We start from the raw sequence: 458,261 nt of genomic DNA, 5'->3' as shown, positions 1-458,261 counted from the left end.
CTCAGCCGCAGGTCGGTGGCGATCAGGCCCAGTGCCGGCGGCAGGCCGGTGAAGGGCGCGCGCAGGCAGGCAGCGATCAGCAGGATGGCGGCCAACAGCGCCAGTTCGCGGCGGTCGGTGCGTGGGGAAGCGGTGTTCATGACGGCACGGTGGGGGTGGGGCAGCCGAACGATACGCGCGCCGGTTCAAGCGCGATATGCGAGGAATGACAGATAATCGCTGAATCATGCCAATCCGCAGTTCCCTCGCCCAGCTGCTGCGCCACTTCGACCCGGACGCCGACGGCCTGCCGGTGACGGCCCTGCGGCTGGAGGTGGACCAGCACGACGTGGAACTGCCGGTGCACCAGCACCGCAAGGGCCAGCTGGTGATCGCCCGACACGGCGCGGTGACCTGCCGCGTGCCCGGCGCACTGTGGCTGGTGCCACCGCAGCATGCGGTGTGGATTCCCGGCAGCCTGCCACACAGCAATCACGGCACGCACAACGCCCGCATCAGCTATCTGTTCATCGAACCGGGGGCTGCACCGATGCCGCCGGACTGCTGCACGCTGCAGGTCAGTCCGCTGCTGCGCGAACTGGTCGACTACCTGGCCGAACAACCGCACCCGTACCCGGCGGACGGCCCCACGGCACGGGTGGCCGGTGTGCTGCTGGAACAACTGGTGGCCGCGCCGGTCGCGCGCTTCCACCTGCCGATCTCCGATCACCCCACGCTGCAGCGCATCGCCACCGCGTTGACCCGGCACCCTGACGATCGCAGCACGCTGGCGCAGTGGGCGCAGCGCGTGGCGATGGGGGAACGCACGCTGGCCCGGCTGATCCAGCAGCAGACCGGCCTGAGCTTTGGCCGCTGGCGGCAGCAGATCCACCTGCTGGTGGCCCTGCGTGAACTCGCCGCTGGCATGTCCGTGCAGCAGGTGGCTGGCCTGCTGGGCTACGACTCGGCCACCGCCTTCATCACGATGTTCCGCAAGGCGATGGGCAAGCCGCCGGCACAGTACTTCGCATCACTGGGATGAGGGGCCTGCCGTGCCCGGGCCTGGCACGACGGCGACACGGCGACGGCTGAAGACAGTGTCCGCCACTTTTTTGTAAATCTGTGCGGCCGGTCGGCATGACGCGGCCTTCCCATGCACATCACTTCGACAAAACGCCTGAGACCGTGGGGGTAGACGCATGGATGCTTGGATTCGTGCGCACCAGGAGGCCAGGAAACATGCGCAGTCCACACCCTGCAGTTGCTCCCCGTCCTGTTGCAGCCGGTGCCCCGCCAGTGCGGGCGCCCGAACACCGTGTACTGGCCATCGCCGTTGCGATGCTGCTGGCCGGTGGCACCGTCTCGATGGCCGCGCATGCCGATGGTGGCAAGGGCGGCTGCACGCCCGCAGCCACCTGCAGGCCGGCGATCGGTGGCGTGCCTGATGCCCCCAACGGTGGGGATGCTGCCGGTGGTGGACAGAGTGGCAACGGGGGCGGGGGCGGTGCCGTTGGCACCAACACCGGCATCGGCGGCAATGGCGGGGCGGGGGGTGCCGGTGGCATCAACGGTGGCGGCGGTGGCAATGGCGCGGCGGGCCAGACCGGTTCCGGTGGCGCTGGCCAGGGGGGCCAGGCCGGTGGCACCGGTGGTGGTGGCGGTGCCAACAGCGCTGCCGGGGTCGAATCCGGTGCGGGCGGCGGCGGTGGTGGCGGTGGCGGCGTCGGTGCATCGCTCAACGGGGCGGGCAGCAATACCGGGCTGATCACCGGCGGTACCGGTGGCAACGGTGGCGGAGGCGGCGGCAGTGGCGCCGGCGGTACCGGCAATGGCGGCTCCGGTGGTGGCGGTGGAAGGCGGGGTGCCCTACGTGCTGGACAACGGCTGGTCGTTGACCCCCCAAGGCCAGGTGATCTACCAGCGGCTGCGGCTGGATGATGCCCACGATGCGGTGTCATCGGTGAACTTCGACAGCACCGATTCGCTCACGGCCCGCCTGGGCGGGCGATTGAGCCACACCCGTGCCCTGGCCGAAGGCACCGTGCCACGCCTGCTGACCCACTGGCTGGCCGCCAATGTCTGGCACGAGTTCCGCTCCGATTCGCGCAACACCTTCGACAGCCATGACGGGCCCGTGCCGTTCCATTCGGACCTGTCCGGCACGTGGTGGGAACTGAGCGTCGGCATGAGCGCACAGCTGGGCCTGCGGACATCGCTGTATGCCACCGCCGGCTACCAGAAGTCGTTCGGGCGCGGCCGTGAATCGCTGGACGGCAACGTGGGCCTGCGCTGGAACTGGTGACGACGTGCGAGGCCCGCATCGCGGCTTGCGATGCGGGCGTCGAGGGCTCAGGTCAGGTCAACGACGGGCGCAGATGGGCCATTGTTTTTGACCGACTGGATGCCGGCTTCACGCCCGGCAGTGGAGCTGTACTGCTCACTGGTGCCAATCACTTCACCGTTTGCAGCCTTCAGATTGAACATCGGCGAGCCGTTGCTGGATGTCTTTCGCTCGTAGCGGGCATCAAGCGGAGCGTTCGCCTTGACCGATGCGATGCCGTTCATCGCGTTCTGCTTGGTGGTGTAGCGCTCTCCGGTCAGGATGACTTCGCCATTGCCCGCCTTGAGAACGAAATGGAACTGGGTGCCCGATGCCTTCAACTCATAACGTGCAGCCATGCTGAGATCCCCCGTCTTGTGAATGGTCATGCTCTGTGAGCGTGGCAACCATCTCAGCGAGCCAAATGCGACACCATCAGGAAAGACCCCTGTCAGCCATCAGGAATATCTGATGCTCGCCAGCGAGGCGGCGCAAATAATCCCCCCTGGGTCGTCGTCTCAGCCCGGGAGACGGCAATAGGGGAGGCTGGGCGTCCATCACGACGCCGCAGGCACTGCATGACCGACCCGACCCACGCTCCGCTTCCGTCCACCGCCGAGCTGCTGCGCCGCCTGCAACTGCCGCCGGCATCGCGCGGCGGGTTCAAACGTGCCGAACGCTGGTTCATGGGGGGCAGCCTGGTGGCGATCGCGCTCATCGGCCTCATCGTGACCGTGACGGTCACGGGGTGGGTCGTGGTCCCCCATGCACGGGCCATCGTCGCACTGCTTTACCTGGTACTGCTGCTGGGCTACACGGTCTGCGTGGCCCTGTCCCTGGTCGAGATCGTGCGGCACCTGCGCCGGGGGTTCAGTGGCGCGGCGGCCAACACCGACCGCGCCATCGCCCGCAGCGGGGAGATCATTGCCAGCCTGGCCGGCCATCCCCGTCCGGTGCTGCGCGAACAGGCGCGGCTGCTGGAACTGGAAGCGAAATCCTGCACGCGCCGGGCGGCGCTGGGGGCCGCACTGAACACCCTGGCGGCCGTGGCCCTCAATCTGGTGGGGGCGTTTGCCCAGGCCGGCACCCCAGCGTTGCCCGCTTTCGTGCCGATGATGGTGTATGCGCTGATGACGGGCGCCCTGATCGGCTCGGCCCTGCTGGGCGTGTATGGCGGCCGGCTGGAAAAGCTGGCCGGCCTGTACCAGATCGCCGCCGATCGCCCCTGAGCCGGCCCGGCCGTGCGGCGGGCTCATCGTCCGCCGTCGGTGCCGTCCCGTGCCACCGCGTCCAGGGGCGCTGTACCGCATTGGCTGCGGCGCACCGTATTGCAGATCGCGGCCGCGCCATCGGGCAACCGCACCTGGTAGCGCGGAAAGCGGGGGTCCGCCCACAGGTAGTCGGTGGATAGGTACTGCGCGCCGCTGGCCAGCGCGGCAGCCAGGCGGCGCCGGTCGTTGTGCCGGGCTTCCAGGGTTTCGGCATCGGCACGGGTACGCACGATGAAGCCCCTGCGCACGGCAGCCTGGATGCGGGCCTGCTGGGTGACCGGGTCGTTGAGTGTCAGGTACGCCGCTGCGGGGCTGCCTTCGGGTGCGTTGACGAACATGGCCCGTCCCTGCAGGACAGGGTGCCCGGCACGGTAGGCCGCCACCTTGGCGCCGTCCTCGTCCAGCGCGAAGAACACCTTGCCGCGGGCCTGCGCCAGGCGGGGCCAGCCACCGGCCAGGACCGCTGCACGCAGCGTCGCATGCCTGCCGCGCACCTGGTCGGGCGTGATCAAGCGTGCATCGCTGAACACCGCGCGGATTTCCGCATCCAGCGCATCCCAGGCCGTGGCATCGAAGTCCAGCGGCGTCACGCCACCGGGCAACGATGCCGGGCCGGTCTTGGCGTTGAGCAGGATCAGGATCGGCACATGGTCCGGGTGTGCGAGCGACCAGGCATTGATCTGCTGCAGGCAGGTGGTGAAGCGCAGGCAGGAACTGCGGAAATCCACGTCCGGCATGTGCAGCGTCTTGAATCCCGGGAGTGCCATGGCGGCACGGAACGCCGCGTCGGTGGCATGGCCGGTGCGCAGCGCCGTCAGCGGTGCCGCATAACGGCCTCCGGCGGGGTCGTTATGCACGTCGATCTCGAGCTGGCGTGCGCCGGCATCCAGCTGCCGCGCCAGGCTCGGGTGGGCGTAGTCCAGGCCGATCGCGCCCGGATCGGCAGCGATCAGCGCGGCCAGTTCTTCCGGGGCGATCGCCTGCTTGTAGCTGTTGTGTGTGCCGACCGCGATCAGGTCGTTCATGTGCAGGGCAGCTGCCGATGTATCGGGGCAGGCGGTGCAGGGGGGCGATGCCGGGGGCAGGGCAAGGCCCGCCAGCAGCAGGGCGGTAGGGAGAAGCATTGAAACGGTCCTTCAGGCAGGAATGGTGACACGTCCACAGGGCCTGCCGGGGCCGGCACAGGCAGTGCCGGCCCCGGCAGCAGGGCAGGTCAGAACGTGTAGGTCACGCCGAAGGTGTAGGTGCGGCCGCTCTTGGTCCAGGACGTGGAGCGCTTCTCGATGATGTCCGTGTACTGGTTGATCGGCTGGTTGGTCAGGTTGATTGCTTCCACCACCAGCTTCAGGTGCGGGTTGATGTTCCAGAAAACGTTGGCATCGACGTTGTTGGTGGCGCGGTAGCCCGAGCCGATGTTGCCGTTGCCGCCGATGCCGTCGAGGTAGCCATCACGCCAGGCGCTGGAAATGCGCGCACCCCAGGTGCTGGTTTCGTAGTAGAGCGTGGCGTTGGAGGACCACTTGGAGAGGTTGGTCAGGGCCAGCGTGCGGCGCACGCCATCGACCATCGCATCGGTTTCGCCCTTGGCATAGGTGACGTTGGCGGCAAAGCCGAAGCCATCGAACGGTGCGGGCAGGAAATCGAAATCGCGCTGGAACGCCATCTCCACGCCGCGGATCGAGGCACCATCGCCGTTCACCGGGCGGCTGAAGGAATAGATGGTGTTGCCATCCTGGCCCGGGCCCAGCAGTGAATTCGGGTAGCCGATCGTGCCGTAGGGCACCGAGGCGGTTTCAGCGGTGATGAACGAATCCATCGTCTTGTGGAACACGCCCAGCGAGATCGCACCATGGTCGCCCATGTAGTACTCCCACGAGGCTTCGATGGAGTCGGCCTTGAACGGCTGCAGGTTCGGGTTGCCGGCGTTCACGCTGCCGCCGAACGGGGTGAAGCTGACCGAACCGGCGGCGCGCAGATCGCCCAGACCCGGGCGGCTGATGTTGCGGCTGGCCCCCAGGCGCAGGATCATGTCCGGCCGCACTTCCAGCGCGATGTTCAGGGCCGGCAGGAAACCGTCGTAGGTGTTGGTGATTACTGCCGGCACCAGGCCGTTGTTGGTGGCCACCGAGCCGGCCGAGGTCAGACGGGTGCGGTAGTAGCGCACGCCGGCATTGGCGCGCAGGCGCATGTCGCCCAGTTCGGTGTTGAGTTCGTACTGCGCGTAGGCCGCCGAGGTGCGCTCGGTCAGCGAATAGTTGGTGCCGGCCTGGTCATTGGCCGATGTGAGGTCGCGCAGCTGGCCGGTCAGGGCGAAGGTCGCATCCACGTTGGCCACCAGGTATGGCACCAGCGAGTCGTAGCCCAGCTGCTGCAGCACCGGCGCCGGGCGGTTCGGGTTGTTGTACCAGTCCACGCGGTTGAAGCGCGTCCAGCCATCGTTGCCGAAATCCTTGTAGTCCACGCCGAAGCGCAGCGAGGAGGACAGGCTGACGTCCCACAGGCCGTTCAGTTCGGCCGTCTTGTACTCGCTGCGGATGTAGTCCTCGCGCGCATCGGCGCGCATCAGGCCCCACAGCTTCGGGTCGGTGGGGTCGAAGCCGTAGTGGGTCGTGGCCGGGTTGCCGCCACGAAAGTCATAGCTGAAGTTCTGGTTCACTGCCTGGGTGAAGATCTTGTCGAACACCGGGCCCTTGAATTCCGAGCGCGACCAGCCGGCCAGTGCGTAGAAGCGCAGCGTATCGGTGGCCTGGAAGCTGCCGTTCCACACGGCCTGGGTAAAGGTGGTCTTGTCCTGCGAATGCTTGGATTCGTTGCGCATGTCCACGCCGGACCAGTCGGCGTAGACGATGCTGTCACCGCGGATCTCCACGGCGTTCAGGCGCTGGGTGCCACGCACGTCGCCGGTCAGTGCGTTCACGCCGGCCGGTGCCATCGCATACTCGTGGCGGTCATTGCTGAGCGTGCCATACAGCAGGTCCAGGCTCATCTCGGTGCGGTCGTTCGGGCGCCACTGCAGCGTGGTGGTCAGGCCCAGCCGTTCGCGCTCGGCATACCAGGTCGAGGGGCTGGTGGCCTGTGGCGCGGACACGCGGTCCTGGCCCTTGGCGTTGACCAGGCGGTCACGATCGGCCGCCGATACGTTCGGGCCGATATTGGCGGCGCTGACGTTGATCTTGGTCCAGTTCCAGCTGCGCATGCCGTACTCGTTCACGTTGTTGCGCGAGTACGCGGCCGAAGCGAGGATGCCGAACTCACCCGCATCGGTCTGCCAGCGGTTGGAGGCCAGGCCGATCACGCGCGGCGTCACGCCGTCGGTGTTGGTGTTGGTCTGTGCCTTGGCCCCGACCACCAGCTTTTTGCCCTCGTAATCGAACGGCCGTGCCGTGGTCAGGCTGACCGTGCCGCCGATGCCGCCTTCATCCTGCTCGGCCGCGTAGGACTTCTCCACCACCACGCGGTTGAACAGTTCCGAGGCGAACAGGCTGTAGTCGAAGCTGCGGGTACGGCTGACCGAACCCCGGTTGTCGAAGCCCGACGAGGTGTTGCCCAGCACTTCCATGCCGTTGAGCTGGGTGCGGGTGAAATCCGGGCCGAGGCCACGCAGGGAGATCTGCCGGCCTTCGCCGGCATCGCGGGTGATCGCCACGCCCGGCACGCGCTGCAGCGACTCGGCCAGGTTCAGGTCCGGAAAGGCAGCGATGTCCTGGGCGACGATGGCGTCCTGGGTGCCGACCGCATCGCGCTTGAGGTCACGGCCGACCAGCAGGCTCTGGCGGAAGCCGGTCACCACGACCTGTTCCAGGTTCACCGGCTGCGACGGGTCGGCCGCAGCCGGTGCCACGCCGGCGGCCGCCACGGTCTTCGCCGCCGGTGCGCCCGCCGCAGCGTTCTCGATGGTGATGGTGTCGGCGTTGATGTAGCGGTAGCGCAGGCCGGTGCCCTGCAGCAGCTGGCGCAGCGCCTCTTCGGTGGGCTGCCCGGCAGGCACGCCATGGCTGGTGGGATTGCCGGTGGCGGCATCGTAGATGAACTTGATGCCGGTCTGGCTGGACAGCTGGTTCAACGCATTGTCCAGCGGCTGCGCCGGAATGGCCTGCGACAGGACGGTCTGCGGCGCTGCCGCCTGTGCAGCGGCAGCAGTGCCGTGCAGGGCCAGTGCGATGGAGAGGAACAGGATGCGGCTGCGGCTCATGGAGGGGTGGTCCGTTGGGTGGTGGGCAGCCAGCGCCATCGCGCCGGCCTATCCACTACGAGCCCGGTTGCCGCGCGTCGGGTACCGGTTTTTCCGTGAATTTTCTGTGACACCGCCAACGGCGGCGCCTGCACCCTCAGCGCGGCCGGGTGCGGACCCGGATTTCGTCCTGTGCCTGGACCACCTGCAGCCCACGCTGCTGCTGCAGGAACACGCGCAACGATGCGATGTCTTCGCTGTGCAGGTTGCCGGTCAGGCGCAGCGCCGCCGCCTGCGGGTCCTCGATCACCACGCGTGTGCGGTTGAGGCGGTTGAACTGGTCGGCCACATCGGCCAGCGGGTCGTCACGGAACACGACGCGGCGCTGCCACCACGCCGTCATCGTCTCGACGTTTTCCCGGGCCAGGCTGACATGCCTGCCCTGGTAGTCGATGCGCGCGCTCTGCCCGGCGTGCAGGTCGGCCAGCGTACGTGCCGCATTGGCCAGCGGACTGACACGCACCTGGCCCTCGCTGACCCCCACGCGGACCTGTTCGCGCTGCAGCGCCACGTCGAAGGTCGTGCCGATGTCCTGCACGCGCAGCGTGCCGGCCAGCACCTCGAACGGGCGACGGTCCGTAGCGACCTCGAACGTCGCCTGCCCGCGCAGCAGGGTGGCGTCGCGCCGCAGCAGGCTGAAACGCACGCGCAGCTGGCTTTCCGCATTGAGGTGGACTGTACTGTGGTCGGGCAGGGTGACGCGGCGCTGTTCGGCGTGCGCGGTGGTGTAGGTGTAGGTGCGCGGCCAGCACAGCCAGCCGGCGGTCACCGTGACCAGCGCCAGCGACGCCGCCACGGCGGCGCGGCGCCACCATGCGCCGCGCCGCGCAACGCGCGGTGTTCCCTGCCGCCGGGGCAGGACCACCACGTTGCTGCGCGTGGGCGCGGGGCTGGCCAGCAGCGCATCGACGTCGATGTCCATGGCCTGCAGCGCACCGCCCAGCTCGCCGGCGATCTGGCTGACGGCCAGGTATTCGCGCAGGTGCTCGGGCGAGGCGGTCATCCAGTCCAGGAACCGGGTGTGCTCCTCGGCACTCAACGGCCGTTCGCGGTGCAGTGCGTGCCACTGCGCCGCCTCGCGCGTAGCGGTTCCCGGCAGGGTCAACGGGCTCACCAGGCTTCTCCCTGTGCGGCCAGCGCACGGCGGCAGGCCGCCAGGCCATTGACCACGTGTTTCTTCACCATGTGCGTGGAAATGCCCATCCGTTCGGCAATCTGCAGGTAACTCAGGCCATCGCGGTACTGCATCACCAGTACCGCGCGGGTACGGTCGGGCAGGGTGGACAGCAGTTCCTGCAGGCGGCGTTGGCGTTGCTGGCGCACGGCATCATCCTCGGCAGCATCGCTGCTGCGCAGCAGATGGGAGAATTCCTCGATGTCCTCACCCTGCAGCGGATTCTGCTGGGAGCGCACGCCCTGTTCGCGCGCAAGATTCAGCGCCACGGTGTACAGGTAGGCCTCCGGGTTGGCGATGCTCTCGCCACGGGTCTCGCGGGCACGCAGCATGCGCAGGTAGGTTTCCTGCACCAGATCCTCGGCCTCCTCGCGCGCGCCACGGCGCAGGAAGAAGCCGCGCAGCGTAGAGCCGTGCTCGGTGAAGATCCTGGCCCATGTGCTGCCCGCCTGGGACACCGCCGCGCTCCGTTCAGGGTCCGTAAAAACCGGCGACGCTACGGGCGGGATGTTGCGGGGATGTGACCGTGGCCGGGCAACGCTGCCGGCAGGATGTCAGCCGCCGGCCATCTCGAAGCCAGCCAGGAACGCGATCAGGGCCAGCATGGCGGCCAGTGCCAGGCACCCGGTGGTTGCCCAGCCGCGCAGTCCACTCAGCTGGGCCGCCACGAACACCGCCGTGGCCGACACGCCGACAGCGATCAGCGCACCGATCAGCAGGAACGGCAGCAGCATCCCCAGGCCGATGGCGGAATACATCCCGCGCGGCGTCGGCCAGGGCAATGCTGCCGTAATGAACAGCACCAGCAGCGTGCAGATGACCATCGTCCACAGCGTGGTCGTCCATGCCAGCGCACGGCGCGGGGCGGCCGTCGCCGGGGCTGGGGGCGTATCCGCATCCGGCGGCTGGGAGGAGGGCGCGTCATCCATGGGGCCATGGTGCCGCGCGCTCGTTAACCAGCGGTGAAGGCAACGCGCTGTGCGCGGCGCAGTGCCCCTGCCTGACCCGCGCCCTGCGTGGAGGGGCGTTACCGCGACAGGAACGTCGCCATCAACGCCGCAAGGTGCGCCGGCTGCTGCGCCATCGGGTAATGCCCGCACCCCTGCATCACCGCCAGCGTGGCCTGGGGGTGCCACGCCAGGAAGGTGCGCGCCATGGCATCGGCATCCAGCCCCGGATCGCGGTCGCCCACGATGACCAGGAACGGCGTGGCGATGCCCTGCACCTCCGCAACGAAATCGGTGTTCACCAACATCTGCAGATAGCCCTCCCGTGCGGCCGGTGCCACGCTGGCCCGGTTCTGCTGCACCTTGGCCGCCACCCAGTCGGCGGACATGCCGCCCGACACGAAGCGCAACAGCCGCGCCAGTGCCGCATCGTCGGTGGTGGTGCTGGCGAAGAAGGCGCGTGCGTCCGGCGGCAGACGGTTGCCGGCCGCGGACACCGGGCACAGCGCGATGGCACTGATGATGCGTGCAGGTGCATCGGCGGCCAGGCGCTGGGTCACCATGCCGGTCATTGAATGGCCCATCACATGGAAGCGTGACCAGCCCAGGTGGTCGGCCAACGCCAGGCAGTCGGCGGCGATGTCCTGCACACGGCAGGTGGGGGCCTGTTCCCTGGACAGTCCATAGCCGCGAAGATCGGCGAAGACATGGCAGAACCGCTGCGCATCCAGGTAAGGCAGCAGGGCGTCATAGCCGGTGTGATCGCCCAGCCAGTCGTGCAGGACCAGCACCGGGATCGGGCCGTTGCCATGGCGGACGTGGCCGAGCAGGTCGGAAGGGTGGAGCGAAGGTGTGCGGATAGTCAAGCAAGGTTCCTCGTGGAATCGGCGGGAACCAAAACGAGACGCCCTCCCGGCGGACCGGGAGGGCGTCTTGAATTCGGGGCCATGCTATCAAGGCGTGGCCGGCGGATAAAGCCGCGCACGTGATGCTGCGATGGATGGTGGCCGGAGGGTATTGCGTGCATCATGCGGAACCACTGCCAAGGAGTGCGTTCCCGGATGAAGGCATCACTCAGGATCGACGTTCTGCTCGCCTGCATGGCCCTGGCCGGGATCGGCCACGGCGCACTGGCCCAGGCCGCCGAGGTACGCGACACCACCGTGCGGCCGCTGGTTCCCGCGCCGCAGACATTGACCCCTGCCAAGGGCGAACTGTATTTCCGCACTGTGTCGGTGCAGGCGCAGGGCAGCGCCCCCAAGGCCCGGCAGGCGCTGGACGCTGCGCTGTACGCGCTGGGTATCCCCACGAATGGCAGCGGATCGGGCAACGGAACGGGCAGTGCCACGGTGCGCCTGCAACTGATCGATGATCCGGCACTGGGTGAGGAGGGCTACCGGCTGGTCATCGGCGAGGACATCACGCTCAGCGCCCGCACCGATACCGGCTTGCTGCATGCGGTGCAGACCCTGCGCCAGCTGCTGCCGGCACGACCGCAGCGCGAGCTTCGCCTGCCGCGTCTTTCCATCGCCGATGCCCCGGCCTATCGCTGGCGCGGTGTCTCGCTGGACGTGGCGCGCAGCTTCCTGCCGATGGCCTACCTGGAACGGCACATCGACCGCATGGCGCTGTTCAAGTTGAACCGGCTGCACCTGCACCTGACCGATGACCAGGGCTGGCGCATCCAGATCAACGGCTACCCGAAGCTGACCGAGATCGGCGGGGGCAGCGCGGTGGAAGGCGGCCGTGCCGGCTTCTACACGCAGGACGAACTGAAGCATCTGGTGGCCTATGCCCAGGCGCGCGGCGTGACCATCGTGCCGGAGATCGACATGCCCGGCCACGTGCAGGCCGCCTTGGCCTCGTACAACACGCTGGCCTGCGACAACGTGACCAACCTGGCGCCGTATTCCGGCGTCGAAGTGGGCTTCAGCGTGCTCTGCCTGGAAAAGCCCGAGGCCATCTATCCGTTCGTGCAGGCGGTGCTGGAACAGGTGGTGGCGATCTTCCCCTCCACCGAGATCCACATCGGCGGTGATGAGATCAAGCATCCGCTGTATGCCGATTTCGTGTCACGCGCCGCCGCGATCGTCGATGGCATGGGCCGCACGCCGATCGTCTGGGAAGAGGGCTCGGTGGCCACCCTGAAGCCCAACGCCCTGCTGCAGCTGTGGAACGATGGCTACGACATCGCCCCGGCCGTGGCCAAGGGCCACCCGCTGATCCTGTCGCCGTGTTCCTACCTGTATGTCGACCACGGCAACCATGCCGGGCAGCCGGGTGCTGACTGGTGCCGCAAGGAAGGCCTGCCGCTGCAGCGCGTGTACCAGTTCGATCCGGCGCCGTTCAAGACCGCCGTCGGCATCGAGGCGGCACTGTGGACCGAATTCGTGCACACCGACGCCGACACCGATGCGCGCCTGTGGCCGCGCCTTGCCGCCGTGGCGGAGCTGGCCTGGAGCCCGGCCGGTACGCGCGATTACGCCGGCTTCGTGCAGCGCCTGGACGGCCTGCGCCCGCAGTTGGACGCGCTGGGCGTGCAGTACTACGCCGAACCGGACCTGGGCTGGAACGCGCCGGCCAAGCACAAGTGATCCGCCGCACGATCACCGCAACGAAGAAGCCGCCCTTGCGGGCGGCTTCCTGCTGAGGGCACCGGCACCGCCGTGCCCCTCGGCACGGCGGCGCGCCGTCAGGGTCAGTAGTCGAAGCGCACGCGCAGGCCGACCGTGCGCGGGTCGTTCCAGTAGGCGCGGATGAAGCCGCCGGCATCGTCGGCCCAGTTCTTGGTCATCTTGTCGGTGGCGTTGAGCACGTACAGCTCGGCACGCCAGAACGACGGCGACTGCAGGCTGATGCTGGCATCGACCTTGGCATAGGCCTTCTGCCCGTCGGAGATGTGCGGGTTGTCCAGGTTGCGCAGGGTGAAGTACATCTTGTCCTGCCACTTCACGTTCACCCACGGCACCAGCTCGTAGCCGTTGCCCAGCTTGAAGGTGTGCGAGGCGTTGATGCCGGCGGTGAACTTCGGCGTCATCGGCAGGTGGTTGCCGGTGATGTCGTAGACCTGGCGGCCGGCCAGCGTCGGGTCCGGGCCGGCATACGGTTCCGGGCACGGCACCGCGCCGAACTCCTCGCGCACGCCGCAGTTCCACTCGTCGCTGTAGGTCGGGTAATCCTTGATCTTGCTGTTGATGTAGGAGAAGAAGCCGCCGATACGGGTGTTGGGCGTCGGCAGGAAGTCCACTTCCACTTCCACGCCGGGAATGTTCACCGTGCCGACGTTGACGGTCTGCCACTTCTTGACCACATCGCAGGTCGGGTCCCAGTCCGGGCAGGGCTCGTTGACGTGTACCTTGGCGGCGTAGAAATCGCCGGTCACCTGCATGTCCTTGTAACGGCTGTAGAACGCGGTCACCGCCAGGCTCAGGCGGCGGTCCAGCAGCAGGCCCTTGTAGCCGATCTCGAAGTTGGTGATGGTTTCCGGCTTGTACGGGAAGAACGAGTACTGCGGGCCGGCCGGGCCGTCCAGGCAGACCTTGCCACCACAGATGTCGTCCTTGTCGCCGAAGCCGCCGGCCTTGTAGCCGGTGGACAGCGAGGTGAACAGGATCTCGTCCTCGGACAGGTCCTTGGTCAGGCCCAGCCGCCAGGTGACCTTGCGCCACGACTCCGAATGCGCGTTCTCGGCCGGCGGCCCCCACAGCGCGTAGGCACCGGTGCCACCATAGGGGCCCATCTTCTCGGTCAGGTCACGACCGTTGTGAGGGCGGAAGCCGGGTTCGCCCGGCGTGCCCGGGTTGTACAGGCCGTTGTAGTAGGCCGGGGTCGAAGCATCCCAGCCACCGTAGACCTGGCCGCCACGGTCGGTCTTCTCGTCGCGGCTGTAGCGCGCGCCGATGGTGGCCGTCCAGGTCGGGGCGAAGTGCCAGTCGGCCTGCGAGAAGATCGCCTTGGCATCGATCTGCCGGTTCGGCTGGTGGTAGTACTGGCTGATCGGGAAGCCATAGGGCGCGTTGACCAGCAGCTCCTGGGCGTAGTTGATCGCGTTCTTTTCATGCATCCAGAACAGGCCCGACACCAGGTTCACCCGTTCGCCCTGGTGCTTGAACTGCAGTTCGTGCACGAAGGATTTGTACTTGGAATCCACCGTGATCGAGGTGTTGTCACGGATCGGCCAGACGCCCCAGTCGCCTTCGGCCGGCACCGGCAGGTGGGCGGTCACCTGCGAGGGAATCTCGTGGTAGCCACCATCGTCATCGGCAATCTGCGAGCGCTTCTGCGTGGCGAAGGCCACGTTGTACTCGATGCTGTTGGCATCGTTGAGGAACCAGTTCAGGTTCGAGCGCACCGTGTCGATGGACATGTCGGTGCGGCCGGGCACGTTGATCTTCACGTCCCATTTGCCGCCTTCGCAGGCGAAACGGGTGCCGGCGGCCTGGTCGCAGTCCTTCATCGCCACCTGGCCGGCGCCGGAATTCTGGAACTTCTCGTACGACAGCAGCCATTCCACGTTTTCGGTGACGGCAAAGCGCGCAGCGATGCGTGCGGCCCATTCGTCACGGTTGTAGTAGTAATCGCTGCGCGAGACCTTCTTGTTGCGGCGCTGGTCGACATCGGGAATGCCGTCCGGAATGAAGCCGTGGTCGGGCAGGTTGTAATCGGTGAAGTCCTGCTGCTGGTCGATCCAGCCATCACGTTTGACCTTGGTCGCTGCCACGCGCAGCGCGAAGCGCTCGTTGACGGCGAAGTTCTGGATCAGGTTCACCTGGCGCAGGTTGTAGCTGCCCACCTCCAGCTCGGTGCTGCCGAAGGTGGAATCAAAGCGCGGCTTGGCCGGGATGATGTTGATGCTGCCGCCGGTGGAGTTGCGGCCGAACAGCGTGCCCTGCGGGCCGCGCAGCACTTCCACCTGGTCCACGTCGAACATCAGCGCCAGCGCACCCTGCGGGCGCGGCGAGTACAGGCCGGCCACATGCAGGCCGACCGCCGGGTCGCCGATTTCGGTGAAGTTGTTCGCGCCGATGCCGCGGATGCTGACCTGTACGCCCGAATCCGGGCCGGAGGCGATCTGCAGGTTCGGCATGCTGCCGGACAGGCCACGCACATCGCGGATGCCCTGGCGGGTGAGCGCTTCCTGGGTAACGGCGGTGACCGTCACCGGCGTCTTCAGCAGGTCCGATTCCACGCGTGTGGCCGAGACGCGCACCGTGTCGAGCGTGGTGTGGGCCGCGTCCTTGCCGGGCTTGGGCGCATCTTCCTGCGCGGTGGCCTGGGCAAGGGCGGGCAGGGCGGTACAGCTGAGCAGCACGGCAGCCACCGCGGCGGCGATGCCGGTCGGGCGAACAGCACGGGGATGCTTCTTCATGATGGGCTCCTGGTTGTACGTCGACTCGGGCCGGAGCCCGCGCAGTGGCTGGTGCAGATGCGCCGGTCAGGGCGCAGCGGGGGTCTGTCTGCCGGAATGCAGGGTCTGGTTGCGGACCAGCGGCCTGGCCCAGACGCTGACGCTGAGGATGTAGAGCAGCGGAATGAAGACCAGCGACAGGGCGGCACGCAGCCCCCAGTGGTCGCCGGCCATGCCGATCAGCAGCGGCACGATGGCGCCGCCGAGAATGCCGCTGCACAGGATTCCCGAGAACGCACCGTGGTGCTCGCGCACCGAGTTCAGCGCCAGCGAGAAGATCACCGAGAACATCACCGACAAGAAGAAGCCTGCAGCGGGAAACGCAGCCAGAGAGACCGCTGCAGGCGCAAACAAGGCCAACGCCAGGCAGGCGAGGGCGAGCAGGGAGAACAGCGCCAGCACCAGGCGCGAATCGATCAGCTTCAACAGGCCCAGCCCGGTCAGGCAGCCCAGTGCCATCAGCCCCCAGAAACGGCTGACGGCGATGGCGCCCTGTTCGGTGGCCGACAGCCCGTGGTAGCTGTGCAGGAACTGCGACATCCAGTTGGCGATGGACTGCTCGGTGCCCACGTAGGCCACGATGGCCAGGAAGAACAGGCGCACATCGCGGCGGCGCAGCAGGCTGCGGTAGGTGGTCAGTGTGCCGGCGCGCTCATCGTCCTTCAGTTCAACGGCCGGCAACGGCAACCGGCTGTTGAGCAGCGCCAGCAGCACGAATGCCGCCCCGAAGAACCAGTAGAACGCCAGCCAGGCCAGCGGCTGGCCCTCCACGCCCGGGCGCTGCATGTAGGCGCGGAATGCCAACGGGCTCAGGAACGAGGCCAGGCCGAACACCAGCTGCGCCATCACCGAAAAGAACGCGAAGTGCTGCTCGCCCCCGACCGTGCGCATCAACGGGTTGATCACCACCTGCAGCAGCGCCATGCCCAGGCCGATCACGAACAGGCCAGCCACCACCGAGACATAGCCCGGCATCACGGCAATCGCCAATGCGCCGAGGAGGTTCAGCGCGAAGGCCACGAACAGGGTGAAGCGGGTGCCGCGGATCTCGATCAGCATGCCGCCGGGAATCGAGATCAGGCCATAGGCCAGGAAGAACGAGAACGGCATGAAACCGGCCATCGTCAGGCTCAGCTGGAAATCGGCGATGGCGATGGGCATCAACGGCCCGATCAGGTTGGTGATGAAGGAGATCGCGAACCAGATCAGCAGGATGTAACAGATGATCAACGGCCGATGGGTCATGGTCGTGGCTCCAGGTCAGGAAGACGGCAGCAGGCAGTGGGCCAGCTCGCCCGCCGCGATGCGCTTGCGCGGGAAGCGCTGCAGGACAGCAGCGGCGGTGCGGCAGCCGGCGGCCAGCGCATCGCGCAGCCCGGCCTGGTTGAGGCAGGCGGCCAGGTAGCCGGTGTTGAAGCTGTCCCCCGCACCCACGGTGTCGAAGATGTCGTTGGCTACTTCGGTGGCGTAATGCGTGCTCTGGCCATCGGCATGGCCCAGGGCGCCGGCCGCCCCCAGCTTCACGATCAGGCGGGCGCCGGGCTTGAGCAGCCGGGCCACGCGGTTGACCGCCACTGTCAGGTCCTGGCTGCCGGCAAGGCTCATCACTTCCAGCTCGTTGACCATCAGGTGGTCGCACTGGGCCAGCCAGCCTTCCACTTCCTCCAGCACTTGTGGTGTCCAGCCCTCCGGCGGCCAGCCGGTATCCAGGGCGATCTGGTAGCCCTGCGTGGCGGCATAGGCCAGCAGCGCGCTGTAGCGTTCGCGCAGGCCCGGCAGCAGGAAGGGGGCGGTGAACAGGGCAATGCTGCCGGGCGTGGCCGGCGGCAGGTGCGCCTGCACGAACTGCGGCGACAGGTGCTGCAGGTGGCCGTAGCTGGTGAAGAAGGTGCGCTCGCCGTCGGCATGCAGCAGGCCGACCGACAGGGTGGTGTCGCTGCTGCAGGTCTGCAGGTCCACGGCGATGCCGGCCAGCTGCAGCTGCAGCCACTGGGCCAGGTCATCGCCACCGATCGCGCCGATCAGGCGCGGGCTCAGGCCCAGGTGGCGTGCGGCCAACGCGGAGTTGGCGGCCGAGCCGCCGGCGCGCAGCTCGCTGCGGGGCATCAACTGCTCGGTGCCGATGCGGGGCCAGGCGTCGAGCGTGCCCAGGACAAGGTCCACGCTGACGTCACCAACAATACTGAACTGGGGCTGATCGTTGCTCATGGGCCGACTATAGGCAGCCCGATTTCAGCCTGTCAATACATATATCCAGTGGAAGTTTAATTAAATACGGCGGCCTCCCAGTGCCGCGCGGCGGCCCAGCAGCTCGGCCGGGGCGTCGGTCGGGTCGTCTTTCTGCAGCACATCCAGCCGCGGCGACAGCAGTTCGTGGATCGGCAGTACCGCCGCCCCCAGCAACGAACAGTCCTCTTCGCGCTGGGACATCATGATGCGTGGCAGCTCGGCCACCGGCCGCCCACGTACCGAACGGTGCAGCGGGTGGGCCAGTTCGACCAGGCGCTGTACCAGCTTCTGCGGGGCCGAGCCCCCGATGACGATCGTCTGCGGGTCAAGCAGGTTCTCGATCATGCACACCGCATCGCGCAGGCGCTGGCCGGCCTGGGTGCACCACTGCTGCAGCGCCTGGTCGTCCGGATCGTCCAGGCGTGCCAGCAGGTCCGCCGTGCGGATCTGGCCATCGTCCAGGCCGAGCGCTTCGGCCAGCGAATGCAGCGAAAGGTAGCGCTCCAGGCAGCCCTGGTTGCCGCAATAGCAGGGCGTTCCGCCCGGCACCACCGGCACGTGGCCGATCTCGGTGGCATTGCCATCGGCACCGCGGTAGGTGCTGCGGCCGACGATCAGCGAACCGCCCAGGCCCATGCTCAGGTGCAGGTAGAAGAAGTTGTCCAGGTGCCGGGCCACGCCGTACAGCGTTTCGCCCAGCGCGCCGGCCACGCTGTCCACGCTGTGGAACAGGGGCAGCCCGGTGGCTTCCTGCAGCTGGTCCAGGATGGACAGGTCCTTCCAGCCTTCCAGCGCGGTGGGGCCGACGAAGCTCAGTTCGGTGTCGCCCAGCGGGCCGGGCAGGGCAACGCCGATGCCCCACAGGCGCGAGCTGGCCTGGCGGCGCAGCGTGGCCACCAGTTCCAGCAGGCCGGCCAGCAGCTGGGCACGGTCGCACCCCTGCAGCTGCACCTGGCAGCGCGCATCGATGCTGCCGACCAGGTTCACCAGCGCACCGCTGGCGCGCCCGGGTTCCAGGCTGATGCCGATCGACTGCCCGGCGTCGGGGTTGATCTCGAAGGCGATCGGCGGCTGCCCGCGCGATTTGAGGTCCTTCTGCCGGCGCGACACGATCAGGCCGATGGATTCCAGTTCATTGGTGATGTTCGCCACCGTCTGCGGGCTCAGCGACACCTTTTCCTGGATGTCCTTGCGCGAAGCGGCCCCGTGCTGGCGGATGAAATCCAGCACGAGGCGGCGGTTGTAGGGGGCGCTGGATTGCTGGGTGGCGCCGCGGCCAAGGTTCATAGGCGTTGAAACCAGGGGTTCGTGGGGGAGGGTAGTATCGCCCGACTATTCATACATCCATGTGAAGTATTTATTGACGGGCAGCGACAGCTCGGCTAGGTTCCTGTGCCTAGTCTATCCGGAACCATGCACATGACCCTTCTGTCGCAGTCCCGCAGGACCAGGCTCCACCTCAGCGCGCTGGCGCTGGCCCTGTCAGCCGCAGGCAGCGCCCATGCCGCCGCGCCGCACACCGCCACGGCCAAGGTTTCCGTTCACCTGCCCACCGCGCCGTTGCTGGTGCAGATCAACCAGGTGGCCCTGGAACGCACCGGCCCCAAGCGGGCCATCGTCGAATATGCCGGGCAGGGCAGCGGCGGTACCTATACCGTGCTGCGCGACGGCACGCCGCTCGCCCAGGGCACGCTGCAGCCGCTGCCGGCCTTCAGCGAATGGGGCAAGGGCAAGCAGTACTACAGCGTCGATTTTTCCAGCGCCGACCAGGCCGGCCGCTATCAGGTCGACGTGCGTATCGGCAGCCGGCAGGCCAGCTCCGCGCCGGTGGTGGTGGCTGACAATGCGCTGTTCGCCACCACGGCCAAGGCGCTGCTGGACTACTTCCACCGCAGCCGCCATACGGACCCGGCCGACCGCAGCGTGCGCATCTTCCAGACCAACCGCAAAGTCGATGTCTGGGGCGGCTGGCAGGATGCCGGTGGCGACAAGGGCAAGTACCTGTCCCACCTTGGCTACGCCAACCATTTCAATCCGCAGCAGGCGTCGATGGCGGCCTGGGTGCTGGCCTATGGCGCCGATGTGCGCAAGGCGCGGTTCAGTGCGCAGGGCCTGCAGGCCCAGGTGGAAGACGAAGCCTTCTGGGGCGCCGACTACCTGCACCGCATCCTCGATGCGCAGGGCTACTTCTATACCACCGTGTTCGACCAGTGGGGCACCCCGGGTGCCGAACGCATGGTGACCGGTTACGAAGGGGCGGCCGGTACCTACACGCCCCTGTACCGCTCGGCGTTCCGTGCCGGTGGCGGCATGGCCATCGCCGCGCTGGCCCGCGCCTCGCTGCTGGCCAGGAACAGTGGCCGCCATGGCGAATTCGACGGTGCGCAGTACCTGGCCGACGCACAGCGCGCCTACGATCACCTCCGCCGCTTCAACGCGCAGTACGGCGCCGATGGCAAGGAAAACATCATCGACGACTACACCGCACTGATGGCGCTGGTGGAGCTGCACCATGCCACCGGTGAGCAGCGCTACCTGGATGATGCGCGCGCGCGCGCGACCAGCCTGATGGCGCGGCAGACGCGCGATGGCGGCTTCATCAGCGATGGTGGGCAGCGGCCGTACTACCACGCCGCTGAAGCGGGCCTGCCGGTCATCAGCCTGGTGGCCTATGCCGCCATCGAACCAGACACACAACGCCAGCAGCGCGCCCGTGCGGCGGTCACCTCGGCGCTGGCCCACGAACTGGCCATCACCGGCAGCGTGGCCAACCCCTATGGCTACGCGCGCCAGCGCTTCCAGCTGACCACCGGCGGCAAGGCCAGCGGCCCGGTGCTGGAAGGCTTCTTCATTCCACACCGTAACGAAACCGACTACTGGTGGCAGGGTGAAAGCGCGCGCCTGGCCTCGCTCAGTGCAGCGATGACGGCCGGCGCCGGCAAGCCGCTGTCCACCGCGCAGGCCGCCTACGCACAGGACCAGCTGGACTGGACCCTGGGCCGCAACCCCTATGGCATGTCGATGCTGTACGGCTTCGGCGCGAAGAATCCGCCCATCGTGCTGGAAAGCGCCGGCGAGATGTTCGTCGGTGGCATCTCCAATGGCATCACCGGCGCGGTCGGCAGTGACCGCGGTGCGGGCATCGCCTTTGCCCCGGGCCCCAATTCGGAGCAGTGGCGCTGGGTGGAGCAGTGGATTCCGCACACCACCTGGATGCTGTACGCGGTGATGATGGCGGGCGAGGGCTGAAGCCACCGCGCCTTCCGTTCTGGCCGCCGGCCGGGCCTGCGGCCCGTGCCGGCGGCCTGTTGTGTAACCGTGTTTGATGGGGCGCGACCGCCCTTGACTGCCGGTGGGGACTTTGTCACCCCGGGCGCCCGGCGCTTGCCTCCGGCCTCAGCCACGCCGTAAGTAGTAACCACGCGTACCGGAACCACCGGCCGCCCCGTTGCTGCCGGTGCCTGCCGCCAGTCCGTTCCCTTCTACTGGCCGCTCCCTCCGCCGTGCTCGCCCTGGACTGCCTGCTGGTGCTCGCCGCCGCCCTGATGGCGCTGCCGGGCATCGTCACCCTTCTTCTGCGCCTGTTGGCCCTGCTGGGCTGCCACCAGCTGGGCCAGTTCGTGCGCCGGCGGCGGCGTGGCCTGCGGCACCTGCTGGCGCGCCTGGGACGGCGCTGAGCCCGGCCGGCACCGGGCAGGCGCCGGCCCACCCCACGTTGAGTCCCCGCCGCAAGTGCGGCAAGCTGTCCGTGCCAGCCCGGGGCAGGGGTGCCCTGGGCCATCCGGCAACCCTCATGTTTCGATGAGGTCGATCGCTTATCGCAACTGGCCCAACGTTCCAGACGACGTGTAGCCCAGGCATGGCATAGGGGTCCGGCAACTGCGTTTCCCCTCTGCCACACACTACAGGGGAAGAAGCCATGAACAGCAGGATGATGCGTGTGGCGCTGCTGCTTTGCGCCCTTTTTGCGTGCGCTGCCGCCAGCGCACAGGTCCAAGTCGGATACTGTGATGATGGCGTGGCAAATCAGCGCTATCCGCTTTTTGAATTCACCAACGTCGCGCCCAACGGTTACTTCTTCAAGACCGCCGGGCTGCAGGTCTACCAGAACGGACGGAACAAGCCGCCGACCCTCGTGCCGGCCGCACCGGACCCATCGGGCATGCACCTGCTGGCGGTGCAGTCGGGCATTGCCGGGCTGCAGTTCTGGATCGCACGCAACGGCGATTTCATCACCATCGGCCAGAATGGCTGGGTCAACCGCATCGGCGGCTGCGCCTTCAGCGCCGATTTCGCCAATCAGTTCCCACGCCCGATGCCTACGCCCCCCACGCAGTTTGTTGGCTATGCCATGGGGTTTGAAGGGTCCGTGCTGGCCGGTGATGTGCCCGGCCTGAACCCGGCGCCAAGCATGATCGCGCCGGGCGCGCTTCCCTCGCACCTGTTCGGCGAAGGCGTGCACATCTCCAGCCCGGTACTGGTGAAGGAAGCCGCATTGCCCACGTGCCTGGCAGGGGCAGGTGGCAACGGGGCGGCGTTCTACGATTGCGTCCTGAAACAGTCGCTGGGCAGCAGGGAACAGAAGATCTACGCGTGCAGCCAGACCAGCCTGACCCGCAACGAAACCGCGCTGTGCCTGCTGGCGGCCAACATGGGCGGGCAGGAACAGGCGGATCTGCAGCGCGTACGCCAGTGTTATGCCAAGCATCAGACCAACTGGAATGCCTATCCGCTCTGCCTGGCCGAAGGGCGTGTTGATCCGAAGATCATGAGTCTGGTCCAGTGCGCGCGCCAGAACCTGCAGACCGGGCAGCAGCCCAGCTACTGGAACCTGGGAGCGTGCGCCTTCGGCCCGATGCTCTGGCAACAGCTCAACCCCAACGCCGAAGCCACCATCGCCATTGAATGTGCCATGCAGACCGGTGGCAACCCCAAGGCATTCGCGCTGTGTACCGGCGGGCGGCTGTTGATTTCCGAACTCGACAAGTGCCTCACCCAGGGTGTCGGCAACAACGGCTGCTTCGGCAAGAACAATACGATTTCCCAGGCCTATCAGAAGATCGACGATGAACTGGCCAGGGCGCTGGGCAAATCGAACCCGGCCTACACCGCTTGGCGTGCCGCGCGGCTGGCCAGCGACCCGGCGATGATGGCCCGTGCAGCGGTGGACGTGAACAGGGAAATCGGCCGGCTCAGCTCCAACCTGAGCGCCGAAGCCGGCCGTGCGCTCGACAATTTCGGTGCCACCGCGGCCGATCTCATCCCACGCGTGAAGGTCGGCACGCCCCGGGGAAAGATATTCGGGAAGAAGTGGAGCCTCTAGCCGCACGTGCTCTTCCACAACCACACCGGAGACGCCCATGCATCGCACTATGCTGCTGCCGGCCTTGGCCATGTTGGTGATGGCCGGCTGTTCGAACGTCACTCCGCTCCAGCACCAGAAGGGGACTGACGCCCCCGATGCGCTGCACTCGGGGATCGATCCGCAGGTATTGAACGCCTGCTACGTCCAGTGCAACAAGGATCTGGATGCGTGCCTGCCGCATGCCGTCAGCCCCGAAGCCCGCACCGAGTGTTCACGCACCTACACCCAATGCCGTCGTAACTGCGAATAGCCCCTTGGCCGGCCATCCACCGGCAATGCCCCGGGGCGGCAGGAATTCCCTGCCGCCCCGGGACGGGCCCACAGCCCTCAGCCCACGGCGGCCATCCATGCCTGTGCATCGGCACCGGCGGCTGTGCGCACCGGCGTGGCAGGGTCGGTCACGGCCTGCCACACCGCCTCGGCCACATCGGCCGCTTCGGTGATCGGCCCGCTTGCATCACGGAAGCCTTCGATCACACGGGCCACCAGCGGCGCATAGGCCGGGTGATCCTGCCCGCCCAGGTGCGGGCCGGCATTGGCGCCGAAACGCGTGCCCGGTGCGCGGCCGGGCAGCACCAGGCGTACCCGTACCCCGAAAGGTTCCACTTCCAGCGCCAGGGACTGGGTGAACGCATTCACCGCCGCCTTGCTCGCGCTGTACACGCCCACCATCGGCAGCGGCCGCAACGTGACCGAAGACGTGACATTGACGATCACGCCACTGCCGCGCTCGCGCAGCTGTGGCAGCACCGCCTGGGTCATCGCCAGCGTGCCCAGCGTGTTGGTTTCAAACAGGGCGCGAGCGGTATCCAGCGGGGTCAGTTCCACCGGCACAGGTGCACCGAAGCCGGCATTGTTCACCAGCGCGTCGATCGGGCCGGCCTCGGCCACCGCATGCGCGATGCTGGCCGGGTCGGTGATGTCCAGCGGCAGGATGCGCAGGTGCGGCGATGCCGGCAGCAATGCCGGACGCGGGGTACGCATCGTGGCAACGACATGCCAGCCACGGGCAAGGAACAGCTCGGCGGTTTCCAGGCCGAAGCCGGAAGAACAGCCGGTAATCATGACAGTCGACATCAGGGGCATCCAAAGGATCGGGGGATCAGGATCGCCGCAGATGGTCGGACGCACTACAATCAAACGTCCATTGTTTCCCATAGAACGTCCTGTCATGGCCGATCCGTTGACCGAGATCGTGACCCTGCTGCACCCCACCGCCCGCTTTTCCAAGCGGCTGGAGGGCGCCGGCCACTGGCGCATCGAGCGCGAAGGGCAGGGCGATCCCTTCTATGCCGCTGTACTGCAGGGGCAGTGCCGGCTGTCGGTGGATGCTGGTCCGCCGGTCATCCTGCAGGCGGGTGATTTCGTGCTGGCACCGGCGGTGCACACCCTGGTGAACACCAGCCTGCACGCCCCGCCCGATACCCCGGCCAGCCTCCCCGTGCACCTGGGGGAAAACCAGTTCCGCATCGGCACCCCCGATGGGCCGGCCGAACTGCACATGCAGATCGGCCATTGCCAGTTCGGCTCGCCCGATGCGGCCCTGCTGGTGCCCCTGCTGCCGCAGCTGGTCCGGGTGCGCGGGCAGGCCCGGCTGGCGGCGCTGGTGCAGATGGTCGGCGAAGAATCCCGCGCACAGCGCCCCGGGCGTGATGTCGTGCTGGAACGGCTGCTGGATGTCCTGCTGATCGAAGCACTGCGCAGCCAGTCCGGGCCCGCCGATGGCGGGCTGGTGCGCGGCCTGGCCGACGAGCGCCTGGCCGGCGCACTGCGTTCGATGCATGCCCGGCCCGGCCACGGCTGGAGCGTCGCCGGCCTGGCCCAGGAAGCGGCCTTGTCGCGCTCGGCGTTCTCGGCCCGGTTCACCCGCGTGCTGGGCATCGCGCCGATGGAATACCTGCTGACCTGGCGCATGGCACTGGCCAAGCGGCTGCTGCGTGCCGGCGGGCTGGGCCTGGAGCAGGTTGCCGAGCGGGTAGGGTACGCCAGCGCGGAAACCTTCAGCGTGGCCTTCGCGCGGCATGCGGGGATGTCACCGGCGCGCTTCCTGCGCCATGCCTGAGGGCGCCCTGCGCCGTCAGCCGTTGGCCGGCATGTCGCCCAGCACGGCATCGGCAATGTCCAGCAGGGCACGCAGGCGCGCCATGTGCCGCAGATCCCGGTGGTAGCCCACCCAGATATCCCGTGATGGCGGCGTGCCCGGCCCATCGATGCGCTGCAGGCCCGGCACCGCATTGCCCACCGGCACAGGCAGCACCGCCATACCCAGACCGCGTGCGCACAGCTGGGCCTGCACCGAACGGCTGGTACTGGTGAACACGCGAGGCGACCGCGGAAACCGTTCGAGCAGCCAGGCCACGTCGGGGAAATGTGACTGCGCGCTGTTCATCAGGATCAGGCCGACCGAGGCCGGATCGCTGCGCACCCCATCGGCGGTGGCGGCCGTGCCATACAGGCCGTAGTGCATCGTCATGAGGCGACGCTGGACGATATCCGGTTCGCTGAAGGGCACGATGCGGAACGCTACATCCGCATCACGGCGTGACAGATCCAGCAGCCGGTAGCTGGCGATCACCTCCGGTACCACCGCCGGGTGCCGACAGGCCAGTTCCACCAGCACCGGCGCCAGCACATGCCCGGCAAACCAATCCGCTGAGGAAATCCGCAGGAGGCCTTCCAGACCGCCCTGGGTGCCGGCCAATCGGCGCTCCATGGACAGTGCTGCCTCCTCCATGGCCTCGGCCAGCGCCTGCACCCCATCGCCGGCATCGGTCAGCACCAGCCCCTCACGGGTTCTGCGGAACAGGGCCTGGCCGGCCTCGTCCTCCAGCACCTTCACCCGGCGGCCCACCGTGGGATGGCTCACCCCCAGGCGCCGCGCGGCTTCCCCCAGCGAGCCGCTGCGGGCCACCGCCAGGAAGATGCGCACGTCACTCCACTCCATCCAAGCATCCGCCGTTCAAAAATGTACAAAGAATATGCATAAAAGCCACTCCACAAACAATCGTGCAGGAAGCACGATGCCGGCCTGCCGCCTCAACGGCGCGCACGACCCTTTCCGGAGTGGAACACCAACATGAGCAGTCTGAGCAACAAGGTCGCCCTGGTTACCGGGGCGTCAAAGGGAATCGGTGCGGCCATCGCCCGCCGTCTGGCCGCCGATGGGGCCAAGGTCATCGTCAACTATGCCTCCGCCAGTGCCGAGGCAGACAGCGTGGTTGCCGGCATCCGCGCGGCGGGCGGCGAGGCGCTCGCCATTGCCGCGGACGTGCGCAGCAAGGTCCAGGTCGATGCCCTGGTGCGGGCCACGATTGATCATTTCGGCCGGCTGGACATCGTGGTCAACAACGCCGGCGTCTACGCCTTCGCCAGCATTGAAGACAGCACCGAGGAACGCTACCGCCAGCAGTTCGACATCAATGTCCTCGGCCCACTGCTGGTGACCGGCGCGGCCGTGCCGCATCTGGGCAACGGCGCCAGCATCATCAACATCAGTTCCTTCGTCACCCGCATCCTGCCTGTCGAAAGCGCCATCTATACCGGCACCAAGGGGGCATTGGACGCCATCACCGGCGTGCTGTCCCGTGAACTGGGTCCGCGCGGCATCCGCGTCAACGCCGTCAATCCCGGCCTGATCGAAACCGACGGCACGCATGCGGCCGGTGTGATGGGGTCTGAATTCCAGGCCTGGAATGAGGGCCTGACACCGCTGGGCCGTATCGGGCAGGTGCAGGACATCGCCCCGATCGTTGCCTGGCTGGCTTCCGATGATGCCCGTTGGGTGACCGGCGAGGTCCTCCTGGCCTCCGGCGGCATGCGCTGATACGCCATGGCACCGGCTGATTCCACGGCCACGATGGCCAGCCTCGATCCACGCCGCTGGCTCGCCCTGCCGGTACTGTTGATCGGCACGCTGCTGCCACCGCTGGATTTCTTCATCGTCAACGTGGCCCTGCCTGCCATCCGTGACGACATGGGCGCAGCCTCGGATGTCGCCCAGCTGGTCGTGTCGGTGTACGCCGCCGCCTACGCCGTCACCCTGATCCTGGGGGGGCGGCTTGGCGACCTGTTCGGCCGCCGGCGCCTCTTCATCACCGGGCTGCTGGGCTTTGGGCTGGCATCGGCGCTGTGCGGGCTGGCGACGTCGACAGGCGGGCTGGTGGCGGGCCGGTTGTTGCAGGGCATTGCAGCGGCGGTCATGGCACCACAATCGCTGGCATCGATCCACGTGCTGTTTCCCGCACACGAAAAAGGGCGCGCGCTCAGCCTGTATGGCGCCACGATCGGTTTGGCCGCCGTGGGCGGCCAACTGCTGGGTGGGCTGCTGATCACCGCCAGCCCGTTCGGCCTGGGTTGGCGCAGCGTATTCCTGATCAACCTGCCTATTGTCGCCACCGCGGTGCCGGCAGCGTGCGGGCTGCTGCGCGAAAGCCATGGCCAGCGCGCCGCACGGTTGGATGTCACCGGCGCCGTGCTGCTGGCGGCAGGCCTGCTCGCGCTGGTCGTACCACTTATCGAAGGGCGCACGCACGGGTGGCCCGCAGGGTACATCGCGCTGCTGGCCACCAGCGTGCCGTTGCTGTGGCTGTTCTGGCAGCATGAACGCCAGCAGGAGCACCGCGGCGGCAGCCCGCTGGTGGTGCCCACCGTGCTGGCCTCGCCGGGCCTGCGGCGAACGCTGCTGGCAACGTTCTTCTTCTATGCGCTGGCCGCCTTCTTCCTGGTCTTTGCGATCTACGAACAGGCTGGGCTGGGCCACGACGCACTTGCCGCCGGGCTGGCGGTGCTGCCTTTGGGGGCGGGCTTCTTCCTGGGCCCGCTATGCGGCCCACGCATCGCGCGGTGGCTGGGCGCGCGCACCGCTGCCGCCGGCATGGCGATGGAAAGTGCCGGGCTGGTGGCGACGGCGGTGTCCGCCCTGGCCGACCGGCCATCCTGGCTGCCGGTGCCGCTGTTCCTCATCGGTATGGGGCAGGGTATCGCGCTGCCTGCTCTGGTGCGCCTGAGCGTGGATCGGGTCGATGTGCGTTGGGCCGGGCTGGCGGCGGGGCTGGTCAGCGCAACGCTGCAGATCGGGGCCGCCGTATCGGTTGCCCTTGTCGGCGGTGTGTTTTTCGCGGTCGCCCCCGATGGCGCTGCACCCGGCACGGTGCGTGAGGCGTTCGCCATCGCCACGCTGCTCATTGCCTGCGCATTGGCGGTCGCTGCGGGCCTGAGCGCCCGCGCCGCCCGCGCAGCGTGAACTTCATCCCAACAGCAGCAAGGCCAGCACCAGCGCCGGCGGCATCACCCACAGCCCCAGGCGCAGGAAGCCCAGCGCACTCACCTGCTGGCCTTCGCGGCGAAGCGCGAGCAGCCACAGCATCGTCGCCAGCGAGCCGGTGACCGACAGGTTCGGGCCTAGGTCCACGCCGATCAGAAGGGCCGCCCGCGCCTGCATCGGCAGGTCCGCCATCTGGCCGACCGATCCGGCCACCAGGCCGATCGGCAGGTTGTTGGCCAGGTTGCTCAGGCCGGCCGCCGCCAGCCCGGCCCACCATCCGGCTGCCGTGGGCGAGGCCTGCGCTACCGATTCCAGCGCCTGTGCCGCCAGCCGAATCACCCCGGTCTGCGCGACGGCTTCGACCAGCACGAACAGCCCCGCCACCAGGGGCAGCACGCCCCAGGCCACATGGCGCAGCACCGGCAGCGGGGTGCTGCGGCGGCGCAGGTGCACGGCCAGCAGGGTCGCCAGGCCCGCCGCGAACGTCACCCAGCCCAGTGGGCCCTGCAGGGCCGATGTCACCAGCAGGGCGATGCCGGTGGCCGCCACCCCCAGCGCACACAGCCGGCCCTCGGCAGACAGCGTGCGCGGTTCCAGTTGCACGGCCACCGGCATGGCGATGTGCCTGCGCTGGGTGAACCGCAACGCCAGGTAGGTGGCCACGATCGCCCCCAGCGACGGCAGGGTGAACTGCCGCAACCAGTCCCACAGCGATGGCATGTGCGAACCAAACACCACCAGGTTGGCGGGGTTGGAAATGGGCAGCACGAAGCTGGCCGCGTTGGCGATGAAGGCGCACACGAACAGATAGGGCAGCGGATCGGTGCGCGCCGCGCGGCAGGCCGCGTACACGGCCGGCGTCAACACCACCGCAGTGGCATCGTTGGACAGGAAGATGGTCACCAGCGTGCCCACCAGGAACACCAGATCGAACAGCCGGCGCCCCGAGCCGCGGGCGTGCCGCACGGCATACAGGGCCAACCAGTCGAACAGCCCTTCCTGCCGCGCCAGCTCGGCCAGCACCATCATGCCGGCCAGGAACAGGTAGACCTCCTTTCCCTGGGCAATGGCCCAGGCCGCCCCCTGCAGTGGCAGCAGGCCGGTGAGGACCAGCAGCAGTGCCGCCCCCAGCGCCCACACGTACTCGGGCACGCGCCAGGGGCGGAAGAGGATGCCCTGGATGGCGACGGCGGCGATGCCCCAGATCAGCAGGGATGAAGAAGGCAGGGGCATGGCAGCGTTCACGCGCAACGTTCAGGGGTGGGGCCGGCCTGCAGGGCGCAGGCACGATGGTCGCAGGCGTCAGGGACGCGGCATGATACCCGGCCGGTGGTTGCACGCCGCGTCAGCGTGCGGCCGCCTGCATCGCTCCATTCCGCACCGATCACCCCGGGAGTACCAGGATGTCCCTTGCCCCCACGCCGCTGCGCGTACTGGCCTTCGCTGGCAGCCTGCGCCGCAACAGCTACAACCGGCGCCTGCTCGATGCCGCGGCCGAGGCCGCACCGTCCGGCATCAGCGTGACCGTGCACGACAGCATCGCCGATGTGCCGCTGTTCGATGAAGACCTGGAAGCCGGTACGGCCGGCGGGCCAACCGGCGTGACGCGCCTGCGCGCCGCCATTGCCGCCGCCGATGGCGTGCTGATGGCCACCCCCGAGTACAACCAATCGCTGCCAGGCGTGCTGAAGAACACCCTGGATTGGCTCTCACGCGACGATGCCCGCTACGGTGCCGTCCTGGCAGGCAAGCCGGTGGCGATCATGGGCGCCACCCCTGGCCACTGGGGCACGCGGCTGGCACAGTCGCAGCTGCGCCACGCCCTGGCGGCGATGGGCGCACTGACCATGACCGCCCCCCAGCTGTACATCGCCGAGGCCGGCACCGGCATCGAACCCGGCACCGGCTATGCCGATGCCGCCACGCTGAAGCGGCTGCAGCGGTTCCTGCAGGGCTTCGATGCCTGGATGCGCCTGCTGCGCGGCGAACACCCACCTGCAAGGGAGACATGATGCGAACCACCGGACGCGTGTTGATGGCCCTGGCCGCCGTACTGACCACGACCGTATGGGCCGCCGAGCCCGCCGCCCCACGGCGTCCCTCCGTGGAGCAGCTGCAACCGCTGATCGTCAACCGCGCACCACAGACACGCGTGGACACCCCGGACAGGGAACGCATCACCGCCCGGCGGCTGGATATCGTCGATGACAACGGCGTGATCCGCATGACCCTGTCCGGGCAGACACCCGCGCCGATCATCGATGGGATCCAGTACAAACGCGCGTTCAACGTCGCGGGCATGGTGCTGTACGACGACAAGGGCAGCGAACGCGGCGGCTTCGGCACTGCCGATGTGAACGGTGGCATGGCGGTACTGGCGCTGGACCACCCGGCCATGGATGCCATCGGCTGGCGCGTATCACCCGATGGCGAGGTGCGGTTCTCCATCAACCAGGCCCCGCCGCTGGTGCGCGAGCCAAAACTGGACAACCGGCTGGTGCCCGGCGTGCAGACACCCACGCGGATCACCCTGATCGTCGGCAGCAATGGCACACCGGCCATTGCCCTCAATGACGCCCAGGACCGGGCGCGCCTGCGGCTGACGGTCACGCCGGAGGGCTACGGGGCCATCGAATTCCTGGATGCGCAGGGCAGGGTGGTGCAGACCCTGGCGCCGGAAGCGGACGCCGCCCGCCGCTGAAGCGGGCACCCGGCGTTCATTCCCCGCGCCGGGCCGGCACCTGGGTGAGCACCACCGTCATCAACATGCTGTCACCCGCGTCGCCGGCTTCCAGGCCCGCCTGCTCGAGCGCATCGATCAACGCATTGAGGCGCGCCAGCCGCGCCGCGTCCGCGCGGAAGGCCAGGTGGCGTACCGTGCAGTTGCGCTGTGGGCCCTCGAAACGCGCCGCCGCGCTGGTCACCATGGCGGCAAACGCCCGCAGGCTGGCCCCCACCGCACTGGCCGCCACCTTGGCCAGGTTCCTGCGCCCGCTGGCGGTGCGCATCGCGTCGGCCGATGACAGCTGCCGTGACACCACGGCGTAGACCGCCTCCGGCCGGCGCCCGGTGGCGCGCTGCCCGACCACGGCGATCAGCCCGGCGTTTTCCAGCTGCACCATGTGGTGGTACAGCGCCGTAACCGGGCGGCCAAGCCGCTCGGCCAGTTCGCGTGCGCTGGCCTGACCGTCCACGTCCAGGCGCTGGATGATCGCCAGCCGCGTGGATGAGGCCAGCACGCCAAGCTGTGCGGGCGTCAGCGCCAGGGCGGCGACAGGGGGGCTTGCGGGGGCCTTGCTCATATTTCAAAATATAGATCAAATTTGAATAATAGGGCAGATCGACATGAATCCCCGGCACGTTCGTCTGGCGGCACGCGGCCTTCTGTTGGCACTCATCGCGTGTGGCAGCGCCGCCGGGGCCGCCCCGGGCGCCCTGGCCACGGCGCCGGTGGCACCGCTGGACGCTGCGACCGCACAGCGCATCGATGCCCAGGTGCAGCAGGTCATGCAGCGTTTCGCGGTTCCCGGCGCTGCGCTGGCCGTCATCCAGGATGGCCAGCAGGTGTATGCACGCGCGTATGGCCTGCGCGATCGCGAGCGCAGGCTGCCGGTGCGCACCGATACGCCGTTCGAGATCGGCTCGATCACCAAGCAGTTCACGGCCGCCGCGATCGTGCAGCTGCAGGAAGCGGGCAAGCTGAAGCTGGATGACACCCTGGCCACCTACGTGCCCGATGCCCCGCACGCTGGCGCGGTGACCTTGCGGCAGCTGTTGTCCCACACCAGCGGCCTGCACGAGTACTTCGACGGCCCCGAGCAGGAGGTCGACCAGCGCATCACGCAGCCGGCCAGCTATGCAGAGATCATTGCGCGCATCGCCGACAGGCCGCTCGATTTCGCGCCCGGCTCGCGCTGGTCGTACTCCAACACCGGTTACCTGCTGCTGGGCAAGGTGATCGAAACCGTCTCCGGGCAGTCCTACCGTGCGTACGTACAGCAGCACCTGCTGGACCCGTTGGGCATGCGCCATACCTTCACCCTGGCCGACAAGAACCGCCTGTCCGGCATGGCCGTCGGCTACCGGCATGAAGCCGGCGCACTGAAGCGCTCCCCGTACTTCCACCCGGACTGGAGTGGCCCGGCCGGCTTCCTGGTCAGCACGCTGGATGACCTGGCCCGCTGGGATGCCGGCCTGAGTGGCGGCACGATCGTGTCCAGCGCGGGCTATGCCGACATGACCACGTCGGTCAGCATCGCCGATGGCAAGCCCGCCGATTACGGGCTGGGGCTGTTCGTCAACACCGTCTACGGCCAGCCCCGCATCGGCCATACCGGCGGTTCGCAGGGCTTCACCACTGCAGATGAGTACTTCCCGGCGCAGAAGCTGCGCATCATCGCCTTCACCAACCTGGGCGACAAATCGCCCGAACCGGGCATCACCCTCACCAACGCGGTATTCGCGGCGCTGCAGCCGCAGCAGGTGGCGGCCTGGGAGCAACCGGTGGCCGGTGAGCGCGCCGATGTCACCGCCAATGCACGGGCGTCGTTCCAGCAACTGCAGGCCGGCGCAGGCTATGGGGCGTTCAGTGCCAGCCTCGGGCAGCGCCTCGCGGCCGGGCTGGGCGCCGGCCTGAGCCGCAGCCTGCGCGGCTACGGCGCCCCCACCCGCATGGTGTTCAAGGGTGACCGGCAGGGCGAACGCGGGACGCTGCACGACTACGTCGCCGAATTCGGCCCCGGCGTGTTGATGCCGTATACCGTGCGCGTGGACGAGGACGGCAAGGTGGTGGCGTTTGCACTCGATTGAGGCCCGGATGACAGGGTAGACGGGCGGCACCGCGTGTTGCGAGGCACGCTGGCGCAGCGCTAGTCTGCGCAGCACGGTGGCCAGCTGCGCCATTCCAGGGGAGGAAAGACAGTGGACAGGGATGTTGTCGCAACAGAACGGACCGGTGGCCTGCCAGAGGCGCAGGCGCTGAGCTTCTCGTGGCTGTATCAGCAGGTGCAGGCCTACGTTGACCAGAGCATCTACCCTAAGGCCTCTCGCCTTGAACAGGCGGCATTCCGTTACGCCATTGCCGCGGCCATCCTTGGCATCCTGGTCGGCCTGTTCGGGCAGAAGGTGATTCCGTCGGCCTGGGCGCTTGTCATCGCCATCGTCTGCCTGGCAGTGGAGATCGGCGGCATGCTGCTCGCCTATGTCCTGATGCTCCGCCGCGAGTGGCGGCAATACGCCACGCCGCGCCTGAACCACGCCGCCGAGATGGATGGCGACTTTGCCTGCTGGCTGCAGGTAATCAACCAGCTGCGCAGCTTCCCCCGCCAACAACGGGAGCAGCGGTTGCGCTTTGCCACCACGCTGCGGCAACGCATGGGCGAACGGATGGGGCTGATGTACGGCGGCATGGACAAGCTGGGGCCGTTCCCGTTGCTGATCGCCCTCTACCTGCAGTTCCGTGGGTGGGAATGGGGCGACTGGGCCGGCGCGTTCGACGTGAACCTGGTAACCGGCGTGTTGCTGCTGGCCATCTTCATGATGTACGGCGCTGGCCTGCTGCTGGTGGCAATCCGCATCCGGCTCGATACCTATATCGGCCTGCTGCAGGCGTCACTGGAAGAGCAGGGCGCCGGGCAGTAGCGCCGCTGCAGGCCATTTGCCCTACCGTTTCATTCGGCGTCGATCAGCCGCAGCAGCAGCGGAAGGGCCCGCTCAAGGTCGGCCTGCTCCTTGGCCGACAACCGCGATTCAATGGCCTGTGCCAGCCAGCGTGAGCGGATCTGGCGGTCCTGCCGGGCGGCGTGCCAGCCGGCATCGGTCAAGGTCATCAGCACGCTTCGGCCGTCGGCAGGGTCCGGCTTGCGCTCGATCAGCTGCTCCTGTTCCAGCCGAGCCAGCACCAGGCGCATGGACTGATGGGTGACGCCGCGGTTTTCGGCCAGGGCCGCGATGCTCAATGAACCCGCATGGGCAAGATCGGCCAGCGCATCGGCCTGTGCATCACGCGGGGAGCCACTCTGGCTGCGCACCGTGCGCACGAAGCGCCCGATGGTTGAACGCAGCGTCTCGGCCAGGACCTCCGGGCTGTCGCCGGCAGGCGGGCGGCGCGGCGGCCCGCTCATGCCGACCTCAACTGCGCCAGTACCTCGGACAGGGTGTTCATGCCCCAGTGCTCGGCATAGCGCCCGTCGCGGACGGTCACGATGTCGATGACATCGATATGCACCTCACGCCCGGTGGCCGGCACGCCCATCAGCGCACCGGTGTGCCGCCCGTGGATCGTCTTGCGCGTGGTGACCTTCTCGCCCTCGCAGATCTGCTCGTGGATCTCGACCTGCAGGCCGCTCAGGGCGGGCCGCAGGTAATCCTCGAACGTGATCCACATGCCCGAACCATCACGCGGCGCGCCGGGAGGGGCCGACCAGTTGATGAAGTCAGGCGCCATCAGCGCCTGGAACGAATCGAGACGTCCCTGCTCGATCACCTCATGATTGAAGCGTTGCACGACCTGCTTTGGCGATGGCGATGCGGTGTTCATGGCAGCTCCGTTGACTGCCGGACGAGAGTGCCCGGGCCCGCAAACAATACAGCTTAACTGTATTGTTGCAGCCCCAGAAGCCGCCGGGATTCAGCTGCCGTATGGCTGCCGATTGCCCGCGTGATACAGGCGCACAGCCTCACCGGTAACGAATGTCCAGCGCGCTGTACGCCACGATGGCCGTGCCGCCGTCCGGGCTTGAACTCTGGTTGTAGTTGCCGGCCTTGAAGTACAACGCCACATCGCTCCATCCCGACGCCGGGAAGTCGAAGTGCTGGGTCGAGGTGCGGCCCTCGGCAGCAACGGTGATCCGCAGATGCATGCCGGTGCCCATGCCCTGGGCCTCGATCGTGTAGCTGATCTTCTGGCCAAGCGCGACGCCGGTCAGCAGGGGCGTCCTGTTTTCCGGATCACCGTAGTGTTCCTTCGTTCCGGCCACGATGGCCCCATCGTCCCAGCGCAGCTTCAGCAGTTCCGAGCCCCCGGCCTTGTCGCCATGGATCTGGGCAATGATGATCGAGCGTGTCTGCGGGTTCTGCACGATGTAGGCGTCGCCCGACTGGGTGATGTCGAACGTGCTGCCCAGCATGAAGTTGCGCTTGGCCCTCAGCTCCACCCGGGGGTAGTGGCTGTTGGGGGTGCTGGCAAACCCGGACGGCACCCGGAACACCACCGCGCCTTCCGGCGCGCCGCGATGGCAGCTGGCCGGTTCGAAGCAGTTCGAATAGAAGTAGCGGTTCTGCAGGATGTTGGTGATCTGCACTTCTTCCGGCCGATCCTGCGCATCGAAATCCTGCAGCAGGTAGTTTTCGGCAATCTGCGGGAAGTTGCCGCCCGGTACCTGCATGATGTCCAGCGGCAAGGCGGCCGCGCAGAACGGCAGAACCCCAGCAGCGGCCACCCAGGTGACACACCGCCCGATACGGCCCCGATCCAGCCTTCGCATTGCCTGATCCTCATGAAAGTACAGCGGTCACCGGAAGGCACCGCCCGGAACAGCGGTGCACGCGGCCGACGGCGCGCGACACGTGCAGACTAGCGAAGTCCTGGACGGCCGGGTTTGCGGAGTAGGGGCGGAAGGCCGGGCATTCCTGCGGACATTACTGCCCGTCGCGCAGGCGGTACCGCTCCATCCAGTCCAGCGACCGCGCGATGCCCCCGAACGGGAACAGATGCAGGCCGACCGGCGCCGAAGTCCCGGCCAGCCCGGCAGCCAGGCGATCGACGAACACATCCGGCCCGGCGGTGCCGAGCAGCCGGCCGATCGAAATACCGTACCGGGACAGCACCGATGCGCTGGCACTCACCCCGCACATCGCCGCATAGCGCGCGAGCAGGGGGATGCTGGCCGGTCCCGGTACGCCGATCCGCACCGGGTGGCCGATGCCCTGTGCGCGCAGCGTGTCCAACCAGGCCAGCACCACGCCGGCATCGAAAGCGAACTGGGTGATGATCAGCGGCGCCATGCCGCGCTGCTGGATGTCCCGGCACTTGTCGCCCAGCACCTGCCAGCCCTGGGCTACCGTCATCGCCGGATGGCCTTCGGGGTGCCCGCCCACGCCCACCATGCGGATGCCGGCACGTTCCAGCAGGCCCGTTCCGATGAGCGCGGCACTGTCGGCAAACGGGCCGGCGGGCACCGGCGGATCACCGGCAATCACGAAACAACGCTCAACCCCGGCGTCGGCGACCGCCCGCTGCAGGAAGCGGTCCAGTGCGGCCAGCGAGCCGATGCGCCGTGCGGACAGGTGCGGCATCGGCGTGAACCCCAGCTCGCGCACGGCCCGCGCCGCTGCCAGCCGCGCGTCGTCATCCTCGCGTGGCAGGTAGGGAATGGAGATCGCCGTGCCCGGACGGATCCGGCCCGCCACGGCCGCCAGCGCGGGGATGTCCTTGGCCGTCACCTCCAGCGTGCAGGTGTCGACCAGATCGCGCGCGGCCATCAGTCTGTGCCGGTGGCAGTGGCAGTGGCAGTGGCAGTGGCGGCCGGCGGGCCCTTGCGGGCCAGGTCAACGAAGGCGCGCAGGTAGTCGATGGCGGTGTCCGAGGCGCGCGCGCCCAGGTAGATCTGCTTGGGAATGCCCTTGGCACCCAGCCGCACCGGCACGACCTCCATCTTGGCCGCGTATTCCTCCACCAGCCAGCGCGGCATGGCGGCCACGCCCCGGCCACTGGCCACCATCTGCATCATGATGTCGGTGGTTTCGATGCTCTTGTGGCGGCGCGGCGTCACCCCGGCCGGCAGCAGGAACTGGTTGTAGATGTCCAGCCGCTCGAACGGCACCGGGTAGCTGATGAGCACTTCCTGGGTCAGCTGGCGCGGCTTCACGTAATCCACCTTGGCCAGCGCGTGGTCCTTGGCCACCACCAGCACCTGCTCGTAATCGAACACCGGCACGAACGTCAGCCCCGGCTTCAGCAGCGGATCGGGCGTGACCAGCAGGTCGATCTCATAGCCGAACAGGGCGCCGATGCCGCCGAACTGGAACTTCTGCTTCACGTCCACATCCACATCCGGCCAGGCGGCCAGGTAGGGCGAGACGATCTTCAGCAGCCACTGGTAGCAGGGGTGGCACTCCATGCCGATGCGCAGCGCGCCACGCTCGCCCTGCGCGAACTGGCCCAGCCGTTCCTCGGCCAGGTCCAGCTGCGGCAGCACCCGGTTGGCCACCGCCAGCAGGTATTGGCCGGCCTGGGTCAGGCGCAGGCTGCGGCCTTCGCGCAGCCAGACATCGGTGCCCAGCTGCTGTTCCAGCTTCTTCATGCTGTGGCTCAGCGCCGACTGGGTCAGGTTCAACACGCCCGCCGCGGCCGTCAGCGACCCCTGCTGCTCGACCTGCTGCACGATGCTGAGGTGGATGCGCTCAAGCATGACGATGAATCCCACTCATGGATATGTGAAGTAAAACCATTTTACGTCATGGACAGGCCTGACTAGCATCGGCACATGCCTTTGGTTGTTCCTCACCCTGGCCACCTGGCCGGGCAGGGGAGTGCACCCCAGCGGTTCCCCCACCGAACCGCCCCTTCCCAGGAAAGCGAACACATGACACGTCCCCTGCGCATCGTTGCTGTCTCCGGCGGGCTGCAACGCCCCTCCCGGGCAGCCACCCTGGCCCAGCACCTGCTGGACCTGATCGGCGAGGAAGTGCCGTGCCAACCGCACCTGATCGAACTGGGCCAGCTGGCCCCGCACCTGGCCGGCGCCCTCTGGCGCTCGCAGCTGCCGGACACCGTGGAGCGGGAGCTGGCCGCCGTTGAACAGGCCGATGTGCTGGTGGTGGCCACCCCGGTCTACCGCGGTTCGTACACCGGGCTGTTCAAGCATTTCTTCGATTTCATCGACCAGGATGCGCTGGTCGATACGCCCATCCTGCTGGCCGCCACCGGTGGCAGCGAGCGCCATGCGCTGGTGATCGACCACCAGCTGCGGCCGCTCTTCAGTTTCTTCCAGGCCCGCACCTTGCCGCTGGGCATCTACGCCACCGACCGCGATTTCGCCGATGGCCGGGTGCACGACGAAGCCCTGGTACAGCGGGCGCGGCTGGCGGTGCAACGGGCGTTGCCGCTGCTGGCGCTGGCCCACCGCACCACCACCACTGCCGTCGCCAAGGTGGTGGCGGCCTGACACGGCCCACGCCGATTCCTTTGAATGCCGGATGCGCCCGACAGGCATCCGGATGCCATCCCGCCAGCCAGAACGCAGGCCATGACGAACCACGACTTCACCTTCAGCATCACCCGCATCCCCTTCGACGAGCACTACCAGCCGGCCGAAGGCACGCGCATCACCACCAACTTCGCCAACCTGGCCCGGGGCGAACGCCGCCAGGAAAACCTGCGCAACACGCTGGCGATGATCAACAACCGCTGCAACGACCTGGCGCACTGGGACAACCCCAGCGCCGACCGCTACGCAGTGGAACTGGATATCATCTCGGTGGAAATGCACATCGATGCCCACAGCGGTGACGATGCCTTCCCGCTGATCGAAATGCTGCGCCCCACCGTCGTGGACACGCACACCGGCGCCCGCATCGAGGGCATCGTGGGCAACAATTTTTCCTCCTACGTGCGTGATTACGATTTCAGCGTCGTGCTGCCGGCCAGCAACGAGGGCAAGGCCACCTTCGGCATTCCCGAGGGCTTTGGCGACCTGCACGGCAAGCTGTTCAAGCACTTCCTGGGGTCGGGCGCCTACCGCGAGCACTTCGACAAGCCGCCGGTCATCTGCATCAGCGTGTCCAGCAGCAAGACCTACCACCGCACCGAGAACCATCACCCCATCCTGGGCGTGGAATACCGCCAGGGCGAGTTTTCCCCGACCGACGAGTACTTCGGGAAGATGGGCCTGCAGGTGCGCTACTTCATGCCGCCGGGCAGCGTGGCCCCGCTGGCGTTCTACTTCCAGGGCGACCTGCTGGGCGACTACTCCAACCTGGAGCTGATCGGCACCATCAGCACCATGGAAGCCTTCCAGAAGATCTACCGCCCGGAGATCTACAACGCCAATTCGGTGGCCGGCAAGGTCTACCAGCCCAGCCTGAAGCACCAGGACTATTCGTCCACCCGCATCGTCTACGACCGCGAAGAGCGCAGCCAGCTGGCGGTCAAGCAGGGCCGTTTCACCGAAGAACATTTCATCAAGCCGTACCGCACCGTGCTTGAACAGTGGGCCGCCCGCTGACTTCCCCTTCGCCAACCGGACACAAGAACCATCGCCCCATGAAGAAACTACTGCCCACCTCGACCGCCGGCAGCCTGCCCAAGCCCGCCTGGCTGGCCCAGCCTGAAAAACTCTGGTCGCCCTGGAAGCTGCAGGACGAGGAACTGATCGAAGGCAAGCAGGACGCGCTGCGCCTGTCCCTGCAGGAACAGCAGCACGCCGGCATCGATATCGTCAGCGACGGCGAGCAGACCCGCCAGCATTTCGTCACCACCTTCATCGAAAACCTCAGCGGCGTCGATTTCGAGAAGCGCGAAACCGTGCGCATCCGCGACCGCTACGATGCCAGCGTGCCGACCGTGGTCGGTGCCGTCAGCCGCCCCAAGCCGGTGTTCGTGGAAGACGCCAGGTTCCTGCGCACGCAGACCAAGCAACCGATCAAGTGGGCGCTGCCGGGCCCGATGACCATGATCGACACCCTGTACGACGCCCACTACAAGAGCCGCGAAAAGCTGGCCTGGGAATTCGCCAAGATCCTCAACCAGGAAGCGCGCGAGCTGGAAGCGGCCGGCGTGGACATCATCCAGTTCGATGAGCCGGCCTTCAACGTGTTCTTCGATGAAGTGAACGACTGGGGCGTGGCCACGCTGGAACGCGCCATCGAAGGCCTGAAGTGCGAAACCGCCGTGCACATCTGCTACGGCTACGGCATCAAGGCCAACACCGACTGGAAGCAGACGCTCGGTTCGGAATGGCGCCAGTACGAAGAGTCGTTCCCGAAGCTGCAGACCTCCAACATCGACATCATCTCGCTGGAGTGCCACAACTCGCACGTGCCGATCGACCTGATCGAGCTGGTGCGCGGCAAGAAGGTGATGGTGGGCGCCATCGATGTGGCCTCCAACACGGTGGAAACACCGGAAGAGGTGGCCAACACCCTGCGCAAGGCCCTGCAGTTCGTCGATGCCGACAAGCTGTACCCCTCCACCAACTGCGGCATGGCCCCGCTGGCCCGCAGCGTGGCCCGCGGCAAGCTGCACGCCCTGAGTGCCGGTGCGGCAATCATCCGCGCTGAACTGGCCGGGCAGGGCTGAGCCCACGCCATGCAGCATCGCTGGGCCGTGGCGTTGGCCATGGCCCAGCGGGCGAGGCGGGGCAGGGTAAAGCGAAGATCGTGCGGCAGTGGTACCGTCCGGAAAGCACACCCGGAACCTGACCGCATGCAGATGAAACCCCTTCGCCCTCCCATGATCGTTGTCCGCGACTGGGCCACCGAGCTGTCAGAAAAGCTGGGGCGGCCGGCGCAGACCCTTCGCGAGAATGGACTGGGCGCCCGCGATTTTTCCAGCGATACCCGGGTCGAGCTGAGACGTCCGACCGGCTTCACCATCGCCATACCGCTCTCGTTCTGCGTCACCGATGCGGCAAAGGGCGTGGCCGTCTTCAGCGAACACGATGGCTACATCGAGTTCAGCCTGGAAGAGGACGATGTTGCCAGCGAGATTGTCGAGCACACTTACCGACACGGCGTTTGAGCGGGGTTGGCCCGCACAGGGCCATCGTGCCCATGGCCACCGGCCAGTGCCATGATCGGGCCGCGCCGCCGGGAAGGCGCAGCGATGATGTTTCGTTCCTGCAATGAGGCGGCATGTCCACACCCACGGCTCCATCCGCATTCCCCTGGCGCGTGCGCACCCCCACCATCATCCGCGCGATGGGGGCACCGTATGTCGATGCCTTCTTCAAGACCGGGGCCCTGCGCATCAGCTCATTTGAAGCGTTCCGCACGCACCCCAACGAGCTGCGCCGGGACGAGCACGAAGGCATGGCCACCATGGAAATCCACGCACCGCAGTCACGGCTGAGCGCGGTGGCCATCAACGGGCAGGAAGCCTACGTACTGTGTGCATCGCTGCACGAACCAGTGTTGGCGCCCGGCGAGCAGGGCCTTGTCATCGATGACACTGTTGCATTCGCGGCAGCCATTGCAGGCGTGCTGCCCGGCGCCATCGGCGGAACGGAAGGGCCATGCGTCTACCGCGACGACACGCGGTACACCGCCACCGACAACCACGCCTTCACGCCACCGCAGGACGGCGAAGACCTGGACGCCTGGGCCGACCGGCACGAGCGCGTGCTCGGGCGTCATATGCAGAACGCGCTCTTCATCAAGCACGCCCGCTACGCGCATGAACGCGAGTACCGCATGATCTGGTTCTGCTCAGGTACGCGGCAACCCTACATCGACATCCTGTGCCCGCAAGCGGTGGCGTTCTGCCGCCGGTTGCACGGCCCGGCCTGACCCGCACCTCATCGCTGGCCCGGGCGTACGAAGCACTGCTCAAGCACCGCCTTGCCCCACTGGTCACCCATGCGCTGCGCATCCAGAACAAACCCCCGCGACTCATACAGGTGCCGCGCCGCATCCAGGCCTGCGAAGGTCCACAGATGGGTGCCAGCAAACGCATGCGCATCCACGAATGCCAAGGCGGCGTCCAGCAGCCGCTTGCCGATGCCTCTGCCGTGGAAGGCATCGGCCAGGATGAACCAGCGCAGGTGCGCCAGGTTCCCACCCAGATCCTCCCCATCGATGGCGATGGCGCCGGCAACCTCGCCATCAACCACCGCTGTCCAGATCTGGTTGCGCGGGTTGTGCAGGCGGCCGCAGAAATCGGCCAGGCCCGCGGCCACCACCGATTCGAACGGCTGGCCGAAGCCGGCCTCGCGGGCGTAGTAGCGCGCATGCAGTTCAGTGACCTTGGCGATCAGCGCCGGCCGGTAGCCGCAGGACACCCCCACGGCAGCGAGGGCAGCCGAAGCGGGGGATTCCCCCCGCAGCCCCCGGCTGTAGCGTTGCAGCCCCTGCACGATGCCCTGCTGCTGGTCCTGCGGGAAACCGCGCAGGGCGTCTTCCACCTGCGCCCGCGCAAACGCATCGATGGCACGCAGTGCCGTGCGCCCGGGTTTGGTCAGCGATAGCGGTTTGGTCCGCCCATCGGTATCGGCGGCGCCCTGCGCCACGTAGCCCTCATCCACCAGCTTGCGCAGCATCCGGCTGACGCTGGATTTTTCCAGCCGCAACCGTTCGCCCAGCTCGCGTGCGGTCAGTTGGCCGGTGCCGAGTTCGATCAGCGCATGCACGGCCGACGGCGAAAGCCCCGTGCCGGCGAACGGCCCGCCCATGAATCCCCAACTGCGCGCGAGACCGCGCGACGCGCTGCGGATCGCCTCCACGGTAGTTGCGTCGGTCGCCACGGCGGTGCCTCAGAGGATGATGGTTGTACGCTACAACCATTTTTTGGACCCCGCAAGACAGGCCATCAGCGGGCCGATGACGGGGCAGGGCACCCTCAGCCGGCCCAGCGCTCCACCATCAGATCGATGAAGCAGCGCACCTTGGGCGACAGGTGGCGCCTGCTGGGATACACCGCCTGCACCGGCACCTGCTCGGTGCCATGGCCCGCCAGTACCTGCACCAGGCGGCCATCGTGCAGGTGCGCGGCCACCAGGAACGCGGGCAGGCAGGCCACGCCCAGCCCCAGCAATGCGGCATCACGAATCGCCTCGGCACTGTCCAGCCGCAGCCGGCCATGGGGGCTGACCTTGCGCCAATCGCCCTTGCCCTCCTGCAGCCGCCACGGCTGGCGCTTCAGGCGGCTGCTGAACACCAGGCACTCGTGGTCGAGCAGATCGTCCACGCGCTTCGGGGTGCCGTGCGCCTGCAGATAGGCCGGCGCGGCACAGACAACCGCGCGGTGGTGCGCCACCGTGCGCGATACCAGGCTGGTATCGGCCGCATGCTGGCCGATGCGTACGGCCAGATCGAACCCTTCCTCGATGAGGTCCACCACCCGGTCGGAAAAGCTCGCCTCGATCTGCACCTGCGGCCACCGTTGCCGATAGTCGGCCAGCAACGGCAGCACCTGCGAACGCCCCAGCGCATCCGGCAGGCTGATACGCAGGGTGCCGCGCGGCACGCCGCTGTTCTGGCCCACGCTGCCTTCGGCGTCTTCCAGGCTGCTGAAGATCTGCGTGCAGTGCTGGTAGAACACCTGGCCATCGTCGGTCAGGCCCAGCGTGCGGGTGGTGCGGTTGAGCAGGCGCACGCCCAGGTGGGTTTCCAGGCGGGTGATCGCCTTGCCCGCAGCCGAGCGGGTCAGGCCCAGCAAACGCCCTCCCGCCACGAAGCTGCCGGCATCCACCACGGCCACGAACGCGCGCATTTCATCCAGATTCAAACCCTGCACAGTCCACTCCCGTCGGCGCCACAGTGGGGAAATCCAGTCGCCTATGCCAACCATACACTGGAACCTCAGTCGCCAATCCCGATCATTCGCATCGGGGGCCTACCGAGGAACCCCACATGACCTTTTCTCCGCTGGTCCAGGCACGCCTGGACGCCTGGGTGGCATCGGCCGCCGATTTCGGCCCGCACCTGCTCGGGCAGGACACCGCCATCACCCTGGATGCGCAACGCCACGCCTACGAACAGGTGCTGGCCGCGCACCCCATTCCCGCCGGCGTCACCCCCCATGACATCGACATGGGCGGGGTGCCCGGCAAGGTCGTGGTGCCCGACACCGTGGAGGGCGACCGCATCCTGCTGTACATCCACGGTGGCGGCTATGTCGGCGGCAGCCCGACGGGGTACCTGGGCCTGGCCGGGCATTTCGCCACGCGGCTGCGGGCCCGGGTCTACCTGCCGGACTACCGCCTGGCGCCGGAGCATCCGTTTCCCGCGCCGCTGGATGACACCTTGGCGGCCTACCGCTGGCTGCTGCAGCAGGGCCACGACCCGGCATCGATCGTGTTCGCGGGGGATTCGGCCGGCGGCGCGATGGTGGTTTCGGTGATGGTGAAAGCGCGCAACGCGGGCCTGCCGCTGCCGGCCGGCGGTGCGGCGCTGTCACCGTGGGCCAATCTGACGCACACCGGCGCGTCCATCGACACCCGCGATGGGCTGGACCCGCAAGCCTCGCGGCAGGGGCTGACCCTGCTGGCCAAGGCCTTCCTCAACGGCGCGCTGCCCACCGACCCCGATGCCTCGCCCGTGTTTGCCGACGTGCGCGGGCTGCCGCCGATTCTGGTGCAGATTGGCGAAAACGAAGTGATGCTCAGCGATGCCATGCGGCTGGCCACGCACCTGGGCGAAAACCGCGTGCGCGTCTCGCTGGAAGTCTGGCCGGGCATGTTCCATGTCTGGCATCTGTTCGCCGCCATCCTGCCCGAAGGCCTGCAGGCGGTTGAGAATGCGGTGCGGTTCCTGGACCAGGCGATGGGCAGCACGCCGCCCGTTGAGTGAGTGGCACGGGCGCGGCCGTGTGCGGGCAATCCGTTGCCCACACAGGGCCGCGTGCGTCTTCATTCCGGCTGCAGGCGGGCGCTGGCGTGTGCGGTCAGTGCCAGGCTGGCCATCATCAAGCCTTCCATCACCCGGTCACCCACGTACTGCTCGGGTTCGCCGTTCTGGCGCGTGCGTTCGGCGGCCAGCAGGATTTCCTGCACCACGCGCAGGCCGGTCAGCGCGCAATCGGTGTCGGCCAGGGCCATCTGCCGGCCACGCAGCTGGTGGCGTTCGGGCCAGGGCTGGCCATCGGCGGCAAGGCCACCGCCGATGCCGTGCAGGATGGCGATGAGACTGTTGGGGTCCAGGACGGGCTCGGAAAAGGCGGCTTCCTGGATGGGCTTGAGGGCAGGCGAGTAGGGCTTGGTCATGGCATGGCTCCGTGCATGCAGGCAGAAGCCGCCACCGATAAAGGTGGCGGACGATGCGTGGCTCGAAAACCGGGTCGTTGTTCAAACCGGCGGGCCGAAGCCCCCACGCACCGCCCGCCATAGCCGGCAGACGGATTGCCAGCCGGCACCGCGCTGGGCGGTACCGGCTGGCAAGCGTAAACATCAAACAACGACTCGGGTTTTCGACGCCCGGCCACCCGTTTTCGGTGGCGCAGCAAGGATTACCAGCCGTTGTGCGCAGTGCCAATAGTTGGCGGCCGATAGGGCCATCATCTGCGACGTTATCGGCATTGTCGCACAGGCTGGGCAGGGGGCGAAAAGCTTGGCGGACAGGCGTTGCCGCTGTGTTCGCCGATGCCTGCCAAAACCGGGCATGGGCGACGCGCGGCAAGCGCGGGACATGGCGAATGCGACACTATCCTCCTCTGGCACCATAGGCTGGCGATCGGTTACCCGACCCCGGGGCTGCCACTTACGCCCAGCGGCGCCACTTCATTGAGGAGCAAGGGATTGCATGAGACAGGACGTCGATATCGGCATGACGCAGCGCATGTGGCGCGCGATCTGCCGGCGTGGTCAATCGTATGCCCGCTCCCGAGCTGCAAGCACCCGCCTGGCCGTGCTGCTTACCGCGGGCGTATTGGCCGGATGCAGCGACACGACGACGTACCGGATACAAGGCGCGGGCGGTGACTTCTGCGTACCGGACGCCGTTGACATCACCCCGCCCAGCCCCGGCCAGGGCGATGTGGTTCACGGTGGTTTCGCGCTCAGCGGCCGGTGCCGCGAGGGCGGCGAGGGATGCAGCGGTGCCGACGGGCTGATCTCGTTGGCGGTCATGGACCTGCGCGAGTTTCGCGGGTGGCGGTTTGTGGACTTCCCGGCAGACGCCTACATTCCCGACGTCGCCGTATCCCGAATAGACCAGGCCCAGCGGCTGGATGCTGCGATGCTGGCCATTCCCGATCCAGGTGAGAAGGACGCATGGTTCATCTGGCGCCAGGTCGGCGTGCCGCACCCGGCCGTGGGAGGGGAAGACGAATTGATGGCCAGGTGCAGCTTCGCTCCCATGCATCAGAGTTACTTCTGTGACCGGAGGCTGCGAGGGCCCGGCTACATGGTGGAGTATTCCTTCAAGGCGGGGAAGCGCCTGCCAACGTCATTCGCCTCCCATGACCAGCAGGTACTGGACGAAATTGAGCGGCTGAGATGCGACCAGGCGCCTCACAAGGAAGCATCCGGGGCGATCATCGGGTAATCGGATAGAAGGAGAGAAGCATGCGTATCCTGTTTCATGTCATCTGGGGCACGGTCGTTTTTCTGGCCCTGCTGGGCCTGGCCACGCTGGTGATTGTGTCCACGCTCGATTCGCCCATTTCCGCCGGGCAGCTGGGTTACAAGGCCGGCCAGCATTTCTTCTGGCTTCTGGGAGGGACGGCCCTGATCCTGTTGCTGGCATCGCGGTATGGTTGGTTGCCGGGGCTGCGCCGCCGCAGTACCTGACCGGCCTGGAAACAAACCACACAGGAGCATTCGCCATGACCATGACAGTGCGCATTGCGCAGGAAAGTGATCTGGCCGGGGTGGCCGAACTGTTCGATGCCTACCGGCAGTTCTACGGCCAGCCGGCCAACATCGCCGTGGCCACGGCCTTCATCGGCAGCCGCCTGCACGAGGGGTCGTCACTCATCCTGGTGGCAACCAACGACGCCGGGGCGATGGTGGCGTTCACCCAGTTGTACCCCCTGTTCGATTCGGTCGGTGCCACGCCCAGCTTTGTGCTTTACGACCTGTATGTGCGGCCGGATGCCCGCCGGGCAGGGGTGGCCAAGCAGTTGATGCACGAGGCCCGGTCTGTGGCCCGGCAACGGGGTGCAGGCAGGATCGAACTGCAGACCGGGAAGGACAACACCGCCGCCCAGCGCCTGTATGAATCACTGGGCTGGGTGCGCGATACCGATTTTTTCATCTACGCCATTACGCCCTAGACGGGTCAAACGCTCCCTCACTGCCGGCCTATGGCGTGCCGGCAGGCGGGCCGCCCTGCGGCGGGCGATTCATGTTTTCCATATCCGAACGGATCAGCCACTTTCCCTGGGCGGAACGGCGCAACGTGAGCGTGAACTTTCCGGTTTCCGTCACGTTCTGGCCGAAGCCGTAGGTGCCTATGATCGCGCCGCTGTTGCCGCCGGTGTCGTACGCCAGTGCACGCAACCGCAACGGGCTTCCGCCCTGGCCACGGTAGGCGTTGCGGATGGCCTCGCGCCCGCGAACCGGCGGCTGCCCGCTCTGCAGCACGAACCCGTCCTCGGTAAACAGCAAGGCCAGTGCATCGGCATCATCTGCGCGCCATGCCCGCTCATAATCCCGCAGCACCTGGTCCAGCGCGGCAGGCAGTTCGATGCTTTCCATGCCTTGGGCGGTGGCGGTGGCCTCGGGGCGCTGCGGCTGCGGCTGCGCGAAGGATGCGTTACACGCGGCGAGTGCTGCCAGGCCGATCAGGCCTGCGATGCCAAGCTTCATGCGTCTGCTCCTGCGTTGGTGATGGCCCTGCCAGTTGGCATGCGCGGGCAGGATTGAAGGGCATCTTAAGCGGGCCGGGGTGGTGATGGAGGGGGGGGGGCTATACGTAACGCGTTATTTAAAAGGGAGTACCCGGAAAGCCCTACAATCACCCGACCCAACAGGAGGTGGGGCAGGGGATGAAACTGCAAACAGGGGTTGCCGGGCTGTTGCTGGTGTTCGCCATGACGGCGGGGGCGCAGCAGATTCATTCCGCGACCGGGCCGGCGGCCCGTCCGCTACCGGCGCCGCCGAAGCCGGCGCACAATTCGATGGCCAGATCCACAACGCCGTTCAATTGCGCGCAGTACCGCTGGCCCAATCACCCGCATCCGGGCTTCAAATCCTTCTGTGATGGCATGGAGGCCAATGCGCTGCAGGGCGAAGCCCAGAGGGCAGGGCGCCCGGGGCCATCCACGGAGGTGGCAACCTTGCCGCCCCTGGGGTCTGCGGAAGCCAAACAGAAAGGCGTGGCTTGTGTTGGTGGCCAGGCCATGCGGCGCCTGGCCAATGGCTGGGAACAGGTGTCCTCGCCATCCGGGGGGTGGCTGCGCTGCCGCGAGCGGTAAGGTGGCGCGTTGCCGTTTGTCGGCCGCCAGATATGCATGTGTTGAGGCCAGTGAATGCATTCTTTATTCGAAATGACGCTCTACCTGAGGGGCGCGGAACTGCGGCCCGATACCCTGTCCGCGATCCTGGGCGCGAAGCCGACGCGCGCGCACGAAAAGGGAACGCGTTGGGTGACGTCTGCAGGCAGTGACGTTGTAGAGCGGATAGGGCTGTGGTCCCTGTCCCTGCAAGGTGAGCAAGCCGACATTCCTCGCATGATCTCGACCATCGGATGCCTTGTAGGACGCGCAGGCATTCCAGTGACCGAGCTTCCGGGCGTGGACGAGGCGTTCCTCGACATACTTGTGATCGCCACGGCCGACGAAACAGGGGGAGGAACCTGCGAGCTTTCAATGGCGGCGGAGACGGCCTGCGCACTGGGGCAGCTGGGCGTGCCTGTGCAGATGACGCTTACGGTGGTTGTACCGTAGGCTGGCATCCCCCGCTAGACAGAGGGTATCGTCATCCTCTGCAGATCAAGCTTGGCCCTGAGCGCATAGTGCTTGCGGGTGACCGGTACGGTGCAGGTCAGGCGTGGGTCCATGTAGTCCTTGAACAGCGGCGGGCGCGAAGCGCTCAGATAGAACTGCCGATCCTGCTTGACCGCCGCTGGCAACAACACATCGGACAGATCGCTGTCGGACGCATCGGTCACAAGGCAGGGCGCATGGCGGAAGCCCAGCCTGCGCAGCAGGTACAGCCTGTGCGAGCCGTTGGTCAGGATGATCCGGTGGCCAATACGTGTGGCACTGATCAGGTTGTCGCTGAAACCGAGATAGATGACAAGGGCGTGGCTGGCCGCGCCGAACGGTTCGTAGTCGGCGATGGTGCGGGGGTCGATCGTCGCCACGTCCAGGAACCGCAGGTCGTTGGACGCAGACGCAAAAGTGTAGCTGCCATCAGACTGGGTAAAGCGCACATCCGGATGTGCGTGGCGTCCACTTCGCGCCACCAGTTCCATGATCTCGCGCGCATCGGGTGATGCAGCCGTAGCCGCCGCAAGCTGATCGATGTGGCGCAGGTTGATGCATTCCTGGAAGACCACCAGGCGGTCAATCTCCACCATCTGCCAGCGGCGGGGTACTGCACTCGTCAAGCGGTGCATCGAGGGCTGGCGCAGGGCCTGCTCGGCCAGCGGCAGCATCTCTTCCGGCAGGGGGAGGACATCGATTGCATCGGCGGCGTCCGCGGCGTCCTCATGAAGACGACGCACCAGGGCGCGAGCGTTCCGCCACTGCTCAACCAGCATCGCCTCATCAAAGCTTCCTGGCGGGCAACGTTCCCTGACGAATCGGATGAACTTCGGCAGCGGAAACAGGCCCCTCAGCAGCAGGGTGGGGTCAAGGCCATCGTCATTGATTCCGGTGGGCATCCATTTTGCTCCCTGGAGAGTCGCTGCAGCGACGTCCGATCATGGACGGCCGTCACGCCAAAATAATATGTTATATCGTAACATTTGTGTGCCTTGGCGGCAATCGCCCTGCCACACGCGGGCGACGCTGGCTTGGCCACTGCATCGCGTAGGTGCATCCACTGACTAGAGGAGATGTTCATGAACGAACTGATTGAGCTGGGCGTAGTGGCTGGAGAGCAGAATCACGAAGACCAGGGTGAACTGATCGAGCTGGGCTCGGTGGTTTCCGAAACGAAGGCGCACAACCACGGCACGTTGTGGGATGGCGTTTTCCCGACCACCTCGCCCTGATCCATCGCGCCATGCATGACCTGCGGTGCATGCTCCGGCATGCACCGCTCTGATGCCTACAGCAGCATGAGATTACCCTCGCGATGGACCAGCCTGAGGCCCGCTATTTCCTTTCGAAACACGCACATGTCTGTGTGACCGGCGACGCGATGGTCATCCTGGACCAGGCAACCGGCAGCTATCTTTCCATCGACCGGCGCGGGGCGGCAGGGCTGGGCGGGCTGGTGCTGGACTGGCCCTTGGCCTCCAATGGAATGCCAAGGCCCAGAATGCTTCAGACGCTGCTTGATCGGCGCCTGATCACGCAGGACCGGCTGCGTGGCAAATCCGCAGCGAGCGCCAGGATCGCGTTGCCACGGTACTGGGTGCGCGAGGGCGAACCCCGGGGATGCCCGCCGATCACGGCCCGCGATGTGCGCCGTTTCCTGGCCTCGGTCACGCGCGCAGCGTGCAGCAGGACGCTTCTGCCTTTCAGCTACACGGTGTCGGCAGCGCGCAGGCGCGGTCAGGCATCTGCGGCAGGTGAGGTGAATCTGCAGCAGTTGGCCCTGCTGGTCCGGGTGTTCGATTGGTTGCGGCCAATCGCCTTCAGGAAGACCGATGAGTGCTTCCTCTACTGCCTGGCCATGCGCGAGTTCCTGTCGCGGTACGGCATCGTTCCGGCGTGGGTCTTCGCGGTGCGGACCCAGCCATTCGCGGCGCATTGCTGGTTGCAGCACGGCGACCAGGTCCTGACCGACATCCCCTTCAACCTGCGCCGGATGACGCCCATCCTGGTGCTGTAGGCGGCCTGATCCATGTACCGATATATCGCTGTTTTCTGGAACGATCATTCCGAGTCCGCCCATGCGCAGGCCCAGCAGGCCATGGAACGGATCGAAGAGGGCCGCCCCGGCATCGCCTGCGTGATGAAGGGCAACGGGGCCGCCATCTATGCCCAGAGTGACAACCCCGGTTACTTCGAATACAGCCGATCCGGCTCGCTGGTGGTTCTGGGCAAGCTGTTCCACAAGGTCTTCGGTGCCGACACCGTTCCTGCGCAGGCGCGCCCCGATGCTGCCTCGGCAGAGGCCGCCTGCCGCACGCAGGGCGTGAACCTCGTGGAGCATTACTGGGGGCGCTACGTTGCCTTGGGCTACCAGCCGGACACCTCCAGCTGGTTCGTACTGCGCGACCCGACTGCGGAAATACCGTGTTACATGACCACGGTAGACCAGCTGACGGTGGTCTTTTCAAACATGGAAGACTGCCTTCTGCTGGGGTTGGGTGATTTCAGCGTCGACTGGTCGTTCCTTTCCTATTCGCTGCTGTTCCCGTTCCGGGACGGCCTGCAAACAGGCTTCGAGGAGGTCACTGCGATCGAGGCGGGCGAGGCGGTGACGATCCGCAATGGCCAGCCGGTCGGCCGACACTATCAGTGGGATGTCGTGCGGCAGGCAAGCGAAGCACCCATCGACGATCTCGAGGAAGCCGTACAGCTGGCACGTGCAACGCTGCTGGGCTGTATTGGTGCGCTGGCCAGCCAGCATCGTCGCATCCAGCTTCAACTGTCCGGCGGGCTGGACTCCTCCATTGTCCTCGCCGGCCTGCTGCATGCGCCCTCCGCACCGGAGGTGACATGCGTCCACCACTATGATGCCGGCATTGGTGCCGACGAGCGCATGTTCGCACGCATGGCGGTTGCCGGCGCCCGTGAATCCTCCGGAAGAAACTGCGCGTTCGTCGAGTACCAGCGGCAGCCGCACTGCTCGCTGGAAGAGATCATGGATTTCCCGCGAACCGCCCGTCCTGCGCACTGCTCGGGCTACCTGCTGCATCGGCGCGACGTGGATTTCGACGCAGACACGGTGCAGTTCACCGGTGTCGGCGGCGATGCGGTCTTCCTGCGCTTCAAGGGCAATGCCGCTGCCATCGACTATGCGTGGCGGCGCGGGATCGACCGCGACTTTTTCCGTGTCGCGTTCGAAACCGCACAGTCGGGCGATTCGCTGTACGGGGTATTCAAGGATGCCTTTCTCCAGGGCGTGCTCAAAAAGCCTGGCCGCATCAACGGCCGCTGGGGCAACCCGTGCGAATGGGTGAAGGTGGATGCTTCCGAACAGGACGGCATGCCGCCCGCCTGGCTGCGGCATGCACGCACACAGGGGCACAGGCTCTCTCCACACAAGCTGGCGCATATCGGCCGGATGATCTTCCCGACCAGCGTGCTCGATCCCTTCGAGGGCGCCGGACGCTGGCATGGCGTATCACCGATCAGCGCACAGCCTGTGGTCGAACTGTTCGCCCGTCTGCCCCTGCATGTGCTGATGGCCGGTGCGGAAGACCGGACGATCGCACGTCGTGCACTGCAGGGTCTGCTCCCGCAGGCGCTGCTGTCACGCAAAGTGAAGTCCTACCTGGACGATCACTCGGTTGCCGTCACCCAGCAGCATCAGCCCTTCATCAGGAGCCTGCTGGTGGATGGCCTGCTGGCGCAGCGGGGCTACATCGACAGCGCATCGGCCGATGCAGGCATCCGCAGGGTCAGCCCGGATCACTCATCCCAGGTGTTGGGCATCTTCGGCCCGCAGGTCAACATCGAAGCCTGGCTCAGGCGCTGGATGGGTCCCCCCGGCGTGCCTGCGGCCGGGGTGGCCTAGGTACCCCGGCTCATTTCCTCAAGGTAGAGGCTCTCAAGATCATTCGCGGTGATCGTGCTGGCATCCAGTGTTCTGCGCAATCTGCCGGCCTGCATCAGCCCGATGGTCGTCGCCACTTCGCGGGCGCGGAACAGATCATGGGTAGCCATCAGGACCGCCGTGCCGCGGTCGCGTTGGCGCACGATCAGTTCGTGGAACTCGGCCGATGCGGCGGGGTCCAGGCCGGACGTAGGCTCATCAAGGAGCAACGCCTTGGCGTCCTTGATGATGGCCAGCGCAATACCCACCTTCTGGCGCATGCCCTTGGAGTAGAGACCCACGCGCCGCCCGAATGCCTCGGGTGCCAACCCGGCGGACCTGAGCGCTTCTTTCAGTCGCGCGGGCGAACGCTGCGCTACAGCAGCCAGGCGCGCGAAGTAATCCAGGTTTTCATAGCCGGTCAGTTCGTCATGAAGCGCCACATTTTCCGGGATGTACAACAGGCGCCTGCGCACCTCCTGTGGCCGCTGGCAGGCACTGAGCCCGTCAACCTCGGCGGACCCGGATGTGGGTTCGAGGAAGCCCAGGAACAGCTTGATCGTGGTCGACTTGCCAGCCCCGTTGGCACCCAGCAGGCAGAAGATCTCGCCAGGGCGCACCGTAAAGCTCACATCATCGAGCGCCCGATGCGTGCCGTGTTCCTTGACCAGATGCGTTGCAGTCAGCATGTGTGATGTGCCTCAGGGGATGGCCAGCCGACGCCGCATCGACCAGGCCGCGATCAGCAGGAGGAGGGTAGCGACAGCCAACACGGCCAGGTCGACCAGTACGCCGCGCTGCAGGACGCCGGCCGTTTCCTGGAACTGGAAACCGGTCAGGGCGTCGTACTCGGCCAGCGTCTGTGGCACGTCACGGTCAAGATAGTCCTTATGCAGCTGCCGGCGCGCCTGCCAGTACGCCAGGACCTGCTGCTGGAACGCCAGTGCCCGGTCAGCATCCGATCCGGCGAGGCGGTCCAATGCATCCTGCACCGCCACCGACGGCAGCAGCAGGCGGGCCCGGTCGAGTACCCGGCGCCGCGCATTCCCGGCCTCTGCATGCGCGTCGATCAAGGGTGCGATCGCTCGATCGGCCCGGACCAGATCGGCATAGGCCACGCGTACGGCATCAGCAATGCGTGGCGGTGGTGAGCGCATGGCGGGTGGCTCTGCCGCGTGGCGCCGCTGCTGCTGTCGGGCAGTGTCGGCCAGCTGCGCCTTCAGCTCGGTCGCCAGCTGCATCTGTGAGGGCGGTGGAACCATCAGGTTCACCGCTGCCAGGACCAGCGACGGGGCCATGACCACGATCAGCAGCCACAATGCGCCGGCGGCGATGGCGGCCTCGGTGGTGCGCCGGGCGAAGCAGCCGATAAGCACCGCCAGCATCAGCCAGAAACTGCCGTAGGCGAGCACGACCAAGGCAAGCACCGCCAGGCTGGCAGGGCGTGTTGCTCCCGAGCCGGCGGCAACGGCGATGATGATGGCCAGGGCAGGCAGCAGCACGATGGCGCCGCGGGCCGATGCCTTCACCGCGATCAGCCGCCCCGCCGCGATGGGCTGTGACAACACCAGCGCTGTGATGCCGCGCTCGCGTTCGCGTGACCAGAGATCGAAGGTGGCTGCCAGGATGACCAATGGCAGCAGGAATACGATGACGAACGCCAGGTCAAATCGGCCGGCGGCCTGCGCTGCGGGATTGCCGATGTCGGACCACACATGCCTGAGCAGCTGGGTACGGTCACCCAGCGCAACCACGTCGGCGGTGTAGGGGTAGGCTTCCGCCTGTCCAATCGACACTGCCGCCATCGGGCCGGGAGGGAGCACCGGCTGGACGCGGGGCAGTACCGACGGCGCCTTGCCAACGAACCCCCGGCTGCGGTCCCTGGCGTCCTGTTCTTCCACCTTGATCAGGGCGATGGCTGCCTCGCGCTGCCCGACCCAGGCGCTGCCATTCCATGCAGCGTAGGCCGCCAGCACCAGCAGCAGGCCAAGCAGCACCGGCAACGCGCGGTCACGCAGCAGGCGACGGATTTCATGCCCTGCAATCGACAGGCTGCTCATGGGGCACTCCCAAGGTGCCGTGCCGAAGTGAACACCAGCCCGAGCGCCAGCAGCATCCAGGCCAGCAGAATGGCGAAATTCACCGCCTGCGCCGAGGCGATGTGGCCCAGCGGCGGCTGCCGCGGGTTGTACACCACTGAACGGGTAAGGGTCGCAATATCGGCCAGATGCTTGCTGCCGTTGGCGGCCTTGTGCAGCTTCACTTCCAGGTTGAGTGCCTGGATCAACCGGTAGCGATAGTCTTCGACCCCGCGCAGGAATGCCAGATGTGCAGGGAAATCGGTGCGCGCCAGCGCCCGTGACATGGCCTGCAGGGCGAGGGTGGGGGACACCGCCGTGAAGGCCCGCTGCGTGATCTCCTGCCGCTGGTAGGTGGCGTAGATGCGTTCGAAGTGGCGGTTGTAGGTATCGCTTGAATTCGCCTCGGCAAACTCCAGCGCTACGCCGCGGAAATTGATCGGCAGGTAGTCCACATGCTTCACCTGGTAGCGCGCCAGCATCTGCGCTCTCAGCGCATCCAGTCGTTTGTCCGCCGGGTCATGCCCATCAGCACCGTTCTCCGCGTCCTCGATGACCGCCGCACGGAACGAGGGTGCCGAAGGCGTCGGATCCAGCGATTCGGCCAGTGCGGGGGCCACCCGTGGCGCGAGCAGGGTGGCCACCACCCAGAAGCCGAGCAGCACCACCAGCGACGTGCGCGCCGCGCTGAAGCGCGCCGAGACACCGATGGTGATGGCGCAGAACAGCAGGAGATAGACTGCATAAACCACGACCATCGCGACGAGCGCCATGATGTCGGCCACGCCGAGGTTGTGTCCGGCCATCCCCGGGAGGCTGACGGCCAGCAGGGCGAGCATCAGCAGCAGCGATGCCGTCACCAGCGCGATCAGTCTGCCGCCGATCAGCACATGGGCCGATGCACCACTGCCGAGCTCCTGGCGGAGGGTTTCGCGGGCGACATCGCCGGAGAGGCTGGCGAACCCGGCAAGGATGATGAGCAGTGGCGCCACGACCTGCAGTGCCCATGCCGCAGAGAATCCCTCGAACCGGCTGAGCGCGGTACCGGCGTCGATGGGGCGGTGCCGGGCGGGGTTCTGCGCATGGCCTTCGATGAACACGGACGTGCCGATGAAATCGGTGATGCCCGGGTCAAGCGCCGCCAGCGGCCGCACCGGCGCGGGGATGGCGCGGCCCACGTGCGCGGCGGCATGCGGATCGATCGTGCCCTGGCTGTCCCACAGCCCCGCTTCCTGCTCCGCTACGATCTGGCGTTCCTGGGCCTGCTGGGCCAGCCGTGCCGCACCGGTCGTAACCGACGCCCCAGCGAGCACCAACAGGGCCAGCGCCAGCCAGAGCAGGCGCCGTTCGCGCCACATCAACTTCAGCTGTGTCGCGGCAACGGCCAGCATCTGGCGCAGGGCCAATGCGGGTCGGGAGAAGGCGGGGCAGGCATCGCTCATGGCGGCAGCCTCACCAGCGATGGGTGAGTGTCATGGACAGGAAGCGGCCGAGCGCCGTTGCATTGGTGGGGTCGAAACCAGTATTGATGCTGTTGACGATGAAGGGCGGATTCCTGTCCAACAGGTTCTGTACGTTGAAGGCCAGCGAGGTGCCTTGTCCGGCGCCGGCAGAGCCGCTGAAGTCATACCTGAGATTGAGGTCGATCGTCGTCCACGAACTGACATGAGGGTCGGACCGGTTGGCCGGATCGCGATAGCTGTCGATGTAGTTCACGAACAGCCCGCCCGCCGTCTGCCGGTGGCTCACGGCCAAGCCACCGCGGACCTTCAGGTCGACCGGGAAGTACACCATGTTCACGGCGTCCACCTCGGGCGAAGTGGTGGTCACGCGGCGTTTGGCGTCGATGATGTACTGGCCGCCGAGGTTCAACGCAATGTGGGTCTGCCCGACGTCGACATCGTAGGAGGCGCTGAAATCAACGCCGCGTTGCGAAGTGAATGCGTTGTTGCGGAAGCGGTTGTCGAGGATGACCTCGCTGCTGGCCTCATCGGTTCCGGGGGGCAGGGCGTACGGGCCCACCCGCGATACGAACAGGCCCAGACCCGAGATGCCGAGCTGGCGCGCCTGCTGGATCTGCTGCGGCGTCGGGTTGACAGTCAACAGGTCTGCATAGGGGGCGGTGGACTGCAGGAACAGCGACGGGAAGCTGCCGCCGAAACCACTGCCGATCCGGTCGGCATACTCGATGTGATAGTAGTTCGCGTCGATCTTGAGGCCCGGCAGGGACGGCGGCGCGAACGAGAAGCCGCCGGTCCAGGTCTTGGCACGTTCAGGCCCGAGATCCGGGTTGCCGTTGGAGAGCATCATCAGCACCGTGCTTCCGTTGGCCGCATTCGGGTTGGGCACCTTGGCCACCACCACGGTGTTGTTCAGCTGCATGTCCTGGTACACCGGCGCCCGGTAGGAACGGCCGTAGCTGGTGCGCAATGAAAGTCCTTCCGTCGCTTCCCACAGCAGGCCCAACTTGGGATTGAGGGTGGAACCGAAATCGCTGTAGTCGTCGTAGCGTGCGGCAGCGCTCAGCGATAGACGGCGAATGCCGGGCTTGCCTGCCAGCAGCGGAATGTTGAGCTCAGCGAAGGCGGACTGGATCGTGCGGTGCAGATCCAGCGGCTTCTCAAGGCCACGATGATCGAGCAGTTCATAGCCATCGCGGCGGTAGCCCGCACCGAACGCCGCGCGTATGCCGCCAGCCGGAAGGCTGAACAGTTCGCCGTCGGCGATCACTTCCAGGTAGCGCGATTCAGAATTCGTCTCCGTCGGCGGCGCAGTGCTGGCGGAACTGCCGGTGATGGTGGTTCTCTCGTAGGTGACGTCGCTCCTGCCGAATCCGGAATTCAGACGCGCCTGCCATTGGCGCGGAAGCTCCAGGGTAAGGCCGGCGAACACATCGAACTGCCGCGTGTTCGGGAACAGGCGGGTCTCGTCGGCGGTCCCGGAAATGGTGGTGTCCATGTCGCGCTTGGCGAACGAGCCGGTCAGGTTGAGTGTCAGCACATCGCTGAGCTCCTGCACGCCGTCCAGATACAGGCTGTGCCGCTTCGAGCCGGGGTAGATGTCGTAGGGCTTGACCGTGACGTTCCTGGAAAAGTCCTTGTCGACTGCAGCGAGGTTGGCCTGCTTCAGGAACTCGTAGCTGGCCATCAGATGACCCCCATCCCAGGACCAGCCGGCGGACTGTGATGCCTGGTACTCATCCATGTTGCCGCTGGTGACGCTGCCATAGCGCAACGAGGTCTCGTAGCCTGTGAAATCCCGGCGCAGGACGATGTTGACCACACCACCGACGGCATCGGTGCCGTAGATGGCGGAGGCACCATCGGTGAGGATCTCCACGCGCTCGATGGCGCTCAGCGGGATCAGCGAGATGTCCACGTACTGATAGCGGTTCGAGGAGGTCACGCGGTGGCCGTTGACCAACGTCAGCGTGGTGCCGGTGCCGAGGCCACGCAGATTGATGGCCGTACCCTGGCCGAAGTTGTTGCCGGTATCGCGATCGACACCGAGGTTGCCGACATTGGCGCCGTTGGCACCGCCACCGAAGTTCTGCGGCAACTTCTCGAAAAGTTGCTGCAACGAGGCCACCCCGGTTCGATCAATGGCCTCCCTGTCGATCACGATGACCGGGGAGGCGCCACCGCCGATGGCATCGCGGATGTTGCTGCCAATGACCATCACCTTGTCCAGCGTGGCGGTATCGGATCGACGGTCGCTCGGGGCAGGGCGGGCCGAACCACTGGCCTCCTGCGCCATCGCCGGCGCGTTGAGCTGCAGTGCAGCGGCCAGGCTGGCGACCACCAGCGCCTTCGGCCTGGCGGTGGATGCGTTATTCGTGCCCCGGTCCATCGATCTCATCGGATGTTGGTCTGCGACGCGAGCCATCGCGCCTTCAATAGATATGTTATAGCATATCATTCATAATGCGCGACGGCCCCGGTCGCCCTGAGGGGAGAGGGCAGTCGCTCCGCCACACGGGAGTCATTTCACCGATACTGGACCGACGCTGATGAGAACGTTCGCGCTGCCTCCGCCGGTCACCGAGATCCTCGCCGCGTTCTGGAAGGCGGACCGCAGGCTGCTGCTGTTGATTGCCGCCATCGTCGTGCTTTCCAGTCTGGCCACGGTGGCGGCGCCGTATCTGTTCTCGCGCTTGATCGACCGCATCAGCACGGAGGGCCTCCGGGAACTGGCGGGATGGTTCCTGCTCTACGCACTGATGCTCGGGGCTGCCAGCGTCCTGCAGAACACCGTGCAATACCTGTCGTTCCTCAGTGGGGAAAACCTGGGCTACGTCACCAGCACCCGCTACTTCGAGCGCCTGTTGAAGAAGGCCCACAGCTTCTTCCTGGATTACAATGCAGCCGAACTGCAGGTGGCCGGGGAGAAGGGCCGCAACGCGTTGAAGATCGTGGTGCAGCTGGGCCTGGTCGTGTTCATTCCCAGCGCACTGCAGATCCTGCTGACCCTTGTGACACTGGGCGCATTGATCAACCTGCAGGTGGTGGCGATCGTGCTGGGCTACGGTTCTGTTGCCATCACGCTCTCGGCCATCGCCACCCGGCGTGCACGGATCCATCGCGAGGCGGCTGTCGAGGCGAGCCAGCAGAATGCGCGCTTCGTCGGCAATGCGATGAACGCGATGGAGACGTTGCGGCAGTTCGGCGGCAGTGCGTGGATGATCCAGCGCTTCGACCACAAGGCCCAAGAGGTCCGCGACAGCTGGCGCGCCTATGTGCTGCAGCGGATCGGCTTCATCGCGCTGCTGGGCATCGGCCTGGCGGCCGAGTTCATCGTCACCTTCGCAATGCTGCTCCCACGCCACCAGAGCGGTGCACTGAGTGTCGGCGACATCGTCCTGTTCAATCTGCTGCTGCTGCAGCTCAATATGCCCTTTGAAATGATCGCGCGCTCGATCGATGACGTTGCCCGCTCCTGGTCCATGCTGGCGCCGCTGTCGGCCTTGTGGGCGGCACCCGAAGAACAGCAGGCAGCGGACGCCGGCCGATTCGAGGGAGAATGCGGCCGGATCGAGTTTCAGCATGTCAGCCATCGCTATGGCAATGGCCGCGGCATCGACAATGCGTCCTTCCACGCCGGACGGGGGGGTATCAACTTCCTGATGGGGGAAACCGGGGCAGGGAAGTCCACGCTGTTCAAACTGGCACTGAAGTCGATTGAGCCCCAGGCTGGCCGGATCCTGGTTGATGGCGCCGACCTGGCCCACATCGACCGTGCCGCGTGGCATGCCGCCGTCGCCGTCGTTCCCCAGGATGTCATCCTGCTCAACGAGAGCCTGGCCGACAACATCCTGCTGGGGCGCCCGCGCGACGATACCCGGTTGCGCCAAGCCACCCACAAGGCGTCGATCCTGGCCTTGATCGACGCGCTGCCCGAAGGCTTTGAAACCACGGTGGGTGAGCGCGGCCTGAAACTCTCCGGCGGCGAACGGCAACGCATCGCCATCGCGCGTGCGCTCTATGGGGAACCCGCGATCCTGCTTCTGGATGAAGCCAGTTCGGCGCTGGATGAAGCTACGGAGCGCGAGATCATTGCCTACATCCGCGAATTGGCCAATGAGGTGACTGTATTGGCCATCACCCATCGATGGAGCGTTGTGACCGCAGCCGACCAGGTCATCGATCTCACGGGTGATCGCAGTCGGCTTTCGCCATCGGCACAGTGCCGCGCGAAAGTGGCTACAGGGCTGCCACGCCTTTTCTAGCCCATGTCCGAGCGGCCATGAGCGCCGGGAAAATGACTCTGGACGCTCAACATCAGAGCCTCTTTGTCCGCCTGCTGTTGCGCGAAGTCAGATTTGTCCGTTTGGCCTCCCTCTGCTGCTACCTTTCTAGTCAGCCCCAAGCCGGCGCGCACCCAATGTGCTGTGGAACGCTCTTTACTCGGACACCCGGCAGGGAGGGCGATTAGGGATGTTTATCGGGGGTGGGGCAGGCACCCTTTCCTTTCCTCAAGCGGACGCTCTGGCGCGAGCAGGCGGCAGGCTTTAGGTCGCAATTGGCCGGCGAACCTGCTGACTGGTTGCATTGCCCGTTGATGCATTGTGCATTGAGTGAGAGTCTACGCTGCAGTTACCTCAGGCCTCAAACGGATGATCGAATCAACTTATTGGCGGCAAGAGCTGCGCGCAGAACTGATGTGGCTGAAGCGGCACCGCAAATATCGCAGATGGTCAGAGAAGCAGCTAGTTCTGTTTGAGCGCCGTCTAATGCTAGTGGCGTTCCAGGTCCGCTCCTTACTTGAGCGTCCCAAGGTCAATGATGATGCTCGCAGCGTTCGACTGCGTGCAATTCGCTACAAGAAGATCGGGAACAAACCATTCACACTTGTAGGCACAGGATTTTCGGAGGATCGATTCGACATTGCAAACCCAGAGACTACTGAGCTGAGCGCTCCCGATGTTTGCAACCAGCTCATTCACTACTACTGGATGCAGACATGCTCAGAGGGAACCGCGTTCAAGAGCATGCTCGTCTTCTCCGACTACATGCGCCATAAGTGGGCTTACGAATTCTTGATCGAAGACCTAATAGGCATCTTCAGCGTATTCGCCGATGAATCGTCTGCGGCTACCAGTATCAGCTTTGAGTGGAACGATAGAAAGCAAGACTACGTGACTCAGGATGCTCGCTGAGAGCTAATGACGCGGGCACCTAGCTATTGCTTCTGCGCCCCTGGAAGACGACAGGCCTTGGCCGGGCGGGGAGGACTGGCGGGGCAGGGGATTAGGCAAATTTATCGGGGGTAGGTAAGGGCAACTCCCGACCCGTTCAGCACTAGCCTGGGGTGGCGGGCGGCAAGGTCAGCATCTATTGGAGTGCCAGTCTTGTTCTCGGGACGCATCGAACTAATACAGAATGTCGTCCGGTAGCGCCTGTGGACTTCCACTCCTCTCCTCAAGAAACTTTGCGCCGATGGCTTTGAAGCGCTGCTCGCATTCGTTCGGGAGCTCAATCAGTTCATTAGTTAGGTCCCTTTTAACGCTGTACTCCAGGCCGATTAGACTCATCCGTGCCGCATTTTCCTCCCATCCCTCCTGGAATACAGGTGTCTGGCCTCTTGCGGCGTACTCGCGCCGAATTTTATCCATCTGTCGCTTTGCTTCTTCGCTTGCTTCTTTTCCAGCATTCGCCAGAGCGAGTAGGTATTTCTCTTTCATTGTTGCGAAATTGGGGCGTTCGCATTGAAATTTAGCACCCTCCTTTTCAAATTGATCTGCAAATTCGTTAGCCATCTCAACCGTGTAGTGCGGACTGCGCAACGCCCTGATGTGATCGCCAGTTAACTTCACGAGCGTCTTGTAGTCGGGCCAATTTTTCTCGTATAGCTCGATGTCTCGAACAATACTCTGAGCCGCTGTTTGCTTTTCCGCCGCTGAATTTGCGGAATCAGCAGCATTATTTATATGCTTGTAGATTAACGTTCTTCCAGTGTCCGCACGAAGAATTTGCCAGCTTGCCTCTTCTGAAAAGATTCTCCATCTTGCGTCTGTTAGGCCTTTCTGGGCGGACTTTGTTGAGAGCTGCGCGGCCTGCTCCTTGGCTTGTGCGGCTATTGCTTCAGCATGTGCTCGTCTTGACTCGATCTCGAGCGCGTTTCGCTCCTGCTCCAGCCTGCTTAGTTCTTGCCTCTGGCCGGACAGGGTGCTGTTCAACTTTTCCATTGTGCGTCTGCCGTGCTCAATGTCTGCCACTGTTTTCTTTCGATCTTGCTCGAGGCCTGCCACTTGCTCTGCAAGTAGCTCCTTCTGCTGGGTAGGGATTACTGTGTTTTTGAACGTTAGCCACAGAACAACCACAGTCACTAGTTGTATGAAAATAGACGCGAGGTTAAGCCAACGGTCGCTATGGCCGACAGTTGTTTTGGCCGAAGCATCTAGGTCGGCATCAGGAAGCGCTGCTGGTTGTTTTGAGTCGACCGAACCGCGAGGTACCAGCAGACCCAGTTCTGTGCGTATGTACTGTTCGTCCCGCATGCGTCTTATGCCCCCCCCAGGTCACTGGGCAAATTATGAACTAAGGACGCCTCTAAGGGGCGCCCGAGAACCCCTGATTGCCGGCATTCTAGTTCCACCATCATCAAAGGTATGAGCCAATGATTAGCGTGTCTGCCTGGGCCGGACACGAAGCCAAGCGCCAGCGATTGCGGTGGTAGCCTCCATAGGTCCTTAGCGGTACCGGAAACGAAGGGGCTATCGAGAGCGCCGCTAAGGGCCCTCTCCGCGCAAGCCCCAAGTCCCGCAGTTAGCTCCTCCGCGGCCAGCGGCGATAGGACTTTGGGCCAGAGCGAGCCACCAGCCCCCAACTGCCCGCTCTGTAGGTCGAAGGCTGCTGAGAGGTTGGCAATTTCCTCAGCACCACAGTAGTTCGCGGCAGCGGGGCGGAAGCCTCCGTAAGCCTGAGCCGTAGATAGCAGTCCGGCGACAAGAATTTCTCCGGACGGCCTGTCGATTGACAGCGCCCAACTCAGCACCGGGCGAACCAGCTTTGACTACCCAATAGGCTTTGATCGCCTACCGAGATCTACCGAAGCCAGCTTTGCCTTATCAATCTGAAACCCGATGTTCGAGTGGCTGGCTCGCACTCGTCGGTCTGTGAGCCATCTACCAAGCGCGCGATGGCCACTAGGATTGCGTCGGTTAGTGGCGGGCGGTTCGATATGGGACGGGTTTGCCAATCGAGGCTGTTACCGGGGAATCAGTCCGGCGCGTTCGCCCGGCTTTGCGGCGTCGCCTGCGAACCACTGATAGTGGACTTTTTCGGCTACGTCTTGGGGCGGCTCTTTGTTCTCGACGATGACAACCTGAATTCCATCATCGAGGCCCGCCATCGATTCCCAGAAGGAGGCCTCGATTCCGGGGTCAACTGGGCCATCACCAGTAGAACTGGACTTCCCTTTTTTGTAGCTCGTCAGCGGTGAGTCAATTATCACCATGCCGGGGTGGGGCGTGCCTTTACTCCTGCAGTACCGAAGAAGCCCTATCGCGAAAGCTGCATAGAGGACCGCGCGAACGCCCTTGCCGTGCGATTGGCGAGATTGACCATCCACAACAATGTCATACTCCTTCTGGTCGAAATCTACTCGTCCCGGACCCTTCCAGCTCCACTCGCCCAAGATGGCCTCAATCTCGGAGCAGAGGTCTCGCAGTGCCTTTGCGGGCAACTGTTGCCACGTTTCCTTCTCTTCCTTCGTGTCCAGCGCGGTCTCGATCTGTCGCTTGAGCTCGCTGAGGTTGCGAATCTGATCACGCTCGCTATTGGCGCGCTCAAGCTCAATTCTATGACTGACCAGGTCGTCGAGACGGGCGGCGACTTCGGTGAAGGACGGAATTATTACCTGAGTAAGCCTATCTTCAATTCGCGATAGGTTTGCTTTAGCCGCAGCGGCTTGCATGGCCTGCTCTTGCATGCGTGAAGTGACGGCCTCAATAGTCTCCGCCAAGTCCGCGCGATGCCCGAGAATCTTTCCTGCCTCCGCCCGCGCTGACTGGTGGACACTCTCCGCAGATGCTTCAGCGGAGTGTTCATGAGCGCCGTCCATGACCTGATCGCAAAGAGGGCAACGCGTATCCTGCAACTCCTTGAAGTAGTGAGCGCCCTCGGCTACGAAGTCAAGGCGCTCCAAGTCCGAGGCATAGCGGCCATCAAGCAAGTGGTACCGCGACAGTAGTTCTTTCAAAGCAATGACTTGGTACTCAGCTCGGTTCAGCTCTGCGGTGGACGCCTCTCGCTCTAAATAGAGATTTGTCCGCTCGTCGGTGATCAACGTGAGGTGGTCACTAATGCTGTTAATCGCTTCGTGAATCTCTTCGGAAGCCAAGGGCGACGCAAACTGGCGTCTTGCCGCGCGCTCTTCAAGAGGCGCCAGAAGTTCCGTGATAACGCCAAGTTGCGCAGTAGAGCGCGCCTTTACAAGCACCTGTTCTTCGCTGGTTACAATTCCCTCGTCATCCTTCCCGGAAAGCATGAAAGAGAAAGTGCGCTTGTGTGCGGTCTCACTAAATCCACTCTTCCCAAGTACCGGCGAGCGCTCATCAATAACAGCGATCTCGTCAATTAAGAGCACCGGAAGAAACATCCGCATAGAGAGACGCTGAGTCGCCCCGCGGTTATTCTTGCGGAGCACCGCCTCAGAGATCCCCGCAAAAGGAAAGAGGACAGCCGAGATGTCTTTGATGCCTTTACCCTTCCCACGCTTGGAGGTCACGACCTCGGGCTGGGTTGCGCTCATGGATTCGAACTTGGATCGGTAGACGGCGATCTTTCCTCCAGCCAAGTGGCGCTTGAGCGTCAGGAATTCTCCGGCCGAGTTCTCTAGCTCGACGAAAATATCCGAATACACTTCGGCCTCGGGGATTCGCTTCCGTAGTTCATCTGCGCCGAAGACGTAGTCAATGCAGTGAAGCAGGTAGCTCTTTCCGGTGTCGGACTCGCCCGCAAGAATGTTCCCGCCCGGTTCGAAGGTTTCCATGGCATCCATAACACCGGCGCCACGCAATACGAGCTTTCGTAATTGAAACATCGCTTTACAACTCCAGATCGCGTAGCGCAGTAAGCCGCTCAAACTCGGCTCCCCATTTGCCCACATTGGCCGACATAAAGGCGTTTAGCTCTTCGTCTGAATCGCTTCCGAAGTTCGATACGATCCATTCTGCTCTGTAGCGAAGTGCTGTGGCGTAGTCGGACTTGAGCAGGCCAACAAAAGCTGCCGTTAGCGCCGTTGCTCTATACATGATTCCCGTACGATCGAAGCTTTTCATGAGCAACTCACGGCTGAACATCTGATTCAATCCGGCGCGCACCAGGTCACGTTTAACCAGAAGCTCTGTTCCACGAAGAGGCACAGCTGGATGCAGGCTGGGCGGGCCATGAGGTATGTCGCCGGAGTGAACAAGGAGATAGTCATATGAAACGAGCCGTTGGAGATCTAACGTTGCTCCATTGGTGGCATTCAGAACAAATAGCGTTCGAAGGCCGCACTCCAAGGGCGTGTTGAAAGGGCGCGGAGGTCGTGGTGAGGTTGTGTCATTGTTCATCATGTGACGCACCACTTCAGAATGCCCTCATTGGCCATCTGGTGACACATGCCCTCGCGGTCCTTCGCTTGCACATGAGGGGCCAACACGTGCCCACCGAGCTGTAGCGACTGGGCCGCCTTCACAGTGTCTTTGAGGCGATTCAATCCGGTTTGACCGGTTGTCGTGTATGTGTAGTACAGGCCCTCCCGGAACTCGCCGAGCAGAGTTTCAAAGAACGCTGGATCGGCCATCTGATCTCGGGCCAGCTCTTTAAGGCCCTCAGCGCAGTAAAAAGTAATACGAGAGCGCTCAAAAATGCCCTTGTAAGAGGATACATGTATGAAGTCGCTGGGGGCGCTGATAGTTACTTCCATCGCCTCCCCAATAACTTCGAACAACTGGGTGATATAGCCGGACTCTGTTGGCGCAACCGATGAAGGGGGCTCCGGCGGAGGCGGCCTTTCTATCAGCGGCGCACCGAATACGGTCAGGTGGTACCTGGTTTGAGCATGCTCGGAGATGAGCTCAAGCGGCTGCTTCGCTTTGAAAATGCTGAAGTCAAACGAGGCAATGTGGCATTTCATCTCCTTAGTGAGAGCCACTATTGCCTTGGATGTAATCGCCCCCGCGCAGTGTTTGCCCCAGTTCTCAGTTACGAAATCGCGCAGCTTCTTTGGATCATCCAAGAGATCCTGAAGAGTAGAAGTCGTGCCCTTATGAGTGACAAACCAATACTCTTCAGGCGATGTGTAGTCGCCTTGGAGCGTGTAATAGAGAACCTTGGCGATCTCACCCGCCGCGACGCCGGGGCCCAGACGGTCGCCGTAGTGCTTGCACTGATATAGCTTCCAGCGGCGCGGCTCTGTCCCCGAGGGATCAAGCCACACGACTACGTCCCTCCCCTTGTCGCCGGCACCGCCGCGCTGCTGAGCTTCAGCGACCTCAACTTGCGTCGAGAGGTAGTCAGATGCCCACTCAAGCGTGAAGCGCTCGAAATCTGCCGCGCTGAACTGAGCCAGCCGATCCAGCGGCTGCACGGGTAGTCCCGCCCCCACGCCAAGAAGGCGTGCATTCGCATTAGGCCAAGGGGTCGGCGCCGGTAGCGCTGATAGCGGCGCACCGGCTCCCTTGCCTGGTTTACTTGTGGCCACGCCCCCTCCCTTGGCGGTAGTACAGGTCCAGCAGCCACAGGATAAGCCATTGGAGGTGGAGCGGCGCGCATCGATTAACGCGCGCCCGTAGCCCGCTCTGGGCCGTCAATCTTCCAGTAGGCGAGCAGCGGGATTTGCCGTAGCACCGCCCGTCTGGAAATACCCGATCACACTCGATACCAACCGGTGCTCCGTCAGCTGCATGATCGCCGGCAATGCCACGCCCTGACGACTAGCCTCGGTCACGAACCCCGACCGCAGACTGTGCCCGCCAAAATCCCCCTCCAGCCCGGCCAAGCGCGCTCGCCGCTGCACGATCTCGCCCACAGCGGCCGGGGACAGGGCAGGGCCCACCCGCTGTTTCCATAGCCGCCGGAAGATGGCTCCCTCGGTGATGCCCGCCGCTTCCAACCAATCCTGCAGGGCGAGGGCGGCCCGATCGAGCACCGGCTTGTCCGGCGTCGAGGAGGCCGTAACCCCGGTCTGCTGAGTCTTGCTGTGCTCCAGTCGGTAGATATAGCCCGCCTCGCCAATACGGCGCAGGTCGCGCAGGTCGGCCGCAGCGATCTCGCTACGCCGGCGGCCGCCACTGGCAAACCCGAAGCAGAGTAGGGCGCGATCGCGGATTCCTTCCAGGCTGTCGTCGCAGGTATCCAACATGGCCTCCAACTCGGACAGGGTGATCGCAGTCTTCTTGCGTGGGCGTTCGCCGCGCTTGACCGCGGCCCGCGCCGCGCGACTGAGCACGGTGCGGATTGCCGGCTGCTCGCAGGGGTTAGCCACTCGCTTGAGGCGGTGCGCGGTGGACAGCACAGCAACGCGATGGCGCACGGTGGCCAAGGTCCACGGGCCGGCCTTGGCTTTGAGGCCAGCGGCCACCAAGGCCTGGTCGACAGCTGGGGGAAGTTCCCAGGCCAATTCGCCGTCGGTCGAGCGGCGCTGTACGTGATCGACTACGAACTGGAGCACGATGGCTTCGGGTACCGGCAAGGCCAACTCGATGCCGTAGCGCGCCGCGTGCCAGCCAGCCCAGTAGCGCAGGGCGCTGGTGTAGCTGCGGGTCGTGTTCTCGGCTGCCGCTTCGGCGAGCAGCTCGCGGACCGCATCGGCAGCCTGTTGGGCCAGCTGTTCGGGCAGTTCCAGGCGGGTGGCTGTCGCGGCAAGTGCGGGGATTGTAGAAATTTCTTTCATACTATGACCCGCTGGCTGGAGACATGGTGGAATCGACTTGGCACGCGTCTGCAGTCAGCGCGTCCGGACCTAGAAGATGCGCCAGCGGTATTGGCAGAACTTGCCGGGCAATGGTGGGAGCTGGCGCTGAAGCATGCCCAGGAGGCTGCCCGTCGAGAGCTTGCATCGTCCGAGCAGGCTCTGGCTGCCGAGCGTGAAGCGCTGGAGGCCAGTTCCCGACTTGTGACTGAAGAGCTGGCGCGAATGTAGTGCAGAGCGTGACCTTGCTATCACCGACGAGAGAATTGCAGCGACCCAAGCTTCAGAGCTACAGCACCTGGTCGACCAGCTTCAGCTACAGATCTCGGAACTTGCAGAGCAGCGCGACCTCGAGCGCCGAAGAGCCGACCGAACCGAGACAGCGAGACAGCAACTCGACGCCCGGCTTAACGAGGTCTTAGAGACGGCGAAATCTGAGCGGGAGGACTGGACCGAGTACGTCAGATCTGTCGAGAATCGAGCGCTCAGCGATGTTGATCGAGCCCGCCAAGAGATGAAGGATCTCCAGGTGCAGCAAAGCAAGGCATCCGAACAACACAGGGCCCTTGAGAAGCAGCTGCGTCAGGACATCCAGGCCGCCCAATCGGCGGCCGCCACGGCCAGTCAGTCTGCCGATATCCTGCGCGGCAGATGTGACGCGCTCGAGGGGCAACTTTCAGGGCTTCGAGATTTGCCAGCTCAGCTGGAAGTGGCGCTGAAGCGATCCAAAGGAGTTCGCATCGCTGCTGATGTTAGGCAGAAACGCAAGCGGTCGAAGCAATGACCGCCTGGCTGCAGATGAGTACGCAAGCGTATGGACATTTAACTATTGCGAGGATGGACATCTTCTTCTGAAAACAACACTCATATTCGCCGCACACTTCATTTCGCATAATGTATATTATGTTCAGAGCGCCTGGGCCGTCAGGGGATCTCTCGACCCCACCGGTCCCATAGCCCAACCATGGCCTTGGCACCTGGTAGCCACCGATGCTTCGACAAGGCCACGGTCGCAGCAACGCGCTGGCCAGGCTATCGCATCAACGACCACCTGGCAGGCGCTTTGCGTAACGCGTTACGCAACCGCCCATCATGCCGCCACCAGCAGTCCTCAACGCCCAGCATCCGAAACCGCACCAGCCGCCTGCGCGATTTCCAGCTTCCTCACGTCGGCCACGGGCACCAGAATCGTCGTTTTCCTGGCCGGGTCCCACAGCACATAGGAATCACCCAGGCGTCCAACCAGATTGACGCCGCCCAGCGTTTCGCCGCTGATGCTCACCACAGACAGAAACCTGGCGCCACCCTGCAGGATGGCGCGTGCGCGTGATTCACCCAGCCAGGCGGAGGCAATGGACCGGTCCACCAGATCACCGCCACCAGGCCCACCAGCACCAGGCTTGGCAGCAGCCACGGAAGCACCTTGCGCTCGGAACTGACCGCGCTCATCCGGTTTTCGATCCAGCCACCCAACAGCGCGCCCAGCGCCATCAGGACCAGCACGATGCCGATACTGGCCAGCCCGGCCAGCGCCACTTCGCTCACGGCCGCAAACTGGAACGGATCAAGCCCGAATGCGCCCCAGTAGCCGCACAGATAGAGGCCGCCCTGTATCAGGCCAAACGTCACCAACACCGAACCCAGGCCGGTCCTGTGCGCGCCCCATGTGCATCACCGCCTCCGTTGCAGACATGCGCCAGATACTCGCACGCCGCGCCTCATGGCGCCCGGGCAGGCGCCATGCCCCAACGGCTTCAGATGCGCGTGGTCGCCATGAACCGCTCGCGGTCCTGTTGCGTGCGCCGGCGGATCTCTTCCAGCGCCTGGCTCTCGGTGGCTTCCAGCATGGCCTCGAACAGGCGCTGGAAATGGTGGCGCATGGCATTGCGCGCGGCCACGGGATCGCGCGCGCGCAGCGCCTCGAAGATGGCCATGTGCTCATCGGCACGGCTGGCGCCGTCATCATGGCAGACCCGCGCATAGACTTCGGTCACGCGCGGCAGCTCGCTGCGCATGCGCCAGATCTGCTGGATGAAATACTCCACCACCGGATTGCCGGAAAGGCGCGCGATGGTCAGGTGGAAGCGGCGGTCGTAGTCGCCGGCTTCGTCGTCGGTCAGGTCGCGGCGGCACAGCGCCTTGGCCAGTACCTGCAGTTCGGCGATGCCGGCATCGTCCAGGTTGCTGGCAGCCAAGGCCGCCGCTTCTGCTTCAAACACGGCACGGGCGGCGGTCAGATCGAACGCACTGACATCCGGCAGGCCACCGGCAGCCTGGCTCGGCCGCGGCTTCACATGCACGCCCGAGCCGATGCGGATGGCGATCCAGCCCTGGGCTTCCAGGGCAATCTCGGCCTCGCGGATGGTCACCCGGCTGACCCCGAAACGCTCGGCCAGCTCGCGCTCGCCCGGCAGCCGCGAGCCCGGCGGGAACTCGCCGTCCTCGATCATCTTGCGAAGCTTGGCGGCGATGGTCTGGTAAAGGCGGTTGGCGGACATGCGGCTGACCCTGGTCGGTTCCCTCCGGCGCCCTTCCCTGCCACCGTGGCCGGCGAGGGTCCGGTTGGAGCGACGGCGCGACCTGTGGCCGCGCCGCCCTGTTCAGAACTTGTATCGTACACCGAAATACGCACGCCGGCCGTAGGTCACCACTTCGCGGAAATTGCCGTAAAGCGGCTGGTAGGCCACGCGCGGTTCGTTGGTCAGGTTCATCAGCTCCAACGACAGCGAGAGCCGCTTGCTGACCCGGTAGCGCATGCGCAGGTCCACGCTGGTGTTGTCGTCGTAGTAGCGGTTCTGCTGCGCGGTATTGCCGGTGAAATCCTGGTAATAGTGCGAGCGGAACTTGCCGATGGCCTGGATGTTGAAGCGCCCGATATCCCAGTAGATCGAGCCGGACAGCACATGCCGCGAGAACCCGCTCAGCCCGGCTGGCGGCACGATGGCCGGGATGATGGCGCCGTTGGCGGCCAGCTGTTCGCCCAGCCGCGAATCCTGCGTTTCATAATCCGCGTCGGCGTAGTTGTAGCTGACCTTGAAGCCCAGCCCATCGAACGGCTTGGGCAGGTAGGAAAGCCGATGGGTGGCGCTGAGCTCGATGCCGGTCAGCGTGCTGTCCTCATCCGTGGTGACCTGCTGGCGCACCGGCACCGTCACGGTCTGGCCGTTGATGGTGTAGGTTTCCGGCACCAGCGCGGTGGCGGTGCCGCCGTTGAACTGCTTCCAGTACACCGCACCGGCCAGCAGGGTGTCCGGGTTCGGGTACCACTCCAGTGACAGATCGCCGTTCCAGGACATCAACGGCTGTGCCGCCGGGTTGCCGCTGGCGCTGATGTCATCCAGCGCGTCGGCCAGGTTGCCGTAGGTGCCATCGCTGCTGACATTGATGGTGCGCCCTGCCCCCAGCGCGGAAATATCCGGCCGTGACATGGCCCGGTAGGCCCCCACGCGCAGCAGCAGGTCCGGCTTCAGCTCGAACGCTGCGTTGAGGCTGGGCAGCAGCTTGTCATTGCCGGCCTTGAACACCTGGGTGGTGTAGTTGCCGGTGGGCTGCAGGCGGATGGTGCCATCGCCGTTGTCACGGATCAGCAGGTCGGTGCGCACGCCTTCGGAACGCACATCGGTCTTCACCCAGCGCAGGCCGATGTTGCCGGTCACCGGCAGGTTGAACAGCGTGCTGCTGAACTCACCCATCAGGTACAACGCCCGCGTTTTCTCGGTGATGTCGACGTTGTTGGGGTCCTGGAAATCAGGATCCAGGCCGCTGTCCAGGCTGCCACGGAAGGACTGGTACAGGCAATTGGGATCGAAGTACGCCCACGAGGAAATCGTGTTGCCGCTGGCGGCATCCATGAAGTCGTCCTGCGGGAACGGTGCGCGGCAGGCCTGGTTGGCGGCGATGATCTTGGCCTTGTCGGCCGCCACGCGCGGGTCGTAGTCGGTCACGCGGGTATTGTCGCGCAGGCGGTAATCAGCCTGGCTGGCACGCACGCCGCCCTTGATGCGGGTGAACAGGCCCGATTCGGGCATGAAGCTGGCATCGAAACGGCCGGCCTTGATCTTGTGGTCGTTCTCGGTGGCGCTGGAGGTCACACGCGCCGCACCGGTGTAGGCATCCCAGTTGCCTGGATTGAAGTCCGGTGCCAGCGCAATGCTGGGCACTTCGCCGTGCCAATCCCAGTCGTACTCCACGTAGCCGGTAGCGCCGCTGCTGATGCCGGGCACGATGGCGTTGTTGACGTCGCGCTGGTTGGCGCGCAGGCGGGTCATGCGCTCGCTGTCCAGCCGGTTGGTGTGCGAATAGGAAAGATCGGTGGACAGCTCCCAGGCCGGGCTGGGGCGCACGATCAGGTTCAGGCCCCCGCCGGTGTACTCCTCGCCCCGCCAGTAGCGGTTGGAGGTGGAATCGATGGAGGTGCTGCCATGCAGGTGGCGCACGATCCCGTTCTCGTCCACCTCGCGCTGGGTGATGCCGCGCCGTGCGTTGGACAGGCTCAGGTCGCTGCGGTTTTCGTACCAGTTGCGCTGGGTGTGCTCGAAATCGACATTGACCTCGACCACGTCGTTGGGCCGCCACTGGATGGCCGCGAACTCGCTCTGGCGGTCGTTGCGCTCCTGCTTCAGGCGGTAGATGCGGCTGCTGGGCACCAGGTAGTACGGCGCGCCATTGGCGATGGCCTGCGCGGTCACTTCATTGCAGTTGGCGTTGCCCACGTTCTGTGCGCCGTTGCAGGCATACCAGGTGGAGCCGCTGGTGATGCTCTCTTCCGGGTCGGTGCCTTCCAGGCGCTGGAAACCGAGCGAGATGCCCAGCTTCTGGCCATCGCCGAACTCGAACTGGTCGATGTAGCTGGCCGTGCCGCGGTAGCCGATGCCATCGTTGTCGCGGTACTTTTTATCGTACTCGGCCCAGCTGCCGCGCAGGTCAAGCTGCGCCGAGCGCTTGCCGTACTCCAGCGGCTTCACTGTTTCCAGCCCGATGGTGCCGGCCACGCCGCCTTCGATGATGTCGGCGCGCTGGGTCTTGTAGATGGCCACGGTGTTGATCAGCTCGGCCGGGAACATGTTGAAGTTCACCGAGCGGTCGCCGCTGCCGTTGGTGATCTCGCGGCCATTGAAGTTGGTACTGCTGAGGAAGGCGCCCAGGCCGCGGATCGAGATTTCCGAGGCGCCGGTCTTGTCGCGCGTGGACGCCGCGCCGGTGAGGGTTTCAATGGCATCGGCCAGCGACGGCGCCGGCAGATCGCCGATGTCATCGGCCGACAGTACGTCGGCGATGACCGTGTCGTCACGTTTCTTGTTGATCGAACTCTGCATCGACTCGCGGATGCCGGTGACCTGCACCTGGTCCAGGGTGGTGGCATCCTGCCCTGCCCCGTCTTTGGCCGACTGCGCCTGGGCAGCCGGCATGCCGGCCAGTGCAGCGAGCAGCGCCACGACCAGTGGCGTGGGTGACAACAACGTACGACGTACAGATCCGGCAGGGTGCCGCATGGTTTCCTCCTCCCAAAGGATCGCCTGGACGGTTGGCGTGGATGCAGCTTCGACACGCCGACACAGAAATGTCAACCAACTGGACTGGATTAATCGTAATACCTTTGTTCCAGACCACGAATCGGCCATTTGTTGTGCTGATGCAGCATGACTTTGCGCGCAAGCTGGCTTACAACAGACCCACCAAGTGGTATGCATCCACCCTCGAAACGACGGCCCAGGCCGCTTTTGGAAGGATTTCATGCGCATTCGAGCCATCCCGCACCGATCAACCGCACCTGCAGCACTATTTTGCCTGACCACTGGTCTGGCAATGTGCCTGACCAGTTCGCCAGCCCGCGCCGCCACGTGGCTGGTCCACACTGCCGCCGAGTTCAACACCGCGGCCGCCGCGCTGCAGCCGGGTGACGAAGTGGTGCTGGCCGATGGCACCTGGACCGATGCCCGGCTGCTGCTGAAGGGCCAGGGCACGGCCGCGGCGCCGATCGTGCTGCGCGCGCAGACGCCGGGCAAGGTGATCCTCAGCGGCCGCTCGGACCTGCGCCTGGCCGGCAGCTACCTGCAGGTCTCCAACCTGGTGTTCCGCAACGGCTACACGCCGGGCGATGCGGTGGTGGCCTTCCGCGAATCGAGCAAGGCGGTGGCCAGCCACAGCCGGGTGACCGGCCTGGTCATCGACGATTACACCAACCCGGATGCGTCCGACCAGGACTACTGGGTGTCGCTGTACGGCAGCCACAACCGCCTGGACCACAGCCAGCTGCGCGGCAAGACCAATGCCGGCCCCACCGTGGTGGTGGTGCGCGATGCCACCCAGGGCCTGGACAACCAGCACCGCATCGATCACAACTGGTTCGGGCCGCGCCCGTCACTGGGCGTCAACGGCGGCGAAACGATCCGCGTGGGCACCAGCGATACCTCGCTGAGCGATTCCAGCAGCACGGTGGAGAACAACTGGTTCGAAGGCTGTGACGGCGAAACCGAGATCGTCAGCAACAAGTCCGGCAACAACACCTACCGCGGCAACGTGTTCTACCGCTCGGCCGGCGCGCTGACGCTGCGCCATGGCAACGGCAACCGGGTGATCGACAACATCTTCCTCGGCGATGACAAAGCGGGCACCGGCGGCGTGCGCATCATCAACGCCAACCAGACGGTCAGCAACAACTACTTCGAGCGCCTGGCCGGTTCCGGCAACCGTTCCGCGCTGGCGGTGATGGACGCGCAGGCCAACCCGCCACTGTCCGGCTATGCGCCGGTGGTCAACGCCACCATCAGCCGCAACACCTTCGTGGACGTGGCGAAGATCAGCTTCGGCGTCGGCCATGACGCGGCCAAGGGCATCACCGTTGCCGCCAGCAACAGCCAGTTCGCCGGCAACCTGATCGTCAACCGCACCAGCAGGAACCCGCCCAACGCCGCCAGTTCGCTGGTCGGCATCGCCTTCAGTGGCAACGTGCAGTCGCCACAGGCCAGCACGGTGTTCCCCAACGGCGTGGCCAGCAGCAGCATCACGCTGCAGCAGGCGGCCAGCGGGCTGTGGGCGCCCTCGCCTGCCCTGCCCGCCACCGGTGCCGACCCGACGCTGACCATGACCCCGCGCGAGGCGACCGGGGTGGCGTGGTACCCCAAGGTGGGCGAGATGGCCCTGTCACGCACCAGCACCGGAGTTGATCGATGAGGTTGCAGCCGCTGTTCGTTTCCCTGGCCCTGGCCATGCCCCTCACCCTGCTGCCGGCGATGCCGCTGCTGGCAGCCCCGGCCGCTGCGCGCCAGGCCGACACTGCACCGGTGCTGGTGACCGCTGCACAGTGGCAGCAGATGGCCAGCGAAGGCAGCCGCTACCCGTGGTTCGCCAAGGAGCAGGCACGCACCGAAGCATCGCTGAAGAAGATGATGAAGGCCGGCATCGACGTGCCGGTGCCCAAGGACAAGGGCGGCGGCCGCACCCACGAACAGCACAAGCGCAACTACCAGGCGCTGCTGGCCGCCGGCACGCTGTACCGGCTGACCGGCGACAAGGCCTACGTAGACTATTCGCGCGACATGCTGCTGCAGTACGCCAAGCTCTACCCGACGTTGGGCCCGCATCCGGAAGGCCGCGGGCAGATTCCCGGCCGCGTGTTCTGGCAGGTGCTGAACGATTCGGTGTGGCTGGTCAATGCGATCCAGGGCTATGACGCGATCCGCGACGCGCTGTCCGCGCAGGACCGGCAGACCATCGAATCGCAGCTGCTGCGGCCGATGGCCGAGTTCCTCATAAGCGAACCAAAGAACTACGACCAGATCCACAACCACGCGACGTGGGCGGTGGCCGCCACCGGCATGACCGGCTATGTGCTGCGGGACCAGGAACTGGTGGAGAAATCGCTGCGCGGCAGCCAGAAGGACGACAGATTCGGGTTCCTGCGGCAGATCGATCTGCTGTTTTCGCCCGATGGCTACTACGAGGAAGGCCCGTACTACCAGCGCTATGCACTGGGGCCGTTCCTGCTGTTGGCCAACGCGATCGAACGCAACGAGCCGCAGCGGAAGATCTTCCAGCGCCGCGACGGTGTGTTGCTGAAAGCCGTGGACGTGCTGGTGCAGAGCAGCTACGGCGGCCTGTTCTTCCCGATCAACGATGCGATCCGGGACAAGGGCCTCGACACCGAGGAACTGGTGGCCGGCATCGGCATTGCCTACGCACGTACCGGCGATGACCGCTTGCTGTCGGTGGCACAGAAACAGAAGCGCCTGCTGCTCTCGCCGGAGGGGCTGCAGGTGGCACAGGCCCTGGCGGCCGACAAGGCCAAGCCCTTCGATTACCGCCCCATGCTGCTGCGCGATGGTCCCGACGGCGACCGCGGCGGCCTGGCGATCCTGCGCATGGGCGGCGGGCGCGGCCAGGCGCTGGTGCAGAAGGACACCATGCAGGGCATGGGCCACGGCCACTTCGACAAGCTCAACTGGCTGTTCTATGACAACGGCAACGCAGTGGTAACCGACTACGGCGCCGCACGCTTCCTCAACGTGGAGGCCAAGCGCGGCGGCATCTACCTGGCCGAGAACCGCAGCTGGGCCAAGCAGACGGTGGCCCACAACACCCTGGTGGTGGACGAACAGAGCCACTTCGGCGGCGACTGGAAGCGTGGCGAGGAACATGCGCCGCAGGTGCGCTTCTTCCAGGCCGACGCCGATACCCAGGTGGCCTCGGCCACCATGCGCGACGCCTACCCGGGCGTGGTGTTCACCCGCACCCAGGCACTGCTGCGCCACCCGGGACTGGGCCTGCCGGTGGTGCTGGACCTGCTGCAGGTGCACGGCGACAAGACCGCGCGCTACGACCTGCCACTGCATTTCAACGGCCACATCGTCACCACCGGTTTCGAGGCCGAACACTTCACCAGCCAACGCCCGGTGCTGGGCAAGGACAACGGTTACCAGCACCTGTGGCTGGACGCGCGCAGCAAGCCCGGCAGCGAGCCGCGCACGCTGGCCTGGCTGCTGGATGGCCGCTTCTATACCTATCGCTTCGGCAGCAGCGCACCCGCGCAGGCGCTGCTGGTGGAAAGCGGCGCCAACGATCCGGAGTTCAACCTGCGCCGCGAACCGGCCCTGCTGCAGCGCGTGGAAGGCCAGAAGGACGTGACCTTCTTCAGCGTGCTGGAGCCGCATGGCGAGTACAACGGCACCGCCGAGTACGTGCACGGCGCCGACAGCCGCATCAAGGACATCGTGCGCACCCGTGGCAGCGATGCCGAAGTGATCGAGCTGCGCCTGGCCAGTGGCGCCCGCATCGCCCTGGGCGTGGCCGATGACAGCAACGCCAAGGGCGAGCACAGCGTAACCGTCGATGGCCATGCCTACCGCTGGAGCGGCAGCCACGCGCGCATGGACCGCAGCAAGGATGATGCGAAATGAACGGCCCGTCGCCGCTGTCCACCCTGCGCAAGGTGCCGGTGCGCTCGGCGGTGCGCTGGCTGATCGTCGGCCTGATTGCCGTGGCCACGGTCATCAACTACATCGACCGCAATGCACTGGCGGTGATGTGGCCGGAAATCGCCAGGGAAGTGGGCGCAACCAAGGATGACTATGCGCTGCTGGTGACGGTGTTCATGCTGTTCTACGCCGCCGGCCAGTTCCTGTTCGGCCGCCTGTTCGACATGATCGGCACGCGCCTGGGCTTTGCCTTGTCGATCAGCGTGTGGTCGATCTCCATCGCCCTGCATTCGGTTACCCATTCCATGCTGTCCTTCAGCCTGGTGCGCGCAATGCTGGGCATCAGCGAAGCCGGTGCGTGGCCGGGCGCGGTGAAGGCCAATGCCGAGTGGTTCCCGGCGCGCGAGCGTGCCCTCGCGCAGGGTGTGTTCAATGCCGGCGCATCGATCGGCGCGATCGTGTCGGCACCGGCCATCGCCGGCCTGTACCTGTGGCTGGGCTGGCGCGGCACCTTCGTGCTGGTCGGTGCCATCGGCTTCCTGTGGCTGCTGCCGTGGCTGTTCGTCTACCGCGCCGGCCCGGACAGGCACCCGTGGGTGAGTGATGCCGAGCGCCGGTTGATCATGGAAGACCAGGCCGGGCAGCAGGATGCCGCCGCACCCAAGGTGAGCGTGCGTTCGCTGCTGGCCCACCGGCAGAGCTGGGGCATGCTCGCCTGCCGCTTCCTGCTGGACCCGATCTGGTGGCTGTTCGTGTCCTGGCTGCCGATCTACCTGGCCGAAACCTTCGGCTTCGACATCAAGCAGATCGGTCTGTTCGCGTGGGTGCCGTTCGTTGGCGCCATGCTGGGCAGCCTGAGCGGCGGCTGGCTGTCCGGGCGCCTGATCCACAGCGGCCGCAGCGTGGACCGCGCCCGCAAGCTGGCCATCACCCTGGGCTGCGTGATCATGGCCCCTGCCCTGCTGGGCGCGATACTGGCCGACCAGCCGCTGCTGGCGGTACTGGCAATCGCCGCGGTGCTGTTCGGCTTCCAGGTGGCCATCGGCAACATCCAGACCCTGCCGGGCGATCTGTTCGACGGCCGCTCGGTGGGCACGCTGGCTGGCCTGGGCGGCTTGGCCGCGGTGGCCGGCACCTTGATCACCACCTGGCTGGTGCCGGTGCTGACCCGCCATTCCTACGCCCCGATCTTCATCCTCGTCGCCGCGCTGGTGCCGCTGTCGCTGGCCGCGCTGTGGTGGTGGACCGGGCCGATCCACAAGCTCGACCGCCGTGCCGGCTGAGCGCTCAACCTCTCTTCATTCCCCCGCAATCCAAGGAGTTTTCCGCATGTCGTTCCAGGACAAGGTGGCCATCGTCACCGGTGGTGGCCGTGATATCGGTCGTGCCGTCTCGATCAAGCTGGCCGCTGCCGGCGCACGCGTCTGCATCAACTACGCCAACGATGAAGCCAGTGCGCAGGAAACGCTGGCGCAGATCCAGGCCGCTGGCGGCCAGGCCATCGTGCACCGCGCCGACGTGACCGATGCGGCCGCCGTGGCCGGCCTCGTGGCCGCTACCCAGGCCGCCTTCGGCGAGCACATCGACCTGCTGGTGAACGTGGCCGGCGGCATGGTGCAGCGCCGCCCGCTGGCCGAGATCGATCCGGCATTCTTCCACACGGTGATGGACCTCAACCTGACCTCGACCTACCTGACCACCCATGCGGTGGTGCCGCACATGGGCGAAGGCGCGGCCATCGTCAACTTCGCCTCGCAGGCCGGCCGTGATGGCGGCGGCCCGGGCGCGTCGATCTACGCCACCGCCAAGGCCGCGGTGATGACCTTCACCCGCGCCATGGCCAAGGAACTCGGCCCGAAGGGCATCCGCGTGAATGCGCTGTGCTGCGGCATGATTGCCACGCGCTTCCATGACGACTTCACCAAACCCGAAGTGCGCACCGCCGTGGCCGGCGCCACCCCGCTGCGCCGCCAGGGCGTGCCGGACGAAGCTGCCGATGCGGCGGTGTTCCTGGCCTCGGACGCGGCGGCCTTCATCACCGGTGCGAACCTGGACGTCAACGGCGGCACCTACTTCTCCTGACCTGAGCGGACATCGGCCCATGCAGCGCTGGATCACCCTGCTTTCCCTTGCCCTCGGCGCTGCCGTGGTTGCCCCCGCCACCCAGGCCGCGCCGGTCTGGGTAACCGCCTGGACCGCCTCACCGGCCCCGGACCGCAAGGACGGAAAGCCCGGCGAGCCGGTGCAGTTCGCTGCGCAGACCGTGCGCCAGGACATGCGCGTGGGCAGCCGCGGCGATGCGCTGCGCCTGCGCATCAGCAATGAACTGGGCACGGCGCCATTGCACGTGGAGGACATTCGCGTGCGCCTGAAGGAGGGCAAGGGCGCGGCCGTGCCGGTTACCGTCGATGGCCGCCATGCCATCGACGTGCCGGTGGGTGCCGCACTGCTGAGCGATCCGGTCGCGCTGCCGCTGGCCGCGCTGCAGCAGATCAGTGTGACCGCCTGGTTCCCGCAACCCACCCAGCCGGCGGTGCGGCGCACCGTGGTGCGCGTGGCCGACGGCAGGCAGGACGCGGTGGCCGATTCGGTGCGCGTGAGCTACCAGCAGAACGTGTTTTCAGCGGTGCTGGTCCAGCGTGCGGAACGCCCGCAGGTGATCGTGGCACTGGGCGATTCGATCACCGAAGGCGCCACCGCCGCACGCGGTTCCTTCAACCAGTGGCCCGAGCGGCTGGGCGAGCGGCTGCAGCAGGCCTGCCCGGACCGCTTCGTGGTGCTCAACCAGGGCATCAGTGGCAACAAGCTGCTGGACCACGGGCGCAGCCACAGCGCACTTTCCCGGCTGGACCGCGATGTGATCGCCGTGGCCGGCGCCGACCAGGTGATCGTGTTCGAGGGCATCAATGACATCCGTCATGGCGGCGGTGCGCAACCGCTGCCGGGCCGCAGCGCGCCGGACATGCTGCTGGGCTACCGGCAGCTGGCCGCTCGGCTGCACGCCCACGGCATCCGCACCTACCTGGGTACGCTGACGCCCTTCGGCGGCTCCGAGCGCTACGAGCCGGTCTCGGCCACCACCCGCGCTTCGATCAACCAGTGGGCGCGCAGCAAGGATAATGGCTTCGACGGCGTGATCGATTTCGATGCGGCGCTGCGCGATCCGGCCGCCCCGGAATCGCTGCCGGCCGACATCACCCGCGACCACCTTCACCCGAACGACGCGGGCTACCGGCGCATGGCCGATGCCATCGACCTGGGCCTGTTCGGCTGCCAGGCCCCGCGCTGAGGGAGAGCGAATGAACCGCATCGTCTGTTTCGGAGAGCTGCTGCTGCGGTTGGGCGCACCCGGGCGCGAACTGCTGCTGCAGTCGCCCCAGCTGCAGGTACACGTCGGCGGCGCGGAGGCCAACGTGGCCGTATCGCTGGCGTGTTTCGGCCATGACGCGGCCATGGCCAGCACCGTGACCGACAGTGCACTGGGCCGGCACGCCGTGGCCGAGCTGCGGCGGCACGGCGTGGATACACGCGGCGTGCGCGAGGTCGACCGCGACCGCATGGGCCTGTACTTTCTGGCCACCGGCGCCGTGCAGCGGGCCAGTGAGGTGGTCTACGACCGCGCCGGCTCGGCGTTCGCCCGCAGCACGGCGCACGAGTATGACTGGCCCGCCCTGCTGCACGGGGCGCAGTGGCTGCACCTGTCCGGGGTGAACCCTGCGCTGGGCGCGAACGTGGCCGAGACCGCGCTGGCCGCCGCACGCACCGCACGCACGCTGGGCGTGCGCGTGTCGTTCGATGGCAACTACCGCCCTTCGCTGTGGCAGCGCTGGCAGGGGGATGCACCGGCCATCCTGCGGCAATTGTTCGCCGAGGCCGATATCGTCTTCGCCGATCATCGCGACATCGCCCTGGTGCTGGGCGAGTCCTTCACCCAGCCCGATGCAGTGGCACGCGTGGACGCCGCCGCGACTGCAGCGTTCGCCGGCTTCCCCAACCTGCAGTGGCTGGCCTGCACCCAGCGCCAGCTGGTCAGCGCCGACCATCACGCCCTGGGCGCACTGCTGCTGGCCCGTGATGGCCGCCGCGCGCAGGCACCGATGCGGCAGCTGCAGGGCATCGTGGACCGCATCGGTGGGGGCGATGCATTCGCCGCCGGCATCCTGCACGGCCTGCTCTCGCAGTTCGATGCCGAGACCACGGTGCGCTTCGGCCTGGCCGCCGCGGCGCTGAAGCATTCGATTCCGGGCGACGTGAACCCGGTACGCGAGGCCGAGGTGCTGGCCCTGCTGGGTGATGCGACGCTGGACGTCCGCCGCTGAGCGTAACGCGTTACGTAACGTCAGGCGGCGGTGCGCCACTCAACGCCCGACGCGGCGAGGCCGCCACGGACCAAACATGAATCGGCAGGCAATGCAGTGCCGCAACGCCCCATCCGGCACATTGCGGCCGTCAGCATTGGTCGTATTCTCCGGCGCATACCACCTGCCCTTGCCCTGCCGGACATCTGCCGATGCTGCTTCGTTCCGTTTCCGGCCTGCTGGGCACTGCCCTGCTGATGCTGGCTGCCATGGGTTCTGCCCACGCCACGGCGCGCGAGGTGGTGCCGATCCACCAGGCACGCATGGCCAATGGCGACCTTCGCTACAGCGTGACGGTGCAGATCGGCACGCGTGCCGTGGAGGCCGAACTGGACACCGGCTCGGTCGGGTTGCGGGTGATGCCCGGGGTACTGCGCAGCGACGATGCCATGCCCACCAACACCCCTTCCCAGGAGCACTACGGCAGCGGCGTGCACCTGCAGGGCCACATCGCACAGGCCGACGTCGGCTTCGGGCAGGGCCGCCAACGCGTGCCGATCCAGTGGGTGGACACCGTCTCCTGCGATCCGCAGCGGCCGAAATGCATTGCGTCGTGGGTGCCACAAGGGGCTTTCCTGATCGGCGGCGGCGACCCTCGCAAGGGTGAAGGCTACAAGGCCATCCTCGGCATCGGCATGCACCGCTCCACGGCCATCAATCCGCTGCTGGCGATGGGCGGGCGCTGGCTGGTGCTGCTGCCACGGCCCGGCGAGCGCGCGCCGGGGCAGCTCATCATCAATCCGACACCGGAAGAAACGCAGGGCTTCCGCGCGGTCGACCTGCAGCGCGTGGCCGCAAAGCCCGGCGATCGCCTGCCGTACTGGAAGGACCATGCACTGCAGGGCTGCCTCTCGCGAACGGACACGGGCGAGAAGACGTGCGCCGACAGCATCCTGGACACCGGCGCGGCCGGGTTCCGCATCACCGCCGCCAACGGTCATCCGGCCTGGCCGGAAGGCGTACAGGCGCACTACAGCCTGCTGATGGCCGACGGCACGCAGCTGGGCCAGCACTTCCGCGTCAGCAGGAAAAGTCCGGACTACGTGCGCTTCAGCAGCGACAAGGGCTCGCCGTTCACCGGCATCAATGCCGGGCTGCTGACCTACTTCGACAACGCGGTGCTGTATGACCAGCATGCCGGGCTGATCGGCCTGCGTGCACGGGCACACTGATCGCACTGACCCTGCTCACCCGGCTGGCCCATCGCAATCAATAACGCAACCCGTGATGAAATTGGCTCCGTAGTCTGGAGCTGCTCCATCCCTGAACCAACCCCGGCACGTCCGGCATGGCAGCGCCACATCCCACTGGACGTTGCACCCATCACCCGCAGTACACTCCGCCGATGTTCATCCGCCCCTCCACCACGCACGCATCCACGACGGCCGCCAAGTGCCGCGCGATGCCGTGCCGTGCAGGAGGCCGCGAATGAAACGCCCTGCATTCCGCAAGCGCCGCTTCCTTGCGCGTTTTGCCTGGCTGGCCCTGCTCGCACTGCTGTTCCAGCAGGTCGCGTTGGCCAGCTATGCCTGCCCGACCAATGATGCGCCGCCACCCCGTGCGGGCATGATGGCCGGCTGCACGGGCATGGACATGCCCGACGCCGACGCACCCATGCTGTGCGACCAGCACTGCCTGCGTGACCACGCCACCAGTACGGACCTGCAGGCGCCCCAGGTGCCCGCCCTGGGCCTGCCGCCGGTGTATTTCGCGCTGGCGGACGCATTGTTGCCACCGGCGCATTCCCAGCACTACGAAGACGTGCGGACCTGTCAGGCCGATCCTCCGCCTGCGCAGCGTTTCTGCAGCCTGCAGATTTAAGCCTCCCGACCCGATGCCTGTCCGCGCGGCCAATGCTGGCCGCGCGCTCGATGTTTCGTGTCTGGAGGTTTCATGTTCTGCCCATTCCGACTGCGCCATCGGCGCAGTGTCGGTGGCTGCGCAGCGTTGCTGCTGGCCGCCTGCTTCGCCATACCTGTTGCGTGGTCTGCACCGACCACGATCACATTCACCCACGCCCAGACCCTGGCCCTGCAGGCCGCACCCAGCCTGCAGGCGCGCCAGGCGCAGGTGCTTGCAGCCGGTGAGGAATCGCACCGCGCCGCCGCCCTGCCCGATCCGCAGCTGAGCGTTGGCATCGTCAACCTGCCCATCACCGGCCGGGAGGCACTCAATGCGGGTGCCGACGACATGACCATGAAGGAAATCGCCTTTACCCAGGCATTTCCCGCCCGCGCCAAGCGCCTGGCACGCCAGGAGGTCGCCGACCGCCAGGTCGAACAGGCACACGCGTTGTCGGTGGCCGAGCAGGCCGCGGTCCGCCAGGCGGTGGCCTCGGCCTGGATTGCGCGCTGGGCGGCACAGCGCGAGGTGGATGCGCTGCGCATGATGCGCGAACCGGCCGAGGTGGCCGTGCGCACCGCCAAGGCGCGCCTGGCCGGTGGCACCGGCTCGGCTACCGATGCGCTGGCCACCCGCGCCGATGCGCTGGAACTTGAGAACCGCATCGATGCGGCCGAGGCCGGCGCGACAGCGGCGCAGGCAGGACTGGCCCGCTGGCTGGACCTGCCGGCCGAGGCCTTCGAGATTGCCGGTGATCCGCCGGATCTGGCCACCCTGCCCCACGACCGCAGCGCCTTGCTGGGCAACCTCGATCAGCAGGCACCGCTGCTGCCGTGGCAATCCCGCGAGGCGATGGCCGAGGCCGAAGTCAGTGCCGCCCTTGCCGAGACGCGGCCGGACTGGAGCGTGAGCCTGGGCTATGGGCAGCGCAGCCGCACACCGGATGGCCTGCCGCGCAGCGACATGCTGACGCTGCAGGTGGCCGTGGGGTTGCCGCTGTTCACCCGCAACCGCCAGGACCGTGGCATTGCCGCACGCCGTGCGGATCTGCAGGCGGTCAGTGCCGAGCACGAAGATGCCCGGCGCGCCCAGGCGGCGCAGGTACAGCAGTGGCTGGCGGCCTGGGATGGCGCCAACCGTGCCGTGGCCCGCAAGCAGTCACAACTGCTGCCCCTGGCGGCCGACCGCAGCCGCACCGCGCTGGCGGCCTACGCCGGCGGCGGCGAACTGCAGCCCTGGCTGCAGGCCCGCCGCGACGAAATCGAACTGCATATCGAACACGCACGCCATCTGGGCGAACTCGGCCGTGACTGGGCCGCCCTCGCCTATCTGCTGCCGACCGGAGAGACCCAGCCATGAAGCCCTTCCCTACTGTTCTGACGCTGCTTGCGGCGGCCTGCCTGGTCGGCCTTGGCGTGGTTGCCGGCCATTACTGGCCTCACGGCGAAGCGACGATGGATGCCGCGCCCACCACGGCTGGCGACGCCCGCACCGCGCTGTACTGGTATGACCCGATGGTGCCGGCACAGCACTTCGACAAGCCGGGCAAATCGCCCTTCATGGACATGCAGTTGGTGCCACGCTACGCCGAGGGTGGCGACGATGCGGCATCGCCCGGTGTGCGTATCGACCCGGCATTGCAGCAGAGCGTCGGCATCCGCACGGCGACCGTTGAAACCGGCCAGCTGACCACCGGCCTGCATGTGCCGGGCACGCTCAGCTGGAACCTGCACGAGGAATCGGTGGTCAGCGCACGCGCCGATGGCATCGTCACCACGCTGAAGGTGCCGGCGCCCTATACCGCCGTGAGCCGCGGGCAGGCGTTGGCCAGCGTGCTCGCGCCGATGTGGAGCAGCGCCCGTGGCGAAGCGGATGCACTGGCGCATGCGCAGTCTGCCGACGCACGCGCCCTGGCCGCTGCCGCACAGCAGCGGCTGCACGTGCTTGGCGCGCAGGGTGGAACCGGACGCGACGGCAGTGTCACGCTGTCGGCAGATCGCGCTGGCGTCGTCACCGAGGTGATGGTGCGGCAGGGCCAGGCGGTCACGGCAGGCATGCCGTTGTTCCGTATCAATGGCAGCGCAACGCTGTGGTTGGACGCAGCCATTCCGCAGGCCAACATCATGGGCCTGGCCCCGGGCAGCGCGGTCGAGGCGCGGGTCAGCGCATTGCCCGGCGAGGTGTTCCATGGGCAGATCGACGCACTGCTGCCGCAGGTCGATGCCAGCAGCCGCACGCAGACTGCACGTATCGTGCTGCGCAATCCGCGCGGCCAGCTGGCGGCCGGGATGTTCGCCGATGTCACCCTGCAACCGGCGGCAGGCCCGAGCGTGCCGCTGATCCCGAGCGAGGCGCTGATCGCCACCGGTGATGACAGCCGGGTGATCGTCGCCACCGACGAGGGGCATTTCATGCCGGTACGGGTGCGCACGGGCCGCAGCAGCGGCGGGCGTACCGAAATCCTGTCGGGCTTGAGCGGTGGCGAACGGGTGGTGGTTTCCGGGCAGTTCCTGGTCGATTCGGAGGCCAGCCTGTCGGGCGCGCTGCAGCGGTTGGGCGATACGTCGGCCCCGACCCAGGTCGAGGACGGCGCCGCGATGGCCATGGCGATGCACAACGAAGGCACCGGCAAGGCGCCGGCCTGCCGCGTGCAGTACTGGTACGACCCGATGAAGCCCGACACGCACTTCGACAAGCCGGGCCGATCGCCGTTCATGGACATGCCGCTGGTGCCGGCCTACGCCGACGACAACGGCAAGGCCTGTGATGCCGGCGCTGCGATGGAGATGCCGCAATGATCGCCCGTCTCATCCATGCCTGCATCGCCCATCGCGTGCTGGTGCTGGTGGCCGCGGTGCTGCTGGCACTGGCCGGCCTGTGGTCGGTGCACAACACGCCGCTGGACGCCCTGCCGGACCTGTCCGACACCCAGGTGATCCTGCGCACGCAGTGGCCCGGGCAGACGCCACGCATCGTCGAAGACCAGGTGACCTATCCGCTGGCCACGACCATGCTGTCGGTGCCGGGGGTGAAGACCGTGCGCGGCTTTTCCTTCTTTGGCGACTCCTTCGTCTATGTGCTGTTCGACGACCGCACCGATCTGTACTGGGCACGCTCGCGCGTGCTGGAGTACCTGAGCCAGGTGCGCGACCGCCTGCCCAAGGGGGTCACGCCCGCGCTGGGGCCGGATGCCACCGGGCTGGGCTGGATCTACCAGTACGCGCTGGTCGACCGCAGCGGCCATCACGATGTGGGCCAGCTGCGTGCTCTGCAGGATTGGCTGCTGCGCTATGAACTGAAGACCCTGCCGGATGTGGCCGAGGTCGCCAGTGTCGGCGGTGCCGTGCGTGCGTGGCAGATCACCCCGGACCCGCAGGCGCTGGCGGCGCGAGGGCTGAGTGTGGCCCAGCTGGCCAAGGCTGTCGACGCGGCCAATGGTGCGGCCGGCGGCTCGGTCATCGAGCAGGGCGAAGCGGAAATGATGGTGCGCAGCGAGGGCTGGCTGCACTCGGTCGAGGCGTTCGAGCAGGTTCCCGTCAGTACCTCGCCCGGTGGCGTGCCGGTGCTGCTGGGCGATGTCGCCCGCATCAGCCGTGGCCCGGTATTCCGCCGCGGCATCACCGAACTGGATGGCCAGGGCGAAGTGGCCGGCGGCGTGGTCGTGCTGCGTACCGGCAAGGATGCGCTGGCGGCGATCGACAACGTCAAGGCACGCCTGAAGCAGGTACAGGCCAGCCTGCCCGCCGGCGTGGAGATCGTGCCGGTGTATGACCGCTCCGGCCTGATCCATGAAGCCGTGGACACCCTCACCCACAAGCTGGGTGAAGAGTTCTTGGTGGTGGCGCTGGTCTGTGCGCTGTTCCTGTGGCACCTGCGCTCGGCGCTGGTGGCGGTGATCACGTTGCCCCTGGGCATCCTGGCGGCCTTCATCGTCATGCACTGGCAGGGCATCAGCGCGAACCTGCTGTCACTGGGCGGCATCGCCATTGCCATCGGCGCGATGGTCGATGCGGCGGTGGTCATGATCGAGAACGCACACAAGCACCTGGAGCACTGGCATGCCGGGCACGGCGAGGACGCACAGGGCGAAGCGCGCTGGCGCCTGATCGCCCGCTCGGCGGCGGAAGTCGGCCCGGCCCTGTTCGCCAGCCTGCTGGTGATCACCCTGTCATTCGTGCCGGTATTCGCGCTGCAGGCGCAGGAGGGCCGCCTGTTCGCACCGCTGGCATTCACCAAGACCTATGCGATGGCGGCGGCAGCGGCGCTGTCGGTCACGGTGATTCCGGTGCTGATGGGCTACCTGATCCGCGGCCGCATCCGCCCGGAAGCACGCAACCCGATCAACCGCGTGCTGGTGGCGCTCTATCGCCCGGTGCTGGACCAGGTGCTGCGCCACCCAAGACTGACGTTGGCATTGGGCGCCGCCCTGCTGCTGGCCACGTTCATACCGCTGTCCCGGGTCGGCTCGGAGTTCATGCCACCACTGGATGAAGGCACCCTGCTGTACATGCCCACTGCCCTGCCCGGCCTGTCGGCGGACAAGGCACGGCAGCTGCTGCAGATTTCCGACCGGATGATCATGCAGGTGCCGGAGGTCGCCCATGTATTCGGCAAGGCCGGGCGCGCCGAGAGCGCCACCGATCCGGCGCCGCTGGAGATGTTCGAGACGACGGTGACGTTCAAGCCACGCGACCAGTGGCGGCCTGGCATGACCCCCGCCAGGCTGCGCCAGGTGCTGGACGAGGCGGTGAAGGTGCCCGGCCTGACCAACCTGTGGGTGCCGCCCATCCGCAACCGCATCGACATGCTGGCCACCGGCATCAAGAGCCCGATCGGCATCAAAGTGTCCGGCCCGGACCTGGACGGCATCGGCCGGCTGAGCGCACAGGTGGAAAGCATCGCCCGTGAGGTGCCGGGCGTGTCCTCGGCACTCGCCGAACGCGTGGGTGGCGGCCGCTATGTGGATGTCCATATCCGCCCCGATGCCGCCGCCCGTTATGGCCTCAGCCAGGCCGACCTGCAGGCGCTGATCGGCACGGTGGTGGGCGGCGACCCGATCGGCGAGACCATCGAGGGCCGCGAGCGCTACCCGATCGTGCTGCGCTACCCGCGCGAGCAACGCGATTCACTGGCCGCGCTGCAGGCGCTGCCGATCACTACCGACAGCGGTGCGCAGCTGGCGCTGGGCCAGGTGGCCGATGTCACCGTCAGCGCCGGGCCGCCGATGATCAAGAGCGAGGACGGGCGCCTGGTCGGCTATGTCTATTTGGATGTGGCCGGCCGCGACCTGGGATCGGTGGTGGCCGATCTGCAGCACGCGGTCGGCACGCAGCTGCCGCTGCCGCCGGGTTACCGCATCGGCTGGTCGGGCCAGTACGAATACCTGGAACGGGCAGCGGCGCGCCTGCGCTGGGTGGTGCCGGCCGCGCTGCTGATCATCGCGCTGGTGCTGTGGGCGGTGTTCCGCCGCATCGGTGAGGTGGGCATCATCCTGCTCAGCCTGCCGTTGGCACTGGTGGGCGGGCTGTGGCTGGTGTGGCTGCTGGGGCACGCGATCTCGGTGGCCTCCCTGATCGGCTTCATCGCCCTGGGCGGCGTCGCCGCCGAATTCGGGGTGATCATGCTGCTGTATCTGCGTAACGCGTGGGAACAGCGCCTGGCTGCCGGTGAGCCAGCGGACCTGCACACGCTGGAGGCGGCCATCCGCGAGGGTGCCGTGCAGCGGGTGCGGCCGAAGGCGATGACCGTGGCGGTGATCCTGGCTGGCCTGCTGCCGCTGTTCATCGGCGCCGGCGCCGGCTCGGAAGTGATGCAGCGCATCGCCGCGCCGATGCTGGGCGGCATGATCACCGCGCCGCTGTTGTCGATGCTGCTGATCCCGGCGGCCTACCGCCTGCTGCGCGGGCGGCGGCTGCCTGCGGCATCGCACAGGAGGCCCATGCACGCCGATTGATAGCAGATTGAATTGATGGCGGCTCAACACTGGCTTTTGTTGATTGCCGCCATCAATCTTGTTTTTAGGAATATTCGTAATATTCCGGGCGGTGGCACGCTCTTTCATTGCACGCGCGACAGAATGGCCGCAACACCCCGGTGTTGAGTGCTCTTGGCCATGAACGGAATCCCCTTGTCACACCGCATCTGCGTTGCACTGCTGGATGACCACGAAATCGTCCGTCGTGGCACGGCCCATCACCTGGCCTTCGATCGACGCTTCCGGGTCGTAGGCAGCCACGGCAGTGCCGATGCACTGCTGGAAGGCCTGCACCAGAAAGGCACGGATGTTGCCGTTGTCGACTACGCACTGAGCCCGGACGAGCCTTCCGGCGATTCGGTGATCGAACGGCTGCAGCAGGCGTTTCCCCAGCTTGGCCTGGTGGTGTTTTCCGCCCGCGCACCGCAGGCGGCCATCAACCGCCTGCTCGACACCGGGGTCGGTGGTTTCGTCAGCAAGGCCGCCCCCCTGCAGGAACTGTCCGATGCCATCCTGCGGGTGTCGCAGGGCCAGCGGCACGTTCCGCCGGCCTGCCGCCTGGCCGCCGACCGTGGCACCCTGAGCCGCAATGAGCGCGAGGTGCTGCGGGCATGGCTGGCCGGGCGGACCATTTCGGAAATCGCCATCGAGCGCCACCGCAGCCTGAAGACGGTCAGCACGCAGAAGGTGTCGGCGCTGCGCAAGCTCGGGCTGCGCAACGATGTCGAGCTGTACGCGATGCGGCACCAGCTGGAAGCCCTGTGAACGCGCTGCCACGGGGGCTGCTGTACGCGGTGCTGGCCGGGTGTGCCAGCCCGTGCATCGGCGCCACCGAATCTGCCGTGCCCCGCTGGGAAGCCGAACAGCGCGCGCGGGTCGCACTGGACCCGGCGCAGCAGCCGCTGCTCGGCACGGGCGGCGCGCTGGCCGCACCGGTATCGGTTCCCGACGGCTATGCGCGTATTGTCAGCCGCCATACCGGCCTGGACTTCACAGCGGCGCCGCAGGCCGACGCGGCCAGTGCACTGGCTGCGGTCTGCAGCGAACGGGCCGACCTGGCCCTGGCACTGGTGCTCGACCCGCACAGCCCCCTGCCCTGTCATGACCTTACCGCCACGCGTGATTTCCTGCACAGCACCTCGCTGCTGGCGGTACGCCGCGGGCAGGCCGGCCCACGGCAGCTGCACCAGCTGGGCGCGCACGATCTGCTGGCCGTGGTGGACGGCGGCGCCTACCCCGCATGGCTGGACGAGCACTACCCCGGCATCCGCCAGTTGCGCCTGGCGGACATGTATACCGTGCTGGGCGCGGTCGAAGCCGGGGTGGCAACGGCAGCCATCGGCATGGACGGCGTGATGATGCACCTGGCCCGCGGGCCGTTTTCCACCACGCTGGAAACCCACGCGCTTGATGATCCGGCACCGGCACGCCTGATGCTGGTCGCACGCGAACAGGACCGCGAGCTGATCGAGCGCATCAATGCCGGGCTTGATGCCGCCACACCCGCCGACCATGCACGCATGATGGCGCTGTGGGCACGTATCGGCGGCGCAGCGTCGGCACGTTCCTTGTTCGACACGGCCATCCAGCGCCACGGGCTGCTGGCCGGGGGTGCGCTGGGCGCGATCGCCCTGCTGCTGGGCGTGGCGTGGCAACTGCGCCGCTGGCAGCTGCAGGCCGTGGCCGAAAGCCAGCACAAGAGCCGCTTCATCGGCATGATGAGCCACGAAGTGCGCAATTCAGCGCAGGCGGTGATGGCTTCCATCGACCTGCTGGGCCATTCCCCGCTGCAGCAGGGCCAGCGTGATCTGGTCGACGCGGCCGGTGCGGCCGGCATCGCACTGCGCGGCCTGTTGAACCGCGCCATCGACTTTGCCCGGCTCTCCGCCGGCCGCTTCCAGCCGACAGCCCGTGCCAGCGATGTGCAGCGGGTTGCCGAGCAGGCCCTGCTGGCCATCGCGCCGTCGGCACGCGCCAAGGGCATCGCCCTGCACCTGCGCACGCAGCCGCAGCCGTTTCCCGCCCTGCAGGTGGATCCGGACAGCCTTCGGCAGGTGCTGGACAACCTGCTGGGCAACGCCCTGCGGTTTACCGATACCGGCAGCATCGAGGTCGCCCTGCAGCTGCAGGCCACTGCCGCCGATGGCGGTGAACTGTGCGTGGATGTGGTCGATACCGGCGTAGGCATCGACAGCAGCCAGCTGCAGCAGCTGTTCCGCCCCTTCGTGCAGGCCGATGCCGGCCGGCGCCGAGGAGGAACCGGACTGGGGTTGTCGATCAGCCGTGAACTGGCCCGCCTGATGGGGGGCGAACTGAGTGCGCGCAGCGTGGAAGGGCATGGCAGCTGCTTCACGCTGCGCGTGCCAGCCCGCATCGCAACGGCCATAGACGCTGCACCCCCTCCCCGCCCTGCCCCGGATGCCCTGTCGGGGCTGGCCGTGATGCTGGTCGAAGACCACGACCTGAACCGTGCCGTGGTGGGCGAGCAGCTGCGTCAGCTGGGGGCCGATGTCACCACCTGTGCCGATGCGCGCAGCGCACTGGATCATCTGGCCGGCCGCCCCTGCGACCTGGTGCTGCTCGATATCGGGCTCGATGGCATCGACGGCATGGATGGCTACCAGCTGGCCACGGCCATCCGTACGCTGGAAAGTACCCAGGAACAGCCACCGGCGTGCATCGTTGCGCTGTCGGCCGATACCAGTGAAAGCCACCAGACCCGCTGCATGGCCGCAGGCATGGATGCCGCGTTGAGCAAGCCGCTGGGACTGGATGCGCTGATGGCGCTGCTGGGCAGGCTGGCGCCCGGCAGGCGCCCACCACCGGTACCCGAACGCGACTACCGGCAGGCCATTGCCGAGGAACTGCCCGGCCTGTTGGCCGCCATCACGCAACGCGACGTGGCGGCCCTGCGCCACCGCGCGCACCGCCTGCAGGGGCTGGCGCAGATGCTGGGGGAGCCCGGCTGGTCAGCCATTGCCGGCGACCTGTGGGAACTGGCCGATGAAAACACCGACTGGCGCGATGCACAGCGGCTGGCCGATGTCCTGGCCAGCCAGCAGGCAGGGCGGCAGCACCCGCAGGCGCCGCCGCCGGACTGACTCAGGCCGCGCGTGCCGCCATGCGGTTGGTCAGGTCACTGAAGCGCCCCAGCGACATCAGGTGCTGGTTGGCCAGCGACAGCCAGCCCTTGCGGTGCCAATCGACGACGATCGCTTCCGGCAGCGCCTGCAGCTTCTCGGCATCGATGACCTGGAAGCCATTGAGGTTGAATTCGCGGCCGTCGTGGGTGCGCACGGTGGCATTGCGCACCACCAGCAGATCCTGCGCCTTCAGCGCCTGCGAGAACGCACGGGTCTGTTCGTGCTCACGGGTGAACTGGCCGCAGAAATCCAGCGCGTTCTGCACGATTTCCTCGGCCTTGCCATCAACGAACAGGGGCTGGCCTTCGCTGCCGCCCTTCACCACGCGATCGCTTTCCTCGTCCAGGCCCAGCAGGAACTGGTTCTCATCGCCGGTGTCGATGAAGATGAACGGGTGGCGGCGCACGTAGGCCGGGATGTAGCTGTTGGCATCCCATTCGCCTTCGCTGACGAACAGGTTGTCTTCGGTCACGCCCACGGCCGCCATCGGCACCGCGTCGTCACCGGCGAACAGGATCGGGTAGTGGTGCAGGGCCAGGGCGAACTCGCCCGCCACCAGCGGAATGGAGTTGGTGGCGGCGGCGAAGCCGAGCCGGCCCGGCAGGATGCGGACGTCAGCGTGCACATCGGCCTGCAGCGGCACCGGACGGTTGTAGAACAGGGGGGCGCTGGTCGGGGCAGCGGTGGTCGGGGTGTCGCTTGCGGTGGTCATTGCGGGAACCGTGTCTTTCGTGCGCGCCTTCCTTCCCGGGCGCGCAGACGGGAACAACCTGAACCCCGCATTATCAACAAGCCGGGTGACAAGAACCACCCCGGCGTGGAATTACTTCAACTGCAGCGGATAACGCTGCCACAGGACATGCACCAGGAACCCGGTCAGTTCGGCGTCGCGGTTGCTGATGGCGGCCCGGATCTTGTCCAGCAGGACCGTGTCGCTGCAGTGCCGCACGTCGGCATGGTTGGCCTGCCCTGCCCGCCGGGCCCGGTAGCGGGCGGCCCGCTGCGCATCGCTCATCGCATACCCGAACTTGGGCGGACGCCCCCGCTTGCGCGGCAGGGTCAGCTCCAGGGTTCCAGGGTCTTTATCGTCACGCATGGGGCGATGGCTGGTGGCGGCACATGGAGGGGGTGCGCAATTTATCGTGAGGCATCACTTTAATCCAGCTTTTTCTGCAGGAAATGCTGCGCTGCCGCGAGGATGTGCGCGGACCTCCAGAACGCACGGCACCCCCGGACTGCGGATGCGGGATACGGATGCCTGCATGGCGCAGGGTCGCCCCATGCCATCATCCAAAAAAGGGAGCCCGTCACCGGGCTCCCTCCGTTGTTTCACCTCAGGCGACACGCACCGGCTCATAACCGCTCAACCGGGCTTCGCTGCTGGCCCGTCCCTGGCTCAGCGAACGCAGGGCGGTGGTATAGCCCCGCAGCTGGGCCAGCGGTGCGAAGCCATTGACCTCGGCACGACCGTCAACATCGTCGATGGCGGTGATGCGGCCATGGCGGCGGTTGATGTCGCCCACCACATCGCCCACCGCTGCCGACGGCGCATGCACGGTCAGCGCCATCACCGGCTCGAGCAGCTGTGTGCCGGCCTGTTCAAGCGCCGATCGCACCGCCTCCACACCCGCCCGATGGAACGCCAGGTCGGACGAATCCTTCGCATGGGTCTGGCCATCGACCAGGCTCACCTCCACGCCCACCACCGGGTAGCCCTGCGGCCCATCGGACAGCGCCGCACGCACGCCCTTCTCCACCGCTGCGATGAAGCCGCGCGGCACCACGCCACCGACGATGCGGTCGTTGAACACCACCTGGTCGTCCTCACGCGGCACCATGTCCAGCACCACATGCGCGAACTGGCCCTGGCCGCCGGTCTGCTTGACCACCCGCCCGACCACGCCCGGCACAGCACGCAGTGGGGTTTCCTGGTAGGCCACGCGGGGGGCGCCCACGCTGACATCGACCTTCCATTCGGTGCGCAGGCGCTCGACCATCACCTCAAGGTGCAGCTCGCCCATGCCCCAGGCCAGGGTTTCACCGCTGTCCTTGTCGGTCTCGACGCGGAACGACGGATCTTCCTGGGCCAGGCTGGCCAGGCCCTGGCTCATGCGCAGCAGATCGTTGGCACGACCTGCCGTCAATCGCCACGCCAGCACCGGGGCCTGCGACTGGATGCTCTCCAGCTGCAGCGGATGGCCGCGACCACTGAGCGTTTCACCGCTCACCGCATCCTTCCAGCCGATCACGGCCACGATGTCACCGGCCACCGCCTGCGTGATGTCCTGGGTCTGGTCGGCCTGCACCCGTACCAGCCGACTGACCCGGCGGCCCTGGGCATGCTGCGAACTGGCCACGCTGTCGCCCACCTTCAAGGTGCCCGAATACAGGCGCACGAAACTCAACGCACCGTGCTGCTGGTGGGTGATCTTGAACAGCAGGCCCGCCAACGGACCATCCGGATCCGGCGGCAGCTGCACCTGGCCGTCGGCCGCCTCGGCCACCACGGCCGGCCGGTCCAGCGGCGAAGGCAGGTAATCGACCACCGCATCCAGCAGCGTTTCGATGCCCTTGTCCTTGAACGCCGCACCGGCCAGTACCGGCACGCCGGCACCGGCCAGCGTGGCCCTGCGCACGGCCGCGCGCAGGGTATCGGCATCGATCACCGCACCGGCCAGCCACAGTTCGGCCAGCGCGTCATCGTGCTCGGCCACGGCTTCCACCAGCGCTTCGCGCTGCGGCTGCCACTGCGCACGCTCGTCTTCGGTCCACGGCGCCACGTGGCTGCCGCCCGTTTCCGGCCACCGCACGGTCTGCTGCCCGACCAGATCGACCCAGCCGTGGAAACCGGCTTCGCTGCCCAGCGGCCATCCCAGCGCCCACGGCCGCGCCTGCAGCTTGTCCTGCAGTTGCGCCAGCACGCGCTCGAACGAAGCGCCGATGCGGTCCATCTTGTTGACGAAGGCCAGCAGCGGCACGCCATGCCGACGCGCCTGGCGCCAGACGGTTTCCGATTGCGGCTGCACGCCGTCCACGGCCGAGAACACGGCCACGGCACCGTCGAGCACGCGCAGCGAGCGCTCGACTTCGATGGCGAAATCGATATGGCCGGGCGTGTCGATCAGGGTCAGCGCGTGCGGGGGCAGATCGCGCGGGGCCCACTGTGCATGCACGGCGGCCGCACCGATGGTGATGCCGCGCTCGCGCTCGATGGCCGAGAAGTCGGTCGTCGCGTTGCCGTCGTGCACTTCGCCGACGCGGTGGATTTCACCGGTGCGCCACAACAGGCGTTCGGTGAGCGTGGTCTTGCCGGCGTCGATGTGGGCAATGATGCCGAGGTTGCGACGACGGGACAGGGTCTGGGTGTTCATGAGGGCATTCCTGCAAAGCCAACTTCAGGGGCCGCGCGTCCCGGTTGGCGACAGGGCGCGCGGCTAGCGTTCGGTCTCGGCGGTCTGGTGCATGGCACGTTCTCCTTGCGGTACAGCGGGTGGGAGGGAAAAGAAGGAGGGCGGAAACGAAAAGAGCGCCCCGAAAGGGCGCTCTGTGGATGGTCCAACGGTGGCCGGTTCAGCGGCCTCGTGGGGCTCCAGGCAGACACGCCCGTTCCGCGCTTGCGCGGGCCAGGGTGAAAAACTTCAGGAGTGGCATCCGGTTCATGGGGCGCATTCTAGACCTCCTTGGACGGGGTGCAAGCGAATATTGGCCACACGGATGGAACGATGAGGGGATGAATTCAGGAAATGGGGTCCTTTTCGAATACACCCCCGCATCGCGTGGATCTACGCCGTCAGGTCACCACCACCAGCGGCACGTTGCGCCGGGGGTGCTGCAGGACCACCACATCCTGCTGGTACACGCGCTGCAGGTTGGCTTCGGTCAACACCTGGGTCGGCGTGCCGTCTGCGGCCACCCTGCCCTGCTCCAGCAGCACGATGCGGTCGGCATGGCCGGCCGCCAGGTTCAGGTCGTGCAGCACCACGATCACGCAGGCACCGGCATCGGCATGTGCACGCACCGTACGCAGCGTGCGCTCCTGATGGCGCAGGTCCAGTGCGGCGGTCGGCTCGTCCAGCAGCAGCAGCGGCGTGTCCTGCGCCAGTACGCGGGCGAAGGTGGTGCGCGCCGATTCACCGCCGGACAGCTGCTGCACTTCACGCTGGCGCAGCGCCTGCAGCTCGGCGGCATCCAGTGCCTGTTCCACCCGCTGCGCATCCACGTCCGGATCCGGCGGGTGCGGCAGCCGCCCCATCGCCACCACCTCTTCCACGCTGAAGGCGAAGCGCACGCCATGTTCCTGCGGCATCACCGCGCGCTCGCGTGCCAGCGGGCCGGCACGGAAACTGTGCAGGGCACGCCCCAGCAACTGCACCTGCCCGGCATCGGGCAGCAGATCACCGGCGGCCACGCCCAGCAGCGTGGATTTTCCCGCACCATTGGGCCCCACCAGCGCGGTCACCGTGCCCGGCACGAACGCCAGATCAATGCCATGCAGGATCTCCCGCTGCTGGCGGCGCACGATCACCCCGGACAACTGCAGCAGCGCGCTCATGCGGCCCCCTTGCGCCGTTGCTGCAGCACCAGCCACAGGAAGAACGGCGCGCCCAGTGCCGCCGAGAACAGGCCCAGCGGAATCTCCGCCGGCGGGTCCAGCGTGCGCGCAGCCGTATCGGCAACGACGATCAGCAGTGCCCCCAGCACCGCCGACACCGGCAGCAGCCAACGGTGCCCCGGCCCGACCAGCAGGCGCGCCACGTGCGGCACCACCAGGCCGACGAAACTGACCGAACCGGCGAAAGCCACCGCCGCACCGACCAGCAACGCACTGAACGCCACCAGCCTGCGCCGGGTGCGCGGCACGTCCAGGCCCAGGTGCTGGGCCTGGCGCTCGCCAAGGGCGAGCATGTCCAATGGCGTGGCCAGGCGCAGCAGGGCAAACATGCCGATGGCGAACGGCGGCACAACCGCCGCCACATCCGCCCAGCTGGCACGGGCCAGCGACCCCATCTGCCAGAACACCAGCGATTGCAGCTCGCTTTCACTGGCGATGTAGGTCAGGAAACCGATCAGCGCCGAGCAGAACGCCGCCATCGCGATCCCGACCAGCAGCAACGTGGCATTGCCGGTGCCCCGCCCTGGCCGTGCCAGCAGGTAGGTCACGCTGATGGCCAGCGCGCCACCGGCGAACGCGGCCAGGGGCACCGCCCAGCCTGCCACCGTGGCGGCGCCGAGCACGATCGCGGCCACCGCCCCCAGTGCCGCGCCCTGGCTGACGCCGACGATGCCCGGGTCGGCCAGCGGATTACCGAACAGGCCCTGCAGGCTGGCACCGGCCATCGCCAGTGCGGCCCCCACCATCGCCCCCAGCAGGGCGCGCGGCACGCGCAGTTGCCAGATCACCGCCAGGTCACGCGCACTGACCGCGTCCACCGGCAACAGGCCCAGCTTCACGCCGATCGCCTGCACTACCTCGGCGGGCGGCAGGCGCAGCGGCCCCAGCGTGAACGAGGCGATCACCGCCCCAACCAGCGCCAGAGTGGCCACCAGCACCATCACGCGCCCGCGCTGGCGCCGCCGATCCGCCGACCTCATGCCGGGGGCAGGCTCGCCAGTGCCTTGGCCAACGCCAGCGCACCCGCACCGGAACCGACGCTGGTGTACTTCAACTGCACGTCCGGCATCACCCAGACCCGGTTGGCCTGGCCGGCCGGGGTCTGCTTCAGCGAGGGATAGGCCTTCCACAGGCCGTCGGCGCCGCCGAACAGTTCCAGATCATGCGCAGTCACCAGGATCACCTGCGGCGCGGCGGCCAGCACGCCTTCGTTGCTCAGCTGCGAGTAATTGGACACACCGGCTTCGCTGCCGATGTTGATGCCACCGGCCAGCGCGATCAGCGCGGCCGAAGCACTGTCCTTGCCCGCCACGGTGGGCGTACCGCCGCCGCCGGTGGCGGACACGTGGATCACCCGCGGCGCATGCGCCAGGCCCTTGCCGATGGCCTGCGCCTGGTCCAGCTGCTGCTGCACCTGCGTGGCCAGTGCCTGCCCGGCTGCCGCCACGCCCAGTGCGGCAGCAACCTTGCGCACCTTGTCCGGGGCCGGCTGCAGATCGTCGATGACCACGGCGGCCTCGCCTACCTCGCGCAGCTTCTGCGCCAGCGCGGTGTGGCGGCGCAGGCTGTTGCCCAGGAACAACGACCCCTGCAGGCTGACCACGCCTTCCACGCCGGTGGTGCGGTTGAACAGGAACTGGTGCGGGGCGGCACGCCCGGCCTCGGTCGCGGTATTGGTCGGTGCCGCGAAGACCTGCTTGCCCAGGCCCAGGGCTTCGATCACGGCAATCACATCATCGCCACCGGCAATGATGCGACTGGTATCGGTCACGCTGACCTGTGCGCCGTCATCGGAGGTCACGGTTACCGGCAGGACCGCCTGCACGTCCTTCACGGCCGGCACGTCCGTGCCGGCCACACGCTGCCATCCGGCCGGCAACCCTTCGGCGGCAGCGGCGGTGGCGGCCGTGGTGGCAGACGGGTCGGCCGGGGGCGTGCTGCCGCCACAGGCGGCCAGTGCCGCTGCCAATGCCAGCGGAAGTGCGCGCAGGCACAGGCGGGGATCAAGCTTCATGGCTACTCCTTTGTGCATGGCGGGGCGACCGTGCGGGCCGCCCCAGCCGGGGGCTTACTGCTTCGGCGTGATGCGGGTGATGCGGTCACCCTTGGGGTCTTCGGCGCCGCGCGACTTGTTCACCGCAAATACGCTGCCCTTGCCATCGGCACGCACGTGGTTGGGCAGCGTGCCGCCGTCGAGGTTGCCGACCACCGTGCCGCTGCGGTCGACCACGGTCACGGTGCCGGCACCGCGGCTGCTGACATAGGCCAGGCCCGAGGTCGGATCGAAGGCCACGTTCAGTGCGCCGGCACCCACCGGCACATCGTGCAGCACCTTGCCGGCGGCAACATCGACGATCAGCAGGTTGTCGGTGCCCTGCGAGGCCACGTACAGCCGGCCCTGGGCGGCGTCATAGGCCACGCCGGAGGCACTGACCGAATTGCCCAGGTCGATCACCTTGTCGACCTTGCCCGAGGCCACATCGATCACCGCCGCTTCAGGCGTGCCGATGCTGACGGTGAACAGCTTGCCGGCCTTTTCATCCAGCACCAGGCTCATCGGCACGAACTTGCCGTCATCCACGCCGGAGGCCAGGGTGATCGGCGCCAGCGGCGCGAGGGTCTTGGTATCGAACACCGACAGGTGGTCTTCGCCGGTGGCCGAGGCGAACGCGCGGCCATGCGTGCCATCGATCACCACGTCACGCGCATGCGGCACGGCGCCCACCGGGAACTGGTGCACCAGCGACAGGTCGGACTGGCGGTAGACCGCCACTGTGTCCTGGCGGGTATTGGTGACCCATACCGTGCCCTGGGTGTCATCCACGCCCACGCCATAGACGGCGAACACGCTGCCGCCCTTGCCGTCGGGCACCACGGCCGGGGTGATGGCCTTGCTGACCTTCAGGCTCTTCGGATCGACCTTGAGCAGCTGCGACTGGGTGACCGGCGGGCGGCCCACGGCCGAGGTCACGTAGACCGCGTTGCTGGCGGCACTGTAGGCACTCTGGTACAGGCCCGGCACCAGACGGTTGGACTGGGTGGCAAAACGCTGCTGGCCCGACAGCGGCAGCTGCGGCGACACGCGCAGCTTCAGCACCGTGGCCGCATCGGGCTGGCTGGCGCGCACCACCACCGGGTGCGTGCCCGGCACCGCGTCGGCCGGAATGCCCAGCTGGGTCTTGAAGGTGCCATCGGCATCAACGGTCAGCGGCTGCGCGTTGAGCACGGTGTCGCCACGGACCAGGCTGATCTTCTGGCCCGGCACGAAGCCACGGCCGATCACCTCGGCGCTGCCGCCGGGCACGACATTCTCACCGCGTGAGACGGCCTTGCCCTTGAAGGTGGCCACGGCCGGCTGGTCGAACACCGGCTGTGCCTGGGCGGCCACGGCCAGCAGCAGGCCCGCGGCCAGGGTGGTGAGTCGAAGGGAAGAACGAAGGGACATGTCAGGCTCCTTGCACACATGGGGCCGCACCCTGTGGCACGGCGAGTCATTGGTTGCCTGGGCGGCGGCCAGCGGCGCGCCTTGCCTGGGTAGTGGGCGCGGGCGGCCATCACCGCGCGCGGGGTTACTCGGCAGCGGGGGCGGCATCGCTGCCGCCATCCTCGCTGCTGCGGTCGCGCACGCCGTACAGTTCGGCCAGCGCTGCATGGAACGAGGCCGGCAGCATCGGGCCATGGCCCAGGCCGGGGAATTCACGGTAGCGCACCTGCAGCCCGGGCACCTCGGCCAGGCGCGTGGACAGCTGCAGCGCGGCATCGGGGGTGGCGCCACCGATGCGGCGCAGATGCGCGACCACGCGCGGGTTGTTCATGTCACGCTTGCCGCGATCGCCGACGCGTTCGGCACCGCCCAGCATCAACCACACCTGCGCCTTCTGCCCGTGCGTGTTGTCGATGAACTGGCGCTCCAGATCGCCCTGCGGCGCGCCCTGGCTCCACCACAGTGACGGGCTGGCCGACAGGTAATACTGGAACGCGGCCGGGCGCGTATACAACGTGCTGAGCACGAACAGGCCGCCCAGCGAATGCCCCCACAGCGCCTGCTGCGTGGGGTCGATGCGGGCACGGCGCGCCACTTCCGGCTTGATGCGGCGCTCGATCACATCGGCGAAGGCCCACGCGCCCCCGCCCACGGCCTGGGTGGTGCCGGATTCATCATCGGCACGGTCGATCCAGGCGGTGTAGTCGCGGGTACGCGCCGGCGAGTCGATCCGCAGTTCGTTGTCATAACCGATCAGCACCAGCACCGGTGGCGCCTTGCGTGCGGCCAGTTCGGCCAGCAGCGCCTGGTCCAGCACCATGGCGGCGGCATTGCCATCGAGCGCGTACAGGGCCGGCAATGGACTGCCGGGTGCCCTTGCCGGAATGCCGACGTTCACCCGCCAGCGGCGCTGGCCGTCCGGGCTGTCCACCACGAACCGCTCGAAGCGGTAGGCGGCGGCCGGTGCATCCAGCACGGTATGGCCCATCAGCTGGTTCGGGTTGCGCTGCTGCGCGTAAGCGTAGGGAGTGGCCAACAGCACCCCCATCGTCAGGACGGCCAGGCGGGCAACGAAGCGTGCGGAAAATTGCATGGGTGACAGCTACGGCGGCAGGTGCCGCCCCTTCATCAAGGGACCGCAGTCTATCCCAAATGCGAATGCTTATCACCTAGATCATGCGTCACGGTGTGTATCCCGCGCGGACAGCGCTGCCCCACCCGGCCGCGGGCGTCACCGCCCCTTTGCCGCCCGCGCCGCTTCGCGCTGTGCACGCAGCCGGTCGAGCTTTTCCTTCAGCTTGATTTCCAGCCCGCGCGGCACCGGGCTGTAGTACACCCGTTCACCCATCGCATCGGGGAAGCCGGTCTGGTCCAGCGCGATGCCGCCCTCGGCGTCATGGTCGTACTGGTACTCGGCGCCGTAGCCCAGCTCCTTCATCAGCTTGGTCGGCGCGTTGCGCAGGTGCAGCGGCACCTCTTCGGTGCCGCTTTGCCGCACGTCGGCCTTGGCCTGGTTGAAGGCGGCATAGCCGGCATTCGATTTGGCGGTGCTGGCCAGGTACAGCACCAGCTGGGCGAAGGCCAGCTCGCCTTCGGGGCTTCCCAGCCGCTCATAGATGTCCCAGGCTTCCAGCGCCATCGTCTGCGCGCGCGGATCGGCCAGGCCGATGTCCTCGATGGCCATGCGGGTCAACCGCCGCGCCAGGTATGCCGGATCGCATCCACCATCGAGCATGCGGGTCAGCCAGTACAGCGCGGCATCGGGATTGGAACTGCGCACCGACTTGTGCAGCGCCGAGATCTGGTCGTAGAACTGCTCCCCGCCCTTGTCGAAACGGCGGGTGCGGTCGGCCAGCACCTGTGACAGCGTCTGCGGGGTGATGCGCCCGCCCTCGTCGGCCGCCAGTTCGGCGGCGATTTCCAGCAGCGTGAGCGCACGGCGCACATCGCCGTCGGCCGCCGTGGCGATCTCCAGCAGCAGCTCCGGCGCAACATCGATCGCCTCCTCGCCGAGGCCGCGCTCGCGATCGCCAAGCGCGCGCTGCAGTGCCTCGACGATGTCGGTGGGCGAGACCCCTTCGAGCACATGCACGCGGCAACGCGACAGCAGAGCGGAATTCAGTTCGAACGAGGGGTTTTCCGTGGTCGCACCGACGAACAGGATGGTGCCGCGTTCGATGTGCGGCAGGAACGCATCCTGCTGCGACTTGTTGAAACGGTGCACCTCGTCGACGAACAGCACCGTGCGCCGGCCTTCGGCGAACCGCTGTGCCGCCTCGGCCAGCACCTGGCGCACCTCCGGCAACCCGGACAGCACGGCGGAGATGGCACGGAATTCGGCGTCGGAGTACTCGGCCAGCAGCAGCGCCAGCGTGGTCTTGCCACAGCCCGGCGGCCCCCACAGGATCATCGAGTGGACACGGCCGGATTCGACCGCGCGGCGCAGTGCACTGCCCGATGCCAGCAGGCGCTTCTGCCCCACCATTTCATCCAGGGTCCGCGGGCGCATGCGCTCGGCCAGCGGGCGCAGGTGGTCCCGATCGACGCTCAGCAGATCGGGACCGGGGAAGGAAGTTGAGCGTTGTCTTGGCACCGGGGCATTGTACCGCGAGAGCGTGCCAACCAAGGTTGGCACCTGCCAGAGCCAGGTAGCGCCGGGCCCGGCCCGGCGCCATGGATCACTCGCCGATGATGTCGGTGCCCTTCGGCGGAGTGAAGCTGAAGGTGCCGGCGGCAAAGGACGGGTTGCGCTTCCAGCCGGTGAAGCTGATGACCGTGCGCTGGCCCACCGCGTCGGTGATTTCCATCTTGGCCAGGCCCTGTGCATTGAAGCCCAGCGCGGCGTACTGGAAGCTGGCTTCGGTTTCGCGCTTGGGCGAAAGCGACAGCCACTGCAGGCCGTCACGGGCAGCCGCTTCCTCGCTCAGGTCGTACTGCTGCTCCAGCAGGGCCGGATTGATCAGCGCGGTCAGCGGGCTGTTCTGTTCTTCCTTGCCCTGGCCACGCACGCTGGCCTGCTGCAGGTCCGGCTCATACATCCAGACCTTCTTGCCATCGGCAACGATCAACTGCTCGTGCGGCTTGATGTATTCCCAGCGGAACAGACGCGGCGCGGACAGGGCGACACGGCCACTGGTGCTTTCCTTGACCTTGCCGCGGTTGTCGAACACCTGCTGGCTGAACTGGCCATCCAGGCCCTTCAGACCGCTGGTGAAGGCCTTCAGGTCGTCGCGGGCACCGGCCCAGGCGCTGCTGGCGGCGGCGCAGGCCACGGCCAGGGTGGTGGTGGCAAGGAATCGGCGGAGGCGAAGGTTCATGCGGGATCCCGTCAGCGCACAGGCGCTTGGCTAAGGTGGACTGCAGTGTGCCCAAGGGAAGCTGAATGGGCGATCAGGGCCATTATGCCCCGCCCGGTGATCGCGCGGGGCTCATTCACGCATCGCGCGGCGCGACGGGTTCCGCGCATGCGCATGGATCCGGTAGATCCACGCCATGCGTGGATTCAGCGCGCCAGTTCGCCGTACACCACCTGGCCGCGGAACCCGCGCCGGACCTGCTGGTACAGCGCGCGGAAGGCCGGGTAATCCTGCGGCTGGCACAGCGCATCGGCACCGCGCACGGCATTCTGCACCAGGCGATGATGCACGGTGACCTGCTGGCCCTGCCGGCGCCAGTCCACCTGGTAATCACCGGCAGCGTTGCGGAAATGCTGGCTGGCCGGAATGGCGATGATCGGGGCGTTGGCCGGCAGATTCAGATGGTAGGTCTCTTCGCGCAGGCTGGCATTGCAGTAGAACGGCGTGGCGTTGTCCGGCGCCGAGGTGCTGGCATACAGCGCGCGCATCGATTCACCGCCCGGCGGCTCCGGCACGGTCATGCCGCCGACCACGCTGAAATCCACGTAGTCCTCGGCCTGGAAGCGGTAGCGGAAGTTGAACGGCCGGGTCAGGTCGGCCGGCTCGCCTTCGACCTGCAGCTGGCCGCTGCCATCGAAGCCGGAACTGGCCATGATCGACTCCTCGGCGCGCGCCCGGTTCTGCGCATTGAGCCGCACGAACTGCGCGCGCAGGCCGATTTCGGCCGCCTCGCCCAGCGAGGGCACGGTCTGGCCACGCAGGTTGCCCTGGGCATCGAAATCAAAGGTGACGTCCAGTGCCGTGCCATTGCGCTGGCCATCATTGGCCGGCGTGCGCGCCAGCGTGGCATCACCGGTGTGCAGCACCGGCGCGCCCAGATCGCCATCGGGCAGCTGGCCAAAGCGTGCCCAGGTGCTGGTCGAGTCCAGGTACAGCTTGAATTCGGGGATGTAGGTGATGGCGTGGTTGAAGCGCCCCAGCACCGGAATCTTCGGCAGCGTCGGGCCGCCACCGGCGCCGATCAGCACCGGCGTGCTGGCGATGCCCTTGGCCGCCAGCAGCGCCTCCAGGATCACCACATGGTCCTTGCAGTCGCCATAGTGGTTGTCGAGGATGCTCTGCGCGCTGTTCGGCTCCAGCCCGCCATTGCCCAGGTACACGGCCACGTAGCGGATGTTCTGCGCCACCCAGCGGTACAGCGCCGCGGCCTGCTCGCGGCGGTCATCGATGCCGCGGGTCAGCTCGTCAGCCAGGGCCTGCACGCCCGGGGTGACCTGCGCCGCCTGCCCGGCCTTGTGCTGGTAGGCACGCGCCATCTGCGGCCAGTCACGGTAGGTGCTGGCCATGATGCCCGGGCTGAACTCCCAGACCGCGGCCGACCAGTTCTGTGCCTGCAGCGGTTCGCGGCGCTGGTAGCGCCAGCGCCAGGTGGCCTGGCCATTGCGCACCACCGGCCTGTCACTGCCCTGCACGCCCTGGCTGTCCACGTACATGGGCAGGTTGGCCGGTGCGCTCAGGGTCACTTCGGCATCGTCGTACGGGGTGAACACGTTGAAGGTTTCCCACAGGCCGAAGTAGCCCGGGAAGTACGGCACCTGCTGGGTACGGCGCACCTGGTAGACCAGGCGCGTACCCGGGGCCAGGTTCGGGAACACGATCACCCGCACCTTGCGGTCGGCATACATGGCCGCCGAGGCACTGGAATAGCTTTCCTGCGTATAGATGCGGTCGGCCGGCACGTCACGGCGCTGGCCATCGGCGGTCAGCGTATAGGCCGACAGCACATCCAGCTGCTCCATCTTTTCGCTGTAGCTCAGCCGCACCTGGCTGAACTGCTCCACCGCCGCCTTGGTCTTGAGCAGGATCTCGTAGGTCTCGGTCTGCACGTTGCCGGCATCGGGCCGCACCTGGTAGTCGGCACGGTAGCGCACGAAACTGAAGTTGTTGGCCGCCTCGCCATCGCTGCGGGCCGCCGGCGGCGCCGGGGTCGGTGCGGACGCGGCGGCATCACCACCGGCCCAGGCCGGCGCGGCGATCAACAGGCCGGCCAGCGCCAGCACGCAGGGAAAAACGTGTTTCATGCCGGATTCCTTCGGGCAGCTTACTTCGGCGGCGGCGGTGCCAGCACGGTACGGTCGCCATTGTGTTCAGGGGCACTGACCACACCGGCCGCTTCCATGGCCTCGATCAGGCGCGCAGCACGGTTGTAGCCGATCTTCAGGCGGCGCTGCACGCCGGAAATCGACGCGCGGCGGGTTTCGGTGACCACCCGCAGCGCTTCGTCGTACAGGGGGTCGGATTCATCACCGGCCGCGCTGGTTTCCGGCAGGCCGGTCGCACCGACCACCACGCCGTCGCCCAGGGTCTGCACCTCATCCAGCACGCCATCGATGTAGTCGGCCGGCCCCATGGCCTTGAGGTGCTCGACCACGCGGTGCACTTCGTCATCGGACACGAAGGCGCCATGCACACGCTCGGGCATGGCGGTACCCGGCGGCAGGTACAGCATGTCGCCGTGGCCCAGCAGGGTTTCGGCGCCGGACTGGTCCAGGATGGTGCGCGAGTCGATCTTGGAACTGACCTGGAAAGCGATGCGGGTCGGGATGTTGGCCTTGATCAGGCCGGTGATGACATCCACCGACGGGCGCTGGGTCGCCAGGATCAGATGGATGCCGGCCGCACGCGCCTTCTGCGCCAGCCGGGCGATCAGCTCTTCGACCTTCTTGCCGACGATCATCATCATGTCGGCGAATTCGTCGATGAAGATGACGATGAACGGCAGCGTCTCCAGCGGCCGCGGGGCCTCGCCCAGCTCCGGGTTCGGCTTGAACAGCGGGTCCATCAGCGGCTGCCCGGCGTCCTGCGCATCCTTGACCTTCTTGTTGAAGCCGGCCAGGTTGCGCACGCCCACCGCGCTCATCAGCTTGTAGCGGCGCTCCATTTCGGCCACGCACCAGCGCAGGCCGTTGGCGGCCTCCTTCATGTCGGTGACCACCGGCGCCAGCAGGTGCGGAATGCCCTGGTAGACGCTCAGCTCGAGCATCTTCGGGTCGATCATCAGCATGCGCAGGTCTTTCGGCGAGCCCTTGAACAGCAGGCTCAGCACCATCGCGTTGACCGCCACCGACTTGCCCGAGCCGGTGGTACCGGCCACCAGCAGGTGCGGCATGCGGGCCAGGTCGGCCACGGTCGGGCGGCCGGCGATGTCCTTGCCCAGCGCCAGCGTCAGCACGCTGGCCGACTTGTCGTATTCCTTCGAGCGCAGCAGCTCGGACAGGAAGATCATCTCGCGGGTGACGTTGGGAATTTCCAGGCCGATCACCGACTTGCCCGGAATCACGTCCACCACGCGCACCGACTTGACCGACAGGCCGCGGGCGATGTCCTTGTCCAGCGTGCTGATCTGGCTGACCTTGATGCCCGGCGCCGGCTCGATCTCGAAGCGGGTGATGACCGGGCCCGGGTAGGCACCGACCACCTGCGCCTCGATGCGGAAGTCCTTCAGCTTGAACTCGATCTGCCGCGACAGCGTTTCCAGGGTCTGCTCGTCATACCCCTTCGGCTGCGGCTTGGGATCGTCCAGCAGCGCCAGGGGCGGCAGGTCCGAACCATCGCTGTTGACGCCGCGGAACATCGGAATCTGGGTGTCACGCTTGGCGCGGTCGCTCTTCTCGATGACCGGCTCGGGGCGCGGCTCGATCTTCACCGGCTCGCGCTTGGCGCGCACTTCGGCATCGGCCTTGCGTACTTCCTGGCGTTCCTCGCGCATCACGCGGGTCTGCTTCCATTCGGTGGCCTGCTCGGTCTTGCGCGCCAGCAGTGGCGCCAGCGACATCACGCCACGGCCGATCTTTTCCATCACCATGAACCATGACAGGCCCGTGGCCAGGGTGATCGAGGCCAGCAGCAGCACCAGCACGAACAGGTTCGCCCCCAGCGCCCCGAAGCCGATGGTGAGCGAATTGCCGACCAGTTTGCCGAGGATGCCGCCGGCACTGGCGACATCAACGCCATTGAAGAAACGCACGTGCATGAAACCAGTGCCGGCGATCAGGAAACCCACCAGGCCGACCAGGCGCAGGGCCGGGTCCAGGTCGTTCTCGCCCTTGGCTTCCCGCTTCAGGCCGAACATGGCGAACCACGCCAGCGCGCCCAGCACGACCGGCAGCAGGAATGCGACCCAGCCGAACAGCTGCAGCAGTACGTCGGCGATCCAGGCCCCTGCCCGTCCGCCCATGTTGTGCACCGGCGCGACCACGCTGCCGGTGTGCGACCAGCCCGGATCGGTGGCCGAATAGGTGAACAGGCTGGCGGCCAGGTACAGCAACGCCGGGGCGATGGCGATCAACCCCAGGTCACGCCACAGGCGCTGGCGGCGCGGATTGTCGCTTGTCGCCGCCGTGCGTCGCGACGGTTTGTTGTCGTCAGACTTGGAGCGTTCGGGGACCTGCTTCGCCACCTTAGACCGGACCTTTGGAAAATGCTGTTAGTGGTTGATAATAAACGAGTCGGCGTCAGTTTTCAGTTATGCCGTGCGCCGCCGCCGGGACCCCCTGCGCCAAGCCCCTGACGCAGCCGCCCGGGATGGCCGACAGGCCGCCCCGTTCCATTCATCGGCTTGAATCGCCTTGCCCGTGCCTCCACTCTATGGGGTGCCGCAGCGTCGGCGCAAACCGCGCCGCGCCTTGTCCCATCGACCTTTTCGCGAGTCTACATGAGCACCAGCAAGCCCTCCCGCCACCAGAAGCTCGTCATCCTCGGCTCCGGCCCGGCCGGCTGGACCGCCGCCGTCTATGCCGCCCGCGCCAACCTCAAGCCGGTCGTCATCACCGGCCTGCAGCAGGGCGGCCAGCTGATGACCACCACCGAGGTGGACAACTGGCCGGGCGACGCCCACGGCCTGATGGGGCCGGACCTGATGGCGCGCATGCAGGCCCACGCCGAGCGCTTCGAGACCGAAGTCATCTTCGACCACATCCATACCGCCGACCTGTCCCAGCGCCCGTTCAGGCTGATCGGCGACAGCGCCGAGTACACCTGCGACGCCCTGATCATCGCCACCGGCGCCACCGCCAAGTACCTGGGCATCGCATCGGAAGAGACCTTCAAGGGCCGCGGCGTGTCCGCCTGCGCCACCTGTGACGGCTTCTTCTACCGCGACCAGGACGTGGTGGTGGTCGGCGGCGGCAACACCGCCGTGGAAGAGGCCCTGTACCTGTCCAACATCGCCCGCAAGGTCTACCTGGTGCACCGCCGCGACACCCTGAAGGCGGAAAAGATCATGCAGGACAAGCTGTTCGCCAAGGTGGCGGCTGGCAAGATCGAAACCGTCTGGCACCACCAGGTGGACGAAGTACTGGGCAACGAAGCGGGCGTGACCGGCGTGCGCGTGAAGAGCACCGTCGATGGCAGCACCCGCGACATCGAGGCCCATGGCTTCTTCGTGGCCATCGGCCACCACCCGAACACCACCCTGTTCGACGGCCAGCTGGCGATGAACAACGGCTACCTGGAAATCCGCTCGGGCCTGGGCGGCAACGCCACCCAGACCTCGGTGGAAGGCGTGTTCGCCGCCGGCGACGTGGCCGACCAGCACTACCGCCAGGCCATCACCTCGGCCGGCTTCGGCTGCATGGCCGCGCTGGATGCCGAGCGCTACCTGGACGCACAGGGCAAGGCAGGCTAAGGCAGGCTGAGGCCCTGAGCCTGTTTCAAAGGCGGGCGCAACAGCGCCCGCCTCCGGGCATCACCCCGCCGTGGCAGCCGCTCCCCAGCCCGGCGTGAGCGAAGGCGCGACCGGGTCGCGCGCGGTGCGGATGCACTGCACCACATGCCGCACCGCTGGCGATTTGACCCCATCGGCATCCACAACCCGGGTATCCCACAGGATCGGCGCACTGCCCGCGTTCTCGCAGCGCAGGGTGATCCGGCTCGGCTTGGCATCCGGCGCTTCGATGCGCACCCGGCCATCAGTGCAGGTCCAGCCCGGCGGGCAGCCGACATTGGTGGTGACCAGTTCGATGGGGTATTGCGGGTAGCCTTCGAAGGTCACGTCCACCTGCTCCGAGCCACCTTGCGGCAGCCGGATTCCATCGATGGGAGCAGCCTTCAATGGGATGCAGTCCTTTCCTTCCCGATAGAGCCGGTAGCCCTTCTCGACACCCTTCATGGAGGCGGTGCGGAAAACCGGATCCTGAAGGGCAACTGCGTCCGAGGCACTGGTGTGAAATCCCGCTTCGATGATTACCGACGGCATGTTCGCCCGCATGTTTTCACCGTGCCGCCCCGTTTCAGGTGCAGCAGCGACGGCGTAGTTCGCGTAATCGTCATTTGAATTGATCAACTCTTTCATGTAGCACATACGCGACTCGCCAGCCGGTAGTCCTCTGGGCGTCCCTCGGCCACATATGCCCGCGCCCCGGATGCCAAGGGGCTTCCGGCGTTGGTATGCAGATGGAAGAGCGCCCGGGCGTTCAACAGGTTCGCGTAGTGCGGGCGACTACGTATGTCTTCATCCCTCTCTCGAAGGGGATGGGTGGACGTAGGGAGAGAGTTCCAGAGATCGGGCTGATCTGGATGAGACACTTCCAGGGAGTACCTTCCCCCCATACGCCACCACGCCTGCCCGCTGCGATCATGCGGATCCAGAGCGCCCGAGCGGACGCGAACCGCAGCCACCTGACTTCGTTCGATCAACCATTGCCGAAGCTCATCGGCATATCCAGGCGTGATCTCGTCCTCGATGATTCCGTTAGACGGATCTCGCTGCGCCCGCCAGTCGCGGAATCCATGGTGGTAGTACCAGCCATGCCCAGCCGATACAACGACAGGCCCGTCATTCTGGCGCTCGGCCCGACTCTCCCTGTCTCCCTTGGCGTCATCCGGGTACTGATCTTCGAAGTCCTTGCCGTTGTAGTAGAACTTCGTTCCCGCCGCCGGCAGGATCGGCCTGGCTGACTCTAGAACACCATTGGAAATGAACCCCTGCAGATCCTCCAGTTCTGCGCCGCCATTTCCGGGCAACCGTCCGCCCCTGAGGTCGATCCGGATCATTCCCGTCGCGATGTCATAGCTGGAGACGGCTTCGGAGGGGGTACTCAGATGGCTCTGCCGGCGATATGCATCAAGCGCTTCCTGGCTTGCTCGAGTGACGATGGCATCCATGGCTGGATCCCCGCCGGAAGCTTCCCGCCGGAACGCTGACTGCTGGGCTTCGACCTGACCGGCCAGCGCCAGCGCTACGATTGCCGCGACTGTAATCACATTGCTCTCCTTCAAGATAGTGGCTGGCGACTCAAACCCGCCTATCACCACTATCCACATCGGATAACGCACTGAATGGCGCTCAACCACAAACTGCGGCGTTTCGTATTTTTCTCAAATCACTGAACACCTCCAACGGCAACCCGCGACAGAGTGTCCTATCCTTCCCCCATGCCCTCCCCCCGCTTCCTCGACACCCTCCAGGCCATTCCCGCCGGCGACTGGGACGCCCTGCACGACGGCACCAACCCCTTCGTCAGCCACGCCTTCCTGTCTGGACTGGAGGAACATGGCTGCCTGCGCGAGGAATGGGGCTGGCAACCGCGGCATTTCACCCTGTGGGAGGGCCGCACGCTTGTCGCGGCCATCCCCGGCTACCTGAAGACCAACTCGCATGGCGAATTCGTGTTCGACCATGCCTGGGCCAATGCCTATGCCCGCCACGGCCGCGACTACTACCCCAAGTGGGTGGGCGCAGTGCCCTATTCGCCGGTGACGGGCCCGCGGCTGCTGGCCCGTCACGGCGTGGCGCGCGATGCCCTGCTGCCTGCACTGCGCGATGCGCTGCCAGCACTCGGCGTCTCCTCGGCGCACATCAATTTCCACACCGCTGCCGAGGAGCGCGCTTTCGGTGATGCGTGGCTGTTGCGCGAGGACATCCAGTTCCAATGGCAGAACCCGGGCGACTGGACCACGTTCGAGCAGTTCCTCGCTGCGATGGACCACAAGCACCGCAAGAACATCCGCCAGGAACGCGCCAAGGTCGCCCGCCAGGGCATCACGTTCCGCGTGATCCATGGCAACGAGGCCAGCCGCGCCGACCTGCAGGCGATGTACCGCTTCTATCTGCAGACCTTCCTGGAATACGGCAACGCCCCTGCCCTGACCGAGGCCTTCCTGCGCCATCTGGCGATCCGGCTGGGGCGCGGGCTGGTGCTGTTCCTGGCCGAGCAGGATGGCGAGCCGATTGCCGGGGCCCTGTGCCTGCGCGGTGGCGACACCCTGTATGGCCGCTACTGGGGCGGTGCTACCCTGCCCGGCCTGCATTTCGAGGCCTGCTACTACCAGGGCATCGCATACTGCCTGCGCGAAGGGCTGACCCGCTTCGAACCCGGTGCGCAGGGGGAGCACAAGCTCGCGCGGGGCTTCCTGCCGACCCGGGTGCGCAGCCGGCACTGGGTGGCCGATGCGGATTTCGCCGACGCACTGCAGGACTGGTGCAGCCGGGAACGCACCGATGTACGGCGCTACCAGCAGGCCCTGCAGGGCCACAGTCCGTTCCGTGCGGGTGTGTAGCATTCGAGGCGCCAACCAGGATTGGCATCCACCAGGGCGCGGGATCGCTGCGCCTACAATGCCCCCATGACCCGCTCGCTGCCCTGGCGCCTGGCCGACGGCCCGGATGCGCCATTCCCACCTGCCGAGACCGCGCTGCGGCAGCCCGACGGATTACTGGCGGTCGGTGGCGACCTGCACCCGCTGCGCCTGCTCAACGCCTATGCCGGCGGCATCTTTCCGTGGTTCAGCGAGGGCGAGCCGATCCTGTGGTGGTCGCCGGACCCGCGCATGGTGTTCCGCACCGATGGCGTGCACCTGTCCAGCCGCTTCCGCCGCCAGCTGCGCCAGTGCCGCTGGCAGGTCAGCGCCGACACCGCGTTCGCCCAGGTGATGCTGGCCTGCGCCGCCGCGCCCCGCCCCGGCCAGGACGGCACCTGGATCAGCCCGGCGATGGTCCAGGCCTACGTGCGGCTGCATGAGCTCGGGTTCGCGCATTCCATCGAAGTCTGGGACGACGGCACCCTGGTCGGCGGCATCTACGGCGTGGCCATCGGCACGATGTTCTTCGGTGAAAGCATGTTCAGCGGCGCCAGCGGGGGGTCCAAGGTCGCCCTGGCCGCCCTGGCCCGCACCCTGCACGGCTGGGGCTGGCCGCTGATCGATGCCCAGGTGGAGAACCCGCACCTGCTGCGCATGGGCGCCGAGCACCTGCCGCGCGAGGCATTCCTGGACCACGTCCGCCGTGCCGTGCGTGAAGACGGCCGGACCGGCAGCTGGCAAGGGCTTGCAGGGGGCTGGCCGGCCGCCGATCTGGCCGGGGGTTAACACAAACTTTGCAAGCCACGCGGTCCGGGCGTAAAATAGCCGGCTTAGGCCCGCCGTGGCCGTTTTCTGAACCGCACAGGACTACATGTCGAAAGACGATTCCATCGAGTTCGAGGGCACTGTCAGCGAGACGCTGCCGAACACCACTTTCCGCGTCCGCCTGGAAAATGGGCACGAGATCATCGCGCACATCTCCGGCCGCATGCGCAAGAACTACATCCGCATCCTTACCGGTGACCGGGTCAAGGTTGAAATGACCCCGTACGACCTCACCAAGGGCCGTATCACCTACCGCATGAAGTAAGCGGTCCGGCGCGGCGCGCCACCCTGACAAGGCCAGCCCTGGTTGCTGGCCTTTTGTCATGCCCGGATTTCCCGACACCACCCTCCCCGGGCCGGAGGTCATCGTGACCTCAGGCACCGTGACATCGGTCAGCGGTGCTTGCGGCAGATTCGCCCTTGCCGTGGCGGGCGCAAGGTGGGATCCGATCCAATCCGGGTCGCCATTCCATCGCCGCCATGAACGCCCCCACCCTGCGTCATCTGCTGGCCTCGGGCCTGCTCGCCACGGCATTGCTGCAGGCCGGGCCTGCATCGGCCGCCACTCCCGCCCCCGCTGCGCCATCGGCCCAGCACTGCATCGCACTGGGCCAGGACCGGCAGATCGTCCGTGCCGGTGCCGACCGTGACCTGCTGCTGCGTGACGGCACCTCCCACTATCGCGTGCATTTCCAGAAGCGCTGCATCAGCGCCGCCACCTCGCATCACTTCACGTTCACCACCGCAGGCCAGGACGGGCAGCTGTGCGGTGGCGCGCGCAGCACCCTGCGCACCGACACCGGCCACTGCCCGATCGCCGCGATCGAACCGATCGACGCCGCCACCTTCAAGCGCCTTGCACTGCTGAAACACTGATGCCGGCGGCGCGCGCCGCCCGCACCTGCCGTGACGTTGCATGACGGGCCAGCCATGGCGGCTGGCCCGTGGTCGTTTACCGGCAGGCGTATGTCCTGCAGCCCTGCCAGAGGTCATCGTGACCGGTCACACCATGGCATCGGTCAGCCATCCTTGCGGCAGATTCCCGCACGCCGCGCGGCATGGATGCTGGATACCGGTCCACTCCGGATCGCAACACCCCCCTGATCGCCATGAAGATGACCGCATTCCATGCCCTGCTCGCCACCGCCCTAATCGCCTGCAGCCTGGGGCTGGCCGGGCTGGCCCAGGCCGCCGACAACGCCACGGCGCCGTCCAGCTGCGTACCGCTTGCCAGCGATCCGCAGATCGTACGGGCCGGCGACGATGCCAGCGTGCTGCTGCACTCGGACCAGGCGCATTACATCGTGCATTTCCGCGGCAGCTGCCCCTCAGTCGCGATCTCCCGGCAGACACAGTTCCAGACAGGCCGCGCACAGGCCACGCAACTGTGCGCCGATGGCAGCAGCCGCCTGAAGACCGACCGTGGCTCCTGCCCGGTGGCCCGCATTGAAGCCATCGATGCCGGACGGTTCGAGCGCGAAGTCCGTCGCCGCACCCGCTGAGGCCCGCACAGCACAAGGGCGGCCGAAGCCGCCCTTGTGGACACCGGCCGGCAGTGGCGGCCTTACTCCACGGTTGCCGGCAGCAACCGCTCCGGCTCGGCCTGGGTATCGATCACCAGTTCGTTGTCGCGCACATCGATGCTGACCTTGCCGCCATTGACCAGCTTGCCGAACAGCAGCTCGTCGGCCAGCGGGCGCTTGACCTTGTCCTGGATCACGCGGGCCATCGGGCGCGCGCCCATCAGCGGGTCGAAACCGTGATGGGCCAGCCAGTCGCGCGCGGTCGGCGTGGCCGACAGGCTGACGTGCTTGTCCTGCAGCAGCATCTCCAGCTCGATCAGGAACTTGTCCACCACACGCAGGATGTGCTCGAAGCCCAGCGCCTGGAACTGCACGACCGCATCGAGGCGGTTGCGGAATTCCGGGGTGAAGCTGCGGCGGATGGTCTCCATCGCGTCGGTGGCGTGGTCCTGCTTGGTGAAACCGATCGAGCGGCGGGCCGCCTGGGTCGCACCGGCATTGGTGGTCATCACCAGCACCACGTTCTTGAAGTTGGCTTCGCGGCCGTTGGTGTCGGTCAGCACGCCACGGTCCATGACCTGCAGCAGGATGTTGAAGATGTCCGGGTGCGCCTTCTCGATCTCGTCCAGCAGCAGCACGCAGTGCGGCGTCTTGACGATCTTCTCGGTCAGCAAGCCACCCTGGTCGAAGCCGACGTAGCCCGGAGGAGCACCGATCAGGCGGCTGATCGAATGCGGCTCCATGTACTCGGACATGTCGAAGCGGACCAGTTCGATGCCCAGCTGCAGTGCCAGCTGCTTGGTCACCTCGGTCTTGCCCACGCCGGTGGGGCCGGCGAACAGGAAGTTGCCGATCGGCTTTTCCGGATTGCCCAGGCCCGAACGGGCGAGCTTGATCGAGGACGCCAGCGATTCGATCGCCGGGTCCTGGCCGAAGATCACCATCTTCAGGTTGCGCTCCAGGTGCTGCAGCACATCCTTGTCGGTGGCGCTGACCTGCTTGGCCGGGATGCGCGCCATCTTGGCCACGATCGCCTCCACTTCCTCGACGTCGATCAGTTCCTTGCGCTGGCCCTCGGGCAGCAGGCGCTGGCGGGCACCGGCCTCGTCGATGACATCGATGGCCTTGTCCGGCAGCAGGCGGTCGCCGATGTGCTTGACCGACAGGTCCACGGCGGCCTGCAGCGCATCGTCGGCGTAGGTCACGCCGTGGTGGGCCTCGTACTTGGACTTCAGCCCCTGCAGGATCTGGTAGGTCTCACCCACCGTCGGCTCGACGATGTCGATCTTCTGGAAGCGGCGGGCCAGGGCGCGGTCCTTCTCGAAGATGCCGCGGTATTCCTGGAAGGTGGTCGAGCCGATGCAGCGCAGCTCGCCCGAGGCCAGGGCCGGCTTGATCAGGTTGGAGGCGTCCATGGTGCCGCCCGACGCCGAGCCGGCGCCGATGATGGTGTGGATCTCGTCGATGAACAGCACCGCGTTGGGCACCTTCTTCAGCGCGGTCAGCACGCCCTTCAGGCGCTTCTCGAAATCGCCCCGGTACTTGGTACCGGCCACCAGGGCGCCCAGGTCCAGCGAATAGATGACCGCATCGGCCAGCACGTCCGGCACGTCGCCTTCCACGATGCGGCGGGCCAGGCCTTCGGCGATGGCGGTCTTGCCCACGCCGGCCTCGCCCACGTACAGCGGGTTGTTCTTGCGGCGGCGGCACAGGACCTGGATGGTGCGCTCGATCTCATCGGCGCGGCCCACCAGGGGGTCGATCTTGCCGCTGCGGGCCTGGTCGTTGAGGTTGCTGGCGAATTCGGTCAGGGCGTCGCCCTTCGGCTCGCCCTCCCCGCCCTCGGCACGGCCCTCGCCTTCGGAGGCGGAGGGCTGCTCGCCTTCCTCGCCCTGCTTGGCGATGCCATGGGACAGATAATTGACCACGTCCAGCCGGGTCACATCCTGCTGGTTGAGGTAGTAGACCGCGTGGGAATCCTTCTCGCCGAAGATGGCCACCAGCACGTTGGCGCCGGTGACTTCCTTCTTGCCGGAAGACTGGACGTGGTAGACGGCCCGCTGCAGCACGCGCTGGAAGCCCAGCGTCGGCTGGGTGTCGCGGCCGTCATCTTCGGCCAGGCGGGACACGGAAGCCTCGATGGCCTGTTCCAGTTCCTGGCGCAGGCGTTCGGCATCGGCGCCGCAGGCCTTGAGCACGGCCTGGGCGGAAGGGTTGTCAAGCAGTGCCAGAAGCAGGTGTTCGACCGTCATGAACTCATGCCGGGCCTCACGGGCGCGCTTGTAGCACTGGCCGATGGTGTGTTCGAGGTCTTTGCTGAACATGGGGTACTCCGGCGGCAGTTGTGGAGAATATGCGGCCTGACGACGCGTTTTCCATCACCCTAGCGGATCGGCACGTTCAGATGGCGTTAGCAGATCGCCTCTGGCGTACGTCCTTGCTTCGCACACTACATCACCCATGGCCCAAACGTACCGGGGCCAAGGGCGGGCATGACGTGATGGTGGGCCGTCATACAGGCATCGGGCAGGCGCTCGGCGGCTGCCATGGATTGCCTGTGGAGATGCTGGCGGCATGGCCGCAGCCAAGGGTGCGGTTGCCGACATGGCTGGAACAGTGCGGATTGCCGGTGAAGAGGTGCCGGCCCGGGCCCGGACGAAACGCCCGGCCGGGCAACGGCCGCAGACCCCAGGGCCTCACGTCAGGCCTGGTTTCAGGCCTTTTCCATCGTGCACAGCAGCGGATGCTGGTTCATGCGCGAATATTCGTTGACCTGGGCGACCTTGGTCTCGGCCACCTCGCGGGTGAACACCCCGCAGACACCGCGGCCACGGGTGTGCACGTGAAGCATCACCTGGGTGGCCTTGTCCAGGTCCATGTTGAAGAACTGCTGCAGGACATCCACCACGAAATCCATCGGGGTGTAGTCGTCGTTGAGCAGCATGACCTGGTAGAACGGCGGCGGTGCGACCTCGGGACGGGCCGGGTCGAGCAGGACGCCATGGTCATGCTGTTGGTCTTGGGAAGGCTCGCGTGGCATCCGCCCATTATAGAGGCTGCGGCCGTCATGCGTGCCCGGGACGGGATTGGACGCCACGGTCGCCGGTCGTCACAATTGCCTCTTCCGACGACGCACGTTTCACAGGATCTTCATGAAAAGGACCCTTCTTCCTGCCCTGCTGACCGCCCTGGCCCTCGCCGGCACAGCCGGTGCGGCCACCACGCCGGCTGCCGACAAGGCGGTGGCCGACAAGGCCGTCGGCCGCCACCTGGACACGCTGGGCTACACCTACGACATCGACGAGGACGGCGACTACCGGCTGGTGTTCGACATGGAAGGGGACCGCAGCCAGATGGTCTACGTGCGTTCGGCGGTGGAGGATTTCGGCAGCCACACCATCCGCGAGGTCTGGTCGCCGGCCTACCAGGCCAGCACCCGGCAGTTCACCGCGCAGGTGGCCAACCGCCTGCTGGAGGATTCCCAGGACGCCAAGATGGGGGGCTGGGTGAAGCAGGACAAAGTGGCCATGTTCGTGGTGAAGATCGACGCCAATGCCAGTGCCGAGCAGCTGAGTGACGCCATCGACGCGGCCATCCGTACCGCCGATGCGATGGAACTGGAACTGACCAAGAAGGACGATTTCTGAGTTGAACGCCGTGCCGGACCCGCGCTGGGCACCTCACGCCACCGTTGCCACCGTGGTGGTCGACGGTGGCCGCGTGCTGCTGGTGGAGGAAACCATCGACGGGCGGGCCGTGCTGAACCAGCCGGCCGGCCATCTGGAGCCGGGTGAAAGCCTGGCCGCTGCCGCGCTGCGCGAGACCTGCGAGGAAACCGGCTGGACGGTTGAATTGACCGCCTTCATCGGCTGCTACCAGTGGACCGCCCCCGATGGCACGGCGTTCCTGCGGTTCTGCTATGCCGCCCGCCCGCTTTCGCACGATGCCACCCAGCCGCTGGATGCCGGCATCGACCGCGCCCTGTGGCTGGACCCGGCCGAACTGCAGGCCGCCGGCGAGCGCCTGCGCAGCCCGCTGGTCTGGCAGGTCGTGGCCGACTACCTGGCCGGCCAGCGCTTCCCGTTGCACCTGGTAAGGGAGATCGCATGAGCAGCCCCCGGATCATGGTGGGCGTGTCCGGGGGCGTGGACTCCTCCGTGGCCGCCTGGCGCCTGGTGCAGCAGGGCGAGGCCGTGGCCGGCCTGTTCATGCAGAACTGGGCCGACGACGGTAGCGGCGACTGCCGCGCTGAAGACGACCGCCGCGATGCGGTGGCCGTGTGCGGGCTGCTGGGCATCCCCTTCCACTTCCGCGATTTCTCCAGCGAGTACTGGCAGGGCGTGTTCGAGCACTTCCTGGCCGAGTACGCCGCCGGCCGCACCCCGAACCCGGACGTGCTGTGCAACCGCGAGGTGAAGTTCAAGCATTTCCTGGATGCCGCCCGCGAGCTGGGCGCCGAACGCATCGCCACCGGGCACTATGCCCGCGTGGCCAAGCGCGGCAGCCAATGGCTGCTGCTGCGCGGCGCCGACCGCTCCAAGGACCAGAGCTACTTCCTGCACCAGCTCGGCCAGGCCCAGCTGGCGGCCACCCTGTTCCCGATCGGCGACCTGGAAAAGAGCGACCTGCGGCGGATCGCCCGCGACGTCAGCCTGCCTACCCATGCCAAGAAGGATTCCACCGGCATCTGCTTCATCGGCGAGCGCGACTTCCGTGAGTTCCTCGGCCGCTACCTGCCCGCCCGCAGCGGCGAGATCCGCGACCCGGACGGGGCGCTGATCGCCGAGCACCCGGGCGTGTTCTATTTCACCCTGGGCCAGCGCGAAGGCCTGAACATCGGCGGCGTGCGTGGCCGCCCGGCCGCGCCGTGGTATGTGGTCGGCAAGGACGTGGGCAGCAACGTGCTGTACGTGGACCAGGACCGCGACAGCCCCTGGCTGCTGTCGGTGCAGCTGCGCTCGGAAACCGCCCACTGGATCGCCGGCGCGCCGCCGGCCCGCCGCTTCGACTGCACCGCGCAGACCCGTTACCGCCAGCCCGATGAACCCTGTACGGTGACGGTGCTGGACGATGGCACGGTCCATGTGCGCTTCGCCCGCCCCCAGCGGGCAGTCACCCCCGGTCAATCGCTGGTGCTGTATGACCAGGACATCTGCCTGGGCGGCGCCGTGATCGCCGCCACCGACGCGCCGCTGGAACAGCGCCTGCGCACCACTCCGTCTCCTTTCGAGGTAACTGCTGCATGAGTTTTACTGTCGACGACCGCGTTCTTGCCCTGGCCGGCATCGCCCAGGCCCTGCAGCAGGTGCGCCGCATCGCCGATACCGGCCATTCCGACGCCGCTGCTGTCCGCACCGCCGTGGACAGCGTGTTCCGCGTGGATGCGTCCTCGCCGCAGGCAGTGTTCGGCGACCCCCAGGCCCTGAAGGCCGGCCTGCGCCTGCTGCACAACTATTTCCGCAACCAGGGCCAGGACCCGGTGCTGCCACGGCTGGCACTGGCCGTGCTGCAGCTGGAGCGGCGGTTCGTCCGTGAGGCGGCCACCATCGACAAGGTCAGCAGCGGCATCGAGCGGGCCCAGCGCCAGGCCGGCGAACTGGGCGACAGCGCCCACCCGGACGTGCTGGCCAGCCTGGGCGGCCTGTATGCGGACACCATCAGCCACCTCAAGCCGCGGGTGATGGTGCAGGGCAACCCGCACTACCTGGGCCAGGCCGGCGTGGTGGCCGAGATCCGTGCCCTGCTGCTGGCGGCCGTGCGTGCGGCGGTGCTGTGGCGCCAGCTGGGCGGCAGCTACTGGGACTTCCTGATCGGCCGCCGGGCGATGGTCGAGGCCGTGGACCGCCTGCTGGCCTGACCTTCACGCCTGCCGGGGCATCGCCACCACACCCGGCGGACGGATGGACGCCGGGCCGGGCCGCGCCCCGCGCGGTACCGGTCCAGGCGCCGGAAATCCGGCGCATTCAGAAAGTGCATCGACGTTAAAGACAAGGGCGGCACGGCCGATACATCCTCCGTGCACCTCCCGAGAACGTCCATGTACTCACGCATTTTCATCCGTCTGGCCGCCCCCCTGGCCCTGACCCTGCTGCTTCCCTTCGCCATCGGCTTCGAATGGCCTGCTGCCCTGCGCTGGGCGGTCCTGACCACGATGACGCTGAGCTGGCTCGGTTTTGCCTGGTGGACGGTCCGCGCCCAGGCGCACCGGTCCCCCGAGCAGGCCCGCATGCTGCGCGAACAGGACCAGCTGCTGACCGAACTGCGCAACTTCGTCGGTAACGAAATCGACGGCTCGCGCGGTGAAGTCGAGCGTGCCCGCGACCTGATCCGCCATGCCGTGTCCAGCCTCGGTGGCAGCTTCGATGCGATGAACCGCAAGTCGCGCCAGCAGAACCAGGCGCTGGCCCGCATCATCGACCGTGCCGGCGACGACGGCACCGCCGGTGTGGACGTGGCCCGCTTTGCCCAGCACGCCAGCCACCAGATGGAACAGCTGGTCGAGGCGCTGGAGCAGGTCAGCGGCCAGAGCAGCACCACCGTGCAGCACATCGACCAGATGGCCCAGCACCTGGACGGCATCTTCGCGCTGCTGGAAGACGTCAAGTCGATTGCCGACCAGACCAACCTGCTGGCCCTCAACGCCGCCATCGAAGCCGCCCGTGCCGGTGAAGCCGGCCGCGGTTTCGCCGTGGTCGCCGACGAGGTGCGCAACCTGTCCGAGCGCTCGACCACCTTCAACGAGCAGATCCGCAAGCTGGCCCACAGCTCCAAGGACGCCATCGCCAAGGTGCGCGAGACCGTCTCGCACATGGCCTCGCGTGACATGGACCGCTCCCGCGAAGCCCGCCACGAAGCCGCCTCGATGCTCGACAACGTGGCGCAGATCAATGCCTCGCTCGGCGATGGCATGCGCGAAGTGTCCGAGTGCGCCCGCTCGATCGATGGCAGCGTGGCCGAGGCTGTGCGCGCCCTGCAGTTCGAAGACATCGCCACCCAGGCGCTGGGCGGCGTGCACACTCACCTGGACCGCCTGACCGCGATCAACCGCGAAGCCGTGGCCCTGCAGGAACTGCTGCACCGCAACGGCGGGGTGATGGACGAAGAGATCGCTACCGCCCTGCAGCGCACCGGCAGCCGCCTGCGCGAAATGCGCAGCGAATGGGAGCGCCCGCCGCACAAGCCGGTGACCCAGCAGAGCATGGCTGCGGGTGCGGTGGAACTGTTCTGATCCAGATGTCCACAGCCTGCCCAGGCAGCCTGCAAGGCCCCGCTCATTCCGGGGCCTTTGCCTGTACCCTGCCAGTGGACGCACCCGGCCCGCGCACCATGACCCTGATCCACGCCCTGCCCCCGATCGCTCCGAACGAACGCCCACGCAACCCGGGCGTGCGCGAGCAGCTGCAACGGCTGGAGGAGGTGGCGCGCGCGGAGATCCAGGAGCTGCAGCAACTGGCCGGCGCACGCCCGGCCCCACCGGCAACGGCCGCCGAGGTGCTCGGCATGGCCTGGGACCTGGGGCTGGATGGAGAAGCCCTGAAGTAGCGCCGCGCCCTGCGTGGATGATGTCCGGCAGCCCTACGGCTGCAGATGCGGGTTGCGGGCCTGTGCACCCATCCACGCATGGCGTGGATCTGCCAGGGCGACGCGCCCGCCATGGCATCATGCCCCGGTCCCGTTCATGGAAGACCGATGGCCATCGCCCTGATCGCATTGATGCTGATCGAATTGCTGCTGCTGTTCGCCTGGGCGCCGCTTTTCTTCCGCACCGGCATCGTGCTGTACAACCAGCGCATTGCCGCGTCCCTCGACGATCTGAAGCGGCTTTCGCTGGGCGGACTGGAATACGACCTGCCGACCGAAACGTGGGCGCGCCTGTCATTCCGCGCCCTGCCCGATGGCAGCGTGGCATTTCGTGAGAGCTTTGCGCTGGGGTATGGAGGGCGTTACTTCCCCTTGATGCACGGCCTGCTGCTGGTCGACAGACGACGCGGTGAAGTGCGGGTGGTCGGCCGCTGCAGCTGGTTCGCCCTGGTCCTGACCGTGTTGCTGCTGCCAATCATCCTGGTGCGCCCGATGGCGTGGCCGATGCTGGCGGTCCTGCTGGTGTTCTACATGGGCTACTCCATCCAGCGCCGACGCTATGCCAGGGTCGTGGAGGCAGTGCGCGCACGAGTGCGCAACGATGTTCCTTGGCAGTTCATGGACCCACGGCGGTAGGTCCACGCCATGCGTGGAGGGTCGCGAATGCCGTGCCAACCAAGGTTGGCACCTACCGGGCGACGCGGGCCCCGCCTTTGTAGAGCCACGCCATGCGTGGATGGGGTCGCGCACGGGGGCCTCCGTGCCGACCAACGGTCGGCACCTTGGCGTGCCAACCAAGGTTGGCACCTGCCCGGCACCCACCCGGCATCAATGCCAATCAGCGCACCAGCACCGCTTCGCCGCTGGCGTCGGTACGCATCGGTGCCGGATGCTGCTGGCGCAGGAACTGCGCCAGGTCGCGCGGGGTCAGCGGGCGAGAGTACAGATACCCCTGGATCTCATCGCAGCCCTGGCGGCGCAGCATGTCTTCTTCCTGCGCCGTTTCCACGCCTTCGGCGGTGACCTTCATGCCCAGCGCATGGCCCAGGTGCACGATGGCCTGGGTGACTTCAGCGGTGCCGGCATCATGCAGCATGCCCTGCACGAAGCTGCGATCGATCTTCAGCCGCCCTACCGGGAACCGGTTGAGGTAGTTGAGGTTGGAGAAACCAGTCCCGAAATCGTCCACCGCCAGCGGCACGCCGTGCCGTTCGAGTACGTCGAAGCAGTGGCGCAGCACGTCGGTGTCACGAATCAGCGCCGACTCGGTCAGTTCCAGTTCCAGGCGCTGCGGCGGCCAGCCATGGGCATGGCAGATCTCGATCACGCGCTCGGCAAAACCGCGGTCACGCAACTGCACGGCCGACACATTGACCGCAACACGGTCGAAGTACAGGCCGGCACGGTCCCAGGCGGCCGCCTGGCGGCAGGCCTCGCCCAGCACCCAATCACCGATGCGGACGATTTCACCGCATTTTTCCGCAATCGGGATGAATTCGGCCGGGCTGCAGTAGCCGATACCCGGCCGGTGCCAGCGCAACAGCGCTTCAATGGCCGGCGGCTGGCCCGGCGCGGCGTGCAGCAGCGGCTGGTACACCAGGCTGAATTCTTCGCGCTCGACCGCACCATGCAACCCGTGCTCGATCTCCAGCCGGCGCTGGATGCGCGCCAGCGCATCCTGGCTGTAGTACTGGTAGGTGTTGCGCCCGGCTTCCTTGGCCGCATACATGGCCGCATCGGCCGCGCGCAGCAGGGTCTCGAAGTCGGTCTGGTTGTCGCCCAGCATCGCGATGCCGACGCTGGCGCCGACCTTCAACGTGGTGTCGCCACGGCGAAGCGGCTCGGCCAGCGAGGCGATCAGCTTGCGCGCCACGTGACCTGCATCTTCCGGCTCGGCCAGATCGCGCAGCACCACGATGAACTCATCACCGCTGAAGCGGCCGAACAGGTCGTTGTTGCGTAGGTTCTGGTGCAGCCGTGCGGCGGCAGCCTTCAGCAGGGTATCGCCGGTGGCATGGCCGAAGCTGTCGTTGATGGTCTTGAAACCGTCGAGGTCGATGAACAGCATCGCCAGCGAGGTGCCGCGGTCGCGGGCTTCCTCGATCGCCTCGGCGGTCTGCTCGCGCAGCAGCATGCGGTTGGGCAGGCCGGTCAGCAGGTCATAGTGAGCCAGCAGTTCGATGCGTTCGTTGGCCTCGCGTTCGCGGGTGATGTCACGGAACAGCACCACGAACCGGGGCGGCAGGCCGTCGCGGCGGTCCAGTTCGACCAGCACCTGCACCCACACGCGGATACCGGACTGGCGGTAGAAGCACAGGTCCAGCTGTTCGGGCAGGCCGCCGCCACTGATGCGGGCCAGCGCCGCCTCGAACGCATCGCGCGAGTCCTGCGTGTACATCGACAGCGCCTGGTCCAGCGTGATCGGTTCCTTGCGCAGGCCGTGGATGCGGTAGCACTCCTCGGTCCACTGCATGTGACGGGTATCCACCTCGATCTCGCAGCCGCCGATGCGGCCCAGTGCCGATACACGGTTGAGCAGCTCGGTGCGCCAGCGGATCAGCGCATCGGTCTGGTGCTGTTCGGTGATGTTCTGCACCTGGCCAAGCAGGCGGTGCACCTGCCCATCGGTGTCCAGCAGGGGCTGCATCCACAGGCGCAGGTGATGGGTGGCCTCGCCTTCGCGGCCCAGTTCCAGTTCCAGCACCGCGGCACGACCATCGCGCCAGAGGCGGCGCCAGGCCGCACGCAGCGCGCCGCGCGAACGCGGATGCAGCTGCTTGAGCCAGCGCCGCTCGCCGGGCACGATGCCCGGATGCAGGGCGAACAGGGCGCGCAGTTCCGGCGACCACCAGAAGCGGCGGCTGCCCGGGTCGAACGCCCAGCTGCCCATCGCGGCGATGCGCTGTGCTTCGCTCAGGTGCAGCTGCTGTTCCTGCAGCAGTGATTCCAGCTGCTTCTGCTGCTCAATGTCGGTATGGGTGCCGACCACGCGCAGCGGCTGGCCGTCAGCGGTCCGGGCCACCACCCGGCCACGGTCGAGTACCCAGCGGTACTGGCCGTCGGCCTGGCGGAAACGGAACTGTGCACTGTATTGCGGCAGCTGGCCGGCCAGGTGTGCGTCCAGCGCCTGCCGGGTCGCCGGCAGGTCATCCGGATGCACGCGGGCGAACAGTGCCCCGGCGGTATCGGCACTGGTGCCGCCATCGTCCACCAGCACCGGCGTGCGGTGCACGCGGTCACTGGGAATATCCCAGTCCCACAGGCCATGACCTGCGCTGTCCAGGGCCAGTGCCCAGCGTCCGCCGGCATCGTCCGGCACCGGTTCGGGCACGCTCAGGGTGAAGGCCAGCAGCTGGCCATTGCCATCGTGCACGGCACGCAGATGCCCATCGAAATGCCCGCGCGGCCCACCGGGCAGCGTACAGGCCACGATGCCGCCGTCGGCGGCCAGCAGGCGCAGGTCTTCCAGCATCGGCGCATAGGCGGCCAGCGTCGCGGGCAGGCCATGTTCGCGTGCGGCCGGATTGGCCGCCAGCGGTCGCCCGTCCCGGTCGACGATGACCAGGGCCGAGGCGAGCGGATGCTGCAACAGGCTGGCGATGATCCCTTGGTCCACGCGGGTTGACTCCGAATACGCACCCGACAGCGGGGCACGCATTCGTTAACGGCGAGCGCGGCGGATAATTGAGACATCCGTACGCCCGGTGCGCGGTAAGATGGCCGGCGCCCTCCCCGACGGCCCCGTCCATGCCCGCAGACCCGACCGGCATCGCCCCTTCCCCTGCCCCCGACCCGCGGATGGCGCAGGCGCTGGGCCGCGACCGGCGGCGGGTGGTGCTCAGTTACCTGGCCCTGGCCCTGGCCTGGATGCTGGCCAGCGACAGTGCGGTGCAGCTGCTGGTGGGCGACCCGCACCAGGCCCTGATGTGGCACAACGCCAAGGGCATGGTGTTCGCCCTGGCCAGCGCGGCCCTGCTGTACCTGCTGCTGCGGCCGCTGGCCGACCACGTGCTGCGCACCCATGCGCGGCTGCAGGCGTCCGAATCGCGGCTGCGGCAGATGTTCGAAGGCAACCCCGGCCCGATCCTGGTGTACGACCTGCATGCGTTGTCGATCCTGGACGCCAACCCCGCCGCGTGCGCCACCTTCGGCTGGAACCGTGACGAACTGCTGGCCCGGACCATCGACATCCTCTGGCCGCCCGGCCAGGACGCCAGCCTGCAGGCCAAGCTGGACGTGCTGCGCGAAGCCCCCGAACAGCTGTGCGTGCTGCGCGCCCAGCTGCAGCTCAAGGACGGCACCCTGCGGCAGATGGAGCTGCGCTCCAATGCCATCGACTATGACGGCCGCCAGGCGCGCCTGCTGATCGCCATCGACCGTACCAGCGAGGACCTGGCCCAGCTGCGCCGCGACCAGGCGCTGGCCCGCGTGGAAGAGGCCCATGAGCTGGCCCGCATCGGCGCCTGGGAACTGGACCCGGCCACGGGGCTGGGCCGCTTTTCCAGCCAGGTCTACCGCCTGCTGGGCCGTCGCCCGCCGGAGGCCCGGCGCTGGCACCGGTTCGACGAGCTGCTGGTGGCGGCCGACCCCGGCACCGCGGTGCAGACCGAGCACCTGCTGGACGAACTGTATGGTGGCGGCCATGTCCAGGTGGACGTGCTGCTGCCGCTGCTGGCCATGGACGGGCGGGCCCTGATGGTGCACCTGCGCGCGGAAAGCGGCGTGGACGAGGCCGGCCGGCCCCGCATCCTGGGAACCCTGCAGGATGTGACCGAACGCGAGCAGTCGCGTCGGCTGCTGCGCGAACGCGAGGAACAGTTCCGTGAACTGGTACGGGTGCTGCCTGACGGCGTGGTGATCCTGTCCGAGGAACACGTGCTGTACGCCAACGCCTGGGCGGCAGGCCTGTTCGGCTATGGCAGCCACACCCTGCTGGGCGAGCCGCTGGCCGAACTGGTGGCCGCCGAGGACCTGCCACGGGTACGCGCCCAGCTGCGGGCCGGGCAGCCCCAGCATGGGCCGGGCCACAGCAGCGTGGTGGCGATGCGACGGCTCGATGGCCGCCGCTTCCAGGCCGGGCTGGCCGTCGGCGAGGTGCGTTACGGCGGCCGCGACTGCAAGCTGCTGATCGTGCGTGACCTGAGCGAATCCGAGCGCACGCGCAGCGCGCTGGAAACCAGCAACCGCGAACTGCAGGCCATGGCCGGGCGGCTGTTCTCGCTGCAGGAGGACGAGCGCCGGGCGATTTCGCGCGACCTGCACGATGACATCGGCCAGGCCATCACCGCGATGAAACTGTCCGCCTACGCGGCGCTGGACGATGACGATGCGGTGCGCCGCCGCGAGGACATCGGCCAGATCATCGCCCTGGCCGATACCACCGTGGCCAAGCTGCGCGATATTTCCACGCTGCTGCGCCCGCCCCAGCTGGATGCGCTGGGGCTGGAAGCCGCATTGAGCTGGCAGGCACGCGTGCTGTTCCGTTCTTCGCCGATCGAACTGCTGGCCGACATCGATGACCTGCCCACGCGCCCGGACAGCAGCATCGAGCAGGCCTGCTTCCGCATCGCCCAGGAAAGCTTGACCAATGCCCTGCGCCATGCCCGTGCCAGCCAGGTACAGCTGCAGCTGCGCGACGTGGATGCGCGCGGCCTGCACCTGCAGATCCGCGATGATGGCGAAGGCTTCGACCCGGAAGGCCCGCGCGGGCTGGGCCTGATCGTGATGCGCGAACGCGCGCAGAGCGTCGGCGGCCAGGTCCGCATTGAATCCGCGCACGGCGCCGGCACCCTGGTCGACGTGCACCTTCCCTACCAGGCCACGCCCGTGGCCGCCCCCGATACGACGGAACACTGAACCATGTGGAACACCAACCTGCCCCTGGTCAGCATCGACGACGCGCCCGACCGGCTGGGCGCCGGCAACCCCGAACTGCAGGCCATGGTGGCCGAAGCCGCCTCGGGGGGCACGCCGTTGATGATGATGCATGTGGACATCGACCACTTCGCGTCGGTCAACGAGAACATGAGTGCCGAGGTGGGTGACCAGGCACTGGTGCTGGTGGCCCAGCGCCTGCAGTCGCACCTGCGCGGCCGCGGCAAGCTGTGGCGGCACGGCAGCGACGAGTTCCTGATCGCGGTGCCGCGCACCGAGGATGTGCCGTTGCCGGAGGACTTCGCCGAAGAAATCCGCCAGCAGCTGGAGCTGCCGCTGTCGGTGCTGCCATACACGCTGTTCATGACCGGCAAGCTGGGCGTGAGCCTGTGCCCGGAACATGCCAGCAGCGCCTCGCGCCTGCTCGACCACGCCGAGGACGCGCTGTACCAGGCCGCGCGCGAGGGGGGCAACGCGGTGCGCATCCACGCGGTGGATACCCCGCCCAGCGCGCACAGCGAAAGCATCATCGCCCGCCAGATCATCGACGCCATTCCCAACGGCGAACTGAAGCTGCGCTACCAGCCGCTGGTCAGCGCCCGCGACGGCCACGTGGTGGGCATGGAAGCGCTGCTGCGCTGGCAGTCGCCCACCCTGGGCATGCTGGTGCCCGAACGCTTCATGCGTACCGCCGAACGGCTGGGCATCATCGTGCAGATCGGCACCTGGGTGCTGGAGGGGGCACTGAAGCAGGCCCGTCTGTGGCGCGACCAGGGCTTCGATGATTTCACCATTGCCGTCAACGTCTCGACGCTGCAGCTGCTGCGGCCGAACTTCTTCGCCGAAGTGATGTCGCTGCTGCAGGCCGCCGGCGTGCCGGCGCACATGCTGACGCTGGAAATCAACGAAAGCGCGCTGACCAACAACGTCAACTTCGTCCATGAGACCCTGGCCAACCTGCGCAATGAAGGCATCAGCCTGAGCCTGGACAACTTCGGCACCGGCGATTCCAGCCTGAGCGCGCTGGTGCGCTACCCGGTGGACAAGCTGAAGATCGACCGCAGCTTCATCAAGAGCGCGCCCGCCGGCAACCGCGAGGCGGCCATCGCCCGCGCGATCATCGCCATGGGCCACCAGCTGGGCATGACGGTGATCGCCAACGGCGTGGAATCGCAGGCCCAGCTGGGCTTCCTGCGCCGCAACGACTGCGACGTGTTCCAGGGCTACCTGTTCGGCGAACCGATGTCGGCCGATGCCGCCGGCATGACCCTGCGCCGCCGCTACCTGCGCCCGGAAGCCTTCGCCGAAACCCGCCCGGACCGTACCCTGCTGCTGCTGGACGACGAGGAAAACGTGCTGCGCTCGCTGGTGCGCCTGTTCCGCCGCGATGGCTACCGCATCCTGGCCGCCGGCAACGTGCGCGATGCGTTCGACCTGCTGGCCATCAATGATGTGCAGGTGATCCTGTCCGACCAGCGCATGAGCGACATGAGCGGCACCGAGTTCCTGGGCCGGGTGAAAATGCTGTACCCGGACACGATCCGCCTGGTGCTGTCCGGCTATACCGATCTGAACACGGTGACCGATGCGATCAACCGCGGTGCGATCTACCGGTTCCTGACCAAGCCGTGGAACGATGACGAGCTGCGCAAGCACATCCACCAGGCCTTCCGCACGTACGAGGAACAGCGGCGCAGCAACGCCGGGCCGGCGGCGGTGGAATCCGGCGAAGGTGGCGAGGACCGCCCGCCGCTGCGCTGAAGGGCGCGGCGGTGGAACCGGCCGATCAGGCCCGGCCGGTTCATCGGGCTCATCGCGCTGCCGGTGTTACCTCGGCTGCTTCACCGGCAGCACCACGCGGAAGCGCGAGCCGACGCCGGGGGTGCTGTCCAGGTCGATGCGGCCGTGGTGCTTGTTGATGATGCTGTAGGAAATGGACAGGCCCAGCCCGGTGCCACTGCCGACCGGCTTGGTGGTGAAGAACGGATCGAAGATGCGCTGGCGCAGCTCCGGCGAGATGCCGCCACCGGTGTCTTCAAACTCCACCCACACCGTGTCGCCATCCACGCCGGTGCGCACGGTGATGGTGCCGCGCTCGGCGATGGCATGGCCGGCGTTGAGCAGCAGGTTCATGTAGACCTGGTTGAGCTCGGACGGCAGGCATTCCACCAGCGGCAGCTGGCCGTAGTCGCGGTGCAGGGTGACCTTGTACTTGAGCTCGTTCCAGATGATGTTGATGGTCGATTCCAGGCCCGCATGCAGGTCGACCAGCTTCCAGGATTCATCACGGCCGGAATACGAGAAGTCCTTCAGGTCGCGCACGATGCGGGTGACGCGCTCGATGCCTTCACGGGATTCGGCCATCAGCTGCGGCAGGTCGCGGCTGATGAAGTCGATGTCCAGGCGGTCGCGGATGTCGTCGATCTCCGGGATCAGCGCCTTCGGGTCGGGGGCGCGCAGCGCACGCTCGTAGGCCTCGATGACGGTGAACAGGCTGCGCAGGTATTCCTGCAGGCTGCCCAGGTTGGAGTGCACGTAGCCGATGGGGTTGTTGATTTCATGCGCCACGCCCGCGGCAAGCTGGCCGATGGAGGCCATCTTCTCCGACTGCAGCAGTTTTTCCTGGGTACCGTTCAGGCGCAGGTAGGCCTGGCGCAGCTCGGCATGGCGCTGCTGCAGTTCGCGTTCGTAGTCTTCCTGGCCCTCGATGTGGCGGAACAGCGCCAGGAAGTAGCCCTGCCCCGCCGGGCCATGGTGGTACAGGTGGGCGATGACCACCCCTTCACCCAGCGGCAGGCTGCCGTTCCAATGGCCCTGCTGGCGGGCGTGTTCCAGTGCATCCGGTGGCAGCAGTTCGCGCAGCCGCTGCGGTGCGGGCAGGCGGCTGCCCGCATCACCGGCCAGCAGGCTTTCGGCCGCCGGGTTGGCCAGTGCGACCTCTCCATCCTCGGTGAACAGCAGCAGGCCTTCGCGCAGGCGCGCGAGCAGCCCCTGCAGGACGGCAGGCGGTGGCAGGGGGGCGGTAACGAGAGCGTTGGCAGCGGACACGGCGTATCGGGGCGGTGAAACAGGTGCCCAATATACGCGCAAAGCAGTGGTGGCCACGACCGCAGCCCGCACAGCGGGCTGTCATCGCGTGGCGGGACGGGTCAGGCCACCGCGAGCGGGCGGCGCGCCGTCACGTTATGGGCCTGGCCCTTGGCATCGTAGGCGGCAGCATCCTCGCTGCGGCCCAGCTGGCGCAGGGCCCAGTTGACCTCGCGGCGGCGGCGCGCCAGCAGCACGCCGTTGGCGCGGTTGCGTTCGGCCAGGATCTGCAGCTGTTCGCCCTCGCCCATCGGCGGCGCGCCCTCCAGCACCCGCAGGGCCTCCAGCTTGGCGCTGGTGGCACGGATCAGGGCGTGCACGTCATGCTCGACCAGCGCCTGGCGTTCCACGTCTAGGGCGTCGCTCAGGCGCTGCAGCGGCTCGCTCATCGCCGCGGTCATCCGTGCAGCTGCTGGTCCAGTTCAAGCATGCGCGATGCGATCGCGTCCGGATTGATCTTGTAGGTGCCGTTCTGCAGCGCATCGCGCACGGCCTGGACGCGGTTGGCGTCGATGGCCGGGGCGGTGCTCAGGTTGCGCTCGAGGGCCTGCAGCTGGGTCGCTTCACCGGTCAGGCGCAGGCTGTCGGCCGCCTCGACCGGGCGCGCCGGGCCTTCGCCGGCGGTGCCGGGCTTGGCGGCCGGGGCCAGGCTGCGCAGGGCCTGGGGAACCTGCAGATTGCCGTCGATTTTCTGGCTCATGGGGTGTCCTGGGGTTACCGTTCACAAGGGATAACGGCTGCAGAGCCGTGATCTTTAGGGATTTTTTCAATTCTTTCAACGCGCCACGATTACGTCACCGTCAGCACCGACCGTGCCCTGCACGACCTTGCGGGTGGACAGGTTCTCCACCGAGACGCGTTCATTCTGTCCGGCATCGCCAAGGGCGCGCCCGGCAACCCGGACTTCCACACTGCCCCGCCGGGACACCAGTGCCACACTGTCTCCGCGACGGATGAGACGTTGCGCGACCAGATCACTGCTCGACAGCAGCGAGCCGGCCTGCAGCGGCCGTCGTGCCACCCGGCCGATGGCCACCGCCGGATCGGCCAGCACCGCGCCGGCGATCCGCGCGGCATCACGCCGTGCTGTGGTGATATCGGCAGCAGCCAGGGTTTCTCCAGCCCCGATGCCACGGGTCAACACCAGTACATCCTGGTTGCGCCGCACCTTGACCGGCACGAACAGGCGCCAGCCACCGGTGTCCGGGCAGCTCACTTCCACCGTGGTATTGGCGGTGGGCTGGGCCAGCAGGGGCTTGGCGCACGCGGTCATGCGCAGCGAATCGGCGACGATGGCCTCGCCCTCACTGCCCTTGGGCAATGTGGACAGGGCGGCCGCGCGGATGCTGTCCACCGGCTGCCACCCGCCTGCCGCGAACACCGGTGCGGCCAGCGCCAGCAGCACGGACGTGGTGAGGCGGATGGCGATGCAGGGAAAGGAAGGCATGTGGCCTCCAGGCAAGGGGAATCGACGGGCAGTGGTGCAAGGGGTGTGCCAGAGAGGGACAGGGCCGATGCCACTCCTCCCCCACCCCCGCCTGCTGCAGCCCTCAAGTTCCCCTGCCCCGGCGCCGATACAGCAGCCATGTCCCATGACCTGCTCAACCGGATCGACCAGCGCACGCGACTGGCCGGCCACAATCGACTGGCGCTGCTGCTGTTCCGCCTGGGCGGACGTCAGCTTTTTGGCGTCAACGTCTTCAAGGTGCAGGAAGTCCTGCGGCGCCCGGAGCTGTTCCAGGTGCCCGGGCTGCCCAGCCAGTTCGCCGGCGTGGCCGACGTGCGTGGCCGCTCGGTGCCGGTGCTGGACCTGGGCCTGGCGATCGGGCACCCGGAACGGGAGCCGGACGCGGATACCGCGCCGGGCTACCTGGTGGTGACCGAGTTCAACCGCTCCATCCAGGGTTTCCTGGTCAGCGGCGTGGAACGCATCGTCAACATCGCCGTGGAAGACATCCATCCGCCACCGGAGCTGGGCGCCGAATCGAGCTACCTGACGGCGGTAACCCGCTTCCAGGGCGAGCTGATCCAGGTGATCGACGTGGAGAGCGTGCTGGCTGATATCGCCCAGCTGCGTGGCGAGGCCGTGCTGGACCCGGCCATGGCGATGCCCGCCGATGCGCCGCAGCTGCAGGTGCTGGTGGTGGACGACTCGCGCGTGGCACGCCAGCAGATCCGCAGCGTGCTGGACCAGCTGGGCGTGGGGGCAACCCTGCTGTCCGATGGCCGCCAGGCGCTGGACCACCTGCTGCAGATCCATGCGTCGGGCGAGAACCCGGCCGAGCGCTATGCCATGGTCATCTCGGACATCGAGATGCCGGCCATGGACGGCTACACGCTGACGACGGAAATCCGGCGCCACCCGGGGCTGGCCGGCCTGTACGTGCTGCTGCACACCTCCCTGTCGGGCGTATTCAACAACGCCATGGTCGAGCGCGTGGGCGCCAATGCCTTCGTCGCCAAGTACTCGCCGCACGAACTGGCCGACTTCGTGCTGGACCGCCTGCGCAAGGTGGCGATGGCGGCCTGATGGCCGCCGCGGGGGATCCCGCCGGGCACGGCCCGGCACCGGCATGACCTGCCCCACCCCCTGGGCCACGCCCGGCGCGGCGTAACGGCGCCCGTCCCTTTGGCACATCCCTTGCACCACCCCGGGCAACGTTCCCGTGGGAGTGCACCGTGCGCAACCTGATCACCGATTACCTGGGCGTGCATGCCCAGGCCATGCCGTTGCGCGAACAGCGGATGAAGCTGATCGCCAGCAACCTCGGCAATGCCGACACCCCCGGCTACAAGGCCCAGGACCTGGATTTCGATGCCGCCCTGCGCAATGCCCAGGGGCTCAATGGCAACGGTCTGATGACCACCACCCATGAGCAGCACTACAGCATCAGCACCGGCCTGAACCCGTTCCAGGTCGCGCGCGAGGGCGTGCAGCCCAGCATCGATGGCAACACCGTCGACCCCGATGCCGAACGCGCCGCCTATGGCCGCGCCGCCCTGGAATACCGCGCCTCGCTGAGCTTCGTCGAAAGCAAGGTGCGTTCCATGCTCACCGCGATCACGGGGCAGTAAGCCATGACCAACCTGCCGATCTTCGACATCGCCGGCAAGGCGATGCAGGCGCAGTCGGTGCGCATGAGCACCATCGCCTCCAACCTGTCCAACGCGGACACCGTGGCCGGTTCGGCCGAGGCGGCCTACAAGCCGCTGGAACCGGTGTTCCAGGCCGTCACCAGCCGTGAAGACCCGAACATCACCACGGTGAAGGTGAAGGAAATCAACCAGAGCCAGGCCGCGCCGATCAAGCGCTACGAGCCGGGCCACCCGCTGGCCGATGCCAATGGCTACATCTACCAGCCGGACGTGGATCCGGTAGCGCAGATGGTCAACCTGATCTCCACCTCGCGCAATTACCAGGCCGGCGTGGAAATGCTCACCACCGCCAAGGAACTGGCTCTGGCCACCCTGACCATGGGCCGCTGAGCGGCCGCCTGACCGGATACGACCATGACCACCGCCGTCAACAACCAGACCAACCAGGACGTCTACGCCGCGCTCGGCCTGAACGGCCCCAACAGCAACAACAAGAACAAGAAGAAGGACACGCTGGACCAGGCCGACTTCCTGCGCCTGATGACCCAGCAGCTGCAGCACCAGGACCCGCTGAAGCCGATGGACAACACGCAGATGGTCGCGCAGATGGCGCAGATGTCCACCGTGCAGGGCATCACCGACCTGAACAAGACCGTCAAGGGTTTCCAGGAATCGATGGCCAGCGACCAGGTGCTGCGCGGCGCGGCGCTGGTCGGCCACAACGTGCTGGTGCCCTCGCCGAAGATGGTGCTGGGCAAGGAAGGCGATGTCAGCGGCGTGGTCGCGGCCCCGTCGGCCGGCTTCGTCACCGTCGACATCACCGACGACAAGGGCAACAAGGTCACCCAGATCAGCGTGGAGGCCAAGGCCGCCGGCGAAGTCACGTTCAAGTGGGACGGCAAGGATTCGGCCGGCAACCGCATGCCGGCCGGCGACTACACCGCCACCGCCAAGCACACCGACGCGGCGAACAAGGAAACCAAGCTGTCCACCTACATGCAGGCGCCGGTGGAAAGCGTGACCGTCGGTTCCGATGGCCTGTACCTGAACCTCAAGGGCCTGGGCACGGCCCCGATGAGTTACGTGCTCCGCGTCAGCTGAGCCTCACACCCGCATCCACCAGGAGCATCCCATGGGCTTCAACGTCTCCCTGTCCGGCATCAATGCCGCCAATTCCGACCTGAGCGTGACCGCCAACAACGTGGCCAACGTCAACACGGTCGGCTTCAAGCAGTCGCGTTCGGAATTCGCCGATCTGTTCTCGGCCACCAGCTACGGCCTGTCCAGGAACCAGGTCGGTTCGGGCGTGCGCGTCTCGCAGGTGGCCCAGCAGTTCATCCAGGGCAACAACGAGCAGACCGGCCGCGGCCTGGACCTGGCCATTTCCGGCGAAGGTTTCTTCACCCTGAACATGAACGGTCAGCGCGTGTATTCGCGTGCCGGCAACTTCGGCACCGACCCGGAAGGCTATGTGACCAATCCGCAGGGTGCGCGCCTGCAGGTGTTCGCACCCAGCGCCGATGGCACCAAGTTCGATTCGGGCCGCCTGGTCGACCTGCGCCTGCTGACCACCGACAGCCCGCCCAAGCAGACCACCAACGTGCAGGTGGCCTTCACCCTGCCGGCCAACGCCAAGCCGCCGACCGTGAACCCGTTCGACCCGGCCGATTCCAACAGCTACAGCCAGTCCAGCGGTGGCATCACCGTGTTCGACTCGCTGGGCGTGAGCCACACCCAGGTGTCCTACTTCGTCAAGACGGCCAACGCCAACGAATGGACCGTGCACAACTACGTGGATGGCCAGGCCGTGGGCACGCCCACCACGCTCACCTTCAACGGCAGCGGCGCGCTGACCAACCCGGCCAACGGCAAGATCCCGCTGGGCACCTTCGCACCGGGCACCGGCGCCGGCCAGCTCAACATGACCCTGGACATCACCGGTTCGACGCAGTACGGCGAGAAGTTCGCCCTGCGCAACACGCACCAGGACGGCTATGCCGCGGGCAAGCTCAATGAAATCACCGTCTCGGAAACCGGCGTGGTGTACGCCCGCTATTCCAATGGCGATGACAAGGCGCTGGGCCAGGTGGCCCTGACCAACTTCAACAATCCCCAGGGCCTGGAGCAGAAGGGCAACAACGTCTGGGTGGAAACCTTCGATTCGGGCACGCCGCGCACCGGCGCACCGGACAGTTCCAACCTGGGCAAGATCCAGGCCGGCGCGCTGGAGCACTCCACCGTGGACCTGACCGAGCAGCTGGTGAACATGATCGTGGCCCAGCGCAACTTCCAGGCCAACGCGCAGATGATCACCACGCAGGACCAGATCACCCAGACCGTCATCAACATCCGTTGATGAGCCGCTGACCGCATCACGGAATCCCCGCCATGGACAAAGCCCTCTATGTGGCCATGACCGGTGCCCGCGCCTCGCTGCAGGCACAGGGTACGGTCTCGCACAATCTCGCCAACACCGATACCCCCGGCTTCAAGGAGGCGCTGGCCAACACCGAAGCGTTCCCGGTCCGTGGGCAGGGCTTTGCCTCGCGGGTGGATGCACTGCACGTCGATGCCGGCTTCAACCGCCGCATCGGCGCGCAGAACATCACCGGCAACCCGCTGGACCTGTCGCTGCAGGAAGGCAGCTGGCTGGCGGTGCAGCCGCCCGGCGGCGGCGAAGCCTACACGCGCGGCGCCGCCCTCTCGCTCACCCCCAATGGCCAGCTGGTCACCGGCGGCGGCCATCCGGTGCTGGATGACAACGGCAACCCGATCGCCATTCCGCCGCACCAGGCGATGGAGATCGGCAATGACGGCACGATCTCGATCATCCCGCTGGGCGAAGGCCCGCAGACGATGGCGATGATCGGCCGCATCCGCGTGGTCGATGCGCCCAATGAACGCCTGGAACGCGGGCTGGATGGCCTGTTCCGCAACACCACCCCGCAGCAGCCGTTCGCCCAGACCCAGGGACGCTCCGTGCAGAGCGGGCAGCTGGAAGGCAGCAATGTCGATGCGGCCGGTGCGCTGGTGCAGATGATCCAGCTGCAGCGGCAATACGAAATGCAGGTGAAGGTGATCAAGCACGGCGACGAGAACGCGCGCAGCGCCAACACGCTGCTGCGCCTGGGCAGCTGACGGAATTCCGGCACCTGCCGCCCGCGCCGCTGGCACGCCGCTTGCACCCGTTGAATTGAAGGCCGCACCCCGCGTGCGGCACCCGCAGAAAGGAACCTGAAGATGAACCAGGCATTGTGGATCGCGAAAACCGGACTGGATGCGCAGCAGATGCGCATGTCGGTGGTTTCCAACAACCTCGCCAACACCAACACCACCGGCTTCAAGCAGGACCGTGCCAGCTTCGAGGACCTGCTGTACCAGCAGGTGCGCCAGCCCGGCGGTTCCTCCTCGGCGCAGACGCAGCTGCCGACCGGCCTGCAGATCGGTACCGGCGTGCGCGTGGTCGCCACGGCCAAGAACTTCGAACAGGGCAGCCAGCAGCAGACCGGGCGCGCCATGGACGTGATGGTCAATGGCCGCGGCTTCTTCGAAGTGCAGATGCCCGATGGCAGCTCGGCCTACACCCGTGACGGCTCGTTCAAGCAGAGCCCGGAAGGCCAGCTGGTGACCAACAGCGGCTACCCGGTGCAGCCGGGCATCCAGATTCCCGAAGGCGCGCAGTCGCTGACCATCGGGACCGACGGCACCGTCAGCGTAAAGATGGCCGATGGTGCCGCCTCGGTGGAAATCGGCGCACTGACCCTGACCGATTTCATCAACCCCGCGGGCCTGCAGGCCCGGGGTGAAAACCTGTTCGTGGAAACCACCGCCTCCGGCCCCGCACAGAACGGCAACCCCGGCCTGAACGGCCTGGGCACCGTGGTGCAGGGCTCGCTGGAGGGCAGCAACGTGAACGTGGTGGAAGAACTGGTGTCGATGATCGAAACCCAGCGCGCCTACGAAATGAACGCCAAGGCGATCTCCACCACCGACGCGATGCTCGGTTACCTCAACCAGAACGTCTGACCGCGCCTGACTGGAGCCCGCCATGCTTTCCCTCCCTTCCCTCGCCCGCCTCTCCCTGGCCGCTGCGGCCAGCGCCGTGCTGGGGGGCTGCGTGGTTGCCGGCGATGTGCGCCCGTACCCGGCGATGGCCCCGCTGGAACCGATCAGCCCGCCGCAGGCCCAGGCCACCGCCGGGGCGATCTATGCCGCCGGCCCGGGGCTGCAGCTGTACGGCGACCGGCGCGCGCGTGATGTCGGCGACCTGCTGACCATCACCCTGCTGGAAAACACCACCGCCCAGACCAACGCGAACACCGCCACCAACAAGGAATCCACGCTCAACATCGGCTCCCCGTCGCTGTTCGGTGCGCCGGTGACCGTGGGCGGCCGCGACGTGCTCAGCGCCACGGCCAACGGCAAGCGTGGCTTCACCGGCAAGGGCAACAGCGCGCAGAGCAACCGCCTGCAGGGCAATGTCACGGTGACGGTGATCCAGCGCCTGCCCAACGGCAACCTTGTGGTGCAGGGGCAGAAGAACCTGCGCCTGAACCAGGGCGATGAACTGGTGCAGGTGCAGGGCATCGTGCGCCCGGCCGACATCGCGCTGGACAACACCGTGCCGTCCAGCCGCGTGGCCGAGGCCCGCATCGTCTATGGCGGCCGTGGCCCGGTGGCGCAGTCCAACGCCATGGGCTGGCTGAGCCGCTTCTTCAACTCGGCGCTGGCGCCGTACTGAGTGCTGACATGAGCGTTTCCTTCTTCCCTTTCCTGCAGCGACGCATGGCGTCGCTCTACCTGATGGGCGCCGTGCGGGGACCCATGGCGTCGCTCTACCGGGTGGCGTGCGTGCTGGCGCTGCTGGCGGTGATCGCCCCGGCCAGCGCCGAACGCATCAAGGACATCGCCCAGGTCGGTGGCGTGCGTGGCAATGCGCTGGTGGGCTATGGCCTGGTGGTCGGCCTGGACGGCAGCGGCGACCGCACCAGCCAGGCGCCCTTCACCGTGCAGAGCCTGAAGAACCTGCTCGGCGAGCTGGGCGTGAACGTGCCGGCCAACGTCAATCCGCAGCTGAAGAACGTGGCCGCCGTGGCCATCCATGCCGAGCTGCCGCCGTTCGCCAAGCCCGGCCAGCCGATCGACATCACGGTGTCCTCGATCGGCAACGCGGTCTCGCTGCGTGGCGGCTCGCTGCTGATGGCCCCGCTGCGCGGCGCCGATGGCGAGGTCTATGCGATCGCCCAGGGCAACCTGATCGTCGGTGGCTTCGGTGCCCAGGGCAAGGACGGCTCGCGGGTGTCGGTCAACGTGCCCAGCGTCGGCCGCATCCCCAACGGCGCCACCGTCGAGCGCGCCCTGCCCGATCCGCTGGCCAATGGCGGCGATATCACCCTGAACCTGCACAACAACGATTTCACCACCGTCGCGCGCATGGTCGCCGCGCTCAACAATGCCTTCGGTGAAGGCGCCGCCCGCGCCGTCGATGGCGTGACCGTGGCGGTGACCGCCCCGACCGATCCGGGTGCGCGCATCGGCCTGCTGGCCCGCATCGAGAACCTGGAACTGACCCCCGGCAGTGGCCCGGCCAAGGTGGTGGTCAATTCGCGTACCGGCACCGTGGTCATCGGCCAGCAGGTGCGCGTCGGCCCGGCGGCGATCTCGCATGGCTCACTGACCGTGACCATCCAGGAAAACACCAACGTCAGCCAGCCCAATGCCTTCGCCGGCGGGCAGACCGTGGCCACCCCGCAATCGACCATCACCGCCACCAACGATGGCAGCCGCATGTTCAAGTTCAACGGCGGCACCACGCTCGACGAGATCGTGCATGCGGTCAATGCCGTCGGCGCAGCCCCCGGTGACCTGATCGCCATCCTGGAGGCCCTCAAGCAGGCCGGCGCGCTGAGCGCCGAACTCGAGGTGATCTGACATGCGCATCCAACCGGCGCTGGAACTCAATCCGGCACAACGCAACGACCCGGCCAAGATCGACAAGGTCGCGCGCCAGCTTGAAGGCCAGTTCGCGCAGATGCTGATCAAGAGCATGCGCGAGGCCAGCTTCGGTGATTCGCTGTTCCCGGGTGAGAACCAGATGTTCCGGGAGATGTACGACCAGAAGATCGCCGCGGCGATGACCCAGGGCAAGGGCCTGGGCCTGTCGGCGGTGATCGCCCGCCAGCTGGCCGGGCAGCAGGGCGACGGCCCGGCACTGGACCCGCAGATCGCCCCGGCCAAGGCCAGCCGTGCCTATCAGCTCAATGCGCCGGCCGAACGCCCGCCGCTGCCGCTGGACGCTGCCGATGACCCGGTGCGGATGCTGCAGCAGATGGCCGCTGGCCCGCACGCCGGTGCTGCGGCGCCGGCCGAGCAGGCGCTGGACCTGATCGCCGGCCGCGAAACCAGTGCCCTGCACCGCTCGCTGGGTGCAACCGATCCCTACGCCGCACTGCCGGCGGCCGCCGAGGACTGGAGTACCGGCAGCGACCAGTGGATGGCCACCGCCAGCAACCGTGGCACCGCCGTGTCCGCGCGCGACGCGCTGGCCAGCAACGCGGCCGTGGCCGAGCTGGGCGCGCATACGCCGGAAGGCTTCGTGGCCAGCATCTGGCAGCACGCCAAGGCTGCTGCACAGGAACTGGGTGTCGATGCGCGTGCCCTGGTGGCCCAGGCTGCGCTGGAAACCGGCTGGGGCAAGCGCCAGATCAAGCATGGCGACGGCCGCAGCGCCCACAACCTGTTCGGCATCAAGGCCATCGGCTGGAACGGCGACAGTGCCATGGCCGGTACCCATGAATATGTCGGCGGGGTGCGCCAGAACGAGACCGCACGGTTCCGCGCGTACGGCTCGCCCGCCGAGAGCTTCGCCGATTACGTGCGCCTGCTGAAGACCAGCCCGCGCTACCAGCAGGCCCTGCAGGCCGGCACCGATGTGCACGGCTTCGCCCGTGGCCTGCAGCGCGCCGGCTACGCCACCGACCCCGGCTACGCCGGCAAGATCGCCTCGATCGCACAGGGCCCGGTGATCGACCGTGCCGTGGCCGCGATCGGCGATGCCGGTGCCCGCCTTGGCCAGACCTTCGCCAGCACCGCCAGCGCGGTCCTGGCCAACCAACGTCGTTAAGGAGTCCCATGTCCAGCGTCCTTTCCACGGGCACCAACGCCCTGCTCGCCTTCCAGCGCGCCCTGGCGACCACCAGCCATAACGTCGCCAACATCAATACGCCCGGCTACAGCCGGCAGAAGGTTGATTTCGCGACCGCCGATCCGCAGAACTACGGCTGGGGCGACGTGGGCAACGGCACCCGTATCGTGGACATCCGCCGCACCGCCGACCAGCTGGCCATCTCGCGCCTGCTCGACAGCAGCGGTGAACTGGCCCGGCTGAAGCAGCTCTCGACCATGGCCGACCGGGTCAACGACCTGTTCTCCGACAAGGCCACCAACATCGCCGGTGTCTGGTCGGGCTTCTTCGATTCGGTCAGCGGCCTGTCCTCCAATGCGTCGGCGACCGCCGGCCGGCAGAGCATGCTCGACGCCGGCAAGGCCCTGGCCAGCCGTTTCAGCCAGCTCAACAGCCACCTCAACAGCCTCAACGGCGAGGTCAACAACGGCCTGACCGGCGCGGCCACCGAAATCAACCGGCTGGCCTCGGAAATCGCCCAGCTCAACGGCACCATCGGCAGCAACGCGGCCAACGCCGCGCCGGACCTGCTGGACCGCCGTGACCAGCTGATCGCCAACCTGATCGGTTACACCGGCGGCACCGCGGTGATCCAGGACGGTGGCCAGATGAACGTCTACACCGCCGGCGGGCAACCGCTGGTGGTGGGCACGACAGCCTCCAAGCTCACCACCACGGCCGATCCGTACCAGCCCGAGCGCCTGCAGCTGGCGCTGCAGACCCAGGGCACTACCATCCGCCTGGACAGCAAGGCACTGGGCGGCCAGGTCGGTGGCCTGCTGGAATTCCGCGATACGGTGCTGACCCAGGCCCAGGCCGAGCTCGGCAAGCTGGCCGTCGGCCTGGCCGACCAGTTCAACCAGATCCACCACCAGGGCGTGGACCTGTACGGCAACATGGGCGGCGATTTCTTCAACCTGGGCAGCCCCCGGATCAACGCCAACACGTCCAACACCGGCAACGCCACCATCACCGCCAGCTACGGCGACCTGTCCAAGCTGGATGCGCAGAACATCGTGCTCAAGTTCGACGGCACCCAGTGGCAGGCCAGCCGTTCGGATACCGGCGCCACGGTGCCGATGACCGGTACCGGCACCGCTACCGATCCGTTCGTGGTCAATGGCGTGAAGCTGGTGGTCAACGGCACGCCGGCGGCCAACGACCGCTTCCTGCTGCAGCCCACCGCGGGCGTGGCCGGCAGCCTCGAACTGGCGATCACCGATCCGTCACGCATCGCCGCTGCAGCACCGGTCAAGGCCAGCGCGGCCACGGCCAACACCGGTACCGGCAAGATCAGCAACCTGCAGGTCACCAACGCCGGCAACCCGGCGCTGCGCAACCCGGCAGCGATCGTGTTCACCTCGCCCACCACCTACACCATCGACGGCGGCCCGCCGCAGACCTATACGCCGGGCCAGACCATCAGCGCCAACGGCTGGAGCTTCGTGCTCGACGGTGCGCCCAAGACCGGCGATACCTTCAACATGGCCGCCACCCCGGCCGGTTCGTCGGACAACAGCAATGCACTGAAGCTGTCCAAGGTGGAAGAAGCCAAGACCTTCAACGGCGGCACGGTCACCCTTGGCGGCGCACTGGGTGGCCTGACCACCCAGGTCGGTGCGGCTGCCCGCTCGGCACAGTATTCGCTGGACGCCCAGCAGGTGATCACCGACAAGGCCCAGGCCGCGCGCGATGAAGTGTCCGGCGTCAACCTTGACGAGGAAGCGGCCGACATGCTGCGCCTGCAACAGGCCTACCAGGCCGCATCGCAGCTGATCTCCACGGCCGACAACATGTTCCAGACCATCATGGGAGCCGTGCGCCGATGAGCAACCGAATCTCCACCGGCATGATGTTCAGCCAGTCGGTCTCGCTGATGATGTCCAAGCAGGCCAAGCTGAACCACCTCGAGCAGCAGATCGCCACCGGCAGCAAGATCACCTCGGCCAAGGACGACCCGGTCAACGCCGGTGCCGCGGTCGGTCTTGACCGTACCCTGGCCGCGCTGGACCAGATGAAGCTCAACGCCAACAACGTGCAGAACCGCCTGGGCCTGCAGGAAAACACCCTGGCCCGGGTCAACGACCTGATGGCCCGGGTCAACGACCTGACCCTGCAGGCCAGCAACCCGGCACTCAACGCCGCCGACAAGAAGGCGCTGGTGACCGAGCTGACCCAGATCCGTGACGGCCTGCTGTCGCTGGCCAATACCACCGATGGCACCGGCCGCTACCTGTTCGGGGGCACCCACGATGGCGACCCGCCGTTCTCGCAGGTGAACGGCAAGATCGTCTACACCGGCGACCAGACCCACCGCCAGGTGGAGGTGGGCCCGGATACCTACGTCAAGGACGCCCTGCCCGGCAGCGAGATCTTCCTGCGCATTCCCACCGGCGACGGCACGGTGGACGGGACCGCTGCGGCCGGCAATACCGGCAAGGCCGTGCTGACCAACATCACCCGTGATGGCAGCGGCAACTGGAACGGCCAGCCGTTCAGCGTCCGCTTCACCTCGGCCACCCAGTACGAAGTGGTCGATGGCGCCGGCAATGTCACCGGCACCGGCACCATGAAGGCGGGCGATGACCTGGTGATCAATGGCGTGCGGCTGCAGGTGGCCGGGGAACCCGCTGCCGGCGACAGCTTCAATGTGCACGCTGCCGGCAGCCGCGATGTCTTTGCCACCCTGGACAACCTGATCGGCGCCCTGGGGACCGACACCGGCACCCCGGCCCAGCTGGCCGCACAGCAGAACCAGCTGCAGGGGGCACTGCGCGATGTCGCCCGCGCGGCAGAGCGGATGATCGACTCCCGCGCGGCCGGCGGTGCCCAGCTCAAGGCGCTGGACAATGCCGCCGACATGCGTGAAGCGAACACCGTCACCCTGAAGACCACGCTGTCGACCATGCGCGACCTGGACTACGCCGACGCGTTGAGCCAGTACCAGCTGGAAAGCACGGCGCTGCAGGCCGCCCAGCAGCTGTTCTCGAAGATGCAGTCGATGTCGCTGTTCAACGTCATCCGCTGATTACCGGGCAAGGCCCGGGTCGGGTTCCCTTGAAGGCCGCGATGCCACGCATCGCGGCCTTTTTCGTGCCCGGCGTTGGGTAACGCCACGCCCTGCGTGACTGGGTGGGCTGCCGGTAACGCCTCATCCACGCATGGCGTGGATCTACCGGTCTGGACGCTGCTGTAGCGCCACGCCGTGCGTGGCTGGGTGGGCTGCCGGTAACGCCTCATCCACGCATGGCGTGGATCTACCGGTCTGGACGCTGCTGTAGGGCCACGCCGTGCGCGGCTGGGTGGGCTGCCGGTAACGCCTCATCCACGCATGGCGTGGATCCACCGGTCTGGACGCGGCTGTAGCGCCACGCCGTGCGTGGCTGGGTGGGCTGCCAGCAACGCCTCATCCACGCATGGCGTGGATCTACCGGTCTGGACGCTGCTGTAGGGCCACGCCGTGCGTGGCCGGGGTGGGCTGCCGGCAACGCCTCATCCACGCATGGCGTGGATCTACCCGGCGCCCCCACGCGCGGCGTGGATCCCACGGGGGCGACGGCCTGGCCCGCCTCCACGCAGGATTCAGTCCCGGCCATAAAGTCCTGCCATGCGCGGCCGATAGGTGCCGCCGGGCGCATCCATGCCGCCCTCCCCCGTGCAAAAACCCCTTTAAAACAGCACTCCACAACGATTCCAGCGCCTGCGGGAAATCGCGCCTAAAGGTTGTTGACAAAGCGCCGTTATTCATTTGGCAGCAGCGAAGCACACAGCCAAACACAAAAAAACCGGCGGGCTTTGCAGCTTTCACCAACGGGACCCACATAAGAGGAGACGACCCCATGGCACAGGTAATCAACACCAATACGATGTCGCTCAACGCTCAGCGCAACCTGAGCACCAGCGGCGCTTCGCTGGCCACCACCATCCAGCGCCTGTCGTCCGGCCTGCGCATCAACAGCGCGAAGGACGACGCCGCCGGCCTGGCGATCAGCGAACGTTTCACCACCCAGATCCGTGGCCTGGACGTGGCCATCCGCAACGCCAACGACGGTATCTCGCTGGCCCAGGTCGCCGAAGGTTCGCTGAGCGAAGTCGGCAACAACCTGCAGCGCATCCGTGAACTGGCCGTGCAGGCGTCCAACGCCACCAACTCCAGCAGCGACCGCAAGGCCCTGCAGGCCGAAGTGACCCAGCTGGTCAGCGAAATCGACCGCGTGGCCAAGCAGAGCGACTTCAACGGCACCAAGCTGCTGGACGGCTCGTTCACCAGCCAGCTGTTCCAGGTCGGCGCCAATGCCGGCCAGTCGATCGCCATCTCCAACGTGGTCGATGCCAAGGCCGATGCGCTGGGCAATGCCAAGTTCGCCCCGGCAAGCACCGGCGGCAACGTGGTGGCCATCACCGGCCCGACCGACATCACCGGCCTGACCGTCAACGGCGCAGCCATCGGCACCATCAGCGGCAAGACCACCGCCGAGCTGGCCGCGTCGGCCGCTGCGCAGATCAACAGCAAGATCGGCGAAGCCGGTGTCTATGCCGAAGTCATCACCACCGCCGGCACCCCGGACACCTACGCCCTGAAGCTGAACTCGGTCAAGGCCGACCGCGACCTGGTCCTGAACGGCGGTGCCGCACTGGGCCTGGCCAACTCCACGGCCGCCGCCCCGACCGCCGTGGCCGCCACCGCCACCTCGACTTTCGTCAAGGACCTGGACGTGTCCAGCTACGTCGGTGCCCAGAAGGCACTGGAAGTGGTGGACAAGGCACTGGAATCGGTCAACGGCGTACGCGCCGACCTGGGTGCCATCCAGAACCGCTTCACCTCCGTTGTTGCCAACCTGCAGACCTCTTCGGAGAACCTGTCGGCATCGCGCAGCCGCATCCGCGACACCGACTTCGCCAAGGAAACGGCCGAACTCACCCGCACCCAGATCCTGCAGCAGGCCGGCACGGCCATGCTGGCCCAGGCCAACCAGGTGCCGCAGAACGTGCTCAGCCTGTTGCAGCGCTGACATGAGTCGCTCCCGCAGCACGTCGGGAGCGTCTGACCCCATTCACGTGCGACTGCTCAAGGACACCTCCTCATGGCACAAGTCATCAACACCAACACGATGTCGTTGAATGCTCAGCGTAACCTGAGCACCAGCGGCGCCTCGCTGGCCACCACCATCCAGCGCCTGTCCTCGGGCTCGCGCATCAACAGCGCCAAGGACGACGCGGCCGGTCTGGCCATCTCCGAGCGCTTCGGTACCCAGATCCGTGGTACCGACGTGGCCATCCGCAACGCCAATGACGGCATCTCGCTGGCCCAGGTCGCCGAAGGTTCGCTGACGGAAATCGGCAACAACCTGCAGCGCGTCCGCGAGCTGTCGGTGCAGGCGTCCAACGCCACCAACTCGGACAGCGACCGCAAGGCACTGCAGGCCGAAGTGACCCAGCTGGTCAGCGAAATCGACCGCGTGGCCAAGCAGTCCGAGTTCAACGGTACCAAGCTGCTGGACGGCTCGTTCTCCAGCCAGCTGTTCCAGGTCGGTGCCAATGCCGGCCAGGCCATCGCCATCGACAAGACCGTTGATGCGAAGTCGGCCTCGCTGGGCACGACCAAGTTCGCCGCCGACGTCACCGGTACGGCCATTGCCGCCGCAACCGCCGACGGCTCGGTCGCCGGCCTGACCCTCAATGGCGTGGCCATCGACAAGGTCGAGTACAAGAACGGTGCCACCGGCGCGGAAATCGCCAAGTCGCTGACCACCGCGATCAACGCCAAGATCGGCGAAACCGGCGTGTACGCCTCGATCGGTGGCGCCGCCAAGGATCAGGTGGTGCTCAGCTCGGTGAAGGCCGAGAAGGACCTGGTCATCGGTGGCACCGTGGCGGGCAGCGGCCTGACCGCGGGCACCACCACCGCCGCCGCCACGGCCACCAGCAGCGTCGTGCAGAGCCTGGACGTCACCTCGGTCAAGGGCGCACAACAGGCCCTGGAAATCGTCGACAAGGCGCTGGGCTCGATCAACAGCACCCGTGCCGACCTGGGCGCCATCCAGAACCGCTTCACCTCGGTGGTGGCCAACCTGCAGACCTCGACCGAAAACCTGTCCGCCTCGCGCAGCCGCATCAAGGACACGGATTTCGCCAAGGAAACCGCCGAACTGACCCGCACCCAGATCCTGCAGCAGGCCGGTACGGCCATGCTGGCCCAGGCCAACCAGGTGCCGCAGGGCGTGCTGAGCCTGCTGCGCTGATCCTGCCGCAACACGGCTGCGCCGGGAAACCGGCGCAGCCCGTGGTTTCACGCTTCACCCGCAACTCCAAGCCAAAGGAATGATTCATGGCACAAGTCATCAACACCAACACGATGTCGTTGAACGCTCAGCGCAACCTGAGCACCAGCGGCGCTTCGCTGGCCACCACCATCCAGCGCCTGTCCTCGGGCTCGCGCATCAACAGCGCCAAGGACGACGCGGCCGGCCTGGCCATCTCCGAGCGCTTCGGTACCCAGATCCGCGGTACCGACGTAGCCATCCGCAATGCCAATGACGGCATCTCGCTGGCCCAGGTCGCTGAAGGTTCGCTGACGGAAATCGGCAACAACCTGCAGCGTATCCGCGAACTGGCCGTGCAGTCGTCCAACGCCACCAACTCCGCCAGCGACCGCAAGGCCCTGCAGGCCGAAGTGACCCAGCTGGCCAGCGAAATCGACCGCGTGGCCAAGCAGTCCGAGTTCAACGGCACCAAGCTGCTGGACGGCTCGTTCACCAGCCAGCTGTTCCAGGTCGGCGCCAACGCCGGCCAGGCCATCGCCATCGACAAGGTGATCAACGCCAAGACCGATGCGCTGGGCAAGTCGCAGTTCGCCGCCGATGCGGCCAGCGGTGCCATCGTCGCCAATGTTGCCGGTGGCACGATTGCGGACATGTCGATCAACGGCGTGACCGTGAAGGGCTTCACCTATGAAGCCGGCACCACCGCCAAGGACCTGGCCAGCAAGGTCGCCGCCACCATCAATGCGAAGGTCGGCGAAACCGGTGCGACGGCCGAAGCCGCCGTGCTCGATGACGCAGCCACCCCGCCGACCTACAACATCACCGTCAGCTCGGTGAAGGCCGGCCAGAGCCTGAAGATCGCCACCAATGCCAGCATCGGCATCGCGGCCGACGTCGACAACGCGGCCACGGCGGCCACGGCGAGCACGTCGTTCGTGTCGAGCCTGTCGGTGTCCAGCTTCAAGGAAGCCTCGCGCGCCCTGGAAGTGGTCGACAACGCGCTGGGCGCCATCAACAGCACCCGTGCCGATCTGGGCGCCATCCAGAACCGCTTCACCTCGGTGGTGGCCAACCTGCAGACCTCGACCGAAAACCTGTCCGCCTCGCGCAGCCGCATCAAGGACACGGATTTCGCCAAGGAAACCGCTGAGCTGACCCGCACCCAGATCCTGCAGCAGGCCGGTACGGCCATGCTGGCCCAGGCCAACCAGGTGCCGCAGGGCGTGCTGAGCCTGCTGCGCTGATCGCAGCCTGCCCGGAACGCTTCAAGCAGACGTAGAAGCGGACGCTGCCACCGGCCCAGCCGATGGCAGCGTCCAACCGGAACCCCGCGCGGCAAGAAGGTGCGGGCCATGCCCGGCCCGGGACATCGTCCCGAGCCGGCCTGGCATCGCCCGCCCCTGCGGCCTCGACTCTTTCAGCGCTGTACTTTTGACTGTACGCACCGGGCGGCTTCGTCTCCCCCCGATTGTCAGTAGCCTGATCCCTCCCCTGCATTGGGGGAGGGTTTTTTGCCAGACCCCTGGCAGCGGCGGCGACGGAGCGCACACCCTGCCCCCCGTTCCCTGCAACCGGCGTGCCAGAACGCCGGCCACGTGCTTCTGGCACGGCACGTGCATCAACGAAGACCTCAAGACCCGGCGGCGCAGGCCGCTATTTTCGTTGACGACACGGCACGCCCGGTACCGGCGGCGCCAGGTACCCAGGAGAAAGAACGTGGCAGACTTTGGATACGGTGGCATCGGCTCGGGGCTGGACATCTCCGGCATGGTCGCCAAGCTTGTCGCAGCCGACCGCAAGCCGGCCGACAATGCGCTGAACCTGCAGCAGTCCAAGGCGAAACTGCAGCTTTCGGCGGTGGGCACGGTCAAATCCGCCTTCGATGCCCTGAAGAAATCGCTGGAGTCGCTCAAGGCAACCACCGCCTTCGACACCCGCATGGTGAACGTGGTCAAGCCCAACAGTACGGCCGACGACGTGCTCACCGCCACGGTCGGCCTGTATGACACCGGCACGGTGGCCGGCAAGGCCGCGGCGGCCAACGGCACGCACAAGATCCACGTGGAGGCGCTGGCCTCGGCCAACAAGTGGATCGCGCAGACCTCGGTCAACAAGACCGACACGTTCAGTGCCGGAACGTTGACGCTGACCGTCGGTACCGGTGACAAGGCCAAGACGATCAACGTCCAGGTCGACGATGGTGACACCATGACCACCATCCGCAACAAGCTCGATGCCGCCGGCCGCAAGGAAGGCGTGCAGACCAGCCTGCTGGCCTCCGGTGACCAGCAGTACCTGTCGGTCGGCCAGGAGAAGACCGGCACTGCCAACGCAGTGAAGCTGACCTACAACGGCGGCGACACCAAGCTGGCCGGCATCATCAGCGGCATGAACGAGACCTCCAAGGCCGCCGATGCCAAGCTGACCATTGATGGCGTGAGCATCGTCAGCGACACCAATACGGTGGTCGATGCGGTACCCGGCCTGACCCTGAACCTGAAGAAGACCGGCGACAGCGACGTCGTCATCAGCACCGATACCGCGGCTGCCAGCAAGGTCATGCAGGACTTCGTGAAGACCTACAACGCCGCGCTGGCGGCGTTGAATGACGCCACCAAGTACGACAGCGAAAAGAAGGAAGCCTCGGCACTGACCGGCGACGCGCAGATGCGTGGCGCCACCAGCCAGCTGCGCAACATGATGAGCGGCATCCTCAAGGAACTGGGTGCCGGTGGCCTCAACGCCAAGACCCTGGGCCTGGATACGCGCGGCTACCCCGACGCCGACGGCAGCCTGGTGCTGGACGCTGCCAAGTTCGCTGCCGCCGTGGGCAACCAGCCCGAGGCCGTGCGCAAGGCGTTCACCGGCGATGACGGTGGTGCCGGCAAGCTGTTCGCGATGGTCGATGGCTACGTCAGCACCTCCAAGGGCAAGGAAGGCGCCTTCGTGTCGCGTACCAACAGCCTCAACAAGACGCTGACGGACATCGACAAGCGCCGCAAGGACCTGGACACACGCATGGATGGCGTGGCCGAACGCTACAAGAAGCAGTTCCTGGCACTGGACACCCTGATGGGCAAGCTGAGCCAGAGCAGCAGCCAGCTGCAGGCCATGCTGTCGCACCTGCCGGGTTGAGCACGCTCCATCGCACCGGCGTCGCCGCCCTGGCGCCGGTGCACGTGACACCGATACACGTACTCAAGTTTATGGCCGTACGTACCGATATTGGTCTCAACCGCAATCACCGCCGTACCGCACTGGGCCGCTCTGGCGCCAGCCTGCGATGCCCGCGCAAGGAGAATCCACGAATGTACGGTTCCAGCCGTCAATACGCCGAACAGTACCGCCAGGTGGGTGTGACCAGCGCCGTCACCGACGCCGACCCCCACAAACTGGTCGCACTGCTGCTGGCGGGGGCACTGGAACGCGTGCGCCTGGCCCAGGCCAGCCTGGAGCGCGGCGACCAGGCCCGCAAGGGCAAGGCCATCGGTGAAGCCTGCGCGATCGTCGGCCACCTCAACGGCTCGCTGGACCATGAAGCGGGCGGCGAGATCGCCGGCAACCTGTCGGCCCTGTACGACTACGTGCTGCAGCGCCTGACCGAGGCCAACCTGCACAACGACCGCGGCGCCCTGGACGAGTCCCTGCAGCTGCTGGGCGAAATCGATGATGCCTGGAACGCCATCCCGCACGAACAGCGCCGGCCGGCAACGGTGGCCCCATGAGCCTGGACATGCTCGATTCGCTCAACGCCCAGCTCGATGCGGTCGTGCAGGCCGTGCACGCCCAGGAATTCGAACGTGCCGGTGACATCCTTGACCACCACGACCAGGACCTGCATGCACTGCTGGCCCAGCCGTTGGCTGCACAGCACCATGCACCGCTGACCGCGCTGTTCGAGCGGCAGCAGCACCTGCTGGCCAGCATGGCCCAGCAGCGCGACGCCGCCGCCGCCCTGGCCCGCAACGACCAGCGCAGCCTTCGCGCGGCGCATGCGTACCTGCAGGCAGAATCGCTGGCATGAGTGCCCTGCCCGCCACCACGCTGCACCACCCCGCTGAAAGCGCGCTGTTCGATGAAACGTTGAGCTGCGAACTGCCGTTGCCCGCCGAATTCCTGGCCGGCAACCAGCCCGGCCGCACCGGTGCGGCCGAAGGCCTGCTGCGCAGCGTGGCCCTGGTGGAAGACAGCCGGGGCGAGGACCACGACGACCGGGAAGGCAACAGCCTGCAGATGCAGCGCCTGGAAGCCAAGCTGGACCTGGCGATGGTGCTGCTGGGGCGGCTGGTGCGCCAGCAGGGCAACGAGCTGCCGCTGCGCCCGGTGCGCTGGTCCCGTCGCGGCATCCGCCTGCAGCTGGGTCCGCGCAGCGGCGCCAGCCCGGGCCAGCAGGGCGTGGTGCGCGTGCAGCCCAGCGACTGGCTGCCCGACCATATCGACCTGCCGGTGGAAGTGCTGGCCGAAGCCGCCGACGGCAACGGCAGCCATTACCTGTGGCTGCGTTTCACCGCACTGGGCGATGGCCTGGAAATGGCCATGGAACGCCACCTGTTCCGGCTGCATCGCCGCCAGGTGGCCGAAGTCCGTCGCCAGCGCTGAACGCTGCGTTCGCCCTTCCATGCCCAATGGCCCTTGGCGTCCCCGTTCAGCTCAGCTAATGTGAACGCCCGCCCTCCACGATCCCATCTGCCTGTGCGAGTTCTCATCGTCGACGATCACACCCTGGTCCGCGCCGGCCTCGGCCGGCTGCTGCAGGGGTTTGCCGACGTGCAGCTGGTAGGCGAGGCCAGCAATGCCGAACAGGCCCTGCAGCTGGCGCTGCAGCTGGCACCTGACGTGGTGCTGATGGACCTCTCCCTGCCCGGCCGCACCGGCCTGGAAGCCCTGAGCGACATCCGCCTGCGCGCCCCGGGCACGCGGGTAGTGATGATGACCATGCATGACGATGCCGCCCATGTGCGCGATGCACTGGACCGCGGGGCATCGGGCTTCGTGGTGAAGGATGCCGCGCCACAGGAACTGGAACTGGCCCTGCGCGCCGCCCATGCCGGCCAGGTGTTCCTCAGCCCGCAGATCTCGGCCAAGATGCTGGCCCCCATGCTCGGGCGCGAGAAGCCGACCGGCATCGCTGCCCTGTCACCGCGCCAGCGCGAGATCCTGCGCCGCATCGGCAAGGGCGAAAGCAACAAGGAAATCGCCGCCGACCTTGGCATCAGCGTCAAGACCGTGGAGACCCATCGCGCCCGCATGATGGAATCGCTGGGCTGCCGCCGCGCCAACGACCTGCTGCTGCTCGCTGCCCGCCACCAGCACGAGCTGGAGTGAAGCACGGCAGCAGCGGAGGATCGGCGGGCGATCACCCTTGGACCTGCCCGACCGGCGCCGGAAACCCGTCATCCACGCACTCCCCGACGGGAACCCGTACCGCCACACCCATCACGCACCGCCGGCACGCACCCGCAATCAACGACTTGGCCTCGCACACCGTCAAGTTTCCGTGACGATGTGAGGAATTTCCCTACGCGATGTAGGGGCCGCCACCAATCCCCTCAGGAACCCCCCGATTACGCACCTGCCTGCAGGCAAGCAAGATGCGTTCCACAAGGCGTCGGGGAGCGGCGCCGGGGACGCGACAATGAAGGCAGCACTTTCGGCCCAGATGGGCCAGCAACTCCACCTGACCCCGCAGCTGCTGCAGTCGATCCGGCTGCTGCAGCTCGATGGCCTGCAACTGGAACAGGAAATCCAGCGCCTGCTGGATACCAACCCGCTGCTGGAAATCGAGGACGCGGTGGCTGACGCTCCTGAAGCGGGCGCTGACAGCACGGAAGCCACGGTCGATACCGCCGCCTTCGACGAACTGCCCGAGTCTTCGATGTGGGACGTGGCCGGGGCCAGCTGGCAGGACGGTGACGATGACCGCATGGCCCGCGTGGCCGCCGGCGAATCCAGCGACCCGCAGCTGCGCGTACTGCAGCGCCTGGCGCTGGACCTGGACGACCGCGAACTGGCCGTGGCCGCCTTCTGGCTGGACCACTGCGATGAGGCCGGCTACCTGCAGGCACCGCTGGCACAGCTGCAGCTGCGTGCCTGCGCCCAGTTCGACATCGACGCCGCCGGCGTTGAAGCCATCCGCCAGCACCTGCTGCAGGGTGAACCGGCCGGCATGGCGGCGCAGGACCTGCGCGAGTGCCTGCAGGCACAGCTGCGCAGCCTGGATGGCACCGTGCCGGCCCGCCACCTGGCACAGCGCCTGCTGGCCGGCGACCTCGATGCCCTGGCCAGCCATGACTACCCTGCCCTGGCCCGCCTGCACGATGCCGAGATCGCCGACATCCGCGAGGCCGTGCGCCTGGTGCTGTCACTGCAGCCGCGCCCGGGCGACAGCCTGTTGCCCGAGCGCAGCCCGGTGGTGGTGCCCGACGTGGTCGCCTGGCTGGCCGATGGGCAGTGGCGCGTGGCGCTGAACCCGGCCACCAGCCGCCGGGTCAACCTCAACCCGGTCTACGAGCAGGTGCTGGCCGACAGCGGCGATGCCGCCCAGCCACTGCGCGAGATGCTGCAGGAAGCGCGCTGGTTCAGCCGTGGCCTGTCGATGCGCTACGACACCCTGCTGCGCACCGCCCGGGTCATCATCGAGCGCCAGGCGGCCTTCCTGGTCCGCGGGGAGGAGGCCATGGCGCCCTTGACCCTGAAGGAAGTGGCCGAGGAAATCGGCATGCACGAGTCCACCGTCTCGCGCATCACCACCGGCAAGTACCTGCAGACCCCGCGCGGCACCTTCGAGCTGAAGCATTTCTTCGCCGTGCGCCTGGACGGTGCCAGCGTGTCCGGGCAGGCGGTCAAGGCCATGGTGCGCCGCCTGATCGACGCCGAACCGGCCGGTCGCCCGCTGGCTGACGAGGCCATTGCCGGCCTGCTGTCGCGCCAGGGGGTGAACATTGCGCGCCGAACCGTCGCAAAATACCGGGAACAACTGGATATCGCCCCCGCCCGCGAGCGTCGCCGGCTGGGCGCCAGGCAACCTCAGCTGGCCCGGGTGGGCTGAAAGGGAATTTGCACATGAACAAGCTCACTGTCCTGCTGGTCGACGACCATGAGGGCTTCATCAACGCGGCGATGCGCCACTTCCGCAAGGTCGACTGGCTGGAAGTGGTCGGCAGCGCCGGCAATGGCCTGGAAGCGATCGAGCGCTCCGAAGCGCTGCGCCCGCAGGTCGTGCTGATGGACCTGGCCATGCCGGAAATGGGCGGCCTGCAGGCCACCCGCCTGATCAAATCGCAGGACGATGCCCCGTACATCGTCATCGCCAGCCACTTCGACGACACCGAGCACCGCGAACATGCGCTGCGCGCGGGCGCCGACAACTTCGTCAGCAAGCTGTCCTACATCCAGGAAGTCATGCCGATCCTGGAAGGCCTGAAAGGGGAAAGCTCATGAGCGAGTCGCGCATCCTGGTGCTGGACAACGACGCCGTGCGTGCCGAACGCACCGTCGCCCTGCTGGAATTCATGGATTTCAACCCGCGCTGGGTGGCTGACGCCGCCGATCTGGACCTGGCCCGCCAGCGCCAGAACGACTGGATGGCCGTCATCGTCGGCAGCCTGGAGGCCAGTGCGGCCAGCCAGGCGCTGTATGCCTGGCTGGGCCAGAGCAGCCTGCCGCCGCCGGTCCTGCTGGCCGATGGCGATGCCCACGGCTTCGCCCAGCGCCACGGCCTGCACGAAGCCAACGTCTGGCCGCTGGAAACCCCGCTGCGTCATGCGCAGATGGAAGGCCTGCTGCGCCGGGCCAGCCTCAAGCGCCTGGATGCCGAACACCAGGCCGGCGCCGTCCAGGACCAGGGCCCCAGTGGCAACGGCCCGGCCATCACTGCCCTGCGGCAGATGATCGAGCAGGTGGCCGCCTTCGACACCACCGTGCTGGTGCTGGGCGAATCAGGCACCGGCAAGGAAGTGGTCTCGCGCAGCATCCACCAGCGTTCGCCGCGCCGTGATGGCCCGTTCGTGGCGATCAACTGCGGCGCCATTCCGGCCGACCTGCTGGAAAGCGAGCTGTTCGGCCACGAAAAGGGCGCCTTCACCGGTGCGCTGACCGCGCGCAAGGGCCGCTTCGAAATGGCCGAGGGCGGCACCCTGCTGCTGGATGAAATCGGCGACATGAGCCTGCCGATGCAGGTCAAGCTGCTGCGGGTGCTGCAGGAGCGCAGTTTCGAACGCGTGGGCGGCAACCAGACCATCCGCTGCAACGTGCGGGTGATCGCCGCGACCCACCGTGACCTGGAAACCCGCATCGCCGAAGGCAAGTTCCGCGAGGACCTGTTCTACCGCCTCAACGTGTTCCCCATCGACGTGCCGGCCCTGCGCGAGCGCCGCGAGGACCTGCCGGTGCTGGTGGACACCATCGCCGCGCAGCTGGGCCGCACCGGCCGTGGTGATGTGCGCTTCACCGCCGAGGCGCTGCAGGCGCTGGCCGGCTACGAATGGCCGGGCAACGTGCGCGAGCTGACCAACCTGGTCGAGCGCCTGGCCGTGCTGCACCCGGGCAGCGCCGTGCGCGTGCAGGACCTGCCCGCGCGCTACCGTGGCGATGCCGTGCTGCCGGCCACCGCCGCCCCGGTGGCCACCGCCGTGGCCGGCAGCGATGAACGCCTGGACCTGCGCAGCTTCTCCTTCCATACCCCCGGCGCCGGCACCCAGCCTCCGCTGCAGCATGGCATCGAGGTGGAACGGGGTGCGGCCGCGATGACCCTGCCCGACGATGGCCTGGACCTGCGCAACCATATGGCCAGCATCGAACTGGGCCTGATCAACGAGGCCCTGGAGCGCACCCAGGGCGTGGTCGCCCACGCGGCCCAGCTGCTGGGCCTGCGCCGCACCACGCTGGTGGAAAAGCTGCGCAAGTACGGCATCGAGCGCGAGCAGGCCGAACTGGCCGGCTGAACCGCCGCACCCGCATGAAGGGGACACCAACGCCCGGGCTTGCCCGGGCGTTGGTGTTTGTGTCCCGCCACTTTCCAATGATTCCCATGGCATGGCCGCGGCCGATGCGGAGGATGGCAGGTACACCCGTTGCGAGATCACCCCATGCGCCTGCCTGCCCTGCTGCTCGCCCTGCCCCTGTCCGCCCTGCTGATCGCACCGGCCGGTGCAGCGGCCACCCCCTGCATGCTGCCGGCCCTGCTCGATGGCCGTCAGTTCACCAACCTCAGTGATCCGCAGTACCACCCCACCAACCCCAACGCCGGCCGCATGGTGCAGGTGAACTTCAGTGGCGACCGCTACGTGCTGCAGGTGCTGGGCACACCACTTACCGTGGCAGGCACCTACCGCTACCAGCGGCTGGCGCCGCATGTGGGCGAAGTGCGCATGACCGAGGCCTACCCCGGCGGTACCAGCCGCTACACGCTGCTGCTGACCTGCCTGACCGACCAGCAGGGGCAGTTCGTGTTCACCCAGCATGACGGGCCGGTGGCGCCACGCCAGCGGCAGAACGGCGGGCGTTGGACGCTGCAGCCCTAGGCCAGAAAAATGACGTCGGTTTGCTGACGCCGGGACGGCGTCGCCCGGCGCCGTGCCGCCCATCCACGCATGGCGTGGATCTACAGGTGCCTGGGGTACGGGGAAGGCTTCATCCACGCAGGGCGTGGATCTACAGGTGGCTGGGGTGCGGCGCCGGGACCCCGTCACTTATCGCCAAACCTGTCACAACGCTGAACCACTCAGCCGTTTCGGCACGCCACTTGCAACGTCCCCGGGCAGAAACCCACCCCTGTTTCATGGAACCGTTGCAGATGTCGCACTCCGTCACGTCGATCCTTTCGCAGATCCGCTCCTACCAGTCCCAGATCACGCAGCCGACCACCGTGCTGCCGACCGGGAACGAAGCGCCGCGCGACAACGCCATCGCCCCCACCGCCCTGGGTGCGACGCAGGCCGCGCCGGCCAGCTTCACCGAAACCCTGCGCGGGGCACTGTCCAGCGTGAACCAGGCCCAGCAGACCTCTGGCCAGCTGGCCCGTGATTTTGAACTGGGCGTGCCCGGCGCCGACCTGGCCAAGGTCATGGTCGCCTCCCAGCAGTCGCAGATCGCCTTCCGCGCCACCGTGGAAGTCCGCAACCGTCTCGTCCAGGCTTACCAGGACGTGATGAACATGCCGCTGTAAGGAACCCTGCGCCATGGCACTGACGCTCTCCAAGGAAACCCTCAACGCCGAAAAGGCCGGCCAGTGGTTCGACCGCCTGCAGAGCCTGCAGATCACCCGCAGGCTGGGCCTGATGGCGATGATCGCAGTGGCCGTGGCGGCCGGCCTGGCCGTGTTCTTCTGGTCACAGAAACCAGGCATGGTGCCGCTGTACACCGGCCTGGACCAGAAGGCCACCGCCGAGGCCACCGACCTGCTGCGCGCCGCGCAGATTCCGTTCGAACTGAACCCGGCCACCGGCGCCATCACCGTGCCGGAAAAGAACCTGCACGATGCCCGCCTGAAGCTGGCCGGTTCGGGCCTGACCGACAGCGGCAAGCTGGGCTTCGAGCTGATGGAGCGCGACCCCGGCTTCGGCGTCAGCCAGTTCGTGGAAAGCGCCCGCTACCAGCACGCGCTGGAAACCGAGCTGTCGCGCACCATCAACACGCTGCGCCCGGTACGCGACTCGCGGGTGCACCTGGCCATTCCCAAACCCAGCGCCTTCACCCGCCAGCGCGACGTGGCCAGTGCCTCGGTCACCCTGGAACTGCGCGGCGGCCAGCAGCTGGAGCGCAGCCAGGTGGACGCCATCGTGCACATGGTGGCCGCCAGCATTCCGGACCTGTCGCCGGAACGGGTGACGGTGGTGGACCAGAACGGGCGCATGCTCAGCGTGTCCGACCCCAACAGCGAGGCGGCCATCAACGCTGCGCAGTTCGAGCAGCGCCGCCGCCAGGAAACCTCCTTCAACCAGCGCATCCGCGAACTGCTGGAACCGATGACCGGCCCCGGCCGCGTGAACCCCGAAGTCAGCGTGGACATGGACTTTTCCACCACCGAGGAAGCCCGCGAGCTGTACAACGGCGAACCGGCCAAGCTGCGCAGCGAGCAGGTGAGCGAAAACAACAGCAGCACCCCCGGCCCGCAGGGCGTGCCCGGTGCGACCAGCAACACCCCGCCGGGCCCGGCCGCCGCACCGGCACCGCAGACCGCGCAGACGCCGACCGAATCGAGCAAGAACGCCACCCGCAACTACGAGCTGGACCGCACCCTGCAGCACACCCGCCAGCCGGCCGGCCGCATCAAGCGCGTGTCGGTGGCGGTGCTGCTGGACAACGTGCCGCGCCCCGGCGCCAACGGCAAGCTGGCCGAACAGCCGCTGTCGGCTGCCGAGCTGACCCGCATCGAGGGCTTGGTCAAGCAGGCGGTGGGGTTCGATGCCGAGCGCGGCGACACCGTGTCGGTGATGAATGCCCCGTTCGTGCGTGACACCACCCCGGTGGAAGGCCCGAAGTGGTGGGAGCTGCCACAGGTCCAGGACGGCCTGCGCCTGCTGCTCGGCGCGGTGGTGGTGCTGGCGCTGCTGTTCGGCGTGCTGCGCCCGGCGCTGCGTGCCATCACCGGCAGCAGCAAGAAGAACGACGAACTCGCACTGGAGCCGCATTCGGCGGACGTGCAGCTGGTGGACGACGAAGGCAGCCCGCTGCCGGCCCTGGCGGCCGACCGCGCGCACCTGTCACGACAGGACGCGCTGGCGCTGCCGGTGGACTCCTATGAGGAAAGACTGCGGATGGCCCGTGAAGCCGTGAAGACCGATTCCAAGCGCGTGGCCCAGGTGGTCAAGGGCTGGGTGGCCAATGACTGAGGCAGAGATCACCGGCGTGCAGCGTGCCGCCATCCTGCTGCTGTCGCTGGGCGAACTGGACGCGGCCGAAGTGCTGCGCCACATGGAACCCAAGGAGGTGCAGAAGATCGGCATCGCCATGGCCACCATGTCCGACGTCACCCGCGAGCAGGTGGAACGGGTGATGGACCAGTTCAGCCAGGAACTGGGCTCGAAGACCTCGCTGGGCGTGGGCTCGGATGACTACATCCGCAACATGCTGGTGCAGGCGCTGGGCACCGAGAAGGCCAGCAACCTGATCGACCGCATCCTGCTGGGCCGCAACACCACCGGCCTGGACGCGCTGAAGTGGATGGACCCGCGTGCGGTGGCCGACCTGGTGCGCAACGAGCACCCGCAGATCATCGCCATCGTGATGGCCCATCTGGAAACCGACCAGGCCGCCGATGCCCTGAAGCTGCTGCCCGAGCGCACCCGCGTGGACGTGCTGCTGCGCATCGCCACGCTGGATGGCATTCCGCCCAACGCCCTCAATGAACTCAACGAGATCATGGAGCGCCAGTTCTCCGGCAACCAGAACCTGAAGTCGTCCAACATCGGCGGCGTGCAGTGCGCGGCCAACATCCTCAACTTCATGGACAGTGGCCAGGACCAGGCCATCCTGGGCGAGATCGCGCGCATCGATGCGCCGCTCAGTGGCCGCATCCAGGACCTGATGTTCGTGTTCGACGACCTGGTGGACCTGGACGACCGCGAAATGCAGCTGGTGCTGCGCGAAGTCAGCGGCGAACGCCTGGGCCTGGCCCTGCGCGGTGCCGACATCAAGGTGCGCGACAAGATCACCCGCAACATGTCCCAGCGTGCGGCCGAGATCCTGCTGGAAGACATGGAAGCCCGTGGCCCGGTGCGCCTGTCCGATGTGGAGACCGCCCAGCGCGAGATCCTGGCCATCGTCAAGCGCATGGCCGATGAAGGCACCGTCACCATCGGCGGCAGCGCGGAGGCCATGCTGTGAGCAACGTCGTGCGCTGGCTCGCCCCCGACCTGCTGGCCGCGCCGGACCCGGCGCTGGCCCCGCAGGAGGCGTTCGAGCTGACCGAACCGGACCCGGAACACGAGCCCGAACCGCCGCTGCAGCTGCCCACCCTGGAGGACATCCAGGCCATCCAGGACAGCGCCGAGAAGGAAGGTTTCGAGCGTGGCCACCAGGAGGGCTTTGCCCAGGGCCAGGCGGAAGTGCGCCGCCTGGTCGCGCAGATCGAGGGCATCCTGGACAACTTCAGCCGGCCGCTGGTACGGCTGGAGAACGAAGTGGTCGCCGCACTGGGGGAACTGGCCGTCCGCGTGGCCGGCAGCCTGGTCGGCCGTGCCTACCAGGCCGATCCGGCCCTGCTGGCACAGCTGGTGGGCGAAGCGATCGACGCGGTGGGCGGCAGCAGCCGCGATGTCGAAGTGCGCCTGCACCCGGATGACATCGCCGCGCTCGCCCCGCTGCTGCAGCTGTCCGCGCAGCAGCGCCTGGCTGCGGACCTGTCGCTGAGCCGCGGCGACCTGCGCGTGCATGCCGAGGCGGTACGCATCGACGGCACCCTGGACGCGCGTCTGCGCGGTGCGCTGGATGCGGTGATCCGCCAGACCGGAGCCACGACATGAGTGCTGCCGCGCAACCGGCCGACTGGGCCGTGGCCCGCAACCTGCGCCTGGCCAACCGGCTGGATGCACTGAAGGTCGATACGGCCCATGGCCGTGGCCTGATCCGCGAAGGCGTGCTGCGCCGTGCGGTGGGCCTGACCCTGGAAGCCGTCGGCTGCGAGGCGCCGCTCGGCGCCAGCTGCAAGGTCGAAGTGGTCGATGGCGGCTGGGTCGATGCCGAAGTGGTCGGCTTTGCCGGTGAACGCACCTACCTGATGCCCAGCGCCGAACTGCACGGCCTGCTGCCCAATGCCCGCGTGGTGCCTTCGGCACGGCGTGGCGGCGTGGAAGTGGGCGAAGGCCTGCTCGGCCGCGTGATCGACAGCGACGGCGTACCGCTGGACGGCAAGGGCCCGATCCGTGCCGAGGGCCACGTCGGCATGGCCGGCGTCTCGATCAATCCACTGGCGCGTGAACCCATTACCCAGCCACTGGACGTGGGCGTGCGCGCGATCAATGCGCTGCTGCCGATCGGCCGTGGCCAGCGCGTGGGCCTGTTCGCCGGTTCCGGCGTCGGCAAGTCGACGCTGCTGGGCATGATGACCCGCTACACCGCCGCCGACGTGATCGTGGTCGGCCTGATCGGCGAACGTGGCCGCGAAGTGCGCGATTTCGTCGAAACCACGCTGGGCGAGGAAGGCCTGCGCCGCGCCGTGGTGGTGGCCAGCCCCGCCGACCGGCCGCCGCTGGCCCGCCTGCACGGTGCCTACCGGGCCACGGCCATCGCCGAGTGGTTCCGCGACCAGGGCCTGAACGTGCTGCTGCTGATGGACTCGCTGACCCGCTTCGCCCAGGCCCAGCGCGAAATCGGCCTGTCCGTCGGCGAACCACCGACCACCCGCGGCTACCCGCCCTCGGTGTTCGCCAAGCTGCCGGCGCTGGTCGAGCGCGCCGGCAACGGTGCCAAGGGGCGTGGTTCGATCACCGCGTTCTATACCGTGCTGACCGAAGGCGACGACCCGCAGGACCCCATCGCAGACGCGGCCCGCGCCATCCTCGATGGCCACATCCTGCTCTCGCGCCGGGTGGCCGACAGCGGGCTGTACCCGGCCATCGACGTGGAATCGTCGGTCAGCCGCGTGGTCACGGAAATCGCCGATGAACCCTGGCGCCTGCGCATCCGCAAGCTCAAGCGGCTGGTGTCGGCGTATTCGTCCAACCGCGACCTGATCGCCATCGGCGCCTACCAGCGCGGCAACGACGCGGCGACGGACGAAGCATTGGACCGCTGGCCGGAAATCGTCGATTTCCTGGGCCAGGACGTCGGCAAGGCCGCTGACCTTCCGCACAGCCAGGCCGCGCTGCAGCGCCTGGTGGAACAAGAGAACCCGAGGCTGCCATGATCCAGTCCAAGCGCATCGACCCCCTGCTCAAGCGGGCCCAGGACCACGAAGACGAAGTGGCCCGCGACCTGGCCGAACGCCAGCGCACGCTGGAAACGCACCTGTCGCGGCTGGACGAGCTGCGGCGCTATGCCGAAGAGTATGCAAACGCCCAGATGGCCGCGACCAGCCCGGCGCAGCTGCTGAACCGGCGCGCCTTCCTGGACCGCCTCGACAGCGCGGTGGAACAGCAGCAGCGCACCGTGGATGGCAACCGGGAAAAGGTCGAGGCCGAACGCGCACGCCTGCTGTTGGCCAGCCGTGACAAGCAGGTACTGGAGCAGTTGGCGGCCAGCTACCGGGCCCAGGAAAAGACCGTGGCCGACCGCCGCGACCAGCGCGAAATGGATGACCTGGGCGCACGCCGTGCGCGCCAGGCGCAGATCGCCGACCGTGATGAAGAACAGGGAGGCCAGCCGTGATGCCACCGGTCATGACCAGCCCGGTGCCCACGGGCACCGGCAGCGCCGCCGGCGCCAGCGGTGCCGGCAACAGCACGTCCTCGCGCAACGACGGCAACGGTGATTTCGGCAAGCTGCTGGGTGGCACGCCGAAGGGAGGTGCCAGCACCGGCAAGGACACGGCCAGCACCGGCGGCAACCGCCCCACCCCCGTGCCCGGCGCCAGCGACCCGGGCAAGCCGTCCACCGACAGGCCGGCCAGCAGCACCGCCAGCACCGCCCCGGCCGACGGCAGCGGGGTCACCACCGCCGGCAAGGGGGCTGCCCGCCCGGGCAGTGACAAGGAAGCGCCCGCCGAGGACGCTGCGGCACCGTGGCCCCCGTTTGGACTGGCCGGCCTGGTGCTGGCCACCGCACCGCCGGCCGAACCGGCGCCGTTGCCCGGCCCCCTGCCCCTCGACCCCGATGCGACCAGCGCACCGTTGCCGGCCGCGCCGCTGTTGAACGCCGCCCCCGGCCCGGCCTTGCCGACTGCACCGGGTACAGCAGCAGCGGCGACACCGGCCGCCGAGGACGCCCCGCCCGCGGCGCTGGCCGGGGCCGCACTGTTGCCTGCGCATGGCGCCATCAATGCCGATGGCGACGATGGCATGGACCTGTCGACACCGGCACCGGCGCCATTGCAGGGCATTGCCCCCAGCCATGACCTGCGTACCGTACTGGCGAATGCCGCCGCGTTCACCGGTGAACCCACGCCGACGCCGGTGCTGGGGGATGAAGGCTTCGACCAGGCCATCGGCGCCCGCGTGGGCTGGCTGGCCGACCAGAAGATCGGGCACGCCCATATCCGCCTGAGCCCGGATGATGTGGGGCCGGTGGACGTGCGCCTGCAGCTCAACGGCGACAAGGTGCATGCCAGCTTCAGCAGCCCGCATGTGGACGTGCGCCAGGCGCTGGAAAGCAGCCTGCCGCGCCTGCGCGACCTGCTGGGCGAACAGGGCTTCCAGCTGGCCCATGCCGATGTCGGCCATTCGCCCAACGGCGGCAGCGGTGACGCCCAGCCCGGCAGCGGCCAGGGCCGCGCCGAAGGCGGTGACGGAGAACCGTCGCGTGGGGAGGCCGTGCTGCCGGCTGCGCAGCTGATCCGCCAGCGCGGTCTGCTGGACGCCTACGCCTGACCGCGTAGGCGGCACGTACATCCACGCATGGCGTGGATCTACCAGCATCGGGGGTTCATCCAAGCATGGCGTGGATCTACCGGTACCGCACCGTTCGGCCGTGCGTGGCGCGGGCGGAGGGGCGTTGCGGGGGCCACGCATGGCGTGGGTTGGCCCGCATCGCGGGCGGGTTCATCCACGCATGGCGTGGATCTACCGGCACCGCGCGGTTCGCCCGTGCGTGGCGCGGGGCAATTGGTGACGCGGGGCATGGCGTTGTAGATCCACGCCATGCGTGGATGCTTCTCCGGCACCGCCAGAATTCCGCCACCGGCGGTACCGCGCGTTCAGGCACGCCACTTGCATCGGCTGGGGAAGCAACCCGAAGGAGCTTCCCCCCGTGGCCGCAGCCGCAGACAAGAGCAAGAAGACCGACAAGGACGCCCCGGCCAAATCCGGCCGTCCGATCCTGATCATCGCCCTGGTGGCGGTGCTGGCCGCCGGTGCCGCCGGCGGTGGCGTGTGGTACTTCACCCGCCAGCCCGCCGACGCGAAGCCTGTCAAGGCCGATGCGCCGGCCAAGAAAGCCGCCCTGCCCGCCCCCGCCCAGTATTTCGCGCTGGAGCCGGCATTCGTGGTGAACCTGAGCGGCCCGGTCGACGGCCCGCGCTACCTGCAGGTGGAAGTGCAGCTGATGACCCGCGACCCGGCCGCACTGGAAGCCATCAAGACCCACGCGCCGGCCATCCGTGCACGCCTGCTGATGCTGCTGTCGCAGGTCAGCCCCGACCAGATCGCCGATGTGGCCGGCAAGCAGAAGCTGCAGGCCACCGCATTGGCCGAAGTGCAGAAGGTGCTCAAGGCCGAGACCGGCAGCAACGGCGCCGACGACCTGCTGTTCACCAGCTTCGTGACCCAGTAAGGGCTCCCCATGAATGACCTGCTGTCCCAGGACGAGATCGACGCGCTGCTCCACGGTGTGGACAGTGGCGCGGTCGAAACCGAGCCTGAGCCGCCGTCCGGTGAAGCGCGATCGTATGATTTCGCCAGCCAGGACCGCATCATCCGCGGTCGCATGCCGACCCTGGAAATGGTCCACGAGCGCTTTGCGCGCCTGTGGCGCATCGGCCTGTTCAACCTGATCCGCCGCTCGGCCGAACTGTCCGTGCGCGGCATCGAGCTGATCAAGTTCAACGACTACATGCACTCGTTGTATGTACCGACCAACCTGAACCTGATCCGCTTCAAGCCGCTGCGCGGCACCGGGCTGATCGTGTTCGAGCCGACGCTGGTGTTCGCCATCGTCGACAACTTCTTCGGGGGCGATGGCCGCTACCCGACACGCATCGAGGGCCGTGAATTCACCGCCACGGAAATGCGCGTGATCCACCTGCTGCTCAAGCAGACCTTCGCCGACCTGCGCGAGGCCTGGGCACCGGTGATGGAGGTGGATTTCGAATACATCAACTCGGAAATCAACCCGCACTTCGCCAACATCGTCACGCCGCGCGAGTATGTGGTGGTGTGCCGCCTGCATGTCGAACTGGACGGCGGTGGCGGCGACATCCACGTCACCCTGCCGTACTCGATGCTCGAACCCATCCGCGAACTGCTCGATGCCGGCATCCAGAGCGACCGCAACGACCGCGATGAAAGCTGGGGCCGCACCCTGCGCGAACAGCTCAACATCGCCGAAGTGACCCTGTCCAGCGTGCTGGCCAGCAAGCGCATGACGCTGCGCGACCTGACCCAACTGAAAGTCGGCGACATCCTGCCGATCGAGCTGGCCCCGCAGGTTCCCCTGTGCGTGGAGAACATCCCGGTGTTCACCGGCGAGTTCGGCATCGCCAACGGCATGAACGCCGTGAAGATCACTGCTACCCATCCGCCGGGTACCCGCCCGCGCGCACCCGTCATCCAGGAAGACCCGCAATGAACGACATCGAATCCACCGAACCGACCCCGGCGCAGTTCAGCACCCTGCAGGCCGACGAAGCCCCGGGCGCCGACCTGAACCTGGACGTGATCCTGGACGTGCCGGTGACCCTGTCGCTGGAAGTGGGCCGCGCCCGCCTGCCGATCCGCAACCTGCTGCAGCTCAACCAGGGCTCGGTGGTGGAACTGGAGCGCGGTGCCGGTGAATCGCTGGACGTGTTCGTCAACGGCACGCTGATCGCCCACGGCGAAGTGGTGGTCATCAACGACCGCTTCGGCGTGCGCCTGACCGACGTGGTCAGCCCCAGCGAACGGATCCGGAGACTGCGTTGAACGTACTGGCCACCCTGATCGCCGCCGCCCCGGCCGCGCCCAAGGTCGGCCAGCACGCCGCGTCCGCACCGAGCCTGTTCGGCGCGGTGCTCGCGCTGCTGGCCGTGCTGGCGCTGGTGCTGGGCCTGGCCTGGCTGCTCAAGCGCATGCCGGGCAGTGGCTTCCGGCCACCGGAAGGCATGAAGCTGGTGGCCAGCCTCAACGTAGGCGCCAAGGAGCGCGTGGTGGTGGTGGACGTGAACGGCCAGCAGCTGCTGCTGGGCGTCACCACCGGTGGCATCAGCCACCTGCACACCCTGCCCGAACCGTTGCCGCCGCCCACGCCGATGCGCGTGCCGGACCTGAAGAACCTGCCCAATTTCGCCCAGCTGCTGCAGCAGCGGCTGCGCAAGGACCCCTGAGATGCGCCCCGCCCGTTTCCGTTCCATGCCCCTGATGCCCTGGCTGCTGGTGCTGGCCCTGTGCCTGCTGCCGGCACTGGCCTTTGCCGCCCCGGCCATGTCGGCCCTGCCCGATGTGACGGTGGGCAAGGTCGGCGGCGCGCCGGTCAGCCTGCCGCTGCAGACCCTGCTACTGATGACGGCGATCACCCTGATCCCGTCGATGCTGCTGGTGCTGACCGCCTTCACCCGCATCATCATCGTGCTCGGCCTGCTGCGCCAGGCGCTGGGCACTGGGCAGACGCCCTCCAACCAGGTGCTGCTGGGCCTGGCCCTGTTCCTGACCGCGATGATCATGCTGCCGACCTGGGACAAGGCCTGGAGCCAGGGCATGGCGCCGTACCTCAACGGCGACATCGATTTCCAGACCGCCTGGACCATGACCACCCAGCCGCTGCGCGCCTTCATGCTGGCCCAGATCCGCGAAACGGACCTGATGACCTTCGCCGGTATCGCCGGGCACGGCACCTACGCCAGCCCCGATGCGATCCCGTTCCCGGTGCTGGTGGCATCGTTCGTCACCAGCGAACTGAAGACCGCCTTCGAGATCGGCTTCCTGATCTTCATCCCGTTCGTGATCATCGATCTGGTCGTGGCCAGCGTGCTGATGTCGATGGGCATGATGATGCTGTCGCCGATGCTGGTGTCGGCACCGTTCAAGATCCTGCTGTTCGTGCTGGTCGATGGCTGGGTGCTGACCGTGGGCACGCTGGCGGCCAGTTTCAATCCGGCGTGATGGCACAGGCCGCCGGGCATGGCCCGGCGCTACACAGGCGTGGCCGGGCATCGCCCGCCAGCGCATCAATCACCGCCGGGCGTGGTCCGGCGCTACCGATGGAATCACGATGTCTCCCGAACTTGCCCTGACCGAACTGCGTGGCGGCCTGATCACCGTGTTGTGGGTGGCCGGCCCGCTGCTGCTGACCGTGCTGGTGGTCGGCGTGGTGGTGGGCGTGGTGCAGGCCGCGACCCAGCTCAACGAACCGACCATCGCCTTCGTCGCCAAGGCGGCGGCACTGACGGCCGTGCTGTTCGCACTGGGCAGCCTGCTGGTCGGCCACCTGGTCGAATTCACCACGCTGCTGTTCCAGCGCATTCCGCACCTGATCGGCTAGTGGACCGCGCACGCTGATGGATGCCGCCACGCAGATGGCCACCGATGGCCTGAATGCCTTCGGGATGATCGCCACCGTACTGTGGACCATGCTGCGCCTGGGCGCGATGGTCATGGCCATGCCGATGGTCGGCACCCGCTCGGTGCCGGCACGGGTGCGGGTGATCCTGGCCGGTACGCTGGCGATCGCCCTGGCGCCGCTGCTGCCACCGGTGCCGGCCTGGACCGGCTTCGATGCCGCCACGGTGCTGACCATCGCCCGCGAGCTGGCCATCGGCGTGGCGATCGGTTTCCTGCTGCGGCTGGTGTTCGAAGCCGGCGCGCTGGCCGGCGAACTGATCGGCCAGGGTACCGGCCTGGCCTTCGCGCAGATGAGCGACCCGATGCGCGGTGGGACCTCGGTCGTCATCGGGCAATGGTTCTACCTGATGTTCGGCCTGCTGTTCTTCACCGCCAACGGGCACCTGGCCCTGATCTCGCTGCTGGTGGACAGCTACCGCGCCCTACCCATCGGTACCGCCCTGCCCGACCCGCATGCCTTCTTCAGCATCGCCCCGACCTTCCTGCTGACCGTGCTGCGCGGTGCGCTCAGCCTGGCCATTCCGCTGACCGTGGCGATGCTGGCGGTGAACCTGGCCTTCGGCGTGCTGGCCCGTGCTGCGCCTGCACTGAACCCGATCCAGCTCGGCCTGCCGGTCTCGCTGCTGCTGGGGCTGTTCCTGCTGGCCCTGCTGGCCGGGGAAATGGGGCCGCCGGTACAGCGGCTGTTCGATGCGGCCTTCGATGCGGCCGGCGCGGTGACCCGCTGACGCGATCATCACATCTTGCCGCTTGCCGTCCCCCCAGGGGGGCGCGGTAGATTCAGGTCCATGGCGTCCTTGGGGGGGCGCCGTGCTGCGGCAGCTGGGGACGGCTGCTGGTCAACGCATGCCCCGACGTGGTTTTCCGCGTAACAGACAGGCAGGTCTGGAGGCTGGCGAATGCTGCAAGGCACGTACAACCCGTGGTTGGTGGCGACATCCCTTCTGGTGGCCGTCCTGGCCTCCTACACGGCCCTGGCGATGGCCGGGCGCACGGCCACCGCGCCGGGGCGCGGGGCGACCTGGCTCTGGCGCATCGGCGGTGGCTGCGCGATGGGCCTGGGCATCTGGTCGATGCATTTCATCGGCATGCTGGCCTTCTCCCTGCCCATACCGCTGGGCTACGACCTGCCGATCACCCTGCTGTCGCTGGCCGCTGCCATCGCCTCTTCGGTGTTCGCGCTGTGGCTGGTATCCCAGCCGACGCTGCCGCACCCGCGGCTGGGCGGCGGCGCGCTGCTGATGGGCGCCGGCATTGCCGGCATGCACTACGTGGGCATGGGCGCGCTGCGCATGCAGCCGGGCATCGACTACCAGCCCGGGTGGCTGGCGCTGTCGCTGCTGATCGCCGTGGCCGCCTCCTGGACCGCCCTGTACGTGGCCTTCCGCCTGCGCGCGCAGCGCACGCGCATCAGCGACCGGCTGGCCGCCGCCGGCCTGCTGGGCATGGCCATCGTCGGCATGCACTACACCGGCATGGCCGCGGCACGGTTCCCGGAAGGCAGCATCTGCGGCGCCGCCGGGGAAAGCGGGCTGCACAGTGAATGGCTGGCCGCCCTGGTGATGCTGCTGACCGTGGCCATCCTGGCCGTGGTGCTGGTGGTGTCCTGGCTGGACCAGCGCGTGGAGGCGCAGCTGCTGCGGCTGCGCAACGCCACGTTGAGCAGTTCACTGACCGATGCGCAGCAGGAACTGACCCAGGCGGCCCTGCACGACCCGCTCACCCGGCTGCCCAACCGCCTGCTGCTGCAGCGGCGCATCGTGCAGTCGCTGGCCGAGGCCGAACAGGGCGGCAGCCGCTTCGCGGTGATGTTCATGGACCTGGATGGCTTCAAGCAGGTCAACGATGCCTATGGCCACCAGGCCGGCGACGCCCTGCTGGTGGCCGTGGCCGAGCGCACGCGGCAGCTGCTGCGCCCGCACGATCTGCTGGCACGGCTGGGCGGCGACGAATTCGTGCTGGTGGTACGCATCCAGCACGACGAGGATCTGCCCACCCTGGCCCGCCGCATCCTGCAGGCGATCGGCAGCGGCCCCCTGCTGGCCGACAGCGAGCTGCAGGTGACCGCCAGCATCGGCATCGCCATCTGTCCGGACCATGCCGCCAGCGAACGCCAGCTGATGGCCTTTGCCGATGCGGCCATGTACCAGGCCAAGGAAGCCGGCCGCAATGCCTTCGTGCTGTTCGCCGACTGGATGAACGACAGCGCCGAACAGCAGTTCCGGTTGCTGGCCGACCTGCGCAGGGCCATCGGCACCGACCAGCTGTTCCTGCATTACCAGCCCAAGATCAGGGTTGCCAGCCATGCGGTGGCCGGTGCCGAAGCGCTGATCCGCTGGCGCCACCCCGACCATGGCCTGATTCCGCCGGACCGCTTCATCCGCCTGGCCGAGCGCAGCGGCGCCATCAACGAAATCGGCCGCTGGGCGCTGGACCAGGCCTGCCGGCAGCTGCGCCAGTGGCACGACGCCGGGCATGACAGCTGGAGCGTGTCGGTGAACCTGTCACCGATCCAGTTCGGCTCGCCCCATCTGCTGCGCGATGTGCGCGAGGTGCTGGAACGGTACCGGTTGCCGCCCCGGCAGCTGGTGCTGGAAATCACCGAAAGCACGGTCATGCGTGATACCGATGCCAGCCTGCGCCTGCTGCAGTCCCTGTCGGGACTGGGGGTGGGCATTTCCATCGACGATTTCGGTACCGGTTATTCCAGCCTGCTGTACCTCAAGCGCCTGCCCGCCACGGAAATCAAGATCGACCACGCCTTCGTGCGCGACCTGGAACACAGCGCCGAGGACGTGGTGATCGTGTCGGCCATCGTGGCCCTGGGCCATGCACTGGACATGGACATCGTCGCCGAGGGCGTGGAAACCGCCGCCCAGCGCGCCTACCTGGAACGGCTGGGCTGTGACTACCTGCAGGGCTATCTGCTGGGCCGCCCGGTGGATGCCACCCGGTTCATGCAGCTGCACGACCTGCCGCGGCCCCGGGTGGAACTGGCCGTGGGCAAGCGCACCGAGCCGCCGCCGCCCGGGTAGTGCCGGGCCGCGCCCGGCGCAGGGCGCCGTATGATGGGCCGCGCGCCCGTTACCCAAGGAAGATCCTGTGGCTCTACGCATCACCTTTGCCGGCCTGCTGCTGGCCCTGGCCTGTGGCCCCGCTGCCGCAGGTGATCTGTCCTGGTCCTTGCCGGCCGATGCGTCCCCGGCGCAGGTCGATGGCGCGCTGCAACGCCTCGGCAGCGAACTGCTGCAATCGCCCGCGCTGACCGATGCGCAGCGCAGCCACGCGCTGTTGGCGACAGGTCGCTATGCCCAGGCGCAGGCCACCATCCAGGGGGTACGCACGGCGCTGCTCGCCGCCAACGATACGGCGGCCGCGCAGCGCTGGGTACCGATGCTGCTGCTGGCCACGGCCGGCGATGCGGATGCCACCGCCTACACCCGCGCCTTCCATGCAGCCTTCAACGGGCTGGATGACGTGGCAGCGGTGCAGGCCGATGCCGCATTGAGCGTGGACCCGGCGACAGTACGTGCGCAACTGGCGCAGGCACTGGCTGCGCAGGCCGATGCTGCAACCCTGCCGGACGCCGCAGCCCTGGAGCTGGTCCAGTTGCAGGCGGTGCTGCGGGCGCAGTCGCGGGCGGCGGCACTGGCCCCGGCCCTGCTGGCCGCCGAAGAACAGCGCCGCTTCGTGATCGATGACACGCTGCGCATTCCTGCGGCCGAAGGCGTGGTGCTGTCGGCACAACTGGCGCGGCCACGCGCCGCCACCGCCCCCCTGCCGGCGGCCATGCTGTTCACCATCTACACCGACCCGCCAAAGAACCGGCTGAAGATGCTGCTGGCCGCCGCCCATGGCTATGCCGGCATCGTCGTCGATGCACGCGGCAAGGGCCAGGGCACCGGCACGATCGCCCCGTACGAGCACGACGGCGAGGATGCAAACGCGGCCATCGACTGGGTCAGCCGCCAGGCCTGGAACGATGGCCGGGTGGCCATGTACGGCGGCAGCTACGAGGGTTTCACCGCATGGGCGGCGGCACGCCACCACCACCCAGCCTTGAAGACCATCGTGCCCTATGTCGCCGCCATCCCCGGCCAGGGCGTGCCGATGGAGAACAACGTGTTTCTCAGCGCCAACTACGGCTGGGCGTTCTACGTGACCAACGGCCCGATGCTGGACACGGCGACCTATGCCCAGCGCGCGCGCTGGTCGCAGCTGGGCCGGCGCTGGTACACCTCCGGCCGTTCCTACCGGCAGATCGACCAGATCGATGGCACGCCCAATCCCTGGCTGCAGCGCTGGCTTGCCCACCCGTCCTACGATGCCTATTGGCAGGCGATGGTCCCGTATGGCGAGCAGTTCGCCGACATCCGCATTCCCGTGCTGACCATCACCGGCTACTACGATGATGGCCAGATCTCGGCCCTGCAGTACGTCAGGGAGCACCTGCGGCACCGGCCCGATGCCGACCACACCCTGCTGATCGGGCCCTACGACCACAGCGGCGCGCAGTCGGCACTCAAGCCCATGCAGCTGCGCGGCTATGCACTGGACCCGGTGGCGCAGTTCGACACCCCGGCACTGACGTTCCAGTGGCTGGACCATGTGCTGCGTGGTGCGCCACGCCCGGCGCTGGTGCCCGACCGGGTCAATTACCAGTTGATGGGTGCCGACCGCTGGGGCCACGCACCGTCGTTGCAGGCTGCGGCGGGCAGCTACCGCCGCTTCCATCTCTCGGCGGCACGGGCATCGGCCGATGGCTACCACCACCTGCAGGAACAGGCGCCCCCGCCAGGCCAGCTGCGGCAGACCGTGGACCTGGCCGACCGCAACGAAATGCGGCATGGCTACTACCCGTTCCCCATCGTCGCCGCGAAGGACACGGCGGACACCGCGCTGTCCTTCGCCTCCGAACCGTTCAGCACACCGATGGACCTGGTGGGCAGCTTCTCCGGCGATCTGAAGGTCCGCATCAACAAGCGTGACCTGGACTTCACCGTCACCCTGTACGAGCTGATGGCCGACGGCCGCCGCATGCAGCTGTCCTATTTCATGGGCCGGGCCAGCCACGTGCGCGACCCGGCCAAGCGCCAGCTGCTGCAGCCTGCGCAATGGACCCACCTGCCCTTCGACCGGACGCGCATGGTGGCCCGCCGCCTGGCCGCCGGCAGCCGCCTGCTGGTCAAGGTGGATGTGCTGAAGGACGCCATGCACCAGGTGAACCACGGCACCGGGCGCGATGTCAGTGACGAGACCGTGGCCGATGCGGGGGCTCCCCTGCAGGTGGAGTGGCACAGCGACAGCGTGGTGACGGTTCCCCTGCGGACCGCCCCGTCCCCGTAGCACCGGGCCAGGCCCGGCAGGCCGGGCGGAACGGTTCTTGCACGCACCCCGGCAACCCCAGCCGCAGTGCCTGTGATGTCCGAGAACGAAGACGCCGGCGAAAAAACCGAACAACCGACAGAAAAACGACTCCGCGAAGCCCGCGAGCAGGGCAACCTGCCGCGTTCGCGCGAACTGGCCACCGCGGCGGTGTTCGGGGCCGGCGTGCTGGCGGTGATGGCGGTCAGCGGCCCGATCGCCGCCGGCGCGGTGGCCTGGATGAAGCAGGCCCTGCGCCCGGACCTGGCCCTGCGCCAGCACCCCCAGGAAATGGTCGGCCATTTCGGCGACCTGCTGCTGCGCCTGCTGCTGGCCATGGCCCCGCTGGTGATCGTCTGCCTGCTGGCCAGCTTCCTTTCGCCGCTGGTGATGGGCGGCCTGCGCTGGTCGGCCAAGGCGATGACCCCCGATTTCAAGCGTCTCAACCCGCTGTCCGGGCTCAAGCGCCTGTATGGCCCGGAAGCCATCGCCGAGTTCATCAAGTCGCTGCTGCGCGTGGCCTTCGTCGGCACGGCCGCCGGCCTGGCCGTATGGACCAGCATGGATACCCTGCGCGGGCTGCTGCACCAGCCGTTGGAAAGCGCCATCGGCCACGGCCTGGGGTTCACCCTGAAACTGCTGCTGGCCACGGCCGTGGCCATGCTGGTGCTGGCCGCCATCGATGCCCCCTACCAGCGCTGGAACTGGATGCGCAAGCTGAAGATGACCCGCGAGCAGCTGCGCCGGGAACTGAAGGAAAGCGAAGGCAGCCCGGAAGTGAAAGGCCGCATCCGGCAGATGCAGCAGCAGCTGGCCAACCGCCGGATGATGGAAGCGGTGCCCACCGCCGATGTGGTGATCGCCAATCCGACCCACTACGCCGTGGCCCTGAAATACGAAGGCGGCCGCATGGGCGCCCCCACCGTGGTCGCCCTGGGCGTGGACGAACTGGCCCTGCGCATCCGTGAAGTGGCCGACGGCAACAAGGTGGCCATCGTCTCGGCCCCGCCTTTGGCACGCGCCTTGTATCGGGAAGGGCAACTCGGCAAGGAAATCCCCGTGAGACTGTATTCAGCCGTCGCCCAGGTCCTGTCCTACGTCTACCAGCTGCGCGCCTGGCGCACCGGCCCGATGCCGGCGCCGCCGCGCGTGGACGTGGATGAATTCGCCAATGGAGGCCAGCCGTGAGCGCGCAGATCCAGGGCTTCAATGCCCGCCGCATCCTGGACATGATCCGCAGCGGCGTGGGTGCGCCCCTGATCGTGCTGGCCCTGCTGGCCATGGTGGTGGTGCCGCTGGCCCCGCCGGTGCTCGATGCGCTGTTCACCTTCAACATCGCCATCTCGCTGATGGTGCTGCTGGCGGTGGTCTACGTGAAGCGCCCGCTGGACTTCACCATCTTCCCGATCGTGCTGCTGATCACCACCATGCTGCGGCTGGCGCTGAACGTGGCCTCCACCCGCGTGATCCTGCTCAACGGCCAGAACGGCCACGAGGCGGCGGGCAAGGTGATCGCCGCCTTCGGTGAATTCGTCATCGGTGGCAACTACGCGGTCGGCATCGTGGTCTTCGCGATCCTGACCATCATCAATTTCGTGGTCATCACCAAAGGCGCCGGCCGCGTGTCCGAAGTGACCGCGCGCTTCATCCTCGACGCCATGCCCGGCAAGCAGATGGCCATCGACGCCGACCTCAACGCCGGTTTGCTGACGCGCGAGGAAGCCAAGCTGCGCCGCGAGGAAGTCCGCGAGGAAGCCGACTTCTACGGTGCGATGGACGGTGCCAGCAAGTTCATCCGTGGCGATGCCATCGCCGGCATCCTCATCCTGTTCATCAACATGATCGGTGGCCTGGCCGTGGGCATGGCCCAGCACGGCATGCCCTTCGGCGATGCCGCGGCCACCTACACGCTGCTGTCCATCGGTGACGGCCTGGTCGCGCAGCTGCCGGCCCTGCTGGTGTCCAGCGCGGTGGCCATGCTGGTCACCCGCGCCTCGCGGGCCCAGGACATGAGCCAGGCCATGATCGGCCAGGTGTTCGGCCAGTACCGCGCCCTGGCCATCGCCGCCGGCATCATCGGGCTGGTCGGCCTGGTGCCGGGCATGCCCAACGTCGCTTTCCTGACGCTGGCATCGATCCTGGGCTTCATCGCCTGGAAGCTGTGGAAGAAGGAACAGGCCCCGGCCAAGCCGGAGCCGATCGGCCCGGACGGCATCGCGCTGGACGCTATGGGCCGCCCGGCCTCGCCGGCACCGACGGCCGAACTGAGCTGGGACGAACTGCGCCCGGTCGATCCGCTCGGCCTGGAAGTGGGCTACCGGCTGATCCCGCTGGTGGATGCCAAGCAGGGCGGCGAACTGATGGCCCGGATCAAGGGCGTGCGCCGCAAGCTGACCCAGGACATCGGCTTCCTGATTCCTTCCGTGCACATCCGCGACAACCTGGAACTGCCGGCCACCGGCTACCGGGTACTGATCCATGGCGTGCCGGTGGCCACCGCCGACATCCATCCCGACCGCGAACTGGCGCTGGACCCGGGCAGCGCGCTGGGCCCGCTGGACGGCATTGCCGGCAAGGATCCCGCCTTCGGCCTGGATGCCACCTGGATCCAGCCCCACCAGCGGGCACAGGCCGAATCGATGGGCTACACCGTGGTCGATCCGGCCACCGTGGTCGCCACCCACCTCTCGCACCTGATCCGCGAGCATGCCCCGGAGCTGCTCGGCCACGAAGAAGCCCAGCAGCTGCTGGCCACCCTGGCCAAGAGCGCGCCGAAGCTGGTCGAAGACCTGACGCCGAAGGCATTGCCGCTGTCCACCGTGGTGCGCGTGCTGCAGAACCTGCTGATCGAGCGCATTCCGATCCGCCAGCTGCGCCGCATCGCCGAATCGCTGGTCGAGCACGCCCCGCATGCGCAGGACGCGGCCACCCTCACCGCCGCCGTGCGCAATTCGCTGGGCCGCTTCATCGTGCAGGAAATCGCCGGCATGTCGCCGGAGCTGCCGGTGTTCACCCTCAACCCGCAACTGGAACGCGTCTTGCAGGAGTCCACCCAGGGCAACGGCGCCGCGCTGGAACCCGGTCTCGCCGAACGGCTGCACCAGAGCCTTGCCGACTGTGTCAGCAAGCAGGAAGCCCGCAACGAGCCGGCGGTCGTGCTGGTACCAGGCCCGGTGCGTGCCGCGCTGGCACGGCTGGTCCGCCACAGCGTTCCGTCGCTGTCGGTGCTGGCCTACAGCGAGGTGCCGGAGGACAAGCGCCTGAAGCTGGTCGGCACGATCAGCTGAGCCGCCCCTCCGACGCGCCAGAAAACAGACACCATTTTCACTACACCGCAGCACACCGACACCGAGGGGAACCCGAACCGTGCAGACCACCGACCACCCGCGTTCTCCCGCTCCCACTCCGCCGACTTCGTCCCGTGACCACAGCATGAAAATCAAACGATTCGTTGCCGCCGACATGCGCTCGGCCATGAACCTGGTGCGCAAGGAACATGGACCCGATGCGGTGATCCTGTCCAACCGCCGGATCGAGGAAGGCATCGAAATCGTCGCTGCAGCCAACTATGACGAGAGCGCCGTGCAGCGAGCGCTGGAAGCCTCGCGCCGCGATGTGGCCCCGCCCAGGCCGGCCAAGCCGCGCAGCGCCGCCGATGCGATGATCGCGGCCGTCACCCGCCGCAAGACCGCTGCCCTGGCCCCGGACCCGGTGGCCGCCACCACCTCGGCCGTGGCCGCCCTGGCCCGCGCCGCCGTAGGTGCCACCGGCCGCACTCTGGACAGTGCCGACGAAATCGTGCCGACCCGCGGCAGCAGCGGCTTCGCCGAAACCTTGGCACGGGCCAGCGTCAATGAACCGGCACTGCCGGAACAGATCTTCACCCCGTTCGCTGCCGCCGACAGCGCGGCCGGGCAGGCCGCCGAACCGGCGGCAGCCAGTGAACCGGTGCCGGCCCCCAACCGCGCCCGCTTCATCATCGACCCGCCGCTGGATGAGGCCGCGACCGCTGCCGTCGCCACGGCCGCGTCCCTGCCGCCGCCGCTGCCGCTGCCCTCTTTCGCCGTGGCCGCCGCGCCTGCGCCCGGACAGGACATCGCGCCCGCCGTGGCGGCCGGCACCGAAGCGGCGGTCACCGCCCCCACGGTCGTCGCCCCGCCGACGCTGACCCTGGTGGCCCGCGACGAAGAAGAAATCCGCCAGCTGCGCCAGGAGGTGGCCGGCATGCGCCATGTCATCGAGCGTGAGATGAACCGCTTCACCGACGAACGCCTGCGTGGCAGCCCGGTCCGTGCGGCCGCACTGGACCTGATGGACGAATACGGGTTCGACGCCGGCATCGCCCGCGACGTGGCCATGCAGATCCCGCTGGAGACCGAAGCCCACCGCAGCCGCGGGCTGATGCTGGGCCTGCTCTCGCGCAAGCTGCCGATCGCCCCGGCCGATCCGCTGGAGGAAGGCGGGGTGATCGCCCTGGTCGGCCCGACCGGCGCCGGCAAGACCACCACCATCGCCAAGCTGGCCTCGCGCTTTGCCGAAAAGCACGCCGCCCGCGACGTCGCCCTGGTCACCACCGATACCCTGCGCATCGGCGCCCGCGAACAGCTGTACGGCTATGGCCGCCAGCTCGGCATTGCGGTGCACGAAGCCGGCAGCGGCAGCGACCTGGGCCAGCTGCTGGAACGCCTGAAGGACTACAAGCTGGTCCTGATCGACACCGCCGGCCTGGGGCCGCGCGACCGCGCCCTGGCCGCACAGCTGCAATGGCTGCGTGCCGCCCACCAGGTCCGCACCCTGCTGGTGCTGCCGGCCAACACCAGCTTCGGCGACATGGACGAAGTCGTCCGCCGCTTCGGCGCGGCCAACCTGCAGGGCCTGGTCCTGAGCAAGCTGGACGAGACCGGCCGCTTCGGCAGCGCCCTGTCGGTGGCCGTGGACCACCAGCTGCCGATCACCTGGGTAACCGACGGGCAGGACGTCCCGGAGGACCTGCACCGGGCCAGTGCAGCCAATCTCGTACTTCGCCTTGAAGATTTGCGCCGAGCGGCCGATATGCCCTGCAACCCGGAGTTGAACCATGCCGTCGCGTGAATACGCCAAGCTGACCAAGAACTTCCCTTTGTCGGCCACCCGCAGCCAGCCGCTGGGCCCGGTCCGCACCATCGCCGTCACCGGCGGCAAGGGCGGCGTGGGCAAAACGAACGTTTCGGCCAACCTGGCCGTGGCGCTGGCCGGCATGGGCAAACGCACCCTGCTGCTGGATGCCGACCTGGGCCTGGCCAACATCGACGTCATCCTGGGCCTGAACCCCACGTTCACCCTGGCCGACCTGGTCGCCGGGCGCTGCTCGCTGGAAGACGTGATCGTGGAAGGCCCCAACGGCGTGCTGGTGGTCCCGGCCGCCTCGGGCCGCCGCCACATGGCCGAGCTGCAGCCGGCCGAGCACGTGGGCCTGGTCAACGTGTTCTCCGAACTGGAACGCGAGCTGGACATCATGGTGGTGGACACCGCCGCCGGCATCACCGACGGCGTGCTGACCTTCTGCCAGGCCGCGCAGGACACCGTGGTGGTGGTCTGTGACGAGCCGGCCTCGATCACCGACGCCTACGCGCTGATCAAGGTGCTCTCGCGCGAGCGCGGCGTGGACCGCATCCAGGTGGTGGCCAACATGGTGCGCGACCCCAACGAGGGCCGGGTGCTGTACGAAAAGCTGGTGCGCGTGTGCGAGAAGTTCCTCGCCGACGTGTCCCTGAACTACCTGGGCTGCGTGCCGCAGGATGACTGGCTGCGCCTGTCGGTGCAGCGCCAGCAGCCGGTGGTCAAGGCCTACCCGTCCAGCCCGGCCGCGCAGGCGATCACCGAGATCGCCCGCCGCACCGCCCGCTGGCAGGCCCCGACCGAGCCGCGCGGCGGCGTCGAGTTCTTCCTCGAACGCATCCTCAAGCAGCGCGGGGTGGCCGCATGAAAGCCGCCGCCCAGTACAAGGAGGTCCAGCGGGCCGCTGCGACCGACTGCATCACCCAGCATTCGGACCTGGTGCGGCGCATCGCCCACCACCTGGCCGCACGCCTGCCGGCGAGCGTGGAGATCGACGACCTGATCCAGGCCGGCATGATGGGCCTGATCGAAGCCTCGCGCAGCTACGATGCCGACCAGGGCGCCTCGTTCGAGACCTATGCCTCGATCCGCATCCGCGGCTCGATGATCGACGAGATCCGCCGGGGCGACTGGGTGCCGCGCTCGGTGCACCGCCGCGCACGCGATGCGGCTGCCACCATCCGCCGGCTGGAACAGGCCAGCGGCCGTGCCGCCAGTGCCACCGAAGTGGCCGCCGCCATGGAGATGCCGCTGCCCGACTACCTGCGGCTGATGGAAGATGCTGCACGCGGCCAGGTGCTGAGCCTGGAATCGCGCATCGAGGACCAGGGCGAGCTGGACACCATCGCCCAAGGCGGCCCGACCCCGCAGCAGGTGCTGGAGCGCGGCGAGTTCGGCCGCGAGCTGGGCAAGGCCATCGGCCACCTGCCCGAGCGCGAACAGCTGGTGCTCTCGCTCTATTACGAGCAGGAACTGAACCTGAAGGAGATCGGCGCAGTGCTCGGCGTGAGCGAGTCGCGGGTCTGCCAGATCCATGGCCAGGCGGTCCTGCGCCTGCGCGGCCGCCTGAAGGTGTTTGAAGCCGCCGACGCCGGGCTGGAACAATGAATCTGTTCAGGGCGGCCCACGCCGGCCCTGAAGAATGAACAACAAAGGAAATCCGTTTTGAACAAGAACATGCGCATCCTGATCGTCGACGACTTCTCGACCATGCGTCGAATCGTCAAGAACCTGCTCGGCGACCTGGGCTTCACCAACACGGCCGAAGCCGAGGACGGGCATGCGGCGCTGGCACTGCTGCAGAGCCAGCCGTTCGATTTCGTGGTCACCGACTGGAACATGCCGGTGATGACCGGCATCGAGCTGCTCAAGGCCATCCGCGCCGACGCCAAGCTCAAGACCCTGCCGGTACTGATGGTGACCGCCGAAGCCAAGCGCGAGCAGATCATCGAAGCCGCCCAGAGCGGCGTGAACGGCTACATCATCAAGCCGTTCACCGCGCAGACGCTGGAAGAGAAGCTCGGCAAGATCTTCGAACGCCTGGCGGCCAGCGCCTGATGGACAGCACGGTCGACAGGAACGCACTGGCCCTGCGCCTGCAGGAAGCCCTGGACGCGCTGGAAGCGGGTGATGAAAGCGCCTGGCGCCAGCAGATCGACGGCCTGGTGGCGCTGCGCACCCAGCCGATGATGGCCGGCCTGAGCCGCCTGGCCCGCGAACTGGGCCAGGCCCTGGGCGAACTGCCGACCGTACCCAGCGATGCCGGTGAGCTGGACGACGCCTGCGCGCGCCTGGACCACGTGGTGGCGATGACCGAACAGGCCACCCACCGCACCCTGGACCTGGCCGAGGAATGCCGCACCCTGACCGAGCAGCTGCGCGCCGATGGCCTGCAGCCGGACCAGGACGTGCAGCTGGAGCGCATCCGCCACAACCTCACCGAAATCGCCCTGACCCAGAGCTACCAGGACCTGACCGGGCAGATCATCCGCCGCGTGGTCGGCATCGTGCGCCGCGTGCATGAAGGCTTCGGTGCGCTCGGCCTGCCGCCGGAACAGCACCGCCGCGAAGAACCGGCACTGGCTGGCCCCGCAGTCAAGGGCGTGGACCACCACGCCGTCTCGCAGAACGACGCCGACGATCTGCTGTCGGACCTGGGGCTGTAACCATGGCCGCCCTGTCCGACGACATCGCCGCCGATTTCATCATCGAGGCCCAGGAAATCCTGGACCGCCTCGGCGAACAGCTGGTGACGCTGGAACAGGCGCCGCAGGACAGCAACCAGCTCAATGCGGTCTTCCGCGGTTACCACACCCTCAAGGGCGGTGCCGGCTTCCTGGGCATCACCGCCATGGTGGAGCTGTGCCATGCCGCCGAAGAAACCCTCGGCATGGCCCGCTCCGGCCAGGCCGTGCTGCAGCCGCATCACTTCGACGCCGCCCAGCAGTCGCTGGACTACCTGCAGTCGATGCTCGATTCGGTCTCGGCCGGCACCGAGCCGGGCTATGCCCCGCCGGAGCTGATCGCACAGTTCGATGTGGCCGGCACCGCGCCGACCGTCACCCCCTCGCCCGCCAGCACCCCGGCCCCGGCCGCGCCCGCCAGCGACCTCATCACCGAAGACGAATTCGAAGCCCTGCTCGACCAACTGCATGGCGGCAAGGCACCGACGGCGGTCGCCGCACCGGCCAGGGCCGACGACGGGCTGATCAACGAAGACGAATTCGAAGCACTACTGGACCAGCTGCATGGGGGCGCCGCACCCGGTGCGCGGCCGGTGGCGCCGGCCGCTGCCGTTGCCCCCGTGCCGATGCCGCGCCCGGCCGCCGTGCCGGCACCGGCCAGCAAGCCAGCGGCCAAGCCACTGGCCGAGGCCGAGCACACCGTGCGCGTGGACACCAAGCGCCTGGATGCCATCGTCAACCTCATCGGCGAACTGGTGCTGTCGCGCAACCGCCTGAAGACCCTGCGCATCCGCCTGCGCGACGAGGAACTGGACCGCGCGGTGTCCACGCTGGACATCGCCACCGCGCGCCTGCAGTCGGCCGTCATGCGTACCCGCATGCAGCCGGTGGGCAAGGTGTTCTCGCGCTTCCCCAAGGTGGCGCGCGACGTTGCCCGCAACCTGAAGAAGGAAGTGGAACTGGAACTGGTCGGCGCCGAAACCGAACTGGACCGCAACCTGGTCGAGGCACTGGCCGATCCGCTGGTGCACCTGGTGCGCAACGCCATCGACCACGGCATCGAGATGCCCGACCTGCGCGAAGCGCAGGGCAAGCCGCGCAATGGCCACGTGCGCCTGTCGGCCCAACAGGAAGGCGACTATGTCAGCATCGAGGTGCAGGACGACGGCGCCGGCATCGATCCGGAACGCCTGCGCCAGAAGGCGCGCGAAAAGGGCCTGATCGACCCGGAAGTGGCCGCGCGCCTGAGCGGGGAAGAATGCCTGCACCTGGTGTTCCTGCCCGGCTTTTCCACCAAGCAGGAAGTCACGGACATCTCCGGCCGTGGCGTCGGCATGGACGTGGTGCAGTCGCGCATCCGCGAACTGAGCGGGCAGATCCAGATCCAGTCCGAACTGGGCCGGGGCAGCCGCTTCATGATCCGCGTGCCGCTCACCCTGGCCATCCTGCCAACCCTGCTGGTGCAGGCCGGCGAGGATGTCTATGCCCTGCCCCTGGCCCGCGTGATGGAAGTGCTGCATGCACCGGCCACCTCGCTGGGCTGGTTCGATGGCCGCGCCGTGCTCGACCGCCGCTCGCACACCCTGCCCCTGGTGGACCTGCGCCACTGGCTGGACGTGGAACCGATGCCGGCCACGCTGCTGACCATCGTGGTGCTGCAGGCCGGCGAAGCCCGCTTCGGGCTGGTGGTGGACCAGGTCCGTGGCCGCGAGGAAGTGGTCATCAAGCCGCTGCCCAAGGCACTGCGTGGCCTGCGTGGCTACGCCGGCGCCACCCTGATCGGCGATGGCCGCATGGCGTTGATCCTGGATGTGGACGGCCTGCGCTGACGCCCGCCGGGCCCGGCCCGGCGAACCCAAAACTGTGACTACCGTCTGTACGCAATCTCCCGGTGTCTCAAGTCCCATTCACACACGCCGATACCGGAACCATGGATAGACTCAGCCTCATCGGACTTTTCCTGGCGTTGGCCTCGCTGGTCGGCGGCAGCATCCTCAAGGGCGCCGGCCTGGCGTCGTTGTGGTCGCCTGCTGCCTTCGTGATCGTCATCGTGGGGACCGTGGCGGCCATCCTGCTGCACACCACCCCGGCCGTGTTCAAGCACGCCTTCAGGATCATGCGCTGGGTGATCCGCCCGCCGCACAGCGATCGCCGCGAACTGATCCAGCAGATCGTGGAATGGAGCAACATCGCCCGCCGCCAGGGCCTGCTGGGCCTGGAAGCCCAGGTCGATGCGCAGCAGGACCCGTTCCTGCGCAAGGGCCTGCAGCTGCTGGTCGATGGCGTGGAACCCGAATCGATCCGGCACATGCTGGAAATCGAACTGAGCAGCCAGGAGCACCAGGACCAGGCCGCGGCCAAGGTGTTCGAGGGCATGGGCATCTACGCCCCGACCCTGGGCATCATCGGCGCCGTGCTCGGCCTGATCGCGGTGATGAAGAACCTGGCCGACCCCAGCAAGCTCGGCCACGGCATCGCCGCCGCCTTCACCGCCACCATCTACGGCATCGCCTCGGCCAACCTGCTGTTCCTGCCGGTCGCCGCCAAGCTCAAGGCGGTCATCGCCCACAACAGCCGCGACCGGGAAATGGTCATCGAAGGCCTGATCTCGATCGCGCAGGGCGAGAACCCGCGCAACATCGAAACCAACCTGTCCGGCTTCCTGCACTGACATGGCCCGCCGCAAGCGCCACGAAGAACACGCCAACCACGAGGCATGGGCCATCCCCTATGCCGACCTGATGACGTTGCTGCTGGCATTCTTCGTGGTGATGTACGCCATTTCCTCGATCAACGAGGGCAAGTACCGCATCATGGCCGACGCGCTGACCGATGCCTTCGGCGGCGCGCCGCGCACCATCAACCCGGTGCAGGTCGGCAACAAGCAGGTCCAGGGCGGGGGCTGGGACAGCCCCTCGGTCATCAAGTCCGGCACCCGGATCGGGCCGTCCGCACCCGCCCCGTCGCACGACCCCACCCTGCTGCCATCGATGGCCTCGCAGATGCGGGTGCCGGTCTCGGTGCACAACCAGGAACAGCTGGCCCGTGCCGAGCGCCAGCTCAACAGCATCGCCGACCGCCTCACCGCCGCACTGTCACCGCTGATCGACCGCGGCATGATCAGCGTGCGCCGCACCGAGCTGTGGATCGAGGTGGAAATCAACAGCGACATCCTGTTCCCGACCGGCTCGGCCGCACTGGACGTGCATGCCCGCGACACCCTGGCCAGCCTGGCCGGCGTGCTGCGCGATGTGCCCAACAGCGTCCGCGTGGAAGGCCACACCGACAACGTGCCGATCGCCACCGCGCAGTTCCCCTCCAACTGGGAACTGTCGGCCGGCCGTGCGGCCAGCGTGGTGCACCTGTTCGCCGACCAGGGCGTGCAGCCCTCGCGGCTGGCGATGGTCGGCTACGGCCAGTTCCGTCCGCGCGAAGAAAACAGCAGCGCCGAAGGGCGCAACCGCAACCGGCGGGTGATGGTCATCATCCTGGCCGACACCAGCCATGCCGTGGACCCGCTCGGCGCCCGCCTGAATGCCGCCACCGGCAACGCCGGCGCGACCGATGCCGCGCCCACCGCCCCGGCATCCCCTGTTGTTTCCCCCACTGCACCGGTGCGGTTGCCACCGGTGCCGGCCGGCAGCCGCGTAGGCGCCGCCGTTCCCCCTGCAATGAAGGAGTGAGTGCGATGCGCATCTGGGCAGTCGCCAACCAGAAGGGCGGCGTTGGCAAGACCACGACCACCCTGGCCCTCGGCCGCGGCCTGGCCGCCGCTGGCCACCGCGTGCTGTTGATCGATCTGGATCCGCATGCATCGCTGACGCGGGCATTCGGCGTCGCCGCCGAACCGCCCCCGCCGGGTGTACTGGACCTGTTCGCCACGCCGCCGGCGGAGCTGGCCACGCTGCGCCAGCCCAGCGCGATCCCGGGCCTGGACCATGTGTGCGCGCAGCCGGCGCTGGCCACCCTGGAACGCCGCAGCGCCAACCAGCCGGGGCTGGGCCTGGCGCTGCAGAACGCGCTGGCCCGCCATCAGGGCCAGCACGACTACATCCTGCTGGACTGCGCACCGACGCTGGGCCTGCTGATGATCAACGCCCTGGCCGCCGCCGACCGCCTGATCATCCCGACCCAGGCCGAGCCGCTGGCCCTGCACGGCCTGGACGGCATGGTGCGTACCGGTGAAATGGTCGAACGCTCGCGCCGCCGCCCGCTGCCGATCTCGATCCTGCCCACGCTGTTCGACCGCCGCACCCGTACCGGCAACGAATCGGTGCGCGCGATGCAGGACCGCCACGGCAGCCGGGTCTGGGAAGACGCCATTCCGGTGGATACCCGCATCAGCAACGCGGCCGGCCTGACCCAGCCGGTGCTGGGCGATGATTACCCGGGCCGCGGCCTGGCCGCCTACCGCCGTGCGCTGAACTGGGTACTGGCCGAAGACGCGCGGGTACCGGAACAGGAGGCGGCATGAGTACCGTCGGCGCGCTGGACGATTACCTGGAAGCCCTGCTCGGCGACGCGGCAGCGGCCGCCCCTGCCACACCCGCTGCACCGGACCGCGCACCCGCGCAGGCCAGCAGCGTGCCGGGGGATACGCCCGAACTGGAAGCCGCATTCGAGGACGCTCTGGCTGCGATGCAGGCACCTGCCGCCGTGGCCATGAGTGAACCCGCGCGCAGCGTGCCCGGCGACACGCCCGAACTGGAAGCCGCGTTCGAGGAAGCTCTCGCTGCGATGCAGGCACCTGCCGCCGTGGCCATGAGTGAACCTGCGCGCAGCGTGCCCGGCGACACGCCCGAACTGGAGGCCGCCTTCGAAGAAGCCTTCGCCGCCGCGCAGCAGGCCGCCGCACCGGCCGTCGAACGCGAACCCACCTGGGACGACCTGCCCGATGAGGTGCTGCACGAAACCGCGCCCGTCGTCGCGGCAGCGGCAGCACCGGCACGCGAGCCAACCTGGGACGATCTGCCCGACGAAGTGATCTTCGAGACCGCGCCGGGCGACAGCAGCACGCTGACCCATGCCGACAGCCCGGGCCTGCAGGCCGCGTTCGACGTCGCCGCCGGCGTCGCCGCACCCGTGGCAGCCGCGCCTGCAGCGGCCCCGGCCGCGCCGCTGCGCCCTGTCGCTCCTGCCGCCCGCGCACAGCCGGCGCGTCCCGCACCGGCCGTCCCCGCGCAGGAGGCCCCGGGCCGCCCGTCCAGCTGGCAGGAACTGCAGGCCCAGAACACCCGTCCGGCCAGCAGCCCGCACCCGCAGGGCCGCCGCGCCGGTGAGCGCACCTCGCGCTGGCTGCGCCTGCGCTGCGGCAGCCAGGCCTACGCACTGGAGCTGCTGAAGGTGCAGGAAGTGGTCCTGCCCGTGCCGCTGCTGCCCCTGCGCGGCACCGCCCCGGCCATGCTGGGCATCATGAACCTGCGTGGCCAGGTGGTGCCAGTGATCGACCTCGGCCTGCACCTGGGCACCTCCCCGGCCGCCGAAGATGCGCAGACCCGCATCGTGGTACTGGAAGAGGATGGCGAGACCCTGGGGCTGCGTGTCTCGGCGGTGGAAGATGTCGCCAACCTCACCGATTCGCAGATCGAACCGCCCGATACCGCGCGCATCTGCCAGATCTCCAACGATATCTTCCGCGGCGTGGCCCGCGTCACCCAGCGGCCGATGATCCTGCTCGACGCCACCCGGCTGTTGAATTGACCCCATCCACGCATGGCGTGGATCTACCCGGCCACGCGCACACCCACGCCCCGCGTGGATGCCCGCCTCCTGTAGATCCACGCCATGCGTGGATGCCTTCCACGGAATCCCCCTAAAGAACCCCCACGGGGTGCCGTTATAGATCCCGGAACCGTTTGTCCGGAGCAACGATGAGCACTGTCGAACTGGGTGAAGACCTTGGCATCGAGGCCAGCACCGAGCTCAAGAACCGCCTGGCCCCCCTGCTGGAACAGGCCGGCGCACTGACCCTGGACGCAAGCCAGGTCGGTCGCATCCACACTGCCGCCGTGCAGGTGCTGTGCGCCTTCGTGCAGGCCCGCCGCAACGCGGGGCTGGACACCGCCTTCCAGGGTTGCACCGCAACCTTCCGTGACGCCGCGCGACTGCTGGGCGTCACCCAGGCCCTGGGCCTGGACGTACCCCATGACAACCTGAAATCTGTGGAGAACGCTGCATGAGCGCACGTATCTTGGTGGTGGACGATTCGGCGTCGATGCGCCAGATGGTCTCTTTCGCCCTCACCTCGGCCGGTTTTGCCGTCGAAGAAGCCGAAGACGGCGCGGTCGCGCTCACTCGCGCCAAGGGCCAGCGCTTCAACGCGGTGGTGACCGACGTCAACATGCCCAACATGGATGGCATCGCCCTGATCCGTGAACTGCGCCAGCTGGCCGACTACAAGTTCACCCCGCTGCTGATGCTGACCACCGAATCGGCGGCAGACAAGAAATCCGAAGGCAAGGCCGCCGGCGCCACCGGCTGGCTGGTCAAGCCGTTCAACCCCGAACAGCTGGTCGCCACCGTGCAGAAAGTGCTGGGCTGATCGCCCCACCGCCCCGCCCTCCTTCCCCGCTTCCGGACCGCCACCGCCATGAGCATGGACCTGCAACGCTTCCACGCCACCTTCTTTGAAGAGAGCCGCGAAGGGCTCGATGCAATGGAGGCCGGCCTGCTGGCCCTGGAATCGGGGCAGCAGGATGCGGAGATCATCAACTCGGTGTTCCGCGCGGCCCACTCCATCAAGGGCGGCGCCGGCACCTTCGGCTTCGATGCGATCGCCAGCCTGACCCATGTGCTGGAAACGCTGCTGGATGAGCTGCGTGCCGGCAAGCGTGCCCTGGAACCGGCGGCGGTGGATGCCATGCTGGCCTCGGTGGACGTGCTGCGTGCCTTGCTGCGCGAGGCCGAGCACGGCCAGCCGGCCGACCCGGCTGCCGTTGCTGCGGTGAAGGCACGCCTGGAAGCCGTGCTGTCCGGCCAGGCTGCCCCCGGCGCGCCGGCCGCTGCGGCCGCCAAGGTCGATGACACGCCCGAAGCCTGGCAGATCGGCTTCGTGCCGGCGCCGTCGCTGTTCATGAGCGGCAATGATCCGCTGCGCATCATCCGCGAACTGGAACACCTCGGTGCGCTGCAGGTGGCTGCGCGCATGGAACGCCTGCCCGGCTTCAGCCAGCTTGATCCGCTCGAAGCCCACCTGGCGTGGGATCTGGGGCTGGTCGGCAAGGTGCCGCGCAGCAAGATCGAAGATACCTTCGCCTGGGTGGTGGATGACTGCGAACTGGACATCCGTCCGGCCGCGCCGCCGAGCCTGGCGACCCAGGCACCGCCGGTCACTGCACCGGCACCTGCCGCCGGCCCCGCTGCTGCGGCACCTGCCGCGCCGGCCGCCGCAGCCGGCAACCATGAGGCGGAAACCTCCATCCGCGTCAGCGTCGACAAGGTCGACGCCCTGATCAACCTGGTGGGCGAACTGGTCATCACCCAGGCCATGCTCAAGCAGGTCTCCAATGCCATCGACCCGGTCCATGCCGAGCGCCTGTTCGCCGGCCTGGACCTGCTCGAACGCAATACCCGCGACCTGCAGGAAGCCGTCATCGGCGTGCGCATGCTGCCGGTGGATGCGGTGTTCCGCCGCTTCCCGCGCCTGGTCCGCGACCTGTCCACCCGGCTGGGCAAGCAGGTACGCCTGCGCACCGTCGGCGAAGGCACCGAGCTGGACAAGGGCCTGATCGAAAAGATCGCCGACCCGCTGGTGCACCTGGTGCGCAACTCGATCGACCACGGCCTGGAAATGCCGGACGTGCGCCGCGACGCCGGCAAGGACGAGACCGGCACCATCACCCTGGCCGCATCGCACCAGGGTGGCCACATCGTGATTGAAGTCAGCGACGATGGCCGCGGCCTGAACCGCGACAAGATCCTGGCCAAGGCGCTCGAGCGCGGCCTGAGCGTGCCGGACAACCCCACCGATGCCCAGGTATGGGACCTGATCTTCCAGCCCGGCTTCTCCACCGCCGATGCCGTCACGGATCTGTCCGGGCGCGGCGTGGGCATGGACGTGGTCCGCCGCAACATCCAGGCGCTGGGTGGCGAAGTGCAGCTGGAAAGCCAGTCCGGCAACGGCACCCGCGTGCTGATCCGGCTGCCGCTGACGCTGGCCATCCTTGATGGCATGACCGTGGCCGTGGCCGGTGAAACCCTGATCCTGCCGCTGGCCTACGTGCTGGAAGCCCTGCAGCCGCAGGCCGAGGACATCCGCACCATGGCCGGCGACGGCCGCGTACTGCGCGTGCGTGGCGAGTACCTGCCGATCCTCTCGCTCAGCGAGTACTACGGCTACGGCGAGCGCGCCCCCGGCAGCGAATCGCTGGTGGTCGTGGTCGAAGGCGACGGCCAGAAGATCGCGCTGGAAGTGGACGAACTGGTCGGCCAGCAGCAGGTCGTGGTCAAGAACATCGAGAACAACTACCGCCGCATCGGCGGCGTGTCCGGCGCCACCATCCTCGGCGATGGCCGGGTGGCACTGATCGTGGACATCGGCGGCCTGGTCCGCTCGCTGCGGGTACCGCAGGCCGCCTGAGCCTGCCGCGAGGCCTGCACGCCGCCCGTGAATGCACCGGGCGGCGTTGCCCTGGCCGATCCACGCCCCGCCGCCACGCGTGGTTGAAGCGCCGACCGTCCCGGTAGATCCACGCCATGCGTGGATGAATCACCGACGTCCCCACCGCCATGCATGGCATGGCGTGGCGCTACACCCCCTACGCGCCATGTCACCACGAACTGCGACCTCCGTCGCCGGCCTGATCCTGCCGGAATCGGCGCAATCCCCTCCAATCGTTACGCACGAAAGGGATTGCGCCCCCGTTCCATCCGCCGCCGAATGTGACATCCGTCGCTAAAGTGCATCGCCACCGCGCCGTTATCCGCTGTGACGGCGCGCAGTAGTCCTTCGCTGTACCCCCTCCGTCGGTCCCTTCCGCAACCCCACCCGTGCCCGCGGCCCTGCCGCAGGCGCATTGCCCTGCCCTGGAGCATCTGCATGAAGTGGTTCCACGACCTGCCCATCGCCCGCAAGCTGGCGCTTGGCTTCACCCTCACCACCCTGATGACCCTCGTCCTGGGCATCTTCGCCCTGCTGCGCCTGAACGAGTCCAATGCCCAGCTGGCCGACATGGCCGGCAATGACATCCCCTCGGTACAGCACCTGGGCGAAGCGCGCTCGCAGCTGGGTGAGTTCCGCACCTTTGAACTGGCCCAGCTGAGCATGCTGGACCAGGCCGACAAGGTGGCCGACTACAACAAGCGCATGGATGCCACTGCCGATGTCGTGCGCAAGGAGCTGGCCAGCTATGCCGCGCTGCCGGCCAGCGACAGGGAACGTGCGCTGTACCAGGTGGTGGCCAATGCCACGGCGGCCTACTTCGGCGCCAACGCGGAAATGCGTGCTGCCGTGGCCGCCGGCGATGGCGCATTGGCCCAGCAGGTCTCGGATGAGAAGTCGCGCCCGCTGCGCCGCAAGCTGTTCGACGACCTCAAGGCACTGGGCAGCTTCCTCGACGAGCAGATGGCCGCCAAGCTGGACGCCGCCAACGCCACCCACCGCACCAATGTCATCGCCATCATCACCTGCATCGTCCTGCTGCTGGTGCTGGCCGTCGTGCTGGCCGTGGTGATCTCGCGTGCGGTCACCGGACCGCTGGGCAAGGCCGTGCAGGCCATCCAGGCGGTCTCGCGCGGCGACCTGAGCGTCACCACCGTGGCCACCAGCCGCGATGAGGCCGGGCGCATGCTTGCCGCCACCGGCGAGATGACCGCGATGCTGCGCCGGTTCTCGCAGGAAACCCAGCGGATGGCGCAGATGCACGCCGGCCCGGACATCAGCCACCGCATCCCGGAAGACTTCCCCGGCGTTTACGGGCAGCTGGCCGCTGGCATCAACACCGTCATCTTCGAACACCTGGATGCCATCGCCGATGCCATCGATGTGCTCAACCAGTACGCCATCGGCAACCTCACCCCGGATGCCCGCCGCCTGCCGGGCAGCCGTGCGGTACTGCACGAATCGATGGATGCCGCCAAGGCCAGCCTGCTGGCCATCAACACCCAGATCCAGCAGCTGGCCGCCGCCGCGGCCGCGGGCGATTTCAGCCAGCGCGGCGATGCCGATCGTTTCGCCCACGATTTCAAGCTGATGATCGAGCAGCTCAACACCATGATGCAGGTGGCCGATGGCAACCTGGGCCAGCTGTCGCACCTGCTGCAGGCCATTGCCGAAGGCGACCTGACCGCACGTATGGACGGCCAGTTCCACGGCGTGTTCGCCACCATGCGCGACGATGCCAACACCACGGTCACCCAGCTGACCCGCATCGTCGGCGGCATCCAGGCCGCGGCACGCAGCATCAACGGCGCTGCTGGCGAGATCGCTGCCGGCAACAACGACCTCTCGCGCCGTACCGAACAGCAGGCCGCCAACCTGGAAGAAACCGCCGCCTCGATGGAGGAACTGACCTCCACCGTGCGCCAGAACGCCGAACACGCCCGCCAGGCCAACCAGCTGGCCATCGGCGCGCAGGGCGTGGCCTCGCAGGGCGGCGAGGTAGTCGGCCAGGTGGTCACCACCATGTCGGCCATCGAAGCCTCCTCGAAGAAGATTGCCGAGATCATCTCGGTCATCGACGGCATCGCCTTCCAGACCAACATCCTGGCGCTGAACGCCGCCGTCGAAGCCGCCCGTGCCGGTGAACAGGGCCGCGGCTTCGCCGTGGTCGCCAGCGAAGTGCGTACCCTCGCCCAGCGCTCGGCCGCCGCCGCCAAGGAGATCAAGGGCCTGATCGATGATTCGGTGGCCAAGGTCGGCGACGGTTCCGCCCTGGTGCACAAGGCCGGCGAAACCATGGGCGAGATCGTCGCCTCGGTACAGCGCGTGACCGACATCATGGCCGAGATCTCCGCCGCCTCGCAGGAGCAGTCCGCCGGCATCGAGCAGGTCAACCAGACCGTGGTGCAGATGGACGAGACCACCCAGCAGAACGCCGCGCTGGTGGAAGAAGCCACCGCCGCCGCGCGTGCGATGGAAGAACAGGCCGTGCAGCTGACCGAGGCCGTGGCGATCTTCCGCCTGGCGGGCCAGCCGGTGGCCACCGTCGTTGCCGCGCCCCTGGCCGCCGTGCCGGCACCGGCGACCCTCGCGCGCCGGCCCGCCCCGGCGGCGCGCCCGGCCATGCCCGTGCGTGCCGCCCGCGCTGCTCAGCCGGCACTGGCAAGCGAGAGCGACTGGCAGGAGTTCTGAGGCCAGCGCCACGCCACCGGGCATCCCCCGGTGGCGCCGGTGCGCGCAGCGCTGCCACCCTGCCGGACGTGATGCACTGCAGGGTGGCGGATCAGGCGAACGCTGCGTATAAAGTGATGGAATTCACGCTTCATTATCTGCCCACCGGGCCGATATTCCTCACAAGCGCGTGCTCCGGCACCGCGGCTACCGCCCCAGATCGCTCACTTCATGTCCGACGGCCACGACACTGCCCTTTCCTCCACCGCCGCAGACGATGCCGCGGACGAACGCTTCCTGGTCCGCAACCCGCGCCAGGTGCGCCAGCTGTTGCGGGCCCTGATCGACCAGCGCTCGCTGATCAACGCCCACATCGATGGCCGTGATCGCTCCTTCCCCACCGCCCTGCTGGACGTGGACGAGGACGAGGACCAGCTGCTGCTGGATGGCAGCCCGCACGAAGCCTCCAACCGTGCCGCCGAACAGGCCGGCTTCCTGCTTTGTTTTGCCCAGCTGGACCGGGTGATGGTGCGCTTCCACCTGCAGGACCTGCAGCGCGTGGACAACGAGGGCCGCGTCGCCTTCCAGGCCCCGCTGCCGGACGAACTGGTCCATCTGCAGCGGCGCGAACTGTACCGGCTGGAAACCCCGATCACCGATTCACCGCAGTTGATCCTGCCCGCCGCTGACGACCGCGGCAATGCGCTGGCCATGCGCGTGGTGGATATCAGTGGCGGCGGCCTGGCGGTCACGGTCCCGGCCGACTGCCAGGTGTTCACCCTGCAGAAGCGCTACAGCGCCCAGCTCTCGATTCCCGAAGGCCCGGACCTGGCCGTCACCCTGGTGGTCTGCAACCTGCTGCCGCAGCGCCTGCCCAACAGTACCGAGGTCAAGCGCGTCGGCATGCGCTTCGATGACCTGCCCCGGGGCGGGGACAGCGCCATCCAGCGCTACATCTTCCGCATCGACCGTCAGCGCAGCGCCCGCAAGAACGGCGAACTGTAGGCGGATCGCCGATAGCGCCGACTGCCAGCCGGCCGCCTTTCGCCCAGGCTGCGAAAGCCGCGCGCTGGGCGCGCCAGTGGACTGACAGCCGATGCTGCCGGGCCCGTCCCGCCACGACCCGGCCGCCACCGGCGCCCGCGCGCCACCCCCACCCCACCTAAAGTCATCCGGCCCCAGGCCGATACCGGTCCTGACACCGGGCCCACCGGCCGAACCAGGACCCCTCGATGAACGACAAGACCCACGCCACCGACAGCTCTGGCGGCGAGTACCTCAGCTTCACCCTTGGCGCCGAGCACTACGGCGTGGACATCCTCAAGGTCCAGGAAATCCGCGGCTACGATGCCGTCACCCGCGTACCGGACGCACCGGACTACATCAAGGGCGTGATCAACCTGCGCGGCACCATCGTGCCGGTGATCGACCTGCGCCTGAAGCTGCGCCTGGACAATGCCCGCTACGATGCCTTCACCGTGATGATCGTGCTGAACGTGGACAACCGCGTGGTCGGCATCGTGGTGGACAGCGTGTCCGATGTCATCCCGCTGTCGGCCGAGCAGATCCGCCCCACGCCCGAGTTCGGCGCCGCGGTGGACACGCGCTTCATTTCCGGCATCGGTACCCAGGACGACCGCATGCTGATCCTGCTGGACATCGAAACCCTGCTGGACAGCGCCGACATGGGCCAGGCCGCCCTTACCGAGGACGCGGCCGCCTGACCCTGCGTGCCGGCCTGCACATTTTGTTCACCCCACCCTTCAGTTCCCTTCACTCCCGCCGATAGGGGGTGAAGGAGCCGGCACGCGCAGGAGCGCGCGAGCCCCGGCCCGCCCTGCCACCATCCCCGGAGAACCACCCGATGAAGTCCCTGCTTGCTTTCGTTTCGGCCGCCGCGCTGGCTGCCACCGCCTCGACCGCCTTCGCCCAGTCGGCCGAGATGATCCCGCCGGAACTGGCGCCGCGCTCGGTCGGCAAGGACGGCATGGTCTGTGGCAAGGTCGAAAAGGCCCGCTACGCCGAAGGCTCCGAAGGCCAGCCGACCTTCCTGTACATGGGCGGCGCCTTCCCGCGCCACACCTTCTCCGCGCGCATCGCCGGCGAGAACCGCGGCAAGTTCAACTTCCCGCTGGAAACCCTGGAAGGCAAGACCGTCTGCGTGATCGGCAAGATCCAGCGCGATGCCTCGCGCGCCGAAATCGAAGTCAGCTCGCCGGCCGGCCTGAAGCTGGCCAACATCAAGTAATACGCCGTTACCGACCTGCCATGCCGGCCCGGTGCCGGCGTGGCTGACGCGCCCGGGCCCGTGGCCCATGGGCGCCTGCCATTGGAGATTGGACCGCCCATGCCGTGGATCAACAACCTCAAACTGATGCCCAAGCTGCTGCTGACCTTCGGCGTCATCCTGCTGGTGATGCTGCTGCAGGGCATCGTCGCCTACCGTGGCCTGCACTCGCTGAACAACGTCACCACCGAACTGGCCAGCTCCCGCATGGAGAGCATCCGCATGGCCGGCGAGATGCGTGGCATGGTCGGTGAATACCGCAATGCCGCCTACCAGCAGTTGATCCGCGCCAGCGACGACGTGAAGGCCGAAGCGCGCAACCGCGCCAAGGACGTCCGCACGCGCATGGACAAGTCGATCGTCGACTACCCGAAGATGATCGACAACGCCCAGCAGAAGAAGCTGTTCGATGCCTTCGCCGCCGACTGGAAAGGAGCCCTGACCTCCTATGACAGCGTCACCGAAATGCTCGAACTGGACCTGCCGGACGACGCCATCGATACCTTCGTCGGCGAAACCCGCACCAAGCACAACAAGGCGACCGCAGCGCTGGAAGCGCTGATTGCCGAAGACAACCGCCTGGCCCGCGCTTCGCGCGAGCAGGCATCCTCCACCTATTCCGCCTCGGCCCTGCTGATGGCCATCGCCCTGCTCGGCGGCGCCGTGCTGGGCCTGGTGCTGGTGTGGCTGTTCGCCCGCGCCCTGGTCGGCAGCGTGCGCGGCGCGGTGTCCGTGGCCAACGATGTGGCCGGCGGCAAGCTCGATGGCCACATCGATGTCAGCCGCAAGGACGAAGTGGGCGAGCTGATGCAGGCCATGCAGCGCATGCAGCGCGACCTGCGCGAGCGCATCGAGACCGATGCCGCCGTCGCCCGCGAGAACCTGCGCATCCGCACCGCCCTGGATTACAGCTCCACCGGCGTGTTCCTCAGCGACGCCAGCAACACCATCGTCTACGCCAACCGCGCCCTGCAGCAGTCGCTGGTGCAGTACCAGGACGAGGTGCGCCAGGACCTTCCGGACTTCGATCCGCAGGCCTCGCTGGTCGGCCGCCCGGTCACCGTGCTGGAGCACGGCGGCGAACTGGACGCCTCCCTGCTGTCCAACCTGAAGCAGAACGGCGTCGCCCGCCGCCCGATGCGCTATGGCGATGCCCAGTTCGCCCAGGTGGTATCGACCATCCGCAACGAAGAAGGCGAAACCGTCGGCTACGTGGTGGAATGGCGCGACCGTACGCCCGAAGCCCTGGTCGAAGCCGAAGTGGCCCGCGTCATCGCCCAGGCCGCTGCCGGCGACCTGTCCGGCCGCATCGTGGCTGACGGCAAGGATGGCTTCTTCCTGCAGCTGGCCCAGCAGATCAATGGCCTGCTGGACGCCAACTCCAGCAGCATCGAGCAGGTCTCCGGCCTGCTGGCCGCCCTGTCGCAGGGCGACCTGACCGTGCGCATGCATGGCGACTTCCAGGGCGTGTTCGCCCGCATGCGTGACGATGCCAACGCCACCGCCGCGCAGCTGAGCGAGATCGTCACCCGCATCAAGCAGTCCAGCCGCGCGATCAACTCGGCCGCCGGCGAAATCGCCTCGGGCAACAGCGACCTGTCGCGCCGTACCGAACAGCAGGCCGCCAACCTGGAAGAAACCGCCGCCTCGATGGAGGAACTGACCTCCACCGTGCGCCAGAACGCCGAACACGCCCGCCAGGCCAACCAGCTGGCCATCGGCGCGCAGGGCGTGGCCTCGCAGGGCGGCGAGGTGGTCGGCCAGGTGGTCACCACCATGTCGGCCATCGAAGCCTCCTCGAAGAAGATCGCCGAGATCATCTCGGTCATCGACGGCATCGCCTTCCAGACCAACATCCTGGCGCTGAACGCCGCCGTCGAAGCCGCCCGTGCCGGTGAACAGGGCCGTGGCTTCGCCGTGGTCGCCAGCGAAGTGCGTACCCTCGCCCAGCGCTCGGCCGCCGCCGCCAAGGAAATCAAGGGCCTGATCGATGATTCGGTCGGCAAGGTCAGCGATGGCTCGGCCCTGGTGCACAAGGCCGGCGCCACCATGGGCGAGATCGTCGCCTCGGTGCAGCGCGTGACCGACATCATGGCCGAGATCTCCGCCGCCTCGCAGGAACAGTCCGCCGGCATCGAGCAGGTCAACCAGACCGTGGTGCAGATGGACGAGACCACCCAGCAGAACGCCGCGCTGGTGGAAGAAGCCACCGCCGCCGCGCGTGCGATGGAAGAACAGGCCGGCCACCTCAGCGATGCGGTGTCGGTGTTCACCCTGGAAGAAGCCGACGAGGTGGTGGTCGCCGCCCCGGTGCGTCCGGCGCCGGTCGCGCGTGCCGCCAAGCCGGTGGCCGCTGCCGCCCTGGCCCCGCGCCGCGCCAGCGGCGGCCGCTCGGTTGCTGCCGAACTGGCCGATGGAGACTGGCAGGAGTTCTGAAGGCCGCCACGCCGCTGACACCCTGCAGACGCCCCGGCCCAGCGCCGGGGCGTTTTTTATGGGCCGCACGGCAACCAACGGCATGGCGCGCCCCTGCGCCCCCGCCCCTCCCCCGCGACATGAATACGCGGTCCGCACAACGCTCAACCTCGGCCACTACCGGCCGATAACCGTTCTGTCACCGCATGTGTGCCGTGACCGGTACCGGCACCGCCTGCCGCCCGTCCTGGTTCTGCGTGATGACCCTCCTGCAACGCTGGCAACACTACTTCGGCAATCTCTCCGTCCGGCGCAAGCTGAACCTGCTCACCGTGCTGATCGCGCTGGGCGTGATCGCGCTGTCGGTGATCGCAGCGCGCATGCAGTACCTGGACCTGGTGCAGACCCGCGAAACCGCGTTGAAGGTCCAGGTCGAACTCAGCAATGGCATCCTGGAGCATTACCAGCGCCTGGCCACGACCGGCGAACTCAGCGAACCGCAGGCCAAGGCCGCCGCGCTGCAGGCGCTGGAGTCGATGCGCGCCGAGGGCGATACGTTCTACTACAACGTGTTCGACACCGGTTACGAACTGTTGATGCACCCGTTCCGCAAGGATCTGGAGAACACCAACGTCAAGGATTTCAAGGGCGCCGACGGCGTGCCGGTGTACCTGCTGCAGGTCGATGCGGCCAAGGCCGGCGGTGGCTACGTCAACTACACCTGGCCCAAGCCCGGCAGCGAGAAACCCGTGGCCAAGGTCAGCTATTCGGGCCTGTTCAAGCCCTGGAACTGGGTGGTCACCAGCGGCGTCTACCTGGACGACATCCAGGCCCAGGCCCTGGCCTTCACCGGCATCATGACCGCCGCCGGCGGCGTGCTGGTGCTGATCGTGCTGGCCTTGAGCTGGCTGATCGGCAACCGCATCGCCCGCCCGCTCAAACAGGCCACCGCCGTGGCCGAAGGCATCGCCCGTGGCCGCCTGGACAGCGCCATCGGCCCGCAGCCGCATGATGAGACCGGCCGCCTGCTCGATGCCATGGCCACCATGCAGGACCAGCTGCACAAGGTCATCAGCGCCCAGCGCGACATGGCCCGCCGCCATGATGCCGGCGAACTGGGCTACCGCATCGATGCCAGCCCCTTCCCCGGCGAATACGGGCTGATGGTGCGCGAAACCAACGATCTGGTCGGCAGCCACGTACAGACCCTGCACGACGTGCTGGCCGTGGTGCAGCAGTACGCGGTGGGCGATCTCAGCCGGGATGTGCCGCGCTACCCCGGCGAAAAGGCCGCACTGACCACCACCGTGGATACGGTCAAGGCCAACCTGGGCCGCATCAATGCCCAGATCAAGCACCTGGCCGGCGCGGCCGCTGCTGGCGACTTCAGCCAGCGCGGCGACGCACAGCAGTTCGATCACGATTTCCGCGTGATGCTGGACAACCTCAATGCGATGATGGCGGTCAGCGATGCCAACCTGGGCAAGCTCTCGCAGCTGCTGTCGGCCATCGCCGAAGGCGACCTGACCGCGCGCATGCAGGGCGACTTCCAGGGTGTGTTCGCCACCATGCGCGACGACGCCAACGCCACTGTCAGCCAGCTGACCCAGATTGTCGGCCAGATCCAGGCTGCCACCGGCAGCATCACCCAGGCCGCCGGCGAGATCGCCTCGGGCAACAGCGACCTGTCGCGCCGTACCGAACAGCAGGCCGCCAACCTGGAAGAAACCGCCGCCTCGATGGAGGAACTGACCTCCACCGTGCGCCAGAACGCCGAACACGCCCGCCAGGCCAACCAGCTGGCCATCGGCGCGCAGGGCGTGGCCTCGCAGGGCGGCGAGGTAGTCGGCCAGGTGGTCAGCACCATGTCGGCCATCGAAGCCTCCTCGAAGAAGATCGCCGAGATCATCTCGGTCATCGACGGCATCGCCTTCCAGACCAACATCCTGGCGCTGAACGCCGCCGTCGAAGCCGCCCGTGCCGGTGAACAGGGCCGTGGCTTCGCCGTGGTCGCCAGCGAAGTGCGTACCCTCGCCCAGCGCTCGGCCGCCGCCGCCAAGGAAATCAAGGGCCTGATCGATGATTCGGTCGGCAAGGTCAGCGATGGCTCGGCCCTGGTGCACAAGGCCGGCGCCACCATGGGCGAGATCGTCGCCTCGGTGCAGCGCGTGACCGACATCATGGCCGAGATCTCCGCCGCCTCGCAGGAACAGTCCGCCGGCATCGAGCAGGTCAACCAGACCGTGGTGCAGATGGACGAGACCACCCAGCAGAACGCCGCGCTGGTGGAAGAAGCCACCGCCGCCGCGCGTGCGATGGAAGAACAGGCCGGGCAGTTGGCCGATGCCGTGGCGATCTTCCGGCTGGACAACCAGGTCGCCGTGGCGGTCCAGGCCGCCGTCGCCCAGCTGGCACCACGCATGACCGAACCCCCGGTGCAGCGCCCGGCCGCGCCCCGCCCGCGCGTACCGGCACCGCGGCCCAGTCCGCGACGCGCGCCCACCAGCGATGACGGCGACTGGCAGGAATTCTGACCTTCCCGCGCGACGGTCCTACCGTCGCGCCCCTTGATGGATGCGCACCGTGCAGAGCACTCCCCCCAACGCCACCGGTTCCCGGGAATTCGAGTTCGCCGACCGCGATTTCCGTCGTGTCTGTGACCTCATCTACCAGCGTGCCGGCATCGCCCTGGCACCGGCCAAGCGCGACATGGTCTATGGCCGCCTGTCGCGCCGCCTGCGTGCGCTGGGCCTGCGCACCTTCCAGCAGTACCTGGACCACCTGGAACAGGAAGACGGCGAGGAATGGCAGGCATTCACCAATGCCCTGACCACCAACCTCACCTCGTTCTTCCGCGAACCGCACCACTTCGACAAGCTGCGCGAGGAACTGCAGCGCCGCCAGGGCCGTGGCCCGCTGCTGCTGTGGTCGTGCGCGGCCTCCACCGGCGAAGAGCCCTATTCCATGGCCATCACCGCCTGTGAAGCCTTCGGCACGCTGAAGCCGCCGGTACGCATCGTCGCCACTGACGTGGATACCCAGGTGCTGGCCACCGCTGGCCGGGGCGTGTATGCCATCGACCGCGTGGCCAACCTCGATCCCGATCTGCGCCGCCGCTATTTCCAGCGCGGCAGCGGCCCCAACGAAGGCCAATGCCGGGTGCTGCCCGCCCTGCGCGAGCTGATCGATTTCCGCCCGCTGAACCTGCTGGCCCCGCGCTACGACGTTGGCGGGCCCTTCGATGCCCTGTTCTGCCGCAACGTGATGATCTACTTCGACAAGCCCACCCAGCGCGCCATCCTCGGCCGTCTGGTACAGCACCTGGCCGACGATGGCCTGCTCTACACCGGCCATTCGGAAAACTACCTGCACGCCGCCGACCTGATCCAGCCCTGTGGCCGCACCCTGTACCGCCGTGCCACCGGAGCCCGCGCATGAACGCCACGATGCGCGCCGACGACGTGATGCGCTATCACGATTCGCGCTTCCAGACGGTGGCCGCCAAGCTGCTGCCCACCCAGTACCTGGTGGTCGATGACACCACCGCACTGACCACCACCCTGGGCTCGTGCGTGGCCGCCTGCATCCGCGACCCGGTCCTCAAGATCGGCGGCATGAACCATTTCCTGCTGCCCGAAGGCAATGTCGGCGATGGTGCACCGGCACGTTACGGCAGCTACGCGATGGAGCTGCTCATCAACGACCTGCTCAAGCGCGGGGCGCACCGCAAGCGTCTGGAAGCGAAGGTATTCGGCGGGGCCAACGTGCTCAAGGGCTTCACCAGCAACCCGGTGGGCACGCGCAACGCCGAGTTCGTGCGCCAGTACCTGCAGGCCGAGCACATCCCGATCATCGCCGAGGACCTGTGCGGCATCCACCCGCGCAAGATCTGGTTCTTCGCCGATACCGGCCGGGTGGTGGTGCAGCGCCTGCCGCACGCCCACGAAGCCGAGGTGGCGGCCACCGAATCGGCCGTGCGTGCCCGCCTGTCCAAGGCCCCGGTCACCGGTGGCGTGGAGCTGTTCGAATGACCCTGTCCCCTCCCTGCCGCGTGCTGATCGTGGACGATTCAGCGGTGGTCCGGCAGATGCTGACCGAAATCCTCGGCAGCGATCCCGGCATCGAGGTCGTCGGCACCGCCGCCGACCCGCTGCTGGCCCGCGAGAAGATCAAGCGGCTGGCCCCGGACGTGATCACGCTGGACGTGGAAATGCCGCGCATGGACGGCCTGGCGTTCCTGGAAAACCTGATGCGCCTGCATCCGCTGCCGGTGGTGATGATCTCCTCGCTGACCGAGCGCGGCGCCGACACCACCCTGCAGGCGCTGGCCCTGGGCGCGGTGGATTTCATTTCCAAGCCCAAGCTCGATGTCGCCCGCGGGCTGCAGGGCTACGCCGAGGAGATCATCGGCAAGGTCAAGATGGCCGCACGCTCGCGCGTACGCACGCTGACCCGGGTGCCCGCCCCGCGCATCACCCTGGATGCCGCACCGCTGGCCGCACCGCGCCCGGCCACCCAGTTCCGCACCACCGACCGCCTGATCGCCATCGGCTCCTCGGCCGGTGGCACCGAAGCCCTGCGCGTAGTGTTGGAAGGCATGCCGGCCGACGCCCCGGCGGTGGTGATGACCCAGCACCTGCCGGCCGGCTTCAGCACCGCCTTCGCCGAACGCCTGGACCGTCACTCGGCCATGGCCGTGCGCGAAGCCAGCGACGGCGAAGCGGTACTGCCCGGCCATGCCTACCTGCCGCCGGGCGGCAAGCACCTGCGCATCATCCGCGACGGCGCCCGTTGGCGCTGCCGCGTTGACGACGGCCCGCCGGTCAACCGCCACAAGCCGGCGGTTGACGTGCTGTTCCGGTCGGTCGCCCAGGCCGCCGCCGGCAATGCCATCGGCGCGATCCTGACCGGCATGGGCGATGACGGCGCACGCGGCCTGCTGGAAATGCGCCAGGCCGGCGCGCCGACGCTGGTGCAGGACGAAGCCACCAGCGTGGTCTGGGGCATGCCCGGCGCCGCCTTCAAGCTGGGCGCCGCCGAGGAACAGGTGCCGCTGGAGCGCATTGCCGAGCGGTTGCTGGCGCTGGCGCGGGGCTGATCGCGCCGCGCGCCCCGACGCAAGGGCTCCCGCGAGCAGTAGATCCACGCCATGCGTGGATGCCTTTGTAGAGTCGAGCCCGACGCATCACGCATCACGCGAACAGCACGCCAAGCATGGGCCCGGCGCTACCGACCAACACGCAAAGCCGCCGGCTTCCACCGGGGGTTCTTCGTTTCAACGCGCTGCCCGCATGTGTGTTTTGATAGCAGCATTGAACAAGGAATGCGGCGCATGATTACAGGGATATGGAAGGCCGCCGTGGCGGCCGTACTGCTGTCACTGCCACTGGCACCCGCCAGCGCCAGTGGTGATCTGTTCTCCTTCGAGGCCAAGCAGGGTGATGTGTCCTTCATGCTGATGCTGGTGGGGCGCGAAGACCCCGGCACGGTCAGCGTCAACTGGAAAGGCGCGTCGATTCCGCAATACCCGAACGCGCATCGCCGCTACTACATCGAATTCGACCGCGCAAAGCGCCAGGCCTACGTGCGTCCGCTGGGCCGCGATGGACTGCCCTGGTTCGAGATGGAAGTCTCCGGCAAGCGCGGCAACGTGCTGATCGGCGGCCTTCGGTTGCAGGGCAATGCAGACTGGAGCGTGCAATAGCGGATGCAGCAAACAAAAACCCCCGGCTCTCACCGGGGGTTTTCTGTTACATCCTCAACCGATCAGGTTCAGGCAGCGACCGTCTTGGCCACGTCCTGGTATTCCTCGATCTGGTCGAAGTTCATGTAGCGGTAGATCTGCGCACCATTGGCGTTGATCACGCCGATGTCCGCCATGTACTCATCCTTGGTCGGGATGCGGCCCAGGCGCGAGCAGATCGCCGCCAGTTCCGCCGAACCCAGGTACACGTTGGTGTTGCGGCCCAGGCGGTTCGGGAAGTTGCGGGTCGAGGTCGACATCGCGGTGGAGCCTTCACGGATCTGCGCCTGGTTGCCCATGCACAGCGAGCAGCCCGGCATTTCCATGCGCGCGCCGGTGGCGCCGAAGGTGCCGTACACGCCTTCCTTGGTCAGCTCCGAGGCGTCCATCTTGGTCGGCGGGGCCACCCACAGGCGGGTCGGCAGGTCACGCTTGCCTTCCAGCAGCTTGGCGGCCGCACGGAAGTGACCGATGTTGGTCATGCACGAACCGATGAACACTTCGTCGATCTTGGCGCCAGCGACTTCGGACAGGGTCTTCACGTCGTCCGGGTCGTTCGGGCAGGCCACGATCGGCTCGTGGATGTCGGCCAGGTCGATCTCGATGACGGCGGCGTACTCGGCGTCGGCATCCGGCTCCAGCAGCTCCGGGTTGGCCAGCCAGGCTTCCATCTTCTCGATACGGCGCTGCAGCGAGCGCGGATCCTGGTACCCCTCGGCGATCATCCACTTCAGCAGCGTGATGTTGCTGTTGAGGTACTCGATGATCGGCTCCTTGTTCAGGCGCACCGAGCAACCGGCCGCCGAACGCTCGGCCGAGGCGTCGGACAGTTCGAACGCCTGCTCGACCTTCAGTTCCGGCAGGCCTTCGATTTCCAGGATGCGGCCGGAGAAGATGTTCTTCTTGCCAGCCTTGGCCACGGTCAGCAGGCCCGACTTGATCGCGTACAGCGGAATCGCGTTGACCAGGTCACGCAGGGTCACGCCCGGCTGCATCTGGCCCTTGAAGCGCACCAGCACCGATTCCGGCATGTCCAGCGGCATCACGCCGGTGGCGGCGGCGAAGGCGACCAGGCCCGAGCCGGCCGGGAACGAAATGCCCACCGGGAAACGGGTGTGCGAGTCACCACCGGTACCGACGGTGTCCGGCAGCAGCATGCGGTTGAGCCAGCTGTGGATCACGCCGTCGCCCGGGCGCAGCGAAATGCCGCCGCGGGTGGAGATGAACTCCGGCAGGGTGTGGTGGGTCTTGACGTCCACCGGCTTCGGGTAGGCGGCGGTGTGGCAGAACGACTGCATCACCAGGTCGGCCGAGAAGCCCAGGCAGGCCAAGTCCTTCAGCTCGTCGCGGGTCATCGGGCCGGTGGTGTCCTGCGAGCCCACCGAGGTCATCTTCGGTTCGCAGTAGGTGCCCGGGCGCATGCCCTGGCCTTCCGGCAGGCCACAGGCGCGGCCGACCATCTTCTGGGCGAGCGAGAAACCCTTGCCGGTGTCGACCGGCTGCACCGGCAGGCGGAACAGGTCGGTCGGGGCCAGGCCCAGCGCTTCACGCGCCTTGCCGGTCAGGCCACGGCCGATGATCAGCGGAATGCGGCCACCGGCGCGCACTTCGTCGAACAGCACGTCGGACTTGACCTGGAACTCGGCGATCACTTCACCGTTCTTCAGCGCCTTGCCGTCGTACGGACGCAGCTCGACCACATCGCCGTGCTCCATCTTCGACACGTCCAGCTCGATCGGCAGCGCACCGGCATCTTCCATGGTGTTGTAGAAGATCGGGGCGATCTTCGAACCCAGGCAGACGCCACCGGCGCGCTTGTTCGGGATGAACGGGATGTCATCGCCGGTCCACCACAGCACGCTGTTGGTCGCCGACTTGCGCGAGGAACCGGTACCGACCACATCGCCCACGTAGGCCACCAGATGGCCCTTGTCCTTCAGGTCGAGGATCTGCTGGATCGGGCCGCGCTTGCCGTCTTCTTCCGGGGTGAACGGGGCGTCGTCACGCTTGTTCTTCAGCATCGCCAGGGCGTGCATCGGAATGTCCGGGCGGGTGGTCGCATCCGGGGCCGGCGACAGGTCGTCGGTGTTGGTCTCGCCCGGCACCTTGAACACGGTGATGGTCAGGCTCTGCGGCACTTCCGGGTTGCTGGTGAACCACTCGGCATCGGCCCAGCTCTGCAGCACGGCCTGGGCGTTGGCGTTGCCGGCCTTGGCCTTTTCCTGCACGTCGTGGAAGGCATCGAAGACCAGCAGGGTCTTCTTCAGGCCGTTGGCGGCGATGGTGCCGACGCTGGCGTCGTCCAGCAGCTGCACCAGCGGGGCGACGTTGTAACCACCAAGCATGGTGCCCAGCAGTTCGGTGGCGCGCTCGCGGCTGATCAGCGGGTTCTGTTCGCTGCCCAGGGCGATCGCGGCCAGGTACGAGGCCTTGACCTTGGCAGCGTCATCGACGCCGGCCGGGACGCGGTGGGTCAGCAGGTCGAGCAGGAACTCGGCCTCGCCGGCCGGCGGGTTCTTCAGCAGCTCGATGACATCGGCCGTCTGCTGCGCGCTCAGCGGCAGCGGCGGGATGCCGAGCGCAGCGCGCTCGGCGACGTGGTGGCGGTAGGCTTCCAACATGACAACTCCCGGGTAATGCAGGTCAAAAAAGGTGGATTGGGCTCAGGCTTGCGGCACGATCAGCTTCAGGCCCTTGAAGTAGTCGCGGTAAAACGTGTCGTTCCAGGTGATCAGGCCATCGCACTGCAGCAGTGCGTGCGCCCCCACCATGAAGTCGTCCAGGCTGCGGCGGCCGGCGCCGCGCTGCCGGTGGCGGCGGTGCATCTCGCCCGCGCGCAGGGCCGACTTGGCCTCCAGCGCGTTGAAATGCACGCCCATCTCTTCCAGTGCTTCCAGCACCTCGGCCCCGCCACGCAGCGAAGCGCAGATCTCGGCCAGGGTGGCGCCGCAGACCACCACGCGGCCACCGACCAGGCTCTGCCGCAGGCAGGCCTCCACCGCATCGGCCTGCGGGCCGTTGCTGAGCAGTTCGATCAGGACCGGGGAATCAACGGCGATCATCACGGCTTATTCCTCCTCGCGCACCGCACGTACGGCGGCCTCGGCCGAATCAAAGCCATCGAGCGCGAACTTGCCGCGCGCCCGGGAGATCGCATCGTCCACGCTCTTGCGCAGGATGATGCGGCTGCCATCGAGCTCGACCTTCAGCTGGGTGCCCTTGGTCAGGCCCAGGGCATCGCGCACCGCCTTGGGCAGGGTGATCTGCCCGCGTTCTGCAACAGTGGCTTCCATCGGTAGGCCCTCCTAGGTATGCACAAATTATACATACTTTGGGGGCCATACTACACCCCGCCACCACCGTTCAGCTGCTGGAGGGCCTTGTCCCGCAATGGTTCCGCCACATTCATGACATACGCCATACACCTTCGGCTGTACGCTGGACCCGATGCCGCAGGCTGCGGCCCATCCGCCTGAATGGTTCATACTGGCGCGGTGGGCCCCTGGCCCGCGACGAACGCAAGCAGGCCCGCCCGCGCGGGCCACTGCAAGCCATCCGCAAGAGGAGTCACCCGCATGAGCGATTCGTTCTCCACCCGCAGCCAGCTGGATGTCGGCGGCAAGACCTACGACTATTTCAGCCTGCCCACCCTGGGCAAGCGGTTCGATATTTCCCACCTGCCCTATTCGATGAAGATCCTGCTGGAGAACCTGCTCCGGCATGAGGACGGCGGCGCCACCGTCGGCCCGGACCACATCGAAGCGGTGGCCACCTGGAAGCCCACGGCCGAGCCGGACACCGAAATCGCCTTCATGCCCGCGCGCGTGGTGCTGCAGGACTTCACCGGCGTGCCCTGCGTGGTCGACCTGGCCGCGATGCGCGACGCGGTGGTCAAGCTGGGCGGCAAGCCGGAACAGATCAACCCGCAGATTCCTTCCGAACTGGTCATCGACCATTCCGTGCAGGTGGATGTGTTCGGCAAGCCCGACGCATTGGACCTCAACGGCAAGATCGAATTCCAGCGCAACCAGGAACGCTACGGTTTCCTGCGCTGGGGCCAGAAGGCCTTCGACAACTTCAAGGTGGTGCCGCCCAACACCGGCATCGTCCACCAGGTGAACCTGGAAAACCTGGCCCGCGTGGTGATGACCGCCGACAAGGGCGGCCGCGCCGTGGCCTACCCGGACACCGTGTTCGGCACCGACAGCCATACCACCATGATCAACGGCATCGGCGTGCTGGGCTGGGGCGTGGGCGGCATCGAAGCCGAGGCGGCCATGCTCGGCCAGCCGTCCTCGATGCTGATCCCGCAGGTGGTCGGCTTCAAGCTGACCGGCAAGCTGCCCGAGGGCGCCACCGCCACCGACCTGGTGCTGACCGTCACCCAGATGCTGCGCAAGCTCGGCGTGGTCGGCAAGTTCGTCGAGTTCTACGGCGACGGCCTGCAGCACCTGCCGCTGGCCGACCGCGCCACCATCGGCAACATGGCCCCCGAATACGGCGCCACCTGCGGCATCTTCCCGATCGACGCCGAATCGCTCAACTACCTGCGCCTGTCCGGCCGCAGCGAAGAGCAGATCAACCTGGTCGAGGCCTACGCCAAGGCACAGGGCCTGTGGCACGAACCGGGCAGCCCGCATGCCCAGTACAGCACCACGCTGGAACTAGACATGGGCACGGTCAAGCCCTCGCTGGCCGGCCCCAAGCGCCCGCAGGACCGCGTGCTGCTGGAAGACGTACAGAAGAACTACCGCGAAGCGCTGGCCGGGCTCACCACCAACCGCGACAAGCGCAGCGATGAGGTCTCCAAGTTCGTCAACGAAGGCGGCGGTGCGGCCGTCGGCAACGAGCAGCTGGCCAAGGGCTATGCCGATATCGAGATCGAGGGCCGCAAGGCCCGGCTGAAGGACGGCGCGGTGGTCATCGCCGCCATCACCTCCTGCACCAATACCTCCAACCCGGCGGTGATGATCGGTGCCGGCCTGCTGGCCCGCAACGCCGCAGCCAAGGGCCTGGACCGCAAGCCGTGGGTGAAGACCTCGCTCGGCCCGGGTTCGCGCGTGGTCACCGACTACCTTGAAAAGGCCGGCGTGCTCAAGGAGCTGGAAAAGATCGGTTTCTACGTGGTCGGCTACGGCTGCACCACCTGCATCGGCAATTCCGGCCCGCTGCCGACCGAAGTCAGCGCCGGCATCGCCGCAGGCGATCTGGTGGTGACCTCGGTGCTGTCAGGCAACCGCAACTTCGAGGGCCGCGTGCACCCCGAAGTGAAGATGAACTACCTGGCCAGCCCGCCGCTGGTGGTGGCCTATGCCATCGCCGGCACCACCGACATCGACCTGACCACCCAGCCGCTGGGCACCAGCAGCGATGGCCAGCCGGTGTACCTGCGCGACATCTGGCCGAGCAACAAGGAAATCGGCGATGTCATCGCCGCCACCATCGGGCCGGAGATGTTCAAGCAGAACTACGCCGATGTGTTCAAGGGCGATACCCGCTGGAACACCATCGCCTCGCCGGACGGCAACCTGTATGAATGGAGCGACGCCTCCACCTACATCAAGAACCCGCCGTACTTCGATGGCATGACCATGCAGACCGGCAGCATCGACGACGTGCACGGTGCACGGGTGATGGGCCTGTTCGGCGATTCGATCACCACCGACCACATCTCCCCGGCCGGCAACATCAAGAAGGATTCGCCGGCGGGCCGCTTCCTGCAGGAGCGCGGCGTGCAGCCGGCCGACTTCAACAGCTACGGCAGCCGCCGCGGCAACGATGATGTGATGGTCCGCGGCACCTTCGCCAACATCCGCATCAAGAACCTGATGTTCGGCGGCGAGGAAGGCGGCAACACCCTGTACTACCCCGCCCAGGGCGGCCAGCCGGAAAAGCTGGCCATCTACGATGCGGCGATGAAGTACAAGGCCGACAAGGTGCCGCTGGTGGTGCTGGCCGGCAAGGAATACGGCACCGGCTCCTCGCGTGACTGGGCGGCCAAGGGCACCCTGCTGCTGGGGGTGAAGGCGGTCATCGCCGAAAGCTTCGAGCGCATCCACCGCTCCAACCTGGTCGGCATGGGCGTGCTGCCGCTGCAGTTCCGCAACGGCGAGAACGCACAGTCGCTGGGCCTGGATGGTTCGGAAGTGATCGACATCACCGGCCTGGAGGATGGTGCCAGCAAGCGCGCCACGGTTACCGCCACCAAGGCCGACGGTACGAAGAAGACTTTCGAGGCCACGGTGATGCTGCTGACCCCCAAGGAAGTGGAGTACTTCCGTCATGGCGGGCTGCTGCAGTACGTCCTGCGGCAGCTGGCCAGCAAGTAATGCATCACCCCGGGTAGCGTCGACGGTGGGTCGACCACCCAACAGAAGGGCCGGATCCTCATGGATCCGGCCCTTCCTGCCTCTCCGCCGTCACGCATGGCCTGGCGCTGCCAAGGGGGTTCATGCCCCATCGCCGGCCGTTGCCTCTCCCGCCCAACGGCTCAGCGGACGCAAGCGCCTGAACCGCCGCCAGCGCAGCAACGTGCATCTGTTGCCGGTACGCCACCTGCCTCACTACCCTCTGCGCATCCCATCCCGCCGGCACCTGCGCATGCCCCTGTCACAGCTTGATCCCCGCACCGCCCTGATCGTCATCGATCTGCAGGCCGGCGTAGTCGCCATGCCAACGGCACGTCCCGCCGCCGACATCGTGGCCCATGCCTCGGCACTGGCACAGGCTTTCCGCGCACAGGCCCTGCCGGTGGTGCTGGTCAACGTCACCGGCATCGCGCCAGGGCGCGCCGATGCCAGCCCACCCTTCGCGCCACCGCCGGGCTGGTCCGACCTCGTGCCGGAACTGGACGCACAACCCAGCGATCATCGGGTCAGCAAGCAGCGCTGGGGGGCTTTCACCGGCACCGACCTGCATGCGCTCCTGCAGGCCGCCGGAGTCACCCAGGTCGTGCTGTGCGGCATTTCCACCAGCATCGGCATCGAATCCACCGCACGCCACGCGCACGAACTGGGCTACAACGTGGTGCTGGTGGAAGACGCCATGACCGACCGCATCGCGCAGGCCCATGCCAACAGCGTGCAGGTGATCTTCCCGCGGGTGGGTGAAGTCACCGATACCGCCAGCGTCCTGCAGGCGTTGCAGGCCCGCTGACGGAACAGCCGCCAGGCCTGGCCTGGCGCCACCCGGGAGCCGACCTCCCTTTCACCAACACCGCGGCGGGACCCGATCTAATGCGGCGCGTCCGGGTCGGTGCGCAATGCCTTCACCAGCCCGACCATGTAGAACGCCAATGTCACTGAGAACGGCAGTCCGCACAGCACCACGGCGGTCTGCATCGCGCTGAAGTTGCCGGCCAGCAGCAGGCCGATGCTGGCCACGGTGATGCCCACCGCCCAGAACACACGCAGCCAGATCGGCGCGTCATGGCCATCGGCCACGCCCTCATCCACACGGCGGGTGCACAGGTTGGCGATCATCAGCGTGCCCGAGTCCACCGGGGTCAGGAACAGCACGAAGCCGATCACCACCGCAGCACCGGCCACGTAAGGTGCGGCAGGCAGGTACTCAAGCAGCTTGAACAGCGTCATCGCCGCATCGGCCTTGGCCACCTCGCCCAGCACCGCCTGGCCATGGTTGAGCACCAGGTCGATGGCGGTGTTGCCGAAGATCGACAACCAGGCCAGGGTGAAGCCCAGCGGGATCAGCAGCACGCCCAGCACGACCTCGCGGATGGTGCGCCCGCGCGAGATGCGCGCCACGAAAAGGCCCACGAACGGTGCCCAGGCAATCCACCACGCCCAGTAGAACAGTGTCCACGCCCCCAGCCAGGTGCGCCCCTGCGGGTCGTTGAGATAGACATCGAAGCTCTTGCGCACGAACGCGGCCAGGTAATCACCGGTGTTCTGCACCAGCCCGTCCAGCAGGTGCAGGGTCGGCCCGGTCAGCAGCACGAACAGCAGCAGTGCGCACAGCAGACGCACGTTGAGGTTGGACAGCCAGGCGATACCCTTCTCCACGCCGGCCACCACGCCGACCGTGGCCACGGCCATCATCACCAGCACGATCACCACCAGCACCTGCGGCGTATCGGGAATGTGGAACAGGTAGACCAGCCCGGACTGCACCACCAGCGCGCCGATGCCCAGGTTGGTCACCATGGAGATGAGCGTGGCAAGGATGCCGAAACCATCGACCATGTCGCCGATGCGGCCATGGATGCGGTCGCCGAAGATCGGGTGCAGCGCCGAGCGCAGCGCCAGCGGCAGGTCGCGGCGGTAGGCGAAATAGCCCAGCGCCACGCCCACCAGCGCATACAGCGCCCAGCCATGCAGGCCCCAGTGCAGGAAGGTCAGCACCATCGCCTCGCGGCCGGCAGCCACGGTGCCACCGGGCTGGCCCGGCGGCTCCAGGAAGTGGTCCAGCGGCTCGTAGGCACCGTAGTAGAGCAGCGCGATGCCGATGCCGGCCGAGAACAGCATCGATACCCAGGCCACGTAGCCGAAGGCGGGCGCCTCCTCGTTATGGCCCAGGCGGATGCGGCCATGGCGCGAGAACGCCAGCCACAGCACGAAGCCCAGGCAGACCACCATCAGCAGCATGTACCACCAGCCGAACGCGGCCGATACCTGCGCCTGCGCCCAGTGCAGCCAGTGCTCGCTGGCCTGGGGGTAGAACACGGTGAGGGCGCCGAGCACGCCGATGGAAACCGAAGCGCTGAAGAAGACGAAGCGGTTCAGGCGCAGGGGGGCACGCCTGGGATGAGCCAGTGACATGGGGACATCTCGTCAGTCCGGGAAGGCACATGGGCGGGGCCGGACCGGTGAGCCGGGCCCATGGCGTGGGGGCGCAAGGCGGATCGTATGGGTTATTGATTGAACGTTCAATCAATAAAAAGTAGGATGGTTCCCGTACCCGGGCTCCCGGGTCGCAACCGTTGGAGAGACAATGCCGAAGAAAGGCGTGGAACCGGTCCGCCGCGAGCAGCTGATCCGGGCGACCTTCCAGACCATCGACGAAATGGGCATGGCCGATGCCACCGTCGCCACCATCGCCAAGAAGGCCGGGCTGTCCAGCGGCATCGTCGCCCACTACTTCGGCGACAAGGACGGCCTGCTCAACGCTGCCATGCGTCAGATCCTGCGCGAGCTGAAGGCCGCCGTGGCGCGCTACCGCGATGAGGCTGGCGCCGAGCCGCGCGCGCAGCTGCGGGCGATCGTCGATGGCAACTTCGACGACAGCCAGACCAATGGCACCGCCATGCGCGTATGGCTCACCTTCTGGGCCGCGAGCATGCACCAGCCCGAACTGGCCCGCCTGCAGCGTGCCAACGACCAGCGCCTGTTCTCCAACCTGTGCCACCAGTTCAACCGCGTGCTGCCGCACCCGCAGGCACGCCTGGCCGCGCGTGGCCTGGCGGCGATGGTCGACGGCCTGTGGCTGCGCGGCAGCCTGGTCGGCGGCCAGTTCAACGCCGACAAGGCCCGCCGCATCGCCTACGAATACATCGATTTCCAGCTGAACCCCGGCGCGGCGGCAGCCACGTCGCCTTGATCGCGCCCCCGCTATAACCACCGAGTCCCCTGCCCCACCCGTTCCAGGAGTAACGCCATGACCGCACTGCCCGTGCAGCCGCTCTACATCCACGGCCGCCATGCCGATGCCACCAGCGGCACGACCTTCGACACCATCAATCCCGCGACCGGCGAGGTGCTGGCGCAGGTGCAGATCGCCAGCCAGGCCGACGTCGAGCGTGCGGTGGCCAGTGCCAGCGAAGGCCAGCAGGTGTGGGCAGCGATGACCGCGATGGAACGTTCGCGCATCCTGCGCCGGGCGGTGCAAATCCTGCGCGAGCGCAACGACGAACTGGCGCACCTGGAAACGCTGGACACCGGCAAGGCCCTGGCCGAAACCACCACGGTGGACATCGTCACCGGCGCCGACGTGCTGGAGTACTACGCCGGGCTGGCCACCGCCATCGAGGGCAACCAGCTGCCCCTGCGTGAATCGAGCTTCTTCTACACCCGCCGTGAACCGCTGGGCGTGGTCGCGGGCATCGGTGCCTGGAACTACCCCATCCAGATCGCACTGTGGAAATCCGCCCCGGCCCTGGCCGCCGGCAACGCGATGGTGTTCAAGCCCTCCGAAGTCACCCCGCTGACCGCGCTGAAGCTGGCCGAGATCTACACCGAGGCCGGCGTGCCCGACGGCGTCTTCAACGTGGTGCAGGGCCCGGGCCGTGATGTCGGCCAGTGGCTGACCGAGCACCCGGTCATCGAGAAGATCTCCTTCACCGGCGGCGTGGAAACCGGCAAGAAGGTGATGGCCTCGGCCGCTGCGTCTTCGCTGAAGGAAGTGACGATGGAACTGGGCGGCAAGTCGCCGCTGATCATCTGCGACGACGCCGCGCTCGACCGTGCCGCCGACATCGCCGTGATGGCCAACTTCTTCAGTTCCGGCCAGGTCTGCACCAACGGCACCCGCGTGTTCGTGCCGCGCGCACGGCTGGCCGCGTTCGAGCGTGCGGTGGTCGAGCGGGTCAAGCGCATCCGCATCGGTGATCCGCTCGATGCGTCCACCAACTTCGGCCCGATGGCCAGCTTCGCGCACATGGACAAGGTGCTGTCGATGATCGACAGCGGCAAGGCCGAGGGCGCGCGCCTGCTGATCGGCGGCGGCCGTGCCAGCGAAGGCGCACTGGCCAACGGTGCCTATGTGCTGCCCACCGTGTTCTCCGACTGCCGCGACGACATGACCATCGTGCGCGAGGAAATCTTCGGGCCGGTGATGAGCATCCTCGCCTACGACGACGAGGACGAAGCGGTGCGCCGCGCCAACGACACCCACTTCGGCCTGGCTGCCGGCGTGGTCAGCGCCGACATCAACCGCGCCCACCGCATCATCCACCGCCTGCAGGCCGGCATCTGCTGGATCAACACCTGGGGCGAATCGCCGGCGGAAATGCCGGTCGGTGGCTACAAGCAGTCCGGTGTGGGCCGTGAGAACGGCGTGTCCACCCTGGCCCACTACACCCGCATCAAGTCGGTGCAGGTCGAGCTGGGCGACTACGTCAGCGCGTTCTGACCCGCGCTGCACCGCATCCCGTGCCGGCCCGCGTGCCGGACAGACCCACCGCCCGGGTGCCTGCCGCATGGCGCGCCCGGGCCTGCAGGAGATCCCCCATGAGCACCCCTCAGGAATTCGACTACATCATCATCGGCGCCGGTTCGGCCGGCAACGTGCTGGCCACCCGGCTCACCGAAGACCCCGATGTCAGCGTACTGCTGCTGGAAGCCGGCGGCCCTGACTACCGGCTGGACTTCCGCACGCAGATGCCGGCCGCACTGGCCTTCCCGCTGCAGGGCACGCGCTACAACTGGGCGTACAAGACCGACCCGGAGCCGCACATGAACAACCGCCGCATGGACTGCGGCCGCGGCAAGGGCCTGGGCGGCTCGTCGCTGATCAACGGCATGTGCTACATCCGCGGCAACGCGATGGACTATGACCACTGGGCCAGCCTGCCCGGCCTGGAAGACTGGGCGTACCTGGACTGCCTGCCGTACTTCCGCAAGGCCGAAACCCGCGACATCGGCGCCAACGACTACCACGGCGGCGATGGCCCGCTGCGGGTGACCACGCCCAAGGCCGGCAACAACGAACTGTTCGCGGCGATGGTTGAAGCCGGCGTGCAGGCCGGCTACCCGCGCACCGAGGACCTCAACGGCTACCAGCAGGAAGGCTTCGGCCCGATGGACCGCACGGTCACCCCGAAGGGCCGCCGCTCCAGCACCGCCCGCGGCTACCTGGACCTGGCCCGGCCGCGCCCGAACCTGACCATCGTCACCCATGCCCTGACCGACCGCATCCTGTTCTCCGGCAAGCGCGCCACCGGCGTGGCCTGGCTGCAGCACGACCGCCCGCAGCAGGCCCATGCCCGCCGCGAAGTGCTGCTGTGCGGCGGTGCCATCGCCTCGCCACAGATCCTGCAGCGCTCCGGCGTGGGCCCGGCCGACCTGCTGCGCGGGCTCGGCATCGACCTGGTGCACCACCTGCCCGGCGTCGGCGCCAACCTGCAGGATCATCTGGAGATGTACCTGCAGTACGAGTGCAAAAAGCCGGTGTCGCTGGCCCCGGCGCTGAAGCTACACAACCAGCCGGCCATCGGTGCCGAGTGGCTGTTCCTGGGCACCGGCATCGGTGCCAGCAACCAGTTCGAGGCCGGCGGCTTCATCCGCAGCCATGATGATTTCGACTGGCCGAACCTGCAGTACCACTTCCTGCCGGTGGCCATCAACTACAACGGCTCCAACCCGATCAAGGCGCACAGCTTCCAGATGCATGTCGGCTCGATGCGTTCACCCAGCCGCGGCCGCATCCATGTGCGCTCCAAGGACCCGCGCGAGCATCCCAGCATCCTGTTCAACTACATGTCGCACGACCAGGACTGGCGCGAGTTCCGCGCAGCCATCCGCATCACCCGCGAGATCTTCGCGCAGCCGGCGCTGGCCCCCTACAGCGGCCGCGAGATCTCGCCCGGGCGCGAACTGCAGACCGATGCGCAGATCGATGCCTTCGTGCGCGAGCATGCCGAAACGGCCTACCACCCGTCATGCAGCAACAAGATGGGCCACGCCGATGACCCGATGGCGGTGGTCGATGGCCAGGGCCGCGTGCATGGCCTGGACGGCCTGCGCATCGTCGATGCCTCGATCATGCCGCAGGTGGTGACCGGCAACCTCAATGCGCCGACCATCATGATCGCCGAGAAGCTGGCCGACGTGATCCGCGGACGCGCACCGCTGCAGCGCAGCACAGCCCCGTACTACAAGGCCAACGGCGCACCGGTCCGCGTGACGCGCTGATCCGGCGCGCCACGCCCGGCATATCCTGTCGCATGCGACCGAAGGGGCCCTTTAAGGGCCCCTTCGCGTTTTCCCTACGGCGGGGTATGCTGCAATGACCGGCCGTTATGGCTACGCTCAAGGCCGGACCCAACAACAACGATTCCTGGAGGGGGAATATGAGTCTGGATCGTCCCTGGCTGCAGAGCTACCCGAACGGCGTTCCCGCCGAGATCGACGTCAACGAATTCCATTCGGTAGCCGCTGTCTTCGACGCCTCCGTGGCCAAGTACCGGGACCGCCCGGCCTACTCCAGCTTCGGCAAGGTGATCACCTATGGGGAGGCCGATGCGCTGGTCACCCGCTTCGCCGCCTACCTGCTGGGCGAACTCAAGCTCAAGAAGGGTGACCGCGTCGCCCTGATGATGCCCAACTGCCTGCAGTACCCCGTCGCCACCTTCGGCATCCTGCGTGCCGGCCTGACGGTGGTCAACGTCAATCCGCTGTATACCGCGCGCGAGCTGAAGCACCAGCTGGTCGATGCCGGCGTCACCGCGCTGGTGGTGGTGGACAACTTCGGCGACACCGTGCAGCAGGTCATCGCCGATACCCCGGTCAAGCACGTGGTGACCACCGGGCTGGGCGACATGCTGGGCGGCAAGGGCGTGCTGGTCAATTTCGTGCTCAAGTACGTCAAGAAGATGGTGCCCAACTACCATCTCAAGGGTGCGGTGCGCTTCAAGCAGGCCCTGGCCCTGGGCAGCCGCCACAGCCTGCCGAAGGTGGAGATCGACCACGACGACATCGCGTTCCTGCAGTACACCGGCGGCACCACCGGCGTGGCCAAGGGCGCGATGCTGACCAACCGCAACCTGGTGGCCAACATGCAGCAGGCATCGGCCTGGCTGTCGGCCACCGGCATCGAGATGGGCAAGGAAGTCATCATCACCGCGTTGCCGCTGTACCACATCTTCGCACTGACGGCCAACGGCCTGGTGTTCATGAAGTACGGCGGCTGCAACGTGCTGATCACCAACCCCCGCGACATGAAGGGCTTCGTGAAGGAGCTCAAGTCGGTGCGCTTCACCGCCTTCACCGGCGTCAACACGCTGTTCAACGGCCTGCTCAACACGCCCGGCTTCGATACCGTGGACTTCTCCTCGATGAAGTTCACCCTGGGCGGCGGCATGGCCGTGCAGCGCGCGGTGGCCGAGCGCTGGAAGAAGGTCACCGGCGTGACCCTGGTCGAAGCCTACGGCCTGACCGAAACCTCGCCGGCCGCGTGCATCAACCCGTTGACCCTGCCCGAATACAACGGCTCGATCGGCCTGCCGATTCCCTCCACCGATGCCTGCATCAAGGATGACAACGGCAACGTGCTGGCGACCGGCGAAGTGGGCGAGCTGTGCCTGCGCGGCCCGCAGGTGATGAAGGGCTACTGGCAGCGGCCGGACGAAACCGCCAAGACCATCGACGCCGATGGCTGGCTGCACACCGGTGACATGGCCAGGATGGACGAACACGGCTTCTTCTACATCGTGGACCGCAAGAAGGACATGATCCTGGTGTCCGGCTTCAATGTGTACCCGAACGAAGTGGAAGACGTGATCGCGATGATGCCCGGCGTGGCCGAGGTCGCCGCGGTGGGCGTGCCGGATGAGAAGTCCGGCGAAGTGGTCAAGGTGGTCATCGTCAAGAAGGACCCCAACCTGACCGCCGAGCAGGTCAAGGAACATGCCCGCGCCAACCTGACCGGCTACAAGCATCCCAAAATCGTAGAATTCCGAAAGGAACTGCCCAAGACCAACGTGGGCAAGATCCTGCGCCGGGAACTGCGCGACACCCCCGCCCCGTAAGGCTTTCACAGCCCCCGGGCAGACCAGGCCCCCGCCGGCAACGGCGGGGGCCTTTTCGTTTCCGGCCCGGCTGGCCGGATGACCGCTTGCGGGCGGTTCACAGCAGGTGCATAGAATCACTCGCCGCCGCACGTTCCGCTCGCCCCCTCATCCTCTCCGTCCGCTCAGCGGTTGGCCGGACGGTCACACGGAGAATTCCCATGTCTGCAGTCCATCCCTTCATCGCCCGTCCCCAGCAGCACCCCACCCTGCGCATCACCGAGGAAACCGAGCGCGACGTCTACTGGATCCACATGCACGCCAACCTGGTCGGCCAGCCCGGACGCCCCTGCTTCGCCTCGCGCCTGGTCGATGACATCGTCAACTACCAGCGCGCGCTCGGCGAGCGCCTGAGTGTCGCCCACGCCCTGTCCCCGCACGTGGTGCTGGCCTCGGACAGCGATGTGTTCAATCTCGGCGGCGACCTGGAGCTGTTCTGCCAGCTGATCCGCCAGGGCGACCGGGCACGCCTGCTCGACTATGCCCAGCGCTGCGTGCGTGGGGTCCACGCCTTCCACGCCGGCCTGGGCGTGCGCGCCCACAGCATCGCACTCGTCCAGGGCAATGCGCTGGGCGGCGGCTTCGAGGCGGCACTGAGCTGCCACACCATCGTGGCCGAGGAAGGCGTGCTGATGGGCCTGCCGGAGGTGCTGTTCGACCTGTTCCCCGGCATGGGGGCCTATTCCTTCATGTGCCAGCGGATCAGCCCGCGCCTGGCCGAGAAGATCATGCTCGAGGGCAACCTGTACACCGCCCATGAACTGCAGAAGATGGGCCTGGTGGACATCGTGGTGCCGGTCGGCGAAGGCGTCGCCGCCGTCGAACAGGTCATCAAGGACAGCAAGCGCATCCCGCACGCCTGGGCGGCCATGCGCGAGGTCAACGAGGTGGCCACCATGGTGCCGCTGCACGAAATGATGCGCATCACCGAAATCTGGGTCGACACCGCCATGCAGCTCGGCGAGAAGTCGCTGCGCACCATGGACCGGCTGGTACGTGCCCAGGCCCGGCGCAATGGCGACGCGGGCTGACAGCGGTGGTGGTCAGGACGGCGTGCGCCCGCCGTCGTCGCGCTGCTGGACACCGGCAGCCCGGCCCGCGAGCGCCTTGCGGCCTTTGCGCAGCGCAGTGGCCAGAGTGGAGACACGGACGCTCCACTCGGCCTTGAGCTGCCAGTCGGCCATGCGCATGATCTCCCCACCGGCGGCAGCAACCTGGACCAGGCCCAGGTTGCTCGCCACGCCGCGCAGGGCATGGGCATGTTCGCGGAAGTCGTCCCAGGCCTGGCGTTCGCCGCACTGCTCCATCTGCACCATGCTGGCATCCACATCGCTCAGGCACTGCTCGATGAACTTGCGTTCGAACCCATCGCCCATGCCCAGCGCGGCCAGTTCGTCCAGGACGGCCGGGTCGAGCACGCCGTCGCCCACCAGCAACGCAGGCACGGACTGGATGCCGGGCTCGACACGGGTATTGGCTGCGATGTCGGCCAGCACGTCCAGCAGCCGGGTCGCCACCACCGGCTTGGCCAGGAACGCCCGGGCACCCGCCTGCTCGCAGCGCTGGATCGATTCGGGCGTCACGTCGGCACTGAGCACCATCACCGGAACATAGGGCATGCCACTGGCCTGCATCACGCGCAGCTGCTTGAGCAGGTCCAGGCCACTCATGCCCGGCATGTGCAGGTCGACGATGGCCGCATCGAAGTCGGCCTGCTCCAGCGTGTCCAGCACCTGCGCACCGCCATTGACGCAGGACACCTTGTGCCCGGCCTTTTCCAGCAGGCGCTGCAGCACCATGCGGTTGGCCTCGTGGTCATCGGCCACCAGGATGCGCAGGCTGCGCACGCGCGCACGGTGGCGCAGGAAGGGGTTGGAGAAGGCGATGACGTTGCCGCCTTCGGGAACCTCGGGCAGCACCGGCGGGGCGGTGGCCACCTCCAGGCTGATCTCCACCCAGAAGATGCTGCCCTGCGGCCGGTTGGGCGCATAGCCGATGCGCCCGCCCATCGACTCGACCAGGCCCTTGGCGATCGTCGTGCCCAGCCCAGTGCCCTCGTGGCGGCGGGCCAGGCCCACATCGGCCTGCTCGAAGGCATCGAACAGGCGGGTACGCAGGGCCGGCGGCACGCCGATGCCGCTGTCCAGGATCTCGAACCGCAGGTGGGCGCGCTCGCTGCCCGGCACGTCGTGGCAGGACACGCGCAGGTGCACGAAGCCCTCGTCGGTGAACTTCACCGCGTTGCCCATCAGGTTCAGCAGGATCTGCTGCAGGTGGCCGGCATCGCCATACAGCCGCGGCGGCACGTTCTCGTCCACCACCACGCGGTAATCCAGCGTCTTGGGCCGCGCCTGCGGCATCAGGATCAGGTTGATCGCCTGCAGCACGTCGGCCAGGGCGAACTCATGGCGTTCCACCCGCACCTTGCCGGCTTCGATGGCCGAGATGTCCAGCACTTCCTCCACCAGTGCCAGCAGGCTGCGGGTGGAGGCCTGGATGGTGTTCAGGCATTCGCGCTGCTCATCGTCCAGGCGGGTGGTGGCCAGCACCTCGGTCATGCCCGCCAACCCGTTGAGCGGAGTGCGGAACTCATGGCTCATGTTGGCCAGGAAGCGGCTCTTGGCCTCATTGGCCTGGCGCGCCTCGGCCACCGCCCGGGTCAGTGCATGCAGCAGTGAATCGAAGTACAGGGGAATGGCCCCCAGGCCCAGCAGCAGGCCCCAGCCCAGGTAGTCGTGGCCACGCCAGTACGGGGACAGCATCACCGTGCACAGGAATGCCAGGCAGCCCATCGCGGTGGCCACGCGCAGGTAGGTACTGCCATAGCGCATGCCGTTGCCGATGGTCACCCACAGGCAGACCGCGTACAGCGGCGCGGCCGGCTCGCCCTGGATGGTCATGATGACCGCCATGCACGAATAGTCGGTCAGCATGCCGATCACCCGGCGCACGTGCGACACGCCGGGGCGGATGATGATCGCCACCAGCAGGCCGGCGGAAATGGTCAGTTCGAAGGCCAGGATCAGCCAGGTGGCGGTCAGCGTTTCACCACCGGTTTCCAGGTAGCGGCCCCCCAGGTAGATGATGAACAGCGAGGTGATCGCGATGCGGATCAGGTTCTGCGCATGTTCGCTGTCCTCGCGCCCGGACAGGCGCTGGCGCACGGTGCGCAGCAGCGAAGGGGCGCGCGGGTGTTCAACAGGGGGAGTATCCATGGGCGTGGGTCGCATGCGCCGGCGCAGCAGGGTCCAGCAGCACAGCGGCACCGCCGCCAGGCCCAGCCACAGGGAAAGGGCCAGGCCAGCATTGGCCCGCCAGTAAGGAGTCAACAGTACCGTTACGCCAAAGCCCAGCAGGGCCAGGCCGGTGGCCGCCACCAGGTAGCGGTGGCCATAGCGCAGTCCGTTGCCCAGGGTCACCCACACCACCACCGCATACACCCAGGCCAGCGATTCGCCGGCCAGCACCATGCCTACCGCCATCAGCCCGTAGTCGGCCAGCATGCCCACCACCCGGCGCGCATGGGACACCTGCGGCCGCCACAGCAGCCAGCCCAGCAGCACCCCGGACATGCCCAGCCCGGCCAGTACCGTGGCCAGCACATCCCAGTGCTGTGCCAGCTGCTGGTTGCGCGCGCCGGAAAGCACCACGTAGACCAGGATCAGCGACACCAGGGCCATGCGCACCAGGATCTGGCCGTGCTCGGAATCCGGACGCTGCGCCAGCCGGCGCGTCAGCCGTGGACACAGGCCCTGCATGTCATCCGCCCGGGCGCGTGGATGCCGTCGAATGCTGGGCACAGATCTCCTTGAGCTGCTCACGGCCACGCATCAGCGCATCCACGCAGCGCGGGTCGAACAGGCGCCCGCGCTGGGCATACAGGTAGGCCAGCGAGGCATCCAGCGTCCACGCCTCCTTGTAGGGGCGCGGGGAGATCAGGGCATCGAACACGTCGGCCACGGCCACGATGCGGGCCTCCAGCGGAATCGCATCGCCGACCAGGCCATCGGGGTAGCCGCTGCCGTCGTAGCGCTCGTGGTGGCGCAGGGCGATCAGCGCGCCGACCTGGATGAAGCGGTTCTGGCTGCCACTGAGCAGCTCATGGCCGATGCGCGGGTGCCGGCGCATGATCGCCAGCTCCTCGTCGTTGAGCTTGCCGGGCTTGAGCAGCACCGCATCGGGAATGGCGATCTTGCCCATGTCATGCAGGGGCGCGGCCATCTCGATCAGCTTGACCTCCTCCTCGGGCAGGCCCAGCTGCTCGGCGATCAGCCCGGCCACGCGCGCCATGCGTTCCAGATAGGCGCTGGTGCCGGCATCACGGAACTCGATGGCACGGGCCAGCCGGGACAGTGTCTCGCGCTCGCGCTCCTCCACCTCATGCATGCTGGCCAGCAGCCGCTGCTCCAGCGACAGCGCCCGCTGCTTCACGTTTTCGGTCTGCTGGCGCAGCTGCAGCAGGTTGTAGCAGCGTGCGCGCAGTTCGCGCGGGCGGATGGGTTTGACCAGGAAGTCGATCACCCCCGCTTCCAGCGCTGCCTGCCGGATCGGCTCGTCACCCACCACGGTGATCAGGATGACCGGGATGTCGCGGTGCTTGGGCAGCCGCCGGAAGCGCCGGGCGAATTCCAGCCCGTCCATCTCCGGCATGCGGTAATCGAGCAGCAGCAGGTCCACGGCATGGGTTTCACACCAGGCCAGGGCCGTGAGCGGATCACCGAAATCATGCACGCTCAGCTCCGGCGCGATGTCCTCGATGACATGGCGGAGCATGGTCCGTGCTGAGGTCTGGTCGTCGACGATGACGATGTTCAACGTTGTTTCTGCCCGGTTCCTGGACCACGCTGGATCATTGACTGGCGAGAATACTCCGCCACTGCGTACGCTGGCACCCTGCATCGGCCTGCCTCCTGTCCTGGACGCTACGGTTCGTCGGCAGCGCCGCCCGGCGCAGGCTCCCCGCCTGCCCCGCGCCCACTGCCCGCCCGCCATCAGGCCACAGCAGCCGTCAAGGCGATGCAACAACGATACGCCAGGGACAGGCACAGTCAATCACGCCCAGCCACATTCTGAGGCCTGCGTCGCGCTCCTTGCCTGCAAATCAGGGGCCGCCCCCCACCCGGCCTGCCGCTGCCGCCTTCCGGCAGCGGCCGGTACCGCCGGGACCGGTGGCCGCGGCTTACTGTTCCGGACGCATGTACGGGAACAGCAGCACGTCACGGATCGAACTGCTGCCGGTGAGCAGCATCACCAGGCGGTCGATGCCGATCCCCAGGCCGCCGGTCGGGGCCATGCCGTACTCCAGCGCACGGATGTAGTCGGCATCGTAGTGCATGGCCTCGTCGTCACCGCCTTCCTTCGCGGCCACCTGGGCCTGGAAGCGCTGGGCCTGGTCTTCCGGGTCATTCAGCTCGGAGAAGCCGTTGGCCAGCTCCTTGCCGTTGATGAACAGCTCGAAGCGGTCGGTGTAGCCCGGGTCGTTGTCGTTGGCGCGGGCCAGCGGCGAGACCTCCACCGGGTGGTCGGTGATGAAGGTCGGCTGCACCAGGGTGTGCTCGACGGTGGCCTCGAAGATCTCCAGCAGCAGCTTGCCCCAGCCGTAGGACGGCTTGACGCGGATCTTCAGGCGCTCGCAATGGCGCAGCAGCGCCTCGCGGTCGGTGCAGTCGGCCGCCGAGATCTCCGGGTTGTGGTGGCGCACCGCCTCGTCCATGCACCAGCGGCGGAACGGCGCGCCCAGGTCGATGGTCGCCCCGTCCCACTCGACGGTGGTGGTGCCCAGCACCTTCTGTGCCACGTCACGGATCACGCCTTCGGTCAGGTCCATGATCTCGTTGTACGTGGCGTAGGCCTCGTACAGCTCCATCATGGTGAATTCCGGGTTGTGGCGGGTGCTGACGCCTTCGTTGCGGAAGTTGCGGTTGATCTCGTAGACGCGCTCCAAGCCACCGACGGTCAGGCGCTTGAGGTACAGCTCCGGCGCCACGCGCAGGTACAGGTCCAGGTCCAGCGCATTGTGGTGGGTGGTGAACGGCTTGGCCGCCGCGCCGCCGGGGATGTAATGCATCATCGGCGTCTCGACTTCCAGGAAGTCGCGCGCGTCCAGCCAGGCACGCATGGCACGGATGATCTTGGAGCGCTTGATGAACACCTCGCGCGACTCGGGGGTCACGATCAGGTCCACGTAACGCTGGCGGTAGCGCTGCTCGACGTCGGCCAGGCCGTGCCATTTGTCCGGCAGCGGGCGCAGCGACTTGGTCAGCAGGCGGATCGATTCGGCCTTGACCGACAGCTCACCGGTCTTGGTGCGGGTCAGGCCACCTTCCACGGCGATGATGTCGCCCACGTCCCAGCCCTTGAAGGCGGTGTAGGCATCACCCAGGGTGCCTCCCTGCAGGAACAGCTGGATGCGGCCGGATTCGTCCTGGATCTGCGCGAAGCTGGCCTTGCCCATGATGCGCTTGGCCATCAGGCGGCCGGCCATCTTCACCTGGCGGCCGAGGCCTTCCAGGGTCTCGGCGGTCCACGCCTCGGCATCGGCGAATTCGGCCTGCAGTTGGCCGGCGAAGTCCTGGCGACGGAAGTCGTTGGGGTACGCGATGCCCTGCCCGCGCAGCGCGTTGAGTTTCTCACGGCGCTCGGCGATCAACTTGTTTTCGTCGACGGGGGGGGTATCGGTAGCTTCGCTCATGGATCTGCGGGAATCGTGTAGTGAGGGGGGGGTCTGGCACCCGGCACAGCCGGTTGGACAGCATACCAAAACCACCCCGCCCCGGCCCCGGGCCCCGGTAGCGGCCACCCCGGGTCGACGCCCCTGCCGTGGTAGTCGCCAACCTGGGTTGGCGGCTTCATGTGTCGACCCAGGTCGACACCTACCAGGACGGGAGCACCTGCCGCAGCCCCTGCCCTGGTCGTTGCCAACCTGGGTTGGCGCTTGGTGTGTCGACCCAGGTCGACACCTACCGGACCGGGAACGCCTGCCGCAATTCGTCCACCAACACCCGCTCGTTCTCCGAGTAGTCCACCGGCACGGCCACCAGGTGCACCCCGCCGGCACTGAAGGCCGCTTCCAGCGTCGGGACGAGCTGCTCGATCGCCTCGACCCGGTGCCCGGTGCAGCCATAGGCCTGCGCGTACTTCACGAAATCCGGGTTGCTGAAGGTCATGCCGTAGTCGGTGAACCCATCCACGGCCTGCTTCCAGCGGATCATGCCGTAGGCCCCGTCATCAAGGATCAGCACCACCAGGTTCAGGCCCAGCCGGCGCGCGGTTTCCAGCTCCTGGCTGTTCATCATGAAGCCACCGTCACCACACACCGCCAGCACCCGCCGCTGCGGATGCAGGATGGCCGCCATGATCGCCGACGGCAGGCCTGCGCCCATGGTGGCCAGCGCGTTGTCCAGCAGCAGCGTGTTGGCGACCTGGGTGCGGTAATTGCGCGCGAACCAGATCTTGTACATGCCGTTGTCCAGCGCCACGATGCCGTCCGGCGGCATCACCTGGCGCACGTCATGCACCAGTCGCTGTGGGGTGAAACGTGCCTCGTCGGCACGGTCGGCGATGTGCCCCAGGATGGTCTCGCGCAGCGGCAGCAGGGCATCGGCCTGCGGTACCTGGCCTTCGATGCGGTCGGCCAGCAGGGTCAGCGAGCGGCCGATATCACCGATCACCTCCACCTGCGGGAAGTACACCTGCTCCACCGCCGCCTGCGAATAACCGATATGGATGACGGTCGGCCCACCCGGGCGCATCACGAACGGCGGCTTCTCGGTCACTTCGTGGCCGATGGTCACGATCACATCCGCCTGGTCGATGGCCATGTGCACGTAGTCGCGCTCGGTCAGCGCGGCCGTCCCCATGTACAGGCCCGACCCGCCCGCCACTGCGCCCTTGCCCATCTGCGTGGTGAAGAACGGAATGCCGGCACGCAGCACGAAGGCCGACAGCGCCTCGCTCGATTGCGGGCGCGAGGCGGCCGAGGCGATCATCAGCAGCGGGCGCTTGGCCGCGCGGATGATTGCCGCCGCCCGGTCCAGCGCCTCGGGGCTGGCGATGGGCCGGTCCACCGCGTGCGGCGGCACCAGTGCCACGTCCTCCACCTCCATCGCGGCGATGTCCTCCGGCAGTTCCAGCAGCACCGGGCCGGGACGCTCCTCCTGCGCGGTGCGGAACGCCTCGCGCACGATGGTGGGAATGGTGCGCGCCGAGACGATCTGGCGCGCCGACTTGGTCAGCGGCTTCATCGTGCTGACGATGTCCACGATCTGGAAACGCGCCTGCTTGCTGGCGACGATGCCCTTCTGGCCCGTGATCATGATGACCGGCCAGGCCCCGAGCAGCGCGTAGGCCGCACCGGTGGTGAAATTCAGCGCGCCCGGGCCGAGCGTGGCCAGGCACACACCGGGCTTGCCGGTCAGGCGGCCATAGGTGGCGGCCATGAACACCGCCGCCTGTTCGTGGCGGGTGATCACCAGTTCGATGCGTGAGTGCCGCAGCGACTCGACCACATCGAGGTTTTCTTCGCCGGGAATGCCGAAAATACGCTCGACGCCTTCGTTTTCAAGCGCGGCGACGAGCAGGTCAGAACCCTTGGACATGGAATGGCGTCCTTCTCACTGGACTGGGTGATGATGGGGGAAAGGAATGCAAGGCCAGGTGAGGTTCAACCGCGGTCGAACCACACCGTCTGCGCATTGAGGAATTCACGGATACCGAAGTGCGACAGCTCGCGCCCGAAGCCACTCTGCTTGATGCCACCGATCGGCACCCGCGGGTCGGAGGCGGAGAAGCCGTTGACGAACACCCCGCCGGTCTGCAGCCGCCGTGCCAGCGCGCGCGCGCGGTCGGCATCACCGGTCCACAGGTTGCCGCTGAGGCCGAAGTCGCTCTGGTTGGCCAGTTCCACCGCATGGTCCGCATCGCGGGCACGGGTGATCGATGCAACCGGGCCGAAGGTTTCGGTGTCGAATGCCTGCATGCCTGGCGTCACATCGGCCAGCACGGTGGGGGCATAGAACGCCCCGGCACGATCGACCTGGTGGCCACCGGCCAGCAGCCGCGCCCCGGCCGCTACCGAGGCCTGCACCTGGCCGTCCAGCTGCTCGAGCAGGTCCTGGCGCGCCATCGGCCCGATCCGGCTGGCCGGGTCGCGGCCATCGCCCACCACCAGCGCCTTCACCCGCTCGGTGAACAACGCCACGAAGCGGTCGTAGATGGGGGCCTCGACGATCGTGCGCTTGCCGGCGATGCAGACCTGGCCGGCATTCTGGAAGCGCGAAGCCACCGCCGCATCGACGGCCTGTTCCAGATCGGCGTCGGCCAGCACGATGAACGGATCGGAGCCGCCCAGTTCCAGCACCACTTTCTTCAATGCCTGGCCGGCCTGCGCCGCTATGCTGCGGCCGGCGGCCACGCTGCCGGTCAGGGTGACGGCGGCGATGCGGTCATCGGCAATCGCCTGGCGAGTGCCCTCACGGCTGATGTTGGCCGCGATGAAGGCGCCATCGGGCACCCCGGCCTCGCGCCAGGCAGCATCGAGCAGGTGCGCGGTACCGACGATGTTCTCGGCCGGCTTGAGCAGGAACCCGTTGCCGCCGAGCAGGATCGGCACGGCCGCACGCATCACCTGCCAGTACGGGAAATTCCACGGCATGATGCCCAGCACGGTGCCCAGCGGCAGGAAGGACACGTAGGCCTTGCTGTCCGGCACCAGGGTGGGCTCATCACGCAGCCATTGCACGCCGTTGTCGGCGTACCAGTCGCACAGCACCGCGCACTTTTCGATCTCGGCCAGCGATTCGGCCATCACCTTGCCCATCTCGGCGGTGGCCAGCGCGGCCAGCGGCTCGCGGTCACGCCGCAGCACCCGTGCCATGGCGCGCAGCACCTCGGCCCGCTGTTCCGGCGCGGTGGCGCTCCAGGCAGCAAAGCCGGCCCGGCTGCGCTGCAACAGGGCGTCCAGCTCGGACGGGGTGACGAAGGGATGGCGGGCAATCTCCTGCCCGGTGGCCGGATCGCGGGAAATGGCGCCGTCGAAGGAGGCGGCGGGAGCAGCAGACATGGAGTTCTCCTGTCGTGTCGTTGACAGGAATGTGGACCCATTTGCAGGGGGCAACAAGGCGTCTGCTTATCCTGTGACCTGCACTTACCTGCCTGAATGGGGGTGGGGTTAGCGGTGTGGGTAGGTGTCGACCTTGGTCGACACGGTAGATCCACGCCATGCGTGGATGAATCTCAATCGAAATCGAGCATTCCGGGAGTTCATCAAAGAGCATCCACGCATGGCGTGGATCTACCCGGCGTGGGCGCAGCCCTGCCCCTTACTTCCTGGGCAGGTAGGTCACCAGGGACAGGTCATGCCGGCTCTCCGGCACCAGCGCCACGTACTGCAGGTCCAGCAGCCCGCGCGTGGGGTGGTTCAGCCGCTTGGCCCCCTCGTCGAAACGCCGCACATCGTGCTCGGGCCACCACTGGCGGAACTCCTCGCTGTGCGCGGCGATGTCCTCGGCCAGCGCCAGGAACGGTGCCTTGTCCGGTGCCTGCGCCATCGCCGCGCGGAAACTGGCCAGCAGGCCGCGCGTCATCTCCTCCCAGTTGAGGATGAGCGTGCGGTACGGCGCATAGAGGAACATCAGGCGCAGGGTGTTGCGCTCGTGCGGTGCCAGCTGGCTGTAATCCACGAACAGCTCGGCGATGGCCGGATTCCAGGCCAGGATGTCGAACCGCGTATTGCGCACATAGGCCGGAATCGGCTGCATCGCCTGCACCAGCTGGCGCAACCCCTCGGTCACGGTCTCATCCGGCGACTCCAGCGGCACGCCATAGCCGGACAACGCGAACGCATAGGCGCGCTCGTCATCGCTCAGCCGCAGCACCTGCGCCAGACGCTCCAGCACCTCCGGCGAGGCACGCACTTCGCGGCCCTGCTCGATCCAGGTGTACCAGCTGACGCTGACCCCGATGGCCAGCGCGACTTCCTCGCGCTTCAACCCCGGCGTGCGCCGGCGTCCGCCGGGCAGCCCCAGCGTGGCCGGATCGACCCGCGCCCGGCAGGCCTTGAGAAAACCACCCAGCTCCTTGCGTTCGGCTTCACTGCGCATCATCGCCCCCCGTGGAGGGGGCGACAGGGCCGGCAGGGAATGCCCGTGGCATCCCCTGCCCTGCGGCGCAGGCGCCCGGCTCAGGCATCGCTGCGCTTGGAGCCGGCTTCCAGGCCGGCCTTCAGGCTGGCCTCGACGAACTCGTCCAGGTCGCCGTCCAGCACCTTCTGCGTATCCGAACGCTCGATGCCGGTACGCAGGTCCTTGATGCGGCTCTGGTCCAGCACGTAGTTGCGGATCTGGCTGCCCCAGCCGATGTCGGACTTGGTGGCTTCCACCGCATCCTTCTCGGCGTTGCGCTTCTGGATCTCCAGCTCGTACAGCTTGGCGGCCAGCATCTTCATCGCGCGATCGCGGTTGGCATGCTGGCTGCGCTCGGTCTGGCAGGCCACCACCACGCCACTGGGGACGTGGGTGATACGCACCGCCGACTCGGTCTTGTTCACGTGCTGGCCACCGGCACCGGAGGACCGGTACACGTCGGTCTTCAGGTCGGCCGGGTTGATGATGATATCGATGTTGTCATCGATTTCCGGCGACACGAACACCGAAGTGAAGCTGGTGTGGCGGCGGTTGTCCGAGTCGAACGGCGACTTGCGCACCAGACGGTGCACGCCGATCTCGGTCTTCAGCCAACCGTAGGCGAAATCGCCCTCCACGCGGAAGGTGGCCGACTTGATGCCCGCCACTTCACCGCCGGACACTTCCATCAGCTCGGCCTTCCAGCCGCGGCTTTCGGCCCAGCGCAGGTACATGCGCAGCAGGATTTCGGCCCAGTCCTGGGCTTCGGTGCCACCGGCACCGGCCTGGATGTCGACGAACGCATTGGCGCTGTCCATCTCACCGGAGAACATGCGCTGGAACTCCAGCTTCTCCACGTGCGCCTGGTACTTGTCCAGATCGGCGACCACGGCCAGCGCGGTGTCCTCATCCTGCTCGGACTCGGCCAGCTCCAGCAGCTCGCGGGCATCGGCCAGGCCATCGAGCACCGCGGCGATGCCGCCGACGGTCTTGTCCAGGCTGGCGCGCTCGCGGCCCAGGTTCTGGGCGTATTCGGGGTTGTTCCAGACGTCGGGGCTTTCCAGCTCCCGCGTTACTTCCTCAAGACGCTCTTTCTTGGCGTCGTAGTCAAAGATACCCCCTGAGCGACACCACACGATCGGTCAGATCGGTGATGCGCTGGCGGACAGGATTCAGTTCGATCATGTCGGCGGTTATGCACTAAATAGATGACTGCCAATGATAGCGCAGGCCGGGGCCGCAGGCATGGCGGGACGGCGGGCTACCCGCCCAGCGCCTGCCGCAGCAGCGGCAGCTGGCGCCGGCTGCACGGCACCTTGGCACCATCGCCCATGTGCAGCAGGGCCTCGCCCCCGTCCAGCGGCTCGATCGAGCGCAGATGACCACGGTTGACCAGCCAGCTGCGGTGGGGCCGCAGGAACACGGCCGGGTCCAGCCGCCCCTCCAGCACCGCCATGGTGATGCGCAGCGGGTAGTCATGCCCGCGTACCCGCAGGTTCACGTAGTTGCCGGCCGCCTGGGCGTACTCCACGTCCCCGGTGGCGACCAGGAACTCCTTGCCGAGCTTGCGCACCAGGAAATGATGGGGGCGCTCGACCGGCTCCACCGGCGGGCCGACATCGGGGGCGGCCAGCAGCGAGGCTTCGCCCTGGCGACGGCGCCCGAACCAGCCGGCCAGGTGTTCCAGCGCAACGAACAGCGCGAAGGTACGTACATCCTTCAGGTATTCATAGCCAAGGCGCTGCAGCCAGCCGGCGGCGTCCTCGTAGTGCCCGCCCAGGACGGCATACGTCCCTTTGCGCAGCAGCATCATGGCCGCCACGTGCAGCAGCGACCAGCCGACGCTGGCCAGCAGGTACAACGGCAGGCGACGCTTCCAGGTGTCGGCGTGCAACGGCCAGCGCCGGCAGCCCCACCACAGCAGCGGCAGGGTCAGCAGCACCGGGGCCAGGCTGCTGAACTCCCAGACCAGCGGCTCCCACACGGCCAGCGCTTCGCCATGGCGCCCGGCATCCATCACTTCCACCAGCGCATTGGACACGGCCGAGACCGAGAGGATCGCCGCCCATACCAGTACGCGGGTGGACGTACGCCAGCGTGGCGGGCTGCCCTGGGCCATCGGTGCTTCCATCGTGCAGGGGCGTCCATCGTGCCTCGGAGGTGACCAGCGTAGGGCCGCCATTCGTCCCCGCGCGCCCGCCATTGGTCACAGCGCCTGTCCCATCAGGCCCGTGGCCATGGCGGGAGAGCGCCTGCACGGCCACCGTGGCAACACACCCCTGCGGTCACCGCCATGAACCGACGCCATGACATCGACACCCTGCGGGTGCTCGCCTTCGCCCTGCTGATCCTCTACCACGCGGCGATGGCCTACGTGGACGGCTGGGACTTCCATCTCAAGAGCGCCTACACCGCCGAATGGCTGCAATGGCCGATGATCGCGCTCAACCGCTGGCGCATGCCGCTGCTGTTCATGATCAGTGGCATCGCACTGGGGCTGTCCCTGCCGACGCAGGGGCGCCTGCGCTATACCCTGCGCCGCGGCTGGCGCCTGCTGCTGCCGCTGCTGTTCGGCATCGTGGCCGTCGTCTCGTTGCAGGCCTACTACGATGCGCTGGACAAGGGCGACATCGTGCCCGGCCTGGCCCGCTTCCTGTGGCGGTACTGGCAGTTCCGGCCGTGGCCGGGCGCCCATTTCAGCGGTGCCAGCTACGGCTTTACCTGGAACCACCTGTGGTACCTGGCCTACCTGCTGGACTACACGGTGCTGACCATCGTGCTGGCAACCCTGCTGCGTCCGCTGCGCGGCCTGCTGCCGCCATGGCGCATGGGCGACCGCGCGCTCGGGTGGCTGCTGCTGGTACTGCCGGTGGCATGGCTGGCCTGGGCCCTGCTGGTGCTGATGCCGCGCTGGCCACCCACCCACGCCCTGCTGGACGACCTGTATGTGCATGCCGAATCGCTGCCACTGTTCCTGGCCGGCTTCCTGCTGGCGCGCTGGCAGCGTGGCTGGGACCTGCTGGTGCGCGGGCGCCGCCTGACCCTGGTGCTGGCCCTGGTCGGCCTGATGCTGGAGCTGGGCATCCGCGCGCTGGGCCGCCTGCCCGATATCGGGCCGGTCGATGCCTGGGTGCTGGCCCTGCCGTGGGCACAGACCGAACGTATCGGGCGGGCCCTCTATACCTGGTGCATGGTGCTGGCGCTGTTCGGCTGGGCACGCGTGCTGCTGGACCGCCCCTGGCCCGGCCTGGCCTATTGCCGCGAAGCGGTGTTCTGCTGGTACATCCTGCACCAGACCCTGCTGATCGTGCTGCTGTACGGGTTGCGTCCGCTGCAGCTGGGCCCGTGGCTTGAGCCGGCACTGCTGGTTGCCGGTACGGCCGGGGGCTGCCTGCTCATCCATGAACTGTTGATCCGCCGCGTGCGCTGGCTGCGCCCCCTGTTCGGGCTGCGCGCCGATCCGCTATCGTCGCCGCTGGCACGGACGCGCGTGGCGGATGCCGCCTCCTGATACACACGACAAGGAACAAGGGATGTTCGAGACGCACTGGCACCTGTGGTTGCAGCAGACCTTCCAGGCCCATTGGGTACTGTCGCTGATGCAGTTCATCAGCCTGTTGGGCTACGAGATGGCCTACACCGCGCTGATCCTGCTGTGCGCGTTCGGGGCCCGGCTGCGCGCCGGCCTGTGCGTGATGCTGGCCGTGCTGCTGATGGCCTGTGCCACGCACGCCATCAAGCAGGGCGCGGCCCTGCCCCGCCCCAGTGATGTGGATGCAGCGGTACTGGACAAGGGTAAGCCATCGCATCCGTTCGTGGTCGATGGTGGCGGGCACACCTTCTGGTCGCTGCCCGATGCGCAGGCCACGGCGATGCTGCGCGCACAGCCCGATGCCGACTACGGTTTCATCAGCGGCCATGTCGGTGTCGCCACCGCCGCCTGCGTGGGCCTGCTGCTGGCCTTCGGTATCCGCCGGCGCTGGCTGCGCTGGGCCCTTGCACTGGGCTGGCCACTGTTGATGGCACTCTCACGCATGTACCTGGGCCGGCATTTCCTGGCCGATGTGCTGGGCGGCTGGCTGATCGGCCTCGGCATGGCAGTGCTGGCATGGCAGGTGATGCCGGGCCTGCGGGCCACGCGGCGCTGGCAGCTGCCCATCCTGCTGGGCCTGGGCGCACTGCTGGCCTGGGCGGCGGCAACCACGCGCTACGTTCCAGTAGGTGAGGCCGGGCGGCTGCTTGCACTGGGCCTGCTGATGGCGTGGCTGCAGTGGCGCGACTGGCCGGTCGATCCGCGGGGCGTTGTGCAGCGGGTAGCACGCGTGCTCGGCGTGGTAGTGATCTACCTGCTGGCGCGGCCGATCATTGATTGGCTGGCTGACAGCATCCCGCTGCCCAATGCGCCGGCAACCGAACTGCTGTGGCAGACCGTCGGCACACTATTGGTCCTCGGTGGCGGCGTGGCGCTGGCACGGTGGATTCCGCGCCAACGCCGGCCGATGCCAGACGGCCCTCGGTAGATCCACGCCATGCGTGGATAGGCCGTTTCCGACCCTGCAACAGCCACGCATGGCGTGGCTCTACTTCACCTCGAACTCGCCGACCAGCACGGTGTCCTTGCGGTCTTTCAGGCGCATCGTGACCAGCTGGTCCTTCTGCTTCGGCGTACCCCAATGGGTGGTCAGCCGCAGCATCAACGTGGTGGCACCGGTGACCAGCTGCTGGCGGTTGCCGAAGTAATTCGCTTCGACCCGGTACTTGCCAGGCTTGGCCGTGCGCAGCGAGAACTGCTCCGGACCGTAGCCGCCGGTGAAGTCCTGCGACATCTGCCCGCCCTGGTAGGTCAGGCGGTTGCCGTAGAACGCACGCTCGCCATTGGGATCGGTCACCCACAGGTCCATGTCGCTGTTGTCGGCATCCCAGGCCAGCACCACGCGCAGGTCCAGCGGCATCGCCTGCAACAGACGCGGATCGATGCCCGTCGTGTCCAGCGGCGTGCGGCTGCGTGTGACCAGGTTGGTCAGTTCATCCAGTGCGATCAGCGAAATACCCGTGAAGCGGGCATCCCACGGCCGCACCACCACCTGGTACAGCGGGTCCAGCGCCTGCTGCGGATGGCCAGCCGCCGCCAACGCCAAGCCAAGGTCACGATAACTCTGTGGCTCTTCCGGGCTCATCGCCAGCACCTGTGCGAACACCGGCACCGCCAGCGCAGCGGCATCCGCCTGCTGCAGCCGGTAGCCCAGCACACGCAGCAGATGACGGTTGTCCAGCTCCATTTCCGCCAGATTGGACAGCACGCGCAGGGCAAGGTCGCGCTGGTCGCGCTCGAGCAGCAGATCGGCCACGTCCAGGAAGAATGCGCTGCTGTCGGCATGCGCGGCGCGCTCGGCCAGGTAGCGGGCATACAGCTGGCCCGCTGGGGCCTCGCGCAGCCGGCGGGCAACGTCCGAATCCGGCTGCCACGCGGCAAGGTGGATTCCCAGCTGGCCCCGGTTGGCTGCCGCCGGTGCCGCACTGTCGGCCAATTCGGCCGCCCGCGGCGCCGGTGCCTGGCGACGGGCGCGTGCGGTGCTACCGGCCACTTCCATCGCCGCCAGTGCCATCGGCGCAGCAGGCGCGGGGGGCGCCGGCGGCGCCGGGGGTGTCATCGCCGCACCGGCCACCTGCAACGGTTGTTGCGGCGGCGCACCCTTCGGCCAGGCCTGGCCCCACCACTGCCTGCGCGCCTGCCAATCCCGCGCGATCTCATCGATACGCTGCCGTTGCGCCGCCTCGCGGTCGGCAACCTGCCGCGCGAAGCGGCGATCGTAGTCCGCGCGCAGCGGTGCCGGCGGACGGATCGCATAGCGCAGGTAATCCTCCAGCGTTTCCAGCACGATGAGCGAGGTGTCCGGCCCGACCAACCCGAACTGCTGGGACAGCCGCTGCATGGCCTCGCGATTGCCGACACGGTCAACACCCAGCTGCTGCAACCGGGCCTGGGCCCACAGACCCGCCAGCAGCGCACCCTCAGTGCTGTGCGTGCTGGCCGGCAGTGCCAGCCACGGGCCATCGCCCACACGCACGCGCAACGGCACGCCATCGGCGGCCAGCCGTGCATGCAGCCACAGCCAGCCTGCCATCTCGCTGCGTCGGTCGATCACCACCTCCTGCACGCCACGGCCGGCATCGACCTGCACCTGCTGGGGCTCGGTCAGCAGCTCGCGCGCAGCCGCATCGACATCGCCCTCCACTGCAACGAAACGCCCGCCGTGGGCTTCACTCCAGCCCCGCAGGCGCACAGCATCGGTGCGCGCACCTGCGCTGCTGATCGCGAACAGGCGCTGGTGGGCAGCCAAAGGGGGCAATGCCTGCGGGCCATAGGTCAGCAGGCCATCGCTGACGAGCAGGTACTCACGCACCGCCGGCTGTGGCGCCCACTGCGCCAGCGCACTGGCGCCATCCGGCTGAACGCTCTCCAGCACCTGCCGCAAGGCACGCCAATCCCCTTTGCGCACCTGGAAATACCGCACCGGTTCGGCACGGTCACGCAGGATGGTCAGGGCCACGCGCCCATTGCCCATGGCCGCGAAGTAGCGATCCAGCAGGGCAAATTCCCGGTCACGGTTACGGCTGCCCGCAGAACCGGAGCCATCCCACAGCAGGCCCACCTCGGCAGGCACCGTGCGTGGCGTGCTGGGCGCGGACACCGGCAGCTGCGCCAGCAGGTAGTGGTCACCCTCCCATTGCGCCACCTGCATCTGCGGGCGCCGCTCGGCCGGCAGGGTCCAGCGCAGCTGTGCCGGCAGCTGGTCGCCTCGCCCCTGCCAGCGCAACTGGCCGTTGGTGATGGCAAACGGGGCATCGCCTGCGCTGGCATCCGCGGCAGCGGTGAGCTGCAACTGCACCGTGCGCGCGCCGGCGGCAAACTGCAACGGCAGCGTCCAGCCCCACCCGCGCGGGGTGGACAGCAAGGGCTCACGCACGGTCAGCTGTACCCGGCGGACCCCGCCTGCCGGCAGCGGATAGACACGCAGGCGGAACTGATTGCCTGCCGTCTGCTCCAGCAGGCCCGGATCGACCCCACGCCGGACGATCGCCTCGAACACCTCCCGCCCGCGATCCTTGGGTACCGGCACGGCCTCGCGCAGCTGGCCATTGATATCCAGCGCGAACCCGGTGATCTGCTGGCCGTCGGCCAAGGGGAACTGCAGCTCCCCCTCCATCACCCGGCGGTTCGGGTTATGGAATTCCAGCGTGATACGGGTCTGGGCGATACCGGCCTGGACCTCGCCCTCGATGCGCGCCTGCTGCAGGATGATCGGCTGCTCGGCTCCGGCCGCCTGCAGCAGCGGCGGCGGCCGGATGTAACGGATGGCCTTGGGCGACTGCGCCTGGGCAAGGCCGGCGAAGGTGGCGAACAGCAGCAGGGTGGCGCGGATGAGACGGGGACGGAGGGCAGCCATCGGAGGACTCCAGCGATTGGACGACCGTAGCAACGGATGACTGCCATGGATGGGGTTGGACGGGGCGTTGAACCGAACCAGAGGGCCCGTCGGCGGCACCCGTCGCACCGAGAATCGCCATGCCAGTGCTGCGCGGACCGCCGCTTCGCTCCGGATGCCGTCAACCGGCCCTGCGAACAACCTCCATCAGGAACTGCAGGAAAGACACCGCAAAGGACTCGAATTCACCCGTGTTGTAGTCGTACCTGAGAACCGGATACTCCCCATCCTTCAGCCCGCCGCGTGTATCGAAATAGAAGGCCTCATCGGCATCCGGAACGTAAACCGGGATCATGCCCGAGGGAGGAAATCCATTCTCCTCGACCAAGCGAGCGTTGTAGACCAGATCATCATCAGCCACATCTCGATTTTCAGGCTCCGCGAGACCGAACACCGCGTCTGGACCAATAAAAAGATTCCCATACTCAGCCAGCCAGACCTTGTAGGAAACAGGCAGAGGCAAGCCAAGCAATCTCTCCGCGTCCTTCACGAGATCTGGAGGAACAACACGGCCAGGGAAAACCCTCACGCGCGATGATCCGGCGATCACCTCATCAAGGCGCTCAAAACAGGAACCCTGATCAGGGCACACCAGACCTCCCAGACCAATCAACTGAAACAGAACTTCACGGTATCAACAGCACCCGAAAAATCGATCTTGCCGGCACTGCGAGGCAGCTTTGCGTTTTCGAAGCCGCGAATCAGCCAATCTCCAATTGCCGATGCGGCGTAATCATCATCGATGGACGAGGCATCGTCCTTTGCAATGCAGACAGCAAGCAGAATACTTCTCTTCCTGGCAGAGAATCCAGCCGACGACGAAATCCCTTCCGGGCAGTACTCCGTCAAACTTCCACTGATCCACAGCTCGACATCGATCGCCTCCAGACCATCAATGGGCGGCGGCTCTCCGCCAATCAATGGTTGGCATCCCAGATCAGCGCCAGGTCATCCGGTGCATCCCCATGCGGCGCGCCCTTGCGCACCAGGTCGCCCGCCCGATCAAACACATAGTGCATGCCCTGGCAGGTGCCCTCGCGCGTCCAGGTGGTCAGGTCATCATCGTCGCCGCCCACCACCTTGCGCGCCTGCACCTGTTTCACCTCAATGCGCAGCCGATCGCACGTTTGCCCCCCGCCTTCGATAGATCGATTCGACGGCGCGAACACAGCACTGAAACAAAATATTCCGGCCGCGCCTCTTTCGCTGCAACCATAGCGCCCGTCAGCGTGCGCGCCGAGGATCAGGTTGTAGCCCCAATCGTCTTCTTTTGAAGCGAGTTAATTTTCGCATCTATTTTTTCCAGACCCAGCCTCCCGCATCCCACAATCTTCAACTCACGAAGCGCGGCGAGATCATTGATGGCCTCGATATTCGATATTTTCTTGCAGTACTGGATATCAAGCCTCTTGAGATGCCCGAGCCGGGACAATGCACAAATATCTTCCAACGAACTCAGATTTTTCAGCCACACCGCCTCCAAATTGAAAATTTTCTCGAGGCCATTGAGGCTCTTCAGCTTCGTACCTCCCAGCAGCCCTAGACGCTCAAGGCCACCAGCCGATGAAGAAAGGATATCGAAGATCTCATCACCTACAGGCACGTTCAGAAGGTTCAGCTCCTCTAGTGGTGAGGCCAGAGCCTGCTTTAGATTCTTCAGTGACTTGTCGGGATAAATGGAAAGGACCCTCAACATCGGGAAGCTCGATGCATCGAAGCGCACCGGCACGTCGACGTACAGCGTCCTGAGATTGGGTAATACAACACTCGGCCATACTAGCGTTCCCGTTCCAAGGTGGATGCTCAGCGCCTCGATTCCTTCAGGCAAGAGTCCATCCTCAAGTCCATCCATGATCGACGGCGCGATGGATCCGGGCCCTATGCTGAGCGACTTGAGACCGCGCATCTCCCTGAGCATCTCTGGCAGCTCCTCAAGTTTGTCGCCGGGAGGTGACCAAAGGTGAGCCTGCTGTATTTTTGCAAGCTTTTCGCTATTGAAGGGAGCGTTGAAGAACACCAGCTCAGCTCCCGGCGTCGGGAACGCCGCTTCGTTCCTGCTGTGCAGCAAAATAACTTTATTATTCATATTCTCTTCTTCGAATCAGCAAGCGTTTCTAGCTGCAGAAACAGCAGCCCTCGTGGCCGGATTGCTAACGACACCCGCCCCACGGCTTGCTGCGTGCCGCAGGGCATCCTCGGCGAACTCGTCCACCCGGGCCACACGGGCTGCACGAATCTGATTCAGTGAGCCCCCCTCTTTAGGCACATTGTTTGCTGCATCCATAATCCCCTGTTCGTAACCCCGCAGAACGTGATTTGTCATGCGCGTATCGCCGGCCGCACTGCCGAGATCCACGGGGTACGTGGTGATCGTAACATCAGGATTGTTCAGTAGATCCTTCGCTGGATGATTGGCATCAGAGATTCGATCCCTGATGTTCACGCCACTACCCGTGTAGTACTCGCCGTCGAGTTCAATGTGATAGATGCCCGGCGTGGTTGGGGCAGCATCAGCAACCTCGCCCAAGATCAATCCCCATGGATCAATCCAGCGATGTGGATTCACAGGGTAGGCGTATGTGTTGATTCCACCGCGGAGGCGAATCGGATCCTGACCTATATACGCACCGAGCGCGGAGTCGTAGTACCGGTATCGATTGTAATTGAGGCCCGTTTCTACGTCCTCGTACTGACCAGGAAGCCTCAGCGGATTCGTGAGCAGCTCCAGACTCGGCGATCCAGCGCCCCAAGGACTATGGTCGGCGCGCCACAGGACTGATCCATTACCTCCCAGCAATCTGGACGGACACCCGTTCACATGGCTGACATACAGGAACACGTGGGAGGGCGGACAACTGATAGGTCCCGGAACGTCGGACACGCGGTGATCTGGCGTCGTTGGCGCCGCCTCATCAGGAGAAGCGGACCTCTTTAGACTTCCCCTTGCCACTGGAGTACCAAGAGTGATGCTGCCAAGGCCCCCCGCTCCATCAGATGATACCTCTAGCTGGGTAGAGGTCGACAGCTTCGCCGTGCCCAGCACCAGAGCGGCACTACCTAGACCAGCAGAACGTTGCTGGCCACCAGCCGCCCCAGATTGCAGCGCTTTGCTGTTACCCGGTCGCTGTTTGCTTTCATGCAGTTCTGTCTCCTGAAAACGAGGAAGAGACGGGTCACAGGTTGCCGATGAGGCCTCCATGGGTCCCATTTCATCAGGAGTGCGATCAGCGACCAACGCCAACGGCACAAACGTCCCCGGGTAATACACATACTCCCGCACCCGTTCATGCAGCTTTTCCAGCCGCCGCTGCCGACGCCTCACCTCCACCAGGCTGGCCACGTTCCCCACCCAGACCGGCGCTGCCTCTTCGGCATCGTTGGCCTGCGGCACCTCACCCAGCAACGCATCGCCATCCCAGAAGAACCACGTCGTCTGCGCCGGGTTGCGCTTGAACACCCGCCGTCCCAGCGGGTCATAGCCGTAGTACGTTGATTGCCCGTTGCGGCGGCTCTCCGCCAAACGATGGTTGGCATCCCAGATCAGCGTCAGGTCATCCGGCGCGTCGCCGTGCGGCACGCCCTTGCGCACCAGGTCACCGGCACGGTCGAACACGTAGTGCGTGCCCTGGTAGGTTCCTTCGCGCGTCCACGTACTCAGGTCGTCATCGTCACCGCCCACCACCTTGCGCGCCTGCACCTGCTTCACTTCGGTGCGCAGGCGGTCGCCGGCCGGATCGCTGAAGTAGCGCTCGACCCTGCCCTTCGGGTCGATGTGCTGCAGCAGGCGTCCGATCGCATCGTAACGGTACTCGTCCACACCTTGGGCGCTGTCGCTACGACGGGTCAGGTTGCCACTGCGGTCGTAGTCGTAACGCGTCTCGAACAGCGGTGCAGCGTCCTTCAGCACCGATTGCGACGTCAGCAGGTTGCGGCTGTCGTAGGTGAACTCGCGCTGCAACTGCGGACTGAGCTGCTCGCGTGTGGCACGACCCAGCGCATCACGCTCGATCGTGATCGGCGGCTCGTCATTGATGGCCACTGAGACGGCCTGGTCACGCAGGTCATAACCGAACGCCACACGATTGCCGGCAGCAGTCTCGCGCAGCACACGGTTACCTACTTCGTCGTAGGCATAGCCCACGCGGAAGCCATCCTGCAGTTCCTCCAGCAACTGCCCCACCGGGTCGTAACGCCGCTTCACGGTACGTGCCGGATTGCGCAGCTCGACGATCTGCCCCTGCGTGTCGTAGACGAAATGCTCCTGGACCTGCTGGCCGGGATGGCGCACGTCCGGCAGCGTCTTGCGGGTGATGCGCCCAAGCTTGTCGGTAGTGAAGGCGATGCGCTGGCCCAACGGGTCCAGCGTGGCCGTCAGCCGTCCGGCAGCATCGTAGGTGTAGCGCCGTGACTGCCCCCAGTAGTCCACCTCCTCGACGATGCGGCCCAGCGCATCGCGCACCAGCTGGTAGGTCTCGCCGCGCTGGTTGATGACCGCCACCAGCTGCTCTTCGCTGTCATAGCGATACTCGACGGTATGGCCGTCAGCCTGCAGGCGCTTGCCGATCTGGCCGATGCCCACGTACTGCAGTCGCGTCTGCGCACCGGCCTCATCGCTATAGCGCAGCAGTTGGTCTTCGGCGTCGTACTCGCAACGCACACCGGCACCGTCCGGTCCCAGCGTGGCCAGCAGCCGCCCCTTGGCGTCGTACTCATAGCGGGAGATCTGGCCCAGCGGGTCCACCTGCTGCTGCAGGTTGCCCAGCGGGTCGTGTGCATACTGGCTTTCATGGCCCAGCGCATCGATCACCGCCGCCACCAGACCATGACGGTCGTAGCGCAGCCGAGTCACCGCCTGCCGCGCATTGGTCTGGGCCAGCAGTTGACCCTGCGCGTCGTAGTCGAAGCGCGTGGTGGCACCAAGGGGATCGATCTGCGCCATCAGCAGGCCACGCGCATCGTAGTCCTGCCGCCAGTCGCTGCCATCGGGCGTACGCAGGGACACCATGCGGTCCTGCGCGTCGTACTCCATCTGCACCGTGCTGCCGTCGGCGCGGGTCAGGCACACCAGGTTGCCATGCGCATCATGGGCAAATGCCGTGCGCAGCCCCTCCGGATCGGTCACGGCCACGGTCCGGCCGAAGTCGTCGTACTCGAAGATCGTGACCCCGTCGAGCGGATCGATCTCGCACAGCGGCAGCTGGTTCTCGTCGAACTTGACCACACTCAGGTGGCCCAGCGAGTCGGTCACCCGGGTTTCACGCAGCAGCGCGTCATAGGCAAAATGGTAGTCGTACAGCCCGCCATCCCCCCACGAGTGCACCACCCTGCCCTGCGCATCGAACGCGTAATGGAAGGACAGGCCCACACGGTCGGTATGCCGCACCAGGCGGTGCTGCTCATATGCAAACGTGCGCGGCGCACCGAGCGGGTCCACCGCAGCCAGCAGGTCACCATCATGACTGTAGCGGTAACTCACCAGCGGATGGGCAAGACCGGTGGCGGGGTCGTGCAGCGCCATCCGCTCGATGCGGCCCTGGCGGGCCTCCACCTCGATGAAACGCCCCTGCAGATCGCCGAGTCCGCTTTCGACGATGCGGACCAGGTGGCCGTCGCGGCGCTCGAAACGCCAGTGATTGCCGTGGGCATCCTCGATGCGCTCGATCGGCCACGACTGTGGATTCGGCAGCGCGCTTACACCCGCAGGCAGTTCACCGCCGAACACATACTGCAGGCCGCTCTTGAAACGCACGCACCACTGCCCGCGACGACGCAGCAGCCGCGCGCCGTCCACGAAATCGAGGATCGCCCCGGCTTCGCCCTCGGCCGGTGGCAGTTCGGGGAAGAAGGCGACCTGGTCCGGGCCGGACAGCCACACGCTGCCGTCGTCCAGCAGTTCCAGATAGAGGTCTGCCGGCGTCTGCCAGCCCAAGCCGCACTGGCCCGCTTCGCCCGCGCGGCGTGAGCCATAGCTGCGTTGCCAGGCGAAGGGCAGCCGCCCCGGAATGTCGAAGTCCTGGTGGCTGACCACCACGCTGCCATCACGGATGTCCACCGGCTCGGCACGCAGCACCTTGCACTTGAGGAAGCCCGACGGCAGATGCCCCCACTTGCCACGCCGCCAGTTGGCGAAAGCATCCATCTTCCTGCGGAAGAACGCGCTCTTGCGCAGCTTGCCCAAGCCGGCGAATGCCGCGCGGAAGGCCAGTGCGGTCCAGGACACCGTCGGCGGCCCACCGACCGTCACGTTGGTGGGAATGGCCACGTTCAGCCCGGTCGGCAGCGACATGGCACGCAGCGGCTTCTTCGGCTTCTTCACCCGGAACGGGTTGATCATGCCGGCCAGGTTGCAGTCGAGTACCGGCATGGCCAGCCGCGAGAACGGCTCGCCATCGACCGACACCGTGCGGCTGCCCATGAAGATCTCTTCGCCGTCGAACTGCGGGCCCATCGGCGCCGCCAATGGCGGGCCCCACACGCCCAGCGGAATGTGGATGTCCAGGCCGCCGGTGCCGGCGGTGCCCCGGTGCACACCGCCCACCTTGGTGGTCGAACCGATGAACGGGATGTAGTCGAACGGGTCCAGTACCAGGCCGATGTGCGGCGTCGGCAGCGGGCACGGCGGCACCGCGTACATGTGGATGTCGATGCCCAGCTGCGGATCGAAATGCTTGGCGGCAATGCTCACGGCAACACTCCCTGTTGCACTACAAGGCGCGGAACAATGCGCGCAGGAACGCCTTTACTTCGTCACGGTATTCGGCGCTGATCCAGGTCACGACGATGATGCCCAGCACGATGGCCAGCACCATCACCACGGTTTTCTTCGACGTCATGCAGCAACGACTCCTGTCGGGGTGGCCGGGTTTCCGGCCTGCAATGGCCCCTGCAGCAGGCCGGCCGGGTCTGGCAACGGCTGCATCGACGGGGGCTCGCTCCAAATGGGAACGTCATGGTCCAGCGGGTGCTCGATGGCCGGCAGGCCATTCCAGCCGGCGTCGAGGAAATCGCGACCAACGGCCACGATCCTGCGGAAGAATTCATCACCGCCCTGCACCAGCCGCTCCCGCGCCTGCTGGGCACGATGGAAGCCCTGCTCCAGCGCGGCATCCAGTTGCGCATCGATGGCATCCAGTGCGGCACGTGGCGGCTGCGGGCCCAGGGCGCGGCCCTGGGCGTCGGCTTTCTCAAGCAGGCCCGTGCTGGCCTGCAGGTAGTCGGTGGCCACCTGCTGCAGCGATTCACAGCGGCGCGCATCCTGCAGCTGCAGCGCATCCCACAGGGCCTGCGGCAGGGTCGTGGCCTTGCGATCGGCCGGCGTGAGCGGTTTGGCGATGCGGATGGCCTCCAGCAGCTGGGTACGCGCCGCCTCGCGCTGCCCGGCCTGCAGCAGGCACCAGCCGGCCATGCGCTGGCCTTCCAGCGCGAACATCGGGTGGGGAATGCTTGCCGCCGATGTCGCGGCCTGCAGGTAGGTCTGCGCGGCACGCTCGGGTTGCTTGGCGGCCAGCCAGCAGCCGGCCTCACCAAACCAGCTCTGCATCACCAGTTCCGGCGCCGCCGGATTGCCGGCAATGCGCGCCGCATCGGCGGCGCTGCGCGCCTGCCGATAGCCGTTGATGGCCTGCGCAGGATCACCGTGCTTCAGCCAGGCGCCGGCCACCATCATCTGCACCACTGCATGCTGGTCGTGCCAGCCCTGGCGCTGTGCCAGCCCCTGCGCACGCTCGGCCCGGGCCACCACCTGCGCCGGGCTGCCGCGTTCGAGCAGCAGCATCAGGTCGGCCAGCAGCTGCCGGTACAGGACCTGCGGCCCGCGGCCGGCTGACTGCGCGGCCGTGTCACGGGCGATGGCGAACATGTCCACCGGCGCGCCCACGATGCGGGCCACCTTGTCATGCCGTTCCAGCAGCGGCTGCCAGCGCGGATCTTCCTCGGTGTCCACCAGCACCAGCCGCAGGCGCGGACCGGGCCCCGCCGCCAACGCGGCATCGACCCAGCGCTCGAAGCCTTCGCCAGGCACGCAACGTTCCGGCTCCAGCACGGCGGCCAGCAGCCGCAGGTGCTCACCATGGTGGGCAGCAAAGCTTTCCAGCACCTCGACCACGCCATGTGCGCTGTCCGGATGCGCCTCATGCGGCCCGCGCCACCCCAGCGGCACCTGCTGGGCACGCAGTTCTTCCTGGCTGGCCAGATAGCGCTCCAGCAGGTCCTGCTTCAGCTGCCGGCTGTAACGGAAGCCCAGTTCGTAGGCCGTGTCCAGACGCAGGAAGAAGTCGGGTGTATCGCGCCCGGCATCATGGCGCTGCATCTCGAAGAAGGCTGCCAGCAACCGGCTGGCGGCGGCCGGAAGCCGCCACACCAGCAACCGCCGGCTGTTGTCTGCGGTAGCGTCCAGCCAAGCGTCACGCAGGGCGTTCAGGCCGCGCAGCATCGGAGTGTCCTGCATGATGCGCCTCCCTCAGCAGTTGAGCTTGATTTCGCTGCCGTTGACCGACACGCCGCTGGCATCGATCACCACCTCCGAACCGCCGGCGGTGATCTTGATCGCGCTGCTGGTGATCTCGATGACCGACCCGCCGACCTTGCTGCTGAGCTTGACGGCCGACTCCAGGGTCATGTCACCGTCCGACCCCTGGGTGTGCGTGCCGGTGCTGTCCTGGCTGAAGTTGCCGGTCACATCGATGACGCGCTCGCCGACGTTGCTGTCATCGACCTTGCCCTGCACCTTGCGCGTGTCATGGCCGGTGATGGTCACCTCGCGCGCCGCCTTCAACGTCTCGGTCACCAGGCCGCCCACCGTGCGGCTGGAAGTGGAAGTGACTGTTTCGGTCCAGGTGCCGGTGCGCTGGCTGGTGTAGTTGCCGGTCAGGGTGGTCCTGAAATCACCGGTGATGGTTTCGGTGTAGCCGGCCGCGCTGATCGTCTTGGTCTCGCCCGCCTCGTACTTCTCGGTGACCGCACCGGTCACGTTGCTGGTGCGCGTCCCGGTCACGCCCAGCAGATCGGTGCCGGTGATGGTGATGCCGCGGTTGCCACCGACGCTGATGTCCTGGTTGGCCCCGACATCCATGCGGTGGTTGACCGCCACCGAGGTGGACTTGTTGTTCTTGACGCTCGCGTTCTGGTCATTCAGCACCGTGGTGACCATGTCCCGCTGCGCGCGCATGTTGAGCAGCTCGCCGCCGGCACCATCGTGCATGGTGATCTCGTTCCAGCCGGCACCCTTGACCGTCTTGGATTTCAGGCCACTGACCTCCATGCCGAACGGCGGCATGTTGTCCTCGTTGTAGACCCGGCCGGTGATGATCGGGCGGTCCGGGTCACCATCAAGGAAATCGACGATGACTTCCTGGCCCACGCGCGGCGGCGACACGCCGCCCATGTCCGCACCGGCCCAGGGACTGGCGCTGCGGATCCAGCACGAGGCATTCTCGCGGCGGTCCAGGTCGCGATCCCAGTGGAACTGCACCTTCACCCGCCCGTAGGCATCGGCGTGCAGCTCTTCGCCCGGCGGCCCCACCACGGTGGCCGTCTGCGGCCCGGGCATGCGTGGCCACGGGGTCTGCCGCAGCGGCCGGTAGGGCACATGGCGGCGCAGCACTTCGGCCTGCATCTCCATGCTCGGTGCTTCGGCGCTGGCAAAGTCGCTGGCGAAGTTGTTGTGTCCTTCGCGCTGCACGGCCACCACGAAGAAACTGCGGTCGGCCTCGTCGCGGCCGATGAAATCCGGATGCCGCTCCAGGGTGAAGCATCCCCCGGCCTGCAGTTCGCCGGCATTGCCGCTGCATTCGAACAGCTTGGTCGGCCAGGCCGCCTCCTCGTTGCGCACCGCCGCCAGTGCCTGGCCCACGCGGCTGTTGGCGAAACGTGCCGCACCGTCATAGCGGTACTGTTCCAGCGGTGGCAGCAGGCCCAGCGGCACCTGGTTGCCCTGGTTGCCATCCAGGCGCTCGCCCGGCTGCTTGAAATCGAAGCTGCGCAGGGTCTGCACGCTCGGCCCGACCCGCCGCCGGGCACCCCAGCGGTGCAGGCCGGTGCGCGCCAACGTGCCCTGGTCCGACACGAAATCGACCACGCCCGGTTCACCGTGCACCGTGCTCAGCGTGGAATCATCGCTGAGCACCATCTCATGCCCTTCCTCGTCATGCACGAAGCTGTAATACAGCCCGGCGTCTTCCAGCAGGCGGCTGACGAAGGCGAAATCCGATTCGTTGTACTGCACACAATAGGACAGCGGCTGCAGCTTGCCGGTGTTGAGGTCGTAGCGGAAGCGGGCCAGGCCAGCGTAGCCCTCGAACACCGCTTCGATGATCTGCAGGACGGTCTTGTCCTGGAAGATGCGGCAATTGCAGGTGTAGTCCAGGAAGGCGAACCACGGTGCCAGCTCCACCCGGTAGGCGCTGAACTGCGCCTGCTGGCCGGTACTGGCGAATTCACGCACGTAGCCATGCACGCTGCGGTTGCCGAATTCATCGCCCAGGTGCAGCCGCAGGGGCTGGCCGACCAGCTGCTTCAGTTCCAGCCGGGGCTGGATGGAAAGCAGCTCGATACGGTAGGTGAAGGGCGCGGACACCGTCTCGCGGCCACCGAACTGCTTGACCAGGAAGGTATCCGTGTCGAGCGCGGTATCCACGCGGAGCAGGCGCTTGTCCTGGTGGAGGCGTTGCAGGGCTGCCGCCGGCAGCAATGATTCGGCATACATCGGGCGTTCCGTGTCCCATGTTGGTCGAAGCCCGACTGTGCCATCACGGTGTGACGCGTGCCAGCTTTTTGACGGTCTGCGCCTTGTTCAGGCGGATTCAGGCTGAATCCTGAACCACAAGTGCGCGATGTATCACGTTTTCACACGAACGCAGCGTATTTCCGTCACACCGCTCCCGTACGCCATGGACGAAACCACGCCTGCAGGCGCAAGATGCACGCCCATTGGATGGATACCCCTGCAAGGACGTCGTGCATGCGCTCTTCCCTGATTCTGATGCTGCTGGCCGTGGCCGGCCTGGCCCAGGCGGCCCCCGTGGAAGGCATCCGCTTCACCCACAATGACTGGACGCTGGCCTGCGACAACACGCGCACCTGCCGCGCCGCCGGCTACCAGGACGAGGACGGTGACAACCTGCCGGTATCCGTGCTGCTGACCCGCAAGGGCGGGCCGGAACAGAAGGTCAGCGCGCAGCTGATGCTGGGCCAGTACGATGAAACGACGATGCCCGCGCGGCTGGCGCTGCAGATCAACGGCAAGGATCTTGGTGCGCTGCCGCTGCGCGATGGCACCGCCGACCTGTCAGAGACACAGACCCGCGCCCTGCTCGCCTCGCTGGCGCGCAGCAGCCGTATCGTCGCCCTTGGCAACGATGGGCGGCGCTGGACGGTGTCCGATCGCGGGGCCACCGCCGTGCTGCTGAAGATGGACGAATTCCAGGGCCGGCTGGACACCCCCGGTGCACTGGTCCGCAAGGGCACCCGCAGCGAGGCCGCCGTACTGCCGGCACTGCCGCCACCGACGGTGACCCTGGCCAAGCTGGTACCGACCCGACCGGCCGACACGGCACTGGCGCGGTCACCGGCCCTGCGCGCGGCACTGGCCGCGGTGACCTCGAGCGAGGACTGCGATGCGCTGGCGGCGGACAGCATGCTGGCGCAGGAAGGCGTCGAGCTGACCGTCAAGCGCCTCGGCAAGGACACGTTGCTGGTGTCGATGCCCTGCTGGCGCGGTGCCTACAACGAAGGCAGCGGCTACTGGGTCACCCGGGACCGCGCGCCGTACCAGCCGGTGCTGGTGACCACGCTGGGCGGGGATGATGACGGCGCCACCATCAACGCCGCCCACAAGGGGCGCGGCCTGGGCGACTGCTGGTCGACCAAGGCCTGGGGGTGGAACGGTACCGCGTTCGTGATGACGGCCGATGCCAACAGCGGCTTGTGCCGGCTGGTAGCCGCCGGCGGCGCCTGGGAGATGCCCACGCTGGTGACCCAGGTCAACCCCTGAGTCCAGCGGGTATCACGCGGAGAACAGCCACGCATGGCGCGCCGTTGTAGATCCACGCCATGCGTGGATCCGCCCTGCCAGCATCACGCGAAAAGCAGCCACGCATGACGGGCCGTTGTAGATCCACGCCATGCGTGGATACGCCATGTCGACACCACGCGGAAAACAGCCGCGCATGCGTGGCATTACGCCGGCAGGCAGTGCTCGACGATCAGCTGGATGGCGGTGCCCCCGCGGTAGTCATCGCAGGCCAGCCGGTACGCCAGGTGCACATGGCGGCTGGGCGCGTTGCCGGTCCAGCCACCGAAATGGATCGCGTTGATCACGCCCCCGCCGCCAGGCTGGCGCAGTTCCAGCTTCAGGTGGCGCTCTTTCAGCACCCGCCAGTTGGCCACCTCGAAGTGGCCATCGAACAGTGGTTCGGGAAAGCCCTGGCCCCAGGGACCGGCCAGGCGCAGCGCTTCGGCATGGCGATGGTCAAGTTCATCCACGCCCAGCTCGCCATCACTCATCACCTGCTGCTGCAGGGACGCTGGATCGACCAGGTCCTGTACGGCGGCAATGAACGCCGACTCGAACGCAACGAGCGCCTCGTGGCGCAAGGTCAGGCCGGCGGCCATGGCATGGCCACCAAACCGCTCGATCAGGCCCGGGTGCTGCGAATCCACCCATGCCAGCGCATCACGGATGTGCAGGCCGGCGATCGAGCGCGCCGAACCACGCAGCACGTCCGCCCCCGGTTCGGCCGGCGCGAAGGCGATGACCGGGCGATGCAGGCGATCCTTCATTTTCGATGCCACCAGGCCCACCACGCCCGGGTGCCAGTCCGGATCGAACAGGCAGGCCGCTACGGGCCGCTGGCCCGCCATGTCCAGCACCACGCGCGACACGGCGCGCTCGGCATCGTCGGTCATCACCTGCTGCACCGCGCGCCGCTCGGCATTGATCTGCTCCAGCGTCTGCGCGATCTCGCGCGCCTGCCGGGGCTCGTCGGTCAGCAGCAGCGCGATGCCCAGCGCCATGTCCTCCAGCCGCCCGGCCGCGTTCAGGCGTGGACCGAGTGCGAAACCGATGTCGGTGGCGGTCAAGCGCTTCACATCGCGGCCACTGGCTTCGATCAGTGCATTGAGCCCGACGCAGCCCTGCCCTGCGCGCAGACGGCGCAGGCCTGCACTGACCAGGGCGCGATTGTTGGCATCCAGGCTGACCAGGTCGGCCACGGTGCCCACCGCAACCAGATCCAGCAGCACCGTCAGGTCCGGCCCCTTGCCATCGGCAAAGGCACCGGACGTGCGCAGGTGGCGGCGCAACGCCATCAGCACGTAGAAGATGACACCGACACCGGCCAGCGCTTTGCTGGGGAAGGCATCGCCCTCCAGATTGGGATCGACGATCACGTCGGCCGGCGGCAGCTGCGGTCCGGGCAGGTGGTGATCGGTGACCAGCACTTGCCAACCGCGCGCTTTGGCCGCGGTGACCCCGGCATGGCAGGCGATGCCATGGTCGACGGTGACCAGCAGGTCCGGCTGCAGCGGTGCCAGTTCCTCCACCAGCGAGGGCGACAGGCCGTAGCCATGCACCATGCGGTTGGGCACCGCATGCAGCACCTGCTGTGCGCCCAGCATGCGCAGGCCACGCACGCCGACCGCGCAGGCGGTGGCACCATCACAGTCGAAATCGCCGACGACGAGGATGCGCTGGTTTCCAGCGATCGCCGCTGCCAGCAGCGCGACGGCAGCCTCGATACCGGTCATCAGGTCCGGGGCATGCAGATTGCCCAGCTTCGGCAGCGCCAATGCCGGCGTGGCGGCGCCACGGCTGGCATACAGGCGGGCCAGCAGCGGCAGCGTATCGTCCGGCCAGTCCACCGGCGTACCAGCATCACGGCGGCGGATCACGGGTGTATCGGACAACGGCTGCGCAGCGGCGGCAAGGGACATCGGCATCGCCGGGTTGCGGAAGACGCCCGCATCATAGCGCGGGCGCAAATGCACGGCGATGGCGGGCCCTAACGGATCGGTTCAACCCCATCCACGCAGGGCGTGGATCTCCCCAATGTGCACACGCAGGGCCTGGATGTACCCCAACGTGCGCACGCAGGGCGTGGCTCTACGCGTCGTGCAGTTGCCTCGGCTTCTTCCAGAACTTCCAGCGCTGCCTGCGATCCAGCGTGAACTGGCGGCCATCCTCGAAATCGAGCACCAGGGTCTGCAGTTCACCGCGCTTGAGGGCGGCCAGCAGCGGGGGGATCGCCTCGGTACCCAACTGCTGCAGCGAGCGCAGCTGGCGCAGATCGACCAGCGCATCGACCGTCTGCTCGCCGTCCACGGCCACGCCAGCGGCCTGGGCCAGACCGCGCAGCAGCGCGTCGCGGCTGCGTACCTGCGCATGGCGGGTACTGACGGCCACCGGCATCACGCCCGGGCCCCAGAACCACAGGGAGTTGATCGGCTGCTTGCCGGCCGCCAGGCGCTGCTGGTTCCACGGGTGGGTATGCAGGACCACCTGCGCCTCGGTCAGCAACGCACGCCAGCGGCGCCCGGCATCACCGTCGGGCAGGTGCGCGAACAGGTCATCCCCCAGCACCTCATCCGGCGCGGCGAAGCGCGGCAGGGCCAGGTCGATCGGCAGCCGCAGGTACCAGCGCGATGGCGACGGCGCATCGAAGGTGAACCCGGATTCGGCAAACAGCGCCTGCAGCGCCGGCAGCAGTGCTGCGCTGTCCTGGGCGTCGGGGCGCAGCGTATCGCCGTGCCCCATCATGCGCGCACCCTGCATGTCCGGCACCACATAGGCCGGATCAGCCCGCAGCCAGCTGGCGCCGGCGGCATCGCCGACGTCGAGCTGGCGGGTCAAGGCGGCCACCGGCCAGTCCGGCGCGGCGACCGTGAAGTGGCGCTGCAGCTGTTCGCGTTCGCCCGCCGCCACGTCGGCCTGCTCGGCCCGCCCGAGCGCGGCGGAAACATCGTCCGGCAGCGCAGCCGCGGCGAAGCGGCTGCGTGCCGGCAACAGCAGGGTCGCCGTCGCCACCGATCAGTCCGCGTAGCTGACGCTGACGATCTCGTACTCGCGCTGGCCGGCCGGGGCGTCGATCACGATCGAATCGCCTTCCAGCTTGCCGATCATCGCGCGCGCCACCGGCGAGGAAATGGCGATCAGGCCCAGCTTGATGTCCGCTTCCAGGTCGCCAACGATCTGGTACTTCTTCTCTTCGTCGGTTTCCACGTCGGCCAGGGTCACGCTGGCGCCGAACACCACCTTCGAGCCTGCGTTGAGCTTGCTCACATCGATGATCTCGGCGTGCGACAGCTCGCCTTCCAGCTGCTTGATGCGGCCTTCGATGAAGCCCTGTTCCTCGCGCGCGGCGTGGTACTCGGCGTTCTCCTTCAGGTCACCGTGCTCGCGTGCTTCAGCAATCGCGGCGATCACCTTCGGGCGCTTGACCGACTTGAGGTGATCCAGTTCGTCGCGCAGCTTCTGCGCGCCCTTCATGGTGATGGGGGCTCTCATGCGTTCAACTCCTTGTGCAGTTCCTGCAGCGACCAGACCGGGCCGGTACCGCGGAATTCCAGCGAATCCACCAGCGCCTTGGCGCCGGCAATGGTGGTCGAGTAGGTGACGCGGTGCTGCAGCGCCTCCCGACGGATCGAGAACGAATCGGTGATCGCCGCACGGCCTTCGGTCGTGTTGACGATGTAGACGATTTCGCCGTTCTTGATCGAATCGACGATGTGCGGACGGCCTTCGACCACCTTGTTGATGATCTCGCAGTCCATGCCGTGCTGCTGCAGCCACGCGGCGGTGCCACGGGTGGCGACCAGGCTGTAGCCGCGGGCCAGCAGGGCCTTGGCCACCGGCAGCACGCGCTTCTTGTCCGGGTCACGCACCGACACGAAGGCCTTGCCGACCGGCGGCGCCTTGATGCCGCCGGCTTCCTGCGCACGCGCGAAGGCGGCGTTGAAGGTGCGGCCTACGCCCATCACCTCGCCGGTGGAGCGCATTTCCGGCCCGAGGATCGGATCGACGCCCTGGAACTTGGCGAATGGGAAGATCGCTTCCTTCACCGAGTAGTAGTCCGGCACGATTTCCTTGGTCGCGCCCTGCTCGGCCAGGGTCTTGCCGGCCATGCAGCGCGCGGCGATCTTGGCCAGCGGCATGCCGGTGGCCTTGGACACGAACGGCACGGTGCGCGAGGCACGCGGGTTCACTTCCAGCAGGTAGATGGTGTCATCACCCTCGTCGTTGGTCTGGATCGCGAACTGGGTGTTCATCAGGCCGACCACGTTCAGGGCCTTGGCCAGCTCCACCACCTGGCGACGCAGTTCGGCCTGGGTCTTGGCCGACAGCGAGTACGGCGGCAGCGAGCAGGACGAGTCACCCGAGTGCACGCCGGCTTCTTCGATGTGCTCCATCACGCCGCCGATCAGCACGTTGCCCTGTGCGTCGGCAATGATGTCCACGTCGCACTCGACGGCGTTGTCGAGGAAGCGGTCCAGCAGCACCGGCGAATCGTTGGACACCTTCACCGCGTCGCGCACGTAGCGGGCCAGGTCGGCCTCGCCGTAGACGATTTCCATGGCACGGCCGCCGAGCACGTAGCTCGGGCGCACCACCAGCGGGTAGCCGATCTCGCGGGCCAGCAGCAGGGCTTCCTGGTCGTTGCGGGCGATGCGGTTCGGCGGCTGCTTCAGGCCCAGCTTGTCCACCAGCTGCTGGAAGCGCTCTCGGTCTTCGGCCAGGTCGATCGAATCGGGGCTGGTGCCGATCACCGGCACGCCGTTGGCTTCCAGCGCGCGCGCCAGCTTCAGCGGGGTCTGGCCGCCGTACTGCACGATCACGCCCTTGGGCTGTTCCAGTTCGACGATTTCCAGCACGTCTTCCAGGGTCAGCGGCTCGAAGTACAGGCGGTCGGAGGTGTCGTAGTCGGTCGACACGGTTTCCGGGTTGCAGTTGACCATGATGGTTTCATAGCCATCCTCGCGCAGCGCCAGTGCCGCGTGCACGCAGCAGTAGTCGAACTCGATGCCCTGGCCGATGCGGTTGGGACCGCCGCCGAGGATCATGATCTTGTCGCGGTTGCTCGGCGCGGCTTCGCACTCGTCCTCGTAGGTCGAGTACAGGTAGGCGGTGCCGGTGGCGAATTCGCCGGCGCACGAGTCCACGCGCTTGTAGACCGGGCGCACCTTGTGGGCGCGGCGCAGGGCGCGCACGGCCGCTTCGTTGGTGCCGGTCAGCTGGGCCAGGCGGCCGTCGGAGAAACCGGCGCGCTTGAGCTTGCGCAGGCGGGCGGCGTCCAGCGCGTCGATGCCATCGGCGGCGACGGCCGTTTCAGCGGCGATGATCTCTTCGATCTGGTCCAGGAACCAGGGATCGATGAAGGAGAGCTTGTAGATGTCCTCCACGCTCATGCCGGCGCGGAACGCATCGGCCACGAAGAACAGGCGCTCCGGGCCCGGGGCCTTCAGTTCACGGCGCAGCGTCTGCAGGTCGTCTTCGCTGGACAGGTCCAGGCCGGTCGGGTCGAAACCAACCTTGCCGGTTTCCAGGCCACGCAGGGCCTTCTGCACCGATTCCTGGAAGGTGCGGCCCATCGCCATCACCTCACCCACCGACTTCATCTGGGTGGTCAGGCGCGCGTCGGCGGCCGGGAACTTCTCGAAGGCGAAGCGCGGGATCTTGGTGACCACGTAGTCGATGGACGGCTCGAACGAAGCCGGGGTCAGGCCGCCGGTGATCTCGTTCTTCAGTTCGTCCAAGGTGTAGCCCACGGCCAGCTTGGCGGCGACCTTGGCGATCGGGAAGCCGGTGGCCTTCGACGCCAGCGCCGAGGAGCGCGACACGCGCGGGTTCATTTCGATCACGACCACGCGGCCGGTGTCCGGGTTGATGCCGAACTGCACGTTGGAGCCACCGGTATCGACGCCGATCTTGCGCAGCACCGCGATGGAGGCATCGCGCAGGCGCTGGTATTCCTTGTCGGTCAGGGTCTGTGCCGGGGCCACGGTGATCGAGTCACCGGTATGCACGCCCATCGGGTCCAGGTTCTCGATCGAGCAGACGATGATGCAGTTGTCCGCGGTATCGCGGACCACTTCCATCTCGAATTCCTTCCAGCCCAGCACCGATTCTTCCACCAGCACTTCGGTGGTCGGCGACAGTTCCAGGCCGCGGTTGACGATCTCCACCAGCTCTTCGCGGTTGTAGGCGATGCCACCACCGCTGCCACCCAGGGTGAAGCTGGGGCGGATGATGGTCGGGTAGCCGACGCGGGTCTGGATCTCCAGCGCTTCGTCCAGCGTGTGGGCGACGGCGGCGGTCGGGCACTCCAGGCCGATCTCGCTCATCGCCACGCGGAACAGCTCGCGGTCTTCGGCCATGCGGATGGCTTCGCGCTTGGCACCGATCAGCTCGACGTTGTACTTCTCCAGCACGCCGTGGTCGGCCAGGTCCAGCGCGCAGTTCAGCGCGGTCTGGCCACCCATGGTCGGCAGCAGTGCGTCGGGCTTCTCCTTGGCGATGATCTTCTCGACCGTCTGCCAGTTGATCGGCTCGATGTAGACGGCGTCGGCCATCTCCGGGTCGGTCATGATCGTGGCCGGGTTGCTGTTGACCAGCACCACGCGGTAGCCCTCGTCACGCAGCGCCTTGCAGGCCTGGGCGCCGGAGTAGTCGAACTCGCAGGCCTGGCCGATGACGATCGGGCCGGCGCCGATGATGAGGATGGTCTTGAGGTCGGAGCGCTTTGGCATTGTCTTCTCTAAGTCAGTACAGCGTGTCTGGGGGCGTGATCGCACGCTGTCGATCAGGAATCTGGGGTGCGGCACCGCGCCTGTGGCGGCCGTGCTGCACCGGCTTGCAGTCCTTTGCGGTCACCGCCGGTCAGGCCGGCGGCACAGTGCTCAGGCCTTGGCCTGCTCCATCAGGGTCACGAAACGGTCGAACAGCGGGCCGACATCGTGCGGGCCCGGCGAGGCTTCCGGGTGGCCCTGGAACGAGAACGCCGGCACGTCGGTGCGCGCGATGCCCTGGTTGGTGCCATCGAACAGCGAGCGGTGGGTCACGCGCAGGGTCGGCGGCAGCGAGCTTTCGTCGACCGCGAAGCCGTGGTTCTGCGAGGTGATCATCACCCGGCCGCTGTCCAGGTCCTGCACCGGGTGGTTGGCGCCGTGGTGGCCATGGCCCATCTTGACCGTCTTGGCGCCGGAGGCCAGCGCCAGCAGCTGGTGACCCAGGCAGATGCCGAACACCGGCAGCTTGGCGGCGATGAATTCCTTGATCGCGGCGATGGCGTAGTCGCACGGTTCCGGGTCGCCCGGGCCGTTGGACAGGAACACGCCGTCCGGCTTCATCGCCAGCACTTCGGCGGCCGGGGTCTGCGCCGGCACCACGGTGATCTCGCAGCCGCGCTCGGCCAGCATGCGCAGGATGTTCAGCTTGGCGCCGAAGTCATAGGCCACGACCTTGAAGCGGCCCGGCACGCTGACGAACGCGTTGGCGTCCAGGTCCAGCTGGCCTTCGGTCCAGGGGTAGCTCTTTTCGGTGGTGACCACCTTGGCCAGGTCCATGCCCTTCAGGCCCGGGAACTTGCGGGCCGCTTCCAGCGCCTTTTCCACATCGATGTCGCCCGCCATCAGCGCGCCGTTCTGGGCGCCGCGCTCGCGCAGGATGCGGGTCAGCTTGCGGGTGTCGATGCCGGCGATGGCGACCACGCCACGCTGCACCAGCCAGTCCTGCAGGGACACCTGGTTGCGCCAGCTGCTCGGGCGGCGCGGAACGTCGCGCACGATCAGACCGGCCGACCACACCTTGGACGCTTCATCGTCCTGGTCGGTCATGCCGGTGTTGCCGATGTGCGGATAGGTCAACGTGACCATCTGCCGGGCGTAGGACGGGTCGGTCAGCACTTCCTGGTAGCCGGTCATGGCGGTGTTGAACACCACCTCACCGACGGACAGGCCGGGCGCGCCTACGGATTCACCCTCGAAAACGGTACCGTCTTCAAGGACGAGGATTGCGGCTTGGGTCACGGAACATCTCACTTTGGCTACCAAGGGGGAACCGAAGTCACGCCTGCGCTCACGGAAATCCGGTTGCAAAAAAGCGCGGACGTGCGGTCTGGGACCGGTCCGGCTTTCGTGATTCGGCGAGTGCGAATTGTAGCGCCGCCGGGCCGCCCGCGCCAGCGGTTATCGCGGTTTCTGAACAGGCGATTGCGTATTCATTTCAATCCGGCGGCGTATGCCGGGCGCCCGCCCCGGCCCTGGCAGGCGCCAACCGTGGTTGGCGCTTCCCGGAAAGCCTGCCCACCAAGGTTGGCATCCACCATCGACCTGGGCCGGTCAGCGCGGCCCGTCCAGCAGGTCACGGACCCGGTAGCTGCCGGCCGGCCGGCCCGGCAGCTGGCGGGCCACGAACAGCGCCCCCCGGGCGAAGATGTCGCGGTTGGTCGCGCGGTGCACCAGCTCGATGCGCTCGCCCTGGCCGGTGAACTGCACCAGGTGCTCACCGATGATGTCGCCGGCCCGCAGGCTGGCGTAGTGCGGCTGGGCACCGCCCCGCTCCGCCGCCGCGCCCAGGGTCAGGGCGGTCCCGGAGGGTGCGTCCTTCTTCTTCGTATGGTGCGACTCGACCACATCGCAGTCCCAGCCCGCCAGCGCCTGCGCCGCGCGCTCGACCAGTTCGTCCAGCACCGCCACGCCCAGGCTGAAATTCGACGCCCACACCAGCGGGATCGTCGCGGCGGCCGCGTCCAGCGCATCACGCTGCACCGGACTGATGCCGGTGGTGCCCGACACCAGGCCGGCACCACGCTCGACGCACAGGGCAACGATCGGGTCGAAGCCTTCGGGCAGGCTGAAATCAATGGCCACATCGAACGGCGGCGCGCCGGGCAGTTCGCTGGCGGCGAAGTGCGGCACGCCATCGACCACGCGCTGCGCCGGCGCACGGCCGGTGACCGCCGCCACGACCTGCAGCTGTTCGGGGTGTTCGGCGGCCAGGCGCAGCAGGGCCTGGCCCATGCGCCCGGAAGCGCCGTGGATGAGCAATCGCAGGGGAGTCTGGTTCATCCGCGCAGGCTAGCCGGTGCGCGCGTGGTTCGACAAGCACCATGACTGCTACGCTGCCCGCCCCGTTTCGATGAGGCCGCCATGCAGATTTCCGAACAGCTCGTGTTGGTCACCGGTGCCGGCCGCGGCCTGGGCCAGCACATCGCCCGCGCCTTCGCCGCGCAGGGCGCGCGCGTGATCATCAACTACCGCCGTAGCGAGGCCACCGCGCGCGCCCTGGCCAGCACGCTGGGCGGCAATGCCCTGGCGCTGCAGGCCGATGTGACTGATCGCGCCCAGGTCGATGCCCTGCTGCAGCAGGGCCAGGCCCACTTCGGCCAGGCCGTGACCACCGTGGTGAACAACGCGCTGGCCGCGTTTTCGTTCAACGGCGATGGCCGCGATGCGGCCGATACCATCGGCTGGCCGGCCTTCCAGGCGCAGTTCGAAGGCAGCGTGCGCGGCGCACTGAACACCGTGCAGGCCAGCCTGCCGGGCATGCAGGCACGGCGCTTCGGCCGCATCATCAACATCGGCACCAACCTGTTCCAGAACCCGGTCGTGCCCTACCACGATTACACCGCCGCCAAGGCCGCCCTGCTGTCGCTGACCCGCACCCTGGCCGGCGACCTCGGCCCGCATGGCATCACCGTGAACATGCTGTCCGGCGGCCTGCTGCGTACCACCGACGCCAGTGCCGCCACGCCCGAGGCCGTGTTCGACTACATCGCCGCCAACACCCCGCTGCGCAGCGTGACCACCCCGGCCGAGTTCGCCGATGCCGTGCTGTTCTTCGCCAGCCCCTGGGCGCGCGCGGTCACCGGCCAGAACCTGGTGGTCGATGGCGGGCTGGTGCGGGACTGAGCGGTGCGCATTTCCGAGGTCGCCCAGCGCACCGGCGCCAGCGCCAAGGCCATCCGCCTGTATGAGGCGCGTGGCCTGCTGCCGCCGGTGGCCCGCCACAACCGCTACCGCAGCTACAGCGAGCAGGACGTGGCGATGGTGCAGCTGATCCGCCAGGCACTGGCGCTGGGCATCGGCCTGGCGGCCGTTTCGCGCCTGCGCCGCGCCGACGGCCAGCTTGACTGGCCGGGCGTAGCGGCCCTGCTTGAGCGCCAGCATGCGCAGGTCGTGGCCGAACGCGAGCGCCTGCGCGGCGTGGAACGCCAACTGCGCCAGGTACAGGACGGGCTCCGGCACTGGCTGCAGCACGGCGGCGGGGACTGCGACCTGGCCCGGCACGACTGCGCGCGCGCGCCTGCTTGACTCTGCCCCTGGGGCACAGCGGAAGGTGGCCGCTTCACAGCCATGAGGTGATCCGTGCCGCGCTCCATCCTTGTCCTGCTGGGCCACCCCGACCGCAACAGCCTCTGCGGCGCGCTGGCCGAACGTTACGCTGCCGCCGCGACCGAGGCCGGTCATGCCGTCCGCCTGATCGCACTGGGCGAACTGATGTTCGACCCGATCCTGCGCCACGGTTACCGCCAGGTGCAGCCGCTGGAACCGGACCTGCGGCAGGCCGCCGATGCCATCGCCGCCTGTGACCATCTGGTACTGGTGTATCCCACCTGGTGGGGGGCGATGCCCGCGCTGTTGAAGGGTTTCTTCGACCGCGTGCTGCTGCCGGGCTATGCCTTCCGCTACCGGCAGGGTTCGGTCTGGTGGGACCGGCTGCTGGCTGGCCGCAGCGCCCGGGTGATCACCCCGATGGACACGCCGCTCTGGTACTACCGCGGGTTCTATCGCGCGCCGGGCCATGCACAGGTACGCGGCACCATCCTGGAGTTCTGCGGCATCCGCCCGGTACGGATCACCGCACTGGGGCCGGTACGCAGCAGCACGCCCGCACGGCGGGACGCATGGCTGGAAAAGGTTGAACGCCTGGGGCGGGCCGGACGCTGATGGCGAACGCCGCCAGGCATGGCCTGGCGCTACAGATGAACCCACGCCCTGCGTGGACGGGGCCATCATCCGGTAGATCCACGCCATGCGTGGATGAAACCCACATCGTGCGATCCCCGATGCCGCCCGGCATGGCCGGGCGCCAGCCAGGGGCAACGCGGGTCAATGCTGCTTCGGCGGGCTCGGGCCGCAACTGTCGCAGCCACCGCACGCACCACCGCCACCGGCTACCGGGGGGGCGATCCTGCGGCCCAGCCGCTGCAGCCAGGCGGCACGGGAAGGCCGCACAAGGCGCAGCGCCAGGGCACCCCGCGCCTTGCGCACGGTGCCGGGAAACTGCTTCTTCAACACCACCCACGCACTGACCAGCACGGCCAGCGCGATCAGCACGTATTGCAGCAGCAGCCCGCGGTCCATCAGCCGCCTCCCAGTGCCACGGTCACCTGGTAGGTGATCAGCGAGGCCACGTAGGCCGCCGCGAACAGGTAGAAGGCCGCAAAGCCCATCTGCCGCCACGAATTGGTTTCGCGCTTGATGGTGGCCAGGGTGGAAATGCACATCGGTGCGTAGATGTACCAGACCAGCAGCGACAACGCGGTGGCCAGCGACCAGCCATCGCTGATCAACGGGGTCAGTGCCTGGCTGGCGGCATCGTCATCGGCGGCCGACAGCGCATAGACGGTGGCCAGCGAGGCCACGGCCACTTCGCGCGCGGCGAGGCCCGGAATCAGCGCAATGCAGATCTGCCAGTTGAAGCCCAGCGGTGCGAACACCACCGCCAGCGCATGGCCCAGCTGGCCGGCGAAGCTGTAGTCGATCGCCGGCATCGTCGCGTTTTCCGGCGCGCCGGGGAAGGACAGCAGGAACCACAACAGCACGGTCAGCGCCAGGATGATGCCGCCCACGCGCTTGAGGAAGATGGTGGCACGCTCGTACAGGCCCACCGCCAGGTCACGCGGGTTCGGCAGGCGGTAGGACGGCAGCTCCAGCATCAGCGGGTGCTCGCTCTTGTCGCGGCGCCACTTCTTCATGATCCACGACATCGCCAGCGCGCTGAGGATGCCGGCCGCATACAGGCCGAACAGCACCAGGCCCTGCTGGTTGAACACCCCCCAGACGGTCTTCTGCGGGATGAACGCACCAATCAGCAGCGCATACACCGGCAGCCGCGCCGAGCAGGTCATCAGCGGCGCCACCAGGATCGTCGCCAGGCGGTCGCGCGGGTCCTGGATGCTGCGGGTGGACATGATGCCCGGCACCGCGCAGGCAAAGCTGGACAGCAGCGGGATGAACGAGCGGCCGGACAGGCCGGCGGCCGCCATCATGCGGTCCAGCAGGAACGCCGCACGCGGCAGGTAGCCGGATTCCTCCAGCACCAGGATGAAGAAGAACAGGATCAGGATCTGCGGCAGGAACACCACCACGCTGCCGGTGCCGGCGATGATGCCGTCGCTGATCAGGCTGGCCAGCGGCCCGGCCGGCAGCACGCCGGCAACGTACTGCCCCAGCCAGGCGAAACCGGCATCGATGCCGTCCATCAGCGGGGCGGCCCAGGCGTACACCGCCTGGAAGATCAGGAACATCACCACCACCAGCGTGGCCAGGCCCCAGACCGGGTGCAGCAGCCAGCGGTCCAGCCTGTCGTCGATCTCGGCGGTCCGCGCCGGCATGCGTACCGCCGCATCCAGCACCGCACGCACGCGGGCGTGGTAATCGGTCTCCGCCGCCACGGTCACCGGGGCGTCCAGGTGCGGCACCATCGCGTCCAGGCGCTCCACCAGCGCCTTGGCGCCCTGCTTGCGCACGGCCACCGTTTCCACCACCGGCACGCCGATCTCGCGCTCCAGCGCGGCCACATCGATCTGGATGCCCCGGCGCTGGGCCGCATCGACCATGTTCAGCGCGATGACCATCGGCTTGCCCAGCTCGCGCAGTTCCAGCGCGAAGCGCAGGTGCAGGCGCAGGTTGGTGGCATCGATCACGCACAGCAGCACGTCCGGCGCGGCCTCGCCCGGGTAGAACCCCCGGCACAGGTCACGGGTGATCGCCTCGTCCAGGCTGGCCGGCTGCAGGCTGTAGGCGCCCGGAAGATCGAGCACGGCGAACTCGCGGCCGGAGGGCGCGCGCAGCCGGCCTTCCTTGCGCTCCACGGTCACGCCGGTGTAGTTGGCCACCTTCTGCCGGCTGCCGGTGAGCTGGTTGAACAGCGCGGTCTTGCCACTGTTGGGGTTGCCGACCAGCGCGATGCGCAGGGGGGCGGCGTTGGCGGCGGCATTCATGCGCGGGACTCCGGACGGGCGGCATCGATGACGATCCGCTTGGCTTCACTGATACGCAGCGCGAAACGGGTAAACCCCACCTGCACCAGCAGCGGTTCGCCGCCGACCGGGCCCCGCGCGACCAGGCGGACATCCTCACCCTTCACGAAACCCAGCTCGCGCAGCCGCCGGGCGATGGCATCGTTGGCGTGCAGGTCCTGCACGGAATCGACCACGGCCGGGGTGTGCAGGGGCAGTTCGGACAGCGTCATCTAGCGCAATCTCAGCTGGATGTAAATGGTTCTCGATTCTAACATTCCCGCGTCGCGTCATGGCCCATGACCAATGGCCCGCTATGATCCAGTCAGGTATGGAATGACCCGAGACTCATGACCGACGCATTGAAGATCGAGCGCAGCGGCGCCACCCTCACCCTCTGGCTGAACCGGCCGGAGCTGCACAATGCCTTCGATGCCGGGCTGATCGCCCAGCTGACCGCCGCGCTGGAGGCGGCCGGCCGCGATGACAGCGTGCGTGCCGTGGTGATCGCCGGGCACGGCGCCTCGTTCTCGGCCGGGGCGGACATGCAGTGGATGCGCGGCATGGCCGCCGCCAGCGAAGAGGCCAACCGGGAAGACGCCATGGCCCTGGCACGGTTGATGCGCACCCTGGACGAACTGCCCAGGCCGACCCTGGCCCGCGTCCACGGCGCCGCCTTTGGCGGTGGCGTCGGCCTGGTGGCCTGCTGCGACATCGCCATCGCCGTTTCCAGCGCCCGCTTCGGCCTGACCGAAAGCCGGCTGGGCCTGCTGCCGGCGGTGATCTCCCCGTATGTGATCGAAGCGATCGGCGCCCGCCAGTCACGCCGCTGGTTCGCTACGGGTGAACACTTCGACGCCGAGACCGCCCTGCGCATCGGCCTGGTCCACCAGCTGGTCGAACCGGAGCGGCTGGACGAGGCCGTGCAGCGCCAGCTGGCCCTGCTGGACAAGGCCGGTCCGATCGCTTCGGCCTCGGCCAAGCAGCTGGTGCGCCAGGTCCGCGACAGCCGCGACCGCGACGCCCTGGACCGCGACAATGCCGCGCTGATCGCCCGCCTGCGGGTCTCGGCCGAAGGCCAGGAGGGCCTGGGCGCCTTCCTGGACAAGCGGGCCCCACACTGGGTCACGGAGGCCTGAGATGCTTGACCATGTTGGCCTGACCTGCACCGATATCGCCCGCAGCACCGCGTTCTATACAGCCGCACTGGCCCCGCTGGGCATCACGCTGGTGATGGAAGTCAGCGCCGCACAGACCGGTGCCCATGACCACGCCGGTTTCGGCCGCGACGGCAAGCCGTTCCTGTGGGTCGGCAATGGTCCTGGCAGCAGTGCCGGCACCCATGTCGCGCTGGCCTGCCCGGATCGCGCCGCGGTCGATGCCTTCCACGCGGCCGCGCTGGCCGCCGGGGGCACCGACAACGGTGCGCCGGGGCTGCGCCCCTGGTACCACCCCGATTACTACGCCGCCTTCGCGCTGGACCCGGACGGCGCCAACATCGAGGCGGTCTGCCACCTTCCGGGCTGAACCGCCCTGCCCTTCGCCCCGGCCCTCCCTGCCCGTGGCCGCTTTCCCAGGAACCACCGTGAGCCAGCCCAGCCCCACCCCCTCCTCCGCTGATTTCGTCCGCATCGTCGAAGTCGGCCCCCGCGATGGCCTGCAGAATGAAAAGCAGCCCATCGCCACCGCGGACAAGATCACCCTGATCGACCGCCTGTCGGCCACCGGCCTGCGCACCATCGAGGCCACCAGCTTCGTCAGCCCCAAGTGGGTGCCCCAGCTGGCCGATGCTGCCGAGGTCTACGCCGGCATCCAGCGCCACCCGGGCATCGCCTACCCGGTGCTGGTGCCCAACGAGCAGGGCTATGACCGTGCCCGCGCGGTCGGCGTGACCGAAGTGGCGGTGTTCACGGCCGCCTCGGAAGCCTTCAACCGCACCAACACCAACGCCGGGATCGACGAATCGCTGGCCCGGTTCGCGCCGATCCTGCGCCGCGCCGCCGCCGATGGCGTACGGGTGCGCGGCTACGTGTCCACCGTGCTCGGCTGCCCCTACCAGGGCGCGGTGCCGGTCAGCGATGTGGTGCGCGTGGCCCGTGCCCTGCACCAGATGGGCTGCTACGAAATCTCGCTGGGCGACACCATCGGCGTGGGCACCCCGCACAAGGCGCGCGCGATGCTGCAGGCCGTTGCCACCGAGATTCCGATGGCGGCACTGGCGGTGCACTTCCACGACACCTACGGGCAGGCCATCGCCAACATCGCCGCCTGCCTGGAGGAAGGCGTGCGCGTGGTGGACAGCGCGGTGTCCGGTGCCGGTGGCTGCCCCTACGCCAAGGGCGCCAGCGGCAACGTCGCCAGCGAGGATGTGGTCTACCTGCTGCAGGGCCTGGGCCTGGACTGCGGGGTGGACCTGCCTGCACTGGCCGAGACCGGCCGCTGGCTGGCCGGGCTGCTCGGGCGGCCGACCGCCAGCCGCGTGGGCCAGGCACTGGCCGCCTCCGGCTGAGCCCGGCTGCACGCACTGCACAACGGACAGGACAGCGGCATCCGCTAGAATCGCCGGTTCTGAAACCTGCAGGACCGTGCAATGCAGCTGTCTTCCGTCCGTGCCGTCATCACCGGCGGCGTATCCGGCCTTGGCCTGGCCGTCGCTGAACACCTCGTCGCCCAGGGCGCCAAGGTGGCGCTGTTCGATCTCAACGCCGACAAGGGCGCCGCCGCCGTGGCCACGCTGGGCGACGGCAACGCGCGCTATTTCAACGTCAACGTCAGCGATGAAGCCGCCGTGGCCGCTGCCATCGACCAGGCCCACGATTTCCTCGGCGGCCTGAACGTGGCCGTCAACTGCGCCGGCATCCTGGGCGCCGGCCGCGTGCTGGGCAAGGAAGGGCCGATGCCGCTGGCCGGGTTCCAGGGCACGGTGATGGTCAACCTGGTCGGCAGCTTCAATGTCGCCAAGGCCGCCGCCAACCGCATGCAGCACAACGCGGCCGGCAGCGACGGCGAGCGCGGCGTCATCATCAACACCGCCAGCATCGCCGCCTACGAAGGCCAGATCGGCCAGGCGGCCTACGCCGCCAGCAAGGGCGGCGTGGTATCCATGACCCTGCCGATGGCCCGCGAACTGTCGCGCTTCGGCATCCGCGTGAACACCATCGCCCCGGGCGTGTTCTGGACGCCGATGGTCGATGGCATGCCGCCGGCCGTGCAGGAATCGCTGGCCGCCTCGATTCCGTTCCCCTCGCGCCTGGGCAAGCCGGAGGATTTCGCCAGCCTGGTCGGCTATATCCTGGGCAACACCTACCTCAACGGCGAGACCATCCGCCTGGACGGCGCCACCCGCCTCGCTCCGAAGTGATTCCCCCGGGCGCCGGGACGGCGCCCTCCCCCAACGAGCTACACCACCATGAAAGCCAACGACATCAAGAAGGGCAACGTCGTCGAGTACAACAACGGCGTCTACCAGATCCGCGACATCGAACGCAGCTCGCCGCAGGGCCGCGGCGGCAATGTGCGCTTCCGCTTCATCATGTACAGCGTGCCGGGCGGCAACAAGCTCGACGCCAGCTTCGACGCCGATGACAACCTGGTGGAAGTGGAGCTGCTGCGCCGCCAGTCGACCTATTCGTACAAGGATGGCGAGGCGTTCGTGTTCCTCGATGACGAGGACTACACCCCCTACACCCTGGACGCGGACGTGATCGGCGATGACGCCGGCTACATCACCGATGGACTGACCGGCATCTACGTGCAGGTCATCGACGAACTGCCGGTGGCCATCCAGCTGCCGCAGAACGTGACCCTGGAAGTGGTGGAAACCCCGCCGGAACTGAAGGGCGGCACCGCCACCAAGCGCCCGAAGCCGGCCAAGCTGAACACCGGCATGGAAATCATGGTGCCCGAATACATCACCAACGGCGAACGCGTGCTGGTGAACACCACCACCGGCGAATTCGCCGGCCGCGCGGACTGAATCCGCTGCCCCCGATGCCGGCATGGCTGGCACCGGGGGCGTCCGGTGCCGCGATTGATGAAGGCGCCATCCACGCATGGCGTGGATCTACATGACAGGACCGCGTCGCTTCCGGCATTGATGCCGGTGTCACCCACGCATGGCGTGGATCTACGCGGGCATGGCCCGTGCGCGTCGTTCAACGCGCCGCGAACGTACCGCAACCGTGGTATTGGCGGGTGCCTACCGTCAGCATCGCGCGCGCCTCGAACGGTTCGCCACTCATGTCGTCCTCGCAGGCACCCCGCTGGAAACTCAGCTTGATGTCCGTACCATCGGTGGCCTTGCCGATCCAGCCATCGGCCCCCTGCGCAGGGGTGGGCACCTCGAAGCGACGGTCGCCATAGTCCACTTCCACGCGCAGCACCGGCCCACCGTGTATGCCGGCCTCCACATCCGCCGTCCAACCGGGCTCATTGCCACGGGCATGGAAGCGCGCAGGCGCGATGGTCCGTGCCGACGAATCCTTGCCCCCTGCCCGGCAGGTACGATCCGGCTCGCCGGCCAGGCTCAGCACGCCATCGCCGTCGCCCTTGGTCCACAGCGCATTGCCCTGCGCATCACCGAAACGCGCGCCCGATGCCACCATCTCCGGCTCCAGCTGCAGCGTGCGGCCCGCCACCCGCACCGTGGCGCGTTCCTGCCCGTGGTAGGTGGCCTCCACGGCCAGCTCGCCACACTGGAACACCACGTGCTCGCTGCTGGCGGCGGCCTTCGGTACCGGCGTGTCGTCGCCAGCGGCCGGCGGCGCAGCGGCGGGCGTCGGCTGGCAGGCCGCCAGCGCCATCGCCAATGGGGCCACGAACAGCACGGTTACAGCTCGCATGCATCGACTCCTTGTCGCAACGTCATCAATCCTTGACCGTACCACTGCTGGCCGGCCATCAACTGAGCGGGGCCTGACCACGGCCCGGCTCAGGCCAGGATCAGCGTCATCGACAGCAGCTGTGCACCGGCCGGGCAGGCACTGCACGCCCACACCCGCAGCAACCGCAACTGCACGGGTGGAAGGTTCCGGCCCTCCATGCGTACCTGAAGGCGCACCGTGCTGGTGCGCAGGGCTAGGCGGCCGCACAGCAGCGTCTCGACATCCTGCTCGTCCAGCCCCTGCACCTGGACCCCGCCTGCGCGCCATGCCTGCCAGCCGGGCAACACCGGAAGCGGCTCCCCCTGGGCATCGAGCACGAAGAACGCCGGCGACAGCATGGCATCGATGTCCGCGGCCGCGCCCTGCACCAGCGCCCGCTGCAGGCGTTCTTCCAGGGCCTGCAGCTGCGCTGCCTCCAATCCGTCAACGTTGGTGACCATCCACGGACTCTCCTGTCATCGGCCGGCGCCGCAGCAGGTGCCGGCCCAGCCAGCGCCGCGCCCCCTGCACCACGATGTAGAACGCCGGCACGAAGAACACCGCCAGCACGGTCGCACTGACCATGCCACCGAACACGCCGGTACCGATGGCCTGCTGGGTTTCGCGCGATGCCCCCTGCGCCAGCATCAACGGCACCACGCCCAGAGCGAAGGCCAGCGATGTCATCAGGATCGGCCGCAGGCGCAGACGGGCTGCTTCCAGCGCCGCACCGGCCGCACTGCGCCCCTGGCGCTGCAGCTGGCGGGCAAACTCCACGATCAGGATCGCGTTCTTTGCCGACAGGCCGATCACGGTAATCATGCCGACCTTGAAGAACACATCGTTCGGCATGCCCCGCAACAACACCGCCGCCACCGCACCCAGCAGCCCCAGCGGCACCACCAGCAGCACCGCTACCGGAATCGACCAGCTTTCATACAGCGCCGCAAGCACCAGGAACACCACCAGCATCGACAGCAGCAGCAACCACGGTGCCTGCGCCGCCGATTCGCGCTCCTGCAGCGACTGGCTGGTCCACTGCAGTGCGAACCCCGGCGGCAGCTGGCGCGCCAGCCGCTCCATCTCGGCCATGGCCTGGCCGGTGGACACGCCCTGTGCCGGCGCACCGGTGACATTCAACGCCGGGAAGCCCAGGTAACGCTGCAGCTGCAGCGGTGCCTGCGTCCACACCGGCGTGACCAGCTCGGACAGGGCGACCATCCCGCCATCGTGGTTGCGCACGTACAGCGCCAGCACATCGTCGATCTCCATGCGGTGCGCGGCATCGGCCTGCACGATCACCTGCTGCAGCCGGCCGGCATTGGGGAAGTCATTGACGTACTGCGACCCCATCGCGGCGGACAACGTGCTGCTGATGTCCGCAAAGCCCACGCCCATCGCCTCGGCCTTGGCACGGTCGATGTCCAGCCGCAGCGCCGTGCCGGACGGCAACCCGTCGGCATGCACCTCGGCCAGCAGCGGGCTGGCCTGTGCGGCAGCCAGCAGCTGCTCCAGCGCGGCACGCAGCTGTGCCGGGCCCTGGCCGGTGCGCGCCTGCAGGGCCAGGCTGAAGCCGGACGAGCGGCCCAGGCTGTCGATGGCCGGCGGCAGCACGCTGATGACCTCGCCTTCCCGCAGCCCGGCCATCGCCTGCTGCACGGCCACCACCTCATCGGCGGCCGTGGCTCCGGCGCGCTCGCCCCAGTCCTTGAGCATGGTGTAGGCCAGTGCCGCACTCGGCCCCGAGCCGGCGAAGCTGTAACCGAGGATCGACTGGTTGGATGCGATGCCCGGCCGCGATGCCACATGCTGTTCATACGCCTCCACCACCGCCAGCGTGCGTTCGGCAGTCGCCTCGGCAGGCAGCTGGATGGAGGTCATGAAGTACCCCTGGTCTTCTTCCGGCAGGAACGCACCGGGCAGCGCGTACAGGCCCAGCAGCAGCGCCACCACCAGCCCGGCAAACACGCCCATCACCCGTCCGGCCCGGCGCAGCACCACGGCTACGCCCTGCTGGTAGCGGCCGGTCATGCGCTCGAAGGCACGGTTGAACGCACCGAAGAAGCCGCTGCGGCCATGGTGGCCACGGGTGCTCGGGCGCAGCAGGGTGGCGCACAGCGCCGGGGTCAGGCTCAAGGCCAGCAGTGCCGAGAACAGGATCGACACCGACATCGCCACGGTGAACTGGCGGTAGATCGCCCCGACCGAACCGCTGGCCAGTGCCATCGGGATGAACACTGCGGTCAGCACCAGGGTGATGCCCACCACGGCGCCGGTCAGTTCGCGCATCGCCTTGAGCGTGGCCTCGCGCGGCGGCAGCCCTTCCTCGGCCATGATCCGCTCCACGCCTTCCACCACCACGATCGCGTCGTCGACGATGATGCCGATGGCCAGCACCATGCCGAACATCGTCAGCACGTTGATCGAGAAGCCCGCCGCCAGCATCACCGCGAAGGTGCCCAGCAGGGCGATCGGCGCCACCAGCGCGGGAATCAGGGTGTAGCGCCAGTTCTGCAGGAACAGGAACATCACCGCGAACACCAGCGCCATGGCTTCAAGCAGTGTCTGCACCACTTTCTGGATGGAGATCTTCACAAACGGCGCGGTGTCGAACGGAATACTCGCCGACACGCCCTGCGGCAGCAAGGGCTGCAGCTCGGCCAGGCGCGCGCGCACCGCCGCCGCCGTGCGCACGGCATTGGCGCCGGGGCGCAGCTGCACACCGGCGGCGGTGGCCGGGCGGCCATCCTCGCGGGTGCCCCAGGCATAGCTCTGCGCGCCCAGTTCGACCCGGGCCACATCCCCCAGCAGCACGCGCGAGCCATCGCGGCCGGCGCGCAGCACGATGGCGGCGAAGGCCTCCGGCGTGGACAGCTGGCCCTGCGCATTGAGCGGCACGGTGATGCGCTGGCCGGCCACCGCCGGCGAATCGCCGATGCGGCCCGGTGCGATCTCCAGGTTCTGCTGCTCGATGGCGCTGGCCACATCGGTCACGGTCAGGCCATAGCCGGTCAGCCGTGCCGGGTCCAGCCAGACCCGCATGGCCTGCTCGGCACCGAACAGCTGCACCCGGCCCACGCCATCGACACGGCGCAGTTCCTCGATGATGTTGCGGGCCATGAAGTCGCCCAGCGCGGCTTCGCTGACGCTGCCATCGGGCGAGTTCAACCCGACCAGCATCAGGAAGCCCGAATCGGCCGCCTCCACGAACAGGCCGTTCTGCCGCACCGTGCGTGGCAGCCGCGGCTCGATGGCCTTGATGCGGTTCTGTACGTCCACCTGTGCCAGCTCCGGATCGGTACCGGGCACGAAGGTCGCCGTGATCGAGGCTTCACCGGACGTATCCACCGACGATTCGAAGTACAGCAGGTGCTTGACGCTGGACAGCTCACGCTCGATCAGGCCGACCACCGCATCATTGAGCGTCTGCGGACTGGCGCCGGGGTAGCTGGCATAGATGCTGACACTGGGCGGGGCGACCGCCGGGTAGCGCTCCACCGCCAGGCGCGGGATCGCCAGCACGCCGGCCAGCACGATGAAGATCGCCAGCACCCAGGCGAATACCGGGCGATCGATGAAGAAGCGGGCCATGATGTGTTCCTTCCCTGTGGCCGGTATACCCGGACCGTGCTGTGCTCAGGACTGTTCTGCCGCGGCGGTGACCGGCTGCCAGCGGCGGGCATCCACCTGCATGCCTTCCTGCAGGCGCTCCTGCCCCTCCACCACCACCTTTTCGCCGGCCGCCAGGCCCTGGCGCACGCGCCAATGACCGGGCACGCCGCTGTCCACCTGCAGCGTGCGGATGACCGCCTTGCCGTCGCTGGCGATCACCCAGGCATACGCCTGGCCGCCCGCACTGCGCAGCACGGCCTGCTGTGGCAGCAGCACGGTGCTGTCCGGCCCGCCGCGTGGCACCCGTGCACGGACATACATGCCCGGTAGCAGTTCACGGCGCGGGTTGTCGACCAGGATGCGCAGGATCACATCACCGGTACGCGCATCGACGTTGATGCCCGAGAACAGCAGCTGCCCGGACTCGGCCAGCGGTTGCCCGCCCGGCCCCAGCACGGTCACCGCCACGGCATCGCCCTGCCCGGCACTGCGCTGCAGCGGCTGCAGCTGCGATGCGGGCTGGCGCACGTCCACATAGACCTGGTCGATCTGCTGCACCACCGCCATCGGCTCGGCATCGGCCACGCCCACCAGCGCGCCTTCACTGACCAGCGCCTGGTCGATACGCCCGGCGATGGGCGCGCTGACCGTGGCGTAGCGCAGGTCCAGCTGGCGCCGGGCCAGGATCGCCCGGGCCTCGTTGACCGCCGCGCGCGCCTGCTCATGCTCGGCATTGGCATCGTCGCGGTTCTGCTGGCTGACCGCCTGCGCACTGGCCAGCGCATGCAGGCGCTGCGAATGCAGGCGCGAACGTGCCAGCGCCGCCTCGCTGCGCTGCAGGGCGGCCAGCGCCGAATCGACATCGGCGCGGAACGCTGCCGGATCGATCTGGAACAGCGGCTGGCCCTGGCCGACTTCGGCGCCCTGCTCGAACAGGCGCTTGAGCACGATGCCGCCCACCTGCGCACGGATCTGCGCGGTACGCACCGCCGCTACGCGGCCGGGCAGTTCGTCTTCACGCTGCACGACCTGCGGGGCCACGGTCAGCACGCCCACGCGGGGCGGGGCCGGTGGCGGCGCGTCGGGCGCGGAGCAGGCCGTCATGGCCAGGGCGAGGGCCGCGCACAGCGCGGCGAACGGGGTCCTGAAGGTTCTCATTGCTGTACACGGGCCGGCATCGCGGCGCTGGATCATGAAGCGCGCAGTGTGGAAGACCACGATGGGGTTTCGATGGAGCAAGTGTGGAGATACGATGGAGGCAAGCACCTTCAGGCCCCTGACTGCATGCCAGCCCCTGCCCCTACCCTTGCGCCGGCCGCGCAATGGGACCGCTCCCTCGATGCGCTCGTGCTGATCGTGGAGGATGAAGCGGAAATCACCGACATCATCGCTGCCTACCTGGAACGTGAAGGCCTGCGCACGCTGCGCGCGATCGATGGCCCCGCTGCGCTCGACCTGCACCGCAGTGCACGCCCGGACCTGGTGCTGCTGGATGTGCAGCTGCCCGGGCTGGATGGCTGGAGCGTGCTGAGCCAGCTGCGCCAGCGCGGCGATACACCGGTCATCATGCTGACCGCGCTGGACCAGGACCTGGACAAGCTGACGGCCCTGCGCATGGGGGCCGACGATTACGTGGTCAAGCCTTTCAACCCGGCCGAAGTAGCCGCGCGCGTACGCGCCGTGCTGCGCCGCACGCTGCGTGGCACCCGCCCGGATGCCGCGCCGGTGCTGCGGGTCGGGCCGCTGGTGATCGACCTGGCCACCCACGCCGTGCACGTGGAAGGCGATGGCTACAGCCACGAGCTGCTGCTGACGCTGACCGAGTTCAAGCTGCTGCACTGCATGGCCCTGGCACCGACCCGCATCTTCAGCCGCAGCGAACTGATGCATGAGTGCCTGCCGGAAAGCGAGGCCCTCGAACGCACCGTGGACAGCCACGTGAGCAAGCTGCGCCGCAAACTCGATGATGTCGGCATGGGCCATGTCCCGGCCAGCGTGCGCGGTGTCGGCTACCGGCTGATGGCGGACCGCTGATGCGCCGTTCCGGGCTGAGCCGGCACATCATCGTTTCGATGTCGCTGATGGTGCTGGCGGTCATCGTGATGATGATCCTCAGTTCCTACCTGCTGTACGCCGTGCTGGTCGAGTTCTTCCCCGCCAGCGCCAACGAGCCGGACGGCTGGCTGCCGACCGGCCCGGAACTGGTGTGGATGGTCGGGGTCACCCTGCTCGGCCTGGGCCTGGCCATCGCCGCCTCGGTGCGCCTGGCACAGCGCATCCTGTCGCCAATGAACTCCCTGGTGGACAGCATCCGCGCCCTGGCCGAAGGCAACCTGGGCGTCCGCGCCAGCACCACCGATGATTCCCCGGGCGAAGTGGCGCTGCTGGTGGATGACTTCAACGCCATGGCCGACCGCCTGCAGGCGATGGAGCGCGAGCGCACGATGTGGCATGCGGCCATCGCCCATGAGCTGCGCACGCCGGTGACCATCCTGCGCGGCCGCCTGCAGGGCCTGGCCGAAGGGGTGTTCCAACCCGACGAGGCGCAGTTCCGCAGCCTGTTGGCACAGGTGGAAGGCCTGTCGCGGCTGATCGAGGACCTGCGCGTGCTGAGCCTGGCCGACAATGCGCGGCTGGAGGTACGCCGCGCCCGCGCCGATGTGGTCAACGAGATCCATTCGGTGATGACCCTGGTCGACCCGGCCTTCCGCAGCGCCGGCTTCGTGCTGGAACTGGAGACCAGCCGCGGGGAACACCCCGCGCACTGCGATCCCACCCGCCTGCGGCAGGCATTGCTGGCCCTGCTGGAGAATGCCCGGCGCTATGCGACCCCCGGCCGCATCCGCATTGCCGTGCACGAAACCCTGGCCCATGTGCAGATCGCCATCGAGGACGAAGGCCCGGGCATCGACCCGGCGCAGCATGCCAGCATCTTCCATCCGTTCATGCGCGGCGACGGGTCCCGCTCGCGCCAGGGCGGTGGCAGCGGCCTGGGCCTGGCGGTGGTCAAGGCCATCATCGATGCCCATGGCGGCCAGGTGCGCTGCACGCCGGGCAGTGCCGGCGGCAGCCGCTTCATCATCGAACTGCCGCGGCAGTAGCCGGTTCGGCGGCCAGCAGGCGCAGGCGCGCGCCCAATGCGGCCAGGTTCGCATCAATGGTGTCCATGTCCTGCCGGCGCGCCGCAGGCAGCTGCGCACGCAGCTGCTGGCGCAGGGCACGCCAGGCCGGCACGGCCTGCACGCTGGCCGCAGCCACGGCATCGGCCACCTGCGCCTGTTCCCCGGCCTGCGGCAGGCCATACCCCCCGGCCAGCAGGTACGCCGGGCGCAACCATTGCCCGGCCTGCTGCAGCAGGGCGCGCAGCTGCTGCGTGGCCGCACTGTCCGGCGCGCGCAGCAGCTGGCGCTTGAGCACATCGCGTGCGCGCAGGTCGGCACGGCGCTGCGCGGCCTTTTCCAGCAGGAGCAGGCCGGCGGTGGCGCGCAGGTCACCCTGCTGCAGCCAGGGCTGCCGCACCTGCGCCGGCAGGGCCAGCCAGGCCGCAGCATCGCGCGCGGGCAATGCCATCTGCGCCGCGGCCACCGCGAACAACTGCTGGTAGTGGTCGCGCGCGGAAGCGAAGTAGTACCCCTGCCGCTGGGCCGCTGCGCGATCCCGCAGCACCTGCTCGTCCAGCACGCCCCGCCGCGCCAGCCGCGCGCGCAGGCCACGCGGGCTGAGCTGGGCCAGCCCGGCCTCGCCCAGCCGCGGCACGCCGGCCTGCAGCAGCTTGGCCGTTTCCACCGCGCAGTTGTTGCTGACGAAGTAATAGTGGCCGTCGTAGGTCCAGTGCACCTGCGCGGCACGCTCCAGCAGCTGGGCGGTTTCATCGGCCGTCAGCCGCAGCGGCAACGACGCCAGCCCGCGCAGCTCGACCTGGGTGTATTCATCGATGACCTGCTGCAGCGGCAAGACGAACAACCGCGACGGATAGCCACCGGTCAGGCCACGCCAGTTGGAGATCTGCACATCACCGACGAATGCGCGGAAGGACAGCACCCGGTGGTATTCCAGATCCAGGCGGCAGTCCGGGCCGCGGGGCCGCCCCGGCCGGCAGATCACCAGCCGCAGCATGCTGTGGCCCCAGCGGCTCATCGGCTGCGCGCTGCCCTCGGCGAACAGGTAGTCCACCGCATACACCCGGGCCGGGTCCAGCGACAGCAACGAAGCCGCGCCTTCTTCGGCATCGGCCTGCAGCAGCGGTACGGAAACACCGCAGGAAGCCGAGGCTGCGCCGGCACCCAGGTGGTCGCGGTACCAGCGCGCCAGCGCCGGCCGGCGGCAGGCATAGTCCGGATCGAGCAGGTAATGCTCGGCGTTCACCGCAAGGTACTCGGCCGCGCTGGTGCGCTCGTAGTCGTCCGGGCTGCGGTCGCTGAAATCATTGGCACCCCGCCCCAGGTGCCAGGGCCGGCGTTGCCAGCCGGCCAGGTCACGGAAACGGGCGCTGCGTGACCAGCCCGCCCCGCCGCGGTCGGCGACATGGACCAGTTCATGCACCAGCGCCCGGCGCGGTGCCTGCGCTGCGGCGGCCACCGCAGGCCCGTCAGCCCCGGGCGTGTCCAGCAGCGACCGGCGCAAGGCGACGCGGCCGGCAAAGGCACGGCCATGCACATCGGCCGGCAGGTCATCCGGCCAGGCCACCTGGACCTGTGCCGGCAACGCCTGCAACAGGCCCGCAGGGAGCAGCGCCTGCACATCGTCCAGCACCTGCTGCGCCCGCTGCTGCTGCAGCGGGTCCAGTCCGTGCGGGTCCAGCTGCAGGCGCTGGGCAGCCTGCACCGCCGGCATCGCCAGCAGCAACCCCAGGCCGGCGCAGGCCAGGCTACGGGAAACGGTCATGCCGTCGCCGGCCTGCCGCGGGTATCAGCGTGCCAACAGCGCGCGGGCCAGCTCCAGGTCACTCTGCCCGCGTGCGGCCGTGTCCTGCTCGCGCAGGTGCACCAGCGCGGCCTGCAGGCGTGCGCCACGGATCTGGCCATCACTGGCGACGAAGGCTGCGGCATCATCGCGCGCGGCCTCGACGACCTTGTCGTCGCCGGACGAACTGGCCGAGGAACCGGAGGAGGCCCCGGTGGCCGAGCCTGCGGAAGTGCCGGCGAAGCTGGAAGCGAAGCCGGCAAGCGGCAGGGACAGCAGGGCAAGCAGCAGGAGCGGTCGGGTCATCGGTCGCGGCAATCAGGGAAGGAAGCGGCAGCGTAATCGCTGCGTGAAGACTTTGTCTGCCTCAGGCGTCGAACAGCTTGCCCGGGTTCAGCCGGCCTTGGGGATCGAACGCGCGCTTGACCGCCTTCATCAGCGCGATCTCGGCCGGGCCGCGGGTGCTGTCCAGATAGCCTTTCTTGACCAGGCCGATGCCATGTTCGGCGGAGATGCTGCCATTGAACCGTGCCAGCACCTGCGCCAGCAGCTTGGTCACGTGCTCGCACTGGCCGACGAACTCTCCGGCGGAGGTCCCTTCCGGCTTGAGCACATTGATGTGCAGGTTGCCATCGCCGATGTGGCCGAACCAGACCACGTCGAAGTGCGGATAGGCCTGGCCGATCAGCGCCTGGGTTTCGGCCAGGAACGCGGGCATGGCCGAAATGCGCACCGACACATCGTTCTTGTACGGGGTATGACGCGCCAGCGCCTCGGTGATGCCTTCGCGCAGGCGCCACAACTGCGCGGCCTGGGCATCGCTGGCGCTGACCACGCCATCGCTGACCCAGCCATTGCCCAGGCAATCCTCGAAGGCCGCCATCGCCGCCGCTTCCTGCGCCGCATCGTCGGCGGCGAATTCGGTCACCACGTAATACGGATGGACCTCGGCGAACGGCGCCTGCGCACCGTGCGCCAGCACGTGGTGCAGCGCACGGTCGGTGAAGAACTCGAACGCCTGCAGCTGCAGCCGGGCACGGAACGCCGCGAACACCTGCATCAGCACCTCGAAGCTGGGCAGCGCCAGCAGCATCACATTGCTCGCCGGCGGCGGATCGGCCAGCTTCAGGGTGGCCTCCACGATCACGCCCAGCGTGCCTTCCGAGCCGATCAGCAGCTGGCGGAAGTCGTAGCCGCTGGAATTCTTGATCAGGCCCTTGTTGAGCTCGAGCAGGTCGCCATCGGCGGTGACCACCTTCAGCCCGGCAATCCATTCGCGGGTATTGCCGTAGCGGATCACGCGGATGCCGCCGGCATTGGTGGCGATGTTGCCGCCGATCGAGCACGAGCCGCGCGCGGCGAAATCGACCGGATAGATCAGGCCATGCTCGCGCGCAGCGTTGTGGATGGCTTCCAGCGGCATGCCGGCCTGCACCACCAGCGTGCGGTCGACCGCATCGTAGGCCAGCGCCTTGTTCATCCGCTCCAGGCTCAGCACCAGTTCGCCATGGGCGGCCACCGCGCCGCCGGACAGCCCGGTGCGCCCCCCCGACGGCACCACCGCCACGCCTTCGGCGGCGCACCAGCGCAGCACCGCCTGCACCTCCTCCACCGTCGCCGGCAGGGCGATGGCCAGCGGCGCCGGCGTCCAGCGCCGGGTCCAGTCGCGCCCGTAGTGTTCCAGGTCGGCCGGGTCGGTCTTCAGGCGCAGGCCGGGGACGGCCTGGTGCAGCGAGGCGAGGCGGGAATCGGTCATGGCGGTCCAGCACGATGCATGAAGAACGGGCAAGCGTGCCAGCGCCGCCGCTCAGCGTCCAGCCCGCCCGGTGCGGGGCGGATGGCTACGGATGCAACCATTTGCGCACTGCACCATCGGCGCCGCGTTCTGGCATAGTGGATCGCTCCCGTCCCACTGGCCGTGCCGCCCCATGTCGCCGAAGAAGACCTCGTACCCGAAGCAGGATATCCGTGTGCTGTTGCTGGAGGGGGTCAGCCAGACCGCCGTGGATGTGTTCACCGCCGCCGGCTACAGCCAGATCGAGGTGCACAGCAAGGCCCTGCCGGAAGAGGAGCTGAAGGCCCGCATCGCCGAGGCGCACATCGTCGGCATCCGCTCGCGCACCCAGCTCAGTGCCGAGGTGCTGGCCGAGGCCAAGCGCCTGATCGCGGTGGGCTGCTTCTGCATCGGCACCAACCAGGTCGACCTGGACGCGGCGGAGATCGCCGGCATCCCGGTGTTCAACGCGCCCTACTCCAACACCCGCAGCGTGGCCGAGCTGGTGGTCGCCGAGGCGATCATGCTGACCCGCGGCATCCCGCAGAAGAACGCCGAGTGCCACCGTGGCGGCTGGTCCAAGTCGGCCGCCGGCAGCCATGAAGTGCGCGGCAAGACCCTGGGCATCATCGGCTACGGCCATATCGGCACCCAGGTCGGCGTGATGGCCGAAGCACTGGGCCTGCACGTGATCTTCCATGACGTGGAAACCAAGCTGGCGCTGGGCAACGCCCGCGCGGCGGCCAGCCTGGACGACCTGCTCGAGCGCGCCGACATCGTCACCCTGCACGTGCCGGAAACCACCGCCACGCAATGGATGATCGGCGCGCCGGAACTGGCGAAGATGCGCCGCGGGGCGCACCTGATCAACGCCGCCCGTGGCACCGTGGTGGACATCGCCGCGCTCGATGCCGCCCTGGCTTCCGGCCACCTGGGCGGCGCGGCGCTGGACGTGTTCCCGGTCGAACCCAAGGGCAACGGCGATGTCTTCGAGTCCCCGCTGACCCGCCACGACAACGTGATCCTGACCCCCCACGTGGGCGGCAGCACGCTGGAGGCGCAGGACAACATCGGCGTGGAAGTGGCGGCCAAGCTGGTGCGCTACAGCGACAACGGCAGCACGCTGTCGGCGGTCAACTTCCCCGAAGTCACCCTGCCCGAACACGACGGCAGCCTGCGCCTGCTGCACATCCACCGCAACGTGCCCGGCGTGCTGTCCAAGGTCAACGAGATCTTCTCGCGGCACAACGTCAACATCGACGGCCAGTTCCTGCGCACCGACCCGCAGGTGGGCTACGTGGTGATCGACATCACCGCCGAAGCGCCCCAGGCCTCGGCCGTGCGGGATGAGCTGGCGGCGATTCCGGGCACGTTGCGCACGCGCATCCTGTATTGACACGCATCCCGCCATCCACGCATGGCGTGGATCTACCGGGGATGCGATGGCGTTCTGTGGATCCACGCCATGCGTGGATCCGTGCGCTCAGCGCGCCAGCCAGCGGCGCGCCATGCGCTGCATCGATTCGTCCGATTCCGGGTCGGCGGCGATCTCGGGCACCGGGCGCCAGGCCAGGTCCAGCGATTCCTCGCTGATGGCGAAGGCCTCGCCGGCCACGGCGCGGATCACGAAACGCACGTCGTAGTGCCAATGGCCGGGGACGTCCCTGCGCTCGGGAATCCAGTGCTTGTCGATGTCGAAGATCGCCGGATCGTCCAGCACCAGCCCGGACAGGCCTGATTCCTCTTCCGCCTCCTTCAGCGCGACCCGTGCCAGGTCGTGGTCGCCGTCGGCGTGGCCGCCCAGCTGCAGCCAGCGCTGCAGCTTGCGGTGATGGGTCAGCAGCGCCCGCGTGCCATCGGCGCTGACCAGCCAGCAGCTGGCCGTGAAGTGGCCCGCCAGGCGCTCCCGCCGGAACGGATCTTCCGGGTCGTCGATCAATGTGCTGAATTCGGCGGCGAGGGCGTCGTCCGACGGCACCTGGCGGGCATGGTCACGCAACAGGGCGCGCAGGCGATCGTCAAGTACGGCAAGGACTTCAGCGGTTTCGCTCATGAATGCGGGGGTACGGGAAAAAGATCGGCCATTATCGCCGTTCAATGTTGCGATTGCGCTTGTGCGTTGGCTTCAGCTTTGGCTAAGGTACAGCGGGCCGTTCGCGCGGCCTTCACCATTCCAGGCCGTTGGCAACGTACCGGCGGCCCTCCCACTCCGAACCATTAGGGAAGTACTGCATGCTGAAAGCTCTGTTGAGGGTCAAGCCGGTGCAACCGGCCGGGCACGTCGATGCCGGCGAACCCATCGAAGGCAGCCTGGATGGCGAAGCCACGCTGAAACGGACCCTCACGGCCAAACACCTCATCATGCTCGGCATTGGTGCGGTGATCGGTGCAGGCATCTTCGTACTGACCGGCCAGGCGGCGGCCAACCACGCCGGCCCGGCGGTGATGCTGTCGTTCGTGATCGCCGGCTTCGCCTGCGCCCTGGCGGGCCTGTGCTACGCCGAGTTCGCGGCGATGATGCCGGTCTCCGGCAGCGCCTATTCCTATTCCTACGCCACCCTCGGCGAAGGCATGGCCTGGTTCATCGGCTGGTGCCTGGTGCTGGAATACCTGTTCGCCTCGGCCTCGGTCGCGGTGGGCTGGTCGGCCTACCTGATCAGCTTCATCACCACCACGCTGCACATGCCCTTCCCGGACCTGCTCAGCGCCGCGCCCATCGCCTGGACCGGCAGCGAGTTCGTCTCCTCCGGCAAGCTGTTCAACCTGCCGGCGGTGCTGATCGTGGCAGCGGTGTCCGGCCTGCTGTACGTCGGCGTGACCCAGTCGGCCTTCGTCAACGCGATCATCGTGGCGATCAAGGTCACCGTGATCTGCCTGTTCATCGGCTTCGGCGCGGCCCACATCGACCCGGCCAACTGGCATCCCTTCATCCCCGAAAACACCGGCGTGCCGGGTGAATTCGGCTGGAGCGGCATCTTCCGCGCGGCCACCATCGTGTTCTTCGCCTACATCGGCTTCGACGCGGTCTCCACCGCCGCCGGTGAAACCAAGGACCCCCAGCGCAACATGCCGATCGGCCTGCTCGGCTCGCTGGCCGTGTGCACCGTGGTCTACATCATCGTCTGCGCCGTGCTGACCGGCATGATGCCGTTCAACCTGCTGGGCACCGACAAGCCGGTGGCCACCGCGCTGGAGCCCTACCCCACCCTGTCCTGGCTGAAGACCGCCGTGGAAATCGGCGCCATCGCCGGCCTGTCCTCGGTGGTACTGGTGATGATGATGGGCCAGACCCGCATCGCCTACACCATTTCCCGCGACGGCCTGCTGCCGAAGTTCTTCGGCAAGGTCCACAGCCGTTTCCGCACCCCGTACTGGGCCACGATCGTGGTCGGCGTGATCGCTGCGGCGCTGGCCGGCCTAGTGCCGCTGAACGTACTGGGCGAACTGGTCTCCATGGGCACCCTGCTGGCCTTCGCCACCGTCTGCATCGGCGTGCTGGTGCTGCGCTACAGCCGTCCGGAAATCCACCGTCCGTTCCGCGTGCCGCTGGTCTGGGTGATCTGCCCGCTGGGCGCGGCCGCCTGCCTGTTCCTGTTCTGGCAGGCGTTCGTGGTGCACTGGCACCTGTTCGTCGGCTGGACCGTGCTGGGCATGCTGATCTACCTGGGCTACGGCATCCGCAACAGCAAGCTGGCCAAGTCCACCTGACCCCCGACGGGCCGGCCCTGCGCCGGCCCGTCCGTTTTCGCCCGTGCCAGGCCGCCACCGGCACACCGACAAGACACAACGACACATGTTCAAGCAACTCTGGGCCACCAAGCATCCGCATGCCGCCCATGAAGACGCCAACGGCCTGAGCCTGCGCCGCCACCTCGGCCCCTGGGGCCTGACCGCCCTGGGCATCGGCGCGGTCATCGGCGGCGGCATCTTCGTCATCACCGGCCAGGCGGCGGCCAACCATGCCGGCCCGGCCATCATGCTGTCGTTCGTGCTGGCGGCGGTGTGCTGCGCGTTCTGCGCGATGGCCTATGCCGAGTTCGCCGCGATGGTGCCGGTCTCCGGCAGCGCCTACACCTACACCTACGCCACCTTCGGTGAGCTGTCGGCCTGGTTCATCGGCTGGATGCTGGTGCTCGAATACGGGGTGTCCGCCTCGGCGGTGGCGGTCAGCTGGACCGGCTACTTCCTCAGTTTCCTCAGCCAGTTCGACATCCACCTGCCCGCCGCGCTGGTCAGCGCTCCGCTGGACGCGCAGCTGCGCCCCACCGGCGCGATCGCCAACATTCCCGCCGCCATCCTGGTGCTGCTGCTGACCTGGCTGTGCTACGTGGGCATCAGCAAGTCCTCGGCGATGAACATGGCCATGGTCATCCTCAAGACCGGGCTGATCGTGCTGGTCATCGTGGTCGGCTGGAAGTACGTGGACACCAGCAACTGGACCCCGTTCATCCCCGCCAACGAAGGCCCCGGCAAGTACGGCATGGAAGGCGTGCTGCGCGGCGCGGCGATGGTGTTCTTCGCCTACATCGGCTTCGAGGCGGTATCCGTGGCCGCGCAGGAATCGCACCGCCCCCAGCGCGACATGCCGATCGGCATGATGCTGTCACTGGTGATCTGCACCGTGCTGTACATCGCCATGGCGGCGGTGATGACCGGGCTGGTGCCGTTCCACCTGCTGGGCACCGACGAGCCGGTGGTGACCGCCGTGGCCGCCCACCCGCAGCTGGGCTGGCTGCGCTGGGTCGTGGAAGTAGGCGCGCTGATCGGCCTGGCTTCGGTGGTGCTGGTGATGGTGATCGGCCAGCCGCGCATCTTCATGATCATGGGCCGCGACGGCCTGCTGCCGCCGGTGTTCACCCGCATCCACCCGAAGTACCGTACCCCGCACATCAACACGGTGATCACCGGCATCGGCATCGCCCTGCTGGCCGCGCTGTTCCCGCTGGACATCCTGGGCGAACTGACCTCGATGGGCACGCTGATCGCCTTCGCCGCGGTCTGCGCCGGCGTGCTGATCCTGCGCCGCACCCAGCCGGACCTGCCGCGCCCGTTCCGCATTCCGGCCGCCTGGCTGGTCTGCAGCCTGGGCGTGATCAGCTGCCTGGCCCTGCTGTCGGCGATGACGCTGCACAACTGGATGCTGATGGGCGTGTGGACCCTGGTCGGCTTCGTGATCTATTTCACCTACGGCTTCAGGCACAGCCGCCTGCGGGTGAAGTAAGGGGGGGTATTGCAGGGCCTGCGGCCCTGCACCCACCGTTGAAGCCGGAGCAACAGCAACGGCAACCGCTGGGGGTATCCGCGGCATGGGTGTCGCGGCCAAGCCCCCATGAACGGGTTCACGGCGTCCCCTGCGCGGCCCACCCGACCGGCCAGCCCACGGAACCTGCTTCTGACGCCCGCCACGAGGGGCTCAGCCGTTGGCCGAATCCAGTAAAATCGCCCCCATGAACGCCCCCACCTTCCCGTACGACACCGCCCGCCTGGGCGAACTGGCCCAGCTGCTGATCGACAACGTCCGCGAACTGGCCCAGGCCGGCTGGACCCCTGCCACCAGCAGCAACTTCTCCCACCGCCTGGATGATCGCCATGCGGCCATCACCGTGTCCGGCAAGGACAAGGGCCGGCTGGTGCAGGACGACATCATGGTGGTCGATTTCGAGGGCAAGGCCGTCGGCCGCCCGCTGCGCCCGTCCGCCGAAACCCTGCTGCACACCCAGCTGTACCGCCGCTTCCCGGAAATCGGCTGCGTGCTGCACACGCACTCGCCGGTGCAGACCATCGCCTCGCGCCTGTATGCGCCGCAGGGCCATGTGCACCTGGAGGGCTACGAGCTGCTGAAGGCCTTCGCTGGCAACAGTACCCATGAAATGGCCGTGGACGTGCCGGTGTTCGCCAATACCCAGGACATGGACGTGCTCTCGGCCCAGGTCGATGCGCTGCTGGACCGCCAGGCACTGTGGGGCTACCTGATCGACGGCCACGGCCTGTACGCCTGGGGCCGCGACATGGCCGAAGCCCGCCGCCACCTGGAGGCCTTCGAGTTCCTGTTCCACTGCGAGCTGGAGCTGAAGAAGCTGCGCGGCTGAAACCGCCGGATCGGCAAAATTGAATCCTGAAAGGAATCTGAGCCGTTTCCATGGTCATCAGCGCCGCCATCCACCATGGCGGCGTCGCTGTTAATCTTTGCGTTCCCCCTTATCCAACGACGTTCAAGCCGCCGCCATGAGCCGACTGCGCATCTACAACGACACCGCCCCCGAGGCCCCGCTGCTGGACACCCAGGACGGCGCGGCCATCGCGGCCGAGCTGCAGAAGATCGGTGTCACCTTCGAGCGCTGGCAGGCCACCGCGCCGGTCGCGCCGGGCGCCAGCCAGGAGGACGTGTTCGCCGCCTACCGCGCCGACATCGACCGCCTGGTTGCCCAGCATGGCTTCAAGAGCGTGGACGTGGCCTCGATCGCCCCGGACAACCCCAACCGCGCCGAGATGCGCAAGAAGTTCCTCGACGAACACTTCCACAAGGAAGACGAGGTGCGCTTCTTCGTCGCCGGCTCGGGCCTGTTCACCCTGCACGTGGACGACAAGGTCTACGAGATCGAATGCGTGAAGGACGACCTGATCGCCGTGCCGGATGGCACCACCCACTGGTTCGACATGGGCGAGGAGCCGAGCTTCGTGGCCATCCGCTTCTTCACCGAGCCGGACGGCTGGGTCGGCCACTTCACCGGCACCGACATCGCCCAGAAATTCCCCCGTTACGTTCCTACCCAGGCATCCTGATTCCATGCAGCCCCGCGTCATCCTGACCGACATCGAAGGCACCACCAGCAGCATCTCGTTCGTCAAGAACGTGCTGTTCCCTTACGCCCGCAAGGCCCTGCCCGGCTTCGTCGCCGAACACGGCCAGCAGCCGGACGTCCGCCGCTGGCTGGACCTGGTGGCGGCCGAGATCGGCGGTGCCTGCCAGGATGGCGTGATCGTGGAGACGCTGCAGGGCTGGATCGACCAGGACCGCAAGCACACCGCGCTGAAGGCCCTGCAGGGCCTGATCTGGGATGCCGGCTACCGCCGCGGCGACTACACCGCCCACTTCTACCCGGAGGTGGCACCAGTGCTGAAGGGGTGGCACGCCGCCGGCCTGCCGCTGTACGTGTACTCGTCCGGTTCGGTGCCGGCGCAGAAGCTGTTCTTCGGCTTCAGCGATGCCGGCGACCTGGCCCCGCTGGTGTCGGGCTGGTTCGACACCGAAGTGGGCGGCAAGCGCGAGGCCGACAGCTACCGCCACATCGTGCGCGCGATCGGCATGCCGGCGGGTGAGATCCTGTTCCTGTCCGACGTGGTCGAGGAACTGGATGCCGCCCGTGACGCCGGTCTGCAGACGCGTCTGCTGGACCGCCTTGACGATTACCCGCTGCCGCGCACCGGTGACGCCGCGCACGGCCACACCCGCGTCGAGAATTTCCAACAGATCGTGCTGTAACCGGCAGATCCACGCCATGCGTGGAACGGACACAACCCGCCAGGCATGGCCTGGCGCTACACCGGGGCGCCACGCCCTCCCGTAGATCCACGCCATGCGTGGATGCGGCCTCCGGCGCAATCTCCCGCAACGGAAACAATCCGCCAGGCATGGCCTGGCGCTACACCGGGGCGCCACGCCCTCCCGTAGATCCACGCCATGCGTGGATGGGCCTCCGGCGCAATCTCCCGCAACGGACACAACCCGCCAGGCATGGCCTGGCGCTACACCGGGGCGCCAGGCCCTCCCGTAGATCCACGCCATGCGTGGATGTGGCCTCCGGCGCAATCTCCCGCAACGGAAACAATCCGCCAGGCATGGCCTGGCGCTACACCGGGGCGCCACGCCCTCCCGTAGATCCACGCCATGCGTGGATGGGCCTCCGACGCAATCTCCCGCAACGGACACAACCCGCCAGGCATGGCCTGGCGCTACACCGGGGCGCCATGCCCTCCCGTAGATCCACGCCATGCGTGGATGCGGCCTTCGATGCCATCCCCCACAACGGATACGTTCCGCCAGGCATGGCCTGGCGCTGCCGGGGAACGAGCGGCCCTCAATGGTCGTTGAGGGTCCGCAACCGCATCGCGGCGCGCAGGGTAGCCAGGTCGGCGCTGCTGTTCACCGCGATATCGCGCGTTTCACCTGGCAGCAGGTCAAGCAGGTTGTCCTCCAGCCGCACGTCCAGCGCACCGAAATCAATCCAGGCCGCACGCACCAGCGCGCTGCTCTGCAGGCGCAGGCGGTAGTGGCTCCCATCGATGTCCAGCGTCGCGCGCAGCGCATCACGGGCCAGCACCTGGTCCTTGGCCTCCACGAAACCCACCACCTGGCGTGCGGTCACCTTGCCTTCCTGCAGCAGTTCATACACCGCCACGGTGCGGGCCGGGTCGGCCTTGCCCAGCAGTTCGGCATCGGTGTAGGTGCCGGCATCGGTGACCCCGGCCACGGACAGCGTCACCGGTAGTTCACGGCGGCTGAGCACCTTGCCGGCCACATCCATCACCCGCAGCCGCCAGCGCGCCTGCAGCGGCAGCTGGCCGTCATTGATCAACCGCACGCGCGTGCGGCCCTCATCGCGCAGCGCGGCCAGCGTGACCGGTGCGAAGAAGCGGCGGGCCTGGTAATGCAGCGCCTTCCAGCGGCCGTAGTAGTCCACGCTGGACCAGGACGCCCCCGGCCAGACATCGTTGAGCTGCCAATACAACGAACCCATCGTGTAAGGCCGCGATGCGCGATGATGCAGCGCCGCCAGGGCGATGCCCTCGGCCTGCATGACCTGGCTGAGATAGACGAAATCCGCGAAATCACGCGGCGTGCCGTACGCCATCTCGATGTAATGCAGCAGGCGGGTATTGCCATCGCCGGCCATGAACTTCTGGTGGGCGCGGATGACCGGGCTGTCGATGCGCTGTTCGGCCGGCGTGGCGATCTGGTCGATGGTCGCCAGCGACGGCCAGCCCTGCAGCCCGTATTCGGACATGAAGCGCGGGGTCTGCCGCAGGTAGGCCTGCACCGGCAAGGCCGGGTTGCCCCACACTTCCCAGTAGTGCTTGTCGCCGCGGGTGGAATCGTTGGCCTTGGTATCCAGGTCATTGCTCGGCGAGCTGGACCAGTACGGCACACCCAGCCCCTCTTCCGCCACCACCTGGCGCAGGTCGTTGCCGAACAGGTCCACGTAGCCCTGCCAGACCTTGGCGGCGAACACGGGATCGGCGGCCTTCAGATCGCGGCCATGGCCCCAGTCCTTCCACGCGGTTTCTTCTTCATTGTTGCCACACCACAGCACGATGCTGGGGTGATGGCGCAGCCGGCGCACGTTGTCACGCGCCTCGGCCACCACGCTGGCACGGAACGCGGGGTCATAACCGGGCTGCATGCCGCCGCCGAACATGAAGTCCTGCCAGACCAGCAGGCCCAGCTCGTCGGCGATGTCGAAGAAGGCATCGTCTTCGTAGTAGCCACCGCCCCAGTTGCGCACCATGTTCATGTTGGCATCGCGGGCGGCGGTCAGCACCTGCCGCAGCCGCGCGGCATCCACGCGTGCGGGGAAGGCGTCGAAGGGAATCACGTTGGCGCCCTTGGCGAACACCGGCACGCCATTGATGACGAAGGCAAAGCCCTGCCCGCCCGTGTCATCCTGTTCGCGGCGCAGCTCGACCGTGCGCAGGCCGATGCGCTGCTGCAGGCGATGGGCGTCATCGTCGCGCCCGGCCACCGACACCGTCACCGTGTAGCGGTCCTGCGCGCCCTGCCCGGCCGGCCACCAGCGGCGCGGATGGTCCAGTTGCACCGGCACCTCCACGGTGGTGCTGCCGGCCTGCAGCAGCGCCGGCTGCTGGCGGCGGAACACACTGCGGCCGTCAGGATCGAGCACCTCCACGGCCAGCGCTGCGCTGCCGGCCGTGTCCTGCTGCAGCTGCACCTGTACGGTCAGGCGCGCCTGCTGCGCGTCCAGCGCATCGGTACGCACGGCGAGGTCGGTCAGGCGGGTGTCATCCCAGCTCTGCAGGTCCACGTTGCGCCAGACACCGGCGGTGACATAGCGCGGCCCCCAGTCCCAGCCGAAGTGATAGGCCGGTTTGCGCGCGAAGTTGCCGACCATCGCGTCCTTGGGCTCATCGCCGTAGGGCGAGGGATAATTGCCGGCGATCTTGTGCGGCATCGCCTGCACGCCCGGCAGCAGGGTGCGGATCGGAGAGCGGAACACGATCTGCAGTTCATTGCCGCTGGCCTTGAGGCGGCCGTCGACCCGGGCGCGCCAGGTGCGATGGGCATTGTCGGCCTTCAGCAGGGGTTTGCCGTTGAGCGTCACCTCGGCATAGGTGTCCAGGCCATCGAACCGCAGTTCGGCATGCGGCCGCGCCAGGGTGGCGGCGTCCACCTCGAAGCGGGCACGGTATTCCCAGTCCGCCAGCCCGATCCACTGCAGTTCCGCTTCGGCGGCGCCGACATAGGGGTCGCGGACCAGGCCATGGGCCAGCAGGTCGGTATGCACGCTGCCGGGCACATGGGCGTCGCGCCACTGCTGCAGCCCAGGGTGGGAGGCGCCCTGGGCGTCACCGGGCAGCAGGCGGAATTCCCAGTGCGCCTGCAGCGGCGCGGCGGCCAGTGGGGCCGCCGCGACGATGCCCAGCAACAGGAGCAACCAAGACAGGGTACGGACACTGTGGAAGGGGCGGTGCATGTGCGTAACTCCTGTTGTGTTCGCCAGGCATGGCCTGGCGCTACCGATGCTTCCTGCCGGGCGTGGCCCGGCTCCCCGTTCGCGGCGCGCCGGGTGCGCTCAGCGCACGACGTTCAGCACTTCGTAGCAGGCACCCATGGTGTGGTAATCGACCTTGCCCGCCGGGCTCTTCTCGTCGCTGTACCTGCGGTTGTCGGCATCGAGGATGCGGAACCACGCGCCGTACTGGTGGTCGACGAAGTGCTCCCACGAATACGCCCAGATGCGCTCGTACCACTGCCAGTAGCGGTCATCGCCGGTGCGCTTGGCCATCAGCGCGGCGGTGGCCAGCGTTTCGGCCTGCACCCAGAAGTACTTGTCGTCATCACAGACGAAACTGTCGCCGGCGATCGGCGCCCCGTCCATGCCCGGCTGGCGGCGTTCTTCCGGCGCGAAGCCGTAGTACAGGCCGCCACGCGCTTCATCCCAGCTGCGCTCCACCGCCACGTCGAACAGGTGCTGTGCGGTCGGCACCAGCCAGTCGGCCTGCACATGCCGGTCCAGGATCAGCAGCAGCTTGGCCCATTCGGTCTGGTGCCCCGGCTGGAAGCCCCACGGACGGAACAGGTGCTTTGGGTTGTCCAGGTTGTAGTTCCAGTCGATGTCCCAGTTGACGTCGTAGTGTTCCCACACCAGGCCACCGGCCTTGGCCGCCTGGCGGCGGGTCATGGTATCGGCCAGCAGCAGCGCGCGATCAACGTAACGCTGCTCGCCGCTGGCCTCGAACGCGGCCAGCATCGCCTCGCACATGTGCATGTTGGCGTTCTGGCCACGGTAGCCGGTGAAGTTCCACTGCGCGTCGGCCTCGTCCTTGTACAGGCTGTACTGCGGCTCCCAGAAGCGCGCTTCCAGCAGCTGCCAGGTTTCGTCCATCCACGCACGCGCCTGCTCGATGCCGGCCTTGAGCGCACAGCTGTAGGCCAGCAGCACGAAGGCCAGGCCATAGCAGTGGTTCATGTCGTCCTCGACCTTGCCGTCGCGGATCGTCCAGGCATAGCCGCCGGTGGCCGGGTTGCGGTGCACCTCGCGCAGGTAGCGCACACCGTGCTGCACACCCTCCAGGTAGGCCGCATCACCGAATTCACGGTAGGCCATGGCGTAGTCGAACACGAAGCGGGTGCTGCTCACCAGGTGGCGGTGGCCGGCGTCATAGACGCTGCCGTCATCCTTGAAGTAGTGGAAGAAGCCGCCGTTGGGATCGATGCAGTGCGGGTGGTAGAACGCCATCGTGTGCGCGATATGGCCGCGCAGGAAGTCCGGCGAACGGAAATCGGGGGAGGTCGTGGTCATGCGGTAAGTTCCTGTGCGTGCAGCAGCTGCTGCACTTCATCAAGTGAAGGCATGGCGGCGAAGGCGCCCTTGCGGGTGACGGCCAGTGCACCGACAGCGGCGGCAAAGCGCAGCGTGCCGGCGATGGCGTCGGCATCCTGGCAGAACGCCGCAAAGCCGGGCCCTGCACCACCGCGCTCGACCAGCCCGACCAGCACGCCCCCCACGAAGGCATCGCCAGCGGCGGTGGTGTCCACGGTGGCCACGCGGAAGCTGGGCACGCTGCCCTGTGCATCCCGGGTGTACCAGCGCAGCGCCGCAGCGCCGTCGGTGATGATGACCCAGCGCGCCTGTGCGGCCAGCAGGCGGCGCAGCACCTGCGCATCACCGTCGGCCCCCAGCGGCGCGGCCAGGTAGTCCAGTTCCTCGCGCGAGAGCTTGACCAGGTCGGCGCGTTCCAGTGCCTGCCACAGCCACGGCAGCGGGTCGGCACCGGCCGGCCACAGGGCCGGACGCAGGTTCAGGTCCAGGCTGACCACGGCACCGGCAGCGCGCGCGCGGTCCATGCCGGCGAAGGTCGCTTCGGCGATGGCCGGCTCGGTCAGGCTGTTGGAGCAGACATGGAAGCAGCGTGCATCGACGAAGCTGGCCGGCTGGAAATCGCTGTCACGGAACAGCAGGTCCGCGGCCGGCGGCCGGTAGAAGCTGAAGCTGCGTTCGCCACTGGCGTCCAGGGCAACGAACGCCAGCGCGGTCTTGGCCGCATCGGTTCGCACGATATGGTCGGTGCCCACGCCATGTTCGGCCAGGCTCTCGGCCAGGAAGTCACCGAACATGTCGCGGCCGAGCATGCCCACGAACTGGGTGTCCGCCCCCAGCCGGGCGGCGGCCACGGCAACGTTGGCCGGCGCGCCACCGGCATACTGCAGGAAGGCGCGCGGGGTCTCCGGCGATGCCGGCGGCTGGGCGAGTAGATCGATCAAAATCTCGCCGAAACAAACAATCTTTCCCATGTGGCCTCAGTCTCCGCGGATGTTGCCTACGCGGGGGCGCGAGCCCACCAGGCCGTAGAAAATGATGTAGGCGTAGCACAGCACCGGCAGCACGAAGCTGTAGTGCACGCCGATGTGGTCGGCCAGCGCGCCCTGCAGCAGGGGCAGCACGGCACCGCCGACAATGGCCATGATCAGCAGGCTGGAGGCCTTGCTGGTCAGCGGCCCCAGGCGCTCGATGCCAAGCGCGAAGATGGTCGGGAACATGATCGAGTTGAACAGGCCCGTGGCCACGATGCAGTACACCGCGGTCTGCCCGGCCGACATCAGCGTCACCCCCAGCAGCACGATGTTCGCTGCGGCGAACAACGCCAGCAGGCGACGCGGCGAGAAGCGTACCAGCAGCCAGGAACCGGCGAAGCGGCCGATCATCGCACCGCCCCAGTAGGCGGACACGTAGTGGGTGGCCTGCTGCTCGGTGATGCCGCCGATGTCGGGCATCGACAGGTAGTTGACCAGGAAACTGCCGATGGACACTTCCGCGCCCACATAGAAGAAGATCGCCAGCACACCGAACAGCACGTGCGGCTCGCGCAGGGCGTCCAGCAGGGTGTGGTGGCTAGTGTCGGCCTGTTCGGTGTCCTCGGTCAGCGACGGCAGGCGGAACAGGTAGACGAAGATGGCCAGCAGCACCAGCGCGATCGCCAAGCCCACGTAGGGGCCCTGCACCGACTGCGCTTCGGCGGCGCGGTAGGCGATCTGCTCGGCGGCCGGCAGCGCATCGATCTGGTCGCCGCTCTTGACCGTGGTCCCCAGGATCAGCAGGCCGCCGAACAGCGGGGCCAGGGTGGTACCCAGCGAATTCAGCGCCTGCGCCAGGGTCAGCCGGCTGGAACTGGTCTGTTCCGGGCCCAGCAGCGCCACGTACGGGTTGGCAGCCACCTGCAGCACGGTGATGCCGGTGGCCAGCACGAACAGCGAGGCCAGGAAGGCTTCGTACATGCGCAGCGCAGCGGCCGGCCAGAAGCCGAGTGCGCCGACGCCGGCGATCACCAGCCCGGCCACGATGCCGTTCTTGTAACCCAGCCGCGCCACCAGCCACCCTGCCGGCAGCGACATCAGGAAGTACGCGCCGAAGAAGGTGAACTGCACCAGCATCGCCCGGGTGTAGTTCAGTTCGAACACCGCCTTCAGGTGCGGAATCAGCACGTCATTGAGGCTGGTCAGGAAACCCCACATGAAGAAGATCGTGGTGGCCACGCCCAGGGCGACGCGCGGGGTGACCGCCGTTGCCGAGGAACCTCGGGTTGACAGGGGCGTTGAAGAGATCGGCATGCGTGGCGCGCCTTTGGATGCGTTGGGTGGGTGGAAGGGGGTCAGGTAGGTCGGGCGGCACTGCTTTCGCGGATCCGCAGCTGCACGGGGGCGACGGTGCGGGTCGGCGGGGCATCGGGGGTGTCCAGCCGCTGCAGCAGCAGCGCGGCGGCCTGCCGGCCGCGTTCACGCGGGTCGGCGGTAAGCGTGGTCAACGGCGGTACGGCCACCGCCGCCTCGGAAATATCATCGAAGCCGGTGACCGCGAAATCGCCGCCGGGGCGGATGCCCCGCGAGGTCAGGCCCAGCATCAGGCCCAGCGCCACGGTGTCGTTGTAGCAGACCGCTGCACTGGGACGTTCCTTGCTGGCGAACAGTTCGCTGGTACGCGCCGCCGCTTCCAGGCGGTTCGGCGCCGATTCGATCAGCCACTCCGGGCGCACCTGCAGGCCGGCTTCGGCCAGGGCCTGCTGGTAGCCGGTACGGCGCTGGTGGCAGGAACTGGAATCGGCATGGCCGCCGAAGAATGCAATGTGGCGATGGCCGCGCTCGATCAGGTGGCGCGTGGCCTGCCAGGCCCCCTGCTGGTTGTCCAGGGTCAGGAAATCCCAATCCGCCCCGGCCAGTTCACGGTTGAACAGCAGCACGTTGGCATTGGCGCCCAGCGCCTGCCGCAGTTCGCTGACCTGGCTGCCTTCGGCCGGCGACAGGATCAGGCCCGCCGGCGTGTGTTCCATCAGCGTGGTCAGCACCGCCTGCTGGCGCTGCGGCGATTCGCCGGTGCTGCCGAGCAGGGTCACATAGCCCTTGCCGCCCAGCGCCTCGTCCACCCCGGAAGCGAATTCGGCGAAGAACGGGTTGGACAGGTCGTTGATGACCAGCGCGATGCTGCTGGAGGTGCGCCGGCGCAGGTTGGCGGCCGCGCGGTTGTAGACATAGCGCTGCTTGCGCAGCTCGGCCTCCACCCGTGCCCGGGTATCGACATTGACCAGGGGGCTGCCACGCAGCACCAGTGACACCGTGGCGCGCGACACCCCCGTCGCACGGGCGATGTCGGTCACGGTGACCGGGCGGTTGTCCCCCTTGCGGGTGGGTTTGGAGCTGCTGGTGGAATCGTTCATGGTGTCCGTGGCGTCCAAGCGGTGCTGCAAGCCTAATGGATCGCGGCCACGCCGTGCCGTGCCGTTCGCTGGGGTCCTGCGAGCGGCACGGCAATGGCTCACTTGAGCACGCTGCCCGGGGCGGCGCACCAGGACACCGGCAGATCGGCCACCTGGGTGCCCCAGCCCTGTTCCGGCGCCTTGGCATCCAGGGCGAAGCGCACGCGCGGGCCCTGCTGCAGGCGGTTCCAGTCCAGCCACACCGGGGCATGGGCCTTGCCATCGACCTGCACGCCCTGCACGTACTGCAGGCGCTGGCCGTCGGCCCCCGGGGCATCCACGCGCAGGGTGCGGCCATTGCCCATGTCGATCTCGACCTTGGCAAAGCGCGGGGTGTGCAGCAGGAACTCGCCACTGCCCGGGACCGCCGGGTACAGGCCGATCGCGCTGAACAGGTACCAGGCCGACATCGTGCCCAGGTCATCGTTGCCGGTGACACCATTGGGCGCGTTGGTGAACAGCTGCTGGGCCGCACGCAGCACGGTGGCGGTCTTCCACGGCTGGCCGATCAGCGTGTACATCCACGGCGCGTGCAGGTCCGGCTCGTTGTTCGGGTTGTAGCGGTACTGGTTGTAGTAGCTGTACGGGCCCACCACCCATTCCTTGCGCGCGGCCTGCAGCGGGTCGGCGGTCAGCGCGTCCATGGCGAAGAAGGTATCCAGCCGGCGGGCCGCCTGCTCACGCCCATGCATGGCCTCGACCAGGCCGGGCACATCCTGCTGGGCCAGCCACTGGTACTGCCAGGCGGTACCTTCATGGAAGCCATGGTCCGAGCGCGGGCTGTACTGGCCGTTGGCCGGCACGTACCACGGGCCGCCGTCGGTACGCGGCCGCGGGAAGCCGGTGAAGCCGGTCTCGGCATCGCGTACCGAGGGGTCCCACACCTTGTGCCAGTTGCGGCCGCGTTCGCGCAGCAGCGCCGCATCCTGGTCGTGGCCCAGTCCGACGGCCATCTGCGAAAGCGCGCAGTCGGCCAGCGCGTATTCCAGGGTGGCCGAGCCGCCGTGGTGCGGGTCGACATCCATGCCCTTGGACGGCACGGCGCGGTCGTACTGCACATAGCCGTTGGCCAGGTAGCTGGCATTGCCGGAACGGCCGGCATGACGCGAATTCAGCGGCGGCATGCTGAAGGCGTTGCGGCGCAGCGCGTCCCAGGCCTGCCCTTCACGGCCCTTGAGCGCGCCGAAGCGCCACAGGTCGACCATGAACGGGGTGACCGGGTCGCCGGTCATGATGTTGGTTTCGAAGTTGGCATAGCCCCAGCGCGGCAGCCAGCCGCCCTGCTCGTCGATCGCCAGCAGCGTGCGGCCGATGTCGCGGGCCACGTCCGGCCGGGTCAGCGCCAGCCACTGGTTCTGCGCGCGGTAGGTATCCCACAGCGAGAAGTACTCGTAGTAGGTCCAGCCCTCGGCACGGTGGATGCCATCGTCGTAGCCCCGGTAGCGGCCATCGGCATCGCTGCCGGTCAGCGGCTGCAGCAGCGCGTGGTACAGCGCGGTATAGAACACGGTGCGGTCATCACCGCTGCCACCCTGCACGCGCACGCCGGCCAGTTCCTTGCGCCAGGCCTGCTGTGACAGGCCACGCATGCGGTCAAAGCCCAGCAGCGCCTCCCCCTGCATGCCATCGGCACGCAGGTTGGCACGCGCGCCTTCGGCATCAACGTGGGAGATCGCGCTGACCGCCGTGACCGACTGGCCCTTGCCCAGGTCGAAGCTCAGCCAGGCACCATTGGGCTTCTGCTCGCCTTCCATGCTGTGGCGCGCCCCCGGCAGGCCACCGCCCTCGCCCCAGGTACCGAAGGCCTTGAACGGGCGGTCGAACTCGATGCGGAACCAGGTGGTGTACTGGTGGCCACCACAGAAACTCTTGGTGACCAGCTTGCCTTCCACGGCACGGTCACCGACCACGTCGATCACGCTGCCGATCACCGAATGGCGCTCGTTGGCCTGGCCGACGTTGACCATCACGTGGCCATCGCCGCTGCGCTGGCTGAAGGTATAGCGCTCGGCCGCGGCGCGGGTGCGGGCGGTGGCTTCGGCGTCGATGCCGCCGTAGCTGGTCAGGCGCACCTTGTAATAGCCGGCCTGGCCGACCTCGCCCTCGTGGGTGTAGGCCGAGGCGTAGGTCTTGTGGTTGAAGGCCTTCGCATCGGCGGTATCGAAATCGCCACCGGGACCGATGCTGCCGGTCACCGGCAGGACCGAGACCTGGCCGCCCTGCTCCCAGCAGCCGGCACCGGACAGGAAGGAGTGGCCGAAGCCACGGATCTTCTCATCGTCATAGCGCCAGCCCGAATAGTGGCTGCCGATGGGACTGACCTGGATCAGGCCGAACGGCGCCGAAGCCCCCGGGAACGTGTTGCCATCGTCCTTGCTGCCGATGAACGTGTTGACTTCGCGCTCCAGCGCGGCCGGGGCGGCCTGCAGCATCGGCGCCAGCGACAGGGCCAGCAGGCAGGCCACGCCCGCCAACGGGCGGCGGAAGGGGCGAAGGGGGACGGTCGGCATCGCGGGCATGGGTCATCCTGTGGTCGCGTCGGGGCGTCAGGGTGCCTGCCCGGCCCTTCGGCCTGGCCCCTGCCCTCGCCCGGCAGGCGTGGCAGGGCACGGCAGGCTGCGCCGGTGACCCCCTGTGGTCGATCCGGACTCCCCGGTACGGGGAATTTAGATCGATTGAAAGTAGAGCATGGGAAATTCGCGCCTTGCATTCTGCGCTGCAACAATTTTTCGTCCGGATTCGGCATTTCCGCCGCCCAGGCCCGCGCACCGGCGGCCCCTGGCACGGTCATCGCACCGTCTCCCGCCTGTCACCACGGGGAAATATTGCGGAGCAGCATGCCTGTTGCCCTGCCCTGTGCTAAAAATCCGCCGCCAGCGATTAGATCGATCCAAGCATGACCGATCACGATGGCCGGGAGTAGGCGCCGGAACGGACCTTGCCAAGCGATGCCCCAGCGATGGGCAGAGTGCCCCCGACGCTTGAAGAAAAGTCGGCTTCATTTATTAGATCGATTCAGGTCATTCAGAGTCACACCGGCTCACATCGGGAGAGGGAGAGCATCCATATGAAGTACACCGCACGCCACTTCGGCCGCGACACGCTGTCGTCGGCCATCACCATCGCCCTGGCCGCCCTGCTGCCGGCCACCGCGTTCGCCCAGCAGGCGCCGGCCCCCGCACCGCAGGGCCAGGATGCCGCCACCACCCTGGACAGCGTCCAGGTCACCGGCTACCGCTACGCCATCGAAAAGAGCCTGTCGCAGAAGCGCGAAGCCAACGCGGTGGTCGAAGTGATCACTGCCGAGGACGTGGGCAAGTTCCCCGACAAGAACGTCGCCGACGCGCTGCAGCGCGTGCCGGGCGTGGTCATTACCCGTGACGGCGGCGAAGGCAAGTCGGTCAGCGTGCGCGGCCTGGACCCGGACCTGACCCTGACCCAGTTGAACGGCAACTACATCGCCACCTCGGAAACCAACAACGAGGCCAGCCGTTCGTTCAACTACACCCTGCTGCCGTCGAACATGCTCTCCAGCGCCGAGCTGTTCAAGACGCCTGAAGCCCGCATCGACGAAGGCGGCATCGGCGGCACGGTCATCCTGCACACCCGCCGCCCGCTGGACATGAAGGCCAACTCCGGCTTCGTGACCCTGGAAGGCACCACCTCCGATACCAGCCACGATGTCGATGGCCAGCTGTCGGGCCTGTACTCCTGGCACAGCAAGGACGAGCGCTTCGGCGTGCTGGTCGGCGTGACCCAGCAGAAGCGCACCAACCGCAGCATGCAGGTCACCACCGAGGACTACCAGTGGTACGGCACCGGCACAGCCCGCGATGCCTATGGCAACCCGATGGACTCGGACAGCGTGCGCTACTGGTGGGGCCGCTCGGGCTTCAACAACCAGAACGGCGGCAACTACTCCGACTTCTTCATGCCGACCTCGGTCAACTTCGCCGTGCGCGACGAGCAGCGTGAGCGCAAGGGTGGCCAGTTCACCTTCCAGTTCAAGCCGGTCGACAACGTGACGATGACCGCCAACTACTTCCGCTTCGAGCTGCAGGGCGACTACGTCCAGAACATGCTCAAGGTGCCGGAGTGGAACCTGGCCCGCTACAACAAGGACGGCAACTGGGCCGGCGGCCGCCTGCTCAACGGCCTGGGCTTCGATGCCAGTGGCCGCAACGTCACCTCGGCCGAATACCAGCTGCAGCCGGGCAAGAACTACATCTGCAGTGAGCAGCAGGCCGCTGCCGCCGGCCTGCCGCCGGGCGGCTGGGGCCCGGATGACTGCACCGTGCCGACCCCGCAGCTGACCGGCAACTACAGCAAGGAAAAGGCCCTCTCGCAGACCGCCGACCTGACCATCGACTGGGACATCAGCCCGTTGTGGAAGGCCAGCTTCAGCGGTGGCCGCACCTGGTCCGAGGGTGGCCCGTCGGTCAACTTCCGTACCGCCGCCAAGCCGCGCCGCCAGGTCGATGGCCAGTGGCAGGCCGGCAACACCTACACCGCCTGGGACCTCAACGGCACCCCGAGCGTGACCTTCGCGCAGAACCTGCAGGACCAGCTGAAGGCCGGCATCGCCGAGATCGACACCGGCTCGACCGATTCGTCGTGGATGCAGACCAGCGTCAAGCAGAGCCACTTCCAGGCCGACTTCACCAAGCTGTTCGAACAGGGCTGGCTGGACTCGATCCAGTTCGGCGTGAAGTACCGTGACGGCAAGGTCCACCGCAACACCGGCAATTCCTACTGGGTCTGCCAGGGCGCCGACCCGTCCGACTACAGCAAGCGCTACCAGGCCGGCTGCGATTCGACCGCTGGCATCGCCCAGCCGGGCTTCTTCCTGGACAACCCGATCGGCAACATCGCCGGCGGCTTCAACGCCAACATCTTCCCCGGCATCAACTACCCGGCCTACATCAACTACCTGAACTCCCGCTACGGGCAGATGCAGAACCGGAAGGAAGACGACTTCGTCTACAACGTCAACGAGAAGATCTACTCGGGCTACTTCCAGGCCAACTTCCGCACCGAGCGCCTGCGCGGCAACGTCGGCTTCCGCGTGGTGCGCACCGAGCAGTTCGCCCAGTCCAGCGATTCGATCGAGAAGTTCAACGACTACTTCCAGAACAATGCCGCCGGTTCGCCGATGGCCTGCAACGACCCGGCGGCCGCTGCGCTGATCGGCTCCAACACCGGGTATGGCTGCGAAAGCGGCTTCGTGCGCCTGCCCGACGCGATGGCCCGCAGCAAGACCTACGAGCTGATCGGCGTGGACAAGACCTACACCGACGTGCTGCCCAGCTTCAACATCGCCTGGGACATCACCGACAACCTGGTGCTGCGTGGCGCCGCCTCGAAGGTGATCGCCCGCCCGGGTTACACCAGCATCGCCGCGCCGGGCAGCCTGCAGTTCTTCAGCCAGGAGTACGTCAATGACCGCCGCGTCGCCGGTGGTGCACCGACCCAGGGCTGGTCCGGCAGCGGCAGCAACAAGAACCTGGAGCCGTTCAAGGCCACCCAGTTCGACGTCGGCCTGGAGTGGTACTTCAAGCCGGGCGCGGTAGCCGGCATCGGCCTGTTCCGCAAGAACGTGGACAACTTCACCGTCCCGGTCGTGCGTGACGTGCAGATGATGGTCGGCGGCGAGAACGTGACCGTGCAGAACTACTCCACCCAGGCCAACGGCCGTGACGGCGTGTCGCAGGGCGTGGAACTGTACGGCCAGTACACCTTCGGCTTCGGCTTCGGCGTGCAGGCCAACTACACCTACAACGACACCAACCTGGCCTCGATCGAGATCGACGGCAAGGAAATCGGTTCGTCGCCGCTGGTGGGCAGCGCCAAGAACCAGGCCAATGTGACCGTGTTCTACGAGAACGACAAGTTCCTGGCCCGCGCCTCGTTCAACCGCCGCGGCGAAGTGGTGGGCGGCCTGCAGAACGGCTTCACCCAGTACTCCGAGCCGTATGACCAGCTGGACCTGAACGCGGCATACAACATCACCCCGGACTGGACCGTCACCGCGTCGGTGATCAACGCCACCAAGTCCGAGCAGCGCATCCACCTGGGCAACGACACCCTGTCGCGCCTGTACTCGAACACCTACTCCGGCCGCCAGCTGTACTTCGGCGTGACCTACAAGTTCTAAGGCACCACCCCCGCCCTGTGCGGGGACGATCCTCCACGGCAGCCGCGCTGGGACAGGTGGCTGCCGTTTTTTGTGGGCGGGGTTCGGGGGGCCCGGATGGTTCATCCACGCATGGCGTGGATCTACGGCGTCGGCATCGGGGGCATCCACGCAGGGCGTGGCGCTACGCGGATACGCGAAGGCCCCGCCGAAGCGGGGCCTTTGCAGGGGTGCCAGGATCGGCGGTGCGGATCAGAAGTCGAACACGTATTCCAGTGCGAACTCGCGGCCAACCGCGCTCAGCAGGCGGGTCGGGGCGAAATCGTAGTCCAGCTTGTACGGGTCCTTGTGGTTCCAGCTGGCCGAATTGAACACGTTGTTGACGTACAGGTTCACCTTGGCGTGCTCGGTCACCTGGTAGCCCACGTTGACGTTCCAGGTGATGAACGGCCCGACGCGACCGAAATAGCGCTCGGTGGACTTGCCCGCGTTCGGGTTCGGGTTCGGTGCGCCGTTGGGCAGGTTCAGCGGCTCACTGCAGTTGGCCGACGGGCTGTCGCTGGGCACGTAACCATCGGCGAACGGCAGGCAGCCCCCGGGATTGTCCAGGCGGTCGGTGCCCCAGTGGTAGCGTACGCCCGGCACCGAACCGACGCGGTCAGCGAAGACGTTCGCGTTCCAGCGGCCCAGCTGCCAGGCCACGCTGCCGCGGATCTTGCTGCGCAGGTCGCGGTCACGGCGTTCCGGGTTCGGATCGGCGGCGTAGCGCTGTTCCTTGGTCGACAGCTGGTTGGTGTAGTTCAGCGAGAACTGGAAGTTGCCCAAGGCATTGGTGTCCAGCCGGTAACGTGCGGTCACGTCGATGCCCTTCACCGTGCGCTGGGCCAGGTTGAACGGGCCGCGCTCGATCGATACCAGGCGGCCGTTGGCATCACGATTCACCCGCGCCAGGATGCCATCACAGTAGGCGCTGCCACCGGGATTGCTCCACGGCGTGCCGTCGATGTTCAGGCCGGTCTTGCAGCCGGCTTCGGCGGACAGGATTTCATCCGACCCCACGTCGACGATCATGTCCTCCAGCTTGATCACCCAGTAATCGGCGGTCAGCGAAGCATTGGGCAGCACGTCCCAGACGAAGCCGACCGTCCACGAATCACCGGTTTCCGGGCGCAGCAACGGGGTGCCACGGCGGTTCACGTCGAAGGTGTACCAGACGTCGTTGTTGCCGACGCCGCAGTTGTTGACCTTGTAGGCGCCGCTCTGGATGCAGTGCAGGCGGTCGGTGGTCTGCACTTCCGAGGAACTGGGCTGGCCCAGCAGGTAGTGCATGTCCGGGGCATGGAAGCTGGTGGCATAGGAGCCACGCACCAGCAGCGTCTCGAACGGGCGCCATTCCAGCCCCGCGTTCCAGGTGGTTTCCTTCTGGCTGCCGATGTCCAGCGCGTTGGCGCTGTCGCTGGCCTTGTAGCTGCCGTAGCGGTCATAGCGCGCAGCGGCGGTGGCGGTCAGCGATTCCAGCAGCGGGATCTTGAACTCCAGGCCGGCCGAATAGCGGGTGCGTTCGCCACCGCCGCGGTCCACGTTCTGCAGGTCGAAATCGATGCCGGCACGCGGGTCCGGCCCCAGCTGATAGCCCTGCTTGGCCACTTCCACGACACCGGCGAAGGAGATCGGGCCGGCCCAGCCCTGCAGCAGGTCACCGGTGATGTCCGCCGAGGCCTGGTTGACGTAGGACGAGGCACGGTTCTTGGCGACCGTACCCATCTGCCAGTACTGCTCGGGGGTGACCGGGTTCCACCAGCGCTGCTCGTTGAGGGCATAGATGGCTTCGCCGTCGGCGGTGGTGCCCAGGCGCGGGCCGAGGAAGAAGTCGTACGACTTCTGCTTGTTGACCACGTTCTGGCGTTCTTCCACGCGGTAGTACGAGCGGCCGATGGTGGCGCTCCAGTCGAAGCGGTCGGCCAGGCGGCCGCGCAGGCCGGCACTCCAGTCGAAGGACAGTTCCTGGTTGGTATTGCGCAGGTTCTTCAGGCCCCCCACTTCGTTCGGCGTGAACTGGCGCGAGCCGATCAGCGGCGCATTGCGGTTGGCGTCCCAGAAGTAGCCATTGGCATCGTCCACCAGGTACACGCTCGGCGGGCTGGTGCCCCACAGCGCCTTGGAATGGTAGACGGCCAGGTTGCTCCAGGCCTGCAGGCCATTGTCGAAGTCGAAGGTGCCATACAGGTTGCCCGACACGTTTTCCGAGCCGCCGGTCAGCAGCCAGTTGGCGTAGTCGGCGGTCATGCCGCACAGCTGGCCGGTGTTGCTGACCGTGTTGGTGCCGTAGTTGTAGACCAGGCGGTCAGCGGTGTAGTACTCGCCGTTGAACTTCTCGCAGGTGCCGGCCGGGGGCGCCAGGCGGCGGCCGGTGCTGGAATCGATCAGCGCCAGGCCGGTGGTGGGACGGAAGCCGACCTTGCGCTGCTCCATGTTCCAGGACGCGTACGGCGCGTCGTCGGCATCGTCCATCGCCGGACGGTCGCGGCCGAACAGCGGGTCACGCTTGTTGTACTGCAGGGCGTAGGTGACGCTCCATCTGTCGCCGGTCTTGCCACCGGCCCAGGACAGGTCCCAGGTATCGCGGCCGCCTTCGGTGGAGGTGCCGCCGCGCACGCGCACCTGGTCGCCGTCGTAGTGGGTCTTGAGGATGACGTTGACCACGCCGGCGATCGCGTCCGAGCCGTAGATGGCCGAGGCACCACCGGTCAGCACTTCGACACGCTCGACGGCGGCGGCCGGGATGTTGCTGTAGTTGGAGAAGTTGGTTTCACCGCCGTACGGCAGCGGGTAATCCGCCACGCGGCGCCCGTTGACCAGCAGCAGGGTGCGGTTGGGGCCCATGCCGCGCAGGTTCAGGCCGCTGGCGTTGGGCGTGTGCGAGCCCCACTGCGACGGCGCCTCGACCGTGCCGGTGGCTTCGGTCAGCGTGGTCAACATGTCGTAGACGGTGACGAAGCCTTCTTTCTGGATCTGCGCGGCGGTGATGATGTTCACCGGGGCCGGGCCTTCCACGGCCGAGCGCTTGATGCGCGAACCGGTGACGGTGACGGTGTCGAGGTTCTGCGGGGCGTCGGCAGGGGCTTGCTGGGCATGGGCAGCCAACGGCAGCAGGGCCAGCAACAGGGAATGGGACAGCAGGTGGCGCCGGGGGCGGGACGAATGAGCCATGGGTGGTTGCTCTGGAATGGGGTGGGACACGAACGGCAGGACGGCGTGCTCCAGCGAAGACCGGGCAAGGCGGAACCGGGGTCGCCCCGGCGGCCCCACCTTTCCATCTGGATCGATCCAAATTAAGCACAGCTGAATCCAGGGAATCATGCTGCGCCGCAGCAGCGCGCCATCTCATGACAGCACGCGCCGCTTCACCCAAGTAAAATCAACACGTTGGGCAGTACGCCGACGTACCGCCCAACACAACGACATGACCCGCACGCGACAGCTTGCGCAAACGAGTCATCCTGCATTCATGCCATGGCATCCAACGCCTGCCGCAGGCGGGCCACCACGGCGGTATCGGACTGGCTCCAGTGGGGATCCAGTCCGGTCAGCGCAGGGTTGTGGAAGGCCATGGCCGAATGGCGCGGCGCCTTGGCCGAGGCATGCAGCTCCTGGCAACCGGTGCGGCGGGCCACCGAGGCGACGTTGGCCGGCCCCAGCCCCGCCCCGGCCATCACCTGGATACGCCCGGCGGATTGCTTCACCAGCCCGGCCAGCACCTCGCTGCCCGCCTCCGCGCTGGCACGGCCGCCGGAACTGAGCACCCGCTGGCACCCCAGGCCGATCACCTGTTCCAGCGCCGTCGGCAGGTCACGCGTCGCGTCGAACGCGCGGTGGAAAGTCACCTGCAGCGGGCCCGCTGCCTGTACCAGTTCGCGGCACAGTGGCAGGTCGATGCCACCGTGCGCATCCAGCGCACCGATCACCACGCCATCGCACCCCAGTGCCCGGCACTGGGCGATGTCGCGCAGCATCAGTTCCGCTTCCAGCGCGTCGTAATGAAAATCGCCCGGCCGTGGGCGCACCAGCACGAACAGCGGAATGCGCAGCCGCTCACGGGCCACGGCGATGCTGGCGTGGGAGGGCGTGGTACCGCCCTCGGCCAGGTTGTCGAACAGTTCGATGCGGTCCGCCCCGCCGGCCTGCGCCGCGAGCGCCGACGCCACCGAATTGCTGGCGATCTCCAGCGTGCGCGGCGTGTTCACGTCTGCGTGCTCGTATAGATGGAGGGCGAATCCAGCAACGCGTCCTGGCGCTGCCCGTCGCAGACGGCGTACACGAACCCCCGATGCAGCGCATAGGCCCCCACATCGCCATGCTTGTTCATCGCCAGGAAGCAGACCTGCAGCGTACGGCTGGCCTCGGGCCGCTTGCGCACCACCCGATCGATCGCTTCGCGGCAGGCCTGCGCCGGCGTACGCCCCTGCCGCATCAGTTCCACCACCAGGAACGAGGCCGCGTTGCGGATCATCTCCTCGCCCACGCCGGAGGCCGTGGCCGCGCCCACCTCGTTGTCCACATACAGGCCCGCGCCGATGATCGGGCTGTCACCCACCCGCCCGTGCAGTTTCCAGGCCATGCCGCTGGTGGTGCAGGCACCGGCCAGGCGGCCCTTGGCATCCAGCGCCAGCATGCCGATCGTATCGTGGTTGTCCTGGTTGCCCGGCAGGCCACGACGCTCTGCGTTGATCTGCGGCTGGTACTTCTCGGTCTTGAGCCACTCGCGCCAGGCCGCTTCGGCCTGCGGGGTCAGCAGATGCTGGCGTTCGAAGCCCTGCTGCACCGCGAACTGCTGGGCACCCTCGCCCACCAGCAGCACATGCGGGCTGTTTTCCATCACTTTCCGCGCTACCGAGACCGGATGCAGGATGTCCACCAGCGCCGCTACCGCACCACAGCGGCCATCGCCGTCCATGATGCTGGCATCCAGGCTCAGCACGCCATCGCGGTCCGGATTGCCGCAGTGGCCGACCGTGGGATTGCACAGCTCGCTTTCAGCCCAGCGTGCGCCCACCTCCACCGCGTCCAGTGCACTGCCGCCGCTGGACAGCACCTTCCAGGCGGCCTGGTTGGCCGGCACGCCGAAATCCCAGGTCGATACGACCTTCGCCCCACCCTGCGTGCGGGCGCGCACGCCCGGCAACGCCGCCACGCCTGCGGCCAGTGCGCCGGCCTGCAGGAACTGCCTGCGATCCACCATGCTGTTGTTCCCCTTCGTGATGCCGTGGCCGGCATCACGGCCGGCGACAGCGTGGTTGCGTGTGCGTAACGCGCCTGTTGCCGTCCTCAGTGCTGCGCCGGGCTGCGTGCAGCATGCCAGGCCGCCGCCCCGAGCACGCCCAGCTGGCCATGTTCCACCCGCCACACGGGCACCTGCCGCACCACCTCGCTGAGCACGCCTTTGTTGAGGTAGCGCTCGCGGAAACGGCCATCGGCAAGGAAGTCCTGCACATGCGTGGAAATGCCACCGGCCAGGTACAGCGAACGCGCGCCGAAGGCGATCACCAGATCGCCGGCAAGGCTGCCCAGCCAGGCACTGAACACCTGCAGTGTCTCCACGGCCAGCGCGTCCTCGCCACTGCGCGCGGCGGCGATCAGCGCCTCGGTGCTGGTCCATTGCGGTACAGCGCCGCGCAACGCGCACAGGCACGGGTATAGGTTCATCAGACCGCTGCCGGACAGCACGCGCTCGTTGTCCACATGCGGCCAGCGCTCCAGCAGCCGCGCCAGTACCTGCAGCTCCAGCGCGGTGCCGGCACTGAGCGCGGCGTGGCCGACTTCGCTGGCCAGCACCGGGCGTTCGCCATCGGCGAAGCGCAGCGCCGCCCCCAGTCCGGTGCCTGCCCCCAGCACCAGGGCCGGGAAGGCCGGTGCCGGATCGGCATCGCCATTGAGCGGCACCAGGGTGTCGGCCTGCAGGTAGGGAATGGCCAGCGCCACCGCCTCGAAATCATTGATCAGCTGCAGCCGCGCCAGTCCGGACTGCTGGCGCGTGGCGTCCACCGACACCGTCCACGGCAGGTTGGAATTGATCAGGCTGTCGCCGTCGAGCAGCCCGGCAATGGCCACCACGGCCTCGTCCACCGGCCGTTCCAGCCCCGCCACGAAATCGGCCAGGATCGCCGCCAGGCTGGGGTGCTCGGCACAGGCATAGGTGCGGTAACCGCCCAGCCGCGGGGTCTGGCCCGGCACCGTATCGGCCAGGGCCAGCCGCGCGAAGGTGCCCCCGACGTCGGCAACCACCAGCGTGCGCACGCCACCGGCTTCGGCGGCGGAAGGGGAAACCGGGGACGCAGCTGCAAGGTTCACGCTGGCTCGCTTGGATCGATTGAATCCGGCCGATTCTCGATCATCGGCGGCGCTTTGCCTAGCGTGGCGGATGAATGGCGGCGGCCGGCCCACAGGCCGGCCCCTCCCCCTGCCGGGCCGCCCTCAGGGCTGGGCCGGCTGCAGACTATAGCTGGTGGTGGCGGTGAACACCGCACCATCGGGCTGGGTCGCACGGACCTCCACCTTGTGGCTGCCCACCGCCAGCCCGGTCGGCAACGCACCGCGCCACAGGTGCGGCGAGGCGGTGGCTTCGGGCGAGCGGTCGTAGCCGCGCAGGCGCGTGGCCAGGTCATCGGCGACGTTCTCGACCATCAACCGCGGGTCGGGCTGGCGCACCTGGGCCATCGGCTGCCAGGCACCGCCGTCGATGCGGTACTCGACCACGCTGGCATCCTCGCCCATGTAGACGTTGGCATACACGCCCCAGGCCGGGTAGGCCCCCTGGCGCAGCACCTTCGGTGCATGCAGGCCGATCTGTTCGCTGGCCGGCGCACCGGCCACGCGGTACTGCAGCCGGTAGGTGCCGTTGCTGGCGATATCCAGCAGCGCATAACCCTTCGGCGTCCCGTCACTCATGGTGCTGTCCGGGGTACCGTGCGCATCCTTCACGCCCGACCAGAACGCGCCACAGTTGGCCCCCACGTTGTACTCGTGCAGCGGCCGGTCACCCTGCCAACCGTCGGCCTTGCCATGGTAGTAGTGCTGCTGGGTATGGCTGTGGCCGCTGAGCACCAGCACGTTGCGGAAATCCTTGAGCAGGGCGAACAGGCGCTGGCGGTCGGCGCGGCGGAAGGTTTCCTTGCCCGGCGCAGCATCGAACAGCGGGATGTGCATGCCCAGCACCAGCAGGCGGTCGCGGTGCAGGCCCTTGAGGTAGGTTTCCAGGAACGCGAACTGGTCCTGCCGCAGGCCACCCACGTACTTCGGCTTGGCGTTCGGGTCGTACACCACATCATCGAGGAACACGAAACTGGCCCCGCCCTCTTCCACCGCGTAGGTGTCCGGGCCGTAGATGTTGCGCCAGCTTTCCAGCGACTGCTGGTCGTTGGCCGCATCGAAATCCAGGTCATGGTTGCCCGGCACATGGAACCACGGCACGCCCAGGCGGGTGGTCACCTTGTTGATGGCCGGGTACAGCGACAGGTCATCGCTGACGATGTCGCCCAGGGTGGTGCCCAGCCGTGCCTGCGTGCGGCCCACCAGCGGGCCGACGATGGACTGCTCGTAGTAGCCGATGTCCTTCAGGCTGGCGGTCTGCGAATCGGTGAACACCAGCATCTGCAGGCCCTTGCGCGAGTCCGCGCGGCGCTCGGGCTGCAGGCCGAAATCCCAGCCCCGGGTGGACTCGCCGGTGGCGGCGATACCGCCATACTTCAGGGCCGGCGAACCGTTGGGGCGGTAGTGGCGCCAGAAGCTGGGCAGGCCATCGATGGCCAGCAGGAAACGGTAGGCATCGGGCTTGATGACGAACACTGTCTGCCCGTCATCCACGGGCAGCGAGTAGCTGCCGTCGGCGGCGGTCTTGACGATGGCCTGGCCATTGGACACCTGCACCCCCGCCAGCCCGGGGTCGGTGGCGCCACGCCCGGGCTTGCCGTCACGCTCCAGGTAGACCTTGCCGCTGACCATGGTCTGCGCTGCCCAGGCCGGTGCGGTGGTCAACAACAGGCAGCACAGCCAGGCGGCAGGCAGTTTCATGGGGGCGATCCGGATTTGAAAGTCTGCTTATTGTAGGGCCGAGCCATGCCCGGCTGCATTTCGTGGCGCCGCCAGGCAGGGTCTGGCACCACGCCAGCGTCAGCGATGGCGCTTTTCCAGCACCGCCCGCGCATCATCCAGCGACAGCCCGCGCGCCTGCAGCAGCACCAGCAGGTGATACAGCAGGTCCGACGCTTCGCCCAGCAGCGCCGCGTCGTCCTGGGCCACGGCGGCCAGTGCGGTCTCCACGCCCTCCTCGCCCACCTTCTGCGCGATGCGGCGGATTCCCCCCTCGAACAACGTGGTGGTGTAACTGCCGGCCGGGCGCTGCGCATCGCGCGTGGCCACCAGGTGCTGCAGGCCGCCGAGGAAATCCTTCGGCGCCTGCGGGAAGCAGCTGTCCGCGCCGGTATGGCAGGTGGGCCCGGCCGGGCGCGCGGTCACCAGCAGGGTGTCGTCATCGCAGTCCACACGGATGGCCTGCACGGCCAGCACGTGCCCGGACTGCTCGCCCTTGGTCCACAGCCGCTGCTTGCTGCGGCTGAAGAAGGTCATGTGGCCGCTGGCCAGCGTCGCCGCCAGCGATTCGGCACTCACGTACCCCAGCATCAGCACCTGCAGGGTGTCGGCATGCTGGACCACGGCCGGCAGCAGCCCGTCCCCCTTGGCCCAGTCCAGGCCCTGCAGTGCTTCGGCGCCCGGCAGGACCTGGATGGCGGTGGCTTCAGTAGACATCACGTACCTCGATCTGCTGTTCGCGCAGGTAAGCCTTCAATGCCGGAATGGCGATCGCACCACTGTGGAACACGCTGGCCGCCAGCGCCCCGTCCACATCCGCACGGTCGAACACCTCGGCGAAATGCTCGCGGGTGCCGGCGCCACCGGAGGCGATCAACGGCACGCTGCACAGCGCGCGGGCCTGCTGCAGCTGGGCCACATCGTAGCCGCGGCGCACACCGTCGCTGTCCATGCAGTTCAGCACGATCTCGCCGGCACCGCGCTGCTGCGCCTCCACGATCCAGTCCAGCGTGCGCCGGGCCACCGCCTGGGTCTTGTCCGGGTCGCCACTGAAGCGCCGCACCCGCCACTGTCCGTCATCCTCGCGCACCGAATCGATGCCGACCACCACGCACTGCACGCCGAACTCCTCGGCCAGTTCGTTGATCAGCGCCGGGCGCCCGAGGGCCGGTGAATTGATCGATACCTTGTCGGCGCCGGCAAACAGCACCCGCCGCGCGGTCTCCACGCTGTCGATGCCACCGGCCACGCAGAACGGAATGTCGATCAGGCGGGCGATGCGCTCGATCCAGCCCACGTCCACCGAGCGCGCTTCGGGGCTGGCACCGATGTCATAGAACACCAGCTCGTCAGCGCCCTGGTCGCGGTAGCGCTGGGCCAGTTCTGCGATATCGCCCATGTCCACATGGTCGCGGAAGCGCACGCCCTTGACCACGCGGCCATCGCGCACGTCCAGGCAGGGAATGATGCGCCGGCTCAACATGCCAGGGCCTCGACCAGGTCCAGGCGCTGCTCCAGCAGGGCCTTGCCGAGCACGGCACCACCGCAGCCGGCCGTCCGCGAGGCAGTGACATCAGCCACGTCACGGATGCCACCGGACGCCTGCACGGCCACACCCGGCAACAGCGCCGACAGATGCTGGTAAAGGCCGATGTTCGGCCCGGCCAGCATGCCGTCGCGGGCGATGTCGGTGCACAGCAGGTGGCGCATGCCGGCCTGCGCGTAGCGCTGGGCCAGCGCATCCAGGGTCACCCCGGCGTCCTCGGTCCAGCCATGTACCGGCAGCTGCCACTGCCCCTGCGCATCCTGGCGCGCATCCAGTGCGATGGTGAGGCGCTCGGCACCGAACTCGTCCAGCCAGCCCAGCACCTCGTCAGGGCGGCGCACCGCCAGCGAGCCGACCACCACGCGGTGCGCGCCGGCATCGAGGATGCGCGCCACGTCATCACGCCCGCGCACACCGCCACCGGTCTGCACCTGCAGCGGGGTATGCGCACGGATGGCCGCCAGCAGCGGCGCCAGCGTATAGCCGCCCGCCCGTGCCGCATCCAGATCGACCAGGTGCATCCACTGTGCGCCCTGCGCGGCGAAGGCCTGCGCACGCGGCAGCGGATCGTCGCCATAGCGCGTTTCCTGGGCATAGTCGCCCTGGCGCAGGCGCACGACGCGGCCCTCGCGGATGTCCAGGGCGGGATAGACGGTGAAGCTCATGCAGGGAGGTTCTCGAGGAAGTTGCGCAGCAGCAGCGCGCCGGTGTCACCGGAGCGTTCGGGGTGGAACTGGGCGCCGTAGTAGCGGCCATGCTCGACGATGGCCGTGAACAGCCCGCCGTGGTCGCAGGCGGCCACGGTGTGGCTGTTCAACGGCGCGGCATAGCTGTGCACGAAATAGGCGCTGGCGCGCGCCGGCACGCCGTCCAGCAGTACCGAATCACGCAGGGGCAGCAGACGGTTCCAGCCCATGTGCGGCACGCGGATGCCGGTGGCCGGCACCAGCTTGTGCACCACCCCGGGGATCAGCCCGAGCGTCTCCACATCGGCCTCTTCGGAACGGTCGAACAACAGCTGCATGCCCAGGCAGATGCCCATCAGCGGCACCTGCAGCTGGCGCAGCGGCTCCACCAGCCCCTGTGCGTGCAGGCGGGCCATGCCCGGCCGCGCGGCACCGACACCGGGCAGGATCACCCGCTGCGCACCGTCCAGCCCGGCCGCGTCGCGGACCAGCCGTACCCGCGCGCCCAGCCGCTCCAGCGCGTAGCGCACCGAGCCCAGGTTGGCACCGCCGGCATCGATCAGGGCGACGTCGGTCACAGCGCCCCCTTGGTCGAGGGCAGCGCGGTGCCCTGCCGCGCCAGCGCCGGGCGCAATGCCCGCGCCAACGCCTTGAAGCAGGCTTCCACCTTGTGGTGGTCATTGTCGCCGCGCACCTGCAGGTGCAGGTTCAGGCCACTGGCATCGCACAGCGAACGGAAGAAGTGCGGCACCAGTTCGGTCGGCATGTCGCCCACGCGCTCGCGCTTGAATTCACCCTCGAACACGAAATATGGCCGGCCACTGAAATCCAGCGCGGCGCTGGCCAGGGTCTCGTCCATCGGCAGGGTGAAGCCATAGCGGCCGATACCGCGCTTGTCGCCCAGCGCTTCGCGCAGCGCCTGGCCCAGGGCCAGCCCGGTGTCCTCGATGGTGTGGTGTTCGTCGATATGCAGGTCGCCCTCGGCACGGATGTCCAGCGCGAAGCCACCGTGCTTGCCGATCTGTTCCAGCATGTGGTCGAAGAACGGCAGGCCGGTGGCGGTGTGCGCCTCCCCTGCCCGGTCCAGATCGAGCGCGACGCGGATCTTCGTTTCCTTCGTGTTGCGCTGGACCAGCGCGGTGCGCGGCGCATCGGCCAAGGCGTGGGCAATGCCCGGCCAGTCCCATTCACCGCCGAACTGCGCGGTACGCAGCTGGAAGCCGCGGATGTTGAGGTTCTGTGCGAACTGGATATCGGTGATGCGGTCGCCCACCATCGCCGAGCGCGCCCAGTCGATGCTGCGGTCCTGCAGGTAGGCGGTCATCAGGCCGATGCCCGGCTTGCGCGTGGGCGCGTTGTCCTGCGGCCAGCTGCAGTCGATCAGCACGTCACGGAAGCGGATGCCCTGGCTGTCGAAGATCTGCAGCATCAGGTCGTTGGGGCCATCGAAGCTGGCGCGCGGATAGGCCTCGCCGCCCAGGCCATCCTGGTTGGTGACGATGACGAACTGGTAACCGGCATCGCGCAGCTTCAACAACGCAGGGATCACCTGCGGCACGAAGCGCAGTTTCTCGTAGGCATCGATCTGGAAATCGTCCGGCTCCTCGATGAGGGTGCCGTCGCGGTCGATGAACAGGATGGGGGTCATGCAGCAGCCCTCCGGGCCGACAGGGCCGCGAGCACGCGGTCATTTTCTTCAGGGCTGCCGATGCTGATGCGCAGCGCATCGCCCAGCTGTGGCGCGGCGCGCTGGTCGCGCACCACCACGCCCGCGGCCAGCAGTGCGTCGAACGCGGCCTGCGCATCGGCGAAGCGGGCCAGCAGGTAGTTGCCGGACGAGCGGTACACGCGGCGCACGCCGGGCAGACCCGGCAAAGCGGCGAACAGGCGCTCGCGCTCGGCGATGACCGTGGCCACCCGCTCGGCGGTACGCGACAGGGCAGCCGGTTGCAGCGCCTGCACGGCCAGCTCGGCGCATGGGGTCGGCACCGGATACGGTGCCTGGCAGCGACGCAGCACGGCGATCAGCTCCGGGGCGGCGATCAGGCTGCCGATGCGTGCCGCCGCCAGCGCATGTGCCTTGGACAGGGTGCGCAGCACGGCCAGATTCGCGTGCGCGGCCAGCAACGTGGTCGCCGACGCACGCTGCGCGTACTCGACATAGGCCTCATCGACCACCACCAGGGCCTGCCCACGGAGTGCGGTGGCCACCCGTTCGATATCGGCCAGGCCGATATCGCTGCCGGCCGGGTTGGACGGTGCACACAGGAACACCAGCTTGGCATTCTGTGTCTGTGCCGTGCGGATGACCGCGTCCGGATCAGCGCACAAGCCATCTTCGCCCTCCACCAGTGGAACGTCGATCAGCGGTGCCCCCTGCAGGCGCGCGCAGACCGCATACATGCCGAACACCGGCGAGGTCACCAGCACACCATCGCGGCCCGGCACGCACAGGGCGCGCACCAGCAGGTCGATCGCCTCGTCGCTGCCACGGCCGACCAGCAACTGCTGGGGCTGCACGCCATACAGCGCCGCCAGGCCTTCACGCAGTGCAAGCGGCTGCGGTTCGGGGTAGCGTCGGCTGCTGCCGGCAGGGTCAGCCGGGTTGGCCCAGGCCGATTCATTGGCGTTCAACCAGACGTCGCCCTGCACCGCCAGGCTGCGCGCCGAGCTGTAGCCGGCAAACGCCTGCAGGTCCGGGCGCACCAGCGCCAGCACGTCATCGATGCCGGCGCTCATGCGGCGGCCTCCATGCGCAGGGCCACCGCACGTTCGTGTGCGTCCAGGCCTTCGGCGCTGGCGATGATGCGGGCACAGCTGCCAATCGCAGCCAGGCCGGCAGCACTGGCACTCTGCACGCTGATCAGGTTCTGGAAACTGCCGACGCTGACACCGCTGTAGGCACGCGCCGCCCCGGCCGTGGGCAGTACGTGGTTGGTGCCGCTGCAGTAGTCGCCCAGCGCTTCGGGCGTGTAATCCCCCAGGAACACCGAGCCGGCCGCCTGCACCTGGCCCAGCCAGTCGCGCGGCGCGCGCAGGGCCAGGATCAAGTGCTCCGGGGCGTAGCGGTTGCTGATCGCAAAGGCCTCCGCCAGCGCTTCCACCTGGATCAGGCGCGAGGCCGACAGGGCCTGGCGTGCAATGTCCTGCCGCGGCAGCAGCGCGACCTGGCGCGCCACTTCCGCCTCGACCGCAGCAACCATGGCGGCATCGTCGGTCAGCAGCAGCACCTGCGAATCCGGGCCATGCTCGGCCTGCGACAGCAGATCGGCGGCGACGAACGCCGGATTGGCACCGGCATCGGCGATGACCAGCACCTCCGACGGGCCCGCGGGCATGTCGATGGCGGCCACGCCGTCCTGTGCCACCTGCTGCTTGGCTTCGGTGACAAAGCTGTTGCCCGGCCCGAACAGCTTGTCGCAGGCCGGAACGCTGGCGGTGCCATAGGCCATCGCAGCGATGGCCTGCGCGCCGCCGAGCTTGAACACGCGCTGCACGCCGGTCAGGCGCGCGGCCACCAGCACCGCCGGATCGGCCGTGCCGTCCGCGCGCGGCGGCGTGCACAGCACCACCTGCGGGCAGCCGGCCAACTGTGCCGGCACGCCCAGCATCAGTGCGGTGGACGGCAGCGGTGCACTGCCGGCCGGCACGTACAGGCCGACGCGGCCGATCGGCCGCAGCATGCGTTCGCAGACCACGCCCGGGGCGGTTTCCACCGCGTAGCCCTGGCCCATGCCGGCCTTGTGGAAGTGCGCGATGCGCGCGGCGGCTTCGACCATGGCCTGGCGCAGCTCGGCCGGCACGGCAGCTTCGGCCGCTGCGAATTCTGCTTCATCCACCTCGAACGACGGCAGTTCCACCCGATCGAAACGGGCGGTGATGGCACGCAGGGCGTCGTCACCCTGTGCGCGCACCTGCGCGATCAGCGCGGCCACGGCATCGCGGGTCTGCTGCGCGACGGCCTGCACCGGGCGGGTGAGCGCTTCACGGCGGCCATTCTCATCAAGTTGCGACCAGATCAAGCGGTTCATGCCAGCGACCGCTCCACGCTCAGTACCATCAGGCCCTGTGCGCCGGCGCGCTCCAGTTCTTCCATGCGCTGCCAGGTCAGTGGACCCGGACACATGGTCTGCAGGCGCAGCGCACCGCCGTCACCCGGCAGGCGCACCAGCGGTTCGGCGTCGGCCAGCAGCTGCGCCAGCGCGTCCACGCGGTCCTCGTTGGCGCGGAACATCAGCAGCTTGCGGTCCTGCTTCTGCACCACACCATCCAGGCGTCGCAGCAGCATGCTGCGCAGCCCGGCACGCGCGTCGTCGGGCACGCGCACCGCGCCGGCCAGCACCGCTTCGCTGTCGAGCAGGTTGTGCACCGGGGTCAACTGGTTGGCGCGCAGCGTGGCGCCGCTGGAGACCAGATCGCAGATCAGGTCGGCGGTGCCCAAGCGCGGGGCGATTTCCACCGAACCGGACAGCTCCACCACCTGTGCGTCCACGCCTTCGCGGCGCAGCCAGTCCTTGAGGATGGCCGGATAGCTGGTGGCGATGCGGGTACCGGCCAGCTGCGCCGGGCCGGTCCATTCCCATTCCTCGGGCACGGCCAGCATCAGCCGGCACTGGCCGAAGCCCAGCCCGCGCAGCGCCTGGTAGGCATCAGGCAGGCCGATCTGGCGCCGCGCGGCGGCCTGTTCATCCAGTTCGTTGCGACCGACGATGCCCAGGTCGCACACGCCATCGGCGATCAGCCCGGGAATGTCGTCGTCGCGTACCAGCAGCAGGTCCACCGGCAGCGATTCGCCGTAGCAGAACAGCTTGTCGCGGCTTTCGCGCCAACTCAGCCCACAGGCACTGAGCAGGCTGCGGGCGGGTTCGGCCAGGCGCCCGCTCTTCTGGATGGCGATACGCAGCCGGTCGCGTGCCGGGGCTGCCAGGGTTGCACTCATGGGGGAGGTCTCGTCGGAATTCGGGGAGATGCGCAGGTCAGCGTGGGGCAAGCTGGGCGATGGCGGCGGCATAGCCGCGATGGCCGTGTTCCAGCGTGCGCGCCACCCGTCCGGTGGTGGTCACGCTGACCCCGGTGCGCTCATGGATCTCGCGGTAGGGCACGCCCTGCTGCAGCAGCGGGACCACTTTCCAGCGGTCGGCCATGGCTTCCAGCTCGGCCGGGGTGCACAGGTCGCGCAGGAAGGCGACCACGTCGGCGGGTTCGCGCAGGCCGGCAAAGGCGGCGGCCAGGGCGTCGAGGTCGGCCTGCGGGTCTTTGGCGGCGATGTCGGGGCGGGCTTTCACGGGCGGATCTCTTGCATCAATGTAATAGCGCGTTAGTACATTAGCGCATTCTTGCGCGGTGCGTCAAATCGAGGGCGGGGGCAGGGCTGCTGCCCTGCACCCGCTAACGTCAACGTCAACGTCAAAAGCCAGGCTTTCCGTGGGATGGCGGGGCGGGCCCCGTGGCAGGGGGCGCCGTAAACCCATCCATGGGGGCTTGGTCGCGGCATCCATGCCGCTCACACCCCTGCCACCGGACCCGCCCCGCCTTCGACAGTTGGCCGCGAGCTGTTGGGACCTGCTGCTGGTGGGTGCCGACCGCTGGTCGGCACGGGGTAGGATCCGTTTTCCGGACGGAAACAGCTCTGACCCCGGAGCGCGACCCGGAAACGAAAACGCCCACCAGGAGGTGGGCGTTTTACTCTAAGCAAATTCACATACGGACAAGTAAAAGCCGGATCACAAAATGGAGCCACATAAATACCGAAATCCAACTACCCACCCGAAATAGATGCCGCTTGAGCCAGCTCCTTCGTAACAACCTGCTCGACAGAGCTACGTATCGCCTGGACGCTTAAAAGATGATCCTCTCCCAACTTGGAAAGCTTCCAATAAACCTTCTTGTCAGATACCGCTCGCCTCTTAACGCCGGGAATCATGTAGCCCAAGGCCCTAAGCTGAACCTTGACCTGATCAATATCAACTATTCGCATAACGGCATCACTAAACTTAGGCTCATCACCATCGGCCAGCTGCTCTCCAGCCGCGTGAATCAAACAAAGCTGCAATCTATCGACAAACTCTTCCTCGGTACACTCAGGAGTAAGAATAGGACCGACATAGCTGAGAATCTGATCCCAAGAAACTGCAACATCCCACCACTTAACCTCTTTAACAAGCCGGGTCCCGAAGAATATCCCGCAATCAAACCTCTCCTTCCCAGACGCCAGATCAGAGTGCCCGGCCGTCGCAGCCTGAAGTGATGCTTGCACAAGCTGCACCTCCAACTCAGCAACACGAGCACGAAGATTGGCGCGCTCGATCCTGCTTGCGTCATCAGCAGCAAATGCCCCGGGAACCCAGCCCTCCGATGGGTGAGCTTTCTTAAGCGCAATCAATCCGCGCGAAACCTTGGCCCCAAGATCCTCAGCTGCCACCCAGTACTTACAGTGATGAGCAGATTCCACCTTCTGCCTAAAAGCCTCCAGCCTCTGCCGCCCATCAGCAGACAGCTCAGTCTTACCTGCAGCGATCTCATTAGGCTTCGAATGCATAAAAGCCATAACAGGTTTTTTTACGCTCACTGCGTAGTCATACTCTTTTTCGGTATATCCGATTCCATCCAGATCGAGAGAGCCGTAACGACCCCCTATCACCAAACAGTAATAATCGGAGTCATCAATGACTCGCTTAATAAGATCCCAAGCGCCATCATTGGTAGCGGGAAACAACTCCATACCCGCGGGAAAACAATCAAGCTCCAAGACCGCTTGAATTATCTCCCTGCGCTCATCAACGAGGTCAGAAAAGGTCGATGAGATGAATACCTGATGCCTTCTTTCCATATGCACTCCTTGTGCAAGCATAAATGCGCCCATGAGGAAAAGCCAGTTCACGCAGAAAACAAAGCGACAAGTAAATCAAACCAAAACGCATTACCAAAACGCTACATTAAAGCAAGCAAATCAAACCATCACCTTCGACTGTTCCAGCTCGACCTGCAGGGTGCTGGCCAGCTCGTCACGGGCCACCTCGAACTGCTGCTCGCGCACGAGGTCCTTCACCGCCACCACGCCACGGGCCAGTTCGTCTTCACCGGCCAGCACCACGAAGCGGATGCCGGCCTTGGCCGCGTACTGGAACTGCTTGCCGATCTTCTTCGGCTCCATCTGCACTTCGGTGTTGATGCCACCGGCGCGCAGGCGGCGGGCGATGTCCAGCGACTGGGCCATGCCCTGCTCGTCCATCAGGGCCACCAGGGCCTGCACGCTGCTGGCTTCGATACCCTCGATCAGGCCGGCCTCGCGCAGCTGCCAGAACAGGCGCGACAGGCCAATCGAAATGCCCACGCCCGGCAGCTTGGACTTGCTGTAGTGGCTGGCCAGGTCTTCATAGCGGCCACCGGAGCAGATCGAACCGATCTGCGGGTGGTCGGTCAGCGTGGTCTCGTACACCGTGCCGGTGTAGTAATCCAGGCCACGGGCAATGGAGAAGTTCAGGCAGTACGCGCTTTCCGGAACGCCCAGCGCCTGCACCAGCTGCAGCACTTCGCGCAGCTCGGCCACGCCGGCGCGCAGGGTGTCCGAGGACGCCGCGTTTTCTTCCAGCGCCGCCAACTGTGCCAGCGCATCGGCATGCCCCGCCGAGCGCACGGCAACAAAGGCCAGGATCTTCTCGACCTGCTCGGCCGGCACGCCGAAACCCTCGCCGACCAGCGTTTCGCGCACATAGTCGGGGCCGCGCTTGTCCAGCTTGTCCACTTCGCGCAGTACCGCCAGCTGGCGCTCGCCCTCGGCCACGCCCAGGCTTTCGAAGAAACCGCGCATCAGCTTGCGGTTGTTCAGCTGGATGCTGAAGTTGCCGATACGCAGCTCGGAGAACACCGCATGGATCACGGCCAGGACTTCGGCGTCATAGCGCACGCTCAGGCTGTCCTTGCCGATCACATCGATGTCGCACTGGTAGAACTCGCGGAAACGGCCACGCTGTGCACGCTCGCCGCGGTACACGCGCTGCATCTGGTAGCGGCGGAACGGGAAGGTCAGTTCATGCTCGTGTTCGGCCACATAGCGCGCCAGCGGCACGGTCAGGTCGAAACGCAGCGCCATTTCCGGCAGGGAACGGTCACCGGCTTCGGCGGCATTGGCCAGCGCGCCGGTGGACTGCACGAAATACACCTGGCGCTCGGTCTCGCCGCCGGATTTGGTCAGCAGCACGTCGGACAGCTCGAACACCGGCGTTTCCACCGGCAGGAACCCGAAGCGCTCGTAGTTGCGGCGGATGACGTCCAGCATGCGCTGGAACGCAATCTGCTCGCGCGGCAGCAGTTCCAGGGTGCCGGGCGGGGTACGAGGCTTGATCACGGGAGCAACTCCTGCAGGAACGAAAACGTGGAGGGGGCGCACATTCTAGCCGCACTGGCCGGCCGCGGCCGTACCGGACAGGGCAGCCGGACGCCATGAAGTATCATAGGGCGCTGCCCCGCCCGCTGGACCCTGCCCCATGACCCGCCCCCCCGGCCCACCGACGGCCACCGCCGAACCCGCCGCCCCGGCGTGCTCGACGCTGGACTGCCTGCAGTGCTCGGTCCGCCACCTGGCGGTCTGCTCCGCACTGTCGCCGGATGAAGTGCAGGCCCTGGAACAGGTCACCGTGTCCCAGCAGGTCGCCACGGGGGCCACCCTGGCGCGCAGCGGCGAGGAACGCCAGCATGTCTATACATTGACTGCCGGCGCCCTGCGCCTGGTACGCACCCTGGCCGACGGCCGCCGCCAGATCAGCGGCTTCGTGCTGCCCGGGGATTACCTCGGGCTGAGCGGCAGCGACCTGCACCGCCACGATATCGAAGCCATCGCCGACAGCCGTGTCTGCCGGGTGGCGCTGCCGCAGATGAAAGGCCTGCGCAGCCGCTACCCGCACCTGGAACGCAAGCTGCTGCAGCGGGCCTGCCAGGAGCTGGATGCCGCGCAGGACGCGGCCCTGGCCCTGGCACGCCTGCAGCCGGCGGAAAAACTGGCCGATTTCCTGCTGCGCCTTGCCGCACGCGAAGCCCGCCTGGGCGGTGATGGCCTGCGCGTAGCGCTGCCGATGGGCCGCGGCGACATCGCCGACCATCTGGGGCTGACCATGGAAACGGTCAGCCGCACCTTCACCAAGCTGCGGCAGCAGGGGCTGATCGCCCTGCCCCAGCTGAACCTGGTGGAGATCCTGGATGAGGATGCATTGCGCGCACTGGCGGGCGAAGCGCTGGGCTGAGTTCCGCAGTGCCCGCCAGGCATGGCCTGGCCATGCCTGGCGCCTGTGCCACTCACCGCAGCAACACCTCGCGCAACGCCGCGTAACGCGCCGGTACCGGCGCGGCCTGCGCCGGACGCTGCAGCAGCGCGTGCAACGCCGGTGGCACCGGCACCGGCCGGCCGATCAGCGGCTCCACAACGCTTTCGAACTTGGCCGGGTGTGCGGTAGCCACCACCGCCCAGTCCCCCTTGGCACCACCCGCGCGCAGATCCTGCAGCACCTTCACCGCCGTGGCGGTGTGCGGGCACACCACCTCGCCCTGGCTGGCAAACAGGCTGGCGATGGTCGCGCGGATCGTCACGTCGTCCACCGCGTACGCACGGAATGCAGCCCGCAGTTCGGCATCATCGTGGCGGTACAGCCAGCGCAGGCGCTCGAAGTTGCTCGGTGCGCCCACGTCCATCGCGTTGGCCACCGTGGCCACGCTGGGCTGCGGCTGGTAGTCCTGCCCCTGGAAGTAGCGCGGCAGCACCGCATTGGCGTTGGTGGCCAGCACGATCTGGCCGATCGGCACGCCCAGTGCGCGGGCCAGTACCGCAGCCATTGCATTGCCGAGGTTGCCGGTGGGCACCACCAGGTTCAAGTGCTGCCCGCAGGTGGCGTGGTGCTGCAGGGCGGCATGGGCGTAGTAGCTCATCTGCGGCAGCAGGCGGCCCAGGCTGATGCTGTTGGCCGAACTGAGCGGCACACTGGCCTGCAGCGCGCCATCGCCCAGCGCCTGCTTGGCCATCGCCTGGCAGTCATCGAAACTGCCGGCCACGCGCAGCGCCTGGATGTTGTCGCCAAAGCACCCCAGCTGGTGCGCCTGCCGGGGTGACACCCGGCCATCGGGGTACAGCACCACCACCCGCACACCGGGCTGGCGATGGAAGGCGGCAGCCACCGCAGCCCCGGTGTCGCCGGAGGTGGCGACCACGATGGTCAGGTCACGCCCCTGCCCGGCCTGCAGCTGTGACAACGCCCCGGCCAGGAAGCGCGCACCGATGTCCTTGAAGGCGGCGGTCGGGCCATGGAACAGCTCCAGCACATGGTCGCCCGGCGTCGCCAGCCGGCGCAGCGGCACGGGGAAATCGAAGGCTTGCCGGCAGATGCCCGGCAATGCCCCGGCCAGCCGGTCGCCCGCGAAGAAAGGGGCCAGCAGGTCGGCGGCCGTCGCTGCCAGATCCTGCTGCGGCTGCCAGCTACGCGATGCCGGCAGCACCGCCGGCACATACAGGCCACCGTCGGGCGCCAGCCCGACGGCCATGGCGGCACTGAGCGGCACCGCCGGGGCCTGGCCACGGGTGGAAACGAACGACAACGGTGCAGCGTCCGGGGAGAGAGCGGAATTCAGCACAGGCAGGCTCCAGCAGCATTCAAGGGCGATACCCAGGCCTGGCTGTCCAGGCCGGCCTCGGCGAAGGCGGCGCGCACCTGCGGCGCCGCGGCGTGCGCCAACGCGGCGCTTTCAAACCAGGCGAACACGCTGGGTCCCGCACCGGAAATGCCGGCTCCCATCGCATCGGCCGCCAATGCGGCATCACGTGCGGCAGCGAAGCCGGTCATCAGGCCGGCGCGGCGCGGCTCGATCAGCACGTCACGCAACCCGGCCCGTACCAGGCCGGCATCGCCGCGATGGCAACCGGCCAGGACCAGCCCCAGGTTGGCGCTCTGCGCGACGAATTCACCCAGTGCGTAGTGGCCCTGCAGCGCCTCGCGCGCACGGCGGGTTTCCAGCACGGCCTGTGGGTGCACCAGCAGGCTGTGCCAATGGTCGGGGACGGGAATGCGCACCAGCTGCCGCGCGGTGCACAGCGCCAGCCCACCCAGCAGCAGCGGCCCGACGTTGTCACCGTGACGGCCACCACTGGCCACCGCTTCGCCATCGAGGGCGAACGGGTACAGCGCCTCGCGCGGCAGCGGCGCATCCAGCACGGCATTGGCCGCCACCAGCGCGGCCACGCACGAGGCCGCCGAACCGCCCATGCCCGAGCCGAACGGGATGCCCTTGTCGATCTCCAGCGCAAAGCCATGGGCCAGGCCCAGGCCTTCGCGCAGGGCAAGCAGCGCGGCACCGGCGGTGTTGCGTGCAGGGTCGGTCGGCAGCGCCATGCCATCGGCATGGATCGCTTCGATACGCACCTCCGGTTCGTCGATGCGGCGCACGCTCACCGTATCGCCGATGCCCGCGATGGCGTGGCCAAGGATGTCGAACCCCACGGCCACATTGGCCACCGAAGCGGGGGCGAACGCACGTGCGATCACAGGCGCGCTCCTTCGCCGGCGGCCACCCTCAGCAGGTCGGCGAACACGCCGGCGGCGGTCACTTCCGGGCCCGCACCGGGGCCCTGCACCACCAGCGGATTGTCGCAGTAGCGACGGGTCTGGAACTGCACCACGTTGTCGGTCAGGCGCAGATTGGCGAAGGCATGCCCGGCCGGCAGCTCGACCAGCCCCACCGAAGCGCCCTGCGCGGTCAGCTGTGCGACATAACGCAGCACCGCCCCGCGCGCGCGCGCCGCCTGCAGGCGGGCCAGCAATGCGTCATCGGATTCGTGCAGGTGCGCCATGAAGGCATCGGCATCACCGCCGCGCAGGGCTTCCGGCACCAGGCTTTCCACCTGCACCTGGTCCAGGCTGAGCGCGTGGCCGGCCTCGCGGGCCAGGATGACCAGCTTGCGCGCCACGTCGATGCCGGACAGGTCATCGCGCGCGTCCGGTTCGGTGTAGCCCATCGCGCGCGCCTGCGCGACCAGTGCCGAGAACGGCTGGCTGCCATCGAAGCGGTTGAACAGCCAGGCCAGCGTGCCGGAGAAGATGCCTTCGATGGCCAGCACTTCATCGCCGGTATCGACCAGGTCGCGCAGCGTGGTGATCACCGGCAGGCCAGCGCCCACCGTGGCCTCGTAGCGGAAGCGTGCGCCGCTGGCCGCCGCCGCCGCCCGGATGCGCTGGTAACGCGGCAACGGGCCGGAGCCAGCCTGCTTGTTCGGGGTGACCACATGGATGCCCGCCGCCAGCCAGTCCGCATAGCGCTCGGCCACCTCGGCACTGCCACTGCAGTCGATCACCACCGCATGCGGCAGGTGCGCGGCGAGCAGGTGCTCGGTGAAGCGGTCCAGATCGCTGGCCTCGCTGCCGGACTGCAGTGCCTGCCGCCAATCCGCCGGCAGCGCACGCGGTTCCAGCAGCATGCGGCTGCGCGAGGCCACCGCCCGCAGCCGCAGGTCGATGTTGGCCTTGCCACGCAGCTGCGGCAGGGCTGCCTGCAGCTGGTCCAGCAGCGCGGCACCGACATTGCCCGGACCGATCACGCCCACCGCGAAGGTCTGCGGCGACAGCCAGAATCCGGCGTGCGCGGCGCGCAGTGCCCGGGTGGCATCGCCGCTGTCCACCGCCACCGAAATGTTGCGTTCGGACGAGCCCTGCGCGATGGCCAGGATGTTGACCTGGGCGCGCCCCAGCGCACCGAACAGGCGCGCGGCCACACCCGGTTGGCCCGCCATGCCGTCACCCACCGCCGCCAGCACGCTCACATCGTCGGTGACCTGCACGCGCTGGACCTGCCCGGCCGACAGCTCGTGGGCGAAAGCCTGCAGCAGCGCCTGGCGGCCACGCGCCACATCCTCACCGCGGACCACGCAGCAGATGGAGTGTTCGGATGAGCCCTGCGAGATCATCACCACCGACACCTTGGCCTGGCGCAGCGCGGAGAACACCCGCTCGGCCGTACCCGGCACGCCCATCAGGCCGGTGCCTTCCAGGTTCAGTACGGCCAGGCCCGGGCTGAGTGTCAGCCCCTTGATCGGCCCATGCACCGAGCGTTCCGCGCTGATGCGGGTACCCGGGTGATCGGGCTGGAAGGTGTTGCGGATGATGATCGGCAGGCCCAGCTGGATGGCGGGCGACATCGTCTGCGGATGCACCACCTTGGCGCCGAAATAGGCCAGTTCGCAGGCCTCGTCGTAACTGAGCGACTGCAGCTGCACTGCTTCGGGCACCACCCGCGGGTCAGCCGACAGCACACCATCGACATCGGTCCAGATGTGCAGTTCATCGGCGTTGAACAGCGCGGCGAAGATCGCCCCGGAATAATCGCTGCCGTTGCGGCCCAGCGTGGTCACCCGGCCATCGCGGTCACGCGCGACGAAGCCGGTGGCCACCACCCGCTGCTGCGGGTGCTGCAGGCGCCAGCTGGCCAGGCGGTCGGCGCTGGCCTCCCAGTCCACGTCCACGCCCAGCTCGCCACGCCCGACCACCAGCACGTCGCGTGCGTCCAGCACGGCGCAGTCCTCGCCCACGCTGCGCAGGTAACTGCCCAGCAGCTGGGCCGAATACACCTCGCCCTGGCCCTGCACGCGGTCGAGCACCTCGCGCGGCAGTTCACCGATCACCGCCAGCGCGGCCAGCACCTCGGACAGCTGCTCGAACCGCGCGTCCAGCCAGTCCACCGTGTCGCCCACGGCTTCGCCCAGCAGCGCCACCGCCGCACCCCGATGCCGCGCACGCAGCGCATGCCACGCCTCGCGCCAGCCGGGCTCGCCACGCGAGGCCAGTCCGGCCAGTTCGATCAGCGCATCGGTGACGCCCTTCATCGCCGATACCACCGCCACCTGCAGTGATTCGGGGCGGGCCAGCAGCAGGCTGGCGACATGCCGGTAGCGTTCGGCATCGGCCACCGAGGTGCCACCGAACTTGTGCACGACAGTGGACGGCGCGGCCAGATCGGCGGGAACGAGAGGATGGGATGACGCGACGACGTTGGACATGCTGACCTCGGTTGGAGGCCCCGTGGCATGCAGGTGGTCGAGTATCCCCGCCACCTGGATGGTGCGGGGCCGTGGTTTTCGGGAGTTACACGAAGACGACGGGCCGCACCAGGGCAGTGGTGGCGGTAATGGTGGTAATGGTGGTGGTGATGGCAACCGGCGCAGTCGTGCGGCCCGCGGTGGCGGGAGCAGTGGACAGGGCGGTGGCGGCATCAAGGACCATGGACGACAGAAAACTACGCCGCGGCGGGTGCTGTCAAGTGTTGCAGCGCAAAAATCCATCGGCACGATCGTCGCCCAACGCGCATGGATTTGGTTGCAATTGTGACCGTGCAGGCACCGCAGGCCATGGCCCGCATGACCGCCCGGCCTGCGGGCGCGTTACCGGAACAGCGCCCGCCCGCCCATCAGCCGGCGTGTTCGGTGATCGCGCGCGGCGTGCGGTGTGCATGCGCGCACATCAGCACACCGGCCACCAGGCAGATGATCGCCAGCGCTTCAAGCAGGGTTGGCCAGCGCCATTGCCAAGCAAAGGCATACAGCAGTGCGAACAGGGTCTCGAACACGATCATCTGGCCGGTCAAGGTGAGCGGCAGCAATCGGCTGGCGCGGTTCCAGAAGGCATTGCCCACGATGGAGGCCACCACCGCCACGCCGGCGCTGATCGCCCAGAACAACGCCCATTGCCCTGGCGTATGCGTGCTGCTGCCAGCAAAGGCACCGGGCACCAGCAGCAGCGACAATCCCCCGGTCACCACGCCGGTCAGCAGCGACCAGTCATGGCTGGACAGGTCGGGCCGCCGCGCCAGCCAGCGGCTGTTGCCCACCGAATACAGTGCCCAGGAGAACAGCGCACCGAACGCGCACAGCAGGCCGATCACCCGTTGCCGCCAGGGCGTGGCCAGGTGCTCGGACAACAGCGCTTCATAACCGACCAGCGCCACGCCCAGCACGCACAGCACCAGTGCCGGCAGCAGCTGCTTCAGGGGCACAGCCCCCTTTTCGCGTACCCCGACCAGGGTCACGACCACGGGAATCAGGCCCACGATGAGCGACGCGGCGGCTCCGCCCGCCCATTGCACTGCCGTGGCCAGCAGCAGGAAGTACACCAGGTTGCCGGCCAGGCTGAGCCACAGCAGCCCCAGCCATTCCGCACGTCCCAGGCGTGGCGCCAGCCGCGACCAGCGTGGCAGCAGCAGCGCCACCGCAATCAGGCCATAGATGAGGTAACGGCCTGCGGACAGCTGCAGCGCGTTGAAGGACTGCAGCACGGCGGGCGCCAGAAATACCACGCCCCACAACGCACCTGCGGCAACACCATTGGCGATGCCCAGGCCGATCGAATTGTTGCGCATCACAGGACCACGGGGGGAGTACACGGCCACGCAGTCTAGGTGGCCGTGCCCCGGGTGTCTTGACCGAAACTACTGCCGCGCTGCTGGCGCATCAGGCATCGCTGCGACGCCAGGCGGCAGGGCTCTGCCCGCATTCGCGCCGCATCGCGCGGGTCAGGGCACTCTGTTCCGAATAGCCGGCTGCCAGCGCGATGGCACTGATCGGTGCATCGCTGCGCCGCAACTGGTCCTTGGCCCAGCGCAACCGGCAGGCACTCAACCAGCCCTGCGGGCTCAGGCCGAACTCACGCAGGAACACCGCATGCAGGCGGCTCTCGCTGAGGCCGACATGGGCCGCCATGCGGGCGACCGGCCAGGCCTGTCCGGGGCTGGCCTGGATGGCCGCGCACAGGCCCTGCAGGCGTGCACCGCTGCCATCGCCTGCGAAATGGCGCAGCAGCCGCGGCCACAGCCCGGGCAACGGCATGCCCTGCCCGGCCGGCTGCAACGCCCGGCGCAGCTCCGCCGGCAACGGCAACCAGCGCTGCCGGCACAGGCGTTCAAGGGTGGCATCATCGAACAGCCCAGCCGGGCAATCCAGGATCACGAATCCATTGTCCCCGCGCCCCTGCTGGGCATGGGGCTCGCCCGGTGCGACGAAGGCCCCCTGCAGCAGGTCCAGCCGCCCGCCCTGCGCGCCCACTTCGAACTGCAGCTCCCCCCGTACCGGCAGCACCCACTGCGCATAGGGGTGCCGGTCCAGGCCAGTGGAGGTGCCGTAGCGGCGCAGGTGCTGTTCAGGCTGCATGGGCGCAGTCTGGCGCTGTCGCCCATGCGGCGCAATCACCTGCTAGAGTCGGCCCGTCATCCAGTACAGGGAGTGCGGGTCATGACCCTCCATCGCGTTGCGCTGTCCACGGGCCTGGGCCTGGTGTTGGCTGTTGCCGCCGCTTCAAGCGCTGCCCAGGAACGGCTGCCACCGGCCCCACACTGCATGGACACCGCCGGTGTCACCGAGGTCGAGCAGGCCTCGCCACGTTCCATCGCGGTCCGGGCCGCCTCCGGCCAGGCCTATCGCATCGATTTCAGCGAAGACTGCCCCGGCACCCGCACCGCCGGCAGGCTGGCCCTGGAAGCCCCTGGTGGTTTCGCCTGCGGCCGCCCCAGCGAGCGGGTGACGGTCGATGGCCATGCCTGCACCGTCAGTGCGGTCACCCCGGTGGACAACCGTGATTTCGCCAGCGTTGCACGCAACAGCGACCGGCTGCGCGTGGCCACCCTGCCGGCAATGACGATCAGCCAGCGCAGGGACGTCCGGCGCAGTTTCGGCGGCTCGCCATCGTTCTGCTTCGCCACCCGCAATGTCCGTGCGTGGAGTTCGGATGCCGGCGGGATCCTGGTGGAAACCAACCCGGCCCGCAACGGAGGCTACCGTTACTACCGCGTCGAGCTGGGCAGCGCCTGCAACGCGCTGGACCGCGCCCCGGAAGTGCGCTTCCATTCGGGCCTGCAGAACGGCCTGATCTGCGGCAACCCGGGTGACCGCATGGTCAGCACGCCGCTGGATGCCGGCGACGAGCGTGGCCGCACCATCGTGCCGGCCACGCCCGACCGTTGCCAGATCCTGGCGGTCTACCCCGAACAGCGCCAGGCCTCGCGCTGATCTACAACCCGAGGAAGGTGAACGGCGCGCTGGGCACGAAGTGGCCCAGCGCATCACCCGCGAAGGTATTGCGCTGGTCCGGCCCGAGGTCCAGCTTCAGCACCTTGCCGGTTTCCTTGCTGAAGTCGGCCTTGTTCAGGTCCACCCAGAACGTGTTGGGCGTCAGCGCCGATTCGAAGAAGTACAGCCGCCGCTTGTGGTCGGCCACCGTGCGCCAGCGGGTGGAGGAGATGTTGGGTTCACCCGGCGTGGTGATGCCATAGGGCACCGAGGCATTGCGGATCACGCTGAACACACTGGCCAGGGCCACCACCGGGTCTTCGCTCCTGGGGATGGCATTGATGTAGAAACGCGCCCGCGCGAAACGGTCGGCCGAACGGTTGGTGCCGGGCAGCATCACCGTGCCACCGATCTGCTGCCAGTACGCATCCAGTGCCAACTGCTGGTCGAACACCGGCGAATTGGTCATCACCTGGTAGGCGCGGCTGTGGTGGATGACCTGCCGCCCGCCGATGTATTCAACGATGGCGCTGTCGCCGGACGCATCGGACAGTGACAGGTGCAGGGTGGCCAGCCGCTCCTCGCCCGGCACCTTGTCGGTGACGATGCTGTAGGGCTCCTTGGCAATGGCCTGCACGGCCTCTTCCACCGTGGCGAAGTTGTCCAGCATGTACTGCGCCCACAACGAGATCGCCAGGCCCGGCTTGCGGCCCTGCGTGTGCGGGTACTCCGATTCCACCAGCCACAGCAGGTTGGCAACCAGCCCTTTTTCATTCATGCCGTCGGTGGTGGAAACATCGTACCCGGTGGCCACCACGCTGCCGTAGCGCGCCGTCCAGGCCAGGGAGTTCGGCCCGGCCTGCCCGTTGCGCCGGATGCCCCGCGGCAGCACCCACAGATTGGTGGCCACATCGACCTTCCAGTCCATCGAGCGGGCAGTGATCACATCATCGTTGTCGCCCAGATAGACGGCGCGCGTACAGGCCTGCGCGGGCGTGGACAGCCCCATCGCCATGGCCAGTACGGTGGTGGCACCTGCATGCTTCCAGCCCATTGCCGCTTCCCCACGGATGACAGGAGCCACGATCTGACCCCAGCCGGGGTGAGATGCGGGTGAATGCCCGGCATCACGCCGGCAGGTTGCTAACCGGGTTGCACCAGGGGCTGCACCACGCCTGCCAGCAGGTCCATGGCCGTGGGCCGCGACTGATCCTGCCCGATGCGCCGCGCGAAGCCGGCCCAGTCCCCCACCGACAGCTGCCGCAGCAGTGCGGCATCCACCGGCAGCCAGCGCATTGCCCAGTACGGGAACTGCCGGTGCGAGACGCGGCCGCGGGCCAGTTCGATGATGTCACCGTGGCTGCCTGCCTGCAGGATGCGCTCGTACACCGAATCGATGCCGTCGGCCGGGCCTTCGATGTATTGCAGGAAGCACGCGCCGTCATGCAGCAGGACACCGGTCACCCCGGCCATCCTGTTGAAACGGGCCGCATCCTCGACCAGACCATCCACCCGGTCCGCTGCCAGCCCGGCAGTGGCCTCGCTGGCATAAGCGATGGCGCGCAGTGGCATCGTGCATCCTTTCCATAAGGGACCTGCACGGTAGCAGCTGTGCACGCGGCGCAGGCAAAACGCCGCGGTGCACGCTGAAGAATTCAGAAAAGCAGGGTTGCATCCTCGCCGATGCGCCGCGGCAGCCGTGCCTCGAACACCACCTCATGGTGCTCATTGCGCGCCTGCAGCTGGCCACCATGGGCGCGCACGAACTGGTCGGCGATGTACAGGCCCAGCCCCAGTCCGTTGCTGCGGTGGAAGCTGGCCTTGAACGGCTCGAACAGGCGCGGCATCAGTGCCGCATCGATATGCCCTGCATTGCGCACGCGGAGCACCACATGGGATGCCAGTGAACCATCCAGATGTACCTGCACGCCGCCCTCGCCGCCGTGGGCCAACGCATTGCCGAGCAGGTTGGCCGCCACCTGCCCCAACCGGTCCGGGTCCCCGTGCAGGTGCACGTCACCGCTGGCGCGGTAGTCCACGCGCGCCGCCTGCAGCCCTGCCACTTCCACGACCACCGCCGAGGTGACCTCGCCCAGATCGCACGGCCCGGCCTGCAGGTGCAGCCCACCGGTACGGATGCGCGAGAAATCCAGCAGCTGTTCGACCATGCGCGCCATGCGCAGCGTGCTCGCCTCCAGGTGCCTGAGGGTCTGCTGCGCGCCGGCATTGTCCGCCGGCAGGTCCAGGCCCAGCTTGTCCGCGCACAGCAGGATGGCCGACAGCGGCGTGCGCAGATCATGGGTGAGCACCGCGGTCATCGTTTCATTGAGCTTGAGCGCGCGTTCCAGCGCGTCATTGCGTGCCTTGAGCAGCTGCCGCTGCTGGTACAGCTCGATGAACACATTGACCTTGCCCAGGATCACCTGCGGCTCGATCGGCTTGTGCAGGAAATCCACCGCGCCGGTCTCGTAACCCTTGAAGGCACGCACCGGGTCATTCGGTGACGCCGTGAGGAAGATGATGGGAATATCACGACTGCGCTGCGAACCCCGCATCAGTTCGGCGAGCATGAACCCGTCGATTTCCGGCATCTGCACGTCCAGCAATGCGAGTGCCACCTCATGCTCGAGCAGCAGTTCCAGGGCCTCGGCCCCGGAAGCGGCGCACAGCAGGTTGACCCCATCGCGACGCAGCAGCGCCTGCATGGCCACCAGGTTCTGCGGCACGTCATCGACGATCAGCAGGTTGACCGGCGCCTGCGGCGTAGCAGGGTCCGGTGGCAGCAGGTTCATGCAAACAACTCCTTCAGGCGCCGACACATCAATTCAAGGGGCAGCACGGCATCGGCGCCGGCGTGCTGCAGGGCGGAGGCCGGCATCGTCGATGCCTGCGCCTCCTCGGGACATTGCAACCACGCCTGGCCACCGGCGGCGCGCACCGCGGCCACGCCTTCGCTGCCATCGCTGCTGGCACCCGTCAGCAGCACGGCCAGCACGGCTGGGCCGAACACGGCCGCGGCCGATTCGAACAACGGGTCGATCGCCGGGCGCGAGAACAGCACTGGTGCATCCATCGACAGCGCCACGGCCTGGTCATCCTCCACCAGCAGGTGGTAGTCAGGCGGTGCGAAACTGACCGTACCTGCCTGCAGCGGCTGCTTGTCCTCGGCCTCGCGCAGCGCAAGCACGCAGTAGGGACCGAGCACTTCAGCCAGCCGGCTGGGACGGTCGCGCGGCAGGTGCAGCACCACCAGCACCGGAATGGGCAGCTGCGCAGGCAACGCCCCCAGTACCTGCTGCAGGGCGGCCACGCCCCCGGCCGATGCCCCCACCACCAGCAATCGAGGGCGCATGCCCAGCATGCTCAGGCCGCCTTCCGGTACAGCCGCTGCTCGCGCGCGCAGACATCAAAGGCATCATGGTGCCTGCCGAACTGCAGCGACTCTTTGCTGCCCAGGCCCAGGAAGCCCCGGTGCACCAGCGCATCACGGAACAGACCGACGGCACGGTCCTGCAGATCGCGGTTGAAGTAGATCAGCACGTTGCGGCAGGACACCAGGTGGACTTCGGAAAACACGGTGTCCGTGGCCAGGCTGTGGTCGGCGAACACGATGTTGCGGCGCAGGCGCCGGTCGAACACGGCGCCATCGTAGGCCGTGGTGTAGTAGTCCGACAGCGAGCCGGTACCACCGGCGGCCAGGTAGTTGCGGCTGAACTGGGCCAGACGGTCGATGCCGTAGGCCCCTGCCTCGGCAGCGGACAGCGCGGCCGGGTTGATGTCGGTGGCATAGACGATGCTGCGCTCGAGCAGCCCCTCTTCCTGCAGCACGATCGCCAGTGACCAGACCTCTTCACCGGTGCTGCAGCCGGCCACCCACAGCTTCACCGACGGGTAGGTCCGCAGTACCGGCACGACCTGCTCGCGCAGCGCGCGGAAATAGGCCGGGTCGCGGAACATCTCCGAGACCTGCACGGTGAAGAACTGCATGGCCTGGGCGAACAGCTCCGGCTCGTGCAGCAGGCGGTGCTGCAGGTCGACCAGGCGCTCGCATCCATAGCGCTGCATGGCCTGGCGGATGCGCCGGCGCAGCGAGGACACCGCATAGCTGCGGAAGTCATAGTGATAGCGCTGGTACAGGGCTTCCAGCAGGACCTTCAGTTCCAGGTCGAACAGCGCCTGCTCGTTCATTGCCGCGAGCACCATACCCGGCACAGCGACACCAGCTTGTCCACGTCGATCGGCTTGGCGATGTAGTCATTGGCGCCGGCCTGCAGGCAGCGCTCGCGGTCATCGGGCATGGCCTTGGCGGTCAGCGCGATGATCGGCAGGTCCTGCAGGTGGCGCTGCGCCCGGATCTCGCGCATCGCGGCCAGGCCATCCTTCTCGGGCATCATGATGTCCATCAGCACCAGATCGACCTCGCGCTGGGCCAGGCGGTCCACGGCTTCCTGGCCGTTGCGGGCGATTTCCAGCGTCACCCCCAGCGGCTCGAGCACGCTGGACAGGGCGAAGATGTTGCGCACGTCATCCTCGGCCAGCAGGACGGTACGCCCATCGAGCACCGTGTCGCGGCGGCGTGCCTCGCGCAGCAGGCGCTGCTGGTCGCTGGGCAGGTTGGCTTCCACGCTGTGCAGGAACAGCGTCACTTCGTCCAGCAGGCGCTCGGGCGAGCGTGCGCCCTTGATGATGATGCTCTTGGAATAGCGGCGCAGACGCTGCTCGTCCTCGCGGCTGAGGGCCCGCCCGGTGTAGACGATGACCGGCGGGAAGCCGACCTCGTCATTGCCGGCCATGTGTTCGAGCAGTTCGAAACCACTGCCGTCAGGCAGCGCTAGGTCCATCACCATGCAGTCGAACGTGGCGGTACCCAGCTGCTCGAGCGCAGCCGCCAGCGTGCCCACGGCGGTGATCTGCAGCTGATCGCGGCCCAGCAGCAGTTCCAGGTTGCGGCGCAGGTCGCTGTCATCCTCGACGATCAACAGCCGGCGCACGTCGCGCTGGCTGGTCTGTTCCAGCTGCTCGATGGCCGCGGCCAGGCGGTCGCGGGTTGCCGGCTTGATCATGTAGCCGATGGCACCCATTTCCAGGGCCACCTGGCTGCGGTCCATCGCCGAGACCACGTGCACCGGGATATGCCGCGTTTCCGGGCTGCGCTTGAGCCGTTCCAGCACGCTCAACCCGGACACATCCGGCAGGCCGATGTCGAGCAGGATGCCGTTGGGCCGCAGTTCGACGGCCAGGGCCAGCGCTTCCTCGGCGGTGGTCGCCGCCACGCAGTCGAAATCCAGCTCATGCGCCAGCTCCACCAGGGCTTCGGCGAAGATCGGGTCGTCTTCCACGGCCAGGATCAGGCGCCCGGCCCGCTGGCGGCGGCCGCGGTCATCGGCCACGCCGCCCTGCCGCGGCGGCGCGCTGGCCACTGCAGCCTGCACGACCGGTGCGGCTGCGGCCACTGGCGATGGCGATGGCGCACCGTCTTGCTGCACCGGCGCCCCTTCCAGCGGCAGCTCCAGGATGAAGCAGCTGCCGCGGCCCGGCTCGCTGTCCACGTTGATGCCCCCGCCCATGCGCGCTGCCAGATCGCGCGAGATCGACAGACCCAGCCCCGTGCCGCCATAACGGCGGCGGGTGCTGCCATCGGCCTGGCGGAAGGCCTCGAAAATCAGCTGCAGCTGGTCACGGGCAATGCCGATACCGGTATCGGCCACTTCGAAGCGCACACGCCCTGCCCCGGCCGCGCGCACCTGCAGGCTGACCTTGCCGTGTTCGGTGAACTTCAGTGCGTTGGCCAGCAGGTTCTTCAGGATCTGCTGCAGGCGCTGGTTGTCGACCACCAGCTGGGTCGGGGCCAGCGCATCGGCATGGATCTGCAGCACCAGGCCCTTCTGCCGCGCCATCGGCTCGAACGTATCGCGCAGGCGCTGCAGCACGCTGTCAACCACGACGACTTCATCGGCCAGTTCAACATGGCCGGCTTCGATGCGGGACAGATCAAGGATGTCGTTGATCAGCGCCAGCAGGTCGTTGTTGGACGACAGGATGGCCTGGGCGTACTTCACCTGCTCGGCGGTGAGCGTGCCGTCCTTGTTGTCGGCCAGCAGCTTGGCCAGGATCAGCGAGCTGTTCAGCGGCGTGCGCAGTTCATGCGACATGTTCGCCAGGAATTCGGACTTGTAGCGCGAGGTGGCGGCCAGTTCGTTGCTGTTGCGCACCAGCTGACCCTGCGCGACCAGCAGCGCCTGTTTCTGCGCCTCCAGCTCATGCGTGCGCTCCTCCAGCTGCACGTTGGTCTGTTCCAGCTCCGCCTGCTGCTGCTCCAGGTTGGCCTGTGAATGCTGCAGGCTGCGGCTCTGTTCTTCCAGTTCCTCGTTGGCCACGCGCAGCTCTTCCTGCTGCGCCTGCAGTTCTTCGCCCTGCCGCTGCGACTCTTCCAGCAGCACCACCAGCTGTGCCCGCAGCAACGAGGCGCGCAAGGCCAGGCCGACGGTTTCCGCGCAGCGCTCGATCAGTTCGGTGTCCAGTGCCGGGCTGTGCCCCACCTGGGCGCGGCCCAGCTCAATCGCGCCGACCACCGCACCGTCGCTGGTCACCGGGGCCAGGATGCGCTCGCGCACGGCCACCCGGCCCAGGCTGGACTGCAGTTCCAGCACCCCGGCGTCATCGCCCCCCAGGTGGCGCACGCGCTGCTCGCGGGTAACCGCGCCCAGCTGGCCCTCCTGCACCCCCATCGAGGTCGGCAGGCCACTGGGCAGTGCCACGCCACCGGTCAGCTGCAGGCGCCCGTTTTCCAGCCGGTACAGCGCGCCCACATCGGCCTGGAGCTGCGCGGCCAGCGCCGTCATCGCGGCCTCGGCAATCTGTTCCGGGCCCAGGTCTCCCCGCAGGCTGAGCGCCACGGCATTTTCGGCCTCCTGCAGCCACAGGGCGCGCATCGCCTCGCGGCGCGCACCGATGGCGCGCGAGACGATCACCGCGATCATCAGGAAGGCCACGCCACCAATGCTGCGGTTGACGAAGGAAAAGGCCGAATTGGTACTGGCCGGGGCCACGTGGTAGCCCACCGCCAGCAGCACGCAGGCCAGCCCGGCCACCAGCATGGGCACGCGCATGTCGCGCTGGAACACGGTCACGCCCACGGCCAGGAAATACGCCAGCCAGACCGCATAGCCCAGCGGCACCACCAGTTCCAGCGCCGCGGTCCCTGCCAGCAGGGTTGCCGACACCGCCCAGATCCAGCGGTCACGCGTGGTAGCACCAGGACGCATGCGGCGGCCTTCCGGAGGCAAAAAGGACGCTGATGGTAACCCGTGTCGCATTCAGCCGCATGCGACCTTTGGCACGGGCGGCCCTGTACACAAGGCCTTCACACTTGCCTACCTACGGTCTGCACCCTCATCGGGGCTATTCCTTCACATCACGTGGTCGCCGCCGCTTCTACGACATCCGCTCTGACGGATCCTTCCCGCCAACTGCGGCTGCTGATCGACAGCGTCCGTGACCATGCCCTGTACCTGCTCGATCCCGACGGGATCGTCTGCAGCTGGAACCCCGGCGCGGAGCGGATCAAGGGCTACCGGTCCGAAGAAGTGATCGGCACCCATTTCGGCCGCTTCTACCTGCCTGCCGAGCGCGATGCCGGTGAGCCGGAGCGGCTGCTGCGGCTGGCCGAACGTGATGGCCGGCATGCCGGCGAGGGCTGGCGGGTGCGCCGTGATGGTGCACGTTTCCGCGCCAGCGTTGTCATCGAACCGGTGATCGAGCACGGTCAGCTGCTGGGCTTCGTCAAGATCACCCGCGACATCACCGAAAGCTGGCAGGCCCAGTGCCTGCTGCGCGATGCCCAGCGCGCCCTGCGCCAGAGCCAGCAGTTCGAAACCGTTGGCCGCCTCAGCCGTGGCCTGTCGCATGAATTCAACAACCTGCTGACCACCATCGGCAACGCGCTGGACCTGCTCTCGCTGCGCATCGGCAATGATGATCGCGCCGTCGCGCTGATCGCCAGCGCCCAGGCCGCCAGCGACCGCGGCGCCCTGCTGACCCGCCAGCTGCTTGCCTTCAGTGCCGACCAGACCCTCGTGCGCGAACCTGTGGACGTCAACGCGCTCATCCAGGCGCGCCTGCCCGCCCTGCAGCAGCGCTGCCCGCCGGGCATCGAGCTGCAGACCGCGCTGACCCCCGGCTTGCCCGTGGTGGCCGCCGACGCCGAGCAGCTGGACGTGGCCCTGGCCAACCTGGTCGCCAATGCCGTGGACGCCATGCCCGATGGTGGCCGCATCCTGTTGGCCAGCGCGCTGGAGCGCCGGCTGGACCCGGATGCCGAAGGCACATCACAACGTGACTACGTGGCCATCAGCATCTGCGACGAAGGCCGGGGCATGGCCCCCGACGTTGCCGAACGCGCCACGGAGCCCTTCTTCACCACCAAGGACATCGGCAAGGGCAGCGGCCTGGGCCTGAGCCAGGTGTTCGGTTTCACCACCCAATGCGGCGGCTTCGTCGATGTGTCCACCACGCCCGGTGTCGGCACCACGGTCAGCCTGCTGCTTCCCGCCCTGGAGGACCCTGCCGATGTCTGATGATCCGATCCGCGTGTTGATGGTGGAGGACCAGAGCGATCTGCGCGAGATGATCGGCCTGGCCCTGCAGGATTTCGGCATCGATGTGGAGACCACCGCCGATGCACACGGCGCGGTGGCCCTGCTGCAGGGCGATGCCCGCTTCGATGTGGTGTTCAGCGATATCAGCATGCCCAACGGCATGTCGGGCATTGAACTGAGCGAGCACGTCGCGCGCGACCAGCCGCAGGCGCGGATGATCCTGTCATCCGGCTATGCCCGTTCACAGCTGCCACCGCTGCCCGAGCATGTGGAATTCCTGCCCAAGCCCTACCGGCTGCGGCAACTGGTGGAGATGCTCACCCGCGGCTGACCGCCCGGCCACGCATCGGCAGCCGGCTACAGGGTCTACCAGTAGCCGATGACCATGATCAGCACGCCCACCAGTGCCAGGGCCAGCGCGATCAGCAGCCCGTGGCGCTGAAGGCGGGAGGGCTTTGGGGTTCCCGGGGTATTCATGGGGCATCTCCAGCAGGCAGGGGCAGGACGCTGCCCGATGCCTTCACTGTCGCAGCATCACGCTCAACGCCGGGTGCATGCCGCGTGTGCCCGTTGTGCCGGCGCCGTCAGCTGCCGTTGTCGACCCGCAGCCGGGACACCCGCCAGCCGCCATGGGAACCGAAACGCCCGGTGTCGCCCGTCACGGTATACCGCAACGCCAGCCAGCCCGCGCGCAGCGGACCGACATGCCAATCCCGCACTTTCCTGTACGCATAGCGATAACGGCCCAGGCTCACGGCTTCATCCTTAAGTGTGACGCAGGTCACTCTATGCGGACGATACCGTATTTTTGATGACAGGGTGAGGGACGGCTGTGGGGCGAGGGCTGGGACGCTGGCATGGCCCTGCCGGGATGAGCGAAGCCCGCCGGCCTGGCCTCCTGCTACGACCGCTGCGGCAACATGCTTGAATCCGTCCGATAGGGCTGGGCCATACCGGCCGGGTCCCGATTGCGCTGGCTGTCCCGCGATAGGCTTCTTGATACCCAGCGCACCGCCAGGAAAGGCGGCATGTCAAAGGAAAATCGCCGCATGGCGCACCTGACGTCCGACAGCGATAACGGCGCCGTGGCCACTGTGACCAGATCATGGTTTTTCATGCATAACCGCAGCAATCACGTGCCGCATAAATCATGGCATGTGATTGATTCATGGTGACCCCGGCCCGATTCGAACGGGCGACCTTCCCCTTAGGAGGGGGACGCTCTATCCAGCTGAGCTACGGGGCCAATGCAGCTGGCAAGCATACCGTGTCCAGCTGAATGGACCAAGGGGACGCGGGTTCGACGGCAGCCATCAGCAGGTATCCTCTCACCCCCATAATCCGCCCCGATCACCCGCCCATGCATGCCGTCTGGCCCGTGCTGTCCTCGCTGGGAGACAGCCGATTCCTGCTTCCAATGGCCATCGCACTGATGCTGCTGCAGCCCGGCGCGCGCACGCCGCTGCATCGGCGCTGGCGGGTGGCCATCGGCTGTGCCGCAGGCATCACCGTGGTGACCAAGCTCCTGTTCATGGGGTGGGGCATCGGGATCAAGACACTGGATTTCACCGGCATTTCCGGCCACGCGGCGATGGCCAGCAGCATCTATCCGGTAGCGGCCTGGCTCTGCGCAGGCGGGCGCTCCTCGCGCCCCGGGGCGTGGGCAATGGCTGGTGCCGTGCTGGCCATCGCCATCGGCTATTCGCGCCTGCCCATCGGCGCCCACTCACCGGCCGAAGTCGCCGCAGGGTTGATGCTCGGACTATCTGCAGCGGCATTGACACTGCGTCGCATCTGCCCCGGTCCCGCGATCGCCGGATGGAAGCCGCTGCTGGCGGTTTTCCTGGCCGTGCTGGTCCCCGTCGCGATGCAGGGGGTGCGCACGCATGAATTGATCGGGCGGCTTGCCATGGCCCTTTCCGAGCGGGATCACGCGTTGCAGCGCTCACCGCGATAACCCCTGCCATTTCGCCCGTACCGTCGTGTAGCACACCGCAATGACAGCCGCTTGCTTGACATGCACGTTCCTTAACGCGACGATAACTGTGAAATTTCCCTAATGGAGTAGGTGCCTCTCCCATGTTCAAGAAGACGTTTGCCGTTCTGGCCCTGGCGGGTTTCACCGCCTCCCCGCTGCTGGTTTCCGCGCAGGAAGCACAGGCTGTCCAGCAGGCCGCACAGACTGCCGCCGAAGCTGAAACGGCGACCACCGCCACCGATGCGGTCGTTGCCACCGAAGTCGCAGGCGTGGAAGCTGCCGGCGTGTCGGCAGCAACCATCGTCGGCACCACGGTTGCAGCCGTTGCCACGGCCGCTGTGGCCTACAGCGTTGGCGGCGACAGCACCAGCGGCAGCAATGACGGCGGTGGCAGCGAACCCGGCGGCCCGAACCCGGGTGGCCCGGGCACCGGCGGTACCGGTGGTACCGGCGGCACGGGTGGTACCGGCGGCACGGGCGGCACCGGCGGCTGATCGCCGTAGCGCTGTCCACACAGGCCCTCGCCGGGCGAAAGCTTGGCGAGGGTTTTTTATGTCCGCCAGAAGTCCGCTCACATGAACATCACGTCCTTCCGTCTTGTCGCTGCTGTTGCGGCGACCCTGACGCTGTCCGGCTGCATGCTCGCGCCGGGCCAGAACCTCCGCCACAGCGACGTATCGCTGAATCACCGCAGTGGTGGCGACGGCCAGCTGGAACTGCTGACCATCACGCCCAAGCTGATCGCGATGGAAAATGCATCGCACGGGCACAAGCGCCTGCCCGACGCGCTGTTCAACTACCAGCCTGCCCCGTACCACGTGGGCGTCGGTGACATCCTGTACGTGACGGTCTGGGACCACCCGGAGCTGACCGTACCGGCCGGGCCGCAGCAGCAGGGCACCCTGGCTGGCCGGCTCGTGCAGAGCGATGGCTCGATGTTCTATCCGTACATCGGCAAGGTCCAGGCAAGCGGCAAGACGCCCGTGGAGATCCGCGAGGAAATCAGCAGCCGGCTGGCCCGCTACGTCGAATCGCCGCAGGTGGACGTTTCCGTGCTGACCTACGGCAGCCAGCGCGTCTGGGTGACCGGTGCTGCCGAACGCTCGTCCCCCATCGCCCTGGGCACCTCGCCACTGACCCTGGCCGATGCGATCAGCCAGGCTGGCCTGCAGAGCACCCAGGCCGACTTGTCCGGCGTGCGCCTGAGCCGCGATGGCCAGACCTACACCATCAACCTGGAGACCCTGGCCACCCAGTTCGGCGGCCGCCAGCTGTTCCTGAAGGATGGTGACTCGATCTTCGTGCCGTACCTGGACCGGAAGGAAATCTTCGTTGTCGGCGAAGTCAACCTGCCCGGTGCCTACAGCTTCCGCACCGGTGATGTCTCGCTCAACCAGGCGCTGGGCCGCGCCCGTGGCCTGACCCAGGAAACCTCCAACGGCAACGCGGTCTACGTGATCCGTGGCAGCACCGATCTGCAGAGCCTGCCTTCGGTCGTGTACCAGCTGGAGGCCCGTTCGCCGACGGCATTCGCGGTAGGCAGCCAGTTCAGGCTGCAGCCCGGCGACGTGGTGTTCGTCGGCGCCGCCGGCGTGACGCGTTGGAACCGCTTCGTCAACCAGCTGCTGCCGTTCACCAACATCCTGTACACCGCCGCGCGCACCGGGACGGAAGTCAGGGACAACTGATATGGCACGCATGGATGCGGCCCGTCACCCGCCCCGCTCTCCCCGCGCCCGGTGGGCGCAGGGCGTGGTGCTGGTGGCCATGGCGATGATCCTCAGCAGCTGCACGACCGGCAGCCGCTCGACGCTGGACACCTTCCGCCTGGTGGTCCACAAGCCCACCCGGGCAACGCCTGAACGCGTGGCCGCCAACCGCTTTCCGCAGGTCCAGGTGCACACACCGGATATCGATGCGCTGGCCGTGCTCGGCTACGTGGATGGTGGCCGCCAGCAGTGGTACGCCGGCAGCCATGCCATCTTCGAGCTGGACGCGCAGGGCCTGCTGATCGGCAGCAGTGGCCTGGGCCGGCAGCTCCAGGCGCGGATCGTCGGCCCGTCCCCCTTCACGCACCTGCAGCAGGTCAACGCACCGGTAACCGTGCAGCGCCGCTACGACTGGGTGCCCGCCTACCAGCTGGATGTCGCCGTCACCGGCACCCTGACCCGCCACGGCACCGAGACCATCAAGATCCTCGGACGCCCGCAGGTGCTGGTGCGCTTCGAGGAGCGGTTGCAGGGCGGCGGGATGCGCGGGACCAACGTGTACTGGGCTGATGCCCGCACCGGCTTCATCTGGAAAAGCCGCCAGTTCCTGGCCCCGGGCCATGCTGTCGACCTCCTCCAGCTCAAGCCCTACCAGACGGCCAAGGACTGAGCCATGTTGTTGCGTTTCTGCGGCGCCCTCGCCGCATTGTGGGTTCCCCTGCTGGCGTGTGCGGCCCCGGCTGCCGCGCCCGTGGCCCGGATCGAGGGGGCCGTGCACGCGCCCTCGGCCACCCCCATCACCGGCCAGGCACGGCTGGCGGACCTGATCCTGCAGGCCCGCCCGCGCGGGGACGCCTACCTGCTCGGTGGCAGCTTCCAGCGCGAACAGGCGCGCGCGCAGCAGCTGCGCCTGCGCGCTGGTGTTGCCTACGATCTGGAACAGCTTTCCAAGGCGGAGGATGCCGCAGTGCGCAGCGCCGCCGAAACCCTGTCGCAGTGGCTTGACGAGCATCCGGCGACCGGACGCATCCCGCAGGCGCTGTCCCCCCGCCTGATGCAGGCCCAGCCGCAGCAGAACCCGGTACTTGAAGCCGGCGACGTGCTGACGATCCCCACCCGCCCGCAGACCATCCATGTCATGGGTGCGGTAGGCCGGCCCTGCACCCTGCCCCACGCGCCGCAGCGCGATGCCCTGGATTACCTGCGTGACTGCCCGGCGACGCCTGCGGCCGATCCCAGCGACCTGTACGTCATCCAGCCCGATGGCCGCGTGCAGCTGCTGGGTATCGCCCTGTGGAACCGCGCCGACCCGCAATCGGTCGCCCCTGGCGGAACCCTGTTCGTTCCCGTGCGCGCCTCCGCGCTGCCCTCCGTGGACAGCGCGTTCAACCGCGAATTTGCCGCGTTCATTGCAACCCAGCCGGTCACGCCCTGATGAACCCTGTTTTCGAGCGCGCGCCCCGTGCGCGCCCGTCCCGGCTTGCTGTTACCGCGCTGGCCCTTTCCCTGTCCAGCGCCCTGCACGCGCAGCAGGCGCCACCGGCCACCGCCAGCGAATGGGGCGGCATCGGCCTGCTGCAGACGCCGACGGCACGCATGGGCGAAGACGGCGACCTGGCGTTCACCGCATCACACAACACGAACTACAGCCGCTACAACCTGACGCTGCAGCCGTTGCCGTGGGTTGAGGCCACCTATCGGTACATCAACGTCACCAACCTGCGCTACGGGCACCGCGAGGTCAGCGGCAGCCAGAACTACAAAGACAAGTCCATCGATTTCAAGGTGCGTCTCTGGCAGGAATCACGCTGGTTGCCGGAAATGGCATTCGGCGTGCGCGACGTGGGCGGCACCGGGTTCTTCGCCAGCGAATACGTGGTGGCCAACAAGCGGTTCGGGCCCGTGGATGCCTCACTGGGCCTGGCAACCGGCTACATCGGCAACCGCGGGGACTTCAGCAACCCGTTGGGCGCCCTGGACAAGCGCTTCAAGGACCGTCGCCCGATCGCCAACAGCGATATCGTCAACGCGGGGCGATTCGGCGTCAGCAATATGTTCAAGGGCCCGGTCGGCATCTTTGGCGGCATTACCTACCAGACGCCGCTGGACGAGCTGCTGGTCAAGGTCGAATACGACGGCAATGACTACAGGCGCGAACCACGCGGCTTCAATGCCAAGCAGACCAGCCCCATCAACGTCGGCCTGGTCTACGTGCCCAACCGCAATGTGGAAATCGCCGCCGCCTGGGAGCGCGGGCAGACGGCGATGTTCTCGCTGACGCTGCGTGGCAACCCGGGCCATTCGCCCTCTGCACCGAAGCCCTTCGATCCGCCCCCGGTCCGCATCGCACCGCCCGCCGGCCAGGACGTGGCCAGCACCGGGTCCGGCGCGGCCCCTGCGTCCGAAGCACAACCACCGGACTGGCCCGCCATCGCCAGCCAGCTGCGCAGCAATGCCGGCTTCCGTGTCGAGCGTATTTCCCGGCGCGGCAGCGAGTTGTTCGTCGATGGCTACCAGTACCGCTACCTGTACCCGGCCAAGGGTCTGGGCAGGGCAAGCCGCGTGCTGGCCAGCACGCTGGGCGACGAGTACGACTGGTATACGCTGCGCACGACGCGGCTGGGCATGCCCACCGCCGACATGTCCGTCAACCGCGAAGCCTTCGAAGGGTTCCTGGAAGGCCGGATCGACGAGGACACGCTGCGTCGCAGTACCGAACTGGAAGCCGCCGGCACCGCATCGCGCGAGACGCTTTACGAGGCACGGAACCGGCCCTTCGGCGGGGGGTTCAACATCGGGTACCGGCAGAACCTCGGCGGCCCCGATGGCTTCATCCTGTACCAGGTGGCCGCGAACTACTCCGGCAGCCTGTTCTTCAGGCCGAACCTGTGGCTGACCGGCACGGTCAGCGCGGACCTGTTCAACAACTACGACAAGTTCAAGTACAACGCACCCAGCCGCCTGCCGCGCGTGCGCACCGACCTGCGCAAGTACATGGTGACCTCGGACATCATGATGCCCAACCTGCAGGTCAACGTTGCCGGCCGCCTCGGACGCGACCTGTACGGCATCGCCTATGCCGGCTACCTGGAATGGATGTATGCCGGCGTGGGCGGCGAACTGCTGTACCGGCCGATGGGGGAACGCTGGGCCGTCAGCGCGAACCTCAACCGCGTGCAGCAGCGTGATTTCGACCAGCATTGGGGCCTGCGTGATTACCGCATCACCACCGGCCATGCCACGCTGTACTACAGCTTCGATGCCCGCGAACGCGTCATCGGCTCGGTATCCGTTGGCCAGTACCTGGCCGGGGACCGTGGCGCCACCATCGATATCGCCCGCGTGTTCAACAACGGCGTGACCATGGGCGCCTACGCCACCAAGACCAATGTGTCCTCGCGCGACTTCGGCGAAGGCAGCTTCGACAAGGGCATCTACTTCAGCATCCCGATGGATGGCATCCTGCCGCGCTCCACGCGCGGACGGGCCGCGCTGAACTGGAACCCGCTCATCCGCGACGGCGGCGCCATGCTGGGCCGCAAGTACAGCCTGTACAGCATCACCGGCGAGCGCGACGAGCGGTTCTTCTATGACAACCTTCGCTCGATCGAAGACTGAAAACGCTCACGGGGCGCCAGGCGCCCCGTGGGTCTGTCACGCTCCGTGACGGCTCAGAGATAGCGGACCCAGCTGCCGACCCCTTCAGCCATCAGGGCATGCACGTGTTCGAACGCCTGGCGCTGCTGGCGGTACGGATCGGGGATTTCACGGTCGCCCTGCCACTTGCCCAGAAGGAAGGTCTTTCCCGACGCTTCCGGCGCGATCGCGATGATGCGATGGATGTGCTTGCGCTCCATCGTCAGCACCAGGTCCGCACCCGACAGCAGTGCAGGACTGATCTGCCGTGCGCGGTGCGCGCCCCCGTCGAAGCCATGCTCCTGCAGCAGCTGCTGAGCGGTTGCATCGATCCGGTGATCGACCAATGCCCCCAGACCCGCCGAGGACACCTGGATGCCCTTTGCCGATACCGCCTCGCGCAGCATCACTTCCGCCGACGGGCTGCGGCAGATGTTGCCGACACATACAACAAGAATGTTCTTGAACACAGACATCTATTCCGTAAAGCCCTTGTTTCAAACACCGCGCCACACGCCCACCAAAGGCGTGCGGCAGCATAGCCGGGGCCGGCCATGCCAGGCCGGACCGCCGTCACCGAATCAATACGCCGATTTCTGCCCCAGCACCTTCAGTGCCGTCAGCACGATGATGCGCACGTCCAGCGTCGGGCTCCAGCGGCGGATGTAGTCGATGTCGTACTGCACCCGCTTCTTCATCGAACGCAGGTCCGGCGTTTCGCCGCGCAAGCCGTGCACCTGCGCCCAGCCGGTGATGCCGGGCTTGACGTAATGCCGGTGCATGTAGCGCTCGATCACGCGCTCATAGTGGTTGTTGTGCTGTACCGCATGCGGCCGCGGCCCGACCACGGACATGCTGCCGCCAAGCACGTTGAAGAACTGCGGCAGTTCATCCAGGCTGGAACGGCGCAGGAACGCACCGAAGCGGGTCACGCGCGGATCATCACGGGTGGCCTGGGTGATCTGGCCGCTCTTTTCCTCATGCACGCGCATGGAGCGGAACTTGAGCATCCAGAATTCCTTGCCCCCCAGGCCATGGCGGCGCTGGCGGAACAGCACCGGCCCCGGCGAACTGAGCTTGACGCCCAGGGCCAGGATCGCCAGCAGCGGCAGCAGCAACAGCACGGCCATGCCAGCCACCACCAGATCCTCGGCCCGCTTGAACAGGCGGAAGTTGTGTTCGGCCAGCCCCTGGCGCACGCCGATCATCGGCACATCGCCCACCTGGTGCACACCGGGGTTGAGCACCCCCAGGCCGGTGGTGTCGGGAATCAACCGTACCGGCACCGGGAAGCGCTCGATCTGCTTGAGCATGTCCTTGATCGGGGTCGCGTCCCCCATCGGCAATGACACCCACAGCTGATCGAATTCGCCACGATGGGCGTCCAGATAACGGGGCAGATCCGCCAGTTCCCCCAATGGACGAGGCGCATCACGGTCACGGCGCACGGCGATGTCGCCCTGCACATGGAAGTAGCCGACGACTTCCTTGCCCAGCTCTGGCTTGCCGCGCAGCAGGCGATGCAGCTTCAGCGCGGGGGCACGCAGCCCGACCAGGACCACGCGCTCCCGGTCCAGGCCCTGCGAACGCAGGCGGTGCAGCTGCACGCGCAGCAGCACGCGCGTACCGGACATCGCCACCAGTCCCATCAGGTACCAGCCGAACAACCACCGCCCGGGGACGGAGCCCGCCACATCCGCAAGGACGGCATAGACGGAAAACAGCGCGAACGTCACCGACCAGGCCATCAACAGCAGCCAAAGATCGGACAGCAGGCTGCGGGCACGCCACTGCCGGTAGACCGGAGCAATGGCGAAACAGACGATGGCGCTGAGAATGACCGCGCCGAACACCACCCGCTGCGACGCATCGGGGGCTGCGGAGCCGTACCAGAGCATGTGCGAAAGCACGGCCATGGCAGGGATGGCCAGCAGGTCCCCTATTCGCAGGGCCAGTTCAAGCGCCGCCCTGGCCTCGACCCGGCGGCGCGCCGGAAGCGACTGCGGTGCGGGCTGTTCTTCTACGGATCCATGTAGCACAGCACATCTCCTATGAAGCCCGGTGAGTCACCGCGGTGCTCGCCGCCACGCGTAGAAGCTCCTCAGCCAGCGTGGCAATACCGGGGTCTGTTACAGAAAGTGACGGAATTGTGAATGAAGTTGACAGTAATTGGTAGCGAAGAAATGAGACATATATCACCTAAAAGTATCAAAAATTGATCGTAACTCATTGATGCTCATGAGTTTATTAAGCGACTGACTAGAAACGACACATACCGAATTACAACTTTTCTGTGCCGGAATCTTGGCGCTGCCACAGCCTCCGCGCCATCGGACAGGTCCCAATGACAGGGCATCCGGCCACCTTCACCGCAACGCACCAAGGCGCCCTGTGCCCATCTGCTACCATCGGCGGCTACGTCCGGCGCCCCCCACCCTGCCCGCGCCGGCGCCAAAACAACGCACACGAAACAGGAGTCTGCATGTCCTCTCAGCTGCTCACGGCCCTCGGCCTGGATGCGATCAACGCTGGCACTTACCTGGGCAACGGGGAATGGTCGAGCGCCACCAGCGGTGAGGTGATCACCCCGCTGAACCCGACCACCGGCGAAGCTATCGCCCAGGTCCGCGCCACTACCCAGGCCGAGTACGAGACCGTCATCGCCCGCGCGCAGGAAGCGTTCAAGGTCTGGCGCACCACCCCGGCCCCGCGCCGTGGCGAGGCCGTGCGCCTGTGCGGCGAAGCGCTGCGTGCGCACAAGGATGCGCTGGGTTCGCTGGTCGCGCTGGAAATGGGCAAGAGCAAGCCCGAAGGCGATGGCGAAGTGCAGGAAATGATCGACATTGCCGATTTCGCCGTGGGCCAGAGCCGCATGCTGTACGGCTACACGATGCATTCGGAGCGCCCCGGCCACCGCATGTACGAGCAGTACCACCCGCTGGGCCTGATCGGCATCATCTCGGCCTTCAACTTCCCGGTCGCGGTGTGGAGCTGGAACGCCTTCCTGGCCGCGATCTGTGGCGACATCTGCATCTGGAAGCCGTCCAACAAGACCCCGCTGACCGCCATCGCGTCCATGCGCATCTGCAACGACGCCCTGCGCGCGGCCGGCTTCCCGGACATCTTCTTCCTGGTCAACGATGCCGGCACCGCGCTGTCGGAAACGCTGGTCGATGACCGCCGCGTACCGCTGATCAGCTTCACCGGCTCGACCCAGGTCGGCCGTACCGTCAATGAAAAGGTCGCCCGCCGCCTGGGCCGCTGCCTGCTGGAACTGGGCGGCAACAACGCGATCATCCTGGATGAGACCGCTGACCTGAAGCTGGCCGTGCCGGGCATCGTGTTCGGTGCGGTCGGTACCGCCGGCCAGCGCTGCACCACCACCCGCCGCCTGATCGTGCACCGCTCGATCTACGCCGATGTGCTGGCGACCCTGGTCAAGGCCTACAAGCAGGTCGAGGGCAAGATCGGTGACCCGACCGACGCGGCCAACCTGATGGGCCCGCTGAACAGTGACGCGGCCGTGCAGCAGTTCCTCGATGCCATCGCCCAGGCCAAGGCGGCCGGCGGCACCATCGAAACCGGCGGCACCCGCATCGACCGCGCCGGCAATTTCGTCCTGCCGGCCATCGTCAGCGGCCTGAAGAACAGTGATGCCGTGGTCCAGCACGAGACCTTCGCGCCGATCCTCTATGTGATGCCGTACGACAGCATCGATGAGGCCATCGACATGCAGAACGGCGTGCCGCAGGGCCTGTCGTCCTCGATCTTCACCCAGAACCTGAAGACCGCCGAGAAGTTCCTCTCGGCTGCCGGCAGCGACTGCGGCATCGCCAACATCAACATCGGCACGTCCGGTGCGGAAATCGGCGGCGCGTTCGGTGGCGAGAAGGACACCGGCGGCGGCCGCGAGTCCGGCTCGGATGCGTGGAAGGTCTACATGCGCCGCCAGACCAACACCATCAACTACTCCGATTCGCTGCCGCTGGCCCAGGGCATCAAGTTCGACCTGTGATGGCCACCGGCCCGGCCCTGCCGGTGGATCAACGCCCCGCCGGGGCGCCGATCCTGGATTTCACCGGCCGCCGGGTACTGGTGGCCGGTGGCAGCAAGGGCATCGGCCGTGCGCTGGCGCTGGCATTTGCCCGCGCCGGCGCACGGGTGTCGGTGTGCGCACGCGGCCAGGCCGGCCTGCAGGCACTGCAGGCCGACGCACAGGCCCAGGGCACGCCCCTGCACACCCATGCCACCGATCTGGGGGATGCTGCGCAGATCCAGGCCTGGCTCGACGCGGCCACCGCCACGCTCGGCGGCATCGACGTGCTGGTCAACAACGCCACCGGCTATGGCATGGCCGACGATGAGGACGGCTGGGCGGCCAGCCTGCAGATCGACCTGATGGCCGCCGTGCGGGCCTCGCGGCTGGCCCTGCCGTGGCTGCGCGCCTCGGCCGGGGCCTGCATCCTCAACCTGTCCTCGATCGCCGCGCAGCAGCCGCGCCCCGGTGCCGCCCCGTACGCGGCGGCCAAGGCCGCGCTGTCCCACTACACCACCTCCCAGGCACTGGCATTGGCACCGGACCGGATCCGGGTCAATGCCATCGCCCCCGGCTCGATCGCATTCGATGACGGCCTGTGGGACCGTCGCCGCCACGACGACCCGGCGCTGTACCACGGCACCCTGGCGAAGATCCCCTTCGGGCGCTTCGGCACGCCGGAGGAAATCGCCAACGCTGCACTGTTCCTGTGCTCGCCGCTGGCCGGCTGGATCACCGGGCACGTTCTCAATGTGGATGGCGGCCAGGTGCTGATGGGCTGACCCCCAGGGCCCGTGCCCATGGGATTGCCGCAGCAGAGGCACTATCATGTCGCCACTGCCAAGGAGGAGCCAGATGAGCGTGCCACCCCGACAGACCAGCGCATTGGCCGTCGTCAGCCTGGTCACCGGCATCGCCAGTTGGACCGCCCTGCCCTTCGTGGGCGCGATCGTGGCCATCATCACCGGCCACATGGCCCGTGCCGAAATCCGCCGGCGCCCGCAGGAACTGGAAGGCGACGGTTTCGCGATCGGCGGCCTGGTGCTGGGCTACGTGATGGTGGTCGGTGCCCTGCTCGCCCTGCTGGCCTTCGTGCTGTTCTTCGGTGGCCTGGCCTGGCTGGCCGCGATGAAGCAATGACGGCGATGGGCGCATCCGATTCGACCGAGCGCTTCAGCAGCCGCGTCGATGACTACGTGCGCTACCGGCCCGGCTACCCGCCGGCGCTGCTGCAATGGCTGCATGGGCCGATGGCCGTTGCGGTGGACACCGTGGTGGCCGATATCGGCGCCGGCACCGGCATTTCCAGCCGCCTGTTCCTGGCGGCGGGGCATCCACTGATCGCGGTGGAACCCAATGCGGCCATGCGCGCGGCTGCCGAACAGGCCCTCGCGCCGCACTACCTGCGCTTCCGCACCGTTGACGGTCGCGCCGAAGCCACCGGGCTGGCCGATGCCAGCGTCGGGCTGGTCAGTGCCGCACAGGCATTCCACTGGTTCGACACCACTGCCGTGCGCGCCGAATGGCGGCGCATCCTGCACCGCGGCGGGCTGGCGCTGGTGTTCTGGAACTCGCGCGTGCTGGACGGCTCGGCCTTCCAGCGCGGCTACGAGCAGTTGCTGCTGGACCATGGCACCGACTACAGCGCGGTGGCCGAGCGCTACCAGGACGACACCACCATGCGCGCCTGGTACGGCCACGGGCTGCGCGGTGAGCTGCATGTCCCGAATGTGCAGTCGCTGGATTTCGACGCGCTGCGCGGCCGCCTGCTCTCCTCGTCCTACGCCCCGCAGGCCGGCCACCCGCGCCATGCGGCGATGATCACCGCCCTGCACGACCTGTTCGCCACGCATGCCGTGGATGGACGTGTTGCCTTCGAGTACCAAACCCGAGCTTTCCTCGGCACGCTGGATTGAAACAACGCATGTATTCGCTTGCCCGCCCCTTCCTGTTTTCCCTCGACGCCGAACGCGCCCACGGCCTTGGCCTGTCCGCGCTGGACATGGCGTACCGCACCGGCACCACGCCGCTGCTGGCGGCAAGGATCGCCCCGCTGCCCACCGATGCCTTCGGCTTGACCTTCCCCAATCCGGTCGGCCTGGCCGCCGGTCTGGACAAGAACGGTGCGCACATCGATGCCCTGTTCGCGTTGGGCTTCGGCTTCGTGGAAATCGGCACGATCACCCCGCGGCCGCAGGCCGGCAACCCGCGCCCGCGCCTGTTCCGCCTGCCCACCCACGGGGCCATCATCAACCGGATGGGCTTCAACAACGATGGCGTGGACGCGCTGGTGCGCAATGTCGAACGGGCCCGCAACCGCCGCGGGTTGCTGGGCATCAACATCGGCAAGAACAAGGACACGCCCAACGAACAGGCACTGCAGGATTACCTGCTGTGCCTGGACAAGGTGTACCCGCTGGCCGACTACATCACGGTCAACATCTCCTCGCCCAATACTGCCGGCCTGCGCGAACTGCAGGAAGAAACCGCGCTGCGGCAGCTGGTGGCCGGCCTGCGCGAGCGCCAGGAAGCCCTGGCCGCACAGCATGGCCGCCGCGTGCCGATGCTGGTGAAGGTGGCGCCGGACCTGAACGACCGCGACATCGACGCCGCCGCACGCGTGCTGGGCGAACTGCAGGTGGACGGGGTCATCGCCACCAACACCACCATCGACCGCAGCCTGGTGGCCGGTGATCCGCTGGCCAACGAGGCCGGTGGCCTGTCCGGTGCGCCGCTGCTGGCGCAGTCCACGCTGGTGCTGCGCCGGCTGCGGGCGCGCCTGCCGGAAACCATGCCGTTGATTGGCGTGGGGGGCATCCAGTCCGGTGCCGACGCGGTGGCCAAGATGGCCGCCGGTGCGGCGCTGGTGCAGTGCTACAGCGGCCTGATCTACAAGGGCCCTGCGCTGGTGGGCGACTGCGTGGAGGCGATCCGCCGCCGCCGCGAAGCCCCCAGCCGTGGCGCGGTGGCACCGCTGTGAGCACGCCTGCCGACACCGACGATACGCCGCCGCTGCGCTGGTCGCTGACCGAAAACGCACCGCTGCAGGCACTGAACACCTTCCATGTGCGCGCCAGTGCGGCGCAGCTGCTGGAACTGCACGACCCGGCCCTGTTGCCCGAAGTGCTGGCCCTGCCGCAGGTGGCCGACGGCCCGCTGCTGGTGCTGGGCAGCGGCAGCAATGTGCTGATCGCCGCGGACCTGCCCGGCACCGTGCTGGTGTTCGGCAACCGTGACATCCGCATCCTGGAGCACCGCGCCGACCATGCCGTGGTGCGTGCCGGGGCCGGCGTGTCCTGGCATGGGCTGGTGATGTGGTCGCTGCAGAACGGCTTGTCCGGGCTGGAAAACCTGGCCCTGATTCCCGGTACCGCCGGCGCAGCGCCGATCCAGAACATCGGCGCCTATGGTGCGCAGGTGGGTGAATTCATCCAGGCCGTGGAGGCCTGGGACTGCCAGGAAGAAAGCTGGGTGCGGCTGGACAACGCACAGTGCGCCTTCGCCTACCGTGACAGTGTGTTCAAGCAGCAGGCCGATCGCTACCTGATCACCGCCATCGAATTGAAACTGCCCCTGCTGCACGACCTGCGCATGGACTACGCCGGGATCCGCGAGGAACTGCAGGCGCAGGGCGTGGAATTGCCGGTGGCGGCCGATGTGGCCAATGCGGTGATCGCCATCCGCCGCCGCAAGCTGCCCGACCCGGACGTGCTGGGCAATGCCGGCAGCTTCTTCAAGAACCCGGTGCTGCCGCTGGAACAGGTCGAGGTGCTGCAGCAGCGCTTCCCCGCACTGCCGGTGTTCCCGGCCGAGCACGATGGCCTGCGCAAGGTGTCGGCCGCCTGGATGATCGAGCACCGTGGCTGGAAGGGCTACCGCGACGGCGACGCCGGCGTGGCCGCCAGCCATGCGCTGGTGCTGGTCAACCACGGCACGGCCACCGGTGCACAACTGCTGTCACTGGCACGACGCATCTCGGCCTCGGTGCTGGACACCTTCGGCGTGCCGATCGAACCGGAACCGCGCCTGCTCGGCGCACAGTGGTGAACGCCCCCGCGCGCACTGCCGGCGCCACCCCGATGCGGGCGGCGCTGTTGATGCTGGCCAGCACCACCGCCTTCGGCTTGATGGCAGTGTGCATCCGCTACGCCACTGCCTATGTGCCGACCCAGGAAGTGGCGTTCTTCCGCAATGCCTTCGGCCTGATGGCATTGCTGCCGATGCTGCTGCGCCCGAGCCGCACCCCGCTGAAAACCACCCAGCTGTCACGTTACTTCGTGCGCAGCGCCATCGGCCTGGCCTCGATGCTGTGCGGCTTCTGGGCGGTCGGCCACCTGCCGCTGGCGCAGGCGATCTCGCTGTCCTATTCCACGCCCCTGTTCGTCACCATCGCCGCGGTGTTGTGGCTGGGCGAAACCGTGCGCATGCGCCGCTGGGCGGCGGTGGTGGCCGGATTCATCGGCGTGCTGATCATCGTGCGCCCGGGCACCGCCGGCTTTACTGCCGGCAGCCTGGTCGCGGTGGCCGCCGCGCTGCTCAGCTCGCTGGTGGCCATCCAGATCAAGCAGCTCACGCGCGTGGACACAGCCGATACCGTGGTGTTCTACACCTATGTGTTCTGGGTGCCGCTGTCACTGGTACCCGCCCTGTTCGTATGGGTCTGGCCCACAGGCATCGCCTGGCTGTGGCTGGTGGCGACCGGCGTACTGGGCACCGCTGGCCAGCTGCTGTGGACGCGGGCACTACGGCTGGGCGAGGTGTCCGCCCTGACCCCGATCAGCTTCATGCAACTGCCACTGGTCAGCGTGCTGGGATGGCTGCTGTTCAACGAGGCGCTCGACCGCTGGACCGTGATCGGGGCAGGCATCATCCTGGCCGCCAATGCCTACATCGCCCACCGTGAAGCACTGCTGGCACGCCGTGCCAGGAGCGCGGCGCCCACCGCCGCCGCCAGACCCGTGGAATGAAGCCGCACAGCGGCGTGCTAGAACACGAAAACCCGCGCGGCCGCATCGAACACATTGCCCGGTGCGAACTGTTCGGCCAGGTACTGCAGCAGCTGGCGCCGCTGCTGCGTTGAGCGCGCCTCGGCCCCCGGCGCCAGCAACGCCTGCTGGAACTCGACCAGGTCCTGCAGGATGCGCCAGTGCCGGTACCAGGCGATCCAGCGCGGATCGGCCTCGTCATGCCCGTAGCCCTCGGCGAACCCCAGTGGGCGTTCGCGTCCCCAGCGGCCACCGACCGCAGCACCGATGAACATCAGGTCACGCTCGCGGGGCGCCAGGGCCAGGCCATCCCAATCGATGAGGTACAGGCTGCCTCCGGCGCCCATCAGCAGGTTGCCGGCATGCAGATCGGTATGGCACAGCACGCGCGCCGGGGCAGCATCCTGCAGCGTGGCGCGCAGCTGTTCGGCACGCCCGTGCAGGTGTTCGATGCGCCCCTGGTACTGCCGCCACAGCGCCAGGAAGCGTTCGCCAAAACCATCGCGTGCCGCCGGCAGCCCTGCCGGCTGCTGCAACCAGCTGCCCACCGTGTCCAGCGCACCGGCCTCGAGCCCCACCGCGGGCAGGCCGCCCTGCAGGGCCTCAGGAAGGTGCGCATCGTGCAGCCGCCGCAGCACCCCGCCCAACTGCTGCCACTGCGCACGGCTCAGCGCGGCCTCGAAACCGGACAGGCCTTCCACGTAGGGAAACAAGGTGAACTGCAGGCCCCAGCGCTGTACCGCCGCGCCGCCGGTCAAGGCCGGCCACGGCGCGACGATTTCTTCGATGCCCAGCTGCGAACGCAGCCAATGCAGGCTGTCCCATACCGTGGTTTCCACGCGGTAGCTGCGGCACTTCAACCACCACTGCCCGCGCCGGGCATCGATGCGGTAGACACCTGCATTGGCATCGGCGCCCACCGGGCGTGGCACCACCGCATCGGCGGCAATGCCATAGGACTGCTGCAGCAGCTCGATGATCTGGGCTGTGGATGCCAACGGCATGTTGCGGTGTAACCCCCTGTATCCCCCGGCATCACTATGGCAGATGGCAGATGAAGGAGAGTGCGTTGTTGGTCACATCACGAGGCTTCCTGCGGTGCCGCACACCGCACCGGCATCAGTCTTCACGCGCAGCAGACATCAGGTGCATCGAAAGGCCGGCTGCATCCGGTGCCAATGCTTCACGCAGCGTCAATTCCGGGATGTGGTAATCACCGCCGTTCTACCGGCGGTACGGCAACACCGCATCGCTGGCCAGGCCATCAAGCCGGCTGGCAAGCTGCTGCTGTTCCTGTGCGAAGCGATCGGCATCCATGCGGCTGGTGCGATGGATCACGTGCGGGGGCAGCACCGCGAAACCGGGATAGAAAAGGATGCCGTGCTGGATGGGAAACAGCACATCATCAAGGCTGCCGTTGATGCCACGCGTACTGTAATGCGATGCCCAGCCACCGGTGGTGACCAGCAGCATCGCGCGCTTGCCGGCCATGCTGCCTTCGCCGTAGCGGTCCCCCCAGTGGGTATCGGAATGCTCGCCCACGCCATAGGCAAAGCCGTGTGCGTACACGCGATCGACCCAGCCCTTGAGGATGGCCGGCATCGAGAACCACCACAGCGGGAACTGCAGGATCAGCACGTCGGCCCAGCGCAGCTTGTCCTGTTCTGCGGCGATGTCCGCGCTCTGCTGGCCACTGGCGTACGCCTGCTGCGAATCCCGTGATGCCTGGTAGGGCCGTGCCGGATCGCGGCCGACATGATCGGCTGCATCCAGCACCGGCTTCCACTGCATCACATGCAGGTCGGATACCTGCACGGCGTGGCCCTGCGCGGTGAGGTGCTGGACAGCGAAGTCACGCAGGGCGCCATTGAGCGAGCGCGGTTCGGGGTGGGCGTAGACGAGCAGGATGTTCATGGGGAAGGTCCGTGGAAAGTAACGCCACAGTAGGCGCCCACCCGCTATAGTTGAAATGGATAATCACAATTCACGGCATTGCCATGAACAATACCTTGCGCACGCTCGACCTGAACCTGCTGGTGACCCTGCAGGCGCTGCTGGACGAGCAGAACGTGACCCGTGCCGCCCAGCGCCTGCACCTGGCGCAGCCGACGGTCAGCGTGCAGCTGGCGCGGCTGCGGGCGCGGTTCAACGACCCCCTGCTGCTGCCCGGCCCGCGCGGCATGCGGCCCACGGCGCGTGCCGAATCATTGCGTGCGCCCCTTGCCGAGGCCCTGGCACTGCTGGAGCGGGCGGTGGCCCCGCTGCAGCCCTTCGACCCGGCCGTTGACGCGCGGGTCTGGCGGGTGATGGCATCGGACTACGGGGCCAGCACCGTGCTGCTGCCGTTGCTGCCCCGGCTGTACGCCGCCTCGCCCGCCGCGCGCGTGGCGATCACCGGCCTGGCGCCGGCGCAGATGGTGGCCCAGTGCGAGCGTGGCGACGTGGACCTGGTCGTGCACATTACCGCCGACGCACCGCCCCAGCTGCACCATCGGCCCCTGTTCACCGAGCGCTATGTCCTGGCCGGCCGCGCCGGCCACCCGAAGCTGCGGCGACGCCCGAGCCTGGCCCGGTTCTGTGCCCTTGACCACGCGCTGGTATCACCCGATGGCGGCGGCTTCCACGGCGTCACCGACGTGGCGCTGGCCCAGCACGGCCTGCGCCGCAACGTGGCACTGTCCGTGCCGCACTTCCTGTTCCTGCGCAATGCGCTGGTCCGCACCGACCTGGTGGCGATGCTGCCCGAACGCCTGGTCAGGGGCGACCCGGCATTCCGGGTGGTGGAGCCGCCACTGGAAATCGCCGGATTTGAAATGGTGCTGCTGTGGCACGAACGCGTCCACCGCGACCCGGCACACCGCTGGCTGCGCGAGCAGATCGCCCTGCAGGCCGGCTGACGGCCGGCTCAGGGCACGCCGAGCAGGTCCAGCAACTCCTCCAGCCCGTTGAGCATCCATTGGCGCAGGCTGCCCCGCCCCCCCAGGCCCCACTGCAGTACCAGGCCGTGCCAGTGCGCTTCCAGCAGGCGGGCGGCACGGTCGGCATCGGCGATCCCCAGGGCCTGCAGGCGTTCAGCCAGCACGCGCCGCAGTTCCAGCACATGCGTGCGGGCCAGCGCGCCGCGGCGGCCCTGTGCCTGCCGCAGGTCTTCCATCAGCAACGCCACGTGCCCGGCCAGGCGCGGCCGCGACTGCATGCCGCGCGTCATTGCCACCAGCCAGTCCACCAGTGCCGCCCGCGTTACGGGCCCGGCACCGGCAGGCGACGCCGCAAGGTGGGTGGTGGAGCGCGCCAGCGCCTGCTCCAGCAGGGCCGCGCGGCTGCCGAAGCGCTGCACCAGCGTGGATGCCGACAACCCGACCCGTGCCCCCAGCGCTGCCAGGGTCAACCCCTGCGGGCCCTCGCCCACCAGCAGTTCCAGGGCCGCGTCGAGCACAGCGGTATCGGCGATTGATCGTGTCCGTGGCATCGGCCTATCATAAACGAACATTCGTTTATATAAAGGATCTGCATGGCGGTTTCGCAGGGGCGCGTACGTGCCTACCTGGGGTGTTCGCTGGATGGCTTCATCGCTGGCCCGGACAACGCGCTGGACTGGCTGGGTGCCGATTACGCACGCGCCGGTGATATCGCCGCCGCCCACGATTACCTTTCCTTCGACACGTTCATGGGCTCGGTCGGCTGCCTGCTGATGGGGCGCACCACCTACGATGTCGTGGCCGGCATGGAGGCGTGGCCTTATGGGCCGTGTCCGGTGCTGGTGGCCACCCATCGCCCGATCGACGCTGCGCCACCCACGGTCATGCCACGGGCCGGCGCCCTGCCCGCACTGGTGGCCCAGGCGCGGCAGCTCGCGCAGGGGCGCGATGTCTACCTCGACGGGGGCACGCTGGTGCGCCAGGGCCTCCAGGCCGGCATCGTCGACGAACTCGTGCTGACCTGGTTGCCGTTGCTGCTCGGCGCGGGCACGCGCCTGTTCGACGGGCTGGAGCAGCCCCATCACCTGCAGTTCGGTGCCGCCGCTGCATCGGGCACCGGCCTGCTGCAGGTCCACATCCGGCCGCTGCGCCCCTCCCCTCCAGGGGCAGCGGCGCGCTAGGGCTGTCCCGGCGCCTGGCCGTCGTCGGCCAGGGCCCGCTGCACGTTGGCCTCGATGCGCGCCAGCCAGTGCCGCAGCTGCGCGCATTCGTCAGCACTGAAGCCGTCCAGCGCGCGTGCACTGGCTGCTGCCATGATGCCGCGCGATGGCGGCAGCTTCTTCCGCCCAACCGGGCTGAGCACCACCTGGCGGCTGCGTGCATCGGCCGGATCCGGGGTGCGCACGATCAACCCGTCACGCTCCATCCGCGCCAACAGCTGGGCCATGCTCGACTGTTCCACCTGTGAACGCCGCACCAGTTCGGCCTGGGTGAGTGCCCCGCCATCCTTCAGCGCGGCCAGCACCGGCACCTGGCTGTAGGCAACACCCACCGCACGCAGCGGTGCGTCCACCAGCTTCGCAAAGCCGCGGAACACCTGCGCGACACTGCGCAGTACCTGGGCATCCTCGCCGAGTCCCTGTTCATTTGACATTTGCATAGGTGCCTCTATATTTTTCAATAGGCTCCTATATTACTCCAGACACCATGACGACCGTTCCCTCCATCGCCATCGTCGGTGCAGGCCCGGGCGGGCTGATGCTCGCCCGGCTGCTGCACCTGCAGGGACTGTCCTGCACCGTCTTTGAACGTGACCGGCACCGCGACGAGCGGCCGCAGGGAGGTACCCTGGACCTGCATGCCGGTTCCGGGCAGCACGCCCTCACGCGCGCAGGACTGCGCGAACCGTTTCTGGCCGTGGCACGCCATGAAGACCAGGGCATGCGCCTGATCGACCACCACGGCACGGTGCTGATGGACATGCCGGCCGATGGCACCGGCGACCGCCCGGAAGTGGACCGCACTGCGCTGCGTGACCTGCTGCTGGATGCATTGCCCACCACCACGGTGCGCTGGGGCCAGTCCGTCCAGGCACTGGCGCAGCAGCATGACGGCCGGTGGCAGCTGCAGACCGGCGCCGGCAACAGCGGTCCCTTCGACCTGGTCGTGGGGGCCGACGGCGCGTGGTCACGCATCCGGCCGCTGCTGTCGCCCTACCTGCCGCAGTACAGCGGCCTGACCTTCATCGAGTTCGGCATCGACGACGTGGATCGGGCCCATCCGGCACTGGCCACGCTGGTCGGGCACGGCAAGGCCCACGTGGAGGGCCTGGGCATGGCGTTGATCATCCAGCGCAACGGCAATGCGCACCTGCGCGGCTACGCGGTGTTCCGCGTGCCGGAAGACTGGGCACCTGCGCGCTTCGACACGGCACGCCCGCAGCAGATGCGCCAGGCGCTGCGCGAGACCTTCAGCGGCTACGCCGATGCCGTGCGTGCCCTGTTCGATGCCAGCAACGACCACTTTGCCATCCGTCCCATCCATGCGCTGCCGGTGGGGCACTGCTGGAACCCCCGCAGCGGGCTGACCCTGCTCGGCGATGCCGCCCACGTCATGTCCCCCTTCGGCGGTGAAGGCGCGAACAACGCACTGCTCGATGCGGCCGAGCTTGCCCATTGCCTGCAGGCAGCACCACGCTGGCAGGATGCGGTCATGGATTACGAACGCCGGATGTTCGTGCGTACCACGGCATCAGCGGCCCTGGCCAGCGAAGGTGCGGCAACGTTCCTGTCCCATGATGGCGTGGCCCAGAGCCTGCGCGACCACCTGGCCCATCATGCGCCGGCCCACAGCGCGTGAGGATCATCCGTCCAGCCGCGCGTGCACGAACCGGGTGATTTCCGCAGCCAGTTCATCGTCCTCCGGCGTGGCACCAAAGCCGCCGTGCGGCATCGCTTCGAATACATGCAGCTCGGCCGCCACACCGGCCATGCGCAGGCGCCGGTGCAGGCGTACCGCATTGGACAGGAACAGGTCGCGCGTGCCGCTCTGCAGGAAGGTGGGCGGGAAACCGCTGTCGAACCGGCCGAACAGCGGCGACAGGCCGGGATCGGACAACGCAGCGCCGGCGGCATACAGGCGGTGGTTGGCCATCAGCGACCCGGGCAGCATCACATCCACCCCGTGGTTCACCGCGAAGCTGTCGCCGCTTTCGGTCAGGTCCACCTGTGGTGACAGCAGCACCAGCCCCGCCGGCATCGGCAGGCCTTCGTCACGGGCACGCAGCAGCATCGCCGTGGCCAGGTTGCCGCCGGCCGAGCGGCCCACGAGGGCGATCCGCGCGGGCGGATACTCGGCAAGCAGGGCCCGGTAGACGTGAAGGCAGTCATCCAGCGCGGCAGGGTACGGGTGCTCCGGGGGCAAGCGGTAGTCGACGCCCAGGCAACGCAGGCCCAGCCGGTCTGCCTGCTGGCGTGCCGCGATGCGGCAGGCTTCCCCGCCCCCCATCACCAGGCCGCCCCCATGCAGGTCCATCACCACGGCGTCATCCCGCCACGCCACCGGTGGCGTGGCCACGTGCACCGTGGCCGTGCCGATCTGCTGTGTCTGGCACTGCGATTGCAGACGGGTTGCCACGGGCGCCAGCGCAGCGGCATACCACGCGGCCGATGCAGCCTTTACCTGCTGCCAAGCAGCCACGTCCTCCACTGCCGGCATCACATGACGTGCATTGAGCGGCACGCCATCGACGCCCACGCGCTGCCGCAACGCGGCCTGTGCGGCAGGGCTGATGCTGCATGGGACCGGCACCACGCGCGGCCCCAGATACACGCCATCCACCGGTGGTGATGCGCTCATGCCGGCACCACCGCTGCCGGCCACTGGCGCAGCAGCGCATCGAGCACCTGCAGGCTGCGCTCCCAGCTTGCATCCGATGCGGGCGCGCGGTGGGAAAACGCATCGGCCCCTTCCAGCAGGGCGAACCCCAGCAGGAAACTGCCCAGCAGGCGCACGGCATGCACCTGTTCGGCCTCGCCGATGGCATAGCCACGCAGCAGCGCGAACATCGCCCGGCTCAGGCGCGGGCCGGCACTGGCCGCTGCCAGCTGGCTAGACAGCGGATGGCGGGCCGCCGCGAACCGCCCCGGGTACGCCCGCGCGTACGCCCGGTGCACATCGGCCAACGCGTGCAGTGCATCGCGGCCCGCACGCCCGGCCAGCGCCTCGTCCACTCGGTCGGCCAGTTCCTGCAGGGCCAGCAACGCCACGCGGCCCTTCAACTCGTCCAGGTTGGCCACGTGCGAATACAGGCTGGGCAGGCGCACGCCGAGGCGGCGCGCCACCGCCGCCGCCGTGAGGGCTTCAAAACCAAGCGCGTCGGCCGTTTCGGCCGCGGCCAGGGCAAGGGTATCGGGGGTCAGGCCAGCACGCGCCACAAAACTACTCACAGACTGAATTTACCTAATCTTATTAGTTTTCAGTCTTTCCATACAACCGTCTCAGGCCGGGCACTTCACCTGCCGGATCTGCTGGATCAGCTGGCGCACGGCGGGCGCGCGTTCATGGCGCCGGAACAGCGCGGCGACTTCCGATGGAATGACCGCACCGGCAATGTCCCGATAGACCACGTTGGGCAGGTGCACCACCTGCACCAGCACGCTGGGCACCACGGCGATGCCCGCCCCCAGCGCAACCTGTGCCAGCACCGCCTGCAGGCTGCCGGGCACCGAAACGATGTGCGGATCGAAGCGGCCACGCCGTGCGACTTCACGCAGGCCCAGCCCCTGTTCCGGCGCCACGAAGGCCTCGCCGGCCAGCACCCGCGAGGCCAATGCCTGGCCACTGCCGGCCAACGGATGGTCGGCCGCCAGCGCCAGGCAGAAACGATCGCGCGCCACCACATGGCTGGCCACTGACGAAGGCAGCACCACCGGGGTCCGCACGAACGCCACGTCCAGCTGCCCCTCCTCCAGCTGCTGCACCAACTGCGCGGTGGGCAGTTCGCAGGTGCCCAGCTGCACCTGTGGCCAGCGCCGCCGGAAATGCAGCACCTGCGCCTGCAGCGCGCCGGAGAACACCGCCGAACCGACATAGCCGATGTCCACCCGGCCCAGTTGGCCGCGCCCGGCACGGCGCCCGGTCTCCAGTGCACGCTCCACCTGCGCCAGCGCCGCGCGTGCTTCCACCAGGAACGCCTCGCCGGCAGCGGTCAACGCCACGCTGCGCCGGGTGCGCTGGAACAGCCGGGCCTGCAGCAACCGTTCCAGCGCCTGGATCTGCGCGGTCAACGTGGGCGGGGACACGCCCAGCTGCTCGGCCGAATGGGCGAAGTGCAGCTGTTCCGCAACGGTGACGAACGCCCGCAGGTGCTTCAGGTCCATGGCCGCATTTCCTGTTCGGATTTTCCGAATAAAGTCGCTGGTTGCCTTTATTGAACCGAATAGTGGCGTGGATTGGAATGGCCTCCTGACCCACTGGAGCCTTCGATGGCCACCGCCATGCCCCGTACCCTGCCCCTGCTGCTCGTGGCCTCCACCGGCTGTGCGATGACCGTGCTCGACACCAACGTGGTGGGCGTGGTGCTGCCCACCATTGCCCGGGACCTGCACGCCTCCTTCGCCGATGTGGAATGGGTCATCAGCAGCTACGTGCTGTGCTTTGCCGCGCTGCTGCTGCCGGCCGGCGCGATTGCCGACCGCTACGGCCGGCGCCGCGTGTTCCTGGCCGGCATCACCTTCTTCGCGCTGGCATCGCTGGCCTGCGGCCTGGCCCCCAGCGCCGGTGCGCTGTACCTGGCACGCGCCGCACAGGGCGTGGGCGCCGCGTTCCTGCTGGCACCGGCGCTGGCCATCATCGGCCACGGCTTCCACGACCCGGCGGCCCGTGGCCGTGCGTGGGCCATCTGGGGCGGCATCATGGGCCTGACCATGGTGCTGTCGCCCCTGCTGGGCGGGCTGATCAACCAGTGGCTGGGCTGGCGCTGGGCCTTCCATGTGAACCTGCCACTGTGCGCGCTGCTGGCCGCCGCGGTGCCGATGTTCATTGAAGAATCGCGCGATCCGGCATCGCGCCCGCTGGACCTGCCGGGCATCGGCCTGTTCGCGCTGGCGATGTTCCACCTGACCTGGGCATTGATCGACGGCCCCGGCCTGGGTTGGGCAAGCCCCGCCGTGCTGCGGCGGCTGGGCATCGGCGTGGCGCTGTCCATCGCGTTCGTGGTGGTCGAGCGCCGGCGCGCGCACCCGATGCTCGACCTGCGGCTGTTCGCCGACCTGCCCTTCAGTGGTTCGGTGCTGGCCATGTTCGCCTACGCCGCCACGGCACAGGTGATGGCCTCGCTGCTGCCGCAGTTCCTGCAGAACGGCCGTGGCGAAACCGCGCTGCGCGCCGGGCTGGGCATGCTGCCGTTCGCGCTGGCCATGCTGGTGTTTCCCCAGGTGGCACGGCGCCTGTCAGCACGCATGGACAGCCGCGCCCTGCTGTCACTTGGCCTGGCCGTGGTGGCACTGGGCAACCTGGCGATGGTCGCAGCGGCGACACGCCCGGCACTGCCGATGCTGATGCTGGCGATGGCGCTGCTGGGCACCGGCGGCGGCCTGCTCAATGGCGAAACGCAGAAGGCGATCATGGGCACCGTGCCACCGCACCGGGCCGGCATGGCGTCTGGCATCAGCACCACCGCGCGCTTCAGCGGCATCCTGATCGGCTTCTCCGGACTGGGCGCGGTGCTGGCCGGCACCACCCGTCACGTCGTGGAACAGGCCATGCCGGCCGCGCACCTGCCCGTGGATGCGCGCCTGATCGACCATATCGTTGCAGGCGACCTGCAGCGTGCCCTGCAGGCCTACCCGGCCGATGTAGCCGCCACGGTGTCCGGCATCGCCCGCAGCGGCTACCAGCACGGCTTTGCACAGGCCTTTCTGGTGGCGGGCATCGCGGCCGCCCTGGCCGCCCTGCTGGTGTGGACCAGCATGCGCCGCACGGCACCTGACGGCCTTGCTGCAGCGTCGTGATGGCACCTGCACGATGCTGGCTGGCCGCTGCGCGAAGCCGCATGCCCACGGCCGGCATCATGCTGTTGCTGCGACGCCCGCCAGCTTCCGCCCGCCCTGCGCATCGCCCTCCTCTCTTGCCAGGCGCCCTGCATGATCCTCGATGATTCCCGTTCCCCGCTGGTCTTCCTCCGCCGCCACCTCGAACCGGAAGCGGCCAACCCTGCTGACGATGAAGTGCTGCTGGAACGCCTGCTCGATCGCGGCCACCGCTTCGTGCTGATCACCGACCACGCCACCGACGACCATGCCGGTGAGACAGCCGAAGAACGTCGCCAGCGCGCGGCCTTCTTCAAGCGCATCAAGGACCGCATGCAGCGCCTGTGCCGGGGCATGATCGTGCTGGAAGGCGATCGCCCGTTGCCGGCACCGATCCGCGCCCTGGCCAGTACCGCCAGCAAAGCCTTCGGTTTTCCGGTGGCATTCGCCCGCGATGAAACCGAAGCCATCCGCCTGGGCGAACGGCTGTTGGCCCCACCGGAGTGATCAGCGCCCGTGCAGTCGCTGGCGGTAGGCGGCGGGTGTCTGCCCGAGTGCCTGCCGGAATGCGGTGATGAAGCTGGGCGCGCTGGCATAGCCCAGGTCCAGTGCAATGGCGGTCACCGGTCGGCCGGCGGCCAGCAGTTCCAGGCTGCGCAGCAGACGGGCGCGTTGCCGCCAGGCGGTGAAGGTGAAGCCGGTTTCACTGACGAAGCGACGGCTGAGCGTGCGTGGGCTGAGCGCCGCCCACCGCGCCCAGTGCCCCAGTTCACGCCCATCGCCCGGGTCGTCGATCAGTGCCTGTGCGACCCGCAGCAGGCGCCGCTCGGCCGGCAACGGCAGGCCCAGGGACTGCGCCGGGCTGGCACGAATCTCATCCAGGATCACCTCCACCAGGTGCGCCTGTGCTTTGCGCGGCAGGGCCAGCGGCCATGTCCCAGCGCGCAGCACGGCCTCGCGCAGCAAGCCCGATACCGCCAGCAGGCAAGGGCGTGCGGGAAGATCCCGGCACGCCGCTTCGGCGATGAACGCACTCCAGCCATGGAACGGGCCGTGCGAACGGGCCCAGTGCCGGTGGTGGGGCGGCAGCCAGACCGCATGGATGGCCGGTACCACCCAGCGCTCTGTTTCGGTGCCCACCGACAGCAGGCCCCGCAGCGAACCGAACAGCTGGCCACGCGCATGCTGGTGCATGTGCTGGCCGAACGCCTGCTGCTCGCACTGCCCGGCCACCACGAACAGTGGCGGGCCATCGGCGCGGTCCACCCAGCCCGGGTCCAGGCTCAGGTCGGCCATGCCAGCAGGCCGGTGCCAGGGAAGGGGGAACGGAAGATCGGCATGGGCACAGGCTAGAGCGCCCGCCCGCACGCTGCGTATCACTTTCCGGCAATCCTGTTCCTGCGGCGCGCCAAGCACGCCCGCGCCAGCGGGAATCAGCGCGCGTAATGGCCCAGGAACATCTTTACCGCCGATTCGGCCACGCGCCGCCGCTCGGCCTGTGCCAGCGGCGGCTGGCCCAGCGTCACCTGCGGCCAGAACGCGAAGCTCTTCACCAGCCCTTCCAGCTGGAACGTCGCAAATTCCGGATCCACCGGCTGCAGCCGGCCATCGGCGATGGCCGCACGGATCCAGCCGGTCACGCCGCTTTCCTTTTCCTTCATGCGGCCAACGATTTCCTGCGCGCGGTCGGGCGAATGGATGATCTCGGCCATCGCCACCCGCGCCAGGTCGATGAAGTTCGCATCGCCCAGCAGATCCAGCTTCTGCCGCAGCAACTGCAGCAACTGCGGCTGCAGCGGCTGGTCGGTACGGTACGGCAGCTCGACACTGGCCGCACTGCTTTCCCACAGTTCTTCCAGGATCAGCGCGAACAGTTCTTCCTTGCTCGGAAAGTGGTTGTACACCGTGCGCTTGGACACACCGGCCACCGCCGCGATGCGGTCCATGCTGGTCGCCTCGTAGCCGGCCGTGCGGAACTCTTCCACCGCCGCGCGCACGATGGCTTCGCGCTTGCGGTCGGTCAGGCGTTGCGGGGGCTGGGACATGGCAGGACGGCGCAGCTGAACGGATGCCCACATTCTACACCCGGCAGTGTACTTTTCGCCAAAATGGAAACTACACTGTTCAGTGTACCCAGCGGACGTCCTCCATGAAGCGCCTGCTCCTTGTCCTCCTGCTTGGAATCCTCGCCGTGACTGCCTACACGTTCTGCCGTTCCTGGTCCCTCCCCGATTTCCCCGACTCGCCGCAGTACCGCGAAGGCAAGTTCCGCAATGGCCTGCCGCGCCCGCCGATGAGCCTGCGCGACGGCGTGCAGATCTGGTGGAACTTCCTGGTCTCCAAGCCCAAGGGCACGGTGCCGGAACGGCCGATCCCGGTGCTGCCGCTGGACCGCGCCGCGCTGGACGCCGCACCGGACCGCAGCCTGTTCCGCATCGGCCACTCCACCCTGCTGCTGAAGCTGCGCGGCCAGTACTGGCTCACCGATCCGGTGTTCTCCGAGCGCGCCTCGCCGGTGCAATGGGCCGGCCCGGCGCGCTTCCATGCCCCGCCGATCAGCATCGACGACCTGCCGCCGATCGCCGGAGTGATCCTCTCGCACAACCACTACGACCATCTCGACCACGATGCAGTGCTGAAGCTGGACGGAAAGACAGCGCGCTTCATCGCACCGCTGGGCGTGGGCGACCAGCTGATCGCCTGGGGCATCGATGCGGCCAAGGTGGAGCAGCTGGACTGGTGGCAGAGCACCGAAGCGGCCGGCCTGCGCCTGACCGCCACGCCCGCCCAGCACTTCAGCGGCCGCGGGCTGGGCGATGGCGATCGCAGCCTGTGGGCGTCGTGGGTCCTCCAGGACGATGATTTCCGCCTCTTCTTCAGCGGCGACACCGGCTACTTCGATGGTTTCAAGGCCATTGGCGAGAAGTACGGCCCCTTCGACCTGACCATGATCGAAACCGGCGCGTATGACCCGCGTTGGGCCTTCGTGCACATGCAGCCCGAGCAGACGCTGCAGGCCCACCTGGACCTGCGCGGCAAGTGGCTGCTGCCGATCCACAACGGCACCTTCGACCTGGCCCTGCACCGCTGGGAACAGCCGTTCGAGCGCATCACCGCACTGGCGGCGGAACACGGTGTGGAGGTGACCACCCCGCGCATGGGTGAGGCCCTGGACATGGCCGCCCCGGTGCACGGCACGCGCTGGTGGCAGGACGTGGTCACGCGCTGATCCGCGCAACCACGCTGGGATGCCGGCCACCGGGCCGGTAGCCCAGCGGGCCGCTCAGGGTGCGCTGCGGTCGAACTGCGCCCGCGCGTCACGGAACCCGGCGGCGTTGTCGATGACCCAGCGCCACAGCGGCACCATGCCGGCCAGCAGTCCACGGCCCAGTGCGGTCAGCTGGTAGTCCACGCGTGGTGGCACCTCGTCATGGTCGTGCCTGGCAATCAACCCATCACGCTCGAGCTGGCGCAGCGTGCGCGTGAGCATGCGCTGGGTAACGCCATCGAGCTGCCGCGCGATCTGCGCATGGCGCAGCGTGCCGTGCACGCCCAGGGCGTGCACCACCGCCAGCGACCAGCGGTTGCCGGCGTGGGTGAGGATCTCGCGCTTGAGCCCATCGTCATCCTCGCTCAGCGCATCGCAGGCCGCCTGCGATTGCTGCAGCAGTTCTTCCAGCGTGGGCGGTGCCTGCGGTATCACGCGTGTGCCTTCTTCCGGCGGTGGGCGGTGCTCACTATGCTGCGCCGCTCAACGGGAGTCCACCATGAACCAACATCCTCATCCCCCCACGCGCACGCTGGTGCTGGGCGCCGGCGAACTGGGCAGCCAGGTGCTGCGCGAACTGGCACTGCAGCGCGAACACGGCCACATCGCGACGCTGGCCGTGCTGCTGCGCCCGGCCGCCGACGATGCCACCGCCGAACGCCAGGCCACCGATACGCTGATGCAGGAACTGGGCATCGCGATCGTCGAAGCGGACCTGGCCCAGGCCGACGAACCCACGCTGGCGGCGATCTTCGCGACCTTCGACCAGGTGATCTGCTGCACCGGGTTCGTCGGTGGCAGCGGCACCCAGCGCCGCATCACCGCCGCGGTGCTGCGTGCAGGCGTGCCGCATTACATTCCCTGGCAGTTCGGCGTGGACTACGACGTGGTCGGTCGTGGCAGCGGGCAGGCCGTATGGGATGAGCAGCTGGACGTGCGCGGGATGCTGCGCGGCCAGCAGGCCGTGCGCTGGACGATCATCTCCACCGGCATGTTCACCAGCTTCGTGCCCCTGCCCGCCTTCGGCCTGGTCGATCTGCAGCACGGCATCGTGCGGGCGCTGGGCGACTGGGACCATCAGCTGACGGTGACCACCCCGCAGGACATCGGCCGGCTCACCGCACGCATTGCTGCACGCTGGCCCGCCTTCGCCAACCAGGTCGTGCACGTGGCCGGTGATACCTTCAGCTACCGCGAACTGGCCGATACCCTCGAACGCGTGCTCGGCCGACCCATGGAACGCGAACTCTGGCAGCTGGCGCAGCTGCGCGCCGATGCCCTGGCCCACCCCGACGATGGCATGCGCCAGTACCGCGTGGCCTTCGCACGCGCCGATGGGGTGGCCTGGCCGAAAGCCGGCAGCTACAACGCACGCGAGGGCATCACCACCACCGGGCTGGAAGACTGGCTGCGCGCGAACCTGCGCGGGGCGCGCCGCTAGTCACGGCGCTGGCTGGCGGCGTGCTGTTCAAACAGCGCCGCCAGCCATTGCGCGAACACCCGCACCCGCGCCGACAACTGCCGGTTCTGCGGGTACAGCACGGTCACCGGCATCGGCGGCGGTGGATGATCGGCCAGCACTTCCTGCAGGCGGCCATCGGCCAGCTCGCCGGCCACCCGGTAGCGCGGCACCTGGATCAGGCCCAGCCCGGACAGCGCCGCACCGGTGTAGAGGTCGGCGCCGGTCACGGCGATGCGAGATGGCAACTGGCGTTCCTCCACCTGCGTACCAACGCGGAAATCCAGCCCGGCCAGACGCCCGCTGCTGCCGCTGCTGCCGGCGTAATCCACGGCCCGGTGCCGTGACAGATCGTCCAGGTGCACGGGCACGCCGTGCCGGTGCAGGTAATCCGGGCTGGCCACGGTCACCTGTTCCAGTGCCGCCACCTGCCGCCCGACCAGCGATGAATCCTGCAGCGTGCCGGCGCGCAGCACGCAGTCCACGCCTTCGCGCACCAGATCGACCAGGCGGTCGTCTTCGCCCACATGCAGGGTGATGTCCGGGTACTGCGCCATGAAGCCCCCCATCGCCGGCATCACGAAGTGGCGCGCCAGCGTGCCCTGCAGGTTCACCCGCAGCAGGCCCTTGGGCGGCGCGTCGCGGAACGCGCTTTCGGTTTCCTCCAGATCGCTCAGCAGGCGCACGCAGCGGTGGTAGTACGCCTGCCCGTCATGGGTGGTGCGCACCTGCCGGGTAGTGCGTTCGAGCAGGCGCACGCCCAGCCGCTGCTCCAGCCGCTTGATCAGGTTGGTCACCGTCGCGCGCGGAATGCGCAGGTCGTCAGCGGCCAGGGTGAAGCTCTGGCGGTCGGCGATACGGACGAAGACCTGCATTTCCTGGAAACGGTCCATGGCGCGTAATTGTTAAAGCAAATGGAATAGTGATCGCAATATACCCCTAATTATCCCTGCACGCGAATGGCGCACGATTCCTTCCACCCCACCCACCCCAAGGAATACCGCCATGAATGCCTCCTCCCGCGTTGCCCTGGTCACCGGTGCCTCCCGTGGCATCGGCGCGGCCATCGCCCGCCGCCTGTCCCGCGATGGCTTTGCCGTTGCCATCAACTACGCCTCCAATGCCGCCGAAGCCGATGCGCTGGTGGCCGACCTTGCCGCCAGCGGCGGCAAGGCCGTCGCCGTGAAGGCCGATGTGTCCGACGCCGACCAGGTGCGTGCGATGTTCAGCGCCGTCGAAACGGCCCTGGGCCGCATCGATGTGCTGGTCAACAATGCCGGCATCCTCAAGACCGCGCCGCTGGCCCAGCACAGCGACGCGCTGTTCCAGCAGAACTTCGCCATCAACACCCAGGGCGTGTTCAACACGCTGCGCGAAGCCGCCGAGCGCCTCAACGAGGGTGGCCGCATCATCAACATCTCCAGCACCACGCTGGGACTGAACCTTCCCGGCTACGCGGTCTACAACGGCACCAAGGCGGCGGTGGAAGCCTTCACCCGCGTGTTCGCCAAGGAACTGCGGGGCCGCTCGATCACCGTCAATGCAGTCGCGCCGGGCCCGGTGGCCACCGAGCTGTTCCTCAACGGCAAGAGCGAGGAGCAGATCGCCACCTTCGCCAACATGCCGCCGCTGCAGCGCCTGGGCCAGCCCGATGACATTGCCGGTGCGGTGGCCTTCCTGGCCGGCCCGGACGGTGGCTGGATCAACGGCCAGATCCTGCGCGCCAACGGCGGCGTTGTCTGATCACGGAGCAACGACCATGACCACCGCCCCCGTTTCCCGCCGTGCCTACACCCTGGTCACCGTGACCGCTGCGCTCACCGCGGCCTTCGCCGCCGCCGGCGCGCTGCATGCCGGCTGGCCGGTCTGGACGATGTTCATCGGCTGGATCGCCTTCTTCACCCGCGGCCTGACCACCCGTTCCAGCGTGGAGAACCTGGCCTGCGTCTGGCTGGGGCTGGCCCTGGGGGCGCTGGCCGCGCTGGCCATCGCCACCCTGGCACCGGTACTGGGTGTGCCGCTGGCGGTACCGCTGGTGGTGCTGGTCGTGGCCCTGGCCGTGGTGTCGCTGCGCGGGCTGCCGGTACTGAACAACCTGCTGGGCTATTTCCTCGGCCTGGTGGCGTGGTTCGCCGCCCACCTGGAACCGTCGTTGGCGCACCTGGCGGAACTGGCCGGTGCCAGCGCACTGGGCTCGCTGGCCGGCTGGGTGTCCCACCACGTGCCGCGCCGGCTGATCGCCCGCCACTGATCCCTCCTCCCGCCCCCACCTCGGCCTGCCCGCCATGCACTTCCGCAACCGCCCCCTGGCCTCCATCGCCCTGCTGGCCTGCGCCTGCGTCATCGGCCTGACCTGCCTTTCCCGCTCAAGCGCACAGCCCGCCGCCATGAAACCGTCGATCACCTACCTGCACCTGCTGCGCCACACCCCGTTCTTCACCGCACTGAGCACGCCACAACTGCGCTGGGTCATCGACCACTCGCACGAATGGGAAGCCACCGCCGGCACCACCATCACCAGCAGCGCGCACCGTGCCGGCGATGACGGCTACTGGATCCTGCTCGATGGCGGCTGGGAACTGCGTTACCACGACCAGGTGGTGCGCAGCGGCCACGCCGACCCGGGCAAGTGGTTCAACCGCGACCAGCTCAGCGGCGAGGACTTCGCGCTGGTCGCCAACACGCACAGCTATGTGATGCACATCAGCAGCGCGGACATGGACACGATGCTGGCCCAGGGCTTCGCCTTCCAGGCCCACCTGGCCGCCGGTACCGCGTTGTACGACCACCTGCACGCCACTTCGCCGTAACGCCCTCGCTGTCCCCCCGCGCTGCACGCCTGCAGCCTCGCCACCGCTGCATTCCCCCTTCTGGAGACACCTCATGTCACACACCATCCTCATCACCGGTGCGTCGTCCGGCTTTGGCCTGATGAGCGCCAAGGCCCTGGCCCTGGCCGGCCACACCGTCTATGCCTCGATGCGCGACGTCGCCGGCCGCAATACGGCCCGCGTCGCCGAGATCGCGCAGTGGGCCGCCGAGCACAAGGCCGACCTGCGTACCGTCGAACTGGACGTGCAGTCCGACGACTCCAGCCGCGCCGCCATCGCCCAGGTGCTGGCCGAAGCGGGTGCACTGGATGTCATCGTCCACAATGCCGGCCACATGGTGTTCGGCCCGGCCGAAGCCTTCACCCCCGAACAGCTGATGCAACAGTACGACGTCAACGTGCTGGGCACCCAGCGGGTGAACCGCGCGGCGCTGCCGCACCTGCGCCAGCAGGGCAAGGGCCTGCTGCTGTGGGTCGGTTCCTCGTCCACCCGTGGTGGCACCCCGCCCTTCCTGGCGCCCTATTTCGCCGCCAAGGCCGCGATGGATGCGCTGGCGGTGTCCTACTCCACCGAGCTGGCGCGCTGGGGCATCGAGACCACCATCATGGTGCCCGGTGCGTTCACCCAGGGCACCAACCACTTCGCCCATTCGGGCACGCCGGAAGACAGCCACATCGTGGCCGCCTACGAGAACGGCCCGTACAAGGGCGTTGCCGAGCAGGCGCTGAAGGGCCTGGCCAGCCTGGAACCGGCCGATGCCGATCCGGAAGAAGTGGCGCGGCAGATCGTGCGCGTGGTGGGACTGCCGCACGGCAAGCGCCCGTTCCGCGTGCATGTCGATCCCTCGCAGGATGGCGCCGAAGTGGTCAACGGCGTGGCCGACCGCATGCGCAGCGAGATCTACAAGGCGATCGGCCTGGCCGACCTGCTGGCGCCGCGCAGCTGAGCCGGGCGCGATGAGCAAGCGGCAGGGGCGCCTCCGGGCGCCCTTGCCTGTTCAGGCGGGAATGATATTGCAGCGCCACATGTAAACGATTACATCCCCTGCTAGCGTGGCCCCCGGCCCAGTCCGGGCCGATCCTGGCGGAGCGTGGCAATGGCAGTGCGTGGCAATCGCGGTACTCCCATGCGATCGGCGGGCCTGGCCCGCATCGCCTCGCTGCCGCTGCTGCTGGCCGCGGCCACCTGCATGGCGCAGTCGCTGCCGGCGCGCAGCCAGTGGCAGGCAAGCAGTTCATCGCAGCAGGTCGCGGCCATGGCGATCGGCCATCTGATCGACGGTGACCCGGCCACCGTCACCGGCGGCGCCTTCAGCCCCGGCCACTGGTTCCAGGTGGACCTCGGTTCGCCAGCCACGCTGGCCGGCGCACGCCTGACCTGGGATGTGTCCAACCCCGAGGGCTACGTGCTGCAGACCTCGCTGGACGGCCGGCAGTGGCAGCACGCCTACACCATGGCCGATTCACTCGGCGGCGTGGAAACGCTGTACTTCGCCCCGCGCACGGCGCGCTACCTGCGGCTGGCCAGCCCGCAGCGCACCTCCGACTGGGGCGTATCGATCTTCGAGCTGGAGCCGCTGGACAACGCGCTGGCCGCACGGGTGGCCGGCCTCGACGCCACCCAGGCCGCCAGCCTGTGGCAGGGCGGCACATCCGTTGCCCTGCCCGCCGGCGCCGGCAACACGCGCCTGCTGGACATCACCCTGCCCCGCGCGCAGCCCACCACCGGGCTGGTCGTGGACTGGGCCGGTGAACACGGTGCGGCGCGCCTGCAGGCCCGCGATGCACAGGGGCGCTGGATCGAACTGGCGCATGACCCGCAGGCGGGCAGCCGCACACAGAGCTGGCTGGCGGCCACGGCACCACACCAGGTGCAGGCCCTGCGCCTGCAGGTGAAAGGGCGCAGCGCGCAGGTCGCACGCATCCGCCTGCTGGGCCCCAAGGCAGTGATGACGCCGATGAAGCGCTACCAGATTGCCGCCAGCGGTGCGCAGCGTGCACTGTTCCCGGCCTCGCTGCACCTGCAGCAGACCTACTGGACCGCCGTAGGTGTGCACGCCGGCCGGCAGAAATCGATCTTCGACGAGTACGGCAACATCGAGGCCTTCAAGGGCGCGCCGCTGGTGCAACCGGTGTGGCGCAGCCGCGATGGCCACGCGGCCGGTGCCGCCGACCAGCCGGTGCAGCACGCGTTGCGTGATGGCTGGAAGCCGATGCCGGTGGCCAGCTGGTCACCCCAGCCGGGGTTGGAGCTGCGCAGCGAAGCGTTCGCCATCGACCGCGATGGCCAGCCGGTGACCTTCGTGCGCCACCGCCTGCGCAACACCGGCAGCATGCCGTTGAGCGGCACGCTCAACCTGATCGTGCGGCCCATGCAGATGAACCCGCCATGGCAGAACGGCGGGCTGTCGCCGATCCGCCGCATCGTCATCGACGGCCCGGTGGTGCAGGTCAACGGCCGCCGCCTGCTGCAGTCGCTCACGCCGGTGGATGCCAGCGGTGCCGCCGCGTTCGGGCCGGAGGGCAGCGGCGAGATCACCGCCGCCGTCGCCCGCGGTGACCTGCCCGCACAGCAGCAGGCCGACGATGCCGAGGGCCTGGCCGCCGGCGCACTGGCCTACCGCATCACCCTGGCACCGGGCGAACAGCGTGCGGTGGTGGTGGCCTTCGCCCTCGGCACTGCCCCCACCGCAGCCGATGGCAGCCTGCCCGAGGCGCCGCCGCTGCAGCTGGCCGGCCTGCCGGCCGACGCCGATGCGGCATTCGAAGCACTGGCAACACGCGCCTCGGACGATTGGCAGCAGCGGCTGGGCCAGGTGGGCCTGCGCCTGCCCGACCCGTCGCTGGTGGACATGCTGCGCGCGCAGGCCGCCTACATGCTGATCAACCAGACCGGGCCGGCGATGCAGCCCGGCCCGCGCAACTACAACCGGTCGTTCATCCGCGATGGCATGGCCACTTCGGCGGTGCTGCTGCGCATGGGCGAAGCCCGCGTCGCGCGCGACTACCTGGCTTGGTACAGCGCGCACGGCGTGCATGACAACGGCCTGGTGTCGCCCATCCTCAACGACGATGGCAGCGTCAACACCGGCTTCGGCTCGGATATCGAGTACGACAGCCAGGGTCAGTACGTGGCGCTGGTCGCCGATGTCGCCCGCCTCGATGGCGGCCCGGAAACCGTGCGCGCCTACCTGCCGAAGGTGAAGGCTGCGCTGCGCTTCCTGCAGTCGCTGCGTGAACGCACGCTGGTGCCGGGCTACATGGCCGGCCAACCGGCGCCGGAGCGCTTCGCCGGCATCCTGGCGCCGTCGATCAGCCATGAAGGCTATCCCTCGCCCACCCACAGCTACTGGGATGACTACTGGGGCCTGAAGGGTTGGCACGATGGTGCATGGCTGGCCGACGCACTGGGCGATGCCGAAACCGCACGCTGGGCGCGGCAGCAGTACCAGCTGCTGCACGCTGCGCTGTCCGCCTCGATCCGCGCGACCATGGCCTGGAAGGGCATCGATTTCATTCCCTCTTCGGCCGACCTCGGCGACGGTGATCCCACCGGTGTGTCGATCGCACTGGACCCGACCGGCGCGCAGGACGTACTGCCCGCCGAGGCCCTGCGCACCACCTTCGCACGCTACCTGGACGATGTACGCAAACGCGGGCAGCCCGGTGCGCTGTACGCCTACACGCCCTACGAAATCCGCAACGTGCTCAGCTATGTGCACCTGGGCCAACCGGCCGCCGCCGATGAACTGCTGCAGGGCCTGCTGCGTGACCGTCGCCCGCTGCAATGGCAGGTACTGGCCGAGGTGGTGCACTCGCGCCTGCGCTTCCCACGCTACCTGGGCGACATGCCGCACACCTGGATCGGTGCCGAGTATGGCCGCACGCTGTTCGGCATGCTGATGCGCGAAGACGACGATGCGCTGTCACTGCTGCCCGGCACGCCGCCGTCATGGCTGGCCGGCGACGGCCTGGCCGTGGAACGCCTGCCGACCGCCTACGGCACGCTGGCGATGCAGGCACGCCAGCACGAGGGCCTGCTCGATGTTCGCCTGGGCACGGGGCTTCGCGCCGGCACCGCCGTGCAGGTGTGGTGGCCCAGCCGTACCCGCCCGCGCGAGGTACGCGTGGACGGCAGGCGCATCGAGCACTTCGATGCCGAGGGCGTGCGCCTGGGCGCGCCCTTCAGCACACTGCAGGCACGCTGGTAGCGCGGCCCGGCGGGGTCAGAACCCCGCCAGTCCCGGCGGATTGGTCTGCGACTGCGGCACGGCTTCCTCGGACACGTTCCAGCGTGCCAGTGCCGTGGCATAGGTGCCGCTGGCGATCTGCGCGTTCAGCGCCTGGGTGATGGCATCGGCCAGGCCGCTGCCCTTGCGCGTGGTCACCGAAATCGCCGCCGAAGCCGGCCAGCCGCCCGGGAACAGGCCGACCCGGCGCACCTTGCCATCGCGTGCGGAATACGCGCCGGTGGCGTTGGGCTCGAAGGACACGTCGGCGCGGCCGGTGATCACCGCCAGCCGCCCGACCACCGCATCGTCGAAGTACTGGTACTCCACCGGCTTCAGGCCCGCGGCGATGTTCTGCCGGTCCCACTGCCGCAGGATCTGGTCCTGGTTGGTGCTGGCACCCAGCACCACCTTCAGCCCGGCCACGTCGGCAGGCTTTTCGATCTTCTGGATCGGGCCGTCGGTGCGGGTGTAGATGCCCAGCAGGTCAAACCGGTAGCTGGAAAAATCGAACTTCTTCTTGCGCTCTTCGGTCACGGTGATGTTGGATATCACCGCATCGTACTTGCCCGATTCCAGCCCCAGCGGCCAGTCGGCCCAGGCCACCGGCACCAGCACCAGCTTCAGGCCCAGCCCATCGGCGATCAGCCGTGCGATGTCCGGCTCCACGCCCACCACCTGGCGGCTGTCGGCACCGTAGTCGGCCAGTGGCAGCTGGCCCGGGTGCGTGGCCACGGTCAGCGTACCGGGGGTGACGAAGGGGAAGCCGGCCGGCAGCAGCGCCTTGGCCTTGGCATCGAACGTCCCGGCCAGTGCGGGTGCATCGGCGCCGGCCGACGGTGCCTGCGCGGTCGCGGTCGCCGTTGCCGGCGCCTGGCTGACGCGCGAGTAGACGATGCCGGCAATGCCGGCCACCAGCACGATGGCAATGGCTGCCGTGGTACCGGTGAAGCGCCATTGGGGTCGGGGGCTCATGGATGTCCTTGCAGGAATGGGAGGAGTTGGCGCTGGGCGTCCTGGGTTACAGCGTCTTGGCCAGGAAATCGGCGGTGCGTTGCTGGCGGGGACGTTCGAACAGCGCGTCCGGGCTGCCCTGCTCGATCACCCGCCCCTGGTCCATCATCACCACGTGGTCGGCCACGCGACGCGCGAATGCCAGCTCATGGGTGACGATCACCAGCGTGGTGCCCGAGCGCGACAGTTCTTCGATGACGCCCAGCACTTCGGCCACCAGTTCCGGGTCCAGTGCCGAGGTGGGTTCGTCGAACAGCAGCACCTTCGGCTGCAGGGCCAGTGCGCGGGCGATGGCGATGCGCTGCTGCTGGCCACCGGACAACTGTCGCGGGTAGGCATCGGCCTTGTCGGCCAGCCCCACCCGTTCCAGCAGCGTGCGCGCCTGCTGCTCGGCCTGCGCGCGCGGCGTACCACGCACCGCGATCGGTGCCTCGATGATGTTCTCCAGCGCGGTCAAGTGCGGGAACAGGTTGAAGTTCTGGAACACCATGCCGACATCGGCGCGGCGGCGGCGGATCTCGCTCTCGCGCAGTTCGTACAGCGTGTCGCCATCGCGCCGGTAGCCGACCAGTTGGCCACCGACCGTGACGAAGCCACCGTCGGCGTGTTCGAGGTGGTTGATCAACCGCAGCAGCGTCGATTTGCCCGCCCCGGACGGGCCGATCAGCACCGTCACGCTGCCAGCCTTCAGTTCCAGGTGCACGTCGTCCAGCACGGTCTGGTCACCGAAGGCCTTGCTGACGCCCTGCAGCGATACGGCCGCTCCGGTGCTGGCTGCCTGCGGCGATGTGATCAGCGGGCGTACCGCCGGCACACGTGCCACCGGCGGGCGCGACACCGGCCGTGACACCACCCGCGACACACTGCGCTCGCGCTGCAGCTGGCCACGGGCAAAGCGCTTTTCCACCCGCTGCTGCAGCAGCGACAGCACCGTCAGGATGACCAGGTACCAGACCGTGGCCACCATCAGCAGCGGCACCACTTCCAGGTTGCGGCGGTAGATCACCTGCACGGTGTAGAACAGTTCCGGCAGGGCCAGCACATAGACCACCGAGGTGCTCTTGGCCAGGCCGATCACATCGTTGAATGCCGCCGGCAGGATCGAGCGCATCGCCTGCGGCAGGATGATGCGGCGGATCTGCCGCCCGCGCGGCAGGCCCAGCGCGGCCGCGGCCTCGGACTGGCCATGGTCCACCGACAGGATGCCACCACGGATGACCTCGGCCGAGAACGCCGCCTGGTTCAGCGTCAGGCCCAGCACGGCAGCGGTGAACACGCCGATCAGCTGCGTGGTCGGGTACGAGAACAGGCTGATGCCGGTGAACGGTACGCCCAGTTCGATGGTGCTGTACAGATAGCCCAGGTTGTTGAGCAGCAGCAACAGCACCAGCAGCGGAATCGAGCGGAACAGCCACACATAGCCCCACGACACCGCGGCCAGCAGCGGCGAGCCCGATACCCGGGCCAGCGCCAGCAGCGTGCCCAGCGCGAAGCCCAGGCCGGTCCCCAGCGCGGTCAGCCACAGCGTGCGCGCCAGTCCTTCCAGCACCGGGCGGGCGAAGAACCAGTCGGCGAACGTGCCCCAGCCCCAGCGCGGGTTGCCCAGCACCGACTGCAGGGCGATCAGGATCAGCGCAACCGCCAGCAACGTGCCGAACAGCTGCAGCGGGTGCCGGGCCGGCACGATGCGCAGCGTCGGTGCTTTGCCGTCGGCGATGCCGGCCAGGGAGGTCGAGGTGGTGCTCATGCGTGGGCTCCGTGCAGCAGCGGGGGCGATGCAGCACTGGCCACGACAGGACGCAGGTGCTTCTCGAACGGCAGGTGCGCCACGGTCTCCGGGTCGGCCTGCAGGTCGAACAGCGCGGTGTAGCCATGGCTGAGGTACAGGCCGACCGCCTCGGGCTGGCGGAAGCCGGTGGTCAGGAACACCCGGCGATAGCCCTGGCGCACTGCCTGCGCTTCCAGTTCGGCCAGCACGCGCCGGGCAATGCCCTGCCGGCGCAGCCCCGGCAATGTCCAGATGCGCTTGAATTCGGCGGTATCCGGGTCACGGTGCGGCATGAAGGCACCGCCGGAGATCGCCTGGCCATCACGCAGCAGCAGTACGAAGGCCCCCACCGGCGCGGCGAAGGCCTGTGCCGGGTAGCGCTGCAGCTCCTCGCGCGCACTGCCGCCGATGCGTCGGCGCACATCCGCATAGCGGGTGTCGTACTCCTGTTCCAGCCCGTCGAACAGCGGCTGCGCCAAGGGATCGTGCACCGAGGTGTAGAGGAAGGTATCGACGGGACGTTGCGCGCTCATGCCGGTTGCTCCACCAGGTAATGTTCGGCCAGGCGCGCCCACAGGCTGGCGGCCGGTGCAATCGCCGCGTCGTTGAACACGTAGCGCGGGCTGTGCAGCGGTGCGCTGTCACCGTTGCCGACAAACACGAAACTGCCGGGACGCGCCTGCAGCAGGAAGGCGAAATCCTCGCTGGCCGTGCGCGGCGCGAAGCCCTCCACCACCTGCCCGGCACCGAAGCCTTCGCGGGCCACCTGGCGGATGTAGGCGGTCTGCTCGGGATGATTGATCACGCTGGGGAAGCCGCGCGGGAATTCCACCTCGGCACGCGCACCGAAGGCCGCCGCCGTCTGCGCGGCCACCTCGCCCACCCGCTGGCGCAGCGTCTGCCGCACCTCGGGCAGGAAGGCCCGCACGGTCAGCTTCAGCTCCACTTCGTCGGGGATGACATTGGCCGCCTGCCCGCCGTGAATCGAACCGACCGTGACCACGCCCATCTGCCGCGGATCGACGTTGCGGGACACCACGCTCTGCAGTGCGGTGATCACATGCGCAGCGGCCAGGATCGGGTCCACGCTGCCCTGCGGCTCGGCGCCGTGGCCGCCCTTGCCGATGATGCGTACCCGCGCCCAGTCCACCGATGCCATCGCCGGGCCATCGACGAAACCAAAGTGCCCGGTCGGCACGCCCGGCCAGTTGTGCAGGCCATAGATGGCATCGACCGGGAAGCGCTCGAACAGCCCATCGGCAATCATTTTCGAGGCCCCCGAACCGGTTTCCTCGGCCGGCTGGAACACCAGCTGCAGCGTGCCGTCGATGCGCCCGTGATGGGCCAGGTAGTGCGCGGCCGACAGCAGGATCGCGGTATGGCCATCGTGGCCGCAGGCGTGCATCAGCCCATCGCGCTGGCTGGCATAGGCCAGCCCGGATTCTTCGTGGATCGGCAGCGCATCGATGTCCGCGCGCAGCCCGAGCCGGCGGCTGCCCTGCCCGCGTTGCAGCGTGCCGACCACGCCGGTGCCACCGACCCCGGTGCTCACCTGGTAGCCCCACTGCTGCAGCAGGTCGGCCACGCGGGCACTGGTGCGGTGCTCCTCGAAGGCCAGTTCCGGGTGCTGGTGCAGGTCGTGGCGGATCGCGATGGCCTCACCGGCACGGGCGGCGATCTGTGGCAGCACGCCGGGCGTTGCAGCATCCAACGGCACACGATGCAGGAGGTTCATCGCTCGTCCCTCACCCTGCCTTGCGTGCCGGTTCGGCATCGGTGCTGTAGCGGCTTTCCTTGCGCGGCAGGCCCAGGTGATCGCGCAGCGTGTCCCCTTCCAGCGTGCTGCGGTGGTAACCCCGCGCTTCCAGGATCGGCAGCACCAGGGTCACGAAATCATCCAGCCCCTGCCGCTGCACGGCAAAGCCCAGGATGAAGCCGTCGCTGGCACCGGCATCGAACCAGCGGATCAGCTCATCGGCCACCTGCTCGGGCGTGCCGATGAAATTCGGCCGCGGGCTCACCGCCTCCAGGGCGACCTGGCGCAGGCTCAGGCCGCGCTCGCGCGCATCGGCCTTGATGCGGTCGGTGGTGGAACGGAACGAATTGCTGCCAACATCGCCCAACGCCGGGAACGGGGCGTCCGGGTCGTACTGGCTGAAATCGTGGTGGTCGAAGAAGCGCCCCAGGTAGGCCAACGCATCGTCCAGCCCGGCCAGTGCGGCAATCGCCTGGTATTTGGCTTCGGCCTCCTCGGCGGTATGGCCGACGATCGGGCCGATGCCGGGGAAGATCTTCACATCGCTGGCGCTGCGGCCGTGCGCGATAGCCGACTGCTTCACCTTCTGGGTGAACGCGCGCGTCTCTTCCAGCGAGGGCGAATGGGTGAATACCGCATCGGCGTACTTGCCGGCCAGCGCGATGCCATCATCGGACGAGCCGGCCTGGAAGATGACCGGCTGGCCCTGCGGCGAGCGCTGGATGTTCAGCGGTCCCTCCACCTGGAAGAAGCGCCCCTTGTGGTCCAGGCGGCGGAATTTCTCCGCCGCGAAGAACGTGCCGCTGTCGCGGTCACGCACGAAGGCATCGTCATCCCAGGAATCCCACAGGCCCTGCACCACGTCCAGGTACTCGTCGGCGATCTGGTAGCGCAGCGCGTGTTCCGGATGCGGCCGCCCATAGTTGCGCCCGGAGCCTTCCAGCGGCGAGGTGACCACGTTCCAGCCCGCGCGCCCGCCGCTGATCAGGTCCAGCGAGGCGAACTGGCGGGCCACGGTGAACGGATCGCTGTAGGAGGTGGACAACGTGCCGGCCAGGCCGATCTTCGTGGTGGCCGTCGCCAGCGCGGACAGCAGCGAGATCGGCTCGAAGCGGTTGAGGAAATGCGGAATCGATTTTTCGTTGATGTACAGGCCATCGGCCACGAAACCGAAGGCGATGCCGTTCACCTCGGCGGTGCGGGTGATGTCGATGTAGTACTGCAGGTTGACACTGGCGTCCGGCGCGTTGGACGGATGCTTCCACGCATGCATGTGGCTGCCGGGGCCCTGCAGCATGATGCCGAACGGAATGGGGCGCGGGGTCTTGCTCATCGGGTATCTCCTGCGGGATCAGGCCACCGCCGCGCGGGGTGCGGGCGAGAGCAGTTCAAGGGATGTCAGGCGCGCATCCAGGTCGGCCACCGGTGCATCGAGGATGAACTCGCCAACGCCATGGCGGCGGTGCAGCGCATCCAGTGCCGCACGCACGTGCTGGGCATCGCCGGACAGCACACTGGGGCGCGTTTCCTCGATGCGGAAGTCATGCACGCCTACCTGCCGGGCATACTCGGCCGCGGCCTCCGGACTGGGCAGGTTCACCGTTTGCCCCGGTGCCAGGTGCAGCTTGTAGACGCGCAGCGCACCGACATGACGGGCCGCCGCCTCGGCGGTCGGTGCAGCGAAGGCGACCGTCGCCAGCAGCGGGGCCTGCGACGAAACCGCGCGGTAGGCATGGAACGCCGCATCGATGTGGTTCGGGTCACCATCGAAGTGCGCTGCATAGACGAAGCGCCAGCCGAGCTCGCCGGCCAGGCGCGCACTCTGCGGGCTGGCGCCCAGCAGGAACCGTTCGGGCGGGGTGGCCGGCTGCGGCCGTGCCTGCGCGGCGGCCAGCGGGTGGTCCGGCGCAAGGCTGGCGGACAGGAAGCCCTCCAGGTCGCGTACCTGACCGTCGAAATCCCCCACGGGCGGCCGCCCGGCGGCCAGCGCGGCGGTCGACGCCGGCAACCCACCGGGGGCCTTGCCCACGCCCAGATCCACCCGTCCCGGCGCCAGCGCCGCCAGCAGATTGAAGGCCTCGGCCACCTTGTACGGCGCGTAGTGGCGCAGCATCACCCCACCGCTGCCGATGCGGATGCGCTGGGTCTGTGCCAGCACCCAGGCCGCCAGCACTTCCGGTGCCGGGCCGGCCAGCTGCGGCGTGGCGTGGTGCTCGGCAAACCAGTAGCGGTGGTAGCCCAGCCGCTCGGCATGCTGGGCCAGCTGCACGCTGTTGCGCAGCGCCTGCTCGGCGCTTGCCCCTTCGGCAATGGGGCTCTTGTCCAGCACGCTGGTCAGGTAACTCATCGGTGCCACCTCGCTCAGGGATGGGCCACGGGGATGCCGAGCAGGCCATTGAGTGCGGCCAGGATCGGTTCGGCACCGGATACGTACTGGCGGTCCTGGTGCGCGCCGCTGGCGTGCTCGCTGCGTACGCCCTGCGGCAGCACCAGCTTGGGCAGGGACTGGTCCTGCTCACCGATCTCGGCAATCACCTCGCGGCGTGGCCGGGCGAAGCCGATCCGGCGCACGTCCAGCTGCGCGCCCAGGCCATCGATGCTCGACAGCGCGCCTTCCAGCAGCAGGCTGTGCCGGCAGAAGAAGCGCTGCCCCGGCAGGGTGCCGTCCTCGAACTCGCGGTCGAGCAGGAACAGGATGGGTTTGGGGTTCGGCTGTGCAGACACGGAAAATCCTCTTCTGGGCCGGCAGCACGCTGCCGTTGGAACATCGATGCTAGACAAGCCGTGGCGGCGCCTTGGGCCGCAAATCGACAATCAGCGGTCAGATCCGGCCACGCAAATACAGGTTGGCCATAAGCACACTGCCGCCGGTTATGGCCGGCATCAGGCGATGCGTCGCAGCGGTGCCGGCGCGGCCGCCGTACGGGGCTGCAGATGCACCGCAGCGCGCTCGGCCGCCAGTGCGATGCGCGCCTGCAGCGCCGCGCTGGTGATTGCCTCCCCGTCGAAGTCGCCAGGCGTGGCGTAGACACCGATCGGCAACGTGTGTGCCTGCAGGAAGCTGAAGAGCGGCCGCAGCTGATGGTCGATCACCAGCGCGTGGCGCTCGCTTCCGCCGGTCGCCGCCAGCAGCACCGGCGTGTCCACCAGCGCCTCCAGCCCGATGAAATCCACCAGGTGCTTGAACAGGCCCGGATACGAGCCGCGATACACCGGTGCGGCCACCAGCAGGAAATCGGCCGCCTCCAGCGTGCGCAACGCCTGTTCCACCGGTGCCTCCAGCTCGCTGCGCTGCAGGGCCTGGCCCAGCGGGCGGGCGATCGCGGCCAGCTCGACCCGCTCGGCATTGATGGTAGCGTGCTGGCGCAGAGCATCCAGCAGGTGCTGCACCAGCAGCAGCGTGCGCGATTGCGCCGATGCCGTCGGCGACCCCACCAGGGCCACCACATTCAAGGGACGTGACATGCCAACTCCTCTGTCTGCACTGCGTTGTCGAAACCTCAGAACCGGTAGCTCACCCGGCCATACCAGTACGCACCGATCAGGCTGAGCACATCGCCGCTGTCCCAGGTCGTCTCGATGCTGGCCACATCCGTGGCGCTGCGTGCATAGGCCGGCACCTTGCGGGTGCGCTTGTCGAACACGTTGTTGATGCCCAGCGCCGCGCTCCAGCCGCCGCCCAGTTCCACCCCGCCGGACAGGTTGGTCACCAGCACCGGCGGCAGCTTGTATTCCACGCCGTTGTTCAGGCGCTTGATCGGCCCGTAGTAGGTCAGGTCCACGTTCGAACGCCAGCGCCCGTTCTGCCAGCCCAGCCCCGCCACCTGCGTATAGGACGGGGTACGGAAACGCAGCGCGTACTCGCTGCTCTTGGTCAGCAGGTTGATGTTCGGCAGTCCCTGCAAGGCCTGTGGAATGGCGCCCACCTTCTCGATGGTGGTGCGGCCGACGTTGGCGGCATAGCTCCAGCGCAGGTGGCCCCAGCCGGTCTGCTGGTTGGCCTCGACGGTCAACTCCAGGCCGCGCGTGCGGGTGTTGCCCACGTTGGTGAAGTAGCTGGCGAAGAACGCATCGCCCGGCAGGATGCTGATACCGGCCGTGCCCAGCAGCGCATCGATGGTGTTCTTCTGCGCGGCGGTCAGCACGGTGCCGCTGTTGTCGGTGATGCGCGCCGGGTCCTGTGCGTTGTACCCGACCTGGCTGGATTGCCCCAGCTGGCCGCGGATATCGATCTGGTACGCATCCAGCGCCAGATGGAAGGCCGGGTTCGGGTCCCAGGTGACGCCCAGGCTGTAATTGGTGGCCTTTTCCGGCTGCAGCGCGGTGGCGCCCAGTGCGCGCGCCGCCGGCGAGTTCACCTGTGCCACCAGCGTGGTGCCGCACGGGCAGCTGCCGGTGGCCTGGTAGTACTGCGCGCCCAGGCTGGGCGCGTGGAAGCCATTGCTCACCGTGGCGCGCAGGCCCAGCGCATCGGTGAAATCAAAGCGCGTGGTCAGGCGGCCGGTGGACACGCTGCCGAAGTCCGAATGGTCTTCCCAGCGCGCGGCGGCATCCAGGTACCAGCGCGAGGTGATGTTGGTGGCCGCGCCCACATAGACTGCCTTGCTGTTGCGGGTGGCCTTGACCGCATCGGCGGTGGAATAGCCCACGAACGCCGCCGCACCGAAGCCGGTATACGACTCCCACTGCCCTGCCCCGCGCTGGTAGCGCTCATGCTGGTACTCGGCACCGGCGCTGACTTCCAGCGGCGAGGCAAAGGCTGCCACCTCGAAGCCACGGCGCAGGTCCAGGTTGGCGATGCCCTGCTGGTAGTCCAGCTTGCCGTCATAGAAATCGGTTGGCGCGCCCGGGTAGGCCAGCGAGTAGTTGACCGAGTTGCGGGTATAGGTGCGCACCGTGTTGCGGTTGCCGGTCAGGCTGGCGTCGTAATCCCAGCCGGCCAGCTGGCCCTTCACCCCTGCCGTGCCGGTGTACTGCTTTTCCTTGGTTTCCAGCACCGGCAGGAAACCATCGGGCCACACGTTCAGCACGCTCGGCGCCTTGTAGGTACCGAAGATGGTCGCTGGCAGGCGGAAATTCTGGATCGCCTGCGCGGTGCGGTCGCTGGCCGTGGCGGTGGCATAGAACTGCGCACTGTCCCCCAGCCCGTGGCCGGCATTCACCGCGAACGCCTTCAGGTCGTACGACGGCGAACTGAGGATGGTGTTGGCTTCGGCATTGCGGCCGGCCTCGGCCGGATTCGGCGTGGCTCCGGCCGGCAGCCGGTTGTTCGGGCGCAGTGCCACCAAGTTGCCATTGGCGTCCAGCGCCGGGTAGCTCAGGTAACCATCGATGTAGCGGCGCGTGCGGATGGCATGGTGCTGGCGGGTACTTTCACCGGACAGGTTGATGAAGCCATCGGCGCCCCACGGCAGGCCCACGTTGGCACGCACGCTGGTGCGGCTGCCATCGCCATCGATGCTCTGCCCGCTTTCCACCGAGACATCGCCGCCGTGCGCCTGCGACTTGAGGATCACGTTGATGACGCCGGTGATCGCATCGGAGCCGTACAGCGCCGAGGCGCCATCGCGCAGCACTTCGATGTGGTCGATGGCCGACACCGGAATCAGCGCCAGGTCGGTCCAGGCGTGGCCCGGATAGCCGCCGCCATTGGCCCCACTGACGTAGGCGCTGGCGTTGCGGCGTTTGCCGTTCACCAGCACCAGCGTGTAGCCCGGCGACAGGTTGCGCAGCTGGTAGCCGCGGATCAGGCTTTCCTGGTCACTCTGGTAGCCGCCGATCTGGCTCAGCGATGGCAGGCTGCGCTGCAGCGCTTCCAGCAGGTTGGCCTGGCCGGTCGCGGCGAGGTCCTCAGCGGAAATCACATCGATCGGTGTGGAGCTGTTCTTGACGGTGCGGGTGCTGGTGCGCGAACCGGTGACGACCACCGCATCGAGCGTGGAGGCCGCCGCCGTGGCGGTGGCGGCGGTGGTGGCCGGCTGTGCATCGGTCTCGGCAGCGCAGGTGGTGACCGGCAGGCCGGCCAGGCCGGTGGCAATCAGCACCGACAAGGTGGACAGGGCAGGCAGGGAACGGTGGGCAGAGGGCATGGGGGCTCATCGGGCAGGAGGATCACAGCGGTGGCACCGGGTGCCATCGCGCAGGGCAGGCATCAGCTGGAATCGGCAGTTCCAGCGCAGCGCACGTGACATCGCGGCAGGGGCAGGACAGGCATCGGTTTCATCCGGAGCAGGACACGCCTCCATTCAAGGGCCTGCGCGCCGGCCATCACAGGCGCGATCACGCCAGCGACCCGCAACATCGCGCCACGCACATGACCGTTGGGAATGACCTTAGGCTGGCGTTGCGCCGGTTGCCGCCGCACGGGCCGCGCGCCCTGCCCCGGTCATGCCACGCCGGCATCTGCTTAGAACCGCGCCGCGCCCGTTGCGCGTGGGTTGCCCGCTAGCATCAGCGCATGAGTGCCGCGCCCATTCCCAGCGACGCCCCGACCGTCGCCATCGTCGCCTGCCATGGCCAGGGCCTGTTCGAATTCGGCTGCGCGGTTGGCCTGTTCGCTCCGGTACGGCCGGAGCTGGGCGTGTCCTGGTACAGCACCCGGCTGTGCGCCGCCGAACCCGGTGCCCTGCGCATGCTGGGCAGCACGCAGGTGCAGCTGCCCTATGGGTTGGACGCAGTGGAGGATGCCGACATCGTGCTGGTGCCGGGCTGGCGTGACCCGGCCGAGCGGCCGCCGCAGGCGCTGCTGGATGCGCTGAACCGCGCCCACACACGGGGGGCGCGCATCGCGTCGATCTGCTCCGGCGCCTTCGTGCTGGCCTGGGCCGGGCTGCTCGACGGCCGCAGCGCCACCACCCACTGGCGGCTGACCGCCGCACTGGCACAGGCATTCCCACAGGTGTGCGTGCGTGAAGACGTGCTGTACGTCGACACCGGCAGCGTCATCACCTCGGCCGGTTCGGCCACCGGCATGGACATGATGCTGCACATGGTGCGCAAGGACTACGGCGCGCGCGTGGCCAACCTGGTGGCCGAACGGCTGGTCCTGGCGCCGTGGCGCGATGCCGAGCGCAGTCAGCGCGTCACCCGCGCCATCCCCGCAGGCGAGCCCACACGGCTGGCACGGTTGATGGAGTGGATGCGGCGCAACCTGCGCGATGCGCATTCGTTGAAGAGCCTGTCCGAACAGGCCGCATTGAGCCAACGCACCCTGCAACGGCAGTTCCTGGAGGCCACCGGCCTGTCGCCGATCGATTGGCTGATCCGCGAGCGCGTGGCCTATGCACGTGAACTGCTGGAAACCACCGACCGCCCCCTGCACTGGGTAGCCGAACAGGCCGGGTTTGGTTCACAGGAATCGTTCCGGCGGCATTTCAGGGGCCATACCGAACACAGCCCTACCGCGTATCGCGAGCAGCATCGGTGATGCGCAGGTAGGGCGCGCGCACCCGGAAGGAACTGGAATCCAGACCGGGGCGGGATGCAGCGCTGTAGCATCGACCAACAGCCGGCTCTACCAGATCCTTCCCCCACTCACCCCAGCCGTTCCCGCGTGCGTCGTGCCACATCCTGCAACCACGGGTGCTGCTGCCAATGCCGTGCGGCGAACGCATCGATCCGCTCGCGGTACGCCAGTGACGCGCCGATGATGTCCAGCCCTTCCAGGAACATATGGCGGTGCCGGTCAGACAGCGTGAACGCGGCCACATGCCCGCCACAGCGGACCTGCTGCTGCGCCACGTCGATCTCCACCACCAGCGGTGCATCCGCCTCCCGCGCCAGCTGCATGAAATGCTGCGCGTCCGCCTCGGCCACCATCGCCAGCAGCAGCCGGTTGTTCATCGCGTTGGAGTAGAAGATCTCACCGAAGCTCGACGCGATGACCGCGCGGATGCCGTACTGCTGCAATCCCCACACCGCATGCTCGCGGCTGGAGCCGCAACCGAAGTTGCTCGCGGCCAGCAGCACATCGGTGCCGGCGAAGGCGGGCCGGTTCAGCACGAAATCCTCGCGCAGCTGGCCGTCACCGTCGAAGCGCAGGTCATACAGCAGCCCCTGTGCAAGCCCGGCCTTGTCGATGCCACGCAGGAACTGCTTGGGCATGATCTGGTCGGTGTCCAGGTTGGCAATGTCGATCATCGCCGCATGGCCGTGCAGGCAGGCAGCGTCGTTGGTGGTGTTCATGCAAGGCTCCCAAGCTGACGGACATCGGTGATGCAGCCGGTGATGGCGGCCGCAGCCGCCATGGCCGGGCTCATCAGGTGGGTGATCGCCCCCCGCCCCTGCCGCCCTTCGAAATTGCGGTTGGTGGTGGAAGCGCAGCGCTGCCCCGGCGCCAGCACGTCATCGTTCATCGCCAGGCACATCGAGCAGCCCGGCTGCCGCCATTCGAAGCCGGCGGCCAGCAGGCGCGCGGCAATGCCCTCGGCCTCGGCCTGGTCACGTACCGCACCGGAACCGGGCACCACCATCGCCCGTACGCCAGCGGCCACATGGTGGCCGGCGATGATGCGGTCCACCTCGCGCAGGTCTTCAATGCGGGCATTGGTGCACGAACCGATGAACACGTGCTGCACCGGCACGCCCGCCAGCGGCTGGCCCGCCTGCACCCCGGTGTAGCGCAGGGCCTGCTCGGCACTGTGCCGTTGCACCGCGTCGGACAGGTCCTGCGGTTGTGGCACCGGCGCGTTCACCGCCACCGCCTGGTCGGGGCTGGTGCCCCAGGTCACATACGGCACCACGTCAGCAGCATCGAACACGTGCTCCACCTCGAACACGGCATCGGTGTCACTGTGCAGGCCGTGCCAGTGCGCCAGCGCCTGTGCACGCACGTCCCCAGTGATGTCCGGCGCGCGTGCCAGCACATAGTCGATGGCCGTCGGGTCCGGGGCGATCAGCGCCCCACGCGCGCCCGCTTCCACGGCCATGTTGCACAGCGTGAAGCGTGCCTCCACCGACAGCGCGGCGATGGCACTGCCGCAGAATTCCACCACGAAACCGCGTGCGCCCTGTGCCCCGATGCGGCTGATGATCAGCAGCACCAGGTCCTTGGCCGTGGTGCCGTGCGGCAGCGTGCCATCCACGCGGATGCGCATGTCGCGCGCCAGCCGGTAGACCAGCGTCTGCGTGGCCAGCACGTGCTCCACTTCGGACGTGCCGATGCCGAAGCCCAGCGCGCCCAGCGCACCATAGGTGGTGGTGTGGCTGTCACCACACAGGATCACCATGCCCGGCCGCACCATGCCATGCTCGGGCGCGATGACGTGCTCGATGCCCTGCAGCGGGTCGTTGGTGTCGAACAGCGCGATGCCGTGCCGCTCGCAGTTGGCTTTCAGGTTGCGCGCCTGCAGCGCCGAGGCCGGGTCACGGATCACCCGCTGCGCCACCGGGTGGGTCGGAATGATGTGGCTGACCACCGCCACGTTCTGCCCGGGCACCGGCACGTCGCGCCCTTGTTCGTGCAGCCCGGCGAAGGCCTGCGGGCTGGTGTATTCGTTCATCAGGTGCAGATCGCAGAACAGCAGCACGTTCTGCGCATCCAGCGTGGCCACGGTATGCGTGGCCACCAGCTTGCGGTACAGCGTATGGGGTGCGGTGTTCATTCAGTGCGTCTCCAGCAGGAACGGCAACGCGGCTTCCAGCAGCGCCTGCGGCGCTTCCTCGGCGATGTAGTGCCCGCAGGGCAATGGGTGCCCGCGCACATCGCTGGCCACCTGCTGCCATTCGGCCAGCGGCGCGAAGCAGCGGTGCACCACGCCCTGCTCGCCCCACAGCACCAGCAGCGGCAGGTTCAGCAGGCGCCCGGCATCGCGGTCGGCTCGGTCGTGGTCCAGGTCGATGCCGGCAGCCGCCCGGTAGTCCTCGCAGATGCCGTGGGCGCTGCCGGGCAGCGACAGGCAGCGGATGTAGTCCTGCAGCGCGCGCGGGTCGAACGGCGCCAGCCCGGCACTGCGCCGCCCCATCACATCGCGCACGTAGGCCGCCGGGTCGGCCTCGATCAGGCGCTCCGGCAACGGCGCCGGCTGGATCAGGAAGAACCAGTGCCAGTACGCGCGCGCAAACGCCTCACCGGCCTGCGCATACATCGCCAGGGTCGGCGCGATGTCCAGCAGCACCATGCGCCGCACCGCCTGCGGATGATCAGCGGCCAAGCGGTGCGCCACGCGCGCACCGCGATCGTGCGCCAGTACGGAAAACCGCGCGTGCCCCAGCGCCTGCATCACCACCAGCATGTCCTGCGCCATCACCCGCTTGCTGTAGGCGGCGTGGTCATCGCCGCCGTGCGGTCGCGACGAATCGCCATAGCCACGCAGGTCGGCCAGCACCACGGTGAAGTAGCCAGCCAGCACCGGCGCCACCCGGTGCCAGATCGCCGAGGTCTGCGGATGCCCATGCAGCAGCAGCAAGGCCGGCCCCTGCCCGCCTGTCAGCACGTGGATGCGGTGCCCATCGGCGGTGGGCAGATCCTGGGCGGTGAAGCCGGGAAACAGGTCGGGCGAGGTCATCGGCAGGCTCGGTCAACACAGGCACCCAGCCTATACCCCGCAGCCGATGGTATAAATCGACCAGGATTCACTACATTCGTAAACCAGAGGCACGAATCATATGGCCAGCGACGGCTTCTCCGACCTGCGCTTCTTCGCCCTGCTGGTCAAGGAAGGCAGCATGGCCGCTACGGCCCAGCAGATCGGCCTCACCCCGCCCGCCGTCAGCCGTCGCCTGGCGCAGCTGGAACAGCGGCTGGGCGTGCGCCTGCTGCACCGGACCACGCGCCGCCTCAGCCTGACCCCGGAAGGCGAACTGTACCTGCTCGATGGCGCGAAGATCCTCGGCGATCTCGATGCCCTGGAACGCACGGTCGCCGGTGCGCGCAGCACCCCGCGCGGGCTGCTGCGGCTGGCGGCCACGCTGGGCTTTGGCCGCCAGCAGATCGCGCCGGCGGTGTCGGCCTTCGCCCAGGCCTACCCCGACGTGGAAGTGCAGCTGCACCTGACCGATCGCCCGGTGAACCTGGTCGAACAGGGCTTCGACGCCGCCATCCGCATCGGTGATCCGCCCGATTCCCGCCTGACCGTGCGCCACCTGCTGGACAACCAGCGCGTAGCCTGCGCCTCGCCGGACTACCTGGCCCGTGCCGGCCACCCGACCCAGCCTGCCGATCTGGCCGCCCATGCCTGCATCGTCATCCGCGAAAGCGATGAAACCTACGGCACCTGGCATTTCCAGCGTGACGGCCGCCAGGAAAGCGTGAAGGTACGCGGCATGCTCAGCACCAACGATGGCACCGCCGCCACGGGCTGGGCGCTGGACGGCCACGGCATCGTGGTGCGCTCGCAATGGGATGCCGGCCCACACCTGGCCAGCGGCCGGCTGCAGGCCGTGCTGCCGGGCTGGTTGCTGCCCCCGGCCGGGGTGAAGCTGGTCTATCCCACCCGTCACCAGCTCTCGGCGAAGATGCGTGCGCTGTCGGATTTCCTGGCCGAGTGGTTCCGGTCGGGGCTGCGCTGATCGTTCAATGCGACGACACAAACACCGCATCGGCAAAGGCCGGCGGCACCGCGAAACTGCTGCGCAGGCGCTGCGCTTCGGCCCGCGGTGAGCGACCGAACAGGCGCTTGAATTCACGGCTGAACTGCGAGGCACTGGCATAGCCCACCGCGTGGCTGGCCGCTTCGGCGGCATGGCCCTCGCGCACCATCAACAGGCGCGCCTGATGCAGCCGCGTCGATTTCACGTACTGCATCGGCGAGGTACGGGTCACCGCCTTGAAGTGGCCATGGAAGCTGGGCACGCTCATGCCCGCCTCGGCAGCCAGCAACGCCAGATCCAGCGGCTGCGCGTAATGGGTGTGGATGTACCGCAGGGCTCTACCGATCCTGCCGAACTGGCCACGCATCGCCAGCGCCTCGCGCAGCGCATCGCCCTGCGCGCCGGTCAGCACCCGGAAGTAGAGCTCGCGCAGCCGCGCCGAGCCCAGTACGGCCGCTTCCAGCGGATCGCCCAGTGTTTCCAGCAGGCGCTGCACCGCATCGCGCATCGGCGCATCCATCGGGCTGGCCATCATGCTCTGCGCCGCGTCGTCGCCGCTGCGGGCGCCGGAAGGCGCATCGCCAATGGCCAGCATCACCTCCGCCGCCAGCGCGAAATCCAGGTGCAGGTAGATCGCCAGCAGCGGCTGCTCGGCCGTTGCCAGCGTTTCCATGGTGAACGGCACCGGCACCGACACCGCCAGGTAGTGCTGCGCGTCGTACTGGTAGACCTGCTCGCCCAGGAAGCCGCGCTTGATGCCCTGGCAGACGATCACGATGCCCGGGTCATACAGCACCGGCGTGCGCGCCAGCGCCCGGTCCGAGCGCAGCAGGCGCACGCCGGGCAGCGCGGTCAGCGTGTAGCCCTCCTGCGGGGCCAGCGCGCGCAGCAGCGCCACGGTCCGCGCATGCTGAAGATCGTCGTTGGCGGCCATGGCACCAGCCTCATAGGAATAGGCAATAAAAAGCCAATCCTAGGCGTGGGCGAGCGATGGCTCAAGCACTATCGTGCAAGCCCTGTCCCCACCGGTTCCCGCCCACCATGACCTCCTCCAAGCGCATCCTCATCACCGGCGTCAGCAGCGGCTTCGGCCTGGCCCTGGCCCGCGAAGCACTGCAGGCCGGGCACACGGTCATCGGCACCGTGCGCCGCCATGACGCCTGCCCGCCGTTTGAACACCTGCATCCCACGCGCGCCATCGCCCGCGTGCTCGACGTCACCGACAGCGCCGCCATACCTGCCCTGGTCGAGGGCATCGAGGCCGACATCGGTGCCATCGACGTACTGGTCAACAACGCCGGCTACGGCCAGGAAGGCATCCTGGAAGAATCCCCGCTGCAGGACATGCGCCAGCAGTTCGACGTCAACGTGTTCGGCGCCGTGGCGATGGCCAAGGCCGTGCTGCCGTACATGCGTGCACGCCGTGCGGGCCACATCCTCAACATCACCTCGATGGGCGGCTTCATCACCATGCCCGGCATCGCCTACTACTGCGGCAGCAAGTTCGCGCTGGAAGGCATTTCCGAAGTGCTGGGCAAGGAAGTGCAGCCGTTCGGCATCCACGTCACCGCCGTGGCACCCGGTTCGTTCCGCACCGACTGGGCCGGCCGTTCGATGGTGCGCGCACCGCGCAGCATCGCCGACTACGATGCGCTGTTCGACCCGATCCGCCAGGCGCGCGAAGCCAAGAGCGGCCACCAGCTGGGCGACCCGGCCAAGGCCGCACGCGCGATGCTGCAGGTGATCGCCAGCGACGCACCGCCTGCCCACCTGCTGCTGGGCAGCGACGCGTTGCAGCTGGTACGCGACAAGCTGGCCGCGATGAGCGCGCAGATCGATGCCTGGGAAGCGCTGACCCGTTCCACCGACGGCTGACGCGCCGGCGCGCGCCGCACAACCGCACGCGCCCTCAGTCCATCGGGGCGTCGAGGATGATCCGCGGCAGGCGTGCCATGGCTCGCTGGAACACCGCCGGATCATCCATGCCACGGGCCACCACCAGTGCCCCGTGCATCTCCACCAGCATCTGCTCGGCCAACAGGTCCGCGCGCGCCGCTTCGATGCCGCGCGCGCGCGCCACCTGGCTCAGCGCCGCCTGCAAGCGCTGGAAGATTCCGTTGATCGCCTCACCGCAGCCGCTATGCGTGCCGCGCGGCGGCGTCAGCATGTTCAGCAGGCACGACTGGCGGCCATGGTCGTACTGCGCGTCCATCGCCGCCACGAAACGGGCCAGCTTGTCCGCGGCTGGGCCAGCACCGGCCAGCGCCGGAAACACCTCCGCCTCCAGCGTGCGGCTGACGTTGGCCAGCACTTCCTGCGCCATTGCTTCCTTGCCGTTGGGGAAGCGGTGGTAGAGGCTGGATTTCTTCAGGCCTGTCGCTTCGGAAATCACCGCCAGCGACGCCCCTTCAAAGCCGACGTCCTTGAACGTCAGCGCCAAGCGGTCCAGCAGGGCCGCGTCATCGATTTTCTTGACCTGGGGCATGGGTGCACCTCCGGGCTGAACAGTAACCGATCGATCGGTACATTTAAAGCTTGACTTGGACCGATCGTTCGGCTTGAATTTATATGTACCGACTGTTCGGTACATTTAAACCCCTCATTCACGGAGTTCCGCCATGTCCCGTCTCGCCCTTGTTACCCCGGCTACGGCCACCCCGGCCCAGCAACCGCTGCTGGACCGCACCGCCGCCAAGTTCGGCAAGCTGCCGGTCATCATGACGGCCCTGGCCAATTCGCCGGCCACCCTGGACAGCTACCTCACCCTGTTCCAGAACCTCACCGACGGCCGCTTCAGCAAGCAGCTGGCCCGCAAGATCGGCCTGGCCATCGGCGAAGAGAACGGCTGCGAATACTGCATTTCCCTGCTCGGCGCGATCGGCAAGCTGCAGAAGCTGACCGACGAGGACATCGCACTGGCCCGCCACGGCAAGTCCACCGACCCGAAGGAACAGGCACTGCTCGATTTCGTGCTGGTGCTGGTGCGCCACAAGGGCGATGTGACCGATGCGGAACTGCAGGCGGTCAAGGACGCCGGCTGGGGCGATGAGGACATCGTCGAAGTATTCGGCCACCTGGTGCTGAATTTCCTCACCAACTACCTGTGGAAGGTGTCGCGCAACGATGTCGACTTCCCGATCCTGCGCCTGTTCGACCAGAGCAAGATCGCGCGTGGCGCCAGCCACCCGTTCCAGCAGATCGCCTGATCCGCCCTTCCCCGCACCCACGGAACCACATTCCATGAATACCTCTTCGCTTCTTGCTGCCGGCGTGGCCGGCGTCCTGGCCCTGGGCACCGCCCAGGCAGCCACGCCCGAAATCACCTACCACTACGCCCAGGTCGACAACGTCCGCGTCTTCTACCGTGAAGCGGGCGATCCCAAGGCGCCCACCATCGTGCTGCTGCACGGCCTGCCCACCTCGTCCTTCATGTACCGCGAGCTGATCCCGATGCTGGCCGACCGCTACCACGTGATCGCCCCGGACATGCCCGGTTTCGGCTTCACCGAAGCGCCGCCGCGCGGCGCCTACGCCTACACCTTCGCGCAGCTGGCACAGACCATGGACCGCTTCACCGAAGTGCTGGGCCTGAAGCGTTACGCCCTGCAGGTGTTCGACTACGGCGCGCCGGTCGGCTGGCGCCTGGCCGTGGCCCATCCGGAACGGGTGACCGCGCTGATCTCGCAGAACGGCAATGCCTATGAGGAAGGCCTGAGCCCGGGCTGGGCGCCGGTCAAGCGCTACTGGAACGCCCCCACCCCGGCCAACCGCGATGCGCTGCGCGTGATGCTGACCGCGCAGGACATCAAATCGCAGTACACCCACGGCGTGGCCGACCCGCTGCGCATCGCGCCGGAAACCTACACGCTCGATCACGAACGCGTCTCGCGCCCGGGCAACGACGAGATCCAGCTCGACCTGCTGCTGGACTACCAGAACAACGTCAAGCTTTACCCCACCTTCCAGCAGTACTTCCGCACCCACCAGCCGCCGCTGCTGGCCGTGTGGGGCCGCAACGATCCCTACTTCCTGCCCGCCGGCGCGCAGGCCTGGACGCGTGACCTGCCCAAGGCCGAGATCCACTTCTACGACACCGGCCATTTCGCCCTGGAAACCCACGTGCGCGAGATCGGCCCGGTCATCCACCGGTTCCTGGATACCCACGTCGCCCGCGACAAGTAAGGCCGCACGGGGCGGTACCTGATGGCACCGCCCCATTCCCTATTGCTCCCTATATTCAATTTTCATGGTACAAATGGGAACATATTGTTTTCACCCACGATGACCATGTACCCGGAACTCCTCAGCGTCGAGCAGGCCGCACAACGGCTGGCCGTGCACCCCAGGACCCTGCTGCGCCACATCCGCAGCGGGCGGCTGCGCGCCACCCGCATCGGCAAGGCCTACCGGATCACCGGCGCTGACCTGGATGCCTTCACCGGCACCCCGCGCGCCGCGCCGCCACCGCACCCGCAGGTGACAACCATCGTCGATCTGCCCGCCTGCCCGGCACCCGCCGCCGCCGCGCTGACCACCGCACTGCATGCGCGCCTGGCCAGCCGCACCACGCAGGCCCCTGCGCTGCGCCTGGACACCGCCTATTCGCCGGAACAACAGGTGTTGAAGCTGATCCTCATCGGCGGGCTGGACGACACCCACGCCCTGCTCGGCAGCGTACAGCTGCTGCTGGCCCACGGTCCGCAGGCGTGAGCGCGCGGGCCCCTGGCCTGCCGACACCCCCGGTGATCGAGGCCTACCGGCAGGTACTCTCGCAGTGGCCCGTGCCCTGCCAGCAACAGCACGTGCGCACCCGTGCCGGCGCTACCTTCGTGGTCAGCTGCGGCCCACGCGAGGCACCACCGCTGGTGCTGCTGCATGGCACCCTCAGCAACGCCGCCAGCTGGATGTTCGATGCCGCCCACTGGAGCACGCATTACCGCGTGCACGCCATCGACCTCATCGGCGAGCCCGGCCTGAGCGCGCCCACCCACCCCCTGCTGGACAGCGATGGCCACGCACAGTGGCTCGGCGATGTCCTCGATGCATTGGGCATCGATGCCGCCGCATTCGTCGGCCTGTCCTTTGGTGGATACCTCGCGCTCGACCTGGCCCTGCGCCAGCCGCAGCGGGTGCAGGCACTGGCGCTGCTCAGTCCATCCGGCCTGGGCCGGCAGCGCGCGTTCCTGCTCAAGGCCCTGCCGTTGCTGCTGCTGGGCCATTGGGGCCGACGGCGTCTGCGCACGCGGGTGATGGGGCCGCAAAGCACGCCTCCACCCGAACAGGCGCGCCCCCTGCTGGCCCTGCTCGACCTCATCCACGCCCAGGTGCGCCCACGGCACCTGCGCATTCCGCGCATCGACGACGCGCGGCTGGCCACGTTGCGCCCGCCGCTGCGGATGATCATCGGCGGCCGCGACGCCTTGATCGATGCGCACGATGCCGCTGAACGCACCCGCCGCCTGCTGCCCACTGCCGAGGTCACGCTGCTGCCCGAGGCGTTCCACTACATTCCCGGCCAGCGCGACACCCTGCTGCACTGGCTGTTGTCACAACGGAGCCCGTGCCATGCATGACGCCCTGCACCACATCAACGACAGCCGCGTCCTGCGCTGTGATGACGCCGGGCCCGTACTGGACGCGGCCGGCCTGCATGACCTGGTCGGCACCGCGCTTGGCCACGGCGCACAGTGGATCGCCGTTCCCTGCACACGCCTGCCCGCGCAGTTCTTCGACCTGCGCAGCGGCATGGCCGGCCACTGGCTGCAGACGCTGGTGAACTACCGCCTGCGCGTTGCGGTACTGGGCGATGTCAGTGCACTGCGCCAGCGCAGCAGGGCACTGGACGCACTCATCACCGAAACCAACCGCGGCCGCGATGGTGCGTTCGTGGCCGACTGGCCAGCACTGCAGCGGTGGCTGCAGGGCACCGTGCCGGACTGACCAGGCCGCGCGTTCACACGCTGGCAACCGCCGCATCCGAACGCGCCGCCACGAAGCCATCCGGGCGTACCAGCACCCCCCCATCGTCGGGCAGCCAGGTCAGCGTGCGCCAGCTGTACCCTGCATCGGCAAACTGGACATCCCGCCCGAGCACCCACGTGGCCGGCATCGCCGGGTCCAGGCTCGCCTGCGCCCGGTGCGGCAGGCGCGCCGCTGGGCCGGCCAGCTGCACGTAGCCACGGCCCAGCAGGTCCAGAGTGGACACACGGGTACCGCCACACAGCAACCAGGCATGCGGGAAGCGCGTGCCGCACTGGGCATGCAGCGCCGCCACCGGTTCCAATGCCGCATCAGCGGCGCCGTCTCCTGCAGCGGGATAGCGATACCGCAACGAAAGCGCCCCCGCATCGATCAACCCGGCGAACACCTCACGGTTGCCTGCGGTGGGAATGCCGAAGCGGGCATCGAAATCCGTGCGCAGCAGGGCCTGCTGGCCGTTGCGTACCGCCAGTGGCCGGCGCTCGCGGGTATAGCTGTGCAGCAGGTCCGGACCCGCATGGCCCTGCAGGATGGCCGCCAGCTTCCAGGCCAGGTTGTGCGCATCGGCAATGCCGGTGGTCGCGTTGAAGCCGCCCCACGGGGGCATCAGGTGCGCCGCATCGCCACACAGCAGCACGCGGCCCTGCTGGTAGCGTTGGGCAATGGCCACACCGGTATGCCAGGTGCCATGGCTGATCACCTCCAGCGCGATGTCCTCGATCCCCAGCGCCGCCCTCAGCAGCGCCGGCAGCGCTTCAGCCGGGGGCGGCCCCTGTGCGGGGTCGTACTTGAGGTGGAACGACCAGCGGTCGGTGTTGTTCATCGCCAGGAACAGGCCCTGTACCCGGTCGTTGGCCACCTCGCACTGGCTGAAGGTGCGCCCGGCCACCGCGCCGGCCAGATCGGCGGCGAAGAAGATGTTCACCAGATGGTCCGGCCCCGCCGTTTCATCCCGCCCGATGCCCAGCTGCTGCCGCACCGTACTGCCACCGCCATCGGCACCGATCATCCACGCCGCCGCGATGGCCTGCGGTTCACCCGCCGGCCCCTGCACGGTGGCCTGCACGCCCCTGGCGTCCTGCCTGAACCCCAGCAGGCGATGACCGAAGCGCACATCCCCCCCGCGTGCCTGCAGGTGCGTACGCAGCACCGGTTCGATCAACGTCTGCGGGCAGGCCACGAACTGCGACGGCGAATCCCCTGCGGCCGCCAGCTTCTTCTGCATGGCCGACACATCGATCAGCGGCTGTGCTTCCACCAGCGAACGCCCGCGCCGCGCGCCACCAAAACCGCCCTGCCGCCACGCCGTGGCGGCGACATCGCCGATCGCCGCGTCCAGGCCGATCTGCCGGAACAGTTCCATCGTGCGCAGGTGGATGCCACGGGCGCGCGGCAGCGGTGAAACACCGGCGTGCTGCTCGATCAGGATGAAATCAATACCGTGGTGCTGCAGGAACAATCCGGCCGACAGGCCCACCAGGCCGCCGCCAACGATAAGCACCGGTGTTTTCAACAGAGCATCCGTCATGAGGGGTTTCCAGGGGAACAGAGGTCGCAGCACGCTCAATCCATGCCGGTACGGCCGGGTGCCCAGTGCGGCTTGGCAGCGATGCGCGCGGTGGCCACCCCCAGTGCCTTCAGCACGCGGCGCAGGTGCTGAACCGTTGCGGCCTTGCCGGTCAGCACGAACGTGGCGTCGCTGCCAGCCAATGCCCGCAGGCGCGGCTCCATCGCGGCCCAGTGCGCCTCGTGTGGCTGACGCGCATGCACCTCCACGCCGGTCAGGCCCAAGTGGCCAAGCACCGCATGCGCGCTCTGCGCGTCGTCCACTTCAAGCAGGCACTGCACCGGCACGGTGCCGTGACGGGCCAGCGCCTGTGCCAGCGCGATCGAGGTTTCATCCCCCACCAGCACGCACACCGCACCGGTACGGCCCGGATCCACTGCAGGCCGTGGCCCGAACACATGGCAGGCATCGCCGGCCACCGCACCCAGCAGCCACGCACTGCCCGGCCCACCGCCATGGCTGAAGCCGAGCAGCTGCGTGCGGCCAACGGCGGCATCCCACGTCATCGGCGTATAGGTGCGCGCCACGAAGGCCGATCCCATCGCCACCTGCAGCTTCTGTCCGGGCTGCCAGGCCACCTCGCGGAACGCCTCGCTCTCCAGCGTCAGCACGCGCGCATGGCGACCAATACGGTCAACCGCGGTGATCCGTGCCTGCTTCATCAACAGGCGGATCAGGGTGCGGCTGATCCGCCCCGGCGGTGCGGCCGGTGCATCCAGCGGGCTGCGGCTCATCGGGTCACCACCGTGAACTCGTTGCCGCGCCCTTCGTTGATCGCCAGCTGCTGCGACAGGTAGCCGTTGGCCGGGTCACGCACATGGTCCAGGTAGGCATTGCCATGGTCGAAGGCATTCTCGGCCAGGATCACCGTGCCGGTACGCAGGTGCGGTTCCAGCAGCTGCAGCACCGGCAGGTACAGGCTGAAGGCCCCATCCAGCAGCACCAGGTCGATGGGGCCATCGATCAGCGCCAGCGTCTGCCGCGCATCACCCACGCGGATCTCCACCAGATCGTCCAGCCCGGCCTGCGCCAGGTGGTCCTGCGCGCGCACCGCTTTGCCCGGCTCCAGTTCCGTGCCGATCAATGCGCCACCGCCGTTGTCACGCAATGCGGCCGCCAGATGGATCGTGGACACGCCCATCGAGGTGCCGAATTCCACGATGCGCCGCGCCCGGCAGGCACGCGCGCACTGGTACAGGAAGCGGCCGTACTCTGGGGTCACGTTGAGGAAGTTCTGCGCGTAGCCGCGGTACACACCGTGCAGGTCTTCCGCTTCGGCCGCCAGCAGCCCGGCAAAGGCCTCGGCCAGGTCCACCCCGGCATCCGGGCCGTCAGCGGGGGGCATCACATCGGCATCGGCCAGCGCCGCATCGCGGAACAGCCGGTCCAGGGTCTGTGAAACAGGGGCAGTGTTCAGGGAATTCATGGGGGCGTGCCTTGGGTCATCGCAAGCGGGGCTCCGCTTGCCTGGCCGTCATCCTAGGCAGCCCCCGGGGTGACATCATTGGGAAAGCTGGCCAATCTATTTCGCGATCCTGCCAACCCGCTGCCCATCCGCTGCCCGCCCTACCATGCCTGTCCTGCGCCAGCTCAGTGATTTCGATCCTGCCGACATGTTCGACGGCGATACCGTGCCGCGCGATCTGGTCACCTTCGGTGCCGACGGCATCGTGATGGCCGACCTGCATGCGCAGATCGCCGACACGCTCAACCAGCAGGAAGACGACTTCCACTGCCATCGCAAGAGCCAGCTGGTCCTGCTGCTGCGCGGCGTGCTCACCTGCGAGGTCGAGCGCGACCTGTGGCTGGTGCCACCGCAGAGCGCCATCTGGGTGCCTGCCGGTACGGTCCACCGCATCGAAGCGGCCGGCACGCTGCAGGCCTACGTGGCCTATGTCGCGCCGGGCGTGGCACAGGCGCTGCCCACCCGCTGCTGCATGCTCACCGTCAGCCCGCTGCTGCGTGAACTGATCCTGCGCTCGGCCGAGATGCCCGTGCTCTATGACGACGGTGGCATCGACGCGCACCTGGTCACGCTGCTGCTGGATGAAATCGCCATCGCCCCCATCGGCAACCTGCACCTGCCGGTGCCGGCCGACGTGCGCCTGCGCAGGATCGTTGCGGCCCTCATCAGCGCCCCGGCCGAGCGCGGCACCGTGCACACCTGGGCCCAGCGCGTTGGCATGAGCGAGCGTTCGCTGGCACGCCTGCTGGAACGGGAAACCGGCATGAGCTTTGGCCGCTGGCGGCAACAGCTGCACCTGATCCTGGCGGTGAAATGGCTGGAAACCGGTGCCCCCGTGCAGAAGGTGGCCGAAGACCTCGGCTACGAGAGCGCCGGCAGCTTCGTCACCATGTTCCGCAAGGCCATGGGGGCCTCACCCGCGCGCTACATCGCCGAGCGGCGGGCCGGCCCCTAGGGGTTCCCCGATCAGCGGCGCACTACATCTGCCTGGGCCACGCGCACCGGCCCACGCAACAGCACGAAGCCCAGCAACCCCAGCATCACCGCCGCACCGGCCCACATCGCCTGCTGCCAGCCCTGCACGAACGCGGCCTGCGCGGCGTGCCGCACCGCCGCCGAATAAGGCTGGCCTTCGTGCGCGATCACCAGTGCATCGGCAATGCCGCGCCCGGCGGTGGCCGCAACCGCCGCCGGCACGTTCCCCAACAGCGGGCCGATCGCCCCGGCATAGCCGGCCGTGAACACCGCCCCCAGCAACGCGATACCCAGCGCGGTGCCGAATTCGCGGGTGACATCATTCAGCGCCGACGCCACGCCCTGCTGGTCCGCCGGCAACGCGGCCGTGATCGCCTCGGTGGCCGGTGCCATCGCCAGCCCCATGCCGACCCCCATGACCAGCATGCCCGGCAGCACCGACAGATAGCCGCCCACCACCGATACCTGCAGCGCCATCAGCACCAGCCCGCACACGCCCAGTGCAATGCCCGCCGCCAGCGTCAGCCGTGGGCCGATGCGTGCCGCCAGCCGTGGCGCCACACCGGAAAAGCCCATCATCATCACCGCCATCGGCATCAAGCCCAGGGTGGCGCGCAACCCGCTCCAGCCCAGCACCGCCTGGAAGAACGGGAACAGCACGATGAACACCCCGGACTGCACGCCGAACCACACCAGCAACGCCACCGAACCACTGGACAGCCCGCGCCGCGCGAACAGCCGCACCGGCAGGATCGGTGCCGGCTGCCGCCGTTCCCAGGCAATGAACCCCAGCACCGCCGCCACACCTGCCACCAGGCTGGCCAGCACCGGCCACGTCCCCCAGCCCTGCTGCGGCCCTTCGTGCAGGAACACGATCAACCCCAGCACCGCCACCACCGACAACAGCGAACCACCACCATCGAAGCCGTGCGCATGCGTCTGGCGCGCATCGGGAATGCGCCGCCACGCCAGCACCGCCGCCACGGCCACCAGCAGCACCGGCAGCACGAACAACCCGCGCCACGACAGGTGGTCCACCAGCAGCGCCGACAGGAACATGCCGAGGATGCCGCCGCCGCCGGCCACCGCCGTCCATACGCCGATCGCGCGCGACCGCTCCGCCGGGGGAAACACAGAAGTGATCACCGACAGCGTGACCGGCATGATGAACGCCGCCCCCACCCCGCTCAGCAGGCGCGCCACCAGCATCAGCGCGGTGCTCGGCGCCAGCGCCGAAAGCACGTTGGCCAGCCCGAACACCGCCAACCCCAGCAGCAGCACCGGCCGCCGGCCCCAGCGGTCACCCACCGCGCCCAACGGCAACAGCAGTGCCGCCAGGCTGATGGTGTAGGTGTTGATCATCCACAGCACTTCGCCCTGCGTGGCCCCAAGGTCCAGCGCCAGGTAAGGCTGGGCGACATTCAGGCCGGTCACCGCGGCAATCACCGCCATCAGTGCCAGGCACACCGTCAACAGGATGCCGCGCCGTGCAGCCGCATCCTCGATGAAGGCAGGCGGATCGTTTGCAGCGGCAGCGGCGGGGAAGTCATCGGTGGTAGACACTGGAACTCCACTCATGGGTCAATGGGCGAAAACCGGAGCACCGGCTTTATGTATCTTCAAAAGATACGTGATGGCCGATGGCACGTCAAACACGCGTGCCCTCGCCCTGCCCCGGGTGCATGAACCAAGGATTCCCCACGATGAACAAAGACACCCGCCTGTCCGATGTGCTGCATGTGCTGCTGCACCTGGGCCATGCCAGGGAGCCGATCACCTCCGAGGTGCTCGCACGCAGCATGGGCACCAACCCGGCCGTGTTCCGCCGCACCATGGCCGGCCTGCGCGAGGCCGGGCACGTCAGCTCCGGCAAGGGCCACGGCGGTGGCTGGATGCTGGCCCGCCCGCTCAGCGCCATCACCCTGCTGGATGTCTACACCGCACTGGGCCGCCCCACCCTGTTCGCCATCGGCAGCCGCCCTGCCCAGCCGGACTGCAAGGTGCACAAGAGCGTGAACGCCGCCCTGGCGGGCACCCTGGCCCAGGCCGAAGCCCTGTTCGTGCAGCGCTTTGGCGAAGTCACCCTGGACAGCCTGATGCCCGGCACCCGCAGCGGACCGCCGGCCCCCTGCGAAAGCAACTGAGGATCACCGCGCGACTTTCCGACCGCGTTCCGACGGCCGGCAGCCCAGCATCGGCAACAGGCCACACGGGCATGCCAGATGACTGCTACAGACGCGGGTGTATTGCACAGCAAGGTCGCCACCGTCACCCTCGCCTTCTGGGTGATGAAGATCGCGGCCACCACGCTGGGGGAAACCGCCGGCGATCTGCTGTCGATGACACTGGGGCTGGGCTATCTCGCCAGCTCGGGGTTCCTGCTGGCGGTGTTCGCCGGCCTGCTCGCCGGGCAGTTGTCAGCGCCGCGCTTCCATCCGGTGCTGTTCTGGTCCGTGGTACTGGCCACCAGCACCGCCGGCACCACCCTGTCCGATCTGCTGGACCGCACCCTCGGGCTGGGCTATGCCACCGGCGCCACGGTGCTGGCGGCCTGCCTGGCACTGGTGCTGCTGGCCTGGCGGTTGACCGGGAAATCGATCTCGGTCAGCGCCATCACCTCGCCGCGCGCGGAAGCGTTCTATTGGACCGCCGTACTGCTGTCCAACACCCTGGGCACCGCCCTCGGGGATTTCCTGGCCGATGATTCCGGGCTGGGCTTCACCGGCGGCGCACTGTTGATCGGCGGCCTCATCGCGCTGACGGCGCTGGCCAGCCGCATCGCCGGCATCAACCGCGTGGTGCTGTTCTGGATCGCCTTCGTGCTCACCCGTCCGTTCGGCGCCACCTTTGGCGATCTGCTGACCAAGCCCCTGGAAAGGGGCGGGCTGGGCATCGGCACCGTGGGCGCGTCACTGGTGCTGTTCACCCTGCTGGCCACCCTGGTGGCCGTGTCGATGCGGCGGCGGCGGGCCATCGCATGAGCACCCCACGCCAGTCCCCCTCCTTTCCCCCGCGCGCGGACAGGCCGATGCACAGCAACGCAAAGCACGAGGAAATGCGCTCGCTCCTGATCGGGCTCGCCGGCACGCAACTGCTCGCGGTGGTGTTCGGCCTGGTCTACTTCGCCTTTCTCACCTACCGCCACCATCTGGATGCGCTGGATATCGGGCTGCGGGTCTGGGGCTATCTGGCGGTAGTGTTCCTGCTGCTGCATGTATTTCTTGCGGTGAAGCAGTGGCGGGGAAGCACGTAATCGCAATGTACCCAAGCCGAAGTGGCTGATGGATGTGTCGTGATTACCTTTGGATTCACGCCCAGACGCCGTGTTGGTGAACGCCGATAAAGATACTCAGTGCTCAGCAGCGCGACATGGATCGCATTTCCTGGCACAAACCACCCTTATGACCGAAACGACGCCTCTACATTCGAGTCACGTCAAACGGAACGTGACCCATGAAAATGATCATCGTCGAGGGGGATCGGCATAGCGGCGGCGGCGCGGTCATCACGGGATCAGCCACTACTGACATCGATGGCAAGCCGGTGGCCAGGATCGGCGACAAGGCCACCTGCCCCAAGCATACCGGTGTGTTTTCCATCGTCACAGGTGATCCCACATGGATCATCGATGGGAATGCGGTGGCCCGCCACGGCGACACGCTTGCCTGCGGCTGCAGTCTTGAATCGCATCAGCAGCACCGTGTCCTGATCAATTCCGAGGGTGATGGAACATCCATGACCGGCGTGTCAGCCTCCGGCACAACCACCGGCGCGTCGCTATCGCCAACAGTTCGAAGCCGTGCGCGCTTCGTATGACACCGCCACCCATGAACTGCATATCACACGTGTTCCTACCCTTGTTTCCTGGGTGAAGGCAGACGCCACTACAGACGGATTGCTTCGGCGCGAACCCTCTGTCCTGCTGAAGCTGAAGACCTCCGCCCATCCCAGTCTCGCAGCGCAGGACCTGCTATCGGTCTTCCACGCACAAGCACGATGGGAGACTTGATCCATGGCCACCACCCTTCCGACAGGCATCCGTGCCATTGGTCAGCTCATCAGCCGTTCTGTGGCGATGAGATGGCCCAGACCTGCGACGGGAGTTGTCCCGTTGGAAGGCACCAGAACCGGTGATTGCAGCAGTCAAGGCGACGCTACCGACTGCAATGCATGCGCTTTGGGGAAAGGGGCGCTGGTACCAGCAGCACCGCGCCGTGCGGTCCGTCGCCAGAACAAACTCAACTGGGACTACCAGTTGCAGATCGCGAACATGCATGCCGGGCCGGAACACTTCAGTTACTGCGACAAAGACACGGGCCTGCCCATTACCGACTTCGACACATCCCTTGCAGGGCGTGCCATCTCTGCGATCAAAGGCGCTGCGCAGCCCAATGCCGAACAGCTCAATCTGATAGAATGGCTGTACGGCGGGGTGTACTTTGATGGTTTCTGGAGATCACAGTGCACGGTAGTGGATGCAAAGGGAAGATACGCGCAGTTTCTATCGCGGGATGATGGCACACCTGCCCCAGGCTTCGCCGCAGAGATTGTGTTCCCAGGCCTTATCCTGGAGGCAAACCGCCAGATTTCAGCCATAAGCACCGCGCTTCCTCAAGCAAAACTGCAGTGGCACTTCATGCAAGCGGAGGTGTGCAGCTGGGTTACTCCCACCATTCCAAAGCCAATTATCTGCCACCACACCCCCTACGCTCAGAAGGTCATCCAAGCATGATCTCCACTTACATTCGCATCGACATCACCAAACAGGTCAAGACCGATTTCCAAGCTTCCTATCGTCAGTTGCGGGAAACGCTCCGACGAATCCCCGGAAATCATCTTTGGTTCTGTGGGGTCAACGCGCCTGGCCAGCAACCTGTCAGGTTCGAGCAGGAAGACATCGCGCTGCCTCGGCTACGCAAGCGCTCCGAACTACTGGGCTCGACATCGTTCGGCGCCTATGTTTCCAGCGACAATGCGACCCGCCGCTTCCCGGGCCTGATAGAGATCGACTACAACCCGGAATGCAGCTACATGACCATTTCCGTCTATAGGCCCGACGAAGTCAAAGCAAACCCGACACCGATTGTCTCGGACATCCTGCTTGCGGTACTGGAAGGCGAGCCCGGAATCACCTTTGCCTTCGCGGATGTCTACGACAAGGTTGACGGGGCGTTCAAGTACTACCGCACGGCGCACGCCACGTTTCCCCACCGGAAGTGTCTGGGATGGATGGCCTATGTTCCCGAAACGGTCACCCACGAACAACTGCCGTTGGCCGCTGCCATCCTGCCCGCACCCGGCGGATCAATCATTGTCTCCATCGACGAGGCATTCAACCTTGCGGACACGCACCATATCCAGCGCGCCAACCAGATCGAGATGGACATGAGCGACCTGGAGTTGCTGCCTGTCATCGATCCAACCTTCTAGTCCAGCACTCCCGCGCACCGGCACAGGGGAGCCGTCGGCCACCCGTGTTGGGCGCGCGACTGCCCTATCCGGCCGCGTTGCGCCAGCGCCATTGGCCCGGGTGACCAGCAGACGGTCGGCAGGGCCTGGCAATGCTTCTATAGTTGCCGGAACCCACCCATGGATGGCCCGATGACACCCTGCAAGACCCTGCTGCCCGCCGTTCTGACCGCCGTGCTGTTTTCCGCGCCGGCACTGGCCGCACCGCCCCCGGCTGCGGCGTTGCCACTCACCCGTGGCAGCGTGCAGGTGAACATCACCAACGGGCACGTGGAGGGCAACGTCTGCCTGTCCGACCGCCCCATGGAAGCGCGCGATGCCTTCGTCCTCAATGCCGGGCTGAACGTCGCGCGGGTCACCGACGGCGCGGGGGCGCCCGTGGACTTTGATGGCTGGTATGCCCCCGGCGTGGATGGCGAGGCACGCGTCTACGCGGTGGCCGGTACACCGGCCACGCTCTGCGTGCAGTATGTGGGCGCCTTCCCCGTGTATGCCGAGCATGATGCCCCGGCAGACTTCAAGGGCATGATGGCGTTCAACGGTGACAGCGCGCGCTTCACCGAACAGTCCGCCTGGCTGCCGCTGTCCTTCGACCCGAAGGCCCGCGTTCGCCGCAGCGAAAGCCGATACGACCTGCAGGTGGACTGCACCGGCTGCCGCTTCCTGTACCTCAACGGCAGCCCGGCCATCGAAGGCACGCAAGGCCGCTTCGGCAGCGATGCCACCCGGCCCATCCTGCTGTTCGGGGGCAGCGGGCCCATCACCCGCACCGCGCAGGTGACAATCCTCAACGAGACCCTGCCCACGGCGCAGGTCGATGTCTTGTCCGGCATGGTCAAGCGCATCGCCGATCAGCATGGCCGCTACATGGGCCAGCCGCTGGCCGAGCGCCCCACCTTCCTGCGCATGGTCACCCTGAACCAGGTCGAGCGCGACCGCCACGGCAGCGAATGGGGCTTTGCCACCTGGCCCACCATCGCCATGAGCGGCAGCGTCGGCAAGGTAGCCGGGGCGCTGCAGGCCGGTGGCGACCCGGCGCAGCAGCGGGTGCAGTACCTGGCCCACGAAATGGCGCATTACTACTTCGGCACGGTGAACCGGCCACAGGGACCTTACTTCTGGTTCCTGCTGGAATCCACCGCGGAGTTCCTGTCCATCAAGGCACTACGCGCCATCAGCGGCGATGCCGCCGCCGACGCGTATGTGGCCCGCCTGCAATCGGCCATCGATACGCAGGACACACCACCGCTGTCGCTGGATGCCGTGGATGAGGCGTCGGACCTGGACGAAACATACAGGTATGGCTATGGGCCGCTGCTGCTGCTTTCGCTGGAATCGCAGGTGGGCCAGGCCCGGATGCAGGCCTTCATGCGCGGCCTGCTGGCCGCCCCTTCGCCGCGCAACTGGTCGGATCTGCAAGGCATCGCACGACGGGCCGGTATCGATGCCGACACATGGCAACGTTGGCAGGCACGCTGTGTTTCCGGTGGCAAGCGTCGATGCGGGACGTGATGGGCCCTGCCGCAGGAATGTCGGTTTTGCCTCGCTCCGCGGCCTCATGCACGCGGCAGAAGCCGCTGTTTTCGTTCGTTGCCGGCTTGGTTTCCACCACGGGTCTGCGCAATGGGTGTCATTACTGACGGCACCGTAAGGCCCCAGACGACACCACCTGTCGTGTTCCACATCGCTTGCACGCGATCGGCCATCCTCGCGACAGGAAGGACCCCGGAAACCGGCGCACCATAGATTCACACTCTTGGAATCCGATTTTTCTTAGGGACTTTCAATTGGAACTCAGGGCGACGACCTAAACACCATGGCCCGCCACCGACAACGGGTGGTGGGTCCATGACCCTGCAACAACAGTTGTCTGCGCTTGCCAGCCGGTACCGACCCCAAGCGGTGCCGGCTGGCAATCCGCTGGGGTGCTGGACGGGCAACGTGGGCGATGACGTACCTGTTCCAGGACACATCACCGCCCGGCATGCCCGGAGGACCACGCCCTGCCACATGCGCCGGCTGCCGGTGACACCTCCCCGCCCCGCTCTGTGCGATGGCACTCCAGAATCCAGCAGGCGCGAAGCCCCAAGCATCAAGTTTGGCGTGTCGCGGCCGCTCTTAAGCCTGGAACTGAATGTCGGATCGCACTGGCCATTGATGGTATCCGGTTGGCCATGGAGGAAGAAATCTTGAAGGACCAGGAACGCATCATCCGTTACTGGCATGCAGTCGAGCTGCTGCAGCCACAGGCGGCACCCAAGCTTGAAGAACGCAGCAGCCTGTACAGGGCATTCATCCACGACACACCCATACGCCACCCCGTTGTGCCCTGGGCAACGGAAAGCAGCGTCACGCAGCAGGCGCTGCCCGCCAAGCGCATCTGGAGCCATACGCTCTTCGCCCACCTGTATGACAGCCGGCTGGTTGCTGCAAAACTCGACGATGTCTATGGCGCCGGTCAGGGCTACCGCGAGCCGCAGCGTCGTGACTCTGCCTTGTTTGCGGCAAAGTTCACCCAGGATGGCCGCCTCGTCGCTGACAGCTGCGTGCTTTCCAGTGAAGCGTGGTTCCTCGGCCGGGTCCTGACCGGAAAGGACTGGGCCCGCGGATTCGAAGACGATCAGAAGGCATTCGGCGACCAGGCCTGCACCCTGCTCGGTGACCCGGTATCCGGTGACAGCCTGCGCGAACTCACCCGCTGGACGCTCCAGTTCCTCGGCGTGGCGGACTTCTTCGGCGACATGGACCGTCATCCGTTCCGCTTCCGCTCACAACCGGTCAACCCCGACAAGCCCGAACAGGAAGACGATCCCCTCAACAGTTTCCTGCTCGGCGATCTGGCCGACGCCGCCGACGCCATCGGCAAGGGCACGAAAAGCACGCCGCTGGATCACTATCTACGCCGGCATGATCCCCAGCCGCGCCTGCATGTGGACGATCCTGCCGCGTCGTTACCGCTGATCGACCGCTTGATGCCCGACGCCTATGCCGACAGTTGCTGGCCTACGGAACATCACCAGGGCCTCGTGCATTCCCAGCAGTTGGCCGTCAATACGATCCTGTCCACCCTGGCCGATGGCCAGGGGCTGCTGGGGGTCAATGGCCCGCCCGGCACCGGCAAGACAACCCTGTTGCGCGACCTGGTGGCCGCCATCATCACTCGCCGGGCCGATGCACTTTCCGGCCTGCGGCGTGCTTCTGACGGCTTTGCACGAAATGGGCGCGAAGCCGCCAATGACGGTGGCAGGCAGCAAACCTGCTTCAAGCTCGACCCGCTGCTGTACGGCTTCGAGATCGTGGTCGCCTCATCCAACAATGGTGCGGTGGAAAATGTCACGCTCGAACTGCCCCAGCGCGACAAGGTCGATGCAAGCTGGCTGCCCGACGCCGAATACTTCGCCGAGCTCGGGGAACTGGTCGCCGGCAAACCGGCCTGGGGGCTGATCTCAGGCCCGTTGGGCAGCAAGAAGCGGCGGACCCGGTTCGTCGATCGTTACTTCTTCGGGAACCGCCCCTCCCCCAACAGCGGCGACGACGCCGACCCGGCCGCCGAGGACGAAGCCGACCTCGCCGGCGATGGGGATACCGGCAGCCTTGTGGAGGGCCTGTTCGCTGCGCCCCCCGCAGCGGCGCAGCGCGCTGAAGACCGTGATGGTGAAGGCAGCCAGGTGACGCCCGGGAAAGAAAACGGGCCCAAAGGCCTGCTGGGCTGGCTCACTGCCAATGCCCAGGCCAACGCGGCCCGTTCTTCGGAGGAACGGCAGGCGCTGTGGCAACAGGCCGTTTCTGACTATGAAGCGGCCAAGGCCAGGGTGCGTACAGTCCGTGCCGATGCCGACCGCATTCGCGAACGGGTCCAGGCCATCTGCAAGGCCAGGAAGGCGATAGCCGACAGCATGCAGGCGCTGCCCGCGCTTGAGCAGACGCTGGTCGGCGTGGCACAGCAGCTTGAACGCCTGGATGCCGGGGAAGGCCGCCTGGCCAATACAGCACTCAACCAGTGCCTGCAGGCGCTGGCACAGCACCAGGCCCGCCAGCCGGGCCTGTGGGCAAAGCTGCTGAGCCTATGGAACGTACAGCGCACCTGGAACGCGACGCAGACCGTGCTTGCCGACCGTCATGCGCTGGCCAAGGCCGAATTCGCACGGGTCACCCGCCTGACCCGGCAGCTCGCGGCATCGAAACAGGACCTGGAACAGCAAATCGCCAGCGCGCGACAGGCCCTGGAAGGATTACAGCAAAAAGAACAGACCCTGGCGCAGGATGCTGCCCGGCTGGCCAGCGCCTGCCAGGCCGGCCACCTGCTGGCCTGGCTGCAGGGCGGCAGCATCGGCCATGGTGACGCCATCGAGCTTGCCGCACCGTGGCACATCGAGGGCTGGCGGCAGGCGCGCGCGCGCGTCTTCATCCAGGCGCTGAAGCTCCACCAGGCATTCTTCGCACTGGAGGCTTCCCGGATACGCGCCAATCTGTTCCTGGCCAACGGCCTGCTGACAGGCTCGCGCTACCAAGGGCTTTCACGCGATGCGATCCGCTCTGCATGGGCGTCGCTGTTCATGGTCGTGCCGGTACTGAGCAGCACCTTCGCATCGTTCGCTCGTTCGTTCGGCTCGTTGAATGCCGGCGAGATCGGCTGGCTGCTGGTGGACGAAGCCGGCCAGGCGTCGCCGCAGGCGGCGGTGGGCGCCCTGTTGCGGTCCCGCCGCGCGGTGCTGGTGGGGGACCCCCTGCAGCTCAAGCCCATCCTCACCGTATCCGACGCGGTGCTGGAGCATATGCGTACACGCTACCGTGTCGAGCCGCACTGGTTGCCCAGCCGTCAATCGGCCCAGACACTGGCCGATGAGGCCACCCAATGGGGCCGCATGGCCGGCCCGGCCAACAGCAAAGCCTGGGTGGGGCTGCCACTGGTCGTCCACCGCCGCTGCGACAGGCCCATGCACGACCTGGCCAACCGCATCGCCTACGATGGGGCGATGGTGTATGGAACCGTGGCACCGCGCGCAGGCAAGGAAACACCCGCCAGTCTGCCAACCGGCTGGATACAGGCTCGCGGCCCCTCCGAAGGCAACTGGGTGCCCGCCGAAGGCCAGGCATTGCACAGGTTGCTGGCACGGCTGCATGAAGAGGGTGTCAGCGCCAAGGACATTTCAGTCATCACGCCATTCAAGGCCATCCAGCAGAATCTCAAACATCTGCTGCGCAGCCGGATGGTATCCGGCACGATCCACACGATGCAGGGCAAGGAGGCGCCGGTCGTCATCATGGTGCTGGGAGGCAGCACGGAGGCATCGGGCGCCCGCGACTGGGCGGTATCCGAACCCAATCTGCTGAACGTCGCCGCGACGCGCGCCAAGCGTCGCTTCTACGTGATTGGCGACAGAACCGATTGGAAGCACCGCGCGTTGTTCTGCGATGTCATGGATCTGCTGCCGCTGCAGGAGATTCCCGAGATCGAACCGGCCGCCACCGTGCAATAGCGCCGTTGCCCGCCACCTCGCTGTGGATTTGTCGCATCTGGCCCGGGACTGAGGCGGGAAAGCACACGCTTCGACCGGTGATTACGCCGATTTCCGCGCAGGTTCCGGGCAGTCGTTTGAGCAATGGATTCCACTACGCACCGGTGCCACGCGCCTGCTGCGTCAGTTGGAGGCGCATTGGGCACATGACCTACAGGGATCGGTCTTTCAACGACAGGTGCCGTGTTAAGGGCGCATGCCAGAATAGCTGCGCCCTCTCGGACATCGCCATTCCTGCGCAAGTTTTCAATTGGTGTTCAGGGCGAAAGCGTGAGCAACTGGCCGCGCCACCGACAACGGGTGGCCGGGTCTGCAAACCCGATAAATGCGACGCCTGTTGTTTACGCTTGCCCGTCGGCACCATCCCTGAACGGTGCCGGCGGGCAATCCGTCGGCCTTTATGGCGGGCGGTGCGTGGGGGTCTTCGGACCCACCGGTTTATGGCGTCGCTTCTTCCGGTTTGCAGCCACGCATCGTCCGCCACCCGCCCTGCGCGGTGGCGTCACGCCTATCTGCCAGGGAAGCCGACATGACCAAGCCGCATACGTTCTCCTCCTTCGCCGCTGAGTCCATCAACGACGACAGCACCCCACGCCCCGATCTCAGCCTGTTCGCGGAAACCCTCGAACGCCTGCGTATCGATGAAGGCACCGACGGCCAGCGCTGGCCGGAAACCGACCTGCCGCTGGGGCGGCGCATGGCCCTGGCGCGGGTAGATCGCGCCGGCGTGGGCCTGCTGACCGTGGTGCAGATGCTGCATGCATCGGAACGTTGCCGGGTGGCGGGCCAGCCGGAACAGCATCTGGATGAGGGGGTGGTTGAGGGGCTGTTCTTTGCCTGCCGGGGGTTGGCGGAGGTGGTTTGTCGGGAGGTCAGGCCGGAGTGATGGCCAGGACACCATCCGTCCCGACCCTCCCCAACACCACGGCGGGCGCGGGACCAGCCTTCAGTTGCTCTGCTCAAGGGCAAGCAGAAGCCGGAGCCCCTGCCTCGCCAATCAGCCTCTTCCCTCATACGCCTGAACTATCAGAGGCTTAACCTGGTCCAGGTCATCGAGCGTGGCAATGGCAACCTCCAGATCTCCCGTTCCCCAGTGCCCAAAGGTCCTTGCGTCACGCATGTTTGGCTGGATCTGGGTAACCGAATCAGGGTTGATGTGCAGGAACAAGAGCAGCCGGCTCTTCTGCGGCACAACCGTTGCAAAGTTCTTCAAGCGTTTGAACGCCATGTACAACTTCAGTTCCTTTCTCTGGACATCATCACCAAGCGAACCGATGAAATCATCCAGTGAACCAATCAAGCCCACCATGTCCGGCCCATACAGCGCCATCCACTCGGCATATGTTTTGTCCCCTGCCGCACTCATGGATCGAGAGGGGCGGGAATTCTCCGCATCAACGGCAACGGCGCGGACCTGGGCCTTCGACCTACCATTGCTTACAGCATTCACCTGTTCAAACAGCAACAGATCGTCGCCAAACCGCCTGTAGCGAATAAGCTCCACGCTCTGATTGATCTGTTGAACCGCATGGGCATCAAACTTGGTGAAATCCGCCGCAATGCAGACAACCCGCGGAGAGCTCCAATCGATCAGCGCCGCGACGTCCACCCCAAGCGCATCCATCACCTGAAGCTTGAACTCAGCCTGGTGATCCATCAGCCAGTTAAGGTAATAAAGCCCCTGGTTGATAACGTTCTCGCCAACCGAGCGCTTGTATTCAAGAATGACCGGGCTGTTGTTCTCATCGAGCCCCAGTGAATCTATGCGCCCCCCATGAGTCTTCCCCGTTGCGTATTCCGTCGCAACGAAGCGAATGCCCAGAATGGGCAGCAGATTGGCCTCGATCAGGGTCTGTAGCGGCTTCTCCAGGTCCGAAGCACGGCCCTGCAGTTCGGTGGCTTTGCCGTCTACCACCCTGAAAAGCTTGATGTCACTCATTCCGCACGTTTCCTTTCAATTCTGCGCATAGCGTAGCCGCATCCAGTCCGGTCAGCTTCAACAAATGCACCCGACGCAAACAACGAGGGCGCCTCCTGGCGCCCTCGTTCTTTCAACTTACTCCCATTCGATCATCAACGGGGCTCGTAAGCCCGCGTGATTAAAGGGATTGGCTGTGATCAACATAGGACCTTACCGTCGTTTCTACCGTCAGAAGCGCACATCTTTTGCTGGCGCGGGAGATGGAGCGATTTGCGCGGCGTCGACTCCTTCGACTCTATTGTCAATCACCCCTTATCCTAACTTAGGAACCGGTAGCCCACCAAGCACATGCTCACTCAAAGGCACATTTAGCTCTACGGTGCCCTATCCGAAAGCCGAGCGTAAACTTGGCTACCCAACCACTTGGACACCAGCTCCCGCATCTCTGGCTTGCCCATGTAATCGGTGAACAGTTCTTCATTCAGCTCCATGCGTTCAATAAATAGTGACTCAAGGACCTGCCGAAACACGAGTTGGAACTTGTCTAGCGAGTTGACCTCGGCTGCCTTCTGCAGGGACTCGTTCTGGCTTGCGACTTCGGCGATCTGATCGAAGAACAATTGATCTGCATCGTTCAACTCGCCGCCGAAGCGCTGATTGATGAAGTCGATCAGACGCGACAGTGAGACGTGCTCCTCGCGCACCATGCCTGACCCCACCTCTCGTGGGCCGTCTAGTGGTTTGGCATAGCCCTCATTGAGGCTGATCGAGCCTTCGCTGATTTTCTGCAAGCGGTAGTAATCGAGTTCAACTTCCTCGTCGAACTGATAGCCCGGCCCGCTCTTGCGCTTAGGCAGCTTCAGCGCGAGATGGCGTAGGTAGGTGAAGAGTTTTTCCAGATCGCTGTCCTGATAGGGAATCACCTGGCTCAGGAAACCGTACAGATTGCGAAAGGCCTGCAACTTGCTGCGCCACAACTCCGCTTCGTCTTCTTCGGTGTTCTGCAACTGCACAAAGCGCGCAACCGCCAGATCAAGAATCGCATTCATCAGCTTATGGTCACCAGGGCTCTGGCGGCGCTTAGGCGCAAAGAACACATGCGCAAACTCGACAATCTCGGTTTGCCGGTAAATGCCCGAGGCATCCAGCTCGGCCTTCACCTCGTAGAGCTTGTCCGGATCGACCTGCTCACCCATCACCGAGCCGTCGTAGTATTGACGGAAGGCCTCCTGGATTTCGTCGGGATCGTTGACGAAATCGAGCACGAAGGTATCGTCCTTGAGTGGGTGGATTCGGTTCAAGCGCGACAAGGTCTGAACGGCTTGAATGCCCGCCAGCCGCTTGTCCACGTACATGGTGTGCAACAATGGCTGGTCGAAGCCGGTCTGGTATTTCTCGGCCACCAGCAGCACGCGGAATTCCGGTTTGGCGAAGGTGTCTGGCAGTTCCTTCTCCTTCAGGCCACCATTCATCTCGACTTCCGTGTATGACTTCTCCGGAATCTTGTCATCTTCTACTGTGCCTGAGAACGCCACCAGGCTCTTGATGGGGTAGCCCTTCTCCTGAATATATCGGTCGAACTCCTGCTTGTAGCGCACCGCTTCAAGTCGCGAGCCGGTCACCACCATCGCCTTGGCATGGCCGCCGATCTTGTGCCGCGTGAAGTGTTGGAAATGCTCGACCATCACTTCGGTCTTCTGGCCAATGTTGTGCGGATGCAGCCGCATGAAACGCGCCAACGCCTTGGTCGCCTTCTTGCGCTCGACGTTAGGGTCGTCCTCCGCCTTCTTGATCAGCTTGTGGTAGGTCTTGTAGGTGACGTAGCTCTTGAGCACATCCTCGATAAAGCCCTCATCGATGGCCTGGCGCATGGTGTAGCGGTGGAAGGGCTCGCCGCCCCGGCCAAAGATCGCCAATGTCTTGTGTTTGGGCGTGGCGGTGAAAGCAAAAAAGCTCATGTTCGGTTGATGGCCCCTCTTGGCCATGGAACGGAACAGTCGCTCTAGTTCGAGTTCGCCTTCCTCCTCGGCCATCTCTTGTGCCTTGCGGCGCAGCTCGGCACCGCCCAGCACACCTTTCAACTCTGTGGCCGTCTCGCCCGATTGCGAACTGTGCGCCTCGTCGATGATTACCGCGTACTTGCGCGTGGGCAGATGGCTCTTGCTACCCTCGCCACGCTCCTCACTAAGCTTAGCTAGTTGCCCGGACACGAACGGAAATTTTTGCAGCGTGGTGATGATGATCGGCACGCCGGCTTCCAGCGCTTCGGCGAGCTGGCGCGAGTCCTCGTCGATCTTCTGCACAACGCCCTGGCGGTGGTCAAACTGGTAGATCGTGTTCTGCAACTGGCGGTCGAGCACCACCCGGTCGGTGATGACCACCACGCTGTCAAACAGTCGCTCGTCGCGCTCGTTGTGCAGGCTGGACAGGCGGTGCGCCAGCCAGGCAATCGTGTTGCTCTTGCCGCTGCCGGCCGAATGCTCGACCAAGTAGTTATGCCCCACGCCCTCGCTGGCGGCGGCCGCCACCATCCGGCGCACAGCCTGCAACTGGTGGTAACGCGGAGAGATCAGGCTTTCCTTGCGCACCTTCTTGCCGTCGTCAGTGGTCTTTTCTTCCACATCGATATGCAGGAAGCGGGCGAGCAGGTCGAGCAGGCTGTCGCGCTGTAGCACCTCTTCCCACAGGTAGGCTGTCTTGTAATTGCGCCCTTCACGATCGGGCGGGTTACCAGCGCCACCGTCCATGCCCCGGTTGAACGGCAGGAAGTAAGTGGACGAACCGGCCAAGCGAGTGGCCATGTGCGCTTCTTCAGTATCCACCGCGAAGTGCACCAGCGCGCGCTTGGTGAACTCGAAGATTGGTTCACGCGGATCGCGGTCGTGGCGGTACTGGTGGATGGCATTCGCCGCCGTCTGGCCGCTCAAGGGGTTCTTGAGTTCCAGCGTCACCACCGGAATGCCGTTGACCGACAACACCACATCCAGAGACTTCTCAGACTTCCGGCTGAAATGCAATTGGCGGGTCAGACCCAGCCGGTTGGCCTGGTAGCGCGCCTCCAGCTCCGGGTTCAGGCCGTGGGCGGGGCGAAAGAAGGCTATCCGCAGTGTGCGCCCGAAGCATTTGAAACCGTGGCGCAGCGTGGCCAGGGCGCCATGGGTATCCAGCCACTTGCATAGCGACTCCAGCACGCGCGCACCGGTCTGCTCGCCGTGCAGGGCTTCCAGTTTTTCCCACACCTTGCCCTGGGTGGCACGGATGAAGGCCAGCGCCTCATCGAGGAAAATCGCGCGCTCGCGGTCGAAGCCTCTGGCATCGACCTGCGTATATCCCTCATTCAGCAAGACCGCCTCGATGGCGGTTTCGAATGCGACTTCACTGGTGCGCTTCATACGGCGGCCCTCGCTTGTTTCTTTCGTAGCCAATAGACGACCACCTGTGCGAACTCGGGCAGGTCGCCAGGCTCGCTGCCATCCCACTTGGGTAGCTCACGCGCCGGATCAACGCGGCGGCCGTCCTGCAGGCGCTGCTGAAACGCTGCGAGCACTGCCTTGCGATTGCTCACCAGGCGCGGCAGGTTCAGGTTGAGCACCGCGTTGAGGGCTTCTTCGATGGCGGCATCGTCTGCCTTGATGGTGCCATCGCCTAAAAAGCGAATCTTGTGCTCGATGGGGTGCGCCGGATCGCATACGCTGAAGCAAAGGCCGTCATTGCCCTTGCGCGTATCGCAATGCTGCTCGCGTTCGGGACGGCCGTGCCCGCCCAGACAGGCGCCGTGCAGATTGCCAAAATCGAGCTGCCGCCCGGGGTGGCTGGCCTGACATTGCCAGTGCTCGATCTTCATGCCCTCGGGCGTAGCCCGGATGCGCGACTGGCAGTAGCAGCACAGGCCGCGCTGTTCGGACACCAGCGCCTGCCGCAAAGTCGCCTTGTCGGCGTAATTGTCGTAGTCGGCATGCGGCTGCTGGCGATGCTGGGTCAAGGTGGCGGGCTCCGGCCCCTTCTGGATGGTCCGCATCTACTCGACGCCCTCCAGAAAACGGATCAGCGAACTGGCCCGGGTCAACTCAGGCTCGTCCTCGCCCAGCTTGCGTTCGAGGTCGGCAATGGCGGCACGCGCCTCGTCGAAACGCTCCTGGTCGATCAGATCGAAGAGGGCTTTCAGTTCCCCGTCTACCTCGCGGTTACGCACCGGGGCGCCCATGAACTCCTGCAGGATGCGGTTGGCATCCATGCCATAAGCCTCGGTGGGCACGGTCACGCCCACCTTGCCATCCACGAATTCGAGGAAGCGCACGCAGCGTGCCGGTACCTCGCCCAGCACCAGCGGGGAATGGGTGGTCACCACGAACTGGCAAGCCTTGAAGATGCCGCGCAGGCGTTGCAGGACATCGCGCTGCCACTTGGGATGTAGGTGCAGCTCGATCTCGTCGATCAACACCAGCCCCACGCCCTCGGCGATGGGGTTGTCACTCTCTGGGTCGGCGATGGCGAGGCGTCGGGTGAGATCGAACACCAGGGCCAGCAGGCCGCGTTCGCCATCGGAAAGCTGGTGCAGATAGAAGGGCTGGCCGCGTTTGTCCACCACGAAGCCAAGTCGCGGTTGTTCCTGGATGCGCAGGTTGCCGAACTCGGGCAGGAGTTCAACCACCACGGCGCGCAATGCGTCCAGCACCTTGAACCGGCGCGGTTCATTGGCTGCGCCCAGCTTCTCCTGGGTGCGGAACCAGTGCATGAACTCGCGCAGCTCTACTTCGCGGTCGTGCAGGGCGCGGCTATAGGCGATGGACGGGTCGAAGGGCTTGGCCTCCGGCAGGCTGCGTGGCTGGCCGGGCAACTGGCGCTTGGGCGAGAAATACACCGCCAATGGCGGATGGGAAGCATTCTTCAGGATCGCTAGCGCGGCGCGGGTTTCCTTGATGCCGACCTCCAGCTCACCGGTCAGCGTGCGGGTGCTCAGCGCGTGAGCGAAATCGGTGTCGTCGATGGCAGCTTTGGCCTGCCGCAGCAGCATGAAGCGGTCGCCCTTATCGTCCACCGCGCGCAAGCGCTGCACGCCGGCATTGATGATCTGCCCGTCGATCTGGATGCGCGCGGACACCTCCAGCAAGCCCTTGTCACCGTGGATGTCGTCATCGGTGAAGTACAGCGGCGCCGAACGCGAGGGCGTGAACTCCGGCATTGCCCGTGACAGCAGCACCGCCAGTGCATGCAGCACGGTGGACTTTCCTACGCCGTTGACACCCGCGATCAGCGTCACATCCGGCTCGAAGGCGATGTCGAGCTGCCCGAAGCCGCCGCAGTGCGCGAGCGATAGGGATTTCAGCTTCATCCGCCTAGCTCCTCCAGCAGAATCTGACCGGTAACTCCGGCCGTGATCAGCGCCGCGCGGCGTTCGATAAGCAGGCGCAGCGAGTCTCGCAGTTCGCCGCGGAGCGTCTCAAGCCGCGAATGCCTGACTGCCAGGAAATTTTGGATTGCGAGCTGCTCGCTCACCGGTGGCAAGGGAACTGGAAGCTCCTTGATGTTCGATCCAGATATGGATGCAAGGTTGGTCGACCGCTTAGCGCGGCTCTCGAAATAGCGCTTTGCCTGGATCGTCGATGTCCAAAGCGCGAGCCAATCGGAATCAACAGAATGTGGCCTGACAGCAAAGACGTGGTTCTGATGGAGGCAAGGCGAAATCTCGTCTCGCCAAACACAGCCCCTGCCGAGCTTGTCGATGTCACCTCCCTCGTTCATCAATACATCGCCATATAATAGAAGATTCGATGCAGCCTCTGAACCGGGCACCTCAACTGTCAGTACGTCGTCCAGCTTAAGGTACCCATCCTGCACGTTTGCGACACGTAGGTAGGGGTACTCCAACAATTCCCCGGAGTACTGCTTGCCCAGTGTCAATCCGCCTCGAACCTCGGCAAGCTGCTTTAGACGTTGCAAACCCCAATGCGCCGGAATCTCGCCCAGCCATTCCTGGCCGGAGGGTTTGAGCGGGACGTTGGGGTCGAGGCCGCGGGTGACGACGCGGCTGATAAGGGCGGCGCGCTTTTCTTCCAGTAGCGCCAGCATTCGCTCCTTCTCGCCGATCAGTCCGTCGATGCGGACGGTTTCGCGGTCGAGGTAGTGGGCAATACGACGCTGAACATCCAATTCCGGCAAGCGCACTCTGATGTCGCCCAAATCAGAGGCGTTGATTGCCGGATAACTGACGCCAGTCGATCTGCTTTCGACCTCCCACAGAAATCGGCTTGCACGAAGGGCGTACTTGCAGAATCGCTGGTCGAGCAAGTTCGATGGCCTGACAACGGCAAATCCTGTCGAGACAATCAAGTTGTCCGGTGGATTTTCGATTGGCGCTATGGCTTGAAGGTAGGTGCGAACCGTCGAGATGATGACATCACCATCGCGCACGATGCGACGAGCCCGGCTGGGCGCATCCTCAAAGCGGTAGTTGACGACATCGTGAACTCGCCCTTGGGAATCGACGTTGCCGATGTCGATGTAAGCCAACTCGAAATCAGAGTCGGTCGACTCTGAGAGCGCCTCGTCGTTGATCGTTGCAGCGAACTTCAGGCGTCGATCAGGGAATGGAGCAGACGGCATCACTCCGTGACCTCCCGCAGCAAATCGAGAATCCGCTTCTCAACTTCCGCAAGCTCCGCATCGATCTCATGCAGCGGGCGTGGCGGCTGGTACTGGAAGAACACGCGGTTGAAGTTGATCTCGTAGCCCACCTTGCCGATGCCGCCGTCCTGCTCGTCCAGCGTGGCACGGTCGATCCAGGCATCCGGCACGTAGGTCCGCACCTCGCGCAGCACGTAGCTGACGATGCCCTCTTTCAACGGGATGTTCTCGGCATCCTTGAGCGCCGGGTCAGGCTCGTACTCGATGTGTTTTCCCTTGCCGTCGGCGTGCAGGCCCAGCAACTCGTACAGATCATCCTTGCCGAAGTCGGCGGGGAGCGTCTGCCCTGGGAACAGAGCGGCACAGTCGAGCGGCTCGATCTTGTGGTGCTTGTCGATGACGGGCTCGGCCTCCGGATCGACCACGGTGAAGCAGTCGCGGAAGATCTTCTTTTGCGCGGTGCCCTTGCCGCCCTTGGCCCAGCCTTCGATACTTTCGGGCAGGGCCTTGAATACCTGCTGCACGGCGTCCCAGGCCTGGTTCCAGTCCAGCAGCGGCTCGGTGCCGAGGTCTTCCTGCACAGTCTGCAGCGCGTCGAACAGCTCGGGGTAGACGTTGAGGAAGCGCTCGCGCGTCTCGTCGGTGATCTGGAAGCGCAGGCGCAGCGGGCGCAGCACTGTGATGCGGCGGTACCCGAAGTCGGCGTTGTCGAAGACGCGGCTGGTCTTGCTGTCTTCCAGCGCGCCATGTTCGCGGGTGACGTCATCAAGCGCAGCCTGGTCGAGGTAGCGGCGCTTGTCGCCCAGGCTGCGCTTCATTGGTGTGTAGCGTTCGCGGGCGTCGATGAGCTGGATCTTGCCCTTGCGGTGCGCGGCCTTGCGATTGGTGACCACCCAGATGAAGGTGCCGATACCCGTGTTGTAGAACATCTGCTCGGGCAAAGCGACGATGGCCTCCAGCTGGTCACGCCCGATGATCCAGCGGCGGATGTCGCTCTCGCCGCTGCCCGCACCGCCGGTGAACAGCGGCGAGCCATTGAAGACGACGGCCGTTCGCGAGCCAGGCTTGTCGCGGCTTCCAGGCTTGTAGTCCTGGAACTTGCTCATCATGTAGAGCAGGAACAACAGAGCGCCGTCGTTGATGCGTGGCAGCTTGCCGCTGTAGCCACGGAAGTTAGGCCAGCGGTCGATGACCTTCTTCTCAGCCTTCCAGTCCACGCCGAAGGGCGGGTTGGCCAGCAGGTAGTCGAAGTGCTGCTCCGGAAAGGGGTCGTCGGTGAGGGTGTTGCCCAGCACCACCTGGCCGTCCTTGTGGCCTTTGATCAAGAGATCGGAGGCGGCCACGGCATAGGAGCGTGGGTTGTAGTCCTGCCCGAAGACCTTGACCGTGGCCTGCTCGTTGTGGGCGCGAATCCAGTTCTGCGCCTCGGCCAGCATGCCGCCCGTACCGCAAGCCGGGTCGCAGATGGTGACGATGACGCCGGCCTGGGTGAGCACGCTGGTGTCAGGTTCCAGCAGCAGGTTGACCATGAGCTGGATCACTTCGCGCGGGGTGAAGTGATCGCCCGCCGTTTCGTTGGCGGCTTCGTTGAAGCGCCGGATCAGGTCTTCGAACACCAGCCCCATGGTGATGTTGTCCACCCGCTTGGGGTGCAGGTCGATCTCGGCGAACTGGGACACCACCTGGTAGAGACGGTTGGACTCTTCGAGCTTCTCGATCTCCTTGTCGAACTCGAAGCGCTCGAAGATCTTGCGGACGTTCTCTGAGAAGCCGGCGATGTAGTCGGCCAAGTGGCGGCCGATGTTATCCGGGTCGCCCTTGAGCTTTTGGAAGTCAAGCTGGCTGTGGTTGTGAAAACCCAGCGGGGTGCCGTCCTCATCCTTGGCCAGGCTGTTGAGGATGGCGTCGATGTTCGGGATGCTCTTCGCCTTGAGCTGCTCGTACCGCTTGAGCACGGCCTCCTTGCTCGGCGCCAGCACGGCATCGAAACGGCGCAGCACGGTGAGCGGCAGCATGACGCGCTCATACTGTGGCGGACGGTAAGGTCCGCGCAGCAGGTCGGCCACCGACCAGATGAAATTTGCGAGTTGCTGAAAGTTAACGCTCATTTTTATCGAACCATCTTCTTTTTTATTTAGGCTGGCCAGTACAGCCGTTTCAACGGCACGATCCGTTTGGTTTCTGCGTCGGTACCGTCGTAATGCTCAATCAGCGCCCGTACTACGTGGTCCAGCGTCCACATCGCCAACGGAATGGAGGCGCGATCAGCTTCGTACAGGGCGTCCTTACTGAAACCGCCCGTGCTGACATACAGCCCGCGATCATCCTTGTGGCGGCCGCCGAGGAAGCTGCGGATTTCCTGGCTACCCATCTGTCCCTTGCGATGCTTGACCTCTATGACAATGCGCGGGTGTTCAAAGCCGAAGCCGTCCGGCGAGGCCACGATGTCCTTCCCACGGTCGGAGCCAGGCGGCGAAACCTGGGTCTTGTAGCCCATGGCACGCAGGATGCCGGCAACTAGCTGCTGCATGTCATCCCAGTCCAGTTCGTTGACCCGATCCTTGATGCGTTCCAGTGCCTGAGACTCGATGTCGGCCAGTGGATCGGCAATGACTTCCTCAGCCTCCTCTTCCACTGCTGGCGCCGGTTTACCTTTCAGTGCGGCCAGCACTTCGGCTGCCGCGCTGGACGGTACCTCGAAGAGGGTCAGGGTCGAACCCAGGCTATTTTTGCTGCTCGTGCCCAAGTTGTCGCGTGGCAGTTCCTGCGCTTGCCACTGCACCTTGCGCGCCAGGGGCATGCCTTGCTCAGCCCACTCGGGGTGGTGCTCGGCTGGTCCAGCTACATTGCCGATTGAGTACAAGCGATTGGCGGGCGAATAGGTGATGACCCAGTCGCCCTCTTGGATGTCGTTAACGAAGCGCCAGACCTGGGATGCGCCCGAAACCACAGTGCCTTGTTTTGCCAGGGGCTCGGCGGATTGGTACAGGGCGATCAACTGTTTGCGCCCGACACCAGGCTTGGCATGAGCCGCCAGCTGGTTCCAGCCCACGGCAGCCACGCCGCGTTCCCGAAAAGCGTCGTACAGGCTGCCGCCTTCGCCACGCACCATCCACATCCTGGCCATCGTGTTCCCTCTCATGTTCATACCCATCAATCCAACACGACCACGAACTCAGTCGCCAGTGCAGTCGGTTGGACATCCCGGACATTGCGTTGCAGCGAGACCAAACCGTAATCCGCCATCAGACGCAAGGTACGGGACAAATTCGGGACCTTTCGACCGCTGAGCTCAGCCAATTCTGTTAGTGACTTCGGCTGCTTCTCGTGGATTAGGCGTAGCAAGCGCCGGTTGTCATCTGAGAGCACGGCAGCAAGCGACGCCAACGAACTGAACCAAATCTGCGGCGTCTCATCCCTCGATCGATGAGAATGCGCGCCATCTGGTCGCTGAATGCCGACGATGCACCGTTTCATGACGAGTCCCGAGATATGCTTCCGGACTATTGTATCTGTATGTGATAATCATCGTCGACTTCAAGACGCGCCTTCCCTACCCTCGCCAGGCTTCACTTGCCCGGCAGTTTTTTGAATCCCCGGTCGCCGGCGATGAACGCCTCCAGCATGTGCGGGATCAGCGTTACCGCATCAACCGCCTCGCCATACGCCTGCGCGTGTAGCGCGGCGTAGCGATCGAGGTCGGCTTTCAGGCTGGCCGGGCAGGCGAAGGTCAGCTTGATGCTCTCGGTCTTGGGCAGCGGCCCGAGCCGTAGCTTCTTGGTCGTGCTCATCGCGAAGTCCCCCGATTGAAGAACAGCGGCTGGTACGGCCGCAGCACCAGATCCCGATTGACGATGATGCGCACCGGCAGGCCCGGTCGCTCCGTCAGGGTGGGCTGAATGTTGAGGTTGCGCCGGGTCATCTCCTGGTCGACCTGATTGATGCCGTCCTGCGCGCTGTCGCGCCCGGCGATGATGACACGATCACCGTTCTGGCGGTTCTCCGGCGCGGCCAGTTCGGCGCCGACGCCCAGCAGCGTGGTCAGCACCGCACCGGCAAAGATGCGATCCCAATGCCAATCGACGCCATCCTCCAGCCCGGCGTAGCCGGCCGGGTCAGTGCCGGCCAGGTTGTCGAGCCTGAGCGAGGACGTGTCGGGCAGGATGATCCGGTTCCAGGCGACTTGAACGCGGCTCTGCCCGTAGCTGACCTGGCTGTTGTAGCGGCCGAGGATGCGCGAACCCTGCGGAATCAGCAGGAAGCGCCCGGTGGCCGTGTCATAGACCGGCTCCGTCACTGTGGCGATCACGTCGCCGGGCAAGTCCGACTTGATGCCTGTGACCAGCGCCCCGGCGACCACCGTTCCGGCCATCACCTGATACGGCGATGCGGGCATTTGCAGGTTGCCGGAATTACGGGTTTCCGTGGTTCCGGCTTGCTGGAATTACGGGTTTCCGTGGTTCCGGCTTGCTGGAATTACGGGTTTCCGTGGTTCCAGCTTGCTGGAACGCCTCTTTCTGGTCTTGCCTGTGCTGCACGGCCGTCGGGTCGGTAGGCTGGGCCGCCGTCGAAGCCGGCCCGGCCGCCATCGGGTCGAAGGCCACATTGGCGGCGAAGCCCGGCGCGGCGGCCACCTGCGACTGCGCCACCGGTGCGGCTTGCTGGGTGCCGGTGCGGAAAAATACCGACGATGCAGCCGCTTCCTCGGCCTCCTTCAAGCGGGCCAGTCGTAGCGGAAGGTGATGGTACCGACGGGCGATACCGCCACGCACATGCCATCGCGGTCAAAAACCTTATAAATCTTGGACTTAGGCTTGAGATTGCGCAGTGTAGTGTCGGTGAGCATTGAGGGTGTTCCTCCTGTTCGTGACGGCTTTTACCGTCAGGGACCTGGAGACCCGTTGATGCTCGGAAAGCCGCATGAAACAAGCTTTCCTCAGGAGTTTTTTACCGTCAAAGACCGGTTCGGTCTCAATAGTAAACAGGAAGGTCTGGATCCGACCCTCGGGAGCTTACCGTCAGTACTGTCGCCGACCCGTTCTGCTGGCCGGCGATAGCCACCGATAGAAAACGCAACTTATCTTTTTAAGATCAACAAGTTACGTAACTTCTACCGATACCTGGCGATAGCCCCCGAAAGACGCTCCGTCATTCCCACTCAATGGTCGCCGGCGGCTTCCCCGAGATGTCATAGACAACCCGCGACACCCCCCGCAACTCATTGATGATCCGGTTGCTCACCGTACCCAGGAACTCATACGGCAGATGCGCCCAATGCGCGGTCATGAAGTCGATCGTCTCCACGGCCCGCAGCGCAATCACCCACTCATACGCCCGCGCGTCGCCCACCACACCCACCGACTTCACCGGCAGGAACACGGCAAACGCCTGGCTGGTCTTGTCGTACAGGTCCGCCTTGCGCAGCTCATCGATGAAGATCGCATCGGCCTTGGCCAGCAGCTCGGCGTATTCCGGCTTCACTTCACCCAGGATACGCACGCCCAGGCCCGGGCCCGGGAACGGATGGCGGTAGACCATGGTGCGCGGCAGGCCCAGCTCGACACCCAGGCGACGCACTTCGTCCTTGAACAGCTCGCGCAACGGCTCCACCAGGCCCAGCTTCATGTGCTCCGGCAGGCCGCCCACGTTGTGGTGGCTCTTGATCACATGCGCCTTGCCGGTCTTGCTGCCGGCCGACTCGATCACGTCCGGGTAGATGGTGCCCTGCGCCAGCCACTTGGCGTTGCTCAGCTTGTTCGACTCTTCGTCGAAGATCTCAACGAACAGGTTGCCGATGATCTTGCGCTTGGCTTCCGGGTCGCTCACGCCTTCCAGCGCAGCAAAGTAACGGTCGGCGGCATTCACGCGCACCACCTTCACGCCCATGTGCTCGGCAAACATCGCCATCACCTGGTCGCCTTCCTGCCAGCGCAGCAGGCCGGTATCCACGAACACGCAGGTCAGCTTCTCGCCGATGGCCTTGTGCAGCAGCGCGGCCACAACGGACGAATCGACGCCGCCGGACAGGCCCAGGATCACTTCGTCATCGCCCACCTGTTCGCGCACGCGGGCGATCTGGTCGTCGATGATGTTGGCGGCGGTCCACAGGGTCTGGCAGCCGCACACGTCCACCACGAAGCGGCGCAGCAGCGCCTGGCCCTGCAGGGTGTGGGTCACTTCCGGGTGGAACTGCACGCCGTACCAGCGCTTTTCTTCGTTGGCCATGGCGGCCACCGGAATGCGGTCGGTGGTGGCGGTGATGGTGAAGCCCGGCGGTGCAACGGAGACGTGGTCGCCGTGGCTCATCCAGACATTCAGCTTCGGCTCGCCGCCGTGGTCGCTCAGGCCCTTGAACAGTGCATCGGGGTGGATGACGTTAACTTCGGCATGGCCGAATTCGCGCTGGTCGGCCGCTTCGGTGGCGCCGCCCAGCTGCGCGGCCAGGGTCTGCATGCCGTAGCAGATGCCGAAGATCGGCAGGCCGCTGTCGAACACTTCCTGCGGTGCGGCCGGGGCACCGGCCACGGTGGTCGATTCCGGACCACCGGACAGGATGATGCCCTTGGCGCCAAACGCCGCGATCTCGGCCGGGTTGTGGTCCCACGCCCAGATTTCGCAGTAGACGCCCAGCTCGCGGATGCGGCGGGCGATCAGCTGCGTGTACTGCGCGCCGAAATCGAGGATCAGGATCTTGTCGTTATGGATGTTGGTCATGGCGCCCTGGCAATGCAGTAGGGAAAACGAAACTTCGAATGCTTTTTCAACAGCAGATAGAGAAAGAGGAACGGGAATCAGCTTCCTCGTTCCTCTTTGCCCGGCCCGCGTCAGGCGCGGTAGTTCGGCGGTTCCTTGGTGATCGTCACGTCATGGACGTGGCTCTCACGCTGGCCGGCGCCGCTGATCTTCACGAACTTGGGCTTGCTACGCATGTCTTCGATGGTGGCGCAGCCCACGTAGCCCATGGTGGCACGCAGGCCGCCCATCAGCTGGTGGATGATGCCGCCCACCGGGCCGCGGTACGGCACGCGGCCTTCGATGCCTTCCGGCACCAGCTTGTCGGCGGTGGCGGCGTCCTGGAAGTAGCGGTCCTTCGACCCCTTCTCCATGGCAGCCAGCGAACCCATGCCGCGGTAGCTCTTGTACGAACGGCCCTGGTACAGCTCGGTCTCGCCCGGCGATTCCTCGGTACCGGCCAGCAGGCCACCGACCATGATGGTCGAGGCACCGGCGGCCAGCGCCTTGCCGATGTCACCGGAATAGCGGATGCCGCCGTCGGCGATCAGCGGGATGCGGTCCTGCAGCGCTTCGGCCACCAGATCAATGGCGGTCACCTGCGGCACGCCGACACCGGCGACCACGCGGGTGGTGCAGATCGAACCCGGGCCGATACCGACCTTCACGGCGTCCGCGCCGCTGTCCAGCAGCGCCAGCGCGGCTTCGCCGGTGCAGATGTTGCCACCGATGACCTGCACGTGCGGGAAGTGCTTCTTCACCCAGGTCACGCGGTCCAGCACGCCCTGCGAGTGGCCGTGCGCGGTATCGACCACGATCACGTCCACGCCGGCGGCAACCAGCGCTTCCACGCGGCGGTCGGTGTCACCGCCCACGCCGACGGCAGCGCCGACCAGCAGGCGGGTCGAGACGTCCTTGGCGGCGTTGGGGTAATCGGTGTTCTTCTGGATGTCCTTGACGGTGATCAGGCCACGCAGGGCGAAATCATCGTTGACCACCAGCACCTTCTCGATGCGGTTGCGGTGCAGCAGCTGCAGCACCTCGGCGGAGGCGGCGCCTTCCTTCACCGTGACCAGGCGATCCTTCTTGGTCATGATGTGGCGGACCGGGTCGTCCAGCTCGGTTTCAAAGCGCATGTCGCGGTGGGTCACGATGCCGGCCAGCAGGCCATCGGCACCGACCACCGGCACGCCGGAGATGTTGTGCGCCTGGGTCAGGGCCAGCACGTCGCGGATGGTGGTTTCCGGGCCGACGGTGATCGGGTCGCGGATGACACCGGCCTCGAACTTCTTGACCTTGGCCACTTCCGCGGCCTGCTGTTCCAGGCTGAGATTCTTGTGGATGATGCCCATGCCGCCGAGCTGGGCCATGGCGATGGCCAGGCGGGCTTCGGTGACGGTATCCATGGCGGCGGACAGGATCGGAAGCTTCAGCTTCAGGTCTCGGGTCAACCGCGTTTCGAGGTTGACGTCCTTGGGCAGGATGGTCGAGTGAGCGGGGACGAGCGAGACGTCGTCGTAAGTGAGTGCTTCAGCCTGGATGCGCAGCATCGGCATACCCGAGATGTGGGGAAGCGCGTCATTTTACCCCTTTTTCACGTCCTGTGGGAGGGGGGAGATGCGACGCAGTGTCACGCCGGCGGCAATCGGTTCAGGGGCCCCGCGTGCCGCCTTGGGTAGATGCCAACCTTGGTTGGCAACGCCGCCAGGCGCCCGTACCCCATCCGGGGCAATGGCCACCGCCTTCACCCGCCAACCAAGGTTGGCGACTACCAGAAGCGGGTCATGTGGGCGTCGCCACAACGCAGGAACCGCCTTGGTAGATGCCAACCTTGGTTGGCAACGCCACCAGGCGTCCGTACCCCATCCGGGGCAATGGCCGCTCCCTCCACGCGCCAACCAAGGTTGGCGACTACCAGAAGCGGGTCATGCGAGTCGTTGGAACCACCCGGAAACCGCCTTGGTAGATGCCAACCTTGGTTGGCACCGCCGCCAGACGCCCGCACCCCAACAGGGGCGGGTCAGCTCAGGGCTTCCGCCGCTTCCAGGGTGTTCTGCATCAGCGTGGCCACGGTCATCGGGCCCACGCCGCCCGGCACCGGGGTGATCCAGCTGGCGCGCTGGGCCGCCGCCTCGAAGCCGACGTCGCCCACCAGGCGGCCGTCGTCCAGGCGGTTGATGCCCACGTCGATCACCACCGCGCCCGGCTTGACCCACTCACCCGGCACGATGCCCGGGCGGCCCACGGCCACCACCAGGATGTCGGCGTTGCGCACGGCCTGTTCCAGCACGTCCTTGGGGGTGAACTTGTGGCAGCTGGTCACGGTGCAGCCGGCAATCAGCAGTTCCAGGCCCATCGGTCGGCCCACGTGGTTGCTCACGCCGACGATGGTCGCGTTGCGGCCGCGCACCGGCTGGTCGGTGTGCCCCAGCAACGTGGTGATGCCGCGCGGGGTGCAGGGGCGCAGGCCGAATTCACGCAGGGCCAGATGGCCGACGTTTTCCGGGTGGAAGCCGTCCACGTCCTTGCGCGGGTCGATGCGCTGGATCAGGCGGCGCGCATCGGGAATACCCGGCAGCGGCAGCTGGATCAGGATGCCGTTGATCTTCGGATCGGCATTGAGCCGGTCGATCAGGTCGAGCAGCTCAGCTTCGGTGGTGCCGGCCGGCAGGTCGTAATCGTGTGCTTCGATGCCGACCTTTTCAGCCGCGCGGCGCTTGTTGCGCACGTACACGGTCGAGGCCGGGTCACCGCCCACCAGCACCACGGCCAGGCCGGGGCGGCTGCCGCCGGCGGCCACGCGCGCGTCAACCCGCACCTTCAGGCTGTCGAGCAGATCCTCGGCAATGCGGCGGCCATCAAGGATGCGGGCAGGATGCGGGGCAGCGGTAGCGTTCATCGAATGCGGGGGCGTGGGGGCGGCGGGACGCTATTGTCCCCGATTCAGGCCCCCTCGCCCACCGCCAATGCGGCCGTCCGCTGCGCCCACCCGGCATGGCCCGGTGCTGCCCGCCTGCGGGCCGGCCCCTGCCCGGCGATCCGTCACTCCTCTTCTTCCGGCACATCCTGCGGGTTCAGGGTGCGGCTGGCGCGCTTGGGCGCGGTGAACGGGGTCGGTGTCGGCACGCCCTGCGCGCTGTTGCCATAGACCATCTTGGCGCCGGCACTCAGCCCGCCACCGGCCATTTCCAGTTCGAACCGCTCGGCATCGCGGCGGCGGATCTGCTCGGAAATCTCCAGCGCGTCGTCCTCATCGGCGCCCAGCTCGATCAGCGCAGCCTGGCCGAACAGCACGGCCGATTCGAACGTTTCGCGGATCTGGAAATCGACGCCGGCATGGATCAGGCGCAGCGAATGCTCGCGGTCGAACGAACGCACCAGCAGCTTGGCCTGCGGGAATTCGTGGGCCACCAGTTCCACGATGCGGTCGGCGGCATCGGCCTTGTCCACGCACACGGCAATGGCCCGGGCGGTCGCCGCGCCGGAGGCATGCAGCACGTCCAGGCGGGTGCCATCGCCGTAATAGATCTTGAAGCCGAAGCGCCCGGCGCTCTGGATCATCTCCACATCGTTGTCGATGATGGTCACGTCCACATCGCGCGCCAGCAGTGCCTGGCTGGCCACCTGGCCGAAGCGGCCGAAGCCGATCACCAGCACGCTGCCGGACAGGCCATCGGCCTCGTCCACATCCGCCAGGTCGACCACCGGCTTGGGCGCAACGCGCTTGTAGACCAGCACCACCAGCGGGGTCAGGGCCATCGACAGCACCACCACGGCGGTGAAGTTGGCATTGATGTCCATGTCGATCACGCCGGCCGACGCGGCCGCCGAGAACAGCACGAAGGCGAATTCGCCGCCCTGCGCCATCAGCACGCCACGGTCCAGCGCCTGCGCGTGGTCGCTGCCCATGATGCGCGCCACCACGTAGATGCACAGCGCCTTGGCCGCCATCAGCGCGACCACCAGCCCGGCGATCAGCGGCCAGTTGCCGGCCACCACGCCCAGGTCCAGCGCCATGCCCACGCTGAGGAAGAACAGGCCCAGCAGGATGCCGCGGAACGGCTCGATGTCCGCTTCGATCTGGTGGCGGAAGGTCGATTCACTCAGCAGCACGCCGGCCAGGAAGGCGCCCATTGCCATCGACAGGCCCGACAGCTGCATCAGCAGCGCTGCACCCAGTACCACCAGCAGCGCCGCGGCGGTCATCACTTCGCGCGCTTTGGCCGCGGCCAGCACACGGAACAGCGGGTTGAGCAGGAAGCGGCCGACCAGCACCAGGCCGACAATCGCACCGGCACCGATGGCCACTGCTTCCCAGCGCGAGCCCGCGCCATCGATGCTGTCCGCCCCCGGTGCCATGAAGGCGACCAGGGCCAGCAGCGGCACGATCAGCAGGTCCTCGAACAGCAGGATGGAGACGATCTTCTGCCCCGACGGCAGCGCGATGTCACCGCGCTCGGCCAGCAGCTGCATCACCACCGCGGTGGAAGTGAGCACGAAGCCGGTGGCGCCGATGAAGGCGACCTGCCACGGCAGGCCGAACAGCTTGGCGATGCTGGTCAGCACCAGCGCACAGGTGACGATCTGCAGCGTGCCCAGCCCGAAGATTTCCTTGCGCAGGCTCCACAGGTGCGAGGGCCGCATTTCCAGGCCGATGACGAACAGGAACATCACCACGCCCAGTTCGGCGGTATGCAGGATCGCCTGCGGGTCGGAGAACCAGCCCAGCCCGAACGGTCCGATCGCCAGCCCGGCGGCGAAATAGCCCAGCACCGAGCCCAGCCCTGCGCGACGGAACAGCGGCACCATCACCACTGCTGCGCCCAACAGGGCGACGACCTTGACCAGCTCGCTGGTCGCTGCTTCTACCGCCATGCGGTGTGTTCCCCGAAACCGAAATCGGCCTCAACCATAGAACATCACCGATGACGGCAATAGCGGGGGCGCTGCGTTGGCTTGTGCCATAAACAGAACAATATGGCATTCCGCCCCCGGCATCATTCCGAAATCCGGCACGGTAGTGCCGCGCCATGCCTGGCTGCGCCTCACCCGCCCCGGCAGAACGCGGCGTAGTCGATATACCCCGGGAACGGCACGCCCGGCGCGCACACCGGGCACTGCGGGTCCGGGCGGATGCGGGTTTCGCGGAAACGCATGCCGAGTGCATCGAAGCGCAGCAGCCGGCCGGTCAGCGGCGTGCCGATGCCCAGCAGCAGCTTCAGCACCTCGGTCGCCTGCAGCATCCCCGCCAGGCCCGGCAACACGCCCAGCACGCCGGCCTCGGAACAGTTCGGCGCGAATTCCGGCGGCGGCGGCTCCGGGAACAGGCAGCGGTAGCACGGTGCCGCGCCGCGCTGGCGGCCGGCGTCAAACACGCTTGCCTGGCCGTCAAAGCGCTCGATGGCGGCATACACCAATGGCCTGGCGTGCTTGATGCAGGCATCGTTGAGCAGGTAACGCAGCGGGAAGTTGTCCGAGCCGTCCAGCACCACATCCACGCCCTCCATCAGGCGGTCGATGTTGTCCGAACTGACCCGCTCGGCCACGGCCTCCACGTCGATGGCCGGGTTCAGCGCCAGCAGGCGTTCGCGGGCCGAATCGACCTTCAACTGGCCGATGCTGGCATCGGTATGGATGATCTGCCGGTGCAGGTTGCTGCGCTCCACGCGGTCATGGTCGGCCAGGCGCAGGTGCCCGATCCCGGCCGCGGCCAGGTAGAAGCTGGCGGGCGCGCCCAGCCCGCCGGCACCAAGCACCAGCACCCGCGCGTTCTGCAGCGTGCGCTGGCCTGCCTCGCCCACCTGCGGCAGCAGCAGGTGCCGCGCGTAACGATCGAAGAAGTCCTGTTCGGCCGGGCTGGACAGCGGCTGCACCAGCGGCAGGCCGGCTTCGCGCCAGGCCACGGTGCCGCCGGCCACCGAGGCCACCGCCACGTACCCCGCCTGCGCCAGCGCCAGCGCCGCGTCGGCCGAGCGCTTGCCGGTCTGGCAGATCAGCAGGATCTCCTGCCCCGGGCGCGGCAGGTGCGCGGCCGGGTCGGCCTGCAGCTCGCCCTTGGCCACGCCGCGGGCACCTTCGGCCATGCCGCTCGCCCGTTCGTGCGCCTCGCGTACATCGATCAGCACCGCGCCATGGGCCACGCGTTCACGCGCCTGCGCGGGGGAAAGCTCTTGAATGCTCATCGGCCGATTATCGCCCAGGCGGCACGCCAGGGCGGCGTCCGCCCCACCCGTAGAACCCTCTGCCACGGACCACGCATTGACATATCGGAAAATTCCGATATCTTGCCCACATGGACCTGCTCGATGTCTTCAAAGCCCTCTCCAACCGCACGCGCCTGGACATCCTCAAGGGGTTGAAGGACCCGGAGAAGCACTTCCCGCCACAGGACGAAGGCGACGTGCATACCGTGGGGGTCTGTGTGAGCAGCATCCATGAAGGCGTCGGCCTGTCGCAGTCGACGGTGTCGGACTATCTGGCCACGCTGCAGCGGGCCGGCCTGGTCGAGGTCCGGCGCATCGGCCAGTGGACCTATTACAAGCGCAACGAAGCCACCATCCAGGCACTGGCCGCGATCATCGGCAAGGACCTGTAAGGGCTAACCGTGTTTTTTCACCACACCAATATATCGATATTTCCCGATATTCCATTTTATCGAAACAAAGGAACCTTGATGAAAGCCATGGTGCTGACCGCCTTCGGCGGCCCCGACGCCTTTTCACTGCAGGACGTGCCCCTGCCCGTCCCCGCCGCCGGCGAGGTGCGGGTGCGCGTGCAGGCCACCTCGATCAATCCCCTGGATTACCAGGTGCGCCGGGGCGACTACGCGGACCTCATGCCCCTGCCAGGCATCACCGGCCATGATGTCTCCGGCATCGTCGATGCCATCGGCCCGGGGGTGACCGCCTTCGCGCCTGGCGATGCCGTCTGGTACACGCCACAGATCTTCGATGGCCCAGGCAGTTATGCCGAATACCACGTGGCCGCCGAGCACATCGTGGGCCACAAACCGCCGTCGTTGACCCACCTGGAGGCTGCCAGCCTCACCCTGGTCGGTGGCACGGCCTGGGAGGCGCTGGTCGGCCGGGCAGCGCTGCGTGTGGGTGAGAGCGTGCTCATCCACGGCGGTGCCGGCGGCGTAGGCCACGTCGCCATCCAGCTGGCCAAAGCGATCGGTGCCCGGGTCTTGACCACCGCGCGGGCCGCCAATGCCGCCTTCGTGCGCGCGCTGGGCGCCGATGGGGTGATCGATTACGAGCAGGAGGATTACGTGGCGGCGGTGCAGCGCCTGACCGGTGGCCGGGGCGTGGATGTGGTGCTGGACACCATCGGCGGTGACACGCTGGCGCGCAGTGCCGAGATCCTGGCCCAGCTCGGCCGGGTGGTCAGCATCGTGGACATCGCCCAGCCGCAGAACCTGATTCATGCGTGGGGGCGCAATGCCAGCTACCACTTCGTGTTCACCCGGCAGAACCGCGGCAAGCTGGATGAGTTGAGCGCGCTGGTCGAACGCGGCCAGCTGCGGCCCCACGTCGGTGCGGTGTATCCGCTGGCGGAGATCGGCCAGGCCCATGCGCGGCTGGAAAGTCCCGGCAACGGGCTGCTGGGCAAGATCGCCATCGCGGTCGGGCCGCTGGCGTCGCTCCGAGCGGAGGTGGATGGGGGATGACGCGCTGGCGCAGCGCGGGATCTCCAGGCAGCGCGCAACGAAAAAGGCGGCCTGCGGCCGCCTTTTCGTGGATCACTTGCCCTTGACGTGCTTCATCAAGCGTCGCTTGGCCTTGACCTGCCGTTCGGTGAGCACGTTCTTCTTGCCCTCGTACGGGTTGGCGCCTTCGCGGAAGATGAAGCTCACCGGGGTGCCGATCAGCTTGAAGCGCTTGCGGAAGAAGTTCTCCAGGTAGCGCTTGTACGATTCCTGCAGTTCCTTCAGGCGCGTGCCGTGCACGATGAAGGTCGGCGGGTTGGCGCCGGCCGGGTGCACGTAACGCAGCTTGGAGACGTGGCCGCGGATGGTCGGCGGCGGGTTGGTCTCGTAGGCCACTTCCAGCGCCTTGTTCACTTCGCTGGTGGTGAAGGTCTTGTTGGCCGAGTCATGCGCACGGTGCACGGCACGGAACAGCTCGCGCAGGCCCGAACCGTGCTTGGCCGAGATGCGCACCACTTCGGCCCACGGTACGAAGCCCAGCTTCAGCGACAGCAGCGTTTCAGCCTGCTCGCGCTGGTACTCGGTCAGCCCGTCCCACTTGTTGATGGCGATCACCAGCGCACGGCCGGCGTCGAGCACCGCACCCAGCACGGTGGCGTCCTGGTCGGTCACGCCTTCGGTGGCATCGAGCATCAGCACGGCCACCTGGCACTGCTCGATGGACTGCATGGTCTTGACCACCGAGAACTTCTCGACGACCTCGTCCACGCGCGAACGGCGGCGCAGGCCTGCGGTATCGATCAGGCGGTAGTCGCGACCGTCACGCTCCAGGTCCACGGCGATCGAATCGCGGGTGGTGCCCGGCACGTCCGAGGCGATCATGCGTTCTTCGCCGAGGATGCGGTTGACCAGCGTGGACTTGCCCACGTTGGGCCGGCCGACGAAGGCGATGCGGATGCGGTTGGGGTCGTTGTCCAGTTCCTCGCCGCTGCCCTCTTCCGGCAGCCGCTGGATCACTTCATCCAGCAGGTCGTCCAGACCCTGGCGATGGGCGGCCGACACGGTCAGCATTTCAGCGAAGCCGTAACGGGCGAACTCCGAACGGACGCTGTCCTCGTCGGTGCCGTCGATCTTGTTGATCAGCAGCAGCGTCGGGCGCGACAGCTTGCGCAGCCAGGCCAGGATCTCGTCGTCCATCGCCGAGGTGCCTTCGCGGGCATCGACAACGAACAGGATCAGATCGGCTTCAGCGGCAGCGGCACGGGCCTGGCGCGTGGTGGCGCCCGCCAGGCCTTCCTCTTCCTCGGCGATACCGCCGGTGTCCACGACGAGGAAGTGGTTGTCCTCGTCGAGGCGGCAGACGCCGTAGTTGCGGTCGCGGGTGACGCCGGGCTGGTCATGGACCAGGGCGTCACGCGTGCGGGTCAAAGCATTGAAGATGGTCGACTTGCCGACATTCGGCCGTCCAACCAGGGCGACCAAAGGCAGCATCGCGATTACTCCGTATTAATTTGCCAACCGGAAGGCGGTCAGCTTGCCATCCACGTTCTGCACCAGCAGTACTCCGTCGGCGACGACCGGCTGGGCCAGCACGGCATCACCGCCGCTCTTGGCCCGTGCCGCGAAGGCGCCATCGGAAGCCTTCAACCAGTGCACGAATCCCTTGTAATCAGCGACGACCACATAGTCGCCCTGCAGCACCGGGCCGGTGACCGAGCGACGGGCCAGCCCGTCCTGCGACCACATGGCCGAACCGCTGGGCTTGTCCAGCCCGAACACGCCACCCTTGCTGTCGGTGACGAAGACCAGGGCCGAGGATACGGCAACGCCACCGGCGCCGCCGTGGTCACGCGCCCACATCGGGCGGCCACTCGGGCCTTCGATGGCCATGGTCTGGTTCTTGAAGCTGCTCACATACAGCGTGGTGCCATCCAGGACCGGGGCGCCATCGACGTCGGCCATGCGCTCCAGCTCGGTGCGGCCTTCGGGGCTGCCGACATTCTGTTCCCACACCGTGCGGCCGTCGGCCATCGCCAGCGAGGTCACCGAGCCGTCATCGCGGCCGATGAACAGCACGCCCGGGCCCGCCACCACCGGCGCGTTGCCGCGCACGGTCAGCGCCGGCAGTTCGCTGGGGTTGAACCACTTCTGGGTGCCGTTGCTGGCATCGAAGGCGGTGATGCGGCCATCGTTGCTGCGCACGAACACGGTGCCCTGGGCGACCGCCGGGGCGGCGATCACTTCACCCGGCACGCGGGCGCGCCACTTCTCGCTGCCATCGTTGATGTCCAGCGCGATCACCTGGCCGTCGAGCGTACCGACCACCACCAGGTTCTCACCCACGCCCGGGCCACCGGAAATACGCAGCTTGGGCTTCTTCTTTTCCTTGGTCGGCTCCCAGGTCCAGACCTTCTTGCCGGTCTGCAGGTCCAGGGCATGCACGCCACCGGTGATGGCCGCGGCGAACACATGGCCATTGGCCACGACCGGCCCCTGGCGCACGCCGATGCGGCGCTCGCCCTTGCCCAGGTTCGCGGTCCAGATCTTGTCGACCTTCGCCGAGGGTTCGAACTTCACCAGTTCGACCGGTTCCTGCGCCTTCTTGGCGGCCGCGTCCTTGCCGGCGAACCAGCCCTTGACGGTGCTGCAGCCCGACAGGGCCAGGCCCAGCACGAGCACGGTGGCGACGCGCTTCATCATGACCATCTGATTCATCAAACCGACTCCGCAGGGGTGGCCGCGACAGTGCCGCCGGCATCCATGACCTTGATTTCCAGCAGGCGCCGCTGCGGCGCTGCCACGTCCAGCGTCTTGAGCGCCTTCTCGTACTGCTCGCGGGCAGCATCACGCTTGCCCTGCGCCATCAGCGCATCGCCATGGATTTCCAGGGTGCTGCTGTCGGTGGCGCTGCCCAGCAGCTTGACCGCTTCCTCACCCTTGCCGGTCGCCACCAGCAGGCGGGCGATGCGCAGGTCGACCACGCGCTTGAGATCGCCTTCGACCTTCAGGGCGCGCAGGGTAGCCAGCGCTTCTTCGTTCTTGCCGGCATCGACCTGGGCCTTGGCCAGCTGCAGGGCGGCCAGGTCACCGTAGATGCCGGTGCTGCCGTCCAGCGCCTTCACGGCCTTGGCAGCATCATCCAGCTTGTTCTGCTGCAGGCCGGTCAGGGCCTTCTGGTATTCCACGTTGGCCAGGGCCAGCTTGTCGCCCTGATCCTTCTGCCACCACTGCCAGCCGGCAATGGCACCGATGGCGATCACTACGCCACCCAGGATGCTGGCGCCATTCTTCCGCAGCCAGCTGCGGACACGTTCACTTTGTTCGTGCTCGTCGAGCAGATCGTCGATCGCCATGCGTACTCTCGCCCCGCCCATCGGGAGGGACCATTGGGATTATCGAAGGTGGAAAACCGCGTCTCAGTGCGAAACCGGGACAACGGAGCCTTCAGAGGATACCTGAAAGCGGGCCACGTTGGCTCGCTGGTAAGGCGCCAGATCGACCTTACTGCCGTTCTGCTGAACCTCGACCACGGTGGCATTGCCCAGCACCATGCGGCCAACCTGGCCGGGGCTGAAGCTGCGGGTCTGGCCCGCCTTGATCAGCGCCTTCTCCACCGTACTGCCATCGGGGGCGGTGATGTCCACCCAGCTGTCGCCGCTGAAACTCAGCTCCAGCGATGCCGCCGCCGGGGCGGCCGGGCGCGGGACAGGGGTCAGCGAGGCGATGTACGGGGCCGGGGCCGGCTTGGCGGCGGCCGGTTCAGCAACGGCGGTCGGCGCGGTACCGGCCTCGCTGGGCGGCGTCACCGGCACGGTGGCCGGGATCACGTCCAGCGATGCGGTACTCGGGGCTGGCGCGCTGCCATCGAAATGCCCCCGGGTGGCAAACCACACCGGCACGGCCAGCACGGCGGTGATGCCCACATACAGGGCCCGCCGTCCGAGGTTTTCGGCGATGCGGCGCGCCCGCGGGGTATGGGTATGGCTGACCAGGGTCGGCGGCACCACCGGGCCGACCTGGGCCTGGGCCAGCACTTCGCGTTCATCGACCCCCAGCAGCTTGGCATAGCTGCGCAGCTGGCCACGAACGAAGACCGGCGCGCCCAGGCGCTGCCACTGTTCCTCTTCCAGTGAACGGACGACCTGTACCGGCATGCGCAGGCGCTGCCCGACATCGTCCAGGGTCAGTCCGGCCGCCTCGCGCGCCTGGCGCAGGCGTTGGCCACAACCGGCGGCAGTCTCAAAGGCGCTCACAGTCTGGTCATCAATCACAATGCTTCAACCCCGGGATTAGGAGCCCGCATCCTGCGGAAATTCCTTGCCGATTCGCTGCAGATAACGATCGGCTGCCGCCTGATCGCCGAGCCGCGCTTCGATTTGAGACGCAAGTTGTAACACGGAACGCGTTGCGGGTGCAGCCGACAGCCGCCGCTCCGCAAAGGCCCGCGCCTCCAGATACTGGCCCCGCTGCAGGCTCAGCTGGGCCATGGCTTCCAGTGCGACCGGGTTGGCCGGCATGCGCACCAGTGCGGCGCGCAGGTCGCGCTCGGCACGCACGGACTGCCCGGCATCCAGTGCACAGCTGCCGGCGTTGGCCTGGGCGACCTCGGGCGTGGCATACCCCGGCGCGGCGATCGCACGGTCGAGCCAGGCCAGTGATTCGGCCGGCCGGCCATGCTGGCAGAGCCAGGCGCCATAGTTGTTGAGCACATCACCCCGCTCCGGGGCCATGTCCGCCGCCTTGCGGAACAGTTCACCGGACTGGGCGACCTGGCCGCGACGGTCGGCCACTCCGGCCAGCAGGCCCCAGGCATCGGGCGCGCTGCCATCGATCTTGAGGGCGGCACGCGCGCGCTTTTCCGCCGACTCCAGGTTGCCGGCCTGCAGGTCGCGACCCGCCAGCGCCAGCTGGTCCTGGTACTGCACCTGGCGGCGCACCTGCGCACTGTCGCGCACCACGTATTCCGGCGCCGTCGTACCGGCGCCGCGCTGCACGCGTTCAGCCCCCTTGCCGCAGCCGCCGGCCACCACGGCCAGCGCACCTGCGATCAGGGCTGGCCAGAGGCGGTCAGGCCGCAGCATCGCGCCCCTTCCCCGCCTGCAAGGTCTTGTTGAACTCCGCCTGGCGGCGGGTGCGATCCATGACCTGGCCCTTGAGCTGGCCGCAGGCCGCATCGATGTCATCGCCACGGGTGCGGCGGACCATCGTCAGCACGTTGCTGTCCAGCAGGATCTTCTGGAACGCACGGATGTGCGCTTCTTCCGAACGCTCGTAGCGGGTGCCGGGGAACGGGTTGAACGGGATCAGGTTGACCTTGCCCGAATCCTTGGCCTGCACCGCATTGTCAAACTGGCGCATCAGGCGGGCCAGCTCGCGGGCATGCTCGGGCTTGTCGTTGATGCCCTTCATCAGGGTGTACTCGAAGGTGACCGATTCGCGGCGCTTGTTGGCGCGCAGGTACCGCGCGCACGACGCCATCAGGTCGGCGATCGGGTACTTCTTGTTGAGCGGCACCAGGGTCTCGCGCAGCGCATCGTTGGGCGCATGCAGCGACACTGCCAGGGAGACGTCGCTCTCGGTGGACAGGCGGTCGATCATCGGCACCAGGCCGGAGGTCGACAGGGTCACGCGCTTGTTGGCCAGGCCGTAGCCCAGGTCGTCGCGCATCACGCTCATGGCACGCACGACGTTGTCGAAATTCATCAGCGGCTCGCCCATGCCCATCATCACCACGTTGGTGAGGCGGCGCATCTGGTGCGGCACGTTGCCCAGGTGGCGCGCCGCCACCCACACCTGGCCGATGATCTCGGCGGTGGTCAGGTTGCGGTTGAAGCCCTGGGTGGCGGTGGAGCAGAACGTGCAGTTCAGGCCGCAACCGACCTGCGAGGACACGCACAGCGTGCCGCGGGTCTTGTCCGGGATGTACACGGTCTCGATGGCGTTCTTGCCATCCACGCCCATCGCCAGCAGCCACTTGTGGGTGCCGTCGGCGGAGGGCTTGTCGAACACGATGTTCGGGACGACAACCTCGGCATGGGCCTGCAGCTTGGCGCGCAGGACCTTGCCGAGGTCGGTCATTTCATCGAAGTCGGTGACGTAGCGGTGGTGGATCCACTTCATCACCTGGTGGGCACGGAATTTCTTTTCGCCAAGTACATCGACGAAGAACTGCTCCAGGCCCGCGCGATCGAGGTCGAGCAGGTTCTGCTTGCCAGCCGTGGGCGCCGACTTGGGCAGCGGCTGGATGGCGGGTGTCTGTACGACCTCGTTCACGGCATCACTCTCAGCGCGAAACGACTTCGGTCGCGGCGAAGAAGTAGGCCACTTCGATGGCGGCATTCTCGACCGAGTCCGAGCCGTGGGCGGCGTTGGCATCGATGGATTCGGCGAAGTCCGCGCGGATGGTGCCCGGCGCAGCGTCCTTCGGGTTGGTGGCGCCCAGCAGGTCGCGGTGGGCCAGCACGGCGTTCTCGCCTTCCAGGGCCTGGATCATCACCGGGCCGGAGATCATGAAATCAACCAGCGCGTTGAAGAACGGACGCTCGCGGTGCACGGCGTAGAAGCCTTCGGCTTCACGGCGCGACAGCTGCTTGTACTTGGCGGCCACGACCTTCAGGCCAGCCTTCTCGAAGCGGGCGTAGATTTCGCCGATGACGTTCTTGGCAACGGCGTCCGGCTTGATGATCGAAAGGGTGCGCTCCAGCGCCATGGGATGTCTCCAATGGAATCGGGCCGCTGATGGCCCGAAGGGTAACATGAAAAAAACCCGCGTCGGGACGCGGGCTTAGCCTGATAAACGTAGGCAGATTGTAAAAGATCCCGCTCGGTAGTGCCAGCCCATGACTGGCGGGCAGGACGCCCCGTCCGGCACCCCGGCGAATCGCGCTCGGCCGCCTGTTCAGGCTTCACGGCTGCCAGCCATGGGCTGGTACTACTGAATCTCTTTTAACCGCCCGGCCGGTTTTGCTGCACTGCAAAATGCCATACGCCCCCGTCTGGTCCTAGTATCAAACAATCGTTTGATTAAGGTCCGCCATCCCATGGCCAAGCCCGCTCACTTCTCGACCAAGGACCGGATCCTCGGGGCCGCCGAGGAGCTGTTCGCCCTGCACGGCTTCGCCGGCACCTCCCTGCGCCAGGTCACCAGCCACGCCGATGTGAACATCGCGGCGGTCAACTACCACTTCGGCTCCAAGGAAAACCTGGTCAACGAAGTCTTCCGCCGCCGCATGGACGAGATGACCGGCACCCGCCTGACCCAGCTGGAGCAGGCCCGCCGCGAGCATCCCGGGCAGCTGCGCCCGGTCCTGGCCGCCTTCGTCGAACCGGCGCTGGCGATGGCCCAGGACCGGCAGAGCGGCGGTGCCTTCGTGCGGGTGATCGCGCGGGCCTACGCCGAAAAGAACGACAACCTGCGCAAGTTCCTGTCCGACCACTACGGCCACGTGCTGCGCGAGTTCGGCAAGGCCATTGCCGCCTGCGTGCCGGACCTGAGCAAGGAAGAGCTGTACTGGCGGCTGGACTTCCTGGCCGGCTCGCTCACCTATGCCATGGCCGACTTCGGCCTGATCAAGCGACCCGCGGGTGTCACCGAGGCAGCGCATCGTGCGCAGGCCGCCCGTGAGTTGATCCATTTCGCCGAGGCCGGGTTCCGTGCTGCCGCCCGCAGCGCCACCCCGCCCTCTTCCCCCTGACTTCACCGGTACCAACAAAGGCCAACACCATGTCCAATTCCCTGCTAGTCCGTCGCGCCGCCGTGCTGGGTGCCGGCGTCATGGGTGCCCAGATCGCCGCCCACCTCACCAATGCCGGCGTCGACACCGTGCTGTTCGACCTGCCCGCCAAGGAAGGTCCGGCCGACGGCATCGTGCTCAAGGCGATCGCCAACCTGGGCAAGCTGAGCCCGGCCCCGCTGGCCAGCAAGGCGCTGGCCGACGCCATCACCCCGGGCAACTACGACTCCAGCCTGGCGCAGCTGAAGGACTGCGACCTGATCATCGAGGCCATCGCCGAGCGCATGGACTGGAAGCAGGACCTGTACAAGAAGATCGCCCCGTTCGTGGCCGACCACGCCGTGCTGGCCTCCAACACCTCCGGCCTGGGCATCAACAAGCTGGCCGACGTGCTGCCCGAGCAGCTGCGCCACCGCTTCTGCGGCGTGCACTTCTTCAATCCGCCGCGCTACATGCACCTGGCCGAGCTGATCCCGGCCACCACCACCGACAAGGCCGTGCTGGAAGGCCTGGAAGCCTTCCTGGTCACCACCCTGGGCAAGGGCGTGGTGTACGCCAAGGACACCCCGAACTTCATCGGCAACCGCATCGGCGTGTTCTCGATCCTGTCCACCATCCACCACACCCAGCAGTTCGGCCTGGGCTTTGATGAAGTGGACGGCCTGACCGGCCCGCTGGTCGGCCGCCCGAAGTCGGCAACTTACCGCACCTCCGATGTGGTCGGCCTGGACACCATGGCCCACGTCATCAAGACCATGGGCGACACCCTGCCCAATGACCCGTGGCATGCATTCTTCACGTCGCCGAAGTGGCTCGAGGCGCTGATCGCCAAGGGCGCGCTGGGCCAGAAGACCGGCGCCGGCATCTTCCGCAAGGTCGGCAAGGACATCCTGGTCGTCGACCTGGAAAAGCAGGACTACCGCCCGGCCGACCGTACCGCGGCGCCGGAAGTGGTGGAGATCCTGAAGATCAGGAACCCGGCCGAGAAGTTCGCCAAGCTGCGCGAAAGCCAGCACCCGCAGGCGCAGTTCCTGTGGGCGACCTTCCGCGACCTGTTCCACTACAGCGCCTACCACCTGGCCGACATCGCCGAAACCGCACGTGACGTGGACCTGGCCATCCGCTGGGGCTACGGCTGGTCGCTGGGCCCGTTCGAGACCTGGCAGGCCGCCGGCTGGAAGCAGGTGGCGCAGTGGATCGCCGATGACATCGTCGCCGGCAAGAGCATGAGCAACGCCCCGCTGCCGGACTGGGTGTTCGATGGCCGCGATGGCGTGCACGCCGCCGAAGGCAGCTACAGCCCCTCCCGCAATGCCAAGCTGCCGCGTTCGTCGCTGCCGGTGTACCAGCGCCAGCGCTTCCCGGATCCGCTGCTGGGCGAGACGTTCGCGCCGGGCGAGACCGTGTTCGAGAACGACGGCCTGCGCATGTGGCACGACGGTGACGGCATCGCCGTGGTCAGCTTCAAGACCAAGATGAACACCGTGTCCGACCAGGTGCTGGACGGCCTGCAGGAATGCGTCAGCCGCGCCGAGAAGGATTTCCAGGGCCTGGTGATCTGGCAGCAGAAGGAACCCTTCTCCGCCGGTGCCGACCTGGCCGGTGCGCTGGGCCTGCTGCAGGCCGGCAAGGTCGACCAGTTCGAAGAAATGGTGGCCAACTTCCAGCGCACCAGCCAGCGCATCAAGTACTCGCTGGTGCCGGTAGTGGCAGCGGTGCGCGGCCTGGCCCTGGGCGGCGGCTGCGAGTTCCAGATGCACAGCGCCAAGACCGTGGCCTTCCTGGAAAGCTACATCGGCCTGGTCGAGGCCGGCGTCGGCCTGCTGCCGGCCGGTGGTGGCCTGAAGGAACTGGCCGTGCGTGCGTCCGAAGCGGCCGGTCCGGGCGGTGACGTGTTCGCCGAGCTGAAGAAGACCTTCGAGACCGTGGCGATGGCCAAGGTGTCCAATTCGGCGGTCAACGCCAAGGAACTGGGCCTGCTGCGCAGCACCGACAAGGTCGTGTTCAACAGCTACGAAGCGCTGTACATCGCCAAGGCCGAAGCCCGTGCGCTGGCCGAAGCCGGTTACCGCCCGCCGCTGCCGGCACGCCGCATCCAGGTCGCCGGTGACGTGGGCATCGCCACCTTCAAGATGATGCTGGTCAACATGCTGGAAGGCCGTTTCATCAGCCCGTACGACTACGAGATCGCCGAGCGCATCGCCACCGTGCTGTGCGGCGGCAAGGTCGACCGCGGCACCCTGGTGGACGAAGAGTGGCTGTTGACCCTGGAGCGCAAGCACTTCGTCGAGCTGGCCCAGCAGGAAAAGACCCAGGCCCGCATCGCGCACATGCTCAAGACCGGCAAGCCGCTGCGTAACTGATCGCCACACCTGCTTTTGGTGGGTGCCCACCTTGGTGGGCACTCCCTCTGCCTCTGGTAGGTGCCCACCGTGGTGGGCACACCGGCAAAAACTTCGAGAGATCACTGCAATGACCAAGCAAATCCAGGACGCCTACATCGTCGCCGCCACCCGCACCCCGGTTGGCAAGGCACCCAAGGGCATGTTCCGCAACACCCGCCCCGACGACATGCTGGCGCACGTGCTGCGCAGCGTCGTCGCCCAGGCCCCGGGCGTGGACGTCAACCGCATCGATGACGCCATCATCGGCTGCGCCATGCCCGAAGCCGAGCAGGGCATGAACGTGGCGCGCATCGGCGTGCTGCTGGCCGGCCTGCCCAATACCATCGCCGCGCAGACCGTGAACCGCTTCTGTTCCTCCGGCCTGCAGGCCGTGGCGCAGGCCGCCGATGCGATCCGCCTGGGCAACGCCGATCTGATGCTGGCCGGCGGCACCGAGTCGATGTCGATGGTGCCGATGATGGGCAACAAGATCGCCATGGCACCGAGCGTGTTCGACAACGACCACGTGGCCATCGCCTACGGCATGGGCATCACCGCCGAGAAGGTGGCCGAAGAGTGGAAGGTCTCGCGCGAAGAGCAGGACGCCTTCGCCCTGGCCTCGCACCAGAAGGCCATGGCGGCCATCCAGAACGGCGAGTTCAAGGATGAGATCAGCCCGTACGAGATCGTCTCGCACCTGCCGGACCTGGCCGACGGCCAGCGCATCATCACCCGCAACAAGGTGGCCGACACCGACGAAGGCCCGCGCCCGGATTCCTCGGCCGAAGGCCTGGCCAAGCTGCGCCCGGTGTTCCGCAACGGCCAGTTCGGTGGCACCGTCACTGCGGGCAACTCCTCGCAGATGAGCGATGGCGCCGGCGCCGTACTGCTGGCCTCGGAACAGGCGATCAAGGATTACGGCCTGACCCCGCTGGCCCGTTTCGTCAGCTTCTCGGTGGCCGGCGTGCGTCCGGAAGTGATGGGCATCGGCCCGATCGCCGCGATTCCGAAGGCACTGAAGCAGGCCGGCCTGACCCAGGACCAGCTGGACTGGATCGAACTCAACGAAGCCTTCGCCGCGCAGTCGCTGGCGGTGATCCGCGATTGCGGCCTGGACCCGAGCAAGGTCAACCCGCTGGGCGGCGCGATCGCCCTGGGCCACCCGCTGGGCGCGACCGGCGCGATCCGTACCGCCACCCTGCTGCACGGCCTGCGCCGTCGCCAGCAGAAGTACGGCATGGTGACCATGTGCATCGGCACCGGCATGGGCGCAGCGGGCATTTTCGAGGCGCTGTAAGGTTCAAAGCGCCGCCGGCTGATGCGTTGGTTTTTGAAGGGCCCGGGTGGGTGAGACTGCCCGGGCCTGCGATCCCCATGCGGCGGAGCGGTAGATCCACGCCATGCGTGGATGCCGTGGAAACAGAAAAGGCAGCCATCGGCTGCCTTTTCTGTTTCTGCTCCACTCTTGATTCCGCCCTTCCCGTCCGCGCCCGCAGAAAACCTGGCAGGCGGAACGGGCGGGCCTTTGCAGGACCGCAGGCGCCATGGACGGGTTTACGGCGTGTCCTGCAGCGGACTGCCCACGCCTCCCCCACTCTGGCAGGAAGGCGCTGACGGAGCGCTTGCTAAACCGCTACTCCGCCAACATCGCCGTCAGCTTCTCGCGCGCCGCGCCAGCCAGCTTCGGGTTGTCCAGCGCGAAGCGGATCGTCGCCTCGACCAGCCCCAGATGGGTACCACAGTCGAAGCGGGTACCCTCGAAGCGGTACGCATCGACTTCTTCGTTCTTCAGCAGCTCGGCAATCGCGTCGGTCAGCTGGATCTCGCCGCCGGCACCGGTACCGGTGGCCTCCAGCAGTTCGAAGATCTTCGGGCTGAGCACGTAGCGCCCCACCACGGCCAGATCGCTCGGCGCGTCTTCCGGCTTGGGCTTCTCCACGATCTGCGATACACGACCCTTGCGGCCATCGAAGGCCTCGGTGGCCACGATGCCGTAACTGGCGGTCTTCTCGTGCGGCACATCCTCCACCGCGATGACACTGGCCCCGCTGGCTTCGTTGACGTCGGCCATCTGCTTGAGCGCGCCATCGCCACGGTTCCAGATCAGGTCATCCGGCAGCAGCACCGCGAAGGGCTCGTCGCCGACGATCGCCTTGGCGCACAGCACGGCATGGCCCAGGCCCAGCGCTTCGGCCTGGGTCACGAACACCGCGCGTACCCCGGCCGGCAGCACGTGGCGGATCAGCTCCAGCTGCTCGGTCTTGCCGGCGCGCTCCAGCTTCTGCTCCAGCTCGTAGGCCTTGTCGAAGTAGTCGGCCACCGCATGCTTGTAGCGGTTGGTGATGAAGATCAGGGTATCGCAGCCGGCCTCGATGGCCTCGTCGACGGCGTACTGGATCAGCGGTCGATCGATGATCGGCAGCATTTCCTTGGGAACGGTCTTGGTCGCGGGCAGGAAACGCGTACCGAGACCTGCAACCGGAAACACTGCTTTACGAATGCGCTTGCTCATTCAATGCCTGCTGGCTTCTCGTGCCGGGAAAGGCACCACTTTAGCGGATGGGGTGTAAGTTTCCTGTTCGATCGGAGAAAACTCCGGCATGGTCGCGAACAGGACTTCGCGGATGGCATCGGCGTCGTAACGGACGATGGCATCGCGCAGCTTGGGAATGCTGCCCAGCACCAGATCGCGCGAGAACGGGCGCACGCCCGCCTCCAGGATCTTCGGGTGGGCGGTCGGACGGTAATCCTCGTCCGAATAGAACAGCGTCTCGTGCAGCTTCTCGCCCGGACGCAGCCCGGTGTAGATGATCGGGATGTCCTTGTACGGCTGCTTGCCCGCCAGCCGGATCATCTGCTCGGCCAGGACGCGGATCGGCACCGGCTCGCCCATGTCCAGCGTGTAGATGGCACCGTGCGAGGCCGAGGCCGCTGCCTGCAGGATCAGCTGGCAGGCTTCGGGGATGGTCATGAAGTAGCGCGAGACTTCCGGGTCGGTCACGGTAACCGGCCCCCCCTTGAGGATCTGCTCGCGGAACAGCGGCACCACGCTGCCGGCCGAGGCCAGCACGTTGCCGAAGCGCACGGTCACGAAACGGGTGTGCTGGGATTTCTGGTCAAGGCTCTGGCAGATCATCTCGGCGTAGCGCTTGCTGGCACCCAGCGCGTTGACCGGATCGACGGCCTTGTCGGTGGAAATGAACACGAAATGCTCGACGTTGGCTTCCACGCAGGCGCGGGCCACGTTTTCCGTCGCTAGGATGTTGTTGCGCACGGCCTCGCGCAGCTGGCGCTCCAGCACCGGCACATGCTTGTAGGCCGCCGCATGGAAGGTGGCATCGATCTGGTGCAGCGACAAGGTGTGGCGCATGACGGCCGGATCGCCGCAATCGCCCAGCACCGCCTCCACTTCGATGTCCGGGAAGCTGCGGCGCAGCTCGGCCTCGATGGTCAGCAGCAGCAGTTCGCTGATTTCCAGCATGACGATACGGCCGGCACCGTGGCGGGCGCACTGGCGGCACAATTCCGAACCGATGGAACCACCGGCACCGGTGACCAGCACCGTGCGGCCCCCCAGCCAGCCACGCACCAGCGCCCAGTCCGGCGTGATCGGCTTGCGGCCCAGCAGGTCCTCGATGGCCACTTCCTTCAGCTGCCCGGGCAGCGAGTGCCCCTGCAGGATGTCGCTCAGGCGCGGCACGGTACGGAACGGGATGCCGGTACTTTCGCAGATGGCCACCACGCGCTGCATGCCGGCCGCGTCCAGCGACGGCATGGCGATGACCAGCAGCTTGGCCGCCGTCTCCCGGGCCACTGCCGGCGCGTCATCCAGCGTGCCCAGCACCGGCAGCCCCTGCAGGCGGGCACCACGCAGGTGCGAGGAATCATCCAGCAGGCCCACCGGCTCGAAATTGCCCGAGCGCCGCAGGTCGCGCAGCAGGGTCTCGGCGGCCTGGCCGGCGCCCAGGATCAGCACCCGGCGCGCGGTCGAATCGGACTGCAGCGCCTGGTAGTCCTTCCAGGCCCGGTACAGCAGGCGCGGGGCACCCAGCAGGGCCGACAGCGCGAAGGGATAGATGACCAGCACCGACAGCGGCACGCCGCTGAAGCGCTTCCAGGCCAGCACCAGCACGATGCCGACCATGCCGATGAAGCTGGCCTTGAAGATGTTCAGCAGGTCGCTGACGCTGGCGAAACGCCACAGGCCGCGGTACAGGCCCACCCGCCAGAACACCAGGCCCTGCAGCAGCAGCACCAGCCCGGTATCGAAGTTCCACAGCGGCAACGCCGGCGCATCGGGAAGAATGGAATAACGGCCGGCGTGCAGCAGCTGCCAGCAGGCCCAGACCATGAACAGGTCGTGGAAGACGATTGCCGATCTCGGCACCGCGCCGATGATTCTGTCCCGCCAAGGTGACGACATGAGTAGTGCTTTTCCTTATTGGTGACGCAATCCATTGCGCAGAAGGAGCCAAAGACCGGTCAACGCGGCAAACCACCCGACGGCCACGACAGCCTCCCACCCCGGCTGCAAGTTCCTGCAGATGATGAATACGGCAATGCTGAACACACCAAGAATGACGTACGTCCCTGTGACCTGCGCATGGCTGGCTCCTGCCTGCACGGCGCGCTGGTAGACATGCTGGGTATGCGGCTCCATCCAGCGTTCACGGGCAAGGATGCGGGATAACAATGTGAAGCCCGCGTCCACGAGAAACAATGACACCGGTACCAGCAGAAGCAGCCAGGACACGGTGGTGGTCACGCTGGCCAGGGCCGCCACCGCCGCCACCGCATAGCCGAGTGCGCCACTGCCGACATCCCCCATGAAGATGCGGGCCCGGGGGAAGTTGAATGGCAGGAAACCCAGGCAGGCCAGCCCCAGGGCGATGGCGGCCAACGACGCGGGCCAGGGCAGCACCACCGCAAAGCCCAGGGCCGCGATGATGGCCTGGCTGGCGGCGATGCCGTTGATGCCATCCATGAAATTCCAGATGTTGATCAACGAGGTGGTGAAGCCCAGCACCAGCAGGGCATGCCACCAGCTGCCGCCATGAGCCTTGACCAGGCCGGCCAGCAGGGCGGCGGCCAGCACATGCACCAGCAGGCGGCGCAGCGCGGGCAGCGGGCGGTGGTCATCCCACCAGCCGATGCCGGCCACCAGCAGCAGCCCCAGGCCCGCCACCAGCAGCGAGGGCGCTGCCGACGGCCACGCCAGGGCGGCAACGGTGTCCACCAGCAGCAGGGTGACGACAATGGCGATGCCCCCGCCACGGGGGGTGGCCACCGCATGGCTGCGGCGCTCGCCGGGCTGGTCGAACAACTGGCGGCGCAGGGCATAGCCGATCGCCACCCGGGTCAGGGCCGCACTGGTCAGGGCCACCAGCAGCAGCCCGGCCATCCCCCATCCGGCCATGGATCAGAGCACCGCGTAGTTCAGCAGTGGCTTGACGGTGCCCCATTCCTTGCAGCTCGGGCACTGCCAGTGGTGGGTCCGTGCGCCGAAGCCGCAGCGGGTGCAGCGGTAGGCCGGGTTGCGCACCAGCAACTGGTCGGTGATGTGCTTGAGGTCGTGCAGGGTGGCCGTGGAATCCGCCCCTTCGGCCAGGGTCAGGTCGATCAGGGCCGACTCGCCGCGCACCGAAGGACGGTCCTTGAGCTGGCGTCCCAGGTAGGCACGCGCCGGCGCGACCCCTTCCTGCTCCTCCATCAACCGGGTCAGGGCCAGCACCGGCGCGATGCCCCGGTAGTGTTCGGTCATTTCAGACAGGAAGGCGCGCGCACCGCCCAGGTCACCGACCTTGCGGTAGTTCTGCATCAGTGCCGGCAGCAGTTCCGGCAGGTATTCCGGGTCGTTGCGGGCAGCACGCTCGAAGGCCCGCACGGCGGCTTCGGGATGGCCGGCATCGGTTTCCAGGCGGCCTTCGATGATGCCGGCGCGCACCGACATGGCATCGGCCTGGTAGGCCCGGGCGATGGCCGCCCTCGCCTCGTCCAGCTTGCCGGCGCCACGGTAGCGTTCGGCCAGTTCGCATTCGAACTGCCCGATCAGCTTGCCCATCGGCTCGCCGGTCACATCCTCGAAGCGCGTGGCATTGTCGATGGCCTTTTCCCAGTCACGCTCGGCCTGGTAGATGCCGATCAGGTGCTTGAGCGCCTGGGGGGCGCGCTGGTCCAGCTGGGCCAGTTCGCTGAACACCGTTTCGGCACGGTCCAGCAGCCCGGACTTCATGTAGTCCTCGCCCAGCGCCAGCAGCGCCTGCACGCGCTGCGCATCGCTGAGGTCGCTGCGGTTGACCAGCCCCTGGTGCAGGCGGATGGCGCGGTCGACTTCGCCGCGGCGGCGGAACAGGTGGCCCAGCGCGACCTGCGTCTCGAAGGTTTCCTTGTCCAGTTCGGCGATATGCAGGAACAGCTCGATGGCCTTGTCCGGCTGCTCGTTGAGCAGGTAGTTCAGGCCACGGAAGTAGGTGCTGGACAGCCGGCTGACCTGGTTGTCGCCATGGCGCTGGCCACCACGCCGGCCGATCACCCAGCCAGCCAGCGCGGCCAGCGGCACGAACAGGAAGAACCAGAACCACTCAGTGACGAAATCCATCTTCGATCAGCGTCCATCAAACGATTGGGGGGATGGTGCCGAGGGCACCGCGACGGCGCTGCCGGCCTTGTTGGCGCGACGCAGCTGTGCATAGAGCGGAATGACCACGCTCACCAGCACCAGGCCGGCACCGACCACGACACCGACCAGCAGCGCGGCGATCAGCGCCACGCCCACGGATGTATGCAGTTCGGTGAACAGCAGGTTGATCGACATGGCGGTCATGTTCACCGCACCAATGATCAACCCGAGAATGAGGACCGCCAGCAGGACCAGTAGACGAAAGACCTTCATGCGGCAGCTCCAATGGCAGGTGCCATTAGCTTAGCCGACTCGCGGCTGGATTCGCACGCCACGGCGCGACAGGCGCTCAGGCCGGATCGGCATCCACCGGCAGCACGTCGCTGACGCGCTCGCGCAGCTCCTTGCCCGGCTTGAAATGGGGGACATGCTTGCCCGGCAGCGCGACCGGTTCACCGGTCTTGGGGTTGCGGCCCAGCCTGGGCGGACGGTAGTGCAGCGAGAAACTGCCAAAGCCACGGATCTCGATGCGATCCCCGGCAGACAGCGCCCCGCCCATCATCTCCAGCAACGACTTCACCGCCAGATCGACATCATCGGCCTTCAGGTGCGCCTGGCGGCGCGCAAGGATTTCGATCAGTTCGGATTTGGTCATCACCGGCTCACATCAGGGGCTTCCAACCCTGAAACGGCCCGGGCAAAGCCCGGGCCGTCCAGGAAACAACGTACAGCGCAGGCCCGATTACTCGGACTTGCCACCGTTGAGCTGTGCACGCAGCAGCGCGCCCAGCTGGGTGGTGCCGCCCGAAGCGGACTGGTATTCCTCGAGGACTTCGCGCATTTCCGCGTCGTCCTTGGCCTTGATCGACAGCTGCAGGGTACGGCCCTTGCGGTCCATGCCCACGAACTTGGCTTCGATCTTGTCGCCGACCTTCAGGTGCTGCGAAGCGTCGTCAACGCGCTCGTTGGCGATGTCGCGAGCCGACACGTAGCCTTCGATGCCGTCGGCCAGTTCGATCACGGCGCCCTTGGCGTCGACTTCCTTCACCACGCCTTCGACCTTGGAGCCCTTCGGATTGGCAGCCATGTACTGGCCGAACGGATCCTGCTCCAGCTGCTTCACGCCCAGGGAGATGCGCTCGCGTTCCGGATCGACGGCCAGGACGACGGCGTCCAGGGTATCGCCCTTCTTGAAGTTGCGAACGACGTCTTCGCCGGTGGTGTTCCAGCTGATGTCGGACAGGTGGACCAGGCCGTCGATGCCGCCGTCCAGACCGATGAAGATGCCGAAGTCGGTGATCGACTTGATCTGGCCCGACACCTTGTCACCCTTCTTGTGGGTGGCAGCGAAGGTTTCCCACGGATTGGCGGCAACCTGCTTCATGCCCAGCGAGATGCGGCGACGCTCTTCATCGACGTCCAGCACCATCACTTCGACTTCATCACCAACCTGGACAACCTTGGACGGGTTGACGTTCTTGTTGGTCCAATCCATCTCGGAGACGTGCACCAGGCCTTCGACGCCCGGCTCGATCTCGACGAACGCACCGTAATCGGTGACGTTGGAGACCTTGCCGAAGACGCGGCTGTTGGCCGGGTAACGACGGCCGATGTTGTCCCACGGATCCTCGCCCAGCTGCTTCAGGCCCAGCGAAACGCGGTTGCGCTCGCGGTCGAACTTCAGCACGCGGACGTCCAGCTCGTCGCCGACGTTCACGACTTCCGACGGGTGACGCACGCGCTTCCACGCCATATCGGTGATGTGCAGCAGGCCGTCGATGCCGCCCAGGTCCACGAACGCGCCGTAGTCGGTCAGGTTCTTGACGACACCCTTCAGGATCGCACCTTCCTGCAGCTTGTCCATCAGCTGCTCGCGCTCTTCCGAGTGCTCGCTTTCGACGACAGCGCGGCGCGAGACCACGACGTTGTTACGCTTGCGGTCCAGCTTGATGAGCTTGAACTCGAGTTCCTTGCCTTCCAGGTAGGCCGGATCGCGCACCGGGCGCACATCGACCAGGGAACCCGGCAGGAAGGCGCGGACATCCTTGATGTCCACGGTGAAACCACCCTTGACCTTGCCGCTGATGCGGCCGGTGATGGTTTCGTTCTTTTCCAACGCTTCTTCCAGCTCGTCCCACACCATCGCGCGCTTGGCCTTCTCGCGCGACAGGACGGTTTCGCCGAAGCCGTTCTCGATGGAGTCGAGGGCGACCTTGACCAGGTCGCCTTCGGCGACGTCGATCTCGCCAGCGTCGTTACGGAACTGTTCGATCGGCACGATGCCTTCGGACTTCAGGCCAGCGTTGATCACCACGACGTCGCCGCGGACTTCCACGACGGTACCGGTGACGATGGCGCCGGGCTTCAGCTTGGCCAGGTTGGCCTGGCTGGCTTCAAACAGTTCGGCAAATGATTCGGTCATTAGATTTACTCTGTTGGACACATGGGTCGGTGGCGTCCCATCGGGAGATTCTTCCCCGCGATGCTGGCGACCGCCCGCCTGTTGGTCGACCCCGGAAACGCAGGTCGTGTGTAGTAGGAAAACCGCCACGCATCATTGCGCGACGGAGCGTTTACAGCACTGCATTGCGCGACACACCGCCGATGCCCTGGCAATGCTCCCGCGCGAACGGATCAGGCAGCCGGAACCGGAAGCAGATCCATCACTCGGGCAACGACATCCGTGATGCCGATGCCTGTGGTGTCGATGAGGACGGCATCGTCTGCCGGCTTCAGGGGCGCCACGGTACGCTGAGCATCACGGGCGTCGCGGGCCATGATCTCGCGCAGGAGGTCATCAAAGCTAACAGAAACCCCCTTGTCTTTCAACTGCTTATGCCGGCGCTCGGCGCGCTCCTCGGCACTGGCGGTCAGGAACACCTTGTAGGGGGCGTCCTTGAAGATGACCGTGCCCATGTCGCGGCCGTCGGCGACCAGGCCCGGCAGTTCCCTGAATGCGCGCTGGCGCTCCTTCAGGGCCGCGCGGACCTCGGGAATGGCGGCAATGGCCGAGGCCAGGGCACCAGTGGTTTCCAGCCGCAGTTCGTCGGTGGCATCGGAGCCGTTGACCAGGACCCGCATCGATTCCCCCTGTTCAACAAACTGAACATGGGTGTCGAAGGTGCACCGCACCAGCGCCGACGCATCGGAGGTATCAATGTCGGCCCAGCTGGCGGCCACGCCCACGGCGCGGTACAGCGCCCCCGAATCCAGGTAATGCCAGCCCATCCGGCGCGCGATGATGCGGCTGATGGTACCCTTGCCGGCCCCTGACGGGCCGTCGATGGTCAGGACGGGAGCGAGTGGATTCATGGGGGACCTTGCACGTGTGAAGCGGGCATTCTAGCCCCTGGCAACCCGCCCTGCCCGGCCCTTTCCTGCAACCACTTGATCCCTAGGGGAAAAGCCCGCTAGAATGGCGGGCTTGTACGAGCGTCAACGCCGATTGTCTTGCGCATATCGCGGCCACGCTCCACCTGAACTCTTACGTTTACGCCGAGGTATGCCATGAAAGTCCTGTCCTCCCTGAAGTCGGCGAAGTCCCGTCACCGCGACTGCAAGGTTGTCCGTCGCCGTGGCAAGATCTTCGTGATCTGCAAGTCCAACCCGCGCTTCAAGGCGCGTCAGCGCTGAGCCGCCCGGCCCTCGTGGCCGTGGCAGGTCCTTCGCGGGCCGGTCTGCACTGAAAGCCGCCTCCGGGCGGCTTTCTGCTTTCTTTATGCTGTAATCGCCGTTCTTGACCACTGGGGAGTAGTTCGAGATGAAGCGTTTCCTGTCCACCCTGGCCATCGTGGCCACCCTGGCCGCCACCACACCGGCACTGGCCGACACCCTGCTGATCGACCGCAGCCGCGAGAAGCCGGCCGGCGCCCTGCCCGAGCGCGGTCAGAGCATGCAGCAGGTGCAGGCCCAGTTCGGCGCGCCGAACGAGCAGTTGCAGCCCAAGGGGGGCCAGAAGCGCCAATGGCCGACCATCAACCGCTGGGTCTACCCGCAGTTCACCGTCTACTTCGAAAAGCAGAAGGTGATCAACGTGGTGGCCAACCAGGCGGACCCGAACGAGATCGGCCCGAAGCCGCCGATCCGCTGACCCACACTGCCCGCCATTGGCGGGCCTTCGTAGCGAGCCCATGAACCAGACCCTTCGTTTTCCCGCCGAATGGGAAGCCCAGAGCGGCGTCCTGATCGCCTGGCCCACCGCCGACACCGACTGGGCCGACCGCCTGGGCCAGGTGGAAGAGACCTACATCGCCCTGGTGGCCGCCATCACCCGCTTCCAGCCGGTGCTGATCTGCGTGGCCGACGACGATGTGGAGACCTACGCCGAGATGCGCCTGCGCTCCAACCGCATCGACATGGACAAGGTGCTGTTCACCACCGCCGCCTACGACGACACCTGGCTGCGCGATTCGGGCCCGATCACCCTGCGCCGTGCCGACGGCAGCTTCCAGTTGCTGGACTTCCGCTTCACCGGCTGGGGCGGCAAGTTCGACGCCAGCCAGGACGACCTGCTGGTGGGCGTGCTCGACCAGGCCGGCGTGTTCAACAACGCCGCCGTGCGCAGCATTCCGTTTGCCCTGGAAGGCGGCGGCATCGAGACCGATGGCGAAGGCACCCTGCTGACCACCTGGAAGTGCCTGCACGAACGCCACCCGGACCGCGACCGCGACAGCCTCAGCGCCGACCTGGCCGACTGGCTGCAGCAGGACCGCGTGCTGTGGCTGGACCACGGCTACCTGGAAGGCGATGACACCGACGCCCACATCGACACCCTGGCCCGCTTCGCTTCGCCTGACAGCATCGTCTACCAGGCCTGCGACGACCAGAGCGATTCGCACTACGCCGAACTGCAGGCGATGGGCAACGAACTGGCCGCGCTGCGCACGAAGGATGGGCAGCCGTACCGCCTGTTCCCGCTGCCGTGGGCGCAGCCGGTGATCGACGAAGGCCGCCGCCTGGCCGCCTCGTATGCCAATTACCTGATCGTCAACGGTGCGGTGCTGATGCCCGCCTACGGCGATCCGGCCGACGACCTGGCCCGCGACGTGCTGGCCCAGGCACACCCGGGCCGCGAGATCGTGCAGGTGCCCTGCCGCCCGCTGATCTGGCAGAACGGCAGCCTGCACTGCATCACCATGCAGCTGCCGGCGGGCCTGCTCAAGGCCTGATCCGGCCGGAGGCTCCGCCCGGCGGACCTGGCGCTACCCGGCCACGCCGAAGGTAGCGCCGGGCCCTGCCCGGCAAGCGCAGCGGCCGGCGGACAACCCGCCACACTTCCCCGCCATCAGCGCGGAACCGCACCATTCAGCCGCTGCCACGCTGCGCCCGCCCATCCGCGTTAACATGCGGGTTTTCCCCCGCAGGAACCCCCGCATGAACTCGCGCAGCCCCCTTACCGTCGCCCTGGTCCAGGAGCGCAACCACGGTGATGCCGCCGCCAACCTGGCGGTGATCGAAGCACGCGTGGCCGAGGCGGCTGCGCAGGGCGCGAAACTGGTGCTGCTGCAGGAACTGCACAACGGCCCGTACTTCTGCCAGCACGAATCGGTGGACGAATTCGACCTGGCCGAGCCGATCCCGGGCCCGAGCACCGAGCGCCTGGGCGCGCTGGCAAAGAAACACGGCGTGGTCATCGTCGGCTCGCTGTTCGAGCGTCGTGCCGCCGGGCTGTACCACAACACCGCCGTGGTGTTCGAGAAGGACGGCACCCTGCTCGGCAAGTACCGCAAGATGCACATCCCGGACGACCCGGGCTTCTACGAGAAGTTCTACTTCACCCCGGGTGACATCGGCTTCACGCCGATCGACACCTCGGTCGGCCGCCTGGGCGTGCTGGTGTGCTGGGACCAGTGGTACCCCGAAGCAGCCCGCCTGATGGCGCTGGCCGGTGCCGAACTGCTGCTCTACCCCACCGCGATCGGCTGGGACCCGGACGATGTGCAGGACGAGAAGACCCGCCAGCGCGACGCGTGGGTCCTGAGCCACCGTGGCCATGCCGTGGCCAACGGCCTGCCGGTGCTCAGCTGCAACCGCGTCGGCCATGAGCCTTCACCGCTGGGCGCGTCGGGCATCCAGTTCTGGGGCAACAGCCACGTGCTGGGCCCGCAGGGTGAATTCCTGGCCGAAGCCGGCACCGAGGCAACCGTGCTGCTGTGCGATGTCGACCTGCAGCGCAGTGAACACGTGCGCCGCATCTGGCCGTTCCTGCGCGACCGCCGCATCGACGCCTACGGCGACCTGCTCAAGCGTTACATCGACTGACCAAGGACCTGCGCATGGGCGTGCTTCTCCGTGATGCCGGCCCCGCCGACATCGCCGCGATCACCGCGATCTACGCGGTGGAAGTGACCGATTTCGTCAACACCTACGAGTACGACATCCCGGACGCGGCCGAGATGCTGCGCCGCATGCGCGACATCATCGACCGTGGCTTCCCCTACCTGGTCGCCGAGATCGACGGCCAGGTGGCGGGCTATGCCTATGCCAACACCTACCGCACGCGCATCGCCTACCAGTGGACCGTGGAGAATTCGGTCTACGTCGATGCGCGCTTCCAGGGCCAGGGCGTCGGCAAGGCCCTGCTGCAGGCCCTGATCGATACCTGCACGGCGCGTGGCTACCGGCAGATGGTGGCGGTGATCGGCGAACCGACCAACACCGCATCGATCAAGCTGCATGAACGCTTCGGCTTCCACCTAGTCGGCGTGTTCCAGGGCCTGGGCCGCAAGCACGGCCGCTGGCTGGACACGGTGCAGATGCAGCGCGCGCTCGGCGATGGCGCCGATACCGCCCCTTCCAATGAATGATTCCATGACCGACACCCTTCCCGAGACCGGCGACGACCTGTTCGCCGGCCAGCCGGTACGCATCGTCGAACGCGACGGCGTGCGCTATACCCTGCTGGGCACCGCCCACGTTTCCCACGCCAGCGTACAGGCCGTGGAAAAGGCCATCGACAGCGGCCGCTTCGATGCGGTGGCGGTGGAGCTGGATGCGCAGCGCCTGCAGGCCCTGACCGACCCGGACACGCTGTCCAAGCTGGACCTGGTGGATGTGATCCGCAAGGGCCGCGTGGCCCTGTTCGCGGCCAACCTGGCGCTGGCCGCCTACCAGCGCCGCCTGGCCGAGCAGCTGGGCATCGAGCCGGGTGCCGAGCTCAAGCGTGCGGTGGGCCTTGCCCGCGAACGCGGCCTGCCGGTGCACCTGATCGACCGTGAGGTCGGGCTGACCTTCAAGCGTGCTTCGCAACGGCTGGGCTTCTTCGGCCGCATGAAGCTGGTCCTGGGCCTGGGCGCTGGCCTGTTCTCCTCGGAGGACGTGGGCGAGGCGGAAATCGAGAAGCTCAAGCAGGGCGACATGCTGGAATCGAGCTTCGGCGAATTCGCCAGCGAAAGCCCGGCCCTGTACGAAACCATCATCGGCGAGCGCGACCGCTACATGGCCACGCGCCTGCGCGAGGAACGCGCGCTGCAGGGCGCCGAGCCCGCCCAGCGCGAGGTGCTGGCGGTGGTCGGTGCCGGCCACCTGGCCGGCCTGGCCCGCTACCTGGAAACCGACAGCGACTCCCCCATCCCGCTGCGCCAGCAGCTGGAAGCCGTCCCGAAGAAGCGCAACATCCCGTGGATCACCCTGGCCATCCTGGCCATCGTGCTGACCGGCATCGTGGTCGGCTTCTACCGCGGTGGGCTGGACGTGGGCACGCACCTGCTGGCGGTATGGGCCATGTACACCGGCGGCCTGGCCGGCCTGGGCTGCCTGCTGGCCGGCAGCCATCCGCTGAGCATCCTGACGGCGATCGTGGTGGCGCCGTTCAAGCCCTTCCGGCTGAGCATCCCCACCGGCGCCTTCGCCGCGCTGGTGGAAACCCGCCTGCGCAAGCCCGCCTACGAGGATTTCCTGAAGCTGCGTGATGATGCGCAGACACTGCGGGGCTGGTACCGCAACCGCGTCACCCGCGTGGTGCTGACCTTCATGCTGACCAACGTGGGCAGCATGCTGGGCCTGTGGCTGACCGGTTTCCAGGTCTGGGGCAAGGTCGCGCACTGACCCCTGCTGCCGGGCATGGCCCGGCACGACCGGGTGAATCCGGTGGCATCGCATGTGGGGCACATCGCACAGGTCCTCACACAAAAAAGGGGGAAGCCCGTCCATCCACGGCCGGGCCTCCCCCCCACCACAACACGGTAGACGCTACACCGGCGTCGTTGCAGATGCCTCCACCCCGCGGCCACGGGCCCGCCGGATCAGGCGGGCAGCGCCATTGCGCAGGTCATCCAGCACGGCATAGATGGTCGGCAGGAACAGCAGGCTGACCACGGTGGAAAACGCCAGGCCGCCGGCGATGGCACGCGCCATCGGGAAGTACGGTGGGCCATCACCGAACATCTGTGTATCGGTCAGCGAAATCGGCACCATGGCCAGGATCGCCGTGCCCATGGTCATCATGATCGGGCGCAGGCGCTCGCGTGACCCTTCGACCAGGGCCTGGGTACGCCCCATGCCGCGCCGGCGCAGATTGTTGATGTGCTCGATCATCACGATGCCGTTGTTCACCACGACGCCCATCAGCACCAGGATGCCGATGAAGGACATGATGCCGAACGAGGTCCCGGTGATCCAGAACAGCCAGAACACGCCGAAAATCGAGAACAGCACGCCG

General features: G+C 67.3%; 405 protein-coding genes, 1 tRNA gene and 2 pseudogenes (2 of these 408 cut by a window edge). 212 read left to right on the top strand and 196 right to left on the bottom strand.

The window, feature by feature from the left end; translation table 11 throughout:
• Positions 1-140 carry the beginning of an MFS transporter gene (locus Q9R17_RS19100; RefSeq protein ID WP_308156152.1) on the bottom strand. Its footprint begins 1,093 nt before the window's first position, so only the first 140 of its 1,233 coding nucleotides appear in the window; the start codon lies at positions 138-140; the stop codon falls past the left edge of the window.
• Positions 141-226: 86 nt separating this feature from the next.
• Here Q9R17_RS19100 and Q9R17_RS19095 point away from each other — a divergent pair, with 86 nt between their 5' ends.
• From Q9R17_RS19095 to Q9R17_RS19085, 3 genes are all read left to right on the top strand, one after another.
• Positions 227-1,021 (top strand): helix-turn-helix transcriptional regulator, encoded by a 795-nt coding sequence (locus tag Q9R17_RS19095; RefSeq protein ID WP_308156151.1) that lies wholly within the window; start codon positions 227-229, stop codon positions 1,019-1,021.
• 254 nt (positions 1,022-1,275) lie between these two features.
• Positions 1,276-1,917, top strand: a complete 642-nt coding sequence (locus tag Q9R17_RS19090) for a hypothetical protein (RefSeq protein WP_308156150.1) — start codon at positions 1,276-1,278, stop codon at positions 1,915-1,917.
• Positions 1,871-2,281 carry an autotransporter outer membrane beta-barrel domain-containing protein gene (locus Q9R17_RS19085; protein WP_308156149.1) on the top strand — a complete coding sequence of 137 codons (411 nt, stop codon included), beginning with the start codon at positions 1,871-1,873 and terminating at the stop codon, positions 2,279-2,281. Before Q9R17_RS19090 ends, Q9R17_RS19085 begins: the two co-directional genes overlap by 47 nt.
• A gap of 47 nt (positions 2,282-2,328) precedes the next feature.
• On the opposite strand, the gene Q9R17_RS19080 is transcribed toward Q9R17_RS19085, so the two are convergent.
• Complete coding sequence (locus tag Q9R17_RS19080; protein ID WP_308156148.1) at positions 2,329-2,658, bottom strand: YegP family protein; 330 nt, start codon at positions 2,656-2,658, stop codon at positions 2,329-2,331.
• Positions 2,659-2,877: 219 nt separating this feature from the next.
• Between Q9R17_RS19080 and Q9R17_RS19075 the strand changes: the two genes are divergently transcribed.
• Positions 2,878-3,528 carry a hypothetical protein gene (locus Q9R17_RS19075; protein WP_308156147.1) on the top strand — a complete coding sequence of 217 codons (651 nt, stop codon included), beginning with the start codon at positions 2,878-2,880 and terminating at the stop codon, positions 3,526-3,528.
• A 23-nt stretch (positions 3,529-3,551) separates the two neighbouring features.
• Here the strand turns inward: Q9R17_RS19075 and Q9R17_RS19070 are convergent, their stop codons facing one another.
• From Q9R17_RS19070 to Q9R17_RS19045, 6 genes are all read right to left on the bottom strand, one after another.
• Complete coding sequence (locus Q9R17_RS19070) at positions 3,552-4,595, bottom strand: phosphatidylinositol-specific phospholipase C1-like protein (protein WP_308156146.1); 1,044 nt, start codon at positions 4,593-4,595, stop codon at positions 3,552-3,554.
• 188 nt (positions 4,596-4,783) lie between these two features.
• Positions 4,784-7,762: a TonB-dependent receptor gene (locus tag Q9R17_RS19065; protein WP_308156145.1), complete on the bottom strand. Its 2,979-nt coding sequence runs from the start codon at positions 7,760-7,762 to the stop codon at positions 4,784-4,786.
• A gap of 136 nt (positions 7,763-7,898) precedes the next feature.
• Positions 7,899-8,915: a FecR domain-containing protein gene (locus tag Q9R17_RS19060; RefSeq protein WP_308156144.1), complete on the bottom strand. Its 1,017-nt coding sequence runs from the start codon at positions 8,913-8,915 to the stop codon at positions 7,899-7,901.
• Positions 8,912-9,433 carry a sigma-70 family RNA polymerase sigma factor gene (locus Q9R17_RS19055; RefSeq protein ID WP_308156143.1) on the bottom strand — a complete coding sequence of 174 codons (522 nt, stop codon included), beginning with the start codon at positions 9,431-9,433 and terminating at the stop codon, positions 8,912-8,914. Before Q9R17_RS19055 ends, Q9R17_RS19060 begins: the two co-directional genes overlap by 4 nt.
• 96 nt (positions 9,434-9,529) lie before the next feature.
• A complete protein-coding gene (locus tag Q9R17_RS19050; protein WP_308156142.1) occupies positions 9,530-9,904 on the bottom strand; it encodes a hypothetical protein in 375 nt (124 codons plus the stop codon).
• A 98-nt stretch (positions 9,905-10,002) separates the two neighbouring features.
• Entirely contained in the window at positions 10,003-10,788 is a 786-nt protein-coding gene (locus Q9R17_RS19045; protein ID WP_308156141.1) for an alpha/beta hydrolase, read from the bottom strand.
• Between the two features lie 195 nt (positions 10,789-10,983).
• On the opposite strand from Q9R17_RS19045, the gene Q9R17_RS19040 reads away from it, so the two are divergent.
• Positions 10,984-12,516 carry a family 20 glycosylhydrolase gene (locus tag Q9R17_RS19040; RefSeq protein ID WP_308156140.1) on the top strand — a complete coding sequence of 511 codons (1,533 nt, stop codon included), beginning with the start codon at positions 10,984-10,986 and terminating at the stop codon, positions 12,514-12,516.
• 104 nt (positions 12,517-12,620) lie between these two features.
• Here Q9R17_RS19040 and Q9R17_RS19035 read toward each other — a convergent pair whose 3' ends face one another.
• The 4 genes from Q9R17_RS19035 to Q9R17_RS19020 form a co-directional block, all read right to left on the bottom strand.
• Positions 12,621-15,290, bottom strand: coding sequence for a TonB-dependent receptor (locus Q9R17_RS19035; protein ID WP_308156139.1), 2,670 nt, complete (start codon positions 15,288-15,290; stop codon positions 12,621-12,623).
• A gap of 66 nt (positions 15,291-15,356) precedes the next feature.
• Positions 15,357-16,574, bottom strand: coding sequence for an MFS transporter (locus Q9R17_RS19030; RefSeq protein WP_308156138.1), 1,218 nt, complete (start codon positions 16,572-16,574; stop codon positions 15,357-15,359).
• A 15-nt stretch (positions 16,575-16,589) separates the two neighbouring features.
• The gene (locus tag Q9R17_RS19025; RefSeq protein ID WP_308156137.1) at positions 16,590-17,537 is read right to left on the bottom strand and encodes a carbohydrate kinase family protein; all 948 of its coding nucleotides are present in this window, start codon (positions 17,535-17,537) and stop codon (positions 16,590-16,592) included.
• Between the two features lie 60 nt (positions 17,538-17,597).
• Positions 17,598-18,845, bottom strand: coding sequence for an ROK family transcriptional regulator (locus Q9R17_RS19020; protein ID WP_308156136.1), 1,248 nt, complete (start codon positions 18,843-18,845; stop codon positions 17,598-17,600).
• A 132-nt stretch (positions 18,846-18,977) separates the two neighbouring features.
• Between Q9R17_RS19020 and Q9R17_RS19015 the strand changes: the two genes are divergently transcribed.
• The 4 genes from Q9R17_RS19015 (at position 18,978) to Q9R17_RS19000 (ending at position 23,173) form a co-directional block, all read left to right on the top strand.
• A complete protein-coding gene (locus tag Q9R17_RS19015) occupies positions 18,978-20,807 on the top strand; it encodes a glycoside hydrolase family 9 protein (RefSeq protein WP_308156135.1) in 1,830 nt (609 codons plus the stop codon).
• 254 nt (positions 20,808-21,061) lie between these two features.
• Positions 21,062-21,235 carry a hypothetical protein gene (locus Q9R17_RS19010; protein ID WP_308156134.1) on the top strand — a complete coding sequence of 58 codons (174 nt, stop codon included), beginning with the start codon at positions 21,062-21,064 and terminating at the stop codon, positions 21,233-21,235.
• A gap of 242 nt (positions 21,236-21,477) precedes the next feature.
• Entirely contained in the window at positions 21,478-22,881 is a 1,404-nt protein-coding gene (locus Q9R17_RS19005) for a hypothetical protein (protein ID WP_308156133.1), read from the top strand.
• 49 nt (positions 22,882-22,930) lie between these two features.
• On the top strand, positions 22,931-23,173 hold the full coding sequence (locus Q9R17_RS19000; protein WP_308156132.1) for a hypothetical protein: 243 nt from the start codon (positions 22,931-22,933) through the stop codon (positions 23,171-23,173).
• Between the two features lie 77 nt (positions 23,174-23,250).
• Here the strand turns inward: Q9R17_RS19000 and Q9R17_RS18995 are convergent, their stop codons facing one another.
• Positions 23,251-24,000 (bottom strand): SDR family oxidoreductase, encoded by a 750-nt coding sequence (locus Q9R17_RS18995; protein WP_308156131.1) that lies wholly within the window; start codon positions 23,998-24,000, stop codon positions 23,251-23,253.
• Between the two features lie 94 nt (positions 24,001-24,094).
• On the opposite strand from Q9R17_RS18995, the gene Q9R17_RS18990 reads away from it, so the two are divergent.
• Complete coding sequence (locus Q9R17_RS18990; protein WP_308156130.1) at positions 24,095-24,985, top strand: AraC family transcriptional regulator; 891 nt, start codon at positions 24,095-24,097, stop codon at positions 24,983-24,985.
• 15 nt (positions 24,986-25,000) lie between these two features.
• Here Q9R17_RS18990 and Q9R17_RS18985 read toward each other — a convergent pair whose 3' ends face one another.
• Positions 25,001-25,852 (bottom strand): LysR family transcriptional regulator, encoded by an 852-nt coding sequence (locus Q9R17_RS18985; RefSeq protein ID WP_308156129.1) that lies wholly within the window; start codon positions 25,850-25,852, stop codon positions 25,001-25,003.
• A gap of 147 nt (positions 25,853-25,999) precedes the next feature.
• Between Q9R17_RS18985 and Q9R17_RS18980 the strand changes: the two genes are divergently transcribed.
• Positions 26,000-26,746 carry a glucose 1-dehydrogenase gene (locus Q9R17_RS18980; RefSeq protein WP_308156128.1) on the top strand — a complete coding sequence of 249 codons (747 nt, stop codon included), beginning with the start codon at positions 26,000-26,002 and terminating at the stop codon, positions 26,744-26,746.
• 6 nt (positions 26,747-26,752) lie between these two features.
• Positions 26,753-28,165, top strand: a complete 1,413-nt coding sequence (locus Q9R17_RS18975; RefSeq protein WP_308156127.1) for an MFS transporter — start codon at positions 26,753-26,755, stop codon at positions 28,163-28,165.
• 3 nt (positions 28,166-28,168) lie between these two features.
• Here the strand turns inward: Q9R17_RS18975 and Q9R17_RS18970 are convergent, their stop codons facing one another.
• Positions 28,169-29,419: an arsenic transporter gene (locus Q9R17_RS18970; RefSeq protein WP_308156126.1), complete on the bottom strand. Its 1,251-nt coding sequence runs from the start codon at positions 29,417-29,419 to the stop codon at positions 28,169-28,171.
• 170 nt (positions 29,420-29,589) lie between these two features.
• On the opposite strand from Q9R17_RS18970, the gene Q9R17_RS18965 reads away from it, so the two are divergent.
• Together Q9R17_RS18965 and Q9R17_RS18960 are read left to right on the top strand one after the other, a co-directional pair.
• Positions 29,590-30,198 (top strand): NAD(P)H-dependent oxidoreductase, encoded by a 609-nt coding sequence (locus Q9R17_RS18965; RefSeq protein ID WP_308156125.1) that lies wholly within the window; start codon positions 29,590-29,592, stop codon positions 30,196-30,198.
• Positions 30,198-30,887 (top strand): hypothetical protein, encoded by a 690-nt coding sequence (locus Q9R17_RS18960; protein ID WP_308156124.1) that lies wholly within the window; start codon positions 30,198-30,200, stop codon positions 30,885-30,887. The genes Q9R17_RS18965 and Q9R17_RS18960 overlap by 1 nt, the downstream gene beginning before the upstream one ends.
• A gap of 16 nt (positions 30,888-30,903) precedes the next feature.
• Here the strand turns inward: Q9R17_RS18960 and Q9R17_RS18955 are convergent, their stop codons facing one another.
• The gene (locus tag Q9R17_RS18955) at positions 30,904-31,488 is read right to left on the bottom strand and encodes a helix-turn-helix domain-containing protein (protein WP_308156123.1); all 585 of its coding nucleotides are present in this window, start codon (positions 31,486-31,488) and stop codon (positions 30,904-30,906) included.
• 85 nt (positions 31,489-31,573) lie between these two features.
• On the opposite strand from Q9R17_RS18955, the gene Q9R17_RS18950 reads away from it, so the two are divergent.
• Together Q9R17_RS18950 and Q9R17_RS18945 are read left to right on the top strand one after the other, a co-directional pair.
• Entirely contained in the window at positions 31,574-32,995 is a 1,422-nt protein-coding gene (locus Q9R17_RS18950; RefSeq protein WP_308156122.1) for a serine hydrolase domain-containing protein, read from the top strand.
• A 111-nt stretch (positions 32,996-33,106) separates the two neighbouring features.
• Positions 33,107-33,826: a hypothetical protein gene (locus Q9R17_RS18945; RefSeq protein ID WP_308156121.1), complete on the top strand. Its 720-nt coding sequence runs from the start codon at positions 33,107-33,109 to the stop codon at positions 33,824-33,826.
• Positions 33,827-33,855: 29 nt separating this feature from the next.
• Here Q9R17_RS18945 and Q9R17_RS18940 read toward each other — a convergent pair whose 3' ends face one another.
• From Q9R17_RS18940 to Q9R17_RS18920, 5 genes are all read right to left on the bottom strand, one after another.
• Complete coding sequence (locus tag Q9R17_RS18940) at positions 33,856-34,308, bottom strand: MarR family transcriptional regulator (RefSeq protein WP_308156120.1); 453 nt, start codon at positions 34,306-34,308, stop codon at positions 33,856-33,858.
• A complete protein-coding gene (locus tag Q9R17_RS18935; protein WP_308156119.1) occupies positions 34,305-34,724 on the bottom strand; it encodes an ester cyclase in 420 nt (139 codons plus the stop codon). Before Q9R17_RS18935 ends, Q9R17_RS18940 begins: the two co-directional genes overlap by 4 nt.
• Before the next feature lie 139 nt (positions 34,725-34,863).
• Positions 34,864-35,670: a polysaccharide lyase family 7 protein gene (locus tag Q9R17_RS18930; protein WP_308156118.1), complete on the bottom strand. Its 807-nt coding sequence runs from the start codon at positions 35,668-35,670 to the stop codon at positions 34,864-34,866.
• A gap of 154 nt (positions 35,671-35,824) precedes the next feature.
• A complete protein-coding gene (locus Q9R17_RS18925) occupies positions 35,825-36,667 on the bottom strand; it encodes a methylenetetrahydrofolate reductase (RefSeq protein ID WP_308156117.1) in 843 nt (280 codons plus the stop codon).
• Positions 36,667-37,596 carry a LysR family transcriptional regulator gene (locus tag Q9R17_RS18920; protein WP_308156116.1) on the bottom strand — a complete coding sequence of 310 codons (930 nt, stop codon included), beginning with the start codon at positions 37,594-37,596 and terminating at the stop codon, positions 36,667-36,669. The genes Q9R17_RS18925 and Q9R17_RS18920 overlap by 1 nt, the downstream gene beginning before the upstream one ends.
• 174 nt (positions 37,597-37,770) lie before the next feature.
• Between Q9R17_RS18920 and msuE (Q9R17_RS18915) the strand changes: the two genes are divergently transcribed.
• The 5 genes from msuE (Q9R17_RS18915) (at position 37,771) to Q9R17_RS18895 (ending at position 41,692) form a co-directional block, all read left to right on the top strand.
• The gene (msuE, locus tag Q9R17_RS18915) at positions 37,771-38,352 is read left to right on the top strand and encodes an FMN reductase (RefSeq protein WP_308156115.1); all 582 of its coding nucleotides are present in this window, start codon (positions 37,771-37,773) and stop codon (positions 38,350-38,352) included.
• Positions 38,353-38,433: 81 nt separating this feature from the next.
• Complete coding sequence (locus Q9R17_RS18910) at positions 38,434-39,411, top strand: DUF1852 domain-containing protein (RefSeq protein ID WP_308156114.1); 978 nt, start codon at positions 38,434-38,436, stop codon at positions 39,409-39,411.
• Positions 39,412-39,449: 38 nt separating this feature from the next.
• The gene (locus Q9R17_RS18905; RefSeq protein ID WP_308156113.1) at positions 39,450-40,484 is read left to right on the top strand and encodes a methionine synthase; all 1,035 of its coding nucleotides are present in this window, start codon (positions 39,450-39,452) and stop codon (positions 40,482-40,484) included.
• Positions 40,485-40,610: 126 nt separating this feature from the next.
• The gene (locus Q9R17_RS18900) at positions 40,611-40,925 is read left to right on the top strand and encodes a hypothetical protein (RefSeq protein WP_308156112.1); all 315 of its coding nucleotides are present in this window, start codon (positions 40,611-40,613) and stop codon (positions 40,923-40,925) included.
• 113 nt (positions 40,926-41,038) lie between these two features.
• Positions 41,039-41,692, top strand: coding sequence for a hypothetical protein (locus Q9R17_RS18895; RefSeq protein WP_308156111.1), 654 nt, complete (start codon positions 41,039-41,041; stop codon positions 41,690-41,692).
• A gap of 8 nt (positions 41,693-41,700) precedes the next feature.
• Here Q9R17_RS18895 and Q9R17_RS18890 read toward each other — a convergent pair whose 3' ends face one another.
• The gene (locus Q9R17_RS18890; RefSeq protein ID WP_308156110.1) at positions 41,701-42,573 is read right to left on the bottom strand and encodes a bifunctional helix-turn-helix transcriptional regulator/GNAT family N-acetyltransferase; all 873 of its coding nucleotides are present in this window, start codon (positions 42,571-42,573) and stop codon (positions 41,701-41,703) included.
• Positions 42,574-42,740: 167 nt separating this feature from the next.
• The gene (locus tag Q9R17_RS18885) at positions 42,741-43,637 is read right to left on the bottom strand and encodes a LysR family transcriptional regulator (RefSeq protein ID WP_308156109.1); all 897 of its coding nucleotides are present in this window, start codon (positions 43,635-43,637) and stop codon (positions 42,741-42,743) included.
• A 116-nt stretch (positions 43,638-43,753) separates the two neighbouring features.
• Here Q9R17_RS18885 and Q9R17_RS18880 point away from each other — a divergent pair, with 116 nt between their 5' ends.
• Complete coding sequence (locus Q9R17_RS18880; protein ID WP_308156108.1) at positions 43,754-44,692, top strand: alpha/beta hydrolase; 939 nt, start codon at positions 43,754-43,756, stop codon at positions 44,690-44,692.
• Positions 44,693-44,751: 59 nt separating this feature from the next.
• Here Q9R17_RS18880 and Q9R17_RS18875 read toward each other — a convergent pair whose 3' ends face one another.
• Positions 44,752-45,105 (bottom strand): hypothetical protein, encoded by a 354-nt coding sequence (locus Q9R17_RS18875; protein ID WP_308156107.1) that lies wholly within the window; start codon positions 45,103-45,105, stop codon positions 44,752-44,754.
• 535 nt (positions 45,106-45,640) lie between these two features.
• On the opposite strand from Q9R17_RS18875, the gene Q9R17_RS18870 reads away from it, so the two are divergent.
• From Q9R17_RS18870 to Q9R17_RS18860, 3 genes are read left to right on the top strand one after another with little or no spacing between them, the layout of a single operon-like run.
• Entirely contained in the window at positions 45,641-46,384 is a 744-nt protein-coding gene (locus Q9R17_RS18870; RefSeq protein ID WP_308156106.1) for a hypothetical protein, read from the top strand.
• A gap of 20 nt (positions 46,385-46,404) precedes the next feature.
• A complete protein-coding gene (locus Q9R17_RS18865) occupies positions 46,405-46,629 on the top strand; it encodes a hypothetical protein (RefSeq protein ID WP_308156105.1) in 225 nt (74 codons plus the stop codon).
• Between the two features lie 35 nt (positions 46,630-46,664).
• Positions 46,665-47,114: a GNAT family N-acetyltransferase gene (locus Q9R17_RS18860; RefSeq protein ID WP_308156104.1), complete on the top strand. Its 450-nt coding sequence runs from the start codon at positions 46,665-46,667 to the stop codon at positions 47,112-47,114.
• A 28-nt stretch (positions 47,115-47,142) separates the two neighbouring features.
• Here Q9R17_RS18860 and Q9R17_RS18855 read toward each other — a convergent pair whose 3' ends face one another.
• Positions 47,143-47,538, bottom strand: a complete 396-nt coding sequence (locus Q9R17_RS18855) for an SgcJ/EcaC family oxidoreductase (RefSeq protein ID WP_308158385.1) — start codon at positions 47,536-47,538, stop codon at positions 47,143-47,145.
• Between the two features lie 290 nt (positions 47,539-47,828).
• On the opposite strand from Q9R17_RS18855, the gene Q9R17_RS18850 reads away from it, so the two are divergent.
• Both Q9R17_RS18850 and Q9R17_RS18845 read left to right on the top strand, forming a co-directional pair.
• A complete protein-coding gene (locus Q9R17_RS18850; protein WP_308156103.1) occupies positions 47,829-48,257 on the top strand; it encodes a hypothetical protein in 429 nt (142 codons plus the stop codon).
• A 72-nt stretch (positions 48,258-48,329) separates the two neighbouring features.
• On the top strand, positions 48,330-48,728 hold the full coding sequence (locus Q9R17_RS18845; RefSeq protein ID WP_308156102.1) for a hypothetical protein: 399 nt from the start codon (positions 48,330-48,332) through the stop codon (positions 48,726-48,728).
• 14 nt (positions 48,729-48,742) lie between these two features.
• Here the strand turns inward: Q9R17_RS18845 and Q9R17_RS18840 are convergent, their stop codons facing one another.
• On the bottom strand, positions 48,743-49,669 hold the full coding sequence (locus Q9R17_RS18840) for a hypothetical protein (protein ID WP_308156101.1): 927 nt from the start codon (positions 49,667-49,669) through the stop codon (positions 48,743-48,745).
• Between the two features lie 180 nt (positions 49,670-49,849).
• Here Q9R17_RS18840 and Q9R17_RS18835 point away from each other — a divergent pair, with 180 nt between their 5' ends.
• The 3 genes from Q9R17_RS18835 (at position 49,850) to Q9R17_RS18825 (ending at position 52,641) form a co-directional block, all read left to right on the top strand.
• Positions 49,850-50,002, top strand: a complete 153-nt coding sequence (locus Q9R17_RS18835; RefSeq protein WP_162292569.1) for a hypothetical protein — start codon at positions 49,850-49,852, stop codon at positions 50,000-50,002.
• 83 nt (positions 50,003-50,085) lie between these two features.
• Positions 50,086-50,787, top strand: coding sequence for a lasso peptide biosynthesis B2 protein (locus tag Q9R17_RS18830; RefSeq protein WP_308156100.1), 702 nt, complete (start codon positions 50,086-50,088; stop codon positions 50,785-50,787).
• A gap of 12 nt (positions 50,788-50,799) precedes the next feature.
• Entirely contained in the window at positions 50,800-52,641 is a 1,842-nt protein-coding gene (locus tag Q9R17_RS18825; RefSeq protein ID WP_308156099.1) for an asparagine synthase-related protein, read from the top strand.
• Here the strand turns inward: Q9R17_RS18825 and Q9R17_RS18820 are convergent.
• The 4 genes from Q9R17_RS18820 to Q9R17_RS18805 are packed head-to-tail and all read right to left on the bottom strand — an operon-like array spanning position 52,638 to position 58,622.
• A complete protein-coding gene (locus Q9R17_RS18820; RefSeq protein WP_308156098.1) occupies positions 52,638-53,348 on the bottom strand; it encodes an ABC transporter ATP-binding protein in 711 nt (236 codons plus the stop codon). The two genes, Q9R17_RS18825 and Q9R17_RS18820, sit on opposite strands and share 4 nt — an antisense overlap.
• A 12-nt stretch (positions 53,349-53,360) precedes the next feature.
• On the bottom strand, positions 53,361-54,719 hold the full coding sequence (locus Q9R17_RS18815) for an ABC transporter permease subunit (RefSeq protein WP_308156097.1): 1,359 nt from the start codon (positions 54,717-54,719) through the stop codon (positions 53,361-53,363).
• Positions 54,716-56,179 carry a DUF3526 domain-containing protein gene (locus tag Q9R17_RS18810; protein WP_308156096.1) on the bottom strand — a complete coding sequence of 488 codons (1,464 nt, stop codon included), beginning with the start codon at positions 56,177-56,179 and terminating at the stop codon, positions 54,716-54,718. Before Q9R17_RS18810 ends, Q9R17_RS18815 begins: the two co-directional genes overlap by 4 nt.
• Before the next feature lie 10 nt (positions 56,180-56,189).
• Complete coding sequence (locus Q9R17_RS18805; RefSeq protein ID WP_308156095.1) at positions 56,190-58,622, bottom strand: TonB-dependent receptor; 2,433 nt, start codon at positions 58,620-58,622, stop codon at positions 56,190-56,192.
• Between the two features lie 124 nt (positions 58,623-58,746).
• On the opposite strand from Q9R17_RS18805, the gene Q9R17_RS18800 reads away from it, so the two are divergent.
• Both Q9R17_RS18800 and Q9R17_RS18795 read left to right on the top strand, forming a co-directional pair.
• Positions 58,747-60,462 carry an ABC transporter ATP-binding protein gene (locus Q9R17_RS18800; protein ID WP_308156094.1) on the top strand — a complete coding sequence of 572 codons (1,716 nt, stop codon included), beginning with the start codon at positions 58,747-58,749 and terminating at the stop codon, positions 60,460-60,462.
• A 387-nt stretch (positions 60,463-60,849) separates the two neighbouring features.
• A complete protein-coding gene (locus Q9R17_RS18795; RefSeq protein WP_308156093.1) occupies positions 60,850-61,392 on the top strand; it encodes a hypothetical protein in 543 nt (180 codons plus the stop codon).
• Between the two features lie 213 nt (positions 61,393-61,605).
• On the opposite strand, the gene Q9R17_RS18790 is transcribed toward Q9R17_RS18795, so the two are convergent.
• From Q9R17_RS18790 to Q9R17_RS18770, 5 genes are all read right to left on the bottom strand, one after another.
• Positions 61,606-62,733, bottom strand: a complete 1,128-nt coding sequence (locus tag Q9R17_RS18790; protein ID WP_308156092.1) for a hypothetical protein — start codon at positions 62,731-62,733, stop codon at positions 61,606-61,608.
• Positions 62,734-63,443: 710 nt separating this feature from the next.
• Positions 63,444-65,228 carry a hypothetical protein gene (locus Q9R17_RS18785; RefSeq protein WP_308156091.1) on the bottom strand — a complete coding sequence of 595 codons (1,785 nt, stop codon included), beginning with the start codon at positions 65,226-65,228 and terminating at the stop codon, positions 63,444-63,446.
• Between the two features lie 55 nt (positions 65,229-65,283).
• Positions 65,284-65,796 (bottom strand): ABC-three component system middle component 2, encoded by a 513-nt coding sequence (locus Q9R17_RS18780; RefSeq protein WP_308156090.1) that lies wholly within the window; start codon positions 65,794-65,796, stop codon positions 65,284-65,286.
• On the bottom strand, positions 65,793-66,812 hold the full coding sequence (locus tag Q9R17_RS18775) for an ABC-three component system protein (RefSeq protein ID WP_308156089.1): 1,020 nt from the start codon (positions 66,810-66,812) through the stop codon (positions 65,793-65,795). The genes Q9R17_RS18780 and Q9R17_RS18775 overlap by 4 nt, the downstream gene beginning before the upstream one ends.
• A 219-nt stretch (positions 66,813-67,031) precedes the next feature.
• Entirely contained in the window at positions 67,032-68,117 is a 1,086-nt protein-coding gene (locus Q9R17_RS18770; protein ID WP_308156088.1) for a site-specific integrase, read from the bottom strand.
• A 3-nt stretch (positions 68,118-68,120) separates the two neighbouring features.
• Between Q9R17_RS18770 and Q9R17_RS18765 the strand changes: the two genes are divergently transcribed.
• Complete coding sequence (locus Q9R17_RS18765; protein WP_308156087.1) at positions 68,121-68,366, top strand: DNA-binding protein; 246 nt, start codon at positions 68,121-68,123, stop codon at positions 68,364-68,366.
• A 283-nt stretch (positions 68,367-68,649) separates the two neighbouring features.
• Complete coding sequence (locus Q9R17_RS18760; RefSeq protein WP_308156086.1) at positions 68,650-68,919, top strand: hypothetical protein; 270 nt, start codon at positions 68,650-68,652, stop codon at positions 68,917-68,919.
• Positions 68,920-69,246: 327 nt separating this feature from the next.
• Here Q9R17_RS18760 and Q9R17_RS18755 read toward each other — a convergent pair whose 3' ends face one another.
• The 4 genes from Q9R17_RS18755 to Q9R17_RS18740 form a co-directional block, all read right to left on the bottom strand.
• Positions 69,247-69,417, bottom strand: a complete 171-nt coding sequence (locus tag Q9R17_RS18755) for a hypothetical protein (protein WP_308156085.1) — start codon at positions 69,415-69,417, stop codon at positions 69,247-69,249.
• A complete protein-coding gene (locus tag Q9R17_RS18750; RefSeq protein ID WP_308156084.1) occupies positions 69,414-69,764 on the bottom strand; it encodes a hypothetical protein in 351 nt (116 codons plus the stop codon). The genes Q9R17_RS18755 and Q9R17_RS18750 overlap by 4 nt, the downstream gene beginning before the upstream one ends.
• 125 nt (positions 69,765-69,889) lie before the next feature.
• Positions 69,890-70,633 carry a FadR/GntR family transcriptional regulator gene (locus tag Q9R17_RS18745; RefSeq protein ID WP_308156083.1) on the bottom strand — a complete coding sequence of 248 codons (744 nt, stop codon included), beginning with the start codon at positions 70,631-70,633 and terminating at the stop codon, positions 69,890-69,892.
• A gap of 102 nt (positions 70,634-70,735) precedes the next feature.
• The gene (locus tag Q9R17_RS18740; protein ID WP_308156082.1) at positions 70,736-73,627 is read right to left on the bottom strand and encodes a TonB-dependent receptor; all 2,892 of its coding nucleotides are present in this window, start codon (positions 73,625-73,627) and stop codon (positions 70,736-70,738) included.
• 313 nt (positions 73,628-73,940) lie between these two features.
• Between Q9R17_RS18740 and Q9R17_RS18735 the strand changes: the two genes are divergently transcribed.
• From Q9R17_RS18735 to Q9R17_RS18670, 13 genes are all read left to right on the top strand, one after another.
• A complete protein-coding gene (locus Q9R17_RS18735) occupies positions 73,941-75,308 on the top strand; it encodes a polysaccharide lyase 6 family protein (RefSeq protein WP_308156081.1) in 1,368 nt (455 codons plus the stop codon).
• On the top strand, positions 75,305-77,530 hold the full coding sequence (locus Q9R17_RS18730; protein WP_308156080.1) for an oligoalginate lyase: 2,226 nt from the start codon (positions 75,305-75,307) through the stop codon (positions 77,528-77,530). The genes Q9R17_RS18735 and Q9R17_RS18730 overlap by 4 nt, the downstream gene beginning before the upstream one ends.
• Entirely contained in the window at positions 77,527-78,831 is a 1,305-nt protein-coding gene (locus Q9R17_RS18725; protein WP_308156079.1) for an MFS transporter, read from the top strand. Before Q9R17_RS18730 ends, Q9R17_RS18725 begins: the two co-directional genes overlap by 4 nt.
• A 46-nt stretch (positions 78,832-78,877) precedes the next feature.
• Positions 78,878-79,630, top strand: coding sequence for a glucose 1-dehydrogenase (locus Q9R17_RS18720; protein WP_308156078.1), 753 nt, complete (start codon positions 78,878-78,880; stop codon positions 79,628-79,630).
• A gap of 19 nt (positions 79,631-79,649) precedes the next feature.
• Complete coding sequence (locus Q9R17_RS18715; protein WP_308156077.1) at positions 79,650-80,837, top strand: GDSL-type esterase/lipase family protein; 1,188 nt, start codon at positions 79,650-79,652, stop codon at positions 80,835-80,837.
• A 10-nt stretch (positions 80,838-80,847) separates the two neighbouring features.
• Positions 80,848-81,867 (top strand): sugar kinase, encoded by a 1,020-nt coding sequence (locus tag Q9R17_RS18710; RefSeq protein WP_308156076.1) that lies wholly within the window; start codon positions 80,848-80,850, stop codon positions 81,865-81,867.
• Between the two features lie 191 nt (positions 81,868-82,058).
• Positions 82,059-83,078, top strand: coding sequence for a hypothetical protein (locus tag Q9R17_RS18705; RefSeq protein WP_308156075.1), 1,020 nt, complete (start codon positions 82,059-82,061; stop codon positions 83,076-83,078).
• 256 nt (positions 83,079-83,334) lie between these two features.
• Complete coding sequence (locus Q9R17_RS18700) at positions 83,335-83,727, top strand: hypothetical protein (protein ID WP_308156074.1); 393 nt, start codon at positions 83,335-83,337, stop codon at positions 83,725-83,727.
• 72 nt (positions 83,728-83,799) lie between these two features.
• The gene (locus Q9R17_RS18695) at positions 83,800-85,107 is read left to right on the top strand and encodes a TolC family protein (RefSeq protein ID WP_308156073.1); all 1,308 of its coding nucleotides are present in this window, start codon (positions 83,800-83,802) and stop codon (positions 85,105-85,107) included.
• Positions 85,104-86,546 carry an efflux RND transporter periplasmic adaptor subunit gene (locus Q9R17_RS18690; protein WP_343238755.1) on the top strand — a complete coding sequence of 481 codons (1,443 nt, stop codon included), beginning with the start codon at positions 85,104-85,106 and terminating at the stop codon, positions 86,544-86,546. The genes Q9R17_RS18695 and Q9R17_RS18690 overlap by 4 nt, the downstream gene beginning before the upstream one ends.
• Entirely contained in the window at positions 86,543-89,701 is a 3,159-nt protein-coding gene (locus Q9R17_RS18680) for a CusA/CzcA family heavy metal efflux RND transporter (protein WP_308156072.1), read from the top strand. The genes Q9R17_RS18690 and Q9R17_RS18680 overlap by 4 nt, the downstream gene beginning before the upstream one ends.
• Positions 89,702-89,875: 174 nt before the next feature.
• A complete protein-coding gene (locus Q9R17_RS18675; protein ID WP_308156071.1) occupies positions 89,876-90,487 on the top strand; it encodes a response regulator transcription factor in 612 nt (203 codons plus the stop codon).
• A complete protein-coding gene (locus Q9R17_RS18670; RefSeq protein WP_308156070.1) occupies positions 90,484-92,823 on the top strand; it encodes an ATP-binding protein in 2,340 nt (779 codons plus the stop codon). The genes Q9R17_RS18675 and Q9R17_RS18670 overlap by 4 nt, the downstream gene beginning before the upstream one ends.
• Before the next feature lies 1 nt (position 92,824).
• On the opposite strand, the gene Q9R17_RS18665 is transcribed toward Q9R17_RS18670, so the two are convergent.
• The 12 genes from Q9R17_RS18665 to Q9R17_RS18610 all read right to left on the bottom strand — a co-directional run bounded on the left by Q9R17_RS18665 (position 92,825) and on the right by Q9R17_RS18610 (position 108,776).
• Positions 92,825-93,577, bottom strand: coding sequence for a SapC family protein (locus Q9R17_RS18665; protein ID WP_308156069.1), 753 nt, complete (start codon positions 93,575-93,577; stop codon positions 92,825-92,827).
• Between the two features lie 111 nt (positions 93,578-93,688).
• The gene (locus tag Q9R17_RS18660) at positions 93,689-93,961 is read right to left on the bottom strand and encodes a hypothetical protein (protein WP_308156068.1); all 273 of its coding nucleotides are present in this window, start codon (positions 93,959-93,961) and stop codon (positions 93,689-93,691) included.
• A 238-nt stretch (positions 93,962-94,199) separates the two neighbouring features.
• Positions 94,200-96,236, bottom strand: coding sequence for an elongation factor G (gene fusA, locus Q9R17_RS18655; protein ID WP_308156067.1), 2,037 nt, complete (start codon positions 96,234-96,236; stop codon positions 94,200-94,202).
• A gap of 419 nt (positions 96,237-96,655) precedes the next feature.
• Positions 96,656-97,417 carry a heme ABC transporter ATP-binding protein gene (locus tag Q9R17_RS18650; protein ID WP_308156066.1) on the bottom strand — a complete coding sequence of 254 codons (762 nt, stop codon included), beginning with the start codon at positions 97,415-97,417 and terminating at the stop codon, positions 96,656-96,658.
• The gene (locus tag Q9R17_RS18645; RefSeq protein ID WP_308156065.1) at positions 97,414-98,457 is read right to left on the bottom strand and encodes an iron ABC transporter permease; all 1,044 of its coding nucleotides are present in this window, start codon (positions 98,455-98,457) and stop codon (positions 97,414-97,416) included. The genes Q9R17_RS18650 and Q9R17_RS18645 overlap by 4 nt, the downstream gene beginning before the upstream one ends.
• Positions 98,454-99,491, bottom strand: coding sequence for an ABC transporter substrate-binding protein (locus Q9R17_RS18640; RefSeq protein WP_308156064.1), 1,038 nt, complete (start codon positions 99,489-99,491; stop codon positions 98,454-98,456). The genes Q9R17_RS18645 and Q9R17_RS18640 overlap by 4 nt, the downstream gene beginning before the upstream one ends.
• A gap of 54 nt (positions 99,492-99,545) precedes the next feature.
• Positions 99,546-100,922 carry an ATP-binding protein gene (locus Q9R17_RS18635; protein WP_308156063.1) on the bottom strand — a complete coding sequence of 459 codons (1,377 nt, stop codon included), beginning with the start codon at positions 100,920-100,922 and terminating at the stop codon, positions 99,546-99,548.
• Between the two features lie 124 nt (positions 100,923-101,046).
• Positions 101,047-102,054: an alpha/beta hydrolase-fold protein gene (locus Q9R17_RS18630; RefSeq protein ID WP_308156062.1), complete on the bottom strand. Its 1,008-nt coding sequence runs from the start codon at positions 102,052-102,054 to the stop codon at positions 101,047-101,049.
• 138 nt (positions 102,055-102,192) lie between these two features.
• A complete protein-coding gene (locus Q9R17_RS18625; RefSeq protein ID WP_308156061.1) occupies positions 102,193-103,470 on the bottom strand; it encodes a replication-associated recombination protein A in 1,278 nt (425 codons plus the stop codon).
• Positions 103,471-103,639: 169 nt separating this feature from the next.
• Positions 103,640-104,278: an outer membrane lipoprotein chaperone LolA gene (gene lolA, locus Q9R17_RS18620; protein WP_308156060.1), complete on the bottom strand. Its 639-nt coding sequence runs from the start codon at positions 104,276-104,278 to the stop codon at positions 103,640-103,642.
• A gap of 185 nt (positions 104,279-104,463) precedes the next feature.
• Positions 104,464-106,398, bottom strand: coding sequence for a DUF3857 domain-containing protein (locus Q9R17_RS18615; protein WP_308156059.1), 1,935 nt, complete (start codon positions 106,396-106,398; stop codon positions 104,464-104,466).
• 20 nt (positions 106,399-106,418) lie between these two features.
• On the bottom strand, positions 106,419-108,776 hold the full coding sequence (locus Q9R17_RS18610; protein WP_308156058.1) for a DNA translocase FtsK: 2,358 nt from the start codon (positions 108,774-108,776) through the stop codon (positions 106,419-106,421).
• A 255-nt stretch (positions 108,777-109,031) separates the two neighbouring features.
• On the opposite strand from Q9R17_RS18610, the gene trxB reads away from it, so the two are divergent.
• Positions 109,032-110,003 (top strand): thioredoxin-disulfide reductase, encoded by a 972-nt coding sequence (trxB, locus tag Q9R17_RS18605; RefSeq protein WP_308156057.1) that lies wholly within the window; start codon positions 109,032-109,034, stop codon positions 110,001-110,003.
• 60 nt (positions 110,004-110,063) lie between these two features.
• Here the strand turns inward: trxB and Q9R17_RS18600 are convergent, their stop codons facing one another.
• Complete coding sequence (locus Q9R17_RS18600) at positions 110,064-110,669, bottom strand: hypothetical protein (RefSeq protein WP_308156056.1); 606 nt, start codon at positions 110,667-110,669, stop codon at positions 110,064-110,066.
• Complete coding sequence (locus Q9R17_RS18595) at positions 110,666-111,481, bottom strand: hypothetical protein (RefSeq protein WP_308156055.1); 816 nt, start codon at positions 111,479-111,481, stop codon at positions 110,666-110,668. Before Q9R17_RS18595 ends, Q9R17_RS18600 begins: the two co-directional genes overlap by 4 nt.
• Before the next feature lie 270 nt (positions 111,482-111,751).
• Here Q9R17_RS18595 and Q9R17_RS18590 point away from each other — a divergent pair, with 270 nt between their 5' ends.
• From Q9R17_RS18590 to Q9R17_RS18570, 5 genes are all read left to right on the top strand, one after another.
• Complete coding sequence (locus Q9R17_RS18590; RefSeq protein WP_308156054.1) at positions 111,752-112,876, top strand: GNAT family N-acetyltransferase; 1,125 nt, start codon at positions 111,752-111,754, stop codon at positions 112,874-112,876.
• Between the two features lie 66 nt (positions 112,877-112,942).
• Complete coding sequence (gene aat / locus Q9R17_RS18585; protein ID WP_308156053.1) at positions 112,943-113,683, top strand: leucyl/phenylalanyl-tRNA--protein transferase; 741 nt, start codon at positions 112,943-112,945, stop codon at positions 113,681-113,683.
• A gap of 85 nt (positions 113,684-113,768) precedes the next feature.
• Positions 113,769-113,987: a translation initiation factor IF-1 gene (infA, locus tag Q9R17_RS18580; RefSeq protein WP_005409596.1), complete on the top strand. Its 219-nt coding sequence runs from the start codon at positions 113,769-113,771 to the stop codon at positions 113,985-113,987.
• Positions 113,988-114,202: 215 nt separating this feature from the next.
• On the top strand, positions 114,203-114,598 hold the full coding sequence (locus Q9R17_RS18575; protein ID WP_308156052.1) for a hypothetical protein: 396 nt from the start codon (positions 114,203-114,205) through the stop codon (positions 114,596-114,598).
• A 233-nt stretch (positions 114,599-114,831) separates the two neighbouring features.
• Positions 114,832-115,224, top strand: a complete 393-nt coding sequence (locus Q9R17_RS18570) for a hypothetical protein (protein WP_308156051.1) — start codon at positions 114,832-114,834, stop codon at positions 115,222-115,224.
• A 62-nt stretch (positions 115,225-115,286) separates the two neighbouring features.
• On the opposite strand, the gene clpA is transcribed toward Q9R17_RS18570, so the two are convergent.
• Complete coding sequence (gene clpA, locus Q9R17_RS18565) at positions 115,287-117,569, bottom strand: ATP-dependent Clp protease ATP-binding subunit ClpA (protein WP_308156050.1); 2,283 nt, start codon at positions 117,567-117,569, stop codon at positions 115,287-115,289.
• Between the two features lie 389 nt (positions 117,570-117,958).
• Positions 117,959-118,285: an ATP-dependent Clp protease adapter ClpS gene (gene clpS, locus Q9R17_RS18560; protein WP_308156049.1), complete on the bottom strand. Its 327-nt coding sequence runs from the start codon at positions 118,283-118,285 to the stop codon at positions 117,959-117,961.
• Between the two features lie 112 nt (positions 118,286-118,397).
• Between clpS and Q9R17_RS18555 the strand changes: the two genes are divergently transcribed.
• The 7 genes from Q9R17_RS18555 (at position 118,398) to Q9R17_RS18525 (ending at position 123,462) form a co-directional block, all read left to right on the top strand.
• Entirely contained in the window at positions 118,398-118,892 is a 495-nt protein-coding gene (locus Q9R17_RS18555) for a hypothetical protein (protein ID WP_308156048.1), read from the top strand.
• Between the two features lies 1 nt (position 118,893).
• Positions 118,894-119,355 carry an NUDIX hydrolase gene (locus tag Q9R17_RS18550; protein ID WP_308156047.1) on the top strand — a complete coding sequence of 154 codons (462 nt, stop codon included), beginning with the start codon at positions 118,894-118,896 and terminating at the stop codon, positions 119,353-119,355.
• The gene (gene mnmA, locus Q9R17_RS18545) at positions 119,352-120,491 is read left to right on the top strand and encodes a tRNA 2-thiouridine(34) synthase MnmA (protein ID WP_308156046.1); all 1,140 of its coding nucleotides are present in this window, start codon (positions 119,352-119,354) and stop codon (positions 120,489-120,491) included. Before Q9R17_RS18550 ends, mnmA begins: the two co-directional genes overlap by 4 nt.
• Complete coding sequence (hflD, locus tag Q9R17_RS18540) at positions 120,488-121,102, top strand: high frequency lysogenization protein HflD (RefSeq protein WP_308156045.1); 615 nt, start codon at positions 120,488-120,490, stop codon at positions 121,100-121,102. The genes mnmA and hflD overlap by 4 nt, the downstream gene beginning before the upstream one ends.
• Before the next feature lie 180 nt (positions 121,103-121,282).
• Entirely contained in the window at positions 121,283-122,473 is a 1,191-nt protein-coding gene (locus Q9R17_RS18535; RefSeq protein ID WP_308156044.1) for a methyl-accepting chemotaxis protein, read from the top strand.
• A 98-nt stretch (positions 122,474-122,571) separates the two neighbouring features.
• Entirely contained in the window at positions 122,572-122,787 is a 216-nt protein-coding gene (locus Q9R17_RS18530) for a hypothetical protein (RefSeq protein ID WP_308156043.1), read from the top strand.
• A gap of 147 nt (positions 122,788-122,934) precedes the next feature.
• Entirely contained in the window at positions 122,935-123,462 is a 528-nt protein-coding gene (locus tag Q9R17_RS18525) for a hypothetical protein (protein ID WP_308156042.1), read from the top strand.
• A 202-nt stretch (positions 123,463-123,664) separates the two neighbouring features.
• Here Q9R17_RS18525 and Q9R17_RS18520 read toward each other — a convergent pair whose 3' ends face one another.
• Positions 123,665-126,442: a bifunctional diguanylate cyclase/phosphodiesterase gene (locus tag Q9R17_RS18520; RefSeq protein ID WP_308156041.1), complete on the bottom strand. Its 2,778-nt coding sequence runs from the start codon at positions 126,440-126,442 to the stop codon at positions 123,665-123,667.
• 131 nt (positions 126,443-126,573) lie between these two features.
• On the opposite strand from Q9R17_RS18520, the gene Q9R17_RS18515 reads away from it, so the two are divergent.
• Positions 126,574-128,682, top strand: coding sequence for a PAS domain-containing sensor histidine kinase (locus Q9R17_RS18515; protein WP_308156040.1), 2,109 nt, complete (start codon positions 126,574-126,576; stop codon positions 128,680-128,682).
• Between the two features lie 3 nt (positions 128,683-128,685).
• On the top strand, positions 128,686-130,461 hold the full coding sequence (locus Q9R17_RS18510) for an EAL domain-containing protein (RefSeq protein ID WP_308156039.1): 1,776 nt from the start codon (positions 128,686-128,688) through the stop codon (positions 130,459-130,461).
• A gap of 66 nt (positions 130,462-130,527) precedes the next feature.
• On the opposite strand, the gene Q9R17_RS18505 is transcribed toward Q9R17_RS18510, so the two are convergent.
• The 4 genes from Q9R17_RS18505 to flgA all read right to left on the bottom strand — a co-directional run bounded on the left by Q9R17_RS18505 (position 130,528) and on the right by flgA (position 133,210).
• On the bottom strand, positions 130,528-131,748 hold the full coding sequence (locus Q9R17_RS18505; RefSeq protein WP_308156038.1) for an ATP-binding protein: 1,221 nt from the start codon (positions 131,746-131,748) through the stop codon (positions 130,528-130,530).
• A 101-nt stretch (positions 131,749-131,849) separates the two neighbouring features.
• Positions 131,850-132,188 (bottom strand): flagellar protein FlgN, encoded by a 339-nt coding sequence (locus tag Q9R17_RS18500; protein WP_308156037.1) that lies wholly within the window; start codon positions 132,186-132,188, stop codon positions 131,850-131,852.
• A complete protein-coding gene (gene flgM, locus Q9R17_RS18495; RefSeq protein ID WP_308156036.1) occupies positions 132,185-132,487 on the bottom strand; it encodes a flagellar biosynthesis anti-sigma factor FlgM in 303 nt (100 codons plus the stop codon). Before flgM ends, Q9R17_RS18500 begins: the two co-directional genes overlap by 4 nt.
• A 75-nt stretch (positions 132,488-132,562) precedes the next feature.
• Complete coding sequence (gene flgA / locus Q9R17_RS18490; RefSeq protein WP_308158384.1) at positions 132,563-133,210, bottom strand: flagellar basal body P-ring formation chaperone FlgA; 648 nt, start codon at positions 133,208-133,210, stop codon at positions 132,563-132,565.
• Between the two features lie 162 nt (positions 133,211-133,372).
• Here flgA and Q9R17_RS18485 point away from each other — a divergent pair, with 162 nt between their 5' ends.
• The 65 genes from Q9R17_RS18485 to Q9R17_RS18165 all read left to right on the top strand — a co-directional run bounded on the left by Q9R17_RS18485 (position 133,373) and on the right by Q9R17_RS18165 (position 203,494).
• Positions 133,373-134,317: a chemotaxis protein gene (locus tag Q9R17_RS18485; protein WP_308156035.1), complete on the top strand. Its 945-nt coding sequence runs from the start codon at positions 133,373-133,375 to the stop codon at positions 134,315-134,317.
• 149 nt (positions 134,318-134,466) lie between these two features.
• Entirely contained in the window at positions 134,467-134,862 is a 396-nt protein-coding gene (gene flgB, locus Q9R17_RS18480) for a flagellar basal body rod protein FlgB (RefSeq protein ID WP_308156034.1), read from the top strand.
• Between the two features lie 3 nt (positions 134,863-134,865).
• Positions 134,866-135,273: a flagellar basal body rod protein FlgC gene (gene flgC, locus Q9R17_RS18475; protein WP_308156033.1), complete on the top strand. Its 408-nt coding sequence runs from the start codon at positions 134,866-134,868 to the stop codon at positions 135,271-135,273.
• A 24-nt stretch (positions 135,274-135,297) separates the two neighbouring features.
• Positions 135,298-135,984: a flagellar hook capping FlgD N-terminal domain-containing protein gene (locus Q9R17_RS18470; RefSeq protein WP_308156032.1), complete on the top strand. Its 687-nt coding sequence runs from the start codon at positions 135,298-135,300 to the stop codon at positions 135,982-135,984.
• Between the two features lie 31 nt (positions 135,985-136,015).
• Entirely contained in the window at positions 136,016-137,239 is a 1,224-nt protein-coding gene (gene flgE, locus Q9R17_RS18465) for a flagellar hook protein FlgE (RefSeq protein ID WP_308156031.1), read from the top strand.
• Between the two features lie 32 nt (positions 137,240-137,271).
• A complete protein-coding gene (locus tag Q9R17_RS18460) occupies positions 137,272-138,021 on the top strand; it encodes a flagellar basal body rod protein FlgF (protein WP_308156030.1) in 750 nt (249 codons plus the stop codon).
• A gap of 102 nt (positions 138,022-138,123) precedes the next feature.
• On the top strand, positions 138,124-138,909 hold the full coding sequence (gene flgG / locus Q9R17_RS18455) for a flagellar basal-body rod protein FlgG (RefSeq protein WP_308156029.1): 786 nt from the start codon (positions 138,124-138,126) through the stop codon (positions 138,907-138,909).
• Positions 138,910-138,931: 22 nt separating this feature from the next.
• Entirely contained in the window at positions 138,932-139,624 is a 693-nt protein-coding gene (gene flgH, locus Q9R17_RS18450) for a flagellar basal body L-ring protein FlgH (RefSeq protein ID WP_308156028.1), read from the top strand.
• A gap of 83 nt (positions 139,625-139,707) precedes the next feature.
• A complete protein-coding gene (locus Q9R17_RS18445) occupies positions 139,708-140,814 on the top strand; it encodes a flagellar basal body P-ring protein FlgI (RefSeq protein ID WP_308158383.1) in 1,107 nt (368 codons plus the stop codon).
• Between the two features lies 1 nt (position 140,815).
• Positions 140,816-142,006 (top strand): flagellar assembly peptidoglycan hydrolase FlgJ, encoded by a 1,191-nt coding sequence (gene flgJ, locus Q9R17_RS18440; RefSeq protein ID WP_308156027.1) that lies wholly within the window; start codon positions 140,816-140,818, stop codon positions 142,004-142,006.
• Positions 142,007-142,014: 8 nt separating this feature from the next.
• Entirely contained in the window at positions 142,015-143,895 is a 1,881-nt protein-coding gene (flgK, locus tag Q9R17_RS18435; protein ID WP_308156026.1) for a flagellar hook-associated protein FlgK, read from the top strand.
• A complete protein-coding gene (gene flgL, locus Q9R17_RS18430; RefSeq protein ID WP_308156025.1) occupies positions 143,892-145,094 on the top strand; it encodes a flagellar hook-associated protein FlgL in 1,203 nt (400 codons plus the stop codon). The genes flgK and flgL overlap by 4 nt, the downstream gene beginning before the upstream one ends.
• Positions 145,095-145,905: 811 nt before the next feature.
• A complete protein-coding gene (locus tag Q9R17_RS18425) occupies positions 145,906-147,078 on the top strand; it encodes a flagellin (RefSeq protein WP_308156024.1) in 1,173 nt (390 codons plus the stop codon).
• A gap of 72 nt (positions 147,079-147,150) precedes the next feature.
• Entirely contained in the window at positions 147,151-148,308 is a 1,158-nt protein-coding gene (locus Q9R17_RS18420; RefSeq protein WP_308156023.1) for a flagellin, read from the top strand.
• Positions 148,309-148,394: 86 nt separating this feature from the next.
• On the top strand, positions 148,395-149,573 hold the full coding sequence (locus Q9R17_RS18415; RefSeq protein WP_308156022.1) for a flagellin: 1,179 nt from the start codon (positions 148,395-148,397) through the stop codon (positions 149,571-149,573).
• Between the two features lie 472 nt (positions 149,574-150,045).
• Entirely contained in the window at positions 150,046-151,464 is a 1,419-nt protein-coding gene (gene fliD, locus Q9R17_RS18410) for a flagellar filament capping protein FliD (protein WP_308156021.1), read from the top strand.
• 173 nt (positions 151,465-151,637) lie between these two features.
• Positions 151,638-152,054, top strand: coding sequence for a flagellar export chaperone FliS (gene fliS, locus Q9R17_RS18405; RefSeq protein WP_308156020.1), 417 nt, complete (start codon positions 151,638-151,640; stop codon positions 152,052-152,054).
• Positions 152,051-152,353, top strand: coding sequence for a hypothetical protein (locus Q9R17_RS18400; RefSeq protein ID WP_308156019.1), 303 nt, complete (start codon positions 152,051-152,053; stop codon positions 152,351-152,353). Before fliS ends, Q9R17_RS18400 begins: the two co-directional genes overlap by 4 nt.
• Positions 152,350-152,928 carry a PilZ domain-containing protein gene (locus tag Q9R17_RS18395; RefSeq protein ID WP_308156018.1) on the top strand — a complete coding sequence of 193 codons (579 nt, stop codon included), beginning with the start codon at positions 152,350-152,352 and terminating at the stop codon, positions 152,926-152,928. Before Q9R17_RS18400 ends, Q9R17_RS18395 begins: the two co-directional genes overlap by 4 nt.
• A gap of 93 nt (positions 152,929-153,021) precedes the next feature.
• The gene (locus Q9R17_RS18390; RefSeq protein WP_308156017.1) at positions 153,022-153,654 is read left to right on the top strand and encodes a response regulator transcription factor; all 633 of its coding nucleotides are present in this window, start codon (positions 153,022-153,024) and stop codon (positions 153,652-153,654) included.
• A gap of 310 nt (positions 153,655-153,964) precedes the next feature.
• Positions 153,965-155,377, top strand: coding sequence for an RNA polymerase factor sigma-54 (rpoN, locus tag Q9R17_RS18385; protein WP_308156016.1), 1,413 nt, complete (start codon positions 153,965-153,967; stop codon positions 155,375-155,377).
• Positions 155,378-155,391: 14 nt separating this feature from the next.
• Positions 155,392-155,769: a response regulator transcription factor gene (locus Q9R17_RS18380; protein ID WP_308156015.1), complete on the top strand. Its 378-nt coding sequence runs from the start codon at positions 155,392-155,394 to the stop codon at positions 155,767-155,769.
• Complete coding sequence (locus Q9R17_RS18375; protein ID WP_308156014.1) at positions 155,766-157,271, top strand: sigma-54 dependent transcriptional regulator; 1,506 nt, start codon at positions 155,766-155,768, stop codon at positions 157,269-157,271. Before Q9R17_RS18380 ends, Q9R17_RS18375 begins: the two co-directional genes overlap by 4 nt.
• A gap of 144 nt (positions 157,272-157,415) precedes the next feature.
• Positions 157,416-157,850, top strand: a complete 435-nt coding sequence (locus Q9R17_RS18370) for a hypothetical protein (RefSeq protein WP_308156013.1) — start codon at positions 157,416-157,418, stop codon at positions 157,848-157,850.
• A gap of 272 nt (positions 157,851-158,122) precedes the next feature.
• The gene (gene fliE / locus Q9R17_RS18365; RefSeq protein WP_308156012.1) at positions 158,123-158,494 is read left to right on the top strand and encodes a flagellar hook-basal body complex protein FliE; all 372 of its coding nucleotides are present in this window, start codon (positions 158,123-158,125) and stop codon (positions 158,492-158,494) included.
• A 13-nt stretch (positions 158,495-158,507) separates the two neighbouring features.
• Positions 158,508-160,160 carry a flagellar basal-body MS-ring/collar protein FliF gene (gene fliF, locus Q9R17_RS18360; RefSeq protein WP_308156011.1) on the top strand — a complete coding sequence of 551 codons (1,653 nt, stop codon included), beginning with the start codon at positions 158,508-158,510 and terminating at the stop codon, positions 160,158-160,160.
• A 7-nt stretch (positions 160,161-160,167) separates the two neighbouring features.
• Positions 160,168-161,154, top strand: coding sequence for a flagellar motor switch protein FliG (gene fliG, locus Q9R17_RS18355; RefSeq protein ID WP_308158382.1), 987 nt, complete (start codon positions 160,168-160,170; stop codon positions 161,152-161,154).
• Positions 161,151-161,792: a FliH/SctL family protein gene (locus Q9R17_RS18350; protein ID WP_308156010.1), complete on the top strand. Its 642-nt coding sequence runs from the start codon at positions 161,151-161,153 to the stop codon at positions 161,790-161,792. Before fliG ends, Q9R17_RS18350 begins: the two co-directional genes overlap by 4 nt.
• Positions 161,789-163,174 carry a FliI/YscN family ATPase gene (locus Q9R17_RS18345; protein WP_308156009.1) on the top strand — a complete coding sequence of 462 codons (1,386 nt, stop codon included), beginning with the start codon at positions 161,789-161,791 and terminating at the stop codon, positions 163,172-163,174. Before Q9R17_RS18350 ends, Q9R17_RS18345 begins: the two co-directional genes overlap by 4 nt.
• Complete coding sequence (fliJ, locus tag Q9R17_RS18340) at positions 163,171-163,635, top strand: flagellar export protein FliJ (protein WP_308156008.1); 465 nt, start codon at positions 163,171-163,173, stop codon at positions 163,633-163,635. Before Q9R17_RS18345 ends, fliJ begins: the two co-directional genes overlap by 4 nt.
• Positions 163,635-164,792, top strand: a complete 1,158-nt coding sequence (locus Q9R17_RS18335; protein WP_308158381.1) for a flagellar hook-length control protein FliK — start codon at positions 163,635-163,637, stop codon at positions 164,790-164,792. Before fliJ ends, Q9R17_RS18335 begins: the two co-directional genes overlap by 1 nt.
• Positions 164,793-165,171: 379 nt before the next feature.
• Positions 165,172-165,693, top strand: a complete 522-nt coding sequence (locus tag Q9R17_RS18330; protein WP_308156007.1) for a flagellar basal body-associated FliL family protein — start codon at positions 165,172-165,174, stop codon at positions 165,691-165,693.
• A 9-nt stretch (positions 165,694-165,702) separates the two neighbouring features.
• Entirely contained in the window at positions 165,703-166,707 is a 1,005-nt protein-coding gene (fliM, locus tag Q9R17_RS18325; RefSeq protein ID WP_308156006.1) for a flagellar motor switch protein FliM, read from the top strand.
• Complete coding sequence (fliN, locus tag Q9R17_RS18320) at positions 166,704-167,039, top strand: flagellar motor switch protein FliN (RefSeq protein WP_308156005.1); 336 nt, start codon at positions 166,704-166,706, stop codon at positions 167,037-167,039. Before fliM ends, fliN begins: the two co-directional genes overlap by 4 nt.
• Complete coding sequence (gene fliO / locus Q9R17_RS18315) at positions 167,036-167,440, top strand: flagellar biosynthetic protein FliO (protein ID WP_308156004.1); 405 nt, start codon at positions 167,036-167,038, stop codon at positions 167,438-167,440. The genes fliN and fliO overlap by 4 nt, the downstream gene beginning before the upstream one ends.
• Positions 167,441-167,465: 25 nt before the next feature.
• Positions 167,466-168,215: a flagellar type III secretion system pore protein FliP gene (fliP, locus tag Q9R17_RS18310; protein ID WP_308158380.1), complete on the top strand. Its 750-nt coding sequence runs from the start codon at positions 167,466-167,468 to the stop codon at positions 168,213-168,215.
• A gap of 109 nt (positions 168,216-168,324) precedes the next feature.
• Positions 168,325-168,594 carry a flagellar biosynthetic protein FliQ gene (locus tag Q9R17_RS18305; RefSeq protein WP_308156003.1) on the top strand — a complete coding sequence of 90 codons (270 nt, stop codon included), beginning with the start codon at positions 168,325-168,327 and terminating at the stop codon, positions 168,592-168,594.
• 16 nt (positions 168,595-168,610) lie between these two features.
• Positions 168,611-169,402: a flagellar biosynthetic protein FliR gene (fliR, locus tag Q9R17_RS18300; protein ID WP_308156002.1), complete on the top strand. Its 792-nt coding sequence runs from the start codon at positions 168,611-168,613 to the stop codon at positions 169,400-169,402.
• 171 nt (positions 169,403-169,573) lie between these two features.
• Positions 169,574-171,709: an EAL domain-containing protein gene (locus Q9R17_RS18295; protein WP_308156001.1), complete on the top strand. Its 2,136-nt coding sequence runs from the start codon at positions 169,574-169,576 to the stop codon at positions 171,707-171,709.
• 67 nt (positions 171,710-171,776) lie between these two features.
• A complete protein-coding gene (locus Q9R17_RS18290) occupies positions 171,777-174,020 on the top strand; it encodes a CocE/NonD family hydrolase (protein ID WP_308156000.1) in 2,244 nt (747 codons plus the stop codon).
• 75 nt (positions 174,021-174,095) lie between these two features.
• Positions 174,096-175,226, top strand: a complete 1,131-nt coding sequence (flhB, locus tag Q9R17_RS18285; RefSeq protein WP_308155999.1) for a flagellar biosynthesis protein FlhB — start codon at positions 174,096-174,098, stop codon at positions 175,224-175,226.
• Positions 175,227-175,267: 41 nt separating this feature from the next.
• On the top strand, positions 175,268-177,325 hold the full coding sequence (gene flhA / locus Q9R17_RS18280; RefSeq protein ID WP_308158379.1) for a flagellar biosynthesis protein FlhA: 2,058 nt from the start codon (positions 175,268-175,270) through the stop codon (positions 177,323-177,325).
• 145 nt (positions 177,326-177,470) lie between these two features.
• A complete protein-coding gene (gene flhF, locus Q9R17_RS18275) occupies positions 177,471-179,129 on the top strand; it encodes a flagellar biosynthesis protein FlhF (protein WP_308155998.1) in 1,659 nt (552 codons plus the stop codon).
• Positions 179,116-180,003: a P-loop NTPase gene (locus Q9R17_RS18270; RefSeq protein WP_308155997.1), complete on the top strand. Its 888-nt coding sequence runs from the start codon at positions 179,116-179,118 to the stop codon at positions 180,001-180,003. Before flhF ends, Q9R17_RS18270 begins: the two co-directional genes overlap by 14 nt.
• Complete coding sequence (locus Q9R17_RS18265) at positions 180,000-180,743, top strand: RNA polymerase sigma factor FliA (RefSeq protein ID WP_308155996.1); 744 nt, start codon at positions 180,000-180,002, stop codon at positions 180,741-180,743. The genes Q9R17_RS18270 and Q9R17_RS18265 overlap by 4 nt, the downstream gene beginning before the upstream one ends.
• 57 nt (positions 180,744-180,800) lie before the next feature.
• A complete protein-coding gene (gene cheY / locus Q9R17_RS18260; RefSeq protein WP_308155995.1) occupies positions 180,801-181,193 on the top strand; it encodes a chemotaxis response regulator CheY in 393 nt (130 codons plus the stop codon).
• Positions 181,193-181,801 (top strand): protein phosphatase CheZ, encoded by a 609-nt coding sequence (locus tag Q9R17_RS18255; protein WP_308155994.1) that lies wholly within the window; start codon positions 181,193-181,195, stop codon positions 181,799-181,801. The genes cheY and Q9R17_RS18255 overlap by 1 nt, the downstream gene beginning before the upstream one ends.
• 2 nt (positions 181,802-181,803) lie before the next feature.
• A complete protein-coding gene (locus Q9R17_RS18250) occupies positions 181,804-183,648 on the top strand; it encodes a chemotaxis protein CheA (RefSeq protein ID WP_308155993.1) in 1,845 nt (614 codons plus the stop codon).
• Positions 183,649-183,749: 101 nt separating this feature from the next.
• Positions 183,750-184,490 carry a flagellar motor protein gene (locus tag Q9R17_RS18245; RefSeq protein ID WP_308155992.1) on the top strand — a complete coding sequence of 247 codons (741 nt, stop codon included), beginning with the start codon at positions 183,750-183,752 and terminating at the stop codon, positions 184,488-184,490.
• 1 nt (position 184,491) lies between these two features.
• Positions 184,492-185,502: a flagellar motor protein MotD gene (motD, locus tag Q9R17_RS18240; protein WP_308155991.1), complete on the top strand. Its 1,011-nt coding sequence runs from the start codon at positions 184,492-184,494 to the stop codon at positions 185,500-185,502.
• A 5-nt stretch (positions 185,503-185,507) separates the two neighbouring features.
• Positions 185,508-186,293 carry a ParA family protein gene (locus Q9R17_RS18235; RefSeq protein WP_308155990.1) on the top strand — a complete coding sequence of 262 codons (786 nt, stop codon included), beginning with the start codon at positions 185,508-185,510 and terminating at the stop codon, positions 186,291-186,293.
• Positions 186,290-187,519, top strand: a complete 1,230-nt coding sequence (locus tag Q9R17_RS18230; protein WP_308155989.1) for a chemotaxis protein CheW — start codon at positions 186,290-186,292, stop codon at positions 187,517-187,519. Before Q9R17_RS18235 ends, Q9R17_RS18230 begins: the two co-directional genes overlap by 4 nt.
• Positions 187,520-187,689: 170 nt before the next feature.
• Positions 187,690-187,998 carry an STAS domain-containing protein gene (locus Q9R17_RS18225; protein ID WP_308155988.1) on the top strand — a complete coding sequence of 103 codons (309 nt, stop codon included), beginning with the start codon at positions 187,690-187,692 and terminating at the stop codon, positions 187,996-187,998.
• A complete protein-coding gene (locus Q9R17_RS18220; RefSeq protein WP_308155987.1) occupies positions 187,995-188,360 on the top strand; it encodes a response regulator in 366 nt (121 codons plus the stop codon). The genes Q9R17_RS18225 and Q9R17_RS18220 overlap by 4 nt, the downstream gene beginning before the upstream one ends.
• A gap of 48 nt (positions 188,361-188,408) precedes the next feature.
• Positions 188,409-190,397: a chemotaxis protein CheA gene (locus Q9R17_RS18215; protein WP_308155986.1), complete on the top strand. Its 1,989-nt coding sequence runs from the start codon at positions 188,409-188,411 to the stop codon at positions 190,395-190,397.
• 459 nt (positions 190,398-190,856) lie between these two features.
• Positions 190,857-193,109, top strand: coding sequence for a methyl-accepting chemotaxis protein (locus tag Q9R17_RS18210; protein ID WP_308155985.1), 2,253 nt, complete (start codon positions 190,857-190,859; stop codon positions 193,107-193,109).
• Positions 193,110-193,319: 210 nt separating this feature from the next.
• Entirely contained in the window at positions 193,320-194,093 is a 774-nt protein-coding gene (locus Q9R17_RS18205) for a flagellar brake protein (RefSeq protein WP_308155984.1), read from the top strand.
• A 227-nt stretch (positions 194,094-194,320) separates the two neighbouring features.
• Complete coding sequence (locus Q9R17_RS18200; protein ID WP_308155983.1) at positions 194,321-194,812, top strand: chemotaxis protein CheW; 492 nt, start codon at positions 194,321-194,323, stop codon at positions 194,810-194,812.
• Between the two features lie 140 nt (positions 194,813-194,952).
• A complete protein-coding gene (locus Q9R17_RS18195; RefSeq protein WP_308155982.1) occupies positions 194,953-195,336 on the top strand; it encodes a hypothetical protein in 384 nt (127 codons plus the stop codon).
• A 99-nt stretch (positions 195,337-195,435) separates the two neighbouring features.
• Positions 195,436-197,811 carry a methyl-accepting chemotaxis protein gene (locus Q9R17_RS18190; RefSeq protein WP_308155981.1) on the top strand — a complete coding sequence of 792 codons (2,376 nt, stop codon included), beginning with the start codon at positions 195,436-195,438 and terminating at the stop codon, positions 197,809-197,811.
• Between the two features lie 239 nt (positions 197,812-198,050).
• Entirely contained in the window at positions 198,051-200,324 is a 2,274-nt protein-coding gene (locus Q9R17_RS18185; protein ID WP_308155980.1) for a methyl-accepting chemotaxis protein, read from the top strand.
• Between the two features lie 49 nt (positions 200,325-200,373).
• A complete protein-coding gene (locus tag Q9R17_RS18180; RefSeq protein ID WP_308155979.1) occupies positions 200,374-201,228 on the top strand; it encodes a CheR family methyltransferase in 855 nt (284 codons plus the stop codon).
• Positions 201,225-201,821 carry a chemoreceptor glutamine deamidase CheD gene (cheD, locus tag Q9R17_RS18175; RefSeq protein ID WP_308155978.1) on the top strand — a complete coding sequence of 199 codons (597 nt, stop codon included), beginning with the start codon at positions 201,225-201,227 and terminating at the stop codon, positions 201,819-201,821. The genes Q9R17_RS18180 and cheD overlap by 4 nt, the downstream gene beginning before the upstream one ends.
• Complete coding sequence (locus Q9R17_RS18170; RefSeq protein ID WP_308155977.1) at positions 201,818-202,888, top strand: chemotaxis response regulator protein-glutamate methylesterase; 1,071 nt, start codon at positions 201,818-201,820, stop codon at positions 202,886-202,888. Before cheD ends, Q9R17_RS18170 begins: the two co-directional genes overlap by 4 nt.
• Before the next feature lie 261 nt (positions 202,889-203,149).
• Positions 203,150-203,494: a hypothetical protein gene (locus Q9R17_RS18165; RefSeq protein ID WP_308155976.1), complete on the top strand. Its 345-nt coding sequence runs from the start codon at positions 203,150-203,152 to the stop codon at positions 203,492-203,494.
• A 68-nt stretch (positions 203,495-203,562) separates the two neighbouring features.
• Here the strand turns inward: Q9R17_RS18165 and acnB are convergent, their stop codons facing one another.
• Genes acnB through Q9R17_RS18150 form a run of 3 tightly spaced genes read right to left on the bottom strand, consistent with a single transcriptional unit; the run spans position 203,563 to position 206,826 of the window.
• Positions 203,563-206,154, bottom strand: a complete 2,592-nt coding sequence (gene acnB, locus Q9R17_RS18160) for a bifunctional aconitate hydratase 2/2-methylisocitrate dehydratase (RefSeq protein WP_308155975.1) — start codon at positions 206,152-206,154, stop codon at positions 203,563-203,565.
• Between the two features lie 42 nt (positions 206,155-206,196).
• Positions 206,197-206,595, bottom strand: coding sequence for a type II toxin-antitoxin system VapC family toxin (locus tag Q9R17_RS18155; RefSeq protein WP_308155974.1), 399 nt, complete (start codon positions 206,593-206,595; stop codon positions 206,197-206,199).
• Positions 206,596-206,601: 6 nt separating this feature from the next.
• Positions 206,602-206,826, bottom strand: coding sequence for an AbrB/MazE/SpoVT family DNA-binding domain-containing protein (locus Q9R17_RS18150; protein ID WP_308155973.1), 225 nt, complete (start codon positions 206,824-206,826; stop codon positions 206,602-206,604).
• A 282-nt stretch (positions 206,827-207,108) separates the two neighbouring features.
• Here Q9R17_RS18150 and acnA point away from each other — a divergent pair, with 282 nt between their 5' ends.
• Positions 207,109-209,862 carry an aconitate hydratase AcnA gene (gene acnA, locus Q9R17_RS18145; RefSeq protein ID WP_308155972.1) on the top strand — a complete coding sequence of 918 codons (2,754 nt, stop codon included), beginning with the start codon at positions 207,109-207,111 and terminating at the stop codon, positions 209,860-209,862.
• Between the two features lie 271 nt (positions 209,863-210,133).
• Positions 210,134-210,688 carry an isochorismatase family protein gene (locus tag Q9R17_RS18140; RefSeq protein WP_308155971.1) on the top strand — a complete coding sequence of 185 codons (555 nt, stop codon included), beginning with the start codon at positions 210,134-210,136 and terminating at the stop codon, positions 210,686-210,688.
• 77 nt (positions 210,689-210,765) lie between these two features.
• Here the strand turns inward: Q9R17_RS18140 and Q9R17_RS18135 are convergent, their stop codons facing one another.
• Positions 210,766-212,310, bottom strand: coding sequence for a BCCT family transporter (locus Q9R17_RS18135; RefSeq protein ID WP_308155970.1), 1,545 nt, complete (start codon positions 212,308-212,310; stop codon positions 210,766-210,768).
• Between the two features lie 172 nt (positions 212,311-212,482).
• On the opposite strand from Q9R17_RS18135, the gene betI reads away from it, so the two are divergent.
• From betI to Q9R17_RS18110, 5 genes are all read left to right on the top strand, one after another.
• Positions 212,483-213,088, top strand: coding sequence for a transcriptional regulator BetI (gene betI / locus Q9R17_RS18130; protein ID WP_308155969.1), 606 nt, complete (start codon positions 212,483-212,485; stop codon positions 213,086-213,088).
• Between the two features lie 57 nt (positions 213,089-213,145).
• On the top strand, positions 213,146-214,618 hold the full coding sequence (gene betB, locus Q9R17_RS18125; RefSeq protein WP_308155968.1) for a betaine-aldehyde dehydrogenase: 1,473 nt from the start codon (positions 213,146-213,148) through the stop codon (positions 214,616-214,618).
• 98 nt (positions 214,619-214,716) lie between these two features.
• Positions 214,717-216,399 carry a choline dehydrogenase gene (gene betA / locus Q9R17_RS18120; RefSeq protein ID WP_308155967.1) on the top strand — a complete coding sequence of 561 codons (1,683 nt, stop codon included), beginning with the start codon at positions 214,717-214,719 and terminating at the stop codon, positions 216,397-216,399.
• A 158-nt stretch (positions 216,400-216,557) separates the two neighbouring features.
• On the top strand, positions 216,558-218,234 hold the full coding sequence (locus Q9R17_RS18115) for a long-chain fatty acid--CoA ligase (RefSeq protein ID WP_308155966.1): 1,677 nt from the start codon (positions 216,558-216,560) through the stop codon (positions 218,232-218,234).
• A gap of 200 nt (positions 218,235-218,434) precedes the next feature.
• Positions 218,435-219,304: a crotonase/enoyl-CoA hydratase family protein gene (locus Q9R17_RS18110; protein WP_308155965.1), complete on the top strand. Its 870-nt coding sequence runs from the start codon at positions 218,435-218,437 to the stop codon at positions 219,302-219,304.
• A 12-nt stretch (positions 219,305-219,316) separates the two neighbouring features.
• Here the strand turns inward: Q9R17_RS18110 and Q9R17_RS18105 are convergent, their stop codons facing one another.
• The 8 genes from Q9R17_RS18105 to Q9R17_RS18070 form a co-directional block, all read right to left on the bottom strand.
• Entirely contained in the window at positions 219,317-221,488 is a 2,172-nt protein-coding gene (locus tag Q9R17_RS18105) for a response regulator (RefSeq protein ID WP_308158378.1), read from the bottom strand.
• Positions 221,489-222,032: 544 nt separating this feature from the next.
• Positions 222,033-223,172: a two-component system response regulator gene (locus tag Q9R17_RS18100; RefSeq protein WP_308155964.1), complete on the bottom strand. Its 1,140-nt coding sequence runs from the start codon at positions 223,170-223,172 to the stop codon at positions 222,033-222,035.
• A gap of 280 nt (positions 223,173-223,452) precedes the next feature.
• Positions 223,453-224,964, bottom strand: a complete 1,512-nt coding sequence (gene lysS / locus Q9R17_RS18095; protein WP_308155963.1) for a lysine--tRNA ligase — start codon at positions 224,962-224,964, stop codon at positions 223,453-223,455.
• Between the two features lie 268 nt (positions 224,965-225,232).
• A complete protein-coding gene (locus Q9R17_RS18090) occupies positions 225,233-226,870 on the bottom strand; it encodes an acetolactate synthase large subunit (protein WP_308155962.1) in 1,638 nt (545 codons plus the stop codon).
• 65 nt (positions 226,871-226,935) lie between these two features.
• Positions 226,936-228,333: an NAD-dependent succinate-semialdehyde dehydrogenase gene (locus Q9R17_RS18085; protein ID WP_308155961.1), complete on the bottom strand. Its 1,398-nt coding sequence runs from the start codon at positions 228,331-228,333 to the stop codon at positions 226,936-226,938.
• 259 nt (positions 228,334-228,592) lie between these two features.
• Entirely contained in the window at positions 228,593-229,375 is a 783-nt protein-coding gene (locus tag Q9R17_RS18080) for a helix-turn-helix transcriptional regulator (protein ID WP_308155960.1), read from the bottom strand.
• A gap of 77 nt (positions 229,376-229,452) precedes the next feature.
• A protein-coding gene (prfB, locus tag Q9R17_RS18075) for a peptide chain release factor 2 (RefSeq protein WP_308155959.1) occupies positions 229,453-230,578 on the bottom strand; the annotation gives its coding sequence in 2 pieces (ribosomal slippage) (positions 229,453-230,502 and positions 230,504-230,578; 1,125 coding nt in all).
• A 76-nt stretch (positions 230,579-230,654) separates the two neighbouring features.
• A complete protein-coding gene (locus tag Q9R17_RS18070; protein ID WP_308155958.1) occupies positions 230,655-231,512 on the bottom strand; it encodes a LytTR family DNA-binding domain-containing protein in 858 nt (285 codons plus the stop codon).
• A gap of 174 nt (positions 231,513-231,686) precedes the next feature.
• Here Q9R17_RS18070 and Q9R17_RS18065 point away from each other — a divergent pair, with 174 nt between their 5' ends.
• Both Q9R17_RS18065 and Q9R17_RS18060 read left to right on the top strand, forming a co-directional pair.
• Positions 231,687-232,904, top strand: a complete 1,218-nt coding sequence (locus tag Q9R17_RS18065; protein ID WP_308155957.1) for an acyltransferase family protein — start codon at positions 231,687-231,689, stop codon at positions 232,902-232,904.
• Between the two features lie 22 nt (positions 232,905-232,926).
• Complete coding sequence (locus Q9R17_RS18060) at positions 232,927-233,913, top strand: phosphatase PAP2 family protein (protein WP_308155956.1); 987 nt, start codon at positions 232,927-232,929, stop codon at positions 233,911-233,913.
• 60 nt (positions 233,914-233,973) lie between these two features.
• Here Q9R17_RS18060 and Q9R17_RS18055 read toward each other — a convergent pair whose 3' ends face one another.
• The 9 genes from Q9R17_RS18055 to tssI form a co-directional block, all read right to left on the bottom strand.
• Positions 233,974-236,841 carry a VIT domain-containing protein gene (locus Q9R17_RS18055; RefSeq protein WP_308155955.1) on the bottom strand — a complete coding sequence of 956 codons (2,868 nt, stop codon included), beginning with the start codon at positions 236,839-236,841 and terminating at the stop codon, positions 233,974-233,976.
• Between the two features lie 160 nt (positions 236,842-237,001).
• The gene (locus tag Q9R17_RS18050) at positions 237,002-237,472 is read right to left on the bottom strand and encodes an SMI1/KNR4 family protein (RefSeq protein ID WP_308155954.1); all 471 of its coding nucleotides are present in this window, start codon (positions 237,470-237,472) and stop codon (positions 237,002-237,004) included.
• Positions 237,473-237,489: 17 nt separating this feature from the next.
• A complete protein-coding gene (locus Q9R17_RS18045) occupies positions 237,490-237,801 on the bottom strand; it encodes a hypothetical protein (RefSeq protein WP_308155953.1) in 312 nt (103 codons plus the stop codon).
• Complete coding sequence (locus Q9R17_RS18040; RefSeq protein ID WP_308155952.1) at positions 237,798-237,974, bottom strand: hypothetical protein; 177 nt, start codon at positions 237,972-237,974, stop codon at positions 237,798-237,800. The genes Q9R17_RS18045 and Q9R17_RS18040 overlap by 4 nt, the downstream gene beginning before the upstream one ends.
• Positions 237,975-238,123: 149 nt before the next feature.
• Positions 238,124-238,966, bottom strand: a complete 843-nt coding sequence (locus tag Q9R17_RS18035) for a hypothetical protein (RefSeq protein WP_308155951.1) — start codon at positions 238,964-238,966, stop codon at positions 238,124-238,126.
• Between the two features lie 15 nt (positions 238,967-238,981).
• A complete protein-coding gene (locus Q9R17_RS18030) occupies positions 238,982-243,565 on the bottom strand; it encodes an RHS repeat-associated core domain-containing protein (protein WP_308155950.1) in 4,584 nt (1,527 codons plus the stop codon).
• Positions 243,566-243,584: 19 nt separating this feature from the next.
• Entirely contained in the window at positions 243,585-243,713 is a 129-nt protein-coding gene (locus Q9R17_RS18025) for a hypothetical protein (protein WP_308155949.1), read from the bottom strand.
• Positions 243,710-245,326 carry a hypothetical protein gene (locus Q9R17_RS18020; protein WP_308155948.1) on the bottom strand — a complete coding sequence of 539 codons (1,617 nt, stop codon included), beginning with the start codon at positions 245,324-245,326 and terminating at the stop codon, positions 243,710-243,712. The genes Q9R17_RS18025 and Q9R17_RS18020 overlap by 4 nt, the downstream gene beginning before the upstream one ends.
• Before the next feature lie 12 nt (positions 245,327-245,338).
• Positions 245,339-247,582, bottom strand: a complete 2,244-nt coding sequence (gene tssI / locus Q9R17_RS18015) for a type VI secretion system tip protein TssI/VgrG (protein ID WP_308155947.1) — start codon at positions 247,580-247,582, stop codon at positions 245,339-245,341.
• Positions 247,583-247,837: 255 nt separating this feature from the next.
• Here tssI and Q9R17_RS18010 point away from each other — a divergent pair, with 255 nt between their 5' ends.
• Complete coding sequence (locus Q9R17_RS18010; RefSeq protein WP_308155946.1) at positions 247,838-248,869, top strand: DUF1176 domain-containing protein; 1,032 nt, start codon at positions 247,838-247,840, stop codon at positions 248,867-248,869.
• Positions 248,870-249,054: 185 nt separating this feature from the next.
• On the opposite strand, the gene recJ is transcribed toward Q9R17_RS18010, so the two are convergent.
• From recJ to dapB, 6 genes are all read right to left on the bottom strand, one after another.
• Positions 249,055-250,809, bottom strand: a complete 1,755-nt coding sequence (recJ, locus tag Q9R17_RS18005; protein ID WP_308158377.1) for a single-stranded-DNA-specific exonuclease RecJ — start codon at positions 250,807-250,809, stop codon at positions 249,055-249,057.
• 169 nt (positions 250,810-250,978) lie between these two features.
• Entirely contained in the window at positions 250,979-251,899 is a 921-nt protein-coding gene (locus tag Q9R17_RS18000) for a phosphoglycerate mutase (RefSeq protein ID WP_308155945.1), read from the bottom strand.
• A gap of 3 nt (positions 251,900-251,902) precedes the next feature.
• Positions 251,903-252,367, bottom strand: a complete 465-nt coding sequence (gene greA, locus Q9R17_RS17995; RefSeq protein WP_308158376.1) for a transcription elongation factor GreA — start codon at positions 252,365-252,367, stop codon at positions 251,903-251,905.
• A gap of 8 nt (positions 252,368-252,375) precedes the next feature.
• On the bottom strand, positions 252,376-255,618 hold the full coding sequence (gene carB, locus Q9R17_RS17990) for a carbamoyl-phosphate synthase large subunit (RefSeq protein ID WP_308155944.1): 3,243 nt from the start codon (positions 255,616-255,618) through the stop codon (positions 252,376-252,378).
• A gap of 150 nt (positions 255,619-255,768) precedes the next feature.
• The gene (gene carA, locus Q9R17_RS17985) at positions 255,769-256,896 is read right to left on the bottom strand and encodes a glutamine-hydrolyzing carbamoyl-phosphate synthase small subunit (RefSeq protein ID WP_308155943.1); all 1,128 of its coding nucleotides are present in this window, start codon (positions 256,894-256,896) and stop codon (positions 255,769-255,771) included.
• Positions 256,897-257,208: 312 nt separating this feature from the next.
• Complete coding sequence (gene dapB / locus Q9R17_RS17980; RefSeq protein WP_308155942.1) at positions 257,209-257,937, bottom strand: 4-hydroxy-tetrahydrodipicolinate reductase; 729 nt, start codon at positions 257,935-257,937, stop codon at positions 257,209-257,211.
• 81 nt (positions 257,938-258,018) lie between these two features.
• Here dapB and Q9R17_RS17975 point away from each other — a divergent pair, with 81 nt between their 5' ends.
• The 3 genes from Q9R17_RS17975 to Q9R17_RS17965 are packed head-to-tail and all read left to right on the top strand — an operon-like array spanning position 258,019 to position 259,818.
• Positions 258,019-258,780, top strand: a complete 762-nt coding sequence (locus Q9R17_RS17975; protein ID WP_308155941.1) for a 3-oxoacyl-ACP reductase — start codon at positions 258,019-258,021, stop codon at positions 258,778-258,780.
• 3 nt (positions 258,781-258,783) lie between these two features.
• Positions 258,784-259,182, top strand: a complete 399-nt coding sequence (locus tag Q9R17_RS17970; RefSeq protein ID WP_308155940.1) for a MerR family transcriptional regulator — start codon at positions 258,784-258,786, stop codon at positions 259,180-259,182.
• Positions 259,183-259,236: 54 nt separating this feature from the next.
• Positions 259,237-259,818 carry an NAD(P)H-dependent oxidoreductase gene (locus Q9R17_RS17965; protein ID WP_308155939.1) on the top strand — a complete coding sequence of 194 codons (582 nt, stop codon included), beginning with the start codon at positions 259,237-259,239 and terminating at the stop codon, positions 259,816-259,818.
• 162 nt (positions 259,819-259,980) lie between these two features.
• Here the strand turns inward: Q9R17_RS17965 and Q9R17_RS17960 are convergent, their stop codons facing one another.
• From Q9R17_RS17960 to Q9R17_RS17950, 3 genes are read right to left on the bottom strand one after another with little or no spacing between them, the layout of a single operon-like run.
• Positions 259,981-260,235 carry a DUF6587 family protein gene (locus Q9R17_RS17960; protein ID WP_308155938.1) on the bottom strand — a complete coding sequence of 85 codons (255 nt, stop codon included), beginning with the start codon at positions 260,233-260,235 and terminating at the stop codon, positions 259,981-259,983.
• Positions 260,235-262,097, bottom strand: coding sequence for a ferrous iron transport protein B (gene feoB / locus Q9R17_RS17955; protein ID WP_308155937.1), 1,863 nt, complete (start codon positions 262,095-262,097; stop codon positions 260,235-260,237). The genes Q9R17_RS17960 and feoB overlap by 1 nt, the downstream gene beginning before the upstream one ends.
• Complete coding sequence (locus Q9R17_RS17950; protein ID WP_308155936.1) at positions 262,094-262,348, bottom strand: FeoA family protein; 255 nt, start codon at positions 262,346-262,348, stop codon at positions 262,094-262,096. Before Q9R17_RS17950 ends, feoB begins: the two co-directional genes overlap by 4 nt.
• A gap of 117 nt (positions 262,349-262,465) precedes the next feature.
• Between Q9R17_RS17950 and Q9R17_RS17945 the strand changes: the two genes are divergently transcribed.
• The 5 genes from Q9R17_RS17945 to yeiP all read left to right on the top strand — a co-directional run bounded on the left by Q9R17_RS17945 (position 262,466) and on the right by yeiP (position 266,091).
• Positions 262,466-263,254 (top strand): enoyl-CoA hydratase-related protein, encoded by a 789-nt coding sequence (locus Q9R17_RS17945; RefSeq protein ID WP_308155935.1) that lies wholly within the window; start codon positions 262,466-262,468, stop codon positions 263,252-263,254.
• Position 263,255: 1 nt separating this feature from the next.
• Entirely contained in the window at positions 263,256-263,642 is a 387-nt protein-coding gene (locus Q9R17_RS17940) for a VOC family protein (RefSeq protein ID WP_308155934.1), read from the top strand.
• Between the two features lie 58 nt (positions 263,643-263,700).
• On the top strand, positions 263,701-264,624 hold the full coding sequence (locus tag Q9R17_RS17935) for a hydroxymethylglutaryl-CoA lyase (RefSeq protein WP_308155933.1): 924 nt from the start codon (positions 263,701-263,703) through the stop codon (positions 264,622-264,624).
• 81 nt (positions 264,625-264,705) lie between these two features.
• Positions 264,706-265,476, top strand: a complete 771-nt coding sequence (locus Q9R17_RS17930; RefSeq protein WP_308155932.1) for an SDR family oxidoreductase — start codon at positions 264,706-264,708, stop codon at positions 265,474-265,476.
• A 48-nt stretch (positions 265,477-265,524) separates the two neighbouring features.
• The gene (gene yeiP, locus Q9R17_RS17925; RefSeq protein ID WP_308155931.1) at positions 265,525-266,091 is read left to right on the top strand and encodes an elongation factor P-like protein YeiP; all 567 of its coding nucleotides are present in this window, start codon (positions 265,525-265,527) and stop codon (positions 266,089-266,091) included.
• Positions 266,092-266,269: 178 nt separating this feature from the next.
• Here the strand turns inward: yeiP and Q9R17_RS17920 are convergent, their stop codons facing one another.
• From Q9R17_RS17920 to Q9R17_RS17905, 4 genes are all read right to left on the bottom strand, one after another.
• Positions 266,270-266,956, bottom strand: a complete 687-nt coding sequence (locus Q9R17_RS17920) for an MliC family protein (protein ID WP_308155930.1) — start codon at positions 266,954-266,956, stop codon at positions 266,270-266,272.
• Positions 266,957-267,045: 89 nt separating this feature from the next.
• Complete coding sequence (locus tag Q9R17_RS17915) at positions 267,046-267,438, bottom strand: nuclear transport factor 2 family protein (protein ID WP_308155929.1); 393 nt, start codon at positions 267,436-267,438, stop codon at positions 267,046-267,048.
• Complete coding sequence (locus Q9R17_RS17910; RefSeq protein ID WP_308155928.1) at positions 267,422-270,568, bottom strand: multidrug efflux RND transporter permease subunit; 3,147 nt, start codon at positions 270,566-270,568, stop codon at positions 267,422-267,424. Before Q9R17_RS17910 ends, Q9R17_RS17915 begins: the two co-directional genes overlap by 17 nt.
• Before the next feature lie 45 nt (positions 270,569-270,613).
• A complete protein-coding gene (locus Q9R17_RS17905) occupies positions 270,614-271,747 on the bottom strand; it encodes an efflux RND transporter periplasmic adaptor subunit (protein ID WP_308155927.1) in 1,134 nt (377 codons plus the stop codon).
• Positions 271,748-271,873: 126 nt separating this feature from the next.
• Here Q9R17_RS17905 and Q9R17_RS17900 point away from each other — a divergent pair, with 126 nt between their 5' ends.
• Entirely contained in the window at positions 271,874-272,623 is a 750-nt protein-coding gene (locus tag Q9R17_RS17900) for a response regulator (protein WP_308155926.1), read from the top strand.
• A complete protein-coding gene (locus Q9R17_RS17895) occupies positions 272,623-273,690 on the top strand; it encodes an ATP-binding protein (protein WP_308155925.1) in 1,068 nt (355 codons plus the stop codon). Before Q9R17_RS17900 ends, Q9R17_RS17895 begins: the two co-directional genes overlap by 1 nt.
• On the opposite strand, the gene Q9R17_RS17890 is transcribed toward Q9R17_RS17895, so the two are convergent.
• From Q9R17_RS17890 to Q9R17_RS17880, 3 genes are all read right to left on the bottom strand, one after another.
• Entirely contained in the window at positions 273,668-275,473 is a 1,806-nt protein-coding gene (locus Q9R17_RS17890) for a DUF4105 domain-containing protein (RefSeq protein ID WP_308155924.1), read from the bottom strand. The genes Q9R17_RS17895 and Q9R17_RS17890 overlap by 23 nt on opposite strands.
• Before the next feature lie 24 nt (positions 275,474-275,497).
• Positions 275,498-275,797 (bottom strand): DUF2388 domain-containing protein, encoded by a 300-nt coding sequence (locus Q9R17_RS17885; protein ID WP_308155923.1) that lies wholly within the window; start codon positions 275,795-275,797, stop codon positions 275,498-275,500.
• A gap of 61 nt (positions 275,798-275,858) precedes the next feature.
• Positions 275,859-277,247 (bottom strand): FAD-binding oxidoreductase, encoded by a 1,389-nt coding sequence (locus Q9R17_RS17880; protein WP_308155922.1) that lies wholly within the window; start codon positions 277,245-277,247, stop codon positions 275,859-275,861.
• Positions 277,248-277,419: 172 nt separating this feature from the next.
• Here Q9R17_RS17880 and serA point away from each other — a divergent pair, with 172 nt between their 5' ends.
• Positions 277,420-278,661: a phosphoglycerate dehydrogenase gene (gene serA / locus Q9R17_RS17875; protein ID WP_308155921.1), complete on the top strand. Its 1,242-nt coding sequence runs from the start codon at positions 277,420-277,422 to the stop codon at positions 278,659-278,661.
• 87 nt (positions 278,662-278,748) lie between these two features.
• Here serA and Q9R17_RS17870 read toward each other — a convergent pair whose 3' ends face one another.
• Positions 278,749-279,318, bottom strand: coding sequence for an NUDIX hydrolase (locus Q9R17_RS17870; protein ID WP_308155920.1), 570 nt, complete (start codon positions 279,316-279,318; stop codon positions 278,749-278,751).
• Positions 279,319-279,497: 179 nt separating this feature from the next.
• Between Q9R17_RS17870 and Q9R17_RS17865 the strand changes: the two genes are divergently transcribed.
• The 5 genes from Q9R17_RS17865 (at position 279,498) to mtnC (ending at position 284,748) form a co-directional block, all read left to right on the top strand.
• On the top strand, positions 279,498-280,973 hold the full coding sequence (locus tag Q9R17_RS17865) for an amino acid permease (RefSeq protein ID WP_308155919.1): 1,476 nt from the start codon (positions 279,498-279,500) through the stop codon (positions 280,971-280,973).
• 85 nt (positions 280,974-281,058) lie between these two features.
• The gene (locus Q9R17_RS17860) at positions 281,059-282,486 is read left to right on the top strand and encodes an amino acid permease (RefSeq protein WP_308155918.1); all 1,428 of its coding nucleotides are present in this window, start codon (positions 281,059-281,061) and stop codon (positions 282,484-282,486) included.
• A 226-nt stretch (positions 282,487-282,712) separates the two neighbouring features.
• Positions 282,713-283,354, top strand: a complete 642-nt coding sequence (locus Q9R17_RS17855) for a methylthioribulose 1-phosphate dehydratase (protein ID WP_308155917.1) — start codon at positions 282,713-282,715, stop codon at positions 283,352-283,354.
• Between the two features lie 136 nt (positions 283,355-283,490).
• Positions 283,491-284,048, top strand: coding sequence for an acireductone dioxygenase (locus Q9R17_RS17850; RefSeq protein ID WP_308155916.1), 558 nt, complete (start codon positions 283,491-283,493; stop codon positions 284,046-284,048).
• A 4-nt stretch (positions 284,049-284,052) separates the two neighbouring features.
• Positions 284,053-284,748: an acireductone synthase gene (mtnC, locus tag Q9R17_RS17845; protein ID WP_308155915.1), complete on the top strand. Its 696-nt coding sequence runs from the start codon at positions 284,053-284,055 to the stop codon at positions 284,746-284,748.
• A gap of 595 nt (positions 284,749-285,343) precedes the next feature.
• Here mtnC and Q9R17_RS17840 read toward each other — a convergent pair.
• The 6 genes from Q9R17_RS17840 to Q9R17_RS17815 form a co-directional block, all read right to left on the bottom strand.
• On the bottom strand, positions 285,344-287,974 hold the full coding sequence (locus tag Q9R17_RS17840; RefSeq protein ID WP_308155914.1) for a glycoside hydrolase family 2 protein: 2,631 nt from the start codon (positions 287,972-287,974) through the stop codon (positions 285,344-285,346).
• A gap of 99 nt (positions 287,975-288,073) precedes the next feature.
• On the bottom strand, positions 288,074-289,303 hold the full coding sequence (locus tag Q9R17_RS17835) for an AGE family epimerase/isomerase (protein WP_308155913.1): 1,230 nt from the start codon (positions 289,301-289,303) through the stop codon (positions 288,074-288,076).
• A complete protein-coding gene (locus Q9R17_RS17830; RefSeq protein ID WP_308155912.1) occupies positions 289,300-290,295 on the bottom strand; it encodes a carbohydrate kinase in 996 nt (331 codons plus the stop codon). Before Q9R17_RS17830 ends, Q9R17_RS17835 begins: the two co-directional genes overlap by 4 nt.
• Before the next feature lie 6 nt (positions 290,296-290,301).
• Positions 290,302-291,609, bottom strand: a complete 1,308-nt coding sequence (gene fucP / locus Q9R17_RS17825; protein WP_308155911.1) for an L-fucose:H+ symporter permease — start codon at positions 291,607-291,609, stop codon at positions 290,302-290,304.
• A 41-nt stretch (positions 291,610-291,650) separates the two neighbouring features.
• On the bottom strand, positions 291,651-292,709 hold the full coding sequence (locus Q9R17_RS17820; RefSeq protein ID WP_308155910.1) for a LacI family DNA-binding transcriptional regulator: 1,059 nt from the start codon (positions 292,707-292,709) through the stop codon (positions 291,651-291,653).
• Between the two features lie 98 nt (positions 292,710-292,807).
• Entirely contained in the window at positions 292,808-295,258 is a 2,451-nt protein-coding gene (locus Q9R17_RS17815) for a GH92 family glycosyl hydrolase (RefSeq protein ID WP_308158375.1), read from the bottom strand.
• Positions 295,259-295,815: 557 nt separating this feature from the next.
• Here Q9R17_RS17815 and Q9R17_RS17810 point away from each other — a divergent pair.
• The gene (locus Q9R17_RS17810; protein ID WP_308155909.1) at positions 295,816-298,902 is read left to right on the top strand and encodes a TonB-dependent receptor; all 3,087 of its coding nucleotides are present in this window, start codon (positions 295,816-295,818) and stop codon (positions 298,900-298,902) included.
• Positions 298,903-299,133: 231 nt separating this feature from the next.
• Here Q9R17_RS17810 and Q9R17_RS17805 read toward each other — a convergent pair whose 3' ends face one another.
• From Q9R17_RS17805 to hisS, 16 genes are all read right to left on the bottom strand, one after another.
• Positions 299,134-302,091: a TonB-dependent receptor gene (locus Q9R17_RS17805; protein WP_308155908.1), complete on the bottom strand. Its 2,958-nt coding sequence runs from the start codon at positions 302,089-302,091 to the stop codon at positions 299,134-299,136.
• Between the two features lie 296 nt (positions 302,092-302,387).
• The gene (locus Q9R17_RS17800) at positions 302,388-303,125 is read right to left on the bottom strand and encodes a copper homeostasis protein CutC (protein ID WP_308155907.1); all 738 of its coding nucleotides are present in this window, start codon (positions 303,123-303,125) and stop codon (positions 302,388-302,390) included.
• Complete coding sequence (locus Q9R17_RS17795; RefSeq protein WP_308155906.1) at positions 303,122-304,120, bottom strand: N(4)-(beta-N-acetylglucosaminyl)-L-asparaginase; 999 nt, start codon at positions 304,118-304,120, stop codon at positions 303,122-303,124. The genes Q9R17_RS17800 and Q9R17_RS17795 overlap by 4 nt, the downstream gene beginning before the upstream one ends.
• 86 nt (positions 304,121-304,206) lie before the next feature.
• The gene (locus Q9R17_RS17790) at positions 304,207-305,229 is read right to left on the bottom strand and encodes a glucokinase (protein WP_308155905.1); all 1,023 of its coding nucleotides are present in this window, start codon (positions 305,227-305,229) and stop codon (positions 304,207-304,209) included.
• A gap of 123 nt (positions 305,230-305,352) precedes the next feature.
• Complete coding sequence (locus tag Q9R17_RS17785; protein ID WP_308155904.1) at positions 305,353-306,948, bottom strand: calcineurin-like phosphoesterase family protein; 1,596 nt, start codon at positions 306,946-306,948, stop codon at positions 305,353-305,355.
• Between the two features lie 99 nt (positions 306,949-307,047).
• On the bottom strand, positions 307,048-307,683 hold the full coding sequence (hisIE, locus tag Q9R17_RS17780; protein ID WP_308155903.1) for a bifunctional phosphoribosyl-AMP cyclohydrolase/phosphoribosyl-ATP diphosphatase HisIE: 636 nt from the start codon (positions 307,681-307,683) through the stop codon (positions 307,048-307,050).
• Positions 307,673-308,449, bottom strand: a complete 777-nt coding sequence (gene hisF / locus Q9R17_RS17775) for an imidazole glycerol phosphate synthase subunit HisF (protein WP_308155902.1) — start codon at positions 308,447-308,449, stop codon at positions 307,673-307,675. Before hisF ends, hisIE begins: the two co-directional genes overlap by 11 nt.
• On the bottom strand, positions 308,443-309,177 hold the full coding sequence (hisA, locus tag Q9R17_RS17770) for a 1-(5-phosphoribosyl)-5-[(5-phosphoribosylamino)methylideneamino]imidazole-4-carboxamide isomerase (RefSeq protein ID WP_308155901.1): 735 nt from the start codon (positions 309,175-309,177) through the stop codon (positions 308,443-308,445). The genes hisF and hisA overlap by 7 nt, the downstream gene beginning before the upstream one ends.
• Positions 309,174-309,776, bottom strand: a complete 603-nt coding sequence (gene hisH / locus Q9R17_RS17765) for an imidazole glycerol phosphate synthase subunit HisH (RefSeq protein WP_308155900.1) — start codon at positions 309,774-309,776, stop codon at positions 309,174-309,176. The genes hisA and hisH overlap by 4 nt, the downstream gene beginning before the upstream one ends.
• Complete coding sequence (hisB, locus tag Q9R17_RS17760; protein WP_308155899.1) at positions 309,773-310,846, bottom strand: bifunctional histidinol-phosphatase/imidazoleglycerol-phosphate dehydratase HisB; 1,074 nt, start codon at positions 310,844-310,846, stop codon at positions 309,773-309,775. Before hisB ends, hisH begins: the two co-directional genes overlap by 4 nt.
• A complete protein-coding gene (gene hisC / locus Q9R17_RS17755) occupies positions 310,843-311,937 on the bottom strand; it encodes a histidinol-phosphate transaminase (RefSeq protein ID WP_308155898.1) in 1,095 nt (364 codons plus the stop codon). The genes hisB and hisC overlap by 4 nt, the downstream gene beginning before the upstream one ends.
• Positions 311,934-313,229 (bottom strand): histidinol dehydrogenase, encoded by a 1,296-nt coding sequence (hisD, locus tag Q9R17_RS17750; protein ID WP_308155897.1) that lies wholly within the window; start codon positions 313,227-313,229, stop codon positions 311,934-311,936. Before hisD ends, hisC begins: the two co-directional genes overlap by 4 nt.
• Entirely contained in the window at positions 313,226-314,137 is a 912-nt protein-coding gene (hisG, locus tag Q9R17_RS17745; RefSeq protein ID WP_308155896.1) for an ATP phosphoribosyltransferase, read from the bottom strand. Before hisG ends, hisD begins: the two co-directional genes overlap by 4 nt.
• Before the next feature lie 37 nt (positions 314,138-314,174).
• Complete coding sequence (locus Q9R17_RS17740) at positions 314,175-314,483, bottom strand: YerC/YecD family TrpR-related protein (protein WP_308155895.1); 309 nt, start codon at positions 314,481-314,483, stop codon at positions 314,175-314,177.
• Between the two features lie 473 nt (positions 314,484-314,956).
• Positions 314,957-316,078: a DUF4062 domain-containing protein gene (locus Q9R17_RS17735; RefSeq protein WP_308155894.1), complete on the bottom strand. Its 1,122-nt coding sequence runs from the start codon at positions 316,076-316,078 to the stop codon at positions 314,957-314,959.
• A 69-nt stretch (positions 316,079-316,147) separates the two neighbouring features.
• Entirely contained in the window at positions 316,148-317,545 is a 1,398-nt protein-coding gene (hisS, locus tag Q9R17_RS17730) for a histidine--tRNA ligase (protein WP_308155893.1), read from the bottom strand.
• A gap of 139 nt (positions 317,546-317,684) precedes the next feature.
• Between hisS and Q9R17_RS17725 the strand changes: the two genes are divergently transcribed.
• A complete protein-coding gene (locus Q9R17_RS17725; protein WP_308155892.1) occupies positions 317,685-318,437 on the top strand; it encodes a helix-turn-helix domain-containing protein in 753 nt (250 codons plus the stop codon).
• A 52-nt stretch (positions 318,438-318,489) separates the two neighbouring features.
• Here Q9R17_RS17725 and thrC read toward each other — a convergent pair whose 3' ends face one another.
• From thrC to Q9R17_RS17700, 5 genes are all read right to left on the bottom strand, one after another.
• Positions 318,490-319,779 (bottom strand): threonine synthase, encoded by a 1,290-nt coding sequence (thrC, locus tag Q9R17_RS17720; protein ID WP_308158374.1) that lies wholly within the window; start codon positions 319,777-319,779, stop codon positions 318,490-318,492.
• A gap of 29 nt (positions 319,780-319,808) precedes the next feature.
• The gene (locus Q9R17_RS17715) at positions 319,809-320,723 is read right to left on the bottom strand and encodes a homoserine kinase (RefSeq protein WP_308155891.1); all 915 of its coding nucleotides are present in this window, start codon (positions 320,721-320,723) and stop codon (positions 319,809-319,811) included.
• Positions 320,720-323,227, bottom strand: a complete 2,508-nt coding sequence (gene thrA / locus Q9R17_RS17710; protein WP_308155890.1) for a bifunctional aspartate kinase/homoserine dehydrogenase I — start codon at positions 323,225-323,227, stop codon at positions 320,720-320,722. Before thrA ends, Q9R17_RS17715 begins: the two co-directional genes overlap by 4 nt.
• Before the next feature lie 407 nt (positions 323,228-323,634).
• Positions 323,635-324,582, bottom strand: coding sequence for a DMT family transporter (locus tag Q9R17_RS17705; RefSeq protein WP_308155889.1), 948 nt, complete (start codon positions 324,580-324,582; stop codon positions 323,635-323,637).
• Positions 324,583-324,673: 91 nt separating this feature from the next.
• Positions 324,674-325,369: an AraC family transcriptional regulator gene (locus Q9R17_RS17700; protein ID WP_308155888.1), complete on the bottom strand. Its 696-nt coding sequence runs from the start codon at positions 325,367-325,369 to the stop codon at positions 324,674-324,676.
• 81 nt (positions 325,370-325,450) lie between these two features.
• On the opposite strand from Q9R17_RS17700, the gene Q9R17_RS17695 reads away from it, so the two are divergent.
• A complete protein-coding gene (locus Q9R17_RS17695) occupies positions 325,451-326,224 on the top strand; it encodes a DUF6491 family protein (protein WP_308155887.1) in 774 nt (257 codons plus the stop codon).
• A gap of 1 nt (position 326,225) precedes the next feature.
• Here Q9R17_RS17695 and Q9R17_RS17690 read toward each other — a convergent pair whose 3' ends face one another.
• From Q9R17_RS17690 to Q9R17_RS17665, 6 genes are all read right to left on the bottom strand, one after another.
• Positions 326,226-327,278, bottom strand: a complete 1,053-nt coding sequence (locus tag Q9R17_RS17690) for a linear amide C-N hydrolase (protein WP_308158373.1) — start codon at positions 327,276-327,278, stop codon at positions 326,226-326,228.
• Positions 327,279-327,367: 89 nt separating this feature from the next.
• On the bottom strand, positions 327,368-327,796 hold the full coding sequence (locus Q9R17_RS17685) for a BLUF domain-containing protein (protein ID WP_308155886.1): 429 nt from the start codon (positions 327,794-327,796) through the stop codon (positions 327,368-327,370).
• Positions 327,797-327,879: 83 nt separating this feature from the next.
• Positions 327,880-329,016: a hybrid sensor histidine kinase/response regulator gene (locus Q9R17_RS17680; protein ID WP_308155885.1), complete on the bottom strand. Its 1,137-nt coding sequence runs from the start codon at positions 329,014-329,016 to the stop codon at positions 327,880-327,882.
• Positions 329,013-329,585, bottom strand: coding sequence for a chemotaxis protein CheB (locus Q9R17_RS17675; RefSeq protein WP_308155884.1), 573 nt, complete (start codon positions 329,583-329,585; stop codon positions 329,013-329,015). Before Q9R17_RS17675 ends, Q9R17_RS17680 begins: the two co-directional genes overlap by 4 nt.
• Positions 329,586-329,587: 2 nt before the next feature.
• Positions 329,588-330,412 carry a CheR family methyltransferase gene (locus tag Q9R17_RS17670; RefSeq protein ID WP_308155883.1) on the bottom strand — a complete coding sequence of 275 codons (825 nt, stop codon included), beginning with the start codon at positions 330,410-330,412 and terminating at the stop codon, positions 329,588-329,590.
• On the bottom strand, positions 330,409-333,489 hold the full coding sequence (locus Q9R17_RS17665) for a response regulator (protein ID WP_308155882.1): 3,081 nt from the start codon (positions 333,487-333,489) through the stop codon (positions 330,409-330,411). Before Q9R17_RS17665 ends, Q9R17_RS17670 begins: the two co-directional genes overlap by 4 nt.
• A 153-nt stretch (positions 333,490-333,642) precedes the next feature.
• Between Q9R17_RS17665 and Q9R17_RS17660 the strand changes: the two genes are divergently transcribed.
• Together Q9R17_RS17660 and Q9R17_RS17655 are read left to right on the top strand one after the other, a co-directional pair.
• The gene (locus tag Q9R17_RS17660) at positions 333,643-334,800 is read left to right on the top strand and encodes a PAS domain-containing sensor histidine kinase (protein ID WP_308155881.1); all 1,158 of its coding nucleotides are present in this window, start codon (positions 333,643-333,645) and stop codon (positions 334,798-334,800) included.
• Positions 334,793-335,152 carry a response regulator gene (locus Q9R17_RS17655; protein WP_308155880.1) on the top strand — a complete coding sequence of 120 codons (360 nt, stop codon included), beginning with the start codon at positions 334,793-334,795 and terminating at the stop codon, positions 335,150-335,152. The genes Q9R17_RS17660 and Q9R17_RS17655 overlap by 8 nt, the downstream gene beginning before the upstream one ends.
• 253 nt (positions 335,153-335,405) lie before the next feature.
• On the opposite strand, the gene Q9R17_RS17650 is transcribed toward Q9R17_RS17655, so the two are convergent.
• Positions 335,406-335,576, bottom strand: a complete 171-nt coding sequence (locus Q9R17_RS17650) for a hypothetical protein (protein ID WP_308155879.1) — start codon at positions 335,574-335,576, stop codon at positions 335,406-335,408.
• A gap of 414 nt (positions 335,577-335,990) precedes the next feature.
• Positions 335,991-336,067, bottom strand: a tRNA-Arg gene (locus Q9R17_RS17645).
• 114 nt (positions 336,068-336,181) lie between these two features.
• On the opposite strand from Q9R17_RS17645, the gene Q9R17_RS17640 reads away from it, so the two are divergent.
• From Q9R17_RS17640 to Q9R17_RS17615, 6 genes are all read left to right on the top strand, one after another.
• The gene (locus tag Q9R17_RS17640; RefSeq protein WP_308155878.1) at positions 336,182-336,778 is read left to right on the top strand and encodes a phosphatase PAP2 family protein; all 597 of its coding nucleotides are present in this window, start codon (positions 336,182-336,184) and stop codon (positions 336,776-336,778) included.
• A gap of 122 nt (positions 336,779-336,900) precedes the next feature.
• The gene (locus tag Q9R17_RS17635; protein WP_308155877.1) at positions 336,901-337,293 is read left to right on the top strand and encodes a hypothetical protein; all 393 of its coding nucleotides are present in this window, start codon (positions 336,901-336,903) and stop codon (positions 337,291-337,293) included.
• An 81-nt stretch (positions 337,294-337,374) separates the two neighbouring features.
• Positions 337,375-338,487, top strand: a complete 1,113-nt coding sequence (locus Q9R17_RS17630) for a polysaccharide biosynthesis/export family protein (protein WP_308155876.1) — start codon at positions 337,375-337,377, stop codon at positions 338,485-338,487.
• Positions 338,488-338,497: 10 nt separating this feature from the next.
• Positions 338,498-339,178 carry a YjbF family lipoprotein gene (locus Q9R17_RS17625; RefSeq protein WP_308155875.1) on the top strand — a complete coding sequence of 227 codons (681 nt, stop codon included), beginning with the start codon at positions 338,498-338,500 and terminating at the stop codon, positions 339,176-339,178.
• 3 nt (positions 339,179-339,181) lie between these two features.
• The gene (locus Q9R17_RS17620) at positions 339,182-339,943 is read left to right on the top strand and encodes a capsule biosynthesis GfcC family protein (RefSeq protein WP_308155874.1); all 762 of its coding nucleotides are present in this window, start codon (positions 339,182-339,184) and stop codon (positions 339,941-339,943) included.
• Positions 339,943-342,126, top strand: coding sequence for a YjbH domain-containing protein (locus tag Q9R17_RS17615; RefSeq protein ID WP_308155873.1), 2,184 nt, complete (start codon positions 339,943-339,945; stop codon positions 342,124-342,126). The genes Q9R17_RS17620 and Q9R17_RS17615 overlap by 1 nt, the downstream gene beginning before the upstream one ends.
• A gap of 53 nt (positions 342,127-342,179) precedes the next feature.
• Here the strand turns inward: Q9R17_RS17615 and Q9R17_RS17610 are convergent, their stop codons facing one another.
• On the bottom strand, positions 342,180-342,614 hold the full coding sequence (locus tag Q9R17_RS17610; RefSeq protein ID WP_308158372.1) for a low molecular weight protein-tyrosine-phosphatase: 435 nt from the start codon (positions 342,612-342,614) through the stop codon (positions 342,180-342,182).
• 111 nt (positions 342,615-342,725) lie between these two features.
• Complete coding sequence (locus Q9R17_RS17605; RefSeq protein WP_308155872.1) at positions 342,726-344,183, bottom strand: undecaprenyl-phosphate glucose phosphotransferase; 1,458 nt, start codon at positions 344,181-344,183, stop codon at positions 342,726-342,728.
• A 443-nt stretch (positions 344,184-344,626) separates the two neighbouring features.
• Here Q9R17_RS17605 and Q9R17_RS17600 point away from each other — a divergent pair, with 443 nt between their 5' ends.
• The 7 genes from Q9R17_RS17600 to Q9R17_RS17570 all read left to right on the top strand — a co-directional run bounded on the left by Q9R17_RS17600 (position 344,627) and on the right by Q9R17_RS17570 (position 351,147).
• Positions 344,627-346,159: an aldehyde dehydrogenase family protein gene (locus Q9R17_RS17600; RefSeq protein ID WP_308155871.1), complete on the top strand. Its 1,533-nt coding sequence runs from the start codon at positions 344,627-344,629 to the stop codon at positions 346,157-346,159.
• The gene (locus Q9R17_RS17595; protein WP_308155870.1) at positions 346,159-346,962 is read left to right on the top strand and encodes an SDR family oxidoreductase; all 804 of its coding nucleotides are present in this window, start codon (positions 346,159-346,161) and stop codon (positions 346,960-346,962) included. The genes Q9R17_RS17600 and Q9R17_RS17595 overlap by 1 nt, the downstream gene beginning before the upstream one ends.
• Positions 346,963-347,035: 73 nt before the next feature.
• Positions 347,036-347,320, top strand: a complete 285-nt coding sequence (locus Q9R17_RS17590; RefSeq protein ID WP_308155869.1) for a DUF4190 domain-containing protein — start codon at positions 347,036-347,038, stop codon at positions 347,318-347,320.
• A 5-nt stretch (positions 347,321-347,325) separates the two neighbouring features.
• Positions 347,326-348,096 carry a methyltransferase domain-containing protein gene (locus Q9R17_RS17585; protein ID WP_308155868.1) on the top strand — a complete coding sequence of 257 codons (771 nt, stop codon included), beginning with the start codon at positions 347,326-347,328 and terminating at the stop codon, positions 348,094-348,096.
• 8 nt (positions 348,097-348,104) lie between these two features.
• Positions 348,105-349,160 (top strand): quinone-dependent dihydroorotate dehydrogenase, encoded by a 1,056-nt coding sequence (locus Q9R17_RS17580; protein ID WP_308155867.1) that lies wholly within the window; start codon positions 348,105-348,107, stop codon positions 349,158-349,160.
• A complete protein-coding gene (murB, locus tag Q9R17_RS17575; protein ID WP_308155866.1) occupies positions 349,157-350,227 on the top strand; it encodes a UDP-N-acetylmuramate dehydrogenase in 1,071 nt (356 codons plus the stop codon). Before Q9R17_RS17580 ends, murB begins: the two co-directional genes overlap by 4 nt.
• A 32-nt stretch (positions 350,228-350,259) precedes the next feature.
• Positions 350,260-351,147 carry a DMT family transporter gene (locus tag Q9R17_RS17570; protein WP_308158371.1) on the top strand — a complete coding sequence of 296 codons (888 nt, stop codon included), beginning with the start codon at positions 350,260-350,262 and terminating at the stop codon, positions 351,145-351,147.
• Between the two features lie 17 nt (positions 351,148-351,164).
• Here Q9R17_RS17570 and Q9R17_RS17565 read toward each other — a convergent pair whose 3' ends face one another.
• Complete coding sequence (locus Q9R17_RS17565) at positions 351,165-352,163, bottom strand: aminoglycoside phosphotransferase family protein (protein ID WP_308155865.1); 999 nt, start codon at positions 352,161-352,163, stop codon at positions 351,165-351,167.
• A gap of 226 nt (positions 352,164-352,389) precedes the next feature.
• Complete coding sequence (locus Q9R17_RS17560) at positions 352,390-353,079, bottom strand: NAD(P)H-dependent oxidoreductase (RefSeq protein WP_308155864.1); 690 nt, start codon at positions 353,077-353,079, stop codon at positions 352,390-352,392.
• Between the two features lie 83 nt (positions 353,080-353,162).
• Between Q9R17_RS17560 and Q9R17_RS17555 the strand changes: the two genes are divergently transcribed.
• Positions 353,163-354,062 (top strand): LysR family transcriptional regulator, encoded by a 900-nt coding sequence (locus Q9R17_RS17555; protein ID WP_308155863.1) that lies wholly within the window; start codon positions 353,163-353,165, stop codon positions 354,060-354,062.
• 8 nt (positions 354,063-354,070) lie between these two features.
• Here the strand turns inward: Q9R17_RS17555 and Q9R17_RS17550 are convergent, their stop codons facing one another.
• Complete coding sequence (locus tag Q9R17_RS17550) at positions 354,071-354,634, bottom strand: TetR/AcrR family transcriptional regulator (protein ID WP_308155862.1); 564 nt, start codon at positions 354,632-354,634, stop codon at positions 354,071-354,073.
• Between the two features lie 42 nt (positions 354,635-354,676).
• On the opposite strand from Q9R17_RS17550, the gene Q9R17_RS17545 reads away from it, so the two are divergent.
• Positions 354,677-355,264: a dihydrofolate reductase family protein gene (locus tag Q9R17_RS17545; RefSeq protein WP_308155861.1), complete on the top strand. Its 588-nt coding sequence runs from the start codon at positions 354,677-354,679 to the stop codon at positions 355,262-355,264.
• Here Q9R17_RS17545 and Q9R17_RS17540 read toward each other — a convergent pair.
• Entirely contained in the window at positions 355,261-355,743 is a 483-nt protein-coding gene (locus Q9R17_RS17540) for a MarR family transcriptional regulator (protein WP_308155860.1), read from the bottom strand. The two genes, Q9R17_RS17545 and Q9R17_RS17540, sit on opposite strands and share 4 nt — an antisense overlap.
• Before the next feature lie 47 nt (positions 355,744-355,790).
• On the opposite strand from Q9R17_RS17540, the gene Q9R17_RS17535 reads away from it, so the two are divergent.
• The gene (locus Q9R17_RS17535) at positions 355,791-356,942 is read left to right on the top strand and encodes an NAD(P)/FAD-dependent oxidoreductase (protein ID WP_308155859.1); all 1,152 of its coding nucleotides are present in this window, start codon (positions 355,791-355,793) and stop codon (positions 356,940-356,942) included.
• 3 nt (positions 356,943-356,945) lie between these two features.
• Here the strand turns inward: Q9R17_RS17535 and Q9R17_RS17530 are convergent, their stop codons facing one another.
• The 3 genes from Q9R17_RS17530 to Q9R17_RS17520 all read right to left on the bottom strand — a co-directional run bounded on the left by Q9R17_RS17530 (position 356,946) and on the right by Q9R17_RS17520 (position 359,464).
• Positions 356,946-357,941 carry an alpha/beta hydrolase gene (locus tag Q9R17_RS17530; RefSeq protein ID WP_308155858.1) on the bottom strand — a complete coding sequence of 332 codons (996 nt, stop codon included), beginning with the start codon at positions 357,939-357,941 and terminating at the stop codon, positions 356,946-356,948.
• Positions 357,938-358,519 carry a TetR-like C-terminal domain-containing protein gene (locus tag Q9R17_RS17525; protein WP_308155857.1) on the bottom strand — a complete coding sequence of 194 codons (582 nt, stop codon included), beginning with the start codon at positions 358,517-358,519 and terminating at the stop codon, positions 357,938-357,940. Before Q9R17_RS17525 ends, Q9R17_RS17530 begins: the two co-directional genes overlap by 4 nt.
• 63 nt (positions 358,520-358,582) lie before the next feature.
• Positions 358,583-359,464, bottom strand: coding sequence for a LysR substrate-binding domain-containing protein (locus Q9R17_RS17520; protein ID WP_308155856.1), 882 nt, complete (start codon positions 359,462-359,464; stop codon positions 358,583-358,585).
• Between the two features lie 105 nt (positions 359,465-359,569).
• Here Q9R17_RS17520 and Q9R17_RS17515 point away from each other — a divergent pair, with 105 nt between their 5' ends.
• Positions 359,570-361,096, top strand: coding sequence for an MFS transporter (locus Q9R17_RS17515; RefSeq protein WP_308155855.1), 1,527 nt, complete (start codon positions 359,570-359,572; stop codon positions 361,094-361,096).
• A gap of 132 nt (positions 361,097-361,228) precedes the next feature.
• On the top strand, positions 361,229-361,621 hold the full coding sequence (locus tag Q9R17_RS17510) for a hypothetical protein (RefSeq protein WP_308155854.1): 393 nt from the start codon (positions 361,229-361,231) through the stop codon (positions 361,619-361,621).
• Here the strand turns inward: Q9R17_RS17510 and Q9R17_RS17505 are convergent, their stop codons facing one another.
• The gene (locus Q9R17_RS17505; RefSeq protein WP_308155853.1) at positions 361,622-362,410 is read right to left on the bottom strand and encodes a helix-turn-helix transcriptional regulator; all 789 of its coding nucleotides are present in this window, start codon (positions 362,408-362,410) and stop codon (positions 361,622-361,624) included.
• A gap of 137 nt (positions 362,411-362,547) precedes the next feature.
• The gene (locus Q9R17_RS17500) at positions 362,548-363,159 is read right to left on the bottom strand and encodes a TetR/AcrR family transcriptional regulator (RefSeq protein ID WP_308155852.1); all 612 of its coding nucleotides are present in this window, start codon (positions 363,157-363,159) and stop codon (positions 362,548-362,550) included.
• 104 nt (positions 363,160-363,263) lie between these two features.
• On the opposite strand from Q9R17_RS17500, the gene Q9R17_RS17495 reads away from it, so the two are divergent.
• A complete protein-coding gene (locus Q9R17_RS17495; protein ID WP_308155851.1) occupies positions 363,264-364,343 on the top strand; it encodes an MBL fold metallo-hydrolase in 1,080 nt (359 codons plus the stop codon).
• A gap of 54 nt (positions 364,344-364,397) precedes the next feature.
• On the opposite strand, the gene Q9R17_RS17490 is transcribed toward Q9R17_RS17495, so the two are convergent.
• Positions 364,398-364,817, bottom strand: a complete 420-nt coding sequence (locus tag Q9R17_RS17490; RefSeq protein WP_308155850.1) for a helix-turn-helix domain-containing protein — start codon at positions 364,815-364,817, stop codon at positions 364,398-364,400.
• Positions 364,818-364,881: 64 nt separating this feature from the next.
• Here Q9R17_RS17490 and Q9R17_RS17485 point away from each other — a divergent pair, with 64 nt between their 5' ends.
• Positions 364,882-365,823 carry an aromatic alcohol reductase gene (locus tag Q9R17_RS17485; RefSeq protein WP_308155849.1) on the top strand — a complete coding sequence of 314 codons (942 nt, stop codon included), beginning with the start codon at positions 364,882-364,884 and terminating at the stop codon, positions 365,821-365,823.
• On the opposite strand, the gene Q9R17_RS17480 is transcribed toward Q9R17_RS17485, so the two are convergent.
• Complete coding sequence (locus Q9R17_RS17480) at positions 365,820-366,734, bottom strand: LysR family transcriptional regulator (RefSeq protein ID WP_308155848.1); 915 nt, start codon at positions 366,732-366,734, stop codon at positions 365,820-365,822. The two genes, Q9R17_RS17485 and Q9R17_RS17480, sit on opposite strands and share 4 nt — an antisense overlap.
• A gap of 112 nt (positions 366,735-366,846) precedes the next feature.
• Between Q9R17_RS17480 and Q9R17_RS17475 the strand changes: the two genes are divergently transcribed.
• The 5 genes from Q9R17_RS17475 (at position 366,847) to Q9R17_RS17455 (ending at position 372,882) form a co-directional block, all read left to right on the top strand.
• Positions 366,847-367,584, top strand: coding sequence for an SDR family oxidoreductase (locus tag Q9R17_RS17475; RefSeq protein ID WP_308155847.1), 738 nt, complete (start codon positions 366,847-366,849; stop codon positions 367,582-367,584).
• Between the two features lie 16 nt (positions 367,585-367,600).
• Entirely contained in the window at positions 367,601-368,092 is a 492-nt protein-coding gene (locus Q9R17_RS17470) for a DUF1097 domain-containing protein (protein WP_308155846.1), read from the top strand.
• Positions 368,093-368,126: 34 nt separating this feature from the next.
• Positions 368,127-368,651: a hypothetical protein gene (locus Q9R17_RS17465; protein WP_308155845.1), complete on the top strand. Its 525-nt coding sequence runs from the start codon at positions 368,127-368,129 to the stop codon at positions 368,649-368,651.
• Positions 368,652-368,724: 73 nt separating this feature from the next.
• Positions 368,725-369,618 (top strand): SDR family oxidoreductase, encoded by an 894-nt coding sequence (locus Q9R17_RS17460; protein WP_308155844.1) that lies wholly within the window; start codon positions 368,725-368,727, stop codon positions 369,616-369,618.
• Between the two features lie 243 nt (positions 369,619-369,861).
• Positions 369,862-372,882, top strand: a complete 3,021-nt coding sequence (locus Q9R17_RS17455) for a discoidin domain-containing protein (protein WP_308158370.1) — start codon at positions 369,862-369,864, stop codon at positions 372,880-372,882.
• Positions 372,883-372,897: 15 nt separating this feature from the next.
• Here the strand turns inward: Q9R17_RS17455 and Q9R17_RS17450 are convergent, their stop codons facing one another.
• From Q9R17_RS17450 to Q9R17_RS17410, 9 genes are all read right to left on the bottom strand, one after another.
• On the bottom strand, positions 372,898-373,875 hold the full coding sequence (locus tag Q9R17_RS17450) for an ABC transporter substrate-binding protein (protein WP_308155843.1): 978 nt from the start codon (positions 373,873-373,875) through the stop codon (positions 372,898-372,900).
• A 46-nt stretch (positions 373,876-373,921) separates the two neighbouring features.
• On the bottom strand, positions 373,922-375,661 hold the full coding sequence (locus Q9R17_RS17445; protein WP_308155842.1) for an amino acid ABC transporter permease/ATP-binding protein: 1,740 nt from the start codon (positions 375,659-375,661) through the stop codon (positions 373,922-373,924).
• Positions 375,658-376,215, bottom strand: coding sequence for a GNAT family N-acetyltransferase (locus Q9R17_RS17440; RefSeq protein WP_308155841.1), 558 nt, complete (start codon positions 376,213-376,215; stop codon positions 375,658-375,660). Before Q9R17_RS17440 ends, Q9R17_RS17445 begins: the two co-directional genes overlap by 4 nt.
• Entirely contained in the window at positions 376,212-377,417 is a 1,206-nt protein-coding gene (locus Q9R17_RS17435; RefSeq protein ID WP_308155840.1) for a M20 aminoacylase family protein, read from the bottom strand. Before Q9R17_RS17435 ends, Q9R17_RS17440 begins: the two co-directional genes overlap by 4 nt.
• Positions 377,418-377,427: 10 nt before the next feature.
• Positions 377,428-378,771 carry an LLM class flavin-dependent oxidoreductase gene (locus Q9R17_RS17430; protein ID WP_308155839.1) on the bottom strand — a complete coding sequence of 448 codons (1,344 nt, stop codon included), beginning with the start codon at positions 378,769-378,771 and terminating at the stop codon, positions 377,428-377,430.
• 18 nt (positions 378,772-378,789) lie between these two features.
• Positions 378,790-379,785, bottom strand: a complete 996-nt coding sequence (locus tag Q9R17_RS17425) for an MsnO8 family LLM class oxidoreductase (protein WP_308155838.1) — start codon at positions 379,783-379,785, stop codon at positions 378,790-378,792.
• Positions 379,786-379,799: 14 nt separating this feature from the next.
• Positions 379,800-380,162 (bottom strand): DUF3088 family protein, encoded by a 363-nt coding sequence (locus Q9R17_RS17420; RefSeq protein WP_308155837.1) that lies wholly within the window; start codon positions 380,160-380,162, stop codon positions 379,800-379,802.
• 159 nt (positions 380,163-380,321) lie between these two features.
• Positions 380,322-380,903: an FMN reductase gene (gene msuE / locus Q9R17_RS17415; RefSeq protein ID WP_308155836.1), complete on the bottom strand. Its 582-nt coding sequence runs from the start codon at positions 380,901-380,903 to the stop codon at positions 380,322-380,324.
• A 35-nt stretch (positions 380,904-380,938) separates the two neighbouring features.
• A complete protein-coding gene (locus tag Q9R17_RS17410; RefSeq protein ID WP_308155835.1) occupies positions 380,939-383,527 on the bottom strand; it encodes a TonB-dependent receptor in 2,589 nt (862 codons plus the stop codon).
• Positions 383,528-383,895: 368 nt separating this feature from the next.
• Here Q9R17_RS17410 and Q9R17_RS17405 point away from each other — a divergent pair, with 368 nt between their 5' ends.
• Entirely contained in the window at positions 383,896-384,864 is a 969-nt protein-coding gene (locus Q9R17_RS17405) for a helix-turn-helix domain-containing protein (protein ID WP_308155834.1), read from the top strand.
• A 107-nt stretch (positions 384,865-384,971) separates the two neighbouring features.
• Here Q9R17_RS17405 and leuD read toward each other — a convergent pair whose 3' ends face one another.
• From leuD to Q9R17_RS17390, 3 genes are read right to left on the bottom strand one after another with little or no spacing between them, the layout of a single operon-like run.
• The gene (leuD, locus tag Q9R17_RS17400) at positions 384,972-385,622 is read right to left on the bottom strand and encodes a 3-isopropylmalate dehydratase small subunit (RefSeq protein WP_308155833.1); all 651 of its coding nucleotides are present in this window, start codon (positions 385,620-385,622) and stop codon (positions 384,972-384,974) included.
• Positions 385,619-387,040 (bottom strand): 3-isopropylmalate dehydratase large subunit, encoded by a 1,422-nt coding sequence (leuC, locus tag Q9R17_RS17395; RefSeq protein ID WP_308155832.1) that lies wholly within the window; start codon positions 387,038-387,040, stop codon positions 385,619-385,621. Before leuC ends, leuD begins: the two co-directional genes overlap by 4 nt.
• Positions 387,041-387,943, bottom strand: coding sequence for an alpha/beta hydrolase (locus Q9R17_RS17390; RefSeq protein ID WP_308155831.1), 903 nt, complete (start codon positions 387,941-387,943; stop codon positions 387,041-387,043). It abuts the gene before it with no gap.
• A 100-nt stretch (positions 387,944-388,043) separates the two neighbouring features.
• Here Q9R17_RS17390 and Q9R17_RS17385 point away from each other — a divergent pair, with 100 nt between their 5' ends.
• Entirely contained in the window at positions 388,044-388,946 is a 903-nt protein-coding gene (locus Q9R17_RS17385) for a LysR family transcriptional regulator (RefSeq protein WP_308155830.1), read from the top strand.
• 4 nt (positions 388,947-388,950) lie between these two features.
• On the opposite strand, the gene Q9R17_RS17380 is transcribed toward Q9R17_RS17385, so the two are convergent.
• Positions 388,951-389,901: an AraC family transcriptional regulator gene (locus Q9R17_RS17380; protein WP_308155829.1), complete on the bottom strand. Its 951-nt coding sequence runs from the start codon at positions 389,899-389,901 to the stop codon at positions 388,951-388,953.
• Between the two features lie 107 nt (positions 389,902-390,008).
• Here Q9R17_RS17380 and Q9R17_RS17375 point away from each other — a divergent pair, with 107 nt between their 5' ends.
• On the top strand, positions 390,009-390,842 hold the full coding sequence (locus tag Q9R17_RS17375) for an oxidoreductase (protein WP_308155828.1): 834 nt from the start codon (positions 390,009-390,011) through the stop codon (positions 390,840-390,842).
• 34 nt (positions 390,843-390,876) lie between these two features.
• Here the strand turns inward: Q9R17_RS17375 and Q9R17_RS17370 are convergent, their stop codons facing one another.
• A complete protein-coding gene (locus Q9R17_RS17370) occupies positions 390,877-391,452 on the bottom strand; it encodes a TetR/AcrR family transcriptional regulator (protein ID WP_308155827.1) in 576 nt (191 codons plus the stop codon).
• 133 nt (positions 391,453-391,585) lie between these two features.
• Between Q9R17_RS17370 and Q9R17_RS17365 the strand changes: the two genes are divergently transcribed.
• The 5 genes from Q9R17_RS17365 to Q9R17_RS17345 all read left to right on the top strand — a co-directional run bounded on the left by Q9R17_RS17365 (position 391,586) and on the right by Q9R17_RS17345 (position 394,907).
• A complete protein-coding gene (locus Q9R17_RS17365) occupies positions 391,586-392,173 on the top strand; it encodes a carboxymuconolactone decarboxylase (RefSeq protein WP_308155826.1) in 588 nt (195 codons plus the stop codon).
• A gap of 34 nt (positions 392,174-392,207) precedes the next feature.
• Complete coding sequence (locus tag Q9R17_RS17360; protein WP_308155825.1) at positions 392,208-393,149, top strand: alpha/beta hydrolase; 942 nt, start codon at positions 392,208-392,210, stop codon at positions 393,147-393,149.
• A gap of 105 nt (positions 393,150-393,254) precedes the next feature.
• Entirely contained in the window at positions 393,255-393,677 is a 423-nt protein-coding gene (locus Q9R17_RS17355; protein WP_308155824.1) for a helix-turn-helix domain-containing protein, read from the top strand.
• Positions 393,674-394,540 carry an alpha/beta fold hydrolase gene (locus Q9R17_RS17350; protein WP_308155823.1) on the top strand — a complete coding sequence of 289 codons (867 nt, stop codon included), beginning with the start codon at positions 393,674-393,676 and terminating at the stop codon, positions 394,538-394,540. Before Q9R17_RS17355 ends, Q9R17_RS17350 begins: the two co-directional genes overlap by 4 nt.
• Entirely contained in the window at positions 394,533-394,907 is a 375-nt protein-coding gene (locus tag Q9R17_RS17345; protein ID WP_308155822.1) for a DUF4180 domain-containing protein, read from the top strand. Before Q9R17_RS17350 ends, Q9R17_RS17345 begins: the two co-directional genes overlap by 8 nt.
• 13 nt (positions 394,908-394,920) lie before the next feature.
• On the opposite strand, the gene Q9R17_RS17340 is transcribed toward Q9R17_RS17345, so the two are convergent.
• From Q9R17_RS17340 to Q9R17_RS17330, 3 genes are read right to left on the bottom strand one after another with little or no spacing between them, the layout of a single operon-like run.
• Positions 394,921-396,474 carry an FAD-dependent monooxygenase gene (locus Q9R17_RS17340; protein WP_308155821.1) on the bottom strand — a complete coding sequence of 518 codons (1,554 nt, stop codon included), beginning with the start codon at positions 396,472-396,474 and terminating at the stop codon, positions 394,921-394,923.
• Positions 396,475-396,509: 35 nt separating this feature from the next.
• Positions 396,510-397,247, bottom strand: coding sequence for an SIP domain-containing protein (locus Q9R17_RS17335; protein ID WP_308155820.1), 738 nt, complete (start codon positions 397,245-397,247; stop codon positions 396,510-396,512).
• The gene (locus Q9R17_RS17330) at positions 397,244-397,939 is read right to left on the bottom strand and encodes a class I SAM-dependent methyltransferase (protein WP_308155819.1); all 696 of its coding nucleotides are present in this window, start codon (positions 397,937-397,939) and stop codon (positions 397,244-397,246) included. The genes Q9R17_RS17335 and Q9R17_RS17330 overlap by 4 nt, the downstream gene beginning before the upstream one ends.
• 145 nt (positions 397,940-398,084) lie before the next feature.
• Here Q9R17_RS17330 and Q9R17_RS17325 point away from each other — a divergent pair, with 145 nt between their 5' ends.
• Positions 398,085-398,933: a helix-turn-helix transcriptional regulator gene (locus tag Q9R17_RS17325; protein WP_308155818.1), complete on the top strand. Its 849-nt coding sequence runs from the start codon at positions 398,085-398,087 to the stop codon at positions 398,931-398,933.
• Between the two features lie 11 nt (positions 398,934-398,944).
• Here the strand turns inward: Q9R17_RS17325 and Q9R17_RS17320 are convergent, their stop codons facing one another.
• Positions 398,945-400,516: an MFS transporter gene (locus Q9R17_RS17320; RefSeq protein WP_308155817.1), complete on the bottom strand. Its 1,572-nt coding sequence runs from the start codon at positions 400,514-400,516 to the stop codon at positions 398,945-398,947.
• A gap of 140 nt (positions 400,517-400,656) precedes the next feature.
• Here Q9R17_RS17320 and Q9R17_RS17315 point away from each other — a divergent pair, with 140 nt between their 5' ends.
• From Q9R17_RS17315 to Q9R17_RS17275, 9 genes are all read left to right on the top strand, one after another.
• Entirely contained in the window at positions 400,657-401,097 is a 441-nt protein-coding gene (locus Q9R17_RS17315; RefSeq protein ID WP_308155816.1) for an Rrf2 family transcriptional regulator, read from the top strand.
• A 78-nt stretch (positions 401,098-401,175) separates the two neighbouring features.
• Positions 401,176-401,934, top strand: a complete 759-nt coding sequence (locus tag Q9R17_RS17310; RefSeq protein ID WP_308155815.1) for a hypothetical protein — start codon at positions 401,176-401,178, stop codon at positions 401,932-401,934.
• 47 nt (positions 401,935-401,981) lie between these two features.
• Positions 401,982-402,206, top strand: a complete 225-nt coding sequence (locus tag Q9R17_RS17305; protein ID WP_308155814.1) for a hypothetical protein — start codon at positions 401,982-401,984, stop codon at positions 402,204-402,206.
• 200 nt (positions 402,207-402,406) lie between these two features.
• Positions 402,407-402,769 carry a PAAR domain-containing protein gene (locus Q9R17_RS17300; RefSeq protein WP_308155813.1) on the top strand — a complete coding sequence of 121 codons (363 nt, stop codon included), beginning with the start codon at positions 402,407-402,409 and terminating at the stop codon, positions 402,767-402,769.
• A gap of 196 nt (positions 402,770-402,965) precedes the next feature.
• The gene (locus Q9R17_RS17295) at positions 402,966-403,685 is read left to right on the top strand and encodes a Tox-REase-5 domain-containing protein (protein WP_308155812.1); all 720 of its coding nucleotides are present in this window, start codon (positions 402,966-402,968) and stop codon (positions 403,683-403,685) included.
• A complete protein-coding gene (locus Q9R17_RS17290) occupies positions 403,682-404,383 on the top strand; it encodes an Imm52 family immunity protein (protein WP_308155811.1) in 702 nt (233 codons plus the stop codon). Before Q9R17_RS17295 ends, Q9R17_RS17290 begins: the two co-directional genes overlap by 4 nt.
• A 171-nt stretch (positions 404,384-404,554) precedes the next feature.
• On the top strand, positions 404,555-405,934 hold the full coding sequence (locus tag Q9R17_RS17285; RefSeq protein ID WP_308155810.1) for a hypothetical protein: 1,380 nt from the start codon (positions 404,555-404,557) through the stop codon (positions 405,932-405,934).
• 662 nt (positions 405,935-406,596) lie between these two features.
• Positions 406,597-409,902, top strand: coding sequence for an ATP-binding protein (locus tag Q9R17_RS17280; protein ID WP_308155809.1), 3,306 nt, complete (start codon positions 406,597-406,599; stop codon positions 409,900-409,902).
• A 568-nt stretch (positions 409,903-410,470) separates the two neighbouring features.
• Positions 410,471-410,827, top strand: coding sequence for a hypothetical protein (locus Q9R17_RS17275; protein ID WP_308155808.1), 357 nt, complete (start codon positions 410,471-410,473; stop codon positions 410,825-410,827).
• A 111-nt stretch (positions 410,828-410,938) separates the two neighbouring features.
• On the opposite strand, the gene Q9R17_RS17270 is transcribed toward Q9R17_RS17275, so the two are convergent.
• The 16 genes and pseudogenes from Q9R17_RS17270 to moeB form a co-directional block, all read right to left on the bottom strand.
• Positions 410,939-411,880 carry a DUF5655 domain-containing protein gene (locus Q9R17_RS17270; protein WP_308155807.1) on the bottom strand — a complete coding sequence of 314 codons (942 nt, stop codon included), beginning with the start codon at positions 411,878-411,880 and terminating at the stop codon, positions 410,939-410,941.
• A 356-nt stretch (positions 411,881-412,236) separates the two neighbouring features.
• A complete protein-coding gene (locus tag Q9R17_RS17265; protein ID WP_308155806.1) occupies positions 412,237-415,254 on the bottom strand; it encodes a type I restriction endonuclease in 3,018 nt (1,005 codons plus the stop codon).
• Entirely contained in the window at positions 415,251-415,880 is a 630-nt protein-coding gene (locus tag Q9R17_RS17260; RefSeq protein ID WP_308155805.1) for a hypothetical protein, read from the bottom strand. Before Q9R17_RS17260 ends, Q9R17_RS17265 begins: the two co-directional genes overlap by 4 nt.
• A complete protein-coding gene (locus tag Q9R17_RS17255; protein WP_308155804.1) occupies positions 415,881-417,194 on the bottom strand; it encodes an AAA family ATPase in 1,314 nt (437 codons plus the stop codon).
• The gene (locus tag Q9R17_RS17250; RefSeq protein ID WP_308158369.1) at positions 417,191-418,465 is read right to left on the bottom strand and encodes a restriction endonuclease subunit S; all 1,275 of its coding nucleotides are present in this window, start codon (positions 418,463-418,465) and stop codon (positions 417,191-417,193) included. The genes Q9R17_RS17255 and Q9R17_RS17250 overlap by 4 nt, the downstream gene beginning before the upstream one ends.
• Positions 418,465-420,594 carry a class I SAM-dependent DNA methyltransferase gene (locus tag Q9R17_RS17245; RefSeq protein ID WP_308155803.1) on the bottom strand — a complete coding sequence of 710 codons (2,130 nt, stop codon included), beginning with the start codon at positions 420,592-420,594 and terminating at the stop codon, positions 418,465-418,467. The genes Q9R17_RS17250 and Q9R17_RS17245 overlap by 1 nt, the downstream gene beginning before the upstream one ends.
• Positions 420,595-420,620: 26 nt before the next feature.
• Positions 420,621-421,613 (bottom strand): restriction endonuclease, encoded by a 993-nt coding sequence (locus tag Q9R17_RS17240; protein ID WP_343238803.1) that lies wholly within the window; start codon positions 421,611-421,613, stop codon positions 420,621-420,623.
• Between the two features lie 26 nt (positions 421,614-421,639).
• Entirely contained in the window at positions 421,640-421,963 is a 324-nt protein-coding gene (locus tag Q9R17_RS17235; protein WP_308155801.1) for a helix-turn-helix domain-containing protein, read from the bottom strand.
• Positions 421,964-422,055: 92 nt separating this feature from the next.
• Positions 422,056-422,277, bottom strand: a complete 222-nt coding sequence (locus Q9R17_RS17230) for a DUF2274 domain-containing protein (protein ID WP_308155800.1) — start codon at positions 422,275-422,277, stop codon at positions 422,056-422,058.
• Positions 422,274-423,201, bottom strand: a pseudogene (locus Q9R17_RS17225) (TrbI/VirB10 family protein); the annotation flags it as partial. The pseudogene Q9R17_RS17225 and the gene Q9R17_RS17230, both read right to left, overlap by 4 nt.
• An 8-nt stretch (positions 423,202-423,209) precedes the next feature.
• A pseudogene (locus tag Q9R17_RS17220) lies at positions 423,210-423,332 on the bottom strand (Arm DNA-binding domain-containing protein); the annotation flags it as partial.
• A gap of 302 nt (positions 423,333-423,634) precedes the next feature.
• Entirely contained in the window at positions 423,635-425,200 is a 1,566-nt protein-coding gene (gene guaA / locus Q9R17_RS17215) for a glutamine-hydrolyzing GMP synthase (protein WP_308155799.1), read from the bottom strand.
• Between the two features lie 110 nt (positions 425,201-425,310).
• On the bottom strand, positions 425,311-426,768 hold the full coding sequence (gene guaB / locus Q9R17_RS17210) for an IMP dehydrogenase (protein ID WP_308155798.1): 1,458 nt from the start codon (positions 426,766-426,768) through the stop codon (positions 425,311-425,313).
• A gap of 470 nt (positions 426,769-427,238) precedes the next feature.
• A complete protein-coding gene (gene folD, locus Q9R17_RS17205; RefSeq protein WP_308155797.1) occupies positions 427,239-428,117 on the bottom strand; it encodes a bifunctional methylenetetrahydrofolate dehydrogenase/methenyltetrahydrofolate cyclohydrolase FolD in 879 nt (292 codons plus the stop codon).
• Positions 428,118-428,260: 143 nt separating this feature from the next.
• Entirely contained in the window at positions 428,261-430,093 is a 1,833-nt protein-coding gene (locus Q9R17_RS17200) for a monovalent cation:proton antiporter-2 (CPA2) family protein (RefSeq protein ID WP_308155796.1), read from the bottom strand.
• A gap of 170 nt (positions 430,094-430,263) precedes the next feature.
• A complete protein-coding gene (moeB, locus tag Q9R17_RS17195) occupies positions 430,264-431,400 on the bottom strand; it encodes a molybdopterin-synthase adenylyltransferase MoeB (protein ID WP_308155795.1) in 1,137 nt (378 codons plus the stop codon).
• A 110-nt stretch (positions 431,401-431,510) separates the two neighbouring features.
• Between moeB and Q9R17_RS17190 the strand changes: the two genes are divergently transcribed.
• Positions 431,511-431,813: a metalloregulator ArsR/SmtB family transcription factor gene (locus Q9R17_RS17190; RefSeq protein WP_308155794.1), complete on the top strand. Its 303-nt coding sequence runs from the start codon at positions 431,511-431,513 to the stop codon at positions 431,811-431,813.
• A gap of 78 nt (positions 431,814-431,891) precedes the next feature.
• The gene (locus tag Q9R17_RS17185; RefSeq protein WP_308155793.1) at positions 431,892-432,887 is read left to right on the top strand and encodes a zinc-dependent alcohol dehydrogenase family protein; all 996 of its coding nucleotides are present in this window, start codon (positions 431,892-431,894) and stop codon (positions 432,885-432,887) included.
• Positions 432,888-432,959: 72 nt separating this feature from the next.
• Here the strand turns inward: Q9R17_RS17185 and der are convergent, their stop codons facing one another.
• The 7 genes from der to ndk all read right to left on the bottom strand — a co-directional run bounded on the left by der (position 432,960) and on the right by ndk (position 439,575).
• Entirely contained in the window at positions 432,960-434,357 is a 1,398-nt protein-coding gene (gene der / locus Q9R17_RS17180; RefSeq protein ID WP_308155792.1) for a ribosome biogenesis GTPase Der, read from the bottom strand.
• A gap of 15 nt (positions 434,358-434,372) precedes the next feature.
• Complete coding sequence (bamB, locus tag Q9R17_RS17175; RefSeq protein WP_308155791.1) at positions 434,373-435,581, bottom strand: outer membrane protein assembly factor BamB; 1,209 nt, start codon at positions 435,579-435,581, stop codon at positions 434,373-434,375.
• Entirely contained in the window at positions 435,581-436,219 is a 639-nt protein-coding gene (locus Q9R17_RS17170) for a tetratricopeptide repeat protein (protein ID WP_308155790.1), read from the bottom strand. Before Q9R17_RS17170 ends, bamB begins: the two co-directional genes overlap by 1 nt.
• 63 nt (positions 436,220-436,282) lie before the next feature.
• A complete protein-coding gene (locus Q9R17_RS17165) occupies positions 436,283-437,137 on the bottom strand; it encodes a RodZ domain-containing protein (RefSeq protein WP_308155789.1) in 855 nt (284 codons plus the stop codon).
• 18 nt (positions 437,138-437,155) lie between these two features.
• On the bottom strand, positions 437,156-437,947 hold the full coding sequence (gene pilW, locus Q9R17_RS17160) for a type IV pilus biogenesis/stability protein PilW (RefSeq protein ID WP_308155788.1): 792 nt from the start codon (positions 437,945-437,947) through the stop codon (positions 437,156-437,158).
• On the bottom strand, positions 437,934-439,139 hold the full coding sequence (gene rlmN / locus Q9R17_RS17155; protein ID WP_308155787.1) for a 23S rRNA (adenine(2503)-C(2))-methyltransferase RlmN: 1,206 nt from the start codon (positions 439,137-439,139) through the stop codon (positions 437,934-437,936). The genes pilW and rlmN overlap by 14 nt, the downstream gene beginning before the upstream one ends.
• A gap of 10 nt (positions 439,140-439,149) precedes the next feature.
• The gene (gene ndk / locus Q9R17_RS17150; RefSeq protein WP_308155786.1) at positions 439,150-439,575 is read right to left on the bottom strand and encodes a nucleoside-diphosphate kinase; all 426 of its coding nucleotides are present in this window, start codon (positions 439,573-439,575) and stop codon (positions 439,150-439,152) included.
• A 331-nt stretch (positions 439,576-439,906) separates the two neighbouring features.
• Between ndk and Q9R17_RS17145 the strand changes: the two genes are divergently transcribed.
• The 3 genes from Q9R17_RS17145 to Q9R17_RS17135 all read left to right on the top strand — a co-directional run bounded on the left by Q9R17_RS17145 (position 439,907) and on the right by Q9R17_RS17135 (position 444,280).
• Positions 439,907-440,560 carry a TetR/AcrR family transcriptional regulator gene (locus Q9R17_RS17145; RefSeq protein WP_308155785.1) on the top strand — a complete coding sequence of 218 codons (654 nt, stop codon included), beginning with the start codon at positions 439,907-439,909 and terminating at the stop codon, positions 440,558-440,560.
• A gap of 29 nt (positions 440,561-440,589) precedes the next feature.
• Positions 440,590-442,962, top strand: a complete 2,373-nt coding sequence (locus Q9R17_RS17140) for a 3-hydroxyacyl-CoA dehydrogenase/enoyl-CoA hydratase family protein (protein WP_308155784.1) — start codon at positions 440,590-440,592, stop codon at positions 442,960-442,962.
• Between the two features lie 109 nt (positions 442,963-443,071).
• The gene (locus tag Q9R17_RS17135) at positions 443,072-444,280 is read left to right on the top strand and encodes an acetyl-CoA C-acyltransferase (protein ID WP_108749393.1); all 1,209 of its coding nucleotides are present in this window, start codon (positions 443,072-443,074) and stop codon (positions 444,278-444,280) included.
• 336 nt (positions 444,281-444,616) lie between these two features.
• Here Q9R17_RS17135 and galU read toward each other — a convergent pair whose 3' ends face one another.
• The 8 genes from galU to cmk all read right to left on the bottom strand — a co-directional run bounded on the left by galU (position 444,617) and on the right by cmk (position 452,914).
• Positions 444,617-445,495: a UTP--glucose-1-phosphate uridylyltransferase GalU gene (galU, locus tag Q9R17_RS17130; protein WP_308155783.1), complete on the bottom strand. Its 879-nt coding sequence runs from the start codon at positions 445,493-445,495 to the stop codon at positions 444,617-444,619.
• Complete coding sequence (locus Q9R17_RS17125) at positions 445,496-447,406, bottom strand: nucleoside-diphosphate sugar epimerase/dehydratase (protein ID WP_308155782.1); 1,911 nt, start codon at positions 447,404-447,406, stop codon at positions 445,496-445,498.
• A gap of 15 nt (positions 447,407-447,421) precedes the next feature.
• Positions 447,422-448,384, bottom strand: coding sequence for a lipopolysaccharide biosynthesis protein (locus Q9R17_RS17120; RefSeq protein ID WP_308155781.1), 963 nt, complete (start codon positions 448,382-448,384; stop codon positions 447,422-447,424).
• An 18-nt stretch (positions 448,385-448,402) separates the two neighbouring features.
• A complete protein-coding gene (gene lapB, locus Q9R17_RS17115; protein ID WP_308155780.1) occupies positions 448,403-449,581 on the bottom strand; it encodes a lipopolysaccharide assembly protein LapB in 1,179 nt (392 codons plus the stop codon).
• A 6-nt stretch (positions 449,582-449,587) separates the two neighbouring features.
• A complete protein-coding gene (locus Q9R17_RS17110; RefSeq protein ID WP_308155779.1) occupies positions 449,588-449,875 on the bottom strand; it encodes a hypothetical protein in 288 nt (95 codons plus the stop codon).
• A 76-nt stretch (positions 449,876-449,951) separates the two neighbouring features.
• Complete coding sequence (locus Q9R17_RS17105; protein ID WP_308155778.1) at positions 449,952-450,257, bottom strand: integration host factor subunit beta; 306 nt, start codon at positions 450,255-450,257, stop codon at positions 449,952-449,954.
• 87 nt (positions 450,258-450,344) lie between these two features.
• A complete protein-coding gene (gene rpsA / locus Q9R17_RS17100; RefSeq protein WP_308155777.1) occupies positions 450,345-452,024 on the bottom strand; it encodes a 30S ribosomal protein S1 in 1,680 nt (559 codons plus the stop codon).
• Between the two features lie 212 nt (positions 452,025-452,236).
• Positions 452,237-452,914, bottom strand: coding sequence for a (d)CMP kinase (cmk, locus tag Q9R17_RS17095; RefSeq protein ID WP_308155776.1), 678 nt, complete (start codon positions 452,912-452,914; stop codon positions 452,237-452,239).
• Between the two features lie 195 nt (positions 452,915-453,109).
• On the opposite strand from cmk, the gene ykgO reads away from it, so the two are divergent.
• The 6 genes from ykgO (at position 453,110) to Q9R17_RS17065 (ending at position 457,648) form a co-directional block, all read left to right on the top strand.
• Positions 453,110-453,235 carry a type B 50S ribosomal protein L36 gene (ykgO, locus tag Q9R17_RS17090; RefSeq protein ID WP_017355593.1) on the top strand — a complete coding sequence of 42 codons (126 nt, stop codon included), beginning with the start codon at positions 453,110-453,112 and terminating at the stop codon, positions 453,233-453,235.
• A gap of 127 nt (positions 453,236-453,362) precedes the next feature.
• Complete coding sequence (locus tag Q9R17_RS17085; RefSeq protein ID WP_308155775.1) at positions 453,363-453,692, top strand: hypothetical protein; 330 nt, start codon at positions 453,363-453,365, stop codon at positions 453,690-453,692.
• A 40-nt stretch (positions 453,693-453,732) separates the two neighbouring features.
• Positions 453,733-454,770: an agmatine deiminase family protein gene (locus tag Q9R17_RS17080; RefSeq protein ID WP_308155774.1), complete on the top strand. Its 1,038-nt coding sequence runs from the start codon at positions 453,733-453,735 to the stop codon at positions 454,768-454,770.
• Positions 454,771-454,975: 205 nt separating this feature from the next.
• The gene (locus tag Q9R17_RS17075) at positions 454,976-455,863 is read left to right on the top strand and encodes a carbon-nitrogen hydrolase (RefSeq protein WP_308155773.1); all 888 of its coding nucleotides are present in this window, start codon (positions 454,976-454,978) and stop codon (positions 455,861-455,863) included.
• A 14-nt stretch (positions 455,864-455,877) separates the two neighbouring features.
• Positions 455,878-456,408, top strand: a complete 531-nt coding sequence (locus tag Q9R17_RS17070; protein WP_308155772.1) for a GNAT family N-acetyltransferase — start codon at positions 455,878-455,880, stop codon at positions 456,406-456,408.
• Entirely contained in the window at positions 456,401-457,648 is a 1,248-nt protein-coding gene (locus Q9R17_RS17065; protein WP_308155771.1) for a TraB/GumN family protein, read from the top strand. Before Q9R17_RS17070 ends, Q9R17_RS17065 begins: the two co-directional genes overlap by 8 nt.
• A gap of 144 nt (positions 457,649-457,792) precedes the next feature.
• Here the strand turns inward: Q9R17_RS17065 and Q9R17_RS17060 are convergent, their stop codons facing one another.
• Positions 457,793-458,261, bottom strand: the end of a protein-coding gene (locus tag Q9R17_RS17060) for an efflux RND transporter permease subunit (RefSeq protein ID WP_308155770.1). 2,612 nt of this gene lie beyond the right edge of the window; 469 of the gene's 3,081 nt are visible here — the last part of the coding sequence; the start codon falls outside the window, past its right edge — the gene reads right to left on this strand; the stop codon is at positions 457,793-457,795.

Source organism: Stenotrophomonas sp. 24(2023), from assembly GCF_030913365.1.
Taxonomy (GTDB): Bacteria; Pseudomonadota; Gammaproteobacteria; order Xanthomonadales; family Xanthomonadaceae; genus Stenotrophomonas.
This window is presented reverse-complemented; position numbering and strand designations above follow the sequence as displayed.

Excerpts from the sequence above, each read along its gene's own strand:
- Q9R17_RS17975 (WP_308155941.1), top strand. The coding sequence starts at position 258,019 with ATGCAGATTTCCGAACAGCTCGTGTTGGTCACCGGTGCCGGCCGCGGC.
- Q9R17_RS17530 (WP_308155858.1), bottom strand. The coding sequence starts at position 357,941 with ATGAGCGCATCACCACCGGTGGATGGCGTGTATCTGGGGCCGCGCGTG.
- Q9R17_RS18795 (WP_308156093.1), top strand. The coding sequence starts at position 60,850 with ATGATCGAATCAACTTATTGGCGGCAAGAGCTGCGCGCAGAACTGATG.
- Q9R17_RS18965 (WP_308156125.1), top strand. The coding sequence starts at position 29,590 with ATGTCCCTTGCCCCCACGCCGCTGCGCGTACTGGCCTTCGCTGGCAGC.
- Q9R17_RS17850 (WP_308155916.1), top strand. The coding sequence starts at position 283,491 with ATGAGCCGACTGCGCATCTACAACGACACCGCCCCCGAGGCCCCGCTG.
- Q9R17_RS17580 (WP_308155867.1), top strand. The coding sequence starts at position 348,105 with ATGTATTCGCTTGCCCGCCCCTTCCTGTTTTCCCTCGACGCCGAACGC.
- Q9R17_RS18205 (WP_308155984.1), top strand. The coding sequence starts at position 193,320 with ATGTCCGACGGCCACGACACTGCCCTTTCCTCCACCGCCGCAGACGAT.
- Q9R17_RS17655 (WP_308155880.1), top strand. The coding sequence starts at position 334,793 with ATGTCTGATGATCCGATCCGCGTGTTGATGGTGGAGGACCAGAGCGAT.
- Q9R17_RS18250 (WP_308155993.1), top strand. The coding sequence starts at position 181,804 with ATGGCCGCCCTGTCCGACGACATCGCCGCCGATTTCATCATCGAGGCC.
- flhA (WP_308158379.1), top strand. The coding sequence starts at position 175,268 with ATGATCCGCAGCGGCGTGGGTGCGCCCCTGATCGTGCTGGCCCTGCTG.
- Q9R17_RS17590 (WP_308155869.1), top strand. The coding sequence starts at position 347,036 with ATGAGCGTGCCACCCCGACAGACCAGCGCATTGGCCGTCGTCAGCCTG.
- Q9R17_RS18110 (WP_308155965.1), top strand. The coding sequence starts at position 218,435 with ATGTCTGCAGTCCATCCCTTCATCGCCCGTCCCCAGCAGCACCCCACC.
- galU (WP_308155783.1), bottom strand. The coding sequence starts at position 445,495 with ATGAGCAAGCGCATTCGTAAAGCAGTGTTTCCGGTTGCAGGTCTCGGT.
- Q9R17_RS18225 (WP_308155988.1), top strand. The coding sequence starts at position 187,690 with ATGAGCACTGTCGAACTGGGTGAAGACCTTGGCATCGAGGCCAGCACC.
- hflD (WP_308156045.1), top strand. The coding sequence starts at position 120,488 with ATGAGTTTTACTGTCGACGACCGCGTTCTTGCCCTGGCCGGCATCGCC.
- Q9R17_RS18720 (WP_308156078.1), top strand. The coding sequence starts at position 78,878 with ATGTCGTTCCAGGACAAGGTGGCCATCGTCACCGGTGGTGGCCGTGAT.
- Q9R17_RS18900 (WP_308156112.1), top strand. The coding sequence starts at position 40,611 with ATGCAGATGAAACCCCTTCGCCCTCCCATGATCGTTGTCCGCGACTGG.
- msuE (WP_308155836.1), bottom strand. The coding sequence starts at position 380,903 with ATGTCACGTCCCTTGAATGTGGTGGCCCTGGTGGGGTCGCCGACGGCA.
- Q9R17_RS18740 (WP_308156082.1), bottom strand. The coding sequence starts at position 73,627 with ATGCGGCACCCTGCCGGATCTGTACGTCGTACGTTGTTGTCACCCACG.
- Q9R17_RS17950 (WP_308155936.1), bottom strand. The coding sequence starts at position 262,348 with ATGACGCTGTCCGAACTGCCCCTGCACACCCCGGCCGTGGTCGATTCC.
- Q9R17_RS18815 (WP_308156097.1), bottom strand. The coding sequence starts at position 54,719 with ATGAGCAGCCTGTCGATTGCAGGGCATGAAATCCGTCGCCTGCTGCGT.
- Q9R17_RS17945 (WP_308155935.1), top strand. The coding sequence starts at position 262,466 with ATGACCGACGCATTGAAGATCGAGCGCAGCGGCGCCACCCTCACCCTC.
- Q9R17_RS18920 (WP_308156116.1), bottom strand. The coding sequence starts at position 37,596 with ATGCTTGAGCGCATCCACCTCAGCATCGTGCAGCAGGTCGAGCAGCAG.
- Q9R17_RS18020 (WP_308155948.1), bottom strand. The coding sequence starts at position 245,326 with ATGCAGGACACTCCGATGCTGCGCGGCCTGAACGCCCTGCGTGACGCT.
- Q9R17_RS18420 (WP_308156023.1), top strand. The coding sequence starts at position 147,151 with ATGGCACAAGTCATCAACACCAACACGATGTCGTTGAATGCTCAGCGT.
- Q9R17_RS17675 (WP_308155884.1), bottom strand. The coding sequence starts at position 329,585 with ATGCTGGGCATGCGCCCTCGATTGCTGGTGGTGGGGGCATCGGCCGGG.
- Q9R17_RS17445 (WP_308155842.1), bottom strand. The coding sequence starts at position 375,661 with ATGAGCACCACCTCGACCTCCCTGGCCGGCATCGCCGACGGCAAAGCA.
- Q9R17_RS18025 (WP_308155949.1), bottom strand. The coding sequence starts at position 243,713 with ATGACGTCGAAGAAAACCGTGGTGATGGTGCTGGCCATCGTGCTGGGC.
- Q9R17_RS17080 (WP_308155774.1), top strand. The coding sequence starts at position 453,733 with ATGAACCAGACCCTTCGTTTTCCCGCCGAATGGGAAGCCCAGAGCGGC.
- Q9R17_RS18055 (WP_308155955.1), bottom strand. The coding sequence starts at position 236,841 with ATGGCTGCCCTCCGTCCCCGTCTCATCCGCGCCACCCTGCTGCTGTTC.
- Q9R17_RS17075 (WP_308155773.1), top strand. The coding sequence starts at position 454,976 with ATGAACTCGCGCAGCCCCCTTACCGTCGCCCTGGTCCAGGAGCGCAAC.
- fliN (WP_308156005.1), top strand. The coding sequence starts at position 166,704 with ATGAACGACATCGAATCCACCGAACCGACCCCGGCGCAGTTCAGCACC.
- Q9R17_RS17620 (WP_308155874.1), top strand. The coding sequence starts at position 339,182 with ATGTTGTTGCGTTTCTGCGGCGCCCTCGCCGCATTGTGGGTTCCCCTG.
- Q9R17_RS17900 (WP_308155926.1), top strand. The coding sequence starts at position 271,874 with ATGCCAGCCCCTGCCCCTACCCTTGCGCCGGCCGCGCAATGGGACCGC.
- Q9R17_RS18955 (WP_308156123.1), bottom strand. The coding sequence starts at position 31,488 with ATGAGCAAGGCCCCCGCAAGCCCCCCTGTCGCCGCCCTGGCGCTGACG.
- guaB (WP_308155798.1), bottom strand. The coding sequence starts at position 426,768 with ATGCTGCGCATCCAGGCTGAAGCACTCACTTACGACGACGTCTCGCTC.
- Q9R17_RS18380 (WP_308156015.1), top strand. The coding sequence starts at position 155,392 with ATGAACAAGCTCACTGTCCTGCTGGTCGACGACCATGAGGGCTTCATC.
- flgH (WP_308156028.1), top strand. The coding sequence starts at position 138,932 with ATGCTTTCCCTCCCTTCCCTCGCCCGCCTCTCCCTGGCCGCTGCGGCC.
- acnA (WP_308155972.1), top strand. The coding sequence starts at position 207,109 with ATGAGCGATTCGTTCTCCACCCGCAGCCAGCTGGATGTCGGCGGCAAG.
- Q9R17_RS17725 (WP_308155892.1), top strand. The coding sequence starts at position 317,685 with ATGACCCGCCCCCCCGGCCCACCGACGGCCACCGCCGAACCCGCCGCC.
- Q9R17_RS18335 (WP_308158381.1), top strand. The coding sequence starts at position 163,635 with ATGCCACCGGTCATGACCAGCCCGGTGCCCACGGGCACCGGCAGCGCC.
- aat (WP_308156053.1), top strand. The coding sequence starts at position 112,943 with ATGACCCGCTCGCTGCCCTGGCGCCTGGCCGACGGCCCGGATGCGCCA.
- Q9R17_RS17630 (WP_308155876.1), top strand. The coding sequence starts at position 337,375 with ATGAACATCACGTCCTTCCGTCTTGTCGCTGCTGTTGCGGCGACCCTG.
- Q9R17_RS17480 (WP_308155848.1), bottom strand. The coding sequence starts at position 366,734 with ATGGACCGTTTCCAGGAAATGCAGGTCTTCGTCCGTATCGCCGACCGC.
- Q9R17_RS17485 (WP_308155849.1), top strand. The coding sequence starts at position 364,882 with ATGAACCAACATCCTCATCCCCCCACGCGCACGCTGGTGCTGGGCGCC.
- flgM (WP_308156036.1), bottom strand. The coding sequence starts at position 132,487 with ATGAGCCAGAAAATCGACGGCAATCTGCAGGTTCCCCAGGCCCTGCGC.
- Q9R17_RS17600 (WP_308155871.1), top strand. The coding sequence starts at position 344,627 with ATGTCCTCTCAGCTGCTCACGGCCCTCGGCCTGGATGCGATCAACGCT.
- Q9R17_RS17500 (WP_308155852.1), bottom strand. The coding sequence starts at position 363,159 with ATGTCCCAGCCCCCGCAACGCCTGACCGACCGCAAGCGCGAAGCCATC.
- Q9R17_RS18210 (WP_308155985.1), top strand. The coding sequence starts at position 190,857 with ATGAAGTGGTTCCACGACCTGCCCATCGCCCGCAAGCTGGCGCTTGGC.
- Q9R17_RS19005 (WP_308156133.1), top strand. The coding sequence starts at position 21,478 with ATGAACAGCAGGATGATGCGTGTGGCGCTGCTGCTTTGCGCCCTTTTT.
- Q9R17_RS18650 (WP_308156066.1), bottom strand. The coding sequence starts at position 97,417 with ATGAGCGCGCTGCTGCAGTTGTCCGGGGTGATCGTGCGCCGCCAGCAG.
- Q9R17_RS18970 (WP_308156126.1), bottom strand. The coding sequence starts at position 29,419 with ATGCCCCTGCCTTCTTCATCCCTGCTGATCTGGGGCATCGCCGCCGTC.
- Q9R17_RS17290 (WP_308155811.1), top strand. The coding sequence starts at position 403,682 with ATGATCTCCACTTACATTCGCATCGACATCACCAAACAGGTCAAGACC.
- Q9R17_RS18525 (WP_308156042.1), top strand. The coding sequence starts at position 122,935 with ATGGCCATCGCCCTGATCGCATTGATGCTGATCGAATTGCTGCTGCTG.
- Q9R17_RS18660 (WP_308156068.1), bottom strand. The coding sequence starts at position 93,961 with ATGCGTGACGATAAAGACCCTGGAACCCTGGAGCTGACCCTGCCGCGC.
- leuD (WP_308155833.1), bottom strand. The coding sequence starts at position 385,622 with ATGAACACCACCAACGACGCTGCCTGCCTGCACGGCCATGCGGCGATG.
- Q9R17_RS18375 (WP_308156014.1), top strand. The coding sequence starts at position 155,766 with ATGAGCGAGTCGCGCATCCTGGTGCTGGACAACGACGCCGTGCGTGCC.
- Q9R17_RS18100 (WP_308155964.1), bottom strand. The coding sequence starts at position 223,172 with ATGCAGGGTGCCAGCGTACGCAGTGGCGGAGTATTCTCGCCAGTCAAT.
- Q9R17_RS18445 (WP_308158383.1), top strand. The coding sequence starts at position 139,708 with ATGGCGTCGCTCTACCGGGTGGCGTGCGTGCTGGCGCTGCTGGCGGTG.
- Q9R17_RS18760 (WP_308156086.1), top strand. The coding sequence starts at position 68,650 with ATGAAGGATCTCCAGGTGCAGCAAAGCAAGGCATCCGAACAACACAGG.
- Q9R17_RS18705 (WP_308156075.1), top strand. The coding sequence starts at position 82,059 with ATGCTGCTTCGTTCCGTTTCCGGCCTGCTGGGCACTGCCCTGCTGATG.
- Q9R17_RS17120 (WP_308155781.1), bottom strand. The coding sequence starts at position 448,384 with ATGGCCGGGCTGCTGCTGGTGGCCCTGACCAGTGCGGCCCTGACCCGG.
- Q9R17_RS17300 (WP_308155813.1), top strand. The coding sequence starts at position 402,407 with ATGAAAATGATCATCGTCGAGGGGGATCGGCATAGCGGCGGCGGCGCG.
- Q9R17_RS17435 (WP_308155840.1), bottom strand. The coding sequence starts at position 377,417 with ATGAACCTCCTGCATCGTGTGCCGTTGGATGCTGCAACGCCCGGCGTG.
- Q9R17_RS19095 (WP_308156151.1), top strand. The coding sequence starts at position 227 with ATGCCAATCCGCAGTTCCCTCGCCCAGCTGCTGCGCCACTTCGACCCG.
- Q9R17_RS17960 (WP_308155938.1), bottom strand. The coding sequence starts at position 260,235 with ATGGACCGCGGGCTGCTGCTGCAATACGTGCTGATCGCGCTGGCCGTG.
- Q9R17_RS17690 (WP_308158373.1), bottom strand. The coding sequence starts at position 327,278 with ATGGGCTGGAAGCATGCAGGTGCCACCACCGTACTGGCCATGGCGATG.
- Q9R17_RS17425 (WP_308155838.1), bottom strand. The coding sequence starts at position 379,785 with ATGAGTTACCTGACCAGCGTGCTGGACAAGAGCCCCATTGCCGAAGGG.
- Q9R17_RS18790 (WP_308156092.1), bottom strand. The coding sequence starts at position 62,733 with ATGCGGGACGAACAGTACATACGCACAGAACTGGGTCTGCTGGTACCT.
- Q9R17_RS17230 (WP_308155800.1), bottom strand. The coding sequence starts at position 422,277 with ATGAGCACGACCAAGAAGCTACGGCTCGGGCCGCTGCCCAAGACCGAG.
- Q9R17_RS17245 (WP_308155803.1), bottom strand. The coding sequence starts at position 420,594 with ATGAGCGTTAACTTTCAGCAACTCGCAAATTTCATCTGGTCGGTGGCC.
- Q9R17_RS18765 (WP_308156087.1), top strand. The coding sequence starts at position 68,121 with ATGACCCGCTGGCTGGAGACATGGTGGAATCGACTTGGCACGCGTCTG.
- ykgO (WP_017355593.1), top strand. The coding sequence starts at position 453,110 with ATGAAAGTCCTGTCCTCCCTGAAGTCGGCGAAGTCCCGTCACCGCGAC.
- Q9R17_RS17065 (WP_308155771.1), top strand. The coding sequence starts at position 456,401 with ATGAATGATTCCATGACCGACACCCTTCCCGAGACCGGCGACGACCTG.
- Q9R17_RS17085 (WP_308155775.1), top strand. The coding sequence starts at position 453,363 with ATGAAGCGTTTCCTGTCCACCCTGGCCATCGTGGCCACCCTGGCCGCC.
- Q9R17_RS18530 (WP_308156043.1), top strand. The coding sequence starts at position 122,572 with ATGACCCTGATCCACGCCCTGCCCCCGATCGCTCCGAACGAACGCCCA.
- Q9R17_RS17465 (WP_308155845.1), top strand. The coding sequence starts at position 368,127 with ATGCACTTCCGCAACCGCCCCCTGGCCTCCATCGCCCTGCTGGCCTGC.
- Q9R17_RS18845 (WP_308156102.1), top strand. The coding sequence starts at position 48,330 with ATGACGCTCTACCTGAGGGGCGCGGAACTGCGGCCCGATACCCTGTCC.
- msuE (WP_308156115.1), top strand. The coding sequence starts at position 37,771 with ATGACACGTCCCCTGCGCATCGTTGCTGTCTCCGGCGGGCTGCAACGC.
- Q9R17_RS17595 (WP_308155870.1), top strand. The coding sequence starts at position 346,159 with ATGGCCACCGGCCCGGCCCTGCCGGTGGATCAACGCCCCGCCGGGGCG.
- Q9R17_RS17640 (WP_308155878.1), top strand. The coding sequence starts at position 336,182 with ATGCATGCCGTCTGGCCCGTGCTGTCCTCGCTGGGAGACAGCCGATTC.
- rpoN (WP_308156016.1), top strand. The coding sequence starts at position 153,965 with ATGAAGGCAGCACTTTCGGCCCAGATGGGCCAGCAACTCCACCTGACC.
- Q9R17_RS18195 (WP_308155982.1), top strand. The coding sequence starts at position 194,953 with ATGAAGTCCCTGCTTGCTTTCGTTTCGGCCGCCGCGCTGGCTGCCACC.
- Q9R17_RS18730 (WP_308156080.1), top strand. The coding sequence starts at position 75,305 with ATGAGGTTGCAGCCGCTGTTCGTTTCCCTGGCCCTGGCCATGCCCCTC.
- Q9R17_RS18460 (WP_308156030.1), top strand. The coding sequence starts at position 137,272 with ATGGACAAAGCCCTCTATGTGGCCATGACCGGTGCCCGCGCCTCGCTG.
- Q9R17_RS18595 (WP_308156055.1), bottom strand. The coding sequence starts at position 111,481 with ATGGATGCCATCGTCACTCGAGCAAGCCAGGAAGCGCTTGATGCATAT.
- Q9R17_RS17070 (WP_308155772.1), top strand. The coding sequence starts at position 455,878 with ATGGGCGTGCTTCTCCGTGATGCCGGCCCCGCCGACATCGCCGCGATC.
- Q9R17_RS17695 (WP_308155887.1), top strand. The coding sequence starts at position 325,451 with ATGACCCTCCATCGCGTTGCGCTGTCCACGGGCCTGGGCCTGGTGTTG.
- Q9R17_RS17840 (WP_308155914.1), bottom strand. The coding sequence starts at position 287,974 with ATGCACCGCCCCTTCCACAGTGTCCGTACCCTGTCTTGGTTGCTCCTG.
- Q9R17_RS18640 (WP_308156064.1), bottom strand. The coding sequence starts at position 99,491 with ATGAAGCTTGATCCCCGCCTGTGCCTGCGCGCACTTCCGCTGGCATTG.
- lapB (WP_308155780.1), bottom strand. The coding sequence starts at position 449,581 with ATGGATTTCGTCACTGAGTGGTTCTGGTTCTTCCTGTTCGTGCCGCTG.
- lysS (WP_308155963.1), bottom strand. The coding sequence starts at position 224,964 with ATGAGCGAAGCTACCGATACCCCCCCCGTCGACGAAAACAAGTTGATC.
- Q9R17_RS18395 (WP_308156018.1), top strand. The coding sequence starts at position 152,350 with ATGAGTGCCCTGCCCGCCACCACGCTGCACCACCCCGCTGAAAGCGCG.
- Q9R17_RS18115 (WP_308155966.1), top strand. The coding sequence starts at position 216,558 with ATGAGTCTGGATCGTCCCTGGCTGCAGAGCTACCCGAACGGCGTTCCC.
- Q9R17_RS17810 (WP_308155909.1), top strand. The coding sequence starts at position 295,816 with ATGAAGTACACCGCACGCCACTTCGGCCGCGACACGCTGTCGTCGGCC.
- Q9R17_RS17830 (WP_308155912.1), bottom strand. The coding sequence starts at position 290,295 with ATGGGAAAGATTGTTTGTTTCGGCGAGATTTTGATCGATCTACTCGCC.
- Q9R17_RS18215 (WP_308155986.1), top strand. The coding sequence starts at position 188,409 with ATGAGCATGGACCTGCAACGCTTCCACGCCACCTTCTTTGAAGAGAGC.
- Q9R17_RS18235 (WP_308155990.1), top strand. The coding sequence starts at position 185,508 with ATGCGCATCTGGGCAGTCGCCAACCAGAAGGGCGGCGTTGGCAAGACC.
- ndk (WP_308155786.1), bottom strand. The coding sequence starts at position 439,575 with ATGGCGCTGGAGCGCACCCTTTCGATCATCAAGCCGGACGCCGTTGCC.
- Q9R17_RS17915 (WP_308155929.1), bottom strand. The coding sequence starts at position 267,438 with ATGGTCACCAACGTTGACGGATTGGAGGCAGCGCAGCTGCAGGCCCTG.
- flgE (WP_308156031.1), top strand. The coding sequence starts at position 136,016 with ATGGGCTTCAACGTCTCCCTGTCCGGCATCAATGCCGCCAATTCCGAC.
- Q9R17_RS19050 (WP_308156142.1), bottom strand. The coding sequence starts at position 9,904 with ATGGATGACGCGCCCTCCTCCCAGCCGCCGGATGCGGATACGCCCCCA.
- Q9R17_RS17260 (WP_308155805.1), bottom strand. The coding sequence starts at position 415,880 with ATGCGGACCATCCAGAAGGGGCCGGAGCCCGCCACCTTGACCCAGCAT.
- dapB (WP_308155942.1), bottom strand. The coding sequence starts at position 257,937 with ATGAACCAGACTCCCCTGCGATTGCTCATCCACGGCGCTTCCGGGCGC.
- Q9R17_RS17505 (WP_308155853.1), bottom strand. The coding sequence starts at position 362,410 with ATGGCCGACCTGAGCCTGGACCCGGGCTGGGTGGACCGCGCCGATGGC.
- Q9R17_RS17190 (WP_308155794.1), top strand. The coding sequence starts at position 431,511 with ATGGACCTGCTCGATGTCTTCAAAGCCCTCTCCAACCGCACGCGCCTG.
- Q9R17_RS17295 (WP_308155812.1), top strand. The coding sequence starts at position 402,966 with ATGGCCACCACCCTTCCGACAGGCATCCGTGCCATTGGTCAGCTCATC.
- Q9R17_RS17585 (WP_308155868.1), top strand. The coding sequence starts at position 347,326 with ATGGGCGCATCCGATTCGACCGAGCGCTTCAGCAGCCGCGTCGATGAC.
- Q9R17_RS18710 (WP_308156076.1), top strand. The coding sequence starts at position 80,848 with ATGAACCGCATCGTCTGTTTCGGAGAGCTGCTGCTGCGGTTGGGCGCA.
- Q9R17_RS17360 (WP_308155825.1), top strand. The coding sequence starts at position 392,208 with ATGAATACCTCTTCGCTTCTTGCTGCCGGCGTGGCCGGCGTCCTGGCC.
- fliM (WP_308156006.1), top strand. The coding sequence starts at position 165,703 with ATGAATGACCTGCTGTCCCAGGACGAGATCGACGCGCTGCTCCACGGT.
- serA (WP_308155921.1), top strand. The coding sequence starts at position 277,420 with ATGTCGCCGAAGAAGACCTCGTACCCGAAGCAGGATATCCGTGTGCTG.
- Q9R17_RS18725 (WP_308156079.1), top strand. The coding sequence starts at position 77,527 with ATGAACGGCCCGTCGCCGCTGTCCACCCTGCGCAAGGTGCCGGTGCGC.
- Q9R17_RS18370 (WP_308156013.1), top strand. The coding sequence starts at position 157,416 with ATGCGCCTGCCTGCCCTGCTGCTCGCCCTGCCCCTGTCCGCCCTGCTG.
- fliS (WP_308156020.1), top strand. The coding sequence starts at position 151,638 with ATGTACGGTTCCAGCCGTCAATACGCCGAACAGTACCGCCAGGTGGGT.
- Q9R17_RS19080 (WP_308156148.1), bottom strand. The coding sequence starts at position 2,658 with ATGGCTGCACGTTATGAGTTGAAGGCATCGGGCACCCAGTTCCATTTC.
- Q9R17_RS17680 (WP_308155885.1), bottom strand. The coding sequence starts at position 329,016 with ATGAACCTGCTGCCACCGGACCCTGCTACGCCGCAGGCGCCGGTCAAC.
- thrA (WP_308155890.1), bottom strand. The coding sequence starts at position 323,227 with ATGTCCAACGTCGTCGCGTCATCCCATCCTCTCGTTCCCGCCGATCTG.
- Q9R17_RS17370 (WP_308155827.1), bottom strand. The coding sequence starts at position 391,452 with ATGCCCCAGGTCAAGAAAATCGATGACGCGGCCCTGCTGGACCGCTTG.
- Q9R17_RS17270 (WP_308155807.1), bottom strand. The coding sequence starts at position 411,880 with ATGAGTGACATCAAGCTTTTCAGGGTGGTAGACGGCAAAGCCACCGAA.
- Q9R17_RS19020 (WP_308156136.1), bottom strand. The coding sequence starts at position 18,845 with ATGAACCTTGGCCGCGGCGCCACCCAGCAATCCAGCGCCCCCTACAAC.
- Q9R17_RS18090 (WP_308155962.1), bottom strand. The coding sequence starts at position 226,870 with ATGTCCAAGGGTTCTGACCTGCTCGTCGCCGCGCTTGAAAACGAAGGC.
- Q9R17_RS17170 (WP_308155790.1), bottom strand. The coding sequence starts at position 436,219 with ATGGCGATCGACGATCTGCTCGACGAGCACGAACAAAGTGAACGTGTC.
- tssI (WP_308155947.1), bottom strand. The coding sequence starts at position 247,582 with ATGTATGCCGAATCATTGCTGCCGGCGGCAGCCCTGCAACGCCTCCAC.
- Q9R17_RS17235 (WP_308155801.1), bottom strand. The coding sequence starts at position 421,963 with ATGAAACGGTGCATCGTCGGCATTCAGCGACCAGATGGCGCGCATTCT.
- Q9R17_RS18230 (WP_308155989.1), top strand. The coding sequence starts at position 186,290 with ATGAGTACCGTCGGCGCGCTGGACGATTACCTGGAAGCCCTGCTCGGC.
- Q9R17_RS18745 (WP_308156083.1), bottom strand. The coding sequence starts at position 70,633 with ATGTCCGCCAACCGCCTTTACCAGACCATCGCCGCCAAGCTTCGCAAG.
- trxB (WP_308156057.1), top strand. The coding sequence starts at position 109,032 with ATGAGCACCAGCAAGCCCTCCCGCCACCAGAAGCTCGTCATCCTCGGC.
- Q9R17_RS18425 (WP_308156024.1), top strand. The coding sequence starts at position 145,906 with ATGGCACAGGTAATCAACACCAATACGATGTCGCTCAACGCTCAGCGC.
- hisIE (WP_308155903.1), bottom strand. The coding sequence starts at position 307,683 with ATGTCTACTGAAGCCACCGCCATCCAGGTCCTGCCGGGCGCCGAAGCA.
- Q9R17_RS17340 (WP_308155821.1), bottom strand. The coding sequence starts at position 396,474 with ATGACGGATGCTCTGTTGAAAACACCGGTGCTTATCGTTGGCGGCGGC.
- hisF (WP_308155902.1), bottom strand. The coding sequence starts at position 308,449 with ATGTTGAGCCGGCGCATCATTCCCTGCCTGGACGTGCGCGATGGCCGC.
- Q9R17_RS18255 (WP_308155994.1), top strand. The coding sequence starts at position 181,193 with ATGGACAGCACGGTCGACAGGAACGCACTGGCCCTGCGCCTGCAGGAA.
- Q9R17_RS17105 (WP_308155778.1), bottom strand. The coding sequence starts at position 450,257 with ATGACCAAATCCGAACTGATCGAAATCCTTGCGCGCCGCCAGGCGCAC.
- Q9R17_RS17385 (WP_308155830.1), top strand. The coding sequence starts at position 388,044 with ATGGCCAGCGACGGCTTCTCCGACCTGCGCTTCTTCGCCCTGCTGGTC.
- Q9R17_RS17325 (WP_308155818.1), top strand. The coding sequence starts at position 398,085 with ATGCCTGTCCTGCGCCAGCTCAGTGATTTCGATCCTGCCGACATGTTC.
- Q9R17_RS17870 (WP_308155920.1), bottom strand. The coding sequence starts at position 279,318 with ATGAGCGAAACCGCTGAAGTCCTTGCCGTACTTGACGATCGCCTGCGC.
- Q9R17_RS17885 (WP_308155923.1), bottom strand. The coding sequence starts at position 275,797 with ATGACCCGACCGCTCCTGCTGCTTGCCCTGCTGTCCCTGCCGCTTGCC.
- mnmA (WP_308156046.1), top strand. The coding sequence starts at position 119,352 with ATGAGCAGCCCCCGGATCATGGTGGGCGTGTCCGGGGGCGTGGACTCC.
- Q9R17_RS17570 (WP_308158371.1), top strand. The coding sequence starts at position 350,260 with ATGCGGGCGGCGCTGTTGATGCTGGCCAGCACCACCGCCTTCGGCTTG.
- hisC (WP_308155898.1), bottom strand. The coding sequence starts at position 311,937 with ATGAGCGCCGGCATCGATGACGTGCTGGCGCTGGTGCGCCCGGACCTG.
- Q9R17_RS18835 (WP_162292569.1), top strand. The coding sequence starts at position 49,850 with ATGAACGAACTGATTGAGCTGGGCGTAGTGGCTGGAGAGCAGAATCAC.
- Q9R17_RS17635 (WP_308155877.1), top strand. The coding sequence starts at position 336,901 with ATGTTCAAGAAGACGTTTGCCGTTCTGGCCCTGGCGGGTTTCACCGCC.
- Q9R17_RS17785 (WP_308155904.1), bottom strand. The coding sequence starts at position 306,948 with ATGAAACTGCCTGCCGCCTGGCTGTGCTGCCTGTTGTTGACCACCGCA.
- Q9R17_RS18680 (WP_308156072.1), top strand. The coding sequence starts at position 86,543 with ATGATCGCCCGTCTCATCCATGCCTGCATCGCCCATCGCGTGCTGGTG.
- Q9R17_RS18500 (WP_308156037.1), bottom strand. The coding sequence starts at position 132,188 with ATGACCGCGGCGATGAGCGAGCCGCTGCAGCGCCTGAGCGACGCCCTA.
- clpA (WP_308156050.1), bottom strand. The coding sequence starts at position 117,569 with ATGTTCAGCAAAGACCTCGAACACACCATCGGCCAGTGCTACAAGCGC.
- hisG (WP_308155896.1), bottom strand. The coding sequence starts at position 314,137 with ATGAGTGCAACCCTGGCAGCCCCGGCACGCGACCGGCTGCGTATCGCC.
- Q9R17_RS18400 (WP_308156019.1), top strand. The coding sequence starts at position 152,051 with ATGAGCCTGGACATGCTCGATTCGCTCAACGCCCAGCTCGATGCGGTC.
- der (WP_308155792.1), bottom strand. The coding sequence starts at position 434,357 with ATGCTGCCTTTGGTCGCCCTGGTTGGACGGCCGAATGTCGGCAAGTCG.
- Q9R17_RS17265 (WP_308155806.1), bottom strand. The coding sequence starts at position 415,254 with ATGAAGCGCACCAGTGAAGTCGCATTCGAAACCGCCATCGAGGCGGTC.
- Q9R17_RS17275 (WP_308155808.1), top strand. The coding sequence starts at position 410,471 with ATGACCAAGCCGCATACGTTCTCCTCCTTCGCCGCTGAGTCCATCAAC.
- Q9R17_RS17475 (WP_308155847.1), top strand. The coding sequence starts at position 366,847 with ATGAATGCCTCCTCCCGCGTTGCCCTGGTCACCGGTGCCTCCCGTGGC.
- Q9R17_RS17545 (WP_308155861.1), top strand. The coding sequence starts at position 354,677 with ATGGCGGTTTCGCAGGGGCGCGTACGTGCCTACCTGGGGTGTTCGCTG.
- Q9R17_RS17125 (WP_308155782.1), bottom strand. The coding sequence starts at position 447,406 with ATGTCGTCACCTTGGCGGGACAGAATCATCGGCGCGGTGCCGAGATCG.
- Q9R17_RS18035 (WP_308155951.1), bottom strand. The coding sequence starts at position 238,966 with ATGAATAATAAAGTTATTTTGCTGCACAGCAGGAACGAAGCGGCGTTC.
- Q9R17_RS17355 (WP_308155824.1), top strand. The coding sequence starts at position 393,255 with ATGTACCCGGAACTCCTCAGCGTCGAGCAGGCCGCACAACGGCTGGCC.
- Q9R17_RS17440 (WP_308155841.1), bottom strand. The coding sequence starts at position 376,215 with ATGAGCGCGCAACGTCCCGTCGATACCTTCCTCTACACCTCGGTGCAC.
- fusA (WP_308156067.1), bottom strand. The coding sequence starts at position 96,236 with ATGAACACCCAGACCCTGTCCCGTCGTCGCAACCTCGGCATCATTGCC.
- flgG (WP_308156029.1), top strand. The coding sequence starts at position 138,124 with ATGAACCAGGCATTGTGGATCGCGAAAACCGGACTGGATGCGCAGCAG.
- acnB (WP_308155975.1), bottom strand. The coding sequence starts at position 206,154 with ATGTTGGAAGCCTACCGCCACCACGTCGCCGAGCGCGCTGCGCTCGGC.
- guaA (WP_308155799.1), bottom strand. The coding sequence starts at position 425,200 with ATGACCAACATCCATAACGACAAGATCCTGATCCTCGATTTCGGCGCG.
- Q9R17_RS19075 (WP_308156147.1), top strand. The coding sequence starts at position 2,878 with ATGACCGACCCGACCCACGCTCCGCTTCCGTCCACCGCCGAGCTGCTG.
- Q9R17_RS18135 (WP_308155970.1), bottom strand. The coding sequence starts at position 212,310 with ATGTCACTGGCTCATCCCAGGCGTGCCCCCCTGCGCCTGAACCGCTTC.
- Q9R17_RS18820 (WP_308156098.1), bottom strand. The coding sequence starts at position 53,348 with ATGCTGACTGCAACGCATCTGGTCAAGGAACACGGCACGCATCGGGCG.
- Q9R17_RS17555 (WP_308155863.1), top strand. The coding sequence starts at position 353,163 with ATGAACAATACCTTGCGCACGCTCGACCTGAACCTGCTGGTGACCCTG.
- Q9R17_RS18925 (WP_308156117.1), bottom strand. The coding sequence starts at position 36,667 with ATGGCCGCGCGCGATCTGGTCGACACCTGCACGCTGGAGGTGACGGCC.
- Q9R17_RS17855 (WP_308155917.1), top strand. The coding sequence starts at position 282,713 with ATGAACGCCCCCACCTTCCCGTACGACACCGCCCGCCTGGGCGAACTG.
- Q9R17_RS18850 (WP_308156103.1), top strand. The coding sequence starts at position 47,829 with ATGAAACTGCAAACAGGGGTTGCCGGGCTGTTGCTGGTGTTCGCCATG.
- Q9R17_RS18080 (WP_308155960.1), bottom strand. The coding sequence starts at position 229,375 with ATGATGCGCAGTGAAGCCGAACGCAAGGAGCTGGGTGGTTTTCTCAAG.
- Q9R17_RS18535 (WP_308156044.1), top strand. The coding sequence starts at position 121,283 with ATGTACTCACGCATTTTCATCCGTCTGGCCGCCCCCCTGGCCCTGACC.
- Q9R17_RS17305 (WP_308155814.1), top strand. The coding sequence starts at position 401,982 with ATGCACAGCAACGCAAAGCACGAGGAAATGCGCTCGCTCCTGATCGGG.
- Q9R17_RS18780 (WP_308156090.1), bottom strand. The coding sequence starts at position 65,796 with ATGATGAACAATGACACAACCTCACCACGACCTCCGCGCCCTTTCAAC.
- carB (WP_308155944.1), bottom strand. The coding sequence starts at position 255,618 with ATGCCAAAGCGCTCCGACCTCAAGACCATCCTCATCATCGGCGCCGGC.
- Q9R17_RS17455 (WP_308158370.1), top strand. The coding sequence starts at position 369,862 with ATGGCGCAGTCGCTGCCGGCGCGCAGCCAGTGGCAGGCAAGCAGTTCA.
- Q9R17_RS17330 (WP_308155819.1), bottom strand. The coding sequence starts at position 397,939 with ATGAATTCCCTGAACACTGCCCCTGTTTCACAGACCCTGGACCGGCTG.
- Q9R17_RS18875 (WP_308156107.1), bottom strand. The coding sequence starts at position 45,105 with ATGACCAAGCCCTACTCGCCTGCCCTCAAGCCCATCCAGGAAGCCGCC.
- Q9R17_RS17250 (WP_308158369.1), bottom strand. The coding sequence starts at position 418,465 with ATGCCGTCTGCTCCATTCCCTGATCGACGCCTGAAGTTCGCTGCAACG.
- Q9R17_RS17185 (WP_308155793.1), top strand. The coding sequence starts at position 431,892 with ATGAAAGCCATGGTGCTGACCGCCTTCGGCGGCCCCGACGCCTTTTCA.
- Q9R17_RS19000 (WP_308156132.1), top strand. The coding sequence starts at position 22,931 with ATGCTGCTGCCGGCCTTGGCCATGTTGGTGATGGCCGGCTGTTCGAAC.
- Q9R17_RS18700 (WP_308156074.1), top strand. The coding sequence starts at position 83,335 with ATGAAACGCCCTGCATTCCGCAAGCGCCGCTTCCTTGCGCGTTTTGCC.
- hisA (WP_308155901.1), bottom strand. The coding sequence starts at position 309,177 with ATGAGCTTCACCGTCTATCCCGCCCTGGACATCCGCGAGGGCCGCGTC.
- cmk (WP_308155776.1), bottom strand. The coding sequence starts at position 452,914 with ATGAATCCACTCGCTCCCGTCCTGACCATCGACGGCCCGTCAGGGGCC.
- Q9R17_RS18220 (WP_308155987.1), top strand. The coding sequence starts at position 187,995 with ATGAGCGCACGTATCTTGGTGGTGGACGATTCGGCGTCGATGCGCCAG.
- Q9R17_RS17820 (WP_308155910.1), bottom strand. The coding sequence starts at position 292,709 with ATGAACGATTCCACCAGCAGCTCCAAACCCACCCGCAAGGGGGACAAC.
- Q9R17_RS17345 (WP_308155822.1), top strand. The coding sequence starts at position 394,533 with ATGCATGACGCCCTGCACCACATCAACGACAGCCGCGTCCTGCGCTGT.
- clpS (WP_308156049.1), bottom strand. The coding sequence starts at position 118,285 with ATGCCACGCGAGCCTTCCCAAGACCAACAGCATGACCATGGCGTCCTG.
- fliF (WP_308156011.1), top strand. The coding sequence starts at position 158,508 with ATGGCACTGACGCTCTCCAAGGAAACCCTCAACGCCGAAAAGGCCGGC.
- Q9R17_RS18935 (WP_308156119.1), bottom strand. The coding sequence starts at position 34,724 with ATGAACACCGCATCGCCATCGCCAAAGCAGGTCGTGCAACGCTTCAAT.
- Q9R17_RS19040 (WP_308156140.1), top strand. The coding sequence starts at position 10,984 with ATGAAGGCATCACTCAGGATCGACGTTCTGCTCGCCTGCATGGCCCTG.
- Q9R17_RS17835 (WP_308155913.1), bottom strand. The coding sequence starts at position 289,303 with ATGACCACGACCTCCCCCGATTTCCGTTCGCCGGACTTCCTGCGCGGC.
- Q9R17_RS17910 (WP_308155928.1), bottom strand. The coding sequence starts at position 270,568 with ATGGCCCGCTTCTTCATCGATCGCCCGGTATTCGCCTGGGTGCTGGCG.
- cheD (WP_308155978.1), top strand. The coding sequence starts at position 201,225 with ATGAACGCCACGATGCGCGCCGACGACGTGATGCGCTATCACGATTCG.
- Q9R17_RS18185 (WP_308155980.1), top strand. The coding sequence starts at position 198,051 with ATGACCCTCCTGCAACGCTGGCAACACTACTTCGGCAATCTCTCCGTC.
- Q9R17_RS17430 (WP_308155839.1), bottom strand. The coding sequence starts at position 378,771 with ATGAGCAAGACCCCGCGCCCCATTCCGTTCGGCATCATGCTGCAGGGC.
- Q9R17_RS18140 (WP_308155971.1), top strand. The coding sequence starts at position 210,134 with ATGCCCCTGTCACAGCTTGATCCCCGCACCGCCCTGATCGTCATCGAT.
- Q9R17_RS19065 (WP_308156145.1), bottom strand. The coding sequence starts at position 7,762 with ATGAGCCGCAGCCGCATCCTGTTCCTCTCCATCGCACTGGCCCTGCAC.
- Q9R17_RS18715 (WP_308156077.1), top strand. The coding sequence starts at position 79,650 with ATGCAGCGCTGGATCACCCTGCTTTCCCTTGCCCTCGGCGCTGCCGTG.
- Q9R17_RS18305 (WP_308156003.1), top strand. The coding sequence starts at position 168,325 with ATGTCTCCCGAACTTGCCCTGACCGAACTGCGTGGCGGCCTGATCACC.
- Q9R17_RS18190 (WP_308155981.1), top strand. The coding sequence starts at position 195,436 with ATGCCGTGGATCAACAACCTCAAACTGATGCCCAAGCTGCTGCTGACC.
- fliP (WP_308158380.1), top strand. The coding sequence starts at position 167,466 with ATGCCCCTGATGCCCTGGCTGCTGGTGCTGGCCCTGTGCCTGCTGCCG.
- Q9R17_RS17815 (WP_308158375.1), bottom strand. The coding sequence starts at position 295,258 with ATGCCGACCGTCCCCCTTCGCCCCTTCCGCCGCCCGTTGGCGGGCGTG.
- Q9R17_RS17705 (WP_308155889.1), bottom strand. The coding sequence starts at position 324,582 with ATGCGCAACAATTCGATCGGCCTGGGCATCGCCAATGGTGTTGCCGCA.
- Q9R17_RS18570 (WP_308156051.1), top strand. The coding sequence starts at position 114,832 with ATGAAGATGACCGCATTCCATGCCCTGCTCGCCACCGCCCTAATCGCC.
- Q9R17_RS18345 (WP_308156009.1), top strand. The coding sequence starts at position 161,789 with ATGAGTGCTGCCGCGCAACCGGCCGACTGGGCCGTGGCCCGCAACCTG.
- Q9R17_RS18805 (WP_308156095.1), bottom strand. The coding sequence starts at position 58,622 with ATGGCTCGCGTCGCAGACCAACATCCGATGAGATCGATGGACCGGGGC.
- Q9R17_RS18265 (WP_308155996.1), top strand. The coding sequence starts at position 180,000 with ATGAAAGCCGCCGCCCAGTACAAGGAGGTCCAGCGGGCCGCTGCGACC.
- Q9R17_RS17200 (WP_308155796.1), bottom strand. The coding sequence starts at position 430,093 with ATGGCGGTAGAAGCAGCGACCAGCGAGCTGGTCAAGGTCGTCGCCCTG.
- Q9R17_RS18295 (WP_308156001.1), top strand. The coding sequence starts at position 169,574 with ATGCTGCAAGGCACGTACAACCCGTGGTTGGTGGCGACATCCCTTCTG.
- Q9R17_RS18960 (WP_308156124.1), top strand. The coding sequence starts at position 30,198 with ATGCGAACCACCGGACGCGTGTTGATGGCCCTGGCCGCCGTACTGACC.
- Q9R17_RS17615 (WP_308155873.1), top strand. The coding sequence starts at position 339,943 with ATGAACCCTGTTTTCGAGCGCGCGCCCCGTGCGCGCCCGTCCCGGCTT.
- Q9R17_RS17540 (WP_308155860.1), bottom strand. The coding sequence starts at position 355,743 with ATGCAAATGTCAAATGAACAGGGACTCGGCGAGGATGCCCAGGTACTG.
- bamB (WP_308155791.1), bottom strand. The coding sequence starts at position 435,581 with ATGAATCAGATGGTCATGATGAAGCGCGTCGCCACCGTGCTCGTGCTG.
- Q9R17_RS18810 (WP_308156096.1), bottom strand. The coding sequence starts at position 56,179 with ATGAGCGATGCCTGCCCCGCCTTCTCCCGACCCGCATTGGCCCTGCGC.
- Q9R17_RS17285 (WP_308155810.1), top strand. The coding sequence starts at position 404,555 with ATGACACCCTGCAAGACCCTGCTGCCCGCCGTTCTGACCGCCGTGCTG.
- Q9R17_RS18940 (WP_308156120.1), bottom strand. The coding sequence starts at position 34,308 with ATGAGCGGGCCGCCGCGCCGCCCGCCTGCCGGCGACAGCCCGGAGGTC.
- Q9R17_RS18975 (WP_308156127.1), top strand. The coding sequence starts at position 26,753 with ATGGCACCGGCTGATTCCACGGCCACGATGGCCAGCCTCGATCCACGC.
- Q9R17_RS18880 (WP_308156108.1), top strand. The coding sequence starts at position 43,754 with ATGACCTTTTCTCCGCTGGTCCAGGCACGCCTGGACGCCTGGGTGGCA.
- Q9R17_RS18070 (WP_308155958.1), bottom strand. The coding sequence starts at position 231,512 with ATGGCCCAGGGCAGCCCGCCACGCTGGCGTACGTCCACCCGCGTACTG.
- fliR (WP_308156002.1), top strand. The coding sequence starts at position 168,611 with ATGGATGCCGCCACGCAGATGGCCACCGATGGCCTGAATGCCTTCGGG.
- Q9R17_RS18555 (WP_308156048.1), top strand. The coding sequence starts at position 118,398 with ATGAAAAGGACCCTTCTTCCTGCCCTGCTGACCGCCCTGGCCCTCGCC.
- Q9R17_RS17315 (WP_308155816.1), top strand. The coding sequence starts at position 400,657 with ATGAACAAAGACACCCGCCTGTCCGATGTGCTGCATGTGCTGCTGCAC.
- Q9R17_RS17240 (WP_343238803.1), bottom strand. The coding sequence starts at position 421,613 with ATGGCCAGGATGTGGATGGTGCGTGGCGAAGGCGGCAGCCTGTACGAC.
- Q9R17_RS18590 (WP_308156054.1), top strand. The coding sequence starts at position 111,752 with ATGCCCTCCCCCCGCTTCCTCGACACCCTCCAGGCCATTCCCGCCGGC.
- rpsA (WP_308155777.1), bottom strand. The coding sequence starts at position 452,024 with ATGACCGAATCATTTGCCGAACTGTTTGAAGCCAGCCAGGCCAACCTG.
- Q9R17_RS17625 (WP_308155875.1), top strand. The coding sequence starts at position 338,498 with ATGGATGCGGCCCGTCACCCGCCCCGCTCTCCCCGCGCCCGGTGGGCG.
- Q9R17_RS18890 (WP_308156110.1), bottom strand. The coding sequence starts at position 42,573 with ATGGGCGGGCCGTTCGCCGGCACGGGGCTTTCGCCGTCGGCCGTGCAT.
- fucP (WP_308155911.1), bottom strand. The coding sequence starts at position 291,609 with ATGCCGATCTCTTCAACGCCCCTGTCAACCCGAGGTTCCTCGGCAACG.
- Q9R17_RS18065 (WP_308155957.1), top strand. The coding sequence starts at position 231,687 with ATGAACCGACGCCATGACATCGACACCCTGCGGGTGCTCGCCTTCGCC.
- Q9R17_RS17390 (WP_308155831.1), bottom strand. The coding sequence starts at position 387,943 with ATGACCTCGCCCGACCTGTTTCCCGGCTTCACCGCCCAGGATCTGCCC.
- Q9R17_RS18785 (WP_308156091.1), bottom strand. The coding sequence starts at position 65,228 with ATGGAAACCTTCGAACCGGGCGGGAACATTCTTGCGGGCGAGTCCGAC.
- Q9R17_RS17880 (WP_308155922.1), bottom strand. The coding sequence starts at position 277,247 with ATGACCGATTCCCGCCTCGCCTCGCTGCACCAGGCCGTCCCCGGCCTG.
- Q9R17_RS18855 (WP_308158385.1), bottom strand. The coding sequence starts at position 47,538 with ATGGAAAGCATCGAACTGCCTGCCGCGCTGGACCAGGTGCTGCGGGAT.
- Q9R17_RS17460 (WP_308155844.1), top strand. The coding sequence starts at position 368,725 with ATGTCACACACCATCCTCATCACCGGTGCGTCGTCCGGCTTTGGCCTG.
- mtnC (WP_308155915.1), top strand. The coding sequence starts at position 284,053 with ATGCAGCCCCGCGTCATCCTGACCGACATCGAAGGCACCACCAGCAGC.
- Q9R17_RS18155 (WP_308155974.1), bottom strand. The coding sequence starts at position 206,595 with ATGATCGCCGTTGATTCCCCGGTCCTGATCGAACTGCTCAGCAACGGC.
- moeB (WP_308155795.1), bottom strand. The coding sequence starts at position 431,400 with ATGAGCATTCAAGAGCTTTCCCCCGCGCAGGCGCGTGAACGCGTGGCC.
- Q9R17_RS17515 (WP_308155855.1), top strand. The coding sequence starts at position 359,570 with ATGGCCACCGCCATGCCCCGTACCCTGCCCCTGCTGCTCGTGGCCTCC.
- Q9R17_RS17905 (WP_308155927.1), bottom strand. The coding sequence starts at position 271,747 with ATGAGAACCTTCAGGACCCCGTTCGCCGCGCTGTGCGCGGCCCTCGCC.
- folD (WP_308155797.1), bottom strand. The coding sequence starts at position 428,117 with ATGAACGCTACCGCTGCCCCGCATCCTGCCCGCATCCTTGATGGCCGC.
- Q9R17_RS17860 (WP_308155918.1), top strand. The coding sequence starts at position 281,059 with ATGTTCAAGCAACTCTGGGCCACCAAGCATCCGCATGCCGCCCATGAA.
- Q9R17_RS17930 (WP_308155932.1), top strand. The coding sequence starts at position 264,706 with ATGCAGCTGTCTTCCGTCCGTGCCGTCATCACCGGCGGCGTATCCGGC.
- Q9R17_RS17335 (WP_308155820.1), bottom strand. The coding sequence starts at position 397,247 with ATGAGCCGCAGCCCGCTGGATGCACCGGCCGCACCGCCGGGGCGGATC.
- flhB (WP_308155999.1), top strand. The coding sequence starts at position 174,096 with ATGTCCGAGAACGAAGACGCCGGCGAAAAAACCGAACAACCGACAGAA.
- Q9R17_RS17805 (WP_308155908.1), bottom strand. The coding sequence starts at position 302,091 with ATGGCTCATTCGTCCCGCCCCCGGCGCCACCTGCTGTCCCATTCCCTG.
- Q9R17_RS17495 (WP_308155851.1), top strand. The coding sequence starts at position 363,264 with ATGAAGCGCCTGCTCCTTGTCCTCCTGCTTGGAATCCTCGCCGTGACT.
- pilW (WP_308155788.1), bottom strand. The coding sequence starts at position 437,947 with ATGCTGCGGCCTGACCGCCTCTGGCCAGCCCTGATCGCAGGTGCGCTG.
- betI (WP_308155969.1), top strand. The coding sequence starts at position 212,483 with ATGCCGAAGAAAGGCGTGGAACCGGTCCGCCGCGAGCAGCTGATCCGG.
- Q9R17_RS17920 (WP_308155930.1), bottom strand. The coding sequence starts at position 266,956 with ATGCGAGCTGTAACCGTGCTGTTCGTGGCCCCATTGGCGATGGCGCTG.
- Q9R17_RS18865 (WP_308156105.1), top strand. The coding sequence starts at position 46,405 with ATGCGTATCCTGTTTCATGTCATCTGGGGCACGGTCGTTTTTCTGGCC.
- fliJ (WP_308156008.1), top strand. The coding sequence starts at position 163,171 with ATGATCCAGTCCAAGCGCATCGACCCCCTGCTCAAGCGGGCCCAGGAC.
- Q9R17_RS18695 (WP_308156073.1), top strand. The coding sequence starts at position 83,800 with ATGTTCTGCCCATTCCGACTGCGCCATCGGCGCAGTGTCGGTGGCTGC.
- Q9R17_RS18600 (WP_308156056.1), bottom strand. The coding sequence starts at position 110,669 with ATGAAAGAGTTGATCAATTCAAATGACGATTACGCGAACTACGCCGTC.
- Q9R17_RS18895 (WP_308156111.1), top strand. The coding sequence starts at position 41,039 with ATGTCCACACCCACGGCTCCATCCGCATTCCCCTGGCGCGTGCGCACC.
- Q9R17_RS18200 (WP_308155983.1), top strand. The coding sequence starts at position 194,321 with ATGAACGACAAGACCCACGCCACCGACAGCTCTGGCGGCGAGTACCTC.
- Q9R17_RS17685 (WP_308155886.1), bottom strand. The coding sequence starts at position 327,796 with ATGCCACTGCGCGCCATCGCTTATGCCAGCGAGGCCACTGCCGGGCTG.
- Q9R17_RS17795 (WP_308155906.1), bottom strand. The coding sequence starts at position 304,120 with ATGGTGGATCGCAGGCAGTTCCTGCAGGCCGGCGCACTGGCCGCAGGC.
- Q9R17_RS18105 (WP_308158378.1), bottom strand. The coding sequence starts at position 221,488 with ATGGATACTCCCCCTGTTGAACACCCGCGCGCCCCTTCGCTGCTGCGC.
- Q9R17_RS18870 (WP_308156106.1), top strand. The coding sequence starts at position 45,641 with ATGAGACAGGACGTCGATATCGGCATGACGCAGCGCATGTGGCGCGCG.
- Q9R17_RS17405 (WP_308155834.1), top strand. The coding sequence starts at position 383,896 with ATGAGTGCCGCGCCCATTCCCAGCGACGCCCCGACCGTCGCCATCGTC.
- Q9R17_RS18515 (WP_308156040.1), top strand. The coding sequence starts at position 126,574 with ATGCCCGCAGACCCGACCGGCATCGCCCCTTCCCCTGCCCCCGACCCG.
- Q9R17_RS17135 (WP_108749393.1), top strand. The coding sequence starts at position 443,072 with ATGACCAAGCAAATCCAGGACGCCTACATCGTCGCCGCCACCCGCACC.
- Q9R17_RS17665 (WP_308155882.1), bottom strand. The coding sequence starts at position 333,489 with ATGCGTCCTGGTGCTACCACGCGTGACCGCTGGATCTGGGCGGTGTCG.
- Q9R17_RS17560 (WP_308155864.1), bottom strand. The coding sequence starts at position 353,079 with ATGAACATCCTGCTCGTCTACGCCCACCCCGAACCGCGCTCGCTCAAT.
- Q9R17_RS18770 (WP_308156088.1), bottom strand. The coding sequence starts at position 68,117 with ATGAAAGAAATTTCTACAATCCCCGCACTTGCCGCGACAGCCACCCGC.
- Q9R17_RS18735 (WP_308156081.1), top strand. The coding sequence starts at position 73,941 with ATGTGCCTGACCAGTTCGCCAGCCCGCGCCGCCACGTGGCTGGTCCAC.
- Q9R17_RS17940 (WP_308155934.1), top strand. The coding sequence starts at position 263,256 with ATGCTTGACCATGTTGGCCTGACCTGCACCGATATCGCCCGCAGCACC.
- Q9R17_RS17145 (WP_308155785.1), top strand. The coding sequence starts at position 439,907 with ATGGCCAAGCCCGCTCACTTCTCGACCAAGGACCGGATCCTCGGGGCC.
- Q9R17_RS17895 (WP_308155925.1), top strand. The coding sequence starts at position 272,623 with ATGCGCCGTTCCGGGCTGAGCCGGCACATCATCGTTTCGATGTCGCTG.
- Q9R17_RS18010 (WP_308155946.1), top strand. The coding sequence starts at position 247,838 with ATGCGCTCTTCCCTGATTCTGATGCTGCTGGCCGTGGCCGGCCTGGCC.
- Q9R17_RS18910 (WP_308156114.1), top strand. The coding sequence starts at position 38,434 with ATGACGAACCACGACTTCACCTTCAGCATCACCCGCATCCCCTTCGAC.
- infA (WP_005409596.1), top strand. The coding sequence starts at position 113,769 with ATGTCGAAAGACGATTCCATCGAGTTCGAGGGCACTGTCAGCGAGACG.
- Q9R17_RS18635 (WP_308156063.1), bottom strand. The coding sequence starts at position 100,922 with ATGTCCCTTCGTTCTTCCCTTCGACTCACCACCCTGGCCGCGGGCCTG.
- Q9R17_RS17550 (WP_308155862.1), bottom strand. The coding sequence starts at position 354,634 with ATGCCACGGACACGATCAATCGCCGATACCGCTGTGCTCGACGCGGCC.
- Q9R17_RS18690 (WP_343238755.1), top strand. The coding sequence starts at position 85,104 with ATGAAGCCCTTCCCTACTGTTCTGACGCTGCTTGCGGCGGCCTGCCTG.
- Q9R17_RS17890 (WP_308155924.1), bottom strand. The coding sequence starts at position 275,473 with ATGACCGTTTCCCGTAGCCTGGCCTGCGCCGGCCTGGGGTTGCTGCTG.
- Q9R17_RS17110 (WP_308155779.1), bottom strand. The coding sequence starts at position 449,875 with ATGAAGGTCTTTCGTCTACTGGTCCTGCTGGCGGTCCTCATTCTCGGG.
- Q9R17_RS18645 (WP_308156065.1), bottom strand. The coding sequence starts at position 98,457 with ATGAGGTCGGCGGATCGGCGGCGCCAGCGCGGGCGCGTGATGGTGCTG.
- Q9R17_RS17470 (WP_308155846.1), top strand. The coding sequence starts at position 367,601 with ATGACCACCGCCCCCGTTTCCCGCCGTGCCTACACCCTGGTCACCGTG.
- Q9R17_RS18905 (WP_308156113.1), top strand. The coding sequence starts at position 39,450 with ATGAAGAAACTACTGCCCACCTCGACCGCCGGCAGCCTGCCCAAGCCC.
- Q9R17_RS18930 (WP_308156118.1), bottom strand. The coding sequence starts at position 35,670 with ATGCGAAGGCTGGATCGGGGCCGTATCGGGCGGTGTGTCACCTGGGTG.
- fliE (WP_308156012.1), top strand. The coding sequence starts at position 158,123 with ATGTCGCACTCCGTCACGTCGATCCTTTCGCAGATCCGCTCCTACCAG.
- betB (WP_308155968.1), top strand. The coding sequence starts at position 213,146 with ATGACCGCACTGCCCGTGCAGCCGCTCTACATCCACGGCCGCCATGCC.
- Q9R17_RS18990 (WP_308156130.1), top strand. The coding sequence starts at position 24,095 with ATGGCCGATCCGTTGACCGAGATCGTGACCCTGCTGCACCCCACCGCC.
- Q9R17_RS18245 (WP_308155992.1), top strand. The coding sequence starts at position 183,750 with ATGGATAGACTCAGCCTCATCGGACTTTTCCTGGCGTTGGCCTCGCTG.
- Q9R17_RS18085 (WP_308155961.1), bottom strand. The coding sequence starts at position 228,333 with ATGTCTGCTGCTCCCGCCGCCTCCTTCGACGGCGCCATTTCCCGCGAT.
- hisD (WP_308155897.1), bottom strand. The coding sequence starts at position 313,229 with ATGAACCGCTTGATCTGGTCGCAACTTGATGAGAATGGCCGCCGTGAA.
- Q9R17_RS17310 (WP_308155815.1), top strand. The coding sequence starts at position 401,176 with ATGACTGCTACAGACGCGGGTGTATTGCACAGCAAGGTCGCCACCGTC.
- Q9R17_RS18615 (WP_308156059.1), bottom strand. The coding sequence starts at position 106,398 with ATGAAACACGTTTTTCCCTGCGTGCTGGCGCTGGCCGGCCTGTTGATC.
- Q9R17_RS19025 (WP_308156137.1), bottom strand. The coding sequence starts at position 17,537 with ATGAGCAACGATCAGCCCCAGTTCAGTATTGTTGGTGACGTCAGCGTG.
- Q9R17_RS17410 (WP_308155835.1), bottom strand. The coding sequence starts at position 383,527 with ATGCCCTCTGCCCACCGTTCCCTGCCTGCCCTGTCCACCTTGTCGGTG.
- Q9R17_RS18860 (WP_308156104.1), top strand. The coding sequence starts at position 46,665 with ATGACCATGACAGTGCGCATTGCGCAGGAAAGTGATCTGGCCGGGGTG.
- yeiP (WP_308155931.1), top strand. The coding sequence starts at position 265,525 with ATGAAAGCCAACGACATCAAGAAGGGCAACGTCGTCGAGTACAACAAC.
- Q9R17_RS17700 (WP_308155888.1), bottom strand. The coding sequence starts at position 325,369 with ATGCAGCCTGAACAGCACCTGCGCCGCTACGGCACCTCCACTGGCCTG.
- Q9R17_RS17535 (WP_308155859.1), top strand. The coding sequence starts at position 355,791 with ATGACGACCGTTCCCTCCATCGCCATCGTCGGTGCAGGCCCGGGCGGG.
- Q9R17_RS17280 (WP_308155809.1), top strand. The coding sequence starts at position 406,597 with ATGGAGGAAGAAATCTTGAAGGACCAGGAACGCATCATCCGTTACTGG.
- Q9R17_RS18840 (WP_308156101.1), bottom strand. The coding sequence starts at position 49,669 with ATGCCCACCGGAATCAATGACGATGGCCTTGACCCCACCCTGCTGCTG.
- Q9R17_RS17380 (WP_308155829.1), bottom strand. The coding sequence starts at position 389,901 with ATGGCCGCCAACGACGATCTTCAGCATGCGCGGACCGTGGCGCTGCTG.
- Q9R17_RS17865 (WP_308155919.1), top strand. The coding sequence starts at position 279,498 with ATGCTGAAAGCTCTGTTGAGGGTCAAGCCGGTGCAACCGGCCGGGCAC.
- Q9R17_RS18060 (WP_308155956.1), top strand. The coding sequence starts at position 232,927 with ATGTTCGAGACGCACTGGCACCTGTGGTTGCAGCAGACCTTCCAGGCC.
- Q9R17_RS18470 (WP_308156032.1), top strand. The coding sequence starts at position 135,298 with ATGACCACCGCCGTCAACAACCAGACCAACCAGGACGTCTACGCCGCG.
- Q9R17_RS19030 (WP_308156138.1), bottom strand. The coding sequence starts at position 16,574 with ATGACCCATCGGCCGTTGATCATCTGTTACATCCTGCTGATCTGGTTC.
- flgL (WP_308156025.1), top strand. The coding sequence starts at position 143,892 with ATGAGCAACCGAATCTCCACCGGCATGATGTTCAGCCAGTCGGTCTCG.
- Q9R17_RS18630 (WP_308156062.1), bottom strand. The coding sequence starts at position 102,054 with ATGCAATTTTCCGCACGCTTCGTTGCCCGCCTGGCCGTCCTGACGATG.
- Q9R17_RS18485 (WP_308156035.1), top strand. The coding sequence starts at position 133,373 with ATGTCCCATGACCTGCTCAACCGGATCGACCAGCGCACGCGACTGGCC.
- recJ (WP_308158377.1), bottom strand. The coding sequence starts at position 250,809 with ATGTCCCTTGCCGCCGCTGCGCAGCCGTTGTCCGATACACCCGTGATC.
- Q9R17_RS17375 (WP_308155828.1), top strand. The coding sequence starts at position 390,009 with ATGACCTCCTCCAAGCGCATCCTCATCACCGGCGTCAGCAGCGGCTTC.
- Q9R17_RS17365 (WP_308155826.1), top strand. The coding sequence starts at position 391,586 with ATGTCCCGTCTCGCCCTTGTTACCCCGGCTACGGCCACCCCGGCCCAG.
- Q9R17_RS18825 (WP_308156099.1), top strand. The coding sequence starts at position 50,800 with ATGTACCGATATATCGCTGTTTTCTGGAACGATCATTCCGAGTCCGCC.
- Q9R17_RS17255 (WP_308155804.1), bottom strand. The coding sequence starts at position 417,194 with ATGAAGCTGAAATCCCTATCGCTCGCGCACTGCGGCGGCTTCGGGCAG.
- Q9R17_RS18625 (WP_308156061.1), bottom strand. The coding sequence starts at position 103,470 with ATGCGCCCGCGGACCCTGGATGAAATGGTGGGGCAGAAGCGCCTGCTG.
- Q9R17_RS18575 (WP_308156052.1), top strand. The coding sequence starts at position 114,203 with ATGAACGCCCCCACCCTGCGTCATCTGCTGGCCTCGGGCCTGCTCGCC.
- Q9R17_RS18270 (WP_308155997.1), top strand. The coding sequence starts at position 179,116 with ATGCCGTCGCGTGAATACGCCAAGCTGACCAAGAACTTCCCTTTGTCG.
- Q9R17_RS19070 (WP_308156146.1), bottom strand. The coding sequence starts at position 4,595 with ATGAACGACCTGATCGCGGTCGGCACACACAACAGCTACAAGCAGGCG.
- lolA (WP_308156060.1), bottom strand. The coding sequence starts at position 104,278 with ATGAACCTTCGCCTCCGCCGATTCCTTGCCACCACCACCCTGGCCGTG.
- flgK (WP_308156026.1), top strand. The coding sequence starts at position 142,015 with ATGTCCAGCGTCCTTTCCACGGGCACCAACGCCCTGCTCGCCTTCCAG.
- Q9R17_RS18995 (WP_308156131.1), bottom strand. The coding sequence starts at position 24,000 with ATGTCGACTGTCATGATTACCGGCTGTTCTTCCGGCTTCGGCCTGGAA.
- Q9R17_RS18150 (WP_308155973.1), bottom strand. The coding sequence starts at position 206,826 with ATGGAAGCCACTGTTGCAGAACGCGGGCAGATCACCCTGCCCAAGGCG.
- flgC (WP_308156033.1), top strand. The coding sequence starts at position 134,866 with ATGACCAACCTGCCGATCTTCGACATCGCCGGCAAGGCGATGCAGGCG.
- motD (WP_308155991.1), top strand. The coding sequence starts at position 184,492 with ATGGCCCGCCGCAAGCGCCACGAAGAACACGCCAACCACGAGGCATGG.
- Q9R17_RS17520 (WP_308155856.1), bottom strand. The coding sequence starts at position 359,464 with ATGGACCTGAAGCACCTGCGGGCGTTCGTCACCGTTGCGGAACAGCTG.
- betA (WP_308155967.1), top strand. The coding sequence starts at position 214,717 with ATGAGCACCCCTCAGGAATTCGACTACATCATCATCGGCGCCGGTTCG.
- Q9R17_RS18415 (WP_308156022.1), top strand. The coding sequence starts at position 148,395 with ATGGCACAAGTCATCAACACCAACACGATGTCGTTGAACGCTCAGCGC.
- Q9R17_RS18830 (WP_308156100.1), top strand. The coding sequence starts at position 50,086 with ATGGACCAGCCTGAGGCCCGCTATTTCCTTTCGAAACACGCACATGTC.
- Q9R17_RS18800 (WP_308156094.1), top strand. The coding sequence starts at position 58,747 with ATGAGAACGTTCGCGCTGCCTCCGCCGGTCACCGAGATCCTCGCCGCG.
- Q9R17_RS18170 (WP_308155977.1), top strand. The coding sequence starts at position 201,818 with ATGACCCTGTCCCCTCCCTGCCGCGTGCTGATCGTGGACGATTCAGCG.
- leuC (WP_308155832.1), bottom strand. The coding sequence starts at position 387,040 with ATGAACACCGCACCCCATACGCTGTACCGCAAGCTGGTGGCCACGCAT.
- feoB (WP_308155937.1), bottom strand. The coding sequence starts at position 262,097 with ATGAATGCCGCCGCCAACGCCGCCCCCCTGCGCATCGCGCTGGTCGGC.
- flhF (WP_308155998.1), top strand. The coding sequence starts at position 177,471 with ATGAAAATCAAACGATTCGTTGCCGCCGACATGCGCTCGGCCATGAAC.
- Q9R17_RS19035 (WP_308156139.1), bottom strand. The coding sequence starts at position 15,290 with ATGAAGAAGCATCCCCGTGCTGTTCGCCCGACCGGCATCGCCGCCGCG.
- Q9R17_RS17670 (WP_308155883.1), bottom strand. The coding sequence starts at position 330,412 with ATGAACGAGCAGGCGCTGTTCGACCTGGAACTGAAGGTCCTGCTGGAA.
- Q9R17_RS18980 (WP_308156128.1), top strand. The coding sequence starts at position 26,000 with ATGAGCAGTCTGAGCAACAAGGTCGCCCTGGTTACCGGGGCGTCAAAG.
- Q9R17_RS17450 (WP_308155843.1), bottom strand. The coding sequence starts at position 373,875 with ATGAGCCCCCGACCCCAATGGCGCTTCACCGGTACCACGGCAGCCATT.
- Q9R17_RS18665 (WP_308156069.1), bottom strand. The coding sequence starts at position 93,577 with ATGACCACCGCAAGCGACACCCCGACCACCGCTGCCCCGACCAGCGCC.
- Q9R17_RS17510 (WP_308155854.1), top strand. The coding sequence starts at position 361,229 with ATGATCCTCGATGATTCCCGTTCCCCGCTGGTCTTCCTCCGCCGCCAC.
- flgJ (WP_308156027.1), top strand. The coding sequence starts at position 140,816 with ATGCGCATCCAACCGGCGCTGGAACTCAATCCGGCACAACGCAACGAC.
- hisB (WP_308155899.1), bottom strand. The coding sequence starts at position 310,846 with ATGACCCCCATCCTGTTCATCGACCGCGACGGCACCCTCATCGAGGAG.
- Q9R17_RS19015 (WP_308156135.1), top strand. The coding sequence starts at position 18,978 with ATGACCCTTCTGTCGCAGTCCCGCAGGACCAGGCTCCACCTCAGCGCG.
- Q9R17_RS18510 (WP_308156039.1), top strand. The coding sequence starts at position 128,686 with ATGTGGAACACCAACCTGCCCCTGGTCAGCATCGACGACGCGCCCGAC.
- Q9R17_RS17140 (WP_308155784.1), top strand. The coding sequence starts at position 440,590 with ATGTCCAATTCCCTGCTAGTCCGTCGCGCCGCCGTGCTGGGTGCCGGC.